We start from the raw sequence: 461,373 nt of genomic DNA on the forward strand, positions 1-461,373 counted from the left end.
TGACTGTCGAACCTGCCATGCTACTCTCCGATATTCGTTCCGGTGTCTGCCGGGAGGGACGTTCCTCACCGGACCGCCTGGGCGTTCGGTCCGGTTTACCAAGATTTGCCGGAGGACGCGAGCCGCGCGTTCCGGCTTTCGCCGTTATTCACTGATATGATATGACAGTAATACCATCGATCCTGTCACCGCGCCATCCGCGATTGCGGTCCATCCGGTCAATCGACCCTGCGTCGGCGGCGATCATTGCGGGGAAACCACGGCAGCGCCCTGACTAGAGTAATGTCCAGCGGAATGTCCTCCGAGCCCTCTGTACATTATTACCGTAATACGGTACGACAGGAGACTTGCTCGTTTCCGTTAGCGGTATCCATCGCCGGAAAGGGTGCGCGATAATCACGGGAGGAAAAAGAATGGTCGCCAAGCGTCTCAAATCGCAGAATGCCGGATGGCACAGGTTCAACATTGGCGCGCTGGAATGCACCGCCATCTGGGATGGCTATATCCATCACGGCTATGAGGGCATTTTCCCCAATGCCGATCCGGCGGAAATGGCGCGGCTGCAACGCGAATATCTTCTGCCGGCGGATCATATTCCGATGGATCTGAACCCGGTCGTGGTCAATGCCGGCGACCGTCTTATCCTGATCGATGCCGGCATGGGCCAGACCTCGACGATGTTCGGCGACCAGATGGGCCGTCTCATGGAAAACATGAAGGCCGCCGGCATCGATCCGGCCGATGTCGATACCGTGTTGCTGACCCATCTTCACCCCGATCATTCCTTCGGCCTGATCCTGCCCGATGGCGCACCGGCCTTTCCCAATGCCACGCTTTACGCGCCGAAAACCGACTGGGAGGAATGGACCGACGAGGCCAACCTTCAACGCAACGACTTCCGCAACGCCTGGACGGCCGGCACGCTCGAAGCCGTCGCGCCCTATCGCGACCGGCTCAAGCTCTTCGACATCGGCGACGCCATCCTGCCTGGCGTGACGACGCTGTCGGCGGCCGGCCACAGTTCCGGCCAGTGCGCCTATCTGTTCGAAAGTGAGGGCGAGAAGGTGATCTTTACCGGCGATCTCGCCCATCACCAGATCTATGATCCCTACCATCCCGCATGGTTCTTCCACATGGATTACGACAGCGATCCCCAGATGGGCGCCGATGCCAAGGCGGCGATCTTCAAAAAGGTCGTCGACGAGAATATCCGCTACCACGGCTATCATTTTCCCTATCCGGGGCTGGGGCGGATGGTGCGGGCGGACGACGGCACCTACCGGTTCCACGCCGAGCCGGTCAATCCGCGCCTGCTGCCGCCATTGAAGTGAGACCACACCATGAATGATGAGATTTGCGCGATCGTCACCGGCGGCGGTCGCAATATCGGCCAGGCGATTGCGCTCAGGCTGCAACAGGACGGTTTTCGCGTCTTCGTGCTTGATGTCGTCGAGCCGGAGGTCGAATCGCTGCGCGCCGATGCCGCGCTGGTGAACCTTCTGGATGTTGAGGCCGCCAGGGCGGCGGTTGGCGCGATTGTCGCGCGGCACAAGGTCACCTGCCTCGTCAATAATGTCGGGCTGGTCGCGCCCGCTCCACTGGAAGAGGTGAAGCTCGAGGATTTCGAGCGGCTGATGAACCTCAACCTCAGGACCGCGATCATCTGCGCCCAGATCGTGGTGCCGGAGATGAAGCGCCATGGCGGCGGGCGGATCGTGTTCAACACCAGCCGCGTCACCAAGGGCAAGCTCGACCGCACGCTTTACAGCGCCACCAAGGGTGCGGCGCAATCGATGGCGCGCACCTGGGCGCTGGAACTCGGCGGTGCCGGCATCACCGTCAACTGCGTCGCCCCAGGCCCGATCGCGACCACCGCCTTCTGGCAGAACAACCCGCCCGATGCGCCGAAGACCAAGGCGATCACCGATGCCATTCCGGTCGGCCGCATGGGCACGCCGGAGGACGTCGCCAACGCCGTCAGCTTCTTCTGCGATCAGCGCGCAAGCTTCGTCACCGGCCAGACCCTGTTCGTCTGCGGCGGCGTGACGGTCGGGTAAGCCTTTCAACGCGGCGTTTCGCCAGAGTTCCCTGTTTGACCGGAATCAAGGCATGGTCCATCCGTCTCGCTAGTAGTGAACCATGCCAGCAGCCACGAACAAATCCGAATTGCTCGCGGTCTTTGACAAGGACCTTGCGAAACTGAAAAAGACGCTCAAGGCGGTCGATGAAGAAATGTCGACCTTGTCCGCGCCTGATGACGCCGTCACGATCAAGGGCGTCATCGCGCACCGCACCCATTGGATGGGCATGTTCCATCGCTGGTATGAAGATGGCATTGCGGGCCGGGAGGTGTTCGTGCCGGCCAAGGGCTACAAGTGGAACCAGCTCAAGGCCTATAACACGCCGGTTTATGCGAAGGGCGACGAAACGCCCTGGCCCGACCTGCTGTCGGCATTCGACGCTGCCTGTGACAGGTTGCGGTCGTTTATCGTCGCTCGCGATGATCACGAACTGTATACCGATGGCGTTCACGCCTGGACCGGAAAGTGGACGCTGGGCCGGTATGCCGAAGCCACCGGACCATCCCATTTCCGGTCTGCGAACAGTTATATCCGCAAGGCGTTGAAGGCTGCGCGATAGGCGTCTCGCGTCGCTCGTTGTGCGGGTTTTAAGCCGGCTCGAAAAGCGCCGCGATTTCCATCTCCGGCACCAGCACCAGTCCCTTGTCGGTGATCCGGATTTCGGGGATCACGGAAAGCGGGATCAGGTTGAAGCCCATATAGGGGATCGAGCAACCGGCGTCTTCCCAGGCGAGCTTCAGCACGCGCAGGTCGTCGGCCACGTCGTGAACGCGCTTGTCGGACAGAAGTCCCGCGATCGGCAGTTCCACCATGGCGCGGACCTTGCCGTCGGCAACCACGCAGACGCCGCCCTGTTTTTCCTCGATCGCGCGTACCGCCGCCTGCATGTCGGCCTCGTTGGTGCCCGCGACGATGATGTTGTGGCTGTCATGGCCGACCGAGGAGGCGACCGCGCCGCGCTTCAGCGAGAAATTCGACAACAGGCCATGGGCGACATTGCCATCGGACTTGCCGTGACGCTCGACCACGGCGACGAAGCAGAGATCGTGGCGGTCGAAATGGCTCTGCCAGTCATTGGCCGGTTCCAGCTCGATGACCTCGTGAACCGCCATGATCCCCGGCAGTTCGGTGCGGATGCAGTGCGCCTTGACGCGCTCGACCGGCAGCTCGGGGATGAGCTTCACGTCTTTCGGCAGCTTGACGGTGTGATAGGCGGCATCGGGATAGCGCCAGCGTTCCGACAGCGCTTCATCGAGCGTCGCAGTCACCTTGCGGTCCTCGACCATCAGTTCGCCGCCATACCAGGTGTTGATCGGCTGCAGTGTATCGTCGAGCAGCACCAGATCGGCCCGCCTGCCGCCGCCGAGCCCGCCGATCTCGTCGCCGAGGCCGAAGCGGGTGGCGCCGTGGAGCGAGCCCATGGCCCAGGCCTGTTCCGGTTTCATCCCGGCCTTCACCGCCTGGCGCGTCACCCAATCCAGTCCGAACATCAAAAGATCGTCGGCATCGCGGTCGTCAGTGCACACCGCCACGCGCTTGTGGGAAGCGCCGAGTTCGGTAATCGCCTTGATCGCTTCCGGCAGCGAATGCCATGGCGTGGTCGGCGGGCCGCCGCGCAGGAAGATCCAGACGCCGGCCTCCAGCAGGTCGTTGGCGATCTCGCGGTCGATCGCCTCATGGGTGTCGGTCACGCCGGCTGCGGCATAGGCGGCCACGAAATCGCGGCCATAGACATGGCCGGAGACCGGCCGGCCGCGTTTCAGCGCCTCGGCGATGATCGCATGCGAGCGCTCGTCGCTCATGGCAACAGGCACGAAATCCATCTTTTCGCCAAGCGCCAGCGCCTCCGGCCATTTGTCGAAGATCGCGGCGATCTTGTCCGGCGTCAGGTCGCCGCCGGCGGTTTCCATCGCGGCGGATGTCGCCGGCACGGTGGAGGGCACGGTCAGGTAGATCGAAAGCGGGGCCTGGCGGGCATCCTCCAGCATCGCCTCGACGCCGGCGACATCCATGACATTGCCGATCTCGTGGCTGTCGCAGAAGATCGTGGTGGTGCCGTTCAAAAGCGCCGCCTCGGCATAGGCGCAGGCCGTCACCATGCTGCTCTCGATATGCAGATGCGGGTCGACGAGGCCGGGGGCGATGATGCCGCCGTTGACGTCATAGCTTGCGGCCAGGCGGCCCTGATAGCTGCCGGCGGGCTTCACGGCGGCGATCCGTCCGCCGGAAAGCCAGATTTCCCGGTCGTCGAGGATCCGCTCGCTATAGGTCGACAGCACCCGCGCGCCGGCGATCACCAGATCGGGATCGGCGCGGCCGGAGGCGACATCGGCGAGCTTTCGGGTCATGTCGGAAAGGGGGGCAACGGAAAAGCGGGTCAGTGTGCTCATGCTCGGCTCTCATGCTGTTTGAACCCGCGAGGCTATAGGCCTGTTGGCTGACGGTCCAGCCCCTTATCGCGCCGGTTTACGCGGCGCGGGCCTTGGCGATGGCTTCTTCCAGAAGCGCGCGGTCTAGAACGCCCGGATAGACCGTCCGTCCGATCACGAAGGACGGCGTGCCGTTGAACTGGAAGGCTTCGGCCTGGTGGTAGTTGCGGTCGAGAAGGGCCCCGATCGCATCCTGGTTTTTCGAGACGCTTTCGGCAATCGCATCGAAATCGAGCCCGGCATCGGTCAGGATTTCCTCGACCTTTTCATGGCTCAGCCTGGTATTGGCCCGCATCAGCGCGTCGAGCGCGGTCTCGTAGTCGCCAAGCGCCGCCGCGCCCTGTACCGCCTGGGCGGCATAGACCGAGACCGGCCCGAAGATCGGCCAGTCCTTCATCACCAGCTTGACATTGCCGTCCTTGGCCACGACGTCGCGGATCATCGGATAGTCGCGCTTGCAATAGGTGCACTGGAAATCGAAATACTCGACCACCGTCACATCGCCCTCGGGATTGCCGAGCACGGGGGCCGCCGGATCGGCGAAGACCTCTTCCGGGGATGGCTCATGGGCAAGGGCAGTCCGCAGAGGCAAGGCCGAAAGCCCGCCGGCAGCCAGCATTCCGGTCAAAATCGTGCGTCTGTCGATCATGTTCATCTCCGCGTTGTCTTCCGGCAGTAGACCGCCCGAAATATGCCAAGGCAAGCGGCGATGCCGAAAATCGGCAAGCTGTCCGCTCACATTCGCGCGAGCGCGTCGGGGCGCGCGAGTTGATCCGGGCTGTCGGCGAAAAACAAGACGCGGCGATTGCCGGCTACGCTTTCATCGGGTTGCCGCCTCCGTGTCGGAATGTTCGACAGATCGATAAAAAGAATTAATCGCCGCATGTGAAATTGAAATTGGACAGGCTTTGCGAAATTCCGGTTTCCTGTTCCGTAAAATCAGTGGGAGCCTATTTGTGAGCGACAGGAAACTTTATCTCAAATTCATCGATGCCAATGTTCAGGGCATAATTTCCCTTTATTGGGACAATGCCCCCGAGACCTGCGCCGCCCTGTGGGGCGCGCTCGAAAAGCCGATCCAGTGGCCGGCGACCCACGCGATCTTCTCCGGGCCCGAAATCATGATGGGCCTGCCCGAGGAGGCACGCAATTTCGACCCGACCAAATTGCCGCCGGAAAACCAGACCATCCTGCCCGAGCCGGGCGAATTGCTGTGGTTCTACCAGCCGAAGAACTTCTTCAAGATCGATCCCGACGAGTTCTGGGAGATCGGCATGTTCTACGGCGTCGGCGGGCGCACATTCGGCCCGACCGGGTGGATACCCTGCACCTATTTCGGCAAGATGACGGAAAATCTCGAGGCGGTCGCGGCCCAGTGCCGGCTGATCCGCACCGAGGGCGCTAAGAAAGTGGAGATCGGGCGCCTGGCCTGATCAACCGATAACCAAGAGGAAGGGAATAGCATGAAACTTGTTACAGCAATGCTGGCCGGTGCTTCGGTCCTCACCGCCGTACCCGCCTTCGCCGCGGAAATCACCATCAATTCCTTCGGCGGCGCCTATGAGGAGGCGCACCGCAAATGCGTGATCGATCCGTTCACGGCCGAGACCGGCGCCGACGTCAAGATCGTCACCGCCTATTCGGCGGACGCCTTCGCCCAGCTTCGCGCCCAGAAGGACGCGCCGCAATATGACGTGATCCATTTCTCCGGCGGTCAGGAAATCGTCGGCGCCAAGGAAGGCCTGCTCGCGCCGATCGATGCGGCGAAGCTTTCCAACGCCGCCGATCTCTATCCCTTCGCCGGCGCGAAGATGGCGGAAGGCGAGGGCCCGGCCTACCAGATCGCCGCCATCGGCCTGCTCTACAACAGCGACGAGCTTTCCGAAGCGCCGTCAAATTGGGCCGATCTGATGGAGCCGGCGCTTGCCGAGGGCCTGGTGCTCACCGATATCTCCAATACCTACGGCCTGTTCGGCTTCCTGATGCTGAACCAGGTTGCCGGCGGCGATCTCGACAACATCCAACCGGGGCTCGACGCGGTGAAGGCGATGCTTGAAAACGGCGCCTTCGTGGTTTCGAAATCGCCGGAAATCCAGCAGGCCTTTGCCCAGGGCGGCACTGTCGTGGCGCCCTATGCCTCCGACTACGCCTATACGCTGAGAAAAGCCGGCCTTCCGATCAAGTTCCAGCAGGGCGCCGAAGGCACGCCGGCAAGTTACATCACCGCCAATCTGGTGGCCGGTCGCGACAATCAGGATCTGGCGCTGAAGTTCATCGATATCGAGCTTTCGCCGGAGGCCCAGGCATGCTTCGCCGAGGCGCTGCGCTATACGCCGACCAATTCCAAGACCGAATTGCCGGACGAAGTGGCCGCCGACGTCGCCTATGGCGAGGAAGGCGTGGCAAGCCTGCTGCGTTTCGATCCGGAAGTGATCGAGGCCAATCGCGCCGACTGGGTCATCGAATGGAACAAGGCAATCGCGCAATAAGGCGGTGCGCCCGTCCCGCATCCCGGCTTGGCCGGGGTGCGGGGTGAATCATGAGCCGGGGTGGCGGATCTGGGTTGGATCGCACACCTCTCAACAACTACTCTCCCGCCTTAAGGGGGATATTGCATTTGGCCCGGCGGCTTGCTCCCAATACTCTCTCCCGCCAGCGGGAGAGATGCCCCGAAAGGGGCAGTGAGGGTGAAGCAGCATTTCAAACCGTGAGGGCCTCGGTGGGGAGAAACTCCCCCCTCACTGTCGCTGTCGCGACATCTCTCCCCTCCGGGGCGAGAAGATTGGCGGGCTATGCGGTTGGGTGCGTTATGATAGACGCTTGCTTGGCACACGGCATCAACAAGAGGAAACCCAGCGGATGAAGTCCGACCGTGCAGAAAACGCGCTTCTGGTGTCGCCCGGCCTGCTGCTGCTGGCGCTGGCGTTTTTCCTGCCGATCGCGCGCATGCTGATGCTGTCGGTCATGGGGCCGGAAGGGTTCACCTTTTCCCATTTTGCCGAATTCATCCGCGAGCCCTATTACCTCAATGTGCTGTGGCGCACGATCCGGCTGTCCTTCATCATCACGCTGATCTCGGCGCTGGTCGGCTTTCCGCTCGCCTATATCATGGCGCGCGCCGGGCCCCGGCTCAGGCTGTGGTTGATCATCGTCATCCTGCTGCCGCTGATGACCAGCGTGGTGATCCGCACCTTTGGCTGGATGGTGATCTTCGAACGCGGCGGTATCATTTCGTCGACGCTCTACGATCTCGGACTGGTGAAGCGCAATTTCACGCTGATGCGCACCGAAACCGCGATCGTGATCGGCATGGTGCAGGTGCTGTTGCCGTTCATGACGCTGTCGATACTCGGCGTCGTCAGCCGCATCGATGAAAAGCTGGAAGAGGCGGCTCGGACCATGGGTTGTTCGTTCCTGCAGGCGTTTCGGCATGTGGTGCTGCCGCTTGCCATGCCGGGCATCGCCGCCGGCTCGCTTCTGGCCTTCACGCTTTCGGCAAGTTCGTTCGTGACGCCGAGCCTGCTCGGCGGACCGCGTCTCCAGGTGCTGGCGGCCTCGATCTATTCCTCGGTCACGCAGACGCTCGACTGGCATTTCGCCGCCGCCCAGGCCGTGATCCTGTTCCTCGGCATCGCGCTCACCCTCATCCCCTATTTCAGGTTGACGGGAGGCCGTCATGGTTAAGGCCGTTCCGCTGTGGCTGAAGATCGTGACGGTCGTGTTCATCGCGCTGATCGTGGTGGTCATGCTGGCGCCGCTGGTGGTGGTGATCGGCACCTCGTTTTCGGCCAACCAGTTCATCGCCTTTCCGCCCAAAGGGTTCTCGCTCGAATGGTATCACAAGGTGCTGTCGTCGAGCGCCTATCTCTCATCCGGCGCCCTGAGCCTCGGCATCGCGCTGCTGGTGACGCTCTCCTCCGTCACCATCGGCGGCGCGGCCGCGATCGCGATCCACCGCCGGCAATTGCCGCAATCGGAACTGCTCGGCGCGCTGTTCCTGTCGCCGCTGATCCTGCCGACGATCATCTACGCCATCGGCCTGTTGATGTTCTGGAGCGCCGCCTTCGGACCGGTCTCCTTCATCACGCTGTGGATCGGCCATACCGCGATCACGCTGCCCTATGTGGTGCGCACCACGCTTGCCGTCTTGAGCGAGTCCGACCCCTTCATCGAGGAGGCGGCCCGCACCATGGGGGCGGGGCGCATTCAGCGGCTCGTGTTCGTGGTGCTGCCGCAATGCCGGCCGGGGCTTGCCGCCGGCGCGTTCTTCGCCTTCAACATTTCGTTCGACGAGGCGGTGCTGTCGCTGTTCCTGCGCACCCCGGACATGACCACGCTGCCGGTGCAGATTTACGGCCAGCTCGAATTCAGTCCCGATCCTTCCGTCGCTGCGGTCTCCACGATCATGATCGCGCTCACCGTCATCCTCATTCTGGTTATCGACCGCGTGCTCGGTATCCGGAAATTCGCCTCGGCCTAGGAATATAATCATGTCGGATATTCATCTCGATCGGATCAGGAAGTCCTACGGCAAGGTGGAGGTTCTCCACGGCATCGACCTCGCGCTGTCTTCCGGCGAGTTCGTGAGCCTGCTCGGCGCATCCGGCTGCGGCAAGACCACGCTGTTGCGCACGGTTGCCGGCCTTGAGGCCGTCACCGGCGGGCATGTTGTCATTGATGGCCAGGATGTGACGGGGCTGCCGCCGGAAAAGCGCGATATCGCGATGATGTTCCAGTCCTACGCGTTGTTGCCGCATCTGAGCGTCTACGAGAATGTCCGCTTTCCGCTGCGCATGCGTCGCATCGGCGTGCGCGACGAGCAGGATGAGCGGGTCAAGGCCGCGCTGGAGACGGTGCAGCTCGGTCATCTTTCCGACCGCTTCCCGCGCCAGCTCTCCGGCGGCCAGCAGCAGCGAGTGGCGCTTGCCCGCGCGATCGTTTCCAACCCGAAAGTGCTGTTGCTCGACGAGCCGCTCTCCAACCTCGATGCCCGGCTGCGCGAGGACATGCAGGTGGAGCTGATCGAGATCCACCGCCGCCTCGGGCTGACCACGCTGTTCGTGACCCACGACCAGGAGGAGGCGCTGAGCCTCTCCGACCGGGTGGTGCTGTTGAATGCCGGCAAGGTCGAGCAGGAGGGCGCGCCTTCCGAGATCTACGCCCGCCCGGCGACCGCGTTCGTCTCCGGCTTCATCGGCTCGGCCAATGTGTTGAAGGGAGAGCTTGAGGCGGGCGGCATCGCGGTGCTGGAGGACGGGCAACGCCTCGCGGTTTCCGCAGACGCGCCGGCCGGGCCGGTCTCGGTCGTATTGCGGCAGGAGGATTTGGCCGTCGCAGCTTCAGGCGAGGGGCTGAAGGCCACGGTGAAGACCCGCGTCTATCTCGGCGCGCGAAACCGCTATGTGCTGAGCCTTGCCGGCGAGACCATCCGGCTTCTCACCGACAACGAAACCGTGCTGCAGCCGGGCGACGAGGTCGTGCTTTCCATCGATCCCGAACGCATTCGCGTTCTCGCCCGCTGACCCACTTTTGATTGTGAGACCGCGTGGAGGCTGGTAGCGTATGGCGATGCGCATCATCGACATGGCCACCTTCGTGGCGCTCGCCCGCAACCGGCATTTCGGCCGCACCGCCCGGGAACTGAACACCACCCAGCCGGCGATTTCCTCGCGCCTTGCCATTCTCGAGCGCGATTACGCTTGCCGGCTTGTGGAGCGCGGCGACCGCGAATTCCGGCTGACGCCGGCGGGCGAGGAAGCGCTGCGCGTGTTCCAGGAGGTGCTGGAAAAGCTCAACACGCTGAAATCCGATCTCAAGGAGGGCGGCAGCGATGCCGCCTATATCGTGCGCATCGGCGCGATCGATTCCGTGGTCGCCACCTGGATGCCGGATTTCATCGAGGCGCTGAGCCAGGCGATGCCGAACCTCAGGGTCGAACTGACGATCGAGGGGACGCGCGACCTCATCGCCGGCCTTGCCCATGGCGAGTTCGATCTGATCTTCGGGATCGAGCCCGCGATCGGCGACAGTTTCCGCTCCTTCATCATCTGCTATTACGAGATGGTCTGGGCCGCGGCTCCCGCGGTGGTCGACCGCAATACCACCTACAGCGTCGACGAGTTGTCGCGGATGCCGATCATCACCTTCCCCAAGGGCACGCCGCCCTATGCCTATGTCGCGCCCTATTTTCAGGACGAACGGGTACTGGCCTCCAAGCTGACGAGTTCCAACTCGCTGTTTGCGATGATCAATCTGTTGATTGGCGGCTTCGGCCTCGCGGCGATCCCCTCGGTCGCGATCGCGCGCGAGCTGGAGAACGGCCTGCTGTGCCGGGTGAGCGTGACCAAGCCGTTTCCGCCGATGCCGATCGTCGCCACCTACCAGACGACCGTCGGCCAGAACATCCTGCGCAGCGTCGCCGATCATGCCCGCAGCAGCGCCGCCGAATTCTGCCGCAAGGTGTCCTCGGAAAGCGCCTGGGTGCCGGGGGATGGCGGGTCCGCTACTGCCGAGCAGGATCGCGGCCGCATCAATCGATGATCGCCACCGATTTGATCTGGGCATAGACGGCCATGCCGGGCTGCAGGCTGAGGAGATTGGCCGAGCGGGCGGTGACCCGCGCCATGATCAGCCTGCTGCCGATCTCCAGATGCACGATCATGACGGAGGGATGGTCGCCGCGGGCGATCTCGCGGACGATCGCGGGCACGCGGTTGATGATCGAGACATTCAGATTTTCGGTGAGCGCGATCGAGACGTCGCGGGCATGGATCATCAGGCGCACCGGCTCGCCGACCGCCCTGCCGGTATGGGCGATCCACAGCGCCCCGCCCTCGAACTTGGCAAGCGCGAGTTGCCAGCGCAGGTCGATATCGGCGATCCGCGCGTCGATCGCTATTCCGGCCCGGCGCTCATGCGCCATCGGCAGGTCGAGGCGTGCGAGCGTCTCGGCGGTGGGGCCGGCGGCGATAACGCGCCCGTCGCGCATCACCGCCAGATGATCGGCAAGCCGGGCCACCTCGTCGGGCGCGTGGGTGACGTAGAGCACCGGGATGGACAGGCTCTGCCTCAGGTTCTGCAGATAGGGGAATATCTCCTGGCGCGCGTGGATGTCGAGCGCCGACATCGGTTCGTCCATCAACAGCAGTTTCGGCTGCGAAAGCAGCGCGCGGGCGATCGCGACCCGCTGCCGCTCGCCGCCGGAAAGCCGCGCCGGCATGCGCTCCAGAAGAGCGGAAAGACCGAGCAACGCGACCAGCTCATCGAACCGCGCCTTGCCATCGCGCTTCGCCCGCTTCTCGCCATAGCGAAGGTTGGCGCTGACGGTGAGATGGGGAAACAGGTTGGCCTGCTGGAACACATAGCCGACCTCGCGGCGATGCGGCGGGCGGAAGTGACTGCCGTCCTGCCAGACCTCGCCATCGATCGAAAATTCGCCGTCGGGCAGGTGTTCCAGTCCCGCGAAACAGCGCAGCAGGCTGGTCTTGCCGCAGCCGGAGGGGCCGAACAGCGCGGTGACGCCGCTTTTCGGAAACCGGAAGGACGCATCGAGCAGAAACGCGCCGAAACGGCCGGCGAAACGGGCGGAAAGTCTGTCACCGGTCATGGAAAGCGCCTCCGCATGCGTCGCTCGATCAGCATTGTCGACAGGATGACGAGGAAGGAAAACGCCAGCATGCCGGCGGCGAGGATATGCGCCTTGCCCCATTGCAGGGTCTCGACATAGTCGTAGATCGCCACCGACAGAACCTTGGTCTTGCCGGGAATATTGCCGCCGATCATCAGCACCACGCCGAATTCGCCGACGGTATGTGCAAAGCCGAGGATCGCGCCGGTGATGAGGCCGGGGCGGGCAAGCGGCAGGGCGATCGAGAAGAAGCGGTCGACCGGGCCGGCCCGGAGCGTCGCGGCCGCCTCCAGCGGATCATTGCCGATCGCCTCGAAGGCGTTGCGCACCGGCTGCACGGCAAAGGGCAGGGAATAGATCACCGAGCCGACCACGAGACCCGCGAATGTAAAGGGCAGGGTGAAGCCGATTGTCTTGCCGATGGCAGCGCCGAGCGGGCTTTGGGGGCTCAACGCAATCAACAGATAGAAGCCGAGCACCGTCGGCGGCAGGACCAGGGGGAGGGCGACGATCGCACCGATCACTTCCTTCCACCATGTGTGCGACCGCGCCAGCCACCAGGCGAGCGGCACGCCCAATATCATCAAGAACACGGTCGTGACGCCGGCAAGTTTCAGCGTCAGGAATACGGCTTCCCACATTATGTCCGCTCCAGGGCCCATTCCCGAATGCCAGGAATCACGACGGCAGCCGGTAGCCGTGATTTCCGACAATTTTGCGGGCGGTATCGCCCTTCAGGAAGCTCATAAACGCCCGCGCCGCGATATTGTTCTCGCCCTTCTTCAAAAGAACCGCGCCCTGTGCGATCGGGCTGTACAAATCGGTCGGCACTTCATAGCGCGAACCGCCGGGCTCGCCGACAAGCTGAGACAGCGCGACGAAGCCGAGCGCGGCATTGCCGGTGGCGACAAACTGGTAGGCCTGGGTGATGCTTTCCCCCTCGACCAGCCGTTCCGCGAGCGTCTCGTAGACGCCGAGCGCCGTCATCGCCTCCACTGCCGCTGCGCCATAGGGGGCGGTGCGCGGATTGGCGATCGCCAGCTTGCCGAAGCGTTCGGGATGGAAGAGCACCGCGCCTTCCGGATCTACGAGATCTGGATCGGCGCTGTAAAGCACCAGCGCGCCGAGCGCATAGACGAAGGCGCTGCCTTCAGCCGCGTATCCTTCTTCGATCGCAAGCGCGGGGCGCTCCTCATCGGCGGCGAGAAACACGTCAAAGGGCGCGCCGTGAATGATCTGGGCATAGAGCCTGCCGGTCGAGCCGAAACTCAGCACCGCGTCATGGCCGGTCTCTTCGCGAAAGGCCTCGGCGATCTCCTCGGCGGTTCCGGTGAAATTGGCGGCAACGGCGACGGTGACCTCGCCGGCGGCGGCCGGTATCGGCGAAAATGGCAAAAACAGGAGGGCGAGAAACAGAATACGGCGCATCTTGGTCTCCGGGGCGGGTGCGGGAACTGTGCCTGCTGATCGCGCGCCGGTCAAACGGGCCCTGCGCGACAAGACGCCGCAAAATTCTGCCGACCCCCCTTTAAAATCGGTTTAGAGAGAACCAAAAAGCCTTTAGTAAGGTGTCGTTTCAATCGAACGGACGGACGCAGCATGACGGATATTATCGATCTCAACGACGACTGGGTGTTTTCCTCCGACGCTCACAACAGTTCCGTCACGCTGTCGGCGCCCGGCGATGTCCATTCCGCGCTCTTGGCCGCGGGCGCGATCGAAGATCCCTATTACCGCGACAACGAACCAAGAACCGACTGGGTTCACGAGGCCGAGTGGGTCGCCGTCAAGCGCTTCCAGCTTGCCGATGTTGATGGCGGCCGCTTCACGCTGCGCTTCGAGAGCGTCGATTGCCTGGCCGAGGTCAGCGTCAATGGAAAGCCCGCCGGGCGCTGCGAAAGTCAGTTCCTGCGCCATGATTTCGACGTCACGGAGCTTTTGCGCGCGGGCGAAAACGAGATCGCGGTGCGGTTTCTCTCCAATTCGCGCGAGGCGGAAAAGCGCGCGAAAGCGTCCGACTTCCCGATTCCCTATACCAAGAACAGCCGCATCGGCCATTTCAACTTCCTGCGCCGGGCGCAGTGCCATGGCGGCTGGGACTGGGGCATCGCGCTGTCGCCGCTCGGCTTCTACGGCGATATCACGCTGGTGCGTACCGGCGACCTGAGGCTCGACGATGTCGCGATCCGTCAGCGTCACGCGAGCGGCGCGGTGGAACTGGACGTCACCTTCCACGCCTTCGCCTTTGCGCCGGATGAGGCCGAGGCGGCGGTCGAAATCGATGGCAAGCGGGCGACCGGCATGCTGACCGCCTGGCCCGGCGAAAACCGGGTCACGGTGACCGTCCGGGTGGAAAATCCCCGGCTGTGGTGGCCGGTGGGCCACGGCGAGCAGGCGTCTTACGATCTTGCGGTGTCGCTGGCCGGCCAGCGCCGCGATTTCCGCATCGGCCTGCGCAGCGTTGCTCTGCTGACCAATGCCGACGAGATCGGCCATCGCTTCGCCTTTCAGATCAATGGCCGCGAGATCTTCATGAAGGGCGCCAACTGGATTCCGGGCGATGCGCTGCCGGCCCGCGCCACGCCCGACCAGGTGCGCGACCTGCTGCTCTCGGCGGTCGAGGCCAATATGAACATGATCCGCGTCTGGGGCGGTGGGCAGTATGAGGCCGACTGGTTCTATGAACTCTGCGATGAACTCGGCATCATGGTCTGGCAGGACTTCATGTTCGCCTGCAGCCACTATCCCGCCCATGAACGCGGCTTTCTCGATCTGGTTCGCACGGAAGCTCGCCAGCAATTGCGCCGGTTGTCGCGCTTCGCCTCGATCGCGCTGTGGTGCGGCGACAATGAACTGGTGGGCGCGCTCAGCTGGTACGAGGAGAGCATCAACGACCGCGATCGCTATCTCGCGATCTATGACCGTCTCAACCACGCGCTCGAGGAAGCGGTGGAGGACGAGGATATCGGCCTGCCGTTCCGGCCGTCATCGCCTTCGGTCGGGCGGCTCGATTTCGGCGATGGCTGGCACGTCGACACCTCGGGCGACATGCATTTCTGGGATGTCTGGCACTCGGCCAAGGATTTCGAGCACTACCGCACGGTGCGCCCACGCTTCTGCTCGGAATTCGGCTTCCAGTCCTTCCCCTCCATGCGGGTGATCGAAAGCTTCACCGCGCCGGAAGACCGCAATGTCTCCTCCGCCGTCATGGACGTCCATCAGCGCAATATCGGCGGCAACAGCCGGATCGTGGAGACCATCGCGCGCTATTTCCGCTTCCCCGACAGTTTCGAGGACATGGTCTATCTGAGCCAGCTCTCGCAGGGCCTGGCGATGAAGACGGCGATCGAGTTCTGGCGTTCTAACAAGCCGCGCACCATGGGCACGCTGTTCTGGCAGTTGAACGACACCTGGCCGGTGGCGAGCTGGTCGAGCCTCGAATATGGCGGCGGCTGGAAGACCACGCAATATCTCGCCCGCCGCTTCTTCGCGCCGCTGATGGTGACGGCGGAACCGGACCCGGATACCGGCGCGATCGTGCTGTTCGCGGTCTCCGATATCGAGGACGAAAAGCCGATCACCGTCAGGCTGCGCACCGTGAATGCCGCCGACGGCACGGTCTTTGAACTGGGTACCTATGACGTGGTCACCAGCGTGGAGACGGTGGTGGAGATCGCCCGCATCCGTCCCGAAAGCCTTGGCGACAGCACCTTCCTGCTGTTCGACTGGCGCGATGGCGAAGGCAATCATCTCGGCGAAAACGAGTATCTGCCGCAGCGGCCGAAAGCCTATCGCTTCGGGGAGCCGAAGATCACCGTCCATGCGGAAGAGGACCGGATCATGCTTTCTACCGACCGGCCGGCACTTTACGTCACCTATGATCACGGCGGCGACGACATCTACTCCGACAATTGCTTCACGCTGTTGCCGGGTGAAGACAAGATGCTGACAGTGACCCGCAGGCGGACCTCGCATCTTGGTCGGGAAAGGGCGCCTGAGCTGCGGTATTTGAAGGGCTGAGAAGACACACACCCGTCCTCTTCTTCGGTACCCCTGATGCGTGGGTCTTGCTCTTGCGAGACGATTGGCCTATTTGTCGGCGCCCAATGCCGAATGGGACGATGAGCGCACGACAGTGTTGCCGCGCGACAGCGAAGGGCCCGAATCGATATGGAACAACGCATCCCAATGCCCAGAACCTCTGTTTTCAAGCGTCTTCTCGACAGAGTACTCGCGCGCTTTATTCCTATGGCAAACCGCAGCTTGCTTTATCGGTTGCTGTCGGAAAATCTGCGGGCCCAGGCTCCGTGGTATGCTCTGGCGACGGTCGCCATGCTGATTGTCGCGGCGATGACGTCCATGAGCGCATGGATCATGAAGGATATCGTCAACGAAACCGTGGTTTCGAAGGACATGCAGCGCATGTTTTTCCTGGCCGGCGGGGTTGCGACGATCTTCATCGTCAAGGGCATAGCAACCTATTTTCAGATCGTCATTCTCAGCAAGGCCGGCAACAACATCATTGCCGTGACGCAGAAGCGCATCTTCGATCGCATTCTTCGGCAGGATCTGAATTTCTTTATCAAACATCCGTCCTCCGACCTGGTGATGCGCCTGACGAACAACGCGCAGGCTGCCCGGTCGGTTATGGATCTCGTGCTGACCTCTGCCGTCCGCGATCTCTTCTCGCTGATTGGTCTTCTGGTGGTGATGTTCATTCAGCAGCCAATTCTGTCGCTCGTAACTCTGATTCTCGGCCCTGCGGCCTTTCTGGGCGTGCGCTATCTGACCAAAAAGGTCCGCGACATCATGCGTCAGGAATTGACGGCGGTCACCAAGATCATCGAAGGCGTGCAGGAAGCTTCGACCGGGGTGCGGATCATCAAGGCATTTGGCCTGGAAGAGCATATGCGCGAACGTATGAACCAGAGCGTCACGCAGGTCGAACATCGCGCCAATTCCATCGCCCGCCTTTCGGCGGCCACCAGTCCAATCATGGAAACCCTTTCCGGGCTTGCCATTGCCGGCGTGATTGCACTGAGCGGATTGTGGGTCGTTGGCGGCGACAAGACTCCCGGCGAACTGATGTCGTTCATCACGGCACTGCTGCTCGCCTATGAGCCGGCCAAGCGGCTGGCGCGCATGCGGATCAATCTTGAAGCAGCCATGGTTGGCGTGCGCATGATGTACGAGATCAAGGATCATCCGATACAGCTGACGGAAGCCGAAAACGCCAGACCGATACCCGAAGAGGGCGGCGGAGAGATTGTCTTCGAAGATGTCGGCTTCTCCTATGCTCCTGACAAGCCCTTGTTTGAAAATCTGAATCTTGTTTTTTCGGCGGGCAAGACGACAGCGCTTGTCGGGGCATCGGGTGGCGGCAAGTCCACGATCATCAATCTCGTCATGCGTATGTTCGATCCTGATGAGGGGTCGATCAAGGTCAACGGCCTCGATCTGAGGCAGGTTTCCTTTGCCTCGCTGCGCGCCCATATGTCGTATGTCGGCCAGGACACGTTCCTGTTCAACGGCACGGTTCGCGACAATCTGGCGCTTGGCCGCGAGGGGGCGACCGAGGAAGAGATCGTCCAGGCCGCCAAGGATGCCCATGCGCATGATTTCATCATGAACATGCCCCAAGGATATGATTCTCCCGTCGGCGAAAACGGCGGCAATCTTTCCGGCGGCCAGAAACAGCGCCTGGCAATCGCCCGCGCGATGTTGCGCGATGCCGATATCCTGATCCTCGACGAGGCGACCAGTGCGCTTGATTCCTATGCCGAATCGCTGGTGCAGGATGCGCTGAAGCGGTTGACCAAGGATCGCACCACGATCGTGATCGCCCACCGCCTGGCGACGATCACGTCGGCCGATAACATCGTCGTTCTCGAAAACGGGAAGATCCTGGAGCAGGGGCCGCAGCGCGAGCTTCTCGCCCATGACGGGCCTTACCGGCGCCTTTACGAGTTGCAGATTCTGCCCCAGCTCGAAGAGGCCTGATCGCCGTCCTCCGATTTTTTTGATAAGCCATGGCTGCCCTTGCACGCCATGGCTTTTTTGCGTCCGCTTCAGCCCGGTGTAGCGACAATATGCCTCGCTCGATTTGCGGGGCATGCGGCGAAATGCTAAACAGAATGTGGCTTTTTCGTGATCGGCATATGTCGTGCTGGCGAAAGCCCCACAGGGATTGTGGAAGAGGGAAGGAAACCGGCGGGTCGGCAAACCCGCAAATCCAGGAATCGCGATGTTTACGAAAATCATGGTACCCGTCGATCTGGCCCATGCGGAGAAGCTTGAGCGCGGCCTGAAGGCTGCAGGCGACATCGGCAAGCTCTTTGGCGCATCCGTCGTCTATGTCGGCGTCACGTCATCGGCGCCGGGGGCGCTTGGCCACAATCCGGAAGAATACCGGCAGAAGCTTGAGGCCTTTGCGAAAGCGCAGCAATCCGAACACGGTTTGACGACCGACATTCATGTCGTCGTCGCCCACGATCCGGCGGTCGACATCAACCAGGCGCTTGCGCGCGCCGTCGATGAACTCGGCTGCGATCTGGTGGTGATGGCAACCCACGTGCCCAACCTTGCCGACCATTTCATGCATTCCCATGGCGGCCAGCTTGCAACGCATACCAAGGCATCGGTGCTGCTGGTTCGCGGCTGAGCCGTTTGAAGATTCGACATCGCGGATCGTCGGACGCCAGGTCCGGGCCGATGCGTCGAAGTGAAACAAGGAGATATTATATGTCCGACACGGGGATACCCGAGCCTGAAGGCGAGACAGACATCATCGACACCGATTACGAGATCGGTCAGGACAATATCACCACCAGTATCGGGCCGTTCGGTCTCGACATCCATAACCCGGTCTTTCTGATTTCGGGTCTTGCCGTCGTCGCCTTCGTGCTGGTCACGCTTGCCTTTCAGAACCAGGCTGAGGCCGTGTTCAACGGCATGCGCGACTGGCTGACCTCGACCTTCGACTGGTTCTTCCTTCTGGCCGGCAATGTCTTCGTGCTGCTCGGCATATATCTGATTTTCTCGCCCTACGGCAAGATTCGCCTCGGCGGCGCGGACGCAAAGCCGGATTATACCTATACCGGCTGGTTCGCGATGCTGTTTGCCGCGGGCATGGGTATCGGGCTGATGTTCTACGGCGTTTCCGAGCCGATTTCGCATTACACCGCGTCTGTCGCGGAGAATGCAGGCACGCCGGATAGCTGGGCCCCGCTCGGCGGCGCGGCGGGCGACACGGTGAAGGCGCAGTCGCTTGCCATGTCGGCGACGATTTTCCACTGGGCGCTTCATCCCTGGGCGATCTACGCCATCGTCGCGCTGGCGCTCGCGCTGTTTTCCTACAATAAGGGCCTGCCGCTCGCCATGCGCTCGGTGTTCTATCCGATTTTCGGCGAACGCGTCTGGGGCTGGACGGGCCACATCATCGACGTGCTGGCGGTGCTTGCAACCTTGTTCGGGCTTGCGACATCGCTCGGCATCGGCGCGGAACAGGCCAATGCGGGCCTCAACCACATTTTCGGCCTGCCGGTGAGCGAGGTCTCCAAGGTGGTGCTGATCGTCTTCATCACCGGCATCGCGCTTACCTCGGTGGTCGCGGGCATGGATGCCGGCGTCCAGCGGCTTTCGAAGATCAACATGGCGCTTGCGGCCCTGCTGCTGCTGTTTGTGATCGTCGTCGGACCCACGCTTGCCATTCTCGGCGGCATATTCACCAATTTCGTCGATTATGCCCGTTACCTGCCGGAGCTTGCCAACCCGTTCGGTCGCTCCGACAAGAACTTCCTGGATGGCTGGACCTCGTTCTACTGGGCCTGGTGGATCTCCTGGTCGCCCTTCGTCGGCATGTTCATCGCCCGCGTTTCGCGCGGCCGCACGGTGCGTGAGTTCATCACCTGCGTGCTGGTCATTCCGTCGGTGGTCTCGATCGTATGGATGACGGTGTTCGGCGATACCGCGATCCGCGAAATCATCGTCAACAATTATGAGGCGCTGGCCGACGCGCCGCTCGATCTGAAGCTGTTCATCATGCTGGAGGCGCTGCCGCTGGCGACGATCACATCGGTCATCGGCATCGTCCTCGTCATCGTGTTCTTCGTGACCTCGTCGGACTCCGGCTCGATCGTGATCGACACGATCACCGCCGGCGGCAAGGTCGATGCGCCGGTGCCGCAGCGTGTGTTCTGGGCAAGCTTCGAGGGTCTTGTGGCGATCGCGCTGTTGCTCGGCGGCGGCCTCACGGCGCTGCAGGCGATGGCGGTATCAACGGGCTTCCCGTTCACCTTCGTCCTGTTGCTGGCCTGCTTTGCGATCATCAAGGGGCTCAGAAGCGAGCCGCGGTAAACGCGCCGCTTCTTTCAAAGCGAAAAGTGGCGTTCCACGCGGACGCCGCTTTTCTGTGTCAGCGGGAGCTTCGCAATCAAGCCGTGCTTCGAGCGAAGACCGCGGATCGTCGCGCGCCGCTGCGGGAACCGGATACCGCTTTTCCCGAAGCGGATTTAATCGAAAACAATGGACGGCGCCGTGCGGGTGCGGGCGTTGAGCCCGTCCAGCACGGCCTTGGCGATCGACCGGTAGGCCGCCGCATGCGATCCGCCGGGATCGTCGACGACGACCGGCGTGCCGGCATCCGATTTTTCGCGGATGTCGATTGCAAGCGGCACCTCGCCCAGAAACGGCACGCCGATCTTGTCTGCCTCGTCTTTCGCGCCGCCATGGCCGAAAATATTGTGGGTCGCGCCGCAATCGGGGCAGATGAAGGTGCTCATGTTCTCCACGATCCCGAGCACGGGCACCGAGACCTTGTTGAACATGGCGATCGCCTTGCGGGCATCGATCAGCGCCAGGTCCTGCGGGGTCGAGACCACCACGCTGCCGGCGAGCGGCACCTGCTGGGCCATTGTGAGCTGGGCGTCACCCGTGCCCGGCGGCATGTCGACCACCAGCACGTCGAGTTCGCCCCAGGCAACCTCGCGCAGCATCTGCATCAGCGCCGACTGCACCATCGGCCCGCGCCAGATCACGGCGGTGCCCTCATCGACCAGGAAGCCGATCGACATCACCTTCAGGCCGAATTTTTCCATCGGCATGATGGTGCGCCCCGGGCCCTGCATCGGCCGGCCGGACAGGCCGAACAGCCTTGGTATCGACGGCCCGTAAATATCGGCGTCGAGCAGGCCGACCTTCAACCCTTCGGCGGCAAGGCCAAGCGCCAGATTGACGGAGGTCGTGGATTTGCCGACGCCGCCCTTGCCGGAAGCGACCGCGATGATCGAGCCGATGCCGGGAATATCCGGCTTGGCGGCCTGTTCCGGTTTTTTCGGCGGCTCGGTCGAGCGAGGTTTCTGATCGCTGGCCGGTTTGTCTGCGGTCAGCGTCACGAAGGCCTGTCTTGCGCCGGGGATGGCTTCGGCCGCCTTGGCCGCGGCCTGCCGCACCGGCTCGAAGGCTTTTGCGTCTCCGCCCGGCACGGTCAGCGAGAAATAGATCTTTCCGTCGGTCACGAAAATGTCGGAGACAAGCCCGCTGAAGGCAAGCGGTTTGCCATCGGGAAGGTTGACGGCTTCGAGGCTTCTGAGAACCTGCTGGCTGGTGATTTCGGTCATGAGACGGATTCCCGGGTTTTCCGGCAGCGCCGGAATTGCGTACGCCCTAGATAGTGGGAAATGCCGCACGCGCCAATGGCAAAGCCGGAATCCGATCCTGCGATAGGATGGTTTTTCGGCAAGGGGCCGACAACCGGAGTGGCCAGACAAAGCGCGGCGGCAAGTCTCGCGACAGAACAAAGCGGGGGATGGTCCAAGCAAAACGATAGAAACGCCGGCGCGTGTGAAGGAACCCGAAGGTTCACGGCGCCGGCGTTTCTATTATCTTAAGTCCGCGCTCTTGGGCGCGTATTTGTTTTCATCCCCTCTGGAACTGTCGAGAAGATGGACTATTCGGTTTGCCTTTGCAAGCAGCTTTTTTACGGCTGGAACAATGATTTAGACTCAATGTAGTGGGAGAAGGGCCTCCGTTCGATTTGCTGCACTGCACAAATTATTGACTCCGCTTATTTTTTAAGCCTCTGCCGCGATTTCGCCGGCTTCAGCCGCAGTCTTGAAAAAAATGCGAATCGAAGTGCCGGCGGGGGACTTCCATCCTGGCATATGGTCAAACTGAGCGCTTGATTGATTGCCGGGCCTTGTCTTTCCGCTGAAAAAGTCTTTCCTCTGGAAAGGTCGGGAATTTCCGTGGTAGGCGCGGCGGCAACACAAAAAGAAATGAGGGGCATCGGGAGAGACAATGATCACAGAGACCGTATTTGAGGGCAGGATCCTGGTGACGGACCGGATGTCGCTTGGCGAGGGGCCGGGCTATGACCGCGACACCGACATGATCTGGTGGTTCGACATCAATGCTAGCAAGCTGCATCTGCTGAACGCGTCCACCCGCGAGCGCCGGATCATTCAGCTTCCGGAAATGGCGAGCGCTCTGGCGGTGGTGGACGAGCACCGCCAGGTGATCTCCACCGAGACCGGGCTCTATTTCCGCGATACCTCCACCGGCGCGCTGTCGCTGCATGTGGCGATCGAGGCCGATAACGCCGTCACACGCTCCAACGATGCCCGGGTTCATGCCTCCGGTGCATTCTGGGTGTCGACCATGGGCAAGAACGCCGAAACGGGCGCCGGCGCGATTTACCATGTGCTGGAAGGCGTGGTGACCAAGCTGTTCGACAAGATCACCATCCCGAACGCGATTTGTTTTTCGCCGGACGGGGCGACCGGCTATTATGTCGATACCGATGTCAATCAGTTGATGTCGGTTCCGATCGCGCCGGAGACCGGCCTGCCGACGGGCCCGGCCAGCGTGTTCATCGATACCGCGCATATGGCCGGCGGCATGGACGGCGCGGTCTGCGATGGCGACGGCAATATCTGGAACGCCCGCTTTGGCGCGGGCGTCCTCGACCAGTTTGATCCGGCCGGCAAGCTCAAGGCGCGCTATCAGCTTCCCGCCCGCCAGCCGACCTGCCCGGCCTTTATCGGCCGTGACGGCGGCTGGATGATGGTGACGAGCGCCGCGCAGGACACGCGCGTCGAGGAGGAGCCCAATGCCGGCAATACATTCGCGCTTGTCACCGGCGCCAAGCCGCGCTTCGATCCGGCCTATCGCGCCGGCCGCTGAGAGAGGCCAAATCCCCGTGGTGCGGGGACGCGAATCTGTTATGAATGCGCCATGAGCATCAGACAGCTTTCCGAAACCGTCATCAACCAGATCGCCGCCGGCGAGGTCATCGAACGGCCGGCGAGCGCCGCCAAGGAACTGGTCGAAAACGCGCTCGATGCCGGGGCGACCCGGATCGAGATCGCGACCGCCGGTGGCGGCAAGGCGCTGCTTCGGGTCACCGACAACGGCTCGGGCATGAGCCGCGAGGATCTGGCGCTCGCGGTCAGGCGGCACTGCACCTCCAAGATCACCGCGGACCTCACCGATATCCGCACGCTCGGCTTTCGCGGTGAGGCGCTGCCCTCGATCGGCTCTGTCGCAAGGCTTTCGATTTCAAGCCGCACGCGCGAGGCGGGCGAGGGCTATCGCATCGCGCTGGAAGGCGGGCGTTCCGGCGAACCGGAGCCGGCCCCGGTCAATGCCGGCACGATCGTCGAGGTGCGCGACCTGTTTTTCGCGACGCCGGCCCGGCTGAAATTCCTGAAGACCGAGCGCGCCGAGACCGGTGCGATCACCGAGGTGGTCAAGCGCATGGCGCTCGCCTTCCCGGCAACGCGCTTCGTGTTGTCGGGCTCGGATCGTTCCACGCTGGAACTGCCGGCGACCGGCGACGACCGGCTGGCGCGCATCGCCCAGGTGCTCGGCCGCGATTTCAGGGCGAACGCGATCGAGATCGATGCCGCGCGCGAGGATGTGACGCTTTCCGGCTTTGCCGGCGTGCCGACCTTCAACCGCGGCAATTCCGGCCATCTCTACGCCTTCGTCAACGGCCGGCCGGTGCAGGACCGTCTGCTTCTCGGCGCGATCCGCGCGGCCTATGCCGAGACGGTGCCGAAGGGGCGTTATCCGGTGGCCGTGCTGTGGTTCTCGCTCGATCCGGCGCTGGTCGATGTCAACGTCCATCCGGCCAAGGCCGATGTCCGGTTTCGCGATCCAGCACTTGTGCGCGGGCTGATTGTCGGCGCGATCCGCGAGGCGCTGACGCGGGCGGGCGACCGGTCGTCCTCGACCGGCGCTGATGCGATGCTGAGGGCGTTCCGCCCGGGTTTCTCGCCCGAGCCCGCCGCCGCATCGCGGGTCTACAGGGGCGATTATGAGCGGGCGACCAATGCGCAATGGTCTCCGCAGCAATCGCCCTATCGGCCGGAGGGTTTCCGCGAAGAGGCCGCGCCGCGCTTCGGCGAAATGGCGACCGGTTTCGCTGAAGCCCCAGCCGGCTTTGCAGGCTTTGCGACGCCCTCGGCGCGCGGCGAGGAGCCGGGCCCGGCCGTCCAGCCCTCGCCAGACCATCCGCTAGGCGCGGCGCGCGCGCAGGTGCATGAGAATTATATCGTCGCCCAGACCGATACCGGCCTTGTCATCGTCGATCAGCACGCCGCTCATGAACGCCTCGTCTACGAGGCGCTGCGGACGGCCCTGTCCAAGGACAGGCTGCCCTCGCAAATGCTGCTGATCCCGGAAATCGTGGACATGCCGGAGGAGGATTGCGACCGGCTGATGCCGTTTGCCGACGAGCTTGCGCGGCTCGGTCTCGTGTTCGAGCGCTTTGGCCCCGGCGCGCTCGCCGTGCGCGAGACCCCGGCGCTGCTGGGCGAGGTCGATGCCGCGGCGCTGATCCGCCAGCTTGCCGACGAGGCTGGCGAGTGGGAGACCGCCGATGGCCTGCGTGCGAAGCTCGAAAGCGTGGCGGCAACCATGGCCTGCCACGGTTCGGTGCGCTCCGGCAGGCGCTTGCGCGTCGACGAAATGAATGCTCTCCTCAGGCAGATGGAGACGACGCCGGGTTCCGGCCAGTGCAATCACGGCCGGCCGACCTATATCGAACTGAAGCTCGCCGATATCGAGCGCCTGTTCGGGCGCTGATGGCACAACGCATTCGGAACTGGAGATCAAGCGGTGAATATCTTTGATGGTAGCGGCAAGGGCGCGGCGCGGATCCGCTATCTCGACGCCAATTTCGAGGTTGTGACGCCCGGCTCCTATGTGGTCTGCGCCATCACCGGCAGGCACATTCCGCTGGAGGAGCTGCGCTACTGGAGCGTCGCCCGCCAGGAGGCCTATGTTGATGCCGAGGCCTCTTTCGAGGCGGAGAAGCGCGCAGGCGCGCTTCCGACGGATAAGGCGTAAACTCCAAGCCTAGCGTCCGCTCGCGTCGTCAGTTGCTGCCCGGCAGGCCCAGCCTGTTGCGGGTGAGCGCGAGGCCCTCCATGCCCTTTGGGTTGCCCATTTCGGCAAGCGCGCTGAACACTTTGTGGGCGTCGGTGTAGCGGCCGAGATTGTAATAGGCATAACCCTTGATCACCATCAGGCCGGTTTCCTCGGGCGCGAGCTGGTTGCGCTGGTTCAGGAGCAGCAGCGCGTCCTGATAATGCCCGCCCTGATAGGCGGCGATCGCGCGCGCCGAGAGGATGTCGACCTGCAGGTTGAGCTGGCGTTCGCGGCTGAGCGGCTCCTGGGAGGCGGCGACGGCGGCCTTGTTGGTCAGGCCGAGGCGCATATAGGCAAGGCTCTGGCCATAGGCTGCTTCCTCGCGGTTTTTCGCCGATGACGAGCCGAGCGCGGTCTCGAAAGCGCGGGCGGCCTCGGTCGGGCGCTGCAGATCCATCAGGCACCAGCCCTGGCGCAGCGCCGCATCTGGCGACAGGTTTTCGGCGGAACGTCCGCTCCAGCAGCTTGAGCCGGAGGAGGAAGACGTGCCGCCGCTGGACGCCACACGCCGGGTCGACGTCGAGCTCGATGTGCGCACCACGGCCGGTTCGGCGTCGGCAACCGGTATCGCCGTGCCTTCAGGCAACTGGGTGCCGGCCGGAAGCCTGGAAACCATGATCTGGTCGCCGCTGGCATCGGCGGCGCCGACGACGTTCAGATAATAGGCGACCTGGAACTGGCGCAGATAGTCGCGATTGGCGTAGGCCTGTTCGTCGAACCGGTAGATTTCGGTTTTCTCCGAGGGCTGGCCGGTGGTGTAGAACGCCGCCTGGATCTGGGCCGCGGACGGCTGATAGCGGTTCTGCTCCGGCTGAAGCGCGGTATTCAGCACGGTCACGGTCTGCACGCCGGTCACCGGATCGGTGCGGATCATTGAGCGCGGAATGCTGAGGCGCTCCAGCGCCTGGACGCGGCTTGCCGGGCTGCCCGGCGCTGCCGATTGCGCCGCCGCGCCGCCGCCATAGTAATACTGGTAATATTCCGGCACGTAATTGGCGGGCGCGGTATCAGCCTCCGCGCCGAGCCCGAGCGCGCCGGGCGCTGCGACCGGCGCGGTCAGGGCCACGCCATTCTGCGGCTGTCCGGGCGATGACGGCATGGCGGTCGCGCCGATCGGGGTCTGCTGGCCGGTGGCGAGATCGATCTCGGCGATCGGCACGGCCACGGTGCGGCTGGTGCCGTTTGCTTCCTTCAGCACCGTCAGCTCGAACACGGTCGCCATCATGTTTTCAAGCGTGGTCACCGGCGCGTTGGGGTCGTTCAGCCAGGCGATGCGCTCGGAATAGGGCGCCCAGATCTTCTGCATCAGGTAGACGCCGGGCTTGTAGTTCATGTCGTTGAGCGTCAGGGTCACGCCATAGGCTGCCGGCTCATACCACGGCTGCCAGGAGAGTGCTGCCTCGAACCATTGCAGCGCTGCGAGCGGCTGGTTGAAATCCTTGGAGTACCAGCCGAACTGCTGGGCGGCGGTCATGCTCTTGGCTTCGGTGATGACGTCGGCCATGCGGCTCAGGACATCGGTGGGATAGTCCTTGCGCGGAATCCGGCCGAGCATCCGGACCACGGCATTGAGATAGGTGTCGAGCGCCTCATCGCTGTCATTGCGCCAGGGATACATCACCGACTCGGCCTCTTCGGCCTTGTCCTGTTCGATCAGGATCAGCGCCAGCCCTTGCGAAATCGTGGCCGAATCACCTTCATCGCGGGCCTTGCGGAACCATGGTTCGGCGGCGTTTTCGCTGCCGCGGATCAGGAAATACCAGCCTAGCAGCTCCGCATCATTGGCCGAATTGGAGGTGTTGGCGAGTTTCTCCATTGCCGCCAGATCGTCGGGGGAGATGACGATGGTTTCGTCGTCGCCGGCTTCGGCGAAGCGGTCGCGCAGCAGGTTTTCGCTGATCTCCTGAAATTCGGGCATGTCCTGTTCATCAGGACGCTCGAAGCCGATCAGCGTCTTCATGTCCTCATAGGGCATGACGGCCAGCGCCTTCTGCAGCGTGGCCAGACGCTCCTGCGTATTGTCGCAATTCTTCATGATATAGGTGTAGCTGTCCATCGCGCGGTTGAGCTTGTCGGTCTTGGCAAAGGCTTCGCTCACCAGCCACAGGACATTGATTTCCGCGCAGGTCAGGATGCTTGGCGATTGTGATGCGAGATCAATGACCTTCTCATAGTCGCCGTCTTCCGATGCCTTCAGCAGGTCGGTCCGGTTTTCGGCGATCTGCAGGCGGTCGATCAGGTCGGCCGGCGGCAGCCAGTTGGGCTCTTCGGTCTGGCGGGTCTGGATCAACTGGCGGACCTCGGCGTAATTGCCGCGCGCATAGGCCTGCCACATGGCGTTAAGCTGCTCGTCCTCGCCGTCCTCGATGGCCAGCGGATTGGCCGGCGGCGTCCAGTTGGGATAGAGCGAGCGCAGCCGCGAGATCTCCGCCTGGAGACGTTCCAGGTCGCCCTGCTGGGCGAAATAGCGCAGCGCGCTTTCATCGACCGCCGGACGTTCCGGCTCCTGGGTCGGTTGGGCGGCAGGCTGCTGGGCTGGCTGGGAGGTGCTGGCATTGGTCTGCGGCGTCGGGCTGTCGGGCAGATTGCGCAGATTGGTGGAGGGCTCCTGGGCCTGGGCTTCGTTCACCGCCGAAAAGCGCGGTTCGGCCGCCGGCGCGGGCGCTGGCGCGTCATCGTTGACGATTTGCTCATAGGCCTGGCTGAATGCCTCGGTCGGCTCGGCCAGCGCGGTGGAGACCGGAAGCTTGCGGCCGGGCGCGCCCATGCTGCCCATGCTGATTGCACCGATCATGGCGATCGCGCCTGCCGTCAGTGCAACATAAGTCAGCTTCATGGTATCCATACTCCGGCCGAGCGGCCGTTCCCTGTGCTGGAACCGGCTGTGCCCGCATTATTGCCCGTGTGTTCGCCGCCCGCACCGGCGCTGTCGCGATAGCGGAGGCCTTCAACCTTGGGTGCAGCGGAATTTGCGCGGCTTGGCATGTCGGGTCCCTGTATCCGGCTTGCGGCGAACGTCATTTGATTCACCACAAACACGTATTGTCGTTAAGAAATATTAAAAACCGGGGCGAATAGCAGCGAAGTTTTAGAGAAATTGTTAATTTTCCGGTGCGTTCCCCTGATGTCGCGTTAGCTCTTTGTTTACCAAACTCTGAAAAATATGAATGTGAAATACAAAAGACCGGTTCGGGCTTTCTGCCGCCCCAGGCGGCGATAAACCAAGGTGTGCTTAAAGATGTCGATTGCCGTTGCCCGTCAGATCAGGTCCCGCTGCCGAGCGGCTTTGGGCCTCGTCGCTGCGGGCCTTCTGGCAAGCTGCGCCGGCAATTTGCTGCCGTACACGTCTTCGGTGCGCAGTCTTCTGCCGGAAGAGGCCGTGATCATGCCGCCGCCCGGCGGACCGGCGATCGTCTCCGTGCTCGAGGAACAGTTTTCAAACGCCATCGACCAGCAGATCATGCTGCGAACCGATGCGCGCACGCCCGGCCAGAACGCGATCCACGCCGTCTTCTTCGGCACCCGCAACTATGCGCGCATGAACGGTAACAGCCTGTCCTATCAGTCGATCACCGACCGCCGCATTGATGAGGAGATGCGCGAGCAACTGCCCGGCGTGCGCATGGTTCGATCGCCCTATTATGTGCAGAACAATTACGGCCCGTTCGGCTATGCCTTCGGCCATGGCCGGGGCGACGATCTTTGCATGTATGGCTGGCAGCAGATCAGGCCGGGACAGGACAGCCTCGCGGCTTTCGGCCAAGCCGGCACGATCCAGGTGCGGGTGCGCTTCTGCGAGGCCGGGGCCTCGGAGGACGACCTGCTCGGCATCATGTACGGCTACACCATTGCCGCGGCGGTCGATGCCTATGGCTGGAACCCCTATGGCGAGCAGGCCGGCCCGCCGCCGCTTCTGGGCGAGACCGGTGCCCCGACCTATCCGCGCAAGGCCTATGACCCGAGGCCCGAACGCGTCGCCGACACCGAGAAGGTGCTGAAGTCCTCCTCCGCCAGCACCGCGCCGGTGACCCGTGTCACGACCCGTCCGGTCGCAACCGGCGACGAGATCAATGTCGATGTCGTGCGCCTGCCGCCGGGAAGCCTGCCGTCGGGCGGTTATGTCAGCACGCCCGCCATGCCCGGGGCCTATGCGCCCGGCCTGCCCGCAGCGGGCGCGCCGGCCTCGACCATCCCGGCACCTGGAAGGCAAACGCCCGCGGCGTCGACAAGTGCTGTGCCGTCGACTGTCTCGCCGACTATCGGCGCTCCGACCTCCGCGCCGGCCTCGACCAGCATCCCGGTTCCCGCGCGTCCAGCCGCCGCCTCGTCGACGACAGCGCCGGCCAGCTCGGCTGCGACGGGCTTCGCCGCGCCGGCGTCGTCCAGCCGGTCAATCCCGGCGCCGCCGTGCCGCCTGCTGCCGGGTTCGACGACGGTAAGCTGCGAGTAGTTTTCGGCGGCGGTTTGAGGGGAAGGGACCGGAGCTTCCGCTCTGGCGGATATCGCCATCGGACCGCAAAATTGCTAAAAATCAGACGGATAGGGCGGGCAAGCAATGACGGCACGGGCCGCGCTGCCGCGTGACACCGGAAAAAAACTATATCCGCGCAAGACAATTTTTAGTTTTCTTGCGTATAAGTCCGGAATACTCCGTTCGTAAGGACCTGTTTAATGCGCAAGATCGCAATTACCATTGCCTGGATTATTACCGCGATCTTTATTCTCGGCCTCGTCACGCTCCCGATCGATCTTCGAACCCAGATCGTGGTGAGCTTTGTCGCCGTGGCCGTGATGCTGGTTCTCAAGCAGATGCATGCCGAGGGCAACTGGCGGCTGATCGCGCTGGCTTTCGGCACGTCGATCGTGCTGCGCTACGTGTTCTGGCGCACCACCAGCACGTTGCCGCCGATCACCGAGCTGCAGAACTTCATACCGGGCGTGCTGCTTTACTGCGCCGAGATGTTTTCCGTGGGCATGCTGGCGCTCAGCCTGTTCGTGGTCGCGCTGCCGCTGCCGGTGCGCCCGCGCTGGGGCAAGCTTGAGGGCGACCTGCCCTATGTCGACGTCTACGTCCCGTCCTATAACGAGGACTCGACGATGCTGGCCCACACGCTCGCCGCTGCCAAGGCCATGGAATATCCGGCGGAAAAGCTCAAGGTCTACCTGCTCGACGATGGCGGGACCGAGCAGAAGCGAAACTCCAAGAACCTGGTGGAGGCGAGCCTTGCCCAGACGCGTCATCGCGAGCTGAGGCAGATCTGCGCCGAGCTCGGCGTCGGTTACATTACCCGTCCGCGCAACGAGCACGCCAAGGCGGGCAATATGAACCACGCGCTTCAATACACCACCGGCGACCTGATCGTGGTGTTCGACGCCGACCACGCGCCCGCCAATGACTTCCTTCAGGAAACGGTCGGCTACTTCATGGAAGACCCCAGGCTCTTCCTGGTCCAGACCCCGCATTTCTTCATCAATCCCGATCCGCTCGAGCGCAATCTCAGAACCTATGAGATGATGCCGAGCGAGAACGAGATGTTCTACGGCATCATCCAGCGCGGCCTCGACAAGTGGAACGCCTCGTTCTTCTGCGGCTCCGCCGCGGTGCTGCGCCGCGAGGCGCTGAATTCGGTGAACGGCTTTTCCGGCGTTTCGATCACGGAGGACTGCGAAACCGCCGTCGAACTGCACTCCAACGGCTGGAACAGCGTCTATGTCGACCGCCCGCTGATCGCCGGGCTCCAGCCCGCAACCTTCTCCTCGTTCATCGGCCAGCGCAGCCGCTGGGGGCAGGGGATGATGCAGATCCTCCGGTTCAAGTTTCCGCTGCTCCTGCGCGGCCTCACCTTGCCGCAGCGGCTTTGCTACATGTCGTCGAACCTGTTCTGGCTGTTTCCGTTCGCGCGCGCCTCGTTCATGATCGCGCCGCTCTGCTACCTGTTCTTCGGGCTGCAGATCTTCGATGCCTCCGGCGGCGAGTTCCTGGCCTATACGCTGTCCTATCTGATCGTGAACATGCTCATACAGAACTACCTGTTCGGCCAGTTCCGCTGGCCCTGGATTTCCGAGCTTTACGAATACATCCAGACGGTTCACCTGATGCCGGCGGTGGTCTCGGCGATCATCAATCCCAAGAAGCCGTCCTTCAAGGTGACGGCGAAGGACGAGTCGATCGAGCACAGCCGGCTTTCCGAAATCAGCCGGCCGTTCTTCATCATCTTCTTCATATTCGTCGCCGCCAGCGTGATGATGGTCTACCGGCTCTATGCCGAGCCCTATCTCGCCGGCGTCACCTGGGTGGTGGGCGGCTGGAATTTCCTCAACCTGTTCCTGACGGCGGCCGCGCTCGGCGTCGTCTCGGAAGCCGGCGAACGCCAGAAGGCGCGGCGCATCAAGATGTCGCGTCGCTGCGAACTGGTGATCGGCGACAGCGTCTATCGCGGCACGATCGAGGATGTCTCGACCGATGGCGCGGGGCTTCAGGTCCAGGTGCGCGATCTCGACCGCCTGCGCCCCGGCACCCATGCGCTGCTCCGGGTTGAGCCGCATCGCGGCGGCGATGCCGGCGAGGTGCCGGTGATGATCCGCCACGCCCGCTCGCTCGGCGAACTGGCCATGGTCGGCTGCCGCTACGCGCCGGTGTCCAGCCTGCATTATTCGGTGGTTTCCGATCTCATGTTCGCCAATTCGGAGCGCTGGCAACAGCTTCTGCAATCGCGCAAGAACGACCCCGGCACGCTTGCCGGCACATTCTGGTTCATCAAGATGTCGGTGCGACAGATGGGCCGCGGCATGAGCTATTTCATAGGAAAGTATCAGCCGAACACGGGCGGCGGCGCCGCACGGGCGAAGGGCAAGAGCTGATGAAACGGATCCTGCTTTTTCTGGCATTTCTCCTGGCCGGCGTTCCCCTCGTCTCGGCACAGACGACAACGCCGCCGGCTTCGTCGGGCACCGTTGCGCCGTTTGATATGGGCAGCGACGGCTCCGGCCCGCTTCCGCGCGCCCCCTCTGCCCCGCCTACGCCGACTTCGCCCGCCGCCACGCCCGAGCCGGTTGCCGAAACGGTGCCGTTTTTCCGCTACATCGTGCCGGCCGACCAGATGCGGCTCGAGGGCGAAAACGGCGAGCGGGCCTGGTCGGTCTATCTGACAGAGGCACAGGCGAAATCGGCCTCGCAGTTCAATATCGGCTATCAGAACTCGATCTTCGTCGCGCCGGAATATTCGAATCTGTCGATTGCCTTCAACAATGTCGAGATCGCAGCGCCCCCGCTCGATTCGTCCGAGCGCCAATCCGACCTGCGCTTCGAGGTGCCTGCCGGCGTGTTGAAGCCGGGCTACAACCAGTTCTCGATCAAATACAAGCTGCGTCACCGCACCGATTGCGACCTCGATTCGACCTATGACCTGTGGGCCGACATCGACCCGGAACGAACCTTCCTGATCTTCGGCGACGCGGCGACCGCCGAACTTTCCTCGATCGGCGATATCCGCGCGGTCGGCGTCGATGCGATCGGGCGGACGCAGTTTCATATCGTGGCACCTGGCCTTGCCGATACGATCGCCGGCGATCCGCTGCTGGAACTGGCGCAGGGCCTCGCTCTGCTGTCGGACATGCCGAACACCTATTTCACCTATTCCACCTCCGAACCGGTGAAATTCGCCTCCGGCGTGCTGCCGGTCTATGTCGGAACGCCGGATGAGCTGAGGCCCCTGCTCGGCGATGCGCTGCCGGATATCGGCACGGCGCAATCGGCGCGCTTCATCGGCACCAACGCGCTCGGCCAGAGCGTGCTGGTTCTGGTCGCGCCATCCTGGCAGCGGATCGGCCCGCTGATCGACGGCATCACGGAGCCCGCCGCCCGCAGCGCCGCGATGAAGGACGAGGCCTATTCCACGCATTCCTGGCGCAAGCAGGACACCCAGCTTCTGACCGGTCACAAGACGCTGACCTTCGAGCAGCTCGGCATTCCGACCCAGGAGTTTTCGGGCCGCGTGTTCCGCGCCGAATTCACCATCGGCCTGCCCGCCGATTTCTACGCCGACGCCTATGGCGAGGCGCGGCTGATGCTCGACGCCGCCTACGGGCCGATCGTGCTGCCGGGAAGCCGGCTGCACGTGTTCGTCAACGATCAGCTTGCCGCCACATGGCCGATCAGCACGGTCAACGGTGCGGTGCTCCGGCGCACGCCGGTGCGCTTCACCATGCGCCACATGAAGCCGGGCGTGAACAAGATCGTGCTGGAAGCGGCACTTCTGACCAAGGAAGACGCCGCCTGCCTGCCGGGCGCGACGGCCGACGACACGCCGCGCTTCGCCGTGTTCGACACGACCGAATTCGTCATGCCGAATTTCGGCCGCGTCGCGCAGGTGCCGGACCTGTGGGCCACCAGCGGCACGGGCTTTCCCTATTCGCGCGACAAGGCGCGCATCCCGCTCTATATCGACAATCTCAGCCCGGATACGCTTGCCTCCGCATCCGATTTCGTCGCCAAGCTTGCCAATGCCGCCCGCGCCCAGATTCCGGTGGATGTGGTGCATTCGGTCGAGGATGTGGGCGAGGGTGACGCGATCTTCCTCGGCTCCATCGGACAATTGCCGACGCAGGCGCTCCGCCAGACCCAGATCTCGCAGACCAGCCGCAGCGTGTGGACGCAGCAGGTCGGCGGCGAGGCCAATTACAACGAAGCGCCGGAAACCACGATCGAAGAGTGGGACGAGCAGGTCACAGCCGGCTGGTACAACTGGATCTTCGAGGTCGAGAAATATCTCAAGCGCAATTACGACCTGTCCTTCGAAACGCTGCGCTTCCTGCCGCGCCCGGATTCCGACTATCTGCCGCCGAACTCGATCTCGATGATCATCGCGCAGGAGCCGAGCCCGAACAGCGACGGGGCCTGGACGATGATTTCCGCGCCGTCTCAGGAAAACCTTTCCAACGGCATGGCGGCGCTGATGAAGCGCCAGCACTGGGATGCCGTGCAGGGAAGGGTCACGACCTATAACCGCAATACCGGCGTGATCGACAATGTCGGCATCGGCGCGACCGACTTCATATTCGATACGCCGTTCTCCATCAGCAACATCCGCCTGGTGCTGACCAACTGGTTCTCCACCAACACGATGTCGTTCTCGCTGGCGCTGGTGATCTTCTCGGTGCTGCTCGGGATCGCCACCAAGGCGATGCTGACCCGCTACGGCCGCTACGAGGATTGAGCCTGCTTTTGAAAGGCGATGGCGGCCGCGCCGGCCAGGCCGGGCTCGGCCCCGCTTGCGGCGGGCACCACCAGCGGCCGGTCGAACTTCCATAGCGTGAGCGGACGCACCGCCTCGTCGATTGCCGCGAGCAGATCGTGGGCGCCGGCAAGCCCGCCGCCGGCCGGCACGATGGTGGCCCCGGTCAGGTTGACGCAGACCGCGAGCGGCCCCGCGATGAGATCGAGATAGACGCTGACGGTGCGGGTCGCCGCGACCTCCGCCGCCCGCCACGCATCCAGGATGGCTCTCGAATCGAGCGGAGCGCCGTGAAGATGGGTATGCAGCCGTTCGATGCCGCGAGCGCCGGCAACGGTGTCGAGGCAGCCTGAAAGGCCGCAGCCGCAGGCGAAATGCGGTATCGCAATGCCGCCCGCCATGGTCGGCGCGATCGGTCCGTGGCCCCATTCGCCGGCAAAGCCGCCGCCGGCATTGATCAGCCGTCCGCCGGAAACCAGCCCGCCGCCGACGCCGGTGCCGAGAATGATGCCGAACACGATCTCGTGGCCCCGCCCGGCCCCGAACACGGCCTCGGCCACGGCAAAGCAATCGGCGTCATTGGCAATGACGACCGGAATGCCGGTCAGCGCTTCGAGATCGGCGGCAAGATCGGTATCGTGGATCGCCGGTATGTTGGCGACGATCATCCGTTCGGTCTCGGGATCGACGACGCCGGCAAGCGAAATCGCGATCGCGTCTGGTTTCTGCGAAAGGTCCGCGGCAATGCCGGCAAGGCGCGCGAGAAACGCCTCGCGGTCATGCGCGGGCGTATCGAAGCGCGAAACCTCACCCGGCGCGCCGCCATCAACGGCGATCGCCGCCCGGATCGACGTGCCGCCGATATCGAAACTCAAAACGCAAAATGCCATGTCCATTCCCTCAGCCCGCCGCGCTCCGGGATGAATGGGGCGGCGGCTGGAAAAGACCTATCGCATTTCGCCGCCAGGGGGAATCGCCTGACTTGCGCGAAAAGCGGCAAACGAAAGGTGGGCTGGCTCCCATTCGCCCGGACCGGGCGGCGAAAACGCGAAAAGGCTTCCGCATATGCGAAAGCCCTTCGAATTCCGTCAATGGGATGGTGGGCGTGACAAGGATCGAACTTGTGACCCCTACGATGTCAACGTAGTGCTCTCCCGCTGAGCTACACGCCCATCCGTGGCGCGGTGTATTCCAAAATTTGGCGGCGGCGTCAACTTATTTCTGAAGCTTTTTTGACGGGGGCTGCGGGCCTTTCAGGCGGCCAGCACCTTTTCGACTTCATCGACCAGATCGCGCAGGTGGAACGGCTTGGAAAGCACCTTGGCATCCTTCGGGGCCTGCGAATCGGCATTCAGCGCCACGGCGGCGAATCCGGTGATGAAGATCACCTTGAGATCGGGGTCGAGCTCGGTGGCGCGGCGCGCCAGTTCGATCCCGTCCATTTCCGGCATGACGATGTCGGTCAGAAGCAGCGAGAACGGCTCCTCGCGCAGCCGGTCATAGGCGCTTGCGCCATTGTCGAAAGCGGCGACCTGGTAGCCCGCCTTTTCCAGCGCCTTCACCAAAAAACGGCGCATGTCATCGTCATCTTCAGCAAGGAGGATCTTCATCAGCATCAGCTCAACCACATCGGCGCATCTTAACGGTCTGATAGACCCTCTGTCGTAAACAAGCAATAAAGACGGTCCCAAACTTTTCAAGCGCTGCCAAGGCGGCTTGGCAGGAGGGGCCGGGCGTCCTAGATTTCATCCATTGAAGCGCCGAAGGAGCAAGGGTGACAGAGCTGGGCAGACAGGAGCGTCAGGCGGACGGCGATGGCCGGAACGTGTTCTTCGAGGTGATCCGCCCCGAGACGCAGACCCTGCCGCTTGTCTTCAACTCGCCGCATTCGGGCCGGGTCTATACTCGCGAATTCCTGGCCGCCTCGCGGCTTGATGCGCAGCAGATTCGCCGCTCGGAGGATCTTTATGTCGATGAGCTGTTTTCGGCCGCGCCCGCCTTTGGCGCGCCGTTGCAGCGGGCGTTCTTTCCCCGCGCCTTCCTCGATGTCAATCGCGAGCCGTTCGAACTGGACCCACGGATGTTTTCCGGCCCGCTGCCCGCCCATATCAATGCGGTCTCGCCGCGGGTTATCGGCGGGCTCGGCACCATTCCGAAGATCGTGGCGGAGAACATGCCGATCTATGATGCGCCGCTCGATGTGGCGGAGGGGCTGTCGCGCATCGAGTGGATCTACCGTCCCTATCACCAGAGCCTCAAGGCGCTGCTGCAGGAAACCCGACGCAATTTCGGCCGGGCGGTGCTGATCGACTGCCACTCCATGCCCGGAACGGTGTCGGTCGGCGGGCATCGCCGGCGACCGGATTTCATCATCGGCGACCGCTACGGCACCAGCGCCTCGGCGGCGATCGCCTATGCCGCGATCTCGATCCTGGAGGGCATGGGTTTTTCCACCGCCTACAACAAGCCCTATGCCGGCGGCTTCATCACCGAGCACTACGGGCGCCCCGCAGCCGATTGCCACGCGCTGCAGATCGAGATCTCGCGCCGGCTCTATGCCGATGAGGCAAGCCTGCAGAAGAAGCCGGAATTCGTCGCGGTCAAGCAGGCGGTCAACCTGTTCATCGGCGAGTTCGCGGCATTCTTGATGGCGGAGGGGGAGGCGCCCGGCCTTGCGGCGGAATGAGGTTGCCAAAAAAAACCGCGCTTGTGGCGCGGTTAAGTCTAGGGAGGAAACACCCAAGGAGGGTATTCACAGTCGAAAGACTGTAATTGAACCTTAGATGACGGGTCGATGACTGTCAAGCAAATTTGCCTGATATTTGCGCATCATCGACCAATGTCTAATTTTTACGCGTATAGCCCATTTTTTACGCGGGTTTGCTTCCCGGCGGAGCCGTTTTGCCGGTCCACCTCCATTTTCTTTCCAGCAGACTGTGGCGGGGCGCGTGAATTCGGGCGATACGCGCGAATACAGACCAATACCGAACCGAAGGACATGACATGCTGCCCGACCGCAATTTCTTCGAGACGCTCGCCGCCGCCGCCGCCGCCGAGACCCTGCCGCGGTTTCGCTCCGGGCTCGATGTCGACAACAAGCTGGCCGGCGGTTTCGATCCGGTGACGGAAGGCGACCGGGCGGCTGAACGGGCGATCCGGACGCTGATCGGCGAACATTATCCCGATCACGGCATTCTCGGCGAGGAGCACGGCGCGGAGGGGCTGGAGCGTGAACATGTCTGGGTCATCGACCCGATCGACGGCACGCGGGCCTTTATCTCCGGCGTGCCCGTCTGGGGGACGCTGATCGGCTTTTATCGCAATGGCCGGGCGGTGATGGGCCTGATGGACCAGCCTTTTACCGGCGAGCGCTATTTCGCCGATGGCGGGCAGAGCCATTATGCCGGCCCGGGTGGGCCGCGCGTTCTGAAGACGCGGCGATGCGAGGCGCTTGAAGACGCGGTGATGTTCACCACATCGCCGCGCATCATCGCCGGCCACCTTCAGGCAGGCTACGACCGGCTCGAGGCGCATGTGCGTCTCGCCCGCTACGGCACGGATTGTTATGCCTATTGCCTGTTGGCGGCGGGTTTCGTCGATCTGGTGGTGGAAACCGGGCTCAAGCCCTATGACATCGGCGCGCTGATCCCGATCATCGAACAAGCGGGCGGCGTGGTCACGACGGCCAACGGCGGACGGGCGGAAGATGGCGGGGACATCGTTGCGGCAGCAACGCCGGCGCTGCACGCGGCGGCGCTTGCGGTGCTCAACGGCTGAATTGCCGGCCCTGATTGTGGAATTACTGAAAAAAAGGACCGGAACCATCCGCTTGAACAGGGGTAAAAGCGGTTCGGTTCCGGCCAAGGTTCCCGCCGCCGCTGGGTCAAGAGCGACAACGGTGCCGGGACGGGTGCGCCGTAGTTCCCGGCGAGGAAACGAATGCCCCATTCCCCCTGAACGGAGCTGCAATACGGCATTCATTTCCCGTTCATCCATAAGGCGAGTTGGCGCTATCTGCAATCGCGGATAGCGTGTTCGAAGTTGCGTGGCGTTTGCGGGCGGCGAAACTCTTGAAAAAATATCGGCAAAATCCCAGATAAATCGCGTCGGACGCCGAAGCTCGGGTCCGTAACCGTTCCAGGTAATCGCCGGTCTCGGGATTGCCGGGAATAAATCGCAAACTCGTCGCTCAAAGGAGGACAACATGCGTAACGTCGATTTTTCGCCCCTTTATCGTTCCACTGTCGGTTTCGACAGGCTTTTCAACCTGCTTGATACCGTAGGCCAGCCTGAACAGGCCCCCACCTATCCGCCCTACAATATCGAGCGCACCGGTGAAAACGACTACCAGATCACCATGGCCGTAGCCGGTTTCGGCGAAAATGAACTCTCGATCGAAGCCCATGCCAACGTGTTGACGGTGCGTGGCGAAAAGGCCGAGGAAGAAGCTGATGACGGTCGCGAATATCTCTATCGCGGCATTGCCAAGCGCGCTTTCGAACGCCGGTTCCAGCTCGCCGATCACATGGAAGTGCGCGGCGCCAGCCTGAAGAACGGCATCCTGCATGTGGCGCTTCTGCGCAACATCCCCGAAGCCATGAAGCCCCGCCGGATCGCGATCGAAACCCGCGATGGCGACCAGACCAGAATGATCGCCGCCGATGTCGGCAAGAACAGTGAGAAAACCGCGGCCTGATCAGCGCGGTTGAGATGAACGGGCGGCGCTCCTCTCGCGAGGGGCGCCGTTTTTGCGTCTATCGTCTGCAAAGAATGCGGCCCGCCAAGCCGTCCACCGAGATCAGGCCGGGTCCGTGGATGACGAGATAGGCGAGCGGGAACAGCCATAGCAGGCGCTGGTCGAGGATGACGGCATCCGGGAAGCGGTCGAACAGCGCGCCGATGGTCTCCGGCCCGACCTGATGGACGGTGATGTCGACCACGGTCTGGACGGCGATGAAGATCGCCATGCCGAGCGCCGCGAGCCTCGTCAGCACGCCGAGCACCACCATCAGCGGCAGCAGGAATTCGGCATAGGTGCCGAGATAGACCACCAAATGCCAGAAGAACGGCACCTGGGAGATGTCGCCGCTGGCGGCCTCCACGGCCGGCAGCGCGATCTGGTAATAGGCGCTGTCGCGCACCATGAAGAAGCCGGCAAGCCCGGGCCCGACCTTCGTCAGCGCCGAATTCAGGAAATAAAGCCAGAGCGTGGCGGCGAAGACGAAGCGGGCGAGCAATCCGGGCAGCCAGAAGGCCAGGCCCCGCTCGAGGGCTTTGGCGGTGCCGCTGTAAAGCCCGCAAAGGCGATGGGTAAGGTTCATCAAGGGGCATCCTCCGGGCTTATCGCGGCGAATGCGCCGGTGGTGAGCGCCAGCGCAAAGGCCGACGAGAGATCGAAGCCGTCATCGTCGACACCTGCGCGCTCGGCTGCCTCGCCGATCGGTTCGTCCTCGAACAGCGCCTTCACGAAGGCGGCATCGCCGGGTGTGACGCGCTGGACGGCGACATCGTAATGCGGACGGGCGATCAATGCGGTTTCGGCGGGCGAAGGGTCGAGGCCCTTCAGGCTTTCCCCGGCCTTTGTTCTGAGAAAGATGCTGGCCGCGGCGGAGCCGAGTTCCAGAAGCCGGGCGGCCGGATGGGGGGAAAGCCGCGTTGCCATCAACGCCTCCGGATCGCGCGACAGAAGCGTTTCGGGCGCAAGCGGCGGGCAGTCGGCGGCGTGATAGGCGTCGAGCCAGGCCCGCTCCAGCCTTGCCAGATCGGCGAGAAAGAACAGTTTTCGCGCCGGTTCGAAACCGGCCAAGAAATCCGGAAAGTCGCGGCCGTATTCAGCAAGGATCGTGGAGCGCGGCGGGTTTTCCGCCAGAAATTCAAGCGCCATGGCATCGAAGAAGCGCTGCCCCGCGACCTGCCGCGTCACCGGGAAGATATCGCCAAGTGCGCCCTTCAGGCTCATCGCGACATTGTTGCGGTAGACCGCGTAGCGCTTGTCGGCTTGCCCGCCGAGCGGGTTGATCACGCCCGCGGGGATGCCGGCGTCGGGCTGCATCAGGCTTGCGGCGAACGCCGGAAATCCTGTGCGCGGCGGCTGTGTTCTCGCTGGCTCAGCCATGACGCGCCCCCAGCAGGGAGCGGCCGGCATGGTCGGCAATCATCGCGTCGGCGATCTTAGCCTCGCGCTTCAGCACCGGCCAGTCGGGCACGTCATTGTCCCATTCGATCAGCGTCGGCAGCGGGCCGGCCTGTTTCAGGACAAATTCGTAAAGCGCCCAGACGGCATCGGCCACCGGCCGGTCATGGGCGTCGATCAGGAGGGGCGCACCGTTATCGTCGCTGTCCTCGGCATGGCCGGCGAGATGGATCTCGCCGACCCGCTCCAGCGGATAGGCCTTCAGATAATCTATGGCGTCAAAGCCGTTGTTGATGGCGGAGACGTGCACATTGTTGACGTCGAGCAGCAGGCGGCAGCCGCTGCGCCGCGCGATCTCGTCCAGGAATTCGGTCTCGGGGATCGCGCTTTCGGCAAAGGCGACATAGGTGGACGGGTTTTCAAGCAGGATGGTCCGCCCGATGGCGCTCTGGACCTCATCGACATGGGCAGCGACCAGCGCCAGCGTCTCCTCGGTATAGGGCAGCGGCAGCAGGTCGTTGTAATAGGCGCTTTCATGGGTCGACCAGGCGAGATGCTCGGACACGAGGCCGGGCTCATAGCGCTCCACCACACGTTTCAGCCGGGCGAGATGGGCGGGGTCAAGCCCGCCGGGCGCGCCGACCGACATGCCGACGCCGTGGATCGACAGCGGAAAGTCGGCGCGCATGCGGGTGAGGATGCGATGCGGATGGCCACCTTCGCCCATGTAGTTTTCCGCATGCACTTCCAGAAAGCCGACGCGATAGGCGTCCTCGAGAATTGCATCGGCATGGGCGGTCTTGAAACCGGCGCCGGCGCGGGCGGGAATGACGCCGTGGCTTTCGAATTTTCTGGATATCGCGTTCATTGTCGCCTCCGGGAAAAAGACCGCCGGCGTGGGGGGACGCCGGCGGCGGGGCTCACATTGCCGGCAAGTCGCGGTCGAGCGCGTCCAGCGAGCCCATCCGGTCGCCCGGCAGCATCATTTCGGTGCAGGTGCCCTCCTCGACATATTTCCAGGCATTGCCCTGGTAATCGACCTTGGAGGTGCCGGCGCAGGTGGTGCCGGGGCCGGCGGCGCAATCGTTCTGGCCGGCCATGGCAACGCCGTAGCATTTGACATTGGCGGCCTGAGCGGGCGTGGTGGCGGCAATCGTGCCGGCGGCGACGGCGAGTGCGCCGGCCAGTGTTGCGGCGCTGAATTTTGAAGTCTTGGACATGAAGCTCTCCTCTTCATCGGTTGTAAGCAAGGTCGGCCTTGCGTGATGAAGTGTGGCAAAGAGGCGCTTCAACTGGAAATCAATGGCGCGTCATCGTCCCTTCACGGCGGATGACCGGTCCGTGATGGGGGCGTGAGCGCTTTGAACGGGAGATCTAGACGGGCCGGTGCGAACCGGGGCCCTCTCTACAGAAACGACACGAAGCGATCGATTTCCTGTTCTTCGGTCGAAAAGCTGGTGACGCAGCGGATCAGGGCCTCGCCTTCGCCGATCAGGTCCGGCTGGTCGGCGGGCGTCGGCCAGTTGTGGAACTGGGCGCCGGCCTTGCGGGCGGCGTCAGCCGCTTCCTCGGGCAGGATGATGAACACCTCGTTGGTGGCGGTCTCCCAGGCAAGCCGGGCGGTCTTTGCCGCGCGGAAGGCCTGGCGCATCCGCTCGGCCATGGCGTTGGAATGGCGGGCGAGATCAAGCCAGAGCCCGCCTTCGAGATAGGCGTCGAACTGGGCGGAGATGAAGCGGGTCTTGGAAAACAGATGGGCGGCGCGCTTGCGGATGAACGGCATGTCGCGGGCCTGGTCGGGGTTCATGAACACGATTGCCTCGGCGCACCAGCAGCCGTTCTTGGTGCCGCCGAAGGAGAGGATGTCGACGCCGCGCTTCCACGTCATCTCGGCGGGCGTGACGTCAAGGGCAGCCAGCGCATTGGCAAAGCGCGCGCCGTCCATATGGACGGGCAGACCATGCGCCTTCGCCTCGGCGGTGATCGCGTCGATCTCGTCGAGCGAATAGACCGTGCCGACCTCGGTGGACTGTGTCAGCGATACCGCCATCGGCTGGCCGTGATGGATGAAATCGGCCGGATAGCGGCCGATCATCCGCCGGAGCGCGGCCGGGTTCATCCTGCCGTTGTCGCCCGAAACGGTCGCCAGCCTGCCGCCGCCGGTGAAATATTCCGGCGCGCCGCCCTCGTCATTGGCGATATGGGCGTCCTTGTGGCAGAACACCACGCCACCCGGCCGGCCGACGGAGGAGAGCGCCAGCGAGTTGGCCGCCGTGCCGGTGCCGACGAAGAACACCGCGACCTCGCGCTCGAACACATCGTTGAACCTCGCCTCGATCTTGCGGTCGAGCGCGCTCGCGCCATAGGCGTTGGCGTAGCCCGACTGTTCGCGCATCAGCGCCGCGCCGATTGCGGGGTGGGCGCCGGACCAGTTGTCGGAAGCAAAGAACATGGCGGAAAACCTCATATCTTGGGATGCTTCGGATATCGGGGAAGAGAGCCGGCTTTGTAAAGGGCGGCCATGGAAAAAGCCGGGCGGGCGAGGGGTGATGGAAAGATTGCGTGATTTGGGCTGGCACACGTGGATTCTGCCCGAAAATGGCCTCTTTCTTTCACGAATTACGAATGCCGACCGGTTAGCGTAACTTTATTGCGCTGGCGGCGGCCTTTCGGTAATTTTCACTCGCCTTGGCCGGGCCGGCGTTGTGATTTTGCTTGCCAGTTTGTGTTGTTTCTGGCATGAAGTGCAGATAGGACAGTTATGCTGTCCTATTTTTGTGTCTGGCAGGATTGCCGCCGAGGGGCTGACGTCATACCGCTTTGGGTCTATAATGGCCTTTTCGGACGACGGAAAGCTTCCGCGTCTGATCAGTCAGGACACGGCCGGTCGGTTTTCCATGACGGTTGTTCATGGTTTCCGCTTCGGACTTAAGTGAAATTGATGGCAGGCTGAAGAAGGATGATCGTCCTGGCTCGCCTGTGTGCCCCGGCTTCGCCTGCATCCGGCAGGATTTTAGGAGATCTTGAATGACGAAGATGACGCCCATAGCGCTTGATGGTGCACCGGTCACTGAGCTTGCCTCCGTGGCGACCGAAGCCAAAGCAGCTACCGGTCGTCGCCCCAAACGTCAGGGTCTTTACGATCCCCGCAACGAACACGATGCCTGCGGCGTCGGCTTCATCGCCCATATGAAGGGCGAGAAGTCGCACCAGATCGTGCGCGACGGGTTGTTCATCCTGGAAAACCTCACCCATCGCGGCGCTGTCGGCGCCGATCCGCTGATGGGCGATGGTGCCGGCATGCTGATGCAGATTCCCGACCGCTTCTTCCGCGAGGAAATGGCGAAGGAGGGCGTCACCCTGCCGAAGGTCGGCGAATATGCCGTTGGCTACTTCTTCATGCCGCGCGACGAGGCGCGGATCGCCCACTACAAGTCGATCATCGAGAAGGTGATCGTCGATGAGGGGCAGAGCTTCCTCGGCTTCCGCGAAGTGCCGGTCGACAATGCATCGCTGTCGAAGGCGCCGGATATCGCCGCCACCGAACCCTATCACCTGCAGGTCTTCATCGGCGCCGGCCAGCGCGCCCATTCGCAGCAGGAATTCGAGCGCCGTCTGTTCGTGCTGCGCAAGGTGATCTCGAACACGATCTTCTCCGAAAGCCCGGAGGCGACCGAGGATTTCTATGCCGTGTCGATGTCGTCCTCGACCATCGTCTACAAGGGCATGTTCCTCGCCTATCAGGTCGGGGCATATTACAAGGATCTGTCCGATCCACGGTTCGAATCGGCCGTCGCCCTCGTCCATCAGCGGTTTTCGACCAACACCTTCCCGTCCTGGAAGCTGTCGCACCCCTATCGCATGGTCGCCCATAACGGCGAGATCAACACGCTGCGCGGCAACGTCAACTGGATGGCGGCCCGTCAGGCCTCGGTGTCCTCGCCGCTGTTCGGCGAGGATATCTCCAAGCTGTGGCCGATTTCCTATGAGGGCCAGTCGGATACGGCCTGTTTCGACAATGCGCTCGAATTCCTGGTTCAGGGCGGCTATTCCATGGCGCATGCCGTGATGATGCTGATCCCGGAAGCCTGGGCCGGCAACCTGTCGATGAGCCCGGAACGCAAGGCGTTCTACGAATATCATGCCTCGCTGATGGAGCCGTGGGACGGCCCCGCAGCCGTCGCCTTCACCGATGGCCGTCAGATCGGCGCGACGCTGGACCGTAACGGCCTTCGCCCGGCGCGCTATCTGATCACCAAGGATGACCGGATCATCATGGCCTCGGAAGCGGGCGTGCTGCCGGTGGAAGAGGAAAACATCGTTGCCAAGTGGCGGCTCCAGCCCGGCAAGATGCTGTTGATCGACATGGACAAGGGCCGGATTATCTCCGATGAGGAGATCAAGTCGGAACTTGCCGGCATGCACCCCTATCAGGACTGGCTCGGCCGCACCCAGCTCATTCTGGAAGACCTGAACCCGGTGGAGCCCCGTGCTCTGCGCCGCGACGTGTCGCTGCTCGATCGCCAGCAGGCCTTCGGCTACACCCAGGAAGATACCAAGATCCTGATGTCGCCGATGGCGACCACCGGTCAGGAAGCGATTGGCTCGATGGGCACCGACACGCCGATCTCGGCGATGTCGGACAAGTCGAAGCTGCTCTACACCTATTTCAAGCAGAACTTCGCCCAGGTCACCAACCCGCCGATCGACCCGATCCGCGAGGAACTGGTGATGAGCTTGGTCTCGTTCATCGGCCCGCGTCCGAACATTCTTGATCACGAGGGCGCCTCGCGCGAGAAGCGTCTGGAAGTGCGCCAGCCGATCCTGACCAATGGCGATCTCGAAAAGATCCGCTCGATCGGCCATACCGAGGACCGGTTCGACACCAAGACGCTCGACATCACCTATGGCGTCGAACAGGGCGCGGAAGGCATGCCGGCGATGATCGACCGGCTGTGCGAGCGGGCGGAAGCCGCCGTGCGCGGCGGTTACAACATCATCGTTCTGTCGGACCGCCAGATCGGCCCGGACCGGATCGCGATCCCAGCGCTGCTGGCGACCGCCGCCGTGCACCACCACCTGATCCGCAAGGGTCTTCGCACCTCGGTCGGCCTCGTGGTGGAATCGGGCGAGCCGCGCGAAATCCATCACTTCTGCTGTCTTGCGGGCTATGGCGCGGAGGCGATCAACCCCTATCTCGCCTTCGACACGCTTGCCGACATGCACGCCAAGGGCCTGTTCCCGCAGGAGGTCGATGCCGGCGAGGTGGTCTATCGCTTCATCAAGGCGGTCGGCAAGGGCATGCTCAAGGTCATGTCCAAGATGGGCATTTCGACCTATCAGTCCTATTGCGGTGCGCAGATTTTCGACGCGATCGGCCTGTCTTCGGAATTCGTCGAGAAGTTCTTCTTCGGAACCGCCTCGATGATCGAGGGCGTCGGCCTGACCGAGGTGGCGGAAGAAACCGTGGCGCGGCATGCGTCCGCCTTCGGCAAGGACCCGGTATTGTCCTCAACGCTCGATATCGGCGGCGAATATGCCTACCGCATGCGCGGCGAGGCCCATGCCTGGACGCCGGATGCAGTGGCCGAGCTGCAACATGCCGTGCGCGGCAATGCCCGCGATCGCTATGATGCGTTCGCGAAGATGGAAAACGCCACCGCGCTGCGCATGAACACGATCCGCGGCCTGTTCCGCATCAAGAATGCCAGCGAGATCGGCCGCAAGCCGGTGCCGCTCGAAAATGTCGAGCCGGCGTCGGAAATCGTCAAGCGGTTCTCGACCGGGGCGATGTCGTTCGGCTCGATCTCGCGCGAGGCCCACACCACGCTCGCGATTGCTATGAACCAAATCGGCGGCAAGTCGAACACCGGCGAGGGCGGCGAGGAATCGGATCGCTATCTGAAGCTGCCCGATGGCTCCTATCCGCGCGAGCGTTCGGCCATCAAGCAGATCGCGTCCGGCCGTTTCGGCGTCACCGCCGAATATCTGGTCAATGCGGATATGCTGCAGATCAAGGTGGCGCAGGGCGCAAAGCCCGGCGAGGGCGGCCAGCTGCCCGGTCACAAGGTCGACGCGACGATCGCCAAGACCCGGCATTCGACGCCGGGCGTCGGCCTGATTTCGCCGCCGCCGCACCACGATATCTACTCGATCGAGGATCTGGCGCAGCTGATCTACGACCTCAAGAACGTCAACCCGACGGCCGATGTCTCGGTCAAGCTGGTGTCGGAAGTGGGCGTCGGCACGGTGGCCGCCGGCGTTGCCAAGGCGCGCGCCGACCACATCACGATCTCGGGCTTCGACGGCGGCACCGGCGCATCCCCGCTGACCTCGCTGAAGCATGCCGGCAGCCCCTGGGAGATCGGCCTTGCCGAAACCCAGCAGACGCTGGTGCTGAACGGTCTCCGCTCGCGCATCGCGCTGCAGGTCGATGGCGGTCTGAAGACCGGCCGCGACGTGCTGATCGGCGCCATGCTCGGCGCCGACGAGTTCGGCTTCTCGACCGCGCCGCTGATCGCGGCCGGCTGCATCATGATGCGCAAGTGCCATCTCAACACCTGCCCCGTTGGCGTTGCGACCCAGGATCCGGTTCTGCGGAAGCGCTTCAAGGGTGCGCCGGAACACGTCGTCAACTACTTCTTCTTTGTGGCCGAAGAACTGCGCGAGCTTTTGGCCGAACTCGGCTTCACCAGCCTCAACGATGTCATCGGCGCTGTCGAGTATCTCGACAAGGACGAGGCGATCGCGCACTGGAAGTCGAAGGGGCTCGATTTCTCGAAGATCTTCCACAAGGTCGAGGCACCCAAGGAAGCGACCTTCTGGACCGAACGCCAGAAGCACCCGATCGACGACATTCTCGACCGTAAGCTGATTGCGGAAGCGATGCCGGCGCTGGAGAACAAGGAAAAGGTCACGATCGAAACCACGATCAAGAACGTCGACCGCTCCGCCGGCGCGATGCTCTCCGGCGAGGTCGCCAAGCGCTGGAACGAGAAGGGCCTGAAGGAAGACACGATCACGGTCAAGCTCACGGGCACGGCCGGCCAGTCCTTCGGCGCGTTCCTCGCCAATGGCGTCACCTTCGATCTCGTCGGCGACGGCAACGACTATGTCGGCAAGGGACTTTCCGGCGGCAAGATCATCATCCGTCCGCCGGAAAATACGCCGGTCGTGCCTGAGGAATCGATCATCGTCGGCAATACGGTGCTTTACGGCGCGACCGCCGGCGAGTGCTATTTCCACGGCGTTGCCGGCGAGCGCTTTGCCGTGCGTAACTCGGGCGCTGCTGCCGTTGTCGAAGGCGTCGGCGACCATGGCTGCGAATACATGACCGGCGGCATCGTCGTCGTGCTTGGCCAGACGGGCCGCAACTTCGCGGCCGGCATGTCGGGCGGCGTTGCCTATGTGCTCGACGAGGATGGCGGCTTTGCCGACCGCTGCAACATGGCCATGGTCATGCTGGAGCCGGTGCCGGAAGAAGACGACATGCTCGAAAAGCTCCACCATCATGGCGGCGACATCATGCACAAGGGCCGCGTCGACGTTTCCGGCGACATGACCCGCCATGACGAGGAACGCCTCGTGCGACTGATCACCAACCACCTGCTTTACACCGGTTCCGGCCGCGCCAAGGCGATCCTGGACGACTGGGCGCATTACCGCCCGATGTTCCGCAAGGTGATGCCGGTCGAATATCGCCGCGCTCTGGAAGAGATGGAACGCATGCGCATGGGCGTGGCGGCGGAGTGATTGTTGCTCCGAAATGCCTGTGATATGACATTGTCATATCACAGGTGTGGAGGCTGAGATGTCCAATCGTATCACCAAGGAAAGAAAGTCCCGCATTTTCATGAATGGCCGCAGCCGCGCCGTGCGAATTCCAAGCGAATTCGAACTGGAAGGCGACGAGGTCATCATCAGACAGGAAGAGAGCGGCCTGATCACGATCGAGCCGGTAAAGAAGAAGATGACGCCGCGGGAGGTTATCGAGTGGCTTCGCGCTGAGCCGCCACTGCCGGAAGATGAATGGTTGCCGGAGATCGAAGACCTGCCGCCGCGGGATGTCGATCTTTAGAAATGAAGTATCTGCTGGATACAAATGCGATATCGCATGCGCTGAAATTTCCGGCCGGACCGGTCGGCCGGAGATTGTTCGAGGAAGATGCCGACGCGCTGTGCACCAGTATCGTCGTGGTGGCCGAGCTTCGGTTCGGTTATATGAGACGGGGCTCCGAGCGGCTCAAAAGGGATGTCGAGACGCTGGTTGGCAGTCTGGATATCCTGCCGTGGGAAAGCCCGGCAGAGTGGAAATATGCCGAACTGCGACTGGCGCTGGAAAGGGCCGGCACGCCGATCGGCCAGATGGACATGCTGATCGCCGCCCACGCGCTTGCGCTCGATGCGGTGGTGGTGACGGCGAACGAGAGAGAATTTGCGCAGGTTCCCGGCCTCAAGGTCGAGAACTGGGAACGTGATTAGAATTTGGACGAGCCGCAAGGCTCCGGTTGAAACCGAGGTGTCGCAATGCTGATTTCCACCACGAATACGCTCGAGGGCCATAAAATCGTTGCCTATAAAGGCATCGTCACGGGCGAGACCATCCTCGGCACCAATATCTTTCGGGATTTCATGGCCGGTATCCGCGATATCGTCGGCGGGCGCTCGGCGGCCTATGAAGCCTCGTTGCGCGAGGCGCGCGAAACCGCCTATGCGGAAATGGAACATCAGGCGGAACGGCTCGGCGCCAATGCCGTCATCGGGGTCGATCTCGACTACGAAAACATTACCTCCGATCGTGGAACCATGCTGATGGTATCGGTTTCCGGCACTGCGGTCGTCATCGAGTAATTCAGGGAAAGTCATGGGTAAAGTTACAGGTTTCATGGAAATCGACCGGCAGGTCGCCAAGTATCAGCCGGCCTCCGATCGCATCCGTCATTTCCGCGAATTCACGATCCCGATGTCGGACCCCGAGGTGCAGAAGCAGGCCGCCCGCTGCATGGATTGCGGCATCCCCTATTGCCATGGCCCGACCGGCTGTCCGATCCACAACCAGATCCCGGACTGGAACGATCTGGTCTATAACGGCAACTGGAAAGAGGCGATCGCCAACCTCCACTCGACCAACAATTTCCCCGAGTTCACCGGCCGTGTCTGCCCCGCTCCCTGCGAGGAGGCCTGCACGCTGAACCTCGAGGACATTCCGGTCTCGATCAAGACCGTCGAGCAGGCGATCGCCGACAAGGCCTATGAGCTCGGCTTCATCGTGCCGCAGCCGGCGACGGTGAAGACCGGCAAGCGCGTGGCCGTCATCGGCTCCGGCCCTGCCGGCATGGCAGCAGCCCAGCAGCTTGGCCGCGCTGGCCACGAGGTTGACCTCTACGAGCGTGAATCGAAGCCCGGCGGCCTGCTGCGCTACGGCATTCCCGACTTCAAGATGGAGAAGAACTTCATTGACCGTCGCGTCGAGCAGATGCGCGGCGAGGGCGTCACCTTCCATTGCGGCGTCAATGTCGGCGTCGATGTGAAGATGGATCAGCTGCTGTCCGATTACGACGCGGTGCTCTATTGCGGTGGTTCGGAAACCCCTCGTGCCTCCGGCATCGGCGGCGGCGAGCTGCACGGCGTGCATGATGCGATGCCGTTTCTGGTGCAGCAGAACCGTCGCGTCGGCCGCGAGAACATCGATAGCACAGGCTGGCCGTCCGAGCCGATCCTTGCCGGCGGCAAGCATGTCGTCGTCGTCGGCGGCGGCGATACCGCGTCCGACTGCGTCGGCACGGCCTTCCGCCAGGGCGCCGTCAAGGTCACCCAGCTCGACATCCGCCCGCAGCCGCCGGAAAAGGAAGACAAGCTCGCCGTCTGGCCGTTCTGGGCCACCAAGATGCGCACGTCTTCCTCGCAGGCCGAAGGTGCGGTACGCGAGTTCCAGGTCGCAACGCTCGAATTCGTGGGCGAAGACGGCGTGCTGACCGGCGTGAAGTGCTGCCATGTTGACGAGAAGCGCAAGCCGATCGCCGGCACGGAATTCGTCATCAAGGCCGATCTCGCCTTTATCGCCATCGGCTTCCGCGGCCCGTTCAAGGACGGCGTGCTTGCCGATCTGGAAGGCCGGTTGACGCTCAACACCGACAGCCGCGGCTCGGTCAACGTCGTGGCCAGCGACAGCGATTACAAGACCTCGGTCGACAAGTTCTGGACGGCCGGTGACGTGCGCCGCGGCCAGTCGCTGGTGGTCTGGGCGATCCGCGAGGGCCGGCAGGCAGCGCGCGCCATCGACGAGGCGCTGATGGGCGAGACCCTGCTGCCGCGGTGATGCCGCAGGTCCGCTCCCGTTAGCGGGCTGACCTTTTTTGATAAATTTATGCGAGGGGCGGCGGCTTGATTGCGCTGCCCCTTGTCTCTTGCTAGACCTGAACAATATTGCCAGAGTTCATTTGTTTTCTATGATTGCCTATAAAGGAGAGGGGCTTGGCTCAGCATAAGAAGGTTCGCAAGGCAGTGCTTCCGGTCGCGGGGCTCGGAACGCGGTTTCTTCCCGCCACCAAGGTTGTGCCGAAGGAAATGTTGCCGGTGGTCGACAAGCCGATCATCCAGTATGTGGTCGACGAGGCGATCGAGGCGGGGATCGAGCATTTCGTGTTCGTCACCGGCCGCAACAAGAACGTTATCGAGGATTATTTCGATATCCAGTACGAGCTGGAATCGACGCTGAAGGCCCGCAACAAGAATGCCGAGCTGAGCCTGCTTTCGAGCCTGCTGCCCAAGGCCGGCACCTCCACCTTCACCCGCCAGCAGGAGCCCCATGGCCTCGGCCACGCGGTCTGGTGCGCGCGCGAGATCGTCGGCCACGACCCGTTCGCCCTGATCCTGCCGGATATGGTGATGGATGCCGAGACGCCCTGCCTGAAGGGCATGATGGATGTCTATGAGGTCGCCGGCGGCAATGTCGTCTCCGTCGAGGAATGCGATCCCGAACAGGCGCATAAATACGGCATTGTCGGCGTTGGCGAGGCGATCGGCAGCGGCTTCAGGATCACCGAAATGGTGGAGAAGCCGGAAAAGGGCACCGCGCCGTCGAATTATTTCATCAATGGCCGCTACATTCTCCAGCCGGAAATCTTCCCGATCCTGGGCAAGACCGCGCGCGGCGCGGGCAACGAGATCCAGCTTACCGACGGCATGCTGACGCTCGCCAAAGAACAGGATTTCTACGGCTACAAGTTCGACGGCCAGACCTTCGACTGCGGCTCCAAGGAAGGCTTCATCATCGCCAATGTGGCGCTCGCCCTGAAGCGCGACGATATCCGTCCGAAGGTGGAGAACGAGTTGAAGGCGCTGATTGCCGCGTTGAAGTAGCCTCGATTGCGCCATCCCCAACCATTCTATTGATTGAATCCGGCAAAGGCGCTAACAGCGTGGCATGGCGGATGTGAATGAAAATGCTTTGGGAGAGGCGGCCCTTTCGGGGCTGAGGACGCTCGAATTTGAGCGTAAGGGGCTGGAGGCCTTGTCGGCGGCGCTCGGCAACGGGCTGGCCGAGCCGTTCGAGAAGGCCGTGGCGCTGCTCAGGCAGACGGCCGGACATGTGATCGTCTCGGGCGTCGGCAAGAGCGGCCATGTCGGCACCAAGATCGCCGCCACCTTCGCCTCCACCGGCACGCCGGCCTTCTTCGTGCATCCCGCCGAAGCCAATCACGGCGATATGGGCATGATCTCCCAGAAGGACGCCGTGCTCGCCTTGTCGTGGAGCGGGGAAAGCAGCGAGCTGACCGCGCTTGTCGCCTATACGCGGCGGTTTGCCATTCCGTTGATCGCAATCACCTCGGGCCGCCAATCCTCGTTGGCGCTGGCGGCCGATATCGTGCTCGACCTACCGAAGGCGGAGGAAGCCTGTCCGCACGGGCTTGCGCCCACGACCTCCACCACGATGCAGCTTGCGCTGGGCGATGCGCTGGCGATCGCACTCCTGGAGGCGCGCGGCTTTTCCGCGGTCGATTTCAAGATCTATCATCCGGGCGGCAAGCTCGGCGCGCTGCTCTCCCATGTCGCCGATATCATGCATGTCGGGGATGAGGTGCCGCTCGTGCCCGCCGGCACGCCGCTGCCGGAGGCGATCATGGTGCTGTCGCAGCGCCGTTTCGGCTGCGTCGGCGTGCTGACGGAGGATGGACGGCTCGCCGGCATCATCACCGATGGCGATCTCGCCCGCAATCTTGCCCGCGACATGAGCAAGCTTGCCGTGGAAGACGTGATGACCGCGGCGCCGAAGACGGTCGGCAAGACCATGCTGGTCTCCGCCGCCATGGCGCTTCTGCAAAAGCACAATATTTCCGCGCTGATGGTGGTCGACGAGAACAACCGCCCGCTCGGCATCGTCCACTTCCACGATTTCCTGCGGATCGGCGCGGCCTGAGGCTCTCTGCCCGGCTTATTTCCCGCGCGCACCCCAGAGCGCGATCGCCGCGATCGCCAGGCTTGCGACCACGTTCCAGCCGGCGAAGGACAGGCCGAGCACGCGCAGCGCCGCCTCGTCGCATTTCGGGCCGGTGACGCTGTTGAGATCGCCGAGCAGGTCCATGGCGTTGGTGGTGACGCCGGCCATCGAGCCCGAGCAATCGGAAGGCCCTGCCCACCAGTGCCATTCGACGCCGGCGTGATAGACGCCCATGACCATGCCCCAGACCATCAGCCCGGCAATGACGAGAAGCGCCAGCCGCGCGACAAGGCGCGGCAGGCCGAAGCGCCAGGCAAGAAGGCCGAGAATGCCGACCGGCACGCCAATATAATAGGGGTTGCGCTCCAGAAGGCAGAGATGGCAGGGGATATAGCCGCCGAGATGCTCGAAGCCGAGCGCCGTCCCGACCGTGACGGCCATGGCGAGCGTCGACAGCGTCAGGCTGATCGGAATGCGGGAGTAAGAACGCGCGGTCATGAAACCCTCTTGAAGCGCGGCCGGAACAGCGCCGATACGCGCGAAATTGATCTAGAAAACATATTTGACCAGATAGAACCCGCCCGCCAGAAGAACGACGAATACGGTGAAAAGAAGACCGAGATATTTCTCGATGAAATCGCGGATCGGCGGGCCGTAGCGGTTGAGCAGCCAGGCGATCAGGAAAAACCGGAACGACCGCCCGATCACGCTGACCAGCAGGAAAATGCCGAAGTTGAGGCCCGTGGCGCCGGAAAAAAGCGTCAGCACCTTGTAGGGGAAGGGCGTGATGGCGGCAAACAGCACGCCCCAGCCGCCCCAGGTGTTGTACCATTCGGCCACCCGATCGAACGAATCCTGCTTGCCGTAGAAATCGAGGATCGGGCGGGCCACCTGCTCGAACAGGAACATGCCGATCAGGTAGCCGGCGATCGCGCCGAGTATCGAAGCCAGCGTGCAGATCAGCGCGATCCGGAACCATTTCGCCGGCCGCGCGATCACCATCGGGATCAACAACACATCCGGCGGGATCGGAAAGAACGAGCTTTCGGCGAATGATATCCCGAAAAGAACGCGCTCGGCATTGCGGTTGGCGGCAAGCGAAAGCGTCCAGTTGTAAAGTCTGCGCAGCATGGATCGTCCGGGGTTGATTTGCGTCGCCGGAGAATGCTGTCTTCGGCCCGCCATGTCCATCACTCAAGAGCCGCATGGCTCAAATTTGTGCATGCCCGGCGTCAGAAGCGTGTTGACGCCCGTGCCGATCTCCTTATATTCCGCCATGCCTGCCTTCAGACGAGGCAAAGGGCCCCTTTGGCGGAACTGGTAGACGCGCCTGACTCAAAATCAGGTTCCGAAAGGAGTGCTGGTTCGATTCCGGCAAGGGGCACCATCTTTCCCGCACATCGCTGATCCGAGACGCAGCGCCTCCATTGATCCGGCGCAGCGGCTCACTCGCCCTTCTTTTCCGCCAGCCGCGCGCGGCGGGTGCGGCGCCAGCGGGAGCGGCGCGGTGCTGTCCGCTTGGTGGGGTTCGGGAAGGTGATCTCGATCTTCAGGCCGTCCTCGCCGTACTGGCGTTCGATCGTGCCGCTCAGCTCGCCTATGATGTTGGCGTCGATCAGGCGGGTGCCGAAGCCCTTGCGTTCCGGCGGCGCGACGGGGCCGGCGCCGGTTTCCTCCCATATCAGCTTCAGCTTGCGCTCGGCGCCCGTGCCCTGAAAGCTCCACGAGACCTTCAGGCCCGCGCCGTCGCCCGACATGCCGCCATATTTGAGCGCGTTGGTGGCCAGTTCATGGAAGGTGAGGCTGAAGGCCTGGGTCGCCTTCTCGTCGATCTCCGCGCTCGGGCCGTAGACCTCGTAATGCGATTCACCATTGCCGAACACCTGCTCCAGTTCCTTGTTCAGCAGCTCCTTCAGGTCGGCGCGCTGCCAGCGCGAACGGGTCAGCACATCCTGCGCCGTCGACATGGCCTGCAGCCGGGCGGAATAGGATTCGACGAACTGCTCGAGGCTTTCGGAGTGGTGGGCGGTCTGGCGGGCGATCGCGAGCATGCGGGCGATCGAATTTTTGATCCGGTGCTTCATCTCCTGCAGCATCAGCTCGCGTTCCTGCAGGGATTTCTCGGTTACGCGCTGAACCTCGCGGGCCGCGGCCAGCGCCTTGATCTGCCATTGCGCGGCAAGAGCGAGGGCGACCGCCAGCAGCAGCGCCACGCAGCCGACGACAAAGGGCGTGATATCGAAGGCGGCCTTCTCGAATGCCGCGCTCGGCGTCATCTCCAGCACCCACGTCCTGCCGGCGATATCGACCTCACGGGACGAGGTGAGCGCGCTGCGCTCCAATGCGGCATCATAGGTCGCGGATTCGAACAACGGAATTTCGGGCGCATCCTTGTCGTAGGCGTGGATGGCCACGGGCAGCGCAGGCGAGGCGTTCATCACCGCGCGATAGAGATCGCCGGCGCGAAACGGCGCATAGATAAACCCGGAAAGCGGCAGATTGCCGTCCGCATTGTTCTCGCCGCGATCCATCTTGAACGGCAAATAGAGCAGAAAGCCGGCCTGCTTGTTCTCGGTGATTTCCTGCACCAGTTCCACGGGGCCGCTGGCGCGCGGCGTATCGCTGGCAAAGGCCTTGGCCATGGCGTCGCGACGTACCGGATCGCTGTACATGTCGTAGCCGATGGCGGCGCGGTTGCGCTCATTGTCCGGCTCCAGCAGCACCACGGCGGCACGGTAATCCTGGTCGGTTTCGGGCCATATCGGGTGGTTCTCACCATAGGCCCGACCGATCATGTCCTCGGCGCGGCCCTCGTTTCCGGCATAGACCATCCGGGCGAAGCCGATGCCCTGGATGCCGTCATAGCGTCCTTCGGTATCAAGGCCACCGACATAGGTGCGGAAGGCGGAGCGGTCGATATTGCCGTCGGTTGCCTCGAAGAACGCCTTGGTCGCCTCCAGGAGCGACATGTGCTGGTAGAAACGGTTGACGATCCGGTCGGTGGCGTCGCCGGCGACGACCTCGAACTTGGCGCGGCGCTCGACCTCGGACGCCCGGTAGATCGAAAACGACATGCCGATGCCGATAATGGCCACCACCAGAAACACCAGCGCGGGGAGGATGCGGCTGATGGTCGAAACAGTGCCGTTGTCTGCCTTGTCGAATCGCATGTTTTCTTCACAGCCCGACCGGCTTCCAGCCGGCCAATTTCACTCACACGCGCCAAGAAAGTGAAATGACTTCGGTTATTCGCGAATATGTGCCGAAAGAAGCACGTGACCGATGAAGCATTTGATTCATTTTGCTTGTGCGCACCGGCACTCAGTGCCTGCGTTCGTACATTCCTGTTTTTCGGAGGCTTGTCAATCTTCGACGATGGTATGGAACTGCCGGATCGGGTGGCGCGTTGATTGGGCATAGTGAAAGCTAAGCTGAAAGGAGCAGGCTTATGAATTGGGACCGTATTGAAGGCAACTGGAAGCAGTTTACCGGCGAAGTGCAGGCCCGTTGGGGCAAGCTGACCAATGACGACCTCGATGTCGTTGCCGGCAACCGCGAAAAGCTCGTGGGCAAGATCCAGGAGCGCTACGGCAAGGAGCGTGACGAGGCCGAACGCGATGTGGATAGCTGGATGAACAGTTCGCACTGATATCGCGATATGAAAGTTTAAAGGGCGGGAGCGCCAAGGCGCTCCCGCCCTTTTTTGTTTGCCAGAACACGACAACAAAAAACGGGCCGCCAACAGGCGGCCCGTTTTCGGGAGGGGAAACTCGGTTCTATCGGCTGCGCGCGAAGTTCACGATGACCGCGACGGCGAAGAACAGCAGAAACAGAAAGAACAGAATCTGCGCGATACCTGCTGAGGCGCCGGCAATGCCGCCGAAACCAAGTGCGGCAGCGACCAGGGCTATCACCAGGAAAACAACGGCATAGTAAAGCATGGACATTCTCCTTGTGTTTGTAGAGGGAAAACGCCCGAGGGCCACCGGAGTTCCGGTCCCAATGAAAAAGGGCGGCCGGAGCCGCCCTCATGCTTACGGAAGTTTTAAGGCTCAAGCAGCCTGTTCGTGATGTTCCTGGAAGAACAGCGCCTGGCTGATCAGCGCCTTGACCATGTCGGGGTTAAAGGGCTTGGTGACCAGGAAGGTCGGCTCTGGACGCTCGCCCGTCAGAAGCCTTTCCGGGAAGGCGGTGATGAAGATCACCGGCAACGATTCGGTGGCAAGGATATCGTTGACCGCGTCGATGCCCGAGCTGCCATCGGCAAGCTGGATATCGGCGAGCACCATGCGCGGACGCGAGGATTTGAACAGGTCGACGGCTTCGGCGTGGGTGCGTGCGATGCCGGTGACGCGGTGGCCCAGACTTTCCACCATCTGTTCGATATCCATGGCGATCAGCGGTTCGTCCTCGATGATCATGATATCGGTCGCCACCTGACGCGCGATTTCCGAAGAGGCCTCATCGATGAGGTTGGAAACGCTATCGCTCTCGACGTCCAGAATCTGGGCGGTTTCCTCATGGGAGAAGTTTTCGAGCGAGATCAGCAGAAAGGCCTGGCGGGGCTTGGCCGGCAGCGCCATGAGATTGGCCGCAGCCCGCTTTTCCCAGGAAAAGGGCGATTCGATTTCCTCGATTTCGATCGTTGTGGAACTGAAAAGCTGAGAGAAGAGTTTATAGAGCGAGACTTTATCGTCGCCGTCCTCCGGAAAGAGCGAAACGTCTTCGATCAGCGTTTCGAGTACGGCGGCAACATAGGCGTCGCCCGATGTCTGGGAGCCGGTAACGGCACGTGCGTAACGCCTGAGGTAGGGTAGATGGGCGGCGATACGTGTTGAAAGCGACATGTCTGGTAGTCTCCTGCCTCGATAGGTCGTTGCGGGTATCTCTTTTAGAGCATTCCTCAAGAAGCAAGAATGCGGGAGACGAAAAAAAGTTCCCGAAGAGCGGAACATTTTATTTTGGGCCGCGTTTTCGGCTTGAATGGAATCGTTGGAATGTAGCGAGGCGAAAACTGGTGAAGAACAATAGCGACCTTGAACAAGGTTCGAACATGCCCGGTACGGCCAAGAGTCCCGAAGAGGCGATCAGCAGACGCCTCAAGGCTCTCTACAATGCTGTCGAACAGGAGGAAATCCCGGATCGGTTTCTCGATCTTCTCGAGCGTCTGGACGCGGCCGAGGCCGCATCCGCGCCCAGAAAAAAGGGGTGATCGCCGTGGCAACAGTCGAAGATACGAGTTTCAAGCGGGATATGCTGAAGACGGTGCCAAGCCTGCGCGCCTTCGCCGTCTCGCTCTGCGGCCATCAGGATCTCGCCGACGATCTGGTTCAGGACACGATCATGAAGGCCTGGGCCAAGCAGGACAGCTTTGCCGCGGGCACCAATATCAAGGCCTGGCTGTTCACCATCCTGCGCAACGAGTTCTACAGCCAGATGCGCAAGAGCGGTCGTGAAATCCAGGATTCCGACAATGTCTTCACCGAGCGGCTTTCCACCCATCCCGCGCAATATGGCGCGATGGACCTTCGGGACTTCCGCGAAGCGCTGAACAAACTGCCGAGCGATCAGCGGGAGGCGATCATTCTGGTCGGCGCATCGGGCTTTTCCTATGAAGAGGCAGCCGAAATCTGCCATTGCGCGATCGGCACGATCAAGAGCCGCATTGCCCGCGCCCGCGGCAAGCTGCAGGAATTGCTGGACATTACCGGCGAAACCGAATTCGGCCCCGACGCCAATTCGGCAAGCGTGGTCAGCCGCGCCTTCGTGTCGCGTCCGGGCTGAGACGCGATGCGCGCAAAACCGATACTGCAAAGGGCCGGTCATTGACCGGCCCTTTCGATTTTCGTCAGCTTTGATGTAACGTCCTGAAGGGGTGCAGGCTTGAGAAGCAAGCCGCCCCGCCTTGCTCAGAGCGGCTCGCCGGCCAGAAGTTTCGGCAGGTCTCGAGCCGTCCGGCCGGAGGCTTCCTCGATGAAATAGCGCTTCAGCCGGGGCATGCGATCGACCACGCCGAGGCCGAAATCGCGGGCCATGCGCAACGGGCCGATATCGTTGGAAAACAGCCGGTTCAGCACATCAGTGGTCATGCCCATGCGCACCGTGTCGAACCGCCGCCAGCGCTGATAACGCTCCAGCGTGTCGAGCGCGCCGATGTCGAGGCCATTGCGATCCGCTTCCACGATGGTCTGGGCAAGAGCCGCGACATCCTTGAAGCCGAGATTGAGGCCCTGGCCCGAAATCGGGTGGATGCCGTGGGCCGCGTCGCCTGCCAGCGCCAGCCGCGGCGCGATGAACGAGCGCGACAGCGTGAGGCCCAGCGGAAAGGCGCGCCTGCCGCCGGCCAGCGTGAGTTTGCCGAGATGATGCCCGAAGCGGCGCTCCAGCTCGGCCTCGAACACCATGTCGTCGCTGTCGACAAGGCGTTGGGCATCTTCGGTGCGCTCTGTCCAGACCAGCGAGGAACGGTTACCGGTCAGCGGCAGGATGGCGAAGGGGCCCGCCGGCAGGAAATGCTCTTCCGCCCGGCCGTTATGCAGGCGCTCATGGGCGACGGTGGTGACGATGCCGGACTGGCCATAGTCGAATTTGACCGTCTTGATGCCGGCCATGTCGCGCAGCCGCGAGCGCACGCCGTCGCAGGCAACCACCAGCCGCGTCGCGATCTTCTCGCCGTCGGCAAGGGTGAGTTTCGCATGGCCGCCCTCGGCCGAAAAATCGGTCACGGCGGCGTCGTGGCGGATCGTGATGCCGAGCGTGTCGGCCGCCCGGCGCAGCGCCCTGACCATCGCGACATTCGGGATCATGTAGGCGAAGGGGTCGCTCGCCTCACCGCGTTCGCCGAAGGTGAGGAACACCGGCTTGACCGGCTCGCCGGTCTCCGAATCGGTGACGATCATCTCGTTGATCGGCTGGGCGTGGTCCTTGATCTCGTCCCACAGTTCCAGCGTTTTCAGCATGTTGATCGCGGCTGCGATAATGGCGGAGGCGCGCTCGTCCTTTTCCCACACATGGGCCGGCGCCGCCTCCATCAGCTCGATGTCGAGGTGGGGCGCTGCTTTCTTGACCGCGACCGCGACCGAGAGCCCGACATAGCCGCCGCCTACGATGACGATATCCTTCATATCCCGATCCTTCCTGCGTCTCGCCATATCTCGCTCCTTCTCAGCAAAGCTGTTATAGGCCATTGCGATACTCATGGGATATATAGGGACCGCGTTCAAATGTCACAGCCCGGCAATGACCACGGCGGCAAGGCGCTCGCCGCTCTTCTCGATCTCGAGCGGCTCGAGGAGAACCTTTATCGCGGCCAGAGCCCTGCCACCACCTGGCAGCGCGTCTTTGGCGGTCAGGTCGTTGCCCAGTCGCTGGTGGCGACCCAGAGAACGGCTCCCGAAGGGCATCTCGTTCACTCGCTCCACGGCTATTTCATGCGTCCCGGCGATACCGAGGTGCCGATCATCTTCCAGGTCGAGCGGTTGCGCGATGGGCGCAGCTTTTCCACCCGCAGCGTCCGCGCCATCCAGCACGGCCAGCCGATTTTCATCATGACCGCCTCGTTTCAGATCGAGGAGGATGGCTTTGAGCATCAGCATGCCATGCCCGATGTTCCGCCGCCTGAAGAGCTGGCGGGGAGCGACATCATGAATGATGCCGAGAACGCGCCGGCTCCGGTGCGCAATTACTGGATGCGAGAGCGGCCAATCGAGATCAGGCCCGTTGACCTCGACAATTTTCTCTGGCGCAAGAAACCCGGCGGCCAGCAGAATATCTGGATTCGGGCCAATGGTCCGTCGCCGCACGGGCGCGACTATCAGACCGCGTTTCTCGCCTACATGTCGGACATGACCCTGCTCGACGCGACGCTCTATGCGCACCAGAGTTCAGTCTTTTCCGACCGGGTGCAGGCGGCGAGCCTCGACCATGCGGTCTGGTTCCATCGGCCGTTCGAGACTGATGACTGGCTGCTTTATTCGCAGGAAAGTCCTTCGGCAAATGGCGGCCGGGGCTTTGCCCATGGCCGCATCTTCAGCCGCGACGGCACGCTGGTGGCCTCCGTCGCACAGGAAGGCCTGATCCGCATTCGCGATCACGCCTGGCCGTTCTACAAAAAGGCGTAGCCCGGCGCTATGACGCCGAAGAGGATGAAAATGCCCATATTGCGCGCATGCTGGGCCTTCTGATTGACGGCCTGAGAGGGCGTGTCTGATTCTCATTCCGGCATTTGCATAAAAAAAAGGCAATTGCCAAAAATAACGCACGGAATCGCCGCAACTTTGTGGCGGGCATTTCGTCGCACATATCTTCCCGAAAATATCCCATTAATATCAATTATTTGTGACGTCAGTTCCAAACTGGCACGGTCTTTGTATGTCTGCGATAGGCCGCTGACGAATTTCTATTCGAGGGCGGTAAGGAGAACCGGCTTTTCGAAGCTGCGGGTAACAAAGGATGGGAAACCAGATGAAAATTGTGATGGCCATCATAAAGCCGTTCAAGCTGGATGAGGTGCGTGAGGCCCTCACCGCCGTCGGCATTCAGGGCCTGACCGTGACCGAAGTGAAAGGTTACGGCCGGCAGAAGGGGCACACCGAGATCTATCGCGGTACCGAATATGCCGTCAGCTTTCTTCCCAAGCTGAAGATCGAAGTCGCGGTCGCCGCCGATGTGGTCGAAAAGGCTGTCGAGGCGATCGCCTCCTCCGCCAAGACCGGACAGATCGGCGACGGCAAGATCTTTGTCTATTCCATCGAACAGGCCGTGCGTATCCGCACCGGCGAAACCGATTCCGAAGCGCTGTAAATCAGCAGGGGGTAATCAGTCTATGTCTTCCAAACTCAAATATATTGCGGGTTTTGCTGCCCTTGCCGCAGCGACCGCCGCCTTTCCTGCCTTCGCTCAGGAAGAGGCCGCAGAGGCCGTGGTTGAAGTGGCCTCGGGCGCGCCCGCCGCTGATACGGTCGTGATCTTCAACACCTTGCTGTTCCTCATCGGCGGCTTCCTGGTCATGTGGATGGCCGCAGGCTTCGCCATGCTGGAAATGGGCCTGGTGCGCAAGAAGAACGCTTCGATGCAGGGCCTGAAGAACATCGCCCTCTATGCGGTCGGCGGCATCATGTTCTGGTTCACCGGCTACAACCTGATGTATACCGGCGTTGACGGCGGCTTCATGGGCTCGTTTGGCCCCTACGTCTTCCCGGGCCCCGGCATGGATGACGGCGCTGCCGGTTATTCGGTTGCCTCCGACTGGTTCTTCCAGATGGTGTTCTGCGCCACCACCGCCTCGATCGTGTCCGGTACGGTTGCCGAGCGCATCAAGTTCTGGCCGTTCATCATCTTCACCGTCATCCTGACCGGTATTCTCTACCCGATCACGGGTTCCTGGCAGTGGGGCGGCGGCTGGCTTTCCGAAATGGGCTTCTCCGACTTCGCCGGTTCGACGCTGGTTCACTCGGTTGGCGGCTGGGCCGCTCTGGCCGGTGCGCTTGTTCTCGGGGCGCGTACGGGCAAATATGCCGCTGACGGCTCCGTTCATCCGATGCCGGGCTCCAACATCCCGCTCGCCGTTCTCGGCACCTTCATCCTGTGGCTCGGCTGGTTCGGCTTCAACGGCGCCTCGCAGCTTGCCATCGGCTCGATCGCGGATGCCGGCGATGTCTCCAAGATCTTCGTCAACACCAACCTGGCCGCTGCGGCCGGCGCGGTTGTCACGATGATCCTGCTGCAGATCGTCTACAAGAAGGTCGACGTCACCATGGTCCTGAACGGCGCGCTCGCCGGTCTGGTCTCGATCACGGCCGAACCGCTGACGCCGTCCGTTCCGGCGGCCCTGTTCATCGGCGGTATCGGTGGCGTGATCGTCATCGTCGTCGTGCCGCTGCTCGACAAGCTGAAGATCGACGACGTCGTCGGCGCGATCCCGGTCCACCTTGTTGCCGGTATCTGGGGTACCTTCATCGTACCGCTGACCAATGACGGCACGTCCTTCGGCACCCAGATTGTCGGTATCGTCGCCATCGGCGCCTTCACCTTCATCGTGTCGTTCGTCATCTGGTTCATCCTCAAGGCCATCATGGGCATCCGTGTCTCGCCGGAGGAAGAAGAGATGGGTCTCGACAAGTCCGAGGTCGGCGTCGAAGCCTACCCGGAATTCATGTAAGCCCGACCGGGGCCGCCATGCGGCGACCCCGGACGATTTCAGCATGCATCGCAGAACCCGCCGGTCAGACCGGCGGGTTCATTATTTCGTGGCGAGGCGAAAGCCGCAGATATCCACGAAGCGTCCCGAAACATGAAGTTCGAAAAAGGCCTGCTTCAAGGGCGCGCCTCGGGCGCCCCGAGCCAAGACCGAATCCGCTGTTTCCTGCCGCGTTGCGGGTAGCCTCTATGCGAGGCTTGAAAGCTTGCCGTGAAAAGAACGAACACTTCGGAAACGAGCCTGCCCTACTCTGTATTGACCGCACGCATACGTGCAATTTAATGTATTGTTATCGCTGAAGGTGTTGTTGTTCCACGCGGGCTCAACCCCGGTCGGATGATGTTTCGACCGGATAATCGGCCCGAGCGGGAACTTTCCCGGCTGCGGTTTCGTTCAGCACGAATGTGCATGCCGCGATCGATGATCAAATCTTGTTGTTGTCATGAATGGGTGATTGTTTTTGTGGCTTGTGCCGGATAGGTGAAATACCAAAAAAAGTCCAGGGGAAGGCAGGCGTTAGCTCTGCCGAGTTGGAAACACCGCAAGATTTGGGCTGAATGTGAAAAATCTCAGACTCTTCAAATGTTCCTGTCATCACCCTCTGCGGTTTGGAACGAAAAACTGTTCGTATTGCTTCAGGCCCACGCCGTTTTACAACCGCATACCGTTTTGGGTGGCGCTGATGCTCGTCATCGCGGTGGTGTCACTGCAGTTTTTCGGGCTCGGCTTTGACGAAACGCTGAGCGCAGCCGAATCTGATGCTCCGGCTACCCAGAACATGGCTGGAGGCCTCTGACTCCGCATTTGCCGGCGCGCAAGGCGCCTGCTTACGGCTCCAGCTCGCTGTCCCAGTAGAGATAGTCCAGCCAGCTTTCATGCAGGTAGTTCGGAGGGAACTGCCGGCCGTTATTGTGCAGGTCCTGCACCGTCGGCTGGAAGGGTTTCTGGAAGGGGATCATGCCGGCCTGTTTGGGCAGCCGAGAGCCCTTTTTCAGATTGCATGGCGAGCAGGCGGCGACCACGTTTTCCCAAGTGGTCTCGCCCCCGCGACAGCGCGGGATCACATGGTCGAAGGTCAGTTCCTCGCGGCTGCCGCAATATTGGCACTGGAAGCGGTCGCGCAGGAAAACGTTGAAGCGGGTGAAGGCCGGGTGGCGCGAGGGCTTGATATAGGTCTTCAGGCAGACGACGCTCGGCAGCCGCATCGAGAAGCTGGGCGAGGACACGGCCTGATCATACTCGGCGATGATGTTGACACGGTCGAGGAACACGGCCTTGATCGCGTCCTGCCAGGACCAGAGCGACAAGGGGTAATAACTCAGCGGCCTGTAGTCGGCGTTCAGAACGAGCGCCGGCAAGGCCTGAGGCGAGACTGCAATCGTCAAGTTGCTCTCCTGATCGATTCGGCATCTGTCTCCTGTATATTAGGCTCGTTGTTACAGTATTGTGAAGCCTGATTAATCGCCTCGTCTGTTTCGACTGCCAAATACCACAAAAGCCTTATCCCACCGGGAGGACGTCCCTTTTGGTGATCTGCGCGTAGTGCGCCCAGAGAATCCGGGCCGCCACCGAACGATAGGGCCGCCAGTCCCGCGCAAGCGTCCTGAGCGTTACGGCGTCGGGCCGTTCATTGAGCCCGAACGCGTCCGCGGCGGCAATGCGCAAGGCAAGATCGCCCGCCGGAAAGATGTCGACATGACCGGCACAGAACATCAGATAGACTTCCGCCGTCCAGACGCCGATGCCGCGATAGGCCGTCAGAAGCGCCAGCGCCTCGTCCGCGGGCAGGGCGTCAAGTGCTGCCAGATCGAGCGTGCCGTCGGCAATCGCCCGTGCGACGCCGTCGAGCGTTGCCTGCTTGGCGCGGGTCAGGCCGATGCCGGCATGGGCCTCGGGCGAAAGCGCCAGATAGGTCTCGGCCGTCAGCGGATCGCAGGCGGCGCGAAGCCGCGCGAAAATCGCGGCGGCCGCCTGTTTGGAGATCATCTGGCCGGCCACCACCTCCGAAAGCCCGGCAAAGCCCGAAGGCAGCAGGCGAAGCGGAATTTCGGGGCAGGTTGCGGCAAGGTCGGCAAGCAGGGGCGCATCCGCGCAAAGGCCCGCGAGCGCCGTTTGCAGGTCGTCGCGATTGCGCAGCCGTTCCATCCGCCTTGCCCCTTTGTCTCAAAACCGGATAGTTCATCGCATGAAACCAGTTACGGATCGACCCGTTTTCCGCTTCGCGCCGAGCTTGAACGGCTACCTGCATCTCGGCCACGCCTTGTCCGCCTTCGAAAACCAGCGGCGTGCAAAGGCTGTGGGCGGCAGGCTGCTGCTCAGGATCGAGGATATCGACCAGACCCGGGCGACGCCGGAGCTTGAGGCGGCGCTGATCGAGGACCTCGACTGGCTCGGCATCGCCTTCGAGCCCCCGCTCTTCCGCCAGTCCGAGCATTTCCCTGATTATCAGGCGGTGCTCGACCGGCTGATTGTCGCGGGACTGGCCTATCCGGCCTTCATGACCCGCGGCGAGGTGCGCCGGCTGGTCGAGGCCTTTGAGGCGGAGGGGAGCGCTTGGCCGCGCGACCCGGACGGTGCGCCGCTCTATCCGGCCGCTGACCGATTGCGCAGTGAGGAAGAGCGTCAGATGCTGCTTGCCTCAGGCAAACGTCATGCCTGGCGGCTCGACATGGAAGCGGCCATCGCCCGTATCGGCAAGCCGCTCTGCTGGCGCGAGGAACGGGACGGCGGGATCGTCGATATATCGGCCGACCCCGCGGCCTGGGGCGATGTGGTGCTGTCGCGTTCGGATGCGCCGTCGAGCTATCATCTTTCGGTGGTCACCGACGATGCGGCGCAGGGCATCACCCATGTGGTGCGCGGCCTCGATCTTTATCACGCTACCGCGATTCACCGCCTGCTGCAGGAGCTTCTGGGGCTTCCCGCGCCGGTCTACCATCACCACCGGCTGATTCTGGGACCCGACGGGCGCAAGCTATCCAAATCGAACGGCGATACCGCGCTCAGGCAGTTGCGCGCGGAAGGGCGGTCAGTGGTTGATATCCGTGTCCTTTGCGGGATCTGAATGCTTGGCCCTGCGCGAGCGGTGGCGGCTCCAGGGCGCATGCTTGATCACCTTGTATTTCAGGAGCGCCGCATTCACCTCCGCGCCCAGAAGCAGGATCACGCCGATCGAATAGAGAAACACCAGCAGGATCATCGGCGTCGCGAGCCCGGCATAGGTGGCGCTGTATTGCGCGAAGGTGCCGAGATAATAGGCGAAGCCGGAGGCGAAGATCGCCCAGAAGACCAGCGTCAGAATGATGCCGGGAAGCACGTCGACCAGCCGGCGGCGGCCGGCCGCCAGAAACAGGTGCGCGATCACCAGCCCGAACATCAGCAACAGGAACGTGCCCACGAGGCGGGCATTGGCAAGTGTCGTCAACCCGTTTTCCAGCCATGGAAACCAGCGCTCGGCAAAGTGCAGCGCGATCGGCACGACAACGAACATGATGCTCAGGAAGGCGAAGATGATCGAGGCGAGCAGCACGAAGCCCAGGCTCTTGATCCTGAGCCACCACCACGTCCGGGTCTCTTCCACGCGGTAGGCGCGGTTGAGCGAAAGCCTGACGGCCTCCACGCCATTGGAGGCGAAATAGGCGGCGGCCAGCACCGAGACGGTCAGCAGTCCGCCGCGCGGCACGGTCAGCACCTGGCGGATCTGGTTGGAAACCGGTTCGGCGATCTCCTTCGGCCATGCGCCGACGATCGTGTTGATCGCGATGTCGGCAAACTGGTCGGCGCCGAGAAAACCCGCAAGCGTCGTGCCGAAAATCAGGAAGGGAAAAAGCGCAAGCAATGTGGAAAGCGCCACATGGCTCGCCATCGCCCAGCCGTCGTCCTCGCTGAAGTGGTAGAGCGCGTCATAGGCCACCTTGAAGGTCGTGCGGATCGGCTTTCTCATTCTTGCTCCAAAAGGCGTTTCGCGGTCGGCTCGCGATCCTTATATAGGAAAGACAAAGCATTCGTGTACCGGAGTATCTCATTGGCCGAGCAATCCACGATTATCATCACCGGCTGTTCCAGCGGCATTGGGGCCTATTGCGCCCGGGCGCTGGCGAGCGATGGCTGGCGGGTGTTCGCCACGGCGCGCAAGCCGGAGGATATCGCCGCCCTTGAAGCCGAGGGCCTCGAGGCGCTCTATCTCGATTACACGGATCAGGCCTCGATCACCGCCCTTGTGGAGGCGGTGGCGGAGCGCACCGGCGGGCGCATCGATGCGCTGTTCAACAATGGCGCCTATGGCCAGCCGGGGGCGGTGGAGGATGTCTCCACCGACGTGCTGCGCGCCCAGTTCGAGGCCAATTTCTTCGGCTGGCACGAGCTGACGCGGCAGGTCCTGCCGTTCATGCGCGCTCAAGGCCATGGCCGCATCGTGCAATGCTCCTCGATCCTCGGCCTGTTGCCCTACCGCTATCGCGGGCCGTATTCGGCCTCGAAATATGCGCTGGAGGCGATGTCGCTGACGCTGCGCATGGAACTGGAGGGCACCGGCATTTTCGTGAGCCTGATCGAGCCGGGACCGATCGCATCGCGGTTCACCGCCAATGCGCTGAAACATATCCATGACAATATCGATCTCGAAGGTTCCCATCACGCCGCTGAGTACAAGAAACAGCTTGCTCGCCTTGATGGTTCGGGACCGCCCAACAAAAGCCGGCTGGAACCGGATGCCGTCCATGCCGTTCTGCTTAAAGCGCTGACGGCCAAAAGGCCGCGCCCGCATTATCCGGTCACCACGCCGGCAAAGCAGGGCATGATCCTGAAGCGCATCATGCCCTCCGACTGGTTCTACCGGCTGATGGGACGGCTAAGCTGAGGCAGGACGATATGGGAAGGATTACCGTAGAACAGGGCGATATCACGGCTTACGACGTCGATGCGATCGTCAACGCGGCCAATGCCTCGCTGCTCGGCGGCGGCGGGGTCGATGGCGCGATCCACCGCGCGGCGGGACCGGGGCTTCTGAACGAATGCCGCACGCTCGGCGGCTGCGCAACGGGCGAAGCCAGGATCACCGGCGGCTACGATCTGAGGGCCCGCTACGTGATTCACACCGTCGGCCCGGTCTGGCGCGGCGGCGGTGACGGCGAGGCTGAAAAGCTGCGGCTCTGCTACCGGAATTCGCTGGAACTCGCGGCGGCGCATGCATGCCGGACGGTCGCCTTTCCGGCGATTTCCACCGGCGTCTACGGTTTTCCGGCCGAGAGCGCCGCGCGCATCGCGGTTGCGAGCGTCGTCAGCGGGCTTCAACGCCTGCCGTCCATCGAGACGGTCTTTCTGGTTGCCTTCAGCGCGGATGCCGCGCGCCTGCTCAGCGATGCGTTGCAGGCGCACTGAGCCGGCCCTTGCAAGCGCGGCTGTTTTGTCGTCTGATGGCGCCGGTTTCCGAAGCATTCCGCTGTCAAAGACAAAGAGATGGAGTGGGTCAGCGCTTTTGATGTGACCACGCTCCGGGAGAGAAAATGTCCACGGTATTCGTTTTCGCCACTGTCATCGTGATGCTGCTGGTGGTGTTCTTCCTGGCCCGCGGGCTCATCAACATGATGCTCGGCGGCAGTCCCCAGCATTCCAACAAGATGATGCAGGCCCGCGTCGCGTTCCAGGCGCTTGCCATCATCCTGATCATGATCACGCTGTGGTTGATGCAATCCGGTCATTGATTTCGCCCGACAGGTCAAAATTACGTTGCATGGCCTTGCCTTTTGCAACCGGTTTCGCTCAATAGCGACGGATTGAAAGAACTGCGACACAATCATGGTCAAACTGAACAAGATTTACACCCGCACCGGCGATGACGGCACCACCGGGCTCGCGGCCGGGCCGCGCCGCAAAAAAGCCGATATCCGGATGGCGGCGATCGGCGATGTCGACGAGACCAATGCCGCGATCGGTCTCGCGCGGCTGCAGGAGGCCGGCGATTATGACGCGGCGCTCGCCCGCATCCAGAACGATCTGTTCGATCTCGGCGCCGATCTGGCAACGCCGGAGACTGGCGAGGCGCTCGGCTATGAGCCGCTCAGGATCGTCGATGCCCAGGTGGCCTGGCTTGAGGCCGAGATCGACCGTCTGAACGATGCGCTGTCGCCGCTGAACTCGTTCATTCTGCCGGGCGGCAGCGCGCTTGCGGCGCATCTGCACATGGCGCGCACGGTCTGCCGGCGCGCGGAGCGGGCGATGACGCGGCTCGCGGAAACGGAAGCCGTCTCGAAGCCGGCACTGCAATATATCAATCGCCTCTCCGACCTGCTGTTCGTCGCTGCCCGCCATGCCAATGGCCAGGGTGAGCGCGATGTGCTGTGGGTGCCCGGAAAAAACCGCTGATTGCGCGGCTGAGGTCAAATTGCAGCGAAGTTTTTTGCGAAAGACGGGAAAACAAACTATCCATGTCGCCGATTGGCAAGCGACTATACCACAAAGTCAGCATGGTCCCTTGCATGAAGCCGGCGGCGGTGCCGGAGAGAAGATTTAGCGCGTTCGGCCGGTAACGGCCGTGAGTTTGGAGGTTGAACATGAAAATTCTGGTCCCGGTCAAACGGGTGGTCGATTACAACGTCAAGATCCGCGTCAAGCCGGATGGCACCGGCGTCGAGCTCGCCAACGTCAAGATGTCGATGAACCCGTTCGATGAAATCGCGGTGGAAGAGGCGCTCAGGCTGAAGGAAGCCGGCAAGGCCAGCGAAGTGATCGCCGTCTCTATCGGCCCGGCCAAGGCCGAAGAGACGCTGCGCACCGCGCTTGCCATGGGCGCCGACCGTGCCATCCTGATCGCCACCGACGAGACCGTCGAGCCGCTCGCGGTCGCCAAGCTGCTGACGAAGGTCGCCGAGGAAGAAGCGCCGCAATTGGTCATTCTCGGCAAGCAGGCGATCGATGACGACAGCAACCAGACCGGCCAGATGCTGGCCGCACTGCTCGGCTGGAGCCAGGCCACCTTTGCCTCCAAGCTGGAACTTGGCGACGGCGAGGCGAAGGTCACCCGCGAAATCGATGGCGGGTTGCAGACGATCTCGGTCAAGCTGCCGGCGATCGTGACCACCGATCTGCGCCTCAACGAGCCGCGCTATGCCTCGCTGCCGAACATCATGAAGGCCAAGAAGAAGCCGCTCGACAAGAAGACGCCCGCCGATTACGGCGTCGATTGCGCCCGCCGGCTGGAAGTGCTGAAGACCGAGGAGCCGCCGATGCGCAAGGCCGGGATCAAGGTCGCGAGCGCCGCCGAGCTGGTGGACAAGCTGAAAAACGAAGCCGGCGTATTGTAAGGGGAGCCCGGAACATGACCATACTTCTTCTCGCCGAACATGACGGCAGCTCCGTTTCCGACCAGACTGCGAAGGCCGCGACCGCCGCTGCCGCGATCGGCGGCGATATCCATGTGCTGGTGGCGGGCAAGGGCTGCGCCGCCGCTGCCGAAGATGCGGCGAAGATCGCCGGCGTCTCCAAGGTCCTCATCGTTGAAAGCGATGCGCTGGCCGAGGCTCTCGCCGAGCCGCTGGCGGCCACGATCCTCGATCTTGCTTCCGGCTATGACGTGATCATGGCGGCGGCGACCGCGATCGGCAAGAATGTGATGCCGCGCGTGGCGGCGCTTCTCGACGTGATGCAGGTTTCCGAGATCATCGAGGTCATCGCCCCCGACACGTTCAAGCGCCCGACCTATGCCGGCAACGCCATCGAGACGGTGAAGTCGCATGATGCCAAGAAGGTGATCACGGTGCGCACGGCAAGCTTCTCTGCCGCCGAGATGACGGGTTCAGCGCCGGTGGAGACGGTCTCCGCCGCCGCCGATCCGGGGCTTTCGAGCTTCGTTGAAAACGCGATCGCGGCATCGGAGCGGCCGGAACTGACCTCGGCGAAAGTCATCATTTCCGGCGGGCGCGCGCTTGGCTCCTCGGAAAAATTCCAGGAGGTCATCCTGCCGGTGGCGGACAAGCTGGGCGCGGCCGTCGGCGCATCGCGCGCCGCCGTCGACGCCGGCTATGCGCCGAACGACTGGCAGGTCGGCCAGACCGGCAAGGTGGTCGCCCCCGATCTCTACATCGCCTGCGGCATTTCCGGCGCGATCCAGCATCTGGCCGGCATGAAGGATTCGAAGGTGATCGTCGCGATCAACAAGGACGAGGAAGCCCCGATCTTCCAGGTTGCCGATTACGGCATCGTCGGCGATCTGTTCACGGTGCTGCCGGAGCTTGAAAAGGCGCTCTGAGGCGCGATCTTGCGATTGATCCCCGGCCTCGCGGCCGGGGATTTCGACGGGGCCGCCCGTTGTCAAAACGCGGAGGAAATCATGCCCCAGACCAGCCTGACCATCGAGACAAACGGCCAGGGCCTCTACGAGTTCACCGAGGAGGCCGCGCGGTTCGTGCGCAACGAGGCGATGAACGAGGCACTGCTGACGGTGTTCGTGCGCCACACCTCGTGCTCGCTGCTGATCCAGGAAAACGCCGACCCCGACGTCAAACGCGACTTGAAAGCCTATTTCTCGCGGATCGCGCCGCCGGCCAATGACCCCTCAATGGATTATCTCGTTCACAGGCTGGAAGGCCCGGACGATATGCCGGCACACATCAAATCGGCGCTGACCCAGGTTTCGGTCTCGATCCCGGTTTTCGACGGGCGGCTGGCGCTTGGCACGTGGCAGGGCATCTACCTGTTCGAACACCGCGACCGCCCGCACCGCCGCGAACTGGTGCTGCACCTTTCGCCCTGACGGTAAAGAGCCGTTCCCGCGCTTTTTGCGTCATCCTCGGGCGGCTACATTGCGGTTCCGGTTACCATTGCAGACCAATAACGGGGGTCCCTTTCTGCCCCGGCGAGTGACAAAGTGACGACGGTGCCCGACCGGACACGGTGACGCAAAATATCGTCGCGTTGGGCGCTCGTTTTAAGCAATCCGCGATCGGCGAGGGCTTTCACGCGGGTGCGCGACAGTCCGAGTTCGTTCGCCAGCAACCGGTCGAGGCGCAGGCTCGCGGGGAGAGACGCCACCATTTCGATTGCGACGGTCGAGAAATCGCCGGCATTGATGATCACGGCCTTTTCGACATGAACCTCCGGAAATTCATCAATGCGCTGGGCCTTTCGTCCTAGCGCGCTGATATTGAAGGCCTCAGATCTGACCCAGTCGGGATCGTTGCTTTTCAACGCCTCCAGAATGGCGGCGTTGATGTCGCGAACGCTCTGGCGTTCGAAGATTGGCCGGTTCCATGTTCTGTCGCATGTCAGGCATTTGTAGATAAGCCAGGCGTCAAGCTTTCGGCCATTGGCATTGAGGCGGATTTTTCCGCTGGGCTGAAAGGGTTTGACGTCCCGGCATCCGCTGCAGGTAATCCAGGGCTGGGGCGCTTTCAGCGGCGTGATGGTCCATCGGACCCGTAATTCCTTGCACATAAGTTCTTGGTCTTCCGTTCGGAAGTCCACCAAGAGGTGCATGAGAAAACCCGTGCGGGCGCGGCATGGCAAACTGTATGGGTGACTGAAGAGCTGGCGCAGCTATGCTGCGCATGGCGCATTTCAACAATGCCAAACCGGTCTCTTGCAGCCACCTGACGGACATGAAGATACAGCCGGCAGCGTCATGCTGCTCAGCCGCACAGGTGAAACTGGATCGAGACCAGTATTACTTAGGCAAAGTCTACCCCAACGCGTCATTGCTCTTCGGTAATCTGCATAGCAGACGGACTATTTCAGCACGAGCACGGGTTTTGCGTCCGCACTGAAACAATGGGCGATGATGTTTTTGCGCAACACGGTGCTCAGCCGCCGACAAGCTCCCCACCATTGGGGTGCAGGACCTGGCCGCTGATATAGGAAGAATCCTCGCAGGCGAGGAACAGCAGGCTGGGCGCCACCTCATTGGGTTGGCCCGGGCGCCCGAGCGGCGTGTCCTTGCCGAAGGTCTCGACCTTTTCCTCCGGGAAGGAGGCCGGGATCAGCGGGGTCCAGATCGGGCCGGGGGCCACGCCGTTGACGCGGATGTTTTCCGAAGCGAGATTGCCCGAAAGCGCCCTGATCAGCGACAGCAGCGCGCCCTTGGTCGAGGAATAGTCGATGAGCAGCGGCTGGCCGCGATAGGCGGTGACCGATGTCACCAGAATGATCGAGGCGCCGGATTTCAGATGTGGTCGCGCGGCTTTCAAAAGATGGAAGGCGCCGAAGATATTGGTCTTGAAGGTGCGGGTGAGCTGCTCTTCGGAAATATCGGCGATGTCATCCTGGGCGTGCTGCTCGGCGGCATTGTTGACGACGACGTCGAGCTTGCCGAACCGTTCAATCGTCTTTCCGACAAGCGCCTCCGAGGTTTTGGGGTCGCCGATATCGCCGGCGAAGATGAAGGCCTCGCCGCCTTCCTCCTCCACGTGTTTCAGGGTGATTTCGGCGTCCTCGGATTCATCCTTGTAATGGATGGCGAGCTTCGCGCCCTCGCGGGCAAACAGGATGGCGGTCGCCCGCCCGATGCCGGAATCCCCGCCGGTGATGATAACGACCTTGTCCTTCAGCCGGTCGGAGCCCGCAAAGCGCGGCATATAGTCGGGCTGCGGGTGCATTTCCTCTTCCGAACCGGGTTGGCGGTCCTGAACCTGTCCTACGGGTGCTTTCGTGCCGGCCATGAGCCTGTCCTTCCGTTTGCAAATCTCGCGCGGCCTCCGCGCCTGTCTTTCTACTAAAGCGATAAGGCCGGCCTGTTGTTCCAGCCGGGCCGCACATGCGGGGTGGTTACATGTCGCCGAGCGCGCGGCGGCAAATCGGGCAGCACCCGGCCTCTATCCCAGGCGTGCCGTTTTTCAGCATTTTCTGCCGGAATGTGTTAGCCTTAACGCATGAGCCTCATGGGGGAGGGCGCTCCGGACCGAATCCTCTGCGACAGCGTAAATTTCTGAAAACAGAAGATTGGAACTCGAATGAGATACGCCTTTGCCGCAATTGCAATTCTGGCCGCGACGCCCGCCGCCGCCAGCGACCCCGTGCTCGACGAAGCCGTCGAGTTTACAGCGCAGATTTTCCATCTCGATACCGGCGTTCCAGGGCTTGTCATAGCCGCCGTCCGTAATGGCGAGAGTGCTGTGTTCGGTTTCGGGGAGATCGAAAAGGGCAGCGGTCAGGCGCCGGATGGCGACACGCTGATCGGCGTCGGATCGCTGACGAAAAGCTTCACGGGACTTTCTCTTGCGGCGCTCGTCGCGGACGGGACCGTTTCGCTGACTGATCCCGTCGGCCCGCATGCCGGCGTCGTCGATGCGCTTCCCGAAAAGGACGGACGGCAAATTCGGCTGATCGATCTTGCCACGCATGCAAGCGGTCTGCCGCGCGAGCTTGTCGATGTCGAGGGCGTCGAAAAGTACAGCGATGCGTCCTTCGCGGCCAATCTTTCCGAAAATCCCCTGCTGTTTGCGCCGGGTAACGGCATTGCCTATTCAAATGTGGGCTTTGACGTGCTCGCAATGACCCTTTCCGGCATTGCCGGCGAAGCCTATCCGGATCTGCTCAAAGCCAAGGTCCTCGACCGGATCGGCCTGACCGCGACAAGCTATGATCGTCCCCAGGGCGAGAACTTCATGACTGGCTATGACTGGAACGGCAACGAGATGGATCCCGGCGATCCGATCGAAAACCGGGACGGCGCATCGGGCCTCTACACCACGGCCAACGATATAGTGCAGTATCTGCGATGGAACCTTGATCGCTTCGATGCGGACGACGCCGAAGTCCGCGCCATCAGCCACGCCGCGTGGCTGATGCGGGATGGCCTCGATCCGGTTATCGGCATGGATGAATCGGGCCATATGGACGCCATGGGGCTTGGATGGGTGATCATGATGCCGGAAGGTGATCGCCCGCTCATCATCCAGAAGGCCGGTGGCACCAATGGCGTGTTCAGCTACGTTGCCTTTGCGCCTTCGCGCGACGTCGGCGTGTTCATCGCCATCAATCAGTTCAATTTCTCGGCGGCCACGCAGATGGCCCAGCTCGTCAACAATCTCGTCGCAAGACTCGCGCCGCGCTGATCGCGGCAAGCCGGCAAGACCCGTCAGGCTGAAGCCTGGCGGGCCTCGCTTTCCACCGGAAACAGATGCGCCTTGTCCGGATCGAAGACCAGCGTGATTTCGCTGCCGGTCGCAAGCGGGCGATCTTCCGCAAGAGCCGCGACAATGCGCCCGCCGCGGGTCAGTTCGACATTGATCACGGTTTCGGTGCCGAGCCGTTCCACCAGCGTGACCTTGCCGTGCAACCCGCCCGCCGTGCCGCTTTCCACGACATCGAGATATTGCGGACGGAGACCCAGCCGGGCGGTCTTGCGGCCGGCGAAATCGAAGCGGCTCGTCTTCAGCGTGACCGGATCGAGCGCCTCTGATTTGACGGTGATGCCCCGTCCGGTGTTTTCGACGATATCGACATCCATGAAATTCATCGAGGGCGAACCGATGAAGCCGGCGACGAACAGGTTGGCGGGCTCGTGGTAAAGCTCCATCGGCGTGCCGACCTGCTGGACCACGCCATCCTTCAGCACCACGATCCGGTCGGCGAGCGTCATCGCCTCGACCTGGTCGTGGGTCACGTAGATCATGGTGGCGTCGAGCTGGTTGTGAAGCTTGCCGATCTCCATGCGCATATCCATCCGGAGCGCCGCGTCGAGATTGGAGAGCGGCTCGTCGAACAGGAAGACCGCCGGATTGCGCACGATGGCTCGGCCGATCGCCACCCGTTGACGCTGGCCGCCGGAAAGCTGTGAGGGGCGGCGGTCGAGCAGGTGCTCCATCTGCAGGATGCGCGCGGCACGGCTCACCGCCTCTTCCTTCTCCTTCTTCGGCACGCCGGCGATCGTCAGCCCGAAGGCGACGTTTTCGCGCACCGACATATGCGGGAAGATCGCATAGGTCTGGAACACCATGGCGATGCCGCGTTCCTTCGGCTGCAGGTCGTTCACCTTCCTGCCGCCGATCTCCAGCGTGCCGTCGGTGATATCTTCAAGCCCGGCGATCATCCTCAGAAGGGTCGACTTGCCGCAGCCGGAAGGCCCGACGAAAACCACGAACTCGCCGTCCTTGATATCGAGATCGACGCCCTTGATGACCTCGACCTTGCCATAGGATTTGCGGACCGATTTGAGTGCCAGATCTGCCATTGTTTTCCTCCCTCAGCCCTTCACGCCCGTTGACGCGATCGATGCGATGAATGCGCGTTGCAGCACCAGATAGAACACCAGCACCGGCACGGTGATCATCGAAAGATAGGCCATGACCTCGCCCCAGGGCACGTTGAGCTGGAAGAAATAGCCGAGCCCGACCATGATCGGCCGGTGGGCCTCGTCCTGCACCACGATCAGCGGCCAGAGATATTGTTCATTGTACATTTTCAACGCCTTCAGGATGGCGGCGGTGGCGATCACCGGGCCGGAAAGCGGCATCACCACCCGGCGGTAGATCTGCCACCATGATGCGCCCTCGGCGCGCGCGGCCTCGATCAGCTCGCGCGGCAGGTCCTTGAAATACTGCACGAACAGGAAGATCGTCAGCGCATCGGCGATCCATGGGATGATCTGGACGCGGTAGGTGTTGAGCCAGCCCCAGGAAAACCCGTCGAGGCCGATCCAGGGCAGGCGCGAGACGAACAGAAGCAGCGGGATCGCAATGGTCTCGAACGGTATGATCAGCGTGGCGAGCACGATCGACAGCACCACCGCATTGCCGCGCCACCGCACGAAGGTGAACGAGAACGCGCCGAGCGAGCACAGGAAAAGCGAGGCGAGCACGGTGATCGTCGTCACCATGACGGAGTTGAACACGAACAGGCCGATCGGCGCGCGCCGGAAGGCGCCGGCATAATTCTCGAGGCTGATATCGCCGACCGGCAGAAAGGCGCGCAGCGAGGATGTGTCGTTCAGAAGCTGGTTGTCGGGCTTCAGCGACGACATCACCATGAACAGGAGCGGCAGCAGGAACACCAGCGCCACCAGCAACAGGACCAGATAGCGGACGGCGAGCCTGAGGCCATGATTGTCGTTGGAGATAGCGGCCATGGCTCAGTTCCTTTCCCGCGTGAAATAGCGCTGCGCCAGCGAGATCGCGAGCACCAGCACGAACAGCACCACGGAGATGGTGGAGCCGCCGGAAATATCCTGTCGCCCATAGCCGCGCTCGACGGCCTGGAACACCAGCGTCTGGGTGGAATCCAGCGGCCCGCCCTTGGTCATCACGTCGATCTGGGCGAACACGGCGAAGGCCTGCATGGTGATCACCACCAGCACCAGCACGGCGGTGTTGCGCAGCCCCGGCCAGGTGACGTAGCGGAAGGTCTGCCATTTCGACGAGCCCTCGATGGCGGCGGCCTCGTAGAGCGTGGGCGGTATGGTCTGCAGCCCGGCGAGCCAGATCACCATGTGGAAGCCGACCGCCTGCCAGATCGACATGGCGATGATCGAGCCGAGCGCGGTATGGGTGTTGCCGAGCCAGTCCACCGGCTGGAACAGGCCGAAGGTCAGGCCGGATAATAGCGCGTTCAAAAGCCCGTCATTGCCGTCATAGATGAACCGCCAGAGCAGCGACACGACCACGATCGATACCACGACCGGCATGAAGAACACCGCCCGAAACACATTGACGCCGCGTAATCGCTGGTTGATCAGAAGCGCGAGCCCCAGCGCCAGCCCCGCCTGCACGGGCGCGGTGACCGCCACGAAGATCAGCGTGTTGACCAGCGCCCGCATGAACACCACGTCGCGCGCCACCACCACATAGGCGGTGTCGCCGGCATGGACGCGGAACCATTCGCGCATGCCGCGATATTGCGGATAGTCGTCGGAGCGGGTGAGGGAGCGCACCCGGGGATATTCGAGATTGCCGTCCTTGTCGCGTGCAAGCGTTCCGTCGTCGGCGGTTTCCGGTTCTAGCTTGATGACATTGAGGCCGAGGAGATCGCGATAGTTCTCCGCGCCGACATAGCGGGTGGCATTGGGCGATATCAGCCGCTGGTCGGTGAGCGAAAACGCGATTGCCAGAAAGAACGGAAGGATGATGAACAGGCCGATGAGCAGGATCGAAGGCGCGGCAAACGCCCACCCCGCCCCGTTGTTTTCCGTCAGTTTCCGGCTCATGTGTCTGTCCTGTCCTATGTCGAGGAGGCGGCGGGCCGGCGGGACTGCCTCTCCTCAAAAGCCGCGCGTTTTGATCGAACGATGCCTTGCCACGATTCAATCTCCCCCCTTGAGGGGGAGATGCCCGGCAGGGCAGAGAGGGGTGAACCCTTTCCGAGAGCACGACGTCAGCGGCTTATGCCCATTACCCCTCTCTGTCGCTTTCGCGACATCTCCCCCTCAAGGGGGGAGATTAGGGGCGCATCACGCCTCCGCTAATCCTTCCCCTCGAGGAAAAGGGGCAGGCCGAAGCCGGCCCGTTGCCCCTTAGCCGTTGTGGCCGTAGCCCTGGTTGCGGTCGATGTCGGTGTCGATCTCGTCGACCGCGCCGTCGAGCGTGTCGGCGACATCCGCGCCGTTGGCGATATCGGCGATCGCCTTCTGGAACACGCTGGTCTCCACCACATAGCCGGGCGTGACCGGGCGCAGCGAGCCCTGCGCATCCGACAGGCCGTAGAACACGGCGAGCGGCGCGCCCTCCTTGTAGAAGTCCGACATGTCGGCGGCGGCCTGGGTAGCCGGCACGAGGCCGATGCCGTTGGAGAAATCGGCAAGATACTGGTCCTGCAACGCGAACTCGATGAACGCCGCCGCGCCCTCGGGATGTTCGGAAGACGCCGAAATGCCGAGCTGCCAGCTCGCCGCGCCGATCTTCGGGCCCTCGCCGAAATCGGGCGCGGGCAGGAACACCACGTCATCGAAGGCGTCGAGCTTGGCGCGCGCCGTCCAGTTTCCGTTCCAGTCGATGGCGTATTCGCCGTTGATGAAGCCGTTCTGGTGGTCGGCCGGGTCCTGGCTCGGGCCGGGCGCGAGGCCGCGCTCGAACAGCGACTGCCACCATTCGCCGAATGCGATCGCCGCCTCGCCGTTCAGCACGCCCTCGGCGCTCTGGTAGTCGGAGCGGTCGACGAGGTCGCCGCCGAAGGATTGCAGGAAGGGCAGGAAGGCATAGGTGTACCACTCGCCCGCATCCGCCATGCCGAGGTTCAGCGGATATTCGAAATCGCCGCTCTCCTTCAGCTTGACGAGGATGTCATCGAACTCCTCCGCCGTCCACGGCTCTTCCAGCGTCGGCTTGCGGATGTCGTATTTGTCGAGATAGGACTGGCGGGTCATCATCGCGAGCGCCGCGTCCCAAAGGCCGACGGAATAGATCTGGCCGTCCCATTCGCCGATCGCGCCGGGCAGGAAGCCGTCGAGCTTGGCCTTGTCGATGGGAAGCGGCTGCATGTAGCCGGACCATGCCCAGTTCGGCATGATCGGGCCGTCAACGTCGATGATATCCGGCAGGTTGCCAGCGAGAGCGGCCGCCGTCACGGAATCATTGTAGGAATCCTCGGGGAAGCTTTCGAGCACCACCTCCCAGTCATCCTGGCTGTCGTTGAAGTCGGAAACGATGCTTTTCAGAATACTCGATTCCGTCTCGTTGCCGGCGCCGTGATACCACATCGTCAGTTCCGTGGCGGCATAACCGGTCGCGGGCAGCGCCGTGGTCGCCATCAGCGAGGCCAGGATGAAAGCTGTCTTCTGCATGTTATCTCCTCCGATAAACTGCGCTCAGGCGGAATTGCCTGGAAGGCGCGGCGGTGTGGCCACCGCAGTGAACGGTCTTCGGGAGGGCATGCCGCGCAAGCGGCGGGCGGGACTGTTCCCCGGCCAAGGCCGGGGACCCACGAGGGAAGAGGTGGCGGGGGCCTTCCGGCGCACAGACGAACGATAAACCGTTCCGCGCGCGCAGGTTGTCATGACACCCTCCCCGTGCCAGGACAAAGCCACACCGCCAGTGTCCTGCCAGAGGCAGGACACATCTGATGGTTAACGGTTTACTAACACGAAAGTTCCCCCGGGCTCAACCGGCGGACGCAAACACTTTCGAACCTGGTCTTTCGTCTACCGCCGCGAATGCCGGCCGCTACTTGAAGCCCATGACGCGGTGGGGAATGTAGGGCGCCTCAAGCCGGGCGATCTCGTCGTCAGTCAGGGAGATTTCCAGCGCGCCCGCAGCATCGTCCAGGTGGTGCGGCTTCGAGGCGCCGATGATCGGCGCGGAAACGACCTTCTTCGACAGCACCCAGGCAAGCGCCACCTGGGCCATCGGCACGCCGCGCGCCGCGGCGATGGCCTCCACGGCTTCGACCACCTTGCGGTCGGCATCTGCGGTTTCGGCAAACAGGGTCTTGCCGAATTCATCGGTTTCGGTGCGGTTGGTTGCGGTGTCGAAGGGCCGGGTCAGGCGGCCGCGCGCCATCGGGCTCCACGGAATGACGCCGATGCCTTCGGCTTCGCACAGCGGCAGCATCTCGCGCTCTTCCTCGCGGTAGAGCAGGTTGACGTAGTTCTGCATGGTCACGAATTTCGTCCAGCCATTGGCCTTCTGGGTGGCGAGCATGGTGGCGAACTGCCAGGCATGCATGGAGGAGGCGCCGATATAGCGCGCCTTGCCGGCCTTCACCACATCGTGGAGCGCTTCCAGCGTCTCCTCGATCGGCACGTCGTAGTCGAAGCGGTGGATCTGGTAGAGGTCGACATAATCGGTGCCGAGCCGGCGCAGCGAATTGTCGATTTCCTGCATGATGGCCTTGCGTGAAAGGCCCGCGCCGTTGGGGCCCTCATGCATGCGGTTCATCACCTTGGTGGCGAGCACGATCTCCTCGCGCCGGGCGAAGTCCTTCAACGCGCGGCCGACGATCTCCTCAGACGTGCCGGCGGAATAGACATTGGCCGTGTCGAAGAAGTTGATCCCGTCTTCCACCGCCTTGCGGATGAAGGGCCGGCTTTCCTCCTCGCCGAGCGACCACGGATGGCTGCCCTTGTCGGGCGCGCCATAGGTCATGCAGCCAAGGCAAAGGCGGGAAACATCGAGGCCGGTGCGGCCGAGCTTGACGTATTTCATAGGTGGTTCCCCCGGTTTTCGTCAGATTTGACGATATCTTCGCCGCCGGCAAGACGAAACTGCAGCCGGCGGCGCTTTGGCATTTTCAATGCCGCGGATCAGGCCGCCTTGGCGAAGGCCTTCTTGCCTTCGGCATCGAGGGCTGCGAACTCCTCATCGGACAGCGTGATATTGGCCGCGGCGACATTCTCTTCCAGATGCTTGACCTTGGAAGTGCCGGGGATCGGCAGCATGACCGGGCTGCGCTTCAGCACCCAGGCAAGCGCGATCTGGCTCGGCGCCGCGTCGTGCTTTCTGGCGATCTCATCCAGCAGCGAGCCCGGGTTGGCGAGGTCGCCGGCGGCCAGCGGGAACCAAGGAATGAAGCCGATATTGTTTGCCGCACAGTAATCCAGGACGTCTTCGCTGGTGCGGTCAACAAGGTTGTAGCGGTTCTGAACGGTGGCGACGGGGAACACCTTGTTTGCAGCCTCGATTTCGGCGACCGACACCTCGGATAGCCCGGCATGGGCGATCAGGCCCTCATCGAGAAACTCCTTGATCGCGCCGAACTGCTCGTCGGCCGGCACCTTGTCGTCGATACGGTGAAGCTGCCACAGGTCGATCTGCTCGACCCCCAGATTGCGCAGGCTCTTGTGAACCTGCTGGCGCAGATATTCCGGCCGTCCGACCGGGATCCAGACATTGGGTCCGGTGCGGGTCAGCCCGCCCTTGGTGGCGATCCTCACCTCGTTGTAGGGATGGAGCGCGTCCTTGATCAGCCACTCGGAAATGTCGGGGCCGTAGCTGTCGGCGGTGTCGATGAAGTCGACGCCCAGCTCCGGCAGGCGCTTCAGCGTGGCCAGCGCGCCCTCGCGATCGTCAGGCTCGCCCCAGATGCCCTTGCCGGTGATCCGCATGGCGCCATAGCCGAGGCGGTTGACCTTCAGCTTGCCGCCGATCGAAAATGTGCCGGCCTTGTCGGCGATTTTGTCAACCATTGTTGTCTCCGTGATGGAATGCGCGGGCCGAACGGCCTCGGCGCGGAAAAATATCGATTGCTGAACTGACGTGGGTCGGCGGCGACGGGATTTCAAGACGAAGGGTCGCCGCAGCCAGGCCGCGTCGTCGCCTCGCGGTCCATGCCGTTACCGCTCATTGCCGAAATACTGCTGCGCCAGGTTGCGCACCACGCCGTCTTCCTGCAGCGCCAGAAGGCGCACCGTGATCGGCTGGATCAGCGTGTCCTGGCCATAGGGCAGGGCGAAGCCGAATTTGTCGGGCGCGAAGATGCGGCCGACGACATCGAGACCGAGCCCAGGGTTCTGGGCCTTGTAATATTCCAGCACCGGCGCGTCGCCGACGATCGCGTCGATCTCGGCGCCGCGCAGCGCCGCGACGGCGTCGTCCATGCCGGTATAGGTGATGAAATCGACGCCGTTGCGGCGCATCCGGTTTTCGGCGGTCGAGCCCCGGAACACCCCGACGGTGCGGCCCGGCAGGTCATCCGGCCCGGTAATGCTGCCGGTGATCGCGATGCTGGTCATCACGCTGGTGACCGATGAGGTGATGTAGGCAACGACGGCAATGCCGATAATCAGCCAGAAGGCCGAGAAGATCTTGCCGTACCACCCGAAAAGCTTGGCCCGGCCCGGAAGCGTGCCCCTGGTGACAACCAGCATGACAGAATAGAAGCTTTCGGCTATGCCGTCGCGCCAGCGCCTCGTAAAGTTCTTGTCGAAGTGCCGGTCGAACAGCGTCAGCCCGATCGTGCCGATCGCGATGAACACGAGCAGCCAGGCATAGTAGCGCAGGTAGCCGGCTTCGGCGAGACCGTTCCAGACATTCACAAGGGAAGATGTGGTCCGGTTATCAATCATGATGCGCAGACCGGAATCGAACCAGGGCTGGGTGAAATCGACCAGTTCCGCGCGCTCCTCGGTAATCGAGATCGCGCCGACCGCCACATCGACCTCTCTCGCCGCCGTCGCCGCGAGCAGGTCGGCCACGGTTTCATATTCGACATAGGTCGGATCGATGTTGAAGCCTTTCTCGATCTCCCGCCAGAGTTCGCTCGCCATGCCCGTGATGGTGCCGTCGTCCTGCCTGGTAATGAACGGCGGCAGCACGCGGTAGCCGACCCTGATCTGCAGCGGTTCGCCGGTCTGCTGGCTGAAGGAGGGAATGGCCGATCCGCACACTGCGACAAACAACACTGAAAAAAGAAGGCCCCAACGGTAGAGTTTCAGGCATTGGCTTGCTTTTGACATCTGTCGGGCGGTCCTTTCGGTTATCCCCTGTAGATCAGGAGAAGGAAGGCGACGAAGAGCAGGAAATGCACCGCGCCCTGCAACAGGTTGGTGCGCCCGCTGGAAAAGGTGACGATGCTGACGACGAGGATCAGCACGAGAAGCAGCGCGTCCGTCGGCGCGAGGCCGAGCTGCAGGTTGAGGCCGAGCGCGCTGGAAACCGCGAGCATGATCGGAACGGTCAGTCCGATCGTGGCGAGCACCGATCCGAGGAATATATTCACGGAGGATTGCAGCCGCTTGTTCAGCGCGGCCCTGACCCCGCCGATGCCTTCCGGCGTGGTGACCAGGATGGCCATCAGCACCCCGCCGATGACGCCGGGCGCGCCGCGGGTCTCGATGATATAGTCGATCGGCTTGGCGAGCTGCTCGACCAGATAGACCACCGGCACGATGTAGCAGAATAACAGGATGACGCTCAGCCAGAGCGGCCCCGAAGGCTTTTTGTGCTCTTCGGTGGGGGCCCCGTCTTCTTCCGGCTGGGCGAAATAGCCGCGATGCCGCCCGGTCTGCATCATCAGGAAAATCAGATAGAGCCCCGCCGCCATCAGGCCGAGCATCACCTTTTGCAGATCGCTCAGGGTTGGCCCTTCGGTGGAGCGGGTGAAGTTGGGCAGGATCAGGCTGAACACGGCGAGCGGAATGATCACGCCCAGATAGGCATTGGCGCCCTGCAGGTTGAAGGTCAGCTCACGATGGCGCAGCGCGCCGAGCAGCAGCGAAATGCCGAGCATGCCGCCCATGATGATCATCACCACCGAAAACAGCGTGTCGCGCACCAAGGCGGGGTTGTTCTCGCCATTCAGCATCACCGCGGTGATGCTCAGCACCTCGATGCCGGTGATCGACAGCGTCAGCACCAGCGTGCCGAAGGGCTCACCCAGCCGCTCGGAGATCACCTCGGCGTGACGCACGACGCCGACGGCGGAGGCGAGGATCACGGAAAAAAGCCATGCGAGCAGAAAGGTCAGCTTCACCGGGTGACCCATGTCGTGAAACAGCCTGTCTTCAAACAGGAAAGCGATAATGCTGGTGACAACGGCAATGCCGAGAACGCGTTCGCGTTTGACGAAAGCGAGAAACGAGGGCGACCCTGCGGCTCCGGGCGCGCTATGCTCGCTGGTCAAGGGCATGCCTCCTGATATCGGACGTTTCCGTCGCCTTGGACTGGTTATTCGATTGCCATGTTATCGCCATCTTTTCAACTGCCGGATGGTGTTGCGCATCCCGACCGCGCCATGGAAAAGGGCGCGAGGGGTTCGCCTGACCGGATATGCGTCGACAATGGAGGCCCGGATCAGGTCCGGGCACGACACGCGCGGCAAGGTGGAGCGGGCATGAAGCGCCGTCGCTCCGGCTCTCGCCTGAAGGCTTCTAGTATTCCCTCTCGTAGAAGACCCCGCCGGAGGCCTCGCCCCTGGAGCCCGCCGCGCCCTTGAGAATGAAATTGCGGCCGATGTCGATATTGATGCTCGCCCTTGTGCCGGTGTCGCGGCTCTGTTCGATCTCGAGATAGGTGTTGCTGTTCAAGTATTTTCCGACGCTGACGGCGGTGTTGCCGGTGGAGTCCGTCGTCAGGTCGAGATTGTCGACGCCGAGCACGTCGCGGATCGAGCCGAACAGCGACTGATCGGTCCCGCCGGTCAACTGAATGACCGCATCGGCGAGCTGGGCGATCTGAAGCGCCGAGAGCTGGGAGGAGGACTGGTTGAACAGCAGTTGCGCCAGGATCTCGTCATCGGGCAGCGCCGGCGTCGAGCTCAGCTTCACCTGCGGGTCGTTGGCCACGCCTTCAAGCGCGATAGTGATCGCGGTGGAGCCGGCATTGGTGTTGGCCCTCAGATCGATCATCGGGATCAGCGCGCCGCCGAAGGTGATCCGCCCCTGGGTGAAATCAAGCCTGCGGTTGAGGATCGAAAGCCGGCCGCGGATCAGGTCGAAACCGCCGCTGACGACCGGGTTCTGGGTCGTGCCGGTGATCCGCACATTGCCGCCGAGCTCGGCATCGACGCCGCGGCCGCGCACGAAAATCGCGTTGGGGGCCGAAATGGTGAGGTCCAGCGCCATCGTGGTGCGCGCTTCGCTGGCCTGAGGCGGAGAAAGCTCCTCCGCCTGCCTGAGCACGGCCTTCGATGCGTCCTGATGCACGATGTCGATCTGCGATATCGACGCTGGCATCCGGTCGGGAATGACGATTGCCGTGCGGGCAAGCGTCAGCCGGCCGGCAAGGGTCGGCTGGGTCAGGATCGGCCCTTCCAGCGTCAATGTGCCGTTTGCCGTGGTCGTCAGCAATCGTCCGTCATTGATGACCGCATTGTCGGCAACGAGCTTCAGCGATGCGGGAAAGCCGCCGGTAAGGCCGACGCTGCCGCTGATCGTCAGCGTGCCGCCGGCGGCAAGCCTGCCGGTGATGCCGTCGATCTGCACCCGGTCCCCGGAAAGGGAGACGCGCCCGCCGATATCGTTGAGCGAAATGCCGCGCCTGATGTCGGTCAGCGCGCTGATGGCGAGGTCGACGCCGCCGGAATAGCTCGGGCTCGTCAGCGTGCCGCCCACCGTCATGTTGACATCGGCATTGCCGGAAATGGCGAAACCGGAATTGGCGGCAAGTGCTGCGGCGATCTGCATCGGCAAGCGACCATTGATCGACAGGTTCAGCGGCCTGTTGCCGGTAAGCCCGACCGAGCCGGTGGCGCGCGCATTGATGCCCTGCGCATTGGTGATCGTGGTGTCGGTCGTCACCTGGCTGCCGTCATAGCGGCCGGTGGTGGTGACGTTGAACGGCTGTCCGCCGAGCGCGCTCGTCTGGGCCAGATTGCCGTTGTCGAGGCGGAGATTGTAATCGGCCGTGGGGCTGGCCGTCGTGCCGCCCGCCGTCACCGTGCCCGAAATCGTGCCGCTGGCGCCGAGCGAGGGGACGAACTGGTTGGCGATCGCGGCGGAAACGCCGTTGATATTGGCCGTCAGGTTCAATCGGTCGCCGACGCTGCCGTTCACGGCAACCGTGCCGCCGCCGATCCCGAGTCTCAGGCTTTGGATATTGGTCGTGCCATTCGCGATGGTGATCCGCCCGGGCTCGACCAGCCGGAGGCCGAGGCCCATCGGCGAGCCTTCGAGCCGCCTGAGGTCGATCGTCAGCGTATCTCCGCGGTTCACGGCCGCTTCCAGCGATACCGGTTGCCCGTCATAGCGAGCCGCGAGGTCGAAATTCGTCGTGGTGTCCTGGTTGCTGGCGGTAAGCGTGATGTCGGTGACGGTCTGTCCGGCCACGGCAACGGAACCGAGTGTGATCTTGCCGCTCGCCTTCAGCGCCGCGACATCGGCAACCGTCATGTCGGCGTCGAGATTTCTTGCGGTTATGCCGTTGGTGGTGATGCTATCGCTTCTGGCGTCGATCGACAGACCCAGCCTGTCATTGGCGTTGTCGAGCTCGACGCGGCCGGAGATCGCGCCCTCGGCCTTCTGGCCGGCAAGGCCTGCGAGCAGCTTCAGGTCCGGGAAATCGAAGCTGATGCCGCCGGCGGGTTGAAACTTGCTGTTGAGGATGATGTCGCCGGAAAGCGTGTTGTTGCCCACCGCGCCATCAATGCCCGCGATCTCGATCTGGCCGTCATTGGAGGTGACGTTTGCCGACAGTGAAAGCGGCGCGCCGGCATAGCTGCCCTTGGCGGTAAGCGCGCCGGAGGGTGCCGACATGTCCGCCTTGCCCTTGATCGTCGCCACAAAGTTCTTGAGCGTCTCGCCGGTGATGTCGAGACTGTCGGCTCTCACCGTGGCGTCGATTTCGGGCGCGGTCAGGTCGCCGCCGATCGTGGCGTCAAGCACGGCCGAGCCCTTGACCTGCGGCGCGAGCCGTCCGAGTTCGGCGACCGTCGCCTTCAGCGTCGCGTCGATCGTCCCCCCGGTGATGCGGACATCGCCGCCGGCGGTCAGCAGCCCGTTCTCGACCTCGAGATTGGAGAGCGCCGCGGCGCCGGACGCGGTCGAGAGGAAGAAATCGCTCTCGATCCGGGTCATGTCGTCGATCAGACCGGCGGCCGCATCGGGAAGCGCGTCGGCCAGCACGAAGAGCTTAGCGTGGCCGGTCGCGTCCTGCGACCCAAGATCATAATCGACATTGGCCGTGGCGCCGATGCTGCCGCTTTCAAGCGCGATATCGTCGAGCTTCACGCTTCCCTGCGCGAGCGTCACCCGCGTCTTGAGCGAAAGCGGGGCCTCGATCATCCGGTCGAGGCTTTCGTCGCTGAATGCAAGGCTTTCAACCGTAAGCCCGGCATTGAAAGCGCCGGTGCGGGTTTCAAGGTTGAAGCCCTTGCCGTTTGCCGCCAGCGAAACGCCGCTTGTCGAGACTTGAGGCAGGGAGAGCTGCGAGAGCGTGACCGAAGCCGAGAGGTCCGCGCTTTCGGCCGCGCCGTGCAGGCTGACGCTGGCGTTCTCCAGGGAGAGCGACAGCGTGCCGTCGTCGCCCATCGCCATGGAAAACGGCACGGAACCGTCATTGACGCCGTCAAGCGTGACGTCGAGATCGTTTTCACCCTTCGGATCATAGGCGCCCGAAGCGTTCAGAACGAAGCTGCCGGTCTCGACCCGGCCCTTGCCGATCGCGATCCGCCCGCCGGGATAAAGCGTTGCCTGAACGTCGATGCCGGTCTGGCCTTCGACCAAAGACTGGAATTCCGGCGGCGTCAGCGCGGCGAATTCGCCCTGGCCGGTGACGGTGACCGTGCGCTCGTCCTTGTCGTTCAACTGGTGGCGGATGTCGATCTCGCCGAGTTTCTCGCCGGAGAGTGCGGCCGTCAGCCGTCCCTTCCAGTCCGAAAGCGGGCCATCGCCATCAATCGCGATGTTGAGCGCCGGCGTGCCGGGCAGCTTCAGCAAGGTCGCGACCATGCCGCCTTCCGGCTCGTTCACCTCGGCAGTGATATCGAGGAGGTTCTCTTTCGGCGCATAGTCGATATCGGCCTTTACATAAGTGCCGGCGCGGGCGCGATGTTCGATGTCGAGCGCGGTCGAAATCCGGTCGGTCACGGCGCTCACATGGCCGGAGGCGGAAAGCGGATAGGCCTCGCCGGCCACGGCTTCGGCGATGTCGATCTCAGGGAAATCGAATTTTTCGATATCGATGCCGATCGGCAGCGAAAACCCGCCGCTCGACTGCGCCTTCTCCGGCGCAGGCTTGCCCGGAACGGGGAGACGGGAAAGCGAAACCGTGCGCGCCGACAGGTTTTCTGCGGCAAAGCGTCCCCTGAACAGCGCCATTGGCGACCAGTCGAGCGCGATGCCCTCGACCGTGGCATAGGGACCCTTGATATCGGAGACGGTGACGCTGTCGACGGTGAAATTGCCGGTCAGCGGCGCGCTGACGCGACCCACATGAACGGCGAAATCCGGGGAGGCGATCCGTTTGGTGATCTGGCGGACGGCGAAATTCGCGCCGGCATCGGTATAGCCGATCAGGATGACGGCGGCGGCGACAATCACGATCACCACAGCCAAAAGGCCCGCAATCACCTGAATCAGTCGTTTGAAGAATACCGCCATGAAACTCCTCGGGCGCAATTTTCCTTAAGCATTTAGAGCGATTTGCGCGTTTTTCCAATCATGCCATGAAAGGCATGAATGCATCGTCAATTGCAAGGAGGTGACTAAAAACTCTGTCCGATACCGGCATAGATGCCGTAATGGTCGCCATCGGGGTAGCGGTTGAGCGGAACGGCAACGTCGAGGCGGATCGGGCCGAAACCGGTCAGATAGCGAACGCCGATGCCGGCGCCGGCGCGGATATCGGAGAAGTCGGGGAATTGGTCGGCGGAGACGTCGGCTGCGTCGATGAACGGCACGACCTGGATATTCTCGGTCACGCCGATGCGGGCCTCCAGCGTCGCCTCGACATAGGAGCGGCCGCCGGTTTCCTCGCCATTGGCAAGCCGTGGCGAGATCGACTTGTAGGCATAGCCGCGCACGCTGCCGCCGCCGCCGGCATAGAACCGGTCGTTTGCGGGAATGTCCTTGAGGTCGCCGCCGCCGACGATGGTGCCGGCCCCGACGCGGGCTGCAAGCGTAAACCGATCATCCTCGCCCGCCGAGAAATAGGTGGAGCCGACGGCATCGAAGGACGAGAAGAAATTGCCGCCCAGGAAATCATAGGAAGGCTCTGCCGTGGTAATCAGGTAGATGCCCTCGGTCGGGTTCAGCGGGTCGTTTCTCGTGTCGCGGTCGAAGCCGATCGGCGCGGAGAAGGTCAGGTAATCCTCGGTGCCGAAGGCGTCCTTGATGTGGGAATAGTCGAGCGTCAGGCCGGCGCTGATCGTGTTGTACTCGTTCTGCTCATAGGTGTAGTTGACGCTGCCGGCGACGGATTTCGCATTATAGGCGTCCGGGTTCTCCGTGGCGGTGATGATGCTGGCGGTGAACATGCCGGACGGATGGAACAGGCCGGGCTTGGTGAAGGTGATGCCGCCGGCGAGATCGAGCGAGTTGACGCCGTAATCGTCCGACGCGCCGATCCGCGACACGCCGGCTTCAAGCCGCAGCCCCTCGGCCTGGCCGAACAGGTTGCGGTGGCCCCAATAGCCTTCCAGCCCCAGGCCGTCGATCGAGGATACGGTCGCGCCGAAGCCGTAATAGCGGAACTTGCCGTCGCGCACGGTGATGGTCGTCGGCAACTGGCCGTCATCGTCCAGCGCGCTCGCGGTGGTGATCGTCACCGAATCGAACGTGTTCAGCGAGCGCAGCCGGTTGGCGGCGGCGGTGAGTTGCTCGGGCGAATACTGCTCGCCGGGTTTCAGCCGCGAATAGCGCCGGATGAAATCGGGCTCGACGGCTTCGGAGCCTTTCACCGCGATCTGCCCCAGATCCGCGACCGGACCGTCATCGGCGCGGATGTCGACATCGACCGTGGAATTGGCGTGATCGGCGATCACCTCGCGCCGGGTGATGGTCGCGAACGGGTGGCCCTGGTCCTTGAGCTCGGTGGTGATCTCGCGCGCGGCCGCGAGGATGGTGGTCGAATAGGCCGGTTTTCCGGCCACTAGATCGAGCTTTGCAGGGTTGAAGCTTGCCGGCGCGCCCTCGAGATTGACCCGAGCGAAGGTGAACATCGGACCCGCCTCGATGGACACGTTGACGGGGACCGGATCCTCGCGTCCGAAATTGGGCAGACCGACGATATCCTCGATCGACTGTCCGTTTACGGTGATATTCACCAGACCGCCATAATAGGCCTTCTCGAACAGCGAGCCGACGAGAATCTGCAGGTCGTCGCGCGCCTTCACCAGCACGCCGAGATCACCGTCAACGGGCTGGCGCTCGTCGCTGACCAGCGCCGAGCGGTTGCGCAGGAAGCTTTCCAGCTCGCTGTCGCCGCCGGTCACGCTGAAGGTGACGGTGTAGTGAACGGGGTCCTGGATGGAGGAGGTATCAACCTCCTCCTCGCCCCAGAGATGGATTCCGAACAGGCTGAACGCCTGCGCCTCGCCGCCGGCGGCGAAGATCGCAACGGATATCGCCGGCAGCAGCCTGAGCGCGCGGGATATTCCTGAACTTTGCCGTTTTGAACGGGGTACCATCTTCAACTCGAACCGGATCGTGAAAAATTACATATGCGATAAAATATTAGCAGGTTTCCAAATGCATAGCCCAAGAAAACCGAAAACCCGGCAACAGCATTAACCGTTGGTTACGGTCGCTGTATGTCGGGTCTGGTTTTGCCGTGGACAATCGCCGCAATTGACGCGCCCTGGCGGGGCCGCCCCCTTTTTGAGGCGGCGGCCCTATCTCTTAGCGGTAGCCGGGCGGGCAATCGTCGGTGTATTCGCGGCCGTAGCGGTCACGATAGTAGCACTTGCCGGGCTGGTTCTCGACGGCCCGGCCGACGAGAGCGCCAGCGCCTGCGCCGATGGCGCCGCCCAGAAGCGCGCCGCCGAGGCCGCCGCCGTCAATCGCCGTGCCGACCAGGGCGCCGGTGCCGGCGCCGATGGCCGCACCTTCCTGGGTGGGCGTGCAGGCCGTTGCCGCAAGCGAAGCAACGCCGATCACAATTCCTGCAAAAAACTTTTTCATGATTCCCTCATCACCTTTTGCGCTTTGGTCCCGCCGCGATCCGACCGCTCCATTGTCCCGGAGCAGATCGCTGCCGTCCCTCACATGCAGCCTGCGGCCGCTCTTCCAACACATACCCGAATAGCGATCCGGCGAAAAGCAAAAAGGTCTTCCGCCGGCCTATTACGCCTTAGGTGAATGCTTAATGTCCGGGGGAAAGATATGTTCCAAATTTCCGAAAAATCCGAATCTGTGCGGCAAATTGACCCTGATCAAGTTTTGCCGAGGCGGTTGCGCGTAGGTAAAGTTTGGAATAATTCAAACTAAGGGCTGATTGTCGCAGGACAGGAAACAGGCCGCGATGCGGGTTGACGGGGAGCGATCTTCGTCGAAACTTGTCAAGAACAACAAGGCCGGTGGTGGAGCATCTGGGTAATGGATTTCGAAGCATTCTTCAAAAACGAGCTGGCGGAACTGCATGATGAGGGCCGCTACCGCGTTTTCGCCGAACTGAAGCGTCATCGCGGCGAATTCCCGCGCGCCTCCCGGTTCAAGGATGGCGCGGCCTCCAACGTCACCGTCTGGTGTTCCAATGATTATCTCGGCATGGGCCAGTGTCCCACCGTGATCGCCGCCATGCAGGAGGCGATCGAGACTTGCGGGGCAGGGGCCGGCGGCACACGCAATATTTCCGGCACCAATTACTACCACGTCCAGCTTGAGCAGGAACTGGCCGACCTCCACCACAAGGAAGCAGCCCTGATCTTCACCTCCGGCTATGTTTCCAACTGGGCGACGCTCGGCACGCTGGGCGAAAAAATTCCAGGCCTGATCATCTTCTCCGACGCGCTCAACCACGCCTCGATGATCGAGGGCATTCGCCACGGCAAGTCGGCGCGGGCGATCTTCCGCCACAACGACCTCAACGATCTCGAGGCCAAGCTGAAGGCCGCCGATCCGGCGGCGCCAAAGATGATCGCGTTCGAATCGGTCTATTCGATGGACGGCGATATCGCGCCGATCAAGGAAATCTGCGATCTCGCCGACAAATACGGCGCGATGACCTATCTGGACGAAGTCCATGCCGTCGGCATGTATGGCCCGCGCGGCGGCGGCGTTGCCGAGCGCGAGGGGCTGATGGACCGGATCACGATCATCGAGGGTACGCTCGGCAAGGCCTTCGGCGTTATGGGCGGCTATATCACCGGCTCGAAGGCGCTGGTCGATTTCATCCGCTCGTTTGCTTCCGGTTTCATCTTCACCACCGCGTTGCCGCCGGCGCTTGCCGCCGGCGCTGTCGCCTCGATCCGCCACCTCAAGGTCAGCCAGATCGAGCGAACCCGCCATCGCGAACGGGTGGAGACGCTGCGCGCGAAGCTTGACCGCCAGGGCATTCCGCACATGCCCAATCCAAGCCATATCGTGCCGGTGATGGTGGGCGACGCCTCCAAGTGCAAGTGGATTTCGGACATCCTGCTCGATGATTTCGGCGTCTATGTCCAGCCGATCAACTATCCGACCGTGCCGCGCAAGACCGAGCGCCTGCGCTTCACGCCGACCCCGCTGCACACCGATGCCGACATGGATCACCTGGTTTCAGCGCTGCATTCGCTGTGGTCGCAATGCGCGCTCGCGCGCGCCGTCGCCTGATGGCGACAGCCCCCGCGCCGGGACGATTTTTTCAGAAGCGGGCGGAACACGGCCCGCTTTTTTCTTGAAGTTTGCGGCCTCCGGCGTACTGCTTTGGCAAAACCATTGCGGAGACCTTCGTCATGTCAGTTGAAAAACGTGTAAACGCGGCCATCGACAAGGCCATCGGTGAAAAGCGCATCGTCGGCACAGTCGTCATGATTGCGCGCGGGGACGAACTTGTCTTTTCCCGCGCCGCCGGTCTCGCCGATCGCGAAAGCGGCCATCCTGTCGCCGCTGATACGATTTTCCGCCTTGCCTCCGTCACCAAGCCGATTGTCGCGACGACGGCTCTGGTCATGATGGAGAAGGGGTTGCTCTCTCTTGAGGACAGGGTGAGCGATTATCTGCCATGGTTTCACCCAACCGGGCCGGATGGCGCGCTGGCGGATATCCGGCTTCATCATCTCCTCACCCATACGGCCGGACTGGATTATACCGGCGGCGCCGGGCAACTGCCGCCCGGCGAAACGGTGAATACGGGCCTGACCGATACCGATCTCACCTTCGAGCAGAATTTTTCCAGGCTGAACCATTTTCCGCTCGCCTTTGCACCCGGAACGGCATGGGCCTATTCCGTGGCGATCGACATTCTCGGCGCGGTGCTGTCTTCTGTCGCCGGCGCCGAACTGGAAGCCGTGGTCCGGCAACATGTCGCCGACCCGCTCGGCATGGACGACACGCGGTTTTCCGTCACCGACCAGCAGCGGCTGGCAACGCCCTATGGCGATGGCGCGCCCGAGCCGGAGCGCATGGGCACGCGCCATACGGTGCGCGACGCGGACGGCATCGCCTATACATTCGAGCCGTCGCGCATCTTCAATCCCCGCGCCTATCAGTCGGGCGGCGCCGGCATGGCGGGCACGGCCGGCGATTTCCTGAAGCTGCTGCAGGACCTTGTCAGCCCGAACGGTCTTTTGACGCCTCAGACCGTCAGGGCGGCGCTTTCCACACAGACCGGGGCTCTGGCGGTGCGGCCGGGCAAGACATTCGGCTATGTCGGCTCGGTGGTCGTCAATCCGGCTGAAACCGGAACGGCCTTGCCGGAAGGGGTCGTGACCTGGGGCGGGGTTTACGGCAATTGCTGGGCTCTGGACCCGGCAAGCGGCACGGCGGCCGTCATCATGACGAACACCGCTGTCGAAGGATGCAACGGCGCCTTCCCCGAAGAAATATGGCGGGCGCTTTTTAACGCCTGAGCAGGCTGGCGGCGCGCCGTCGCGCTTCGCTGTCGGCCTGATAGACGTCATCGATCGTCGTCGCGGCGGGGAGATTGTCCATCTCCGCCATCACGCCTTCCGTGATTTCGGCCATCTCCAGAAAGCCGCAGCGGCCTTCGATGAAGGCTTCGAGCGAGACTTCCTTGGCGCCGTTCAGCACCGCGCCCTGCAGCCCGCCGCGCGCCATGGCAAGCCGGGCAAGCCTGAGCGCCGGAAAACGGGTCTCGTCGGGGGCTTCGAAATCGAGCCGTGCAAGCTTGGCGAAATCCAGCCTTTCCACCGAAAGCGGGCGGCGGTCGGGATAGGCGAGCGCATAGCCGATGGCGGTGCGCATGTCGGGCGCGCCGAGCTGAGCAAGGATCGAGCCATCGGCATAACCAACCATGGAATGGATGATCGATTGTGGGTGGACCACCACCTCCACCTGTTCCGGCGCAAGGTCGAACAGATGCTGCGCCTCGATCATTTCCAGCGCCTTGTTGAACATCGAGGCGCTGTCGATCGAGATTTTCAGGCCCATCGACCAGTTGGGATGGGCGCGCGCGGTGGCCGCGTCGACATGGCGCATTTCTTCCAGCGACATCTGGCGGAACGGGCCGCCGGACGCGGTGATGATCACCCGGTCGAGCGCGCGGCGCTGGTTTTCTTCGAATACCTGGAAGATCGCGGAATGCTCGCTGTCGACCGGGATCAGCATGCCGCCGCCGCGTTTCACCGCGTCTATGAACAGCGGACCGGCGGAAACCAGGCATTCCTTGTTGGCAAGCGCGATATCAGCGCCGGCGGCAGCCGCCTTCAGCGTCGGGGCGAGCCCGGCCGTGCCGACGATCGCCGCCATCACGATGTCATTGTTGCGGTTGGCCGCCTCGTCGAGGCCGCTGGCGCCTGAAGCGGCTTCGATGCCGGTGCCGGAAAGCGCTCGCTTCAGGTCGTCATAGCGGCTTTCATCGGCGGTGACGGCCATGGCGGCGCCATGCTCGATTGCGAGACGCGCAAGGGCTGCGACATTGGAATTGCCGGTCACCGCAGTGATCTCGAAGGCGTCTTTGCCGCCGAGCTGGGCGATGACATCGAGCGTGTTGATACCGATGGAGCCGGTCGCGCCGAAGATTGCGATGCGTCGCGTCTGCATGTTTCCGCCTGTGGTTCCTGTCCGTCAGGCTCTAGCGGGTTTTTCGGGCGGACAACAGGGGGCGGGTCGATATTCCCTTGCTTTGTGGCGCGGGTGGCCGGCCCGCCGCAAGGCACTGGAAAAAACGGACCCGAGGCTTTATCAAAGTTCGGGGCCGCTTGCGGTGACCGAGAGACGAGGAACGAGGGAGTGCGAGATGGCCGAGAGTATCAAGCGCGTTGGCGTGATCGGGGCCGGGGCCATGGGCTGCGGCGTCGCTCATGTTTCGGCGATCGCCGGCTACGACGTTCACCTGATCGACATTGGAAAGCAGCAGATCGAGCGTGGGCTCGCCACCATCAACGGCAATCTGGCGCGTCAGGTCACATCCGGCAAGCTTTCCGATGACGACCGCAAGAAGGCGCTGAAGCTGATCACCGCCTCCACCGATCTCCAGGACCTTGCCTCCGCCGATATCGTGATCGAGGCGATCACCGAGGATGAGGCGGAAAAGCGCGCGCTTTACGCCAGGCTCTGCCCGATCCTGAAGCCGGAAACCCTGCTTGCCAGCAATACCTCGTCATTCTCGATCACCCGGCTTGCCGCCGCCACCGACCGGCCCGAGCGGTTCATGGGCGTGCATTTCATGAACCCCGTGCCGGTGATGGAGCTTGTGGAACTGGTGCGCGGCATCGCCACCGACGAGGCAACCTTCGAAACCGCACGGGAGTTCGTGCGCGCGCTCGGCAAGACGCCGACCGTTTCGGAGGATTTCCCGGCCTTCATCGTCAACCGCATCCTGCTGCCGATGATCAACGAGGCGATCTATGTTCTTTATGAGGGCGTCGGAACCGTCGACCACATCGATACCGCGATGAAGCTCGGCGCCCGCCACCCGATGGGGCCGCTGGAGCTTGCCGATTTCATCGGTCTCGATACCTGCCTTTCGGGCATGCAGATGCTGCATGAAGGCCTGGCGGACAACAAATATCGTCCGTGCCCGCTGCTGGTGAAATATGTCGATGCCGGCTGGCTCGGCCGCAAATCCGGCCGCGGGTTCTACGATTATCGCGGCGAGGATCCGGTGCCGACGCGGTAAGCCGTCAGTTGCAGCAACTGCCCGAGGAAAGTTCCTCCAGGATCGGGCAGTCCGGCCGGTGGTCGCCATGGCAATGATCAGCGAGGTGCTGGAGGGCCGCCTTCAGGCCGGCGAGGCGTGCGAGCTTCTCATCGATCTCGGCGATCTTGGCCGTCGCCAGCGCCTTCACCTCGGCGCTTTCGCGGGCGTCGTCGTCATAGAGCGATAGCAGCAGCCGGCATTCCTCGACGGAAAAGCCGAGATCGCGGGAGCGGTGAATGAAATTCAGCCGGTGGACATGGTTGGCGGAATAATCGCGATAGCCATTCTCGGCCCGGTCTGCGACAACGAGGCCGATTTCCTCGTAATAGCGGATGGTCTTGGGCGGCAGTCCCGACTGTTTCGCAGCCTGTCCGATGTTCATGGCCAATTTCTCCGATCATCTGTTCAGCAGATGTGATGCCTGCTTCAAAAATCTTCAAGTCCGTGGCCGTTGTCTCGCCGCCTGTCTTCGTGCGACGGTGATGAACCTTCAAGAAACGGAGTTCGCATGAAGATCACCGGTGGATGCTATTGCGGCAAGGTCCGCTTCGAAGCCGAAATCGATCCGGATGCCGTGGTGATCTGCCATTGCACCGATTGTCAGCGCCTGAGCGGCTCGCCCTATCGCACCACCGTTCTCGTCCCCCGTGCCGATGTCGAGATCACGTCCGGCGTAACCCGCAGCTATTGGAAAATGGCCGAGAGCGGACGCAAACGCGAGCAGTTTTTCTGCGAAGACTGCGGCTCGCCACTGTTTACCGGCGGCGAAGGCGCAGATGAAGACGATTGGGGGATCCGCTGGGGCATGATCGACCAGCGCGCTGCGCTGCCGCCGAAGCGGCAGATCTGGTGTCGCTCGGCGGTTCCCTGGCTTGACGAGGTCACCGCGCTGCCGGGCGAAGCTACCGAATAGGCTTCAATCCTGCGACAGCGCCATACGCAGCATCGCCGCGAGGTCTTCGTCGCCGCTGCCGTTCTCCAGGCAGGCCTTGAAGCTGGCAAGGGCGGCGTCGATCGCCGGCGTATCGACATCGTAGCTGTCGGCGACGCTGGCAAACAACGTGGCGTCCTTCATCGCGCCGCGCACGGGAAAACCCACGCTCCTGTCATGGCCGCGAATACGCGGGGCGCGGGCCTTCAGCGCGGGCGTTCCGCCGGGGCTGGTCATCAGCATATCGAGCATCTTGTCGAGGCTGAGGCCGGCGCGTTTGCCGGTCATCAGCGCCTCGCGCAGCACTTCCCAATAACCGCACAGCACCATGTTGTTGACGATCTTAGCCGCCGCGCCGGTGCCGAGCGGGCCGGTGTGGTGAATGCGATCGGAGAGCGTATCGGCAACCGGCAGGAAGCGTTCGAAATCGGCATCCGCGCCGCCGATATAGAGCCCTGCCTTGCCGGAAATCACAAGTTCGGGGCCGCCGGAGACCGGCGCGTCGATGGCGCTGCCGCCCTTGGCCTTGATGCCCGCCGAATAGCGCTTCAGCAAAGCGGGGCTGACGGTCGAGGTCTCGACCACCAGCTTGCCGGGAAGCGAGGTGGTCAGCAGCGCTTCGAGCACCGCCTCCACCGCCGCATCGTCGATCAGCGAGGTGAGGATGATATCGGCCTTGCGGGCAAGCGTTGCCGGGTTCAGCGCGACCTCGGCATGGGTCTCGGAGGCAAGCTCCATCGACACGCCGCCGCGCGACCACACCACCAGCGGAAAACCGTAGGCCGAGAGCCGACGCGCCATGGCGGTGCCCATGCGGCCCATGCCGCAAATGCCGATCGTCTCCTTGTCCGCCATGTCAGGCCGCCTTTGCCTGATGGTATTCCTTGATCGCGATCATCCGGATTTCCGGCGCACGCTCGCTTTCGTAGTTCAGCGAGAAGCCGTCCTGCGCCATGAACACCGGATCGCCGTCGAGGTCGCGGGCGATATCGCCGCGCCGGCCGGAGATGAATTTTTCCAGATCGGCGGGCTTCTCGGCCGAAATCCAGCGGCAGACGGAAAACCGCGCCATCTCGAACGATACCGGCAGGCCGTATTCCGCCTTCAGCCGCTCCTTCAGAACGTCGAGCTGCAGCGCGCCGACGACGCCGACGATTGCCGGCGAGCCGTCTTCAGGCGTGAACAGCTGGACCACGCCTTCCTCAGCCATCTGCTGCAGGGCTTCCTTCAGCTTCTTGGCCTTCATCGCGTCTTCCAGCCGCACGCGGCGGAGGATTTCCGGCGCGAAGTTCGGCACGCCCTGGAACACCAGCGCCTCGCCATCGGTCAGCGTGTCGCCGATGCGGAGCGCGCCGTGGTTCGGGATGCCGACGACATCGCCGGCATAGGCCGTATCGGCAAGCTGGCGCTGCGAGGCGAAGAAGAATTGCGGCGCGGTCAGCCCCATCTGCTTGCCGGTGCGGGCAAGCCTCGCCTTCATGCCGCGCGTCAGCGTGCCGGAGCACACGCGTACGAAGGCGATGCGGTCGCGGTGGTTCGGGTCCATATTGGCCTGGATCTTGAACACGAAGGCGCTCATCTTCGGGTCGGTCGCCTCCACGGTGCGAACATCGGCCACCTGCGCGCGCGGCGCGGGCGCGAAATCGGAAAGCGCGTGGATCAGATCGCGCACGCCGTTATTGCGGAGCGCCGAGCCGAAATAGACCGGCGTCATATGGCCTTCCAGAAACGCCTGCCGGTCGAAGGCGGGATAACCGTCGATCGCAAGCTCGGCCATTTCCGCCCAGTCCTGACGCTCATGCTCCGGCAGTTTTTCCGACACGACTTCCGGGCCGTTCACCTTGGTCAGCTCTTTCTGGCTGTCGCCATAGCGCACCGCGCTGTCCTTCAGGTGATAGGTGCCGCAGAAGCTCTTGCCCTGGCCGATCGGCCATGTCATCGGCACGGTGTCGAGCGCGAGCTTCTCCTGCACTTCCTCGAGGATTTCGAACGTGTCGCGGGCCTCACGGTCCATCTTGTTGACGAAGGTGATGATCGGGATGTCGCGCAGCCGGCAGACCTCGAAAAGCTTCAGCGTCCGGGGCTCGATGCCCTTGGCCGCGTCGATCACCATGATCGCCGCATCCACCGCCGTCAGCGTACGATAGGTGTCGTCGGCGAAGTCCTCGTGGCCGGGCGTGTCGAGCAGGTTGAAGACGGTGTTGTCATATTCGAAGGTCATCACCGAGGTGACCACCGAAATGCCGCGTTCGCGTTCGATCTTCATCCAGTCCGAGCGGGTCTGGATGCGATCCTTCTTCGCCTTCACCTCGCCGGCAAGCTGGATCGCGCCGCCGAAAAGCAGCAGCTTTTCGGTCAGCGTGGTCTTCCCGGCGTCGGGATGCGAGATGATCGCGAAGGTGCGGCGGCGGGCAACCGCCTCGGCAAGCGTTTCGGGCATCGGTCGAATATCCTGTTGATGGCGGCCTATGTAGCGATTTGGGCCACAAGATGCAATTGACCTGTCGGCGTCTGGTGGCGAAGGATGCGGGCGAAATTGACGAGGACCTCACAATCACCAATCTCCCCCCTTTGAGGGGGAGATGTCGCGAAAGCGACAGAGAGGGGTGAACCCTTTCAACGAGCTCAGAGCTGGCGGCTTTCGCTGCACCCCTCTCTGCCCTGCCGGGCATCTCCCCCTCAAGGGGGGAGATCGGCCAGAGGTGAGGTGGACGTGCAAGGTGGCAGCTCCCAGGGTGACCGCAATGAACACGGAAAAAAGAATGACGCTGAAGCTGAAACGCCTGGAACATGCCGAGGGCATCGAACCGCCCGCCTATGAAACCGCGGGCTCCGCCGGCATGGATATCCGCGCCGCCGTCGACGCGCCGATGACGCTTGCGCCGGCCAAGCGGGCGCTGGTGCCGACCGGTTTCATCTTCGAAATTCCGCAAGGCTTCGAGGCCCAAATCCGCCCGCGCTCCGGCCTTGCCTTCAAGCACGGCATCACCTGCCTCAACACGCCCGGCACCATCGACAGCGATTATCGCGGCGAGGTCAAGGTACTGCTCGTCAATCTCGGCGAGGAAGCCTTCACCATCGAACGCGGCATGCGCATCGCCCAGGTCATCATCGCCCCGGTCACGCAGATGCCGGTCACCGTGGTCGACGATCTGACCGAGACCAAACGCGGCGCCGGCGGATTTGGATCGACGGGCGTGTGAGGCGCGGTTTCCGGGCGTCTGTAAATCGGCGTATTTCCGCATTCTTGCCTGTGGTGTAGGCTTCCCGGAAAGCTGGCGCAACGCGGCACGGAGGCTTTGCCGATGGACATGATGGAGGCGTTTCAGCGGGTTGGTCTGGCGCTGGCGATCGGGCTCTTGGCCGGGATCGAGCGCGGCTGGCAGGAGCGGGATCTGGCCGACGGGCAGCGGGTGGCGGGCATCCGCACCTTTGCGCTGGTCGGGCTTCTGGGCGGGCTGGCGGGCTATCTCGGCGTCGAGACCGGCGCGGCGGTGCCGGCGATGCTGGCGGCCGGGCTGACGATCGCCTTCGTTGTCTTCGAGTATCTGGCTGCCGGTCCGAGGCATGATTTCAGCGTCACCGGCGTGGTTGCGGCGCTGGTCGTGTTCGCGCTCGGCATTGTTTCCGTCACGGGCGATATGCGGCTGGCGGCCGCCGGCGGGGTGGTCACCACCGTGCTGCTGGCCGCCCGCCACGCGCTTCACGGTTTTCTGAAGTCGATGACATGGGTGGAACTGCGTTCGGCGCTCGTGCTTCTGACGATGAGCTTCGTGGCGCTGCCGCTTCTGCCCAACCGCGCGATCGATCCATGGGGCGGGTTCAATCCGTTCTCCGTCTGGCTGATGACGGTGATGATCGCAGCACTCTCCTATGCCGGCTATGTGGCGATGCGCATCGGCGGTCCGGAGCGCGGCATCCTGTTTGCCGGCGCCACCGGCGGAATCGTGTCGTCAACGGCGACGACGCTCTCCTTCGCGCGCATTTCGGTCAGCCAGCCTGTGCTGGCGCGAAGGCTCGCGGGCGCGGCATCGATCGCCGGCGGGCTGTCGCTGGTGCGCTGCTTCGTGATCGCCTCGGTCGTGGCGCCGGTTCTGATGGCGCCGCTGGCGGCTGCCCTTGCGCCGGGGCTTTGCGCCTTCATCCTTGCAAGCCTCGTCCTGAACCGCAGCGGCGGGAACGCCGGGCCGGAGACCGAGCTTCAGCTTTCCAATCCGTTCGAGCTGCAGTCGGTGCTGCGGTTCGGCGCATTGCTCGGCGTCATCGGTTTTGCCGCCAAGGTGCTGGTCAAGTTCCTGGGGCCGGCGAGTATCGTGTTCATCGCGCTCGTCTCAGGCATTCCCGATCTCGATGCCATCACGCTTTCGACCGCGCATCTGGCCGGAGGGGCAGTTCCGATCCATACCGCGGCGATCGCGGTGCTGACGGCGGCGGTCTCCAACCTGATCACCAAGGTGGTTCTGGCCTATAGCAGCGGCACGCGGGAATATGGCCGGCTGCTCGCCCTGGTGACGCTGGTGGTGATCGTGGTCGGCGGGGCCTGTTTCTGGCTCTACAGCGCGGTTTTGCAGTGACGCACGGGCTTGCAGGTCGCACCTGAAATGAAATTCCTTCGGAGGGGCTATAATTGGAACTGCATTCCTCAAGTTCAGAGTGCATTGCCGGTTCGTGCCTCGAATTCGGTCGCCTTCGACCCTACCTAGATTGTAACGAATTCAAGGGAGCACAGTCATGGAACAGAACGGCAAGCCCGGACGCGGGAAGGTATACGGATCCATCCTCGAAACGATCGGCGACACGCCGCTCGTGCGTCTCGACAAGCTGGCGAAGGAGCATGGCGTCAAGGCCAACCTTCTCGCCAAGCTCGAATTCTTCAATCCGATCGCCTCGGTGAAGGACCGTATCGGCTTCGCCATGATCGAGGCGCTGGAAAAGGCCGGCAAGATCACCCCCGGCAAATCCGTTCTGGTCGAGCCGACCTCCGGCAATACCGGCATCGCGCTCGCCTTCGCGGCCGCCGCCAAGGGCTACAAGCTGATCCTCACCATGCCGGAATCGATGTCGATCGAGCGCCGCAAGATGCTGGCGCTGCTCGGCGCGGAACTGGTGCTGACCGAGCCGCCGAAGGGCATGAAGGGCGCGGTCGCCAAGGCCGAGGAAATCGCCGCCGAGACCGAGAACGCGGTGATCCCGCAGCAGTTCGAAAACCCGGCCAATCCGGAAATTCACCGCAAGACCACGGCCGAGGAAATCTGGAACGACACCAATGGCGATGTCGATATCTTCGTCTCCGGCATCGGCACGGGCGGCACCATCACCGGCGTCGGCCAGGTGCTGAAGCAGAAGAAGAAGGACGTGCATGTGGTGGCCGTGGAGCCCACCGCCTCGCCGGTGCTGTCCGGCGGTTCGCCTGCGCCGCACAAGATCCAGGGCATCGGCGCCGGCTTCGTGCCGGGCGTACTCGATACCTCGGTCTATGACGAGATCGTACAGGTCGAAAACGACGATGCCTTCGCGCTCGCCCGCGAAGTGGCCCGCCTTGAAGGCGTGCCGGTCGGCATTTCCTCGGGCGCCGCCCTGAAGGCGGCGATCGAGGTCGGCTCGCGCCCCGAGAACGAAGGCAAGACCATCGTCCTCATCATCCCGTCCTTCGCCGAACGCTATCTGTCGACGGCGCTGTTCGAGGGGCTCGGGCAGTAACACTTCCCCGCGCGGGAACAACCGACGCATCGATTATCAGGCTCATTTTAAGGCCGGAGACATGGCGAGTGCCATGTCTCCGGCCTTTTCGTTGCGGCAGGTAGCCGCTTCCTCACAACCGCTGTTGACAAGCTTCAAATTTATATGTGAAATAAATGATCATATATAAGAGTCCTTTTCGGAGGAGGGCCCAATGATCCTCAGGAGGAAAGTCAATCATGAAATTTGCTAATGCCGCTCTCGTCGCGGCTGGTTTCCTGTTCGCCGGTTCGGCCATGGCGGCCGACTACACCATTCGCCTCGCCAGTTCCCTGTCGCCGGGCGAGCCGACCATCGAGGCGGCTGAGTTCTTCGCCGATGAAGTTGCCAAGCGCACCGACGGGCGCGTTGAAATTCAGGTGTTTCCGGCCCAGCAGCTTGGCAGCGAGAAGGACGTCAACCAGATGATGCGCCAGGGCGCGCCGATCATCTCGGTCACCTCGTCCGGTTACCTCTCCGATTTCGTGCCGGATATCGGCGTGGTCGAAGGCCCCTACCTGCTCGACAATCCGGAGCAGTTCGAAAAGATCGCAAGCTCGGACTGGTTCGCCTCCGTCAAGGACCAGTTCAACGACAAGGGCATCACCTTTCTCGTTGACGATGCGCTTTTCGGCGCCCGCAACATCCTGGCCGACAAGCCCGTGCGCAGTCCGGCCGATGTCGACGGCATGACCATACGCGTCCCGCCGAACACGGTGTTCGTCAAGACGTTCGAGGCCATGGGCACGCGCCCGGCAACTGTCGAGTGGTCGGAAGTCTATAGTGCTCTTCAGCAGAACGTCGTCGAAGGCGCGGAAGCCCCGCTCGGCTCGCTCTGGGGGGCGAAGCTGCACGAGACCCGCGATACCATCTCGCTGACCCAGCACTTCACCGCCTTTACCTTCTGGGTGATCAATTCCGACTATTTCAACAGCCTGCCGGAAGACATCCGCGGTGTGATGATGGAGGTCGGTCAGGAAACCGGCGCGCTCGCCACCGAACTGACGTTGAAGCGTGACGAGGAGTACAAGGACATGTTCCGCGATGCCGGCGTCACCATCGTCGACGATGTCGATATCCAGGCCTTCCGCGACAAGACCGCCGGCGTCTACGGCGAGTTCCCGAACTGGACGCCCGGCCTCTACGACCAGATCCAGAAGATCCTCGCTGAGTAAGCGGGTTCGAAAGCGACCGGAGGCCGGGGCATGACGCCTCGGCCTTTCGGTGACCTCATACGATTTTCAAGGCGGGAAACGATGTCGAAGCATTCGCAAGGGTCCGGTCTGCGCCCATTCTATTATTTCGAGGAAGTGATTGCCGGCACCGCGCTCCTCGTGCTGGTCGCAGCGGTCTGCTGGGGCGTCGTGACGCGCTATATCACCGAAACGCCGGCGGCCTGGACCGGCGATATCGCCTCGGTTTCCTTCGCCTGGTTGATTTTCATGGGCAGCGCGGCGGCCTTCAAATATGGCATGCATATGAGCATCGATCTGGCGTGGATGCTGATCCCGGCGGGGCCGCGCCGCTTTCTCGGCGCTCTCGTCGATCTGCTGATCCTTGCCTTTCTCGCCTATGCGACCTGGCTTGGCGTCAAATTCTGTCTGAGCACGATGGATGATCCGATGCCGATCCTCAGATGGCCGCGCGCCATTCTCTACGCGGCGCTGATGTGCGGCTTCGCCTGCATGTTCCTGCGTTATGCCGGCATTGCGCTGCGCAAGTTCAAGGGCGATACGGAGCCCACCCACCGTCTCGCCGAAACTCCGGACGAAGGAGGCGCGGGATGGGCCTGATACCGGTTGCCATCATGCTGGCGTTGTTTCTGCTGAACACGCCGATCGCGCTTGGCATCGCCATGGCCGCGCTCAGCTTCTTCCTGATGTCGAGCGGGCTGCCGATCAGCTCGTTCATCCAGAAGATGGCGTCCTCCACCGAATCCTTTCCGCTGCTTGCCGTGCCGTTCTTCATCTTCGCCGGCACGATCATGAACCATGCCGGCATCACGAGGCGGCTGCTCGGCTTTGCCGATGCGCTGGTGGGCCACACCATCGGCGGCTTGGCGCAGGCCAATGTCATGCTGTCGGCGCTGATGGGCGGGCTGTCGGCCTCGGCCAACGCCGATGCCGCCATGCAGGCCAAGATGCTGGGCACGGAAATGGTGCGACGCGGCTATTCGCCAGGCTTCACTGCGGCGGTGTGCACCTGCTCGGCCGTCATCACGCCGATCATTCCGCCGGGCATCGGGCTCATTCTTTACGGCTTTCTCGCCAATGTCTCCGTCGGCAGGCTGTTCATCGCCGGCATCGTTCCCGGCCTCTTGATCATGCTTGCGCTTATGCTGGCCGTCAGGCTCCGGGCCAAGAGCCGCAAGTACAAGCCGACGCGCGTCAAGATGGCGACCAGCGGCGAGCTGTGGAAAGCCTTCGTCGAATCCCTCGGCGCGCTTTCGATCATCGCCTTCATCCTGATCGGCATCCGCCAGGGCATCTTCACGCCAACAGAGGCGGGCGCGATGACGGTAGTCTATGCCTCGATCATCGGCTTTTTCTGGCACCGGGAGCTGAAGCTCTCCTCCTTCCCGCTGATCATCACCGAAACCGTGCTGGCAACCGCCGTCGTGATGCTGATCATCTGTGCGGCCGGGGCGTTCGGCTTCTATATGACCTGGGAGCAGATCCCGTCCAAGGGCGCGGCGCTGCTTCTCGGCATCACCGAAAACCCGCTGATGCTGCTGCTGCTGATCAACGTCTTGTTGCTAGGCATCGGCATGCTGATCGAAGGCACGGCGGCGCTGATCCTGCTGACGCCGATCCTGGTGCCGGCGATCACCAAGCTCGGCATCGATCCCTTGCAGTTCGGCATCGTGATGGTGGTGAACCTGACGATCGGCGGCGTCACGCCCCCCGTCGGCACGCTGATGTTCACCTCGTGCTCGGTCCTCGGCGTCTCGATCGGCGAATATATGCGCGAGGCATGGCTGTTCTTCGTGGCGCTTATCGCGGTGCTGCTGGCGCTCGTTTTCTTCCCCTCTATCGTGACCTTCCTGCCGGACATGATGATGGGGAAATAGCCCCTTTTCCCCGGCCTCGCATTGCGTGAGGCCAGGGCGATGCTCACATCCCGTGCAGCACATAGGCCGCTTTCACCGCCGCCGACGCCCGGTTTTCGACGCCGAGCTTCACATAGATGGTTTCGAGATGCTTGTTCACCGTGCGGGTGGAAAGGCCGAGGATGTCGCCGATATCGCGGTTGGTCTTGCCCTTGGCGATCCAGGCCAGAACCTCGGCCTCGCGCGCGGTCAGCGGGAATTCCTTGCGCAGCGCCTCGTCGTCGCTGACGGGGTTCGCGGGGGTGACGCGGAACAGGAATTCGCTGGCCCCGGTCTTTTCCAGAAAAGCGAGCTGAAACAGCTTTTTGCCGTTTTCGGTGATCGGAAGAATGGCATCCGGGCTGGCCACCGGTTCGGTGCCTGCAAGCCAGTCCGCGAGCTGGCGTGAGACGAAGCCGAGATCGGCGCCGGCGCCGACCGCGTCGTGGATCAGCCGGCTTGCCTGCGGGGTCATCCAGCGCAGTGCGCCATCGACATCGCAGGCCAGCAGGTGGCGGCCGGTGGCGTCCAGCGCCACCCGCGCGCTCTGGGTCGAGCGGGCATTGGCGAGATGGACCCGGATGCGCGCGCGCAGCTCGTCGATATTGATCGGCTTGGTGAGGTAATCGACCCCGCCCGATTCCAGCGCGTGGACGATATGCTCGGTCTCCGAAAGCCCGGTCATGAAGATCACCGGCGTTTCGGCGGAGGGCCCGGCCTTCAGCCTGCGGCAGGCCTCGAAGCCGTCCATCTTGGGCATCACCGCATCCATCAGCACGATATCGGGCGTGATCCGCTCGACGATTGAAAGCGCGCTCGCGCCCGAGGTCGCGATCAGCACGGAATAGCCGGACGCCTCCAGCGCCTCGGTCAGGAAACTCAGCGCATCCGGACTGTCATCGACGAGCAGAACGATTTCCTGTGGCTCAGCCATTCCCGTCCCCTTCGGTCGGCAGCGATCTCATGAAACGCAGGAAGCCGTCGAGATCGAAACGATCGACGAAACCCGTCGCCTCCTCGACAAACGGCTTGTGCGTGGCGGCAAGTGCGGCGAGCTTGTCCTTGATGCCCCGGTGATAGCCGATCTCCGCCAGACGGATCAATTCCTCACGCTCGGGTTTCGGGGGCGGAACGAGCCGTTCCGGCATTTTTGCCGCTTTGACCGGTGCAGCCTCCGCTTCTTGCCGCCATGTCAGACCCAGATGAAGGCCGAGCACGTCCTTCAGCCGCTTCAGGTTGACGGGCTTGGACAGCGTGTCGTTATGGCTGTCATCGCCGTGGCCGATCTCGGCGTCATCGCCGATATTGGCCGAGAGCATGATGATCGGCCGCGTCACGCCGCGTTCGCGCAGCGCTGTCGCCAGTTGCCAGCCGTTCATGCCGGGCATGCGGATGTCGAGCAGGAACAGGTCCACCGGTTCGATTGCGGTCTGTTCGAGACAGGCCGCGCCGTTTTCGGCCAGCATCACGTTGAAGCCGAGCGGTTGCAGGATATCGGCCATCATCGCGCGGTGATCCTCATTGTCGTCGACGACCATGATCGTTCGGCGCGGACCATCATAGACGCCGGTGTCCGCGCCGGCTTGCGGGGGCGTCGGGCGGTCGACGGAGGCGAGCATCAGCCGCACCGAGAAGGTCGCGCCCTCGCCGGGGCGGCTCTCGACCGCGATATCGCCGCCGAGCGTGTTGACCAGAAGCCTGGTGATTGTCAGGCCGAGACCGAGGCCCGGCTTGTCGCGGGTTCCGCCGCGCTCGAACGGTTCGTAGATCCGGCCGAGATGCTTCTCGTCGATGCCGCTGCCGGTATCCGTCACGGTGAAGGTGGCCACCTGGCTGCGATAGCGGGCATCGAAGGTCACCGTGCCCGTATCGGTGAACTTCACCGCGTTCGACAAGAGGTTGACCAGGATCTGGCGCAGGCGCTTTTCGTCGGTGCGGACATAGGCTGGCAGGTTCCGGTCACGACCGTGGCGAAAGGCGAGGCCCTTGGCGCGGGCTTGGGTCTCGAAGATATCGACGATCTGGTCGAGGAATTCGCCGAGATTGATCTCGTTGGAATAGACCTGCAGCCGGCCCGATTCGATCCGGGAAATATCAAGCAACCCGTCGATCAGGCCCGAAAGATAATCGGCGGAGCGCCGGATCGACTGGATCGCCGGCTGGCGGGCCTCGGGGATCGTCGGATCGCGCTCCAGCAACTGGGCATAGCCGGAGACGGCGTTGAGCGGCGTCCTGAGCTCGTGGGAAAGACCCACGACATAGCGGCTCTTGGCGCGGTTGGCGGATTCGGCGGCTTCCTTGGCGGCCTGCAACGCCGCATCGGTTTTCTCGTGCGCCGCGATTTCCTTGAGCAGCAGCGTGGTCTGGCGCGAGGATTCTTCCTCGGCGACCTTGCGACTGTCCTGGGCCAGCACGAAGAACCAGGCGACCACGCCGGCAATCAGCGCAAAGACGAAGAACACGATCAGCGCGGTGTTGTAGACCACCACCTGCGTTTCCGGCGCCGCCCGCGCGGTCTGATAGGCGATCATCGCCAGGATCGCGCCGATCGCGGTGATCGACAGCGCGAGCGTTATGCCGTAGCGCCCGAGCCTTGTGGCAAGCTGGGCGACGATCCGCGCCGGCAGCAGCTTGTGGGCGACGGTGCCAAGCTGCGCCTCGAACTTCGCGTTCGGCTTGCAGAGGTCGTGACAGCGGCTGTCGAGCGAGCAGCATAGCGAGCAGATCGGCCCGGCATAGGCCGGACACCATGCCATATCCTCCGGCTCGAAGGCGTGTTCGCAGATCGAGCAGGTGATCGCCGTCTTTTGCTGCCAGCCCTTGCGCTGGCGGCGGGCGAGGTAATAGCGCCCGCCGGTGGCATAGGCGAGCGCCGGCGAGGCGATAAGCGCGACGAAAAGGGCGATGAACGGCGCGAAGGAGACCGCGAGCGCGCCGAACAGGCCGAAATGGGCGGCAAGCGCCACCGCGCCGGAGAGGAACATCGCGCCGAGGCCGACGGGATTGATGTCGTAGAGATGGGCGCGCTTGAACTCGATGCCGGGCGGCGACAGGCCGAGCGGCTTGTTGATGAACAGGTCGGCGGAGATCGTCGACAGCCACGCCATGGCGACGATCGAGAACACGCTGAGCGCGGCCTCCAAGAGCCGGTAGATGCCGAGCTGCATGAGTAGAAGCGCGATCGCGACGTTGAACACCAGCCACACCACCCGGCCCGGATGGCTGTGGGTCAGGCGCGAGAAGAAGTTCGACCAGGCGAGCGATCCCGCATAGGCATTCATCACGTTGATCTTGAGCTGGGAGACGACCACGAAGGCGGCCATCAGCATCAGCGCCGCCGTCTGGTTCGGGATCATGTAGCCGAAGGCCGTCAGATACATATGGGCGGGATCGGCGGCCTCGCTCGCCGGCATGCCGGTGGAAAGCACAAGTACGGCAAGAAACGACCCCGCCATCAGCTTCGGCACGCCGACCACGACCCAACCCGGCCCGGCGAGGAAGATCGCAATGCGGTGATGGAGCCTGGGCTTGCCGGTCGCGGGCAGAAAGCGCAGGAAGTCGACCTGTTCGCCGATCTGCGGCATCAGCGCGAAGATAACGCCGGCGGCTGCCGCAAAGCCGGCCAGCGTGAACGGCGCGGCCATGCCCGGTTCCGCCGCTTCTGCATGCAGCCCGCCAAAGGCCCGCCACAGCTCGAATTTCTCAAAATCCATGAATGCGATGAAGATGAAGGGGGCGATGTTGAGCACGATCCAGAACGGCTGGGTGATCAACTGGAACCGCGAGATCATCTGCACGCCATACGTCACCAGCGGGATCACCACCACGGCGGAGATGATGTAGCTGATCCACAGTGGTATGCCGAAGGCAAGCTTCAGCGCGCCGGACATGATCGAGGCCTCGATCGCGAACAGGATGAAGGTGAAGCTCGCATAGATCAGCGAGGTGACCGTGGAGCCGATATAGCCGAAGGATGCGCCGCGCGTCAGAAGGTCGATATCGACGCCGTGGCGGATCGCGTAGCGCGCGATCGGCAGGCCGGCCAGCAGCATCACGACAGAGGCGACGATCGCGGCGTAAAACGCGTTGGTCGTGCCGTAGGAGAGCGTGATCGTGCCGCCGATCGCTTCCAGCGCCAGAAACGAGATCGCGCCAATCGCGGTTTGCGAAATCCGGCTCGAGGAAAACCGCCGCGCGCTCTTGGCGGTAAACCGCAGCGCGTAGTCTTCCAGCGTCTGGTTGGCGACCCAGCGATTATATTCGCGCCGGACCGGAATGATGCGTTGGCGTGGTGTCATCAATCGCTCGCAAAGGGAGGTCATGCCAAGGATCAGGCAAATGTTTCGGCATAGCGGGCGCTTGGCAAGCAAAAACGCGTGGATATCGGCTCTCCCTGCCGCACTTTTTCCATTTTCGTTACAATGTTATGCTGCTGGCGTGCAGGAAGGACCGATGCACAGCATAAAAGGGGGCGTCATGGCAAAAGCAGAGACTGAAACCGCCGATCACGGCCAGACCTTCGGCACCGAGGGCATCACCCCCATGGAACGGCCGAGCGCTGTCACCCGCTTCTTCATGGGCATCGTCAACTGGGCCGAAAAGCTCAATCTGAAATATGCCATTCATGGCAATCCGCCGGTCTATGACAATGCCACCTTCCCGTGGTCGAAGGAGATCGAGGCGGCAGCGCCCGCAATCCGTGCCGAACTCGACAAGGTGCTGCTGCGGCAGGCGGAGCTGCCGAGCTTCCAGGACATCTCGACCGATGTGAAGACGATCTCCGACGACAACCACTGGAAGACCTTCTTCCTGCTCGGCTATGGGCTGAAATCGGAACAGAACATCAAGACCTGCCCGAAGACCTGGGAGGCGATGCAGAAAATTCCCGGCCTCACCACGGTGATGTTCTCGATCTTCGAGCCCGGCAAGCACCTGCCGGCCCATCGCGGCCCCTATAACGGGGTGCTGCGCCTGCATCTCGGCATGATCGTGCCGGAGGCCGAGCCCGACCAGCTCGCGATCCGCGTCAAGGACCAGATCTGCCACTGGGAAGAGGGCAAGGTGCTGATCTTCGACGATGCCTATGAGCACGAGGCCTGGAACCATACCGACAAGACCCGCGTGGTGCTGTTCGTCGATTTCGTCAAACCGACCCGCTTCCCGGCCAAAATGGTCAACTGGATGCTGATGAACCTCGCCGTGTTCACGCCCTTCATCCGCGAGGGGCTGGACAACCACAAGGACTGGGAAAAGAAGTTCTACGCCGAGGCCGAGGCACTCCGGAACCGGTCGTGAGGAAGGGGTCTTGCTTTTGCAGCGGCAGGATACACCTTTCCGGCGCTGCGATGTTGTTCAGAACGTGCGGTTTTCGCCAAAGCCTCGCCGCCCGGTAAACGATCTCTCCCCTTGAGGGAGAGATGCCCCGACAGGGGCAGAGAGGGGTGAACCCTTTCCGAGAGCACGGAGCTTGCGGCTTTTAGGGCTTACGCCCTTTACCCCTCTCTGTCGCTTTCGCGACATCTCCCCCTCAAGGGGGGAGATTGTTGGCTGAGAGGTTTTAAGAATAACGACTCCCGAAAGTTCACTGAAATCGGACAAACCGTAACGGTTCACAGCCGAGCGAGACGAACGGCAACCCGGACTGCGTGCCGACACGCTTGACTTGCGACCATCACGCAGGCTAATTGCGCGCGGTTGCTGACGCCTGCCGCCCGCGCGCCTCAAACGGCGATGGTGAAGTCAGTTCCGACTTCGGTTTTTCGTGTTCTCAACGACACTCGAAGCTTCCGGCAATGCGGGTACCGAGCATGGTCGCTCCGGCGGCGTGAGTGTCCTTGAAGGGCAACGAAAATGTCTGACGTCGTTTCGCCGCGGGCGAACCCCTATCTTTCCGGCCCGGTCTGGCCGCTGTTTCTCAAGACCGCCGCTCCCATCGTTCTGCTGATGCTTGTCAGTGGACTCTACACCATTGTCGACGCGATCTTTCTCGGCCTGCTGGTGGGGCCCCGCGCGCTGGCCGCCGTCACGCTGGTCTTCCCGATCTTCATGGCGGTGGCGGCGCTGTCGACGCTGGTTTCCTCCGGCATGGCCTCCATTCTGGCCCGCCGGCTCGGCGCCGGCGATGATGACGGCGCGCAGGCGGTGCTGCAATCGGCGATGATGCTGTCGCTGCTCGTTGCCGTGCTGCTGATGGCGTTCTACCTCACGCTCGGGATCAGGCTTGTCGACTGGTTTTCCGAGGGCGACGCCGCGCTGGCGGCCATGGCGAAGACCTATCTGGCATTTGTGATTTTCGGCAGTCCGCTGCAATTCGTGATCTCGATCCAGGGCGATGCGCTGCGTTCGGAGGGCAAGCCGGGGGTGATGGCCGGGATCGGCGTTCTGGTCACGCTCGCCAATATCGGTTTCAACTATGTCTTGATCGCCGGCCTTGGCTGGGGCGTTGCCGGATCGGCAATCGGCACGCTGGCGGCGCAGGCGGTGGCCATGGGCGTCGTCATCTGGCTCAGGCTTTCCGGGCGGACGCCGCTTGCGCTCGCGCGCCGCACCGGCCACCGGCTGACGGAGGCGTGGCCGCGCATTCTGGCGCTTGGCCTGCCGCCGTCTCTCGGGCTTGCCGGCACCAGCCTTTCGGCGGGCTGCTACATTATCGGCATCGGCATCTGGAGCGGCGACAACCACGACATCGCGATCGCCGCCTATGGCATCGCCTCGCGGCTCCTGACCTTCGCCTTTCTGCCGCTCCTGGGGCTGAACTTCGCCTGCCAGTCGATCGTCGGCAATAATTTCGGCGCACACCTGTTCGGCCGGTCGGACCGGACGCTGCTTGTCGGCCTCGCCACGGGACTTTGCTACGGGGTGGCCGTTGAGCTCGCGTTTATCGTCGGAGCAAGGCCGATCGCCACGCTGTTCGTGACCGATCCCGCGGTGATTGCCGAGGCGGTCCACATCGTGCGGATCGTGACTGCCGCCTATGTCCTCGTCGCGCCGCTGATGGTGCTTGCCGGCTATTTCCAGGCGCTGGGCATGGCCAGCCGCGCGGCCGCGATCACGCTCGGGCGGACCTATATCTTCACCCTGCCGCTGATCTTCATCCTGCCGTTCATCTTCGGCGAAACGGGATTGTGGATGGCCGCGCCGATCAGCGATCTCGGCATGCTGGCGATCGCCATCATGGTGTTGTGGCTGAACCGGCGCGGGGCGCGGCTCGGCCTGTTTTACGGACACCGGGAAACCGCGATCGCGGCGGAGGCGGCCTGAGCCGTCCCAAAGCCGCGGGCGCGTGTCAGGCCTTCAATACCTTGTCCGGGTTCATGATGCCGGCCGGATCGAAGGCCTTCTTGATCCGCTGCATCAGCTCGATCTCGATCGGCTCGCGAATGCGCGCAAGCTCGTCGCGCTTCAGCCGGCCGATGCCGTGCTCGGCGGAGATCGAGCCGCCATGGGCGAGCACGATGGCGTGGACGATTGCGTTGACCTCGCCCCAGCGCGCCAGGAAGGCCGCCTTGTCGGTGCCTTCCGGCTGCGAGATGTTGTAGTGTATATTGCCGTCGCCGAGATGGCCGAAGGCGCAGATGCGCGCACCCGGCACGGCCGCCATCACCGCGGTATCCGCCTCGCGCAGGAAGGCGGGCACCGAGGAGACCGGAACCGAGACATCGTGCTTGATCGAGCCGCCCTCCGGCTTCTGCGCCTCCGACATGGTTTCGCGCATATGCCACAGTTCGGCGATTTCGGCCTCGGACTTGGCGATCACGGCGTCTTCCACCAGGCCCTGTTCAAAGGCCTCTTCCAGCAAAGCCGTGATCATGTCATCGGCCGATTGCTGGCTGTCTGAGGTGGAAATATCGATCAGCGTGTACCAGGGATAGGTCGCCGAAAGCGGATCGCGCGCGCCCTCGGTATGCTTCACCGTGAAGGCGAAGGCCATATGGGCCATGAGCTCGAAACCGGTCAGCGCGGAGGCGCAGCGGTTTGCGGCAAGGTTGAAGAGGTCCAGCGCCTTTTCGGGCGAAGCGACCCCGGCAAACGCCACCTGATGGCCCTTAGGGCGCGGAAACAGCTTCAGCACCGCGCCGGTGATGACGCCGAGCGTGCCTTCCGCGCCGATGAACAGGTCGCGCAGGTCGTATCCGGTATTGTCTTTCTTCAGCGAGCGCAGCCCGTTCCAGACCTCGCCGGTCGGCAGCACCACTTCAAGGCCGAGGCAGAGATTGCGCATATTGCCATAGGCGAGCACCGCCGTGCCGCCGGCATTGGTCGCAAGATTGCCGCCGATCCGGGCCGATCCTTCCGAGCCGAGCGACAGCGGGAACAGCCGGTCATTGTCGGCCGCCGCTCTCTGCGCCTCGGCAAGGATGACTCCGCCATCGACCACCATGAAATTGCCGGCGGTATCGATCTTGCGGATACGCGTCATCCGTTCCAGCGAGAGCACGATATCGGTGCCTTCCTCGCGCGGAACCGCGCCGCCGACATGGCCGGTGCGCCCGGAGGCGGGCACGACCGGGGTTTTCGTCTCGCTCGCCAGCGTCATGATCGCGGCGACCTCGGCGGTGGTGCCGGGTTTCAGCACCAGCGCGGTCGCGCCGTGATAAAGTCCGCGGGTCTCGGTGAGGTAGGGGGCGATGTCTTGGGGCTCGGTCAGGGCGTGGCCCGGGCCGACGATTTCGGCAAAGCGGGCGATCAGGTCTTTCTCGGGGCCGGGCATTCAGTCGTAGTCCTTGGGGCGGGGGGCCGCGGCGCGGGCAAGCCGGTCGTTGATCGCCTCGCCGATGCCATCATGCGGAATGGGCGTCACGGCGATCGCGCTGGCGCCGCTCTGGTCGGCCTGTTTCATCACGTCGTAGAGCCTGCTTGCCGCCTCCGCCGTGTCGGCGGTCTTGGAGAGCTGAAGCGTGACATGGGCGGCCTCGGCATTGTCGATCACGGGCGCGCCGAACATGATCAGCGCCTCGCCGGGCTCGACATGGCTGACATTGAGCCGGACGGCGGCGTTCGGCGCGTAATGCGAGGCCATCATGCCGGGCGCCTCGATCGCGCCGGGGGTGGCGGGCCGCGTCACCGAAAGCCCCGTCAGCCGCTCGACCGCCTCGGCGGGAATGCCGCCCGGCCTGAGCAGGGTGATGGTCTCGCCCTCGACCTTGAGGATCGTCGATTCCACGCCGACGATCGCGGGACCGGCGTCGATGATCAGTTGCAGCCGGTCGCCGAGGTCGGCGTCCACATGGCCGGCCGTGGTGGGGCTCAGCCGGCCGGAGCGGTTGGCGCTGGGGGCGGCGAGCGGGCGACCGGTTTCGGCGATCAGCCGGCCGGCGAAGCCGCGCGGCACCCGGACGGCCACGGTGGCAAGCCCGGCGGTGGCCGCCGTCGCGATCCCCGCATCCGGTTTCAGCGGCAGCACCAGCGTCAGCGGGCCGGGCCAGAAGGCATCGGCAAGCTCGCGCGCCAGCGGCGAGAAGTCGGCATAGCGTTCCGCCATCGCAAGGTCGGCCATGTGGCAGATCAGCGGATTGAAGGATGGCCGGTTCTTGGCGGCGTAGATCCTGGCGATCGCCTCCGCATCTGTGGCGTCGCCGGCAAGGCCGTAAACGGTTTCGGTCGGGATCGCGACCAGTTCGCCGACGATCAGCAACCGCCGACCCTCCGCCATCGCAAGCTCTTCCTCCCGGCTGATATCGATGATCCGCGCCATGGTATTCCCGCCCTTCCTGTTCCATCATCGTTTAAAACAACCCAAACGCTGAACAAAGGATTTTCTGATGCGACGGATTTTCTCGGGCGGAATTTATGAAAAGAAGATCGGCTATTGCCGCGCCGTGGTTGCCGGTGGCTTCGTGCATGTGGCCGGCACTACCGCGCAGGGAACCGATATTCCCGAGGATGTCGAAGGCCAGTGCCGCTCGGCGCTGGCGGCGATCGAAAAGGCGCTCGGCGAGGCCGGCTCCGGCTTTTCCGATGTCGTGCGGGTCACCTACTACCTGCCGCATGCGCCGGATTTCGAGGCCTGCTGGCCGCTGCTCGCGGCAACCTTCGGCGACAATCCGCCGGCGGCGACCATGATCGAATGCGGCCTGATCGACCCGAAATACCGGATCGAGATCGAGGTGACGGCGCTGGCGCGGGCGTGAGCGCCCAACCTGCGTGTCGTCTTTTCCGAAAGTCATGTCGTGAATGGAATGCATGCCGAAGGGCGCGGGTGATTAAATGAAAATTATTGCCCGTCTTCGCCCCGGAGGCCGCCATGACGATACGCCAGAAAATGCTGGATGAGCTGAAGAACCGCCGCGATGGCTTCACGCTCGCCCGGCCGTTTTACACCGACCCGGACTATTTCCGCGTCGACATGGAGAATTTCTATTACCGCGACTGGCTGTTCGTCGCCCATGATTGCGAACTGCCGCGTCCGGGCAATTACCTGACGATCCAGATCGGTGATTATTCGGTGATCCTCACGCGCGGGCGCGACAAGGTCATCCGGGCGCTGCACAATTCCTGCCGCCATCGCGGCTCGCGCGTCTGCGCCAATGAGAAGGGCACGACCGCCAAGCTCGTCTGTCCCTATCACCAGTGGACCTACGATCTCGACGGTTCGCTGCAATATGTCCGCCACATGGGCGAGGATTTCGACAAGGCGCAATACGGTCTCAAGCCGGTGCATTGCGAGAGCATCGAGGGCTATATCTTCATCTGCCTCGCCGAGCATGCTCCCGATATCGCGCCGCTGAGGGACAGGATCGCGCCCTATATCGCGCCGCATAACATTCGCGAGACCAAGGTCGCCTTCAAGAGCTCGATCGTCGAGAAGGGCAACTGGAAGCTGGTCTGGGAAAACAATCGTGAGTGCTATCACTGCGCCGCCAATCACCCGGAACTGTGCCGCACCTATCCCGAGGCCGCCTCCGTCACCGGCGTGCAGGGAATGGCGGATGATCCGGAAATCCAGGCGCACTGGGCTCATTGCGAGGCGGGGGGGCTGGAGGCGAAGTTCTTCATCAACCCCGACGGCCAGTTCCGCATCACCCGCATGCCGCTGATCCCCGGCGCGGAGAGCTACACCATGTCAGGCCAGCGCGCGGTCAAGAAGCCGATGGGTCCGAAGACCAATGTGGCCGGCATCGGCGCACTGCTGCTGTTTCATTATCCCACCACCTGGAACCATTTCCTGGGCGACCACGCGATCTCCTTCCGGGTGCTGCCGCTCGGGCCGGAGGAAACCGAGGTCACAACCACGTGGATGGTGCCGAAGGATGCGGTCGAGGGCATCGACTACGATCTGGAGGAACTGACCCATGTCTGGACCTTCACCAATGACCAGGATCGCCAGATCGTGGAGGAGAATGCGCGCGGCATCCGCTCGCCCGCCTATGAGCCCGGCCCTTATTGCGAAGAGGATGAGGGCGGCGTGATGCAGTTTGTCGAATGGTACGCGAACACCTCGATTTCGCGGCTTTCCGACACCGCCGCGCCGCTGTCGATCGTTGCCTGATATGATGAAGTCGAAGACCTTCAAGCATATCGATGAGATGGTGCCGTGGAATGGCCGCGAGCACATGCTCGAATGCGTGGCCTGGACGCCGGAAGCGCCCGACGTGATGACCTTCACCTTCAGGGCGGAGAAGGAAAACATCTGGTTCCGCTACATGCCGGGCCAGTATATCACGCTGGAACTGCCGGTCGGTCCGGAGCCGATCCTCCGGACCTACACGATCTCGTCCAGCCCGACCCGGCCCTTTACCATCGCGGTGACGGTCAAGGCGCAGAAGGACAGCATCGGCACGCGCTGGATGTTCGAGAACCTGCACCCCGGCATGAAGCTCAAGGCGATCGGCCCGCTCGGCGATTTCTCCTATGTCACCAAGCCGGCGGAGAAATACCTGTTCATCTCGGCCGGTTCCGGCATCACGCCGATGATGTCGATGACGCGCGATCTCGGCGACCGCGATCCTGACACCGATATCGCCTTCATCCACTGCGCCCGTTCGCCCAACGACATCATCTTCCGCTGGGAGCTGGAGTATAAGGCGCGCTACATGCCGTTCTTCAATCTCGGCTTCATCGTCACCGAGCTGGAGCGCACCCAGCTCTGGTCCGGGCTGAAGGGCTTCATCGATCGCGCCAAGATCGCGCTGCTGGTGCCGGATTTCCTGGAGCGGCGGGTTTTCTGCTGCGGGCCGGATCCGTTCATGGCGACGGTCCGGGATTCGCTCGAAAGCTCCAGCTTCGACATGGAAAACAATTATTTCCAGGAAACCTTCAAGCCGGAAGCGCCATCGCCTGCCGTCTTTGTCGGCGAAAGCGCGGACGAGGACAAGCGGCTGGTCATCGAATTCGCCGATTCGGGCGTTCGCGCCGAGGTGCCGCCCGGCTTCACCATTCTGCAGACAGCCCGCAATGCCGGGGTCCGCATTCCCGCCGCCTGCGAAAGCGGCATCTGCGGCACCTGCCGCACCATGTGCAAATCCGGCAAGGTCGACATGCAGCATAATGGCGGCATTCTCGATGACGAGATCGAGGAGGGCTATATCCTCGCCTGCTGCTCGCGGCCGCTGACCGATGTCGAGGTGGAAGCCTGACGCTGAAGGCTCACGGTTCCGACAGGCAATCGCGGATCAGCGCGACAAGCTGATCGCCGGCGGTTTCAAGCGTTCCGGAATTATCGATCGTCACCACATCGAAATCGCCGTGAACCGCCATGGTCGAGCGGGCCAGCCGGGCGGTGATCTGGTCGGGGCCCTCGCGGCCGCGCGCGGCAAGCCTTTCGGCGAGGATTTCAGGCCTGGCGGTAACATTGACCACCGTGAGCCGGGCAAAGGCCGCGCGGAAATCGGCGAGCGCCTTGCGCGAACCGTTGCAGAGCGCCACCCCGCCATTGGCGACAAAGGCGCGGTGTTCTGCGGGAATGCCATATTCAAGGCCATGCGCTGACCACACTACCGCAAAACCGCCCGCCGCCCTCCTTGCTGCAAAGGCGTCCGGCGACATGGTGTCGTGGATTTCGCTGTCGTGGTCGCTCGGCCGGGTGATCACGCGGCGCACCACTGCAAAACGCGGTTGATTGCAAAGGGCGGCGGCGTAATTGATCAGGCTGTCCTTGCCGGCCCCGCTCGGGCCGACCACGACGATCATTCTGCCCGCTTCCGCCATCAAATCAGGCCACCCGCTTGCCCGCCCGCCAGACCGCCCGCGTCACCGGCGCGCCGGAGGGGCGGTGGACGCGCACAAGATCGGCCCTCAGACCCGGCGCGATCCGCCCGCGATCGTTGAGCTTCACGGCCCTCGCCGGCGTCGCCGTCACCATCTTGAGCGCGCGCGGCAGGCTGATCGTCTCGACCGTATCGGCGAGGATGAACGGGGCATAGAGCAGGCTGAAGGGCACGTAATCTGACGACAGCACGTCCAGCACGCCGCGTTCGGCCAAATCGCGCGCGGCGATATTGCCGGAATGCGACTTGCCGCGCACCACATTGGGCGCGCCCATCAGCACCGAAAGCCCGGCCTTGTGCGAGGCGTTGGCGGCCTCGAGACTCGTCGGAAACTCGGCAACCGCGACGCCATGGCCGATCGCCTCTTCCACATGGGCAAGCGTGGCGTCGTCATGGCTGGCGATGGCGATGCCGCGGGCGGCGCAGTGGTCGGAGATCATCTGCCGGTGCGGACCGGCATATTTTTCCGACCGACCCTGACGTTCCGCGACGAAGGCCGCGAAGGCCTCGTCGGAAAGGCCGCGCTTCGGCTTGTAGTAGAGTTCGTACTGTGAAAGATCGGTAAACTGCCGCTGGCCGGGCGCATGGTCCATCAGCGAGGTCAGCCGGACATGCGGATCATTCTCGAAGCCGGCGAAATGCTCCATCACATTGGCTGCGGAAACCTCGCAGCGCAGATGCAGGAAGTGCTGGGCCTTCAGCCGGTTCTCGCGCTCGGCTTGCTGGATCGCGTCGGCCATGTCGCGCATCTCGCCGAGATCGAAACCGTCGCCATCGTCGGAGCCCATGCGCAGGCAGTCGAAGACGGTGGTGATGCCGGAGGCGATGATCTGTCCGTCATGGGCCTGGACGGCCGCGATCTTGTCCCAGCGCACGCCGGGGCGTGGCGCATAATGGCCTTCGAGATGATCGGTATGAAGCTCGATCAGGCCGGGGATCAGGTAATCCCCCTCCATGTCGTCGCCATGGCGGGTCGGGTGTTCCGAGATGTCGGCGATTTCGCCGTCGCGCACCATGAGCGCGCCATGCACGATCTCGTCCTCAAGCACGATCCGCGCATTGGTGAAAACGGTTTCGGCGCTCATTCCTCGGTTTCTCCGGCCCCAGTCTCGCTCGTACCTGTCTCTTCGGTCCCGAAAAGCGTGGTTTGGCCGCCCGTCAGCGGCTGCCAGCGGCGGATCACGAAGGGTGCGCCGCGCCGCTCCTCCATGAACAGCGCGATGCCGGAAATTTCAAGCGGCTTGCCGACGAAGGGCGCGAAATAATCCTCGATGGCGGTCTCGATCACGTGCATGTCGGTTCCCGTCACCGGTCCCGTCAGCGTCATGTGGAAGCGGAAATCATCGAAGACGTAAGGATAGCCCCAGCGCTCCAGATTGTCGCGTTCCGCTTCGCTCAGTTCCTCCGGCTTGCGCCGCGCGATCTCCTCGTTGGCGAGCGGCGCGCGCATCGGCTCGAAATAGCGCACGACATCGGCTGCGAAATCCTGCAGCATCTGACTTTCTCCAGCCGGAACGAGGGCGTGGAACTTGCCGAGCTTGCCGAGCTTCAATTCGGGTGTGTCGAATGGACTGTGCTTGCGGCAGAACACGTCAAAGGCGGCCTCCAGCGCTGCCGGCGTGGCATTGTCGGCAAGCCGGAACGGTGCCTTCAGCGTGGCGTGGAAGCCATAGCGGGCGGCGGCCGCGGTTACGGCGCTCATCCGGCCGGCGGCGAGCGCGATACTGTCTGGAAACGGCCGTTCCTCGCCGGCAAAGGCGTCGTAGCCGAGCCAGCGGCTGGCGGCAATCGTCAGGGGATGGTCGATGGCGGGAGTGAAATAGATGGCGTAGCGCAAATCGTTTTCCTTGCCCGAAATGAAGGGAGGATGAGGAAAGTGCAGGGATTCGTCCGTCTTTGCAAGGCGTCCCGTCTTCTTCAATGCGCGGCCCGAGCCGTTGGTTCCGTCGGCGGTGCTGCGGCAGGCGGTCAAAGCGACAGCGGCAGCGGGTCGCTCCGGTTTCCCTCGCCGAGCGGGCGCTGCATGAATACGGTGTCGAGCCATTTTCCGTGCTTGAAGCCGGTTCCCGTCAGCCGGCCGGACTCGGTGAAGCCAAGCGCCGTATGGAGCGCGATCGAAGCCGGGCTGGCCCCGCCGATGACGGCGACCATCTGGCGGAATCCGCGCGTCTCGCATTCCGTTACCAATTGCGAAAGCAGGCTTTTGCCCACGCCCTTGCCGCGCGCTTCCGGAGAAAGATAGACCGAATTTTCGACCAGCCAGCGATAGGCCGGACGGGTGCGGAAGGCGTTGGCGTAGGCATAGCCGATGATGCGGTCACCCTCGACGGCGGCGAGATAGGGGTAGCCGGCGGCGGTGATCGCGGCCATCCGCGCTTCCATTTCCTCCCGGCTCGGCGGCTCCAGCTCATAGCTCGCCACCCCGTTCAGCACGCATTCGGCATAGATTTCGGTGATCGCGGAAAGATCGGCGGGCGAGGCGGGGCGGAGGGTGACGGTCATGGTCCGGGTCGGGGCAGGTGGAAAGGTAACGGGAACGATAATCCGCTTTCGGCCCGCAGGGAAGCGGGCACGAAAAAGGCGGCCCGAAAGCCGCCTCGATCAGTGTTCCATCATCGTCCGGATCAGTTGCGGTTGCCGAGCAGGCGCAGCATGAACAGGAACATGTTGATGAAGTCGAGGTAGAGCGTCAGCGCGCCCATCACCGCCTTGCGGCCAGCCACTTCATGGCCGTCGCCTTCATAGTACATTTCCTTGATCTTCTGCGTGTCCCAAGCGGTCAGGCCGGCGAAGATCAGCACGCCGAGAACCGAGATCGCGAAGCCGAGCGCGCTCGACTGCAGGAAGATGTTGACGATCATGGCGATGATCACGCCGAACAGGCCGATGACCATGAACGAGCCCATCGCCGACAGATCACGCTTGGTGGTGTAGCCGTAAAGCGACAGCGCGCCGAACGAAGCGGCGGTGATGAAGAAGGTCTGGACGACGCTCTGGCCGGTATAAACCAGGAAGATCGTCGACAGCGAAATGCCGGTCAGCGCGGCATAGACCCAGAACGCCGTCTGGGCCGCGGCAACGCTCATCTTGTTGATGCGGAACGCCAGGAAAAAGAAGGCGATCAGCGGTGCGAACATGACCAGCCACTTCAGCGGCGAGGCGTACATGACCTGACCGAACTGGGTAAGCTGAACCTGGCCGCTGGCATCGCCCGATACCGAGGCCGTGAAGATTCCGTAAGCCGCGATGCCGGTGATCACGAGGCCGAGAGCCATGAGATTGTAGACGCGCAGCATGTAGGCGCGCAGTCCCTGATCGATTGCAGCACTCGCCTGGGCTCCCGCCTGCGCGTGATTCTGATAGTTGCGAAGATCAGCCATTGAGTTCCTCTAAAAAAGCCCCTCGTTGTTCACGGTGTCGGGCGTCGCAGCAGGGCGACAGCCCAGGCGCCGCTGGGGGGCTCCAGCAAGCCTGACGATAATATGAGGGGAATGGCAACGCGATACAAGGCATATCCGTTTGGAATCCGTCGGCAAATCCTCAATTTTTCGTAAGAAACGCGCCGGCGGCCTGCAAAACAGCAATCGGAAGCACCATTTCTCCTGCAAAGCCCCTACATCCGGCAATAATGCCGACCGCAAGAAAAGAGGATATTCATGCGCTATTTCATCGCCGTCATTCTGCCGTGGCTTTCGTTTTTCACCATCGGCAAACCGTTTTCCGGCGTTATCTGCCTGATATTGCAGATCACCCTGATCGGCTGGCCGGTCGCCGCGCTCTGGGCCCTGTTCGCCGTCCAGAACTACTGGGCCGACCGCCGCAACGCCGAACTGATGGACGCGCTGCGCCGCGACAAATAGTCCCGCCTGAAGGACCTTCAAAGCTCGCGCAGATAGAGCGCGGGCTTCTGGCCGAGGAGATGCCAGGTGCCGGCGAGGCCGATGGCGACGGTGACGATCACCGCGCCGAGCACGGTCGCCAGCGCCACCGCCGGCAGCAGGGCGAAGGGCAGCATCATGATCTTCGTCAGCGCATACCACGCCGCGGCCGAACCGGCGGCGAGCGCGAAGACGCCCGTCGCAAGCCCCAGCAGCAGATATTCATAGACGAAGGCCCGGATCAGCGCCGGGCGGGTCGCGCCCAGCGTTTTCATCACCACCGCATCATGGCCGCGCCGTCGATTGCCGGCGGCCAGCGCGCCGGAAAGCACCAGCACCGAGGCAATCAGCGCGATCGCGGCGGCCGCCCGGATCGCGGTCGCAAGCTGGCTGACGAGATCGCCGGCAATCTCCAGCGCCGCTTTCACTTCGATTGTGGTGACGGTCGGAAAGGCGCGGGTGACGGCGCCCAGGATTTCGGCGTTCGTGGCAGTGTCGGAGTCCGGATCGGTGAGGGTGGCGAGCCAGGCATGCGGCGCGCCGGCGAAGGTGTTGGGCGAGAACACCATCACGAAATTGATCGACAGCGAGTCCCATTCGACAGTGCGGAAATTGGCGATCGTCGCGGTGATATCGCGGCCGAGCACGCTGATGGTCACGGTATCGCCGAGCTTGAGGCCGAGTTCGCGGCCTTCGTCGGCGGAGAACGAGACCAGCGGTTTGCCGCTGTAATCCTCCGGCCACCATTCGCCTTCGGAAAGCGTTGAATTTTCCGGCAGATCGGCGTCATAGGTGATGCCGCGATCGCCCCGCAGCACCCATTTGGCATCTTCGGAAGGGGCTTCCCATTCGCTCGCCCGCGTGTCGTTGAGGCTCAGAATGCGGCCGCGCAGCATCGGCACCAGCGCCAGCTCGCCATCGGGCGCCTCCTCGTTGATCAGCGCCTTGAAGCCATCGACCTCGCTGCCCTGGATATCGACGAAGAAGAAATCCGGCGCGCGTTCCGGCAGCGAGCGCGAAAGCTCGCGGTTGAGATTGCCATCGATCAGCGCCAGGCCGACCAGCAGCGTCAGCCCGAGACCGAGCGAGAGCACGACCGAGCCCGTCAGCGCGCCGGGGCGGTGGATATTGCCGACGGCGAGCCTGAGCGACGGCGCGTGCGGGCGCGGGGCCCGCGCGGCCAGCCATTTGATGGCAAGCGCCACCAGCCGCAACACCACGAAGGCGCCGGCGACGGAGGCGAGGAACACGGCCGCGACGAAGCGCTCCTTGGCGGTGAAGATCGCAAGTGCTGCGAGCAGCGCCAGCGTTACGCCGGTGGCGGCCAGGAACGGCCATGCCGGGCGGCCGCCCTCGTCGAAACTGTGTTCGCGCAGCAGCGCGGTTGCCGGCACGTTGCGGGCGGCGGCAAGCGGCAGGATCGCGAAGGCGAGCGCGGTCAGAATGCCGAACAGCGCCGCAAGCGCCAGCGCGAGAGGGAAAATGCCGGCGGGGATCGCGATTTCGAGCAGGGAGGAGAGCAGCGGCAACGCGATCAGCGGAATGATCGCCCCGAAAACCAGACCGATCGCGATCCCGATCAGCGCCACCAGCATGATCTGCAGGAAGTAGATCGCGACCACCATATCGGCCGGCGCGCCCATGCATTTGAAGGCCGCGATCGCCCGTCGGCGGCTTTCCAGATAGGCGCTGACCGCGTTGGCGATCCCGACGCCGCCGGTGATCAGCGTGGCGAGGCCCACCAGCGTCAGGAATTCCGACAACCGGTCGACATTCTCGCTGAGCGAGGGGGCCGCGCGGTCGCTGGTGCGGATCTGCCAGCCGGTATCGGGGAATTTCTCCTCCGCCGCGGTCTTGACCGCTTCCGGCGTCATCGCGGGATCGGCAAGCCGCACGCGATAACCGTATTCGGCAAGGCTGCCGATCTGGACGAGGCCCGAGGCGTCGAGCGCGTCCCGGCTGATCAGGATGCGCGGGGCGAAGGCGAATCCTTCCGAAAGCGCGTCAGGCTCCTGCACCAAAGTGCCGGATACCGTGAGTTCCGCATTGCCGAGCAGCAGGCTGTCGCCGGGGGCAAGCCCCAGCCGCTCCGCCAGCAGCGGCGCGACCAATACGCCGTATCTGCCGTCGGTCTCGGCCAGCGCCTCGCCGACGGGCATGGCGGGATCGGCTATGACCTCGCCATAGAGCGGATAGGCCCCGTCGACGGCCTTGATTTCCGCCAGCGACTGGTCGGAGCCATCGGGAAGCCGCGTCATGGAGCGCATCGTCACCGATTGCGAGGTCGGCCCGAGCGCCTCGATATAGGCGAGTGCCTCGCCCGAAAGCGGCTCGTTGTCGCGCTCGAAGCGGATATCGGCGGCGAGAATCTCGCGGCCGCGTTCGGCGATACCGGCGTTGACGGCATCGGACACCGAGTTGACGGCGGCGATCGCGGCGACGCCAAGCGCGATGCAGGCGAGGAAGATGTAGAAGCCGGAAAGCCCGCCGCGCATTTCGCGCAGCGCAAATTTCAGCGCGAGGAGAAGGTTGAGCCGGTTCTGCCTCATTGCGCTGCGGTTCCGGGCGCCACGGTCTCGGCGGGCGCGACGATTTCGCCGGAGCGGACATGGACCTGTCGGTCGCAGCGCGCGGCAAGCGTGGCGTCATGGGTGACAAGCACCAGCGTGGTTCCCATCTCGCGCTGGCGGGCAAACAGAAGGTCGGCGATCTGCGCGCCGGTGTCGCCGTCGAGATTGCCGGTTGGCTCGTCGGCGATCAGCACCGCCGGTTCGGGGGCCAGCGCGCGGGCGATCGCCACGCGCTGCTGCTCGCCGCCGGAAAGCTGGCCGGGGTAATGGGTGAGGCGATGGCCGAGGCCGACGCTTTCAAGCGCGGCGCGGGCGCGCTCGAAGGCATCCCGCCTGCCGGCAAGCTCCAGCGGGATCGCGGCGTTTTCCAGCGCGGTCATGTTGGCGATCAGGTGGAAGGACTGGAACACGATGCCGATATTCTCGCCCCGGAAGGCGGCGAGCGCATCTTCCGAGAGGCCGGTAAGCGGCGTGCCGAGAATGGTGATCTCGCCGCTGTCGAGCCGTTCGAGGCCGGCGATCACCATCAGCAGCGTCGATTTGCCGGAGCCGGAGGGCCCGAGAATGCCGACGGACTCGCCGCGGCCGATGTCAAGCGACATGCCCTTCAGCACATGAACGGCGGCGGTGCCCCTGCCTAGGGTCAGGTGGGCGTCTTCAAGTGCAATCAGATTTTCGGACAAATTCGCTTCCCGCTTTGAAATTCGATGATCGGCTCAACACATAGAGGAATACGCAGCGACGATCCCGGTGGACCGGGTGGAAAACTGGATTTAGGAGTTCGACCATGCGATTAAAAGCGACAGCGCCGATTGTTTTTGCCGGTCTGGCATTTATGGCCACGACGGCAAGGGCCGAAATGCCGCTGGAAATCGTCGTGCTCGGCGACAGTCTGGTGGCCGGTTACGAGCTTGCGCCCGGCGAGGATTATCCAAGCAAGCTCGAAGCTGCGCTCAAGGAGGCGGGCTACGATGTCGCGATCTCCAATGCCGGCGTTTCGGGCGATACCACCAGCGGCGGGCTTGCCCGGCTGGACTGGTCGGTGCCCGACAGCGCCAATGCCGTGATCCTGGAACTTGGCGCCAATGACGCGCTGCGCGGCCTTTCGCCCGATCAGGCGGCGGAAAACCTGTCGGCGATCATCGAACGGCTTCAGGATCGCGAAATTCCGGTGATGCTCATGGGCATGATGGCGCCGCCCAATATGGGCGCCGATTATGCCGCCGACTTCAATGCGATCTATCCCGAACTCGCCAGTGAATACGGGCTCGACCTCTATCCGTTCTTCCTCGATGGCGTCGCCACCCATGCCGAATATCAGCTTGCCGACGGCATGCATCCCAATGCCGAGGGCGTGGATGTGATGGTCGAAAACACCCTGCCCAGCGTCGAAGCCTTCATCCGGTCGATCAGGCCACAGAGCGGGGGACAATCAAATTAACGCTTGCCTCATGGCGGGTTAAATGATTCGCTGAGGTTACGACAAGCAGATTCGGGGAGCTCGCCATGCCGAGAATTTTCACCGCCCTCGAAATCCCGCGCGAACAGGCGTTAAGTCTTTCGCTGTTGCGCGGCGGCCTGCCCGGGGCCCGCTGGATCGATGTGGAAAACTACCACATCACCTTGCGGTTCATCGGCGATGTCGACTTCCGCACCGCAGATGAGGTCGTCCACTGGCTTGACCGGATCGAGCGTCCGTCCTTTCGGCTCAGCCTCGCCGGAACCGGCCATTTCGGCTCCAAGAAACCGCATTCGATCTGGGCCGGGGTGTCGCCCTCGCCAGAGCTTGTCGCGCTGCAGGCCGATATCGACCGCATCTGTCAGAGGCTCGGGTTGAAGGCCGATCCGCGCAAGTTCATGCCCCATGTCACGCTGGCGCGTTTGCGCGGCGCCAAAGTTTCCGATGTCGTCGATTACCTCGCCGCGCGCGGCAATTTCCAGACGCTGCCGTTCACGGTCGGGCGCTTCGTGCTGATGTCGTCGCGCGATTCCGTTGGCGGCGGACCCTACAAGGTCGAAGAGGCGTTCGATCTTTACGATCCGCAGGATGCCTACAGCTTCGACAACAGCGACTGGCAGCCCGCCAACAGCATGTGGTAAACGGTCTCGAACCCGTCTTCCGCGTCATAATAGGGGTCGGGGATTTCTTCGCGGCGACCGAGCGTGTATTCGCTGAAGAGCGCCACGGTGGCTTCCGGGTCGGGGCCGGCGAGGCGGTTCAGCGCCGTGACATTGTTGAAATCCATGCCGAGGATCAGCGAGAACCGGTTGAAATCCTGTCGCGTGATCTGGCGGGCGCGCTGATTTGCGATATCGAAGCCATGGCGGATCGCGGTTGCCCGTGAGCGCGGATCGGGCAGTTCGCCCTGGTGCCAGTTGCCGATACCGGCGGAATCCAGCCGGAACTCGTCGTCCCGTCCGGCATTCTCGGCGAGGTGGGCAAACAGGCCCTCGGCCAGCGGAGAGCGGCAGATATTGCCGCTGCAGACGAACAGGACGGCGTGTTTATGCGGTTGTGCCATGATGTTTGCGCAATTTCATGTAGGTATTGTGGTGATGGAGGTTGCCATGGATGACACCCGACTGAAACCGGAAGAACTGAATGATGCCCTCACCGCCCGCGAGGGCTGGGCGCTTGCCGAAGACGAGACTGCTATCACCCGCGATTTCAAGTTCGCCGATTTTCGCGAGGCCTTCGCCTTCATGAGCGAATGCGCCCTGGCCGCCGAGCGGCTCGATCATCATCCCTCCTGGAACAATGTCTATAACAGGGTCGGCGTGTCGCTGACCACCCATTCCTCCGGCGGCGTTTCCGCCCGCGACATCGAAATGTCGAAGATCATGGATGCGGCGGCCCGGCGCTATGGTATTTGACCGTACACGCCCTATATCGCCGGTAACACGGAGTTTGTCATGAGCGATATCAAATATGGCGACATTCTTGAGCCGGGCGACGAGGAAACGCAGGCCGAAAACGAGCGGATCGTGCGCGACGGCTTCTGGCGCAAGCTGACCCGCACGGCGGCGCGCATTCCCTTCGCCCGCGATGCCGTTGCCGCCTATTATTGCGCCACCGATCGCAACACCCCGCTCGGCGTGCGGGTGGTGCTTTATGCGGCGCTTGCCTATTTCATCATGCCCGCCGATCTCATTCCGGATATCTTCCTGTTCGTCGGCTTTACCGACGATCTGGCGGTGCTGACGACGGCGCTGACCATGATCCGCAGGAACATCGAGGACGCGCATTACGAACGCGCGGATTCAGCGTTGACGGTGCTGCGCAAGCACTGATTGGAATGCATATCCCCCTCTGCCGCAATCTTGCCGTGATTGGCGGCATTTGTCGTGGCATAATCGTCAGGACGCACATAAGCGGGGCAAGGCCGGAAACGCTCCGATGTTGAGATTTTGGTAACCTCGCTTGCGTATGTATTTGGACAAGTCTCAAAGTCGCGGGGCGCGCATCTTTTTGATGCCGCGACCGGCCCAAAGCAGAGAAAATCGGCAGGATCACATGTTTGCAAAAAGAATCGTCCTCGTACTGGTACTTCTATTCACCGGCGCCTCGATCGCTTCCGCGCAGACGCCGACCCCCATTCAGAAATTCGATGCATGGGTCGCCTATTCCTATCAGTCGGATGCCGGCAAGGTGTGTTACGCCCTTTCGGTGCCGGCCAAGAAGGATCCGGCGAATGTCGATCACGGCGACAATTTCTTCGTGGTGACCAAATATCCCGGCCAGAACGTTTCGCTCGAACCCCAGGCGATGATGGGCTTCACGCTCAAGGAAGGCTCGACCATTGACGTCGTGGTCGATGGCAAGAGCTTCCCGATGTATCACAAGGGCAAGGGCGGCTGGCTCGAAAACGCCGCGCAGGAGCCGACGCTGGTGGCCGCCATGAAGGCCGGCCGCACCATGGAGGTGGACGCCACCTCCGCCCGCGGCACCAAGACCGCCCACACCTATTCGCTGATCGGCATCACCGCGGCGCTGAACAAGATCAGCACCTGCAATTGATCACGCGCTGACTGACTCCAACGACCCGGCTCCGGCCGGGTTTTTGTATTTCAGCGGCAGCTTTCACAGAAATCATCAGTGGCATCGGCGGCGGCTTCCGGTCTATAAAACCCGCGTTCTCGATTGAAAGGGCGATCTCATGATACCTGTCGACGATCTCGTTGGAATGAAGGTTCTGGTGACCGGCGCAAGTTCCGGCATTGGTGCCGCTGCCGCATCCGCCTTCTCTCGTTCCGGGGCCGAGGTGTGCCTGCATTATTACAGCGGCAAGGAAGCGGCCGAAACGCTGGCGGCGGAGCTGAGGGCGGCTGGCGGCAAGGCCCATGTGGTCGGCGGCGACGTTTCGCGCGCGCCGGATACCGAGCGGATCGTCAAGGAAGCGGCCGAGCTGATGGGCGGCCTCGATTGCCTAGTCAACAATGCCGGCGCGATCGGCCGGGTCGCGGTGTCCGATTTCGACGAGGCGATCTATGAGCAGGTCTTCGATCTCAACACCCGCTCGATCCTCAGAATGGTGCGTCACGCAGCACCCCTGCTCAGGGAAAGCGACCGGGCCTCGATCATCAATCTCGGCTCCATTGCCGCGCGCCACGGCGGCAACAAGGGATCGGGCGTCTATGCCGCCGCCAAGGCGGCCGTCCATTCGCTGACGCGCAGCCTCGCCAAGGAGCTTGCCGGCGACGGCATCCGCGTCAATGCGCTTGCGCCCGGCGTCATCGAGACGCCGTTCCATGATGAGACGCCGCACGCGGCCATGAACGCGGCGCTGAACGCGATCCCGCTCGGACGCCTCGGCACGGCGGAGGATTGCGCCTGGAGCTTCGTATTCCTGGCGTCGCCGACCATGGCCGGCTTTATCACCGGACAGATCATCGACATCAATGGCGGGCAATATATGCCCTGACCGGCGGATTCCGCGCGCCCGATTTTCCGGGCACGCTCCATTTTCACTCGGGGCCGATCAGGCGCTTTTGACGAAGCGCTGATTGCGTTCCATCAGCAGGCCCCAGTTCTGGGCGGAGGCGAGGTGGAGCGCGATTGCGTCCGTCCAGCCCTTTTCCGTCCACTGCTTCAGGGTTCTTGCCGGCAGCGCGCGGTAGCGCTCGATATCGATCACGCTGAAGCCATCGAGGCGGTAGCGCGACTTGTCCGGGAAATCCATGTCGACATGGCGGGCGACGAGGATATCCGCCTCGGAAATCGCCTTCAGGAAGGCGGTGTCCTGCGCGCGGTGCTGGTGATAGGCCTCGCACAGATGCAGCATCGGCTCGACCGCCTTGCTGGCGGTGCCGTCCTCGTTGAAGATCGGCGCTGCGTCCGGCGCATCGGAAAGCGGCTTTATCCGGCCGCTCTCGCTGTCATAGGCGAGATAGCGGGTGTCCTGGTCCGGCGACTGCACCAGAATGAAGGGATAGCGGCGGATATAGGCCGGAATGTAGGTGCGGGCCGCCCAGGCGCCGTCTTCCTCGAGCATCAGGTTGCGGCCCTGTTTCAGCCCGACGATCGCGACCGGCGAGGGCTCCTTTCCGCCGACGAACACGATCGGATAATGACGGATCGAAGGCATGAATTCGCTGACGGACAGCGGGATTGCCGTGGCCTCGGCCGTGAACGAAAAATCCTGGCTGCCGACAAGCCCCATCGCCTTGTGGTCCTCGAAGCGCAGCACCTGCGGCTTCCTGTAGAAAAGCGGCAACTGGGTTTGGGTGGTCATGAATTACGGTCTCCTCTCGGCCCTGTCCGGTATGACGTACCGCTCTCTTACATGGGTTGCCGGAGCGGAACAATCGCTGATATTCCCGTGAACGGACCTCCTTTGAGTTGTGGTCTGTTTTTATTCTTCTTGAGGTTGACAGGTGAGGGCAGGATTGAGAATGTTAACTACTTGTTAATTTTAGCAAGTGACTGGAGAGGGACAATGAAATATCTGACATGTGTCGTGCTGGGCGCGGCCGCGCTTGCGGCTGGCTGTGGCAACAATGGCAATGATGGCATCGCGACCAACGCGCTTGGCTATTATGGCGACGTGAACTGGGACACGGGCCGGATCGACGGGTCGGGGACGGCAGAGGCCGGTATTCAGATCAACGACGATGACAGCGTGACCGTTCAGATCAACGAGGGTCCGTATGCCGGGGAAACCACAACCTTCTATTACGACGGCGCGGGCGGCTATACGACCGACGACGCCGAGGCCTATCTGCAGCTCGGTTATTTCGACAATCCGAACGTCAAGGATGGCCCGGTGGTGGCCCTGATCGACGTCAATGACAACGACGAAGAGCTCACCCTGATGGCGCTTCGCTCGAGCAACGACATGACCGCTGAATCCGACATGCCGGTCACGGGCTTTGCGACCTATACCGGCAGCCATCTGGGCGGAGCGACGATCCCGGGCCAGTATCTCGATTATATCGAGGGCGGTTTCCAGGCCAATGTCGATTTCGGCGCCGGTCAGCTTGCGGGCGCCATGCAAAGCGATCTGGGCGACATTACCTTCGATGCCACCATTTCCGGGGCCGAGTTCAACTCGAACGCCAATTCGATCGCGATCGGCAATGATTACGGCGTCATCAACCAGGGGGCTTCCGGCGTCGAGGGCGGGTTCTACGGTGCCGGCGCTGCAGGCATGGCGGGGACCTATCTGCTGAACGGTCAGGGGTCGCTGGATGGCGCAGGCGCCGTCGGCGCCTTCGTCGCCGATCGGAACTGACCCTCGCCGGAACGATCGCGGGCCCCTTTCGGCCCGCGGTCATTCATCGGGAGATATTCCGGTCAATGGAGCGGTTTTGCCCTTTCGCCAAAGAGCGACCGTTCTCTCCATATGTTTGAAGCCTTTTCGCAGACCTCGGGCGAAGCTATTCGGTCGCGAAACGCATTGGTACAGAGTTCGCGGTCATCGGATGCAGTTCGCACGCCTCATTCTCGGTCTGAAACGCATGGCGGCTTCGGCCGCAGCAGCGCTCGTCTTCGCCGGCCTTTCCGGCGGCGCGGCGTTGGCCGACAACCCGTTTCCCGAGATCAAGATGCTGATCGAATCGGGCCAGTATGATCAGGCGATGGCGCTGTCGGCGCATCTGACCCGGGATCCGGAAATGTCCGCCCTGTCGCAGAAATTCACCTATGCGCTGATCCTGAAGCGCCAGGGGAAGCTGAAAGAGGCGGCGGGGATCATGCGCGCGATCCTCGCGGAAAAGCCGAACCTGTCGCGCGTGCGCCAGGAACTTGCCCACACGCTTTCGCTGATGGGGGAGAAGAAGGCCGCGATCTACCATTTCTCGATTCTCGCCGACAACGCGCCGAGCGAATCGCTGCGCTCCTTCTACGAGGATTTCATCGACCGCGTGAATCTCGACCGGCCGTGGACGCTCGGCGGCTATGTGGCGATCGCCCCCAGCACCAATATCTCGAATTCGACCGATGAGGACCTCGTCCATATCGGCGGCATTCCGCTTGTGCCCGGCGAGAAGGCCGAAAGCGGCGTCGGGCTGAACTACGGCGTGAACGGCACCTATACGTTCGAACTTGTTGACGATCTCTCGTTGACCTTCGGCGGTTCTGTCACCGGCCTTGCCTACAAGGAAACCGCCTATAACCAGACCCAGTTCGGCGGCTTCTCGCAGCTTTCCTGGCGCATGGACCCCTGGATCTTCAGCGGCGGCATAGCGGCCGAGCGGGTGCTCTTGGGCAATGAGCCTTATCGCACCGGTTACGGTCCGGTGTTTTCCGTGCGCCGGTCCTTCGGGGCTTTCGGCGTCACTTCCGCCAATGTCTCGTATCAGTGGCTGGATTACGACGAGGTCGATGCCTTTGACGGCTATCAGGCGGGTTTCAGCCTCAATCATCGTTACGCGCTGACGGCGGCAAGCAGCATACGCGTCGGCGGCGGCTACAATTATGTCCATGCCGAAAACGACATCAATTCCTATGATGGCTACAATCTGAACGCCAAATATGCGCGCGAATGGTCGGGCGGTATCCTCACCGATATCGCGGTCTCGGGCACGCTCAGGGATTATGTCGGCGATTTTCCGCTGATGACCGAGTCGCGTCTCGACCGGCGCATCGATATCGAAGTCGGCGCGACCTTCCGCACGCTGGCGATGAAGGGCTTCGCGCCGCGGCTGGAATATGCCTATTCGCAGAATTTCTCGAATGTCGAGCTCTACGACTATAACAAGAGTACCGTGTCGCTGTTCGTGACCAAGCAGTTTTAGGGGTCAGCCCGACCGCTGAGCGGCGGCCTGCAGGAACTCGACCTCGCGCCCCGGCCGGATGATCGCGGCGGTCAGCCTGCCCCTGGCGTAGGCGCCGGTATCGATCGAGATCACGCCGTTCGCCATGATTGGACGGTCGACCACGGTATGGCCGTGGACGATCCATGTGCCGTCCTCGCGTGGCAGTTGCCCGAACGCCGGATGCCCCCAGGTCAGGTTGGCGGGGCGCTGGCTCTCCAGCGGCTTGCGCGGGTCGGCGCCAGCGTGCACCACGGCGACATTGCCGCTTTTCCAGAGCCGGGGCATTGCCTCCAGAAAGCCGGCCATGTCGCCGAGCTGCTGGGCCAGGGCATCGCGAACCAAGGAAAAATTGTGTTCCGTCAGCGCGTTGCCGAGGGAAATATCCTTGAAGCTCTGCAGCGTCTGCAGTCCGCCATTGCGCAGCCAGCGCTCGCCCTTTTCCTCCGGCGCCCGCAGAAAATCGAGGAGCATCTCCTCGTGATTGCCCTTGAGACAGAGGATATCGCCGTCATGCGTCTGGCGTTCGTGGAGCATCCTCAACACGCCGGCGGAATCCTCGCCGCGGTCGATATAATCGCCGACATGGATGATCTTCATCCCCGGCGCGGCGTCAGCGACCTTGTCCCACAGCGCCGCGAGCGCGTCGGCGCAGCCGTGAACATCGCCGATCGCGGCAAAGCCCTCGTCCGGCGTCGGCAGGCCGCCGCGAAAGGATGGCGGCAGCGGCTCCGGGCTTGCCGGGCCGGGCCGGGAAAACAGGCGGCGTAGCGATTTCATCGGCGCAGACACCTCCAGCGCAAGACGGCATGGGTCGCGGAAGCGACCGGAGAACACCCAGCGACGCTAACAGAGATGAGGGCCGGCGGGCAAGACGCCTTCCGGCCGGCAGGCGCGAGCGCTATTCCGGCTGTCCGTAATAGGCGGTCGCGCCGTGCTTGCGCAGGAAGTGCTTGTCGAGCAGTTCCTGTTCGATCGGCTTCAGGCCCGGCTCAAGCTGCAGCGATGACAGCGCCATATCGGCGATGCATTCCACCGCGACGGCCACCTCGACCGCCTTGGCGACGGTCTTGCCCCAGGTGAACGGCGCATGGCGGTTGACGAGGACGGCCGGAAAATCGAGCGGATTGAGGTCCTTGAACCGCTCGACGATGACATTGCCGGTCTCCCACTCATAGGCGGACGCGATCTCCTCTGGCGTCATCTTCCGGGTGACCGGTATCTCGCCGTAGAAGTAGTCGGCATGAGTGGTGCCGAAATTGGGGATGGCGCGGCCGGCCTGGGCAAAGGCGGTGGCGCGGGTGGAATGGGTGTGGACCACGCCGCCGATCTCCTCGAAGGCCAGGAACAGACGGCGGTGGGTGGGCGTATCGGAGGAGGGCCGCAGATTGCCCTCCACGATATTCCCCTCGAAATCCACGATCACCATGTTGCCGGGCGTGAGGTCGGCATAGTCGACCCCGCTCGGCTTGATCGCGAAGACGGCCCTGTCGCGGTCGACCGCGCTGGCATTGCCGAAGGTCAGGTTGATCAGCCCCTGTTTCGGTAGCGCGATATTGGCCTCATAGGCCTCGCGCCGGATTTCCGTATACATGGCCGCCTCCTTACGCCTTGATGCCGAGGCCGAGATGCCAGTAGATCTCGTTGTTGCGGAGATCCTGCTTGAACCGGTCGAGGCGGGTGTCGTCATTGATGACGGCAAGCTCGATCCCGGCCATGGTGGCGAAATCCTCCAGCATTTCGGTGGTTACATCGTTGGAATAGGCGGTGTGGTGCGCGCCGCCTGCCAGAATCCAGGCGGAAAGCGCGGTCTTGAAGTCCGGCTTGCATTCCCACACGGCGCGCGCCACTGGCAGCTTCGGCAGGTCGGGATGTTCGACCGAGGTCACCTCGTTGACCAGCAGGCGGAAGCGGTTGCCCATGTCCATCAGGCTGGCGTTGAGCGCCGGGCCGAGCTTGGCGTTAAACACCATGCGCACCGGATCGGCCTTGCCGCCGATACCGAGCGGATGGATCTCGATATTGGGCTTGCCGTCGGCGATCGACGGGCAGATTTCCAGCATGTGAGAGCCCAGCACCTGCTCGTGACCGGGGGCCATGTGGTAGGTATAATCCTCCATGAACGAGGTCGCCCCGCTCATGCCGTGACCCATCACCTTCAGCGCGCGCACCAGCGCCACGGTCTTCCAGTCGCCCTCGCCGGCAAAGCCGTAGCCGGCCGCCATCACCCGCTGGGTGGCCATGCCCGGCAGCGTCTCCATGCCGTGCAGGTCCTCGAACGTGTCGGTAAAGCCCTTGAAGCCGCCGGCTTCGAGGAAGGTCTTGAGGCCAAGTTCCTGACGCGCCGCGTTCAGCAGGCTGTCATGGCGATCGCCACCCTTTTTCAGAACGTCAGCAACATTGTACTCGTTCTCGTAGCTCGCTGCGAGATCGGCGACATCGCCGTCGGAGAGCGTATTCATCACGTCGACCAGGTCCATGATGCCGTAGCCGTTGACCGAGAAGCCGAGCTTCATTTCGGCGGCGACCTTGTCGCCCTCGGTCACGGCAACCTCGCGCATATTGTCACCGAAGCGGCAGAACCGGCCGTCCTGCCAGTCGTCCCAGGCGCGCGCGGCGCGCATCCAGGCGTCGATGCGGGCATGAACCTCCTTGTCCGTCCAGTGGCCGGCGACGACCTTGCGGCCGAGCCGCATGCGGGTGTGGATGAAGCCCGCCTCGCGGTCGCCATGGGCGGCCTGATTGAGGTTCATGTAATCCATGTCGATCGTATCCCACGGCAGGTCGCGGGCATATTGGGTGTGGAAGTGCAGGAACGGCTTGTTGAGCAGGTTGAGCCCGCGGATCCACATTTTCGACGGCGAGAAGGTGTGCATCCACAGGATCAGCCCGCCGCATTCGGGATCGGAATTGGCGCGGACCGCCAGTTCGGTCGCCTCCGCCGGGCTTTTCACCACGGGCTGCGGCACGATTTCGAGCGGCAGGTTGCCGTCCGTCGACAGCGCGTTGGCGATCTCGGTGAATTGCGCGTCGACCTGGGCGAGCGTTTCGGGGCCGTAGAGATGCTGCGAACCGCAGACGAACCAGATCTTCAGTGGTTTGAGGCCGATCATGTTTATCCTCCGGAATGTGAGCGCGTCGGTAAATTGCCGTTTCCGGCCTGACGCGCGTGAAACAAATGTTATGGCGCTTTCTGGCGCCGTGTTATGCGGCGCGAACCCTGTCGCGGATCTCGATCAGATCCTTCATGATCTTCGACAGGTCGGAATCGCGGGTAATCCCGCCGAAACCGTCATGCAGCGTCAAATAGAGACCGTAGAGCTCCTCGTAGATCGCGACGTTTTCGGGGATCGGGTCGTAGCGGATATCCTTCAGCCCGGTCATCGCCCGCGTGGTCGCCTTGATGTCCCCATGGGCGCCGGCGACGGAGGCGGCGGCCACGGCAGCGCCCAGCGCGCAGGTCTGGGCCGAGCGGGTCACAAGCATCGTTCGGTTCATGACGTCGGCATAGGTCTGCATCAGCATCGGGTTCTTCTCGGCGATGCCGCCGGCGCAGACGACCTTGTCGATCGGCACGCCGTAATCGGTCATGCGCTCGACAATGGCGCGCGCGCCAAAGGCGGTGGCCTCCACCAGCGCGCGGTAGATCTCGGCGCGGGTCGAATAGAGCGTCTGTCCCAGAATGAGACCCGTCAGGCGCTGGTCGACCAGAATGGTGCGGTTGCCATTGTTCCAGTCGAGCGCCAGAAGCCCGCTTTGCCCGGCTTTCATCCCCGCGGCCTCGCGGGAAAGCTCGTCATGCAATGCCGGGCCGCCCTGGCAGACGCGCTCGACCCACCATTTGAAGATATCGCCGACGGCCGATTGCCCCGCCTCGATGCCGTAGAAGCCCGGCAGTATCGAGCCTTCGACAATGCCGCAAAGGCCGGGGATGGTGTCCGATTTCGACATGTCGACGATCGCGCAGTCGCAGGTCGACGTGCCGATGACCTTGACCAGCATGCCTTCCTCGATGCCGCAGCCGATCGAGCCGAGATGGTTGTCGAAGGCGCCGGTGGCGATCGCGATGCCTTCCGGCAGGCCGAGCTTCCCGGCCCATTCGGCGCATAGCGTGCCGGCGGGCACCGAGATGTCCTGCGCGGTATCGTAAAGCCGGTCGCGCAGGACGGCGATCGCGGGATCGAGCATGCCCAGGAACTCCTTGTCCGGCAGGCCGCCCCATTTGGGATTGTAGAGCCCCTTGTGGCCGGCCGCGCAGACGCCGCGCTTGATATCGGCGGGCGCCTTGACGCCGGCGAGTACCGAGGGGATCCAGTCGGCAAGCTCGACCCAGGAGGCCGCCGCATCAAAGACGGCGCGGTCGACATTCAGGCAGTGCCAGATCTTCGACCACCACCATTCCGATGAATAGGTATCGCCGACCATGGCGAGATAATGCGGCCGCTCGGCCTTGCCGAGCGCGGTGATCTTCTCGGCCTCGCGCCAGCTCGTGTGGTCCTTCCACAGCCAGCAATGGGCGTTGAGATTGTCGGCAAATTCCGGGTCCATCGCCAGCGCGCCGTTCTCGGCGTTCACCGGCAGCGGGCTCGAGCCGGTGGTATCCACGCCGATGCCGATCACCTTCGCGGCATCGAACTTCTCGTGCCGGGACGCCTGTTCCAGCGCGCCGCGAACGCATGCTTCCAGCCCCTGCAGATAATCGGCGGGGCTCTGGCGCGCGAGCAGCGGATCATCGGCGTCGAGCATCACGCCCTGATCGCCGCTTGGATAATCGAAGACATGGGTTCCGTATTCAAACCCGTCATCGCAGCCGACGACCAGCGCGCGCACCGAGTTTGTGCCGTAATCGATACCTATGGAGAACATGGGTGCCTCGCCTAAACCATTCACTTATTAGCGGGTCCCCGGCAGGCCGGAGACTGTGCTGTTGTTTTCATTGTGCTGTTGCCCGCTCCGTGGTCAAGCGCAGCAAGCCCTTCTGCAGCAGGATGAACAGGAGCAGAAGAATACCGATGGCGATCTTGGTCCACCAGCTCGAAAGCGTTCCGTCGAAGACGATGTAGGTCTGGATCAGGCCCATGGTCAGCACGCCGAACAGCGTGCCGAACACATAGCCCGCGCCGCCCGTCAGAAGCGTGCCGCCGATAACGACGGTGGCAATCGCCGTCAGCTCCGTGCCCACGGTCGCGAGCGGATAGCCGGAGCCGGTGTAGATCGCGAACACGATGCCGGAAAGCCCGGCCATGAACCCGGAAAAGGCATAGATCGAAACCGTGGTGTGGCCGATCCGCGAGCCCATCAGCCGCGCCGTCTGCTCGCCGCCGCCAAGCGCGAACACATTGGCGCCGAACCGGGTCTTGTGCGCGACCAGATGGCCGGCGACGAAGGACAGGAGCATGACGATGCCGATCAGCGTCAGCCTTCCCTTGCCGGGCATCACCCAGTAGGTCTTCTGCAGCATGTTGAAGAATTCATTGTCGATCGGCACGGAATCGATGGTCAGCATATAGGCGACGCCGCGCGCCAGGAACATGCCGGCAAGCGTGACGATGAAGGCCGGCATGCCGAGCGTGTAGATCAGCCAGCCCATGGCAGCGCCAAAGGCCGTGGTGATGGCGAGCAGCAGCGCGAACACGACGAGCGGATGAAGCCCGGTATCGCGCAGCAGAACCGAGATGAACACGCCGGAAAACGCGATCACAGAGCCGACCGAAAGATCGATGCCGCCCGAGAGGATCACCACCGTCATGCCGACGGCGACGATGCCGAGATAGGCATTGTCGGTGAGCAAATTGCCCACCACCCGCGTTGACAACATGAACGGGAACTGGATGTAGCAGATCGCATAGGCGACGATGAAGATCGCGATCGTGGCGTAGAGCGGATAGAGGCGCGGATTTCTCATTCTCCCGCCTCCTGTGCGGTCTTGCGGCCCAGCAGTTTCTGCCTCAGATATTTCAGGTCGCCGGTGATGTTGGGCGATTGCAGAACCAGGATGAAGATCACCAGCACCGCCTTGATCACCAGATTGTATTCCGAGGGGAAGCCGGCGAGCAGAATGCCGGTGTCGATGGTCTGGATGATCATCGCGCCGATCACCGCCGCCGAGATCGAGAACCGGCCACCCATCAGCGAGTTGCCGCCGACAACGGTGGCGAGCACCGCGTCAAGCTCGAGCCAGAGCCCGGCATTGTTGGCGTCCGCGCCGCGGATATCGGCGGTGATGATGATGCCGGCAAGCGCCGCGCAGAAGCCGGAGGCCATGTAGACCGCGATCAGCAGGACGCGGGCATTGATGCCGGCGAGCGCGCTTGCCCGCCGGTTGACACCGATCGCCTCGATCAGGAGCCCGAGCGCCGTGCGCCGCACCAGCAGGATCGCAAGCGCCGCCGTCAGCACCCAGATCCAGACGGGCACCGGCATGCCCAGCACGGAGCCGGAGCCGAGAAAGGCGAAGCTCGGCAGGTTGAAGGTGAGAATCCGCCCCTCGGTGATCAACTGCGCGATGCCGCGCCCGGAGATCATCAGGATCAGCGTGGCGACGATCGGCTGGATGCCGATGAAGGCCACCAGCACGCCGTTGAAAAGGCCGGCCGCGAGCCCGGCGATAACCGCCATGGCGATCGCCGCGGCAAGGCCGTAGCCGGCGCCGATGGTGGCGGCCGCCATCGCGCCGGTAATCGCGATCACGGTGCCGACGGAAAGGTCGATGCCGCGGGTGGCGACCACCAGCGTCATGCCGATCGCCAGAAGCGCCACCGGCGCGCCGCGTTTCAGAACATCGATCACCGGCCCGACGAAGCGGCCGGACGAATATTCGATCTGCAGGAAGCTCGGGAAGAACAGGCTGACGAGGGCCACCAGCACCGCGAGCGTGATCAGTTGCGGGATAACGCGTTTCAGTCCGGCGGGCATCACACGGCCTCCGTCTTCTTGGAGGAGGCGATCGTCTTGACGATGTTGTCGGTGGCGATCTCCGCGCCGGTCAGCTCGGCGACATGGCGGCGGTCGCGCACGACGATCACGCGGTCGGAAACCGCGATCAGTTCGTCAAGCTCGGATGAGATGATCAGGATCGCCATGCCCTCCTCGGTAATGGTCTGGATCAGGTGCAATATTTCGGCATGCGCCCCGACATCGATGCCGCGCGTCGGCTCATCGAGAATCAGGAAGCGCGGGTTCATGGCGAGCCAGCGGGCGAGCACGACCTTCTGCTGGTTGCCGCCGGACAGTTCGCCGATCGGCTTTTCCGCGCTGGAGGTGCGGATATCGAGCTTCTCGATATATTCGGCGGCCAGCCGGTCCTGCTCGGCACGGCTGATCGGGCGGGCCCAGCCGCGCCGCGCTTGCAGCGCCAGCGCGATATTCTCGCGGACAGACAGATCGGCGATGATGCCGTCGGTCTTGCGGTCCTCGGGCGCAAAGCCGAAGCCGGCCGCGATCGCGTCGCGCGGATTGGCGATCGAAATCTTGCCGTTTTCATCGGAGATCGAGCCGGACTGGGCGCTGCGCACGCCGAAGATCAGTTCCGCGGTTTCGGTGCGGCCGGAACCGAGCAGTCCGGCAAGCCCGACCACCTCGCCGCGATGGATATCGAGATCGAAGGGTTCGATGAAATTGCGCTTGCCGAAATCGCGGACCTTGATCAGCGGTTCGCTGCCGACCCGGCCCTCGGTGCCGCGGCGCTGGGCATCGGCTTCGCTCTCGTCCAGCTCGCGGCCAAGCATGTGGGAAATCAGCCGTACCCGGTCGAGCTCGGCGGTCTTTTCGGTGGTGATCTTGCAGCCATTGCGCAGCACGGTCACGCGGTCGGTGAGCGCAAACACCTGATCGAGGAAGTGGGAAACGAAGATGATGCCGAGCCCCTCGTCGCGCAGCTTGCGCACGACGTCGAACAGCATCTCGACCTCGCGGGCGTCGAGGCTGGCGGTCGGCTCGTCGAGGATCAGCACCTTGCCCGAAAGCGCCACCGCGCGGGCGATGGCGACGATCTGCTGGACGGCGACCGAATAGCTGCCGAGATCGCGATTGACGTCGATGTCGAGCCCGTAGCCGGCGATCATCGCTTCGGCCTCGCGGCGCATGGCGCCGCCGTCGATGACGCCGAAGCGGCGTGGTTCGCGGCCGAAGGTGAGGTTCTGCGCGACCGTGAGGTTCGCAAGCAGGTTCACCTCCTGATAGACCGTGCCGATGCCGAGATCCTGGGCCTCCAGCGTGGAACGCGGGGAAATGGTCTGGCCGTCGAGCCTAATCGTGCCCTCGTCGCGGCTGTAGGCGCCGGTCAGGCATTTGATCAGCGTGGATTTGCCGGCGCCGTTTTCGCCAAGCAGGGCATGGACTTCACCGGCGGCAAGCTCGAAATCGACATCGTCGAGCGCCTTCATGCCGACGAAGCTCTTGGTGAGGTTTTGAATTGTCAGAAGCATTTTCGAGCACCCTGGATCGATCGCGCGGCGCCTTTTGTCTTGCAAGCATTTTCGGCGGGCGAGGCGCCCGACCGAAATATGCTTCAGGCGTGCCGAGGCGGCCGGGACCCCGATGACCCCGACCGCACCCGGGAGGATGGCTTAGTAGCCGAGGCTCTTGCGGCGCTCTGCCTCACCCGCAGGATCGTCTGCCTGGGTGTAGAGCTTCGATTCCGTCTGGATGAATTTCGGCGGCATGGTGCCGTCGGCCCAGTAGGCTTCCAGAGCATCGAAGGCGGGACCGGCCATGTTCGGCGTCAGTTCCACCGTGGCATTCGCCTCGCCGGCGGCCATGGCCTGGAAATAGTCCGGAACTGCGTCGATCGCGACGATCAGGATATCGGAACCGGGCTTCAGGCCGGCTTCCTTGATCGCCTGGATAGCGCCGACAGCCATGTCGTCATTATGGGCATAGAGCGCGCAGATGTCGGCCCCGCCGTTTTCGGCCTGCAGGAAGCTTTCCATGACTTCCTTGCCCTGCGAGCGGGTGAAGTCGCCGGTCTGGCTGCGGACGATCTCGATATTGTCGTGGCCTTCGATGGCGTTGCGGAAGCCGGTGGCGCGGTCGATCGCCGGCGAGGAGCCGGTCGTGCCCTGGAGTTCCACAACGCGGCAATCCTTGTCGCCGACCTCTTCGACCAGCCAGCCGCCGGCCACTTCGCCCTCATGCACGAGGTTGGAGCCGACCGCCGTCAGATAGAGATCGTCGGAGCTGTCGACCTGGCGGTCGAGCAGGACGACCGGAATGTCGGCATCCTTGGCTTCTTCCAGCGCGCTGTCCCAACCGGTGGCGACGACCGGGGCGAGCAGGATGGCGTCAACGCCCTGGGCCACGAAGGCGCGGATGGCGGCGATCTGGTTTTCCTGCTTCTGCTGGGCATCGGAGAATTTCAGGTCGATGCCGCGCTCTTCGGCCTGCTGCTTGGTGAGCGTGGTTTCCGCTGCGCGCCAGCCCGATTCGGAGCCGATCTGCGAAAAGCCGACGGTCTGGGCCGAGGCGGCGGCTGCCGTCATGGTGATGGCGGCGACGGTTGTAAGCAATAGAGACTTCATCTGTTATGTCCTCCCGTTAACAGAACGCGGCAAGGCTTTGCCGCAGACGCCGGCGGCGCTTTCGAGCCACCCGGCAATACGCCGAGACATTCCGCACGGCCGGGGGCATGTCCTCCCGCCACGACCGTTGCGTCTTGCGGCAACCGGCAGGTTTCCCGGCCAAGCTTCCCGCAAAAAATGTCCTTGCGATGAGGGGAGTGTTGCAATTTACCGCTATAGGGACAAATGAATAATCGTGTTTCTGATATAGCAGAAATGGTATGGATATGACGTCAGACGGCGATCGATACAGCGGACAGGACGAATTCATCCGGCGCGGACTGCGGTTTTCGCAGATGCGTCTGATCGCGCTGCTCGACCGCAAGGGCCAGATTTCATCGGCCGCCGCTCAGCTCGGCATGACCCAGTCGGCGGCCTCCCGGCTCCTGTCGGAACTGGAGCACACGGTCGGCGCCAAGCTCTATGAACGCCACGGCCGCGGCGTCGAACTGACAGAGGCGGGTCAGGCGATGGCCGAGCAGGCGCTGGTGATCCTCAACCAGCTCGATTACGCCCATCGCGAGATCGCGCAGATCGTCGAGGGCGCGCGCGGGCTGGTGCGCATGGGCGCGGTGACCGGCCCCTCGCTGCAACTGATCATGCCGGTGATCCGGCAGCTCAGGAGAGATTTTCCCGAGATCGAGGTTTCGGTGCAGGTCGATACCTCGGACAAGCTCGCCGAGGCGCTGTTTTCCCACGCCGTCGATTTCTACATCGGCCGCCTGCCGGAGGATATGGACGCGAAATCCGTGACCATGCGGCCGCTGGGCGTCGAACCGGTGACCATGATCGCGGGCGTGCACCATCCGCTCTCCGGCCGGGAGACGATCTCGATCGGCGAGTGCCTGGACTATGACTGGGTGATGCAGCCGGTCGGCACGCCGTTGCGTCGCTCGGTTGAGGCGCATCTGATGGCGAACGGCTTCCAGCTTCCCCGCCATGTTCTGGTCACCACATCGCCGCTGCTCTCGCTCGCCATGATCGCGGAGACCGACGCGGTGACGCCGGTCGCCCGGCCGGTGGCGGATTTCTTTCATGCCGGCGGCAAGCTCGGCGCGGCGATCTGCCAACTGCCCGTGCGCGAGGCCATCGATGTCAGCGCCTATTCGATCATCCAGCGCGTGTCGGCGCTGCAGCCGCCGCCGGTCAAGCGCGTGCTGGCGCTGATCGAACGTGAGATCGCGCTCCACCCCGACCAGTTTCCCGAAAGCGGCGGGCGGCGTCTGCAGAATTGATCTTAGTCAATGCCGCACTCCGGCAGGACGGGCAGATTGAAGCCATAAGTTCTGCACAGAGGAGCAAGACGTCATGTTTACGAAGATCATTGTTCCTGTCGATATTTCGACCCTCGACAAGGGCGCCGATATCTTCAGGAAAGCCGCCAGCCTTCTGGACGAGGGCGGGAAGATCATTCTCCTCCATGTGGTGGAGGAAGTGCCCTCTTACCTCGCGATCGACATGCCGGCCGATCTCATCGCCAATGCCACGGACGAGGCGCAGGACAAACTCGTGAAGCTGCGCGACGACACCGGCATCGATGCCGAGATCGAATTGCGCAGCGGCCCGCCGGCGCGCGAAATTCTTGCCTGCGCCAAAGAGCGGGGCGCCGACCTGATCATCATCGCCTCGCATCGGCCGGATTTCTCGAACTATCTGTTGGGATCGACCGCCGACAGGGTCGTGCGTCACGCCGTCTGTTCGGTGCTGGTGCGCAGATAAACACAAATGGTGAGGGCATTCCGCCGTCAGGCAGGAATAGCCGAGGAGAACATTATGGACGTCGCACATTACAAGGCCGTGCTAGAAACGCGCCAGGCCGAAATCCTGAAACGGCTGCACCGGATCGACGATGACCTCGGCCGCACCCGCGATCCCGACAGCGCGGAACGGGCGACCGAAGCCGAGAATGACGAGGTGCTGGAGGAGTTCGGCCATGTCGGTTCGGACGAACTCAAGGCGCTTGAAGCCGCCCTGCAGCGCATCGAGGCAGGTACTTACGGCAAATGCGTGAAGTGCGGCAAGCCGATCTCCGAGGAACGTCTGGACGTCGTGCCGCAGACGCCATTCTGCAAGAAATGCGCCGCTTCTCTTTGATCTGGCGGATGGGCGGAGGCTGATTGGCCTGAAGGGCACAGCCTTCGACCCGCTTCAAAAGGAAGGCCGGTCATGGCAACGAACCAGCTTCATCGCGGTCGTCTGATTGACCACGTTCAGCTCGTGGTGCCCGATTTCAAGGCCAGCGAAACCTTCTACAAGGCGGTCATGTCGGTGCTCGATATACCGGTTTTCGTCATGGGCGATGATTACCTCATGGCAGACGAACTGGTCGTATCGTCCGTTGGCAGCGCGACCGCTTCGGGTCAACTGACCGGGCGCTATCATCTCGCCTTTCAGGCGAAAGATCGCGAGACGGTCGATGCCTTCCACGAAGCAGCGCTGGCGCATGGAGGGCGTGACAATGGCGCGCCCGGCCTGCGGGCCTATCATCCGTCCTATTACGCCGCCTTCGTCCTCGACCCCGATGGCAACAATATCGAGGCCGTGTACCAGGGAGAGGCAAAACGCAGCGCGCCCTCCGTTACAATTGATTTCTAGAGCAGCGACGTTGTTATGGCGCTGCAGGCGTTCCGGTGGCCGTGATCCTGGTTCCCGCGATGACGGTTGAGAGAGCGGAAAGGTTTCCACTGGAAAGGCTTTCCAGGGAGAGGCCGGGTTCGCTGTCGATGCTCAGGGTCCAGCTGCCTTCCGGTTTGGGGAAGGCCCGGATCAGCGCGCTGAGTGCGGCCAATGATTCGGGGGGCATTGTTGTCTCAGGCCAGCTTGCAAGCATCGCAATCGCAGCCTCTTGAGCTGCCGCGATTGCGGGGCGGGGGTCCTGGTCGGCAGGCAGGGTGCTCAGGATGGGCGGCGCGAAGAGCCTGGCGAACAGGCCGTTGTCTTCAAGAGAAGCCTCGAAATGATCGAGCGTGCCTTTGGTTTCAGTCAGGCTGGATAGCGGCACATCGCTATTGTCGAAGTCCGAGAGACTGGCTGATAGCGAGAGGCGGCCGAGCTTTCCGGCGCTGAGCTCGAAATCGACCGCGCCGGTGCGTTCAGCCGGATCGGTCGTGTAGGCAAGGTGAAGGTCGATGCCGGTACTGGAGAGGCTGATGATGTAATCCTGGAGCGGCGAGCCCGTTTGCGGCACGATACGCAGGCCCTTTAGCGTCAGATCTGCCGCGGCGGAAAGTTTCCCGGCCTCAAAAGTTTGCAGGAGGTCGGGGCTGAGCAGAACGATTTCATCAATTCTATAATGGATGTATGAACTCTCGGCCCATGACAGGTCGGTGGCGCGGCAGCCGCCCTCGACATCTTCGATAAGGGTATCTTGTGTGGTCTTGACGTCCGGAATGGATGCGAGAAGGGCAGCACAATCGGCGAGAGGCGTGGTCTTGTCCGCAAGCTCGGCCAGACTCGGCTGGGAAAACAGCGGGACAGCTAAAGCGAAGAGGCCGAGCGCTCGCATCGTTGCGACTCCATAAGAAAGGTAAGGTTGATGTCGGCTTTCATTGCCGAGTGCGGCAGGAATGTGGCGCTCTGCACGCGCCGTCAACAGGACTTCAGGACCGGGCAACCGAATTGGTGCACATAACTGCGGAAAGCGTGGTCGCCGGCTGAATGATCGTTTTGACACGGACCCGCCTCTCGCTCAATATGAGGCGCATTGCGAACATGAGGAGCGGCGATCATGAAGGCGTTTGGTTTGAGTTTGGCGGCGGCATTGATGCTGGCCGGATCGACTTTCGCTCAGGATGAACAGGTCAAGTATTCCGACGCGCCGACGGCGGATTGCCTTGCGGCGGCCGATACGGCGGATGCGATGCGCGTCTGTATCGGGCTTGCGACGGCACAATGCGTCGATGCCTCGGATTATGGCTCGACCACCGTCGGCATGATGGAATGTACGGCCAAGGAAGCCGACTTCTGGGACGCGAAGCTGAACGCGACCTACAAGGAGCTGATGGCGCGTGCCGAAAAATTCGACAAGATGAACGCGGACGATCCGCGCATCGTGGAAAAGATCGCCGACAGCCTGCGCGACATGCAGCGCGCCTGGATCCCCTATCGCGACGCGACCTGCACCTTTCAGTATGCGCTCGGCATGGGCGGCACGATCGCCTCGACGCTGTCTTCGAACTGCCAGCTGGAGATGACGGCGGAGCAGTATATCTATCTCGCGACCGCGTGGCAGGAGAACTGAACCGCATGGACGGCGACGGCGCGGCGTTGTAAAGCCGGGGCAAACCCAATTCAGGTGAGCCCATGCTGATACGCGATGCCGTGGAGGCCGATCTTCCGGCCATTCTCGAGATTTACAACGACGCCGTCATAAATTCGACCGCGATCTGGAACGAGATCGTGGTCGATCTCGACAACCGCCAGACCTGGCTGGTCGCGCGCCGCGCCAAGGGCTTTCCGGTCCTTGTTGCCGAACGCGACGGCGTGGTCCTCGGCTATGCGAGCTATGGCGACTGGCGCGCCTTTGACGGCTATCGCCACACCGTGGAGCATTCCGTCTATGTGCGCAGCGATATGCGCGGCGGCGGTATCGGCCGGGCGCTGATGGAGGCTTTGCTCGCCTATGCCAAAAAGGCGGGCGTTCATGCGATGATCGCCGCCATCGAGGCCGGTAATGCGGGCTCCATCGCGCTGCATGAAAAGCTCGGCTTCTTCCACACCGGCCGCTACCCTGAGGTCGGCACCAAGTTCGGCCGCTGGCTCGACCTCGTCACGATGCAGTATCTGTTTGCGGAGTAGATCCATTGAGTTTGGAAAGGTATCTACACTGCTGGCAATGCTCCGATTCAGTGTACGTCCTTGCTCTCTGTGGTCGGGCTTGAAGAAAGGCCTATCCCCCTATTCGGCGTCATCCTCGGGCTTGACCCGAGGATCCAAGCACCTCGCCCTGCGACAGGCGTCTGCGGTTGACGTGACGTGTTCCCGACGCATGGCGAGAACGCCGCCAGCTCCTCTCGCGGCAGACGTGGTTAGATGCTCGGGACAGGCCCGAGGATTGTTTGTCGGATCTGCGCTATTGTTGTGATGCAGCTGCGGGCCGTTGGCTTGCCCGCAGCTGCTGCAACAGCCGACCGTCCGAGCATTGGGTGGAACACCCGCTGTCATCAAGGTCACTGTTGCACCGAGCAACCGCTTGAAGAGTTGATTGGGCCGCTGATTGCCACGCCCGCAAACAATCCCAAGCATGCCTTGAAAGGATAGCATCGCCATGGTCGTTTTGCATCACCCTCCGCACATCTGTCTTGGTTGCGACGTTGCAAAGGACACGATCGCCGTTTCCTGCGGCGGTCCGGCCACCGTCATCGCCAATCGCAGCAGGGATATTCGTCGCTTCCTGCGAAACTGCGAGGCAGATCTGGTCATCTGCGAACCCACCGGCGGGTATGAAACCGTCCTGATCGAAGAGTGCCTGCGGCGCGGCCTTGCCGTCCACCGGGCCGATACGCGCAGGCTCAAGGCCTTCATTCGTTCGCGTGGACGGGTCGGCAAGAGCGATGCGATCGATGCCCGGGAAATGGTCGCCTATGGCATGGAACGCTGGGCAAGCCTGTCCCTGTGGCAGGCTGAAAACCCTGAAGAGGCAAGGCTCAAGGCCCTTGTGCGCCGCCGCGCCGATCTGGTCGCCATCAGGGTCGCCGAGCAAAACCGCGCCATGGCGCCGGGCGGACGTGAACTTGCCGTCACCTTCAAGGCCATGCTCGCTGCCATCAATCGCCAGATCGCGCTGCTCGACAAGGAAATCCGCATGCTCATGCGCAGCGAAGCCTTTGCAGCCAGGGCCAGCATCGCAATGGCGATGACCGGCATCGCGGAGACAACCGCCGCCGCCCTGATCGCCACAATGCCCGAACTCGGGACGCTGGATCGAAAAAAGGCGGCGGCGCTGGCCGGCCTGGCGCCGCACCCAAACGAGAGCGGCAACAAGATCGGTTACCGGAGAATGCGCGGCGGCAGACCCGTCATGCGCACCATCCTGTTCATGCCGGCCATGCAGGCCGCCCGCGGAAGGGGCGAGTTCGCCGCCTTCTACAAGCGCCTTGTCGAAGCCGGCAAAAAGCCAATCGTCGCGATCGCAGCAGTCATGCGAAAAATCGTCGTGACCCTCAATGCAAGGTTCACAGAGAAAGTCATCCAACAGAGTTGATGACGGCGGAGAGGATGAGCGGGCATGGTGCCGTCAAATCCGGCTTTCTGTCGGCCAGCGCCGTCGGCTCGCGCAATCAAATCGCCCCCAGCGTCCTGCTGACGGCGTTTTTCCAGCCCTTGTAGAGCCGCTCGCGGGTGGCCTCGTCCATTGACGGGGTGAACTGGCGGTCGAGGGCCCAGATCTTCGCGAACTCGTCGCGGTCGGGATAGAGCCCGGCCCGGCTGCCGGCGAGCCAGGCCGCCCCCAGCGTGGTGGTCTCGACCACCTTGGGCCGGTCGACGGGGACGCCCAGAATGTCGGAGAGGAACTGCATGGTCCAGTCATTGGCGCTCATGCCGCCATCGACGCGCAGGATATTGGCGCTGTCGGCGCTGCCCCAGTCATCCTGCATCGCTTCCAGGAGGTCGCGGGTCTGGTAGCCGACGCTCTGAAGCGCGGCGCGGGCGAATTCGGCGGGCCCGGAATTACGCGTCAGCCCGAAGATAGCGCCACGGCTTTCGGCATCCCAATAGGGCGCGCCGAGGCCGGTGAAGGCCGGCACCATGTAGAGCGTCTGCGCGGTATCGGCGGATTTCGCCAGCGCATCGGTTTCGCGGGCGTGGCGGATCACCTTCAGCCCGTCGCGCAGCCACTGCACCACCGCGCCGGCGATGAAGATCGAACCTTCGAGCGCATAGGTGGGCCTGCCGTCGAACTGATAGGCGATGGTGGTCAGCATGCGGTTCTTGCTGGCAACCATCCTGTCGCCGGTGTTGAGCAGCGCGAAGCAGCCGGTGCCATAGGTGGATTTCAGCATGCCGGGTGTAAAACAGGCCTGGCCGATGGTTGCCGCCTGCTGGTCGCCGGCAACGCCGTAGATCGGGATTTCGCGGCCGAAGAGATCGGCCCGGGTCATGCCGAAATCGGCGGCGCAGTCCTTTACCTCCGGCAGGATCGCCTGCGGAATGTCGAGGAGCTTGCATATATCGGCGTCCCATTCGCCCTTGTCGATATTGTAGAGCATGGTGCGCGCCGCATTGGTGGCGTCCGTCACATGGGAGCGCCCGCCGGTCAGCCGCCAGATCAGATAGGTGTCGACCGTGCCGAAGGCGAGCTTGCCATTCTCGGCTTGTCGGCGCGCACCCTCGACATTGTCGAGCAACCAGGCGAGCTTGGTGGCGGAGAAATACGGGTCGAGCAAAAGACCGGTGGCCGCTGTGATGAACTTCTCATGGCCGTCCTCGCGGAGCTTGGCGCAGCGGTCGGCGGTGCGCCGGTCCTGCCAGACGATGGCATTGTGGATCGGCCGCCCGGTCTCGCGGTCCCAGACGATCACGGTCTCGCGCTGGTTGGCGATGCCGATCGCGGCAATGTCGGAGGTCGCGACTTCGGCGCGCTCGACCGCCTCGCGGCAGGTGGCGGCGACCGTCGACCAGATGTCGGCGGGGTCGTGCTCGACATGGCCGGAAGCGGGATAATGCTGGGGGAATTCCTCCTGGGCGGAGGCCACGATCTTCATCGCGTCGTCGAAGATGATGGCGCGGCTCGATGTCGTGCCCTGGTCGATCGCCAGAATATGGCCCATGGGTTTCTCCTCCCCCTCGTTGTTTTCGTCAGCCGGCGGCGTTCATCCGGTCGTCCAGCGCCGCGATCTCGTCCGCGCTCATCCTAAGGCCGCGCTTGGTGCGGCGAAAGACGATATCCTCCGCAGTTTTCGCAAATTCCTTCTCCATCAGCCAGCGCACCTCCGCCTCGTAAAGCCCGGCGCCGAAATGCCGGCCGAGATCGGCGGGCGTTTTTGCGTTGCCGAGCAAATCCCAGCACTCGCTGCCATAGCTGCGGATCAGGCGAAGTGCTGCGGCATGGTCGAGAAAGGGGTAATCGCGCGCGAGCCTGTCGGGCATGGCCGCCGTTTCGGCCACCGGAAAGTCGCCGCCGGGCAGTGTCGATGTCGCCGTCCAGTCGCCGCCAGCCTGTGGAAAATAATGGGACAGCTTGTGGATAACGGCTTCGGCGAGCTTGCGATGGGTGGTGATCTTGCCGCCGAAGACGCTCAAGAGCGGCGCGCCTTCCTTGCGCAGCGACAGCACGTAATCCCGCGTCGCGGCGGTCGCCGACGACGCGCCATCGTCATAAAGCGGGCGGACGCCGGAATAGGTCCAGACGATATCGTCGGTCGTCACCGGCCTTTCGAAATATTCCGAGGCGAAGCGGCAAAGATAGTCCGCCTCCTCGGGCGTGCATTTCGCGTCGCGCGCCGGGCCGTGATGGTCCTGGTCGGTGGTGCCGATGAGCGTGAAATCCTGCTCATAGGGAATGGCGAAGATGATCCGGCCGTCCGAGCCCTGGAAAAAGTAGCATCGATCATGGTCGTAAAGCTTGCGGGTGACGATATGGCTGCCGCGCACCAGCCGGACCTTCTCCCTCGTGTCGATGCCGATCGCGCCCTTCAGGAGATCGGCGACCCAGGGCCCGCCGGCATTCACCAGCGCGCGGGCATGGATGGGCGGCAGCGGGCCTTCCGCGTTTTCCAGCGAGACCTTCCACAGCGTCTTGCCGTCCTCACCTGTCACCTGCTCGGCGCCGGTCACCCGCGTCCGGGTCATGATGTTCGCGCCGCGCTTCGCGGCATCGCGCGCCATCAGCGATACCAACCGGGCATCCTGCACCCAGCAGTCGGAATATTCGAATGCGCGCCGATATTCGCTTTTGAGCGGTTTGCCGGCCTTATCTCGGGAAAGATCGAGCGCCTTGGTGGCGGGCAGGATCTTGCGACCGCCCAGATGGTCGTAGAGAAACAGGCCGAGCCGCACCAGCCACCACGGGCGCAGGCCCTTGTGGTGCGGCAGCACGAAGCGCATCGGCCAGGAAATATGAGGCATTGCCTTCAGCAGTACCTCGCGCTCGATCAGCGCCTCGCGGACCAGCCGGAACTCATAATATTCGAGATAGCGGAGCCCGCCGTGGAAGAGCTTGGTCGAGGCCGAGGAGGTGGCCGAGGCAAGGTCGTGCATCTCGGCGAGCGCGACGGTCAGGCCGCGGCCCGCGGCATCACGCGCCACGCCGACGCCGTTGACGCCGCCGCCGATAACGAAAATGTCGACAGGTTCCGACATGCGCGCTCCCGCTGTTGAACGCGGCAAGCATGCGCGGATACATTCGTTTTGTCAAAGAAAATGTTCGTAAATATTCGTTTTGCTGTTCTGCGAACTTATTCCGCTGCCTCGCTGCTCGTCTCCGGCTTCAGCCGCCTGTGGCCGGAAACCGCCGAGCCGCTGTCGGCATCAAGCCGCAACAGCGGAATGATCGCGGCCAGCGAAATGAAGGAGACGACCAGGAAGGCGATATGGAAGTGCTGGACCGTCAGTCCTTCGCCGGTGATCCAGGCCGTGACTTCGAGGATGGTGGCGGCAAAGGCGACGCCGAGCGCGAGGCTGACCTGCTGGAACATCGAGGTCGAGGCGGTGGCCTGGCTTGCTTGCGCCTGCTCGATATCGGCATAGCCGAGCGCGTTGACGCCGGTGAAGAAGAACGAGCGGCAGAGCCCGGTGGCAAACAGCAGCGTGACGATGATGATGTAGGGCGTCGTCGCCTCGAAGAAGGCGAAGCTCATCGTCAACAGCGAGGCGCCGAGTGCTGCAACCATCAGCACGGTGCGGAAACCGTAGGCGGCAAAGACGCGCGGCGCTACGAATTTCATCACCAGCGCGCCGACCGCGCCGACAAAAGTGATCATGCCGGACTGGAACGGGTTGAGCCCGAAACCGAGCTGCAGCATCAGCGGCATCAGAAACGGAAACGCGCCGGTCGCCATCCGGAAGAAGGCCGAGGCGCCAACCGCCGCGCGATAGGTCGGCGTCTGGAACAGTTTCAGGTTCAAGAGCGGATTGGCCCTGCGCCTTGCGTGCCTGAGGTAGAGCAGCGCCGCGGCAATGCCGATGCCGGTGGTGACGATGCCGGTTGCCGGCGGCAGGGCCGGAAGCGAGATTACCGACATGCCGAAGACGATGCCGGAAGCCGCGGTCGCCACCAGGAAGAACCCCATCCAGTCAAGGTTCGACGTCGGCTCGTCCTTGATCGCCGGCAGGAAGATGGCAGACATGATGAGGCCGACAATGCCGATCGGCACATTGATCAGGAAGATCCAGTGCCAGGAGAAATAGGTGGTGATGAAACCGCCGACCGGCGGCCCCGCCATCGGCCCGACCAGCGCCGGGATCGTCAACAGCGCCATGGCGCGCACCAGTTCGGAGCGGTCGGTGGTGCGCAGGATCACGAGACGACCCACCGGCGTCATCATCGCCCCGCCCATGCCCTGCAGAAAGCGCGCGCCGACGAATTCCAGCAGATTGCCGGAGACGGCGCAGGCCACCGAGCCCAGCAGGAACACGAGGATCGCGGAGCGGAACACACGGGCGGCGCCGAACCGGTCGGCCATCCAGCCGGAGACCGGAATGAAGATCGCCAGCGCCACCATATAGGTCGTCAGCGCCAGTTTCAGCGTGATCGGCCCGACATTGAGATCGGCGGCGATCGCCGGCAGCGCCGTGGATATCACCGTTGAATCCATGTTTTCCATGAACAGGGCAACAGCCATGATGAGCGGAACGACGGGATTCATAGACGGGACTTCTCTGTCAAAAACATGCGAAAGGCATACTTATTAGACCCCACCGTCCGAAACGCCAAACGATAATCACGCGGCGTTTCACGCAAAAGTGAGACCCGAGCGCGGCCGAAATGGGCTCATTGTCTTGAAACCGTGGTTTTCTCCCCAAAGTCAGTGTTTTCATTTCAAGGAGGACGATGATGGCAGAAGATAATGGCATTCACCGCCGCCGCCTGATGGCGACAGCCGGCATTACCGCACTTGCCGCGCCCTTTATCGCCAGAGGCGGCAGCGCGATTGCCGCCGACGGAGAGACGATGGAAACGTCGCGGGGTCCCCGGACCGACAGCTTCAACCTCGGCGATTTCAAGCTGGTCGTGGTCGAGGACGGCACCCGCGTGATGGAAAATCCGGGCGATACCTTCGGCACGGGGCAGGATCCTGCAACCGTCGCGGCACTCCTGGAAGAAAACTTCCTGCCTGAGGACAAGATGGTGAACGGCTTCGCGCCGGTGCTGGTCGATACCGGCGAGCAGGTGATCCTGTTCGACACCGGCATGGGCCCGGCCGGTCGCTCCTGGGGCGCGGGACAGCTTATGGCGGGCCTGAAGGCCAATGGCTATCAGCCCGGCGATATCGATGTTGTGGTGATCACCCACATGCATGGCGACCACATCAACGGGCTTATGGAAGAGGGCGGCCCGGCCTTTCCCAATGCCAGCTATGTGTTCGGCGACAAGGAATATGCCTTCTGGAGCGATGAGGGCCGCGTCGGCACGCCGGCGGAAGGCGGGCATGAAAGCGTCAAGAAACTGATCGTCCCGTTTGCCGAGCAGGCGCGGTTCATCACGGGCGGCGATGAGGTGGCGCCCGGCATCACCGCCATGGAGGCCTTCGGCCATACGCCGGGCCACATGATCTTCATGCTCGAATCGGGCGGTCGGCAATTACTGCTCACCGCCGACACCGCCAATCACTACGTGCTTTCGCTGCAGCGCCCGGACTGGCAGGTGCGCTTCGACATGGACAAGGAGATGGCGGCGGCGACTCGTCGCCAAGTCTTCGACATGGTCGCGGCGGAGAAAATCCCGTTCCTCGGCTATCACATGCCGTTCCCCTCGGTCGGCTATGTCGAGAAGACCGGTGAGGGCTATGTCTTCATGCCCAAAACCTACCAGTTCGCGCTTTGAGACCTCAATAGCGCCACGGCTTTTCTGGAAAACCCTGCAATCCGCAGTCATGGCTGCGGATTGCTATTTCCAAGCCGTCATCTTCGTGTTACGAGCACTCGCCAACTTCCAGGATTATCTTGCAAGGGACCGGACGGGGAAATCCTTCCGGGCCATTTCGTATTTTGAAAAGGAAATTGGCCATGGCGCAAATCATTCAGGCCGCGACCGGCATGCAGGCGCTCACCTTCGACGATGTGCTGCTACAGCCGGGTCATTCCGAGGTCATGCCGGGCGAGGTCGATGTTTCGACCACGATCGCCCAGGACATTCACCTCAACCTGCCGATCCTCTCTTCCGCCATGGATACCGTGACCGAGGCCCGGCTTGCCATCGCCATGGCGCAGGCCGGCGGCATCGGCGTCATCCACCGCAACCTTTCGCCCCATGAACAGGCCGAGCAGGTTCGCCAGGTCAAGAAGTTCGAAAGCGGCATGGTCGTCAATCCGGTGACGATCGGTCCCGACGCCACGCTCGCCGAAGCGCTGGCGCTGATGAAGGCCCACAAGATTTCCGGTATTCCGGTGGTCGAGCAGGGCACCAGCGACGGCCACACATCGGGCCGGCTTGTCGGCATACTCACCAATCGCGACGTCCGCTTCGCCTCCAATCCCGAACAGCGCATCTATGAGCTGATGACGCGCGAAAACCTGATCACCGTGCGCGAGACGGTCGAGCAGCAGGAGGCCAAGCGCCTGCTGCATCACCACCGCATCGAGAAACTGCTGGTGGTCGACGATCGCGGCCATTGCGTCGGCCTGATCACCGTGAAGGACATCGAGAAATCGCAGCTCAACCCCAATGCCTCCAAGGATGCGCAGGGCCGGCTGCGCGCCGCCGCCGCGATCTCGGTCGGCGATGACGGCTATCAGCGCGCCGAAATGCTGGTCGATGCCGGCGTCGACCTGATCGTCATCGACACCGCCCACGGCCATTCGCAGAAGGTTCTGGATGCGGTCGGCCGGGTGAAGACGCTGTCGAACTCGGTGCGCATCATGGCCGGCAATGTCGCGACGTCGGACGGTACCAAGGCGCTGATCGATGTCGGCGCGGATGCCGTCAAGGTCGGCATCGGGCCGGGCTCGATCTGCACCACCCGTATCGTCGCCGGCGTCGGCGTGCCGCAGCTGGCGGCCGTCATGGCCGCCGCCGAGGCCGCGCGCGATGCCGGCATTCCGGTGATCGCCGATGGCGGCATCAAGTTTTCGGGCGATATGGCAAAGGCGATCGCCGCCGGCGCGGATGCCGTCATGGTCGGCTCGCTGCTCGCCGGTACCGATGAAAGCCCGGGCGAGGTGTTCCTTTACCAGGGCCGCTCGTTCAAGGCCTATCGCGGCATGGGTTCCGTCGGCGCCATGGCGCGCGGCTCCGCCGACCGCTATTTCCAGGCCGAGGTGCGCGACACGCTGAAGCTGGTGCCCGAAGGCATCGAGGGCCAGGTGCCCTACAAGGGCCCCGCCGGCGCGGTGCTGCACCAGCTCGGCGGGGGCTTACGCGCCGCCATGGGCTATGTCGGCGGCAAGACCATCCCCGACTTCCAGGAAAAGGCGACCTTCGTCCAGATTTCCAACGCGGGGCTGCGCGAGAGCCACGCCCACGACGTGACGATCACCCGCGAAAGCCCGAACTATCCGGGTGCAACGTAATGGGGTGCTCGATGAAATAGGGGCTAACGACTTCGTCGTAGCATCGCGCATTCGGCTGTATTGTCCGATTCTAAGACCGCTTTTTACCGCATTTCCTCAAATACGGTAATCAGCTTTTGCGCAGGGTCCTGCTTGCACGCTGCAATGAGCTTCTGTGACCATTCCAGCGTATTAGCGGGGGCTATGGTGTCCGGAAACACGCCAGCCTGCACATAAACAGTCATCACATGGACCAAGGGGTCATCGGCAAGTCGAAAGCCCGAGCTTTTGGCTTTTATGCTTTCGATCAGCCGTTGAGTGAAGTCCTGACAGTCGAAAGTTTCAATATCGATCTCGGGAAGCGGGGTCATACCCCAATTTTTCTGATCGAGATCAAGGCCGAGAGAAACAGCGGCCGTTCCAACTGCCTGCTCCAGCGGGGTATCTTCACGCCTTTCTGCGCAAATACGAGCAATCTCGGTCAGGAGCTGAGGTCGCACGCGCTTTCTATAGACGGGGTCCAGATCCTCGAAAACCGGGTCGGTGAGCTGTTCGAGACGCTCCTGCCAGGAAAGCTGCTCATTGTTTTCAGAAGGGCTTTCATTCAGCGCGTTTGAAAATTTCTCACTATAGAGGCTTCTTAGCTGGCCACATGTTGCCGTTGTCTGTGTGCTTGCAAATCCCAATTCAGGTGCGGTCATGAAGCATAATAGAAGAGAAATACGTAGGAATATTTTCATAAAATTAGCCTCTTAGTCTTCTTCCCAACGGCATGCGTCGCCGATCTCGGTGATCGCATCCTCAAGCCCGCTCAGGTCGAACTGAGCGGTGATTGCTTCGCCCATCACGCCGGTAAACCGGACGGACAGATAGTCATGTCCGACCAGCGGTTCGAGGAAAGCCCTGGTCCTGTCTTCCCCGTAAAGCATAAGGGAGAGCCTGTTGAGCTGGTACATTTCAGTTGACTGGACCGCTTCGTCATCAACGCGGTAGTCCAGTTCCTGAAAATTGTCCGTTTTCGCCGGAAGGCCGCAATTGGTATAAAGCACCGTCGTGGTTTCGTCGCCGGCGCAGCCGAACGAAAGAGAGGCAAACCGCCCGGCGCTGCCTTCGCATCTCAGTTCTTCCACAGAGATTGTGGTCGTCACGACGCTTTCCTTACCGGTTAAATCGGATAAGGCGCGCGAAGTCTCCCAGCTGCGCCGTTCGTGGCCAACGGGCAATGGCAAAGCCTCAAGCCCATCTTCCGGCTCTTTGCACCACGTGTTTTTCAATTCCAGTATTTTCGAGGGCGCGCCGGCGAGTTGTTCGGCTATTTTGTTGACCTCGATCTCTGCGTCGGAGGGCGGCGTCAAACCATCTTCTTTTGCTGCAGCAAGCGCCCGATACAGATAGCCGGGCGTCATGGTGAGCCGCATATAGGCTTCGTCCATCGCCTTTTCGCAATCGGCTGAATTTTCCTGGCTGGCAAAGGCGACGAAAGGCAGTAAGGGCAAAACGATATAGAGCAGGCGCACAGGTTTCTAATGTCCCCCGACAGAGAAAGCTTTCAACGAAAGCTTGATTCTTGAGGACGATATTTCCTACCTAAGGTTGCTTTGTCAACCGTTGTTGCCGATCAACTCTGGCTCTGCGACTGGCTCTGGCCGGCCACGCTGAGCTTTACCTCGAGGGTTTCGCGGCCGCCGCCGATGGTCATGCCGGAGACGGGGGCGGCGTCGCGATAGTCGAGGCCGGTGGCGACGCGGACATAGCGTTCGTCCGGGCAGACCTTGTTGGCGGCGTCGAAGCCGACCCAGCCGAGGCCCTCCAGATAGCATTCCGCCCAGGCGTGGCTCGCCGTCTGGTTGGGGCCTTCCTCCATATAGAGATAGCCGGAGACATAGCGCGCCGGCACCTTCATGGCGCGCGCCGCGGCGATCACGATATGGGCGTAGTCCTGGCAGACGCCCTCCTTGTTTTCCAGAGACTCGGCGGCGGTGGTCGCAGTCGAGGTGGAGCCGGGCTTGAAGGTCATCGACTTGTGCAGGATCGCCATTAGATCGTGGAGCCGGGCGAGATCGGAATCGCCTTCCAGACGCGCGACGAGCGCCTTGATCGGCTCTTCCGCCATCGTCAGCGGCGTCGGCCGCAGGAACAGCCAGAGCGGAATATCGGGTGAGGCGGGGCCGAAAATGCCGTCGGTATCGCGGGTTTCGACCACGCCTGCCGCCGTCAGCCGCACGGTCTTGTGATCGCCTTCCACCGAGACGAGGCGGACATGGTTTTCATACTGGTCGATATAGGCGACCTCGCTCTTGGCGCCCTCGATCGACACCGTCCAGTCCTTGACGGTCTGGCTCGCGGCGCTCACCGGCGTCAGCCGCAGCCGCTGCAGCGAGAACTGAACCGGCTCGTCGTAACTGTACTCAGTCACATGGCTGATGTTCAAAAGCATAGTTTCCTGTCCCTTTTCACGCTTCTGCGTCAGACGTAGAAGCGATACCCCTCGCTGATTTGCTGGCTGACGATATTGTTGCGGCTGACGAAATCCTCCAGGAATTCATGCAGGCCGTTATCCATGATCGTCTTGATCTTCTGCGTTCTCAGCGTGTTGCGGATCGCATGCGCGGTTTCGTGCGCCTGCACCCTGGCGCCGTAATCCGCCGCCAGATAATCGAGGTTGAGCACGATCTTCTCGTAGCAATAGGCAAGCGAGCGCGGAAGCTGGACGTCAAGGATCAGGAACTCGGCGATCTGGCTCGGCTTGTACTCGCCGTTATGCACCCAGCCATAGGCGCGGTGGGCGGAGACCGATCGCAGGATCGATTCCCACTGCAGATTGTCGAGCGAGGTGCCGACATGGTGCACCGAGGGCAAAAGCACGTAATATTTCACGTCCAGAATGCGGCTGGTGTTGTCGGCGCGCTCGATGAAGGTGCCGATATGGGCGAAATTGTAGATCTCGTTCCTCAACATGGAGCCATGGAAGGCCCCGCGGATCAGCGCGGTCCGGTGCTTGATCACATCGATCGCCTTGGGCAGATCGGCGGGCTTGACCTTGGCGCCCAGCAGGGCGCGGGTGTCGATCCAGCACTCGTTGGTCGCTTCCCAGGTTTCCCGGGTCAGCGCGGTGCGCACCATGCGGGCGTTCTGGCGACCGGAATCGATGCAGGAGACGACGCTGGAGGGATTGCGGCGGTCGCGCAGCAGAAAGTCGATGGCGTTATCGGCCGTCAGCTTGTCGTAGACCTCGAAATAGGCCTCCTGAACGCCGGCGCTCTGCAGGATGCCGTCCCAGTCGTCGGCGCCCTTGGAGCGGGTCAGCGACACCCGCTGGCCGGCATCGATCAGGCGGGCCATGTTTTCCGCGCGCTCGATATAGCGAAACATCCAGTAGAGGCCGTTTGCGGTTTTTCCGAGCATCATCAGTCCTCCAGCACCCAGGTGTCCTTGGTTCCGCCGCCCTGGCTGGAATTGACCACCAGCGAGCCTTCCTTCAGCGCCACGCGCGTCAGCCCGCCGGGCATGATGCGGACGCGATCGGAAACCAGGACATAGGGGCGAAGGTCGACATGGCGCGGTGCGATGCCCTTCTTGACGAGGATCGGCACGGTCGACAGCGACAGCGTCGGCTGGGCGATGTAGTTCCCCGGCCGGGCGCGCAGCTTGGCGGTGAAATCCTCAAGCTCCTTCCTGCTCGCCGTCGGGCCGACCAGCATGCCGTAGCCGCCCGAACCATGGACCTCCTTGACCACGAGGTCGGCGATGTTGTCGAGCACATAGGCGAGGCTTTCCGGCTCCGAACAGCGCCATGTCGGCACGTTTTCCAGAAGCGGTTTCTGGCCGGTGTAGAATTCGACGATCTCCGGCATGTAGGAATAGATCGCCTTGTCATCGGCAATGCCGGTGCCCGGCGCGTTGGCGATGGTGATGTTGCCGGCGCGATAGACGTCCATGATGCCGGGAATGCCGAGCGCGGAATCCGGGCGGAAGGTCAGCGGATCGAGGAAGTCGTCATCGACGCGGCGGTAGATCACGTCGATCGCCTGGTAGCCGCGCGTGGTGCGCATCTGCACCTTGCCGTCGATGACCCGCAGGTCGGATCCCTCGACCAGTTCCACGCCCATCATGTCGGCGAGGAAGGAGTGTTCGTAATAGGCGGAATTGTAGATGCCGGGCGTCAGAACCGCCACGCGCGGGCGGGTGCCGGTAAAGCCGGGCGGCGCCAGCGTTGCAAGGCTCTGGCGCAGAAGCTGTGGGTAGTCCTCCACCCGGCGCACCCGGTTCTTGTAGAACAGTTCGGGAAACATCTGCATCATGGTTTCCCGGTTCTCCAGCATGTAGGAGACGCCGGATGGCGTGCGGGCGTTGTCCTCCAGCACGTAGAACTGGTCCTCGCCGGTGCGCACAATATCGGTGCCGACAATGTGGGTATAGACCCCGCCGGGGGGCTCGAAGCCGATCATCTGCGGCAGGAAGGCGTCATTCTCCTCGATCAGCCGGCGCGGCAGGCGACCGGCCTTGATGATCTCCTGCTTGTGGTAGATGTCCTTCAGGAAGGCGTTGAGCGCGATCACCCGCTGCTCGATTCCGGCGGCGAGCTTGCGCCATTCGCGCCCGGCGATGATGCGCGGCACGATATCGAAGGGGATCAGCTTTTCCGAACTGTCGGCATGGCCGTAAACGGCAAAGGTGATGCCCGTCTTGCGGAAGATATTCTCGGCATCTCGGGATTTTGCGATCAATGATGCAGGATTTTGCTGGCTGTACCAGTCGTAATAATCCTGGTAGGGCGCGCGCGGCTGGTTGTCCGCGATCATCATTTCATCGAATGCCAAAGCGTTCATCCCCCGATTGTTATTCTTACATATCAATACAACATCGTCAGCAATGCAAGGACCATGCCTTGCCGCGCGACAACCATTTTTAAAGTGCTCCCTGACAGAAACGCGCCGAAAAACAGGCAGTTCCGCAATACTTCGCCGATTTAGTGTGCAACGCCCGCCCGCCATCGGCGCTTTCCGCGCAAAACAAAACCCGCCGGCGATGCGGCGGGTCGGTAGAAGGAGGGTGCTTGCCTCTGTTTTCCATCTCCGAACACCTGTCAGGGATGTCTCCGGGCTTTACACCTGACCCGGGGGTCCAGGCAACGTTCTCCGTGTGGCCTGGATGCTCGGATCAAGTCCGAGCATGACCCATGAGAGGGAAGGTTGCGATTATCGCCGACAGCGCGGCGAGTTTTGCAACGTCTTTCTCACGCGCTCTGGCGACGGTCGCCCTGGCGGTTGCGCGGGCGGCGGTTCTTGGCCGGGCGGTTGCGGTTGGCGCCCTCGCGGGGCGCGCCGTCACGAGGGCCACCATTGCGGGCTTCGCCCTGGCGCTGGCCGCCATTGGCGGAAGGACGGGCCCGGCGGGCGGGTTTTCCGTTTCCGGCGCCGCCGCGACCACGGCCATTGCCGCGCGCCGGGCGCTCGGCCATCGCATGGGGTTCGCCGCTCGCCACGGTGATCTCGATGCCGGTCAGCTTCTGGATATCGCGCAGCAGCGCCGATTCCTCGGGCGTGCAGAACGCGATCGCCTTGCCTTCCTTGCCGGCGCGCGCGGTGCGGCCGATACGGTGGACATAGGCGTCGGCCACTTCCGGCAGATCGTAGTTGTAGACATGGGTGACGCCGGGCACATCGATGCCGCGGGCGGCGACGTCGGTTGCGACCAGAACGTTGATTTCACCGGTCTTGAACGCCTTGAGCGCGCGCTCACGCTGTCCCTGGCTCTTGTTGCCGTGGATCGAGGCGGTGGCGAAGCCGCGGCTGTCGAGATGCTTCATCAGCTTCTCGGCGCCGTGCTTGGTGCGCAGGAACACGATCGCGCGGCCATCCGGATTGTTGGTGAGTTCCTGGCGGAGAAGCTCGACCTTGTCGTTCTTGCCGGCGACGAAGTGCACGGCCTGCTCGACACGGTCGGCGGTCTTGCCGGGAGGCGTCACTTCAACGCGTTCCGGATTGGTCAGGAAGCGCTTAGAAAGCTCGGCAATCGATTTCGGCATGGTGGCCGAAAACAGCATGGTCTGGCGCTCGTCCGGCACCAGCGACGAAATCTTCTTCAGGTCGTGGATGAAGCCGAGGTCGAGCATCTGGTCGGCCTCGTCCAGCACCAGGTAGCGCACGGCGGAAAGGTTGAGCGCCCTGCGGTCGAGTAGGTCGAGCAGCCGGCCGGGGGTGGCCACAAGAATGTCGGTGCCGCCTGCAAGCTGCTGCTGCTGGCGGTTGATCGATGCGCCGCCGACCACGATGTTGACCTTGAGCGGCGTCTTGCGGGCGAAGATGCGCAGGTTTTCCGCGATCTGGTTCACCAGTTCGCGCGTCGGGGCGAGGATCAGCGTCTTGACGGTCTTCGACGCGGGCTTGCCGCCGTTGGCGAGCAGCATGTCGATGATCGGCAGGCCGAAAGCGGCCGTCTTGCCGGTGCCTGTCTGGGCAAGGCCCATCACGTCGCGGCCTTCGAGCACCAGCGGTATCGCCTTCGCCTGGATCGGCGTCGGGGTTTCATAACCCTCCGCGGCAACACGGGCGACGAGCTGGGCGGAAAGTCCAAGTGTATTAAATTCAGTCAATTCAAAAGCGCCTTTCAAGGCATGCCGAAAGCCCTCCGCGCATTGCGACCAAACGCAAATGCCGGTGGTTTCGGTTTCAAGCGCCCCGCGTGAAGTGGGAACTTATCGGTGGAAAATGCCTTCCGCGCGCCGGCTGGAAGTGCCGGACTTTTCTCATGCGCTTGACCCGGACTTGACGCGACCGTCTCGGTCATCTGCGCCAGGCATGCTCACGCGGCATGCGAACAGGTGGAAAGCTGAGCACTACATGATGCCCGGGCCGGCAAAAGTCAAGCATGATCCTTGGCATTACCGCCCGGCCGGGCGAGAACCCGCCAGCATTTCGCGCTTTCCGGCAAAGCCGGGGCGGCGTTCGACGGTGAAGCCGGCCGCCTGAAGGTTGCGGCGCACGAAGCCGGCGGCGGCATAGGTGCCGAACGTGCCGCCGGGCGCGGTATGGTCGAAGACGGCGCGCATCAGGTCTTGCGACCACATATCGGGGTTGCGGGAAGGGGCGAAGCCGTCGAGATACCAGGCGTCGTACCGGTCGGGCAGGGCGGTCAACGCCTTCAGGGCGTCGGCGCAGATGACGGTGAGGCGGGTCTGCGGGTCGGCGTCGATGGTGATGACGCCTTCGGCGCGCTCCGGCCAATGGGCGGTCAGGGCTGCGCGCTCCGCCGCGATCTCCGGCCAGTGTGACAGGATGCGGTCGATATCGGCCTTTCCCAGCGGAAACAGCTCGAACGCGGTGAAGGAAAGATGCCCGTCCGGCGGCCGGAGCGTCTTCCAGCGCCGGAAGGTCTCGCAGAAATTCAGCCCCGTGCCGAAGCCGAGCTCGCCGATCCTGAAAGGCCCGCCCGCCTGCCAGCGTTCGCCGAGCCGGTTGGCGTCGATGAACACATGGCCGCATTCGGCCCGCCCGTCCGCCTTGGAGAAATAGTGGTCCTGAAACGCCTCCGAAAAGGGCCGGTCGCCGTCATCCCATGTTATCGCCATCTATGAGCCTGTTGCATCCGTTCGCCGTTTGTGGTCCATCGCCGGAATGAATGACGCGCCAGCCCCCTCAGGTCAAATGCCATCCGCCGACCTCGCCATCATCGGCGGCGGCATCATGGGGCTGTGGGCGGCCTATCACGCCGAAAAGGCCGGCATCGATACGCTGCTGATCGACAGCGGCGGACCGGCTGCGAGCAATGGCCTGCTTGGCGCGCTGATGGCCTATATGCCGGATCAGTGGGACGAGAAGAAGCAGTTCCAGTTCGAGGCGCTTGCGGCACTCGAGGGCCATATCCGCGCGCTGGAGGCCGAGACCGGGGTTTCGACCGGCTATCGCCGGGCCGGCCGGGTGATGCCGCTTTATGCCGAACGCCAGGTCGAGACCGCGCTCTCACGCGCCGAGGCAGCCGCCGTGAACTGGCGCGACGGCACGCGACGCTTCGCGTGGTCCGTGGTGGATCGTCCGCCGCTCGATCGCTGGCCGGCCGTCGATGCCGCGGCGCTTGCCTATGTCCACGAAAATTTTGCCGCCCATGCTTTTCCGCGCGGCGTGGTCGCGGCGCTTCGGGCCTTTCTTGAAAACGCCCGGCATGTGCGCCGCCTGACGGCGACGGTGACGGAAATCGACGCGGCGGCGAACAATCTCCATCTGGCCGATGGCGGACGGGTCGGCTTCGGGCGCATCATCGTTTCGGCAGGCATCGGCGCCTTTCCGCTGCTTCAGCCGTTCTTCGCGCCGGCCGGCAAACCGCTCGGCCGCCCGGTCAAGGGACAGGCGGCACTCTTTGCCGCAGACTGCGACCCCGCGTGGCCGATCGTCTTCGATGACGGGCTTTACGTGATCGCCCATGAAGGCGGTCGTGTCGCCGTCGGCTCGACCACGGAGGATGCGTTCGAGGATGCGGCGACGACCGACCATCGCCTCGACGCCCTGATCGCGGCCGCGCGCAAGGCCGTGCCGCTGCTGCGGGACGCGCCGGTGGTCGAACGCTGGGCGGGCCTGCGTCCACGCGGCATCCACCGCGAACCGATGATCGGCGCGATCGATGCCGCGCCGCGCGTGATTGCGCTCGGCGGCGGCTTCAAGACCAGCTTCGGCATCGCCCATCGCCTGGCGGATCACGCGGTGCGGCTTGCCACAGGCCAGCCGGTTGCGCCGCTGCCCGATATCTACGATCTTTCAATTTACCGCCGACGTGCCCACGGCGAAAAGCGATAGAGCCATTCCGCTTTTCTCTGAAATGCAAAATGGCTCTATCTGTTTGTCTTCGGCCGTGCCCGGATGGAAAGCGATTATCGCCTTCGCCGGGCTCAGCGATCACTGGTAGTCGATGACGATGCGGCCTTCGATTTCGCCGTGATGCATCTTGGCGAAGATCTCGTTGATGTTCTCGAGCTTGTCGGTCTTGATCGTCGCCTTGACCTTTCCCGCGCCGGCGAAGTCCAGCGCCTCCTGCAGGTCAAGCCGGGTTCCGACGATCGATCCGCGAACCGTGATACCGTTCAGCACGGTGTCGAAGATGGGAAGCGGGAAATCGCCGGGCGGCAGGCCATTGAGCGATACGGTTCCGCCGCGCTGGACCATGCCCTGCGCCTGTTCGAAGGCCTTGGGCGAAACGGCGGTGACCAGAACTCCTTCCGCGCCGCCGATTTCCTTTTTCACGAAGGCCACCGGATCGGCATTGCGGGCATTGACCGCCAGACTTGCGCCAAGTCGTTTCGCCAGGTCGAGTTTCGCGTCGTCGATATCCACGGCAAGCACATTCAGGCCCATTGCCTTTGCATATTGCACGGCCAGATGTCCAAGCCCGCCAATGCCCGAAATCACGACCCAGTCGCCGGGTTTGGTGTCCGTCACTTTCAGGCCCTTGTAGACCGTAACGCCTGCGCAAAGGATCGGCGCAATCTCGGTGAAGCTGACATTGTCAGGCAGGTGCCCGACATAGTTCGGATCAGCCAGAACATATTCCGCAAAACTGCCATTGACCGAATAGCCGGTGTTTTGCTGCGCTTCGCACAGCGTCTCCCACCCGCCGAGGCAATGCTTGCAGCAGCCGCAGGCGGTGTAGAGCCACGGAACCCCGACGCGGTCGCCTTCCTTGACATGGCTGACGCCGGCGCCCACGGCGACGACGTGTCCCACGCCCTCATGGCCCGGAATGAAAGGCGGCTCGGGTTTGATCGGCCAGTCACCTTCCGCCGCATGCAGGTCGGTGTGGCAGACGCCGCTTGCAGCCATCTTGACGAGAATCTGGCCCGGCCCGACCGAGGGGACTGCGACCTCTTCCATTACCAGAGGCTTGCCGAATTGCCGGACAACGGCGGCTTTCATGGTCTTTTCCATCGGAAAATCCTGTCTTGAGAAAATGCGGAAAGGCACTTCCGCAAAGGGGGGTGGCCGGGTGAGGCGGCCTTCGGGTCGACCGATCAATCAGCACGGGGCTGACGGACCGATCGTTTTCGAGGCGCTGACCAACGCCTGTTCGAACTTGCTTCAAGGCGCACCGGAGGTGGCGGTGTTCGTTCTCGGATTGGGAATATTTGCAACCGAAGTGCACGACGCTTCCTTTCCCGGTTGGCATGCGCCTGTCATTTCAACCGATGCCGGCAAAGTTGCGCCACAGATCGTCTGCGCGGTCCGGGATGGCCGACATCTTGATGTGATGCAGATGCATTGCGCATAAACAGAATAGACCGCGCTGCCGGATTGACCATGGTGTAGATTGCCGCACCTGGCAGCGCCGCAAACGGTAAGCCCGTCGTATCACTGTCATTGGAATCGGCTATCTCAGAGGCGAGAAACCGCTTCCTCATGTGACCCGCGATGCCCGCCGAACGCTATGCCATATGCTTTACGCCGTCGCCGCATGACGGGCTCGCCATCGTGGGCGCGAACTGGATCGGGCGGAGCGCGTTTTCCGGCGAGGTAGTCGAGCCGCCGATGATCGCCGGCCTGCCGCTTGCCGAGATCGCCTATCACACGGCTCTGCCGCGCCGCTACGGCTTTCAGGGCATGCTGAAATCGCCGTTTCATCTGACCGAAGGCATGAACGAATCCATGCTGCTGAAGGCGATGATGCGCTTTGCCATGCGCTTTCAGCCCTTCACCTTGCCGCCGCTCACGGTCGTTCATCGCCGCGATATCCTGGCGCTCGCGCCGATGACGGCGGTTCCCGCACTCGATACGCTTGCCGCCAGCATCGTCACCGAGTTCGACGCCTTCCGCGCGCCGCTTTCCGAGGTCGAGATCGAGCGGCGGGCCTCGGCCGGGCTGACGCCGGCGCAGTTTGCCAATCTGCATCGCTGGGGCGAGCCGGATGTGCTTGCCGCCTTCTCCTTCCACATGCCGCTGACCGGCCCTCTTTCCCCAAGCGAAATGGCGCGGATGGAGCGCTCGGTCGCGGCGTTTTTCGGGCCGATCCTGCTGGAGCCGGTCGAGGTCGATCATATCGCGCTGTTCATCGAAGAGGAGCCCGGCGCGCCGTTCTGCGTCCATTCTCTGCATCCGATGGGTGCGCTGCGGGCACGGCAATCGGCCTAGAGAGGCTCGCCGCCGGCTCCGTGCCAGAACAATTCTTGTGCACACGCCGTTTCGAGGTTTCCCGCTATCGCGGCCATATGCTTCACTGTCGGAAACGGCCTGTTTTCACGGGCTGCGGGAGGGGTTGCGTTGCCTCAGACTTATGCGCCGGAACGGGAGTTCGATCGCGGCAAGATCGCGCGGCTTGGCGACATCGATATCTACCATGAGGAACACGGCGCCGGTGCGCCGCTTGTGCTTCTGCATGGGTTCGGCGGGTCGGTGCGGAACTGGTATCCCTTCATAGAGGCGCTTTCGAAGCGCCATCGGCTCATTCTCGTCGATCTGCGCGGCCATGGGCATTCCACCAATCCGGTCGCCGCCTTCACGCATCGCGACGCGGCAGGCGATGTTTTCCGGCTGCTCGACACGCTGAATGTCGACCGCTTTTCAGCCATGGGGATGAGCACCGGCGGGATGACCTTGCTGCACATGGCGACCAGCCAGCCCGGACGGATCGCATCGATGGTCCTGGTGAGCGCGACCACGCATTTCCCCGAACAGGCGAGAACCATCATGCGTCGCGCCTCGTTTGCCACCATGCCCGCGCCGGTGCAGGCGATGTATCGGGAATGTGCAACGCGTGGAGATCGACAGATCGAAACACTCATCGGCCAGTTCAACGCCCTCGGCGACGATCGTGACGACATGAATTTCACCGCCGGAGAGCTTGCCGCGATCTCGGCGCGAACGCTTGTCGTCCACGGCGATCGCGATCGCTTCTTTCCCGTCGAGATCGCGGTGGATCTCTATCGCGGCATTCCTGATGCTGCCCTGTGGGTGATCCCCGGCGGCGAGCATGTTCCCGTGCATGATGCGAACGTTCACTTTGCCGATACGGCGCTGCGATTCTTCGAGACCGGGAATCACGCACGGGCCTGACTGGCGGCACCGGCTCTGCTCCGGCGCTTTTCCCCTTGATTCCTGCCGGCCTTTTCGCCTTATCTCTTCCGGCGATGCCAATGGTCGTCTACCGTCGGCAAGGAATGGAATTGAGGGCATGATGGACGCTGAAACGAACGCATATCCGCGCGAACTTGTGGGTTACGGCCGCAATCCGCCGGACCCGAAATGGCCGGGCGAGGCCAATATCGCCGTGCAGTTCGTGATCAATTACGAGGAGGGCGGCGAGAGCTGCATTCTCGATGGCGACCCGGCGTCGGAATGCCTGCTGTCGGAAATCGTCGGCGCCGAGGCTTGGCCCGGCCAGCGCAACATGAACATGGAATCGCTCTATGAATATGGTTCGCGCGCCGGTTTCTGGCGGCTGTGGCGGCTGTTCACGCGCCTGGAAATCCCGGTCACTGTTTATGGCGTGACCCAGGCGATGGCGCGCAACCCGGAAGCGGTCGCCGCGATGAAGGAGGCGAACTGGGAAATCGCAAGCCACGGCCTCAGATGGCTGGAATACAAGGATTTCGACATCGACACCGAGCGCGCCCATATCCGCGAGGCGGTGCGGCTTCATACCGAAATCACCGGCGAGCGGCCCTATGGCCTCTATCAGGGCAAGCCCTCGGTCAACACGCTGGACCTCGTGATGGAAGAGGGCGGTTTCCTCTATTCCTCCGACACCTATGCCGACGATCTGCCCTACTGGGTGCGCACCCAGGACGGCAAGCCGTTCCTGCGCATCCCCTATACGCTCGACAATAACGACATGCGCTTCGCCACGCCGCAGGGGTTCAATTCCGGCGAGCAGTTCTTCACCTATCTGAAGGACGCCTTCGATACGCTCTACGACGAAGGCCGCGAGGGCGCGCCGAAGATGATGTCGATCGGGCTGCACTGCCGCCTTGTCGGCAAGCCGGGTCGGCTGGCGGGGCTGAAGCGCTTCCTCGATTATGTCCAGAACCACGACAAGGTCTGGCTGGCGAAGCGGATCGAGATCGCGCGCCACTGGTATGAAAACCACCTGCCGCAGGAGGATGCGCAATGATTGCCCGCGATGCATTCGTCAGCCGTTTCGGCGGCGTCTACGAGCACTCCCCGTTCATCGCCGAGCGGGCCTATGACCAGGGACTGGTCCATGAGCCGTTGACCGCAACGGGCGTTGCCGACGCGCTTGCGACGGTGTTCCGGGAGGCGCCCGAGGATGAACGACTCGGCGTGCTGCGCGCCCATCCCGACCTTGCCGGCAAGCTTGCGATTGCGGGTGGGCTGACCGAGGAAAGCCGCCGTGAGCAGGCGGGCGCGGGCCTCGACCGGCTGTCGCCTGAAGAGCATGCGGAGTTTACTGAGCTCAATTCAGCCTATATAGACAAGTTCAACTTTCCTTTCATTATTGCGGTCAGCGGCCTCAATAAGGACGATATTCTCTCCGCCTTCCGGCGACGGATCGACAGTTCCGAAGCCGTCGAGCTTGAAACAGCCTGTGCTGAGGTCGAGAAGATCGCCGGTCTCAGGCTGCGCAACATGCTCTCGGAGTAAACCATGTCAGAACAAGAAACGTCCGTTGCCCTGCCCGATTTCGCGGTCGGCGCGATCAACCTTGCCTCCGCCCGGCTGGGCGCGCGGGCGATCTACGCCACGGACCAGTTCTTCGCGCCGCTTGCCCGCATGCTGAAGGATGACGCCGCCGTTTTCCTGCCCGGCGAATATGACGAGCACGGCAAGTGGATGGACGGCTGGGAAAGTCGCCGCAAGCGCGTGCCCGGCCATGACTGGGCGATCATCAGGCTCGCCATGCCCGGTCGCATCCGCGGTTTCGATGTCGATACCAGCTATTTCACCGGCAATTATCCGCCGCAGTGTTCGATCGAGGGCTGCTTCATGGAAAGCGGCGAACCGGACGAGAACGCCGACTGGCAGGAGGTGCTTGCGCGCGTCGATCTCGGCCCCGACAAGCATCATTATTTCGAGATGGATCAGGACACCCGCCAGAAGGTGTTCACGCATCTGCGCCTGCACATCTTCCCGGATGGCGGCATTGCGCGGCTCAGGGTCTACGGTTCGGCCTATTTCAACTGGGAGAAGGTCGGCGAGAACGAGGAGATCGATCTCGCCTATATCTTCGGCGGCACCCATGCGCTGCATTGGTCGGATGCCCATTATGGCCATCCCGACCGCATGCTCGCCCCCGGTCGCGGCGTCAATATGGGTGATGGCTGGGAAACCGCGCGCCGCCGCGGGCCGGGGCATGACTGGGTGATCTTCAAGCTCGGCCATCCCGGCATCATCCGGCGCGCCGTTGTCGATACCGCCCATTTCAAGGGCAATTATCCCGATACCTGCATGCTGCTCGGCGCCAACCTGCCGGAGCAGAAGGACGTGTTCAGCATGGAGGAGATCGAAGCCTCGGAGCACTGGCAGCCGATCCTTGAACAGACCAAGCTGCAGGCCGATCATATCCATGAGTTCGGCGGCAGCGCTGTCGCCGATATCGGCGCGGTCACCCATGTGCGGCTCGCGATCTTCCCCGATGGCGGCATCAGCCGGCTGAGGCTCTACGGGGTGAAGGCATGAGAAAGCTGGCGCTTGAACGGCTGACGCCGGCGGCGTTCGCGCCGTTCGGCACCGTGATTGCGCCGGACCCGGCGAAAGCCAGGATGATCAATGGCGGCACGACCACGCGGTTTCACGCGTTGGCCCGCGCCGAGGCTTTAGGCGAGGGGGCAGCGGTGATCCTCAACATCTTCCGGGGCGAGCCGCGCCGCTTTCCCTATACGGTCGATATGATGGAGCGCCATCCGCTCGGGAGCCAGAGCTTCTCGCCGCTGTCGTCGCGTCCCTTTCTGGTGGTGGTCGCCGAAGATGAAGGCGGCGTGCCGTCCATCCCGCGCGTGTTTTTCGCCGAAAGCGGGCAGGGCGTGAACTATAATGCCAATGTCTGGCATCATCCGCTGATGGCGCTCGGCGAGACCAGCGATTTTCTGGTTGTCGATCGCGCCGGGCCGGGCGACAATCTGGAGGAGTATTTTTACTCCGATCCGTTCATCATCGAGGAGGCAACCCCATGACCGGCCTGACCACCCATGTTCTCGACACCGCGCTCGGCCAGCCGGCCTCCGAGATGAAGATCGATCTCTACCGCATCAACGGCGCGGAGCGCATCTTTCTGAAGACCGTTTACACCAATGATGATGGCCGGATCGATGGCGGCGCGATGCTGACATCGGAAGAAGTCGAGCCGGGCCAGTACGAACTCGTTTTCCATGCCGGGGATTATCTCAGGCGCACCGGCGCGACGTTAACTGAGCCTGCCTTCCTGGAAGATATCCCGCTGCGTTTCGCGATCGCCGATGTCACCGCGCATTACCATGTGCCGCTGCTGGTCTCGGCCCACGCCTATTCCACCTATCGGGGTAGCTGATGAAGATCGCCGCGATCGCCGATATTCACGGCAATATCGACGCGCTCGAGGCCGTGCTTGCCGATATGGAGCAGCATCAACCTGATCTGATCGTCAATCTCGGCGACAGCCTGTCCGGCCCGCTCACCGCTGGCGAAACCGCCGACCGCCTGCTGCCGCTTCGGCTCACCACGGTGCGCGGCAATCACGATCGCGCGCTGGTCGACCGGCCTTTCGAGGACATGGGCGACTGGGAAAAGCCGATCTTCGGCGAGCTTTCGGACGAGCATCTGCAATGGATCCGCGACATGCCGAGCGCCGCCGTGGTGGCGCAGGAGGTCTATCTCTGCCACGCCACGCCGAAGAATGACGAGGTCATGTGGCTGGAGGAACTGCTCGACAATGGCCGCTTCACGCTGCGCGGACAGACGGAGATCGAGGCCCTTGCCGCCGGCGTCACCTATCCGTTGATCCTGTGCGGCCACAGCCATGTCGCCCGCTCGGTGATGCTCGCCGATGGCCGCCTGATCGTCAATCCGGGCTCCGTCGGCTGCCCGGGCTTTGCCTACCACATCCCCGTCGACCACAAGCTCGAAACCGCCACCCCGTTTGCCTGCTACGCGCTCATCGAGAAAACGGAAATGGGTTGGACCCCGACCTTCCGCCAGGTGCGTTACGATACCGCGCGGATGGTTTCGATGGCGCGGGAACGGGGATATGAGGACTGGGCAAACGTGCTGGCGACGGGCTGGGTCGGGTAATTACGCGCACGGACTGGCGGCATGTAGCCTCGCCGCACAGCCCCCCAATCTTCTCGCCCCGGAGGGGAGAGATGTCGCGACAGCGACAGTGAGGGGGGAGAGTATCCCCTCGAACGCCCTCACGAATGGATATGCCGCCCCACCCTCACTGCCCCTTTCGGGGCATCTCTCCCGCCAGCGGGAGAGAGTATTGGGAGCAAGCGGCCTGTCTCCCCGAGGGACCAAGCGCCCTTCTGTCGCCCCTCAAAAATCCACCTTCGCGATGATGCTGCGGTCGATTTCCTCGATGTCGCGCTTGCCGCAGAGCGCCATGGTCACGTCGAGTTCCTTGCGCAGGATTTCGAGGGCGCGGGTGACGCCTTTTTTGCCCATGGCGCCGAGGCCGTAGAGATAGGGGCGGCCGATATAGGTGCCCCTGGCGCCGAGCGCGCGGGCCTTCAGGATATCCTGGCCGGAGCGGATGCCGCCATCCATGTGGATTTCGATCTCGCCGCCGACTTCATCCACGATCTTCGGCAGCATCGAGATCGAGGACAGCGCGCCGTCGAGCTGGCGGCCGCCATGGTTGGAGACGATGATGGCATCGGCGCCGGTCTTGGCCGCCATTGCGGCGTCCTCGGTGTCGAGCACGCCCTTGAGGATCAGCTTGCCGCCCCAGCGCTCGCGGATCCATTCCACATCCGTCCATGAGAGCCGCGTATCGAACTGTTCGGCTGTCCAGACGGCGAGCGAGGACAGGTCGGAGGAGGCTGGCGCGTGGCCGACGATATTGCGGAATGAGCGGCGCTTGGTCTGCAGCATGTCCAGCGCCCAGAACGGGCGGGTGCCGACCTGCCAGACATGTTTCGGCGTGAATTTCGGCGGGGTCGAGAGGCCGTTGACAAGGTCCTTGTGGCGCTGGCCGAGGATCTGCAGGTCGAGGGTCAGCACCAGAGCGCTGCAGCCGGCGGCCTTGGCGCGGCCGATCAGGCTTTCGACAAAGCCCCGGTCCTTCATCACATAGAGCTGAAACCAGAACGGCTTGGTCGTGTGTTCGGCGACGTCCTCGATCGAGCAGACGCTCATGGTTGAAAGGGTAAACGGAACGCCCGCTTCCTCCGCTGCCTGGGCGGCGAGGATTTCACCGTCTGCATGCTGCATGCCGCAAAGCCCGGTGGGGGCGAGCGCGACCGGCATCGAGACGTTCTCGCCGATCATGGTGGAGGCAAGCGAACGGTTCGACATGTCGACCAGAACCCGCTGGCGCAGGTGGATCTTGGCAAAATCCGCCTCATTGGCGCGATAGGTGCTTTCCGTCCATGCGCCGCTGTCGGCGTAGTCGTAAAACATCTTCGGCACGCGCCATTTGGCCCGCTTCTTCAGGTCGGCAATGGTCAAAGGCTCCGAGAACATGATTTCCTCCAGCATCAAATATAAATAGTCTTATCACATATGAGCGATGGTCTGCCAAGCCGCGTCATATCGCCGATTTGGCCGGCCTGCCGGCAATATAGGTCTCGGCGATCGCCCGGTCGTCGCCGAGCGTCTGCAGCAGGAAAAGCTCCTCGGCAAGCGTGCTGGCGGCCTCCATCTTCAGCGCCATGGCAGGGGTCGCGCGCGCATCCAGCACGACGATATCGGCATCGGTGCCCGGTTCCAGCGTGCCGATCCTGTCGGCAAGGCCAAGCGCCTCGGCATTGCCGCGTGTCATGTGGAAAAAGCTCTCCAGCGGCGTCAGCCTTTCGCCGCGCAACTGCTGGATCTTGTAGGCCTCGTCCATGGTCTTCAGCATCGAATAGCTGGTGCCGCCGCCGATATCGGTGGCGACCGCGATGCGCACCGGCCTGTCGCGGCGCTCGAATTCCTTCAATGGAAACAGGCCGGAGCCGAGGAACAGGTTGGATGTCGGGCAGTGGACGGCGACCGCGCCGGTTTCCGACAGCGCATCGCGTTCGCGCTCCGAAAGGTGGATCGCGTGGCCGAGCAGCATGTTCTCCCGCAACAGACCGTAATGCGCGTAGATATCGGTATAGTCCTTCGCCTTCGGATAGAGCGAGCAGGCGAACTCGATCTCCGCCAGGTTTTCCGACAGATGCGTCTGGATATGCAGGTCGGGGAATTCGCGGGCGAGTGTCGCCGCCATCTCCATTTGCTCCGGCGTGGAGGTGATCGCAAAGCGCGGCGAGATCACCACATGGTTGCGGCCCTTGCCGTGCCATTCGGCGATCACGGCCCTGGTGTCGTCATAGCTTGTCTGCGGCGTATCGGTGAGCGCATCCGGGGCGTTGCGGTCCATCATCACCTTGCCGCCGAGCATCAGCATGTTGCGGCGCTGGGCTTCCGCGAAATAGGCGTCGGCGGAGGCCTTATGGACCGAGCAATAGGCGACGGCGGTGGTCGTGCCCTGGCGGATCATCTCGTCAAAGAAGGAAACGGCAATCCGCGCGCCGTGCGCGGGATCGGAAAAGCGCTGTTCCTCGACGAAGGTGTAGGTGTTGAGCCATTCCAGCAGGTTCGCGGCATAGGAGCCGATCACCTGCATTTGCGGAAAGTGCAGATGGGTGTCGATCAGGCCCGGCAGGATAAGATGCGGGCGATGGTCGACGATCGCGACGTCTTCCGGGGCCTCGGCCCTGATATCGGCAAACGCGCCGCAAGCGGTGATGCGGCCGCCTTCGATCAGCAGCCCGCCATCTTCCTCGTAAAGATAGCTCGCCGTATCCGAGAGGTCCTCGGGGCGGCGGTGAAACGACAGCAACCGCCCCCTGAGGATCATTCGCTCTTTGCCTGCGTGCTCGACCTGTACCATGCCACCAGCTTCGCCCGTTCGTCCGGCGTCATGCCGGTTACGTTCCCCGGAGGCATGGCATGGCTGCGGCCGGCCTGCAAGTAAATCTGGTTGGCGCGCGCGGCGATTTCCGCGTCGGTCTCGAAGCGGACATTGAGCGGCGGGCGGTGAATGCCCTCATAGACGGGCTCGGCCATGTGGCACATCGAACAGCGCGTCGAGACCACCTGCTTGGCGTCGGCGAAATGCGGGTCCTGCGCGAATTTCTCGAAGGCCGGCGCGACCGCCATGTCGGGGTTTTCCGCCTTGAAGAATTGCGGCGAGGTGGACAGCCACATGATCACGATGAAGATGAGCGCGGTCAGCAGCCAGGTCCAGTTTGGCTGACCCTTGCGGGCATGCACGGTGTTGAAATAGTGCCTTATGGTGACGCCCATCAGGAACACCAGCGATGCGATGATCCAGCTATATGTGGTCGCGAATGCCAGCGGATAGTGGTTCGACAGCATGAAGAAGATGACCGGCAGCGTCAGGTAGTTGTTGTGCAGCGAGCGCTGCTTGGCCTCCTTGCCGAGCTTCGGATCGGGCGTCTTGCCAGCCTTCAGATCGGCGACCACGATCTTCTGGTTGGGGATGATCACGAAGAACACATTGGCGGTCATGATCGTCGCGGTGAACGCGCCCATATGCAGGAAGGCCGCGCGGCCGGTGAAGAGATGCGAGTAGCCCCAGGCCATGAACACCAGCAGCACATAGAGCAGCAGCATCAAGCCTATGGTGTGCTTGCCGAGCGGCGATTTGCAGAGATAGTGATAGAACAGCCAGCCGATCGACAGCGACGCCAGCGAGATCAGGATGGCGACCGGGGCGGAGACGTCGAGCACGCTGCGATTGACCAGGAACAGGTCCGCGCCGCCATAATAGACAAGCGCCAGCATCAGGAAGCCGGACATCCACGTGAAATAGGATTCCCATTTGAACCAGATCAGGTGCTCCGGCATGTGCTCGGGCGCGACCATGTATTTCTGGATATTGTAGAACCCGCCGCCATGGACCTGCCATTCCTCGCCGGAAACGCCTTCCGGCAGGCCGGGGCGGGCGACCAGACCGAGATCGAGCGCGATGAAATAGAAGGAAGAGCCGATCCAGGCGATGGCCGTGATGACATGCAGCCAGCGCACGGCGAATTGCGCCCACTCCCAGATGATGGCGAGTTCAAACATAAAGTGTCCCCAAATCTAATATCCGCGAGATGATGCGCAATTTCCGCGCGAAAAAAAAGAGATGTTTTGCAAATGATCGCAAATAGATAGGAAGGCGTTACCGGGCTGCATCCGCTGTGTGCAGCCTGCCCGCTTTTGCGGCATGAATGACCGAAATCAGTTCAGCTGCAACCAGAGCGGCAATCACCGCCGGCCGCTTGTCGGAAACCGCGGTGCCGCCGATCGGCATCACAAGGCGGGAAAGCGCGGCCTCGGAGAGCTCCTGTTTTCGGGCGTAGCTCAGAAAGGTTGCGCGTTTGGTCTTCGAGCCGATCATGCCGCAATAGCGAAGGTCCGCCCGCTTCAGCGCCTCGGTGGCGATCAGGAAATCGAGTGCGTGGTCGTGGGTGAGGATCACCGCCGCGCCACCGGCGGGAATGTTGGCAACTTCCGCCTCTGGCAGCGGGGAGATCCGAAGCTCCACGTCCTCGGGCAGCGCCTCGACCATGTCCGGCCGGGTCTCGACAACCACGGTGTTGAAGGGCAGCGGCGCGAGCGCCGCCGCCAGCGCCGAGCCGACGTGACCGCCGCCGAAGATGAACACCGAGGGCTGGCGGGCGGTCTCTGCCTCAAGCCGCGCCAGGAACGTCGCGACCGTCGCCGCGTCGGCGACCTCGAATGCCAGTTCCGCACGCCCGCCGCAGCACTGGCCGATCTCCGGGCCGAGCGCGATATCCAGCCGGGTCTCTGCCGTTCGTCCGGCAAGCAGCGCGCGGGCGTGGTCGATCGCGATATATTCAAGCTGTCCGCCGCCGATCGTGCCTGAGGTCGCGTTGGCCGAGACGGCGATCGCGGCCCCGACCTCGCGCGGCGTCGAGCCCTTGATCACGGCGACCGTGACGATGACGGACGGACCGTGCGTCGCGAAGAACCGCCGATATCTCTCCGCCTCGCCCATGGCTCACACCTTTTTCATCCGCTCCACCGCCATCAGCACGCGTTCCGGCGTTGCAGGCGCGTCGAGGCGCGGGCAGACGCGGTAATCGGCGACGCTCGCCACCGCCATCGAGATCGCCTCGAGCGCCGAGATCGCCAGCATGAAGGGCGGTTCGCCGACGGCCTTGGAACGGCCGATGGTCGGCTCGCGGTTTTCGGAAAAATCCGTCAGCCTGACATTGAAGATCTTCGGCCGGTCGGAGGCGAGCGGGATCTTGTAGGTGGAGGGCGCGTGGGTTCTCAGATGCCCCTTGTCGTTCCACCACAGCTCCTCGGTCGTCAGCCAGCCCATGCCCTGAATGAAGCCGCCCTCGATCTGGCCGATATCGATGGTGGGGTTCAGCGAGCGGCCGACATCGTGGAGGATATCCGTGCGCTCGAAGATATATTCGCCGGTCAGCGTGTCGATCGAGACCTCGGTGCAGGCCGCGCCATAGGCGAAATAGTAGAATGGCCTGCCCTTGCCGGCCGCGCGGTCCCAGTGGATTTTCGGGGTCTTGTAGAAGCCCGCCGCCGAAAGCTGGACACGGCCGAAATAGGCGGCCTTCACCAATTCGGGGAAGGGGATTTCCCGCCCGCCGATCCTGACCCGGTTGGGCAGGAATTCGATATCGTCAGGCGAGACCTGATAATGGCTGGCCGCGAAGGCAATCAGACGGTCTTTGATCTCCTTGGCCGCATTATAGGCCGCCATGCCGTTGAGGTCGGAGCCGGAGGACGCGGCGGTGGCGGAGGTATTGGGCACCTTGCCGGTGGTGGTGGCGGTGATCTTGACCCGTTCCAGATCGATCTGGAACACGTCGGCCACCACCTGCGCAACCTTGATATAGAGCCCCTGGCCCATCTCCGTGCCGCCATGGTTCAACTGCACCGAACCATCCTGATAGACATGGACCAGCGCGCCGGCCTGATTGAAGGCGGTCATGGTGAAGGAGATGCCGAATTTCACCGGCGTCAGCGCGATGCCCTTTTTTATGATCGGGCTCGTCCTGTTGAAATCGATGATCGCCTGCCTGCGGGCGCGGTAATCGGCGCTCTCCTCCAACTCCTCGACCACGCGCAGGATGATGTTGTCCTCCACCGTCTGGTGATAGGGCGTGACATCGCGGCCGGAGCCGTTCGGTCCGTAGAAATTGGCCTTGCGGATATCGAGCGGGTCCCGGCCCAGCGCATAGGCGATTTCCTCGATGAAGCGCTCGCCCGCCAGCATGCCCTGAGGCCCGCCGAAACCGCGATAGGCGGTGTTGGAGCAGGTGTGGGTCTTGAGCGGCCGCGTCACCAGATGGACGTTCGGATAGTAATAGGAACTATCGGCGTGAAACAGCGTCCGGTCGGTGACCGGGCCGGAGAGATCGGCGGAAAAGCCGCAGCGGGCGGCGAAGGTGGCGTCCAGCGCCTCGATCACGCCGTCATCGTCATAGCCGATATCGTAGAAGGCGACGAAATCATGCCGCTTGCCGGTCATGATCATGTCCTCGTCGCGGTCGGGCCGGAACTTGACCGCCCGTTTCAGCTTCTTCGCCGCAAGCGCCGCCACCGCCGCAAAGCCGTTGCCCTGCGTCTCCTTGCCGCCGAAGCCGCCGCCCATGCGCCGCTGGTAGACGGTGGCCGCATTGGAGGGAATGTCGAGCACGTGGCCGACGATATGCTGGATTTCGCTCGGATGCTGGGTGGACGACCAGACCGCCACCTCGTCATCTTCGCCGGGGATCGCGAGCGCGATCTGGCCTTCCAGATAGAAATGCTCCTGTCCGCCGATTTCCATTTCGGCGGTGATCCGGTTTTTCGCCGACGCGAGCGCCGCCTTCGCATCGCCGCGCTGCAGTTTCAGCGGCGTTATCACGTCCGGCGCGTTATGGGCTAGCGCATCGCGCACGCTGGTCCAGAACGGCAGGTCCTCATAGGTGATCTCGGCCAGTTTCGCCGCCGCACGGGCCTGCTGGCGGGTCTCGGCAATCACGGCGAAGATGAGCTGGCCGTGATATTCGACGACAGTATCGGCGAACAGCGGCTCGTCATGATGGCCGCCGGAGGATATATCGTTGATGCCCGGCACATCCTTGCCGGTGAGCACGCAGACCACGCCGGGGGCGGCCTCGACCTTGGAAAGGTCCATGGCGACGATCTTCGCATGCGGCCGGTCGGAAAGGCCGACGCCGGCATGCAGCAGGCCGGCAGGCTCGGGCATGTCGTCGATATATTCGGCGGTGCCCGCCACATGCTTGTGGGCGGAATCATGGACCCGCGACTTGTGGATGCCGCCGGAGATTTCGGCCTTGAGAGTTGCTGCGTCGTGGATTGCCTTGTCCATCGCTTACGCCTCCTCTTCCGCGAAACGACGCAGTTCCTGCGCGTCGCCGCCGGTTTCCAGAAGGAACCGTGTCAAAAGGTTCTTCGCCGTCAGCATGCGGTAGGCGGCGGTGGCGCGCATGTCGGTCAGCGGCTGGTAGTCGTCCTCGAAGGCCGCGCGGGCCGCTTCCACCGTTTCGCTGTTCCACGGCTTGCCGGAAAGCGCCGCCTCCACATGGGAGGCGCGCTTGGGTATCCCCGCCATGCCGCCATAGGCGATGCGGATGGTCGCGACCGTGCCGTCTTCCGCAAGCTTCAGATAGAACGCGCCGCAGACGGCGGAGATATCCTCCTCGCGGCGCTTGGCGACCTTGTAGACGGCGAAATGGCTGTCCATCGCGGGTTTCGGCACGGTGAGCGACAGCACGAATTCGCCGGGCTTGCGGTCCTGCTTGCCATAGTCGCGGAAATAATCCTGCAGCGCGATCGTGCGGGTGCCGTCCGTCGATTGCAGCGTCAGTGTGGCGCCGAGCGCGATCAGGGCGGGCGGGGTGTCGCCGATCGGCGAGCCATTGGCGACATTACCGCCGATCGTGCCCATATTGCGCACCTGCTCGCCGCCGATCCGGAAGATCAGCCGGGAAAAGGCGGGGATTTTTTCCGCCAGCGCCGGCAGCGCCTCGGAATAGGTCACGCCCGCGCCGATGATGAAGCCGGCATCGGTCTCGGTGATGGTCTGCAACTCTTCGAGCTGGTTGATGAACACCATCGGGTTCAGCCTGCGCATCTGCTTGGTGACCCAGAGCCCGACATCGGTGGAGCCTGCCACGATGGTGGCGTCGCGATATTCCTTCAGCGTATCGGCAAGCGCCGCGATCGAGCCCGGAATGATGGCGCGGTTGCTGTCGTCGCCGACCGTGATCGTGGCGTCGGTCTTCATGCCGGCTAGCTTCGCCATCACCTCACCGCGCTCGCGGGCAATCGCGTCGAAGGCCGCATCGGGGCGGGTGGCCGATGCCTTCTCGGCGGCCTTCACGATCGGCTCGTAGCCGGTGCAGCGACAGAGATTGCCCTGCAGCGCCTTTTCGATGGCAAAGCGTGAGGGCTTCTCGTTTTCCATCCACAGCGCGTAAAGCGACATCACGATGCCGGGCGTGCAGAAGCCGCATTGCGAACCGTTGAGGTCGACCATCGCCTGCTGCACCGGGTGCAGCGTGCCGTCCTTCGCCGCCAGATGTTCGATCGTCACCACATGGGTGGCGTTGAGCGAGGCGGTGAAGCGGATGCAGGCATTGACGGTTTCATAGACCAGCCTGCCGCGCGCAAGCCGGCCGACAAGCACGGTGCAGGCCCCGCAATCGCCCTCCGCGCAGCCTTCCTTGGAGCCGGTCAGCCGCTTTTTGATGCGCAGATAGTCAAGCAGCGTCTCCGAGGGCGACAGCGCGTCAAGCGCAATTTCCTCATCGTTCAGTATGAACCGTATCGTCATCAATTGTCCTTCAATCCGCTCGTTCGAGCGTCACTTGGCCGTCCAGCCGCCATCGATCGAAATATGGGTGCCGGTCACCTGGGCCGCCGCATCGCTTGCCAGATAAAGTGCGGTCGCGGCGATCTGCTCGACGGTCACGAATTCCTTCGTCGGCTGGGCGGCAAGCAGCACTTCCGATTTCACCTCATCCTCGGTCATGCCACGCGCCTTGGCGGTGTCAGGTATCTGTGCTTCCACCAGCGGCGTCAGCACATAGCCGGGACAGATCGCGTTGACCGTGATCCTGTGTTCGGCAAGCTCCAGCGCCACGGTCTTGGTCAGGCCCATCATGCCGTGCTTGGCCGAAACATAGGCCGCCTTGAAGGGCGAGGCGACCAGGCCGTGGGCGGAAACCAGATTGATGATGCGGCCCGAGCCCGCCTTCTTCATCAGCGGCACGGTGTGGCGGATGGTGTGGAACGAACTCGTCAGGTTGATGGCGATGATCCGGTCCCATTTTTCCGGCGGAAAATCCTCGATCGGGCTGACATGCTGAATGCCGGCATTGTTGACCAGCACATCGATGCCGCCGAACGTATCCGCCGCCGACGCGATCATCGCCTCGATCTCGTCCGGCTTCGTCATGTCGGCGGGGTGGTAGATCACCGAACCGCTGCCCAGCGCGCCGATGCGCTCGACCGCGGCGTCGATCTCTTCCTGCTTTCCGAACCCGTTCAGAACGATATTGTCGCCGGCTGCCGCAAAACCCTCGGCGATGCCGAGACCTATGCCGCTTGTGGAGCCTGTTATGACGACCGTGCGTGCCATGTGTCGAACCATTCCCGTTTTTGTTGTTTGCACGAAAGGTTATGCGCAAATATGGGGCCATGCAATCGTCGCGAGGCCCCAGAATGGCATGGGTGGGGCAGAAATTTTGACCGGTTGGTCGTTTTTTGCCGCGCCCGGCCAGCGGCGGATGGTGAACACTGCGTTTCGCCGTTGAAGCCTGCTCCCGGCGTGACAATGCCGCCTGCCTGCCCCATATCGGGGTCAAACAAATTCAACCGTAAGGACAGTCTCATGGAACTGGGCGTTTTCACCTTTGCCGATGTCGATCCGGCCGATGGCATCGATCGCGGCCGCGAGGCCGAAAAGCGGATGAAGAACCTGATGGAGGAGATCACCCTCGCCGACAGCGTCGGGCTCGATGTCTTCGGCGTTGGCGAGCATCACCGGGTCGATTATCTCGTGTCCTCGCCGGCCACGGTTCTGGCGGGTGCGGCGACGATCACCGAGAATATCCGCCTTACCAGCGCGGTCTCGATCCTGTCGTCGGATGATCCGGTGCGGGTGTTCCAGCAGTTCTCCTCCGTCGACCTTTTGTCGGGCGGTCGCGCCGAGATCATGGCCGGGCGGGGTTCCTTCATCGAGAGCTTTCCGCTGTTCGGCTATCCGCTGGAAGCCTATGACCAATTGTTCGAGGAAAAGCTCGATCTGCTGCTGAAGCTCCGCGACAACGAGACCGTGACGTGGTCGGGCAAGACCCGCGCGCCGATCAACAACCTGCCGGTCTATCCCCGCCCGGTTCAGGACCCGCTGCCGGTCTGGATCGCGGCCGGCGGCACGCCGCAGTCGATGGCGCGCGCGGGCTTTCTCGGCCTGCCGCTGATCATCGCCATTCTCGGCGGCCAGCCGCGCCGGTTCGCGCCGCTGTTCGATCTTCACAAGAAGGCCGGCGAGCAGGCGGGGCATGATCCGGCGAAGCTGAAGCGCGCGATCTCCGTCCACGGATTTCTATCTGATACCACCGAAAAGGCCGCCGACATCTTCTACGAGCCGCAAAAGGCGGTGATGGACCGGATTGGGCGCGAGCGCGGCTGGGGCCCGCAAAGCCGGGCGCAGTATGATGCCACGCGGGGGCCGGAAGGCGCGCTTTTCATCGGCGGGCCGGAGGAACTGGCGCGGAAGATCGTCGCCCATCAGCGGATCATGGGTCTCGACCGGTTCATGATCCAGTTCGCCGTCGGTCTTGTGCCGCATGACGAAGTGTTGCATGCCATCGAATTATTCGGCACGAAGGTTGCGCCGATGGTGAAGGAAATGTTGGCTCAGGGAGAGCCGGTCTGAAAGAAAGCATCCCATGATTGTCGAGACTGAGGAAGAACTGGCCGCGCTGAAGGATATCGGCCGGATCTGCGCCACCGCGATCGAAAAGATGGCCGCAGCGCTGGAACCGGGCATCACGACGCTCGAACTCGACAATATCGGTCGCGCTTTCCTGGAGCAGAACGGTGCGCAATCGGCGCCGGAAGTGACCTATCGGTTTCCCGGCGCCACCTGCATCTCGGTCAATGAGGAAGTGGCCCACGGCATTCCCGGCGACCGGGTGATCGCCGCAAGCGACCTCGTCAATATCGATGTCTCCGCCGAAAAGAACGGCTTTTTCTCCGATACCGGCGCCTCCTTCGCCGTGCCGCCGGTCACATCCAAGGTCAAGAGGCTCTGCCGCGACGGCAAGCGGGCGATGTGGACCGGGATCAACCAGGTCAAGCCCGGTGGCGGCTTTTCCGCGATCGGCAACGCCATCGGCGATTTCGCGCGCAAGAACCGCTATTCGCTGATCCAGAACCTCGCCAGCCACGGCATCGGCCGGTCGCTGCACGAGGAGCCCGCCGAGCTTTCCACCTGGCCGGACAAGAGCGAGCGGCGGATCATCGCGGAAGGCCAGGTCTTCACCGTGGAGCCCTTCCTTTCGCTCGGCGGCGAATGGGCCGAAGAGGAAGACCGCGAATGGGTGCTCTATTCGGTGCCACAGGCGCTGACGGTTCAGTTCGAACACACCATCGTCGCGACCCGCAACGGGCCGCTGGTGCTGACGATGGGCGATGGAGCCGGAGGGTGACCCTTCGGCCGCTGCCCACGAGAATGTGACGCAACTTAATTATGTTTAATTTCTCTTTGTTAAGCGAAATGCCGTAAGAGTTGCGAAAGCGCAAACATCTCCGGAAGGCCCGCTCTTGTTTCAGTCATTCTTTCCGAAGCCGAAATGGTTTTTCCTTTCCGCTCTGATATGGACGCTGGTCGCGATCGCCGGTTGGTACGGCGTGGTGCGCGAACTCGGCGTCAGCATGGGTTTCGCGCCTTTTCCGGAAGGTGACCAGCCGGTCGGGCTTGCCCATTTCATCACGCCGGACTTCCTCTGGTTCTATCTCTATTACGCCGTGTTCTCGGCGATTTTCGGCGTGTTCTGGTGGGTTGTCGGCGATAATCGCAAGTGGCAGCTCTGGTCGGTCTGGGGCTCGCAACTGATCATCTTCATCACCTATTTCTCGGTGCAGATATCGGTCGCGATCAACAACTGGCGCCGGCCCTTCGGCGATACGCTGCAGGCAGCACTCCAGGGGGAAGGCGGCATCACCGCCGGCGATTTCTACACGCTGATGCTGATCTTCCTGCAGATTGCCTTCCTGTCCGTCACGCTGTTCATCGTCACGCGCTTCTTCATCAGCCACTATATCTTCCGCTGGCGCAAGGCGATGAATGATTACTACACCGGCATGTGGGAGCGCGTCCGCCATATCGAGGGCGCTTCCCAGCGCGTGCAGGAAGACACGATGCGCTTCGCCTCGATCATGGAAGGCCTCGGCGTTTCGATGATCGATTCGGTGATGACGCTGATCGCCTTCCTGCCGGTGCTGTTCTCGCTGTCGCAATATGTCACCGAACTGCCGATCATCGGCGCGATCCCGGCGCCGCTCTTCACCGCCGCGATCTTCTGGTCGCTGTTCGGCACGATCCTGATGGTGGTGGTCGGCGTCAAACTGCCGGGGCTTGAATTCCGCAACCAGCGCGTGGAAGCGGCCTATCGTAAGGAGCTCGTCTATGGCGAGGACCACGCCGACCGCGCCCAGCCGGAGACCCTGGTCGAACTGTTCGACAATGTGCGCCGCAACTATTTCCGGCTCTATCTGCACTACACCTATTTCAATCTCGCCCGCTCTCTCTACCTGCAGGCCGACAATATCTTCGCCTATTTCATCCTTGTCCCGGCGATCGTCGCGGGTGCTGTGACCTATGGTCTCGTCCAGCAGATCGTCTCCGCCTTCGGGCAGGTCGCAAGCTCGTTCCAGTATCTCGTGATGTCATGGTCGACGATCATCGAACTGATCTCGATCTACAAGCGTCTTGCCGCCTTCGAGGCCGCGATCTTTGGCCAGCCGTTGCCCGAGATCGACCGCGAGGACTATCAGGAACCCGGCGGCGATGTGGTCGAGCCGCATCCCGAAGGCTGATCCCGAGAATGGACGGGATTGTCACCCAATCCCGTCCGCCGCTTTCTCCCGCCGCGAAAACGGCTGGAACACTTCTAAACTTTGCGTTTCCGGCTTATGGTGGCCTCCATTGGATTGTTCGCCGGGGTTTCCTTCATGGTCATGCTTATCATCGCGGTTCTGCTGTTCACCGGAACCCATCTCGTTCACGCCTTCGCGCCCGGCTTTCGCCAGTCGATGATCGACCGCATCGGCGAAAAACCATGGCGGGGCCTGTTCTCGCTGGTGGCGCTTGCCGAATTCGTCTTTCTGGTGTTCGCCTTCGGTCAGGCCCGCCAAAGCGGCATCGTCCTCTACACGCCGCCATTCTGGATGGCCCATATCACGATCCTTCTGATGCTGATCGCGATGATCTGTCTTGCGGCAAGCTTCTTCCCGCCGGGAAAGATCGCGCGGATCGCCAAGCACCCGATGGTGCTGTCGGTCAAGATCTGGGCGCTCGCCCATCTTCTGGCCAATGGCGAGGCCGCTTCGGTCATCCTGTTTGCCGGCATCCTGATCTGGGCGGTGATCCTGCGCATCTCGCTGGCGCGACGGGAGCGGGCGGGGCTTTTGACGCGCAAGCCGTTCGTCTCGGCGCGCTATGACGCCTATGCCTTTATCCTCGGCATCGTGCTGTGGGGGCTGTTCATCTGGAAGCTGCATGTCTGGCTAATCGGCGTGCCGATCCAGTTCGCCGCATAATCGGCGCGGTGACGCGCCTTTTGCCCTTACAACAGAGCGAAAAAACGGTTAGAAGGCCCGGCACGTAACAAAATGCATGCCGGAGTGACGGAATGGCAAATCAGGACGACAGCTTTATCCGCGAGGTCAATGAGGAATTGCGATCCGACAGGATGCGCGACGCCTGGCGGCGTTACGGCAAGATCCTGATTGCGGCTGCCGTCATTCTCGTTGTCGGCACCGCCGGCTGGCGCGGTTATGAATACTGGCAGTCCCGCGAGGCGGCGAAGTCCGGCGACGTGTTCCTCACCGCGCTGAACCAGATCGAGGCCGGCAATCTCGATGCCGCCGAACAGACGCTGGCGCAACTGGAACAGGAAGGCCACGGCTCCTATCCGGTGCTGGCGCAGTTGCGCGCCGCCACCCTGCTTTCCGAAGCCGGCGACACGGCCGCCGCGATCTCGGCCTTCTCGTCGATCGGCAAGGACCGCGACGTGCCGGAAGCGATCCGCGATGCGGCCAAGCTGCGCGCCGGCTGGCTGCTGGTCGATACCGGCACCTATGAGCAGGTTTCCGCAGAGGTCGAGGAACTGTCGAATGACGGCAATCCGTTCCGCTTCTCCGCACGCGAAATACTCGGTCTGTCGGCCTATCGGCTGAAGGATTACACCCGCGCCCAACAATGGTTCGAGGCGATTGCCAACGACCCGGAAGCCCCGCGCAACGTGCTCAACCGCGCCCAGATCATGCTCGAGGTGATGACCGCCGACGGCAATGTCGCCGAAAGCGCGGCCGGCTGACAGGCATTTCGCGGCGAGGCGAAGCACCGCGGGAAAGCGGCGGGAAATGACCGCCAGGAGAAACATTCATGAGTTTCAAGGTCGCCATCGTCGGAAGACCCAATGTCGGCAAGTCGACGCTGTTCAACCGTCTGGTAGGGCAGAAGCTGGCGCTTGTCGATGATACGCCCGGGGTGACCCGCGACCGCCGTCCGGGCGAAGCGCGGCTTGCGGATCTGCGCTTCACCATCATCGATACCGCCGGCCTTGAAGAGGCTGCCGCCGATACGCTGCCGGGGCGCATGCGCGCCCAGACCGAGGCGGCGATCGACGAGGCCGATCTTTCGCTGTTCGTTGTTGACGCCAAGGCCGGGCTTACGCCCGCCGACAATACGCTGGCCGAAATGGTGCGCCGCCGCGGCAAGCCCGTGGTGCTGGTCGCCAACAAGGCCGAGGCGCGCGGCTCGGACGCCGGTTTCTACGACGCCTTCACGCTCGGCCTCGGCGAGCCCTGCCCGATTTCCGCCGAGCATGGCCAGGGCATGCACGATCTGCGCGACGCCATCGTCGAGGCGATCGGCGAGGACCGCGCCTTCCCCAAGGAAGAGCCCGCCGAGGAAGCGCTGACCGATGTGATGCTGACCAAGGAAGAGGCCGAAAATCCGGAAGAGGCGGCGCCCTATGACGACAGCAAGCCGCTTCGGGTCGCGATCGTCGGCCGCCCGAATGCCGGCAAGTCGACGCTGATCAATCGCTATCTCGGCGAGGACCGGCTGCTGACCGGCCCGGAAGCCGGCATCACCCGCGATTCGATCTCGGTCGAATGGGAATGGCGCGGCCGACCGATCAAGCTGTTCGACACCGCCGGCATGCGCCGCAAGGCGCGGGTGGTCGAAAAGCTGGAAAAGCTTTCGGTTTCCGACGCTCTGCGCGCGATCCGTTTTGCCGAATGCGTTGTGATCGTGTTCGATGCGACGATCCCGTTCGAGAAGCAGGATCTCCAGATCGTCGATCTGGTTCTGCGCGAGGGCCGCGCCGCCGTACTTGCCTTCAACAAATGGGACATGATCGAGGATCGCCAGGCCGTGCTCGCCGATTTGCGCGAGAAGACCGATCGGCTCTTGCCGCAGGCGCGCGGCATCCGCGCCGTGCCGATCTCCGGCGAACGCGGCACCGGCCTCGACAAGCTGATGCAGGCGATCGCCGATACCGACAAGGTCTGGAACCGGCGCATCTCCACGGCAAGGCTCAACCGCTGGCTCGACCATCAGACCGTCAGCCATCCCCCGCCCGCCGTTTCCGGCAGGCGGCTCAGGATGAAATACATGACCCAGGTGAAGACCCGGCCGCCTGGCTTCATGATTTCCTGCACGCGTCCGGACGCGGTGCCGGAAAGCTATATCCGCTATCTGACCAACGGCCTGCGCAATGATTTCGAAATGCCGGGCGTCCCGATCCGCATCCACTTCCGCGCCGGCGAGAACCCGTTCGAGCACAAGCGCAAGAAGAAGCGGTGAGGCGGTCAGCCGGGGTCAGACCCCGGCCGGCTTGAACTCGATCTCGATTGCCACTTCCACGTCGTCGCTGAGCGCCGGGGTTGCGAATGTCAGCCCCCAGAGCGAGCGCTTGACCGTCATATGGCCGGAAAAGCCGAGCTTGGCGATCTTCTCGATCGGGTGTTCGGCAAGCGAGCCGTTGAAGACGACGTCCATCACCGCCGGATGGGTTTCCCCGCGCATGGTCAGGTTGCCCTCGATCCGGCCGGTATTTTCGCCGGTGATGTCGATCCTTTCCGAGACGAAGGTGATCGGGTTCGCCGCGAGAAACGCCGGATCGCCGCCAATCTTGCCGTCGAAATCCTCGACTTCCGGGAAGGGAAAATCGGTCCTGACATTGGCGGGATCGATTTCCACCGTCAGCTTTGAAAGCTCCGGCTCATCGGCGTTCCAGTCGAGCCGGGCGTTGGCGTCGATGAAGCGGGCGGTGAAATGCGACAGACCGAAATGGTCGATCTTCCAGGTGACGCTGGTGTGCGGGCTATCCTGTTCATAAAGTCCGCTCGGTGCCGGCGGCGGGCCGTCCGCCATGGCGGGGGCGGCGATCATCAGGGCGATGAGAAGGGCGTTGATACGCATTGTCGTTCTCCAGAAGGCAAAGCTTTGTGATTGTCGTGCAGAAGCGTGTGACGCAGACAGCGCAGTCTTCCGGACTGCAGCCGCCGCTGTTTTTGGCCGTTGTCATGCCGCCAGTCCGATGCCGGTCTGAACGGCGGCAAATTCCGCCTCCGTCAGGCTGGGCCGGATCGCGAATTCGACGACCGCGTTGAAGACCTCCGCGGGCATGGCGCGATACATGCCGCCGACCAGCGCATTGCGTTCGGCCGGGTTCATCGCCGGCAGCATCATGCGGGTGAACGCCATGTTCTCCTCCGGCGGGATCGAGGCGATGATGCGCATCTCGATCGCCTGCAGTTCCGCATCGGAGAAATTCTGCCACAGGATCGGGCAGAGCACGGTTTCCTCTTCATGCATATGGGCGAAGTCATCGGCGATATAGGCCGCGAAGGTGAGGTAGAGCCCGCGTCCGGCCTCGACGCGTGCAGCACCCTTGGTATTCTCCACTGCGGCGATCTTGTTCGCGATGATGGTGAAGGCCTCGCGATGATCATCGTGCTGCTCGTCGACGTGGCCGGTGCCGATCCCCCTTTCGTGGAGGGCCGCATGGATTTCCCGGTCTTCGTGTTCGACATGGGCGGCAGCCATCGAGAGCAGGCGCTTCATATCGGCGAGAAGTTTCTCGGTCGCGGCGGCATCGGTGAAGTCATTCGCGCCGAGGCGCGTAAGAAGCAGACATTGCGTGCGGCGCAGCCCCTTGTGGACGCTGCCGTAGAGGTCATAGCGTTGCGCCAGAATAGGCGTGTTGGTCATGAAGCCGCTGTGGCTCATTTCTGTCTCCATGGTTTGTTGCAAGTGCCGGCAATCCGGCGGCGGCCCTTGCATTAGCCGCAGGCCTGGCGCCGCGCTTCCTAAAAGCTTGCTAAACGATTTCCCGCTTTCCTAAATCTTTCCTATTTGCAGGTCGTGGCTATGCCGATCCGATGGTCGCGGGTAGAATGGGCGAACGGCAATCGCGCCTGCTGTGGGGAATAAGGTGCTTGAAGGCGACGTCGCGGCATTTCTGTCCGGCAACGTGATGATTGTTGCAGCGACCACCGACGCGGCGCTGCGGCCTCATGTCGGTCGTGGGTGCGGGGCCTATTTCGATGTGGATCAGGGCGACATCGTCCTGTTGGCGTCCGCAAGCCAGTGGCCGGGCTTCCACGCCAATGCGAGAAAGGGCGGTTTGATCGCGGCAACCTTCGCGAATCCGAGCACCTATCGAGCAGTGCAGATAAAGGGGACGATTGGCGCTATTGCGCCTGCGGATCGCGCGCAGGTAGAGCGGGCGAGCCGCTATCTGGCGGTGATGCTCGATCTGCTGGCCGGGCTCGGCGTCAGCCGTCTTCAGCTTTCCTCGGTGTTCTGCGATGCCGATCTGGTCGCGGTCCGATTCTGGCCGGCCGATCTTTTCGTACAGACCCCCGGGCCTGGCGCCGGTGCGCGGATATGGAGCGAGAAATGCTGAGCGTTCCGCTGGAGGCGATCCGCGACAGTTTCGAAGGCATTATGCCATCGGTTATCGCGACCAGCGATGCCGACGGCATGCCCAATATCTCCTATCTCTCGCAGGTCCACTACGTCGATAGTGAGCATGTAGGCCTTTCCAACCAGTTCTTTTCGAAGACGGCTGCCAATGTCGCGGTCACGGGCAAGGCGACCTTGGTAGTGCTGGATGGGCGCATCGGCGTTCAGCACATGCTCGAGCTGGTCTTCGTGCGCTCCGATCGCTCCGGCGAAATATTCGATCGCCTCGCCGCCCAATTCGACGTCATGGCGGGCCTCCAGGAGACGTCGCACATGTTGCGGTTAAGGGCCGTGGACATCTACCGGGTGGATGCGTGCATCGCCATCGATCCTGTCGCTCCGCTGGCGCTGCCGCCGCCGCTGTTGCAAAGCCGCGAGAACCATTTCTGGCAAACCGCCGTAACAACAGGTGAACTCGCCGCGCTCGGCGATGCCGAGACGCTTCTCGACGTTAGCCTTGCGGTTCTGGAAGAACGCTTCGGGTTCGCTCATTCCATGATACTGATCGCCGATCTTGAGACAAACAGGCTCGTGACGGTCGCAAGCCGTGGCTATCCGCATTTCGGCTTTGGGGCCGAGATTCCCATTGGAGACGGCATCATCGGCATTGCCGCCGAACGCCGGCAAACCGTACGCATCCCCGATCTAAGACGCAGCCGGCGTTACGTCTCGGCAATCGCCTCTGCTACTGCGGCGACGTATGACGAAATCCCCATGCCGATGATCGATGAGCCGCAAAGCCAGGTTGCGGTGCCAATGATCGCCGGCGGACGCCTTATCGGCGTGTTGTTTGCCGAATCAGAAAGAAGCTTCGACTTTTCGCATAACGAGGAAGCCGCCCTCAGGGTGGTTGCGGCGCAGGTGGCCGCGGGTCTGGTTAATTTCGAGGTCGCTGATGGCCTGGGCGAGGCGGGTCCTCACGCCGCCGCGTCGGCGGCTGAAAGCGGCAATGAAAGCAGTTTCGCGTTTCAGTTTTTCCCGCGTGACGGCGGCGTGTTCATCGATAATGAATACGTCATCCGGGGCGTGCCGGGACGGCTGCTGCATTATTTTGTGCGCTTTTATGCGCAGGCGGGCAGGACGGTTTTCTCCAACCGCGAAATCCGGAGGGATAAAAGCCTCAACCTCCCGGACTTCAAGGACAATCTGGAGACCCGGCTGATCCTGTTGCGCCGACGGCTGGAAGAGCGCGGCGGGCCGGTGCGGCTGGAGCGTCCCGGACGCGGTCAGATACGTCTCGCGATAGACGGGAAGCCGGAAATTTCGATCGTGAATGAATAACGTTGTGCAGCGATAGCGGTGAAACTCAGCCGTCATGCGCGCGAGTTACGTTGTCATGGAACTGCGCGGCGGCTGCCTCCCAGGTGTAGGTTGCGGCCAATTCGCGGGCCTTTTCCGATGCGCAATCGAGTGCTTTGAGGCAGGCGGCACCGAGGTCCTCGTCGAGTGCGCCCGCCTGTTCGTGGCCGCCGAGGATATCGGCCGGGCCGGTGACGGGGAAGGCCGCCACGGGAATGCCGGATGACAGCGCCTCGATGATGGTGTTGCCGAAGGTGTCGGTCTTGGAGGTGAAGACGAAGACATCGGCCTCGGCATAGGCTTTGGCCAGTTCGTCGCCTTTCAGCATGCCGAGAAAATGGGCCTTCTGATATTTCTGCTCGAGATCGCGTCGCGCGGGGCCGTCGCCGACGATCACGATACTGCCCGGCAGGTCGAGGGAGAGCAGCGCCTGGATGTTCTTTTCCACCGCCACGCGCGCGACGGTCAGAAAGATCGGCCGGGGCAGGCCGCCGAACGGGGCATCCGTCTTCGGGCGCGGATAGAACAGCGTGTTGTCGATCCCCCGGCTCCAGCGCATCAGATTGTTGAAGCCATGACCCTCGAGTTCGCGGGCGAGGCTTTCGGTGGCGACCATGCAGCCATTGCCGGCATTGTGGAAGTTGCGCATCATCGAATAGAGCCAGCTTGCCGGGATCGGCAGGCGCGCGGAGACATATTCCGGAAACCGCGTGTGGTAGCTCGTCGAAAAGCGGAACTTCCTTCTGCGGCACCAGCGCCGCGCCTTGTAGCCGAGCGGCCCTTCGGTGGCGATGTGAACGTAATCCGGACGGCTTTCCTCGATCAGGCGGGCCACGTGGCGGTAGCTCGCCAGCGCCAGGCGGATTTCCGGATAGGTCGGCATGCCCATGTTGCGGAACATGTCGGGGGTGATCATCGTCACCTCCATGCCCATCTTCGCCAGCTCGCGATTGGTGTTCTCGATGGTCCGGACCACGCCGTTGACCTGCGGATGCCAGGCATCGGAAACGAGGGTCAGTCTTTTCACCGGTTCGTTCATCAAGAGACTTTCTGGAGCCGAAGGGTCCTTGAGAGGGTTCAGCCGCTTTAGCCCGCGCATATGTCAGTCATATTACAGTGGCACTTTCGCCGTGATTGTGCGTTGCAAAAGAAACGTGGCCGCCGCATTTACCTCGGGCGGTCGCGGAGATAGGCTCACGGCGAGAGCGCGTCCAGGAAAAGTGGATACCGGCTTTCCGTCCGGGCGCGCGTAAAAAAGATAGAGCATTTCGACCAGGGAATTTTCAATGACGGACGGCAATACCGGCAATTGGTGGCGTGGCGGCGTCATCTACCAGATCTATCCCCGCTCCTTTCAGGATACCACAGGCGACGGCATTGGCGATCTGCCCGGCATCACCCGGCGGCTCACCTATGTGGCCGAACTCGGCGTCGATGCGATCTGGCTGTCGCCCTTCTTCAAGTCGCCAATGGCCGACATGGGCTATGATGTCTCGGACTACCTCGATGTCGATCCCATGTTCGGCACGCTCGATGATTTCAGGGCGCTGGTCGACGAAGCCCACAGGCTCGGCCTGAAGGTCATCATCGATCAGGTGCTGTCACATACCTCCGACCAGCATCCCTGGTTCAAGGAAAGCCGTTCAAGCAAGGATAATCCCAAGGCCGACTGGTATGTCTGGGCTGATGCCAAACCCGATGGCACGGCGCCCAACAACTGGATGTCGATCTTCGGCGGTCCGGGCTGGGAATGGGACGGCACCCGCAAGCAGTATTACATGCATAATTTCCTGACGAGCCAGCCCGATCTCAACTTTCATTGCGAGGCGGTGCAGGATGCGTTGCTCGACGCGGTTCGGTTCTGGCTCGATCTCGGTGTCGATGGCTTCCGCCTCGATACGGTCAACTATTATTTCTGCGACGACAAGCTGCGCGACAACCCGCCGATGCTGGAGGATGACGATGCCGCCGGCCTCGATGCCCCCGATGTGAATCCCTACGGTTTTCAGAAGCACATTTACGACAAGACAAGGCCGGAGAATATCGGCTTTCTGAAGCGTTTCCGCGCGCTGCTCGATCAATATGACGACCGCTCCTCGGTCGGCGAGGTCGGCGATGGCGCGCGCTCATTGAAGACGGTTGCCGATTATACCGCCGGCAATGACAAGCTTCATATGTGCTACACCTTCGATTTCCTCGGACCGGATTTCTCGCCGGCCCATATCCGCAAATGCGTGGAGAATTTCTTCGCCGTGGTCTCGGATGGCTGGGTGTGCTGGGCGTTTTCCAACCACGATGTCGATCGCCATGTCTCGCGCTTTGCGAAAACGGAGGCCGAACGCGAGCCGGTCGCGCGGCTCGCCATTTCGGTTCTGGCAACGCTCAGGGGTTCGATCTGCCTCTACCAGGGCGAGGAGCTTGGCCTGCCGCAGGCGGAGCTTGCCTTCGAGGATCTGCGCGACCCCTACGGCATCCGCTTCTGGCCGTCCTACAAGGGCCGCGACGGTTGCCGCACGCCGATGCCGTGGAGCAATGTGCCGCCTGATGCCGGCTTTTCCACGGCCGAAAAGCCCTGGTTGCCGGTGCCGGAAGCCCATCTGCCGCTTTCGGTGTTCGAGCAGACACCGCGGCCGGATTCGGTCTACAGCCATTACCGCGCCACGCTCGCCTTTCGCGCCGAGCACGCGGCGCTGTTTGACGGCGATATCGAATTTCACGACTGCGAAAACGACGATGTGCTGATGTTTACCCGCAGCAAGGGCAATGAAACATTGCTGTTCGTCTTCAACTTCGCCGACACGCCGCAGGCGGTGGCGTTGCAGATGGCCGTTGATCACGTCCATTCGCTTGATCTGCCGGGCATGACGGGCGTGCTGAACGGCGCCGAGGTGGAACTCGGCGCGTTCGACGGGTTTTGCGCGCGGATCTAGAACAGGTTTGCCGCGCTCAATGTGATGGCGGAAACCCGGCATGCCGGGTTTCCGCGTCGGGCTCAGTCTTCGAGCGCCTTGAAGCGATAGAATAATGCGCCGAGCAAGCCACCGGCCAGCGGCGCGACGATGAACAGCCAGAGCTGGGCCAGCGCATGGCCGCCGGCAAGCAGCGCGGGGCCGAAGCTGCGGGCCGGATTGACCGAAACGCCTGTCACCTGAATACCGACAAGGTGGATGGCGACGAGCGTCAGCCCGATCGCGAGCCCAGCAAAGCCGGCGGGCGCCGCGGCGGCGGTCGAACCGAGGATGACGATCACGAAAATCGCGGTGAACACGACCTCGAAGACGAGCGCCGCCGGCAGCGCATATTCGCCGAGATAGCCCGGACCCCAGCCGTTCTGTCCAAGGCTGGCCGTGGAGCCGGCGATGATCGCCAGAACGAATGCGCCCACCAGCGCGCCGGCGAACTGAGCGACCCAGTAGCGCAGCATTTCGCCGGCAGGCATGCGGCCCGCGACAAATACGCCGAGGCTGACGGCGGGATTGATGTGGCAACCGGAGATCGGCCCGATGCCATAGGCCATGGCGACAATGGCGAGACCGAATGCAAAGGCGATGCCGGTCTGCCCGATGGCATCGCCGCCCAGAACGGCCGCGCCGCAGCCAAACAGCACAAGCACCGCCGTGCCGATAAATTCTGCCACGAGTTTCTTCATGTTGAGGACCCCGAAAAAACGGCGGCCCCCATTCCCCGAGCGGCTCGCCGACAATTGAACGATCAATGTGGAGCGACCCAGGTGTTTTTTTCGAGATATGCGCGATTGATTCGCGTTTAGCAAGCAAAATAAGAGAGCGGCAACCTATCCGTCTATCGTCACGGACCAGCCGAAGCGCGCCGACTTGCCGGCGGGCAGCGTGACGGTGAACGGCCGGTCTTCGATCGCCGGGCCCTTGCCGTGGGCCGCGGCCATGCCGTGCCAGGGCTCGACGCAGATATAGGGCGCGCCGGGCTTGGTCCAGAGCGCGAGGTTTGGCAGGTTCTCGAAGCGGAAATGCAGCGACGGGCCGTCCTCGGCGCTGAGGCTCAGCCGATCGCCTGCGCCTTCGGGGAAGATCATCGCATCCTCCTCGAAATAATCATGGTCGAGGGCGAGCAAACCCTCCGCGAAGGGCGAGGCGAGCGGCGTCAGGTCCAAGAGGCCGTCGCGCAGGCGGATCATCGCTGGCGCGGCGCGGTTTGCGAGCGCGATGTGATGGACATGGCCCCTGGTCAGGCCCGGCATCGGCCAGCGGAAGGCGGGATGAAAGCCGAAGCCGAACGGCATTGGCCGGTCGTCCCGGTTATCCACCTCGGCGGTCACCGTCAGCGTCGCGTCCGACAGCGCATGGGTGATCGAGAGCGAGAATTCGAACGGATAGGCCAGCCGCGTCTCGTCCGTAGGGTCGAGCCGGAAGCGGCAGGAGGCGGGCGAGCTGTCCTCGAGCGCGAACACGCTCTTGCGGGCAAAGCCGTGCTGTTGCATCGGGAATGCCATGCCCTCGATCGTCACCCTGTTGTCCGGCGCCTTGCCGACGATCGGAAACAGGATGGGGGCGCGGCCGGTCCAGTAGGCCGGGTCGCCGTCCCAGAGCCATTCGCGCCCGTCCTTGCTGGTGAGAGAGCGGGTCTCGGCGCCAAGCGGCGAGACCGCGACGGCAAGGCGTTCGTTTTTGATCAGAATATCGTCGGACATGACGGCATCTCCCGTTTGCGGCAGCGCAACAGTAGAGCAATTCCAGGTGAAGTGGATACCGGTTCACCGTCCGGAATTGCGTAAAACAAAGAGATAGAGCCTTTTCGCGTTTCCGTGAAACGCGGAATGGCTCTAGTGGAGAACGGCGAAAAGCGGAACCGGTTCTCGCCAAATCCGAGGCAGCGGCGGAAAGCGGCGCGGCGGGCGAACCCGATGCGCCGGCTTTCACGCCCGCAGCGATACGCGGGGCCTCAGATATTGTTCATCAGCACCTTGCGCAGCTTCTCGAACAGTTCGTCGATCTCGGACTTGGAAATGATCAGCGGCGGCGACAGCGCGATGATATCGCCGGTGGTGCGGATCAGCAGGCCATCCTCATAGGCCTTCAGGAAGGCGGTGAAGGCGCGTTTCGTGGCTTCGCCCGCGATCGGCTCCAGCTCGATCGCGCCGATCAGCCCGGTGTTGCGGATGTCGATGACATAGGGGCAGTCGCGCAGGCTGTGGAGCTGTTCTTCCCAATAGGGCGCCAGTTCGGCGGCCCGCGTCAGCAGGCCCTCCTCCTTGTAGGTGTCGAGCGTGGCAAGCGCCGCGGCCGACGCCATCGGATTGCCGGAATAGGTATAGCCGTGGAAGAACTCGATCATGTGTTCCGGGCCGCTCATGAAGGCATCGTGGATCGCGGAGGTCACGAACACCGCGCCCATCGGGATGACGCCGTTGGTCAGCCCCTTGGCGGTGATGATGATGTCCGGTTTGACGTCATAATACTGCGCGGCAAAGGGCGTGCCGAGACGGCCGTAACCGGTGATCACTTCATCGAAGATCAGCAGGATGCCGTATTTGGTGCAGATCTCGCGCAGCTTCTTGAGATAGCCCTTCGGCGGAATGAGGACGCCGGTGGAGCCGGCGACGGGCTCAACGATGACGGCTGCAATGGTCGAGGGGTCGTGGAGCGTGACGATCCGCTCGAGTTCGCTCGCAAGATCACCACCATGCTCCGGCTGGCCCTTGGTGAAGGCGTTCTTCTCCGGCAGGTGGGTGTGGGGCAGATGGTCGACGCCGGTCAGAAGCGTGCCGAACATCTTGCGGTTGGCCACGATGCCGCCGACCGAGATGCCGCCGAAATTGACGCCGTGATAGCCGCGCTCGCGTCCGATCAGCCGGAAGCGCGAGCCCTCGCCCTTCGCCCGGTGGTAGGCAAGCGCGACCTTGAGCGCGGTCTCGACCGATTCGGAGCCCGAATTGGTGTAGAGCACATGGTTCATGCCCTCCGGCGCGATATCGACCAGCCGGTTCGCAAGCTCGAAAGCCTTGGGGTGGGCGAGCTGGAAGGCGGGGGCGTAATCGAGTTCGCCGGCCTGTTTGCGGATCGCCTCAACGATCTTCGGCCGGCAGTGACCGGCGTTCACGCACCAGAGCCCCGCGGTCGCGTCCAGAACCTTGCGACCGTCGGCGGTCGTGTAATACATGTCCTTGGCGGCCACGAACATGCGCGGGGCCTTCTTGAACTGCCGGTTGGCGGTAAACGGCATCCAGAATGCGTCGAGATTGTTGGGCGTCACATTGGCGCTGTCGGACATGAGCTGCTCCACAAAAGAAAGCGACCCGTCGCCGGGCCCTGTTGCTTCAATACTATTGGAGAGCACGTTATCAGCGGTACCGCCGCCGTCAAGCGAAAGCCTCTGCCAGAAGGCACAATCCGTCAGGCATCGCCCTGACTATCCCTGTCGGCCCGCGATGCGCCGACCGACAGAGGCTCAGCCCGCCTTGCGGCTGGCAATCATTTCCTCGTCGTAGATCTCTCCGAGCGTGTCGAGAAGCTTGCGGACCGGTTCGGCATGCGTGCTGTAATAGATGGTCTGCGCTTCGCGCCGCGTTTCAACGAGGTTCTGGGCGCGCAGCTTCGACAGGTGCTGCGACAGGGCGGATTGACTGAGGCCGACGCGGACCGCGAGCGCGCCAACCGGCATCTCCCGTTCGATCAGCACGCAGAGAATCTGAAGACGCTTCGGGTTCGCCATCGCCGAAAGCAGGCTGGCGGCCGGAGAGGTCTTGTCTGACAGTTTGTTTGCGCTCACATCAGTACTCCTTGGATCGACAGTAAGTGTCAATAATTTTCCAATGCCTAAAATGGAATGTAACTGAGTCTCCCGGAAAAAAATAATACGAAATTTAGGGTATTTTTTAACAGGGTGACCGAAAATAAAGGAGAAATCCATTTCCGTCCGCCCTCTGCATCGAATTAACTCGACTGATTACTGACAAATGACAAGCAGGTGCCGATCTCAACGTGACGCGACATGCGGTCAGGCTTTCATCCGGGTTCGATCAGATCCTTGCCCTCGATGGCATAGGCCTTGCCAAAACCGCCATTGAGGTTCGCCGATACAGGCGACAGTCGGAAAAGGTTGAAATCGGGGAAATCGATATAGGTCTTCGCCTTCGGGTGACGCTCGAGGAACCGCTCCCGCATCCGCGCGTGGTCGTCGCTGCCGCGTTCAATGACCCCGGCCAGGCACCGCGTCGTCATGCGCGGATGGGCCATCGGGTCTCCCTTTCCAGGTTCCCCCGTCAAAAGCGATACCCTGCCGTCGCGCTGAATCGCCCTGGTATGGCTCGACAGCGCCGAAATCAGGATCACGGGCGCGCCGTCGGTGTCGGTCGCGATCAGCACCCGGCTTGCAAGCGGAAATCCGGTCTCCGGTTCGTTGACGGCAAGGGCGGCAAAGCCGGCATCGCGCAGAAGCGATTTTGCCAGCCGGATCGCCGCTTCGTCGGTTTCGCGCAGGGGAGAGGATTTCTCGTTCATGCCAAAGGCTCCGCGGATCGGGGCCGCCGCGGCGAAAGGCTGGCTGTAATCTCGCGGTGCGAGATCGTTCCGGCAATGCGCCCGCCTTCGACGACGCCGATCGTTCCGGGCCGTTCCGCAAGCACGCGTATCAGCGTCATGGCCGGCGTTGCGGCTTTGACGGTCGCGGCGATCTGCGTGTCCAACTGGCTGCGCGAGGATACCGGGTTCATGATGTCTCCTGCCGTCAGAACCGTGAGCGGGTTGGTGTTGGCGACGAAATCGGCAACATAGTCGTTTGCCGGGTTCTTGATGATTACGCGCGGCGTATCCGTCTGGATTATCTTGCCGCCTTCCATGATCGCGATGCGATCGCCGAGCTTGATGGCTTCATCGAGATCGTGGCTGACGAACAGGATCGATTTTCTGAGACGCTGCTGCAACTCCAGCAACTCATCCTGCAGATGCGCGCGGATCAGCGGATCGAGCGCCGAAAACGGCTCGTCCATCAGCAGGATGGGGGCGCCGGTGGCAAAGGCGCGCGCCAGGCCGACACGCTGCTGCATGCCGCCTGAAAGCGCGTCGATCGGGCTGTCGGCCCAGTCGGAGAGGTTGACCAGCGCAAGCTGTTCTTCGATGCGCTCGCGCCGCTCGCGTTTGGGCACGCCCGAAAGCTCGAGCCCGAGGCCGACATTTTCGGCAACGCTCAGCCAGGGCAGCAGCGCGAACTGCTGGAACACCATGGAAACGGACCGTGCCCTCAGCGCCCTGAGCGCTTTGGCGCCGGCGGCATAGGGATTGATGACGCCGTCTTCGGTATGCACCTCGACGTCGCCGCGCACGACCGGTGCCAGGCCATTGACGGCGCGCAGCAAGGTCGATTTTCCAGAACCCGAAAGGCCCATCAGCACGACGATCTCGCCGCGTCCAAGCTTCAGCGAGGCGTTGGAGACGCCGACGAGGCTGCCGGTGCGGGCGTGAATGTCATCACGCGAAAAACCGGCATCGATGAGCGGCAGGGCGCGGCGCGCATGCCTGCCATAGACGATATCGATTGCGTTGATCTCGACGACTGTTTCCATGGGTTCTGCGTCAGTATGGGCAGGAGGGGATGGCAGGCGGCTGTTTCTCATATTCAGGGCGAAGCGGCAAGATGCGCAGCGCGAAAGCGGCGGCCCGCGCTTTTCTGTGGCTTTCTGCGATTCAGACTTCTTGCGGGCTGCCGTTCGCGGCAAGAAAGAACAAAAAGGACCGCAAAATGGCGAAACTTCACTTTTACTATGCCACGATGAACGCCGGCAAATCGACCTTGCTGCTTCAGGCCGCCTATAATTACCGCGAGCGCGGCATGCACGCCGTTATCCTGCTGGCAGAACTCGATGATCGCGGCGGCAAGGGCGTGGTTTCCTCGCGGATCGGGCTCAAGGCCGAGGCGGTCACGTTCGGCCAGGACACCGACCTGTTCGAATGCGCGGGCGCGCTCGACCAGGAGCGCAAGATCGATTGCCTGTTCGTCGACGAGGCCCATTTCGCCACCGCCGAGCATGCCTGGCAATTGGCGCGGGTCGTCGATGAACTCAAGATTCCCGTGATGGCCTATGGCCTCAGATCCGATTTCATGGGCCGGCTGTTTCCGGCATCGGCCGAACTGTTCGTGCTCGCGGATGAAATCAGGGAGGTGCGGACCATCTGCCATTGCGGTCGCAAGGCCACCATGGTGGTGCGTCTGGATCAGGCCGGCAACGCGCTGCTCGAAGGCCCCCAGATCGAGGTCGGCGGCAATGACCGCTATGTCTCCTATTGCCGCCTCCACTGGAAGGAAAAGACCGGCCGCCGATAGCGCGTTTCCTGCTGCGCCGCTCGGCGCGCTTATTCGATCAGCTTGAGACGGATCGCCTTTGCCACCAGTTGGGCCCTGTTGACGCATTCCATCTTGCGGATCGCGTTCGCCAGATAGGCGTTTATGGTGTGGTCGGAGAGGTTGAGGATCCGGCCGATCTCGTGCGAGGTCTTGCCCTCGGCGGTCCATTTGATGACTTCCAGTTCCCGCGAGGACAGGCTCTTCAGGTGGTGGGCGGAAACCGGCCGCAACTGCTCGAACCGGCGGCAGGCGGTGACCGCAAGCCGGTCGAGCTCCGCCTTTTCCGCGTCGTCGAGCGGTTCGCGATCCCCGAACAGCAAAAACGCCAGGGGCTCCGGCTGACAGTCCGGCGCCGTGAAGACAACCCCCATGCGAACATGGATGGTCTTGAGGCGCTGGCCGAAAGCCGCCTCCGTGTCATCCAGTTCGAACTGGTCGATATCCCACTCGATCGGCGAGGTCGCAGCTCTCCACGACCGGACAAAGGCGGAATTTTGCAGGATCTCCGCCTGGTCATAGGCCGCGATGAGGGGATAGGGAAGCGAGGTAAAGTGAATCAACGACTGCAACAGCGCGTCCCCGCTCTGGGGAATATCAGTCAACGTAAAGTGGTTAAAACCAAAGGTTGACGTGATCTCTCCAAGCGCTACGATAAGCTCTGTCGTTGTGTCCGAACGCGCGACCCGCGCCCGCAGTTCCAGAATTCTGGATTCGTCCATCATCATCGCTATTTCTGCCATAACTTGTTGTCTCTTAATCATTTTTCGCATTTCAGCCCAAGGCGGACGAGAAGGGTCGGTGACCTCCCGAGGAATGTTATGAGAATAATGTTCGCGGACTATTCCCTCTTGAGTTGACATGGAAACTCTTTGCAGGCGACCATTGTCTTTAGTTTGATAAACCTTTCGACATGTAAAAATCAAGCTATGGTTGTAAATGTAATGTGAATATTCTTGTTCGGGCTACGATCTGCTCATGGTTTCATGGTGCGGAGGGGATTCCGGCCGGACTTTCTCGCCCTGGCGCAAAGCGCGGCAAATGCGCAGGTCCGCGCGCCGCCGGGCAACGACAAGGGCCGCCGGGAAACTGTCAGGGGTGAGCGTCTGGCCCGACGCCGGATAATCGCGGATTGCGACCTGCTATATTGCCTACTCGGCCGCCCGGCGCTTCTCCGAGGCCGCGACATCCGCCTCGACCACCGCAAGGCTCGCCATGTTGACGATGCCGCGCGAGGTTACCGAGGGCGACATGATGTGCGCCGGCAGGGCGCTGCCGAGCAGGATCGGCCCGACATGAAGCGCCTCGAGCATGCTCTGGACCACCGTCATGGTGATATGGGCGGCATCGAGCGAGGGGAAGATCAACAGATTGGCTTCGCCCGTCAGCGTGCTGTTGGGCATGGCGCGTTCGCGTAGCAATTCGGAAATCGCGGTATCGCCGTGCATTTCGCCGTCGACCTCGAGTTCGGGCATGCGGGCGCGCACCAGCGCCAGCGCTTCACGCATCTTTGTCGCGCTCTCGGAATCGCGCGAGCCGAAATTGGAGTGCGAGACGAGTGCTGCCTTCGCCGTGATGCCGAAGCGGGCAACGGCGCGGGCGGACTGGATCGTGGTCTCCGCGATCTCTTCCGCGCTCGGGCAATAGGTCACATGGGTATCGGCGAAGAAGGTCGCGCCGCGGTTGGAGATCAACAGGCCAAGGCTCGAGAAGTCGCGCACATCCTCATGCTTGCCGATGATGCTGCCGATATCGCGAAGGTGCTTCTCGAACCGGCCCTCGACGCCGCACAGAAGCGCATCCGCATCGCCGCGCTTGACCGCGAGCGCGCCGATCACCGTGGTGTTGGTGCGCACGATGGTGCGCGCGCGCTCCGGGGTGACGCCCTTGCGCGCGACGAAGGAGAGGTATTCGTCGACATATTCGCGGAATCGCGAATCGCTCTCCGGGTTGATGATCTCGAAATCCTCATGCAGCTTCATGCGCAGACCGTAGCGCTTCATGCGGGTTTCGAGCACGTTCGGTCGCCCGATCAGGATCGGCTGGGAGATACCTTCCTCGATCAGCACCTGGGCGGCGCGCATCACGCGCTCGTCCTCGCCGTCGGAGAAGATCACGCGCTTGCGCGCCGCGGCCTTGGCGGCGGCGAAGACCGGCTTCATCACCAGGCCGGAGCGGAAGGCGAAGCGCGTCAGGTTTTCGTAATAGGCCTGGTAGTCCGGGATGGGACGTTCGGCGACGCCGGTTTCTTCCGCCGCGCGGGCGACGGCCGGCGCAATGCGCAGGATCAGGCGCGGGTCGAAGGGCGAGGGGATCAGATAGTCCGGGCCGAAGATCAGCGGTTCGCCGTTGGCCGATGTCCGCGAGGCTTCCCATACCTCTTCCTTGGCCAGCCCCGCGATGGCGCGCACGGCGGCCATCTTCATTTCCTCGTTGATCGTGCGCGCGCCGCAATCCAGCGCGCCGCGGAAGATATAGGGGAAACACAGGACGTTGTTGACCTGGTTGGGGAAGTCCGAACGCCCGGTGCAGATCATCGCATCCTCGCGCTCGGCGCGGGCGAGATCGGGCATGATTTCCGGCACGGGATTGGCGAGCGCCATGATCATCGGGCGCGGCGCCATCTGCTTGAGCAGCGAGGGCTTCAGCGCACCTGCGACCGAGAGACCGAGAAACACGTCGGCGCCGGCGATATGGTCGGCCAGCGCATGGGCGTCGCTTTCCTGGGCGTAGATCGCCTTCCACTGGTCCATATTGGTCTCGCGGCCGGGATAGACCAGGCCATCAATGTCGAAGACCCAGATATTCTCGCGCCTGGCGCCGAGCGAGACCAGCAGGTTGAGGCAGGCAAGCGCCGCGGCGCCGGCGCCCGAGGCCACGATCTTGACGTTCTCCAGCGCTTTTCCGGCAAGCTCCAGCCCGTTCAGGATCGCGGCGGCGACGATGATGGCGGTGCCGTGCTGGTCGTCGTGGAAAACCGGGATCTGCATCTTCTCGCGCAGGATCCGCTCGACCTCGAAACATTCCGGCGCCTTGATGTCCTCGAGGTTGATCCCGCCGAAGGTGGGCTCCAGCGCGGAAATGGTGGAGACCATGCCATCGATCGACGGCGCGTCGATTTCGATATCGAAGACGTCGATGCCGGCGAATTTCTTGAACAGAACGGCCTTGCCTTCCATCACCGGCTTGGAGGCGAGCGGGCCGATATTGCCGAGACCGAGAACGGCCGTGCCGTTCGAAATCACGGCGACCAGATTGGCGCGGGAGGTGTATTGCGCGGCGTCATTGGGATTTTCGTGAATGGCGATGCAGGGCGCGCCGACGCCGGGCGAATAGGCAAGGGCGAGGTCGCGCTGGTTGCCGAGCGGCTTGGTCGCCTGGATTTCCAGCTTACCGGCACGCGGATAGCGGTGATAAAAAAGAGCCTGCTGCTGGAGGTCTTCCCCGGCGGGCTTCTTTCCTGTCGGTTCGCTCATCGTCTGGTCTCCTTGCACGGCGAAAAATCCGGTCCCCATAAAGTCGGGCGACTATATGGTCGGAAAAAAGGAACTGCAATCCATCCGGATCGCTTCCGGCGTTTTTGGATTTCGTTAGGCGTTGCGGTTGGCGACGCAGTGTTTACACATCCTCGTCTTCCGCGAACTGCTTTTTCGCGTATGTTAGCGGCTTCTGAAACCGCGCCCGCGCGGCAAACCATTATCACGGAGCTGATTTATGAGCACAAACCGCATGTTGCAGCCGATGGCGCCGATTTTCCTGGCCGTTCTGCGTGTCGTCACGGGGCTTCTCTTTCTGGAGCATGGTACCCAGAAGATCCTTCATTTTCCGGTCTCGGATTTTCATCCCCCGATGTTTTCGCTGCTGTGGGTCGGTGGCATTCTCGAAATCGTAGGCGGCGTACTGATCATTCTCGGCCTCTTCACCCGTCCGGTCGCCTTCGTCCTGTCGGGCATGATGGCTGTTGCCTATTTCATGATGCATGCGCCGAATAGCTTCTTCCCGGCGCTGAACGGTGGCGATGCGGCGATCCTGTTCTGCTTCATCTTCCTCTATCTCGTCTTCGCCGGTCCCGGCTCCTTCAGCCTGGACGGCAAGCGCAAGTAAGCTTCAGCGCATTCAAGACACACTAAAGCGGGCCCTGGCGCCCGCTTTTTTGTTGTGCCCGCGAAGCATGGTTGCCCTTTTGCCCGATCCGTTTTAGGCCACGGCAGAGATAGAAGGAGATCGGCCGCCATGATGCCGAAGCAATATATCATTCCCGGCATGATGATCCGGGACATGCTGGTGCCGGTGCCGCTCGACTGGAGCCGTCCGGAGGGGCCGGTGCTGCAGGTTTTCGCCCGCGAGATCGTCGATCCGGTCAAGCGGCGGGAGAACCTGCCGGTGCTTGCCTTCCTGCAAGGCGGACCGGGCGGCAAGTCGCCGCGTCCGGTCGCCGGCGGCCCGCCATGGCTGCAGGCTGCGCTGAAAACCCACCGGGTGGTGCTGATCGACCAGCGCGGAACCGGCCGCAGCAGCCCGATCGATGGCCATGTCATCTCCCGCTTTGAAAACGGCGAGGCGGCGGCGGACTACCTGATGCATTTCCGCGCCGACAGCATCGTCGCCGATTGCGAGCACATCCGCAAACAATTGCTGGGCGATGTCAAATGGGAGACGCTCGGCCAGAGCTTCGGCGGGTTCATCACGCTCACCTATCTGTCGCGCGCGCCGGAGGGGCTCGCCGCCTGCTATGTCACGGGCGGGCTTGCCGGACTTGCCGCCGAGGCGGAGGAGGTCTATCGCCGCACCTATCCGCGCGTTCTTTCCAAGAACCGGCGCTATTACCAGCGCTATCCCGAGGATGAGCGGCTTGCCGCCCGCATTGCCGATTTCATCGAAGACAACCCGGTTTACCTGCCGGACGGCGACCGGTTGAGCGTGCGCCGGCTGCAGACCCTGGGGCTGGGGCTCGGCATGGGCCCCGGACATGAGGTGCTTCATTTCCTGCTCGACGAGGCCTTCGCGGACCCTGACGAAACGCGGCTGTCGGAGAGTTTCCTGTTTTCAGTGATGGCCGAGACCGGTTTTGCCGGCAATCCGCTGTTCGCGGTGCTGCAGGAAAGCATCTATGCCCAGGGGCCCCGGCCCACCGCCTCCGCCGCTGAACGGATAAGGGGCGAATTCCCGCGCTTCGATCCGGCACGCCGGCCGCTGCTGTTCACCGGCGAGATGATCTATCCATGGATGTTCGAGGAAATCCGTTCGCTGCGCCCGTTTTCCGCCGCCGTCGAGGTGCTTGCGGCAAGAACGGACAATCCGCCGCTTTATGACGCCACGCGGCTGTTCGCCAATGACGTTCCGGTGGCCGCCGCCGTCTATCACGACGACATGTATGTCGATGCGGGCCTGTCGCTGGAGACCGCGAACCGTCTCGGCAATTGCCGGACTTGGGTCACCAATGAATATGAACACGACGGCGTGCGCCAGAGCCCGGCGGTTTTCGAACGGCTGCGGGAAATGGTGATGGCCGAGGGCGGTCCGCACGGGTGAGCGCCGCAGGGCGCAGGGGCGACGACGCGCGCTTTGCCCCCACAGGCAGTCTCAGCCGGATTGCGGCAGTCCCTGCTTGCGCCGTTCGCCAACGCCCGCGGGCGGTGCGCCCGGCTTGTCAACCAGCCGGAACCGCGCCGGGAACGGGGCGTCATCATCCCTGACGTTCCGCTTGTCGAAGACAGTATAGCGGTCGCGCCCGGCATTCTTGGAGCCGTAGAGCGCCACGTCCGCATGGGCCAGAATATCGTTGTAACCGGCCTGGCTTCCGGGCATGTACACCGCCACGCCGACGCTGACCGTCAGGTGCAAGACCTTTCCATTGACGCACACCGCGCGGGCGCGAACCTGCTCGACCAGCGTTTTGGCAATCTCGGCCGCCTGTTCGGCGCCTTCGCCCGGCAGGAGGAGTGAAAACTCGTCGCCGCCGGTGCGGGCAAGGAGCCGGGTATCGCTGTGCAACTGGTCAAGGGCCGTGCGGGTGAAATGGCGCAAGGCCTCGTCGCCAACGGCGTGACCGTAACTGTCGTTCCAGTTCTTGAACTTGTCGATATCGATCAGGAGCACGCTGTAAGGCATATTCGCGGCCGCGCACAACGCGTGAACGCGCTCGATCTGAAACATGAAATCGCGGCGGTTTGAAATGCCCGTCAGTTCATCGCGCTTGGCCATATTTTCCGCCTCGTGCAGCAGGTGCTCGATGATCATCAGCGCGATGCCGAAAACCAGAAGCGACGCGCTGACCATGCCGAGAAGCAGCCCATAGGTCTGAACGTGTTCGAGCGACGGTATGGCGTAAAGCTCGAGACCCTTTGCCGCGCAGGCGAGGCCGATCGTCAGATAGGAGAATATGCCGATGACGGCGCCCGCCGCCGCAAGCTGGATGCCGAAACTGTTGCGGCTGCCATGTTTCACGAACAGCGGGAGCAACAGGAACAGCGGCAGGATCTGCGCGAACACGAAGATCGCCTCGCGCAGCAGCCAGCGTTGGTGAAACACGATCAGCAAAGCCAGGGTGACCAGCAATGCGGTTGCCGCCTGCCGGGCGCGGATAGGCCGGCCGAAAAAGCTCCGCACGCCGCAATAAAGCAGCCATAGCCCGCACACGATGCTTTCCAGGGCGAGAATGCTGATCCATGCGGCACTATCCGGCGACAGGCCCGTCTTCAGCGCAGCGCCAAAGGAAACCGCCAGGCTCGAGCCGAACAGATAGCGCGCGGCCGGAAGACCGCGATAGGCAAGGCCCGTCGTCGCCCAAACCACCGCAGCGATGATCGCGACCACGAGGTTCACGACTTCGAGGGTCTTGAAATCCAGTAGAGGCAAAGCCTGCATCAAACGCACCGCAATCGGTTAGTGGGCCGACTGCCAGTGAGTCTGTCCATAAGCTGCAAATCCTCAACTAAGAGGATGGTTCCCTTGTTTACCAAAAAAGTCCTGCGTATTCAGGTCTTCCGACCCTTGAAAGATTTGGCCAGCACGAACATCTCAACGGATTCCGAACGCGAGGCCGCAGGCTTGACGTGGATCACCTGACGAAAGTTCTGCTTGAGCATGGTCAGGAGATCGTGCTCTGCCCCGCCCTGGAAGGTCTTGGCGAGAAAATGTCCACCCTCAGCCAGCGTTTCCACCGCAAAATGGGCCGCGACTTCGCACAGATACATGGTGCGCAGGTGGTCGGTGCGGCGGTGGCCGGTGGTGGGCGCGGCCATGTCGGAGATGACCACATCGGGCGGTCCGTCCAGCGCCTCGCGCAGAAGGGCAGGGGCGGTCTCATCGAGGAAATCCATCTGGAAGAACTTCACCCCCGGAACGCCGTCCATTTCCAGGAAGTCGATGGCCGCGACGCGAATGTCGGTATCGGTGGAACCCGTGACCTTGGCCGCGATCTGCGACCAGCTTCCGGGTGCTGCCCCCAGATCGATGATCCGGCGCGCGCCTTTCAGAATCTGGTGCTTCTCGTCGATCTCCAGCAGCTTGTAGGCCGCGCGGGCGCGAAAGCCCTCGGTCTTCGCGCGCTGTACATAGGGGTCGTTGATATGACGTTCGAGCCAGCGGCGCGATGAGGCCTTCAGCTTGGTCTTCTTGACCTTCTGGCCGATTTTGCGACCTGTTCTGGCCGGCTTGGCGGGTGGTTTGGTCACGTTCAGTCCCATTCAGTCATTGTTTGCGGCCGCGCCCTGGCGGCGGCTGAAGCCGCCGCGGCGGCGCTGTTTGCGCCAGACCCCGTCATGCATCATCATATCGGTCAAAAGTCCCTCGCGCAGGCCGCGGTCGGCGACCCGCATGCGCGAGGACGGCCAGCGCCGGCGGATCGCCTCCAGGATGGCGCAACCGGCGAGCACGAGGTCGGCGCGATCCGGGCCGATGCAGGGGTTTGCGGCGCGGCCGGCGAAATCCCATGACAAGAGCTTGGACTGCATGGCCGTGACCTCATCATCGGAGAGCCAGATGCCGTCGACCTTGCGGCGGTCATAGCGCGGCAGATCCAGATGGACGCCGGCCAGCGTGGTGACGGTGCCCGAGGTGCCGATCAGGTGAAAGCCCTCGTCGTCCTTTCCGCCGCCGATGCCCGGACAGTTGAAATCGCCGAGCATCCGGGTGACTTCCGCCACCATGTTCTCGAAGATTTCCGGCGTCACGTCATGGCCGCCATAGCGCTCCGACAGCGTCACCACGCCGACGGGAAGCGATGTCCAGTGCGAGATGTGGTTGGCGAGCCGGTAGGACCGGTTCTCGTCGAGCTTGATCACAGCGATTTCGGAGGAGCCGCCGCCGATATCGAACAGCACGGCCGACCGCGTCTCCCGCCCGATCAGCGACGCGCAGCTCGATACCGCCAGTCTCGCTTCGGTTTCGCGGTTGACGATTTCGAGCTCCAACCCGGTTTCCTCGCGCACCCGTTTGAGGAAGATCTCTCCGTTATCGGCCGAGCGGCAGGCCTCGGTGGCGATCAGCCGCATGCGCCGGACGGACCGGCCCCTGAGCTTTGCCGCGCACATGGCAAGCGCCTCGATGGCGCGGTCCATGGCGGCGGGCGAAAGGCTGCCGGTGGCGGCAAGGCCTTCGCCCAGCCGCACGATGCGCGAGAAACCGTCGACCACCCGAAACTGATGGTGACGCGTGGGCTGGGCGATCAGCAGCCGGCAATTATTTGTGCCGAGATCGAGCGCGGCATAAAGGCCATGGCCGGGTGCGCGTTGCGGCGCGGCGGGGTCGCCCTGCCGCGCCTCGCGCCGGGGCGGCGGCGGAGAGGGCTGTGCGACCGGTTCGGCGCTGGCAGCGGGTTTGTTGCCGGCTATATGCTTGCAGCCATCGGCGCCGAGCGGGCCCTTGGTATGCGCCCGGCGGCCGCGCCGACGCTTGCGTTTGCGCCGCGCCGGCTTGTCGTCGTCATGATCGGGGCTGTTGGCGAGGGTCTCGCCGGTTTTCTGGTCCGAAGAGGGATGACGCGCGGCCTTGCCGTTGCGGCCATGCTTCGCTTCGCCGCTCTCCGGCGAACGCACCTGTTCGCTGCCGTCTGCAACGACGGCATCCTGCGATGCGGGCACTCCGGCGGCGGCCTTGCGGCGACCTTTCCGGGATCGGCGGCGAGCGCGTTTGCCCTTGCCGCCATTGTTCAAGCGCGCCCCGCCATCGGACAGCTCAACGCTGTTTTGGGGGTCTTCCACTTTGCCAATTCCATCACGCCGCGCAAACCGCAGTGGCAGTTCGCAGCAAGGCGCTCATATGATTTTCAGTTGACGTGATCATAGCAGCGTAAGGCCGGAAGGCCAATGACTTTTCTGCGAGGCCGCCGGCCGCGCCCATTGCTGCTCCGTCCGGTCACGTTTGGGCGACGCCGCCGCCTTCCTGCTGCAAGCCCTTTGCTGGCACGGCGGATCAAGCGGCAACGCCCGGTTTCGGGCAATCCTGATCCGTCAGAACCGTAACGGGCGGCGGGATTGGCATCATTCGCCCGATGCTGTCGACAGCGACCGCGCCGAAGCACGGAAAATTTTGCCCCGCCCTCTTGGCAAAGCCCGGCCTTTCTGTTTATAAGCCCACCACATCCACGGTACCCTTCGGGCGCCGCGTTGGGGAATAGGTTAACGGTAGACCCACGGACTCTGACTCCGTTAGTCCTGGTTCGAATCCAGGTTCCCCAGCCAAACAAAATCAATGACTTAGCTACAATCTGCCACAAAGTTCTTGTTACGTTCTGTTGCGTCTGATTATCGTTTATTTTCAACGGTTTTCGGCAATGCCGGGCAATTAGACGCAACACGGATGCAGCAAGAAACACGGCCTTTGTTCCATGTTCGTTCATGCGGCAAGCAGCCCGTCCACCAGTTCCGGCGTTAGCGGCCGAGGATCCGGGAGCGGCAAGCGGATGATATTCGGATTGGCAAGGGCTTTCTTTTTGGCGCGCGTCCGGCGCTTGCATGCGCGAGAATGACAGTTGCCACTGCAATAGGCAGTTGATTTTTCACTGCGGGCTTGGAATTCGCTTCCGCATTCCACGCAAACGCCGATCGAACCCGCGACTTTCTTAGCCCTCTGTTTGGCGACTACTATACCGGCGCATCGCTGTGAACAGCACCTCTGTCCCGGCTTGGGCTGCAGGAATTCTTTTCCGCACCCCTCGCAAATCGCTTCGGTAACCTTCCTCAGTACAGAACTGCCACATTTTCTAGAACAGAACCTTTGCGGTTTACAACCGTTAGGATAGAAACCCCGCCCACACTCTTCGCAAATTCGCTTTTCTTTCGAGTGTCTATAGATGAAGTGCGCGGCACCTCTCACGATGCGTGCTGTCTGGACTTCATGAGCCTGACCTATTTCAAGCAGAACCGCCCTAGCACACTCTGGCGAACAAAAGCGACCAATGGCACCCTCCATAGGGGCAAAGCATCGCGCGCAATAGTCCCTTCCCACCGTATAGTAAATTTGCCCCTCATCGAATGAGGGCCTGACGGCACCAATTGACTTCAATGCCTCATTGACCAGAAGCGCCGCTTCATGGTCCGCTTGGCTCCAGCTGTGCCCCTGAAGACACAAAGCAGCGCGTAACCCATGCCGACATGCCGCCTCGTGCTCGAACTTCGTCAGTCGAAAATCGTTGAGCGTTTCGGCCAGCCGCGAGACAACATACTTCTGTCGATCGGCATTCAAGAGCCGTTTGACCGTTTTCTTTCGTGGCCGCTTCCTGCCATATCGATATTCAGAAAAGCCGCCAAAAAGCCCATGTAGATAAAAATTGCTGTCTCTTCCTTTCCCCATCACATCACCCGAACATCGCGTCAAACAGCGCCGGCGTCATCTGCCGGCCGGAAGGGGCGGGAAGCGGCTTGTCGCTGTTCTCCGGCCTGTTCTGGCGCTTGTAGAAGTCGGCGACCCAAGCTTCATCCATCGCCCGCAAAATCTGGATATGGCGCTCTTCCATCGGCCAGCCGGCCAAGTCCCGATAGATGGCGATCTCGCCATAGCTGATCGGGTTCGGGCCATTGGCGTTCCATGTCCGCGCGCCGTGAAGGTCGCAGAACCACTGCCACAACAATTGCCCGCCCTCCGGCACCTGAAGCCGTTCGCCGGCCGACTGGCGTTTCACGATCGCGACAAGAAGCTTTTCCATATCGGCCATGAGGTCACCCAATCCTGTTCGGGTTGCGGTTGATCTGCTGAACGCGGCCGGGCAGAACGCGGCGGCTGAACTGGTCCAGAGCTTCATTCATCTGCCGTTCGGCTCCGATGCGGGCCTGTTCAAGAATGGCTTTGTCGCCCGTGCCGTTCACCGTCAGCGTCATGTTGAAATTCGCCGTGGTGGTCGATGAGCCGCCCGCGCTGGCGCGTATCTGGTGGTTCGGGATCACCTGCGCACCGCGGGGAAGGTTCACCAGCTCGGGGCCACGCTCGCCAACGATCGCGGGGCCGCCAGGCGCGAAGTCGGTTCCATCGGCATAAAGGCCGGTGACAAGGCCCGCAGCGACATTTGCCTTTGCAATTGCCAACTGCCCACCGCCGCGTGTCCCTGCCGAGAATATCCCGCCAAGCAGGCCGGACCCGCCGCCAAACAGGCTCGCCAGCGGGCCTTCACCCAACAACGCGGCTTGCGCGGTCGCCTCGATAAGCTTGTTGATGAGGCTGTCGAGCGCATCATTGCCGGTATCGATGACCGGTATCAGCGCCGCGAAACTGTCGACGGCAATACCCTTGAAGAATTCCGCCGTCTCTGCGGCCTGCTGCTGCGCTTCCGTCTGGTCGTGGATAGATTCCGTCAGTTGCTGAACATAGGCGATCTCTTCCGGGAGAGCTTCCGTTCCGGCATTGCGCGCGGCGATGTAGGCCCTCTTCTGCTCTTCCGTCATGGAAAGCATGCGCGCCTCGTCCTCGAGGGACTGGATATAGCGCTCCAGGGCTCGCCGTTCCGCCTCGATGCGTGACGCCTCCGGGTCGCGCTTTGATCGTTTGCTGCCCTTTGAAGGCTCGCGATCAGTCTCGACCGTGATCGGCGGCAGCGTGGTGGTCCCGCCCGAATTGCGATCATTCAAGAGCTGCGTGATCTCGGCATCTTCACGGTTCGCCTCGGCAAGCTGCTTCTTGAGGTTGTTCAGCACCCGTCGCCGCGACTGGTCCGTCATCTTCGGATTGTTCTCGACAGCGAGGATCCTGTTCTCCAGGTTCATGCGGGTATAGGCGAGCTCCGATTGCCGGGCCTCCAGGCCGGCCGTGGAACGCTCGTCAAGGCTGCGCATTGCGTCGACCGTCGCCGCGATCGCGCTCGCCACGTCGGCCGCAAGCTCGGCCGTGCTGATCAGGATAGGCGCCAGATCGACCAGCGCCTTGGAGAACTGTGTGTTCATGATCCGCGTGGCGGTGTTGAGCTGGTCGTTCATCTCCTCCGCGCTGGCGAGAACTTCATTGTCCACCACAATGCCCAGCTCGCGCGCCTTCTGCGCTGTCTGGTCGATCGCCTCCGATCCGCCCTTAAACACCTCGACCATGCGAACGCCGGCGTCGCCGAAGGCGGCCGCAGCGAGGGCGGCGCGCCGGCTGGCATCCGCTTCCTGCTGGATCGCGTCGGCGACCAGGCGAATGCGCTCCTCCTGCGTCGTGGCATTCTGGATATTTTTCAGAAGAACCGGGTCGAGCTGCTTCAGCTTTGAGACAAGCTCACCCTGATTGACGATCGCCATACCGGCATTGCGATTGAAGGTCTGTAGTGCCACGGAAAGCTGATCGATGCCGACGCCGCCAAGATCGGCCTGATAGGTCAGCTCCTGAAAGAACTCGCCGTCCAGGCCTGTCGCCTTTGCGCTCTTGGCGATCTTGTCGAAATCCTCCAGCGCCGACCGCGCCTTCGTCAGCGCCGCGCCAACGGAGAGGATAGGCGCAAGCACCGCCGCCGCCCCGGCCGCCGCCGTCGCCATGCCGCCCACGGCAAAGGCCTTGCCGAATGCGCCGACCTTCGTTGTCGTGGTGGCAAGCGCCCGGTTCATGGCGCTGGTCGAGCGCTGCATATCGCGCTCCATCCCGCGCGTGGCGGAACGGGAAGAACGCCGCATGCGATCATAGTTCTTGTCGGCCGTCCTGCTGGCCTTTGCCATGTTCTTTTCGAGGTCGTTGATACGAGCCTCGACTAGAACCAGCAGCCGCTCTTCATCGGTCTTCGGCATCAGAACCACCCCATATCTTCGGTGAAATCGTCGCTGTCATAGATCGATCGGCCGGTATCGCCCGCCGCCGCGCGGCCCACGGCCATCGCACAGGCCACCGCGCCGTCAATGCGATCCTTGCTCTTGCCCTTGTGGAAGGCCGTGTTTCCAGCCGCGTCGACGTGAACCACGATGTTTTCGAAGTTCCAGCGCAACACCGGATGCCCGCCATGGATCAGCCGCCGGCCGAGAATGGCGCGCTCCAGCTCTTTCACGGCCGGGGCCATGGTCACCCAGCCCTGCCGCATCTCGACGGCCGGGAAGCCGTCCTCCTGAAGGTTGTTCAGCATGTTGCGCGCCATGTGCGGGTCGAAGGCGATTTCCTGCACATTGAAGCGGGCGCAAAGCTCCCTGATCTGATCTTCGACAATCCGGTAGTCGACGACATTGCCAGGCGTCGGCGTGATGTAGCCCTGTTCGGCCCACTCAGGATAAGGAACGCCGTCACGTTCGGCCCGGCCGCGAAGATTGTCTTCCGGGCAGAAGAACCACGGATGAACGATATAGCCGTCGCCATGCTCCCATGCGGCGACCACGGCGGTCAGGTCGTTGTTTGAGGAAAGGTCGACGGCAAGCCAGCACGGATATTCTTCCATCTCATCGATATCGACGGGGAAGGCACCCTGATCATAGACCAGCATATCCACGAAGGGATCGGCGGAATGGTCGAGCCATACATTCAGGTGAAGCTGGCGGAACGCCTCACGGTCGCCCGGGCGTTCCTTGGCCTCGCGCGCCATCTGGCGAAGCCCCTCAATGTCGGGGAAGCCTTCAGCAAGGCCGGGATTGGCGCGATACCATAGCTCTTCATCCAGCCAGTCGGCATCGCGCGGCGTTTCAAAGAGGATCGGAAGCGTCGCCGGATCGTCTATCTCGCCACGCGCGACCTTGCGTGCATAGTCGAAGAAATCATAGGCAACGTTTTCCTGCCCGCGCCCGGCGGTCGAGATCACCATGAGAAGCGATCCGGGGACTTTCACAAGCCCCGTGCGAACCACGTCCCATAGCTCACGCTTCTTCCAGGCATGCAGTTCATCGACCAGAGCAAACAAGGGGGTGCGGCCGTGCTGGGTTCCGGCGTCCGCTGAGATCGCTTCGAGAAAAGCGCCGGTCTTCGGGGCCGTCAGGCGGTTCTTGGAGTCCGTCAGTTTAAGCTTGCTTTCGGCGGTCGGGATCGCCCGGACGATACCGATTGCCTCATCATAGGCGATGCGGGCTTGTTTGCGGTCAGACGCCGCGAAAATCGCCTCGCCACCATGGACGCGCTCCGGGCCGATGGTATGGAGAAGACCGAGCGCCGCGCCAAGCGAGGTTTTGCGGTTGCCGCGCGGAAGGAGCATTGCGACATTGCGAACAATTCTTCGGCCATCCTGATCGCAAGGGCCATAGATGCGCCGCACGATCCGCTCCTGCCAGGGTTTGAGATCGAAAGCCCCTCCGGGAAGTCTGGATTTCGGATGTCGCAAAGCTCGCAGGAATTTGACGGCGCGCTCACCATAGCCGAAAGGGTCCGGAATATCCGACCCGTCATAAATCCATTCGGGATAGCCGTCACATGTCGAAGAGTGAGAGGAGGTCATCGTCCTGTTCCTTTGGTGCCATCCCGCCACGCGCTCGGCTGGCCGGTGTCAATCCCAACTCGGCGGAAAGCCGGATGATGATCGCCTGCGATTTCCCCAGAAGGCTGCAGGCGGGGTTTTGCTTCAGGCTCTCATCGGCCGACTTGATCAGAACGCCATGTTCATCGATGGCCCGTTGCGCCAGGCGCTCATTCCAGCGCGCCCGCACATAGGACTCGACGCTGCCAAGCATGGCTTCGGTCAGAAGCTTGCGGTCCACCAGGTCGCCGGCCACCGTCTTCCACTCCTCCAGCATGGTCGCATTCAGGCTTTCCGGCATCTCCGGAACCTCTGTCAGCGCGTCCTGTATTTCGCGCGGATCGGCCTTGCGGCCACGTGTGCTCACGGCGCTGCCTCCTGCCCGGTCGAAACGCACCGCAGCTCCAGCCCCTTGCGCCGCCCGATTTCCTTCACCTGCTTCAGGTCGAAGATCAGGCCGTCATGAATGATGCGATCGGCAGGCGTGATCCCGTCGCGCCAGCGAACCCGGAACACCACGGCCGTTTCATCGGTTGCGCCGTAGTCGCGCAGGAATTCATCCGTGCTGGCCTCGACTTTCTGAGCGCGAAGCGTATCAATATCTGTCCAGGTGAAGACGGGTGCGCCGTATTCATTCAGCGTTTGGGCGCTGCGCTGGATCGTGACGATCTGGTCGAGGTTGCCGGCTCTCATGCCGTCACCTCGACAAGCGCTTCAATGTTCACAATGCCATGGCTGAAATTGCCGCCCGGATCACGAAGGAAGCGGTCGCCGGAATAGAAGCAGTCGACGCAATGAAACCCGGTCGCGAGCGCCGGACGCCAGTTCGCCAGCATCACCCGGATAGACCAGGCAATCAGCTTTGCGCCTTCCAGCCCTTCTTCGCGCTTCCAGATATGAAGGTCCATGTAGATGCGCATGCGGTCGCGACCGATCGCCCCGTCATCGACGCTCTGCCCCTCGCCGATGACAATGGAGGGGTCTGGCGCGGGTCGCGCATTGCGGTCGAGAATGTTCGCCGCCGGAACGAGCGCGGTCATTGCCGGACTGGACGCGAGGCGATCGCGAATGGCTTTCTGAAGGGCAAGGTCCGCGCTCATCACTTGCCCCAATGCTTCTTGACAGCTTTCGAGGCGGCGCGCTTGGCGCGGCCGGTGATGCGCTTTTTCAGGAGCCGGTAGGCTGGCCAGAAGAACGGCTGGGCGTGAGCGGCTTTCGTTCCATATTCGACCAGGTGCGGATAGCGCACATCTTCATTGCCCACCGTGATGGCGACGGCGTTTTCAGGGACGGTAATTTCCCCGCCCGGCTGCGAGTAGCGTGGCGTTTGCTGTCCAGGTCCTGTAACGGCGATACTATCCTTCAGATCGCCCGTATCTTCCGGCGCAAGCCGCTTCATCGTCTCGGCAAGCTCGTTGCCGGATTTCAGCATGTCAGGGCCCAGCGCCTCGCGAACGTCCTTCGGGATCGCGTTCAGCCTGCGTTTCAGTCGAGAGATGCCGCCGTCATTCGCCATGTCAGAAGCTCCAGTCCCGATATTCCCGGATGATTTCCCGGACCCCCAGCGGCATGGGGATGGCCGTGACGCCCACAATCACGGCCTCACGGTTCTCATACCAATGGGCGGCGAGCTGCATGACGGCCTCGGCAAGAGACTCCGGAACATCCTCCTGTTCCGCGCCGCCATAGGTTTCCTCGATCTTGAAGCCCAGCAGGCGCTCGATATGGTTTTGCGCGGCCGCGATCTTCTTGCCGATCAGCGCGTCATCCTGATCGCCGGTAATGTTGAGGTGCGCCTTCATTTCATCGAGGGTGACGATCATGCCCGCATTCCTGTCTCGGGGTTGAACTCGCGGCCCTCGGGATCGAGGTGCACCATACTGGATTGGAACATCAGGCCGACTTCCGTCGCCAGGGCGATATTTGCCGCGTCGAGCACGTCATTCCACGAAACAGCGATCGCGACGAACAGGCGCTCGCTGCCGTTAGGGAACACAACCCGGAACCCGTATGCCGGCTCGCCGTGATAGGCGGCCAAGAGCCGGTCATAGGCTTCATCGCCGTCCGATGCGCCCATTGAAAGCTGGAGCCGCGCCGGCCCGATCGCAGTCTTCATATGGCCGGTTATCGGCCCGGCATCGGGTGCGGCCGGGTCCGGCAGGAGGATTTCTTCCAGCGCCCATTCGCCGCCGGCGCGGCCGATCGACTGAACGTCCGGAACTTCCAGCCAGGTCTCGCCGGAAAAGTCGCTCGCCGACACCCTGCGCGCCATCCATCCGGCGCGGGCAGCGCCGATATGGATCGTGGTTCCGGCGACGGCGAACAGCGACATGATCAATCTCCCGTGGCGGCCGCGATCTTGACGACGTTGGAATTCACGCCCAGCGAGATATTCAGCTTCATCACGCTGTTGGCCTCATCGAATGCTTCCGAAGCGCTCATCACCTTGGCGATGAACATCCGTTCCGAAGGCGTCGGATCGCTTCCGGTCGCCGGCGCATCGTTCAGCACCAGGCGGAAGGCGTAATCGTGTGGCGTCTTTTCGGCGGCGATCGCGGCGATCTGGCCGGGGTCGTCATTGTTGATGCCGCACACGACTTCCATGGTTCCCGCCGAACGGGTGCCCTTCAGCGTCTTCCGCCGCGCCGCGTTGATGCCGTCGAAGTTGATCGTCTCCGAAGTGTCGCCCAGCGAGCCAAGGTTCTCCAGGTCGTCGATTTCAACCCAGGTTTCGCCCGTGAAGTCTGCGGCGGCAAAGTCGGCCTTCTGCTGCTCTTTCGGACCGCCGATATAGAGCTTGGCCCCGGCCGTTGGATAAAGGCTCATAATTTCACCTTTCTGGATGCGCGCCGCTCTTCCGATTGCTTGGCGCTGTTGTGACAGTGATGGCAAAGGGGTTGCCAGTTGGTGCGATCCCAAAACAGCCGCTGGTCGCCCCTGTGTGGGGTCTTGTGGTCAACCAGTTGGGCCGGCTTCCCGCAGCGGATGCAGAAGGGGTAGTCTTCAAGGAAGGCTTTGCTTTCCTTCTCCCACTGGCGGGTGTAACCCCGCTCGCGGGCATTCGGGCGCTTCCGGTCGAAGCTGGCCTTTCGGGCCTTGTCCCGCGCGGCCACGAACCTGCATTGCTCGCCCGTCATATGGGTGAGACCGCAATATCCACAAACGCGCGGGCCTTTCGTCGGCATGGTCACCACAATCCGTAGAAGGTGCCGGTCGTGCCGGTCGCCAGAACCCGAACCCCTCGAAAGGCCAGGGTCATTCCGGCCGTCATGGGATAGGGCAGATCAATGCCGCCCTCATCGCGGATGATCGCCGTTCCATCTTCGGCGCAGAAGATAGCCCGGGGGCGGATCGCCATATCTTCCGTGTCGCTCGGGACGATCTCGAAATGACGCTGACCGACTGCCATGGATGAAACGGCATAGCTGGCAAAGGGATCAAACTGAGCCATGTCAGGCTACCGGACGTTCGGCGGCATGGCCCTTGACCAGCACCGCGCCGGCGGCGATCGAGGTTCCGCCGTTCTTCGTGACCACGAGCCGGATATAGCGCTTGAAGCCCTTGTACCCGACCTTCACCACCGCGTTTGCCTCGAGGCTGGCAGGCAGCGCGCCCTCGAGGTGATCGGCTTCGACATCGGTGAAATCGCCGCTCGTCGTCGTGTCCGACTCTTGCAGCTTGGCGGTGAAGTCGCCAGCCGAAGCGATCGCCCCGGTGTTGATCACAACGGCCGCGCTGCCGAAGCCGATCAGGTCCAGCGCTGCGCCCGTCACTGTCGCGGTCAGAACGGCCGGCGCAAGCGCCGCGACCGCTCCGATATTGTTCACAAGATCACGCATATCGTGTTCCTTATCTGAGAGGCGGCAACCGCCGCCGTTGAAGTCGGGAAACGGCGACCCTTACGAGGTCGCCATCTTGAGTTTCTTGAACCGCGCGGCCTGAAGAACACGCCCGCCAACGCGCCGGGTGGCGTGAATGCGGGTGAGACCCTTCGTCGCGAGAAGGTAGGGGTTGACCAAAACGGAGAGGCCCACCCGATCAAGGATCCTGTAAGCCGAGAAATCGCCGTAGATGATCGGGAAGGCGTTGGCCACGACGTCGGGCATGTCGACCATTTCGACCACGGGACGGCCGAGAATGGTTTCCGGCTGACCGGCCTGATAGGAAGGCTGCCAGAGATAGTTGCCGTTGCCATCCTTCAGCGTCCGGATGACGCCGAGCGTGGTGCCGTTCATGGCCCAGGAGCCGCGACCGCGATACGATGCTGGCAGCGAATACATGAGCTTGGTCATTGCATCGGCAGAAAGGTTCGTCGCATGGCCGTTGGCGAAAGAGGCGATATCCGGGTTGGTCATGAACCCTTCCGGCTGCTTCGCGCCCGTGCCGTTGACGAAGGCCGAACCTTCCTTCTGGCCGAAGTCTTCGGACAGTGCCAGGCGAACTTCGGTCTCGGCCTGCCCGGCGCTGTCTTCGAGAAGCTGCTTGGAGATATCGACATAGGTATTCAGCTCATGAACCGGAATTTCTGCCTGGCCGAAACTGACCGTCGACTCCTCCTGATCCTCGGTTTCACCGCCCCACTTGGCATTTGTGATGCCGGTGCGCTTCGGATAGATGACGGAAGGCGAGCCGGTCGATCGCACCGACGCCACCGAACGGATCGGCGAGAACTCGACCAGATCGCGAATGAACTCGGACGACATTTCCGCCGGGGCGAAATAGCCGCCGCCAGGGTCGCTGGAAACCGTCAGCGCCTTGCGCTCTTCGGCCGGAAGCGCATCACCCCGACCGAGATAGATCGTGAACGCCTTGCGCTCTTCGGTCGGCTCTTCGGTTTTCTTGTCGCCGCCCGGCCGGTTGGCCTTCGTCTCCAGCGCCTTCAAGCGCTCTTCGACCTTCGGGTCGACGCCCTTTTCCTCGACCTTCTTGAGGCATTCGTCGACTTCCTTCTTAACGCTGTCGATCGCCTTCATCACGATATCGTCAACGTTGCCTTCCTCGCCCTTCAGGATCAGCGCCGAGTTCCCCAGCGCCGGTTTGACTAAATGCTGCATAGGTTACTCACCCTCTCAGTTGCGCCGCAGCGCGGTTAAGGGCTTCTGCCAGTTGCAGAGCCCTGATTACGGATTTCGCGCTGGTAACCCGTGCGCCGGGATGCATGCCGAAGGTGACAAGCGACACCTCCCAAAGATCGAGCTTGGTGATTGTCCGCCCGCCGCCCTTGCGTGGGCTCGCCTTCCGGGTCTGGAAACCCACCGAAAGACCCTTGACCGCGCCGGCCTTGACCAGGGCGTGAACCTCGCGAGCGCGGGCGACATCATCGATCAGAAGCGAGCCCTTCACCTTCAGGCCTTCCTCGTCCTCCTCGGCCTCCGTCCAGGTTCCGACTGGATCATTCGGATCGTGACCGAACAGCATGGGCAGGGGCAGGGATGCGCCGGCGAAGGCACCTTTCTCGATCACGTCCCCGACGCGATCAGGAGAACCGAACGGCCAAGCCGTTCCTTCGATCAGTCCACCATCAAGCGCGGCCAGTTTCGTTTCGAAGAAGATCTTCTCCATGGTCACGCCTCCGGCCGGAAGTTGGCGCGGTCGCCGGCGAAGTCGTCGGCCTGCGCCTGAATCCACGCGACGGCGGAAAGGACGCGGACAATGGCCTTGTGCGTCATCGCGATCGACTTGCCGTCTTCCTCGATCTCCCAGCGGAGAACGCAGCGGGCGAGCATGTTCAGCCGGGCCTTTTCGCGGGCTTCCGCCGAAACCCTGCCGCGATCGTCGGCGGCTTCCGCGAGCTCATCCATCATGGCGATGCGGGCGCGCCGCTGGGTGTCGCTGTCGGGGCCTGCCATCCAGAACCGCATGCCGGTCTTTTCCCCGGCCCACGGGTCGAGGATCTCAAGCATGCGGCCCTTGTCCTGATCGGCCGCGTTGGAAAAAACGTCACTCAGGTCCATTGGACGGCTCCTGTGTCGGGGAATTGCCGGGCTGGTTGCTGCCCGTGTTCGGGTTCGCATATTCCTCGCCGCCATCGCGCGGCGGCAGGTCGATCCATGCCCGGCCCTCATTGGGGTTGAGAACTCGGCTTGCGATAAGGCTGTTGATTGCGGTGGCGCGGTCGTTCAGATCGGCGCGGGTCAAGTCGTCGCGGTCGAAGCGGATGCGGAAATCGCCGCGCTCTTCGGCCAGGAACAGCGCCCGGCGCAACGCGCCTTCCAGCGCCCGCAGCCAGGGTTCCAGCGAATAGGACAGGAATTCCTTGCCCATCTGTTCGGAGTTTGACCAGGTGGCGCGGTCGAGGTCGTAGATCATCGACGGGGGAACGCGGAAGGCGCGGGCGATTTCGATGATCTGGAACTTGCGATTTTCGAGGAATTGGGCGTCGGTCGAGTTCAGCGTGATCGGGCGGAAGGTCGCGCCATCCCACAGGATTGCCGTGCGGCCGGCATTGTCGGGGCCTTCATGGGCCTTTCGCCAAGCCTCTCCCATTTTCTTCAGGCCGTCGTCGCCGATGCCTTTGAGCATTTCGATCACACCGGAAGGCCGCGCACCGTTCTTGAACAGCTTTCCGGCGTGGGTTTCCATGTCCTTTGCCGCGCCGATCGCGTCGGCGGCGAGCGCCAGACAGGAGCGCCCGAACGGGCCGCGAAGGTGGATGATATCCTGCGCATCCTCGGCGCGGTTGTTGATCTTGAAGCCGGGTTCCTGTCGCCCGTCGGCGCTGAAGTCGACGGTCACATGAGCGGGCTCGTACCGGACGATCTCCCGAACCTCATTGCCGACGCGGTTCACCCAGGCGACCCCGCCGCGATCGTGCGTCAACGCCGTGGCGACAAGGTCGCGGATCAGCTCGAAGGTTGACGTCCAGTCATTGGGCTGGTCGGCCAGAAGGCGGGCAACCGCGTGTTCGGTCTCGGCCACCCAGGCCGTTCCATCGCGCTTTTCAACGATGATATCGAGCGTGGCGCAAGCTTCGGAGATCAGGCGGATCGAAGATTGAACGGCCGGAACCGTGAGCGCGGTCGCCAGCGATACGCTGGAGCCCGCAACGCTGCCGCCTGTGAACAGCGCATATTCGGCGTCGGTCGGATTGCCGAGGGACTTCTGGTCGACGCGTCCGCGCCCGAAATTTCGTAAAAACTGAAGCATGTAGGCAGCATGCCGGAGTTTTTTTGATTTGAGAATTTGACAACTTCGGCCACTTGATATGGCTTTAAGGTCATGTTTTTAAACAAGAAAATGCAATTATCAGCCAATTAGAAAAAATCTCGCGCGAACCTCCCCGCGCCGGTCCCCGATAGGGCTGCAAAGTCTAGGACCACCCCCGGGTCTACTCCTTCTGGAGACCTAGGAGAGCTACGAATTTGATTGGGAGATGTAATTAGCGGAGACGATCACTGTTAACTTTATGAAACACTTATAGTTTTATCAGTCTGGAGCGCTAGGAGACGTAAAATTGAGGTTTACGTGATGAGTTCGTCGAACATTTCTATACTCTTCTTACGCGCGCATAATATAAACCCCGGAACTAGCGCTCCTAGCGCTCCAAGGAATGTAAGAATTTGATTGTACTTTGCTTTTCCGGTGTCGGCTGCGTTTTCTACCGCTCCGATATGCTGCGGTACATCTCCTAGCGCTCCAAATCCTCACTTCCGAGGGCTATACGCTAGGACTGTTACCGGGCTCTGAGCAACGCCACCAATCGAAGGGTCCGGGTTCGCCACCAATCTGCTATCGGATGGTCGGTTGTCAAGTGCAAGCACAACCTGAATAAACAGCAATACAACCCTATCATGATAGTTTGGAAGGTTTCAGGAATGTTTATGGAGGGTATTTAATAATGATTTCAATAACTAAGAAAGTTCAGGAAGGTTTTCGGGGCCTATACGTATGAGAAAAAAGATTTCACCCTGAAACCCCCATACATAGGCGCGAGCCCAAAACCTTCCTGAACTTTCCAGAGGCGTTGATTTCGTTGACTTTTCCCGCTGAGAAACATTCCTGAAACGTTCCTGCAAACTAGCATGAACCTTCCTGAAATGAAGGTCCAGGAAGGTTCATGCTGGCCGCGAAGGGGTTGCGGGGCTTCATGCGGCGAAGGCTACACCGATGCGCCGGATACGTCCACATGATTTGCGCTTGGCGATGCCGGCCCCTGAAAGCATCTTCCCGAAAGCCGTTAGAGTGACAATCTGAATGCATGCCTGCCGGCACCATTGGCAGTAGTCCGAATAAACCACGGCTGCAGGTAGCTCACTCGACATGTTCGCCACGAGGCGCTCCCGGATATAGCGCCTCACCTCATTGGATGGTGGGGTCACGCAAGCCCGACTCATCGGCCGTTCTGCCTCTGGCAAGCCAATCTGCAACCAAACGCGTTTGGCGCCAGCATCGCCGAACAGGCTGCGGGCCTCCCTGACAAGATCGAGTTTGAGCTTCAGGCTATCCAGGCTGGCCTCATCATTGCTTCCGCCCATCACACCGCCCCGCGCTTCTTCTTCAGTTGCGCCAGCGCCTTCCTGTCCATGCGGATCGGAGAAGTGCGTCCGCCGGCCTTGTAGGCCGGCAGCGTTCCGTTTTTGTAAAGCCGCCGAACGGTGCGTTCTGAACACCCCAGCTCGGCCGCTATCTCGTTGACGCCCAGCGGGCGTTCAGCCTTCCGCATCGCCACCCTCGATTTCGTCCCGAATATTGGCGAGATGCCGCTCCACCATGGTGAGGCCGCGCTGGAGCTGCTTGAGTTTCTTTCCCCGGTCGAGGATGGTGCCGTCCGGGCTCAACATGCCCTCGACAGCCTTGAGGCATTCAGCAACGAGCGAAGAGGCCGAACCGGCCTCTTCCTTCATCCATTCCGCATCCATCAGTTCATCTCCTTCCGGATCACGTTCGGCGTCGGCTCGTATGGCTCGAACCGGTCCAGCGCCACTTCGATAAAGTCCATCGCCATGCCGCAGGCTCGCGAGATCGCCGCCCCGTCATGCCCGCCGATCGAGGGCGTCCCCATGTCGATGAGCTTGATCATGTCGCGCACGGCGCAAAGATCGTCCTGAATGTCGATCCAGTCTTCCTTGCTCATGGGTTTCATGGCCGGAACCTCCCTTCGAACACTTCCATCTTTCCGAGCGCGTCATAGGTGAGCTGCTCCGCATGGCGGGCGACCCTCGCTATGGTGCATGTGAGCTTCTCGGCTTCCGTATCGTGCAGGCCGTCGCTCATCTCGTCGCCCCGACCGATGAGATTGAGCATCGCGGAAACATCGTAGAATGTTTCAACCGCCTCGCAGAACGCCTTGCGCTCTGCTGGGGTGACCGTGAAAACGCAGCCTACGCCATGTTCTGTATTGACGGTCATGCCGCAGCCCTCCCGTTGCGCCGGTCTACTTCGGCCTCCAGCAGGTCTTCGACCTTGTTCATGCACTTGATGATCCGGTCAGCCATCCGCCACACTGCGTTGGTATCCAGATCATTGTCCGCGCAACATGCCAGGCTCAGGATCACCGCGTAATCGCGCGCCTCGCCCGCTAGATCGACGCTGTCGATCACTTCATTGCCGGGCGTCATTGCGCGCCGGCCTTCTTTCGTGCTAATGATTGTGCCGTTCATTTCGACTTCCTTTGATTGAACCACGCCCTCGGAAGCGCCAACTTCGCGGGGGCTTTTCTTTGTCCGGCTCATGCCGCCGTTCCGGAGAAGTGCTTCTCCAGCTCGCTACGGCGCGCCACCCATTTGCGCGGGCCCATCTTCTTCGCCGGAAGCTCGCCCTTGTTGAGCAAGTTGTAGGTCTGCGGCCGCGAGAGGCCGATCACCTTCGCGATCTCCGCAGCACCCCAAACAAGATCAAGCGTTTCGTTTTCTGCCATTCCCTTACTTCCCTTCTGATTAACAATAAGGTAACCACGGTGATCACCTAACCACCGTGGTCCATTGCTGTCAATACCGATTTTCTATAAAGGTACCACGGTGGTCAAAAGGAAACGGTGGAATGGCTCGAAACGATCCTCAATTGAAACTGCGCCTCACGGAGGAACTAAAGGACAAGATCGTGGAAGCTGCTAAGGCCAATGGAAGGTCGGTCAATTCTGAGATTGCCTATCGGCTGGAGGAAAGCCTGCTCTTTGAGGAAATGCAGCAGGAGGCCTTCGCCCCTCTGTCGGATGATTACATCAAAAGGGAACTGGACTGGCAGCCAGTGGATGGTGACCAGCCGATCACCCGCAGCGAACATCTTGCCATTACGGGCGTAATGCTTGACCAGCATTTTCAGCAGTTCGGGGCAGAAATGATCACTCAGATCAAAAAGCTTCTGGAGAAGAAATGAGCGTCCGCAAGCGGAAATGGACCAACGAGAACGGCGATGAGAAAACAGCCTGGGTCGTCGATTACGTCGATGCCCAGGGCAAGCGCCGCCACAAGTCTTTCCGCCTGAAGAAGCTCGCCGACCAGTTCGCCGCAACGGCATCGGTCGAGGTGCGTCAGGGCATCCATGTCGCCGACAGCGCGACTGTCACGATCGAGCAGGCCGGCAATCTATGGCTGGCATCGGGCGATGCCGCCGGCCTTGAGCGCACGACGATGGATCAGAGGCGCCAGCACTTGCGCCTCCATCTCGTTCCCTTTGCTGGCAATGTGAAGCTTTCCAAGATCAACGCGCCGTGGATACGCGCCTTGCAGGACGAGTTGCGCAGCAACGGCCGCTCTCCGGCCATGGTGCGCCGCGTGACGGTCTCCCTCGGCTCGATCCTCGCGGATGCCCAGGCGCGCGGCCTCGTCATCCGCAATGCCGTCCATGAGCTTGCCCGCGCCCGGTCATCCTCGTCCGCATCGGACAAGCGCGCCAAGGCCCTGCTTCGGGTCGGCGTGGATATTCCGACCAACGATGAAATCCGCGCCATTCTGGAAGCCGCGACGGGCCGCTACCGGCCGCTTCTGGTCACGATGATCTTCACCGGGATCCGCGCCAGCGAGGCGCGCGGGCTGATATGGGAAGCTGTCGACCTGAAACGGTCGGTTCTGGAAGTGCGGCAGCGCGCCGATCGATACGGCGAGATCGGCATGCCCAAGAGCGGGGCAGGGCAACGCGCCATCCCCTTGCCGCCGCTGGTCGTCAACACCTTGCGGGAATGGAAGCTCGCATGCCCGCCAGGCGCGGCCGGTCTGGTATTCCCAAACGGAACCGGCAACGTCGAGGATCATCAGAACATGCTGAAGCGCGGGCTATGGGCCACCCAACTTGCCGCCGGCTTGACGGTCGAAACCGGCCAAGCCGACGCGGAAGGCAATCCGATCCTCGCCGCCAAGTATTCCGGCTTTCATGCGCTGCGACACTGGTATGCGTCATGGTGCATCAACCGCAAGGCCGATGGCGGTCTGGAGCTTACCCCGAAGGCCGTTCAAACCCGCATGGGCCATAGCTCCATTCAGGTGACGTTCGACACCTACGGGCACCTCTTCCCCGCGCCGGATGAGGGCGCGGAATTGGCCGCAGCTGAAAAGGCGCTGTTCGCGGTCAAGCCTGAATAGGGTGAGCCGAAACGCCACTTCAGCGGTGAATTCAACGCAACAAAAACGCAACAAATTTGAACTCTGTTGCATTCAGATCGTTTAAAATCAATAACTTAGCTGATGAATGTTGCAATAAAAACGAACTCTGACTCCGTTAGTCCTGGTTCGAATCCAGGTTCCCCAGCCAAATCTATCTTCAAGCCATTGAAATAAAACACAGTTTCATCTGTTTCTCTGCGCGTCCACGCCGCAGTGTCACACATGACTGTAGCACAACGGCCTCAGGCTGCTTCAGACGAGGTTGAAGCCCATGCCGATGATCGCCCATGTTTTCCGCCGAGGCGCCGTTTGCGCTTGGCGCCGCCGTGTTCCCGTTCGCTCTGGAAATGCAACCAAAGCTGGTTATATTCAGGTAAGCCTGCACGCACACGATCCCGCCACGGCTCGCGTGATCGGTGCAGCTCTGCATGCGACAAGCGAGAGAGCGTTCGACTTGATGGCAGCTTCACGATTAACGGCCGAGCAGGCCAGGACATGGCTCGATCATGCCGTCAAAACAGAGCTTGATGCGATCAACAATCGCCGCCTTGCGGAACATGACGATATCTCGGGAGGCGGTTACGCTCCTGGCGCATCGGCAGATCGATTTGCTCAAGGAAGCCGGTAATGACCTGATGTCTGTATCAGCAGCCATGGGCGTCCGTGTCGTAGCGGTTGCCTGCGGCGTCGACCTCGTCGATGAACAAAATGGCCAGTTTCTTATCAATCGCCTCTGCGAGCGACCTGCGCATGGCCGTCAGTATGTCACCGAGATGCCTGCGCATTGCCACTCGGCAAAGCTTGCTTGCACGAAGTGGACACCAGCGCTTGCCCCCATGGCGCGGGCAAGCCAAGTCTTGCCGGATCCCGGAGGATCGTGGACGATCAGGGATCGCGTCAGTTCCGACCATTCGCACTTGCGCTCTTTCCATGCGGCGAGGTCGGCAACTATTTGCCGCGCCGCCTGCAGGGCCAGACTGTTGCCGTCCATAACCTAAACCAAACGGTCTCCGGTAAATTCGGCGCGGTTCAACTTCCTCCCGCGTTCGGTGGGCAACAGCCTCTTGATGAGCCGCATTCCATATCTGTTAGGTCGTCGTGAGCCAAAACTGCCTCCTAGAGTCTTCCCGCATTTCACTGAAACGCGGGAAGACTCTATCTCTTTGTTTTTACGCCATTTCGGACAGTGAACCGGTGTCCACTTCACCTGGAATTGCTATAAAAAGCAGTTTTGAAACATGGTTCTGCTGATATTGGAATCCACTTTGTCAACAGGATCTAGTTGACCGGCGGAGCGGCCGACAACGCCGCCTTGAAGCCCTTCATCGACAGCGGCACGGAAAGCGTCTGGCCGCTGGTCATGTCGAAGGTCACCGATGCCGATACCGTCTGCTTCAGTGCCTCGACCTGCGCGCCGGAAAGCTCCTTCTCTGCCACGCAGACCTGCGCGCAGGTGAGATAGGTGAGCAGGATGTCGGTGCCCTCCGCAGCGGCTTCGTCCGCCGATACGGCGCCGCCCTTGGAAGGCGCTGCCGGCGGCTCGTCGCTCAGCGTCATCTTGACGCCGGCCCGCAACGCGACATTCGACGGGGTCTGCACCACGATCCGCTGGTTATCGCTGTCCGGCAATTTGCCGACGGCGATGGTAAGCAGGCGCTGCACCTGGCCGCCTTCCTGCTGGACGTTCAGCGTCTGGGTCACTTCGCAGATCCGCTGTGGCGCGCCGGGTGTTTGCTCGCCCTGTTTCTGCACCTGGACCAGCATGCAGTGCTGGGACCAGTCGCCATAGGAGACGGTGGTGTCGGAGGCCGGAACTGCCTCATCCTCCTGGGCCATTGCCGTGCCTGCTGCCAGTAGGCCAACGGCAAGCGCCACAAACCGGACCGTATTCAATCGGATCATATCGTCTATCCCTCTTCGATGTTTCGCCCTCGGCCCGTGTCCCTGGTTCGCACGGGCCGTCGGTTTGCTTGAGCGCGCCGCTCAGGCGGCCTTCGGCCTGGATGCCGCGTCGTTGAGCTGCAGCAGGTTTTCCCAGTTCTGGCTGGATGCCATGTGCAGCACCACCGCGTCGGTGAAGCCCTTCTCGTGCCACTCGCCGATGACCTTAGCCGGCAGCGCGCGGAAGCGCTCGGGGTCAACCACCAGCAGACCGTCAAGCCGGTAGCGGCTCTTGTCGGGGAAAGACATGTTCACCTGCTTGTCCACCAGCAGATCATGTTCCTGCAACGCCTTGACGAATTCGGTCCCCATCAGCGACTGCTGGTGATAGGCGTTGCAGAACTCGATCATCGGCCGGGTCGTCTCGCTGGCCGTACCGTCCTCGGCGAACAGCATGTCGCCATCCTTGGTCTTTGCCGCAGTGGTGATTCGCGCGCATGCCCCGTCGAAGCCGAGCACGGTCTGGGTCTTGTCCTCCGACTGGATGAGGATGAAGGGATAGCGCCGCACATAGGCGGGAATATAGCTTCCCTGCTGCCATTCTCCCGCTTGGGTCACGAACAGGTTCTGCCCCTGTTTCAGCCCGGTGACGGCGACCGGGGCGGGCGCATCGCCGCCCCGCACGAACACGATCGGATAGTGGCGGACGGCCGGCAGGAATTCCCCCGGCGTCAGCGGAATGGCATTCGCCGTCGCCGCGAATGCGAAATCGGATTTCCTCTCGAGCGTCAGATCCTTGTGGTCTTCAAAACGAAGAACCTGCGGGGATCCGTAGAAAAGCGGAAGCGCGTGGTCGGCCATGGATGTTCATTCCTCTCCTCGGTTTGGGGGACGCGGTTCTTTATCGCGCGAAGGAATTTCTGCAGCAATACCGAGAATGAATATAACGGACGTTTTCAACAAGCAAAGATATATTAGTGAATTACTAAATTATAAAAATATAATAATTCTAATTTAGTTATTAGTTGTGACTAAAGAATAGACAGTGTGATTTAATTGCATCAGTCCCGATATTTACATATATATATTTTGTACTATAGGTGATGACACGTGAATTTGATTCGTCGAATCATGTGTATTGGCGAATCTGGTGCATTTAACTGGTTTTGAGCGAGTGATTTGGCGTCAGGGAGGGGGAGGTGGAGCGGATCGCTCCCTCCCTCATTACGAGGCAACGGCAGGAGTGGGGAATTCCATGGCATTCGAAATCAGCATTGGCGGTGTCATCGCAAACCAGAAAGAACAGGCGGCAGGCATGGAGGGCAGGCGGCGCCGGCCCGGTATGCGCGCCCTGCTTGGCGGCTCCGCCCTTGCCGGCTCGCTGATGATGGGCATGATGCTGGCAACCCCGGAGGTCGCCGAGGCCGCGTGCGGATTTAGCAGCGTGACATCGACCTATTCGTCTAACGTGAATATAGTAAACGGCGATGCTTGCACGGCCGGCCAGCTGTACTACGGTAGTTCGGCTTCTCCTGCCATTATTACAATGACAGGCGGGACGTTGACAATTGTCGACTGGATAGACCTTGGCGATTCGCAATATAGCAATACATATGGGACTCTGAATGCCAGTGGAGGAACTACGTTGATAAGTGGTGGCACTCTTTACGTCGGCTACCGCGGAACGGGTGTCTTTACTATATCTGATGGCGCATCGATCGCTTCTAATATAACTATCGGATACTCTGCAGACTCGGTGACTACGGTTGGCACCATGAATATTGGGGCTGCTGCCGGTGAGGCGGCGGGAAGCGCGCCTGGCGCGATTAGCAGCGGCACAATTGCTCTGTCGAATTCCTCGTTGTCGACGGCCACACTGGTATTTAACCATGATGGAACGGAGGCGGATCCTTTTACTCTTTCTTCTTTGATCAAGACCGGTTCGGCGTCGGGAAACTCGAACATTCTGCATATTGCTGGTTACACGAAATATACAGGCGACGGTTCCGGTTATGCCGGCAACCTTACGGTTTATGGCGGCACGCTTGAGGTGACCGACAGCCTTGGCGCCAAGGCGCTCGTTGTCGGCGACAATACCTATGGATCCGGCAGCGGGGCGCTGACACTTGATGGCGGCACGATGACGGTTGCGACAACGCTGGTCACCGGCAATACGGCATCGAGCGCCGGAGACATCACCGTCAAGAATGGCGGCAAGCTCGTCGTGAGCGGCATCGACGCCGGAACAAGCACAGCGGCAATTGCGCTCGCCGGCGCTACGGGAACGACCTCCAGCGTGACAGTGGACGGCGCCGGATCGACTTTCGACATGACCGTCGATACTGGGCGGACCAACCTGGCGATCGGGGGAGCGGGTGCCGCCACCGTGGTGATTTCGGCCGGCGGCAGCGTCAAGGGGGATGGCCAGATCCTGATCGGCAATGGGCCCGGGGGGACCGGCAACGTCACCGTCACCGGCGCCGATTCGCTTCTGACCACGTCTCACGATGATTTCCGGATCGGCAATGTCGGCTCGGCGACGTTGACAGTCGCGAACGGCGGCAAGGTCGAAAACAGCGCCAGCGGCGGGTCGATCATCATCGCCAATACCGGGACTTCCAATTCAACCTTGCTGGTTGGCGACGCCGTCAGCGCCGGCGCGACGGCGACGTCCGGCGTGATCGCGACCGACAACCTGAAATTCGGCTCGGGAACGGGTACGCTCGTTTTCAACTACATGGGCAGCGGCAGCTACGGCTTCGACATTAGCGGGGGCGCGTCGTCGCGTTCCTATTTCCGGCATATCGCCGGAACCACCACCTATTCGGGCGATGGCAGCGCCTTTGGAGGTAATGTGACCGTATACGGCGGCAGCCTGACCGTTACCAACAGCCTTAAAACGGACGCGCTCATCGTCGGTGACACGTCGGTCGGCGTCGGCACCGGCACCGGCGCGCTGACGGTCTCCGGCACGATGACCGTGACCGGGGCCGCGACGATCGGGTATCAGACTGGTACGGTTGGTACTGTCAATGTCAGTGGCACTTCAGCAGAGCTGACCGCGGGCGGCATCATCTATGCCGGCTATAACGGGGAGGGGACACTCGCGCTCTCCGGCGGCGCCACCGTAACCGGTTCGATTATTTCTATTGGTGGCGATAACAGCCTCGGCGCCGGCACCGGAACCATCACGATCGATGGCTCCAGCCTGGAGGCCACCGGTGGTCAGCTCAATGTCGGCTATGGAGCGACGGGCTCGTCCGGCCTGCTGGTTGTTTCAGGCACGAGCACGATCACGGTGAACAGCGCTATCGCCATTGGTGGTGCCGCTAACACCTCCGGGACGCTCATCTTCGGTGAGAAGGTCGACAATAGCCAGGCGGCGACTGCTACGGTCGATGCCTCCATTTCTACCACGGAAATTCGCTTTGGCGTCGGAACCGGACTGCTTATCTTCAACTACAGCGGCTCCTATACGCTGGACGATCTGATAAAAGGCGGCGGCGGTGTTTCGGCAGCCATACAGCATGTTGCAGGCGATACCACCTATACCGGCGATGGCAGCCTGTACACCGGCAAGCTTACGATCTATGGCGGCAGCCTAACGGTTACAAATAGTCTTAAGGCGGGTGCGCTCACCGTCGGCGATTCGTCGATCGGCTTCGGCACCGGCACCGGCGCGCTGACGGTCACCGGCACGATGACGGTGACTGGACAAACGACGGTCAGCGCAGCGGCGGGAACGGACAATGGCTCGCTGACGGTCAGCGGTTCCGCGGCGACGTTCAACGGAAACATTTTCAATGTCAATGGCGGAAGCGTCAAGGTTGACAATGGTGGGGAGCTCACGACCTCAAGCCGTATTGCTGTCGGCCAGGGGGTTGGCTCGCTGGAGGCGACGCTCAGCGTCCTTGGCGGTTCGACTGTCTCCGCCGGTGAGAATATCTATATCGGAAACAATTCAAAGGCTGTCGCGACGCTCGACAACGGCACCTTGACGGCCACTTCGGTCATATATGTCGGTACCAATGCCGGTTCAACGGGATCGACGCTGACGGCAAACAATGGCTCGACCATCACCTCCGGCAATATCTTTGTCGGCTATGCTGCCTCGACCGAGGGCACCGTTACCCTTTCGGGTGGTTCCACATGGACCTCCAGCGGGGTGATCGAGATTGGCACGAGTGGCACCGGGACTTTCAACGTGACGGGCGCCGGGTCCGAGCTTGAGTTTACGGGGAGCGGTCAACATGCCATCGGTGACGGCACTGGCGGAAAAGGTGCGCTGAATATCAGTGCCGGCGGCGTCGTAACAACGGCCTCCTCGACGTTTAATGTGGGTAACGACGCCGGCGCAACGGGAAGCATGACGGTAACGGGCGAAAATTCCCTGTTTTCGACAAGCAACCGCCTTTTAATCGCGACACGCGGGCCGGGGACGGTGACCGTCGCTGATGGCGGTGAAATCCGTGCGGGTGCTGGGCCGAATACCGGGATTGTCTTCGGGTTGAACGGCGGAACAGGTAAGCTGATCATCGGTGCTGACGTAAACACCGCCGCTGTCGCTGCTGGCGTGATTGACACACCGGAAATCAATTTTACGCCTGGTCTCTCAGGTACGTTAATTTTCAACCACACCAACGTCGAAGCTTCGCCTGCGACGCTTTCGGCCCGGCTGGTCAACAGTTCTGGCACCGACAGTGTTATTCAGCAGGTCGCGGGTTACACCCGATATACCGGCTTTGGCTCTTCCTTTGGTGGCACGGTTTCGGTCTATGGCGGCACGCTTGAAGTCTCCAACTCGCTGAAGACTGCAAGCCTTCTCGTCGGCGATACGACGGTTGGCGTCAGTTCGGGCAACGGTACGCTTTTCGTCAATGGCGGCACGATGGCCGTGACCGGAGATGCCACGCTCGGCAACCAGACTGGAACGACCGGCCTCGTCACCGTTTCGCAGAGCGCAGGCCGGTTGACGGTCGGTGGTGAACTGAATGTCGGCGCCTCCGGCGCGGGCACGCTGACGCTGACGGAAAGCGGCACCGCCACGATAACCGGCGCGGTTGTTCTCGCCGATACGGCGGGGGCGAGCGGCACGGTCAATATCGGCGCCGCTGCGGGAAGCGGCGCGGCTGGTGCGGGTACGCTTTCGACCGCCGAGATCGATTTCGGCTCGGGTGCGGGCACGGGGTCGCTCGTTTTCAACCACACTGCGACCGCCATCACGCCGCTTGACTTCGGTATCGAGATTACCGGCGGTTCGACGGCGAATTCGACGATCAAGCAGGTCGGCGGCTTTACCAATTTCACCGGCGTCGGGTCGGCCTATGCCGGCACGGTTTCGGTTACCGGCGGCGGGCTCAATGTCGAGAGCGGAAAGACGCTCGCCGGCACCTATTCGGTCACGGACGGCGTTCTTTCGGGCGGCGGCAGCGTCGGAACTTCCGGGCAGACGGTGACCATCGGTGCGGGCGGCACGCTTGCCGCCGGCGAAGGTGGCAGCGGCACGGTCGGGACGCTCACCATCCTCGGTGATCTTGCACTGTCAACCGCCACATCGGCGAGCCATTTTGATCTCGGTGCCGTCAATGTTGTGGGCGGTTCGAACAACGACCTTGTCATCGTCAACGGCGGCCTCACGCTCGGCGGCGCACTGACTGCCAATCTCGCCAACAGCACTCTAGGCGTCTACACGCTCTATTCGGTTACCGGATCGATCACGGGCACGAATTTTGACAGCGTGAACCTCACCGGCGCATCGGTCGCCGGCTACCGCGTGGCGACGACCGGCGACAGCGTGTTGCTCTACATAACCAACGCCAATGGCCAGGTCGATCAGTACTGGGACGGTGCGGCAAGCAACACCGGCAGTCTTGAGGGCGGAACGGGCACCTGGAATTCGAGCAACGCGAACTGGGCAACGCTGGCCGGCGGATCCGATACGGTCTGGGGTGGGTCGGTTGGCCGTTTCCAGGGGGCGACAGGCGGCACTGTCACGGTTGAGGGTGCTCAGTCGTTCGACATGCTGGTATTCTCTGCCACCGACGACAGTTCCACCTACACGCTTTCCACGGGAACCGGCGGAAAGCTCTTGCTTTCGCCCTACAGCCTGACGACGGGCACAATCCAGGTCGACGCAGCCACCGCGACGGTCGACGTCGAAATCACTGACGGCGTGCGCGGCGATGACGGCGTCACTGCGGTGAACACGTTGACGAAGACCGGATCGGGCATCCTCGTCCTCTCTCATGCCAACACGCTGACGGGCGGCATCACCGTTTCCGCCGGCACGCTACAGGTCGCCGACGACAGCGCGCTTGGCGCGACTTCGGCGACGCTGACGCTCGACGGCGGCACCTTCTCCGCGGATGGCAGCTTCGCGACCGACGCGGCGCGCGGCTTTGTGATGGGCAGCAGCGATGGCACGATCAATGTCGGTTCTGGCGACACGCTGACAGTCAATGGCAGCATTGGCGGTGCCGGAAATCTGACCAAGACCGGGTCTGGCATGCTGACACTCGCCGGCACGTCGACGAGCTATGGCAATACCACAACGGTGTCGGCCGGCGCGCTCAATGTCACGGGCACGCTTGGCGGCACAGTCACGGTTTCGGCGGGCGGCACGCTTTCGGGCACCGGTACGGTCGGCACAGCCTCGACCGGCACGGTGACGATCAGCGGCGGAACGCTTGCGGCAGGTGATGGCGGAACCAGCAATCAAGGAACGCTTTCGGTGGCGGGCAACCTGGTGTTGACCTCGGCTTCGAGCTCCTATTTCGAGTACACCAAGCTTACGAACGCGATTGGCGGGGATCTGGTGGCCGTCGCAGGCGATCTGACCACGGATGGCGCACTGACCGTTGACATTACGCTCGGCGTCGGCGTTACGTCCGGGACGGGCTTGTACAAGCTGTTTACCTATGGCAGCGCGACGAGCACAACCTTCGGCAGCTATAATCTCAAGGTCGACGGCTCGGATGCCACCGGATATCTGCGCACGCGCGACATCAGCAATGAACTCTATGCGGTCGTGCTGGATACCGAGAATCTCTATGGTCAGTACTGGAACGGCATTACTACCTCGGGTAGCACGGTGGTCGGCGGCGACGGCACCTGGAAGATGGACACCACCGATCATAACTGGCTCGACGTTGACACGAGCACGAATGTCGGCTGGGGTGGCTCGAAGGCGATCTTTGCCGGTTCCGCCGGCGTTGTGACGGTCGACGACAGTGACTCGACCCTTCACGGCGTCGATTTCCATGTACTGGAATTCCAGACCGACGGCTACACGATCAAGGGACCGGGCGTCCTGTCGATCAGTCCATATGCCCTGACGACGGGCGTCATCCAGGTCAACAATGCAGGAATCATTGCAACGATATCGGCAGTGATTGTCGATGGTACAACCAAGGATGCCACGCACACCGTCGCCAACAACATCACGAAGCGCGGCAACGGCACCTTGATCCTGACGGGTCCGAACACCTATACTGGCCTGACCACGGTCGAAGCCGGCATTCTCCAGATCGGTGACGGGTCGAGCGCTGACGGCACGCTCGGCGCGACGAGTTCGGTCAAGGTCGATGCGGGCGCGACGCTCGCCTTCGCGCCTTACACGACTGGCGCTTCGTCCGCGATTGCTATCACCGGCAACGGGGGTGTGCTGGTCGACGGCTCTGCTGCGGGCGTGATTGCGCTTTCCGGCTCCAATACCTATCAGGGCGGCACGAGGCTGAAGAGCGGAACGCTCGCGATCGCGGGGGATGGCGCTCTCGGTGATAAAATTGGTGCGCTGACGTTTGAAGGCGGCACGCTTTCGACAAGCGGCACCTTTGCGACCGATACAGCGCGTAACGTTTTCATCAGTACAGGCGGCGGCACTGTCGGCGTTTCCGCTTCGGGCGACGTCCTGACCATAGCCGGCGCGATTTCCGGGTCCGACACACTGACCAAGGCTGGCTCCGGCAAGCTGATTGTGACCGGCGCCAACACCTATACCGGTGCGGTGACGGTTTCCGACGGCGTGCTGCAACTTGGCAATGGGACAGCCGACGGCATGCTGACGGCATCCGGCTTCACGCTTTCAGCCACCACGTCCGAACTGATCTTTGATCTGACCGGTGATGTCAGCTATTCCGGCGCTATATCAGGCTCCGGTGCGCTGGAGCAGACGGGCTCCGGAACCACTACGCTTTCCGGCAACAGCAGCTATGCCGGCGGCACGACAGTGTCGGGCGGCACGCTCGCCATCACCGCGGACAACAATATTGGCGCAGCGAGCGGTGGCGTAACGCTTTCGGGCGGCGGCATCCTGTCGGTCGGCGGGACCTTCGACACGGCCCGTGCCTTCACGCTCGGCACAGGTGGCGGGGAGATCGATGTTGCCGACACGTTTAATTACGGTATTACCGGCGTTGTTTCCGGGACCGGTGCTCTGATCAAGGACGGCAACGGGATACTGACGCTCAGCAATACCAATCTCTACACCGGCGGCACGACAGTGTCGGGCGGCACGCTCGCCATCTCCGCCGACAACAATCTTGGTGCTAGCACGGGCAGCGTGACGCTTGACGGCGGCACGCTTTCGGTGTCTGGCAGCAGCGTTTCCACGGCGCGCAGCTTCATGATCACAGCGTCCAACGGAACGATCGACACATCGACTGCAGCCGACAATTACACCATATCCAGCGGGATTGGCGGTGCGGGGGGGCTGACCAAAACCGGCCTGGGCACGGTGATCTCGACCGCAAACAACACGTTTGATGGCGACACGACGATTTCGGGCGGGACCCTACAGCTTGGCGACGGAACGACGAATGGCGCTCTCGCCAGCGGCAAGACAGTGAATGTGGCTGGTGCCGGGACGCTCAAGCTCAATGCCAATGGCGCATTTACATTCGACAACATTCTGGCGGGTTCAGGCACGTTCGATATCGCCGCGGGCACGATCAACTTTGCCAGCGGCTCCAGCGGCTTTGCAGGCACGACCACGGTGCAAAACGGCGCCACTCTGACCGGCGCTGGTTCGCTCGGCGGGGCCGTCTCGATCAGCAACGGCGCGAAGCTTGCGGGTAGTTACACGGACCAGTTTACGCTTGGTTCGCTGACGCTTGCCAGCGGCTCGCTGCTTGATGTGACGCTCGACACAGCGCCCAATGCGACGCCGCTGTTTGCCGCCGGCGGGGTGACCATCGTTGACAGCAGCCTGACCGTCAACAGTGCGGGCGCTTTGACCGATGGCAGTTATGCGTTGATAAGCTACACCGGTCTTACGGGTACCGTAAGCGACATCACCACGGCTTCGATCAATACCGGTGGTCTCACCTATCGGCTCAAGGAAACGGCTGCGGCCGGCGCCGGAGCGGGCGATGTCGTCCTGCTTGTTGGTACGGCTTCCTATCTCTACTGGAACGGCACTACGACCTCAGGCGGCCCATCCGTGATCGGCGGCGCCGGGACCTGGACGTCCGATAGCCAGATGAACTGGACGGATTCCTCTGGCGCCACACCCGGTGCCTGGCAGAACCAGGGCTACGCCTATTTCGGCGGTCTCAGCGGCGGCGAGGTCAAGGTCGACAATACCAGCGGCCAGATTGTGGTCACCGGCATGGAATTCGACCAGTCGGGCTACACGCTCGTGGGTCGTGCCGCGGTTGACACGGTCCAGCTCTACAGTTTTGACGCGTCCCAGACCAGCGTGTTCAACGTTACAGCGGCGGCGGGGTCTGCAGAGTTCGGAATTGTCCTCGAAGACACGCCTGGCAATGCGCTGACACTTGACAAGCAGGGTGACGGAACGCTGATTCTCTCGGCGAACAATATCTATTCCGGTGGGACGAAGATCACCGGCGGTACGCTTGCCATTGGCAATGGCGGAACAACGGGGTCGATCGCAACTGATGCTGCGATTGGAGGCTTTGGGACGCTTGCCTTCAACCGTTCGGATGCGGTCAGCTATTCCGGCGTGATCTCGGGGACGGGGGCCTTTGTTCAAAAGGGTACCGGCACACTTTCTCTGACGCAGGATTCATCGGCATTCGCCGGCAACACCACTATTTCAAGCGGCGTGCTTGACGTTACTGGCATGCTTGGCGGGGCGGTTTCCGTGGCCGCGGGCGGCTCGCTTTCCGGCAAGGGTGGTACGGTCGGTGGCAATGTCACCTTTGCCGATGGCGCCACACTGATCGCCGACCAGTCCTCCAAGCTGACGATTGGCGGAGACCTTACGCTCAATACCTTTACGGTTGGAACGGATGGTACGGTGCTTTCCATCACCGCGGGCACTCCGTCTTCCGAGGCGATAGATGTGGGGGGCGCTCTCACGCTCGGCGGTACACTCAATGTCACGGGTTCGTTGACGGACGGCACATACACGCTGATGACCTATGCCGGTCCGGCGCTGAATGCGTCTGACGCCGGTCGTCTCAGGCTCGGCAGCATTGAATCCTCCGGTCTCGTCGTCGTTGTTTCGACTGCAACGTCTGGACAGGTCAATCTGCTGGTCGGTGACGGCGCCTACAGCTATTGGAACGGATCGACCGATGGTTCGAGCGGCCCGGGCTATGTTGTCGGCGGCAGCGGCGTCTGGACGGGTAGCGCCAATACCAACTGGACCAACCAGGCGGGTTCGACAGGTGCGTCCTGGGGGCAGGGAACAGTCGCCTATTTCGAAGGCACGGCAGGTGTGGTCAGGGTCAATTCGTCCACTGCCATATATACGTCCGGTCTGATTTTCCATACCGATGGTTATACGCTTGATGGCCAGAGTGCCGGCGACAAGCTCACGCTGCAAGGGTCGGTCTCGGGCAACTTCGCGACGGTCGCCGTCGACGACGGTGCAAGTGGCGGAACGGCGACTATTAATGTCGCGCTCTCTGGTGATGCCGGCCTCGTGAAGACCGGTGCCGGCACCCTGGTTCTGACTGCGAGCGGCAATGACTATACCGGCGACACCAAGATCAGCGCTGGCGTGCTTTCGGTCAGCGCCGATGTGCTCGGCAACGCCTCTTCCACGATGATCCTGGATGGCGGGACGTTCTATGCCAGCGGCACCATGACACTTGCCCGTAATGTCGGGATTACCAGCAGCAACGGCACAATCACGACCGATAGCGGTGAGATCCTGACGATGACCGGCGCGATCGCCGATCAGGTTGCGGCCACTTCAGGTGGTTTCACCTTCATCGGAGACGGCACGCTTGTGCTGAGCGGGCCCAACACCTATACGGGCGGCACCATGATCGCAGGCGGTACGGTCCAGATCAGCGCTCAGAACAATCTCGGCGCAACCACGGGCGGTGTTGCGATCAGCAGCAATGCCACGCTTGAAGCCACTGCAAGCCTCGATCTTGGCCGCACGCTCGCTGTCGGTACCGGCGGCGCGACGCTTCTGGCCGACAACGGCGCAACCTTCACCCTGTCGCAGGCGATATCGGGCGGCGATGCTCTGGGGCTGACCGGTGCAGGCAGCTTTGCCTACAACGCCACCACATCCAGCTTCACCGGAACGACATCGGTCGCGTCGGGAACGACCTTGACGCTTGGGAATACAAGCCTTCTCGGCGGCGATATGTCGGTCTCCGGCACACTCACCGGAACTTCGAGCGGGACGGGAACCTCGTCGCTTGGCGGGACCCTCACGATCGGCGATGGCGGCACCCTCAATGTCAATCAGGGTGATGTGCTGACGGCGGGGAACTTGACGCTCACCTCCAGCGGAACAGGCTCAACCATCAACGCGGTCATAACCTCTGCCGGCATGGCCGGGCTCGTCAGCACCGGCGATGTCACACTTGGCGGCTCGGTTGCCGTTACCGGCGGCACGCTCTCCGACGGTTCCTATACGCTGATCGACTACAGCGGTAGCCTTGGCGCAAGCAAGGCGACAGACCTGACGATCTCGTCGATCGCTACAGGTGGCAAGGTTGCCGTGGTTGATCTTTCGACATTTGGCAAGGTCAACATTCTCGTCGGTTCGGCCACCTACAGCTACTGGAACGGCACCACGTTCAGCCCCTTGGGCAGCGTGGTTGGCGGCAGCGGTATCTGGACGGCGGATCAGGCATCTTCCAACTGGGCAAATGAGACGGGTACGTCTTCCTCGGCCTGGCCGGATGCGCGCGTTGCGGTATTCTCTGCCACCGATACGGCCACCGCGACAGTGCAGATCGATAGTTCTGCTGGCGATATCATCACATCCGGCATGACGTTCGATGTTGACGGCTATACCTTGACGGGTCTGAGCGGCAGCGATGTCATTAAACTCTACGACGCGACGGCTGCGGCAACGACCACGATCACGGTGGCTTCCACCGCGACAGCCATCATCGATGTGGAGCTTGCCGGCGATGTGACGCTGAACAAGGCCGGCGACGGCACGTTGATCCTCAGCCAGACCAATACCTATACCGGCGGTTCCTCGATCAATGGCGGGACGCTTCAGGTTGGCGCTGGCGGCACGGAGGGGGCTATTTCCGGCGATGTCGCAATTGCCAGCGGATCGCTCGTGTTCAAGCGGTCCGACGACATCAGCTTTGCCGGTGCGATCACCGGTTCGGGCATTCTGGCACAGTCGGGTAGCGGCAAACTGACGCTGAGCGTTGACAATACGGCCTTTGCCGGATCGACCTCGGTCAATGCCGGCTCACTTGATGTCGCCATCGGTCTTGGCGGCAATGTCTCCGTCGCTGGCGGAGCGAGCCTTTCCGGCGCCAATGCGACGGTTGGCGGGAATGTCACGCTGCAGGACGGCGCGACGCTTTATGGTGACCAGAGGAACCAGATCACGATCGGCGGCGACCTTTCGCTGGCGGCCTATACGTCCTCGACATCCGGCGCTGTTCTTTCGATCGTCGCCGATGCGGCGCCGTCGACGACAGCGGGGATTGCGGTTGGCAACGACCTCAGCCTTGGCGGTACGCTCAATGTCACGGGAACGCTGACTGACGGCACCTACACGATGATTTCCTATGGCGGCGCGGCTCTCGCGGCAACCGATGCCAGCAAGCTCGCGCTTGGGTCGATCACGCTCGATGCCGTCAAGCCGGTCTTCGTCGATACGAGCACGGTCGGTCAGGTTAACCTGCTTGTTGGCGCAGCCACCTATTCCGGAACCTATTGGAACGGCAGCATCACGTCCGGCGCCGGCCCGCTTGCGGGTGGATCCGGTACCTGGACTGCCAGCGGCTCCGATCAGAACTGGTCCAACCAGGCGGGCGCTGATCATAATCCTTGGACACAGGGCCGTATCGCCTCTTTTGCCGGTACCGGTGGAGATGTCGTTGTCGATAACACCACATATGGAGCAATCAATACATCCGGTTTGATCTTCTCGGTGGACAACTATGTCCTGAGCGGCGGGGCGTTGACGCTCCAGGCCGGCGCAGCCGAAAATACCGCCTATATGGAAGTCGGCAGCGGCTTTACGGCGAAGATCGCCACGGCTCTTACGGGAGCTGCAGGTCTCGACAAGCAAGGTGATGGCACGCTGGTCCTGACCGGCATGAATAGTTATACGGGCAAGACCATCGTTTCCGCCGGCAAGCTTCAGCTTGGCGACGGCGTCGACGACGGGGCGATCTCGGACAGTCTGACAATCAGGTCCACTGGCGAATTCATCGAAAACCTCGCTTCCAACGGAACCTACTCCGGGACCATCGACGGCGCTGGCCTCTTTACCAAGCAAAGCGGCATAACGCTGGAATTGGCGGGCAATGGCGCAGGCTTCACCGGTACATCATCAATTGTCGCCGGCACCCTCAACCTCACCGGTTCGCTCGGCGGCTCGATCGAGATCAAAAATGGCGCGACGCTGACCGGTTCGGGAACCGGCGGTGCCACGATCATCGACAATGGCGGCACGATCACGGCGGCACAGGGCAGCGCACTGAAGCTGGCAAGTCTCGTGCTCAACGACACCTCAATCGTTAATGTGTCGCTTTCTGGTTCGGGCACGGCGACGGGTCTGATCCAGATGACAGGGGACCTGACGCTTGACGGGGCTCTCGATATCACCGGGGTTCCGAACTTCGGCGACGGCACTTACCGTATCATGACCTATGGCGGCTCGTTGACTGACAATGGTCTTGAACTCGAAACGGTCAGCAACGCAAGCGTCGACACCTACACGGTCCAGACCTCCATCAATCATGAGGTAAATCTTCTCGTTGGCTCCGCTGCCTACACCTACTGGAATGGCAACGCCTCCGGTGGCGGCGCCATTGTCGGCGGTACCGGCACTTGGACTGCCGATGGTTCGGCAACCAACTGGACCGATGCGACCGGAACGGCGGCCGATGCCTGGCTGACCCAGGGCTTTGCCATCTTTAGCGGCAATGCCGGCACTGTCACGGTGGACGGCACCACCGGGCCGGTCATCATCGCCGGCGGCATGCAGTTCGCCAAGGACAGCTATACGATCCAGGGCGATTCGATTTCGCTTACAGGTTCGACCGGCGGCAATATGAGCCAGATCCGTGTTGGTGACGGCGCGGGCACCGGTTTCAGGGCCACGATCGCCTCTGAGCTTTCAGGCTATGCCGGTGTGAAAAAGACGGACCTTGGTGAACTCATCCTCACGGGATCGAACAGCTATACCGGTGGCACAGTTGTCGCCAACGGACAGTTGACGATCGGCAATGGCGGTGCGTCTGGCTCGGTGGTGGGCGATATCGACGTCAACGCCGGTGCAAAGCTGGCATTTAACCGTTCTGACGATCTGACTTTCGCCAACGTCTTGAGTGGCTCCGGTGCGGTGCGCTTCATTGGCGGGAACGTCACGACGATCGACAATGACAATTCCGGCTTCAACGGCAAGACAAGCGTGGAAGCGGGCCGCGTCGTAGTCGGCGCAAGCGGGATACTCGGTTCTTCAACAAGCACGGTCGAGGTACTCTCGGGCGCAGGCCTTTCGGGGAGCGGCCAGATTGGCGGTATTGTCACCATCCACGACGGTGCGACGCTTGCCGGTAGCCAGGCGGGGGCCCTGTCAATGGGAGGTCTGGTACTTGCATCGGCCAGCAGCGGCACCCCCGGGGCGCTCATAGCGGCCAGCCTCGATACGGCCGGCATGGCTGCGATCTTCAATGTTGCTTCCGGCGTGACACTGGGCGGCACGGTTAACGTCACGAGCGTCGGCCAACTGGGCGATGGTGTCTACAACCTGATTGCCTATAATCCCGCCGACACGGCGACCTATGACGGGATGATGATCGGAGCAATCAATGTTGCCGCCGGCAACCATGTCGTCCTCGATACCAGCGAGGCCGGAAGCGTGGCGATTGCCATCGGCAGCGCGGCCAACGCCTACTGGAATGGGACATCTGCGGGCAATGGCAGTCCCGCTCCCATTGCCGGGGGCAATGGGCCCTGGACGGCGAGCATGGCAGCCGACAACTGGACGACCGCCGATGGTTCGGGGGCAAACGGCTGGAAGCAGCGCTTCTACGCCGTTTTCGAAGGCGCTCAGGGCACTGTCGACGTCTCCGGTGCGGACGGCACGATCTATGTCGGCGGCATGACCTTCTCCACAGATGGCTACCTTATCCAGGGTGACGGGCTGGTCCTCGCCGACTCCACCATGGATGCCACAGGCGAGATCAATGTTGGCGGCAGCAACGCAATGCCGGCTTCGGTGACCGCCACGATTGCCTCGGTTCTCTCCGGCGATGTGCGCCTGCTGAAGACCGGCGCGGGTGAGCTCGTCCTGACGGGCGACAACAGTTATACAGGCGGCACAGATATAGCGGAGGGCGCACTCACCATAGGCGATGGCGGCACGTCTGGTTCGGTCGACGGGGATATCGCGATCGCTACTGACGCTTCGCTTGGTTTCAATCGTTCCGACGACGTGAGCTTCGGCGGTACGCTTTCGGGTCTCGGCAATTTCCAGCAGAAAGGTGCTGGAAAATTGACGCTTACCGCCGACAACTCCGGCTTCACCGGCAAGACGACGGTTGCCAGCGGCGTACTCAATCTGCAGGGAAATATCGGTGGCTCGGTGTCGGTTTCTGCCAGCGCAAGCCTCACGGCCGATGATGCGATCTCTATCGGGGGAACGTTGTCGCTCGCCGACAACGCCACGGTCAATGTCAGCTATTCCGATACATCGGTCTACACGTCAGGCCTGTCGCTATCGTCCCTGTCGCGCATCAACGCTGCCTACGGCAACGGGTTCTCCGATGCGCCGATCTTTACCATCACCGGCGATCTCGTGCTCGATGGCACTATTGCGCTCTCTGGCGCCCCGGTCTACGGGCCGGGCGTTTATGAGTTGATGAGCTATACCGGTAACCTCACGGACAACACGCTTGAGGCCACGGGTGTCAATACCGGCAATTACACCTACAATTATGCGATCGATACCAGCGTCGACAATGAGGTCGATCTCTTGGTCGAGGAGGTGACCTTCTGGAACGGTTCCTCAGCGGGCAATGCTTCCTCAAGTGGCGTTGTCGGTGGTAGTGGCATCTGGACAGCGTCAAGCGGCGCTTCCAACTGGACCAGCGCCAGTGGCAATACGGCATCCGCCTGGTCTTCTGACGGTTACGGTTTCGCCATCTTCGAAGGAACAGCCGGTATAGCCACCGTCGATGACAGCAGCGGACCCGTCTCAACCACTGGTATGCAGTTCGTCACGTCCGGCTATACAGTCAAGGGCGATGGCATCACGCTACGCGGGGCAATCGGTGGCACCGAGGCCTATATCCGTGTGCAGGAGGATGCAAGCGCAACGATCGCTTCGGCACTGTCTGGCGACGGGGTGGGATTGATAAAGTCGGATCTCGGCACACTTTATTTGGCCGGAGACAACACCTACAGTGGGGGTACCGAAGTGGCCTTCGGCACACTCGCCATTGGTGATGGTGGCACAACCGGTTCGGTGAGCGGCGATATCACGGTGGATGAAGGGGCTGTCTTCGGCGTCTTCCGCTCCGACGATTACACCTTCGAGAATGGCCTTTCCGGCGAGGGCACTTTCGCCCAGATGGGCAACGGCACTACCAAAATTAACGGCGACTACTCGTCCTTCGGCGGGTCGAGCGAGATCCGCGCCGGCAACCTTGAGGTCGGCGGCACGCTTGCCGGTGACATTCTTGTCAAGGGGGGGCGCCTCGGCGGCACCGGCACCGTCGGCAATGTCACTATCGCTTCTGGCGGTTCAATTGGCGCCGGCGATAACGAAACTGTCGCCGCGCTCTCGACCGGCAGCATCAGCTTTGCGAACGGATCCACCATCATTACCAACATCGACACAAGTGGTTCGGCCGACCTCATAAATGCGAACGGTGCGGTCACGATATCCGGTGGCACGATTAGCGTCGTCGCCAACGCGAGCGAAACCTATACGGTAGGCGATGTCTACACCATCATCAGCGCTAGCGGCGGCATGACGCTTCAGGACGGAAACGGTGATGGAACCGAAGGCTTCGATACCGTCGCGACCAATATCGCTGATATGACGCTCACGGTGGGATATACCGACACAACCGTCTACCTGTCGATCACTCAGGTTCCGGTCACGTCATTCAACGATCCGGGCTTCTCGGGCAACGAAAACAATGTAGGTAACGGCCTAAAGAGCCTTGGCCCAGATAATCCTTTGTACAAGGCAGTCCAGGCTTTGCCTGCCGACGAGCGCGGTTCGGCCCTTAACCAGCTAACGGGAGAGTTCTACTCCTCCGTCAACGGTACGATGGTGATGAACAGCTATTATGTCCGGAGCGCCATAAACCGACGCGTCCTTAATGCATTCCGCGACAGTGACGACCAGTCCATGTCTGTGGTCCAGAATTATGCGGCTTCAACCGATACGACCGACAGCCCGTTCAGACTTTTCGGCGAAGATAATGCCGGTCTGGCGGTATGGGCCAACGGCTACGGTTCGTGGAGCGATACTTCAGCCGTAGGTGAAACGTCGGATATTAGCAGTTCGGTTGGTGGTACATTCCTCGGTGCGGATGTCGGCGCATTCGGCAATATGCGCTTTGGGGCATTGTTCGGCATTGGCCGATCCAGCTACGAGATTGATGCGCTGAATTCCGAAGGGACTAGTAACGACTATACGGCAGGTGTTTACGGTGGCGGCGTCTTCGGCAATATCGGGGTCGACTTCGGTACCGCCTACACGTGGCACGACATGTCGGCATCGCGTTCAATCGCCTTCACCGGCTATTCGGACCGCACCAGTGCCGATTACATGGCCGGGACCTTCCAGATTTTCGGCGCTGTTGAGTACGACTATGCAGTGACTGATAGTCTCTCCATCTCACCTTATGCTGATGCCGCATGGATATATCAGCAGTCAGACGACTTTACCGAAGCCGGCGGCAGTGCCGCACTTCACCACGGAACCTCGGATATGAGCACGGGCTTTACCACGATCGGTATGCGAGGTGATTACGAAGGCGAGATCAACGGCATCGCCAGCATGGTGTCGGGTTCAATCGGCTGGCGCCATGCCTATGGCGATATAGATCCGAACGAAGCGCTCAACTTCATTGGTGGTGATGTGTTCAGTGTCTATGGCGCTCCTGTGGCAAAGGATCAGGCCATCTTTAGTCTGGGATGGGAGGTGAAACCCAAGGACAACTTCTCGGTTGGCCTTTATTATTCAGGCCTCTTCGGCGAGGGGTATACATCCCAGGATGTATCCGCTCGTCTCGACCTGAAATTCTAGAGTATCCGTTTTGATCAAGCGGGTTCTCTATCCCCTGCAAACTGGACCGTTTGATGTTGGAGTTTTCCGCGGTATTCTCCCGGCTGGGAGAAGGAGTGGAAGAGATGAAGGCATCGAAGTTTTCGGACGCCCAGAAGGCGTTTATACTGAAGCAGGGTGATGACGATGTGCCTGTAGCGGAGATTTCCCGCAAGGCCGGGATTAGGTCGTAACCCCATAAATGGGGTTCACATGGGCACGGTGGATTGATTCAATGGTCTCAGGAAAGGAGACCATTGATGCACTGACGTTTTGACCTGACGGATTTCGAGTGGGCGGTGATCGAGCCGCTTCTGCCCAACAACAGCCGCGGCGTGCCACGGGTTGATGATCGCCGTGTGATCAACGGCATACTCTGGCGCTTTCACACCGGCAGCCCGTGGGCTGATGTTTCGGAACGCTATGGTCCTCACACCACCTGTTATAATCGCTTTGTCCGCTGGCGGCGGGCTGGTGTCTGGGATCGCCTTCTCAAAGCGATTTCTTCCGCCTTCGTCGGCGATATTCAGATGATCGATTCGTTGTGTGTTCGCGTGCATCAGCATGGCGCCACCGGTAAAAAGGGGGCGCCAATCGAAGCATGGGACGTTCCAGAGGTGGCCTGACAACGAAGATCCACGCTCTCTTTGATGCCGACGGGCTGCCGATTGATCTTCGCCTCTCGGAAGGGCAGCATGCTGACTGTCGCTACGCCGAAGACCTGCTCGCCAGACTTCATGCCGGGGCGACGCTTTTGGCCGTGGCTATGACACCGACGCCATCCGCGTCACGGCAAACCAGGCGAAGGCACTCGCCAACATCCCGGCGAAACGAAACCGGAAAAGGACCTGCGCTTTCAGTCCGTTCCTCTATCGCTATCGAAACCTCGTCGAGCGGTTCTTCAACCGCATCAAAGAAGCGCGTGGAATTGCAACGCGTTAAGACAAGCGAGCCGACAACTATCTTGCAGCAATCAAGCTCTTCTCTGTGCGAATATGGCTAAAGCGTTACGAGTCTACGGCCTAGACCCGAAGACGATACGGGTGGATAATGGCAGCGAATTTATCTCCCGCGACCTCGATCTATGGGACTATGTGAACAAGGTTACGCTGGACTTCTCGCGGCCTGGTAAGCGACCGACAATGGCTTCATCGAAGCCTTTAACAGCAAGCTGCGTTCGGAATGCCTGAACGCGAAGTGGTTCATGTCCCTTGCGCATGCGCGCGAAAAGTTGGAGGATTGGTGTAGACACTACAATGAGGATCGTCCTCATTCGGCGATCGGAAACAATGTCCCGATTGCACTGCATAATCCCGGTGGCGCTGCCGGCCCGCTATCGTCATCAGAGTCGGAAAATCTAAAATCCGGCGGTCTAACAAATGGGCGCACTGCACAAGGTGAAACCGCGCGCCTGTCGATGATCACTGCGAAATCCACATGGAGAGTGCTTTCGAATGTACTTTGATAGACCCACTCCGGGCTTTGTCGTCCGTCCGGACCGTTTTGTTGCCATTGCATTGAGCTCACATCACATTTATGTTGCACGGAGCTGTAGCGTAGCAGGCTGATACTCGTTTTAGTGTTTTTATTTCAATGATTTGGCTCTCTCTCTAGGATTTCGCGGAGAATCCAGGTTCCCCAGCCAACCATTTCAAGCTCTTGAAATCCGAGACGGTTTTATTGCTTCGTTGCGCGCTGCAGTCGCGGCTTCGCCGATAATTGCCTATCTTCTCCTGCGTCATCCGTCCGATGCGTTCCTGGAGGCGCCATCGGTGTTGCCGGTATGCGAATTTTCGCTCCATTGCTGCGCTTCTGTCTCGGCGGCGCCGAGCGTGTCGCAGGCCATGAAGAGGTGGCTGGCCGTCCTGGCCAGGCCAAGCCGCATGGCAAGCTGGAGAGCGATTTCGATCAGGTCCAGAAGTTCATCCGGCGTCACCGTCGCCTCAAGGTCATTGTTTTCCGCACTGCGGAATGTGTCGTGGTCCTGCATGTTCTGGCTCCTCTCGCGCGCTGCCGTGCAGTCATTGCCGACGGGGCGCAGGTTTCTACTCCGACTGCTGTGCGCGTCCGGCGTCGTTGACTCTGGTGCGGCGTGACGGGGTTGAGTCGCCTGACGTTTACGGCGGCTTCCGACCGATGCCGGCGGATGTAGAGAACCATCGCGCCGGCGAATCTATCGGTCTTGCGCCGCCTCCCCTTCCATTCGCCCCGCACGGATGCCGCTTCGTTTTCTTGTAATGTCAACGAAGATGTGGTTTTGGCGGGTTACACGTAAGTATAAAACGCGAACTATACGATATTATTGTTCTTGATTTTAATTTTATACAATATCACTGGTAAATTTAAACGGATAATTCGCAAGGTGTTTTATATCTAAACTTCATCGTTCATTCGCCGAGCTTTAATGCGGTGTGGGCAATCACAGCGGTGCGCCATCGCGCGGCGCCTGCGCCCGGTTTCGTGGAAAGTCCGGGTCTCCGGCCATGCGACCATTGTTCTCGCTTCAACCCTGCTCGGCGGATTGTTTGGGTTGACGAGACGTATGAATGAATGTTTATATATTCATATGGGTAAAGCGGAGACCTGAAATGTCTGAGAGCGGCGGCGGGCCCGGCAAGGGCCAGGGACACGAACACCGGCATGATGGCGGTCACGACCATGGCGGTCATGACCACGCGTATAGCCATGGCGACGGACATCACAGCCACGCGCCGACCGTCTCGCGCAACAATGAGCGTGTGGTCCTGATCGGTCTGTGCCTGACGGCCGGTTTCATGGTGGCGGAATTCGTCGGCGGCTGGCTGTCGGGGTCGTTGGCGCTGATCGCCGATGCCGGGCATATGCTCACGGATACGGCGGCGCTGGGGCTTGCCTGGGCCTCGTTCCGCTTCGGTCGCCGGGGCGGCGATGAAAAACGCACCTTCGGTTATATGCGCTCCGAGGTGTTGGCCGGCTTCGTCAATGCGCTGGCGTTGTTCCTGCTCACCATCTGGATTGCCTATGAGGCGGTCGAACGCCTGATCACGCCGGAACCGGTGCTGGCGGGGCCGATGCTGGTCGTCGCCATACTGGGGCTGTTCGTCAATATCGGCGTGTTCCTGCTGTTGATGCGGGGCGACCGCGACCACGTCACGATAAAGGGCGCGCTGCTGCATGTCGTCGGCGACCTGCTGGGGTCCGTCGGCGCGATTACCGCCGCCGTGATCATCTATTACACCAACTGGACACCGGCCGATCCGATCCTGTCGGTTCTGATGTCCTTACTCATCCTGCGAGCCGCCTGGGCGCTGCTGCGTAGCGCGGCGCAGATCCTGATGGAGGGAACGCCGAGCAATATCGAGATCGAGGAATTGCGCCGCTACGTGCTGAACGAAGTAACCGACGTCAGCGATGTCGCCCATGTCCACGTCTGGTCGATCACTTCGGGCCGGCCGGCGGCGACCCTAGAAGTCAGCCTTGCGCAGGATGGCGATGCCGAAACCGTGGCCGATCGCGTCAAGGCGGTGCTGGCAAGGCGTTACGATATCCGCCACGCGACGATCGAGATCAGGTGGGGCGAGCAGCCCGGCGACTGCCCGCTCCAGGCGCCGGCATGAGGGGCTGTCAGTTGAATGATCCAGCGCTTTTCGAGCAGGCGCTGGAGGGCGGGCAGGAAGACATTGCCGTGGCCGCCGAGACCTTCAAGCTGCTCGGCGACCCGACCCGTCTCAAGATCCTGCTCGCCTGCCTGAGCGAGCCGGTGGCGGTCGGCGATATCGCGCGCAAGGTGGAGGCCTCGCCCTCGCTGGTCAGCCATCATTTGCGCCTGTTGCGGGGCGCCCGGCTGGTGCGGCGCACCCGAAAGGCGCGGCAGATGTATTACGAGGCTGCCGATCACCACATCGAACATATCGTCGCCGACATGATCGTCCATGCCGGCGAGCACGACGCGATGGATGATGCCGACCCGTAGCGGCGTTTCTTCCGGTCAGGCCAGCGCCGGTCGGCTTTCGCTCATCAGAGCCTCGGCATCCGCGCCGGCCGGACTACGCATCGGCGTCGAGGGGTCGGTCGCCGCGCGATAGACGGCGTCGGCGACATCCTGCGGCCGGGTCACCAGATCCGCCGGGGCCGCGGCCCATTCAGCGAAAACCGCGTCGGCGATCTCCTTGTAGGTTTCCGGAATGCGCATGCCATCGGGTGAAAGCGAAGCGGCGTTCTTGCCGAAATCGGTTGCGGGCGCGCGGCCCGGCAGCACGAGGCGGACGCCGATGTCGAAGGGCGCGAGCTCCAGCGCCAGGCATTCGCTGAATGCGTTGATCGCCGCCTTGCTGGCCGTATAGACCGACAGGAGATGAAGCGGGCTGAGCGTGACCGTCGAGGTGACGTTGACGATCATGCCGTCGCGGCGCGCGCGAAACTGCGGCAGGAAGGCCTGGGTCAGCGCCATCACGCCGATCGTATTGGTCTCGAAAACCTTGCGGATGACGTCGACCGGCGAGCCCTCGAGCGCATTGAGCCAGCCGACGCCGGCATTATTGACGAGAATGTCGACCGGGCCGGCGGCCTCCACGACGCGGGCGATGCTGTCGGGATCGGTGACGTCGAGCGGCAGCAGTTCGAGGTTGTCGGATGCGGGAAACAGGCTGGTGTCCGGTTTGCGCATAGTGGCGATGACCCTGAAGCCGCGATCGAGAAAGGTTTTCGCGGTTTCAAGGCCGAAGCCGGACGAGCAGCCGGTGATGAGAACGGTTTTCATGGGAACTCCTTCGCACGGCACGACAGGCGCCGATGCGCCCGCTGCCGGCTGAACTGAATGGGTGAAAAACGACAGGCACGAAACGCCGTGCCGACAACGCCAATATAGACAGGGGCATCCGGACGCACCATAATGGGGCATCGCGTTCACATCATTGAAAGTCCGGTTTTGACAGATCCGCTTGCCGATATCGTCTCATTCCTGCAGCCGCGCGCGCCCTATTCCAAATGGGTCACCGGCGCCGGTCCGTGGCGCATTCGGCGGGAACAGACCGGCCAGGTGTTTTATGCCCTGGTGCTGGAGGGCGCGATCCGGTTCCAGGCGGACGGAAGGGACGAGGTCGAGCTCGCCCAGGGCGATTTCGTGCTGGTGCCGTCCTCTTTCGGCTTCACCACCACCAGCGCCACCGACAGGCCGGAAGCCGGGATCGTGACCACGCCGGTTCATCTCGGCAATGGCGCGCTCAGGGTCGGACGGGCAGAGGGGCCTGTCGACTGCCAGTATCTCGTCGGCCATTGCGTCTTCGGGTCGCCCGACGCGGCGCTGCTGGTTGCGCTGCTGCCGGAAACCGTGGTCGTGCACGGCGACGAGCGGCTTGCATCGCTCGCCAGGCTGGTGCGCGACGAAACGCTGTCGAAGCGTCCGGCGCGCGATGTCGTGCTCGAACGCTTGCTGGAAGTACTGTTCATCGAGGCGTTGAGGTCAGCGGCGGCTTCCGATTCCGCGCCGGGTCTGCTGCGCGGTCTCGCCGACCAGAGGCTCGCCGATCCGATCCGGGCAATGCATCGCGAACCCGCCCGCGCCTGGACGGTGGACGAACTCGCCGATCTCACCGCCCTGTCGCGCTCGTCCTTCTTCGCCCGTTTCAGCCGCACCATGGGCGTGCCTCCGATGGAATATCTCTACCGGTGGCGGATGATCCTCGCAAAGGACCTGCTCAAACAAGGCCAGATGCCGGTGGCCGCGATCGCCGATCGCGTGGGTTACGGCTCCTCCAGCGCCTTCAGCCTCGCCTTCACCCGCCACACCGGCCTCGCGCCCGCCCATTTCGCACGGGCGGAGATCAAGGCGGCGGCGGAATAGCGAAAGGCCGGCGCGCGAGACGCCGGCCTTCGACATGATCGCAGATGAAACAGCCTTATTCAGCCGCGTCCGGCGTGCCCGGCGTCGAGATCGCGTTGGCCTCGTAACCGTGGGCTTCCTTCAGCGCGGCGCGAACGCCGGCTTCATAGTCCGGGTGGACCTGCTTGAACAGCGCGAGCTGGCGCTCGATGATCTCGCCCGGCACGCCGCCCATGGCGGCCGCCACATTGTCGAACAGGCGCGATTTCTGGCCGTCGTCGAAGAGTTCGAACAGGGCCCGCGGCTGCGAGAAGTCGTCATTGCCCTCGCGGTGATTGTAGCGCGCCATCGCCCCTTCGATCGCGAGCGGCGGCTCCATCGCCGACTTGTCCTCGACCGCGCCGCCCATGCTGTTCGGCTCGTAATAGGCATCCGTCGCACCGGTCTTCTGGCCGAAGAAATTCATCTGGCCATCCTTGTGATAGTGATGGACCGGACATTTCGGCGCGTTGACCGGCAACGCCTCGTAATGGGTGCCGAGGCGATAGCGGTGGGCGTCGGCATAGGAGAAGATGCGCGCCTGCAGCATCTTGTCCGGCGAATGCGAGATGCCGGGCACGATGTTGGAGGGCGAGAACGCCGCCTGTTCGATTTCGGCGAAGTAATTGTCGGCATTACGATTGAGTTCCATCACGCCGATATCGATCGGCGGATAGTCGCCATGCGGCCAGACCTTGGTGAGGTCGAACGGGTTGTAAGGGGTCTTGCCGGTATCGCTTTCCGGCATGATCTGCACCTGCACCTTCCAGCGCGGATAATTGCCGGTCTCGACCTTGTCGAACAGCGCTTCCTGATAGGTCTCGCGGCTCTTGCCGATCAGCGTCTCCGCCTCGTCATTGGTGTAGTGCTTGTGGCCCTGTTCGGTCTTGAAGTGGAACTTGACCCAGAAGCGCTCGCCGGCGTCGTTCCAGAGCGAATAGGTGTGCGAGCCGTAACCATTCATGAAGGTCGGATCGACCGGGATGCCGCGATCGGACATCAGGATCGTGACCTGGTGCAGGCTTTCCGGCGACAGCGACCAGAAATCCCACATCGCCTTCGGCGAGCGCAGATTGGTGCGCGGATGGCGCTTCTGGGTGTGGATGAAATCCGGGAATTTGTAGGGGTCGCGCACGAAGAACACCGGCGTGTTGTTGCCGACGAGATCCCAGTTGCCGTCCTCGGTATAGAATTTCAGCGCGAAGCCACGCACGTCGCGCTCGGCGTCGGCCGCGCCCAGTTCGCCGGCAACGGTGGAGAACCGGGCGAGCATCGGCGTTTCCGCGCCCGGCTGGAGACACTTGGCCTTGGTGTATTTCGAGATATCGCCGGTGATCTTCAGCGTGCCGAACGCGCCCCAGCCCTTGGCATGGACCACGCGTTCGGGAATGCGCTCGCGGTTCTGGTGGGCGAGCTTTTCGATCAGCTGGTAGTCCTGGATCATCACCCCGCCGCGCGGGCCGGCGGTGATCGAATTCTGGTTGTCGGGCACGGCGGCGCCGGCGGTTGTCGTCAGGGTCGGTTTATCTGCCATGGTTTCCTCCATTGTATCTGGCAGGCATGGTCTCACGAACAAGTGATAGTTTCCAATTGCGATTTCCTGCAAATACGATAGGTTTTTCCTATCATGATTACACTCAGGCAATTGCGCTATTTCGAGGCGCTGGCGCGCGAGCGCCATTTCGGCCGGGCGGCGGAGGCGGTGCATATCAGCCAGCCGGCGCTTTCGGCCCAGATCATGGACATGGAGGCGACGCTCGGCGTGGCGCTGTTCGAACGCACCCGCAAACAGGTGCTGCTGACCCGCGAGGGCGAGCGGGTGCTGGCCCATGCGGCAAGCGTGCTTTCCGCCATGGCGGCGCTGGAACACGCCGCGCGACCGGCCACGGGGCCGCTATCGGGGCCGGTGGCGATCGGCCTCATTCCCACCGTCGCGCCCTACCTGATCCCGAAACTGGTGCCCTATCTGAAACGCCATTATCCCGAAGCCGAGGTCGCCCTGAAGGAGGCCGTCACCGACCAGCTTCTCGACCATCTGGAGGAGGGAACGCTCGATGCGGTGGTGGCGGCGCTGCCGATCGAACGCGACGGCATCCAGACGATGGACCTTTTCGCCGACCGGTTCTTCATGGCGGTCGCGCGCAATCATGAGACCGTGCTGGCCTCGCCGCTGACCCAGGCCGATCTCGAGGTCGATCGCCTGCTGCTGCTCGAGGAGGGCCATTGCCTGCGCGATCAGGCGCTTGCGCTCTGCGAGCAAAAGCCGAAGCGCGCCGTCGTCAATGTCGGGGCGACGTCGATGACCACGCTGCTGCAGATGGTGGCCAACGACATGGGCATGACGCTGATCCCGGAAATGGCGGTGGCGGCGGAGACCGCGCGCACGCCGCTGACCATCCTGCCCTTTGCGGAGCCTCAGCCCGCGCGCCGGATCGGGCTTTGCTGGCGGCGTTCGGACAGGCGGCGCGAAAGCATGGAGGCGCTGGCGGCGGCGGTGCTGAAATGCCGCGCGGGCTGAGGCGTATTGGCCCTTTACGAATGGCGTCACACGCGGGATAGTGTCCCGAGTGAAGAATACCGGCTGACGGGCGAGAGGGGCTTTGGTCATGAACGGATTGACACGCATTCTGGCGACGGCACTTGCGGTTCTGACGCTTGGCAGCGCGGCGGCCATGGCGGACGACGACAAGATCATGGTCTTCGGCGGCGATACCTATGCCAGCGGCACGACGACAGTGCTGAACCAGGACAGCCCGCGCAATGCCTTCGTGGCCGGCGCGACAGCGCGGATTGACGGGTCGGTCGGGCGCGATGCGCTTCTGGCGGGCGCCAGGGTTCGTTCCAACGCGAGCGTGAACGGCGATCTCTATGCGGCCGGCTTTTCTGTTCGGATCGACGGCACGGTTGCCGGCGATCTTTCAGCCGCCGGCGCGGATATCGAGGTCGGCCCCGATGCTGCCGTCAGCGGCAATGCGCGGCTGGCGGGCGGTTCGGTGGCGATCAATGCGCCGATCGCGGGCAGCCTGCTCGTCGGCAGCGGCGACCTGATGCTGAACGCCGCGGTTTCCGGCGATGTCAGGATCATGGGCGATGATATCGCCTTCGGCCCGGACGCCACGATCGGCGGCATGCTGACCTATTATGCGCCGGATGAAGTTGCCATACCGGAATCGGTAATTGCCGCCGACAAGGTGACATTCCACAAGCTGACGCACGAGGCAGCCCCGGTGGAGGAGGATGAAACCGAGATCGTCTCCGACACGACCGTGGTCGCGAGCTTCATTTCCATGCTGGTCTTCATGCTGGCGCTGGCGACGGTGTTCCTGGTGCTGGCCCCGCAGCGCACGGAGGCGGCCCGGACGCGGCTGATCACCCGGCCTTTCGCCTCGCTCGGCTGCGGCTTCGTTGCGCTTTCGACGCTGTTCGGCGCGGTGCCGCTGGCGCTGATGACGATCATCGCCATTCCGCTGATCCCGTTCATCATTCTGGCGACGGTGGTTGGCTGGACCTTTGCCTATCTGCTGGCGGTTTACGCCCTGTCGTGGTGGGTGGTTACCAGCATCAAGCCGCTCAAGCCAAGCCTCGTCAACCGTCTGCTGGCGATTGCCGGCGGGCTGGTGCTGATGTCGCTGCTGCACTACCTGCCGTTCTTCGGCTGGATCGCGAACATCATCGTCGTATTGCTGGGCTTTGGCGCCATGGCGGCCTTGTGCGGCCACGGCATGATGGCGCGGCGCGAACGCCGGAAGGCCGACGTGATCGAAACCCCGCCGCCGCATCCGCCCGCCGCCGCGACGCCAGACCCGACCGATCCGCCGGACGAGCCGCCGCGGGCATAGGCGGTCTCAGAACCGGAAGCTGACGCCGAGATTGACGGCGTTGGTGAGGATGCCGGTCTTCATCCGGTCGCCGCTGTCGATCTCGACGTCGACCCAGGAATAGTTGGCCTTGTATTCGACGAAGGCGTCCCAGTTCTTGGCGAAACTGTAGGAAACGCCCGCCTGGGCCTGCACGGTCGGGCCGCCGAACTGGTAGCCATAGGTGCGGCCGGATGGCCGGGTGACCTCGACATGGGGCACGTTGATGCCGGCCCCGAGGCCGACATAGGGCGTCCACTTGCTGTCTTCTATCGGAAAGCGGTAGAGCGCATTCAGCGTCAGCAGATTGAGCCCGTCGGTGAATTCGAAATGGCTCCAGCCCGATTTGGCGAGCGTCGCGTCATCGGCATAGACCTTGGCATGACTGAAATCGAGCGCGATGCCGAGATTGGGCTGTTTGTAACGGTCGAGCCAGTAGGTTGCGCGCGCGCCCCAATAGGCCGGCCAGTTGAACGACCGGCCCTCCCAGCCCGCGGTGAAAGCGTCAGCGCCATTGATCTCGATCGATGAATGCGGCGCGGTCTGATAACCGCCATAAACGGAGAACGCGGTTTCGGCGGACGCGCGATCGGTAGAAGCGGCAAATGACGCGGCAAGCAGGAGCAGGCCCGCTGAGGAGGTGAGGCGAAGCATGGAGACTCTCGGGTGCGGCGTAATATTAACAATAAATAAAGTATAAATTGGTTAAGGCTTCGTGAATGATCACACCCGCGACAGCGGCGTTTCATGTTGGCCCGAGCGCTCGCCCCTTGCCGTCCCGCCGAAAACATGTTTCCTTTTTGTTCCATTGAGAATCAGGAGGCGACTGTGAGCGAAACGGCGGGGTTGATAGCGGGTGACGATGGCAGGGACCGCTGTTTCTGGCATGGTAATTTGCCGGATTATCTCAGATATCACGATGAGGAATGGGGCCGGCCGGTCACCGATGATTTCCGGCTGTTCGAGAAGCTCTGCCTGGAAGGTTTCCAGTCCGGGCTTTCATGGCTGACCATCCTGCGCAAGCGCGAGAATTTCCGCGCGGGCTTCGACGGCTTCGATTTTCACAAGGTTGCGCATTACGATCAATCGGATGTCGAGCGGCTGCTGGCCGATGCCGGCATCATCCGCCATCGCGGCAAGATCGAGGCGGCGATCAACAACGCCGCCCGCGCCATCGAGATGGAGGCCGAGTTCGGTTCGCTGGCCGCCTATTTCTGGGCGCACGAGCCAGGACCGGAGGACCGGCCGGCAGTGGTCGACCTCGAAACGCTGAGGGCAAACCCGACAACGCCCGTCTCCGTAAAGATTTCGAAGGATCTGAAGAAGCGCGGCTGGAAATTCGTCGGCCCCACCACCGTCTATGCCTTCATGCAGGCGATGGGGCTGGTCAACGACCATCTTGAGGGCTGCTGCTGCCGCGACGAGGTCGAGCGGCTGCGGGCCGCGCTGAAGCGGCCCGTCGCGTCCTGATCAGCCGATCTGCAGCGCGAAGATCAGGGCCAGCGCGATTGCCGTCAGCGCCGCGATCGAAAGCACGGCGGTGGCGACCACCCGGCCGCCGGCGCGGCCGAGCGAGCGGATGTCGACCGACAGCCCGAGCGCGGCCATGGCCAGAACGGTGAGCGCGTTGGAGGTGTGGGCGAGCGGCTCGATGAATTCTTCGGGAAACGCGCCGGCCGAGCGCAACGCCATCATCAGCGCGAAGCCGATGATGAACCAGGGCGCGATATGCCTGAGCTTCACCTTGGCGCCGCTTGAGCCGGAGCGCATGGTCATGCCGAGCGCGAACAGCACCGGGCCGAGCATCATCACGCGGATCAGCTTGACCAGCGTGCCGGTCTGCACCGCGATCACGCCGCCGGGCTGGGCTGCGGCCAGCACCTGCGGCACGGCATAGACGGTGAGGCCGGAGAGCACGCCGTACTGCGCGCCGGTCATGCCGAGGCCGACCAGCGCCAGCGGCAGCGCCAGCACCATGATCACGCCGAGCACGGCGGTGAAGGCGATCGCCGATGCGATGTCGTGCGGTTCCGCGTCGATCACCGGGGCGGCAGCCGCAATCGCGGAATTGCCGCAGATCGAATTGCCGCAGGCCACCAGCGTGGCGAGCTTCCTGTTGAGCCCGAGCGCGCGGCCGATGCCGTAGGAAACCGCGATCGCGACGACGACCGTGCCGATAATGCCGAGCACCAGCGCCGGCCCCGCCGCCTTCAGCGCCTGCACGCTGATCGACGCGCCGAGCAGCACGATCGCGACTTCGAGGATGAATTTCTCGCAGAAGCGGATGCCCGGCTTGAACACTTCGGACAGCGACACGAGCGAGCGGATCAGCGTGCCAATGAGGATCGCCAGCACCAGGTTTTCGATGAAGCGATGGCCGGAAAGCCGCACTTCCACCGCCTCCAGCCCGAAGGCGGCGAGCGCCACCAGACAGGACAGGATGATGCCCGGCGCAAGCGACATGATCGGCGCGGTCCAGGAGCGGTCGGGATTGTGGGCAACGGCAATGCGCATTTCGGTCTTCCTTCGTTGCGCATTAAATGATCTTCTTAAATGTCGTATTCCATCGAATAATAATTGACGTTTCATTCGATTTTAGAGAATGTTTTTCCATGATGACCGTGGAACAACTCGTCGTGTTCGTGGCCGTGGCCGAGCGCGAACACCTGACCCGGGCGGCCGAGGCGCTGCGCCTGACGCCGTCGGCGGTGTCGAGCGCGCTGCGCAAGCTCGAGGACTTCTATCAGGTGGCGCTGTTCGACCGCGTCGGCCGGGGGCTGGTGCTGACGGCGGAGGGCCGGGTGTTTCTAGAGGAGGCGCGGGCAGCGCTCGCCCGCATCCGCTCCGCCGAGCAGGTGCTGGGCGAACTCGGCGGGTTGGAGCGCGGGCAGCTTTCGGTCTATGCCAGCCAGACGATCGCCAGCTACTGGCTGCCGGAAGTACTGATGCGGTTTCACGCGCGCTATCCCGGCATCGAACTCAAACTCGCCATCGGCAACACCACCACGGTGGCCGACGCGGTGGCGAAGGGCGAGGCGGAGCTCGGCTATATCGAGGGCACGCTCGACAATCCGCGGCTCAAGAAGCGGCATCTGACCGATGACGCGCTGATGGTGGTGGTCGGCCCCGGCCATCCGCTGGCCGATGGTCGGACGGTGACGGCGGCGGAACTGGTCGCATCGACCGGCTTCGTGCTGCGCGAGGAGGGCTCCGGCACGCGCTTCGAGTTCGAGCATGCGATGGCCGGCTTCGGCATAGCGGCTTCCGATCTCGACGTGGTGATGGTGCTGCCCTCCAACGAGGCGGTGCTTTCGGCGGTGCGCTCGGGCCGGGCTGCGACGGCGGTTTCCGGCGCGGTGGCCGCGCCCTGGCTTGCGTCGGGCGGGCTGAAGCGCCTCGATTTCGACCTGCCCTCGCGCGCGTTCCAGCTTCTAAGCCACAAGGAGCGGCATCTGAGCAAGGCGGCCGCCGCGCTGGTGGCCTTCAGCATCGAGCCTCAGCCTGACGCGCTGCCGCCAAGGGCCAGCGGTTCCGGCGCGATCCCCAGATAAAGCTCGTGTGGCGTATCGGGCAGGCCGCGCCGGTAGCCGAAATCGAGTTTCAGGGCACCGGCCGTCATGCCGGCCGCTTCGGCATGGGCGTGCAGGCGCGCGAAGCCCCCGGCGATGTCCGCAAGCGGCCCGTCATGGCGAAGGCGAAGATAGCGTCCGGGCGCGACCACATGGCGTTCAAGACTGTCCGGTATCTCGGTTTTGCCGGCGGCCAGAAAACCGAGAAACTCGGCATAGGTCCCATCCCCCTGCCTGCGGGAGACCTCCAGAAAGTTCTCGGCCTCCGGGGCGGCGGCGAACAGCCGCTCCCAGCCGGCGGGTACCGCTTTCGGCAATTCCTGCCATGTGCCTGAGACCGTCAGGCCGACGCAGACGAGTTCGGGCAGGGATGTGGTTGCGATCACGATCGGTCCTCCTTTTCGCCGCCGCGTTCCGCCGCGCCGCGCCGGTTGCAGCCTTGGCGCTTGCCGGATTTCCGGCGATCCGTTAATCAGGGCCGGAAAAATGAAGCTGTGTCCCGGATAGGTCAACCATGAGCGACAAGAAGAAGAAACCGCAGAAGCTGAAGGCCCGCCTGCCGCGCGGCTTTGGCGACCGCTCCGCCGCCGATATCCGCGCGACCGAGGAAATGGTGGCGAAGATCAAGGCGGTCTACGAGAATTACGGCTTCGATCCCGTCGAGACGCCGATGTTCGAATATACCGATGCGCTCGGAAAATTCCTGCCGGACAGCGACCGCCCGAACGAGGGCGTGTTCTCGCTGCAGGACGATGACGACCAGTGGATGAGCCTGCGCTACGACCTGACCGCGCCACTTGCCCGTCACGTCGCCGAAAACTTCAACGACATCCAGCTTCCCTACCGCACCTATCGCAACGGCTATGTGTTCCGCAACGAAAAGCCGGGACCGGGCCGCTTCCGCCAGTTCATGCAGTTCGACGCCGACGTCGTCGGCGCCCCCGGCGTCCAGACCGACGCCGAAATGTGCATGATGATGGCCGACACGATGGAGGCGCTCGGGATCGCGCGCGGAGATTATGTGATCCGGGTGAACAACCGCAAGGTGCTGGATGGGGTGCTTGAGGCGATCGGCCTTGGCGGCGACGAGAATGCGGCGCAGCGGCTGACGGTGCTGCGGGCTATCGACAAGCTGGATAAGTTTGGGGTCGAGGGCGTCATGCTGCTTTTGCAAGATGGTAGAAAAGACGAAAGTGGCGACTTCACGAAGGGTGCAGGCCTATCCGAGCGGCAGGCGAGTTTCGTGGTCAAAGTGCTCACTAATGAGCACGCTGTCGATGGAACTGAAGAATTAGAATTCAATAGCGTCGCAAAACAAACCGAAGGGTTTGTATCCGGGTTCGACGAACTCGATACGATCCGAAAAATTGTTCGCTCCTCAGGCTACGAAGAAAATCGAATCAAAATCGACCCCTCCGTCGTCCGCGGTCTCGAATACTACACCGGCCCCGTCTACGAAGCCGAGCTCACCTTCGACGTCACCAATGAAAAGGGCGAAAAGGTTGTGTTCGGCTCGGTCGGCGGCGGCGGGCGGTATGATGGGCTGGTGTCGCGCTTCATGGGCCAGCCGGTGCCGGCGACGGGCTTTTCCATCGGCGTGTCGCGGCTGATGACGGCGCTGAAGAATCTCGGCAAGCTCGGCGCGTCCGAGGTGATCGAGCCGGTGCTGGTCACCGTCATGGATGGCGATGCCGAGGCGATGGGCCGCTACCAGAAGATGACGCAGGAACTGCGCCGCGAAGGTATTCGCGCCGAAATGTATCAGGGCAACTGGAAGAAATTCGGCAACCAGCTCAAATATGCCGACCGCCGCGGTTGCCCGATCGCGATCATCCAGGGCGGCGACGAGCGCGCGGCGGGCACCGTCCAGATCAAGGACCTGATCGAGGGCAAGCGCTTGTCCGGCGAGATCGAGGACAACGCCGAATGGCGCGAGGCCCGCGTGGCCCAGAAGACCGTGGCGGAGGGCGATCTCGTCGCGGAGGTCCGGGCGATGCTGGCTGCGCAGGCCGAGGATCGGCAGCGCGGGGCGTAAGGCCAGGTCTTTGTTTCACGGGCTTTGCTTTTTCCAAGGCCTTGCAGCCCCGAAAGCAGATGTGTGGAATCAGGCCGCGCCGCTTGCTCCCAATACTCTCTCCCGCTGGCGGGAGAGATGCCCCGACAGGGGCAGTGAGGGTGGAACGGCATCTCGTCTCGTGAAGGCGCTCGCGGTGACAGTCTCGCCCCTCACTGTCGCTTTCGCGACATCTCTCCCCTCCGGGGCGAGAAGATTGGGGGCTTTGCGGTGACGCCGATTGCGTTATGCAGTCTCCATTCTTCAGCGCTCAACGGCATTCTCCCCAAAAACAAAACGGCCCGCATCGCTGCGAGCCGTCCGTCACACACAGGCGCGGCAGGTCAGATGCCACTGCCCTTGTTCTCGCGCTCCCTGGCGCGATCGTCCATCAGTTCGTACCACATGGCGTTCAGCACCGCGAAGAGCGCTGCGAGCGGCAGACCGAGGATCCAGGCGAAGTACCACATAGAATTCTCCTTTCGTGAAAGGGGGCGGGCCGTTGGGCCCGCCGGCTTTGCTCAGTAGGCGTGCTTGTCTTTGTTGGTGACGTCCGCGTTGGTCACCTTGCCCCACATGATGTGGTAGACCCAAGAGGTGTAGGCGAGGATCAGCGGCACGAAGATCAGCGCGCAGACCAGCATGATGAACAGCGTCAGATGGCTCGACGATGAGTCCCATGCCGTCAGGCTGGCGCCGGGCTGTTCCGACGACGGCAGGATGAACGGGAACATCGCAACGCCAGGGGTCGCCACCACGCCGAAGACCGAAGCCGACGACGACAGCATGGCAAGCGCGGGCCGGTTGCCGCGGAGCCCGATGAACGCGCCGATCGCGCCGAGGAAGCCGAGCGCGGGCGCCAGCATCATCCACGGATAGCGGCCGTAATTGACGAACCATGCGCCCTGCGAGCGGGCAACATCGTTCATCAGCGGGTTCGACGGGCCGGCCGCATCGACGGCGCCGGTGAAGGCGTAGCCGTCAATGCCATAGTAGAGCCAGACGCCGGCAAGCGCGAACAGCACGATGAGCGCAACCGCCGAGATCGAACCGAAGCCGCGGGCGCGGTCGTTGACCGGACCTTCCGTCTTGGTCGTCAGGTAAGCCGCGCCGTGCATGACCAGCATGGCGACGCAGACCAGACCGGTCAGCAGCGCGTAGGGGTTCAGCAGGCCGAAGAACGAACCGTCGTAGAAGATGCGAAGGTCGTTATCGAGCCGGAAGGGAACGCCCTGCAGCACGTTGCCGAGCGCCACGCCGAAGATCAGCGTCGGCACGAAGCCGCCGATGAACAGCAGCCAGTCCCAGGTATTGCGCCAGGTGGCGCTTTCGCGCTTGGAGCGATACTTGAAGCCGACCGGGCGCAGGATGAGCGCGAACAGGATCGCGAACATCGCCAGATAAAAGCCCGAGAACGATACGGCGTAGATCGCCGGCCACGCCGCGAAGATCGCGCCGCCGCCGAGAATGAGCCACACCTGGTTGCCTTCCCAGACCGGGCCGACCGTGTTGACCACGACGCGGCGTTCGGTGTCGTTCTTGGCGACGAAGGGAAGCAGGGTGGCGGTTCCGAGATCGAAACCGTCCATCACGGCGAAGCCGATCAGCAGAACGCCGAGCAGCAACCACCAGATGACGCGGAGGACTTCGTAAGAGATAAGATCGTGTAATACCATGATGTTTTACTCCGCAGGTGCCATGGTGCCCTGAACCCGGCGAGCGCCGAGAACCGGCATGTCGGGTCCGTTGTCCGGCTGCGGTCCCTTGCGGATCGCGGCGAGCATCAGGCCCATTTCGACGATGAACAGCACCGTATAGATTCCGACAAAGCCGATGATGGTGAGCAGCACCGTACTCGCGCCGAGGCTCGAGACGGCCAGCGCCGTCGGCAATATGCCCTCGATGATCCACGGCTGGCGGCCGAGTTCCGCGACGATCCAGCCGCATTCCGCGGCAATCCACGGCAGCGGAATGATCCAGACGGCGAGGTGCAGCAGCCAGCGATGGCTGTCCAGCCTGCGACGGGTCGACAGGTAGAAGAACACACCCATGACGGCGATGAACAGGAAGCCGGCGCCGACCATGATGCGGAACGACCAGAACAGCGGGCCGACCGGGGGAACGAGGCTGTTTGCGGCCTGTTCGATCTGGGCGGGTGTTGCGTCTGCCGGATCATCCACGAACGGTTTCAGAAGATAGGCGTAACCGAGGTCGTTGCCGTATTCCTCCATGATCGCCTGGTCGGCCGGGTCCGGCGTGCCGGTGCCCATATTCGCGCGCATGTTCTGCAACGCGGTATAGGCCTGGATGCCGTTTTCGATCTTGGTCTTGCCGTTTTCGACCAGCTCGTTGATGCCCTCGATCGGGGTATCGAGCGAGCGGGTGCCGATCAGGCCCATGACCCACGGGATCTTCACCGCGTAATGGGTCTCGCGGTTTTCCGTGTCGGGAATGCCGAACAGCGTGAACGAGGCAGGCGCCGGCTCCGTTTCCCACATGGATTCGATCGCCGCGAGCTTCATTTTCTGGTGTTCGGTCGTCAGATACCCGCTTTCATCGCCCAGCACGACCACCGAAAGAGCAGCAGCCAGGCCGAAGGAACAGGCAACCGTCATCGAGCGCTTGGCAAGCTCAACATGGCGGCCCTTCAGCACATACCATGCGCCAACGCCGAGCACGAAGACCGAGGCCGTGACGTAGCCGGCCGAAACCGTGTGCACGAACTTCGCCTGCGCGACCGGGTTGGTCAGAACCTCGAAGAAGTTGGTGACCTCCATGCGCATCGTGACCGGATTGAAAGCCGAACCGACCGGGTTCTGCATCCAGCCATTGGCGATCAGGATCCACAGCGCCGACAGGTTCGAGCCGATGGCGACGCACCAGGTGATGATCAGGTGCGCGACCCGCGACATGCGGTCCCAGCCGAAGAAGAACAGGCCGACGAAGGTGGCTTCCAGGAAGAAGGCCATCAGCCCCTCGATCGCCAGAGGCGCGCCGAAGATGTCGCCGACATAGTGGCTGTAATAGCTCCAGTTCATGCCGAACTGGAATTCCATCACGATGCCGGTGGAAACGCCGATGGCAAAGTTGATGCCGAACAGCACGCCCCAGAATTTTGTCATTTGCCGCCATATCTTGCGGCCGGTCATGACGTAGGTCGTTTCCATGATCGCAACGATCATGGAAAGGCCCAGCGTCAACGGCACAAACAGAAAGTGATATAGCGCCGTCATAGCGAATTGCAGGCGCGATAGCGCCACGATGTCCAGTTCCATTGCGTCTCTCCCGCGTTCAAACCGGGTCTCAGTTTCATCGACTGCCGTTTGACCGGCAGCCGCATTATTGTTGGAGGCCGGGTTTCAGTCCGGTCTCAGTGCGGCAAGCGCTCCGGCAAAGCCGGGCTCGCCTCTTCTGTAGGCGGAAACGATCCGCCCCGAATTGATCATGATCAGTCGATCGGCAATTTCTGCCTCCCGACGGATATGGGTCGCGATCAGCAAACTACGGTGTTTTCCGGCGCGCGCTTTGATCTTTGTCATGACGTCGCGCGCTGTCTTGCCATCGAGACCCTCGCTCGGCTCGTCGAGCAGCCATACCGGCGTATCGCGCAGCACCAGCCGGGCGAGCGCCAGCCGCCGGGCCTGTCCGCCCGAAAGCCCGAGGCCTTGTTCGCCGAGCTCGGTGTCGAGACCGTGGGGCAGGCCGCGCACGGTGTCGCCGAGGCCTGCGGCGTCAAGCGCCTCCATCAGCCGTTCATCGCCGGCGGCGGGGAAGGCGAGCTTCAGATTGGCGCGCAGCGTATCCTGGAACAGCTCGGTGCGCTGGGTCAACAGCGTGGCCGGCAGGGCGGCGATGGTGCCGGCGTCGGGCGCGACTTCGCCTGCGATCAGCGCCATGATCGAGGATTTTCCGGCTCCGCTCGCGCCGATCAGCGCCACCCTTTCGCCCTCGGCGATCGTCAGCGTCAGGCCGGAAATGGCTGCGCCGCCGCGTCCGGGATAGCGCAGGCGGACATTGTCGAACGCCATCGCGATGCCGGCATCTGGCGCGGCGTGGACGGCACTTGCGGCGGGTTCCGCTTCCAGTCGGGGCGAGAGCCTGCGCGCGGCCAGCAGCGTGCGGCCAAGCTCCATCGCCCCGCGCCTGAGCGCCGCGAACGGCTCCAGTGCCGCAAATGCGATGAGGAGTGCCAGGGCTGCAAGCGGCGCGGTGATCTGCCCGGCCTCGGCGAGGGCAGCGCCGGCCAGCAGCACGCCGGCGAGGATCAGGGCGGTGACCATATCGAAGCCGAAGCCGGTATTGCTGTCGATCCGGTTCAGCGCCAGATCGGCGGCATATTCCCTTCGGTCGGCGTTTTCCACGCGTTCGCGCTGAGCATCCAGCCGTCCGGCCAAGGCCAGTTCGCTCTGGCCGGCAACCATGTCCACGGCGCGGGCGCGCAGCGCCTCTTGCGTGTGGGCCCGGCGGCGGGCGGGTTTTTCGGCCGCGCGCGCGGCCAGCGCCGGCAGCGCAAGGCCCGGCAGCACGATCGCCGCGCCGACGGCCAGCGCCAGCGGCCACGACAGAATGCCAAGCGCGATGATGGCGGCAAGCCCGGCGACGACCGCCACCGCGCCCGGCACCAACACCCGCAGATAAAGCGAATCGAGCGCGTCGACATCGGCCGTCAGCCGGAACAGCAGGCGGGCGGGGCGGAGCGCCAGCGCGCGGGCAGCACCCGGCGCCGCAAAGCCCCGGAACAGGTTGACGCGCAGGCCCGCCAGCACGCGCAGCGTCGCGTCATGGGTCTGCAACCGCTCGAAATAGCGGCCGGCCGTGCGCGACAGCGCCAGGAAGCGGATGGCGGCCGACGGGGCAAAAACGTCGAAGGCCAGCGCCGTCGCCATCGACAGCCCCGCGATCGCGGTGGCGGTCACGAACCAGCCGGAGACGCCGAGCAGCGCAATGCCGGCAAGCACGGTGAAGGCGGAAAGGGCGGCGCCGGCGACAAGCCCGCCGCGCCGCTCGCGCCAGAACAGGCGGATGATCGGGCCAAGGGCGGCAAAGCCTCGTGTTCTCATAGCCCGTTCTCCCTGAAGGTCTCGGCCCTGAAATCCTCTGCAAGGTGGATGACGCGGTCCATGCGCGCGGCCAGTACAGGGTCGTGGGTCGCCACGATCAGCGTGCGGCCGGCGGCCAGCGTCAGCAGCGCCTCGGTGATTTCGGCGGCGGTGTGGTGATCGAGATGGGCGGTCGGCTCGTCGGCGAGGATGAGGCCTGCGCCCCTGGTCGCGGCAGCGCGCGCCAGCGTCAGACGGAGGCCCTCGCCACCGGAAAGCCCGGCGCCGTTTTCGCCGATCATGGCGTTGCCATGGGCCTCGGCGACGGTGTCGAGCGCGGATAGCTTCAGCGCGTCGGCGATTTCGTCGCGGCTGATATCCTCGCGGGTAAGGCGGATATTGGAGGCGATCGAACCGGCGAAGAGATGCGGATCCTGGCCGATCCAGGCGATCCTCTGGCGCAGCCTGTCGGCGGTGTCGTCGGCAAGCGTCAGGTCATCGATGACGATTCGGCCGTGGCGAGCCTCGGCCAGCCCTGCGATGAGCGCAAGCAGCGTCGACTTGCCGCTGCCCGATGGGCCGAGCAGCGCGACATGCTCTCCTGGTCTGACGGTCAGGTCGAAGCCATCGAAGACCGGGTCTTTCGAGCCCTGATGGACGAAGCCGAGATCGCGCAGTTCCACGCTCGCCGGGCGCGCCGAGGCCGGGGCGGTATCGGCTGTCGCGCCGCCGACCATGGAAAGCCCGTCCTCGGCAAGGCTGTCGAGCGCGGAAAGCGCCGCCTCGCCGGCCGCGCGGTCGTGCCAGACGGACGACAGCATCCGCAGCGGATCGAAGAAGGCCGGGGCCAGCAGCAATATGAACAGGCCTTCCGACAGCGTCAGCTTGCCGCCCCAGGCGCCAAAGCCGATCTGGCCCAGAAGATGAAAGCCGATATAGGCTGCGGCCATGGCAACGCCGAGGGCCGAAAACAACTCCAGCACGGCGGACGTCAGGAACGCGATCTTCAACACAGCCATGGTGCGGCGGCGCAGGTTTTCGGCGCGCAGCCTGAGCCGACGCGAGACCTGCTCGACGGCATCGAAGGAGCGGATGGTCTGCAACCCGCGCAGCCGATCAAGCAGGAAGGCGTTGAGCGTTCCCATGTCAGCGAGGTGCTTTTCGCTCGCCGATTGCGCGCTCCAGCCGATCAGCGCCATGAAGATCGGGATCAGCGGCGCGGCGATCAGCAACACCAGCGCGGCAACCCAGGAATAGGGAACCACTACCGCCAGAATGGCGAGCGGCACGACGCTCGCCTTGAAACGGGCAGTCTGGAAGCGGGCGAGATAGGGCACGATATGCTCGGCCTGCTCGGCGAGAATGCTGGCGGCCTCGCCCGAGGCGGCCCGGCCGGTATCGAGCGGCGACCGGCGCGCGAGCGCCGCGACCGCGACCGCGCGCTTTTGCGAGAGGATCTTGCGGGCCTCGCGATAGGCCATGCGGTTGCCCGCCCGCTCCAGCACTGCCTTGGCAAGGCCGAGCGCCAGCACGGCGGCGGCCAGCGGCCAGATCGCGGTGACACCATTGCCCGCCGCCACCTGCCCGATGCCATAGGCAAGACAGGCCGCTTGCGGCAGCCACATCAGTTCGGCAAGGGTGGAGAGCCAGGCGGCAAGCTTCAACGCCCGGGTTTTCGGCGCGCGCGATTTCTGGCGGGCAACACCCGGCGCCGCGCCTCGCGGTGACGCGGCCCGGCCTTCGCTCTGAGTGGCGCTCCGCGCGGGGGCGTCGTCGTCTGCCCTGTTTTTTTCGACAAGCGCGTCCATCATGAAACCTTGCTGTCTTTTGTGCCCTTCCGGCCGAAGCCGGGGAGCCTGTCTGCCGTTTCCAGCAGTTTGGTGACGGCCGAGCCCATGCCCAAAAGCATCAGAAGCCGATCGGTCTCCATCACCTTCACATCATCGTACCAGTCGGAAAGTTTTTCAATCAGCGCGTGCATTTCGCCCAGTCTTTCCTGCGCATAGCGCTCTTCGTCGTTCTCCGGTTCGCGCATCAGTACCTCGCGCAGCATGGTCAGCGTCGGGTCGATCTCGCGCTTCTTGCGCTCTTCGGCGAGCGTCCTCAGGATCGTCCAGACATCCTCCGGCGTGGTGAAATAATCCCGCCGGTCGCCCGGCTTGTGGCGCAGGAGGACCAGCCCCCAGCCCTGCAATTCCTTCAGCCCCATGGCCACGTTCGAGCGCGACATCTTCAGCGCCTCCACCATGTCGTCGGCGCAGAGCGGTTCGCGCGTGGCATAAAGCAGGGCGTAAATCTGCCCGACCGAACGGTTGATGCCCCAGCGGCTTCCCATTTCCCCGAAATGGGCCACGAAATCCTGCACGACCGGCGACAATGGCATCGATATTCCTGCTCTATCTGAATTTTCAGAAATTTCTGAAAATTATGTATACCGATACTTGACGGAAAGCAAGCCGCCGAACTCTTGCTACCGGTGTAGCCGAGCGGGACGTCCAGGAAATTGATTTATGTCATGTGGGTGAAGCGGGTGTGTCAGCTGCGAGGCGTTTTGTGTCGTGAGGCCCATACCCTCATCCGGCCTTCGGCCACCTTCTCCCCGTGGGGAGAAGGGGACGCCGGTGATGTTCTGCCGTGCCGCGTACGCCTGCGGCGACGGCCTGGTTACCCCTCGCCCCGGAGGGGAGAGGGTGGCGCGGATGCGCCGGGTGAGGGGCGACAGCGTTTGCCGCGTGCAGTGAGATGCAGCGTTGTTCTGCGCGCGAGCCTGGTAGATGGCCGCGCGTGCGCTTGCTGGGGGGCACATCGCCGCGGTCCCGATGGCCTTCGGCCTACCCTCATCCGGCCTTCGGCCACCTTCTCCCCATGGGGAGAAGGGGACGCCGGTGAGGTTCTGCCGTGCCGCGTACGCCTGCGGCGACGGCTTGGCTCCCCCTCGCCCCGGAGGGGAGAGGGTGGCGCGAATGCGCCGGGTGAGGGGAGACAGCGCCTGCCGCCTGCATTGCATCTGCGGCTTTACTCCTCCACCCACCCGCGTCAAAATCACCGAATGGTGGCCGAAAGGGTTTCGGCGAGCGCCTGCTTCGGCTTCAGATTGCAATAGGCCGGGCGGTCGCGTTCGAAGCGCCAGCCCTCGGAAAGCGGTCCCGCGTCGACACTGTCAAAGCCGAACTGATGATAGAGGCCGGCGACCACCGCCTTAGCCTCCGCATCATCGCCGGCCAAGGGCAGTGCGAGACGATCGGCAGCACCGTCGGGCCGTCCCGCCACGTCGAGGTCGATCATCCGGATGGCGTTGAAGGCCTTGACGACGCGGGCGCCCGGCAGATGCGCGGCGACCATCTCGCTGGTGGTGGTCTCGCCCCGGTCGAGCGCTTCGATATGGCCATCGCGCTCGTGATAATAGTTGATGGCATCGATCACGATCTTGCCCCTGAAGCCTTCCGGTGGCAGAGCGCCATAGGCCGCCAAGGGGATCGCGAGCACGATTACCTCGCCAAAGGCGATCGCCTCGTCCACCGTCCCGACGGCGCAGCCGAGGGCGCTTCTCATGCTGAAAAGGCTCTGCGGCCCGCGCGAATTGCTGAGCATCACCTCATGGCCGGCCTGAACCGCCTTCTGCGCCACCGAGCGGCCGACAAAGCCCGCGCCGATAATTCCGATCTTCATCACGTTTTCTCCTTGTCACACTGTGATGACCCGGCATAAACCTCCACTATATGAACTTAAATATCGAAATTTCACAGACTCTCCCAACCAAAAGGGGATAATCATGGATCGGCTCACCAGCATGGCCGTCTATGTCAAGGCGGTCGATCTCGGCTCGTTTGCCGCCGCCGCGGATGCGCTCGGCATATCGCCGCAGATGGTTTCCAAGCATATCGTGTTTCTGGAGGACAGGGTGGGCGCGACGCTTCTTCACCGCACCACCCGCCGCCAGAACATTACGGATATCGGGCGCGCCTTTTACGAGCGCTGCCGGTTGATCCTTTCAGAGGCCGAGGCGGCGGAGGGGCTGGCGTCCGAGATGCACCGCCACCCCAAGGGCCTGCTGAAGGTCAACGCGCCGAAAACCTTCGGCACACTCGCGCTGGCGCCCTTCGTGACCCGGTTTCTCGAGAAATATCCGGACGTACAGGTCGAGGTCACGCTTGAGGACCGGTTTGTCGATCCGCTGGAGGAGGGCTTCGATGTCACCATCCGGGTCGGCGGCACAGAAGGCGCGGGACTGGCCTCCGTCCCGCTCGCCTGCTATGAGCTGGTGGTCTGCGCCGCGCCCGCCTATCTCGACCGCCACGGCGCGCCGCAAACCCCGCAGGATCTCACCCGGCACGAATGCCTGATTTTCGGCCAGCGCGCAGGGCACACGCCATGCCGCTGGCTTTTCACCGAGGACGGGCGGGAGCGCGAAGTTCAGGTCAGCGGCCGCCTCTACAGCAATGACTGGATGGTGTTGATGCGCGCTGCTGTCGAGGGCCATGGCGTGGCGCTTGGCTCGGATATCATCCTTCGGGAGGAATTGAGGGCCGGTCGGCTGGTGCGCCTTCTGGCCGACTATCGTACCCCGCCGCGCCCCATGCATGCGCTCTATCCGATGCGCGGCAAGCCGAGCGCCAAGATCATGCGGTTCGTGGAAGGGCTGGCCGAGGCGTTTCCGCCCCGGCCCGACGGTTATCCTTCAGCGCGCCAGGCCTCGGGTATGACGTAAACCTCGTCGGCGCGGCCGTAGCCGCCATCGCGGACCTCCTCGATCAGCACCATGGTGTGGGGCCGGGCGGCCTCGCTGAAATACTCGGTCAGCATATCGGTGACGCGGTGGATGATGTCTTCCTTCTGCGCACGGGTGAGTGCTGCTTCGGGGGTCTTGATGTTGACGAATGGCATCTCGGTTCTCCTTTTCAGATCATGCCGCCATTGACGCGCAGCACCTGACCGCTGATGAAGCGGGCCTCGTCGCAGACGAGAAAGGCGACGGCTCCGGCGATATCGTCGGGCTCGCCCAGACGGCCGGCCGGAATTGTGCGGGTGATGTTGGCGACCAGTTCCTCGCTCTTGCCGTCGAGAAACAGCTCGGTCGCCACCGGTCCGGGGGCGATCGCATTGACGGTGATGCCGCGCGCGGCCAGTTCCTTGGCGGCGATATGGGTCAGTGTCTCGACGGCGGCCTTGGTTGCGGCGTAGACGCCGTAGGCGGGGAGTTTGGTGCCGACGACGCTGGTCGAGAAGTTGACGATCCGCCCGCCATCGGCGAGCCGGTTCGCCGCTTCGCGCAGGCCGCGGAACGTGCCGCCGAAATTGACGGCGACCTGGCGTTCGAAATCCTCGTCGGTGACCGTCGCGAGCGGCGCGAGCGAGAGCATGCCGCCATTGTTGACGAGAATGTCGGCCTTGCCGAACTCGGCTTCGGTGGCATCGAACAGGGTCTTGATGCCGTCCGCCGCGCCGATATCGGCCTTCACCGCGATCGCCTTGCCGCCCTTTTTCCTGATTGACGCAACCACGTCTTCCGCGGCGGCAGCGTTCGACGCGTAGTTGACCACGATATTGATGCCGTCGGCGGCAAGACGCCTGGCGATTTCAGCGCCGATCCCGCGCGAGGCGCCGGTGATGATGGCTGTTCTGGTCATGATAAACTCCATGTTCGTTGAACCGCGCCAAAGATATGCTCTAGCCTGTGCGAAACAATCACCGGAAAATTGACAACATAATTCGCCTGTGGTGAACAATGCGAATGGACAGATTTGACCGCATGCGCCTTTATGCCCGCGTCGTCGAGCGCGGCAGCTTTTCCGCCGCAGCACTTGATCTCGGCCTTGCGCGCTCGACCGCCACGGAAGCGATCAAGGGGCTGGAGGCCGATCTCGGCGTAAGGCTTCTCGACCGCACCACCCGCCATGTCGCGGCGACGCTCGACGGCGAGGATCACTATCGGCGCTGCGTTGCGATCCTCGCCGATGTCGAGGAGGCCGAGGGCGCGTTCCGGGCCGGCAATCCGGACGGGCTGCTGCGCATCGACGCCCATCCGCATCTGACCCGCAATTTCCTGCTGCCCGGCCTGCCCGCCTTTCTGGCGCGCTATCCCGATCTCAGAATCCATTTCGGGCAGGGTGACCGTTATGTCGATCTGGTGCGCGAGGGCTATGATTGCGTCATCCGGGCCGGCGAACTGGAGGATAGCGGCCTGATCGCCCGCCGGCTCGGTGCGCTCCGCGAGGTCACGGTGGCGAGCCCGACCTATCTTGCGCGCCACGGCGTACCGCAAACGCCGGACGATCTTGCCGGCCATCTGGCGGTCGGCTTCATCTCGTCGCGCACCGGAGAGGTGATGCCGCTCGAACTGATCGAGAACGGCCACACCCGCTATGTCACGCTGAAGACCCGGGTGACGGCCAATGATTCCGGCACGGCCAATGCGCTGGCGCGGGCAGGATTCGGGCTGGTGCAGGCGCCGCGCTATCATTTCGCCGAGGCGCTGGCGGAAGGCGAGATGGTCGAGGTGCTGCCGGATTTTCCGCCGCCGCCAACACCGCTGACCGCGCTCTATCCCCAGAACCGACACACCGCGCCGCGATTGCGGGTGTTTCTCGAATGGGTGCAGGGGATTTTCGCCGGTGGCGAGGTCTGAGCGGGGTCTACCCGTGCTCGCGCAGAAAGGCCTCCAGAAACTCGGCGAGTTTCAGGGCGGCGAAGGTGGGTGTCGGGCCCTCGGCGCGCACCAGCCGCATGTCGCTGGCGATTTCCGCGCCCTTTGCGAACGGGCGCAGCACAAGCGTTCCGTCGCGAAGCTCGCGGGCAACTGTCATCGCCGGCAGGATCAGCACCGCGGTGCCGCGCCGGGTAAGCTCCTTCTGGAGTTCCAGCGAGGAGGTGGTGAAGGCAACCTCCACCGGCGAGAAGCCAGCGGCGCGCTGGCGATCATCGAAATCACGGCGGATGCTGAAGGCGCGGTCGGGCATGGCGATGGCGTGGCGGCGGATGGCCTCAAGCGTGATTTCCTTCTCGGCTGCAAGCGGGTGTTCCGGGGCCATCACCGGATCATGCCGCACCGATAGCGAAAACAGCGTCTCGATCCGCGCATCCGAGGGTGAGAACATCGTCACCGCGATATCGGTCTCGCCGGTGGTCACCGCGTTGAGCGCGACTTCCGCCGAGGTGACCGTCACCGCAATCGAGATTTTCGGATAGAGCGCGTAGAACTCGGCCAGCGCCGGGGCGAGGATGGCGTTGATCACCGCGCCGTTGACGTGAAGCGAGACGTGGCCGGCATTGAGCCCCCTGAGATCGTCGATCACCTGCCTTGCGCCTTCGAGATCGCGGATCATCGCATCGGCGCGTTCGGCCAGCAGCGCCCCGGCGGGGGTGAGCGCAATGCCGCGCGCGCCGCGTTCGATCAGCACGGCGTTGAAATAGGCCTCGAGATTTTCAAGCTGGCGGCTGACCGCCATCGGCGACACGCCCAGCGTTTCGGCCGCCCGACGGATCGAGCGCGAGCGCGTGAGTTCGTTGAAATAGATGAGGGCCTCGATCTGCATGGCGGTCTCGCATTTGCCGGAGGTCCATTTGAGCCATCCGGCGGGCGGCAAGGCAAGGCCGTTCGCGGACGATCCATCGATGAATTTTATGAGACAGCCTTGTCATTTGGTATTAAATTGGTATCTATATTCTGCGACAGGAGATGGCCGTGCGGGTTTTCCAGGATTTCGACATTTCGGGTGACGGGCCGATCTATCGGCGGTTGAAGGCCGAGCTGGCAAGGGCTGTCGAAAGCGGCAAGCTTGCCCATGGCGAGGCGCTGCCGCCCGAGCGCGATCTGGCCCGGATCGTGGGCGTCAGCCGGGTGACCGTGCGCCGCGCGATCGCGGAACTGACCAGCGAAGGGTTTCTGCAACGCCGCCATGGCGCCGGCACCTTCGTGCTGCGTCCGCCGGCGCGGATCGAGCAGCCGCTGAAGCGGCTGACCTCGTTTACCGAGGACATGCAGGCGCGCGGGCTGACGCCGCGCTCGCACTGGCTGGAGCGTGGCCTGTTTTCGGCAAACGCGGAGGAGGCGGAGGGGCTGAAACTGACCGAAAACGCCGCCGTCGCCCGCCTCAGCCGTATCCGGCTCGGCGATGAGCTGCCGATGGCGATCGAGCATTCCACGCTGCCCGCCGATATTCTCGAACGGCCTGACCTCGTCGAAACCTCGCTCTATGCCGCGCTTGCCGAGCGTGGCGTCACCATGGCGAAAGCCACCGAACGGATCACCGCCTGCAACCTGACTGCCGAACAGGCAGCACTTCTGACGGTATCGCCCGGCGCCCCGGCGCTTGCGATCCGCCGCACTGTCTACGATGCCGGCGGCCGGCCGGTGGAGCTGACCAGAACCTATTATCGAAGCGATATCTATGACCTCGTCGCCGAGCTGACCTATGCCGGCGACCCATGAAACGGAAGATGAGAGCATGACCGACATCACCAATATGCGCCGCGAAATCGACGAGATACCCGAAGCCGCCGCCCGGCTGCTCGATGGCCAGAGCGCGGCGCTTGCGGCGGCCGGCCGGGCGCTTGCCGAAAAGGACCCCGCCGTGGTGGTCACCATCGCGCGCGGCTCGTCCGATCACGCATCGCTGTTTCTGAAATACGCGATCGAGCTGACGGTTGGCATTCCGGTCGCCTCCCTCGGTCCCTCGCTCGCCTCGATCTACGGGGCGAAGCTGCGGATGAACAAGGCCGCCGCGATTTCGGTTTCGCAGTCCGGCAAGAGCCCGGATATCGTGGCGCTCGCAAAGGCCGCGCGCGATGGCGGCGCGCTGTCGCTTGCGCTCGTCAACACCATTGCCTCGCCGCTGGCGGAGATGGCCGATCAACCGATCGATATCGCGGCCGGCCCTGAAAAGGCGGTGGCGGCGACCAAGTCCTACGTCAATTCGATCGTGGCCGGCCTTGCCGTGCTTGCCGAATGGTCCGGCGATGCGGCGCTCAAGGCGGCGCTTGCCAAACTGCCCGACGATCTTGCAAAGGCGCTTGCCTGCGACTGGTCGGCGCTGATCGCGCCGCTGAAGGATGCCCAGTCGCTTTATGTGCTGGGACGCGGTCCGAGCTTTGCGATCGCCAGCGAAGCCTCGCTGAAATGCAAGGAAACCTCGGAACTGCATGCCGAGGCCTATTCCTCGGCGGAGGTGATGCACGGCCCGGTGTCGCTGGTCGAGCCGCGCTTCCCGGTGATCGCGTTTGCCGCCCGCGACAAGGCGGAGGACAGTGTCGTCAAGATTGCCTCCGGCATGGCGAAGAAGGGCGCGTCGGTATTCCTGTCGTCGGAACGCGGCGAGGGCACGGTGTTGCTGCCGCATGTCGCGACCGGCCATCCGCTGACGGATGCGCTGGCGCTGATCGTGCCCTATTACAGCGTGATCGAGAAACTGTCGCGCGCCCGCGGCTTCAACCCGGATGCGCCGGCGGCGCTCAACAAGGTGACGGAGACCGAATAATCATGAAGAAGGCGATAAGCGGCGCGCGGATATTCGACGGCGAAAGCCTGCTGGAAGGCCGGGCGCTGGTGTTTTCCTCAGCCGGCATCGAGGCGATCTTCTCGGCGCGCCATATTCCCGACGAATGCGAGATCATCCCGGCGGACGGGCGGATTCTGGCCCCGGGCCTCATCGATCTCCAGGTCAATGGCGGCGGCGGACTGCTGTTCAACAATGCGCCGGATCTTGATGGGCTGCGCACCATCTGCGCCGCCCAGATCCGCTCCGGCGTCACCGCGCTCTTGCCGACGCTGATTACCGACCGGCCCGATGTAGTGCGTGCGGCGGTCGAGGCCGGCAAGGCCGCCTGGGAGGCGGGCATTCCGGGCTATCTCGGCCTGCATCTGGAAGGCCCGCATCTGTCGCTGGCCAGAAAAGGCACGCATGATCCGGCGCTGATCCGGCCGATGGAAGCGGAGGATTGCGACTTTCTCGTCGAAAATGCCGGCAGTTTCGGCGTCGGACTGCTGACAATCGCGCCTGAAAATGTCACCCGCCAGCAGGTCGCGCGTCTCAGCAAGGCCGGCTATATCGTCAGCCTCGGCCACACCGATGCCGCCTGCGTGGTGGCGCGGGAATACCGGTTTGCAGGTGCCACGATGGCGACGCATCTGTTCAACGCGATGAGCCCGCTCAGCCATCGCGAACCGGGCATGGTCGGCGCGGTGCTCGGCGATGGCGGGTTTTCCTGCGGCTTGATCGCCGATGGCTATCATGTCGACTCGGTGGCGATGGGGATCGCGCTGAGGGCAAAGGCCGGGCCTGGGAAAATATTCCTGGTATCCGACGCGATGTCGGTCACTGGAACGGACCTTCAGAGTTTCGAGCTCAACGGCCGCACGATCTATCGCAAGGATGGCCGCCTGACGCTTGCCGACGGCACGCTTGCCGGGGCCGATACAGACCTGCTGACTTGCGTGAAGAATGTCCGCGACATGCTGGGCCTGCCGCTGGAGGAGGCGCTCAGAATGGCATCGCTCTATCCGGCCGAGGCCGTGGGTGCGCGGTCCAAGGGGCGGCTGAAACCGGGCGCGGACGCCGACTTCGTGCTGCTTTCCCAGGACCTCGCGCTTGCCGCGAGCTATATCGCCGGGGAGCGCGTCTTCAGCGCCGATTGAAGGCCTGGCGACCTTACGCCATGTCCTTGCCGGTTACCTTCACCGTGGGGTCGATCTGTCGGCGCTTCGGCCGCATCAGCGGTTCGGGGCTGACGGGGTGGGTGTGGAGCATGTCGGCGCCGGCCATGATGCCCTCGACCGCCTGGATCTCCAGCCGCTTGGCATCGCGCTTGCGGATATCGTCGGTGATCGCGATCGCCTCTTCCTCGCTGGTGCCGAGCGCCACCAGCGTCTCGCGGCCGAAGACGAGGCCGGATTCCAGCGTTTCGCGCAATTCGTATTCGACGCCCCGTTGTCTGAGCGCCAGCGTGTGGCTGCGGTCATAGGAGCGGGCATAGATGTGGGCGCGCGGGAAATTCTCCTGCACCACGTCGATCACCCGATCGGTGATCTCACGCTTCTGGGTGCAGACCGCGACGATCTTGGCCTTTTCGATGCCTGCCGCGATCAGCACGTCCTTGCGGGTGCCGTCGCCGAAATAGATGTGAAAGCCGAAGGCCGAGGCCTGCCGGATTCGATCGGCGGAGAAATCGATGATCGTCACGTCGCGGCCGCTGGCGAGCAGGATCTGCGCGGCAATCTGGCCGAAGCGCGAGAAACCGATCATCAGCACGTCCGCGCCGGCGCCGTCGAAATCCTCCTCCATCTCCTCATGGGTCTCGCGCCGGGCGTAGAACCGCTCGGCGAGGCGAACGGTCAGCGGGGTCGCCACCATCGAGACCGTCACGATCGCGATCAGCAGCGAGGCGGTGGCGTTGGAGAAGATGCCGGCGGCAGCCGCCGTCGAGAACATCACGAAGCCGAATTCGCCGCCCTGCGGCAGAAGCGCAGCGATCCGGACGGCGTCCTCGTGGGGCGAACCGGTCAGGCGACACAGCCCGTAGATGACGGCGGCCTTGACGACGAGCAGCACCGGCACGGCGACGAGGATCAGGCCGATATTCTCGTAGACCACGGAAAGTTCGAGCGACAGGCCGACCGCGATGAAGAAGATCGCGAGAAAAACGCCGCGAAACGGCTCGATATCGGCCTCGAGTTCATGGCGGTAGGAGGATTCGGCGAGCATCACGCCGGCGAGAAACGCGCCCATGGCCATCGACAGCCCGACCATCTGCATCACCATCGCAGCGCCGATGACGATGAACAGCGCGGCCACGATCATCACCTCGCGCGCGCCTGTGGCGGCGATGATCTGGAACACCGGCGTCAGCACATAGCGCCCGGCGGCGATCATCAGCACCACGACAAGGGCGGCCAGTCCGGCATTCATCAGCATGTCCGAGGTGCTCGCTTCCTCCACGCCGCCGCCGAGAATGCTGGCGAGCGCCAGAAGCGGCACGATCGCGATATCCTGGAACAGCAGCATCGAGAACGAGCGCTGGCCGTAGCGGGTGTTGACGTCGCCATTGTCATCGAGGATCTGCATGGCGAAGGCGGTGGATGACAGCGCCAGGCCGAAGCCGGCGATCACCGCGGCCTGCCAGTTTCCGAGCCCGCCGAATTTGGCAAGCGGCACCAGCACCGCGCCGGTGACCAGAACCTGGGCAAGGCCAAGACCGAAAATGTCCTTGCGCATTGTCCAGAGCCGGGCCGGCTTCAGTTCAAGCCCGATCATGAACAGCAGGAACACGATCCCGAGTTCGGCGACGTGCAGCACCTCCTCGCCATTGCTGATTCTTTGAAGCACCGGACCGATCACGATCCCGCCCGCCAGGTAGCCGAGAACCGTGCCGAGGCCGAGCCGCTTGAAAAGCGGCGCTGCGATGGCCGCGGCCCCCAGCATCCACACGGTTTCGGTAAAAAGGCTCTGGGTCGTTGCCATAAAAAGGGTCCTGGATGCAAGAAAAGGGGAGGGCCGGGGGAACGGCACTTGATGCGCAATGAAGTGAACAATAAATGAGGGCGCAAGGAAAGGCCAAATGCCATGTCATCATCAAGGGTTCCCGATCAATTGATCGACACCGCGTCGAAGATTCTCGCCGTCGCGAAGAAGAAGGGCGCGGATGCCGCCGATGTCGTCGTCTCGCAGGGCGCCTCGCACGGCATCTCGGTGCGCGACGGAAAGCGCGAAAACGCCAAGGCCTCCGAAAACAGGGGTTTCTCGCTGCGCGTGTTCCGCGGCGCGAAGGTCGCAAGCGTCTCCACCAATGACGACAGCGATATCGACACGCTGGTCGAGCGCGCCCTCGCCATGGCCGCCGTCTCGCCCGAAGATCCTTATGCCAGCCTTGCCGACAGCGCCCGGCTTGCCCGCGAAGCCCCTGACCTCGATCTTTACGACGAGACAGAGGTTTCGCCCGAGGCGCTCGCCGAGCGCGCGCTTGCGGCCGAGGCGGCAGCGCTTGACGTAAAGGGCGTCACCAGGAGCTCGGGCGCCGGGGCCTCGCGCGGCGAGGTCGGTTTCGTGCTGGTGACCTCCGACGGCTTTTCGGGCGGCTACCGCCGTTCCTATTCCTCCGTCTCGGTCTCCGTCGTGGCGGGCGAGGGGGCCGGCATGCAGCGCGATCACGATTACGACGCGCGCGCCCATGACGGCGATCTCGATCCGCCGGCAGAGATCGGCCGTAAGGCCGGCGAACGGGCCGCAGCCCGGCTCTCGCCGCGCCAGGTGCCGACGCGTCGCAACGCCGCGGTGATCTTCGAGCCGCGTCTTGCCGCAAGCATGATCGGCAGTCTCGCCGGCGCGATTACGGGGTCTTCCGTCGCGCGCAAGACCAGCTTTCTCAGAGATAAGCTCGGCAAGCCGGTTTTGAAGGCCGGGCTCAACCTGATTGACGATCCGGCGATCCGCCGCGGCGCCGGCTCCCAGCCCTTCGATGGCGAAGGCGTTTTGAGCGAACGGCTGGTCATGGTCGAGGACGGCGTGCTGCGGCAATGGTTCCTGTCGACCGCGCTCGGCCGGGAACTCGGCTTCGAGACCAATGGCCGCGGCACCCGCTCCGGCAATTCGCTGTCCGCCGCGCCGACCAACCTGGTACTCGAGCCCGGCCCGAAGACGCCCGCCGAACTGATGGCCGACATCGGAACCGGGCTCTATGTCACGGAACTGATCGGCCATGGCGTCAACATGGTGACCGGCGAATATTCGCGCGGGGCGAGCGGGTTCTGGATCGAGAATGGCGAGATCGCCTATCCGGTGTCTCAGATGACCATTGCCGGCAATCTGAAGGACATGTTCATGGCGATGACGCCGGCCAGCGATATCGACCGCCGGTTCTCGATTGCCACCCCCAGCATTCTCGTCGAGGGCGTCACCCTCGCCGGCTCGTGAGGTCCGCCGTGGCCGAGCCGTTGGTTGCCGATATCCAGGCCGATCTGGCGCTGATTACCGATGCGGCGCGCGAGGCGGGTGCGGTCGCGCTCTCCCATTTCGGCCAGAACCCCGAGGTCTGGTGGAAGAACTCCGGTCAGTCGCCGGTCAGCGCCGCCGATTTCGCCGCCAATGAGTGCCTGGAGGATCTGCTGCTGAGGGCGCGGCCGGATTATAGCTGGCTTTCGGAGGAAAGCGGCGACGACTTCGCCCGGCTGGAAGCCGATGCCACCTTCGTGGTCGACCCGATCGATGGCACGCGCGGTTTTCTCAAGGGGAAGAAGAACTGGATGGTCAGCGTGGCGGTGGTGCGCGGTGGCCGCCCGGTGGCCGGCGTCCTCGTCGCGCCGGCGCTTGACGAGGTGTTTACCGCCGCCCTCGGCGGTCCGGCGCTGAAAAACGGTCTTCCGATTGCGGCCTCAACGCTGCGCGGCGAAACCGGAAACCTGGAGCTTTGCCTGCCGGCGGCGATGCTCGATGGCTTCAGCCCGCCCTTTCGCGCGCGCATAAGCAAGGCCGCGCATATTCCTTCGCTCGCCTACAGGCTGGCTTCGGTGGCCGATGGCCGTCTTGATGCCACACTTGTGAGGCCTAACTCACACGATTGGGATCTGGCCGCCGCCGATATCATCCTTGCCGCAGCCGGCGCGTCGCTGGTGGATGACGCGGGGCGGCCGTTGACCTATAATCGCCGCGCGCTGCGCCACGGGACGCTTTTTGCGGGCAATCCGGCGCTGGTCGGGACGCTGATGCGCGAATTCGCGCCGCCGCCGGTCATGTGACCCGTCACTTGACAAAAACGGCCAAACCCGAGACACGCTATGGCGGGAGGCAATGAGCAAAGAGAGATATGAAATGGCTGATACGGTTGAAAACAAGCAACTCCTGCATCTGGTCTTCGGCGGCGAGCTCGAGAGCCTGAAGGGCGTGAAGTTCACCGATCTGGACGCGCTTGATATCGTCGGTATCTACCCCAATTACGCCAGCGCCCATGCAGCCTGGAAGTCCAAGGCGCAGCAGACCGTCGACAACGCCCATATGCGCTACTTCATCGTCCATCTGCACCGGCTTCTCGACCCGGAATCGTGAGTATTGCGTTTTCATGGCTCCGGACGCAGTATAGGCGACTGCTTTAGCCTCCAGAGCGCTTTCGCCAGACGGCGCTCCTGCAACTGCTTTGTGGCGTGAAATTAAGCAGTTGCTTTAAAATAAAGCAGATGAAGTCTTTATAAGAAGAAAAAAAGAACTTCGTTCCGGGTCAGCCTGAAGACGTTTGATAGAATATTTAGGACGTGGTTCTTCCTGTTCCTAAATGTTATTTTCTGAAGTAGGATGATTCGCGCAATGGTGGTGGGTGCGGCCGCTGATCCGATGCACGAGAACGGGGTAAACGGACAAGGGAATGGTATCACGCATTTCTATTTGGTTGGCCCGCAACACGTACCGACTCGGCGGGATTCTCGGCTATCCGCTGTTACGGCCGATCCTCTATCATCGCGTCCGGCGCGGCAAGGAGGACAGGGCGCGTCTGGGGGAGCGTCTCGGCCGCTCCAACCGGGAGAGACCGGAAGGTCCGCTCGTCTGGATACACGCAGCAAGCGTGGGCGAAACGCTCGCCGTCACCTCGGTCGTCCAGAATATTCATGAATTCGGCATCTCCGTTCTGCTGACAACCGGCACGGTGACATCCGCGCGCCTGGCGGCGGAGCGCTTCGGGGATACGGTCATTCATCAATACGTACCGCTGGATGCGCTGCCAGCGGTAACACGCTTTCTTGATCATTGGCGTCCTGACCTCGCCATCAATGTTGAAACCGAGGTCTGGCCGGTCACGATCGCGGAGCTCGCCAAACGCAAGATCGCGCAGGTTGTGGTCAATGGCCGAATTTCGGATCGTTCATTCGACCGCTGGATGCAGCGCCGCGAACTTGCCCGCACCATGTTCTCGCGGTTTTCGCTGGTCATGGCGCAGACCGATCTTGACGCCGAGCGCTTCGCCGATCTCGGGGCGCTGCATGTCTCGGTCACCGGCAATCTCAAGGTCGACCGCAGCGCGCCACCCGCCGATGATGAGGCCCTGCAGGCGCTGAAGAACGCAATCGGCGCGCGCCCGGTGTGGGCGGCGATCTCGACCTTCGACGGCGAGGAAAAGAATGCCGCCGACGTGCATGCCGCGCTCAAGGAGAGCCATCCCGACCTTCTGACCGTCATCGTTCCCCGCCATCCCGATCGCGGCGATGCGCTTGCCGCCCAGTTTTCGGCCGACGGACTTTCGGTCAAGCGTCGCTCGCTCGGCGAAAGCCCCGACGCGGAGACCGATATCTATCTCGGCGACACGATCGGGGATATGGGGCTTTATCTCCGCCTCACCGATATCGCCTTTGTCGGTCGCTCGATGACGGCGCGCGGCGGGCAGAATCCACTGGAGCCTGCCATGCTCGGCACCGCGATCCTGACGGGCCAGCATGTTGACAATTTCCGCGATACCTATCGTCAGTTGCGCCAGCGCGGCGCGGTGCGCACCGTCGACAGTACGGAGGCTCTGCTGCAATCCGTCGATCTGCTGCTGCGGGACGAAGCCGCGCGCGAACACATGATCGCCGCCGGCTATGCCGGGGTGCGCGACATGCGCGGCGCGCTGATCCGCACCATGAAGGGGCTGGAGCGTTATCTCGCGCCGCTCATTCTCGAGGCCCGCTTCTCCGCGCGCCCCAAGTCCGTGCCCGAAAAGAAGCGGTTGCCGATCGTTCCGGAGCGGATGCCCGAGCAGAATCTACGCAAGGCGCTGCAGTAAAGGTTTCCCGGGGCCGAAACGGTCAGCAAGCGGTCTCGTCGCGCGCGGCGAAATCTTCGGGAAGGGGAGCGGCCCTTCACGGCGTTGTTTGTCTGGTCTATCTGTTGGTTGAACCGTAATGCGATTACCTGACGGAGCGCATTGCTCCGGGGTCTGACAGAGAGTTGTGCCCGATATGAAGAAAACGACACGGGCCTTCTGGTGGAAGCGCGGCCATCCCCTGAGCCTCCTTCTTCTTCCCGTCTCTTGGATTTACGCCGCTGTCGCCGGCCGCCGGATGAGGCAGGCGGCGGGCGCTCGCGTGGGCGTGCCGGTTCTGTGCGTCGGCAATTTCACCGTTGGCGGGACGGGCAAGACCCCGGTGGCCGAAGCGCTGGCGCGCGCGGCACGCAAAAGCGGTAAACGGCCAGGCTTTCTGCTGCGCGGCTATGGCGGGAAGGTCGAGGGCGCGGTGCTGGTCGATCCGCAGCGCCACGGCTTTCGCGATGTCGGCGACGAGGCGCTGATGCTGTCGCGGCTGGCGCCGGTCGCGGTCTCGCCAGCGCGGGTGGATGCGGCAGCGCTTCTGGAACAGGCGGGCGTCGATTTCATCATCATGGATGACGGGCTGCAGAGCGGGCGGCTGAAGCCCGATTTCGCCGTGGCCGTGGTCGATGCCAAGCGCGGCTTCGGCAATGGGCGCTGCCTGCCGGCCGGTCCGCTGCGCGCGCCACTTGCGGCGCAGTTTCCGAAGGTGGATGCCGTCCTGCTGAACGGCGCGGGCGGCGCGGAGGAACAGGTGCGCAACGCTGCCCGCAAAGCCCATCGCCAAGTCGAGGTTCTGCATCAGCGGCCGGTGCCGGGCGGCGAAGACCTTGGCGGCCGGGACGTGCTGGCCTATGCCGGCATCGGCGATCCGGAGAAGTTTTTCGCAACGCTGGAAGGCCTCGGCGCGCGGGTGCGCCGGGCCGTCGCCCTTGCCGATCACCAGCCGATATCGGAGGCATTGGCCCGCTCTCTGCTGGCCAATGCCGGGACCTTGCTGCCGGTCACGACCGCAAAGGACATGGCCCGGCTTCAGGGCGGCGGCGGGCCGGCGATATCCGCGTTGCGTGAGAACAGCCGTGTGGTGGAGATTACCGCCGTTTTCGACAACCCGGCCATGCCTGCCGGCATGATCATCGCCACGCTCGATGCCTTCCGCCGCCGCGTTGAAGCGGACCGACAAAAGCGGTGAGCCGCTCTGTCAGCAACCGGTAAATTAATTTTGATGGGCAATCGGCTCAGTTTGTCTTATCCTTGGGTCTTAACCGCAATGACATGCTGGTTGGAGACGATGAGGATACTATCCAGCGACGTGCGGCCCGCAGAGGCGGCCGACGCCGAGAAAATCGCAAGGGTGCATTGGCTGGCATGGCAGCAGGTCTATGCCGGCATCCTTCCTCACCGCGCGCTTCAGGACATGATTTCGGCCCGCAACATCGCGTGGTGGAAGAATGCCATCGCCAGCGAGGAGACGCTGCTGGTGCTGGAGGTGCAGGGCCAGCCGGTGGGCTATGCCAGCGTCGGCCTCAACCGCGTGAAGGCGCTGCCGCAGGAAGGCGAAATCTACGAGATCTATCTTCTGCCGGAATATCAGGGCCTTGGCTTCGGCCGGGTGCTGTTTGCCGAGGCGCGCCGGCTGCTCGCTTCGCTCGGCTGCAAGGGCACGATCTGCTGGTGTTTCGATGCGCTCGATCACGCCGGCACCTTCTTCACAGCTCTTGGCGGCAAGCCCTTCGCCTTTGCCGAGGAGGAGCATGGCGGCAAGGTGCTCGGCAAGGTTTCCTATATCTGGGAATAGTCATTCTTTCGCGGCCGCATCCCGATTGCCGCAACTCTTTCCGCGCGGTTGCTTTGTCGGGGCATTTTGGCTATCCAAGGCGGCGAATTCTTCCCCTTTTCTGGAGACCTAGATGCGTATTGAAGCGATTGCGATCGGCAAGAACCCGCCCGATGATATCAATGTTATTGTCGAAGTCCCGCTCGGCGGCCAGCCGATCAAATACGAGATGGACAAGGACGCCGGCGTTCTGGTCGTCGACCGCTTCCTCTACACGCCGATGATGTATCCCGGCAATTACGGCTTCGTGCCGCATACGCTCTCCGACGATGGCGATCCGATCGACGTGCTGATCTGCAATCACCGTCCGCTGATGCCGGGCTGCGTCATCAATGTCCGCCCGATCGGCGTGATGATGATGGAAGACAATTCCGGCAAGGATGAAAAGATCATCGCCGTTCCCTCGCGCGAACTCAGCGCCCGTTTCGACAAGGTCGAGAATTTCACCGACATTCCGGAAATCCAGCTCAAGCAGATCGAGCACTTCTTCGAGCACTACAAGGATCTGGAACCCGGCAAATGGGTCAAGATCTTCGGCTGGCACGATGCTACCGAAGCCAAAAAGCTGATCGTCGAGGCGATCGAGCGCGCGAAGTCGAAGAAGGGCTGAGGCATAGTCTGGCTGGTATGCTGGTGGCTCCTGCTGAGCCGGTAGCCATCAATCTCCCCCCTTGAGGGGGAGATGTCGCGAAAGCGACAGAGAGGGGTATCGGGCAGACGCCGCGAACTCCGAAACTGTCGAGAGGGTTCACCCCTCTCTGCCCCTGTCGGGGCATCTCCCCCTCAAGGGGGGAGATTGTGAGCTGCGGCGTTTCCGCCGGAGACAAAGCACGAATCTAAACCGGATATCGGCGCGGCGAGTGTGGCGCATGGGGCCGGGGCGGGCGGCAAGGCCGCTCCCAACCCCGGTTTTTCCTCAGAACTGAACCAGAATATTCTTGAACTGCCACGGGTCCTTCTCGTCCTTTTTCTCCGGGAAGAAGGTCTGGCGGCCGGTGAGCGGGGTCCAGTCGGTGTAGTGGCCTTCGACCGGGCCGAGATAGGGCATCTGGATCTCGAGGCAGCGGCGGTAGTCCATCTCGTCGGCCTCGACGATGCCGGCCTCTGGGTTTTCCAGCGCCCAGACCATGCCGGCGAGCACCGCGGAGGTCACCTGCAGCGCCGTGGCATTCTGGTAGGGCACCAGGTTGCGGGTCTCCTCCATCGAAAGCCTGGAGCCATACCAGTAGGCATTCTTGTCGTGGCCGTAGAGCAGCACGCCGAGCTCGTCGATGCCGGTCAGGATGTCGGCTTCCTCGAGAACGAGCATTTCCTTCTGCGGCGTGCCGCCATTGCCGAACATTTCGTCGAGGGAAAGCACGGCGACATCGGCCGGATGGTAGGCGTAGTGGCAGGTCGGACGATAGGTGACCTTGTCCTTGTCATTGCGGACGGTGAAGAAATCGGCAATCGAGATCGACTCGTTATGGGTGACGAGGAAGCCGTATTGCGGGCCGGGCGTCGGGCACCAGCTCCTGACCCTGGTATTGGCGCCGGGCTGTTCGAGATAGATCGCGGCCTTGCAGCCCTTTCTGTGCGTCCTGGCGTTTTTCGGCATCCATTTCTCATGGGTGCCCCAGCCGAGTTCGGCCGGCTGCATGCCCTCGGCGACGAAGCCTTCCACCGACCATGTGTTCCAGAACGCATTCTGCGGGCGCAGGAATTTCGAGCGCTGGGTATCGCGTTCGGCGATGTGGATGCCCTTGACGCCGGCTTCCTTCATCAGCGCCGCCCAGCCCTCGCGGTCGTCGGCGGCGGGTTCGGCGAAGCTCACGCCGGTCTCGCGGGCGACATCGACCAGCGCCTGCTTGACGAACCAGGACACCATGCCCGGATTGGCGCCGCAGCAGGAAACGGCGGTGGTGCCGCCGGGGTTCCTGCGCTTTTCCTTGCGCACGGTCTCGCGCAGCGCGTAATTGGTGCGCTCGGCATTGCCCTGGCTTTCGTCGAAGTAGAAGCCGAGCCAGGGCTCGATCACGGTGTCGATATAGAGCACGCCGAGCGAGCGGCAGAGCTTCATCAGGTCGAGCGAGGACGTGTCGACCGACAGGTTGACGCAGAAGCCCTGGCCTTCGCCCTCGGTCAGGAGCGGCTCCAGCAGTTCCTCGTAATTGTCCCTGGTCACCGCCGCGTGGATGAAGCGCACGCCGTGATTGGCGGCGAGATTGGCGTGGGCATCGCTCGGATCGATGATGACCATGCGCGACTTGTCGAACCGGAAATGCCTTTCGATCAGCGGCAATGCGCCGCGGCCGATGGACCCGAAGCCGATCATGACGATGGGGCCGGTGATTTCGGCGTGGATCGGGAATTCCTGCTGCATTTCCATGTCCTTCTTGTTTGTCTGGCGGGCGACCGGCGGTCATTTCCAGGCTTCGCGCCGACCGGTCTTCCGGTCGCGCTATAAAGCGGAATTGTGACGCGGCGATAATTGTTCCCGCGCGCAAAGCGAGATCACACCAACGCGTTCAAGTAAAGCGGATTTATGGCCGCAGTTCCAGTCGTCAATGCCGATCGTCAGCGCAAAAGCGTTTCGAGCCAGGCGATCAGCGCCGCGATATCGGCGTCAACCATGCCCTTGTAGGCGCGCTCGTCGGCGCTCAATCGCTGAAGCTGCGCGATCATCGCGGTCGCGATCGCCTTGCGCTCGGGATGGCGCAGAATGGCCTCGACGGGGTCCATGTAGATGCGGATGGTGAACAGGATCGCGCCCGTTTGCGGCAGGCGCGTCAGCGTCTGGCGCTCGACCCGCATGAAATTAGCGGCGATCGGCCGGATGGGGCGGAACGGGTCTTCCGGAAGATGCTTGGAAACCGGCATGGCCAGCGCATCGGCGCCCTTGAACGACCAGTTGAAGCGCTCGGCCGGCAGGCCGGGCTTGAGATTGTCGAAGATGCGGGCTACCAGCGCGGCGTTGCGGGTGCCCACTGAGAAGCCGGGCACGTCGGCATGCACCTCGTCCATCGGCCGGCCGGCCTTTTCGGCCAGCGACCAGGAGGAAGGAAAGGCGATGAAGCCCGCCGCCAGATGCCAGCGATCCTCGCGCTTGATCAGGATCGCGAGATCGTCCTCGATCAGCATGCCGGCGGTCACAAGCGGCGGAACGGCGGGATCGTCGAGCGCAACGGTGCGGTCGAGAAAGTGCAGCCTGTCGCCATCGCGCTGGTAGATATCGCCATGGCGCGTCTCCAGGTGCCCGGCGATCAGCGCAAGCGCCTCGCAGCCGGCATCGAGGCTGTCGTCATCGGCGCGGAAAACCTCGTTGCGGCGGGTCGCCAGAAGGCGATCCTTTTCGGCGAGATAGCGCGCGAGATCGTCGCCGGGCTCCAGCCATTTGTCGGGATCGAGCGCGGAAAGGCCGATCGAGAACGGCTTGTAGGCGCGGCCATAGGGCATCAGTCGCAGGTGCTCAGTCGCCATCCTTCAGGCCTTCAAGGGAGGGCAGCGTCCGGGTGAAATTCACTTCCGTCAGCTCGAAACTGGCGACGCCCTCGGAGACGAACGGGTCCTGCCGGCAGATTTCCTCGACCGCGGCCATCGTGCCGCGCGCCATGATCACACCGCCGGTGCGCGGCACCTTGCGGCCGGACGCGACGAAGGCGCCGGATTCATAATAGCTGTTCAGCCAGGCGATATGGCCGTCGAAGTACTTTTCGACTTCTTCCAGAGGCTGGATATAGGTGAGGGAAATCAGGATCATGGCAAACTCACTCGGCGGCAGCGCTAAAGGGCGCGGGGGCGGCGAAACGGGCTTTCAGCAGGGCTTCCTCATATTCGCCGGCCCCCGTTGAATCGAGCACGACGCCGCCGCCGACATTGAAAATCGCCCGCCCGTCATCGTAGAGGCTCACGGTGCGGATTGCCACATTGAACTGCATGGCCCCGTCCGGCGCGATATGGCCGATCGCCCCGCAATAGGCGCCGCGCTGGCTGCCCTCCAGCCGGTGCAGGATTTTCATCGCGGAAATCTTCGGCGCGCCGGTGATCGAGCCGCAGGGAAACAGCGCGCGGAAGATCGCCTCGATCGTGGTGTCCGGGTGAAGCCTGGCGCGCACCTTGCTCACCATCTGATGCAGTGTCGGATAGGTCTCGATCTCGAACAGCTTTGGCACGTGGACAGAGCCCGGCTCGGCGATCCGCGACATGTCGTTTCTGAGCAGGTCGACGATCATGCAGTTTTCGGCCAGCATCTTGTCGTCCTCGCCCATCGCCGCAATGATCGCCGCATCCTCCGCTGGAGTTCCGCCGCGCGGGGCGGTGCCCTTCATCGGATGGGTTTCGATCATGCCGTTGGCATCGGCGCGGAAGAACAGTTCCGGCGAGCGCGACAGGATGCGCGGGCCGGCGAGATCGACGAAGGTGGCATAGCGCACCGGTTGCTGTCGGGCGAGGCCGTGAAAGGCCGAGAGCGGATCGCCGCGCCAGCGCGCATGAACCGGAAAGGTCAGATTGCCCTGATAGCAATCGCCGGCCATCAGATGCGCATGCAGGCGCTCGAAACGAGGGCGATAATCCTCAAAGCTCCAGGCGGGCCGGATGTCCGTCAGGAAGCCGGTCTCTGGCTGGAGCGCCGGCGGGGCGGCCTGCTCCGGCGCGTCGAAGACGCCGAAGCAGAGAAACGGCAGGTCCGGGCTTTCCGGCGCAAGACTTGCAAGCGCCGGTTCGAGCAGAAAGCCCGCCTCGTAGGACATATAGCCCGCCAGAAAGCGGCCGGAGGCCCTGGCCGCCTCCATCCGTTGAAGTGCAGGAATAAAGTCCTCGGCGGTTTCGGCGACGATGATATCCTCGGGCGCGCGAAAGCTGAGCATCCGGCCCGAAAGATCGTCACAGAAAACGACCTGCTGCCCGCGCGTCATCTCACTCCAGCGCTTCGAGTTCGTCGATAAGCCCCTCGATCATCGACAGCCCCTTGCCCCAGAAGGCGGGGTCGGAGGCATCGAGACCGAACGGCTTCAGCAGTTCGGAATGATGCTTGGTGCCGCCGGCCGTCAGCATGTCGAAATACTTGTCCTGGAAGCCGGTTTCGGCGTTTTGGTAGACGGCGTAGAGCGAGTTCACCAGGCAATCGCCGAAGGCATAGGCATAGACGTAGAACGGCGAATGGATGAAGTGGGGCACATAGCTCCAATAGGTCTCGTAGCCATCGGCGAGCTTGATCGCGGGGCCGAGGCTTTCGCCCTGCACCGACATCCACATTTCGGAAATCTGATCCTCGGTCAGCTCGCCCTCGCGGCGCGCGGTGTGGACCTTGCGCTCGAACTGGTAGAAGGCGATCTGGCGCACGACCGTGTTGATCATGTCCTCCACCTTCTGCGCCAGCATCGCCTTGCGGGTCGCCTTGTCCGCAGTCTTTGCAAGCAGCGCCCGGAAGGTCAGCATTTCGCCGAAGACGGAGGCGGTTTCGGCGAGCGTCAGCGGCGTCGAGCACATCAGCGCGCCCTGCTTGGCGGCTAGCACCTGATGAACGCCGTGGCCCAGCTCATGGGCAAGCGTCATGACATCGCGCGGCTTGCCGAGATAGTTGACGAGCACATAGGGGTGCGCGGAGGGCACGGTCGGGTGGGCGAAAGCGCCGGTGCGCTTGCCGGGGCGGATCGGGGCGTCGATCCAGCGCTCGTCGAAGAAGCGCTGCGCGATGCCGCCCATTTCCGGCGAGAACGCGCCATAGGCGGAAAGCACGGTCTCGCGCGCCTCCTCCCACGGGATCACCCGTTCGGCGGTATCGGGCAGCGGCGCGTTGCGGTCCCAGTAGTTCATCTGGTCCATGCCGAGCCATTTCGCCTTCATCGCGTAATAGCGGTGGGACAGGCGCGGATAGGCCTCGCGTACCGCTTCCGTCAGCGCATCCACCACCTCGCGCTCGACGCGATTGGAAAGGTGGCGACTGTCGGCGATATCCTCGAAGGCGTGCCAGCGGCTGTTGATCTCGGTATCCTTGGCGACCGTGTTCATGATCAGCGAGAAGGTCGGCAGATTGTCCTTGAAGGTCGCGGCAAGCGCCTCGGCGGCCTTGCGGCGCACTGGTTCCTTGTTATCGGACAACAGGTTGAGCGCCTTTTCGATCGGCATTTCCTCACCGTCGACGGTGAAACGCATCCGGTCCATGGTCTGGTCGAACAGGCGGTTGAAGGCCTGGCTCCCGGTGGTCGACTTCTCCATGAAAAGCTGTTCGAGCCGGTCGTCGAGCTGATGCGGCTTTTCCTTGCGGAGATCAAGCACCCAGGGGCGGTAGCGGGCAAAGCGCGGATCGTTTGCAAGCGCCTGTTCGATCGCCTCCTCGGAAAGCCGGTTCAGTTCGAGCTCGAAGAAAAGGAGATCGGCATAGATTTCGGTGATCCGGGTCGAGGTGTCGCCATAAAGCTTGCGCAGCGCTGGGTCGGCCGCATTGGCATAATAGGAAAGGCCCGCGAACGAGCCGAGCCGGCCGAGCGTGTCGCCGATCGCCTCATAGGTTTCGGTCGCGGCCCCCAGACCGTCATCGCCGGATTTTTCGGCGGCCTCGGCCAGATGGCCCTTCCAGCGTTCGGAAAAAGCGCGGGCCTTTCTGGCGGCGTCATCGAAATCGCCGGCGAATTCGGGCGATGTCGCGCCCGGGTAGAGATGGGTCAGATCCCATTCGGGCAGGGCGCCAAGTTCCGGGCTTTCCGCCCTGCCGGCGGCGGCATCGGCGGGAAGGGAGGGGAAACGGGGATTGAACATGGGGCTGCCTTTCGTGATCTGTATGCCGCCTCAACATATGGTCCGCGCCCGCCACCCGCAACGCCGGAATTTGCGCCCTCTCGCCGCGGCGCGCGATGGGCGTGGCCGAGGAAGCCGAAAAACGGCCGCAGCGCCAAACAAATTTGATCTGCAACAATGGGTTAACCCTTATGTAAGCTTAATCTGATAGCAAGATGGTTGGAAATTAACGGAATGTTGCCTATAAAAGGCGACCTGAAATTGTGTCGGAAAATCGCCTCGTTTGCGCCGCATTGCGCCTTCAAAAAAGAGGTTCTAATCTCTTGTGTCGGCATGTGCCTTGCGCTCGGGGAAGCCTTCGGGACGTTCAGAGAATCCAGGGAGAGTCCGGTTTGACAATCCGTCCATATCGCGCGTTCTTGCGTCGGACATTTGCTGTACTGGCCGTACTGGCGGCGACGCTTTGCTTTTTCGGCGGCGTCGAGGCGCGTGCGGAAACCCGGACACTCAAGATCTATTACATTCATACCGGCGAGAAGGCCGAGATCACCTTCAAGCGCAATGGCCGCTACGACAAGAAGGGGCTTGAGCAGCTCAACTGGTTCCTGCGCGACTGGCGTCGCAAGGAGCCGACCACGATGAACCCTAAGCTGTTCGATCTGGTCTGGGAGGTCTATCAGCAGGTCGGCGCGACCGACTATATCAATGTCGTTTCGGCCTATCGTTCGCCTGAAACCAACGCGATGCTGCGCAGCACGAGTTCCGGGGTAGCCAAAAAATCGCAGCATATGCTTGGCAACGCGATGGACTTCTTCATTCCGGGCGTGCCGCTGGCCAAGCTGCGCGCAACCGCGATGAAAATGCAGCGCGGCGGGGTCGGCTACTATCCGAAATCCGGTTCTCCCTTCGTGCATCTCGACGTGGCGAGCGTGCGCGCCTGGCCGCGCATGAGCCGCAACCAGCTCGTGGCGCTGTTCCCTGAGGGGCATACCCTGCACCTGCCCGCAGACGGCAAGCCGCTGCCGGGTTACAATGAGGCGCTGGCCGAGTACAAGGCCAAGGGCGCGGTCGCGTCGTCGCAGCCCGTCCAGGTCGCAAGCGCGGATGACGGCGACGAGGATGAACGTCCCAACCTGCTCTCCATGCTGTTCGGCAAGAGGGACAAGGGCAGTGCCGAGCCGCCGACGCCGAGCCGCCCTTCCCGCCAGCAGGCTCAGCCGCAGCAGCGCCAGACCGAACCCGCGCAGCGTCCCGTCGATATCCTGACGGCGGCCGTTACCTTCGACAATCTCGATATTCCGCTCCCGCTCAGCAGGCCGAGCGCCGGCGAGGCCGATCTCGGCACGCCGCTTGCGACAGCGCTGGTCGATCCGACGCCGACAGCGGTCGAAACGGCCACCGATCCAGCCCTGGCTCTGGCCGCCGCCAGTGTGCCGCTGCCGCAGACGCGTCCGTCCGCCTTGGGTCCGGAAGAGGGCGTGTCCGTCGCCGATATTCTGGTCTCGGAGGCCGCCGATCCGGTCACGGCCGCGCCGGCAACGGAGGTTGCCGCCCTGCAGCAGGATGATCCTGCGTTCAACGACGATCGCTTCGGCCTGTTCGATGGCGAGGTGCCGGTGCCCAGCCCCCGGCTTGCCTATGCAGAAACCGGCGGAGCGGCGATGGGCGTCAACGCGGCGCCAACGCCAAGGCCGGCGCTTGCTGTGGTCGAGCCGGCCGCGCCGGTGAGCGACGCCCCGATCGACGCGGCCCGAACCGAGCTGGCCCGCAAGCTTTCGGCGATGGGCGAGACGACCGAACTCGCCTATAATGAAGATGCCGACTTCCGCGCGCTGTTCAGGCCGACGGCCGCGCGCATCAATGCCGCTGCTCCCGTATCCCCGCAAAAGGGCGGGCGTCCGGGCGATGCAATGCCGCAGACATCATCGAATGATAATATAACGCCGAAACTGGGTAATAATAATCAGGTTTCGACTGAGCCGACCCAGGTTTTAGTTGGCTCTAAAAATAAGGCGCAAGATAGCCAGACCGTCGTTCAGTATTTTGACTCCGCAAGGTTCTGATTCCATTGTTTTAAGAAATCGACTACTTGCCGGCCTACTGACTTTGACGTAATGTGCCGCGATGAGCAGATTTGACCCATTTGTCGCAATTGCGGACCCCAACCGGCGCCATCTTTTGATGGCGCTTCGTCGTGAACCCAAGACGGTGACCGAACTGTCTGAGGGGCTCCCCATCAGCAGGCCCGCTGTGTCGCAGCATCTGAAGGCGCTGCTGGACAGCGATCTGGTGCGGGTCACGCCCGTGGGCACAAAACGGTTCTATGCCATCAACCCCGAAGGGTTTGCCAGCCTCAACGCCTGGATACGCCAGTTCTGAGCGATACGGGCGGTGAGGGCTGCAGACATCAGTCCGGCGCGCGTCCGGTCGAGGACCGGACCACGAGTTCCGGCCGCCACAATTCGCCGAAATCATCCGTCTCCGTGCCGTTGATGCGTTTGATCAGCCGCTCGGCGATCCGTTTGCCGGCGGTACGCAGCGATGAGCGCGTGGTCGTCAGCGGCACGCTGAAGAGTTCCGGGCGCAGCAGTGGCAGGACATCGTCATAGGATATCAGCGAGATGTCCTCGCCGAGCGTCATGCCGGCGGCCTCGATCGCCCGCACGATGCCGAGCGCCTGTATCATGCTCGAGCAGACGATCGCGCTCGGCGTTTCGGCAAGCGCCAGAAACCGCTCGGCGGCGCGCTGCCCATCGGCCTCCGTCATCTGCGTCGACACGTGAAAGCGGGGTTCGAGCGCGAACCCGGCCTCGCGGCAGGCCTTGGCGACGCCATCGCGCCGCCTTATGGCAAAGCCGAAATTCTCGTCGCCATTGATGAGCGCGATGCGGCGGTGACCAAGCTGCAGCAGCAGCCGGGTCGCATCGTAAAATGCGGCCTCATTGTCGACATCGAGCGAGGGATAGGCATGCGGCGCATCGAAGAACCGGCCATGGACGATGAACGGCAGGCCGAAGGATTCCATCAAATCGATGCGCTGATCGTTCTCGCGGATATAGGCGAGGCACAACCCGTCGACATAGCCGCTGGTCGCAAGGCTTCGAAGCGCGGTGACCTCGTCGGCGGGGTCGGAGGGCATGACGACGAGGTGGAAATCCTCCGTCTGCGCCTGCTCGCCCAACCCGTTAAGAAATTCGCCGAAATGCAGATCCGAGATCACCTGGTCGCCGATCGGCATCAAGAGGCCGATCGAGCCGGCCTTGCCGGTCGCCAGCCGCTGGGCGGTCCGGTTCGGGCGGTAGCCGGTTTCGCGCGCGGCCTTCATCACGCGCTCGCGCGTGGCGGCGTTGACCTCCGGATAGCCATTCAGGGCGCGGCTGACCGTGGTCGGAGACAGGCCGAGCCGGGCCGATAATTGCTTCAGGTTCACATTCATCCTCCCACATGCCCGGCCCCTTTCGCCATGCGCCCTGCCGGCTTTGCGTTCACGCAGGCGGGCGCAGGGTTTGAGGACTTTTTCAATCCTGTCTTCGCGGCGGGCTGAGCCGGCGTGCCGGGCTTCATTGCAAATGCTTGATGCGGCTGCAACTTCCGGCTTCGTGTTTCCTTTCCGCTCTCCTCAAAGCGTTTTGGGGAAACTTGAAATTTATCAAAGCGATTGATGGGATTGTTTTCAAGCCGTCGTCAAGAAAATTATTCAAACCGAGACAAATCATCCAAAATTTCGCCTGTTTTTGACGCGGGGGGTTGACTCCTGACCCTTGCGCGAGAAATGGTTGAAGGTGTCAAAGCGCTTTGAATAAAGTGCCGAATGACAACCAAGGCCCGCGACAGGGCCCTATGTGATGGGAGGTAAATCACATGAACAGAGCTCTTCTGACCGGCGTTGCCACGCTGGCGCTTTTCGCCGGCGCGGCCAGCGCCGCCGATCTTAAATTCCCCGTTGGCGAGGATTCCCGCTTCAACTGGGACAGCTACAACCAGTTTGCCGAAGCCCATGGCGACATTTCGGACCAGACGCTGACGATCTTCGGTCCCTGGCTCGGCCCGGACAAGGATCTGGTCGAAAGCGTGATCGCCTATTTCGAGGAAGCCACCGGCGCCGATGTACAGTATTCCGGTTCGGACTCCTTCGAGCAGCAGATCGTGATCGACACCCAGGCCGGCAGCCCGCCGAACATCGCGGTGTTCCCGCAGCCGGGTCTTGCCGCCGATCTGGCCGCCAAGGGCCTGCTGACCAAGCTTCCGGCCGAAGTCGGCGAATTCCTCACCGAGAATTACGCCGCCGGCCAATCCTGGGTCGATCTGTCGAGCTATGCCGGCAAGGACGGCGAGAAGGCGCTTTATGCGTTTCCCTATAAGGCCGACGTGAAGTCGCTGGTCTGGTACGTGCCGGACAATTTCGACGATGCCGGCTATGAAGTGCCGGAAACCATGGAAGAGCTGAAGGCGCTGACCGAGCAGATCGTCGCCGATGGCGGCACGCCCTGGTGCATCGGTCTCGGTTCCGGCGGCGCCACCGGCTGGCCGGCCACCGACTGGGTCGAGGACATGGTTCTGCGCACGCAGCCGCCGGAAATCTACGACCAGTGGGTCACCAACGAAATTCCGTTCAACGATCCGCGCATCGTCAATGCGATCGATGAATTCGGCTGGTTCGCCAAGAACGACAAGTTCGTCGATGGCGGCGCTGCCGCCGTGGCGTCCACCGACTTCCGCGACAGCCCCAAGGGCCTCTTCTCGTCGCCGCCGAAGTGCTACATGCACAAGATGGCCTCGTTCATCCCGTCCTTCTTCCCGGAAGGCACCGAGCTTGGCCTGGATGCGGACTTCTTCTACTTCCCGGCCTATGAAGGCGAAGATCTCGGCAAGCCGGTTCTCGGCGCCGGCACACTGTTCGGCATCACCAAGGACAGCCCCGCGGCCCAGGCCTTCATCGAATTCCTGGAAACCCCGATCGCGCATGAAGTCTGGATGGCACAGTCCGGCTTCCTGACGCCGTTCACCGGCGTCAACCCGGAAGCCTATGCCAATGACGCGCTGCGCGGCCAGGGCGAGATCCTGACGGAAGCGACCACTTTCCGCTTCGACGGTTCCGACCTGATGCCGGGCAAGATCGGTGCGGGCGCGTTCTGGACCGGCATGATTGACTTCGTCGGTGGCCAGTCAGCCGAGCAGGCTGCCACGAAAATCCAGAACACCTGGGACTCGATCAAGTAACGGTCGAAATATCCATCAGGATTTGCAAAGATTGACCGGGCCGTTCGCGGCCCGGTCGCCCTGTCTGAGGCGTGCCTGGTTGCCAGATGGCGGCCGGTACGGCAGACTTCTGAAAGCGCGCTTCGCCAAGGGGGATTCCGGTCTTTGGAACGCGCGGCACAACAAAGGGGCCCGGCCATGAGCCGTGGCGGCCCGAAATAAGCTGAACGGCGCGGCGACCTGCCGATGCACAGCCGTTACGGGGAGTGAAAGGCGTGGAACAAATCATCAAAGCCTTGCTGGCCGTCGTCATAGGCGTGGCCGCCGCCATGATCTATTTTTATGGCACCAACAAGCTGCTCGACATCATCTTTCCGTCCGAGACGAAGGATCCGGCGCAGGGCGTGCGCAATCTGCGCATCTCCGGCATGATCCGCCCCTGGCTGTTCCTGCTGCCGGCGCTGTTGTCGCTCGGGATCTATCTGGTCTATCCGGTTTTCGCCTCGCTCTGGTATTCGGTGCATGGCCCTTCGGGCGACACCTATGTCGGGGCGGCGAACTATGTGTGGATGTTCAACGATTCCGAATTTCGGGAATCGATGTTCAACAACATGCTCTGGCTAATCTTCGTGCCGGCGCTTTCGACCTTTTTCGGCCTCATCATCGCCTGGCTGACCGACCGCATCTGGTGGGGTTCCTTCGCCAAGATGATGATCTTCATGCCGATGGCGATCTCGTTCGTCGGCGCCTCCGTCATCTGGAAGTTCGTCTATGACTATCGCGGCGACGGCGCCGACCAGATCGGCATCCTGAACGCGATCATCGTGGCCATGGGCGGCGAGCCGCATGTCTGGATCGCCATGCCGTTCTGGAACAATTTCTTCCTGATGATCATCCTGCTCTGGATCCAGACCGGGTTCGCCATGGTGCTGCTGTCGGCGGCGCTGCGCGGCATTCCGGAGGAAACCATCGAGGCGGCGGTGATCGATGGCGCCAACGGGTTGCAGATCTTCTTCAAGATCATGGTGCCGCAGATCTACAACACCATTGCCGTTGTCTGGACCACGATCACCATCATCGTGCTCAAGATCTTCGATATCGTTCTCGCGATGACCAACGGGCAGTGGAATACCCAGGTGCTCGCCAATCTCATGTTCGACTGGATGTTCAGGGGCGGGGGCGATTTCGGCCGCGGGGCCACGATCGCGATCGTCATCATGGTTCTGGTTATCCCGATCATGGTCTGGAATATCCGCAATTCGCGCAAAGAGATGGAGGGCCGGTAAATGCACTCGCACAAGAAATCGCCGCTGGTCTGGTTCTCCCACATCACCGTGCTTCTGCTGGTGATCCTGTGGACCATCCCGACCTTCGGCCTGCTGGTGACGTCGCTGCGCGACAAGGACCAGATCGTGGCCTCCGGCTGGTGGACGTCGCTTGCGACCTCCACGCAGAACCTGATCTACCGCGCGCCGGGCGCGGAGGGGCAGACTGAAGAGGGGGGACTCTACGTCATTACCGGCAATGCGCTCGACGGGGCCGGCGGCAAGGTTTCCCGCTTCGGCACGACGTCGCTCAGGCCCACGGAATTTGAGGCCGGCGAGACTGCGGACATGGGCGACGGTCAGGAACTCACCGTCGAATCCGATGGCGAATTCCGGATGACCTCGCCGGAGCCCTTCGGCAAGCGCGGCCAGCGCATTTTCGTGACGGCGAAGATACCGCCGCGCTTCACGCTTGAGAACTATCGCAATGTCCTGACCTCGGAAGGTATCGGTCAATCCTTCCTGAACTCGCTGACGGTCGCGATCCCGTCGACCATCATCCCGGTTCTGGTGGCGGCCTATGCGGCCTATGCGCTGTCGTGGATGAAGTTCCCGTTCCGCAACCTGCTGCTCGCCGTCATCGTCGGCCTGCTGGTGGTGCCGCTGCAGATGTCGCTGATCCCGCTTCTGAAGATGTATAACTGGATCGGCGATATATTCGGCGTGCCATCCAAGACCTATGTCGGGATATGGCTGGCGCATATGGGCTTCGGCCTGCCGCTCGCGATCTATCTGTTGCGCAATTATATCGCCGGCCTGCCGCGCGAAATCATGGAATCCGCCCGCGTCGACGGCGCCAACGACTTCATGATCTTCCGCAAGATCATCCTGCCGCTGTCCTACCCGGCGCTCGCCTCCTTCGCGATCTTCCAGTTCCTGTGGACATGGAACGACCTGCTGGTGGCGACCGTGTTCCTCGGCAATAGCGAGCAGACCATCGTGCTGACGGCGAGGCTGCGCGAACTGCTCGGATCGCGCGGCGGCAATTGGGAAATCCTGACGGCCTCCGCCTTCATCTCCATCATCGTGCCGCTCATCGTGTTCTTCGCGCTGCAACGCTATCTGGTGCGCGGCCTGCTGGCGGGCTCGGTCAAGGGCGGCTGATGCCGCCTTGATCCCCGACTGCGACACTGACAAGAAAAGACAAGAAAATGAACGATACCAATAACAAGGCCATCGACAAGGATTGGTGGCGCGGCGCCGTCATCTACCAGGTCTATCCGCGCTCGTTTCAGGATTCCAACGGCGATGGCGTCGGCGATATCCGCGGCATTGCCGAACGGCTGGATTATATCGCCGGCCTCGGGGCCGATGCGGTCTGGATCTCGCCGTTCTTCACCTCGCCGATGAAGGATTTCGGCTACGACGTGTCGAACTACAAGGACATCGACCCGATGTTCGGCACGCTCGCTGATTTCGACGCGATGATTGAGAAGGCCCATGAACTGGGCCTCAAGATCATGATCGACCTGGTGCTGTCGCACACCTCCGACCAGCATCCCTGGTTCGTCGAGAGCCGGTCGAGCCGCGATAATCCCCGCGCCGACTGGTATGTCTGGGCAGACGCCAAGCCGGATGGCGCGCCGCCCAACAATTGGCTGTCGATCTTCGGCGGCTCGGCCTGGCAGTGGGACAGCCGCCGCCTGCAATATTACATGCACAATTTCCTGGTCTCGCAGCCGGACCTCAATTTTCACAATTCCGAGGTTCAGGACGCACTGCTCGATGTCGCGCGCTTCTGGCTCGATCGCGGCGTTGACGGCTTCCGTCTCGACACGATCAATTTCTACTTCCACGACCAGCAACTGCGCGACAATCCAGCACTTGCGCCCGAGCGTCGCAACGACCAGACGGCGCCGGCGGTCAATCCCTATAACTATCAGGAACATCTCTACGACAAGAGCCGCCCGGAGAATCTCGCATTCCTGAAGCGGTTGCGCGCCGTGATGGAGGAATATCCGGCCGTTGCGGCCGTCGGCGAGGTTGGCGACAGCCAGCGCGGACTCGAGATCGTCGGCGAATACACCTCCGGCGGCGACAAGATGCAGATGTGCTATGCCTTCGAATTCCTGGCCCCGCAGCCGGTGACGCCGAAGCATGTGGTCAACTCGATCAACGCCTTCGATGCGGCCGCGCCCGAGGGCTGGGCCTGCTGGGCGTTCTCAAACCACGACGTGGTCCGCCATCTCAGCCGCTGGGGCGCGGGCATCGCGGACAAGGCGGCCTATGCCAAGATGCTGGCCTCGCTGCTGATGACGCTCAAGGGCTCGATCTGCCTCTATGAGGGCGAGGAACTGGGGCTGACCGAGGCCGACATCGCCTTCGAGGACCTGCAGGACCCCTATGGCATCGAGTTCTGGCCGGAATTCAAGGGCCGCGACGGCTGCCGCACGCCAATGGTCTGGCAGGCGGGCGCCGTCAATGCCGGCTTCTCCACGGCGGAGAAGACCTGGCTGCCGGTCTCGCCCGATCATGTGATGAAGGCGGTCGACGTTCAGCAGGGCGAGGACGGATCGGTGCTTGAGCACTATCGCCGCTTCCTGGCGCTGCGCAAAAGCCTGCCAGCGCTCGGTAGAGGCGGGATCGCGTTTCACAGGGCCGATGACGATGCGCTGTTGATCTTCACGCGCGACATCGAGGGCGAAAGCGTTCTTTGCGTGTTCAACATCTCGGCGGCTCCCGTGACGGCGCGTCTGCCGGATGGCGCATGGGACGGGCTTGAAGGAGCCGGCTTCTCGTGCGAGGCCGACGGCAATACGATAAAACTTCCTGCCTGGGGCGCATATTTCGCCCGCAAGGGCGCATAGGGAAAGGGGCGGTAATGACTGGTGTTACACTCAAGGATGTGAAGAAATCCTACGGCAATGTCGAAGTTCTTCACAAGATCGACCTGGACATCCAGCCGGGTGAGTTCGTCGTCTTTGTCGGTCCTTCCGGATGCGGCAAGTCGACGCTTCTCAGGATGATCGCCGGGCTGGAGGAAATCTCCGGCGGCACGATCGCGATCGAGGACCAGGTGGTCAATGACATTCCGCCCTCCAAGCGCGGCATCGCCATGGTGTTCCAGACCTATGCGCTCTATCCGCATATGTCGGTCTACGACAACATGGCCTTTGGCATGCGGATTGCCAAGGAGAGCAAGGAAGAGATCGACCGGCGCGTGCGGGCTGCCGCCGACATGCTGCAGATCACGCCCTATCTCGACCGTCTGCCGAAGGCGCTTTCGGGCGGACAGCGTCAGCGCGTGGCGATCGGCCGCGCCATCTGCCGCGATCCGAAGGTGTTCCTGTTCGATGAGCCGTTGTCGAACCTCGATGCCGCGTTGCGTGTGGCGACCCGCATCGAGATCGCCAAGCTCAACGAGAAGATGCCCGATACCACGATGATCTACGTGACCCACGACCAGGTCGAGGCGATGACGCTCGCCGACCGCATCGTGGTGCTCTCGGGCGGCTATATCGAACAGGTCGGCGCGCCGCTGGAGCTTTACGAACGGCCCGCAAACCTGTTCGTTGCCCAGTTCATCGGCTCGCCGGCCATGAACATCATGCCGGTCAAGATCACCCGTGCGGGTGAGACCACCGAGGTCGAGCTCAAGGACGGCAAGCGTTTCGAGGTGCCGGTCAAGACGCCGGAAAAGGATGTCGGCAAGAAGGCAAGTTTCGGCGTGCGGCCCGAGGATGTGCGCGAGGCCGCCGAGGGCGAGGACTTCCTGTTCGAGGGCAAGATCGCGATCATCGAGGCGCTGGGCGAGGTGACGCTGATCTATATCGAGGGCGACCTCATCGACGAGGACCCCATCATCGTCAAGCTTCCCGGCATCCACAAGGGCAAGCCCGGCGATGTGATGCGCTTCGTTGCCGACTCGGAAAGACTGCACCTCTTCGACGAAAGCGGCCACAGCTACCTTTACCGCTGATCGCATCCGCCGCCCCCACACAAAAAAAGCCCGCCAGGCATTCGCCGGCGGGCTTTTCTATATTCTTCGCCGCGGGAGGGGGGCACAGCGAAGAATGAATGGCGGACAGGGGGACGTCCGCCATTCGGGAGATCAGAACTTGTAACCGACGCGGGCCATGACGCGGTTGGACGTGTAGTCCTTCGCTTCGAAGCCGGTCAGAGCGCCGTCGAAGTCCTTCTTGCCGAAGTCGGTGTAGCGGTATTCCAGACCGGCAAAGACGTTGTTGCTCAGCGCGTAGTCGATACCGGCGCCGACGGTCCAGCCGTTGAAGGCCTGGTCCTGTTCGAGGCCATCAGCCTTGAGATAGCCGTTGGCAATCGCCCAGCCACCGGTTGCGTAGATCAGGGCGTTGTCGAACGCATAACCCAGACGGGCGCGAACGGAGCCTTCCCAGTCGGAACCAGCCTTGACGCTGTAGGGCAGGCCTACGTTGTAGTCCTGTTCGTTCCAGTTGTAGTCGAGCTCGCCTTCAACACCGAGAACGAGGTTGTTGTCGAACTGGTAGTTGTAGCCGGCGAAACCGCCGAGCTTGCCGCCGTTGAAGTCATCGCCGGAGCCGGCAACGCCGAGATAGTTGAGGTTGGCGCTCGCCCAGTCGTAACCACCGGTGCCACCGAGGTAGAAGCCGGTCCAGCTGAAGGTCTGGGGGATGACCTGCGGAGCGACATAGGGTTCGGCTGCCGGCGTCATGACCACGTCAGCGGCTTGGGCAGTGGCGCCCATGGCGACGAAAGCGGCGGAAGCGAGAAGAATCTTTTTCATTACTTTGTACTCCTTCGATGTGTTTCACCTGGCGTCTAGATAGGTGATTTAATCAATCGATCAAATTAACTTTGCACATCCCGCGCACTTGGTTGGGAGCTGTTGCTGGAATGTTACAGTGTCCCCTGCTCGATTGACCCTTGCCTTGGAAACGAAATAGGCCCGGGATTTGTTTCCCGAGCCGACGATTATTGGTGGCATATGTTTATTTCGTGGCAGCAAGGCGCACGAATTGAGGCAGCCAATCACGTAATGCGAATGGTCTTAACGATCACTCGAAAAACACGCTGGCGCCGTGATCGGCCGTGCCGACATGATGGCGGAACGGGGCGAACAGTTCCCGCCCCATGCCGTACTCATTGCCGGTGAGATCGGCTTCCGCAAGCGGGCGCGCATCGAACTCTTCCGCCGGCACCAGAACCTCCAGCGTCCCCGCCTCGGCATCGAGCCGCATCCGGTCGCCGGTGCGGATCTTCGCGATCGGCCCGCCGTCCTTTGCTTCCGGCGTCACGTGGATGGCGGCCGGCACCTTGCCGGAAGCCCCGGACATGCGCCCGTCGGTAACCAGCGCCACCTTGTAGCCGCGGTCCTGCAGCACGCCGAGCGGCGGGGTCAGGCGGTGAAGTTCCGGCATGCCGTTCGATTTCGGGCCCTGGAAGCGGACCACCGCGATGAAGTCGCGGTTGAGGTCGCCGGACTTGAAGGCCGTCTGCAGTTCCTGCTGGTCGTGGAACACGATCGCCGGCGCCTCGATCACCCGGCGCTCCGGCTTGACGGCGGAGATCTTGATCACCGCCTTGCCGATATTGCCGGCAAGCATCTTCAGCCCGCCATTGGGCTGGAACGGCTTGTCATGGGTGGTCAGCACCTTCGGGTCGGCGCTCGGCCCGTCGCCGATCGGCTCGCGGCGCACCGTGCCGTCATCGTTGAGCTTCACGTCGATCGCATAGGCCTCCATGCCCTCGCCGAACACGGTGCGGACATCGTCGTGCAGGAAGCCGGCGTTGAGAAGTTGGCGGATGAGATAGCCCATGCCGCCAGCGGCGTGAAAATGGTTCACGTCGGCAAGCCCGTTCGGATAGACGCGGGCGAGCAGCGGCACGATATCGGAGAGTTCGGAGATATCCTGCCAGGTGAGCTGGATGCCGGCGGCGCGCGCCATCGCCACAAGATGCATTGTGTGGTTGGTGGATCCGCCGGTGGCGTGCAGGCCGACCACGCCATTGACGATCGAGCGCTCGTCGATCATCTGGCCGACGGGCGTGAACTCGTTGCCGTCGACGGTGATCGCGAAGGCGCGCTTCACCGCCTCCTTTGTCAGCGCATCGCGCAGCGGCGTATTGGGGTTGATGAACGAGGCGCCCGGCATGTGCAGGCCCATCATCTCCATCAGCATCTGGTTGGAATTGGCGGTGCCGTAGAAGGTGCAGGTGCCGGGACCGTGATAGGATTTCGATTCCGATTCCAGCAGTTCCTTGCGCCCGACCTTGCCCTCCGCATAGAGCTGGCGGATGTGCGACTTCTCGTCATTGCCCTGGCCGGTGGTCATGGGACCCGCGGGAATGAAGATCGTCGGCAGATGGCCGAAGGTCAGCGCCGCGATCGTCAGGCCGGGGACGATCTTGTCGCAGACGCCGAGATAGACGGCGGCATCGAACATATTGTGCGACAGGCCGACCGCAGCCGACATTGCGATCAGATCGCGCGAAAACAGCGACAGCTCCATGCCGGGCTGGCCCTGGGTAACGCCGTCGCACATCGCCGGCACCCCGCCTGCGACCTGCGCCACGCCGCCGGCCTCGCGCGCGGCTTCGCGGATCAGCGCCGGATAGGTCTCGAACGGCTGATGGGCCGAGAGCATGTCGTTATAGGAAGTGATGATGCCGAGATTGGGGACGGTATCGCCCGAAAGCGCATCCTTCTCGGCGGGGGAACAGACCGCAAAGCCGTGCGCGAGGTTGCCGCAGGACAGAACGGAGCGGTGGACGCCCTTCGCGATCGCCTGGGAGACGCGATCGAGATAGGCTTCACGGGTTGGCTTGGACCGCTCGACGATGCGAGCGGTTATTTCTGCAATACGGGGATCGGCGGTCATGGGCTTTTCCTGTGCTTTGCGGAAGGCGCCCGGCAGAATGTGTCAGGGCGCCCAGTATATTTCCACGGGTGAGGAGGCGCGGGTGAGAACGGCGCGGATCGGCATTTCCGCCTCGTCATCGCCGGAGAGCGCCTTGTTCAGAACATCCTTCTTGGCCTCGCCTTCGATATGCAGCACCAGCAGGCCCGCATTTTCGAGGCTGGAGAAGGTGAAGGTCAGCCGGGCCTCGCCCGCCCCTTCGGCATGAATGGCCATCACGCCGGCGGGCGTCGCCTTGTCGAGCGCCTTTTCAAGCGTGTCGCCTCCCGGGAAGAACGAGGCCGTGTGGCCATCGGTTCCCATGCCCAGCACCACGACATCGAAGGGCAGGCTCGCGGCCGACACCTTGTTGGTCACGATATCGGCCGCTTCCTCTGCGGTTTCCACCTTCTGGTAGAGCGGGATGAAGCGGGCGCTGGCGGCCGGACCCTTCAGCAGGTTTTCCTTCACCAGAAGGTGGTTCGAGCGCGGATTGTCCTCCGGCACGAACCGCTCGTCGACCAGGGTGATGGTCACTTTTTCCCAGTCGATCGGCGCCGACGACAGCGCGCGGAAGAAGGCCTTTGGCGTCGACCCGCCGGAAACGGCGAGCGAGGCCATGCCCTTGTCGGCGATCGCGGCGGCAAGCTTGCTGGCGACGGCCGCGGAAAGGGCCGCGGCCAGATCAACGCCGTTTTCGAATGTGTGCATCGTCTCGGTCATCTCGCCCACCCTCACAGCGGTTCGTGCCAGGTGCGGCCGTCGCGCTCGATCAGCGCGATCGCCTTGGATGGGCCCCAGGTGCCGGCGGTATAGCCGTGAACCGGCTGGTTTGTTTCCTCCCAGGCCTTGAGGATCGGATCGCACCAGCGCCATGCCTCTTCCACCTCGTCGCGGCGCATGAACAGCGTCTGGTTGGCGCGCACCACGTCGAGCAGCAGGCGCTCATAGGCATCCGGGTTGCGGACGTCGAAGGCCTGGGCGAAGCTCATGTCGAGCGCGACCTGGCGCAGGCGCATGCCGCCGGGCCCGGGATCCTTGATCATTAGCCACTGCTTCACGCCCTCGTCCGGCTGCAGGCGCAGCACGAGCTGGTTGGCCGCGATCCGCCCGGCGCCGGGGCCGAAGATCGAATGCGGAATTTCCTTGAAGGTGATCACGACTTCCGAAAGCCGGCTGGCAAGCCGCTTGCCGGTGCGGATGTAGAAGGGCACGCCCGCCCAGCGCCAGTTTTCGATCTCGGCCTTGATCGCGACAAAGGTTTCGGTGTCGGATTCGCCGCCGAGCTCCTCGAGATAGCCCTTGACGGCGCCGCCCTTGGATGCGCCGGCGCGGTACTGGCCGCGAACGGTCATCGCGCTGGCGTTTTCCTCGGTAATCGGCTTCAGCGAGCGCAGCACTTTGAGCTTTTCGTCGCGAACGGCCTCGGACTCCATCGAAGAGGGCGTTTCCATCGCCACCATGCAGAGCACGTTGAGGATGTGGTTCTGCACCATGTCGCGCAGCGCGCCCGACTTGTCGTAATAGCCGGCGCGGCCCTCGAGCCCGACCTCCTCGCCGACCGTGATCTGGATATGGTCGATATGGTTGGCGTTCCACAGCGGCGCGTAGAGCATGTTGGCGAAACGCAGCGCCATCAGGTTCTGCACCGTTTCCTTGCCGAGATAGTGGTCGATGCGGAAGACCTGTTCCTCGTGGAAGGTCTTGGCGATCATGTTGTTGAGTTCCAGCGCGGAGGCGAGGTCGCGGCCGAGCGGCTTTTCAACGACGATGCGGGTCTGCTTGGTGATCAGCTTGTGGTCGCGAATGCCGTCGCAGATCGGGCCGAAGATCGAAGGGGCGACGGCCATGTAGAAGGCGCGCACCCGGTCCTTGCCGGGCTCCAGCATTTTCTTGAGCGCGTCCCAACCCTTGTTGGTGGTCGCGTCGACCGGCACATATTCGATCCGGGCGAGGAATTTCGCGACCTCGTCCTTGTCGTATTCGCCGTCCTTCAGGTGCTCCTTCAGCGCCTTGTCGGCATGCTCGCGGAACTGCTCCGAGGTCAGCTCGGAACGCGAGGCGCCGATGATGCGCGTCGGGTCGGTGAACTGTCCCGCAATCTGGCGGTGGTAGAGCGCGGGGAGAAGTTTGCGCTCGGTCAGGTCTCCGGTTGCGCCGAAGACAACATAGTCGAAGGGGTCGACGGGGATCATTTGACTGCTCATGGTCAGTCCTCTCAATCGTCAGCTGGTTGGCGGTGTTTTATCAAATCGATTTAAAAATGCCAGTCCGATTTCGAAAAAATCGGATATGGGCGAGAAAATGCAATCGGTCTTTCATCAGTCGGTCTCGGTCGTGAAGCGCTTGCGGGCCGGGCGCCGGTGCGCAAGCGCGAAAAAGAAATCAACTAGATCAGGTCGCGAAGCGCGAACCATGTGAGGGCGAGGAACAGCAAGGGCTTGCGCAGCCGCTCGCCGCCGGGGAAGGCGGGGATTTCGAGGTCGCGGTAAAGCCCGAGATCCTGCGAGCGCCCCGCGATCTCGTCGGCATAGAGCTTGCCGCAATAATTCGACAGCATGACGCCATGGCCGGAAAACCCGCCGATTGAGGTGACGCCCGGCATGATTTCGTCCACCAGCGGCCGGCGCGGGAGCGTAATGCCCACCGATCCGCCCCAGGCATGGGTGATGTCGATGTCGGCCAGTTGCGGATAGACCTGCACGATCTGGCGGTGGAGATGCTTGGAAACGTTCTTCGGATCATCGGCGGAATAGACCTCGCGCCCGCCGAACAGCAATTCTCCGGTCGGTGCCTTGCGAAAGTAGCGCACCACGAACCGGCTGTCATCGACCGATTCGCAGCCCGGCAATATCTTCAGCGCCTTGGGTAGACGGGTCGTTGCGGCGATGAAGGAGCGGATCGGCATGATCTTCGCCGCCGTTTTCGGCTCCAGATGCTCCTGAATATAGCCGTTGCAGGCGATCAGGGCCCGGTCGGCGGTAATCGTGCCACGTTCCGTCTCCACCGCGATCCTGCCGTCGGCGCGGTCGATGTTGAGCGCCTTGGTCATTTCGTACAGGCGCGCGCCGGCCTTTGCCGCCGCCTTCGCCGTGCCCGCCAGCAGTTTCAGCGGATGAATATGGCCAGTGCCGATATCGCGCAGTCCGCAGTAATAATGGCTGGAACCGAGCCGTTCCGCAGTCTCCTGTTTGCTCATGAAGGATAGATGCGGGTAGTCATAACGCTCCGCCAGCGCCTCGGCGTGATGGCGATAGGTGTATTCCATATTGCGCTTGTGGGCGACGGAAAGCTGGCCGGGCGTGAAGTCGATATCGATCTTCTGGGCGCGGGCGAAATCGAGCAGGTGGGACTTGGCATCCTCGGCCATGCGGAAAAACGCGAGCGAGCGCGCCTTGCCGAGCTTGTGCTCCATTTCTTCCGGCCACCAGTGCTGGCCGGTGCCGAGTTGGCCGCCATTGCGCCCCGATGCGCCATCGCCGAACCGGGCGGCGTCGACCAGCACCACGTCAACGCCGTCGGCCGCCAGTTGATAAGCCGCCTGAAGGCCGGTGAAGCCGCCGCCGACGATAATGACGTCCGCGCTGGTCGAGCCGTCAAGCTGCGGATAGGTCGGCCGCTCGGCAAGCGTTGCCTGATACCAGGAAAGGCCCGGCGCAATCGGGCTTTGCCATTTCATTCGCGAAGGCCTCCGTCATCCAGGGTCGGTTACTGTTACACGTGAAGGAGCAGAAATTCCCGTTCCCACGGGCTGATCACCTCCATGAAGGTCTCGAATTCGCCGCGCTTGATACCGGCGTAAAGGTCGATGAACTCGTGCGACAGCACGGGAACGAGCGCCGTTTCGGCCTCCATCAGCGCCAGCGCTTCCAGCAGGCCGCGCGGCAGGTCGACAATGCCCTCATTGGCGGTGTCGGCCGTGGGCGCGGAGGGGTCCGCAAGGTTCTCGATGCCGAGATAGCCGCAGGCGAGCGAGGCGGCAAGCGCCAGATAGGGGTTGGCGTCGGAGCTCGGCAAGCGGTTTTCCACGCGCCGCGAATCCGGATCGGAAACCGGGATGCGGAACGCGGTGGTGCGGTTGTCATAGCCCCAGGCGGTGTTGACCGGGCAGGCCATGTCGGGCGTCAGCCGGCGATAGGAATTCACGTAGGGCGCCATCATCACCAGCGTCGACGGCACATATTTCTGCATGCCGCCGATGAAGTGGAAGAATTCCGGCGAGGGCTCGCCGTTTTCCAGCGAGAACACGTTGCGGCCGGTCTCGATATCGATCAGCGACTGGTGGATATGCATCGCCGAGCCCGGCTGGCCCTGCATCGGCTTGGCCATGAAGGTGGCGAAGGTGCCGTGTTTGGTGGCGGCCTCGCGAATAGTGCGCTTGAAATAGAACACCTGGTCGGCAAGCTCCAGCGGATCGCCATGGCGGAGATTGATCTCGAGCTGGGCAGGGCCTTCCTCGTGGATGAGCGTATCGATCTCCAGCCCCTGCGCCTCGCAGAAGTGGTAGATGTCGTCGATCAGCTCGTCGAACTCGTTGATGCCGGCAATCGAATAGGCCTGACCGGCGACGATTGGGCGTCCGGAGCGGCCGACGGGCGGCACCAGCGGCAGGTCGGGATCGTCGTTCTTGGCCACCAGATAGAATTCGATCTCGGGCGCGACCACCGGACGCCAGCCCTTCTTCTCGTAAAGCTCGACCACGCGCTTCAGCACGTTGCGCGGCGTATAGGGCACCTCTTCGCCATCGGAGCCGACGACGTCGCAGATCACCTGCGCGGTCGGGTCGCTCTCCCAGGGCACCGTCGTCAGCGTCGACAGGTCCGGCACGAGCTTGAGATCGCTGTCGCGCGGCTCGTAGCGGAAGCTGCCGCTTTCATCCGGGTAGTCGCCCGAAATCGTGTGGCGGTAGAGCGCGGAGGGGAGCGCCAGCGAGGTGTTGGAGGTGAACTTCGAGGTCGGCATCATCTTGCCGCGCGGCACGCCGGCAAGGTCCGGCGTGATGCATTCGATATCCTCGATGCCGCGCGCCTTCAGCCAGCGTGCTGCATCCTTCCAGTCCGCGACGCCGCGCGCGGAGGCGGGCGAGGACAGCACGGTCGGCTTCTTCGCCCGTTTGATTCTGCTGCTTTGGGTTTTGCTTGCGGCTTTCATGGAGATTTTTTTGGCTGGCATTTTTCTCGCCGGTTGTCATTGCGGTTTGCTGTATCATAAACACCCCTGACGCGTTGGCGAGGGGGCAAGTTGAGTTTCTGCTTCCAGGCCCGATGTCGCGTTGGGGATAACACGCGCATGAAAGATTATGATGTCATTGTCGTGGGGGCCGGGGCTGCCGGGCTGATGTGCGCGGCGCGCGCCGGCAAGCGCGGCCGCCGCGTGCTGCTGATCGACCATGCGAAAAAGCCCGGCGAGAAGATTCGGGTCTCCGGCGGCGGACGCTGCAACTTCACCAATATTCATGCCGGTCCGCGTAATTTCATCTCCGAAAACCCGCATTTCGCCAAATCCGCGCTGGCGCGCTACACCCCGCGCGATTTTCTCGATCTGGTCGAGAGCCACGGTATCGCCTGGCACGAGAAGACGCTGGGCCAGCTCTTCTGCGACGGATCGGCGCGCGAGATCATCGCCATGCTGATGGAAGAATGCGCCAAAGGCGGCATCACGGTCGCGCTCGAAACCGCCGCCAGCGACATTGCCCGCGTCGGCGAGCGGTTCACGATGCGGCTGAACGGCGAAACGGCATCATGCGCCGCGCTGGTGATCGCGACCGGCGGCAAGTCGATCCCTAAAATGGGAGCGACCGGCTTCGCCTATGATGTCGCCGCGGGTTTCGGGATTCCGGTGGTGGAGCCGCGGCCCGGCCTGGTGCCGTTCACGCTCGATCCGGCTTTGCAGGCGGAGTTGCAGCCGCTTTCGGGCATCGGCGTCGACAGCGCGGTCGGCTGCGGCAAGACCGCCTTTCGCGAGGCGATGCTGATCACCCATCGCGGACTTTCCGGCCCAGCCATCCTCCAGATTTCCTCCTATTGGAGGCCCGGGCAGGAAATCGCGGTACGCATGCTGCCCGACATCGATCTCGCGGACGCACTTATCAAGGCCAAGCGCGAGAACGGCCGGCAAAGCGCCGTCACCGCGCTTTCCAATCACTTGCCGAAGCGGCTGGCACAGTATTTCGCGGAGAAAGCCGGCCCCGCCGGGCCTCTGGCGGATACGGCGGACAAGGCGCTCGGCACGCTTGCCCGCGCCGTTCAGGACTGGCGGGTGAAGCCGGCGGGCACGGAAGGCTACCGCACCGCCGAGGTGACGCTCGGCGGGATCGACACCAATGCGCTGTCATCCGCCACGATGGAGGCGCGGTCCGTGCCGGGGCTCTATTTCATCGGCGAATGCGTCGACGTTACCGGCTGGCTTGGCGGTTACAATTTCCAGTGGGCATGGGCCTCGGGCGTCGCCGCCGGCGACGTTGTGTGACGCGAAGGCCCTCTCCAACACGCTTCGCCAGCGAAGCCAGAAAATACCATGATTTCGGCAGTGGATTGGCGAAGGCGCGGTAATAATCGTCTTCCGGCACGTCGCGCCAGTTGACGTCGTCCGTGAGTTTTGGCGGGCGTCGGGTCATTGCGATGTCTCCTTTGTCGTGAGCCATCGCCTCTATTAAGCGCAAAAATTATCGTTTGATACCGGCCGAAATGAGGGCTATTTTTCATCCATGAAAAATGCCCCATGGTCTCATTATCAAATGTTTCTGCTGGTTGTCCGCCATGGCGGGCTCACCGGCGCTTCCGAGGAAAGCGCGCTGAGCCCGGCGACCGTTGGTCGCCATATGCTCGACCTCGAGCAGCGGCTCGGCAGGACGCTTTTTGCCCGAAGCCCGCGCGGTTACAGCCTGACGCCGGACGGGGAAACGCTGCATGCGATGCTGAAGGATGCCGAAGGCAGGTTGCGCCGGGTCGAGGATTGGGGCGGCGAGACGGCGGCCCCGACGCTGGTGCGCCTCGGCATCGGCACCTGGAACGCCTTTCTTGTGAGCCAGCACATTAATGAAATCCGCGCGCCCGGCGATCCCGTCCGCCTCGAATTCCTCGTCGGCGAGCAGCGCGCGAGCCTTGCCCACCGGGAAAATCATATCGGCATCCGCGCCTTCCGGCCGGAGGAGATAAATCTTGCCGCCCGGCGCGTCTGTCCCGCCGCCTATGCCCCTTTCAGGGCGCGGAACGCGACGGTCGCGGAGCAATGGATCGCGGTCACGCGCGAAGCCGCGATTTCGCGTTACCTCACCTGGCCCCACACGCACAACGCCAACGCCATCATCATGACGGCAAGCCGGCCACGCTCCATGCTCGATCTGGTGGAAGCCGGCGCCGGCATCGCCGTCCTGCCGTGCTTCATCGGCGACGCCAACCAGCGTCTCACCCGCGCGGGTCCGGTGATCGATGAACTCACCCACGACCAGTGGCTTGTCCTTCATGACGACGATCGCCGTCAGCGCGATATCCGTCAGGTCGCCGACCGGCTGTTCCGGTTCATGAAGGCGCGGGCGGAGCTCTACGCCGGCAGACGCGCGGGAACGGACGCCTGAAGGGGCTAGTCGGATGCTGTCCCGGCGGGGATCTCTGTGACGCGCGCGAAGGCGGCCAGCGCATTGCCGCTGATATCGAGCGCGATTCCCGGCGCATTACCGCTCTTCGGCGTCGCCGTCAGCTTTGCCTCAAGCTGGCCGGTGGCGGTATCGACCTGTCCCTCGATCGTGACCTGCCGGTTCTCGCCTTCGATGGTGACGCCGTCGAGCGTCAGGATGGTGCCGTCGAGACTGCCCCGGCCCTTGATCGACTGGAAGGCATAGGGCGCCTGTTTCAGCGGAGAAAATGCAAAGGCGTTGCTGTTTTCCGCGGTTGCCAGGATCGCGTTGAGGTCAAGCCAGGTCAACTGGCCGGAACCGGCCGCAAAACGGAAATTGCCCGACAGGCCGTCCTTGGCGTTCCGCTCCAGCGGCAAATTCGCCTGGTAGACCAGTTCAAGGGTGAGTGCGTCGCTTTCCAGCGGAACGCTGATCCCGAGCTGGCGGAAAAGAGGGCTCGATCTGACGTTTTCGGCATTCAGTCGCACTTTGGCGGTGCCGGCATTTTGCACGGCGACATGGGCGAACAATGAACCATTGTCGAGCCTGCTGTCGGCAATATCGAAACTGGTCTGCTCGCTGGTGCGGATGATGCTGGCGGCGACATCGGAAAGAGTGATGTCGGCAAGCCGCACGGTGCCGGCCGAGACCCGCAGATCGAGATCGGAGAGCGGCTCGCTGGACCCGTCATCCGAACCATCCGCCATCGTATCGATCCATGATGGCAGCGAGGACTGTGCATCGAACAGCGCGATATCGGTGAACGCCATGGTCGCGGAAATCCTGGCGGGCTCATCGGGCGTCTTCATGACAATATCGAGAGCGCCGCTCGCCTTGGAATCACCGATCGCCAGTTCCACCGGCGAGAACCGCAGGGATGCTCCACTGCGCGCGACCTGGCCTTTCAGCGATGCCTTTCCGACGGTGCTGAGAAGCCGGGTCTCGACGCCGAGCCGGGTCATCAGATTCTGCAGGTCGGCGGTCGAAAGGGAGAAGCTGCCATTCAGGAAATAGGGCCGCCTGCCGGATGCCGTGCCCTGATAGCTCACCGAGGCAAGGGCGTTGGAAAGCGTGAGATCAACCGTGGAGGAGCCGCCGGCAAACATCGTGACCGGTTTGGCGGTCCTGAGCGCGATCTCGGTCGGCTCGCCGCCGATCTCGGCCGATCCCGTGAACCGGGCGGCGCCATCCAGTTCTTCCCAGTCCAGTTCTCCGGTGACCGCTTTCACGATCCGCGGATCGCCATCGCCGTCACCATCGCCCTTGCCGGCAATGGCGATGGTGCTGTCGATCAGCCGCAATTCCCCCGGCCCCTTGCCGTCAATGCCGTCGGCCTCGCCATCCTGAATGGCCGCGACCGCCATCGCCAGCCTGTTCGCCGGCGCGGCGCCCGGAACGCCGGCATCTTCCAGCACGATGACGGCCTTGTCGAATGTCAGGTCGGAGAAGGCGGGGCTGCCGGAAAGCGCGCCGAAAATACCGAAATCGGCCGTCAACTCGGCCGCGTTGCCATAGACCAGAAGTCCGCCGCCGCTCGGGCGGGCGATCGCGGCGCCATGCGCGGTGATCTTGGGACGGGGCCAGTAGGAAATCTCCGGCGTGCCTGCAACTGTGGCCTGCGCTCCAAGCCAATCCGAAAGCTCTCTCTCCAGCGCATCGCCCATGGACGCGGGCGAGACGATGGTGGGCACGAGGTGATAGGCAGCCACAGCAAGAAGAATACCGCCCGCCAGCGCGTAGCGCACCCACCGTCTGCGGACCAGTCGGCGGGGCCGTTCCGAAAAAAGCGCGGTTGGCGATGGAATTCTCATGAGATAAGGCCTGTATCTGCACACTCCCGTCCCGGCGATAACCGAAAATTACTAATGGCACAATAATGGGTTGTTTTTTGCGCACCGGCAGAGGCTGGTCGAATGACCGTTGTTTGCCGGTATTCAAAGCAAGGTCCATTGGCACAGAAACCTTGCCTCGCCGGCTTCCAGCGCTACAAGGAGGCGCGAGCAGATCTATTGGCGCTGGATCTTCGTGCCGAATTCCACGCCCTGAGGGCCTGGCTCGACGCCGCTATTCCTGTTGTTTTTCAGGGTGTCGGGGCCCCGTTCCGACCGCGCCGGCTGGTTTAATTTGCCCCCAACCGTTGCAATCGGCGGTGCAGGGGCCTATATCAACCCCATCGACCATTGCTTGTGACGTTGTCCGGGGCTGATTGCCCTACCGATTTCCTCTCAAAATCGATCTCTTTCGCGAATACCCGCGAAGGAAACACCAATGAAGGGAAATCACTATGTCAACCGGAACAGTAAAATGGTTCAATGCTGCCAAGGGTTTTGGCTTTATCCAGCCCGATGACGGCAGCACGGACGTTTTCGTTCATATTTCTGCCGTTGAGCGTGCAGGCATGCAGTCGCTCAATGACGGTCAGAAATTGAGCTATGAAGTCGTTCGCGACAACCGCTCTGGAAAGAGCGCGGCCGACAATCTTCAGGCTGCTTGATCTTATTGCCCCTGGTTGACCACGGATGAACTGGCAACCGTTTCGGGAATTGGCGGATATCGCCCTATTTCAAGCCGCAGATAATTGTCATTCGCTGTCGCTGACCACGGATGTACTGGCAGTGACTGGGAAGAGGTCGGGTTAATCCCGGCCTTTTTGTTTTCATGTTGCCGCCCGTGCGCGCTGATGCGCCGCATGGCCGGGAACGTGGAAGAAACATAAACCAATCAAGGAGGTTTTCTTGCAGGTACTGGTAAGAGATAACAATGTCGATCAGGCGCTTCGCGTCCTGAAGAAGAAAATGCAGCGTGAAGGCATCTTTCGCGAGATGCGGGCGCGGCGATCTTACGAGAAGCCTTCGGAAAAGCGCAACCGCGAAGCGGGCGAGGCGGTTCGCCGTCTGCGTAAGCTGAAAAGAAAGCAGATGCAGCGCGAAGGTCTCCTTCCGTCGCGCAAGAAGGGCTAAAGCGCGTTCGCCAAGAGTGGAATCTGTCTTCCGTCCGGACGCGCGTGAGAACAAACAGACAGAGCGGGACCGTATTTTTCGTGAAAGGCGGACCTCTCCAGCGCCTACGCCGTCCGATCAGGGAGACTGCCATGACTACGACAAAAGATCAGTTGTTCAAGCCCGGCCGGGTTTCTGCCACGGACAAGCTGGCAACCACCGACAAGGTGGCGCGCGAGATTATTGCCGAAGAGGCAACCCGGCTTGTCACCAAGACGGAGCGTTTGCGCCGCCTGCGTATCGAGCGGGAAGCGGCTGCTCCGGAAGAAAAGCCCAAGAAAGCCCGGGCCAAAAAGGCCGCGAAGTAGGGCCTGCTCCGGTATCGACGCGTCGGCATGACCGGCCCATCTTTCGTCCCCGCCAGTTGATGCCGGGTGACGGAGTGATTTTTGAAAATGCGACGACCCGTCACATGGCGGGTCGTTTTGCGTTTGGGCCTTGTTTGCCGAAAACGCTGTGTTCATCGAATGACGCATTGTTCTTGCCGGGCGCGGACGACATCTATCGTAAAACGCCCGCAAGCGAGGCGTGACCATGTCGGAGATATGCAGACTATGAAGAAAATAGGATTTTTGTCCTTCGGGCACTGGACGCCGTCGCCGCAATCGGCGACCCGCTCCGCCGCCGACGTGCTGTCGCAGTCGATCGACCTTGCGGTGGCGGCCGAGGAACTGGGGGCGGACGGCGCCTATTTCCGGGTGCATCACTTCGCCCGGCAATTGTCCTCGCCGTTTCCGCTGCTGGCGGCGATCGGCGCAAGGACCAGCCGGATCGAGATCGGAACCGGCGTGATCGACATGCGCTATGAAAACCCGCTCTACATGGTCGAGGATGCCGGCTCCGCCGATCTGATCTCCGGCGGGCGGCTGCAGCTTGGCATTTCGCGCGGTTCGCCCGAGCAGGTCATCGAAGGCTGGCGCTATTTCGGCTACCAGCCCGGCGAGGGCGAGGACGATGCCGCCATGGCGCGGCGTCATACGGAGGTGTTCCTTGACCAGCTTGAAGGCAAGGGTTTTGCCGAGCCCAATCCGCGCCCGATGTTTCCCAACCCGCCCGGCCTGTTGCGGCTGGAACCGCATTCGGAAGGGCTGAGAAAGCGCATCTGGTGGGGCTCGGCCACCAACGCAACGGCTGAATGGGCAGCGAAGCTTGGCATGAACCTGCAGAGCTCGACGCTGAAATTCGACGAGACCGGCGAGCCGCTTCACCGGCAGCAGGCCGACCAGATCCGCGCGTACCGCGCCGCCTGGAAGGAGGCCGGTCACGACTGGACGCCGCGGGTTTCGGTCAGCCGTTCGATCTTCGCGCTCACCACGGATATGGACCGGGCCTATTTCGGCCGCGGCGGCAACGAGCAGGATTCGATCGGCTATATCGATGAAAAGACCCGCGCGGTGTTCGGCCGTTCCTATGCCGCCGAGCCGGACCGGTTGATCGAGCAGCTGAAGGGCGACGAGGCGATTGCCGAGGCCGACACGCTTCTGCTCACCGTGCCCAACCAGCTTGGCGTTGCCTATAACGCCCATGTCATCGAGGCGATCCTGAAACATGTCGCGCCGGGCCTCGGCTGGCGCTGACGCCTTTTCGGAGGCAGCGGGCGTTTCGTCCCGCCGCCTCCGAATTGACAGATGACAAGTGAGAACCTGCTTGCCCCGTGGCGCGTTCGCGCATACGCTTTCCCCAAGCAAAGCAAAAACAACGGACCATGCCGGTCCGTTCGGGTGGGGACCCTGAGCATCGATGCGCGTAGGCGCGGCATGCATTTGCGACAAAAGGGGACTGGCAGTGCAGTTTTTCGATACGATTTTCAATTACATCAATGATCTGACCTGGGGCTGGGCGCTGGTGCCGTTCCTGGTCGTGATCGGCGTGTTCTTCACGGCGGCGAGCGGATTCGTCCAGTTCCGCTTCTTCAAGCGCATGTTCGGCGTTTTGTGGGGCGACGAGGATGGCGATCCCTCCAAGATCAGTGCCCGCGAGGCGCTGTTCGTTTCGGTGGGCGGGCGCGTCGGCGGCGGCAATATCGCCGGCGTGGCGGTCGCGATCACGGCCGGCGGGCCGGGCGCGGTGTTCTGGATGTGGGCGATCGCCCTTGTCGGCATGTGCTCGGGCCTGGTCGAGGCGACGCTCGCCCAGGCCTATAAACGCACCGAACCGAACGGCGATTACCGCGGCGGCCCGGCGCAGGCCATTATCCACGGACTTGGCGAAAACTATCGCTGGCTGGCGCTGATCTACGCGGTCTGCCTGATCGCGGCCTTCGCGATCGGCTTCAATGCCTTTCAGGGCAACACCGTTGCGGGGGCCGAGGCAGATAGCCTCGGCATTCCGCGCTATGTCACCGGCATCGTGCTGGCGGCCGCCACCGGCTTCATCGTTTTCGGCGGCATTCATCGCATTGCCAAGGTTTCCGATGTCATCATCCCGATCATGGCCTTCGGCTATATCGGCATGGCGCTGGTGGTCATGCTCATCAACATCACCGCCCTTCCGGCGGTGCTGTGGGATATCGTCGCCAATGCGCTCGGCATTCGCGAGGCGGTGGCCGGCGGCATCGGCGCGGCGGTCTCCAACGGTCTCAGGCGTGGATTGTTTTCCAATGAGGCGGGGCTGGGCTCGGCGCCCAATGTCGCCGCCACTGCCTATGTCCGCCATCCGGTGAGCCAGGGCATCACCCAGAGCTTCTCGGTGTTCATCGACACGATGATCATCTGTTCCTGCACCGCCTTCGTGATCCTGCTTGGCGATGTCTATCAGCCGGGCCAGGAAGGGGTCGATGGCGTGATCCTGACCCAGCAGAGCATTGTCGACCATCTCGGCGCCTGGGCGCAGTATTATCTCACCGCTGCGATCTTCCTGTTCTCGTTCTCGTCGATCATCTACAACTACTATCTCGGCGAGAACGCGTTGGATTTCATGACCGACAAGCCGAGCGCGCTGCAGATTCTCAGGGTCGTTATCATCGCGATCGTGTTTATCGGCGCGGTCGCGCCGGGGGCGACGGCGGTGTTCAACTTCTCCGACCCGATGATGGGCATCCTTGCGGTCGTCAACCTCCTGGCGCTGATGATGCTGTTCCCGATCGCGCTCCGGCTGATCAACGATTTCCGCGGCCAGCTCGCCGCGGGCATCAAACGGCCGGTGTTCGATCCGAAGAAGTTCCCGGATCTCGACACCGACCCGACGGCCTGGCCCGACGCGAAGTGATGTGGGAGCGGTGCTGACGGTCTTTCCGGCTTCGGCCGAGGTCGTAAGGACCGGTGCAATGCGGGGAGACTCTATGCGATAGCCCTGCCCTCGCCCCGCAGGGGAGAGGGCGGTGCGGATGCGCCGGGTGAGGGGCGGAACCCCGGCGCTTCTTGTTCTCTCGGACCGATCAGTTGCCGAGAATGCCCGGTAGCCTGAGCCCCATCTTCTTGGCGTGATCGATGGCGATGTCGTAGCCCGCATCCGCATGGCGCATGACGCCCGTGGCCGGGTCGTTCCAGAGCACGCGGCCGATGCGGCGGGCGGCATCATCGGTCCCGTCGCAGCAGATCACCATGCCGGCATGCTGGGAGAAGCCCATGCCGACGCCGCCGCCATGATGCAGCGACACCCAGGTGGCGCCCGAGGCGGTGTTGAGCAGCGCGTTGAGCAGCGGCCAGTCGGAAACCGCGTCGGAACCGTCCTGCATCGCTTCGGTCTCGCGGTTCGGCGAGGCGACCGAGCCGCTGTCGAGATGGTCGCGGCCGATCACGATCGGGGCCTTGAGCTCGCCGTTCTTGACCATTTCGTTGAAGGCGAGGCCGAGGCGGTGGCGATCGCCGAGCCCGACCCAGCAGATGCGCGCCGGCAGGCCCTGGAAATGAATGCGCTCGCGCGCCATGTCGAGCCAGTTGTGCAGGTGCGCATTGTCCGGCAGCAGCTCTTTCACCTTGGCATCAGTCTTGTAGATGTCCTCCGGATCGCCGGAAAGGGCAGCCCAGCGGAACGGGCCGATGCCCCTGCAGAACAGCGGGCGGATATAGGCGGGCACGAAGCCCGGAAAATCGAAGGCGCGTTCGCAGCCCTCTTCCTTGGCCATCTGGCGGATATTGTTGCCGTAATCGACCGTCGGAATACCCATGTCGTGGAAGGCAAGCATGGCCTCCACATGGGTGCGCATCGAGGCCCGCGCCGCCTTTTCGACAGCCTTCGGATCACGCTCTGCCTTGTCGCGCCATTCGCCGAGGCTCCAGCCGGCGGGGAGATAACCATTGACCGGGTCGTGGGCCGATGTCTGGTCGGTGACGATGTCGGGACGGACACCGCGCTTCACGAGTTCGGGCAGGATTTCCGCCGTGTTGCCGAGAAGACCGACGGATTTCGCCTCGCCCGCCTTGGTCCAGGCGTCGATCATCGCGAGCGCCTCGTCCAGCGTCTCGGCCTTTTCATCGACATAGCCGGTGCGGATGCGGAAATCGATGCGGGTCGGATCGCATTCGACGGCAAGGCAACAGGCGCCGGCCATGACGGCGGCCAGCGGTTGCGCGCCGCCCATTCCGCCGAGACCGCCGGTGAGTATCCACTTGCCCTTGAGGTCACCATTATAGTGCTGGCGGCCGGCCTCCACGAAGGTCTCGTAGGTGCCCTGTACGATGCCCTGCGCGCCGATATAGATCCACGACCCGGCCGTCATCTGTCCGTACATCATCAGGCCCTTCTTATCGAGCTCGTGGAAGTGATCCCAGTTGGCCCAATGCGGCACGAGGTTGGAATTAGCGATCAGCACGCGCGGCGCATCCGCATGGGTGCGGAACACGCCGACCGGCTTGCCCGACTGCACCAGCAGCGTCTCGTCCTCTTCCAGCGTCTTCAGCGTCTCGACGATCCTGTCGAAATCGGCCCAGGTGCGGGCCGCGCGGCCGATGCCGCCATAGACGACCAGTTCATGCGGCTTTTCGGCGACATCGGGATCGAGATTGTTCATCAGCATCCGGAGCGGCGCTTCGGTGAGCCAGCTCTTGGCGTTGAGTTCCGTACCGGTCGGGGCGTGGATTTCGCGGGCATTGTGTCGCGGGTTGTCGGTCATCGTGTCCCTCATTGCTTGTCGTTGCTGGGCCCCTTGCAGCAGCGCTTCCTCCCCACTGGGTCATCCTCGTGCCTAACCGAGGATCCATAACGAAGACCGTATGGACGCCAGGGTCTGGTCCGGGCATGACGCAGAACAGAAGGACAGGCTGCACCCGAAGCCCCTTCATTCGAGATCGTGTCTACATGCGTGCGGAAAACGACAGGCGTTCGATCCGCTCGAGAATATCCTGCAAATGGCTTCGCAGCTTTTCCGCCTTGGCCTCGTCAAAGGCAAAGGGCGGAGCTTCAGTTTTCAGATGGGTCGATTGCGCCAGTTCCATCTGGATGGCGTGAACGCCGGTTTCGGGTTTTCCGTAATGCCGCGTCGTCCAGCCACCCTTGAAGCGACCATTGACGGCATGGTCATAGCCGGGCGCCAGCGAAACGACGCTTTCCACGGCTGCTTCAAACTCCGGCGCGCAGGTGACGCCGAGATTGGTGCCGATATTGAAATCCGGCAGCTTGCCTGCAAACAGGAAGGGAATGTGCGAGCGGATCGAGTGGCAATCGTAAAGAATGGCGATTCCATGCTCGGCCTTCACACGCGCGATTTCCGCGGCAAGCGCCGCGTGATAGGGCGCGTGATAGGCTTCGATGCGTGCCGCGATATCGGCTTCCGTCGGCTCTTCGCCATCTTTCCAAATAGGCTTGCCGTCGAAATCCGTCTCGGGGATCAGGCCGGTGGTGTTCTGGCCGGGATAGAGACTCGCGCCCGACGGATCGCGATTGGCGTCGATGACATAGCGATGGAAGGTCGCCTTCACCGTTGTCGCATCGGCAAGCAAGCCGTCATAGAGCCGGTCGACATGCCAGTCGGTATCGGCGAGCAGGCTGCCATTGTCGTTGAGCCGCGCCTGGATCTCCGGCGGCACGAAGGTGCCGGTGTGCGGAAAACCGAGAATGACGGGGGACGAGCCCTGTTTGACAATAACGGGATCGGTCATGGGAAAATATTCCTCTGTCTGGAGTTTCGGCCAACGCCGCTTGCCCTCATCCGGCCTTCGGCCACCTTCTCCCCAAGGGGAGAAGGGGACGCCGGCGACGCCCTGCCTGTCCGCCTAGGCCGGCGATGGCTGCTTCGCTCCCCCTCGCCCCGCAGGGGAGAGGGTGGCGCGGATGCGCCGGGTGAGGGGCGGAACCCCGGCGTGAGCGAGATTGCCCCTTTCCTTTCCACAAGCGCCATCAAATCTTCAACCCCGGCAATACCCCCGCTCCGACCGCATCGACCAGCACCCCATCACGCACCGCCACCGCAGCCTTTTCGAGATCGCCGGCCATATAGCGGTCGTCTTCGAGCGTCGGCACCAATTCTCGGAAGGCTGAAATGACCCGCTGCAGAGCCGGGCTTGTGACAAGCGGCGCACGCAGTTCCACGCCCTGTATGCTGCAGAGCGCTTCGATGCCGACAATGCTCGCAAGGTTCTCGGTCATCGCCAGCAGCCGCCGCGCGCCGTGGCAGGCCATCGACACATGGTCTTCCTGATTGGCCGAGGTCGGGGTGGAATCAACGGAGGCCGGATGCGCCATCTGTTTGTTTTCGCTCATCAGCGCGGCGGACGTAACCTCCGCGATCATCAGACCGGAATTGAGCCCCGGCTTTTTCGACAGGAAGGCCGGCAGGCCGAAGGAGAGCGCCGGGTCGACCAGAAGCGCGATCCGCCGCTGGGCAATCGCGCCGATCTCGCAGATGGCAATGGCAATCTGGTCGGCAGCGAAGGCGACCGGCTCCGCATGGAAATTGCCGCCGGAGACGACGCTGTCGTCGGAGAGCACCAGCGGATTGTCGGTGGCGGCATTGGCCTCGATTTCCAGCGTGCGGCCGGCTTGGCGCAGCAGATCGAGGCAGGCGCCATCGACCTGCGGCTGGCAGCGAATGCAGTACGGATCCTGCACCCGCTCATCACCCTCGATATGCGAGACGCGGATTTCCGAGCCTTCGAGCAGCGCCCTGAGACTCGCCGCCGCGTCGATCTGGCCCTGATGGCCACGCAGCGTGTGGATATCGGGATGGAACGGCGCCGGCGAGCCCATGGCCGCATCGGTTGAGAGCGCGCCGGTGACCAAGGCGGTTTGCGCGCAGCGGAAGGCACGGAACAGGCCGGCAAGCGCCAGCGCCGTCGACACCTGCGTGCCGTTGATCAGCGCAAGCCCCTCCTTGGCGGCAAGCCGAACGGGCGTGAGGCCGGCTTTTTCCAGCGCGTCTCGACCGGAAACCCGCTCGCCGGCGAAGAAGGCTTCGCCCTCGCCCATCATCACGGCGGCCATATGGGCCAGCGGGGCGAGATCGCCGGAGGCACCCACGGACCCTTTTTCGGGAATCACGGGGATGACGCCCTTTGCCAGCATGCCCTCGATCAGCCGCACCAGTTCGAGCCGCACGCCGGAAGCGCCGCGCCCGAGCGAAATCAGTTTCAGCGCCATGATCAGCCGCACGACGCTGCCATCGAGCGGCGCGCCGACGCCGCAGCAATGCGACAGGATGAGATTGCGCTGCAGGGTCGCGGTATCGGCGGCATCGATCTTGATCGAGGCGAGTTTGCCGAAGCCGGTATTGATGCCGTAGACGGGTGCATTGCCGGCCGCGATCGCGGCAATGCGGGCGGCGGCCTTCTCGATCGCTGCATCGCAGGCGGGATCCAGCCGCACGGCATCACCGCCGCGGTAGATTGTTTCCAGCGTGGCCAGCGTCACGCTGCCGGGGGTGAGAACAAGCGTCATCGCGTCACCTCGTGGCCGGCGACATAAAGCCGGGAAAGCGGATTGAAGCCGATGCGATAGACGAGTTCGGCGGGCGCCTCGACGTCCCAGATCGCGATATCTGCGGCCTTGCCGGCTTCCAGTGTGCCGGTCTCATCCGCAAGGCCGAGCGCGCGCGCCGCGTTCGCCGTGATGCCGGTAAGGCATTCGGCGACCGTCATGCCGAACAGCGTCGCGCCCATGTTCATCGTTAGAAGCAGCGAGGTCAGCGGCGAGGTGCCGGGATTGCAATCGGTCGCAAGCGCGAGCGGCACGCCCGCCGCGCGCAGCGCCGCCATCGGCGGATGCTGCTTTTCCTTCAGCGTGTAGAAGGCGCCGGGCAGCAGCACGGCAACGGAGCCAGCGGACGCCATCGCCTTTGCGCCGGCCTCATCGAGATATTCGAGATGGTCGGCGGACAGCGCGCCATAGGAGGCGGCCATCGCCGCGCCGCCGAGATTGGAAAGCTGCTCGGCATGGAGTTTTACCGGCAGGTCAAGCGCCTGCGCCTTGTCGAAGACCGGCCGCAGTTCATCCGGCGAGAAGGCAATGCCCTCGCAGAAGGCGTCAACCGCATCGACCAGACTTTGCGCGTGGGCAATCTCGAGGCCGGCGACTGCCACCTCTTCGATATAGGCGGCGTTGCGGCCCTTATATTCCGGCGGGGTGGCATGGGCGGCGAGCCAGGTGGTCTTCACCCGGACGGGGCGCAGCGTGGCAAGGCGTCGCGCCGCGCGCAACATCTTCAGCTCGGTCTCGATGTTGAGGCCATAGCCGGACTTGATCTCGATGGTGGCGACGCCTTCCGCGAGCAGTGCATCCAGGCGCGGCAGCGCGGCAGCGACCAGTTCATCCTCGGAAAGCGCATTGGTCACCGTCACCGTGGAGACGATGCCGCCGCCGGCGCGGGCGATCTCCTCATAGGACGCGCCTTCGAGCCGCATCTCGAATTCCTTCGCGCGGCTGCCGCCATAAACGATGTGGGTATGGCAATCGATCAGCGCCGGGGTTACCAGCCGGCCGCCGCAATCGACCTTTTCGAAACCGGCGCAGCGTTCCGGCAGACCTGCCTCGGGACCGGCATGGACGATGCGGCCATCCTCTATGGCAAGCACGCCTTCGACAATGTCCGTGCCGCCAATCATGGACGCGATACGGGCGTTGATGAAAAGTTTGGGCGAAGCTGAAGCCATCCCTTTCCCCTTGTTGTCTTTGGTTGGATATTATGTATATACATAACACAATCACGCGCAAGAATAAAATGGGGCTCACCGCATGGCATCTCACCTCTTCGCCGAAAACATCCTGACGCCCGAGGGCTGGCGCGCCAATGCGCGGCTCGCCATCGAAGGCGGCCGCATCGCCGGCCTTGCCTTCGAACAGACGCCTGAACCGGGCGACGAGCGCCACGGCATCATCGTGCCCGCCGTCGCGAACGTTCATTCCCACGCCTTCCAGCGCGCCATGGCCGGCCTTGCCGAGCGCCGAGGCCCCGCCAGCGACAATTTCTGGAGCTGGCGCGAGGTGATGTACCGCTTCACCTTCGCGATCGAGCCGGACGAGGCGGAGGCGATCGCAGCCCAGCTCTATATGGAAATGATGGAGGCCGGGTTTGCCCGCGTCGGCGAGTTCCATTACCTCCACAATGACAAGGACGGCAGTCTCTACGGCAATATCGGCGAGATGGCGGAACGCATCGCGGCGGCCGCCGGCGAAACAGGCATCGGCCTCACCCTCCTGCCGGTTTTTTACGCCCATTCCGATTTCGGCGGCGCGGAACCGAACAATGGCCAGCGCCGCTTCATCCACGATCGCGACAGTTTTTCCCGCCTGATGGAGGCGTCCGCAAAGGTCGTCTCCGGCCTCGATCACGCCGTCCTCGGCGTTGCTCCGCACTCGCTGCGCGCCGTCACCCCGGAAGAGCTCGCATTTGCCGCAAGCCTGGCCGACGGCCCGGTGCACATGCATATCTCCGAGCAGACGAAGGAAGTCGATGACTGCCTTGCCTGGAGCGGCAAGCGCCCGGTGGAGTGGCTTCTGGAAAACACCCGCGTCGACGGCCGCTGGTGCCTGATCCACGCCACGCATATGACCGACGCGGAAGCCGAAGGCCTCGCGCGATCCGGTGCGATCGCCGGCCTCTGCCCGGTCACGGAAGCCAATCTCGGCGATGGCATCTTCCCGGCAAGTCGGTTTCTGGCCTCAGGCGGCGCCTTCGGCGTCGGCTCGGATTCAAACGTGCTGATCGGCCTTGCCGATGAGTTGCGCCAGCTCGAATATGCCCAGCGCCTCGGCGAACGCGCCCGCAACGTCATCGCCGAGCCCGGCGGCACCACCGGCCGCCGCCTGTTCGACGGCGCGCTTGCCGGCGGGGCCCAGGCGATGGGCATCGAAGCCGGCATTGCCGACGGCAGGCCTGCAAGCTTCTTCTCCCTCGACAACAGCGCCGCCCCCTGGCTCACCGAAGATCAGGCTCTCGACGGCTTCATCTTCGCCGGCCAGGTAAAGCCCGATTGCGTCTGGGCCAATGGCGTCAAACAGGTCGAAGCCGGTCGGCATGTCAGGCGCGCGGCGATCGAGGCGCGGTTCCGCAAGGCAATGACGGCGCTGATGGCGCGGAGCGGCTGAGCCTGACAGGGAAAGCGCGGATCCGGCGCCGCACCAAAATATCGGTCGAGGCAGGGCAGCGCTTCTCCTGTTGTTATGTCTAGACAACAAAATCGATTCCCGTCTAGACTGGTCCCCTCGCAACAAGGGCCAAGACGCCCGTACAAAAGGGGATCATCAGATGAAATGGCTTGCAGCAACCGCCATCGCTGCCATGGCGCTTTCCACCTCCGTATATGCGCAGGAAACCAAGGTCGCCGTCGGCCTTTCCGGCTGGACCGGCTTTGCGCCGCTTACGCTCGCCAAGGAAGCGGGCATTTTTGAAAAGAACGGGCTCGATGTCGAACTGGTGAAGATTCCGCAGGCGAGCCGCCATCTGGCGCTGGCCTCCGGCGACATCCAGTGCGCGGCGACCACGGTCGAGACCTGGATCGTCTGGGCTGCCGCCGGGGTTCCGACGACGCAGATCTTCCAGCTCGACAAGTCCCACGGCGCCGATGGCATGGTTGTGCGCAACGAGATCGAATCGATCGCCGATCTGAAGGGCAAGACCGTCGCGGCCTCCGCACCCGGCACCTCGCCCTATTTCTATCTCGCCTGGATCCTCAAGGAAAACGGCATGACAATGGACGACGTCAAGGTCGTCAACCTCGAACCGGGCCCGGCCGCCCAGGCCTTCATCGCCGGCCAGAACGATGCGGCGATGACCTATGAACCCTATCTCTCGTCGGTGCGCGAGGCGCCCGACGCTGGCAAGATCATTGCCACCACGCTCGATTATCCGGCGGTCATGGACACGTTCGGCTGCACGCCTGCCTTTCTTGAGGAGAACCCGGACGCTGCCAAGGCGCTTGCCACCTCCTATTACGAGGCGCTGGACATGATCGCGGCCGAGCCCGAAAAATCCTATGAGATCATGGGCGCTGACGTGAACCAGTCGGGCGAACAGTTCGCCGGCTCGGCGCAGTATCTCGAATGGCAGGACCGCGATGCGGCGATCGCCTTCTTCGGCGGCGAGTTCAACGATTTCTCCGCCGATGCCGCGCAATTGCTGCTCGATGCCGGCGTGATCCGCGAAATCCCGGATCTTTCGAACCTCGCCGATCCGTCGTTTATCCAGGAATAGACTGGCCGCATAGCCCCCGATCAATCTCCCCCCTTGAGGGGGAGATGTCGCGAAAGCGACAGAGAGGGGTAATGGGCATAAGCCGCATACTCCGAATTCGCAGAGAGGGTTCACCCCTCTCTGCCCCTGTCGGGGCATCTCCCCCTCAAGGGGGGAGATTGTCGGGAGTGCGTGGCGATGTCATTTTAACAAAACCACCACCGCATTCCTTCGCCACCCAAACACGGAGACCCGATGAAACCGCTTGAGCCTATCAGCCCGAAGCTCAGATTGTCGCTTGGCATCCTGTTCTTCGTGATCTTTTTTGCCGGCTGGTCGTTCGCGACCTTTGGCGGTTTCGTGTCGAAGACGTTTCTGGCCGATCCGATCACCATGATGAAAGACGGCTGGTGGCTCTTGTCGAAGCGCGGCTTCCTCGGCGATATCGGCATCACCGTCTGGCGCGTGGTCGGCGGTTTTGTGCTGGCTTCCGTCATTGCCGTGCCGGTCGGCATCGCCATGGGGGCCTACAAGCCGATCGAGGCGCTGCTCGAGCCATTCGTCTCGTTTGCCCGCTACCTGCCGGCCTCGGCCTTCGTGCCGCTCCTGATCCTGTGGGCCGGCATCGGCGAAATGCAGAAACTGCTGGTGATCTTCATCGGCGCGGTGTTTCAGATCATCCTGATGGTCGCGGTCTATGTCGCCAATACCAGGCGCGATCTGGTCGAGGCGGCGTATACGCTGGGCGCGTCCGACCGTGGCATCGTCCGGCGCGTGCTGCTGCCTGCTTCGGCCCCCGATATCGCCGAGACGCTGCGGCTCGTGCTCGGCTGGGCCTGGACCTATGTGATCGTCGCCGAGCTGATCGGCGCCTCGTCCGGCATCGGCTACATGATCATCAATTCGCAGGCGCTGATGGCGACCGGGCAGATCATCTTCGGCATCATCGTCATCGGCGTGATCGGCCTTATCTCGGACTTTGCCTTCAAGCTGGCGAACCGCCATCTCTTCGCCTGGAGGTTCGCATGAGCGCGCCGGAACTCGAAGTCAAAGGCGTGTCGCGGGTCTTTCCCGGGCGGCGGGGCGCTAAGCCGGTGCAGGCGCTGTCGCCGACGGACCTGACGCTTGAAAAGAACGATTTCGTCACCATCCTCGGCCCGTCCGGCTGCGGCAAGTCGACACTTCTGCGCATCGTCGCCGGTCTCGACAGGCCGACCACCGGGGCCGTCTATCTGGAAGGCAGGGAGATCAAGGGGCCGGGCGCCGATCGCGGCATGGTGTTCCAGTCCTATACGCTGTTTCCATGGCTGACGATCCGCGAGAATGTCGGCTTCGGCCTGCGCGAAAAGGGCATGAAGGCATCGGCCATCAAGGAGACGGTCGATCTCTATCTCGATCGCGTCGGCCTTTCCGCCTTTGCCGAACATTGGCCGAAGCAGCTTTCGGGCGGCATGCAGCAGCGGACCGCGATCGCCCGCGCGCTCGCCAACGACCCGAAGATCCTGCTTCTCGACGAGCCGTTCGGCGCGCTCGATAACCAGACCCGCGGGCTGATGCAGGAACTTCTGCTCGGCATCTGGGAGCGGGAGAAGAAGACGGTGATCTTTGTCACCCACGATATCGAGGAGGCGGTGTTCATGGCCTCGCGCGTCGTCACCATGTCGGCGCGGCCGGGGCGGATTTCGTCGATCACCCCCGTCGATTTTCCACATCCGCGCGATTATCGCCTGAAGGCCGATCCGGAATTCGCGAAGCTCCGGATGCAGCTCACCGAGGAAATCCGCGCCGAGGTGATTGCCGCGGCGAGCCGGGGCTGAGAATGGCCGAGGAAAGCCGTCCGCTGGCGCTGCATGCCCGCATCGAACGTGAGGTCGAGGATCGTATCCTCTCCGGGGAATGGCCGCCCGGCACACGCATCCCGTTCGAGCACGAGTTGACGGCGCATTACGGCTGCTCGCGCATGACGGTCAACAAGGCGCTGTCGCAGCTCGTGAAGAAGGGGCTGATCGAGCGACGGCGCAAATCGGGCTCCTATGTCCGCCAGCCGGAAGTGCTGTCCGCCGTCATGGAAATCCACCAGCTCGAGCGCGAGGTGCGCGCGCTTGGCCTTGCCTATGCCTTCCGGCTGATCGAGGCCACGGAGCGCAGCGCGGGCGAGGCCGATCGCAAGCGGCTCCTGCTGTCGGCGCCGGCGGCGGTGATGCATATCCGCGGCATCCACAGCGCCGGCAGCCGCCCCTTCTGTCTCGAAGATCGCCTGATCAGCCTTGAGGAAGTGCCGCAGGCGCGGGCGGCGGATTTTTCGAAGTATCCGCCTGGCTCCTGGCTCTTGGAGCAGGTGCCGTGGAGCGCCGCCGAACATCGCATCAATGCCGTCGGCGCGGGCCGAGCCGAGGCCGAGCTGCTCGATCTGCGCGAAGGCGCGCCCTGCCTGGTGATTGCCCGGCGGACATGGAATGCCAGCGGGTCGATCACCCAGGTCAACCTTACCTATCCCGGCGACATGCACACGCTCGTCGCCGAGTTTTCGCCATCGGGCAGGGCGGGGTAGGCCCGAACGGGGGAAGCGGCGACCGCTTCTCAGTGCGCGGACGACATGTCGCCCAGCACGGCCTTGTCGGCGACCGTGGAATCCGGGTTGAGCGTGTAGACGATGGGAACGCCGGTCGCGAGGTTGAGCTTCAGGATTTCCTCCTTGCTCATCCTGTCGAGGATCATGATCAGCGCGCGCAGCGAATTCCCGTGGGCTGCGACCAGCACCTTTTCGCCCCTGAGCACGCGCGGCAGGATGTCGGTCAGGTAATAGGGCCAGACCCGCGCGCCAGTGTCCTTCAGGCTCTCGCCGCCGGGCGGCGGCACGTCATAGGACCGGCGCCAGATATGGACCTGTTCCTCGCCCCATTTCTTGCGGGCGTCGTCCTTGTTGAGGCCGGCGAGATCGCCATAGTCGCGCTCGTTGATCGCCTCGTCCTTGACGGTCTCGAGGTCGGATTGTCCGATCTCGTCAAGAATGATCTGGCAGGTGTTTTGGGCGCGGATGAGGTTCGAGGTGAAGGCGATGTCGAACTTGATTCCGGTTTCGGCCAGCGCCTTGGCGCCGGCAAGGGCCTCGGCCCTTCCCTGATCGGTGAGATCAGGATCCTTCCAGCCGGTGAAAAGGTTCTTCAGGTTCCATTCGCTTTGGCCGTGACGGACCAGAACCAGCGTTCCGCTCATAAGATCAAATCCTTCGTTGCTATTTGGAAAGCCCGAGCACGTCGAGCATGGAATAAAGTCCGGGTTTCTGGTCGCGCGCCCATAGCGCCGCCGCGACCGCGCCGCGGGCGAAGATGCTGCGGTCGGTGGCCTTGTGCGTCAGGCTCACGGTCTCGCCCTCGCCGGCCAGCAGCACGGAATGCTCGCCGACCACCGAGCCGCCGCGCAGCGTGGCAAAGCCGATCGTGCCTTCTTCGCGCGCGCCGGTATGGCCGTCGCGCACCTTCACGGCCTTGTCCTTCAGCGAGACGCCGCGCCCTTCGGCGGCGGCCTCGCCCAGAAGCAGCGCGGTGCCGGAGGGGGCATCGACCTTGTGGCGGTGGTGCATTTCCAGCACCTCGATATCCCAGCCCCTGGCCGACAAGGCTGCTGCAGCCTCTTTCACCAGAACACCGAGAAGATTGACGCCGAGGCTCATATTGCCGGATTTGACGATCCGGGCGTGGCGGCTTGCCGCCTTCACTTTGGCCTCGTCCTCCTCCGACATGCCGGTGGTGCCGATGACATGGACGATGCGCGCCTGGGCGGCCAGCTCTGCATATTCGACGGAGGCGGCAGGCACGGTAAAGTCGAGCACGCCATCGGCATCGACAAAGGCCTTCAGCGGATCGTCGGTGATCGCGACGCCAAGCTCGCCGACGCCGGCAAGAACGCCGGCATCCTTGCCAAGCGCCGGACTGTCGGGCCGGTCGATCGCGGCGTGCAGCACGGCGCCTTCGGTCTCGCAGATGACGCGGATGAGGGTCTGGCCCATCCGTCCGCTGGCGCCCACGACGACGAGCTTCATTGCCGGAGAATTCATACGTCTTCCTGGTATTTTCGATTTACGGCGACCCCGCCGCAGGTGAATGCTGCGGGGCAGGCAGACCTTATTGCAAGCTTCCCGTGAAGGAAAGATCGGCAGAGGGGAAATCGCTCTGATTGCTTTGCTTGCGCCTCAAACCCGCCAGCGGCGGCCGTCGAGGGCGAGGCCGAAGCGGGTGGGGGTGCGGGCGAAGCTGGAAAGGCCAGCAAGGGCTGCCAGCGGATGGGTCACGACATAGGTCGGAATCGCTTCCAGAAGCTTGGTGTGCGGGGCCTTGTCCTCGAAGGCGGCGCGGAATTCCGGCTTTTTCAGCGCCGGCAGGATTTTCTGCGAGATGCCGCCGGCGAGATAGACGCCGCCGCGCGCCATGAACACCATGGCCATGTCGCCGGCGAGGCGGCCGAGATAGGTGGCAAACAGCGTGAGGGTTTCGACCGCTTGGCGGTCGGTGCCGTCAAGCCCGTGCTGGCTGACATCCTTTGGCTCATACGGTTTCGGCGCGATGCCGTCGGCGGCGCAGATGGCGTTATAGAGGTTCACCATGCCGCGGCCGCACAGGATCTGCTCGGCCGCCACCCGGCCCTCGATCGTCTTGATATGGGGGAAAACCTCGTAGTCGCGCGCGGTGCGCGGGCCGACATCGATATGTCCGCCCTCGCCGGGAACCGGTATCCAGCGCTCCTCGGCATGAACGAGGCCGGCGACCCCGAGACCGGTGCCGGGGCCGAGCACGACCCGCGAGGCGAGCATCTTGTCCGGCCGGTCGCCGATCGGCTCGCGAAACTCGTCCGGCATGTTGGCGATCGCCAGCGCCTGGGCCTCGAAATCATTGATGACGATGACGTCGACAAGGCCAAGATGGGCGATCATGTCGCGCGGCTTCACCACCCAGTCGCAATTGGTCAGCGGAATCTCATCGCCCCGGATCGGGCCGGCGACCGCGAGGATCGCGCTTCGCGGCTGCAGCGAGGACTTGTCCATCACCGCCGCCTGGATCGCGTCGCCGATCGTGGCGAAATCGGCGGTGTGGACGATAGGGAAGTCGCGCGGCTCGGCATAGGGATCGACCACCAACGAAAACCGGGCGTTGGTGCCGCCGATATCGCCGATCAGGATGGGGAAGGCTAGCGGTTGGTCGAGCGGAATTCTGGCCATGGTGTTTCCCGTTATGTGAGGCGTTGCGCCTGTGCTTCCGTGCAATCCCGGACGGCGAGCCGTTATCCACCTCGACTGAGAGGCCCGGCTTTTCGGATTTCCTACATCAGTTCAAATCGGTTTGGAAGGGTCGGTTCACCCTCTTGGTCTCTGTGTCGGCACGGGGCCGATCTCGGGCCATGGCGCGAGCGGCGGCAGCGGGATTGCCGGCGTCAGCGCGGCCTGCGGCAGTTCGGCTGGTGCCGGCGCATCGAGCACGGCCGTGCAGGCCGCCGGTAGGTCGGACATGATGGTGTAGCTCGGCCGGGTCGGTTTCGGCGGCGGCTTTGCGGGTTCTTCGGGCGGTTTTTCAGGCTTTGCGGGCGCCCAGGGTTCGTCGGAAAGCCACCAGGCGAGGTTCGCGCCGCAGCCGTCATCCGCCATGTCCACCCGGTTCTGCGGGTCGCAGTCGGGTGAGCCGGGGCGGCAGAACAGGCGGATGTGGAAATGGTAGTGATGGCCGTAATAGGGCCGCACCTTGGCAAGGTTTGCGCGTTCCCCCTTCCAGTCGTCGCAGAGCGCCTTCTTGATGCCGGGATGGACGAAGATGCGCTGCACCTCCGGATAGCTCGCCGCCCGCATGATCAGGCGCTCGTGGGCCGGGGTGAATTTCTCCGGATCGACGAACAGCGTGCCGTCGTTCTTCAGCACGGATTGAGCGGAGATGTCTTCCCGTTCGCGTAGCGTCAGTCGCCGGTCGGGCATCGGGTTCAGCCAGATATCGGCGTCGAGCCCCACCTGATGCGAGGCGTGGCCGGAGAGCATCGGTCCGCCGCGCGGCTGGGAGATATCGCCGACCAGCAGCCCCGGCCAGCCATCATATTGCGCGGCCTCGCGCGACAGTTTCTTGATCAGCGCGATGGTATCGGGGTGGCCGAAGCGGCGGTTGCGCGAAAGCCGCATCGCCTGCCATGTCGGCCCGTCGATCGGCAGCGCCTCGGCGCCGGCGAGGCAGCCCTTGGAATAAAAGCCGATCGATTGCGGCTCACCGGCGGTCGGCGCGGCTTCCGACGCGAACAGCACCTTGGCGGGCGGCGGGAAATCCTCGGCAATAGCGGAAGATGCCGCCATCGCAAGGGCGAGGACCGCGGACAGGGCTTTGATCCACCGCATGCTGTTGCTCCCTCCATGCCGCGCGTTCCGGCCGAAACGACAGGCGCAAAACCCGCTGCCACCATGTTTTCACGAAATGGCCACTTGTGCACCCATGCCGATATTTGCTTATTCTTGTTGCTGAAACGAGAAAAGCAAGCACGCAGAAGGCAAAAACCATGTGGATAAAGGCTGCTCGGGCGATCGTGATCGCAGTCGCGGGGCTTTCGGCCCCCGCTGTTCTGGCTGAGGACAATGGCGGCGGCGACTGGCATTATGCCACGGCGCTGACCGGGAGCCCGCAATACGCGCAGGATTTCGCGCATTTCGACTACGCCAATCCGGATGCGCCGAAGGGCGGCGAGCTGAAGCTTTCGGCGACCGGCACCTTCGATTCGCTCAATCCCGTGCCCTATGGCGGCAACAAGGCGATCGGTCTCGGACTGGTGTTCGAAACGCTGATGACGTCTTCGGAAGACGAGATCAACGCGATGTACGGCCTTCTGGCCGAAGGTTTCCGCTACCCCGAGGACCTGTCCTCGGTCACCTACAGGCTGAATCCGGAAGCGAAATTTTCCGACGGCGAGCCGGTGACGCCGGAAGACGTCGTGTTCTCCTTCGACAGCTTCAAGGCGCTGAACGCCCAATATGCGAATTACTACCGCCATGTGACCAGCGCCGAGGCGACCGGCGAGCGCGAGGTAACGTTCCATTTCGACGAAACCGGAAACCGCGAACTGCCGCAGATCGTCGGCCAGCTTCTCGTCCTGCCCAAACACTGGTTCGAGGATGAGGATGGCACTGTCGTCCACGATATCTCGGCAAGCACGCTGGAAAAGATTGTGGGCTCGGGCCCCTATGTGGTCGACACCGTCAATCCGGGCTCGTCGATCACCTATCGCCTGAACGACGATTATTGGGGCAGGGACCTCAACGTCAACGTCGGGCGCAACAATTTCGGCACGGTGAAATATCTCTACTTCGCCGATCTCGACGTCGCCTTCGAGGCCTTCCGCGCCGGCACCTTCGATTTCTGGGTCGAGACCCGGGCCAAGCGCTGGGCGACCGGCTATAATTTCCCGGCGGTGAAGGACGGTGACGTCACCCGCGAGGCGGTGCCCAATCCGCTGCGCACCGCCGGCATCATGCAGGCTCTGGTGCCCAACAACCGCCGCGCGCCGTTCGATGACAAGCGGGTGCGCGAGGCGCTGATCTACGCCTTCGATTTCGAGACGATCAACAAGAACCAGTTGAGCGACGCCTATGCGCGCGACAATTCCTTCTGGTTCGGAACCGATCTGGCCTCATCCGGCCTGCCCAAGGGCGAGGAATTGCAGATCCTCGATTCCGTGCGCGATCTCGTGCCGCCGGACGTGTTCAACAAGGCCAACAAGCTGCCGGTGGGCGGCACGCAGGAGGAGGCGCGCGCCAACTTGCAAAAGGCTTTCGAGCTTCTGAGAGAGGCCGGATTTGAAAGACAGGGCGGCAAGCTGGTCAACAGCGAGACCGGCGAACCCTTCGCCTTCGAAATCCTGCTTGATAATCCCACCCTTCAGGTCGTCGTGTTGCCCTATGTCGAAAACCTGCGCAAGCTCGGCATCGACGCGACGGTCCGCGTTGTCGACACCTCGCAATACCAGAACCGGGTGAATGACTTCGACTATGACATGATCTGGGAACTCTGGGCGCAGTCGCTGAGCCCGGGCAACGAGCAGTTCAATTACTGGGGTTCGCAATCGGCCGACCAGCCGGGCTCGGAAAACTATGCCGGCATTTCCGACCCCGGCGTCGACGCGCTGATCCAGAAAATCGTGTTCGCCGATGACCGCGACACGCTGGTCGCCGCCACCAAGGCGCTCGACCGGGTGCTGCTCGCCAATGACTATATCATCCCGCTCTACTATTCGCGCGACTACCGCATCGCCTACTGGAACAGGATCACCCACGGCGAATTCCCCGAATACGGCCTCGACTTCCCCGCCGGCTGGTGGTCGACGGAGGCGGAATGAGGGTGCGGTTTGGCGGCGGCGTAGTGGATTTTTTGCGCAAGAACATCCAAGACCTCCAAACAATCTCCCCCCTTGAGGGGGAGATGTCGCGAACGCGACAGAGAGGGGTAATGGGCATAAGCCGCTCGCTCCGAATTTGCCGAAACGGTTCACCCCTCTCTGCCCCTGTCGGGGCATCTCCCCCTCAAGGGGGGAGATTGAGGGGGGCTATGCGGTCAGGCTCTGTCAGAGGACACGCCTGATGGGCTCCTATATCCTTCGCCGCATCCTCCTGATGATCCCGACGCTGATCGGGATCATGACGATTTCCTTCGTCATCGTGCAGTTCGCGCCGGGTGGGCCGGTGGAGCAGGTGATTGCCGAGATCAACGGCCAGGGCGGCGGCGCGGAAAGCCGGATTTCCGGCGGCTCGGATGCCGGCATGTCGATGGACAGTTTCGACAGCGCGTCCTCCTCCAGCTATCGCGGCGCACAAGGGCTCGATCCGCAACTGATCGCCGATCTCGAGCGCCAGTTCGGCTTCGACAAGCCGCCGCTGACCCGCTATCTGCTGATGATGCGGGATTTCGCGACCTTCAATTTCGGCGACAGTTTCTTCCGCAATTCCTCGGTGATCGACCTCATCATCGACAAGCTGCCGGTGTCGATCTCGCTCGGCGTGTGGGTGCTGATCCTGTCCTACGGCATCTCGATCCCGCTCGGCATCCGAAAGGCGGTGAAGGACGGCTCGCGCTTCGATGTCTGGACCTCTGGCGTGATCGTGATCGGCTACGCCATTCCGGGCTTCCTGCTCGGCATCCTGCTGATCATCCTGTTCGCCGGCGGCTCTTTCTTCGACTGGTTTCCGCTGCGCGGCCTTGTCTCGGACAATTTTTCGCAACTGCCCTTGTGGCAGAAGCCCCTCGACTATTTCTGGCACCTGGCCCTGCCGCTGATCGCGCTGTCGGTGTCGTCCTTCGCGACGACCACGCTTTTGACCAAGAACTCGTTCATCGACGAGATCGGCAAGCAATATGTCGTCACCGCGCGCGCCAAGGGGCTGACCGAGAACAAGGTGCTCTACGGCCACGTGTTCCGCAACGCGATGCTGATCGTGATTGCCGGCTTCCCGGGCTCGTTCATCCTGGCTTTCTTCACCGGCTCGCTTCTGATCGAGAACGTGTTCTCGCTCGATGGTCTCGGCCGGCTCGGCTATCTCTCGCTGGTCAATCGCGATTATCCGGTGGTGTTTGCCACGCTCTACATCTTCTCGCTTCTCGGCCTCGTGATCGGGCTCGTCTCCGACCTGATCTACACCTGGATCGATCCGCGCATCGATTTCGAAAAGAGGGATGTGTGAGATGAGCGAACTCGCATCCCCCGATGTGGCGGCGAACGTGCCGAAATCCGGCATCCTGTCGCCGATGAATGCAAGACGCTGGCAGAACTTCAAGGCGAACCGGCGCGGCTTCTGGTCGCTGTGGATTTTCCTGTTCCTGTTCATCATCAGTCTCGGCGCGGAATTCGTCGCCAACGACAAGCCGCTGATCGCCTCCTACCGCGGCGAGATCCTGTTTCCGGTGCTGGTCGATTATCCTGAGGAGAAGTTCGGCGGCTTTCTCGCCGTCACCGATTACCGCTCCGGTTTTATTCAGGATGAGATCGAGTCCAATGGCTGGATGATCTGGCCGCCAGTGCGATATTCCTACCGCACCATCAACGCCAATGTACCCTATTCCGCGCCGACGCCGCCCTTCTGGCTGATGAGCAAGGAGGAGCGCTGCGCCGGCTATCCGCAGGGCGTGGACGATCCGGGCTGCGTGCTCGGCAACATGAACTGGCTCGGTACCGACGACCTAGCGCGTGACGTGCTGGCCCGGGTGATCTACGGTTTCCGGATCTCGGTGCTGTTCGGCCTGCTGCTCACCGGCTTTTCCGCCGTCATCGGCGTCAGCGCGGGCGCAGTTCAGGGCTATTTCGGCGGCTGGGTCGATCTTTTGATGCAGCGCTTCATCGAAATCTGGTCGTCGCTGCCGACGCTCTACATTCTGCTGATCATCGCCGCGATCCTGCCGCCCGGATTCTGGGTGCTGCTCGGCGTGATGCTGGTGTTCTCCTGGGTCAGTTTCGTGGCGGTGGTGCGCGCGGAATTTCTCAGGGCGCGCAATTTCGAATATGTCCGCGCCGCCCGCGCGCTCGGCGTCGGCAATGGCACGATCATGTTCCGCCATCTGCTGCCGAACGCCATGGTGGCGACGCTGACCTTCGTGCCGTTCATCCTGTCGGGCGCGATCGTGACGCTGACCTCGCTCGATTTCCTGGGCTTCGGCATGCCGCCGGGCTCGCCCTCGCTCGGCGAACTGGTCAACCAGGGCAAGAGCAATCTGCAGGCCCCCTGGCTCGGCATCACCGCATTCATGACGCTGTCCATCATGCTGTCGCTGCTGGTGTTCGTCGGCGAGGCGGTGCGCGATGCCTTTGATCCGAGGAAGACGTTCCAATGACAAAGACGCCTCTCCTTTCCGTCAAGGACCTTTCCGTCGCCTTCCGCCAGGGCGGGGCAGACAACCTTGCCGTCGACCGGGTGTCCTTCGATATCATGCCGGGCGAGGTGGTGGCGCTGGTGGGCGAATCGGGCTCCGGCAAGTCCGTGACCGCCGCCTCCGTGCTGCGATTGCTGCCCTATCCGGCGGCAAGCCACCCGAACGGAGAAATCCTGTTCGAGGGTCGTGACCTCCTGAAGGCCGATGACCGAACGCTGCGCGAAGTGCGCGGCGGCGATATAACACAGATCTTCCAGGAGCCGATGACCTCGCTCAACCCGCTCCACACGGTCGAGCGGCAGGTTGGCGAAACGCTGGCGCTGCATGCCGGGCTGACCGGGGCCGCCGCGCGCAAGCGGATATTGGAGCTGTTGAACGAAGTCGGCATTCGCGAGGCGGAAAAACGTCTCGGGGCCTTCCCGCACGAGCTATCCGGGGGCCAACGTCAGCGCGTGATGATCGCGATGGCGCTCGCCAACCGTCCGAAACTCCTGATCGCCGACGAGCCTACGACCGCGCTCGATGTCACCGTGCAGGCGCAGATATTGAAACTGCTGAAATCGCTGCAGCGCGACCACGGCATGTCGATGCTGTTCATCACCCATGATCTCGGCATCGTCCGCAAATTCGCCGACCGGGTCTGCGTCATGACCAAGGGCAAGATCGTCGAGCATGGCCCCGTCGCCGAGATATTTGACGATCCGCAGCATGATTACACCAAGCACCTGCTGGCCGCCGAGCCGAAGGGCACGCCGCCGGCGCATGATCCCGCGCGCGAGGTGGTGATGGAGGCGGACAATCTGAAGGTCTGGTTTCCGGTCAAGGTCGGCCTGCTGCGCAAGACCGTCGATCACGTCAAGGCCGTCAACGGCATCTCGCTGAAGCTGAGGGCCGGCGAGACGCTTGGCGTCGTCGGCGAGAGCGGGTCGGGCAAGACCACGCTTGGACTGGCGCTGACGCGGATGATTTCGTCGGAAGGCCGCATCGCCTTTATCGGCAAGGACATCGATGCCTACAGTTTCAAGGCGATGAAGCCGCTGCGCGAGCAGATGCAGATCGTATTTCAGGACCCCTACGGCTCGCTCTCCCCGCGCATGTCGATCGGCGAGATCATCGCCGAGGGGCTGAAGATCCACGAGCGCGGCCTTTCCGCCGCCGAACGGGAGGCCCGCGTCGGCGCGGCGCTGGAGGAGGTCGGCCTCGATGCCGCCACCCGCTGGCGCTACCCGCATGAGTTTTCCGGCGGCCAGCGCCAGCGCGTGGCGATCGCCCGCGCCATGGTGCTGAAACCCCGCTTCGTGATGCTGGACGAACCGACCTCGGCGCTCGACATGAGCGTGCAGGCGCAGGTGGTCGACCTGCTTTCCGCGCTGCAGAAGAAGCATAATCTCGCCTATCTGTTCATCAGCCACGACCTGAAGGTGGTGCGGGCGCTGGCGAACGAGATCATCGTCATGCGGCTTGGCGAGGTGGTGGAGCGTGGCCCCGCCAAGGACGTGTTCGAGAACCCGCAGGCAGACTACACCAGGGCGCTGCTCGCCGCCGCCTTCGATATCGAGCCGGTCGAGGCGGATTGACAGTTTCTGCCCACCGTCGCCTTTCCCCCTGGACTACGTCAAATGACGTATGTGGGGTTTTCCCGCCCTCAACGATAGTTGGTCGAGGCGCCGTTCTCGCGGCGTCGCGAAATCCAAAGCCATTCAGGCGATAGTCGTTGAGGGGAACTACGAACGATGAATTTCACAAAGGGATTGACCAGCGCCGCCCTTCTGGCCGCGCTCACCACCGCCGGCATTGGCGGCATGGCTTATGCCCAGGAAGACACGATCAAGGTCGGCATTCTGCATTCGCTGTCCGGCACGATGGCGATTTCGGAAACCACGCTGAAAGACGCCATGCTGATGCTGATCGAACAGCAGAACGAGAAGGGCGGTCTTCTCGGCAAGCAGCTCGAGGCGGTTGTCGTCGACCCGGCCTCGGACTGGCCGCTCTTCGCCGAAAAGGCGCGCGAGCTGATCGAGGGCGACAATGTCGCCGCCGTGTTCGGCTGCTGGACCTCGGTGTCGCGCAAATCCGTTCTGCCGGTGTTCGAGGAACTCGACAACATCCTGTTCTACCCCGTCCAGTATGAGGGCGAGGAAAGCCAGCGTAACGTGTTCTACACGGGTGCGGCGCCCAACCAGCAGGCGATCCCCGCCGTCGATTATCTGATGGAGAATGACGGCGTCGAGCGCTGGGTTCTGGCTGGCACCGACTATGTCTATCCGCGCACCACCAACAAGATCCTCGAAGCCTATCTCAAGGATCACGGCGTTGCCGAAGAAGACATCATGATCAACTACACGCCGTTCGGCTTCTCCGACTGGCAGACGATCGTGTCCGACATCAAGAATTTCGGTTCCGAAGGCAAGAAGACCGCCGTCGTCTCCACCATCAATGGTGACGCCAACGTGCCGTTCTACAAGGAACTCGCCAATCAGGGCATTTCGGCTTCCGATATTCCGGTTGTCGCCTTTTCGGTCGGCGAGGAAGAGCTTGCCGGTCTCGACACCGCGCCGCTGGTCGGTCATCTCGCCGCCTGGAACTACTTCCAGTCCGTCGACACCGATGCGAATTACGACTTCATCGACGCCTGGCACGCCTTCACCGGCGATGACGCCCGCGTGACCAACGACCCGATGGAAGCCCATTACATCGGCTTCAACATGTGGGTGAAGGCGGTCGAAAAGGCCGGCACCACCGATCCGGATGCCGTGATCGACGCGCTGATCGGCGTTTCGGTTCCGAACCTTTCAGGCGGCTATTCCGCGATGATGCCGAACCACCACATCACCAAGCCGGTTCTGATCGGCGAAATCCAGGACGATGGCCAGTTCGACATCGTCTACGAAACGCCCGGCCTCGTCGCCGGCGATGCATGGTCCGACTTCCTGCCGGACTCGAAGAACCTGATTGCCGACTGGCGCGCTCCGATGTCGTGCGGCAACTTCAATGTCGAGACCGGCAAATGCGGCGGTATGGCTGAATAATCCAGGCTCGACGCCGGGCGCGGTCAACGCGATCGCGCCCGGTTAACAGGGGGGCGGCCGGATATTTCGAGGGCCGTCAATTGGGGGCGCATATGTCCAAAATATTCCAGATGCACTGTTTCAGAGCATTCGTTTTAGTAGCCATTTTGTTTCTGACATATGCGCCCTCGTCTTCTTTTGCCCAGACCGACCTTGCCAGCACGATCGACCGGTTCGGTTCCTCCCGCGGCTTCGGCCAGACCGAAACCCTGGTCAACGAACTGGCCGCCACCGGCGATGATGCCGCCGTGCCCGCCCTGAAGGCGCTTGCCGCCGGCGATCTCTACACCCGCAAGAGCGATGGCAAGGTGTTCATCACCCGCAAGGGCTCTTCCAGCCGCGACCTTCTGTTGATCGATCCGGTGACCGGCGAGGAGGCTGGCGAACTTTCCAAACGCGACCTCGACAAGGTCAAGGTCAACAATAATCTGCGCTCCACAATCGACGCGGCGCTGGCCGGCATGACGCTGATGAGCCCCAATCGCGGCACAAGGCTTTCCGCCGCGCAGTCGCTGCTGAAGGCGCCGAGCGAGGACAATCTGATCCTGATCGAGCAGGCGCTCGAAAAGGAAGAGGATGGCGAGATCGCCGCGGTTCTGGCGCAGGCGCGCGCCGTCTCGGTGCTGAATTCCGACCGTAGCCCGGATGAGAAAGCAGAAGCCATTTCCGACATCGCCGATATCGGCGGACGCGAAGCAATCTCGATCCTGCTCTCGGCCCGTTCCAGCGTCGGCCCTGACCTCCAGGACGAGATCGACGCGGCGCAGGCGAAGATCGAAAAACGGCTCGCCTTCTGGGATCTCGGCCAGAATGTCTGGTACGGGCTGTCGCTCGGTTCCGTGCTGCTTCTGGCGGCGATCGGGCTTGCGATCACCTTCGGCGTCATGGGCGTCATCAACATGGCCCATGGGGAGATGGTGATGATCGGGGCTTATTGCACCTTCATGGTGCAGCAGATTATCCGCACCGCCTATCCGCATCTGTTCGACTGGTCGCTGGCGATCGCGCTGCCGGTCGCCTTCATCGTCACCGCCGCCGTCGGCCTTGTGATCGAGCGTGGCGTGATCCGCTTTCTCTATGGCCGGCCGCTGGAAACGCTGCTGGCCACCTGGGGCGTGTCGCTGATCCTGCAGCAGGCGGTGCGCACCATTTTCGGCCCCACCAATCGCGAGGTCGGCAATCCGTCCTGGATGTCCGGTTCCTTCGATCTCGGCGGGCTTATGATCACCTGGTCGAGGCTTTGGATCGTGCTGTTCTCGCTCGCGGTGTTCGCCGCCCTTCTGCTGCTGATGAAGCGCTCGGCCTTCGGCCTGCAGATGCGCGCCGTCACCCAGAATCGCCGCATGGCGGCTTCCATGGGCATCCGCACGCCCTGGGTCGATGCCTTCACATTTGCGCTTGGTTCGGGCGTTGCCGGCCTTGCCGGCGTGGCGCTGTCGCAGATCGACAATGTCTCGCCCAATCTCGGCCAGTCCTACATCATCGACAGTTTCATGGTCGTGGTGTTCGGGGGCGTCGGCAATCTCTGGGGCACGTTTGTCGGCGCGTTCTCGCTCGGCATTCTCAACAAGTTCCTGGAGCCCTATGCCGGCGCGGTGCTCGGCAAGATCCTGGTGCTGGTCTTCATCATCCTGTTCATCCAGAAACGGCCGCGCGGGCTGTTCGCACTCAAGGGAAGGGCGGTGGAAGCATGATCACGGCCTATCTTTTCCGCTCGCTCGACCGCAAGGTCTCGATCGCGATCATCGTCCTCTTCGCCATCGCGTTGCTGGTGCCGTTCGCGAACCTCATCATCCCGGCCGACAGCGCCTTTCACCTGCCGACCTATCTGGTCTCACTGTTCGGCAAATATCTCTGCTATGCGCTGCTCGCGCTGTCGCTCGATCTGGTCTGGGGGTTCTGCGGCATTCTCTCGCTTGGCCATGGCGCCTTCTTCGCGCTCGGCGGTTATGCCATGGGTATGTATCTGATGCGCCAGATCGGACCGCGCGGGGTCTATGGCGATCCGATCCTGCCGGATTTCATGGTGTTTTTGAACTACAAGGCTCTGCCCTGGTTCTGGCATGGCTTCGACATGTTCTGGTTCGCCATGGCGATGGTGCTGCTGGTTCCCGGCGCGCTCGCCTTCGTGTTCGGCTGGTTCGCCTTTCGCTCGCGCGTTAACGGCGTCTATCTCTCGATCATCACCCAGGCGATGACCTATGCGCTGCTGCTCGCCTTCTTCCGCAACGATATGGGCTTTGGCGGCAATAACGGGCTGACGGATTTCAAGGACATTCTCGGCTTCTCCGTGCAGGCCGACGGCACCCGCGCCGCGCTGTTTGCCGCCTCCGCGCTGTTTCTGGCGCTCGGCCTGTTCCTCGCCTCGGCGATCGTGCGCTCCAAGGCCGGCAAGGTGCTGGTGGGCGTCCGCGATGCCGAAAGCCGGGTGCGCTTCCTCGGCTACCGGGTGGAAAACTACAAGTTGTTCACCTTTGTCGCCTCCGCCATGATGGCGGGCGTTGCCGGCGCGCTCTACGTGCCGCAGGTCGGCATCATCAATCCGGGTGAATTCGCACCCGCGAACTCCATCGAAGTGGTGATCTGGACGGCGGTCGGCGGCCGGGCGACGCTGATCGGGCCGATCATCGGCGCGATCCTCGTCAATGGCGGCAAGACCATCTTCACCGGCCTGTTCCCCGCCTTCTGGCTGTTCGCGCTCGGCGGCCTGTTCGTCGCCGTGACCCTGTTCCTGCCCAAGGGCATCGTCGGAACGCTTGCGCCGCGGTTTTCGAAAAAGCCAGGCCCTGACGCCAGGGAGCGGATCGAGCACGCGGAAGAGGCCGAAGCCGGGATCGACGGCATTGCAGAGGAGCCTGCCCGATGAGCTCCCATGAAAAGCGCGCCAAGAGCCTGCTCTACCTCGACAATGTCTCGGTTTCGTTCGACGGCTTCAAGGCGCTGAACAGCCTGTCCTTCGTCATCGATCCCGGTGAGTTGCGCGCGGTGATCGGTCCGAACGGCGCGGGCAAGACCACGATGATGGACATCATCACCGGCAAGACGCGGCCGGACGAGGGCGAGGTGTTCTTCTCCGACACGATCGATCTGACGCGCCGCGACGAGGCCGATATCGCCCAGCTCGGCATCGGCCGCAAGTTCCAGAAGCCGACCGTGTTCGAAAGCCATACCGTTTGGGACAATCTGGAGCTGGCGCTGAACCGCAAGCGCGGCGTGTTCTCGACCCTGTTCTACAGCCTGACCGGCGAAGACCGCGACCGCATCGAGGAAATCCTCGAGACGATCCGCATGACGGCGCGTCGCGACGAGCTTGCCGCAAACCTCTCCCACGGCCAGAAGCAATGGCTGGAGATCGGCATGCTTCTGGCGCAGGAGCCGAAACTTCTGCTTGTCGATGAACCCGTCGCCGGCATGACCGATGCCGAAACCGTGGAAACCGCCCGCCTGTTGCGCGAGATCGCAAAGACCCGCGCCGTCGTCGTCGTCGAACACGACATGGGCTTCGTCCGCGACCTCGGCGTCAAGGTCACCTGCCTCGCCGAAGGCTCCGTCCTCGCCGAAGGCTCGATCGACTTCGTGTCGAACGACCCGAAGGTGATCGAGAATTATCTGGGGAGGTGAGGGGATGGTTGTAGCACTGACGCAGCGTCGACCCCCAAAAATCTCCCCCCTTGAGGGGGAGATGCCCCGACAGGGGCGGAGAGGGGTGAACCCTCTCGACAGTTTCGGAGCTCGCGGCGTCTGCCCGATACCCCTCTCTGTCGCTTTCGCGACATCTCCCCCTCAAGGGGGGAGATTGAGGCTGGCAGGCCTCGCCTCTCCACGCGCTCAGGCAAGGGCGGCTGGCCCTGACCTCCGTCGAAAGGGCACCCCACCATGCTGACCATTGAAAACGTCAACCTCCACTATGGCGCCGCGCAGGCGCTCAGGAATGTCTCGCTGACGGCCGAGATGGGCAGGATCACCTGCGTCTTGGGGCGTAATGGCGTTGGCAAGTCGTCATTGCTCAGGGCCGTCACCGGGCAGCATCCGATTTCGGGCGGTACGATCAGTTTCGGCGGTGACAAGCTTGACGGGCTTGCGCCCTATGGCCGGGCCAAGCGCGGCGTCGGCTATGTGCCGCAGGGTCGGGAAATTTTTCCGTTGCTGACCGTGCGGGAAAATCTCGAGACCGGATTTGCGCCGCTGCCACGCAACGACCGCAACATTCCCGACGAGATCTTCTCGCTGTTTCCGGTGCTGCAGACCATGCTTTCGCGGCGCGGCGGCGATTTGTCCGGCGGCCAGCAGCAGCAACTCGCCATCGGCCGCGCCATGGTCACCCGGCCGAAAATCCTGGTGCTGGACGAGCCGACCGAGGGCATCCAGCCCTCGATCATCAAGGATATCGGCCGCGCCATCCGCTATCTGCGTGACAGCACCGGCATGGCGATCCTGCTGGTGGAACAATATCTCGATTTCTGCCGGGAACTCGCCGACAAGGTCTATATCATGGATCGCGGCGTGATCGTGCATGAGGGTGAAGCCGAAACGCTCGACACGCCCGAAGCGCGCCGTCATCTGACGGTGTGATGCTTCGACGCGCATAATGAGGAGAATTTGTGCGCTTTTGAGGGAGCGACAGACGAGGTTCTTGCGTTTAACTTTTTATCGGGGCGCGGCGAGACGGAGTGAATTCTGAAATCTCTCGCCCGGCCCGTCGATGCGGCATGAAACTTGCGTTTAGCCGTTCGACAGCATCACGATAAAAAGGAAAAGCGATGGGCTGGAAGCATCAATTGCGCGGGCGGGCCGCAGGATCGGCGAGTGCGCGCGCCGGTCAGGTCGCAGTCGGGTCAGCGTGTCCCTGGGAGGGGCCATGGGCGGCGGGATGGAACTGTTGACGCCGGGCCTCACCGTGGGGCCGCAGCGGACATCCGGCACGGGCCGGGTGAGCGCCAAATCGGCCGGTGGCAAGACGCGTCTTGATGTCTTCTATCAGGAGGGTGCGGCCAAGATCCGCATTCCCGAAAGCTTCGACGGCGCGATGGAGGCGGTGCTGATCAACACCTCCGGCGGGTTGACCGGCGGCGACCGGCTGCAATGGGAACTGGAGGCCGGTGATGGCACGGCGCTGACGGCGACCACCCAGGCCTGCGAGAAAATCTACCGCTCCGACAGCGGACCGGCGGCGATCGATACCGAGATCAGGGTCGGCGACAATGCCCGGTTCGACTGGCTGCCGCAGGAAACGATCCTGTTCGACGACGCCTCGCTCAACCGCAGGCTCGACGTCGATCTGGCCGAGACCGCCGAGTTCCTGGCGATCGAGGCCGTGCTGCTCGGCCGCAAGGCCATGGGCGAGGCGGTGCGCTGCGGCAATTTCCGCGATCGCTGGCGGGTGCGCCGTTCGGGCACGCTGATCCATGCCGAGGATGTGCGCATGACCGGCGATATCGAGAACCTGGTGGCGCAGACGGCGGTGCTCGGCGGCGATGTCGCCTTCGCCACGCTGCTCTATTGCGGCCCCCGCGCGGAGGCGCTGATGCCGAAAGTGCGCGAGGCACTGGGCGAGGCTTCCGCCGGCGCCAGCGAGTGGAACGGCAAGCTCGTCGCCCGCATTGTCGCTGCTGATGGCTATAGTTTGCGAAAAAGCCTGATTCCCGCACTCAAGGTCTTGCGGGACGGGCAGAATCTGCCGAAAGTCTGGCATCTGTAAGTTGTGAAAGGGTGAGAAAACCGCATGAACCTGACGCCGCGTGAAAAGGACAAATTGCTGGTTTCCATGGCCGCCATGGTCGCGCGCCGACGGCTGGAACGGGGCGTCAAGCTCAACCACCCGGAGGCGATCGCGCTGATCACCGATTTCGTGGTCGAGGGCGCCCGCGACGGCCGACCTGTCGCCGAACTGATGGAGGCCGGCGCCCATGTGATCACCCGCGACCAGGTGATGGAGGGCATCCCCGAAATGATCCACGATATCCAGGTGGAAGCCACCTTCCCCGACGGCACCAAGCTGGTGACCGTGCATGAGCCGATCAGGTGAGGAGAACAAGATGATCCCGGGTGAACTGATCGCCGCAGAAGGCGAGATTGAAATCAATGCCGGCCTGCCGACCGTGACGCTGACTGTCGCCAATACCGGCGACCGGCCGGTGCAGGTCGGCAGCCATTATCATTTCTTCGAGGCCAATCCAGCCCTTGCCTTCGAGCGGGAGAAGGCGCGCGGCATGCGGCTTGATATCGCGGCCGGCACGGCGGTGCGTTTCGAGCCCGGCCAGACCCGCGACGTGACGCTGGTGCCTTATGGCGGCGAGCGCACGGTTTACGGATTCCGGCAGGAAATCATGGGGAAGCTCTGACAATGGCCGTTCAACATTATCACGGAAGCTGCCAGTGCGGCGCGGTGGACTTCGATGTTGATATCGAACTCGGCCACACCGTCACCTGCAATTGCTCGCGCTGCAAGCGTCTCGGTTCGGTACTGGCGTTTGCGCCGCGTGAAAACTTCACTCTGAACAGCGGCGAGGACAGCCTCACCGAATACCTGTTCAACAAGCACCAGATCCATCATCTGTTCTGCAAGACCTGCGGCATCGAGAGCTTTGCCTATGCCGCCGGCCCCGACGGGGCCGACATGGTCGCGGTCAACGCCAATTGCCTCGACGGCGTCGATCCCCGCAGCCTCAGCTCGCAGCATTACGACGGCGCCGCCGTATAACGCTTTCCGTCCCAGGAGAAATTCCATGCCTTTCAAGATGTCCCGCGCCGCCTACGCCTCGATGTTCGGCCCGACCACCGGCGACAAGGTGCGGCTTGCCGATACCGAGCTTTTCGTCGAGGTGGAAAAGGATTTCACCCATTACGGCGACGAGGTGAAGTTCGGCGGCGGCAAGGTGATCCGCGACGGCATGGGGCAGTCGCAGGTCACGCGTGCGGATGGCGCGGTCGACACGGTGATCATCAACGCGCTGATCATCGATCACTGGGGCATCGTCAAGGCGGATATCGGCATCAAGGACGGGCGGATTTCGGCGATCGGCAAGGCCGGCAATCCGGATACGCAGAAGGGCGTCGATATCATCGTCGGACCGGGCACGGAAGTGATCGCGTCCGAAGGCAAGATCATCACCGCCGGCGGCATGGATGCCCATATCCACTTCATCTGCCCGCAGCAGATCGAGGAGGCGCTGATGAGCGGGCTGACCTGCATGCTCGGCGGCGGCACCGGGCCGGCGCATGGCACGCTCGCCACCACCTGCACCCCCGGTGCGTGGCATCTGGAGCGGATGATCCAGGCGGCGGACGCCTTCCCGATGAACCTCGCCTTCGCCGGCAAGGGCAATGCCTCGCTTCCCGGCGCGCTGGAGGAGATGGTGCTCGGGGGTGCTGCCGCGCTGAAACTGCACGAGGATTGGGGCACGACCCCGGCCGCGATCGATAACTGCCTTTCGGTCGCCGACAAATATGATGTCCAGGTGATGATCCACACCGATACGCTGAACGAGAGCGGCTTCGTCGAGGACACGATCAAGGCCTTTGATGGCCGCACCATCCACGCCTTCCACACCGAAGGGGCCGGCGGCGGCCACGCGCCGGACATCATCAAGGTCTGCGGGTTTTCCAACGTCATCCCGTCTTCGACCAATCCGACCCGGCCCTATACCAAAAACACCATCGCCGAGCATCTCGACATGCTGATGGTCTGCCATCACCTGTCGCCGTCGATCCCGGAAGACATTGCATTCGCCGAAAGCCGGATCCGCAAGGAGACGATCGCGGCGGAAGATATTCTCCACGATCTCGGCGCCTTCTCGATCATCTCGTCGGACAGCCAGGCCATGGGCCGGGTCGGCGAGGTCGCGATCCGCACCTGGCAGACCGCCGACAAGATGAAGCGCCAGCGAGGACGGCTTGCGCAAGAGCAGGGCGAGAACGACAATTTCCGAGTGAAGCGCTATATCGCCAAATACACGATCAATCCGGCGATCGCCCACGGGCTTTCCCACGAGATCGGCTCGGTCGAGGTGGGAAAACGCGCGGACCTGGTGATGTGGTCGCCGGCGATGTTCGGCGTCAAGCCGGACCTCGTTCTCCTCGGCGGCATGATCGCGGCCGCCCCGATGGGCGATCCGAACGCCTCGATCCCGACGCCGCAGCCGATGCATTACCGCTACATGTTCGGCGCCTATGGCAAGGCGCGGACCAATTCGTCCGTCAACTTCGTCTCGGAAGCCTCGCTCGATGGCGGCCTTGCCCACAAGCTCGGCGTTTCCAAGCAGCTCCTGCCGGTGAAAAACACCCGGGGCGGCATCTCCAAGGCCTCGATGGTCCACAATTCCGCCACGCCAGAGATCTCCGTCGATCCGGAAACCTACGAGGTCCGCGCCGACGGCGAAGTGTTGACCTGCGAACCGGCCGAGGTCCTGCCGATGGCGCAGCGGTATTTTCTGTTCTGAGCGCCGGATGGCGTTGAGGCGACGCCCCCCAATGCCTTGGCAACAAGCCAGATTTCAGGCTGGTGTAGTTTCGGGATTCCGCATTCTTGATAAACCGCAGGTGGATGCCGCTTACTCATGCGTCCAGCGCATACCCGCTATGCGTTTACCCTTAATCGGGCTTGCCGGCCTTTGATTCCCTGTCCGGAATCGTTAAATTCGGCCCACGCTTGAAGCCACCAATTCCCAAGACTGAGCAAGGAGATCGCCATGATCGGCCGTAAAGTTCCGAACGTCACCTTCCGCACCCGCGTCCGCGATGAAAGCATCGAGGGGCCGAACCCGTTCCGCTGGCAGGACATGACCTCGGACGATTATTTCAAGGGCAAGCGCGTCGTGCTGTTCTCGCTGCCGGGCGCCTTCACCCCGACCTGCTCGACCTATCAGCTTCCCGATTTCGAAAAGCTGTTCCCCGAGTTTCAGGCCCAGGGCATCGACGACATCTACTGCATGTCGGTCAATGACGCCTTCGTCATGAACGCCTGGGCCAAGGGCCAGAATCTCGAGCACGTCAAGGTCATCCCGGACGGTTCCGGCGAGTTCACCCGCAAGATGGGCATGCTCGTCAACAAGGACAATCTCGGCTTCGGCATGCGCTCCTGGCGCTATGCCGCCATCATCAATGATGGCGTTGTCGAGCAGTGGTTCGAGGAAGAGGGCTTCTCCGACATGTGCGAGACCGACCCCTACAGCGTGTCCTCGCCGCAGAACATTCTCGAAAACCTGAAGCGCGAAGCCAAGGCCGCCTGAGGCCTTTCGGTCCGCTTCGACGGAAAGCAAGGGCGGTCGGTAAACGGCCGCCCTTTTTCTTGCACCGCGTGCCCCGGATGCCGCAGTGCACGCGCTTGCCAAGCGTCGCAATCTTGTTATGAAGGTAGGAACGCCCGGCATCGTTGCAAACCGGGACGATCAAGGGGAAAGCATGCAGCGCGTTACCAGTTTCATTCCCGCAAGCGAGGGCGGCGGCGCGGTGGCCGGACGCGTCGAGCTGACTCATGACGGCCGGCATCTTCGCCGCAAGGCGCTTAAGCTTGAAGACGGTTCGAGCGTGATGCTCGACCTGAAGGAAGCGGTGCTGTTTGCCACCGGCGATCGGCTGGTGCTGGAGGACGGAAGGACGATCGAGATCGTTGCCGCGCCAGAGGAACTTTACGAGATCCATGCTCATGGCCGGTTGCACCTTATCGAGCTTGCCTGGCATCTCGGCAATCGTCATCTGCCGGCCCAGATCGAGGAAGGGCGGATCCTGATCCTGCGCGACCACGTGATCCGCCAGATGCTGGAAGGCCTCGGCGCGCATGTGCATGAGGTGGTCGAGCCGTTCCAGCCGGTGCGCGGCGCCTATCACAGCGGACACGGAGACCATCACCATCACGGCCATCACCACGATTGACGGCGGCGCCGTTTCGGGCGCCGCGCTTCTAAGGCTGTTGGCCTGGCTGTCGCCGGCCTTTCCGCTGGGCGGGTTTTCCTATTCCGGCGGGCTTGAGCGTGCGGCCCATGACCGGCTGCTGGAAGATGCGGATGACGTGGCCGAATGGCTCGCCGTCTCGCTTCGCCACGGGTTTCTGTGGAATGACGCCGTGCTGTTGTGCGAGGCCCATCGCGCGGCCGGCGACGCGGAGCGCCTTGCCACCACCGCCGCCCTTGCCGCAGCACTTGCCGGTTCGCGCGAGCGCCATGCCGAAACGCTGGCGCTGGGCGCAGCCTTTGTGGCCGCCGCCGGCGCGTGGTCGGCGTCCGGCGACGAGGGTTTGCCGCCGGAAACGCCGCTGCCGGTCGCCTTCGGCGCGGTTGCCGCATCGCACGGCATTGGCCTGGAAGTGGCCTGTCAGGGCTATCTCCATGCCCAGGTGTCACAGTATATTTCGGCCGCGATCCGGCTGTCGCTTGCCGGTCAGGTGGCCGGCCTTGCCGTGCTTTCGGGGCTGGAGCAGCCGATCCTCGACCAGGCGGCGCGGGCTGCAGCGTCGACGCCGGATGATCTCGGCGGCTGCGCCTTCAGCGCCGATATCGCCGCTCTGCGTCACGAGGTCCAGCATTCACGGCTGTTCCGGTCGTAATGAACGAGGTAAGACAATGAAATCCGAAAACGGTCCCCTGCGCGTCGGCATTGGCGGCCCGGTCGGCTCCGGCAAGACCGCGCTCACCGAAAAGCTGTGCAAGGCGTTGAGCCGCGACTATTCCGTCGCCGTGGTCACCAATGACATCTATACCCGCGAGGATGCCGAGGCGCTGGTGCGCATGCAGGCGCTCACCTCCGACCGGATTGTCGGCGTGGAGACCGGCGGCTGCCCGCATACCGCCATCCGCGAGGATGCGACGATCAACCTTCAGGCGATCGCCGGGTTGAACAGCCGCATCCCCGATCTCGATATCATCTTCATCGAATCGGGCGGCGACAATCTTGCGGCCACCTTCTCCCCGGATCTTGCTGATATCACCATCTATGTGATTTCGGTCTGCCAGGGCGAGGAAATCCCGCGAAAGGGCGGCCCCGGCATCACCCGGTCGGACATGCTGGTGATCAACAAGAAGGATCTGGCACCCTATGTCGAGGTCGACCTGGATGTCATGGCGCGCGATTCCGAGCGCATGCGCAATGGCGGCCCGACCGTGTTCACCGACCTGAAGCGCGGCGATGGCGTTGAGGCGGTTGTCGCTTTTCTGAAGGAGGCAGGCGGGCTGTAGTTGTCTATAGACGCTTCAAGGCCTCGATATCGGTGATCTCGATTGTCCGGCCGTGGACGTTGACGCCAAGGGTCTTGAGCGCGCCGAAGGCCCGCGACAGGGCTTCCGGGGCGAGGCCGAGCTTGCCGGCAAGCAGGCTTTTGCGGCAGGCAAGCCGGAAGCTGGCGGGCGCCGTATCACCCGGACACTGGCTGAGCAGGTAATGCGCCACCCTTTGCAGCGCGGTATTGAGCCGGTCATCGGCCACGCAGTCGATCGCCTGCTGCAACTGCGTTGCGAGCGACATGGCCAGGACCCGTGCCATGCTGCCATCGTCATTGGCCGCGATCTGGCGCACCTTGGCGAGATCGTAGCAGACCAGCGTGGCGTTCTCGGCGGCCTGGGCGCTGTAGCGGCAGGTGTCGCCGGAAAACACCAGATCGTCGCCGAAGGTATCGCCCGGTCCGCAGATGCGGATATCGCCCTCCCGGCCCTCATTGTTCTGCCTGAACAGCCGGACATAGCCGGTCACGACGCTGTAGAAATACCGCGCGGGATCGCCTTCGAGAAACAGCAGGTCAGGCGGCGCGGCGTTGATGAAACTGGCGCATTCCATCAACCGGTTGACCGTCGTCATATCCATCGCCGCCGTCAGGCCGGTCTCGATGAACTGCGCTTTCCTGCGTTCGCTCACATTGAGGGTCGTGTTCATTGTCCCGCCTCCCATGGCGCGGCTATGGTGGTGCGTATCCACGAACCGGCTCCTTTGCTTCTCGCTCACCGCATTCGGTCCGGAAGAAAGCGGCCGTCATCAGTGAAAATATGACGGAATGGGCGGAAAAGGATTGATTTCAATCAAGCGAAGAATGGTTCGGCGCGTGGTCTCCGTGCGGGGCTCCCATAAACGCAAAAGGCCGGCGTCATCCGCCGGCCTCCTTAAGTGATGGTCTCTATGGCGCGTCAGGCCATGCCGCGTTTGGAAAGGTTGTCGCGATCGCCTTCCAGAGTCTCCACCCGCTCCTCGAGCCTTGCGAGCTTGGCCCGGTTGGCCTCGCTCATCCGTCCGGCGGTCTCGGCGGTGTAGACCACGTCATTGGGGTCCGCCTTGCCGATGAACCGGCCGAAGACCCAGCGCAGCAGACGCGCCAGATCGTCCATGATCATGAAGAAGGCGGGGACCACCAGCAGCGACAGCGCGGTCGAGACGATGATACCGCCGATCACCGCGATCGCCATCGGCGCGCGGAAGGACGAGCCTTCGCCGACGCCAAGCGCCGCCGGCAGCATGCCAGCCGACATCGCGATCGAGGTCATGATGATAGGCCGCGCGCGCTTGCGTCCGGCCTCCACCAGCGCCTGCCGCCGGTCGAGCCCGTGCCAGATTGCTTCCTTGGCGAAGTCCACCAGCAGGATCGCGTTCTTTGTCACGATCCCCATCAGCATCAGGAGGCCGATCAGAACCGGCATCGAGATCGGATTGTCGGTGACGATCAGCGCGATCGCGACCCCGCCCAGCGCCAATGGCAGCGAGAACAGGATGGTGAACGGCTGGATCACGTCCTTGAACAACAGGATCAGCACCGCCAGCACCAGGAACAGGCCGAGCATCATCGCGTTCATGAAGCTCTGCTGCATTTCGGCGAGGATCTTGGCGTCGCCGCTTTCGGCCAGCGTGACGCTTGCGGGAAGGTCGGTGCTGTCGACGATCTCGCGGAACTTCGCCGTCGCAGGATCGAGCGCCACGCCCGGCGGCAGGTTGGCCCCGATTGAGACCACGCGATGGCGGTCATAGCGCTGCACCGTGCTGACGCCCTCGGAATAGTCGACGTCGGCGACGACCGACAGCGGCACCATTTCGCCCGACGCGGCCTTGATCTTCAGCGCCCGGATCGCGGCAAGGTCGCGCCTGAGTTTCAGGTCGGTGCGCACCCGCACCGGGATCAGGCGGTTGTCGAGCGAGATCTTCGCCAGGTTGGCATCGATATCGCCGACGGTCGCCACCCGCACGGTTTCGGAAATCTGCGCCGGGGTGATGCCGAGCCGGGCCGCGATTTCCTTCTTTGGCCGGATTTTCAGTTCCGGACGCGGCAGCGCGCCTTCGGAGGAAACCTTGTCCAGCATCGGCTCGGTGCGCAATTTCGCCTCCAGGATCGCGACGGCCTCCTGCAGGTCCTCCTCGTTGTCGGAGAGGAAGTTGAACTCGATATCACGCTGTCCGCGGTCGTTGAGCTTGGTGATCCGAAGGTCGGGAATGTCGGACAGGCCTGCAAGGATTTCCTGCTCGATCTGCCATTGCGGAATTTCACGGCCCGATGGAGGGATTTTCGGCAGATATTGGCCGATCAGCGGCAGGCTGCCGAGCATGTCGTTGACCAGCGCTTCCGGCAGTGAATGCGCGAGCTTGCCGAGCGTGACCGTGATGGTGGCCCGGCGATATTCGAGGTCGCCCAGCGGCGAGGAACCGCCCAGCACGGTGACATCCTCGACGCCATCATAGCCTTCGATCCGTTCCGCGATCAGGTCGGTCATCTCCTCGGTATCGGAAAGCCGTGCATTCGGCGGCAGCTCGACCGAGAGCACGATGCGCGAGGCATCTTCCGGCGGTATGAAACTGCCGGGAATGCGCGCCATGAAGAACAGCGAGACGGCGAGAACGCCGATCGCGGCTACCAGCGTCGCATAGCGCCATTTGGTGGTCCAGCGCACGGCAGCGGTGTAGCTGCGCATGATCCGGCCATCATTGTGCTCGGCGTCTTCCTTGTGCTTGTGCTTGCTGGGCTTCAGCATATAGGCCGCCATCACCGGGGTGATCAGGCGGGCGACGACCAGCGAGAAGAACACGGCGAAGGCCACCGTCAGGCCGAACTGGATGAAGTACTGGCCCGGAATGCCCGGCATGAACGACACCGGCACGAACACGGCGATGATGGTGAAGCTCGTCGCGATCACCGCAAGCCCGATCTCGTCGGCCGCCTCAAGCGCCGCGCGATAGGGCGTCTTGCCCATATTGATGTGGCGCTCGATATTCTCGACCTCCACGATCGCGTCATCGACGAGAATGCCGGTCGCCAGCGTCAGCGAAATCAGGCTCACCAGGTTGAGCGAGAAGCCGAGCATGTCCATGATCCAGAAGGTCGGGATCACCGACAGCGGCAGGGCGACCGCGGCAATCAGCGTCGCCCGCCAGTTGTGCAGGAACAGGAACACGACGATGATGGCGAGCAGCGCGCCCTCGTACAGCGTGTCCATCGCGGCGGTGTAATTGCCCTTGGTGAAGTAGACGGCGTCATCGATCAGCGAGATCGAGACATCGGGGTTTTCCGCGCGGACCTCGTCCAGCGCCTCGGCCACCGCGTCGGCAACCGTCACTTCGCTGGCGCCCTTGGAGCGGAACACGCCGAAGGAGACGACAGGCTCGCCGCCGTGGCGCGCGAAGGTGCGCGGCTCCTCATAGGTATCCGTGACCGTGCCAAGGTCGGAAAGCCGGGCATACCGGCCGCCGCCGAGCGCGATCGTGGTGCTGGCGAGATCGGAGACGCTGCGGCTGTCGCCAAGCGTGCGGATCGCCTGCTCCGAGCCGCCGACCTGGCCGCGGCCCGAGCCGACATCGGCATTGGTCTGGCGTAGCTGCGCGTTCACTTCCGAGGCGGTGATGCCATAGCTTGCCAGCTTGTCGGCATCGAGCGAGACCTGGATTTCGCGGTCCGCGCCGCCATAACGGTCGACCCGGCCGACGCCCTTGATGCCCTGCAGCGCGCGCTCCACCTTGTCGTCGACGAACCAGGAGAGTTCCTCCAGCGACATGTTGGGAGAGGAGACGGCAAAGGTCTGGATCGCCTGGCCCTCGACATCGATCTTGCGCACCACGGGGTCTTCGGCGGTGGCCGGCAGATCGGAGCGGATATTGTCGATCGCGTCCTTGACGTCGCGCAGCGCCTCGTCGGGGCTCACTTCCATGCGGAACAGAACCGAGGTCGTCGAGATGCCGTCCGTCACGGTCGAGTTCAACTCGTCGACGCCGGTGACGCTCGCGATCGCGTCCTCGATCTTCTTCGTCACCTGCATTTCAAGCTCGGCGGGGGCGGCCCCCGACTGCGCCACGGTGACGGCGACGACCGGCACGTCGATATTCGGAAAACGCGTGACCGGCATGTCCTTGAAGGCCTGCAGGCCCAAAAACAGCAACAGGCCCATCGCCAGAAGCGGCGCGACGGGATTTCGGATCGCCCAGGCTGAAAAGTTCATCGCTCAGATCCTCAGTTGGACGCCGTGGCGGAGGCGGGAACCGGGTTGATCCGGTCACCGGCGCGCACATAGGCGCCGGCCTTGGCCACCACCTGGTCGCCTTCGGAAAGCCCGCTTGTGATCTGGACGGTTTCGCCGTCCTGAATACCGGTCTCCACGTCAACGACTTCAACAATACCGTCCTTGACGCGGCGCACCGTGGCGCTGCCCTGGCTGATATTGACCGCCGTCAGCGGCAGGGCGAGGTCGTCCGCCTGCTTGGTGATGATTTCGGCGCTGGCATACATGCCCGAGCGCGCGCTTTCAGGGTTGTCGATGCTGATGAACACATCGGCAAGCCGGGTGGCGTCGTTGACGATCGGCGAGACCAGCCGCACCGTGCCCATGATCGGCGCACCGGCGCCGACGAGCTCGATTTTCGCCTTCTGGCCGGCAGCGACCTTCATGACCGAATCTTCCGGCACCTGCGCCACGAGTTCGATCGCGCCGTCCTCGATGATGGTGAACATCGGACTGGAAGAACCGCTTGCGATGGCGCCGATACGGGCGTTCTTGTCGGAAATCACGCCAGAGACCGGCGCCTTGATATTGGTGCGCTCAAGACGCAACGCGATATCGTCGATCTGCGCCTCGGTGACCGCGATCTCGGCGTGGGCGACCGAGATGGCCTCGCGGGCGGCCGCCGCGCTGGCATCGGCGCGCAGCGCCTCGGTCTCTGCCTGCTCCAGAGCGGAGGTCGAGACCGATCCGTTATCGGCGAGCCTTTGGGTGCGCTCGAACTGGCGGCGCGCATCGGTCTGGGCGGCTTCACTGGCGGTCAACTGCGCCTTGAGCTGCGCCAGGCTCGCCTCGGCTCTGGCCTTGTTCGCCTGCAGGCTGCTCCGCTCCAGCTCCAGCATGTCGGTGCGCAGGGTTGCAAGCACCGCGCCCGCCTCGACCCGGTCGCCGATCTCGGCCGCGATGGTCTCGATTGAAAGCCCCTCAAGCAGCGGCTGCACGAACACCTCCTCGACCGGGCGGATCGTGCCGGTTGCCAGCACAATTTCGGTCAGCGGTTTTACCGTTGCATCGGTAACCACGATGGCGGGAAGGGAAACGGCCGGTTCGGCAGAGGTTTCCCCATCCGCGGCAACGGAGGGTGCTGCGGCAAGTGCGATGAGCACGGCGGTCGCTGCGGCAAGGCGGGTCGGTTTCGGCATGTAAAGTACCCCAGTCGGCCGGGAGGAGGCCGGTTCCTCGTGAGCAATCGTCCTGCCCGAATGGCGGACTTCCAAGCTCGTTTACGTGTCGCGCCGGGCGGTCGGATTGTCGCCGTGGCAAAAACTCAATCTGGCAATCGCGAGAGCGGCCCGCAGGGCATGCGTCGTCGCGTCGTGCGGCAGTTCGTCATAAACCCGGTGTTTTTCAAGATGGCCGCGCGCATAAAGCCGCATTAATTGAACCGAGTGGTTCGATTTAAAGCCGATCTGGTGCAAAAATGCAATACGCGCGACATCACAACGATGCCGCGCGTATAAATTTTACTGCCCGTATGGGCTCAGTTGGAAAGCGCCGCGTCGGTGATTTCCAGCGTATAGGCGCCTTCCGGCTCTTTGGTGATGACCGGGTCGGAACCGCCGCCGAGCAGAACCTCGACGGTGCGCTGATAGTCGGCCGGGTCGAGCGCGCCGTTGGAGCCGGCCGTCAGCTTGGCGACCTCGCGCATCATCCGCTTCTGGTGCTTTTCGGTCTGGGCGCCGGTGTCGTCATAGTCGAGCACGATCTCTGCGGCTTCGTCCGGGTTTTCCTCGGCCCATTTCCAGCCCTTCATCGAAGCGCGGACGAATTTGACCATGTCTTCCTTGAACTTGGGATCCTTCAGATCGTCTTCCAGAACATAAAGCCCGTCTTCCAGCGTCGCCACGCCCTCGTCTTCATATTTGAAGGTGTTGAGCTGATCTTCCGAGATGCCTGCATCCACGACCTGCCAGTATTCATTATAGGTCATGGTGGAAATACAGGCTGCCTGCTTCTGCAGCAGCGGATCGACATTGAAGCCCTGCTTCAGCACCGTCACGCCGTCCTCGCCGCCATCGGTCGGAATGCCGAGATGGGCCATCCACGACAGGAACGGATATTCATTGCCGTAGAACCAGACGCCGAGCGTCTTGCCGGGGAAATCCTCCGGGCTCATCACGTTGTTTTCCTTCAGGCAGGTCAGCATCATGCCGGAGGACTTGTAGGGCTGGGCGATGTTGACGAGCGGGACGCCCTTTTCGCGCGTGGCGAGCGCCGACGGCATCCAGTCGACGATCACGTCGGCGCCGCCGCCGGCCAGCACCTGTGCGGGCGCGATATCCGGGCCGCCGGGCTTGATCGTCACGTCGAGGCCTTCTTCCTCGTAAAAGCCCTTTTCAAGTGCCACGTAATAGCCGGCGAACTGGGCCTGCGTGACCCATTTGAGCTGCAGTGTGATTTCATCGGCTGAGAAGGCCTGCGACGCCCCAAGCATCATGCCGCCTGCGGCAAGCGCCGCGATAAAAGTCGATTTCATGGTTACGTTCCCCTATTTTGGCTCATTGCATCACGACCGCCCCGAACGGACGGAGGGATGCCAGAAGGTGACGACGCGCTGGATGAGCGCCACCACCCCGTAGAACGCGGAGCCGGCAACCGCCGCCACCGCTATTTCGGCCCAGACCATGTCGATATTGGCCCGGCCCACTTCCGTGGAAATCCGGAAACCCATGCCGACAGTGGGTGTGCCGAAAAATTCTGCCACAATAGCGCCGATCAGCGCCAGCGTGGAATTGATCTTCAAGGCGTTGAATATGAACGGCCATGCGGCCGGCAGGCGCAGCTTGATCAGCGTCTGCGACCACGAGGCGGCATAGGTGCGCATCAGGTCGCGCTCCATGTCGCTGGCCGAGGACAAGCCCTGAATGGTGTTGACCAGCATCGGAAAGAAGGTCGCGACCACCACCACGGCGGCCTTGGACGGCCAGTCGAAGCCGAACCACATCACCATGATCGGCGCGATGCCGACAATCGGCAGCGCCGAGACGAAATTGCCGAAGGGCAGCAGGCCCCGTTTCAGGAAGGGCGAGCGGTCGATCAGGATCGCCACGATGAAACCCGAGCCGCAGCCGAGCGCATAGCCGATCAGCACCGCCTTCAGGAAGGTCTGGCGAAAATCGGCCCAGAGAATCGGCAGCGAATTGGTGAGACGCACCCAGACATCGCTCGGCGCCGGCAGCAGGATCGGCGGAATGTCGAAGGCGATGACGACGCCTTCCCACAATATCAGCAGCGAAACGCCGAAGATCACAGGCACGGCGAACCATGCGATCCGGGACAGCGTGCGGTTGGAAAACTTCTGCCGTACCAGCCATTCGTTGAAGGCCCAGCCGCAGATCCAGAAGGCGAGCGCAAACCAGACGAAACCGCTCATGGCTTGACCCCCATACGCTTCAGAACCATGGCCTGCGCGACCCCGACAATGGCGACCAGGATGGAGGCGAGGATCGCCGCCATGAACAGCGCCGACCATATCTGCACCGTCTGGCCGTAATAGGAGCCGGAGAGCAGCCGCGCGCCGAGCCCGGCCACGGCGCCCGTCGGCAGTTCGGCGATGATCGCGCCGACCAGCGAGATCGCGATCGCGATCTTCAGCGAGGTGAACAGATAGGGCATGGCGGACGGCAGCCGCAGCTTCCACAGCACCTGCCGGTCATTGGCGTTATAGGTGCGCATCAGGTCGAGTTGCAGCGCATCGGGCGACCTCAGCCCCGAAACCATGCCGACGGCAACCGGAAAGAACGATAGATAGGTTGAAATCAGCGCCTTCGGCAGAAGCCCGGTGATGCCGATCGCGTTCAGCACCACGATCAGCATCGGCGCGATCGCGATGATCGGAATGGTCTGGCTGGCGATGATCCACGGCATCATCGAGCGTTCCATCGTGCGGTTATGGACGATGGCGATCGCCAGAATGATGCCGAAACCCGAGCCGATGGCAAAGCCGAGCAGCGTCGAGGACAGCGTGATCCAGGCATGGTAGACGAGGCTGCGCTTCGAGGTGATCTTCTTGTTCGCTGTCGTATCCCAAAGCTCGGCCGCCACCTGATGCGGCGACGGCAGCACCGGCCGCTCCAGCGTGTAGGACTGTTTCACGACTTCCGCGAAGGAAATCTCCTGCCCCGCGCGCCGCGCCTGATCCTCGACAAACTGCCGGTTCATGACCACCACGAACACACACCAGATCGCCAGAATGGCAAAGACCACGGTGGCAACGGGCAGGACGCGCTCACGCAGCATGGCGATGTCCTTTCCGCCCTTGCTGCCGACAACAGAGATGCATGTTGTCTGAAGCTACTGCCAAATCCACCCACCAATCTCCCCCCTTGAGGGGGAGATGTCGCGAAAGCGACAGAGAGGGGTAAAGCGTATCCGATTTACTCCGCGTTCGCGGCTTGCGGTTCACCCCTCTCTGCCCCTGTCGGGGCATCTCCCCCTCAAGGGGGGAGATTGAGGGAGAACAACCGCATCTCCTCGCCACGGTGTCTCGCGCCGGCTTGACCCGAGAGTTCAAGCGGTACCTCCCACGAAGGGTTTGGCTTGCCGAAACGTGAATGCGTTTCACTAGGTCAGCTCCCAAAATGTAGCGTGTTTTTTCAACTTTCCAGACTTTTGGAGATCTTGCCCTGCCCAGCGCATATCGTACTGCCAAGTGTAGAAGTATTTTCCAGAATCTCTGAGTTCGGACTCGTGATGGTCCCATATATGCTTGCATATGTCGGCGATGTTCGCCCGACCTTCGTGAGCTCGCAGCCCTTCCACGATCCATCTTTCCAGATCAGTTTTTATAGTCATTGAGCTATCCTCTCACTCATAACTATGCCCCGCCCGCAGCCCCTCGCGTACACGGTGGGCGATCTTCAAAAACTCCGGGCTTTCGCGGATGTCGAGCGGGCGCTCCTTCGGCAGCGGGCTCTCGATCACGTCGGTGACGCGGCCGGGACGGGGGCTCATCACCACGATCCTGGTGGAGAGGTAGACTGCTTCCGGAATCGAGTGGGTGACGAAACAGATGGTCTTGTCGGTGCGCGCCCACAGCTTCAGAAGCTGCTCGTTGAGGTGGTCGCGGACGATCTCGTCCAGCGCGCCGAAGGGCTCGTCCATCAACAGCAGATCGGCATCGAAGGCGAGCGCGCGGGCGATCGAGGCGCGCTGCTGCATGCCGCCGGAAAGCTGCCATGGGAATTTTTTCCCAAAATTGGCAAGGTCCACCAGTTCCAGCACGCGTTCGATCCGGCGCTGCTGGTCGGCTTTGGTATAGCCCATGATTTCCAGCGGCAGGGCGATGTTCTTCTCGATCGTGCGCCACGGATAAAGCCCCGCGGCCTGAAACACATAACCATAGGACCGGTCGAGGCGGGCGTTTTCCGGCGTGGTGCCGTTGACGGTGATTTCGCCCGCCGTGCTTTTCTCCAGATCGGCGATGACCCGGAGGAACGTGGTCTTGCCGCAGCCGGAGGGGCCGATGAAGGAGACGAAATCGCCCTTCTTCACTTCGAGATTGACGTCCTTCAGCGCATGCACCGGGCCGTCATTGGTCTCAAAGGTGAGACAGAGGTCTTTGGCTGAGACCACGGAACGCGGATTGTCTTCGGTCATGCGGGTCTCCGGGTTTCGGCAAATCGGCGGGCTGCGATGGGAAACAGGTGTCTGCGGGTCAGCGCCGCGCGCTCCACGGTGATCGGGCCTTCGACCGGCAGCCATTTCAGCTCCTCGATCTCGGCCTGCGGCGCGACTTCCGGCTCGGCAAGCCACGAGAATGCTTCCGCCTCGACAATCATATCCGCCTCATTGGCGGCCTGTTCGCGGTAGCAGCCCTCATAGCGGAAATTGTCAGGTTCGGCGTCGAGCGCCAGTTCCTCGCGCAATTCCCGCACAAGTGCTGCAATCGGCGTTTCGCCGGCATCGATCTTGCCGCCCGGCTGCATGAAGGCGGTGGTGCCGCGCTTGCGCACGGTCAGCATCTCGCCCCGGCTGTTGATGATCATGGCGACGGCGATGCGGATATCGGCCCTCATGCGCGGCGCTCCCATGCAAGAACGCCCGCCAACGCGATCAGCACGCCGCCGGCAATCGCCTCGAGCCACTGCACCACCCGTTCGGTGATGACCTTTGCAAGGGCGGAAAAGGCCAGCGCATAGATCAGCAGCACGGGAAGCTCCAGCAGCACCGAAACGCCGCCGAGCACCGCCATCTGCAAGGCCACCGGCCCGGCGGGATCGATGAACTGCGGCAGGATGGCGACGAAGAAGGCGAGGTTTTTCGGGTTCGCCGCCTGGACGCTGATGCCCTTCCAGTAGAGCTTCAGCGGCGGGGCCGTGATGCGGGGCGAGGCCTCGGCCGCGAGCGCAAGCGGGACATCGCCCTTCTCGCCGCTGCGCCATGCCCGCCACAGCGGCAGGATCATCCCGAGACCGAGCCACGCCAGATAGACCGCGCCGACGATCTTCAGCACATAAAACAGCGTGGCGCTGGCGAGAATCAGCGAGGCGACGCCCGCCGCCGACAGCGCGAAATAGACGGCGTTGGTGGTGAGAATTCCCGCCGCCGCTGCCTGCGAGCGCCAGAAGCCCTGCCGCATCGACAGCCCGACCACCAGCAGCACCGCCGGGCCGGGCGAAAGACAGAGCAGGAATTCGGTCGCGGCGAAGGCCGCGATATTGGACCAATCCATGGCTCAGACCCCGGAGCGCGGAATGCCGGAACGCTCGACCTTGCGCGGCGCCACCAGTTCCTTCCAGGTGGAAAGTGCCTTGTTGACGGCGGTGAAGGGCTCGCGGGCGACGAACTTGCCGTGCCCTTCCTCGGTCTTCACCGTCGCCTCCTCGACGACCACCTTGCCGCGTGACAGCGTGAAGCGCGGCAGGCCCTTCACATGCTTGCCCTCGAACACGTTGTAATCGATGGCCGATTGCTGGTTCGAAGCGGAAATCGTCTTCTCGCGGGCAGGGTCCCAGACCACGATATCGGCGTCCGAACCCACCAGAATCGCGCCCTTTTTCGGGTAGATGTTGAGGATTTTCGCGATATTTGTGGAGGTGACGGCGACGAACTCGTTCATCGTCAGCCGGCCCGTTGCCACACCATATGTCCACAGCATCGGTAGCCGGTCTTCAAGGCCGCCGGTGCCGTTCGGGATCTTGGTGAAATCGCCGATGCCGGTGCGCTTCTGGTCGGTGGTAAACGCGCAATGGTCGGTGGCGACGCAGGAGAGCGACCCCGCCTGAAGCCCGGCCCAGAGACTGTCCTGATGCATCTTGTTGCGGAATGGCGGCGACATCACCCGGCGGGCGGAATGGTCCCAGTCCTTGTCGAAATACTCGCTTTCATCGAGCGTGAGATGCTGGATCAGCGGCTCGCCATAGACCCGCATCCCCTTCTGGCGCGCGCGGCGGATCGCCTCGTGGCTCTGCTCGCAGGATGTGTGGACGACATAGAGCGGCACGCCGGCCATATCGGCGATCATGATCGCGCGGTTGGTGGCCTCGCCCTCCACTTCCGGGGGACGCGAATAGGCATGGCCTTCCGGGCCGTCATTGCCCTCGGCGAGCAGCTTCGCTTGCATGCTGGCCACCACGTCGCCGTTTTCGGCATGCACCAGCGGCAGCGCGCCAAGCTCGGCGCAGCGCTGGAACGAGGCATACATCTCGTCGTCATTCACCATCAGCGCGCCCTTGTAGGCCATGAAATGCTTGAAGGTGTTGATGCCCTTGTCCTTGACGATGGTTTCCATCTCCTCGAACACCTGTTTGTCCCACCAGGTGATCGCCATGTGGAAGGAATAGTCGCAGTTCGCCAGCGTCGACTTGTTGTCCCAGCGTTTCAGCGCGTCGAGCAGCGATTGGCCGGGATCGGGCAGGCAGAAATCAACCACCATGGTGGTGCCGCCGGCGACGGCGGCGCGGGTGCCGCTTTCGAAATTGTCCGACGAATAAGTGCCCATGAACGGCATTTCTAGATGGACATGCGGATCGATGCCGCCGGGCATGACATAGCAGCCGGTGGCATCCAGCGTTTCGTCGCCGGAAAGATCGGGCCCGATCGCGATGATCGTGCCGCCCTCGATCTTCACATCGGCCTTGTAGGTGAGGTCCGCGGTCACGACCGTGCCGCCCTTGATGACTGTGCTCATAACTGTTCCCTTCATGCTTTCAACGGGCGGTTTTCCGCTTCTCATTATTTCTGTTCACTTGATCCGCCATTTTGGCCGCGGCGGAATGTTGTCTTCAAGACCCTTCGGTGTGCTCGTGGGATTCGGCCTGTTCACGCCGCGGCTTTTCGCCGGCCCGGTGAGTTTTTGCGGTGCGGTATCGGCGGTGACCGACGAGGCGGGTTTGGCGCCGATGAAGCCGCGGGAGCGGAGCGGGGGCTTTTGCGTGGACTTCATAGGATTTGCTCCGTGGCAGGGTGGAACCGTGTGACGTCGCAGGCTTCGGTCAAGCGGTTTTCGAGAATGGCGATAATGGTTTCGAGCACATCGTCTCTTTCTCTAAGTACTTCTTCGTTCCAGAATCGTATAACTGAAAAGCCCGCTCTGTTGATGTAACGCGTCCTCTCCACATCTCTCGTGTTTTCGGCATGTTGCGCGCCATCCAGTTCAACAACAAGCGCTTTTTCCCGGCAGGCGAAATCGGTGACGTAGGGACCGATCGGATACTGCCTGACAAACTTGAAACCGTTCAGATTGCGATTCCGAAGTTCGCGCCACAGCAGCTTTTCGGCGTCCGTTTCGTTGCGGCGCAGCGTTCGGGCAAACTGGGTGCGCGTGCTTGGCATGAGCCCCCCTCATCCGGCCTTCGGCCACCTTCTCCCCTCAGGGGAGAAGGGGCGGCGCTTCGCGTCCAATGACAGTGCTCGTTGGTTATTCAGAGTACGCCCCACGCTCCCCCTCTCCCCGTGGGGAGAGGGTGGCGCGCATGCGCCGGGTGAGGGAACGGCGCCTGCGATCATTCCACAATCTCCGCCGTCTTCAGCACCGCCCTGAGCAGCACATCCGCGCCGGCGACAGCCCATTCCTTGGAAATCTCCTCGGCCTCGTTATGCGACAACCCCCCGACGCAGGGGCACATCACCATGGTGGCGGGAGCGACCTTGGCGGCCCAGCAGGCATCGTGGCCGGCGCCGGAGACGATGTCCATATGGCTGTAGCCGAGCTCGACAGCCGCCTCGCGGACATTGCCGACGAGTTCCGGATCGAAGGTGACGGGGTCGAAATGGCCGACCGCCTCGACCGAACAGCCGACGCCGAGGTCCGCGCAGATTTCGGCGGCCTGCTTCTCGATCGCGGCGCGCATGCCGTCGAGCTTGTCCTGATCGACGGTGCGGATATCGACGGTGAAGGTCACCGTGCCGGGCAGCACATTGCGGGAGTTCGGCTTGAACACCATCTGGCCGACGCCGCCGACGGCGTTGGGCTGGGCGTCCATCGCCACCTTCTGCACCATCTCTAGAATGCGCGCCATCGCAAGGCCGGCATTGACGCGCATGGCCATCGGCGTCGAGCCGGTATGGGCCTCCTTGCCGGTGAGCGTGAATTCCAGCCACCACAGGCCCTGACAGTGGGTGACGACGCCGATCTGCTTTTGCTCGGCCTCCAGGATCGGGCCCTGCTCGATATGGTATTCGTAATAGGCGTGCATCTTGCGCGCGCCGACCTCCTCATCGCCGATCCAGTCGATCCGCTTCAGTTCGTCGCCGAAGCTTTTTCCCTCGTGGTCCTTGCGGCCATAGGCATAGTCGAGGGTCAGCTCACCGGCGAAGACGCCGGACGCCATCATCGCGGGGGCAAAGCGCGCGCCTTCCTCATTGGTCCAGTTGGTCACCACGATCGGGTGCTTGGTCTTGATGTCGAGATCGTTGAGCGTACGCACGAGTTCCAGCGCCGAGAGCACGCCGAGCACGCCGTCATATTTGCCGCCGGTCGGCTGGGTGTCGAGATGGCTGCCGACATAGACGGGGAGCGCATCCGGGTCGGTTCCGGGCCGCGTCATGAACATCGTGCCCATCTTGTCGACGCCCATGGAAAGCCCGGCTTCGTCGCACCATGTCTTGAACAGCGCGCGGCCCTCGGCATCCGCGTCGGTCAGCGTCTGGCGGTTGTTGCCGCCGGCGACCCCGGGGCCGATCTTCGCCATTTCCATGAGCGCGTCCCAAAGGCGGTCGCCATTGATCCGCATGTTTTCGCCTGCCGCCATTTTTTGCTCCCCTGTTCCCATTTGCGCCATTGCGGCGTCTGTGGTGTTTTTGACCGGTTGGTAAACTTTACAGCTTCCATCGCAAGGCTCAAGAGATCAATATGAAATTCGGCGGCTAATTTGGCAGAAATTGCCCAGCTTTTCGGCATGAATTGATTTTGGGCAGAAACAGTCTATGGAATGCTGGGCGGAACGAGAAGAAAGCGGGCGAAAATGACGGCACGGGCGGCGAAGACGCAGAGGCGCACACGCATCCAGGTTGCGAAGGAAGAGGTGATTCTCGAAGCCGCCCTCGACGTGTTTTCGGCAAACGGCTTCCGCGGCGCCACGGTGGATCAGATCGCCGAGGCCGCCGGCATGTCCAAGCCCAACGTGCTCTATTATTTCCGCTCCAAGGAGGCGATGTTTTCGGCCCTGATCGAGAGCGTGATGGACATCTGGCTCGATCCGCTCAGGGTTTTCGACGTCGACAAGGATCCGGAGGCGGAGTTGCGCTCCTACATCCGCCGCAAGCTGGAGATGGCCCGGGATTTTCCCCGCGAAAGCCGGCTGTTCGCCAATGAAGTGATCCAGGGGGCGCCCAATACCGAGGCCTTTCTGAAGGGCGATCTGAAGGATCTGGTCGATGAAAAGGCCAAGGTCATCCGCGCCTGGCAGAAGGCCGGCAAGCTGCGCAAGGTCGACCCCTACCACCTGATCTTCTCGATCTGGGCGACCACCCAGCATTACGCCGATTTCGATGTCCAGGTGCGCGCGGTCCTCGGCGAAGGACTGGCGGGCGAGGGCCGGTTCGAGGATGCGGCGCGCTACCTCGAAACGCTGTTCGTCAACGGGCTGATCGTGCGGTGAGTTCGACCGTCAATCCGCTTCCGGCGGATCGGCGCTGAGGTCGAACTGTTCCACCCATCGGCGCGCCCGCGCGAAGCGCTGGAACGCCTCGTTGTCGAGCGGCGGGGCGAAGAAGAAGCCCTGAAACGCGTCGACGCCGAGGTCGCGCAGGATCCTGGCGTGTTCCAGCGTCTCCACGCCCTCGGCGATCACCTCGATGCCGAGCGCCTGGCCGATCTCGACGATCGAGGCGACCAGCCGGCGCTGGCTCTGGCCGGTGGTGATCGGAAACACAAGCTGCCGGTCGATCTTCAGGCGTTTCGGCTCAAGCGCGAGCAGGCTCAGGATCGAAGCATAGCCGGTGCCGAAATCGTCGATTTCGACATCGACGCCGAGGGCCTTGATCTGGGCGACGCTGGTTTCCAGGCTGGTGCCCTGCTCGTCGAAGGAGATCGATTCAAGCAGTTCGAGGCATAGCGAACCGGGTATCGGCGCAATCTCCCTAATGCTTTCCAGAAGTCCGGGATCGACAAGGCGCTGAGCGGAGATGTTGACGGAAACATGCGGCACGGCGATGCCCATTTCACACCAGGCCCGGTGCTGGGCGGCGGCCTTCTTCAGCACCACGGCGTCGATGCGCGCAATCGAGCCGGTGGTCTCCGCGGTGGCGATGAAGTGACCCGGCGCCAGCATGCCGCGCTCGGGATGACGCCAGCGCACAAGCGCCTCGGCGCCTTCGATTTCCAGCGTATGGGCTGAAATCTGCGGCTGGTAGAAAACCTGGAACTGGTCCCTCTCCAGCGCCACCAGCAATTCGTCGGCGACCTTCTTGTTGGTGATCGCGATGTTGCGCAGGGCGGCGTCGAAAACTACGGCCTGGTTGCGGCCCATGCGCTTGGCTTCGTAAAGCGCGATCCCGCCATTGACGAGGACGTCGCGCATCGATTTTGCCTCGTCATCCATCCAGGCGATGCCGACGCTCGCCGAAACCCGAACCTGATGCTCGCCATATTGCAGCGGTTTGCCAAGCGCGCGGATAATGTCTTGCGCGAGACGGGAAAGCCTTTCGACGTCGCCTTTCCAGTGCGTCACCAGCGTGAATTCATCGCCGCCGACACGGGCCAGAAAATCCCTCGGCGCGGCGATCGAGCGCAGCATGTTCGCTGCATGACGCAGCATCGCATCGCCGGCGCTGTGGCCAAGCGTGTCGTTGATTTCCTTGAACCGGTCGAGATCGATATGAAGAACGGCGAAGGGTGGTTCCACCCCCGCCTTTTCGTCGCCCTTCACAAACGCGGCTTCGAGGTAGCTGCGATTGGGCAGCTCGGTCAGTCCGTCATGAAGCGCGTTATGCCGCAAAACGGCCTGCGCGCGTTCCAGCTCCCGGTTTTTCTCCAGCGTTTGCGCATTCGCGCGCTTGATGTCCTCGTGCAGCCGGATGTCATCGGTGATGTCCCAGTTGACGCCGACCACATGCGTGCGACCGTCGATATCCCGGTAGAACCCGCCAAAGACCTGGAGATGGCGGACGGAGCCATCGTCGAGAACGATGCGGAAATCGCTGCGGAAATTCTGCTCGGTGGCCAGGAAGCGCTCCAGCCGCTCGAATTCAAGCTGCCGGTCCTCCGGGTGCAGGTGGCGGGACCAGATTTCGACGCCGTTTCGACCGCAATCGGGGCGCTCGCCATAGAGCGCGTACATGCGCTCGTCCCAGATTGCCTCGCCGGTTTCGGCATCCATGTCCCAGACGCCGATGCGCGAGGCTTCCAGCGCGAACTGCATGCGTTGCGACAACTGCTGGAGTTCCGCCTCGCGGGCGCGGAGCATCGTGATGTTGCGGTTGCGCTCGCGCATCAGCTTGGCGATGCCGAGCATGAAGACGATGATCAGGATGCCGATCGAATCGATCAGGAGGTGACGGGAAATGCGCTGGCGCAAGGGCTCCTTCCAACCCTGCCGCGGAATGGCGGCGACCGTCCAGTTGGTGTTGGCGAGCGCGACCGTCTGCGTGACCGGCTCCCCGGCGAAGACGGCATCGCCGCCGGAAAGGACCTGGGCCGGTGCGTCGTCGTCTGCATCCTTGCGGATGGCCATTATGAGATCCGGGTGGAGGGCGGCGAGCGTTTTGCCCGAAAGCAGGCGGTCGACGTTGATAAGAGCCGTGAGGATGCCCCAGGTTTCGCTTTCGGGGCCGTCGTAGAGCGGATAATAGGCCACCAGCGCATTGCCGCCCTGCACCAGCGGTATAGGTCCGTCGATGACGGGTTCGCGGGTCAGCAGCGCCTTTTCGATGGCGGCCATCTGATCGGGGCGGTCCGCGTAGTTGAGGCCGATGGCCTCCCGGTTTTCGGCGAAGGGATAGACCATTTCGATGGTCATGTCGCGCGCGAGCGCCAGGCTCACCAGCGCCGAATCCTGAGCCAGTAGCTTGCCGGCGAGGTCTTCGAACCGGCGGGGCGAAATTTCCGGTTCGAGCGAAATCGCAAGTCCGAGCCCTTCCGCCAGCGTCAGGTTTTCGCGGATGCCGGCCGTTACCCTTGTACTGGAGAGAGCGACCTTTTCCGCAGTCTGCAGGCGAAGATTGCCGGTGAAGTCCGAATCCAGCGCGCGGTTGGTGAAATACATCGAGGCAAGCACCAGCGCCGTGGCCGAAACGGCCAGTATGTCGCTCGGGATGATGCCCCATCGTCTGGCTGCGGGGGTTTTCGCCGGTTCTACCATGCCGTCCCATCCATCTTATCCGGCAGTAAGCATCGCTCATGCAATGCGGATAAAATGGGACTATAGATTTAAAAATTTAAAAAATAATATACAATGTAAATACTGGTGAATATTAATAGTTTATATTCATGTATTTTTCTGTGCTTATTTAATTTTAGCTAATTTAAAAAGAGTCGCGGACAAACTGCCCGCGACTCTCTGTGTCTCGTAACGTTTTCTTACTTGGATGCCGCCATCGGATTGTTGGGGTGCGTGGTCCAGTTGGCGTAGTCGGCCGATACAAGCTCGCCGGTGCGCTGGTCCTTCTCGCCGGGCGCGAGCGTGACCATGTCGATGCAGTTTTCGACCGGACAGACATTGACGCAGAGATTGCAGCCGACGCAGTCCTCTTCCTTCACCATGAAATGCCGTTCGCCATCCACCATCGCCGTGATCGCCTGGTGCGAGGTGTCCTCGCAGGCGATGTGACAGCGGCCGCATTTGATGCAGGCATCCTGGTCGATGCGGGCCTTGGTGATGGAATTGAGGTTCAGATACTGCCAGTCCGTGACGTTGGGCACCGCGCGACCGGAAAGCTCGTCAAGCGTGCGGAAGCCCTTGGCGTCCATATAGGCCGAAAGGCCGGAGATCATCTCCTTGACGATCTTGAAGCCATAGGTCATCGCCGCGGTGCAGACCTGCACGTTGCCGGCACCGAGCACCATGAATTCAGCCGCATCGCACCAGGTGGTGATGCCGCCGATGCCGGAGATCGGCAGGCCGGCGGTTTCCGCATCGCGGGCGATCTCGGCGACCATGTTGAGCGCGATCGGCTTCACCGCCGGGCCGCAATAGCCGCCATGCGTGCCCTTGCCGCCGACCGTCGGGTTGGGCGCGAAATTGTCGAGGTCGACCGAGACGATCGAGTTGATGGTGTTGATCAGCGACACCGCATCCGTGCCGCCGCGGTGCGCGGCGCGGGCGGAATGGCGGATATCGGTGATGTTCGGCGTCAGCTTGGTGATCACCGGCATGCGGGTATATTGCTTGCACCAGCGCACCACCATCTCGACATATTCCGGCACCTGACCGACGGCAGCCCCCATGCCGCGCTCGGACATGCCGTGGGGACAGCCGAAATTGAGCTCGATGCCGTCCGCGCCGGTCTCTTCGACGAGCGGCAGGATCGCCTTCCAGCTTTCCTCCTCGCAGGGCACCATGATCGAGACCACGATGGCGCGATCCGGCCAGCGGCTTTTGACTTCCTTGATCTCGCGGAGATTTAGGTAGAGATCGCGGTCAGTGATCAGCTCGATATTGTTGAGACCGAGCAGGCGGCGGTCGGCACCCCAGATCGCGCCGTAGCGCGGGCCGTTGACGTTGACGACCGGCGGGCCTTCCTCGCCCAGCGTCTTCCACACCACGCCGCCCCAGCCCTCGCGGAAGGCGCGTTCGACATTATAGGCCTTGTCCGTCGGCGGCGCGGAGGCGAGCCAGAACGGATTGGGCGACTTGATACCGACGAAATTGTTTGTGAGATCAGCCATTGTCGTTCTCCTCAGGCCACGGCCGTCGCCAGCGGCGCTTCGCCTGCCAGAAGGTGATGGATGGAAATCGCGGCGTCTCGTCCTTGGGCGACCGAAGTGACCGTCAGGTCCTCGCCCTTCTTCACGCAGTCGCCGCCGGCCCAGACATCGGGTAGCGAGGTGCGGCCCTCGGCATCGATGGCAATCCGGCCGTGCTCCAGCTTCAGGCCTTCCAGATGTTCGGTGACGAAGGTCTGGCCGATCGCCTTCAGCACGTGGTCGGCGGCGATCACGCCGGTCTCGCCAGTCGAGACCAGCCTGCCGTCCCTGACTTCGGTATGCTCGAACAGCACGCCGGCGACCTTGCCGTCCTCGCCGAGGATTTCCTTCGGCGCCAGATAGTGGCGGATGAACACGCCGCGCGAGGCCGCAAGCTCCTGCTCGAATTTCGAGGCGCCCATGGCGTCCGGCCCGCGCCGGTAACAGAGCGTCACTTCTTCGGCGCCGAGCAGTTTCGACTGCACGGCGGCGTCGATCGCGGTCATGCCGCCGCCAAGCACAACGACATGGCTGCCGACTGTGATTTCGGCGAGGTCATCGGTCTGGCGGATCGCCGCGATGAAATCGACGGCGTTCTCGCAGCCGGCAAGGTCTTCGCCGGGGACGCCGAGTTCGTTGACGCCGCCAAGGCCGAGGCCGAGGAAGACGGCGTCATAATCGCGGCGCAGTTCCCCGAGAGTAAAGTCGCGACCGAGCATCTGCCCGCCGCGGATTTCGATGCCGCCAATCTCCAGCAGATACTCGATTTCCTTCTGGGCGAAGTCATCGACGGTCTTGTAGGCGGCCAGGCCGTATTCATTGAGCCCGCCGGCCTTGTCCTTCGCCTCCAGCACGATCACGTCGTGGCCGGCCATGGCGAGGCGATGTGCGCAGGCAAGGCCAGCCGGGCCCGCGCCGACCACCGCCACGCGCTTTCCGGTCTCGTGGGCGCGGGTGTAGAACTGGCGGTTTTCGACCATCGCCGTGTCGGTGGCATAGCGCTGCAGCAGGCCGATCTCGACGGGCTTTTCCTCCGCGGTGTTGCGCACGCAGGCTTCCTCGCACAGCGTTTCGGTGGGACAGACCCGGGCGCACATGCCGCCGAAAATGTTCTGGTCGAGGATGGTCTTGGCCGCGCCCAACGGGTTGTCGGTTGATATCTGGCGGATGAACAGCGGGATATCGATGGCGGTGGGACAGGCCGTCATGCACGGCGCGTCATAACAGAAATAACAGCGATCCGCCTCCACCGCCGCCTCGTGCCGGTCGAGCGGAGGGTGCAGGTCGGAAAAGTTCTTGTGATACGCATCGGGCGCAAGTCGCCCGCCCTTCAGGGCCGGGTTCAAGTCTCGCATAGCAATGTTCCCCAATTTTTGGTTGTTGGGGAAATGCTACCGCGAAAATAAAAATTTATCAAACGGTAAAATTTTGGGTTAACACGCCGTTTCCTCGGCCCGCTGTCCACCTTTGCTGTTGATCATCGCGTCAGAAACATGGTGTTTGTCTGGCCTGTGAATTCAACGGAAGCCGTCATGACCAAATCGCCGCTGCTGATCGACCTCAAATTCTCCGACCGCGCCGCCGTGGTCGCCGCGCTGAAGCGCCATTTTGCCGATCGCGATGTCATCGATCTCGGCGCGGCCGAGAATGCCGGGCGCGATCTTTCCGCTTGCCGCTACGCAATTCTATGGCAGCCCGACGCGGACCTGTTTTCCCGCGCGACGAACCTCGAAGTTCTGTTTTCCGGCGGGGCGGGCGTCGACAAGGTTCTGGCGCTTGAAGGCCTGCCGGATGCGCCGCTGGTGCGCTTTGTCGATCCGTCGCTCACCCGGCGGATGAGCGAATATGTCGTGCTGCAGTGCCTCTTTCACCTGCGCCAGGTCGCCGCCTATCGCGACAGCCAGGAGGCCCGGCGCTGGCAGCCGCTGCCGCAGCCCGAGGCCGGCGCGGTGACGGTCGGGATCATGGGGCTCGGCGAACTCGGGCGCGATGCGGCGGCGAAGCTGAAGATGATGGGGTTCAACGTCGTCGGCTGGTCGCGGACGGCCAAGACCATCGAAGGGATCGAAACCTTCGATGAGGCGGGCCGCGATGCCTTCCTCGCCAAGACCGATATCCTGGTCGGCCTGCTGCCGCTGACGGCCGAGACCACGGGCCTCTTCAATCTGGCGCTTTTCGAAAAGCTGAGGCGCGGCGGTCCGCTCGGCGCGCCGGTGTTCATCAATGCCGGCCGCGGCGGCTCGCAGGTGGAGGCCGATATCGTCACGGCGCTCGATCGCGGTCTTCTCGGCGGCGCGTCGCTCGATGTGTTCGAGACCGAGCCGCTTCCCGCCGAAAGCCCGCTCTGGGATCGCGAAAACGTCGTGATCACGCCCCATGTGGCGGCCGACAGCGATATCAGCGCGCTGTTTGCCCATGTCGAGCGTCAGATCGCGCGGTTTGAGGCGGGAGAACCGCTCGAGCATGTCGTCGGGCGACAGCGGGGCTACTGACAAACGGAACAATCGGCGCGGCCTTGGCGTTTTCCCTTCAACTGAACCCGTAAGCACCGGGCAAGGAGGAAGTCATGGCAACGCATTTCGATCCCAAGGAAGTCCGCCCCGTCAAATATCCGGGTGAGGAAGACTACCCGCAGAACCAGGAAGACAATGGCGTCGTCTCGCCGACCGAAAACCGGCATCTCAATCGCGGGCAGACTGTGATCATGATCCTGATCGCGATCATGGTCGGCGTCGTCCTGATATGGGGCGGCGCGGAATGGCTGTTCGATACGCCGGTAGCGGAGTGATTGATGATTGACCCCAACAAGCCCAACCAGACCAATGAACCCGATACCGGCAAGTCCGAATTGTCGCCGAACGAGGCGCGGCAGTCCGAGAGGGGCCGTGGCCTGATCTACGTTCTGGGCGGCGGTCTCGTGCTGGCTCTCGTGGTCTGGGCAGTGATGGAACTGTTCGCCCCGAAGGGCGCAAGCCCGGATGTCGAGACCGTGACCGAGGATGCCGAACAGGTGGCCCCCGCGACGGATCAGTAAGCGGGCCGCTTAAACTCGCTTTGAGCAAAAGCGCCGCCGTGCTCTGGATTTCCGATAGCAGAGCGGCTAAATCATGGGCCCTGAGGGGCGCATGACCGCCTTTCACGCGAATGACGCCTGAAGGGAGCGGGAGGCGATGGCCAAGACCGATATTGCCACACGGGTCTATGATCACAGCTGGAAGCTCGACCCGATCATCCGCAGCCTTCTGGATACCGATTTCTACAAATTGCTGATGCTGCAGATGATCTGGAAGCTCTATCCAGACGTCAACGCCACCTTCTCCCTGATCAACCGCACCGCCTCTGTCCGCCTTGCCGACGAAATCGACGAGGGGGAACTGCGCGCTCAGCTCGATCATGCGCGCGAGATCAGACTCACCAAGAAGGAAATGATCTGGCTCGCGGGCAACAGCTTTTACGGCCGCTCGCAGATATTCGAGCCCGAATTCCTGACATGGCTCGCCAATTTCCGCCTGCCCGAATATGAGCTGACGCGTCATGACGGCCAGTATCAGCTGAACTTCCACGGCCGCTGGATGGAAACCACGATGTGGGAGATACCGGCGCTCTGCATCATCAACGAATTGCGCTCGCGCGCGGCTTTGAAAGGCATCGGCCTGTTCACGCTGGACGTGACCTATGCCCGCGCCAAGGCCAAGATGTGGTCGAAGGTCGAGCGGCTGGCTGCCCTCGACGGGCTCAGAATATCCGATTTTGGCACCCGCCGGCGGCATTCCTTCCTGTGGCAGCGCTGGTGCGTCGAGGCGCTGAAGGAAGGCATCGGCCCGGCCTTTACGGGCACATCCAATGTGCTGCTCGCCATGGATACCGATCTGGAGGCCGTCGGCACCAATGCCCATGAACTGCCGATGGTCGCTGCCGCCCTTGCCGAGACGGACGAGGCCCTTGCAGCGGCCCCCTACAAGGTGATGCAGGACTGGAACAAGCTCTATGGCGGCAATCTGCTGATCGCGCTGCCGGATGCCTATGGCACCACGGCCTTCCTGCGCCACGCACCTGAATGGGTTGCCGACTGGACCGGCTTCCGCCCCGACAGCGCGCCGCCGATTGAGGGCGGCGAGAAGATCATCGCCTGGTGGAAGAAGATGGGCCGCGATCCGCGCGAGAAGATATTGATCTTCTCCGACGGGCTGGATGTCGATGCCATTATCGAAACCTACAAGCATTTCGAGGGCAGGGTGCGCATGAGCTTCGGCTGGGGCACCAATCTCACCAATGATTTCATCGGCTGCGCGCCGCATCGCGTCGGCGGGCTGAAGCCGATCTCGATCGTCTGCAAGGTCTCCGACGCCAATGGCCGCCCGGCGGTGAAGCTCTCCGACAATCCGCAGAAGGCGACTGGCGATCCGGCCGAGGTCGAGCGTTACCTGAAGTTCTTCGGCTCCGAGGACATGGTCGATCAGCCGGTGATGGTCTGATATGCAGATCCGCGAAGGCAAGGCAGAGGATCTGGAGGCGCTTTACGCGATCGCGCTTGTCACCGGCGACAATGGTCGCGATGCGAGTGCGCTCTACGACGATCCGAATATGATCGGCCATATCTACTCCGCGCCCTATCTGATGGTCGATGGCGGCTTCTGCTTCGTCGCCGAGGATGAGGCGGGCGTGTGCGGTTATGTTGTGGGCACCGCCGATACCGTTGCCTTTGCGCGGACGCTGGAGACGGACTGGTGGCCGGCGCTCAGGACGCGTTATCCGGAGCCGGATGTGACAAGCCGCGCGCAATGGTCGCCCGATGAATGGCGCGCCCATCTATTTTACCACCCGGAAATGCCGCCGCCGGCAGTGGTCGAGGCCTATCCGGCGCATCTGCATATGAACCTCCTTGAACGCGCCCGCGGCCACGGGCTCGGGCGTCAGCTTCTCGGCGCGGCGCTGCGACATCTTACCGAACTTGGGGCCAGTCACGTTCATGTCGGGGCGGGATGGACCGATGCCGGCGGCGCCGCATTCTGGCAGGCCTGCGGTTTCGCGGTGCTGGAGGAGGCTGGCCGCACGGTCTATCTCGGCCGGGCTGTGGCCTGATTGCCACCCGGCCCGTGAAGCTCTGTTCAAACACGCCCAATTACATTGACACCTGAAAACCGGCCCCGCTAAGAAGATTGCGGATCAGGTTCCGTTCGCGAGAACGGATGAAAAGGGAACGCGGTTCAAAACCGCGGCTGCCCCCGCAACTGTAACCGTTGAGCCATTTCCACCACGTCACTGGGCGCATGTCCGGGAAGACGGAAATTGAGGCGACGACGCGGAAGCCAGGAGACCTGCCCGATCCGGTCACCCTTGCTTGAACACGGGGTTCTTGTTCAGGCGCGGTCGTCCGTCGCGGTGACATTCGAAAACGATGTTGCCGTGGATGGATGGTCGGGCCAAACCGCTTTCCCATTCCCCACGGTGCTTTTTTGCCGGCCGCGGCCGGTCCGAATGGGGATTTGACATGAGAGAATTCATTGCGGCCGGCATGGCCGTCGCCGTGCTTGCTTCGGCCGGAGAGGGGCTGGCGCAGGATACCGGCGCCACGACGGTTCTGGAACCCATCTATGTGACGACGCCCTTGCGCCGCCCGTCCACGATCGTGCAGTCGACCTCGACGGTCACGGTGGTCACCGAGGAGGATATCGAGCGCTCCGCCGCCGTCGATCTTCCCTCGCTGCTGAGAAGCTATCCGGGCGTCAACGTCACCACCAATGGCGGCATGGGCTCCAATGCGGGAATCACCCTGCGCGGCACCAATACCGGCCAGACGCTGGTGCTGGTCGACGGCATGCGGGTCGCCTCGGCCACCGGCGGCTCCACCGCCATCGCCAATATTCCGCTTGCCAGCATCGCCCGCGTCGAGATCGTCGAGGGCGCGCATTCGGCCCAATGGGGCGCCGACGCGATCGGCGGCGTCGTCAACATCATCACCAAGGATGGCAGTTTCTGCGAAAACGGCGCTTCGATCTGCTCCAGCGTGGAAACCGGCGTGACCTGGCCATGGGGCGGCTTCGGCACGCTGTCGAGCCGCGGCGTCACCGGGTCCGGCGTCGATTTCAATGTCGGCCTCTCCGTCATCGGCACGGAAGGCTATGATTTCACCACGCCTTCAAATATGGTTCATGAGCCGGGTCGCGACGGCTTCCTGCAAGGCAGCTTCAACTATTCGATCGGCAAGGATTTCGCCTGGGGCCGGGTCTATTCGCAGGGCTTCTATGCCCGCTCCAATCCGCATTTCGACAGCGCGCCCTATGCCGACTGGATGACCGGCGACATGGTCTATGGGGCCAATCAGTCGATCCAGACGAATGCCGCCTTCAAGCTCGGCGCGGAATTCGACCACGCCGACGACTGGTCTTCGGTGTTCGAGATTTATTCGGCCTTCGACTACCAGAAGAATTTCCGCGACGATCATCCGGAAGCCGATACCCATTACGATACCAATCGCTTTGGGATTTCCGGTTCGACCACCAAGGAAGTCATGGCGGGCGATGCGCTCAACATCTTCACGCTCGGCTTCGACGCCTATCGCGAAACGGTCGATTCCTCCGTCGATTACACCGAGACCGGGCGCAATGTCGGCGCCTTCTACGGCCAGTACGGCCTCGAGCTTGACGCCCTGACGGTGAATGCCGGCCTGCGCTACGATGCCGACGAACAGTTCGGCGGGGCGCTGACCTATAATGTCGGGCTGGGCTACGAACTGGTCGAAGGGCTGACGGCGCGCGCCTCGTTCTCCACCGGCTTCAACGCGCCGACCTTCAACGATCTCTACTGGGCGTTCGACGGATCCTATGTCGGCAATCCCTATCTCGACCCGGAAACCTCGAAGAACTGGGAGGCGGGTCTGAACTGGGATTCCGGCGCGGGCAGTGTGGTCGATCTCGTCTATTACGAGAACTACATCGACGACATGATTGTCTTTGTCTCCGACCCGGTCACCTATATCGGCACCATGGAGAACATCGAGGAGGCCAAGGTCAGCGGCGTGCGCGCGACCTATTCGCAGATGCTGCTCGATGACCGCCTCGGCCTTGATTTCGGCCTCGAATACCGTCTGCCGAAGAACGAGACCGATGATGAGTATATCGCCAACCAGAACCGGCTGAAGCTGACGGCGGCGGCAAGCTGGCAGGCGACCGAGCGCCTTAATCTCAACGCGGACATCGAATATGTCGGCAGCCGCTGGACGAACGAGTCGAATTTCAATCCGCAGCTTGGCGACTATACCGTGGTCGATATTTCCGCCAATTATGCCGTGGATGACTTGTCAAACGTCAAATTCGCGGTCGAAAATCTCTTCGACGAGGATTACCAGACAATTCCCGGCTATAACGCGCCCGGCACCACCGTGACGCTTTCCTACCGAAGGACCTTCTAAATGCCGCACCCGGCGCACGCCAAACGGAATGCTTTCAGCGTCTTCGCAGCGTGCGCCGGGTTTTTTCTTTTTTCCTTCACCGCCTGGGGCGCGCCGCAACGGGTGGTCTCGATCAATCTGTGCACCGACCAGATGGCGATGCTCGTTGCCGGGGAAGGGCAGTTGCTGTCGGTGTCCAGGCTTGCGGCCGATCCCGCCATCTCGGCGATGGCAGAGCAGGCTGAAGGCTACCGGCTGAATGACGGGCTGGCGGAGCAGGTGTTCCTGATGAAGCCCGATCTCGTGCTTGCCGGCAGCTATACGACGCGGGAGACGGTCGATCTCCTGAAGCGGCTCGGGATCGCGGTGGCGGAGTTTCAGCCCGAGGCCTCGCTCGATGATGCGCGACACAATCTGGAGCGCATCGGCGTGCTGCTTGACAGGAAGCAGGCAGCGGCGGATGTGATCGCCGCGATGGATGAAGGCCTCGCCGGTCTCGCCGGCACGCTGCACGGCGAGCGCACGGCAGCATTTTATTACGCCAATGGTTATACCTCGGGCAAAAAAACTCTTGCCGGCGACATGATCGAGCGGCTGGGTCTCGTCAACATCGCCTCGGAGGCCGGGGTCGACAGCCTTGGCCGGCTGCCGCTGGAGCGGCTGGTCATGGCCGCGCCGGATGTGATCGTCGGCGGCGACGCGGATTATGAGGCCCCGGCGCTTGCCCAGGCCGGGTTCAGGCATCCAGCCTTCGTGGCCGCCACCGAGCGAAGCGATTACGTCAACCTGCCGAGCCGCTACACCATCTGCGGCGGGCCGTTCAATGTCGCGGGTATTGCCCTGCTCGCCGAACAACTTGGCGGAGGCGGAGCGGATGAATGAGCGCCGGCGCTATTGGCGGCTGATGGTCGGTCTCGGCATTCTCGTGCTGGCGCTGTTTACCGCCTCCCTCGTCATCGGCCCGGCGGGCATCGGGTTTCGCCAGAGCGTCGCCGGCCTGTTCGGTCGCGATGCCGCGTCCATCGTTCTGATCATGCAGGAAATCCGGCTGCCGCGCGCCATTCTGGGGCTGATGATCGGGGCCACGCTCGGGCTCTCGGGTGCGGTGCTGCAGGGCTATCTGCGCAATCCGCTGGCCGAGCCCGGCCTTCTCGGCGTCTCGGCCTCCGCCTCGCTCGGCGCGGTGATCGCGATCTATACCGGCCTTTCGGCGCTGTTTTCGCTGGCGCTGCCGCTGCTGGCGCTTGCCTTCGCCTTCGCCGCGGTCCTGCTGGTGCGGTTTCTGGCCGGCGGCGGGGCGCGCAGCCTGACGATCATTCTCGCCGGCGTTGCCGTAACCAGCTTTGCCGGCGCGATGACCTCGCTGGCGCTCAATCTTTCGCCCAATCCCTTCGCGGCGATGGAGATCATGTTCTGGATGCTGGGTTCGCTCGCCGACCGTTCCATGCTGCAGGTATGGCTGTCGGCGCCGTTCATGCTGGCCGGCTGGGTGCTTCTGTTCGGCTGCGGCCGCGCGCTCGACATGCTGACGCTCGGCCATGAGGCCGCGGCCAGTCTCGGCATGTCGCCGAAGCGCACCGAGCGCATGGTAATCTGGGGCGTGGCGGCAAGCGTCGGCGCGGCGACCGCCGTCTCAGGCGCGATCGGCTTCGTCGGCCTCGTGGTGCCGCATATCCTGCGGCCGCTCGTCGGTTCTGTGCCGTCCCGGCTGCTGCCGGCAAGCGCGCTGGGCGGAGCGGCGGTGCTCCTGGCCGCCGATGTCGCGGTAAGGCTGGTTGCGCCGGAGCGTGACCTGAAGATCGGCGTGGTGACGGGGCTGATCGGCGCGCCTTTCTTCCTGTGGCTGATCTACAAGACGCGGCGGGAACTGGTCTGATGCTGCTGCGCGCCGAGAACCTCACCGTTGAAAGAGGCGGCCGCGCCATCGTGAATGGCGTCGATCTGAAGGTCGGGCGCGGCGAACTGGTCGGCCTGATCGGCCCCAACGGCGCGGGCAAGACAACGCTTTTGAAGGCGCTGATCGGCGTGACGGCGGCTTCCGGCGCAGTGTTCCTGCAGGACAGCCCGCTGGAGGGCCTCAGCGCGAATGAGCGCGCCCGCCGGGTCGCCTTTCTGCCGCAGGACCACGAGATCGCTTGGCCGGTGAAGGTGCGCGAGGTGGTCGCGCTTGGCCGCCAGCCGTGGATCCAGAACAGTTGTTTCGGCGATTACGCCCGCGGCCAGATCATCGCCGAGGCGATGGCGCGTATGGGCGTCGAAACCCTGGCCGAGCGCACGGCCGACACGCTTTCCGGCGGCGAGCGCGCCCGCGTGCTGATCGCCCGCGCACTGGCGCAGATGACCCCGCTCTTGATCGCCGATGAACCGGTCGCCGGGCTCGACCCCGCCCACCAGATCGGCCTGATGGAAGTATTCGTCTCGCTGTTGCGCGAGGGCCGCTCGGTGCTCGTCTCGCTGCACGATCTCGGCCTTGCCGCGCGCTGGTGCACCCGGCTGATCATGATGGATGGCGGCGGCGTGGTGGCCGACGGTCCGCCCGCCGCGGTGCTGACGGCGGAAAACCTGCGCGGGGTCTATGGCATCGAGGCCTATTTCGGCAAAGCCGATGGCGGTCCGGTGATCATGCCGACCCGACTTTCGCCGAAATGACGCGGCGGCAAGGCCGGCGTCCCGTTCCTGCCGAAAGCGCCATTGCGCGAAGGCGGCGATTTCGCTAAGAAACCGCAGTTTTCCCGGCATGCGTCGAAATCTGGCTTTCGCGAGCCAACCCAGCGACCTGACGGCGAACGCGGCATGGATGAGGCGTCCGGTTCCGGACGCCCTGGAATATTGAGTTTGGAAAGTCTTCAATGGCCCGCATCGTCATGAAATTCGGCGGCACGTCTGTCGCCAATATCGAACGTATCCGCAATGTGGCGCGCCATGTGAAACGGGAAGTCGATGCCGGCCACGAGGTCGCCGTCGTGGTCTCCGCCATGGCCGGCAAGACCAACGAACTGGTGGAGTGGACGCGCGAGGCCTCGCCGATGCACGATGCCCGCGAATATGACGTCGTCGTCTCCTCCGGCGAGCAGGTGACCTCCGGGCTGCTTTCGATCGTGCTGCAGTCGATGGGCGTCAACGCCCGATCCTGGCAGGGCTGGCAGTTGCCGATCAAGACCGATGGCACCCATGGCGCGGCCCGTATCGTCGATATCGACGGTACCGACATCGTCAAGCGCATGGGCGAGGGCCAGGTTGCCGTTTGCGCCGGCTTCCAGGGTATTGGCCCGGATAACCGGGTTGCAACACTCGGCCGCGGCGGCTCGGATACCTCCGCCGTCGCCATCGCCGCCGCCGTGAAGGCCGACCGCTGCGATATCTACACCGATGTCGACGGCGTCTACACCACCGATCCGCGCATCGAGCCGAAGGCCAGACGCCTCAAGAAGGTGGCGTTCGAGGAAATGCTGGAAATGGCCTCGCTCGGCGCCAAGGTTTTGCAGGTTCGCTCGGTCGAGCTTGCCATGGTTCACAAGGTGCGCACATTCGTGCGTTCAAGCTTCGATGCGCCGGACGCCCCCGGCATGGGCGATTTCGACAATCCGCCCGGTACCCTGATTTGCGACGAGGATGAGATTTTGGAACAGGAAGTCGTAACCGGCATCGCGTATGCCAAGGACGAGGCTCAGATTTCGCTGCGCCGCGTCGAAGACCGCCCCGGCGTGGCCGCCGCCATCTTCGGCCCGCTCGCCGATGCCCATGTCAATGTCGACATGATCGTGCAGAACATCTCGGAAGAGGGCACCCATACCGACATGACCTTCACCGTGCCGGCTTCGGATGTGGAAAAGGCCAAGGCGGCGCTTGCCGCCAAGCAGTCGGAAATCGGCTATGACGTGATCCAGAGCGAGACCGAGCTTGCCAAGATTTCGGTGATCGGCATCGGCATGCGCTCTCATTCCGGCGTTGCCGCCTCGGCCTTCAAGGCCCTGTCGCAGAAGGGAATCAACATCAAGGCGATCACCACATCCGAGATCAAGATCTCGATCCTGATCGACGGCGCCTATGCCGAGCTTGCAGTCAGGACTTTGCATTCCTGCTACGGTCTCGATAAATAGACCCTAAAAGGACGTCCGGTGAGTCCCGGACGCCCATGGAAGCGACAACGCTTTCGCCACCGGGGACAGACTGTGATGAACCACCAGGCATCAAGCCCGCGCATCCTGCTGAAGCGGCTGAGGGAACTGATGGCGGAGCCATTGGAGCCGCAGGACCGCCTCGACCGCATCGTCGGCCAGATCGCCGACAATATGGTGGCCGCGGTCTGTTCGGTCTATGTGCTGCGCGCAGACAGCGTTCTCGAGCTTTACGCCACGCAAGGTCTGAAGCGCGACGCCGTCCACCTTGCCAGCCTGCGCATGGGGCAGGGCCTCGTGGGCACGATCGCGGCCTCGGCCCGTCCGCTGAACCTCTCCGACGCCCAGTCGCACCCCGCCTTCCGTTACCTGCCGGAGACCGGTGAGGAAATCTACCACTCCTTCATGGGCGTGCCGATCCTGCGCGCCGGCCGCACGCTCGGCGTTCTGGTCGTCCAGAACACCGACGAGCATGCCTATAGCGAGGAGGAGGTCGAGGCGCTGCAGACGGCGGCGATGCTGCTGGCCGAACTGATCGCCTCCGGCGACCTCAAGAAGATCACCCGCCCCGGCATGGAGCTGGATCTCACCCGTTCCGTATCGCTGTCGGGCGATGCCTATGGCGAGGGGATCGCGCTCGGTCATGCCGTGCTGCATGAGCCGCGCATCGTCATCAGCAATCTTGTCAACGAGGACAGCGACGCCGAGATCGCGCGGCTGCGCGCGGCCGTCGAGAAACTGCGCTTCTCTATCGACGAACTGTTGCAGCGCAACGATGTGCCGTCCGAGGGCGAGCACCGCGAGGTGCTGGAAACCTACCGGATGTTCGCCCATGACCGCGGCTGGGTCCGCCGGCTGGAAGAGGCGATCACGCTGGGGCTGACGGCCGAGGGCGCGGTCGAAAAGGTGCAGAGCGACACCAAGGCGCGGATGATCCGGCTGACCGACCCGTTCATGCGCGACCGGATGCACGATCTCGACGACCTCGCCAACAGGCTTCTGAGACAGCTGACCGGCGGAGAGATCGACCGCGACGGCGAGAATTTTCCCGATGACGCGGTCGTCGTGGCGCGGGTCATGGGCGCTGCCGAGCTTCTGGACTATCCGCGCGAAAAGCTGCGCGGCCTGGTGTTGGAGGACGGGGCCGCCACCAGCCATGTGATCATCGTCGCGCGCGCCATGGGTATTCCGGTGATCGGCCAGGCGACCGGCGTTGCCGCCCAGGTCGAAAACGGCGATGCCATCATCGTCGATGGCGATGACGGCGAGGTGCATGTGCGCCCGCTCGATGCCCTCGTGGTCGCCTATGAGGAAAAGGTCCGCCTGCGCGCCCGCCGGCAGGAACAGTTCCGCGCGCTGCGCGCCGTCGAGCCGGTTTCCGCAGATGGCGTGCGTTTCAAGCTGATGATGAATGCCGGTCTGCTGGTCGACCTGCCGCAGCTCGACGATTCGGGCGCGGAAGGCATCGGCCTGTTCCGCACCGAGTTGCAGTTCATGATCGCCTCGCGCATGCCGAAGGCCGCCGAGCAGGAGAGTTTCTACCGACAGGTGCTCGACCATGCCGGCGATCGTCCGGTGACCTTCCGCACGCTTGATATCGGTTCCGACAAGATGGTCTCCTTCTTCCGCGCCCAGGAAGAGGAAAACCCGGCCATGGGCTGGCGCGCCATCCGGCTCGCGCTCGACCGACCCTATCTTCTGCGCATGCAGATGCGCGCGCTGATGAAGGCGACGGCGGGCGAGACCCTGCGCGTCATGGTGCCGATGGTTTCCGAAGTCGGCGAGCTGCGCGAGACGCGGGCGCTGATGGCCAAGGAAATCCAGCATCTCGCCAAGTTCGGCCATCAGGTGCCGAAAAAGATCGAGCTCGGCGCCATGCTGGAAGTGCCGGCGCTGCTTTACGAGATCGACGAGCTGATGGCCGAGGTCGATTTCGTTTCGGTGGGCTCCAACGACCTCTATCAGTTCTTCATGGCGATCGACCGCGGCAATGCCCGCGTTTCCGACCGCTACGACACGATCAGCAAGCCGTTCCTCCGGATGCTGCGCGATATCGTGCGCGCGGGCGAGCGCAACAATGTGCCGGTGACGCTGTGCGGCGAATATGCCAGCAAGCCGATTTCGGCGCTGGCGCTGTTTGCGATCGGCTACCGCGCTGTGTCGATGTCGCCGACGGCGATCGGGCCGGTGAAGGCAATGCTGCTCGGGCTCGATATCGGCGCCGTCAGCGCCGAGATCAATGCCGCGCTCGACGATCCCGGCAATATGACCCCGGTGCGCGCATTGCTTGAACGCTTTGCGAATGACCACAATATTCCGCTATAGACGGCGATCCGTCATAAGCGATCGGCGCGCGAGCGCTCCATAACAAACCTCCATAACCAGCGGAGTGATCCCGGCGTGGCAAGGCTACCCAAAGACAAGATGCGCGAACTGGAACGGCGGTTCTCCGAGGTGGAGGCCCGGATGTCCTCCGGACCCGACGCGGAAACCTATGTGAAGCTCGCCTCCGAATATGCCGAGCTGGAACCGGTGGTGAAGAAGATCCGCGACTATCAGGCCGCCGAAAGCGAGCTTGCCGATCTCGAGACCCTGCTTGCCGACAAGGCGACCGACCGCGAAATGCGCGAACTCGCGGAAATGGAGATGCCCGACCTCGAGGAGAAGATCGAGGCGCTGTCGGGCGAAATCCAGATCCTGCTGCTGCCGCGCGACGCCGCCGATGAAAAGAGTGCCGTGCTTGAAATCCGCGCGGGCACTGGCGGCTCGGAGGCGGCGCTGTTTGCCGGCGACCTGTTCCGCATGTATGAGCGCTACGCCTCTTCCAAGGGCTGGAAGGTGGAGGTGCTTTCCGCAAGCGAGGGCGATGCGGGCGGTTACAAGGAAATCATCGCCTCGGTCTCCGGCAGGGGCGTGTTCTCGCGGCTGAAATTCGAATCCGGCGTTCATAGGGTGCAACGCGTGCCGGAAACCGAAGCCGGTGGGCGCATTCATACATCGGCCGCGACCGTAGCCGTGCTGCCGGAAGCCGAGGATATCGATGTCGAGGTGCGCCAGGAAGATATCCGCATCGATACGATGCGCTCCTCCGGCGCCGGCGGCCAGCACGTCAACACGACGGACTCCGCCGTGCGTATCACGCACCTGCCGACCGGCATCGTCGTCACCAGTTCGGAAAAATCCCAGCACCAGAACCGGGCGAAGGCGATGCAGGTGCTCAGGGCAAAGCTCTACGACATGGAACGCCAGCGCGCCGATGACGCGCGTTCCGCCGACCGCAAGAGCCAGGTCGGCTCCGGCGACCGTTCGGAGCGCATTCGCACCTATAATTTTCCGCAGGGCCGGGTCACCGATCACCGCATCAATCTCACGCTCTACAAGCTCGATGCCGTGATTGCCGGCGATCTCGACGAGGTCGTGGATGCGCTGGTGGCCGATTATCAGGCCGGCCAGCTTGCCATGCTCGGCGTCGAGGCGCATTGAGGTGACGCTTTCGGAACTCTACCGCCAGACCGTTGAAGCCTTCGCGGCGGCAGGCCTCGATGCGCCCCAGGAAGATGCCCGTCATCTCGTCAGCGGCGTGCTCGGCCTGACGCTGACCGAGATGGTGACCGAAGGGGCGCGCGTGATCGATGCCATCGAGATGCAGGCGGTCGCCGAAGCGGTCGAACGGCGCAAGAACCGCGAGCCGGTCTATCGTATTCTTGGTGCGCGCGAGTTCTACGGGCTCGATTTTCTGCTGTCGCTGGACACGTTGGAGCCTCGGCCGGACACGGAAATCCTGGTCGAGCAGTGCCTGCCCTTCCTGAAACGCCGCATCTCCGAGACCGGGCGGGCGCGTTTCGTGGATCTCGGCACCGGAACCGGGGCGATCGCGATCACGCTGCTCAGCCAGTGTCTGGAAGCGGTGGGCGTTGCAACGGATATTTCCGAGGGCGCCCTTGAAACGGCGCGCGGCAATGCCTTGATAAATGGCGTAGCCGACCGGCTCAGCCTTCAACAGGGTTCGTGGTTCGAGGCAATTGACGGCCGGTTTGACATGATCGTGTCAAATCCGCCTTATATCGTCTCGGACGAGATTGCGGCGCTTCAGCCCGAAGTTCGCGATTTTGATCCGCTGGCAGCCCTTGATGGCGGCGAAAGCGGCCTGGATGCCTATCGGGCGATCGCCGCCGGCGCTGGCGACCATCTCGCCGAAGGCGGGATCGTGGCGCTCGAAATCGGAGCCGAACAGAAGGTGGCGGTGGCCAGGGTGTTTACCGAAGCCGGTTTCAAACTCTCGGTTGCAGCCAAAGACCTCGGCGGAAACGATCGCGTGTTGATATTCATCGGGTCCGATTGAGGCCGGAGACGGAGGCGGCGGCTTTTTGGCCGCCGGCAATGGGTCTGTCTAAATATTTGAAACTGCGCGGCGTTCCTGTCGCGAAAGATTGCGATTTTCCGGCCCAGGCGCCCGGATTTTTTTGAAATCAGCTAAAGAAAGGGCTTGGAATTTCTCCACAGGCGGGCTAGGTTGCAGCCACGCAAAACGGCGACTGAAACAAACAGCGATTCGTCGCTTGGCCTCAGTCTACAGGTTTTCCGTCCAATGTTGGTTCATTGCGACTTACCGTCTTTTGCGTGATTCAGGTCCTTAAATTCCACGAATGGCAGCGCTGAGATGCCCTGCCGGATGGACTATGCCGCCGTGTGTTCATGACACCGCCCGGCAAAGGGCGTAGCTCGACCATAAACAGAAATTCAGGTGAAGTTTTCATGAGGTCAGGACAGCAGAATAAACGCGGACGCGGGCGCGGCGGCAATAATAACAATTTCAACCGCAAGGGCGCCAATCCGCTGACCCGGACCTATGACAGCGCCGGTCCCGATGTGAAAGTCCGCGGCACCGCCCAGCATGTGGCGGAGAAATACATGACGCTGGCGCGCGACGCCCAGAGCGCCGGCGACCGCGTCATGGCTGAAAACTATCTTCAGCATGCCGAGCACTACAACCGGATCATCGCCGCCGCCCAGGCACAGATGCAGGATCGCCACCAGCGCGACGACCGCTCCGACAATGATGACAATGACGACAACGCCGCCCAGGCCAACGGCAACCGCGCCGATGATCGCAATGATGGCAATGATCGTAACGACCGCAGCGAGCGCAATGAACGCAGCGAGCGCAACGATCGTCGCAACAATCGCCGCCCCGAGCAGGCCGTCGATGCCGATGGGCCGCAGCCGGTGATCGAGGGCACGCCCGCCGAAGTGATGGCAGAGGATGCCAACGGCCAGCCGGTCGACAAGCCGCGCCGCCGCGCCTCGACCGCCGCCCGCCCGCGCCGCACCAAGCGTGCCGCCGCCGAAACGGCAGCCGAGGGCGAAGCACCGGCCACCGAGGATAAGGCGCCCGCCGCCGAAGCCGCCCCGGAAGGCGAAGCCCCCAAGAAGCCCGCCCGCCGCCGTCGCACGCCGAAGGCCGAAGCCGCCGACAATGACGGCAACCGCGACGCCAAGGCGCTGGCTGACGCCGCTTCGGAGTAAGCGGCGGTCGTTGGGCGGAGGCGCAGGCGTTGGTTTCTGGCTTTCGATATCGGAAACCTCTCCGTTCCTGATCTCTCCCCTTGAGGGAGAGATTCCCCGAGAGGGGCAGAGAGTGGTGAACCCTCTCCGCGAGTTCGGTGTTGGCGGCTTTTGGGGCTTGCGCCCTTTACCCCTCTCTGTCGCTTTCGCGACATCTCCCCCTCAAGGGGGGAGATTATTGGCTGTGAGGCTTCCGGTTAACACAGACGGGAGTAGTCGCGGCAGATAAGCATATCGATTAAATCCGGCCCCGGCCGGTGGCGGGGACGAATGGCACTGGTGATTGCAATCGACGGGCCGGCGGCGGCCGGCAAGGGGACGCTGGCGCGCAAGCTCGCCGCCCATTATGGCCTGCCCCATCTCGATACCGGCCTGACATACCGCGCCACCGCCAAGGCGCTGCTTGACGCAGGCAAGCCGCTCGATGACGAGGCGATCGCCGCCGAAATGGCCGGCGCCATCGATCTCGGCGGCCTCGACCGCGCAGTGCTTTCTGCCCACGAAATCGGCGAGGCGGCCTCGAAGGTCGCGGCCATGCCCAGGGTGCGCGTTGCGCTCGTCGCAGCACAGCGCCGCTTTGCCGAAACCGACAGGGGCGCCGTGCTCGACGGGCGCGACATCGGCACGGTGGTCTGCCCCGATGCGACGGTGAAGCTCTATGTCACCGCCGATGCCGAACTGCGCGCCCGACGCCGTTATGACGAGATTGTCGGCGGCGGCGGCGTTGCCGATTTCGCCGAAATCTTCGAAGACGTGAAGCGCCGCGACGCACGCGATATGGGCCGCAAGGACAGTCCGCTGAGACCTGCGGACGATGCGCACTTGCTTGATACGTCCAAAATGGGTATAGAGGCCGCGTTTCAGGCCGCGCGCGCGATTATCGACGGGCAGCTTGACCGGAATAACTGAAATTGGCGGGTTTTCCCGCATATAGAGGTTTTCACAGCATCCACGCGCCGGAATGCTCTTTGCCATAAGGGAAAGAGGGGTGCTCTGACTACCTGATATCAACACCAGCCACCGGCGCATCCGTGTCAGGCTTTTTGAGCCGACACGTTCCAGGAGTTTTCATGACTGCACAAACCCCCACGCGCGACGATTTCGCCGCAATGCTGGAAGAATCCTTCGGCGCCAACAATGATCTGGCCGAAGGCTATGTCGCCAAGGGCCTCGTCACGGGCATCGAAAAGGATGTCGCCATCATCGATGTCGGCCTGAAGGTCGAAGGCCGCGTGCCGCTGAAGGAATTTGGCGCCAAGGGCAAGGAAGGCGAACTCAAGGTCGGCGACGAGGTCGAAGTCTATGTCGAGCGCATCGAGAACGCGCTGGGCGAGGCTGTCCTGTCGCGCGAAAAGGCGCGCCGCGAGGAATCGTGGATCAAGCTCGAAGCCAAGTTCGAGGCCGGCGAGCGCGTTGAAGGTCTGATCTTCAACCAGGTCAAGGGCGGCTTCACCGTCGATCTCGACGGCGCGATCGCCTTCCTGCCGCGTTCGCAGGTGGATATCCGTCCGATCCGCGACGTTTCCCCGCTGATGCACACGCCGCAGCCGTTCGAAATCCTGAAGATGGACAAGCGCCGCGGCAACATCGTCGTTTCGCGCCGGACCGTTCTCGAGGAAAGCCGTGCGGAACAGCGTTCGGAAATCGTCCAGAACCTCGAAGAGGGCCAGGTTGTCGAGGGTGTCGTCAAGAACATCACCGATTACGGCGCATTCGTGGATCTCGGCGGCATCGACGGCCTGCTGCACGTCACCGACATGGCATGGCGTCGCGTCAACCATCCGACCGAGCTGCTGACCATCGGTCAGCAGGTCAAGGTTCAGATCATCCGCATCAACCAGGAAACGCATCGCATTTCGCTGGGCATGAAGCAGCTTGAGGCTGACCCGTGGGATGGCATTTCGGCGAAGTATCCGGAAGGCAAGAAGATTTCCGGTACCGTCACGAACATCACCGATTACGGTGCGTTCGTTGAGCTGGAGCCGGGCATTGAAGGCCTGATCCACATCTCGGAAATGTCCTGGACCAAGAAGAACGTACACCCCGGCAAGATCCTGTCGACCACGCAGGACGTCGATGTCGTCGTTCTCGAAGTCGATCCGGCCAAGCGCCGCATCTCGCTCGGTCTCAAGCAGACGCTCGAGAATCCGTGGGAAGCCTTCTCCTTCTCCAACCCGCCCGGCACCGAAGTCGAGGGCGAGATCAAGAACAAGACCGAATTCGGCCTGTTCATCGGTCTCGAAGGCGATGTCGACGGCATGGTGCACCTCTCCGATCTCGACTGGAACCGTCCGGGCGAGCAGGTCATCGAGGAATACAACAAGGGCGATATCGTCAAGGCTGTCGTTCTCGATGTGGACATCGAAAAGGAACGCATCTCGCTCGGCATCAAGCAGCTTGGCAAGGATGCGCTGACGGAAGCGGCCGCTTCCGGCGATCTGCGCAAGGGTGCGGTTGTTTCCTGCGAAGTTATCGGCACCAATGACGGCGGCGTTGAAGTGAAGCTCGTCAACCACGACGACATCACCGCCTTCATCCGCCGTTCGGATCTGGCCCGCGACCGCGACGACCAGCGCCCCGAGCGTTTCTCGGTTGGCCAGGTCTTCGACGCCCGCGTCACCAACTTCTCCAAGCGCGACCGCAAGGTCATGCTGTCGATCAAGGCGCTGGAAATCGCCGAAGAGAAGGAAGCCGTGGCACAGTTCGGTTCGTCCGACAGTGGCGCTTCGCTCGGCGACATCCTGGGCGCGGCTCTCAAGAACCGCGACGACCAGTAAGCTTCGCTTGCATCACGAATAGAAAAACCGCCGGGTGGCAACGCCCGGCGGTTTTTTGTTTGCTCTGATGGCGGTCTTCAGGTCGCCGGGTTCTCGGCCCTGTCCTCCAGTCGGAAGGCATAAAACGCCAGCAGAATGATGATCGGCGGGACGAGAAAACAGAGCCGGCCGACGAGGCGGTAGGCAAGGGCGGCGAGCGCGCAGCCGAGCGCGAACAGGAACAGCGCCGGTATCAGCCGCTTCAGCCGGTGTTTCAGCGGTTCCTTGTCGATCGCGCCCCCGAAGACGAGGTCGGTGACGTCCAGCATGATCTGCGTCGTCGTGCCGGTCATCAGCGTGGACGGCGGAAGGTCGGGGAGGTGGACGCGGTGCACTGCGTTCTGGATCGCCATCGCGACCACAAGGGTCATGCCGGTGATGATTTCGCCGGCGCTGTTTGCGGCAGTCGGCAGCAGGAACACCAGCACGGCCGCCGCCGAAAACAGGGCGAACTGAAGCTTCAGGAGCACGGGAACCACCGGGCGCTCATGCCGAACGAGCCAGCGCGCGAAATAACGCGCCGCCATGACCGAAACGCAGAAGACCGGCAGCGCCAGCGCCTTTGCCAGCAGGCCGCCGGTTCCGGTCGCAATCGCTGCGCCCAGCGTCACGAAGTTGCCGGTGACATGGGCGGTGAAAAGCCCGTGGAGCGCCACGAAGCCCATCGTATCGACATAGCCGCCATTGAGGCTGAGGGCCGAGGCAAGCAGGGAACGCGACATACACCATCTCCACCCGGACCATGACCCGTTCGATATGCGCCGGTCCGCCACGGACGCAGAGGCAGCGGAAAGGATCGCGCATGCGATCAAGCCATACACGCCGCGTGAACGCAGTGAGAGTATCGGGGAAGCGTAAATACATGGTTATGCCGACGAACACCGGCACACCGCGATTGCCGGTTGAACAAAACCGCCGCTTATCCGTCTGGAAAACCAGCACGATAAGGAGATCGACAGGACCACGGTCGCCTCTGCCCGCTCAGAATCGACAGCCGCCCGGCAGATCACATCAGCTCATGGTTTCTTCGATGACATGCGTTCCGAGCAAACGTCTTGAACGCGGTGACCCGCTCAGCCCTGCTTCGCCACCGGACGAATGCGGTCGCCGGCTTCGATCACCAGCGGGTCAAAGCCGCTGCCGGGCTGTTGCAGCATCTCGAAAAGCTGGGCGCGCATGCGCGGTTCCCAGAACTTGCTGATGTGGTCGGCCACGCCGGCCACCGCCTCGTCATGCGGGCGGGTGCGGAAAAAGGCGGCAATCTGGTTTGCCATGTGGGTGAGCTTTTCGGGCGCCATTTATTTGTCCTTAGCCAGAGGGGGATGCCGGCGGGCGACAGATCTACTCGGCCGCCTCGACCCGCCGGGCCTTTCTTGAAAAGCTCTCATATTCCTCCTGCCAGTCCGTCGGGCCGTTGGAGGGCGAAACCTGAACGGCCGTCACCTTGTATTCCGGGCAGTTCGTCGCCCAGTCGGAGAAATCCGTGGTGATGACATTGGCCTGCGTGGCCGGATGGTGGAAGGTGGTATAGACGACGCCCGGCGACATCCGATCGGTGATTTTCGCCCTCAGGCTGGTTTCGCCCGACCGGCTTTGCAGCTTCACCCAGTCGCCATCCTTCACGCCGCGAAGCTCCGCGTCATGCGGATGGATTTCCAGAACGTCCTCCTCGTGCCAGACGACATTGTCCGTGCGCCGTGTCTGCGCGCCGACATTGTACTGGCTGAGAATGCGTCCTGTGGTCAGAAGCAGCGGGAAGCGCGGTCCGGTCTTCTCGTCGGTCGCAATGTAATCGGTGCGGATGAAGCGTCCCCTGCCGCGCACGAAGCCATCGATATGCATGATCGGCGTGCCGTCCGGTGTCTCGTCATTGCAGGGCCACTGGACCGAGCCTTTTTCGTCCAGCAGTTCATAGGTGACATTGGCAAAGCTCGGCGTGGTCGCGGCAATCTCCGCCATGATCTCGGCGGGATGCGCATAGGACCAGTTGCCGCCCATCGCATTGGCCAGAAGCTGCGTCACCTCCCAGTCGGCGTAGCCGGCCTTCGGCGACATCACCTTGCGCACCCGGTTGATGCGCCGTTCGGCATTGGTGAAGGTGCCGTCCTTTTCCAGGAAGGTCGAGCCGGGCAGGAAGACATGCGCGTAATTCGCCGTTTCGTTCAAAAAGATATCGTGGACGATGACGCATTCCATTGCGGCCAGACCGGCCGAGACATGCTTGGTGTCGGGGTCGGATTGCAGAATATCCTCGCCCTGACAGTAAAGCCCCTTGAAGGTGCCATCGACGGCGGCATCCAGCATGTTGGGAATGCGCAGGCCCGGCTCGTCCGAGATCGGAACACCCCAGGCCTTTTCGAAGATATCGCGGACATCGGCATTGTTGACATGGCGATAGCCGGGAAGCTCGTGCGGGAAGGAACCCATGTCGCAGGAGCCCTGAACATTGTTCTGGCCGCGCAACGGGTTCACGCCGACGCCGCGGCGGCCGATATTGCCGGTCATCATGGCGAGATTGGCGAGGCCGATGACGGTGGTCGAGCCCTGCGAATGTTCGGTGACGCCGAGGCCATAATAGATCGCCGCATTGCCGCCCTTCGCATAAAGCCGTGCCGCTTGGCGAACGGTCCCGGCCGGAACGCCGGTCAGTTCTTCTACGGTTTCCGGGCTGTTGGCGGGTTCGGCGGCGAAGACCGCATAATCCTGAAACTCATCCCAATCGCAGCGCTCGCGGATAAAGGCCTCGTCGTAAAGCCCCTCGGTGACGATCACATGCGCCAGCGCGGTGACGACGGCCACATTGGTGCCCGGGCGCAACGCCAGATGATGGCTTGCCGCCACATGCGGCGTCCTGACGAGATCGATACGGCGCGGATCGATGACGATGAGCTTCGCGCCCTGCCGCAGCCGCTTTTTGAGCCGCGAGGCAAACACCGGGTGCCCGTCGGTCGGGTTGGCGCCGATGACAAGCGCGACATCGACGTCTTCGACGCTGTCGAAATCCTGCGTTCCCGCCGATGTGCCGAATGTCTGGCCAAGCCCGTAGCCGGTCGGCGAATGGCAGACGCGGGCGCAGGTATCGGTATTGTTGTTGCTGAAGACCGCGCGGGCAAGCTTTTGCACCAGATAGGTCTCTTCATTGGTGCAGCGCGACGAGGTGATGACGCCGATCGAATCCCGTCCGTAATCCGCCTGAAGGCGGCGCAGCCTGGACGCGGCAAAGCCGAGCGCCTCCTCCCATGAGACCTCGCGCCAGGGGTCGGCGATGTTCTCGCGGATCATCGGGTTCAGAACGCGGTCCTTGTGGCTGGCATAGCCATAGGCGAAACGGCCTTTGACGCAGGAATGGCCGTGATTGGCCTTGCCATCCTTGTAGGGCACCATGCGCACCAGTTCCTCGCCGCGCATTTCCGCCTTGAACGAACAGCCAACGCCGCAATAGGCGCAGGTGGTGACGAGCGAGTGTTCCGGCTGGCCGATGTCGATGATCGATTTTTCCTGCAGCGTCGCCGTCGGGCAGGCCTGAACGCAGGCGCCGCAGGATACGCATTCGGAGCCGAGAAAATCGTCGCCGAAACTGCCGGGCGACACGCGGGATTCGAAACCGCGCCCTTCAATCGTCAGCGCGAAAGTGCCCTGCACTTCCTCGCAGGCGCGCACACAGCGCGAACAAACGATGCATTTCGACGGGTCGTAGGTGAAATAGGGGTTGCTTTCATCCTTCGGCAGGTAGCGGGCGTTGACCTCGCCAACGCCGTCGCGCGTCTTCATGTGATTGCCGCCATCATAGCCGTAGCGCACATCGCGCAGGCCCACAGCGCCGGCCATATCCTGCAGTTCGCAATCGCCATTGGCCGCGCAGGTCAGGCAATCCAGCGGATGGTCGGAGATATAAAGCTCCATCACCCCGCGGCGCAGCGTCTTCAACTGGTCGGTCTGGGTCGAGACCACCATGCCATCGGCAACCGGCGTGGTGCAGGAGGCCGGCGTGCCGCGCCGCCCCTCGATTTCCACTAGGCAGAGTCGGCAGGAGCCGAAGGCGTCGACCATATCGGTGGAGCACAGCTTGGGGATCGCAATCCCGGTTTCCATGGCCGCCCGCATCACCGATGTTCCCTCGGGAACGGTGATCTTGAAGCCGTCAATCGTGAGCGTAACCATGGCTTCCGATTTCGAAGCCGGCGTGCCGTAATCGATTTCCTTGATCAGGGACATGACACTACTCCGCTGCTTCTGCCGGTTGGGGCCGTGATTGGGGACGCGGACCGAAGTCTTCCGGAAAATGCGTCAGCGCGCTTGAAACGGGATATGGCGTGAACCCGCCTAGCGCGCAGAGCGAGCCAAGCCGCATCGTGTTGCAGAGATCGTCCAGAAGCGTCTTTTGCTCGGCCAGTCCTGCGCCGGCGGCGATCTTGTCGATCACCTCCGCGCCGCGCACCGCGCCGATGCGACAGGGCGTGCATTTGCCGCAGCTTTCCACCGCGCAGAACTCGAAGGCAAAACGCGCCTGCTTCATCATATCGGCGGTATCGTCGAAGACGACGATGCCGGCATGGCCGATCAGCCCGTTATTGGCGGTGAAGGCCTCGTAATCGAAGGGGATGTCGAAATGGCTCGTCGGGAAATAGGCGCCGAGCGGGCCGCCCACCTGCACGGCCTTCACCGGCCGGCCGCTCGCCGTGCCGCCGCCGATATCGTAGATCAGCTCATTCAGCGTGATCCCGAAGGCGGTCTCGAACAGCCCGCCATGTTTGATATTCCCGGCAAGCTGGATTGGCATCGTGCCGCGCGACTTGCCGATGCCGAAATCGCGATAATACTCAGCGCCGCGATCCAGGATCAGCGGGATGGAGGCCAGCGACAGCACATTGTTGACCACGGTCGGACGACCGAACAGGCCTTCAAGTGCCGGAAGCGGCGGCTTGGCGCGCACCACGCCGCGCTTGCCTTCGAGGCTGTTGAGCATGGAGGTTTCCTCGCCGCAGACATAGGCGCCTGCCCCGACGCGCATTTCCATATCGAAAGCATGCCCGGAGCCCAGCACCGAAGGCCCCAAAATGCCTTCCCGGCGCGCGATCTCGATCGCCTTCCGCATGGTTTGGATCGCATGCGGATATTCCGAGCGGGTATAGATATAGCCCCTGGTCGCGCCCGTCGCGATGCCCGCGATCGCCATCCCCTCGATCAGAACGAAGGGGTCGCCCTCCATGATCATCCGGTCGGCAAAGGTGCCGCTGTCGCCCTCATCGGCATTGCAGACGATATATTTCTGCGCGCCTTCCGCCTTGCGCACCGTGTCCCATTTGATGCCGGTGGGAAAGCCCGCGCCGCCGCGACCGCGCAGGCCGCTATCGGTGACGGTCTGAACGATATCCGCGCCTTGCATGGCAATCGCGTTTTCCAGACCGCGCAACCCCTTGTAATGGCGGTAATCGGTTACCGATAGCGGATCGGTGACTCCGCAGCGGGCAAAGGTCAGCCGCGTCTGCCGCTTCAGGAACGGCAGTTCCCGCGCCTCGCCAAGAAAAAGCGGATGCTCTGCGCCGTCTAGGAAGCCCGCGTCGAACAGACTTTCGACGTCGGCAGGCTTCACCGGGCCATAGGCAACGCGGCCATGGCCGGTGCGCACTTCCACCATCGGCTCCAGCCAGTGCAGGCCGCGCGAGCCATTGCGCACGATTTCGGCCTCCAGCCCGCGCGCGGCAAGCATTTCGGAAATCGCCGAGGCCACCTTTTCGGCGCCAACGGCAAGGGCAGCGGCATCACAGGGGATAAAGATCACAGGTTTCATCGCCCTGCCTCCGCGACAACGTCCCTGAGGGTTGCTTCATCGAGCCGGCCGTAAAGCGCGTTATCCAGCATCGCTGCCGGGGCGCAGGAACAGAGACCGAGACAATAGACCGGCTCAAGCGTCAGCCTGCCATCGGCCGTCGTCTCGTGCCAGTCTAGGCCAAGGGCCGCGCGCAGGCCATCGGCCAGCGCTTCGCCGCCCATGGACTGGCAGGCTTCCGCGCGACAGATCTTCAACACGTGACGCCCGGCCGGTTCGCGACGAAAATCATGATAAAAACTCATCACGCCATGCACTTCGGCGCGGCTGAGGTTCAGCATCTCAGAGATGAGCCGCAATGCGGCTTCCGGGATATGGCCGAATTCGCTCTGAATATCGTGCAGGATCGGCAGCAGCGGCGCTTCGCGCTGCAGATGGTCTTCGACAATCGCGGTTGTGCGCGCGGCAACCGCCTCCCGCTCGAAACCCAGATCCATCATGCTCCTCCACCCATACGACTGATCTCGAAAAGTGTCATATTTTTGGACGGACAATCAATGCGGCAGTTCCGTCAGTCGATGGCATTTCCTTATAGATGAGTTCGACGGTCATGTTTCATGCCTCGGCCAGATGGCGCACCTGCCGCAGAAAGGCCGAGATCAAGGGCGCATAGGGCTCGCGATGCGTGGCGACGAGGCCAACCTCTGACCCGGCCACGGGGTCGACGATCGGTATGGTCTTCAGGGTCTCGTTTGCAAGGCTCGTAGCCAGGCTTTCCGGCATGATGGTCGACCACAGCCCGGTCTGCACATGGGCAAAGAGGGTGACGATCGAATCCGATTCCAGCGTCGGCGCGACATCGGCGGAGACCTCGGCGAGGATGCCATCGAGAATGCGCCGGTTCTGCATGTCCTTCGTCAGAAGACAGAGCGGCAGGCGGCTGACGTCGTTCCATGTGATCCGCTTGGCCTCGCCGAGATCCGTTTCGGCATGAGTCACAAGGCAATAGGTCTCGCGGTAGAGCGGGATCTGCGTGGCCTTCCCCACCGGCTCGTTTTCGAGATAGGTGATGCCGACGTCGATCTCGAGATTTTCAAGAAGCGACAGGATTTCGGCGGATGACCGCGACAGCACCGAGACCGTAACGCCGGGATTGCTCGCGACAAACGGCGCCGTCAGCGTCGGGACATGGGAAAGCGCGGTGGGTATGGCCGCGACCCTCAGATGACCGCTCAGGCCCTCGCGAATGGTCTTCAGTTCCTGCTGCATGGTGCGCGCATCGGCGACCAGCCGTCGTGCCCATTCTAGCACCCGCTGGCCTTCCGGCGTCAGCCCCTGATAGCGGGAGCCGCGCAGGACCAGAAGAACGCCCAACTGCTCCTCAAGCTGCTTGATGGCGGCCGAAAGCGCGGGTTGCGAAACGCCGCAGGCTTCCGCCGCGCGCCCGAAATGCCGCTCACGCGCCAGGGTTATGAACATCTCCAGTTTTTCAATCATGCATCTTCCATCCGGACGGGCGCTTGTCGCGCTCATTCTAACGCAATTGCGGGAGAGGGGAGACCGGACCCGGCGCGGAATTTGAACGCGAAAGAGAGTGAACACCATACGGTCAGGAAGCAAGCCAGAAAACGCGCGCTGAAAGCGCTCTCAAGCGTATTTCAGGAGAGTACATCAAGGACAAAAGTGTCCTGCTTTCCGCAAGGGGCAACAGGGTGGACAAAGCCGGAACTTAACCGGCTGAAAAACAAACGTTTATATAAAGAAGTGGCGCCCAGACGCGGAGTGAATATTACCTATTAATTCAGTTACTTAGAGAGTAGTGGGGCACCCGGATCTGTTAGCAAGTTTCAGGACTTTTTGACATAGATGTCCCACCGATCTATCCGTTTGACCAGCCGACGTTGGATCGGCTATGCAAAATCGGCCACGGAGGCCAACCAACTTTCAGCACCAACCCGCAACCTCTCAAATTAGACGGGACGCAAGAGGTGAGGTCACGCGTGACACAAACGCCAAGGCTCGCTAATGGTGCGCCGACAAGAAGTTGGAAAGGGACGGTTGCGACGATGCCGCTGGTTGTTGAGCAACTATTAAAGTACGGACTTGTGGGTGTGATGAACACGCTCATCACGTTTATCGTCATCGTGCTTCTGAGCTATCTCGGTTTCTCGCCCGTGACATCCAACGTGATAGGGTATGCCTGCGGGCTGGCGAACAGTTTTTTCTTCAACGGCCGATTTACCTTTACGTCGACGAATGGAAGGAAGGCGGTGTACCGCTTTCTGGCAGGCTTTGCCTTGGCTTATAGCATCAACCTCGCTGCGCTGCTCGCGCTGACGCACCAAGGCGATCTGCCGGAAATGGTGTCGCAGGCCGTTGCGATGTTGGTCTATAATGTTTGTTTCTTCCTGATCATGAAATTCTGGATATTTGAAAAAGATGGCTGATCATTATTCCCTTGATGTAGTGATTCCATGCTACAATGAGGAAGAAAACCTTCCCCACACGATACCGGTCCTCAATGACTTTCTCAAAAAGCTGTTGTCTCGCGAAGATCTGGGGCTGGAGCAGTTCAGGATCATCCTCGTTGATGATGGTAGCGCAGATGGGACATGGTCGCAGATCGAAGCCTTTACGCATGATATAGGTGCCAGCGGTTTGAAGCTGAGCCGCAATTACGGCCATCAGAATGCCATGCTGGCGGGTCTTTCGATTGCTGACGCCGATGTCGTGCTGACGATAGACAGCGATCTTCAGGATGACATCAACGCGATTTCCGAGATGCTCAAGGCATATCAAACCGGTGCCGATCTCGCGCTCGGCGTGCGTCGCTCGCGTGGCGAGGACCGCTTTTTCAAGAAGAACACGGCGAGGGGATATTATGCATTGATGAAGCTGATGGGCGCGCAGATCGTGCCCGATCATGCAGACTTCAGGCTTATGTCACAAAAGGCGTTGAAGGCACTTCTCACGCACGAAGAGACAAACCTGTTTCTCCGGGGCATCATACCCAATCTGGGCTTCAAATCACAGATCATTGAATATGATCGCCAGTCGCGTGAGCACGGCGAAACCAAATATACCCTAAAGAAAATGCTATCGCTCGCCGTCAACGGCGTGACATCATTTTCCGCTGCACCGCTGCGCTTCGTGGCGGCTTTGGGGATCTCCGTGTTCTTGATTTCGATGCTACTTGCCTTCTGGTTTCTGATGGAGCGGGTGTTCGTCGCCGACAGCACGGTTCCCGGGTGGGCTTCAATCGTGCTGCCGCTGTTGTGGCTCGGCGGCCTTCAAATCTTCTGCATGGGGATTATCGGCGAATATGTGGGTAAGATATATCTCGAGGTAAAACGCCGGCCTCGTTTTATCATCGATGAGAAGATATAAGGCCGTTGCCGGGCCCACCAATGCGAGCGGATAGCAGACTTCCATGAAGAACAGTATTTTTGAGCCTCTGTTCCATCCAGCGAATCACAGGTTTCTGGCCGGTTGCATTTTCGCAATTTGCCTACTGTCTTACGGCGGACACGCTTATTACATGAATTTTAATGCGGACGACGTGATCCAGATTCAGTCTGTATCAAACGATTCGCTGACCTATCTTAGCCAAGGGCGATGGGGCCTTTACCTTATCTTCCATGTGGTGCAGGGCGACAACCCCGGCGGCTTGTTCTCGCTCGGACTGGCTGTGGTGCTCATGATGATGTCAGGCATGGTCGGTGCCCGGGTCTTGGGTATCAAGTCCGGCGCTGTGATGCTGTTTTTTACGCTGTTTTCCGCAGTTTCCCTTTATTATGGCCGGTTGTTTTCGTTTCAGCTTACCTGGGTCGCCTTCACATTCGGCGTTTTTCTGTCGGTTTGCGGCGTCTATCTTGCCGCCATAAAGGCGAAATGGTTACCTGCCACGGTGTTGCTGGGATTAGCGCCGGCCTTTTACCAGCCGACAATAGAGGTTGCAGTCGTACTGTTTCTGGGGGCGTTGATCTTCCAGATCGGGGATGTAGGTGCGAGAAAAATAATTCGTCGTGCATTCTATTATGTTGCTATCGTCGTTGCATCCTCTGCATTGTATGTTGTGACGACAAAAATATCTCCCTATATTTCAGGGGTTCCGCTGAATGGACGCAGTAGTATTGACGTTATCGAGGCGCTCAAGAGTTTCGGCAGGATATGTAATTTATTTGTTAATCAGTCTATTCCATTTAATGCTGGAAAAGAAGATCCATATTTCCCGGATATATACAGAATTATATTATCTATTTCGTTTTTTGTTTATGTTTTTTGCTTTTTTATCTGCAGTAAACGTAGAAATGCTTCTTCTTTGGCATTATTTATAGTTTTTAGTGCTATAATGGTGGTTGCTCCTTATTTTCTCGCATTTGCATCTCCAGCTGATACCTTCAGCACCAGGTCGCTTATTGCATTCTCTTTCGTCCACGCGATTTACCTGATTTATCCCATCCAGCAATGGATATTGGCATCGCCTGAGAGGGGAGGCGATGGCAAGGCGCTGCTGGCGCAATCCTCTTTGGTATTGGGCTTTGCGTTTGTGTTGATCAGCAGCTGGCAGGTTGCAAAGCTTTCCTTTGATAACGCGCTTGCGTCGCAACAGGATTTGCTTGCAGTGAACAGGATCATTTCAAGAATAGACGATGTGCTTCAGGATAGCGCCATGGCAAACGAATCCTCGATATGCATAGCGGTCAACTTCAATACGCCGACGTCAGCAGGGCCGCGCGGTTTTGCCGGCACAGCCCGGGCCACGCCCTGGTCCAAGGAGTGGATTTTCCGGCTCGTGGATAACAGGTTCATTCCGGCCGAACTCGGAAAAAAGGAAGAGTTGCTTGCGCAGTCTGCGTCGAAACCGAAATGGCCTGCGAGGGGTTCAGTCTACACAGATCTGGGATGTGTTGTGGTGAACGTGAACTGACCTGTTTCGCGCTGTTTCGCTTTCGTGTGACTTTTGATGCGGTCATCTCTTTCTTAAAGCGCAGAGGCTGTGGCTCTGCTTTCGTTAGAGTTGGTCGGTGGGTGGAATGCGAAGGCCACGTATTTCCGCCATTCAATCTGGATGTGTTGAAAAACTTCGGCTCAGCCCAGAGATTCGCAGTTGATCTTCAGCATGATGTTCGTTCAAAAGAACACTGGATATTTGCCAAGCATCTGCGATGGAATGCGGCCAGCATTATCCACGGGGCACAAGGGGTGTGCAAAGTCGTTGTCGATCAGCGGACGCCACACGGTTGAAATGTATCGGTAGGTGCCTCAATGCCGTGCGCGAGCCTTTGGTTGATCGACCGAAGAGTCGGTCAATAATCAGAACGGAAAGATGAACATGGGCGAACTATTTCAAAGGCCGGCGGCCAAGACCTCTCTCGACTGGACTGGCGAGCGTTTCACACCCAAGGTTTCAGGGCAGGTCGAACTCGAGCATTTGCATCGGTATTTTCTGGCGCGGGAACTATGTCGTGGGCTGGATGTTCTCGATATCGCATCTGGCGAAGGCTACGGTTCCGCGTTGCTTGCCCAGGTGGCGCGTTCGGTCGTTGGCGTTGAGGTTGATGAAGAGTCGGTCAAGCACGCCAAAAATAACTATCATGCGGATAACCTGGAGTATCGGGCGGGAAAAGCGGAAGACATCCCCCTCGAGGCGGAAAGCGTTGATTGCGTTGTCTCCTTTGAAACGATTGAGCATTTTTATGATCAGGAAAAATTCCTGGCTGAGATCAAGCGCGTTCTTCGTCCCGACGGCTTCGCACTCATCAGTTCGCCGAACCGCGATACTTATTCCGGTTTTGGCACTCCACCCAACCCGCATCATGTCCGCGAACTGACCCAGAATGAATTCCAGGACCTCCTGTCGCACCGATTTCAAAACGTCGCTTTCTTCGGGCAGAGGGCGGTTCTCGGGTCCGTGATCGTGTGCGACCGGGGGCATGACAACCAGCAATTGGTCAGCTTTGATCGCCGAAGCGAAGATCGATTCGAGGCTAGCACCGGGCTGGCCAGGTCTGTCTATTGTGTGGCCGCCGTCTCGGATGCAGAACTGCCTGCGTTGCCTAACAGCATCTATTTCGATCTGGCCCCAGTTGAGGACGCGATCGTAAACTATCCGGCCGCAAGCGCCGAGTTGACTGCTCAGAAGGAGAGAAATCAAGGTCTTGAAGGGACTATTCACAGTCTGGAGCAAAGCAAGGCGACAATCGCAGCGGAGCTAGCCGCGCTCAAGGGAGATTTGGCCGCGCAAGATGAGTCGTTTGCTCAAGAACACTCTGCTCGACTTGAGGTTGAAGGCGAGCGCAAAACTTTACTTGAGACGGTAGAGCGACACAGGCGCGAGTTGGAAGCAGCTCAAGCCAGCGCCAAATTAGCCGAAAAACAAAAAGAGGCCGCCGTTGCCGAGGTTGTCGATCGGGCTTTCGCAGTTGTCTGGGCAAGGAGGAAACGCTCCTTTCGTTGGCGTGCCTTGCTGTTGCACCCTCTGAGCAAGAAGAAACGTAAGCAGTACCGGGATAGAAGAAAATTGAAGCTACGCTCGCGCCTTGCGGGCGGGGCGTCTACCTCAGCCGTTTTTCAGCAGGCGGACAACGCCCGTATAGAAAGCGAGAAATCGAGGCTTCGTCGTGCCGCGCTTATCAAACATCCCTTCAATCGTCGCAAGCGAAGAAATTACCGGAAGCAGCACGCTGTTCCTAGCGCCTTAGCGGGTTTGCCGTCTGCAACAACGATAGTCAATCGAGCCGTCGACACGCCCTCTGTCGGCTTGCCTTTTGTTTATCGTGAAAAACTTCCCGTCACGGGGAAGCGAATCGCTGTTTTTATCCATGTTTACTATGTTGAGGATTTCGATCGCATAATTTCTTTTGTCTCGAATATTAAATGGTCTTTTGAAACATTCATATCAACTGATAGTGAGGAAAAGAAAAGAAAGATTCTAAACAGGGTTACATACTGGAACAGGGGTAATGCTAGAGTTGATATAACGCCGAATATAGGCCGTGATATAGCTCCATTCTTTGTGAATTTTCGAAAAGACATATTAAAATTTGACTATGTTTTCCACATTCACACGAAGCGGTCAGGTCATACCCCCGAATTGGCTGATTGGCTGGATAGGATGATGGCATCAACAATCGGATCCCCAGAAATTGTTGACAGCATTCTTTCCGCATTTGAGGCCGATGAGACACTTGGAGTGTTAGCTCCGACCTATCACCCGCATAATGAGCCTTATGTGAATTGGATTGACAATTTCGAGCGGAGCTCGGAGTTGGCGGCGAAAATGGGTGTTACGTTGATGCAGGATATGCCTTGCGCTTTTCCGGCTGGCTCAATCTATTGGGCGCGGTCAGCGGCTCTGGCTGCCATCCTCGACATCGGCCTGGAGTTCGCTGACTTTGAACCGGAAGCAGGTCAGACTGATGGAACCCTGGCGCATGCGATCGAGCGAATGCCGTTTCTTTCGGCAGAGGTGGCCGGCTTCGGGTGGAATTTTGTTTCACCGCAAGCTCGCAAAGATAAGTCGATCACCACGCGTGATGAGTTGGTGCAAGCTTTGTCTGAGAAGAGATCGTTCCTTCTGCCCCCCAGCGAGCGTCAAGGCTACGGCAGCCAAGTGCAGAGAGCCCAGTTTCAAAAGGCCCATTTCAAGTCAAAGAAGACTGTTGAGCTCAACACATTTCTTGAGACGGATAAACGCATCGAGCTACCCTCTACCGAGAAGCCCCTTGTTTCTATCGTGGTTGTTTTGTTCAACAGCGCTGAACTGACCTACCCGTTCCTTCTTTCGCTTCGGCAGGCCATGACAGTTCCGGCTGAAGTGATCATCGTTGACAATGCTTCGACGGACCGAACGCGTGAGCTGCTTTCCCGTGTCGATGGCGCCAAAATTGTGCTGAACGACGAGAACGAGCATTTCTTGCGCGGTTCCCGGCGCGGCGCCGCTTTGGCTCAGGGTGAATTTCTGTTGTTAGTGAACAACGACACCGTGTTGCCCAGCGACTGTCTTGAGATCGCCACAGCGAATTTTGAAGACCCCGGGACCGGAGTTGTTGGGGCGAAGATAATCCTGCCGGATGGATCCTTGCAGGAAGCAGGCAGCGTTATCTGGTCGGATGGTACATGCGTAGGATACGGACGCGGACAGAACCCGAATTCGCCCGCCTTTCAGTTCCGGCGTGAAGTGCATTACTGCTCTGGCGCTTTCATGATGCTGCGACGCTCTCTCTACTTGAAGTTGGGCGGGTTTGATGAGCGATACGCCCCTGCATACTACGAGGAAACAGATCTCTGCATGAAAATCCGCGCAGCCGGGTACAAGGTCATATATGATCCGCGAATTACGATCGAGCATTACGAGTTCGGCAGCGCGACGGTTCGCCAGCAGGCGATCGACCTGCAGGAGAGGAATCACAAGTTTTTTCTGGCTCAGCATGCCACTGCCCTGAAAAACCATCCGTCTCATGAGATCGGCCCGCGCGCGGCATTGGATTCGCTTCGCAAGAAGCGCGTTTTGATGATTGACGACCGCGTGCCCTACCGCAACCTGGGAGCTGGCTATCCGCGCGCGCGGGATTTGGTCAAAGCGGTCTCCGCTCTTGGGTGGGATGTCACATTCTACCCGTTGTATTTTCCGGGCCTGGATGTTGATGAATTCTGGTCTGACTTCGGACCAGACATAGAGGTCGCTGCCGAACTCGGCGAGCCGGGGCTTTCTGGCTTTCTGAGGGAGCGCGCGGAAGAATTCGATGCTGTTTTTGTGAGCCGGCCCGGCAACATGGCGCGCGTTCAGGAGGCGTGCGGTCGCGCGTTTCTTTCCCGCCTCAAGCTCATCTATGATGCAGAGGCGCTTTTCGTCGAAAGAGAGAAGATTCGTCGGGCGCTTTTCGAAAATCCTTTCGAAGAAAAGGATTACCGTGCCGCCTATGAACAGGAGATTGGCTTGATGAAGGGAGCCTCTGCTGTCGTTACGGTTTGCGAGCGCGAAAAGAAACTCATCAGCTCACGTGTTTCAGCGCCTATTCAAGTGATCGGTCACATGGTGGACGCCAAGCCCTCCACGGCGAGTTTCGAGGAGCGATCGGACCTGCTTTTCGTCGGCGCTCTCGATGGCACACGAGAGGCTTCGCCGAATGTCGATTCTCTTGTCTGGTTTGTGGAAGAGGTAATGCCGCTCTTAGATCAGAAGCTTGGCACAGATTGGAAGCTGAACGTGGCGGGGCGTGTGCAGTCTGAGGATCTCGAACGGATTGCATCCGAGCGTGTCCGGCTGCTTGGAATGATCCCTGACCTTTCGCACGTCTACAATGAGAACCGCGTATTCATAGCACCTACACGTTTTGCGGCTGGCATCCCCGCAAAGGTTCATGAGGCTGCCAGCTTCGGCTTGCCTGTTGTTGCCACAGATTTGATCGCCTCTCAGGTCGGCTTCATTCCCGATAGCGAAATTCTCGCAGCCTCAACGGCAAAAGACTTCGCTGATAAATGCGTAAGTCTCTATACGGGCAAGGAAGTTTGGTCCCACATCCGTGAAAAAGCACTATTGGCGGTCGCATGCGACTGCTCGAAAGAGCTTTTTGAAAGAAACGTTGCATCGCTTTTCGTTCCATTTGAAAAATAGAGGCTTGCCGAGAGAGCGCATGGATCTCAAACTCTGCACCTTTAGCCGGCGCATCTCGTCGGGCAGTGCTCTGCGCCCTGAAAACTGGATCGTTTGCTGTTGGAGTATTCCGCGGTATTTTCCTGGCTGGGAGAAGGAGTGGAAGAGATGAAGGCATCGAAGTTTTCGGACGCCCAGAAGGTGTTTATTCTGAAGCAGGGGGATGACGGTGTGCCTGTGGCGGAGATTTGCCGCAAGGCCGGGATCAGCCAGGCGACCTACTTCAACTGGAAGAAAAAATACGCAGGTCTTCTGCCTGACGAGATGCGCCGGCTGAAAGCTTTGGAAGATGAGAATGCGAAACTGAAGCGGATCGTGGCGGACCTGACGCTGGACCGCGAGATGCTTCAGGATGTCATCCGCCGAAAGCTCTGAGGCCTGCCCGAACGCGCAAGCTTGTGGATGGGATGCTGGTGGACTGGGGGGTGTCGATCAGGCGAGCCTGCAAGGTTCTGACGTTCGACACCTCGACCTACCATTACAAATCCCGCCGCATCGGTCAGGCCGCTCTTGAAAGACGGATCAAGGAGATATGCGAGACACGCGTCCGGTTTGGCTATCGGCGTGTTCACGTACTCCTTCGACGAGAAGGCTGGATGGTCAATATCAAGAAGACCCGCAGGATTTACAAGGCGTTAGGGCTGCAGCTCAGGAACAAGCACCCGAAACGCCGGGTGAAGGTAAAGCTGCGCGAGGATCGCCAGGAGGCCGTAGGGCCGAACGATATCTGGGCGATGGACTTTGTTCATGATCAGCTCGCGGCAGGCAAGAAGCTGCGAATCCTGACCATTGTGGATATCCATTCCCGCTTCAGCCCGGCCACCGACCCGCGCTTTACCTATCGCGGTGAGGATGTGGTGCAAACGCTGGAACGGATTTGCAGGAAAGGCGGTTATCCGAAGACGATACGGGTCGACAATGGCAGCGAATTTATCTCCCGTGACCTCGATCTGTGGGCCTATGTGAACAAGGTCACGCTGGACTTCTCGCGGCCTGGCAAACCGACCGACAACGGCTTCATCGAAGCTTTCAACAGCAAGCTGCGTGCAGAATGTCTGAACGCAAACTGGTTCATGACCCTTGCGGATGCGCGCGAAAAGTTGGAGGATTGGCGTAAGCACTATAATGAGGATCGTCCTCATTCGGCGATCGGATACAACGTCCCGATCGCGTTGCACAATCCCGGTGGCGCTGCCAGCCCGCCATCGTGATCAGAGCCGGAAAAATCTAACAGCCGGCGGTCCAATAAATGGGCGCAGAGCAAGAGCCGGAAAAATCTAACATCCGGCGGTCCAATAAATGGGCGCAGAGCAAAAAAACGCAAACTCTCAAGTTAAACGAGGGACGCAAGGGGTGCAGGTCAAGGTATCGAGCCTTCCGTCGAAAGCGTCGGTGACAGCTATGACAATGCGCTCGCCGAAACAATCAACGGTCTTTGCAAGGCCGAGGTCATCCATCAGCGTGGACCATGGCGAAACTTCAAAGCTGTTGAATTCGCCACACTCGAATGAGTCGACTGGTTCAACCGCCGTCGTCTTCTGGAGTCCATTGGAAATATTCCGCCAGCCGAAGCTGAGGAGCGACACTTCGTAAGCGACAAGCTGGCCCCATCTGGCCGAGTGGTTTGGCGTTGGGATAACAGTATCGGACATATTGAACTGCAGTGAGCTTCTATGTCTGCGCCTGGTCCTGAAACTAGAACTTTCCATATGATTGAAGCTGTCGCTGGCCGCTTCGAGGGTGTGCCTCGGCAGCTACGCCGACGCTGCTCTGATGATTTTAAGGCCCGAGCGGTGGCGGAGGCGCTCGAGCCAGGAGCAAATGTTTCGGCAATCTCGCGTCGACTGGACATCCATCCTAACTCTTTGACTGGCGTCGTGCAGTCCTGAATGCCCGGGCGGGTCTGAAGGAACCGACACGTCGTGAAGCTGTAGTGACAGAAGCCAGCGGCACATTGATCGAAGTTGTCATCGGCGAGGTAATCATACGTGCTCGGGCAGATGTCAGCGAAGCGCACTTGCGTCGGGTTATCCGTGCGGTGCGTTCGGCATGATCCCCGCGAGTGCGAAGGTCTTCCTTGCCAGCCATCCCGTCGACTTCCGCAAGGGACCGGACGGTTTGCTGTCTCTGGTGCGGGATGCCGGCAGCGATCCGTTCAACGGCGCGCTGTATGTCTTCCGGGCCAAACGCGCGGACAGGATCAAGATCGTCTGATGGGACGGGTCCGGCGTTTGCCTTTACGCCAAGCGGCTTGAGAAAGAGCAGTTCTGCTGGCCCCGCATGGGCCATAACCGGATTCATCTCAACCACGCCCAGCTTCCGGCGCTCATTGATGGCATGGACTGGAAGCGGGTTCGATCTCGGCCTGTCAAGCCGCCGGAGATCGTTGGCTAGAGCAATTCCAGGTGAAGTGGACACCGGTTCATCGTCCGGGATTGCGCCGAAACAAAAGGCCCTGCTGCGAAGTGAAACACCGGGCTGAAAAGGCAGGAAACCGGCGAAAACTGTGCTTTGGTAGCCCCATGACACCGCCCGCCTTCCAGCTTCCTGATAACATTGAATCGCTGAAAGCGTTGCGCTTTCCATGGCAGAAAAGGCGGCGCGCGCCGACGCTCTGGAAGCCGAGGTTGCCAATCTCAAGGCGCAAAACGCCGATGCCGATGAGCGCATTGGGCGGCTGATGCAGATCCTGAAAGCGTTCGATCGTGCCCGCTTCGGCCGGCGATCGGAAAAGCTGGGCCTGCACGCCGCCGACAACGAACAGCAGGCTTTCGTCTTCGAGGAAATCGAGACCGGCATTGCTGCAATCAAGGCCGGGCTCAAGAAGAGCCACGAGCGTGCTGATGGCAAGCGTCCGCCGCGGCCGCGCAAAGGCTTCGCCCCGCATCTGGAACGGGTCGAAGTGGTGATCGAGCCGGAAGAGCTGCCGGAGCATGCCGGCAGGCAAAAGGTGCTGATCGGGGAGGATGTCAGCGAGCGGCTGGATGTTGTGCCGGCGAAGTTCCGCGTCATCGTCACCCGCCGGCCGAAATATGCCTTCAGAAATGAAGATGGTGTTGTTCAGGCGCCGGCGCCGGCACACATCATCGAGAGCGGCATTCCGACAGAGGCGCTTCTGGCGCAGATTGCCGTCTCAAAATATGCCGATGGCCTGCCGCTCTATCGACAGGAGGCGATCTACGCCCGCGACAAGGTCGAACTCGACCGCAGGCTGATGGCGCAATGGATGGGCAAGCTCGGCTTCGAGCTGGAAATCCTCGCCGATTACATCCTTGTCGAGATAAAGAAGGCCGAACGGGTCTTCGCCGACGAAACGACGTTGCCGACGCTTGCTCCAGGTTCGGGAGCAACGAAAACAGCATGGCTGTGGGCCTATGCCAGGGATGATCGTCCGTTCGGCGGCAGCGGCCCGCCGATGGTCGCCTACCGCTTCGAGGACAGTCGATCCGGCGAATGCGTTGCCCGCCACCTGAATGGCTATCACGGCATTTTGCAGGTCGACGGTTATGCCGCCTACAACAAGCTCGCGAGATCTGACGGTGGCAATGATGGCGTCACATTGGCTGGTTGCTGGTCACACAGTCGGCGCAAGTTCTATGAACTACATGTCGGGAAAAGCTCCGAGGTAGCAACGGCGACGGTCGAACGGATGGCAAAGCTCTGGCAGGTCGAGGAGGCCGCTCGAGGTCAAAGTCCCGACGCCCGCGTCGCGGTGCGTCAGCAAACCTCCGCCGTAATTGTCTCTGAACTCTTCGATCTCTGGCACAAGACCCTGCCACGGATATCCGGAAAATCGAAGCTCGCCGAGGCGATCCGCTATGCGACCACGCGCCGCGCCATCTTTGAGCGCTTCCTGAGCGATGGCCGCATCGAGCTCGACTCCAACATCGTTGAACGGGCAATCCGGCCGCAGGCCATAACGCGGAAGAACGCACTTTTTGCAGGCAGCGACGGCGGCGGAAGAAGCTGGGCAACGATCGCTACGCTGCTGCAGACGGCAAAAATGAACAATGTCGATCCGAATGCCTGGCTTACCCAGACCCTCGAGCGCATCGCCAACGGTTGGCCGAGCAGTGAAATCGACGCGCTTATGCCGTGGAATTACCACGCCTGAACGGCCTCGGCTTGCCGCTTACGACACTTCGCCATGCTGGACGAACCAGCCATGGCCGCATAACTTAAACCAAACGGCCTGCGGCAGACCCGGTGCGGTTCAGCGACATTCGAGACAGACACTGAGGAAATGATAGAGCATGATCAGCAAGTTCAAAGACATCGGTAGATTCTTCCGCTACAAGCGCACCACTCGACGTACGGTGGTGACTGTTATCGGAGCGCGCAGCGGCACTTCGGCCCTTACCGGGACATTGGGCATTCTCGGATGCACGCTTCCCAAGAACCTGATGTCAGCAAACATGGCAAATGAGAAGGGGTATTTTGAGCCTCAGGATCTGGCTAATCTCCACGATGAAATCCTAGAAGCTGTTGACAGCGAATGGAGTGACTGTCGTCCCTTCCCTTTCGAGAGGCTAGACGCGAGTCAGGTCGAGGATTACACGCAGCGAATTGCGTGCGCCTTCCAGCAGAATTACGGCGACGCCGCGCTCTGCGTACTCAAGGAGCCGCGCATGTGCCGTATGCTCGACCTATGGGATATCATATTCCAAAAGCTGGATGCCGACCCGGTGTTCTGCTTCATTTCTAGAAATCCGGCTGAAATTGCCGGGTCACTAAGAGCCAGAGACGGCTCTTCGCTGGAGCAAGGTCTTATGTATTATATCAGAAATCAATTAGACGCCGAAAAAGCAACGCGACGTCGTCGCCGGGCTTTTGTTTCCTACGACAATTTGCTCTCCGACTGGCGCAGAACCGTCAGTGATATAAGCGGAAGTCTCGATATCGTTCTTTCTAAGACGCAGGAGCGATCGGAAAAGGTGGACGCATTTCTCGATCGCAAATTACGCCATCATGCAGGTGACGGCGCCGCTCCCTCCGGAGAGTTGTTTGATATTGCCATGGCGGTCCATGAATCGCTTTTTCTAGTCACAGACCAGAAAAGTGGGTTGGCGGCCCAAGAAAAACTTGATGACTTGAGAGCCATTTTCAATGAGCGGTTAATGGAATACGCAGGTAAATAAAAGGCTCCAACTTGGCTTGCAAACAGCTTTTGATACACGAGGCTGGCAAATGGCGGAAACCATGATCGTCGGGGACATTGGTGTGCATCCTCTTGTACTCTGCAAAATCAAGCCCACTATTGAGAGCTTTTCGAGTCCGACTCTCAGAGTCTGTTCAAGAAAGCGGATATCGAGCGAGCCGCCTTGTCATGAGCTTGATCATAGCGGTCTGAATGAAGGCGAGGCTTGTTGCTGAGAACCGCTCGGAATCCTTTGCCAAACGGCGGTTTATCCCGAGCCACGCCAATGTTCGTTCGACAATCCAGCGCTTCGGCAGAACCTGAAAGCCTGCTTGATTGCGCTTGACGATGATCTCCATCGGTCTCGGGCTTGCCTCTTCGACCCTTTGGCCTTGATAGCCGCCGTCACCGCAGATTTTTCAATGAAAGGAAAACGATTGGCGATTTTGTTGAACACGAGCGCTGCTCCGTCGCGATCCTGAATGCATGCTGAGCGTGTTGACCAGAATGTGCCGCTTGCGGCCCTTGACCTTCTTGCCTGCATCATAACCGACATCGCGGCGGGCATCCGGGCCAGTCTTCACCGATTGGCCGTCATTGATGGCAAACGACGGCTGTTCCTCGCGCCCCTCCAATCGCCGGGTCCGGCAATAGAGCGCGTCATGAATACGTCGCCATGTCCCGTCCCGGCAGAACCGTTTGAAATAGTGATGGACTATGCTCTTCGGCGGAAAGTCGTGCGGCAGCAAAGCCCATTGGCAACCCGATTGCAGCAGGTAGAAAATGGCGTTTATCGCGGAGGATCGTGTCCCGAGACGTGGTGTATCTTAGACGGCCACGGCTCATCCCAGAGGGGCGGATGAGTGTCAGCTTGCTGCTGGCAGGCTGATGAGCGGATCTCGCTCATCGTGGCGATTGTCTCAAGGGTCATGTAGCGGGACCTCTGGACGGCCCATTCGTCGTTTTGCTCCAGGAGTAATGCGGATTCCGAAGTTAACCGGCCGGGTATTCCGATTTGAAGCCGGCCGCCATTCCGGAATGAAGCCGGCCACGATTCCGATCAATAACCGGCCACCTTGAAGGCAGACACCCCCTGGGTCAGCAACTTTGGCATGACTGTCCTTTTGAACAAAGGAAGCGTGATGCCGGCAAAGAGAAGGCTGACCATGAGACAATTACGACAGATGCTCCGGCTTGCCGGAGACGAGACCAGCACCCGTGAGATTGCATTGACGCTCGGCGTGGCGCGCAGGACCGTTCAGGATAATCTGAAGCGAGCGGCCGCGGCGGGACTGCGCTGGCCGCTTTGCGGTGACCTTACCGACGATGCGATCGAGGACAGGCTGTTCGCACGCGCCGGTGTCAAGCCGGGTTTGCGGCGGCGACCGGAACCCGGCTGGACGGAACTGGCGGTGGAACTGCGCAAGCCTGGCGTGACGCTGCTCATCCTGTGAGAGGAGTACCGCGCCGTTCACCCCGATGGTTACGGCTACAGCCGTTTCTGTGATCTTTTCCGAAGTTTCGAGAAGCGGTTGTCACCGACAATGCGCCAGGATCACGTTGCCGGCGACAAGGTCTTCGTGGACTATTCGGGCAAGAAGATCGCCATCGCCGACCCGTTGACCGGCGCGATCCGCGAGGCGGAGATCTTCGTCGCCGTTCTGGGCGCTTCCGGTTTCACCTATGCGCAAGCGACCTGGACGCAGACGTTGCCGGACTGGATCGGCGCGCATGTGCGCATGTTCCGCTTCTTCGGCGACGTCCCGCCTGATCGTGCCCGATAATCTGAAGTCCGGCGTCAACCGCGCTTCCTTCTACGATCCGGAGGTCAACCGCAGCTACGCCATGATGGCGTCCCATTGTGGCGTCGGCGTGCTGCCGGCCCGGCCGAGACGTCCGAAGGACAAGGCGAAGGTCGAGAACGGAGTCCGTTTCGCCCAGACCTGTATCCTCGGCCGGCTGCGGCGGCAGACCTTTTTCTCGCTTGCCAAGGCGAACGCCGCAATCGCCGGCGCTCTCGATCGCATCAACGATCATGTCATGCGGCGCCTTGGCGTCAGCGGCCGCCATCTTTTCGAAACTGTCGAGAAGCCCGCACTCTCGAGCCTGCCCGGCGAGGACTACGAATTCGCCGAATGGCGGCTTGCCCGCGTGTCGACGGACTATCATGCCGAGTTCGACCGCTTCTTTTATTCCGTGCCGCACAGCCTCATCCGTCAGCAGGTCGACATCCGCGCGACGCAGAGAACGATCGAGATATTCCTCCGCGGCAAGCGCATAGCAATCCATCAACGACGCTATGGCGGGCGCCGCTACGGTACGATCCCCGACCATATGCCCAGCTCCCACCGACGGTATGCCGAATGGACGCCGGACCGCTTCCGGCGGTGGGCCGCGTCCATAGGACCACAGACGGAAGGGCTGATCGCCGCCATCCTGGCAAGCCGGCGCACCCTGAGCAGGGCTTCAGAACATGTTTGGGGGTGCTCCGGCTTTACCGAGAGCTCCGCCATGACCATGCCGAAGCGGTATCGGCCTGTGCGGTCGAGATCGGCGGGTTCACCTGCAAGAGTATTGCCGCGCTCATTGCCAACCATAAAGCAGCCCGGTCAACCGCAGGTCCCGGCGCCATCATGGATCACGTCAATCTGCGTGGCCCCGGTTACTTCCATTAAGGAGACAAAAGATCATGTTGACCCATCCCACACTGGACCAGTTGAGCGAGCTTGGCCTTCACGGCATGGCCAAAGCCTTCCGGGACCTCGATGCACAGCCGGAAACCCGCGCCCTCGAACATGGCGAATGGCTCGCCATCCTTCTCGAGCATGAAGCGACGCTGCGGCGGCAGAAGCGCTTCGAGGTCCGCGCCCGGGCAGCCCGGCTGCGCCATGCCGCGCAGGTCGAGGATACCGATTTCCGTGCCGAACGCGGTCTCGACCGCACGCTGTTCCTTAATCTCGCCACCTGCGACTGGATACGGAAGCGGCACGGGCTCCTCGTCACCGGTCCGGCCGGCGTCGGCAAGAGCTGGCTCGCCTGCGCCCTGGGCCACAGGGCCTGCCGGGAGGATTTCTCCGTCGTCTATCACCGTGCGCCAAGGCTCTTCGCCGCACTTGCCCTGGCGCGCGGCGATGGCCGGTACGCTAGGATGCTGAAGGCGCTGGCGAGAACCGATTTGCTCATCCTTGATGACTGGGGTCCCGAAAAGCTCAATGACGATCAGCGACGCGACCTCCTTGAGATCATCGAGGATCGCTATGAGCGCCGCTCGACCATCGTCACCAGTCAGGTCCCCGTCGACCAATGGTATGAAATCATCGGCAATCCCACCATCGCCGATGCCATCCTCGAACGCCTCGTCCACAATGCCTATCGCATCGAACTGACGGGCGAGAGCATGCGCAAAAATTGAACTATCACGCCCGCTGATACAGCGCGGACTTGACCGGAAGGAAAACCCGAACCAAACATCCACACTGACCCAGGTTCAGCCCCAACGGTGGCCGGCTTCAAATCGGAATCCCGGCCGGAATGAAATTGGAATGGGTGGCCGCCTTCGTTTCGGAATCCATGGCCGGCTTTATCGGAATTCGCAAGGAGCAAGGCACCGACCAGTCTGACGATGGCGTCGTCGTTGGGGAAGATGCCAACGACTTCAGTGCGTCGCTTGATCTCGCCGTTGAGGCGCTCGATCGGGTTGGTCGAGTGAAGCTTGGCCCAGTGCTGCCTGGGAAAGGTCATGTAGGCGAGCACGTCCTGTTCGGCGCCGTCCATGAGCGTTGCGAGCTTGGGCACCTTCGGCCTGATCTGGTCGGCGACACTGCGCCACTGGGCGCTTGCGGCCTGCGGCGTTTCCTGTGCAAACGCGGTGGCGATGAAGGCAGAGACGACGCGCCGCCCGCTCTTTCCGGCATGGGCCAATGCGTTTCTCATGAAGTGGACCCTGCAGCGCTGCCAGGTGGCGCAAAGCACCTTCGACACGGCGGCCTTGATGCCCTCATGGGCGTCGGAAACAACGAGCCTGACACCACGCAGCCCGCGTCTGGTCAGGTTGCGGAGGAATTCTGTCCAGATCGGCTCGGCTTCTGATGTTCCGATCTCCATGCCGAGCACTTCGCGCCTACAGTCGGTGTTCACACCCACCGCGATGATGACGGCGACAGAGACAATACGACCGCCGCGCCGGACCTTCAGATAGGTGGCATCAATCCAGAGGTAGGGCCATTCTCCCTCTATCGGCCTGTCCAGAAAGGCCTTCACCTTGTCGTCGATCTCTTCGCACAGCCGGGAGACCTAGCTCTTGGAGATACCAGACATGCCCATGGCCTTCACCAGATCATCGACGGATCGGGTCGAAACGCCCTGGATGTAGGCCTCCTGGATCACCGCCGTCAGAGCCTTCTCCGCCATGCGGCGCGGTTCGAGGAAGCTCGGGAAATAGCTGCCGGTGCGAAGCTTCGGAATACGAAGCTCCACCGTCCCCGCTCGCGTTTCCCAATCTCGGTCGCGATAGCCGTTGCGCTGGGCAAGGCGAAAGCCATTCTTCTCGCCGTAACCCGCGCCGGTCTTCGCCCCGACTTCCAGCGCCATCAGTTTCTCGGCCGCAAAGCCGATCATCTCGCGTAGCAAATCGGCGTCGGCGCTCTTCTCAACGAGTGAGCGCAGGTTCATCATGTCGTCGGTCATCGGTGGTGTCCTTCAGGTTGGTCTTGAACAACCCGACCCTAACGGAAATCACCGATGGCTATGAAATCCAGCTACACCACGCGCTGGGACACGATCAGGTTTTGCGTCTGCGACCGCGCAATGGATGCGGCGGCATAAAGGCCTCAACCATGCTCCATTCCCGATCCGTCAGGTCGCTTGCATAGCGCAGGCGGCTTCTCTCAGGGTGACGCCGGGTGAAGGGTGTCCAGGCCAATCGATATCTCCGTATTTGTCGCAAAATACAAAGAATCTGATTGCCGCCTTTCACTCAACCCCGCGATGTCATCGCCATTCTTGGACAGACACTCAGAAGGACAGCATGCTGACTGTCGCTACGCTGGAGCCCTGCTCACTAGGCTTCATGCCGGAACGAAGCTTTTAGCCGATCGTGGCTATGACACTGACGCCATCCGCGCGACGGCAATTCGAGCAAAGGTATTCGCCAACATCCCGCCAAATCGAAACCACAAAAAATCCTTTGCCTTCAGCCGGTTTCTCTATCGCTACCGAAACTTGGTCGAGCGGTTCTTCAACCGCGTCAAAGAGTTGCGTGGAATTGCTACGCGGCACGACCAACGGGCCGACAACTATCTCGCCGCTATGAAACTCTTCTCAGTTCGACTTTGGCTCGGGCGTTACGAGGCTACGGCCTAACTTATGGCCATCCACTACGCTATTTTGGGTTCCGCGGGTGGCCATAACCTATCGACAGCACTGCTTCCCGATGTGCTGCGGGACTGAATCTCGACGCTCCATAAAGGCGCTTCCGTCTGCCGCCGAGCTCGGAAAGCCGACATTTCACTGACCGGAGGGGATGCCTCCTTAGGCTGTAATTCAAATCCGGAACCGGTCAAAAGTCCGTACTCTTAGTCCTCCACCAATCATTCATTTTTCATTTTTTCCGTAATGATTTCAATGCGTAACAGCGAATATTCGGAATGGGTGAATTTTTTCAAATGTTCCCGATTTGTTTTTTCATGTTTTTCGCGGACTCTTAAGATCAAGGTTCCGCAAAACACCCGGGGGAAAACCGACTATTTCGCGGAGCCTGTGAAAGGGCATTTATGGCCAGACCGCGTAAACCGGACAACGAAAAAGCAAAGTCGAGGGAGATTCAGGTCGATGATGAGACCTGGAAAAAATGGAAGGCGGCTGCAGCTGCCGGTCGCATATCGATATCCGAGTATGTGCGCCGTCGCTGCAATCGGCCCTCTTCCGGTTCCGTAGAAACGCTTCAGCTACTGTCGTCTGTTCAGGCAATCGAGACGGCTCTGGGTGAGGTCGCGATACGACTTGGGGGCAGTCGCCATGTGTGTACGCCGGGTTTGCTGTTCGAACTCATTGCGATCGAAAGGCACTGTGCGCAGCTGACCAAACGGAGAACGAGAAGATGATCTTCGGCTTTTCTCCTCATACCGGCCACACGATCAGCAGCGAAATCTTGCGCGCCATCATCTACTTCCTGCAGGAAATGGCGCGGAAAAATCTCGCGGGAAAACGGGTTACCATCCGACGGGATCCTGCACCGGAGCTGCTGCTGGGAAACCCCGATCTGATGCTCACCGTTGTGCGTAGCCTGAGAACGCAGCACCGCTACACCGCGATGACACTGTCCTTCCTGCAGGAGGACATTTCCGCGCCGGCCTTCAATGGTGGCGACCGTGTTTTGCGCGATCAAATCGGCCGTTCGCTGCGGCTGCTCCAGGAATGCGCCTATCCCGGGATACCGCACCAGGCTCGTTTTGCACCTTTGGTCGGCACGCATACACACACAGGGCGTCTTGAGATCAACGTGCTGATGCCGCGGGCAGTACTGGCGGCAAACGGCAAGATTCTTTCTCACAACCCCCACCCGCCGCGCGAGGGCAGCCAACGCCTGTGGGAGGCGTTTCGGGATGTGCTGAACAGCAGGTTTGGCTGGGCAGACCCTATGGCCTTTGAGCGGAGACGGAAAATTATTCTTCCGGATTTCGTCTTGAAACAGGCTGCGGAAAACCGTCGCAACGGCATTTCCGCAAGGCAGTTGCAGAGCACTGAATTCGCCGCCATCGCCGAAGGCTTCGTCGAAGACGGCATTGCCGACAAGCGATCGTTGCTGCTGGCCCATATGGCGGCTGATGGCTATCCGAACGAGTTATTTCCCGTGACGTCGGCAAGCAGAAACGGCGTCACCATCCGTGATCCCGGGATCGGCGGATATGTAAAGGTCGGTGGCTACCTCATGTCTCAGGCTTTCGAAAACGGCGTGCCGTTTCTCGGTATGAGCAGACCCGAATATCAGACAAGGCGTGAGGCGGAAATCGCACGGGCCCCGCGCGACCTTCATGAGCGGATGCAGGGATGCGCCATTCGTAACGCAGAACGATACGGGTATCCCCTTGCACCTGTTCCCAATTCTGAAGCGGTGCTTGCCATGCCTGGTCTGCCGCTTCCCCCCTGTCATCCCGATTTCATCTATGGAGGAACCCATGGCCAAGACAGAAAGTCTCATGGAGCGCCATCTCATCGCGCACCTGCGGCAGCGCGAACAGGAACAGGCGTTCAGGATCGCGGCGCTGGAGGCGGAGATGGCGGAACTGAAGAAGTGGAAAACGGCAGTCACGCCGGCGCTCAATTACCTCAGCCGGATTTCGACGCCAGAGCGCTCCTCACCGGACTGAAAACCCATTTGCAACGGGTGTTGACCCGTCTGAGGGAGCGGCAGTTGGTGGCCCTCATGCTCGACGCCCTGGATCAGACCGGCCTTGAGCGCTTCACACGCATAGCCACAGATATGGAGAAATGGAATGAAACAAGACGACACGCCGCCGCCGGAGCAGTGGGGAGAATTGCGAGAGCTCCTGCAAACGCTGGCCGGACTGGTCGGCCCGCTTCTGGCAATGATGGAGCAGCAGGACAAGCCGAAGCTGGGCGATCGCCTGAAAGAGTTTTCGGACGCTCTGAACGGACTGGCCGATCAACTGCAGCAGGTGAACGCAACGCTCACGGCGGAACAGGCGAACAACGAGACCATCAGACAAATGGCGGAGAAGATCGACAGTCAGCAAGCCAATATGGAAAAAATCGGCCGCGACGTGCAGTCTCTCCTGAAGGCCTTGGGGCAGCCGATCGGCAGCTGACAGGCGCTCCGAGCCGAGCTGAGCTTATTAGCAAGGTGTTGGCGGTGGCAAAAGACGCTGGCACCACGCCGAAAATATCATTCGAACGTCATGATGGCAGGGAGTGGCTGCGCGCCGACACAAACGGTCGCCACTTCCTTTATGACGGCAGGGTGGTTCTGGACTTTGATCCGGATGGCAATTTCGTTGGCACACATGGAGGGCTTGCTCCGGAAGAGAGGGATCGTCACGACGGTCCGGACTTTTGATATTTTGCTTTCCTGATGGATTGGTTCCGCCTCTGGCGGAACATTCCAGCCCCTTGCCTCGCCGCGAAGCGGAGTACTGGCTGGAAGCAGCATGCGTGGACCGCATGCTGCTGCGGCATTGCCATAACGCCCTGGCGACGACAGCGTCGCCAGGGCGTGACAAAACGGATGCCGCCTTCATTCCCTGAAGAAGAGAAACCTGGTTTCAGCAGGATGTCTTTTCCTGGATGGGCATGTCAGCTCCCTTTTTCGTGTCATCTTCATCCGCCCTTGATGCGTCTTGGGGTGGCGCCGAAGCCTTCGACTTTACGATGACATCACTCAGGAGCTTTTGGAGCGGGCCACCTGTCAGCTCACGTTCATGGACCAGGTTACGCGCCATCTGGGTCAGGATCTCCTGATCAGCCGCAAGGATAGCGGAGGCGTGTTGCTCCGCCTGCTCCAGGCGGGCTCGAACGCGATGGCGCTGATCGGGCTCGCGCAAGGAGACGGTCGCGATATCGCCGAGCCAGGTTGGTCCGTGTTCGCCGATACCAAAATTGGTGTCGATCCGGAGGGCCAGAGCTGTCGCCTGCTCGAGATCGGAGCCGACCGGTCCTCCGGCGCCCGAAGAGATATTGCCGAGGATCAGCATTTCTGCCGCACGGCCGGCCATCAGACAGGTCAGAGCGCTTTTGATATCGCAGATCCGCCCCTGGGTCGGCATGCGGTCGATGACGCTCACGCCGCCACCGCCCACCAGTGCCACGCGCTGGACGGTTCCCATTTCCAGCGCCTGCGTGACAATAGCATGGCCGGCTTCATGCACGGCGATACGCCAGTCGTGTTCCGGGTCCTGCGATGCCGGGGACGGAAACACACGCTCCAGATCGGCAAGCGAGAGCGCGCGATTTGCGGCGCGCGCCAGAGTTCGTGCCTGACGCACCCCGGCATCGATGTCGGCTGCCGTCATTCCGGCGCTTCTGCGCGCCAGCGCATCCAGATCCGTAGCGCCCAGGCCGTCGTGCTCGAGCTTCTGGCGCAGCATGGAGAGGATTCCATCACGATCTGGCCGTGGCATCTCGATCTTCAGGTCGAAACGTCCGGCCCGCAACAGTGCCGGGTCCATCGCGCCCGGGTCGTTGCAGGCGCCAACAAGGATGACACCCTCGCACCGCAGGACAATGTCGATCTCTTCCAAAATTCCATTGACCACCTGTCGACGGTAGGAGCGCGCGTGGCTATCGTCGTCGAACCGGCTTCCCGCGCTGTCGATCTCGTCGAGAAACAGGATACAGGGCGCCCGGGCGCGGGCGTCGGCAAATGTAGCCCGCATGGCCGCAAGAAGGTCTCCGAGGTGACCGCACGCTTGCCACCGGGAGACGCTCGCCTGGATGAACGCAATGTCGGCCGAGTTTCCCATGGCGCGCGCCACATAACTTTTTCCCGTTCCCGGTGGACCATAAAAAAGCACGGACCGGGTCATGGTGTCCCAGGCAATCTGTCCTTCCTGCCAGCGTTTCAGGTCGTCAACCATCATCCGGGCCGCCGCAAGCGCCGGCGCATGGCCGGAGATGTCGTTGAGCGTCGGACCGGCCTTCCGGTCAGAACGAGCGACGCCTTTTAATCGCGCGAGGGCTTCGGCAGCGGTTGCCTCGCGCAATGCAGCGCTGATGACGGCAAAGGGCGCTTCACCGATATTGTCCGGCAGCTGCAGCGCCGGATCGGCTTGTCCGTTGATACAGTCCGGATAGCGATGCCGGAAATGAGCACTCATGATGTCCCTGTCCAGGCTCGCAAGACGAACAGGAGCAGGCAAGGCCGCCTGGAGGTCCGGGCTGAGACGGATCTGGTCGGGCATCAGGACCAGGGTCGGATATGCAAGATCGAGCGCATGGCGAATTTCCTCCTCGAGATCACGGACCGCATGGCGCGCCGAAATGCTGTCGCCATCGGTTGCCGGTGCCAGTAGCAGGAAGCCGTTCTCCGCCTGTTTCAGGAATGCGGGATCAGATGCCGCAAGGCGACCTGCCGGCATCATGACTGTTGTCATGATCCGCTTGATCATGCTGATCTCGCCGGGGCGCATGCCGCTCATGCAGGTGAGCGCCCGGGGCACCAGGACCCTGTCCCCGAACGCATTCTCGCTCTCCCAGGTTCTGGCAAGGCGCAGCGCCAGCGACACCGCCCGTTGCGGCAGGTCCGGTGCCTCGGTGGAGGGCGCTTCCGTATCGTCCGGAATGTCGAGAGCGCTCTCATCCCATCTGTCGTGGTATTGCCGTTTGCGGCGATGCTTTCCGGATGATGCGCCGTGAAGTCCGTCGAATTCAGGTGACACTCGCATTCTGGCAATGAGAGTTTCGGCATAGGTGATCCATGCGGTCATGATATACCTCTTGAGGCTTTGGGCGGGACGCTTCCAATCCGGAACGCTGCCAATCCGGAACGCGCGGGCAATCATCCGGAAAGTCCGCTTCAGGGAACCGAGGATTGCTCATATGCATTCCGGATTGCCTTGCCGGCGAATCCGGAATGCGGCTGGACTTGATCCGGAATGGCTTGCGGGCGGCGAATCCGGAAATCAGCCATTCCGAAGCGGCAATCCGGATTCAGGGAAACTTCCGGTTACCTGTTCCGGAATGGAGCATTTCCGGGTGATTGAATGAAAATCTATTCCGGATCAGTTCTGCTTTCCGGAATTCGGCTTCCGGTTTTCGGCAGTGGATCGGATCTTTGCTGCGATCGTCTCCAGCAACGTCAGGATGTCCGGCAAGATCGCCGGCCGGTAGATTTCCGAGACGACATTGATCCAGCCGGAAAGCTCTGCTGTCGGAACAACGGAATCCGGAAAACGATGGCGGACCGTGTTATGGAGCTTCTTCTCGAGCTTCTGCGCCTGATGCCCGGTCGGCATCGCCAGTTGGTGGAGGATCCGGGACGAGATCTTCTTCGAAAGCCCGAGCTGCCAATGAAGCCTGGATTCCGGGTTTTTCGAGTAGCCCAATTTGATGTAGGTGCCCTTGTCCGGAACAACGAATTCCATGACATAGATGCTGCTGGGCGCCGCTGACCATACCTCTCCGCATCGAGCGCAGCCGAAACGGCCTGTCTCCATGTTTGCGACCGCAATGCGTTGCTCGTGGCCACATCCCTCCTGGTGCCGAAACACGCGGTAATCTGCATTTCCCTCCGAATCCGGGCCGACGAGCGTCCAACCCCGTTTTGTTGCCAATCCGGCAATCTTTGCCGTGTGGCATTCCGGGCAGCGGTAACCGGGGCGGCCGGGGACGCGTCCGTCGCGAGCCAGACGCGAAACGCGTCCGAACTGCAATGAGACAACATGACCGCACGGCAATCTGTAGGATCCGTATTTATGGTTCGTATCATCCCGGCCGAGCAGCGTGTAGCCGCAGGCGGCAGCCTCCGTTTGGTGGCGATGGTCAAGGCAGGCGGCACATTGCGGGCGGGCCGTTCGAACGACGTACGCTTTCTGAAACGTCTCGGCACCGCAGGTCATGCACTCCAGCGCGACATGATAGCGGTCCCGCACGCGGCGGGTAATAATGAAGCCTTTTTCGATGGCGGCGATTTGCCAAGCCTGCGGGATTTCGTCGTTATAAGTGGTCCAGGCCGATGCCGGCACATGACGTGACCGATGCGGAACATAGGGTTGTTTATGTTTGCGTGGCAGACGGCCGCCGCTGTTTTTCTCGGACATAAGATGTCCTCCTTTTGAATAGGTATGACTCGACACTCCGCGTCAAACACATCGTTGACGGCGCGGTGTATCCGGAAAGTCCGGGTCATTTATTCGGAAAGGGGCGAAGGAGGATCTCGGAACGGCTGCCGCTAACGCATCAGCAGTCCGAGTGCGGTTTCGCCCGGCGGTGCGCTCAGTTCAGCGTCGGCTGTTCCGGAAGGTCGGTACTGCCCTGCAGACTGTCGGGCTGCAGGCGGTAGAGCTCAAGCTGAAGCAGCCTGGACAGTACGTCCCGGCCGTGCCTCGCCAGCGCCATCTCGGAGGCGGCGCGATGGGGGCCACAAAAGACGAGCTCCCCAGCATATCGCAGAGCATTGCCGCGGGCGATATAGCGCTCGGCCATCGTCTCTGCCCCCATGAGATCATCGAGAATGAAAGCGAGTGTCTGTGGCATCTCATCTGAAGGATGGGTGGCCGGAAGAGCGATCATCTCGCGGACGGTATCGGAGAGCGTATCGCCGGCAGCTTCGGCACCATGCAGCCATGCTGCAAATGCCGGATCGAAAACGGCTTTACCCTCGATCGCGCTTTCGGCCTTCACGACCGCGCTCATATGCTCAAGAAGCTTGGGGAAAAGCCGGGTGATTGGTGATGCGCCCCGAGCGCATGCATCTTCATTCGCCGAAGCCGGCGTGCTACGAGCTTTATTAGCCATTTGAACCTCTCATACAGGTTTAGTGGTTAGGACGTTGGCAGTGGGTTGCAGCCCTTGCCAGCGTCCGCGCTTTATGACATAACGACTTAATGATGTCAACATCAATAAGTGAGAGTTTTATGGCGCCACCCAGAAAAGACAATGCTGTTATGACGCTGCGACTATCGCAGGCGCTCTTGAAAAAGATTGATGACCGCCGCCGCAATGAAGCGGATATTCCCACTCGGCCTGAAATGGTTCGGCGAATACTCGAGCAGTATTTCAAAGGCTCATGAGGGGGCTGCCGGAATGTAGGACCGCGAAGAGCTTGCGCGGCCTATGATGCAATCGCATTCTACATCTCTATGGAATGAACCGGATGCTCAAGCATCCTGCGTCAGAAACCCGAACAACGACAGGGCGGTATTCTCGTCGAGCGACGTCGCCAGCCTGACGATCCGGTTTCCGTGACGCATGTTGATCCGGTAGTTGATCGACGCCCCCATGCGCGCGCCAAGCCCGATGATCCGGGAGGTCGTGTCGGCGGCCGTCACCATTGACAGTGCGGCGGTCATGCCGGCAGGCCCGCTGCCCGCCACGACGAAGCCCGGCACAATGCCGCCCGATGCGAATGTCTGCCCCTTCATGTGTGGATTGTCGATGAACACCTCGCCGATCTCCTGGTAGGGATAGAGTTTGCCCTCCCGCTGCAATCCGGATGGCAGCAGCCGGAATGCGAATCGCGCACTTTTCAGTCTGTTGATCCCCCACAGGACCGCAACGTTGATGAACACACCCAACGGATAGCCGGCGCTCTCCGGCAGGAAGCCGAGCGGGCCGTTCACCAGATAGAAGGCGGTGGGCATTGCCAGGAACAAAAGCGGGCAGAACAGCAGGATCATTCGCCCGATCGACAGCCCGGCGCCCGTGCCGGTGATGAGAAGGCCTTCGCCTTGCTCCTCGACCTGGAAACCGCGATCGAACGTTGCCGCGTTTGTCATGGGAGACTCCTTGCAGATGCCGGCAGCGGGCCGACCGAGTATGGAAACCGGAATGAAGTGAGAGGTCAAAGCCCGTGCCGGGCAAAGACCGGAGGGAGGCTGTCGGCATCGGCGCCATAGACATGCGGCGTGCCATCCACCGAATGAACGATCACCACCGATCCGTCGGATGCCTGCACCGCGACGGATGTGAATTCGCTGCTGCAGACATGCGCCCGGCATCCGCCATGGACATACCAGCCACCATTCTTTTCGAAACCGCCGGCGCTGACTGCCGATGCCCGCTGCAGCGCTTCGATATCGGCATTGCCGATGACAGCCTTGATTGCCGGGAGGAACCGGTTGTCCTCAAAGATCTCGTATGCCGTCAGGTCAGCCATATCGCCGGGCAGGATGCGGTGGCCGGCAAGGTCTGCAGAAGCACGAGTTGGGACTGTCAAGTCCCGCGGTGCAAGCGTGAAGATCAGCGGCGTACGGTCCTCGGCGCCATCGACGGCATAAAGCGTGATCTCATGGTTGATGGTGCCGCCCTGCCAGGGATCGGTCGGGCGGATATATTCCGGCGATCCACCCATGTCGTCGCCGAGGATGTAGCGCGCCGCGACTGCGTGTCCGGACGAGAAATGCTGCCCGCCCGTATCGCCCCGCAGCCATTCCGGATGATAGGCAATCTCGACATCCGAGCGCAGAAAGGCATCGACATTGTCGCCGAACATCGCCTCGATGGCGGCGACATGATCTGCCCCAGGCAGGTCGACAACGCCTTCAGCCCGCGTCAGTTTCCAGTCACCCTCGATCCTGTCGAAGATGAGAACTCCGCAGGCATCGGCGAGATGCGGTGTGCCGCAGTCAAGCCCCCTTCCTGTCGGATTGGTGTCGATCTCGCCGAGAGGCAGACGCGCCCGCGCCATGAAATCCTGATTGGCGAATATCCCGGCGACCATATCGCCATCATTGCCAAAGCCGACCCGGAATTCTGCAGCTTCGTCCAGATCCTCCTCTTCGATCCGGCCACCGACCATACGGAACCGGCCATCGTCATAGGCGCCGCTATCGCTCACCGCGAAACCGTAACCGGCCGTCAACGCATGCCGGACAGAACTCCAGTCCGATCCGATCGGCGGCAGGGATGCCGCGGCAAGAATGTCTGCCTGGGTTTTCTGAACCAGCGCCTCGGCCGCCTCACCATCGAGCGCCGGCGTTTGCGGGGCATGGGCCATGCTGGCAATAATGCCGCCATCGCCGTCGACATAGTCGAACTGGTAGAGCGTGGCGAGCAGCCCGTTGGCATGCCCCGGATCGCGACGGAAGTTGCCCGCGCGCAGGATCGCCGAGTTCAGGGAAGATGATGCCTCCCGTTCCCGGATGGCGCGGCCTTCCTCCGACGTTGCCGGCAGGATCGCATAGTCGCTGCCGTTGGAGAACCGCAGTCCGCCCCCGACCCGCAGATAGGTGCCCGGCGCAAACAGGCTTACCGGAAATCCGCCGCGCGCCGCGTCATAATCTCCAAGCCTGACGGACGCCTGGATCACCACCTCCGTCTCGGGGCCGACCCGCGAATGCCGCGCCTCTAGCCGCGCCACCTGCTCCGCCAGAACCGCATCCCGGGAGAATTCATCCGCAGCCCTGTATTCCGGCGTCCGCTTCGCCAGCGCCTCGAAATCCGGCCCGTCACCGGCAAGCGACTGCGTCAGAGCCCGCCAGAAATCGTCTTCGGGGAATTCGATGGTTTCTGCGGAGGCCGTTGCTGCTGACAGGAAAAGCGTGCCGATGAGGAGGAGCGCCCTGAGACGTCCCGATCCGACAAATCTGCAGGATGCATGATGGGTTCCGTTACGAATGTCTCGCGACCTGGCCGTGCATTCTTGAGAAGCGACGAGAGAGGAAGGAATGAAGTTGCGGGGAGTTTTCATCGAGCACCATACCTGAAGAATATCTGAATTTAAGATAACTGATTTTCAGATATAAGTGAAGAACCCATCTCGAAACAGGTGGGGCAGGCTGTGGTCAAGACATTAGGGACGCCACGTCACAAGGTACTCGTCGAATTGCTTGTTGCAGCCAGGGAAAGGGCCGGGATGACGCAAACAGACCTTGCGCGGCGGCTTGGTGAGTACCAATCCTTCGTCGCGCGCCTGGAGAGCGGCCAGCGCCGGATTGACGTCGTTGAGCTGATCGAACTGGCGGAGATCCTGGAGTTCGATCCGAGGTCGGTCATTGAGCAGCTTCAGTCAACCAGCAGCAGGTGAAGTGACGGCGCCTGCTTCCCGGTTTTGATCGCAAACCTCAGGATGCGAACAAGGCCAACATCCCGGGCGTTCGCGATATCAGACGATCGAATAGTCGCTGTCGATCGGCTTAGGCTTAGTTCTATGCATCAGCTATGGTCGCCACTTCATTCGAGTTTGTTGATTTCGATAATATCAAAATCCTCATCATCAAACCCGGCAACATCTTCGGGGGACCCCGCCTCAAGTAGCTTTTCACCTTTGGGCTGACGAACCGGGCTGGGCGCTTTCTCAAGCAAACGAGCCGCAGTATTCGCTACTACATCCAGACCCTTTTTCGAAAGAGACGGATGTGTAACCCGACGGTCTGCAGGACTTTTCCTGAGTTCGACCAAAGCCAACCCATGACGTCCTGATGACCCGTCAGACAGCTTCGCCAAATTTCGGGGAAGGTTTGAGATACCCAGCTCTTTTGCGATGTGTGACGACGGATCTCCAAAGTGCCCGAAGCGCTCGCTATTCTGGGCGATAAACAGCAAGACGCTATATGTCGTCAGGTTGATATCCGGCGCCACTTGCAGCGCAACGTTCAATGCCGGGATGACGGTTTCTTGCAGTCTTCTGTAGGTTTCTCCCGGTATTTTGACGCCTCCGGACGGTTGCTGTACCGCTGCCGTGGACTGTACGCCGCAAAACAGCTTCGCCACCGCGCGGCCTGTTCTGGAGACCACTAGGCATTTCTCCCGTCTGTTGCGGCCAGGCACGCGTTTCAAAAGTTTCAGACCAGGCTGGCTTCCTCGTCCATCTGACAGTATCGCAGCTTGAATTGAGGTCGTGCTGTAGCTTAGCCCGACCACCTCAGCGAGCTCGCCATAGGAGATCGGCGCGTCATTGGCTGCGACGGCCAGAACCGAGTGAAGCCCACTCAGGGTCAAAGTCGGCTTGAATGCGCGCACTCGGTAACAGGCTTCACAGTAGCGCCGGAACTCGTCACTTTCAAAATCGGGAGACAGGAATGCGGAAAAGAAAAAGAAGAAAGCACGTCCTCCCCATTGAGGGCTTGAGATTTCTTTCAGTTTAATGCCTTTAGGTAAATTCGTCAATCAGACATATATGACTTGACGACATCTTTATTTCCTGCATATAAATGTCATCAGGTCGTAAAGGCCTGACGACTTGTAAATGAAGAGGTCGTTGTTGAACTGGTGATTGCCAAGCAATTCGGTAACCGCGAAGAAGCGGAATCACCAAAGCGCTATACTCATGGTTCTTGTCAGGATCCGATTGTGCCAAATGTCGAACATTTTCGAAGCAGTACATCAACAGCGTTGTCCCCTACGCAGCGCGGTCTCTCACGTGTGCTAGCCGCTCGTTACGTCGGGGTTAGCGCCACGAAGTTCGATGAAATGGTTGCTGACGGCAGAATGCCCAAGCCAAAGAGAATCGACAGCCGAAAGGTATGGGATGTTCGCGCACTGGATTATGCGTTTGAGGAACTACCCAGTGATGGCGGATGCGACCAGAATCCTTGGGACACCTAACCTTCGGGGAGCCGGCATGAAAGTGAAGCTAAGATATGTGGTTGAAGACATCGACAGACATGGAAACGTTCGGATCTATTATCGACGCCACGGTCGGAAGACAAGGCTCAGAGGACCATTAGGTTCGCCGGAATTCCTTGAAGATTACAACAAGGCAGTCGTCGCTGCGCCTGCAACGACCCTCAACACAGTTCTGGGTGCAAACCAGATCAAACCCCAAAGCCTTCGGTGGCTTTGTGTTCAATACTACAAATCAGCTATGTTTCAGGAACTGGATCCGCGAACACAGCGAGTTCGCCGAGGCATTCTTGAACGCTTCTGCCAGAACAACGGCGATGGCGACAAGCCCTTCAAGATGATGATGCCACGTCATATCCGTAAACGCCGGGATGAAATGGTTGATCGTCCCGAAGCAGCGAACGGCATGGTGAAAGCGCTTCGGCAGCTATATAAATATGCTGTTCGATATGACCTGCATGATGCGAACCCAGCCGAAAAAATTGAGTATCTATCCGGCAGTGCCGAAGGTTTTCATAGCTGGACGCTCGCTGAAATCGAGAGATTCGAGAAACAGCACCCGGTCGGCACGAAAGCGAGGCTTGCGCTCGCGCTTGCTCTTTACACAGGGCAGAGGCGCGCTGACCTGGTCGCGCTCGGCCGACAGCATGTTAGAGATGGGTGGCTTGTCTTCACGCAGCACAAAAATCGAAAGCGGAAGCCGGTTCATATGGAGCTTCCGATTATTCCAGCGCTCCAGCACATCCTTGACGCATCCCCGACCGGCGACTTGACATTTCTCGTTACGAGCTTTGGCAAGCCATTTACCTCGAACGGTTTCGGAAACCGGTTCCACAAATGGGTCGAAGAAGCTGGGCTCGAAAACTGTTCGGTTCACGGCCTGCGCAAGGCAGCGGCTGCACGCTTGGCCGAACTCGGTTGCACGGAATTCGAAATCATGGCCATTACCGGCCATACGACCTCCAAAGAGGTGACGAGATACACCCGGGCAGCGAGTCAGAAAACGCGGGCTGAGAGCGCCCTCAAGCGCATTTCGGGAGAACACAGCAAGGACAAAAGTGTCCCACTTTTTCGCAAAGACAATTAAGGTGGGACAAAACCAAGGTTTAACCGCCTGAAAAACATACACTTTTTTATAAAAATGGTGCCCAGACGCGGATTCGAACCACGGACACGCGGATTTTCAATCCGCTGCTCTACCAACTGAGCTATCTGGGCCATCGCCCGAGGGGCGAGAGCAGGGCGGCAGGCGCCCTTGAGTGAGCGCGTTTATAGCATCTTGTTTTTTCAAGTCCAGCGGCAAAAAGCGGAATTTCCAAGAATTTTAACACGCGAAAGCGGCGCTGCGAAACTGGCCGGCGCCATCAGCTCGGATTTCGCCCGACGATGCGATCCGCCAGGCGGACAACCTCTCCAAGCCGCGGATTGCCGAGTTCATAGACCGTTTCATTGTTCCGCCGCCGCATGACGATCAGGCCGGACTGCAGAAGCTTCGCGATCGTTGAGATCAGCGGCTTGAAAGCCAGGCCGGTGGCGTGGCTGAGTTCAATCAGCGTTCTGGAACCGGATTGAAGCGCCCTTGCAATGGCAAGCCGGTGGTCGAAGGCGAGCGCGGACAGGAGTTCAGCCGCGCCGTGAAGCTTTGCGTCTGCTTCCGTCGATCGGTTGAGGCGAATGACGACGCCGTTATGACTCATGATGTTGACCCATTTTATTTAAGTAAAATCTAATTTAGAGAATGATTTTACTTTATTTGTTTTGCTTTCTGAGCTTCTAATTTAGCGGATAACTGGTAAAAATCCAGTTGGAAGCGGATTTTTTGCGCTTCTATTGGCGGTTGTTTTGTGTTCGATTGTTAGCGCTGTCAACTGTATTTTTTGTGGTGCGAGAATTCATCCGCGCCGCGTGGGATTCGCGCAGGCTGAATGTCTCATGACGGCATCGGAATGAAAACGCACCGGCGATTTCTCAAGCGCCAGCGCATGCAACCCGGATTTAGGGAAGATCGGGCTGCTCACTCCCAAACCGCCGGGTATTGCTTCTGCTGCGGCGCAACAAATGGCGACGTTCATATTGCGGTGCAATTCACAATTGCCAATCGGATGCGACGTGATAACCTTGGCATCAAGGGGAAAGCAGGTAAGAATGACGACAATTTCCGAGACGCCGCCAAAGCCTATGGTTATCACCCGCCGGTTGCGGGAAAGCATCAGGCTCCATCTTGAGAATATCTATCCGGATCATGATTCCCGCGCGCTGACGCGGCAGGTGCTTGAGGCCTTCTGGAGCGACGGCGTTGTGCCGCGCAAACGCGGCCGCACCGCCGGCAACAATATGTGGAGCGCGGACAACACCTATGTCATCACCTATGGCAATTCGATCATCGATGGCGAGCACAAGCCGCTTTCGCTGCTGCAGGATTTCCTGACCGAGAACCTGAAGGGTGTGATCAAGGGCGTGCACATCCTGCCCTATTTTCCCTACACCTCGGACGATGGCTTCGCGATCACCGATTACCGGGTGGTCGACAGCGGCCTTGGCGGCTGGGAGGATATCGAGCGCATCAGCCGCGAATTCCGCCTGATGTCGGATCTGGTGCTGAACCATTGCTCCAGCCAGAGCGCCTGGTTCAACGAATTCCGCATGGGTCACGCGCCCTACAAGGATTTCTTCTTCACTGCCTCGCCGGAGGACGATCTTTCCGATGTGGTGCGTCCGCGCGCCCATCCGCTGCTGCGCAAGGTCGAGACCGCCGATGGCGACAAATATGTCTGGTGCACCTTCAGCCACGACCAGGTGGATTTCGACTTCTCGAATCCGGAAGTGCTGCTGGAATTCCTGCGCATCATGCGCTTCCACATCAATCGCGGCGTGCGCACGGTCAGGCTCGATGCCTGCGCCTTCATGTGGAAGGAGGTCGGCACCTCCTGCATCCACCTGCCCGAGACACACGAGATCATCCGGCTGATGCGGGTGCTTGCCGATTTCAGCGAGGAAAGCGTTGTTCTCATCACCGAGACCAATGTGCCGAATGTCGAAAACCTCAGCTATTTCGGCAATCGCAACGAAGCGCACATGATCTACAATTTCTCGCTGCCGCCGCTGATCGTGCATGCGCTTTTGAACGGGACATCGCAGTTTCTGAATGCCTGGCAGATGGCGATGCCGCCGGCGCAGATGGGCTGCGCCTATTTCAACTTCACCGCGTCGCATGACGGCATCGGCTTGCGCCCGGCCGAAAGCCTGCTGTCGGAGGAGGCGATCACCGGCATGGTCGAAACCATCCAGCAGTTTGGCGGCCGCGTCTCGATGCGTCAGCTTTCCGATGGCTCGATGCGGCCCTACGAGATGAACGTGTCGCTGTTCGATGCGCTGAAGGGCACGGTGAAGGGCGAGGACGAGCACAACATCCCCCGTTTCCTCTGCAGCCAGACGATCGCCATGGCGCTGGAAGGCATACCGGCCTTCTACATCCATTCGCTGCTGGCGACGAGCAACGATGCCGAAGGTGTGGAGAAATCCGGTCACAACCGCGCCATCAATCGCCATCGCTGGAATTACGAAAAGCTGCAGCAAGCACTTGGCGACGAGACGCAGCATGCCAGGGTGTTCAACGAAATGTGCCGGCTGATCGGCATTCGCACGCGGCAATCCGCCTTTCATCCCAATGCGACGCAGTTCACGCTTCATCTCGGCGAAAAGCTCTTCGGCTTCTGGCGACAGAGCGTCGATCGGTCGCAAAGCGTGTTCGCGATCAACAATGTCACCGACGAGGCGCTGGAAATTCCGGCCATGTCGCTCAATCTGATCGGCGGCGAGAACTGGACGGATCTGATCACCGGCGAGCAGATCACCGCCGGCGGCAACAAGATCTCCTTTGCGCCCTATCAGTGCCGCTGGATATCGAACCGGGCATAGAGCGACAGGCGAGGCACGAAGGCCGGTTTTCGCGACACCGGCGCGTGACAGGTGGTGTGCGACAATTCTGCGTCTTGAATTCGGCTTCTACAAATGGCATCTCTTTTGGAAAATCATTCCATCAGGGTGACGTCATGAACACAACACTTCCCTTTACGCCCGACCCGGCGCTGAAGCCCGAGGTCCATGGTTTTTTCGATCCCGCGACCAATACGATCTCCTACATCGTCAAGGACCCCGCTTCCGATGCCTGCGCGGTTATCGACAGCGTCATGGATTTCGACCAGGCCGCCGGCCGCATCAGCTTTGAAAGCGCGGACCGGCTGATCGAGGTGATCCGCGGCAATGGCTGGCGGCTGGAATGGATCATCGAGACCCATGTTCATGCCGACCATCTTTCCGGCGCGCCCTATATTCAGGAACAACTCGGCGGCAAGCTCGGCATTGGCGAAAACATCACGATCGTGCAGGATACGTTCGGCAAGATTTTCAACGAGGGCACCGCGTTCCAGCGCGACGGCTCCCAGTTCGACCGGCTGTTCGGCGACGGCGACAGCTACCAGATCGGCACGATGACCGCCCATGTCATGCATACGCCCGGCCACACGCCGGCCTGCATGACCCATGTGATCGGCGATGCCGCCTTCGTCGGCGATACGCTGTTCATGCCCGATGGCGGCTCGGCGCGCGCCGATTTTCCCGGCGGCGATGCCCGCACGCTCTATCGCTCCATCAAGCGCGTTCTTGCGTTGCCGCCGGAAACCCGTTTGTTCATCTGCCATGACTACGGGCCGAATGGCCGCGATATAGCCTGGGAAACCACGGTCGATTCGGAGCGCGCGCACAACATCCATCTCAGGGACGGCATCAGCGAGGATGAATTCGTGAAGATGCGCGAGGCGCGCGACGCCACGCTTTCCATGCCCCGGCTGATCCTGCCCTCGCTGCAGGTCAACATGCGCGCCGGGGAGATACCGAAGGACCAGGATGGCCGGCCGATGTTGAAACTGCCGATCAACGCCCTTTGATATCGCCGTTCACTGCGGCTGCTTGCGCGCGTAGTAGATGGTCTCGAACCGCGCGCCGAGGCCGTCATAGAGCAGCAGCCGGCCGATCAGTGGTTCGCCCGCGCCGGTGATCAACTTGACCGCCTCCATCGCCATCAGCGTGCCGATGACGCCGGTAACGGGGCCGATCACGCCGGCCTCGGCGCAGGACGGTACGAGGCCCGCCGGGGGCATTTTCGGGTAGAGATCGCGGTAGCGCGGGTTTAGCGTCCTGTCCTTGCCTGTTTCATAGGGTTTCAGCACCGTCAACGAGCCATCGAACCGGCCGACGGCGCCGGTCACCAGCGGGATTTCCGCCCGCTCCGCCGCATCGGCCGCGCGGTAGCGTGTGTCGAAATTGTCGGAGCCGTCGATCAGAAGATCGAAGCCCTTCAGCACAGCGTCGATATTGCCGTCCTCCAGCCGCTCGTCATAGCGCCGGCAGATGACATGCGGGTTGAGGCGGGCGATCGCGCGGGCCGCGCTTTCGGTCTTGCTCTGGCCGATCGTGCCGGTGTCGTGGATAACCTGCCGCTGCAGGTTGGAAAGGCTGACGCCGTCATCATCGGCGATGCCGAGCGTGCCGACGCCGGCGGCGGCCAGATAGGCAAGCACAGGCGCGCCCAGCCCGCCCGCGCCGATCACCAGAACGCGGGCGCGCTTCAGCGCCTGCTGGCCCGGGCCGCCGATTTCCGGCAGCACGATATGGCGGGCGTAACGTTCTATTTCTTCGGCAGAAAAGGGTTCAATGTCACTCATCGTTTCACTATATCAGGCACGGCAGGAACGGATAGCCAAGAACCCGCAAACGTGATGGAAAACACCATGAGTGACGACCGTATTCTTAAACTGGAAGAGACCGTCGCCTATCAGGCGAAAACCATCGACGAATTGTCTGAACAGCTTGCCGCCCAATGGAAGGAAATCGACCGGCTGAAGAAGCAGTTCGAGGTCCTGACCGACCGCTTTCTGACGCTGGAGGAAACCGCCGGCGAACGCCCGGCGATCACCAAACCGCCGCATTATTGAGGCTTTTCCTCGGCAATGCTGCCTGCCGACACATTGAAGAACTGGCCGCGTTCGCCGAGCGCGGTAAACAGCGCCCGGTCGGTGCCGGTCATGAAGGCCTGGCCGCCGATATCGTCGATCCGCTCGAACAGCGCCGCGCGCCTGCCGGCATCGAGATGGGCGGCGACCTCGTCGAACAGCATGATTGGCGGATGGCCGCTGATGCGGCGGGTGAGCTTCGCATGGGCGAGCACCAGGCCGATCAACAGCGCCTTCTGCTCGCCAGTTGAGCACAGCGCCGCCTCCATCGCCTTTGCCGCGTGGCGCACCTCCAGATCGCTGCGGTGCGGGCCGTCGAGCGTGCGTCCCGCGCCGGCATCGCGGAAGCGTTCTTCCTCCAGAGCCAAGCGATAGCGATCCTCGAGGTCGATGGCCGGGGCTTCGGCATGATCGGCGAAGAAGCCGGAAAGCGCGATCTCGGGCGCGGGGAAGGGCGATCCGCCCGTGGTCTCTTCGATCAGCGCGGCAAGCAGCGTCACCAGTTCGCGCCGCGCCAGCGCCATCGCGACCCCGAGGCCCGCCATCTGCTCCTCCAGCCCGGAAAGCCAGGCCGGCTCCATGCGCCGTTCGGAAAGCAGGCGGTTGCGCGAGCGCATGGCGCGCTCGAAATCGGCAACCCGGCGGCCATGGGCGGGGTCGATCGACAGCACCATGCGGTCGACAAACCGCCGGCGATCGGCGGCCGCGCCGGTGAAAAGCCCGTCCATTGCCGGCGTCAGCCAGATCACCCGGGCATGGTCGAGGAGCTCGTCGCCGGTTGCCGCCGGCGTGCCGTTGATGCGCACCTTGCGGCCGGCGCCCTCGACGCCATCCGTGCCGGTGCCGATCGAGACCGACCCCTCCATGCCCTCAAGTTCGGCGAAAACGGTAAACCCGGCCGCCGCCTCCTTGCGCGTCACCTGCCCATAGGCCGCGCGCCTGAGGCCCCGACCGGGCGAGAGGAACGAAACCGCCTCCATCAGATTGGTCTTGCCCGATCCATTGTCGCCCGTCAGCACCACATGCCGCCCGTCAAAGGCAAGCGCGGCCTTTTCATAATTGCGGAAATCCGTGAGCTTCAGCGCGGTAAGGAAGATCGAGGGCAGCATGGCACCGGTGTCGGTTCAAATCAGTCCGCTCCTTATGCGGCAAAACCGGGCAAGGGGAAAGGCTTGTCGCCGGGAGCCGGCATTGGGCTCCCGGCAGACGTCATACGGCCCACGCGCTGGCTGTGTGCAGCGTCTTCAGACTGAACGGACGAGGATATGACAGTCGGCGGGCCGAGTTCGCCCCTTTCGGGGCGCACCCGTTCTATTCGGCGGGTGCAGGGTGCGCGACCGGTTCGTCGTCCTCGGGGACCGCGATGTGCTGCCTCAGAGGGCGCTCGCCGGCGAGCTTGCGCAGCAGCACGTAGAAGACCGGCGTCATGAAGATGCCGAAGAAGGTGACGCCGATCATGCCGCAGAACACGGCAAGACCCATGGCGGCGCGCATTTCAGCACCCGCGCCTGTCGATAGCACCAGCGGCACGACACCCATGATGAAGGCCATCGAGGTCATCAGGATCGGCCTGAGGCGCAGCCTGCTCGCCTCGATCGCCGCCTGCACCGGGCTTCGACCCTCGAATTCCAGCTCGCGCGCGAATTCCACGATCAGGATCGCATTCTTGGCCGATAGCCCGACCAGCACCACCAGCCCGATCTGGGTGAAGATGTTGTTGTCGCCGCCGGTGTACCAGACCCCGGCAAGGGCCGCGAGCACGCCCATCGGCACGATCATGATGATCGCGATCGGCAGCGTCAGGCTTTCATATTGCGCCGCCAGCACCAGATAGACCAGCAGCAGCGCGAGCGGGAAGACGAAGACGCTCGAATTGCCGGCGAGGATCTGCTGGTAGGTCAGGTCGGTCCATTCGAAGTCGATGCCGACCGGCAGCGTTTCCTGCGCGATCCGCTCGACGGCCGCCTGCGCCTGTCCCGACGAGAAGCCCGGCGCCGGGCCGCCATTGATATCGGCGGAGAGGAAGCCGTTATAGCGCGTGGTCCGTTCCGGGCCCGTGGTGCTGTCCACCCGCAGAAGCGCGGAAAGCGGGATCATCTCGCCGAAGCGCGAACGCACCTTCAGTTGCCCGATATCCTCCGGCGCGGCGCGGAAGGCGGAATCGGCCTGGACGCGCACACTGTAGGTGCGGCCGAAGGCATTGAAGTCGTTGACATAGAGCGAACCGAGATAGATCTGCAGCGTCTCGAACACGTCGCTGACCGAAACCCCGAGCTGCTCCGCCCTGGCGCGGTCGAGATCGGCATAGAGCTGCGGCACGTTGATCTGGAAACTGGAAAACAGCCCCGCAAGTTCCGGCGTCTGGTAGGCCTTGGCGAGGAACGCCTTGGTGGCCCCGTCGAGCGCCTGGTAACCGAGCCCGGCCCGATCCTCGATCTGCATCTTGAAACCGCCAGTCGAGCCGAGGCCGTTGACCGGTGGCGGCGGGAACATGGCGATGAAGGCATCCTGGATGCCGGCGAATTTCTGGTTCAGCTGCATCGCGATGGCGCCACCCGACAGTTCCGGCGACTTCCGTTCCGCGAAGTCATCAAGAACGGCGAACACGATGCCCGAGTTGGAGCCGATGGTGAAACCGTTGATCGACAGGCCCGGAAAGGCGATCGCGTGGGATACGCCCGGCTGTTCCAGCGCGATGTCGCTCATCCGCTTGATCACGTCCTCGGTCCGGTCGAGGCTGGCGCCATCCGGCAATTGCGCGAAGCCGATCAGATACTGTTTGTCCTGCGCCGGCACGAAGCCGCCCGGAACCGCGTTGAAGACGGCATAGGTCGCGCCGATCAGCCCGAGATAGACGATCATCACCAGCGACTTGCGCGACAGCAGCCCGCCGACGCTGCGACTGTAGCCGTGGGATGCCGCGCCGAAACCGCGGTTGAAGCCCCGGAAGAACCAGCCGAACAGGCGGTCCATGACCCGCGTCAGCCAGTCCTTGGGCGCGTCGTGTCCCTTCAGCAGAAGCGCGGCGAGTGCCGGCGACAACGTCAGAGAGTTGATCGCCGATATCACCGTCGAGATCGCGATGGTCAGCGCGAACTGGCGATAGAACTGGCCGGAGAGGCCGCTGATGAAGGCGAGCGGCACGAACACCGCCACCAGCACCAGCGCGATCGCGACGATCGGCCCGGACACTTCCCGCATGGCGCGGTAGGTCGCCTCGCGCGGGCTCAGGCCGTTCTCGATATTGCGTTCGACGTTTTCGACGACCACGATCGCATCATCGACGACGATGCCGATGGCGAGCACCAGCCCGAACAGCGTCAGCGCGTTCACCGAAAAGCCGAAGGCGTACATGACCCCGAACGTGCCGATAATCGAGACCGGGACGGCAAGCAGCGGAATGATCGAGGCCCGCCAGGTCTGCAGGAACAGGATGACCACCAGCACCACGAGGGCGATCGCCTCGAGCAGGGTGTCAACCACCTTTTCGATCGAGGCGCGCACGAACTCGGTGGTGTCGTAGACGATCTCGTACTGGACCCCGTCCGGCATGGCGAGCTGCAACTCATCCATTGTGGCGTGGACATTGTCGGCGATCTCGATGGCGTTCGAGCCCGGCGCCTGCAACACGGCGATGGCGACGGCGGGCTGGCCGTCGAGCAAAGAGCGCAGCGTGTAGTCGTCGGCGCCCATCTCGATGCGCGCCACGTCCCTCAGCCTTGTGATCTCGCCGCCCGCGCCCGACTTGACGATGATCTCGCCGAATTCCTCCGGCGTGCTCAGCCGGCCCTGCGCATTGACGTTGAACTGCATGTCCACGCCTTCGGGCGCCGGCGACGCCCCGATGATGCCGGCGGCGGCCTGGGTGTTCTGCTCGCGGATGGCATTGGTGATGTCGCTGGCGGCAAGCCCATGTTCCGCCGCCTTCTGCGGATCGATCCAGACCCGCATGGAATAGTCGCCCGCGCCGAAGACCTGAACCTGCCCGACGCCCTCGATCCGCGCGAGGCGGTCCTTGACGTTGAGCGTCGCATAATTGCGCAGATAGGTGATGTCGTAGCGATCCGTGGTCGAGATCAGGTTGACCACCATGATGAAGTCCGGCGAGCTCTTCACGGTCGTGACGCCGATCGCCCGCACTTCCTCCGGCAGCCGAGGCGCGGCCTGCGACACCCGGTTCTGGACCAGCTGCTGGGCCTTGTCCGGGTCGGTGCCGAGCTTGAATGTGACGGTGAGCGTGAGAACGCCATCCGAGGTCGCCTGGCTGTTCATGTAGAGCATGTCTTCGACGCCGTTGATCTGCTCTTCGAGCGGCGTCGCCACGGTCTCCGCGATGACCACCGGATTGGCGCCGGGATAGACGGCGCGCACCACGATCGATGGCGGCACGACATTTGGATATTCGGCGATCGGCAGCATCCGCATGCCGATCAGGCCGGCAAGCACGATCAGGATCGACAGCACGCCTGCAAACACCGGTCGGTCGATGAAAAATCTGGAAATGTTCATTTGAAGGTCCGGTTCAAGGGAAATTTCGGACAAAACAACCCGCTGCCGAAGAAGCGGGCTCTGCGGCGGTCCTGTGTTTTTCGGATAAGGCGGCGGAGCGTTGCCGCTCCGCCCGTCACGTCATGTCATGTCATTGCGCGGCGGCCAGCGGGCTTTCGCTCTGCGGGGCGACCAGCGCGCCGGAGCGGATATGCTGCAACCCGTTCACGACCACCCGGTCGCCATCGGCAAGGCCGCTTTCGATGATCCGCTCGCCGCCATTGCTGCGTCCCAGTTCCACCGGACGATAGGCAACCGTGTTGTCGGCGCCGACCACGAAGACGAATTTCTTGTCCTGGTCGGTTCCGATCGCGCGCTCGCTGACCAGTATCTTGTCTTCCGGCCGGGGCTCGCCCATGCGGATGCGCACGAACTGTCCGGGGATCAGCCGCCCGTCGGGATTGTCGATCACCGCGCGCACCGCGATCGTTCCGCTCGCGGCATCCACTTCGTTGCCGATGAGCTGGACCTTGCCCTTGATGGGCGTGCCCTCGTCAAGCAGCGTGCCGATCTCGACGGGAATCTGGTCGATCGCCGGAAGCGCACCGTCTGTCGGCAATTCGGAAAGGATCCGCGCGACGACCTCCTCGCTTGCGTTGAAGCTCACATAGATGGGATCGGCCGACACCAGCGTCGTCAATGCCGGCGAGGCGGTTCCGGCAGAGACGAGATTGCCCACCGTGATCTCGACCCTGCCGACCCGGCCGGAAACCGGGGCCTTGACCTTGGTATAATCGAGTTCGAGCTGGGCCGATTGCAACGCCGCCTGAGCCGTCTTCAGCGCGGCCCCGGCCTCGGCGACGGCATTGCTGCGTTGCTCCATCTCGCTTTCGGAGATCGTGCGGTTGTCGGCCAGCCTGCGGCCGCGATCAAGCTGCAGCTTGGCGAGATCGACCTTGGCCTGTGCCGAAGCGACCTGCCCCTCAGCCTGTGCGACGGCAGCCTCATAGGGTGCGGGATCGAGGGTGAACAGGAGATCGCCGGCCTTGACCAGCGCCCCCTCGCGAAATTCCACCGACTGGATCGCGCCGCCGACGCGCGGATGGACCTCGACCCGGTCGACGGCCTCCAGCCGCCCGGAAAATTCCTGCCAGATCGTCACCGCGCGGCTTTGCACCTCGGTGACCGTGACCGGCGTCGCCGGCGGCGGCGCGGCCGGTGCGCTTGCCTCCTCCGTCGCGTTCGCAACAAGGCCGACCGGCAGTTCGAAATAGAATACGGCCGCCGAAATGGACGCAGCCAGACCCAGGCCGGTGCCCGCGAGGGCCCAGCGTTTCAAAGTCGTCGTCATGGTTCTACTCCTTGCGGCTGGGAGGGCCGCGCAGTTCATTTTCCGTTTGAATCAGTGAATGGAGATATCGCGAACGAATTCAGCGAACTGGCCACCAACCTTTTCCTGCCAGTTCGGCGTCTCCTCGGTCTTTCCGCCATAGACGGACGGCCAGCCCGATCCGGCGGAAAGAATGTGCTTTTGAACTTTCACGCCCGCGGCTTCCAGCCGCCCGGCATAGGACATCGTTTCATCGAGCAGCGGATCGTCCTCGGACGACAGGACGAGAGCGGGCGCCATGCCGGCCAGCCGCGAGCAAAGCGAAGGCGCCGCATAGGGATGGCACATGCCGCCGCTCATATAGTGGCTCCAGCCTTCCGCCCAGCGTTCCCGCATGCCGATACAGGCGGCATTGCGCGAAGACGACGAGCCCATGAAGGGATCGAGAAGCGGGGAGGCGAGCACCTGACCGTCAAGCTCGTTTGCGAAATGGTCCCGCGCCTTCAACGCAACGGCGGTGGCGAGATTGCCGCCAGCCTCCTCGCCGCCGATGATGAGCAACGATTTCCGGTCGCCGAAACCGGCCCGTTTCTTCGCCATGTAGGAGAAAATGGAGAAACCGACCTCCAGCGGCTTCGGAAAAACCGAGCCCTGGACATTGTAGTCTGGAACCACCACGATCGCCCCCTGCCCAGCCAGGCACTCCGCCATCGGACAGGGCGTGAGACCGGTATGATGAAAGGCACCGCCCTGGAAATAGATCAGCACGGGCGGCCCCTTGGCGTATTCGGCGCCCTGATAGACACGGACCTCGACACGACCGACGGCAACGTTATCCAGAGACATGTCCTTGATCTCGACAGCCATTGATTTTTTCCATTCCAGACAGAGACAGTTGGGTGCGCCTGATGACGCCTTCCTCGGTCCGGCATTGTAAACGACAAATCACGCTTCGCCATGGCGATCGCCCAACAGATTTCCGGATATCGGGTCCTCACGTCCCCGAACGTCATTCAGCACACCTTGCCGACGGTCGCCTGCACTGCAATTCTCGAAAAACAATTTAGTTTATTCAAAATTCCGAACAAGCACGATATCATGAGAACACTGTTCGAATTTTCGAATAATAACGCACTGCACAAAGCGAGATCACATGGACCAGCTTTCCGCCATGCGCGCCTTCGTCAGAGTTGTCGAGACGGGCAATTTCACGCGCGCATCGGAAGCGCTCAACCTGCCGAAGGCGACGTTGACCAATCTCATCCAAGGGCTGGAGGCGCACCTGCACACCAAGCTTCTGAACCGCACCACACGCCGCGTCGTGGTGACGACCGACGGCGCTCTCTATTACGAGCGCGCAAACCGGATCATTGCCGAAATCGACGAACTCGACACCAGCCTTGCTGCGTCCTACACCCTGCCGAGCGGACGCCTGCGTGTCGAAATGGCGGGCGCCTTCGCCGACTGGATCGTCATTCCGGCGCTTGGCGATTTCCATCGCCGATTTCCGGAAATCCATATCGACATGGGCGTTGGCGACCGGACCGTCGACTACCTTGCCGAAAACGTGGATTGCGCGCTGCGCGGCGGCGTGCCAACCGACCAGTCCCTGATCGCGCGGCGCGTCGCGGAAGTCTCGCTGATCACCTGCGCCGCGCCGGGCTATATCGAAAAGCACGGCACGCCGAAGCATCCCTCCGAGCTGGAAACGGACCATCAATGCGTCAGCTATTTCACCGCGTTGAACAATCGCGCCGTGGCCTTCGATTTCCGCAAGGATGCCGAAGCCCTGGAGATCAATGCCCGCCATATCCTGGCCGTCAACGATGCCCGCAGCTTCCTGTCGGCCGCCCTGGCCGGGCTTGGCGTTGCGCCATTGCCGCTATTCATGGCGGCGGAGCCGCTTGCCAAAGGAGAACTGCTCCGGGTTCTCCCGGACTGGCAGATAGACCCCATTCCGCTCTACATCGTCTATCCGCCGAACCGCCACCTGAGCAACAAGGTGCGGGTATTCGTCGACTGGCTGGTGCAGCTGCTCACAGAAAGGAAGCTGGATGCGCTCCCCTGAAAATCCTTGCGAGGCGCTCCGGCCACGTTGCAATGTGGATCGGCTTAGGGTTCGCAATTCCGGGGCAGGCCGCATCGTCAACGAACCGGGCGCTTTTCAAAACCCGCGTCGTTTTCGGCAGCAAGCAGAAAGCAGCAATCCGGCTCCGATTGCGTGGCCAAGGTCTTCATGACCGAAAGCCCGGCAAGGTCGATTTCGACGCAGCGATCGTCGGCGAGCGAAACGAAGGCCGTATCGCCGGTGATATGGGCCGCGAGCGGAATGCTGCCGAGCGGCAGGCAGCCAAGCTCGCGCATGCCTTCCGCGTCGACCACCGAAATGCTTTTATCGCCGCAGTTCAGGAGCAGAAGCCGATTTCCGGCAAGACCGTAGACGCGCAGCGGATCGCTACGTGTCTTCATCTCCCGCGTAATGCGCATCGAGGCGGTGTCGATGGCGACGAGCGTGTCTGAGAGGCGGTTCGTGACATAGAGCGTGTCGCCACCGGCATCGAGCCATATGCCCTCGGGCTTTTCGCCCGGCGTCACCGCCACGGGTGCGACGGATGCATCGCGCGGCGCGACCTTCGTCACGGTATGGCTCAGAAGGTTGCAGCAATAGGCTGTTTCGCCATCGGCGCCGACCCGGAAAAGGTGGCCTTTCAGCCCGCCGCTCGGCACGGCCCGCGACGGCGCGTCCGCCGACAGAGGGTCATCGAAGGTCATCAGGACGTTGTCGCCTTCGCTGAGCGCCAGCAACCGGCCCTGGCCATCGAGCGCGATGCCGTGAATCCGGCGCCAGGGCCGGCAGTCCAGCGTCCGGACGATCCTGCGGGCGGCAAGATCGACCACGGTGACGGAACGTCCGCCATCGCCATGGTCGGCGGATGTGCGCAGCCCGTAGTGACCGACGAAGGCGAATGCCCGATCGGCGGATACCACGAGTTCGTGCGAGTAGCGGGGCAGGTCGATACTGTCGAGGCGCTCGGTCGTCCGCCGGTCGTAGAAGCTCAGGCAGTGACTGCTCTTTTCAACGATAACCAGCGTGCCGGCATCTGCTTCGCTCATCGGCCCGGCAGCCCGCTGGTCAGGACGTCGATGGCGTAGAGCGATGTCGAGGCGGTGATGAACAGCCTGTTTTTCTCCGGCCCGCCGAAGGTGCAGTTCGCGACGATCTCGGGCACCAGGATTCTCCCCAGCCGCTCGCCGTCGGGTGTGAAGACCTGAATACCGTCATGCGCCGAGGTGAAAATATGGCCGTGGACATCGAGCCGAAAGCCATCCGAAGCGCCGGGCGAAACCTCGGCGAAGATCCGGCCGTTCCTGAGCCGCCTCCCGTCTTCCACCTCGAAGACGCGGATATGCGGCGGCCCGTTGGGCGCTTCGGACCGTCCCGTGTCGGAGATGTAGAGCAGGCTCTCGTCCACCGAAAAGGCGAGGCCGTTCGGTCTGTCGAAATCGTCGGCGACGACGGTGAGTTCTCCCGTCTCCGGATCGAGACGATAGACATAGCAGGCGCCGATTTCACTATCCGCCTTGACGCCCTCATAGTCGGAGAGGATGCCGTAGGGCGGATCCGTGAACCAGATCGTGCCGTCGGACTTGACCACCACGTCGTTCGGCGAGTTCAGACGCTTGCCCTGGTAGCGGTCGACCAGCGTCACCACCGTGCCGTCGGCTTCCGTGCGGCTGACCGCGCGGCCGGAGTGCTCGCACGAGACGAGCCGTCCCTCGCGGTCGCGCGTATGGCCATTGGTGTGCCTGGACGGCTCGCGGAATACCGTGCCGCCTTCCTCGGGATGCCAGCGCAGCATCCGGTTGTTGGGAATGTCGCTCCAGGTGACGCCGCCGTCCTCCCACCAGACCGGCCCCTCGCTCCATGTCGCCCCGGTCCAGAGTTTTTCAAGCCTGGCATCCGGCGCGACCAGATCGGCCATGCGGGGATCCTCGATAATGACATCGCTCATTGCGGTTTCCTCTCCGTTGCTGCTGGCGCAGCCATGCGCGCGGCCAAGAGCATCGCCTCCTCCGCGGCGAGCGGACTGGCGATGCCCTGGCCCGCAATATCGTAGGCCGTACCGTGGGCCGGCGTACAGACCGGAAATGCAAGCCCGCCTAGCATGGTGACGCCGCGGTCGAAACCCATCAGCTTCATCGCGATCTGGCCCTGGTCGTGATACATTGTCAGCACCGCGTGATGGCCTTCCTTCAGCGCCTTGACGAAGACGGTATCGGCTGGAAACGGGCCGTCGACGTCATGGCCACGCGCCTTTGCAGTCGCGACGGCCGGGCCGATGATGTCGATTTCCTCCATGCCGAAGCTGCCGCCGTCACCGGCATGCGGGTTCAGGCCCGCAACCAGCATGCGGGGCTGTTCAATCCCGGCGAGCCTGAGGCAGTTCTCCGTTCGGGCTATTTCCCGAAGGATTACCTCTTCGCTCAGCGCCGCGGAGACATCCTTCAGCGGAATGTGCGAGGTGACGCGGGCATTCCAGATCTGCTCGAGCACGTTGAACTCGCGGATGCCGCCATCATCCAGATCAAGCAGTTCGGTGATGAAACGGCTTTCGTCGTCATAACCTGGATGGGCATGGCGCATCGCCTTCTTGTTGAACGGCGTGTAGCAGACCCCGTCGACCCTGCCTGCCTCGGCGAGCCGCAACGCCAGCGAGAAGTTTTCGACCGCGAACCGTCCGCCGGCAAGGCTGGCTTCGCCGGGCGTGATGTCGGCCGGATCGAGATTGCCGAGATCGATCAGCGCCGGGCCGGTCACGGCATTCCCGATCTCCTCGATCGCGATTTCGGGGATGGCGGCCGCAAGCCCCGCGACGGCCGCGCCCGCCTCAAGCACCCGCCGGTCGCCGATGACGACCAGCCGCGCGGCATCCCGCACGCGTTCCGACGCCGCGAGCCGGGCGGCAAGTTCGGGGCTGATTCCTGCCGGATCGCCCATCGCGAGCGCGACCAGCGGGCGTTTTCCACCCTGCCGTTCAGCATCCATGTCGCTGTCTCCTCCCCTTCACCGCAACCGTTCACCGTCCGGCGAGAACAGCCGCATGCAGCCCTTCTGGCATGTCAGCCATATCCGCTCTCCGGAGGCGTGATCCTCTCCCTCGCGCTGTTCGACGGTGAGGTCCTGTCCGTCCGGCAGACGGCAGTAAAGATAACGCGTGCCGCCGAGATATTCGGCGAAATCCACCGTGGCTTCAAATGAAGAGCCGCCGTTTTCGCCGATCACCAGATGTTCCGGGCGGATTCCGAACCTGACCGGCGTGTTCTCGATCATCGCTTCAGCGGGCGGATCGACGACAATCGTCTGGCCGCCGACGGAAAGACTTCCCGCCGGACCGGCGGTCGCGTCGATGATATTCATCCTCGGCGAGCCGATGAAGCCGGCGACGAACAGGTTGTTCGGATCCTCGTAGACTTCGCGCGGCGTGCCGACCTGCTCGATCCGGCCATCGCGCAGCACGACGATCCGGTCGGCAAGCGTCATGGCCTCGGTCTGGTCATGGGTGACATAGATCATGGTGTTGCCGAGTTCGCGATGCAGCCTTGCGATCTCGATGCGCATGCTGACCCGGAGCTCGGCATCGAGGTTGGACAGCGGCTCGTCGAACAGGAAGGCGAGAGGCTTGCGCACGATCGCCCGTCCGATGGCGACCCGTTGCCGCTGCCCGCCCGAAAGCTGGCCCGGCCGCCGGTCGAGTAGCGGGCCGATCTTCAGGATTTCGGCGGCCGCCTCGACCTGACGTTCGATTTCGGCCTGCGGCGTCCTGGCGATTTCGAGGCCGAAGGCGAGGTTCTGGCGCACGCTCATATGCGGATAGAGCGCATAGGACTGGAACACCATGGCGATGCCGCGCTTCGAGGGGTCGAGATCGGTGACATCCCGTCCGGCGATGAGAATGTCTCCATCGGTGACATCCTCCAGCCCCGCGATCATCCGGAGCAGCGTGGACTTGCCGCAGCCCGATGGGCCGACGAAAACCACGAACTCGCCGCCCTTGATGGCGAGATCGAGGCCGTGAATGACATCGACCGCGCCGAAGCTCTTGCGCACGCCGCGAAGCGTGATGTCGGCCTTTTCCTCAGATAATGTGCTCATCTCACGTTCTGACCCAGACGAGCATCTCGCCGGGCTCCCGGTTATCCCAGAGGTGATAGGGGACGAAGCGCGCGGTCACCGGACGCCGTCCGGGCGCCTGCCGGTCGTAAAGCCGGTTGCCGTGTCCCTGCCAGTCTTCGCGGTGAGCCGGAACGTCGATGGCGACGCCGCCGTTCAGGGCGCTCAGCACGCTTGTGCTCGCCGTTGCAATCGTATCGTCGACGACCAGTTCGTGAAGGCCGGCTGCATTGTCGGTTTCCTCGACGCAGTAGATCAGCGGGCCCCGCGCCAGCGCGGCCCGGCCGAGGTCCGCCCGCACGGCCGGGTTGGCATGCAGCGCATAAGGTTGCATCGGCAAATCGAGCGTTACCGCATCGCCCGGCTGCCATTCGCGCTCGATGCGCAGATAGCCGCGTTCTATCTCGCATTCGACGGCCGCGCCGTTGATCGCCAGCGATGCGCCGTCGCACCAGCCGGGAACCCTCAGCGCCAGGCGGAAGGCGAGCGGCTTTTCGAGGCCGAGCGTGATATCGATGTGCCCATCCCACGGATAGGAGGTCTTCTGTTCCACTGTGACGCTGCCGCCGGCGACCGCCAGCCGGGCAGTGCTTTCATTGTAGAGATGGACGGCGATCTCGTCGGCGGCGACGCCATACATGTAGGTGCCGATCGAGGCGACGGTGCGGGCGATGTTCGGCGGGCAGCACGGGCAGCGGTGCCAGGTCCAGCGGTGGTGGCCGCCCCGGCTTTCCAGCGGATTGTCGTAGAAGAAGGTCGAGCCGTCGAGGGAAAGGCCGGAGAGCGCGCCGTTATAGAGCGCCTGCTCCAGGACGTCGGCGAAGCGACCGTCCGGGCCGCGGCCGAGCATGCGGCTCGCCCACATGGCGAGGCCGACGGCAGCGCAGGTCTCGGCATAGGCGCTCTCGTTGGGCAGGTCGTAATAGTCGGTAAAGCCCTCATTGCTTGCCGCCGGGCCGATGCCTCCGGTCACATACATCTGCTTTTCCGTCAGATCCTCCCAGAGAATCTTCAACGCATCAGTCAGGCTGTCGTCGCCGAATTCGGTGGCGACATCGGCCATGCCGGAATAGAGATACATCGCCCGGACCGCATGCCCGGTCACCTTGGTCTGCTCGCGCACCGGCAGGTGCGACTGGTTGTATTCATAGGTGTCGTGGCGAAAACGCTTCGGGTCCTCGTTGCGGGCGGCCGCCTCGATGTCGAAGTAATGCGGCTTCTGGCCGCGGGCATCGATGAAGAAGCGCGCGAGGTCGAGATAGCGCTGCTCGCCGGTGACGCGGCCGAGGCGCACCAGCGCCAGCTCGATTTCCTCGTGGCCGCAATAGCCGGGCTTCTGGTCCGGGCCGGGGCCGAAGACGGAGCCGATATGGTCGGCATAGCGGCACATCGCGTCAAGCAGCCCACGCTTGCCGGTGGCCTGGAAATAGGCGACGGCGGCTTCCATCAGATGGCCGGCGCAATATAGCTCATGGCAATCGCGCAGATTGGTCCAGCGCTCGCCCGGGCGCATGCGGATGAACCAGGAATTGAGGTAGCCATCCGGCTGCTGCAGCTTGCAGAACATCGCGATGATCTCGTCGGTCTTCGCCTCGAGATCGGGGTTGGGCGTGCGGTAAAGCGCGTAGGCCGCTGTCTCGATGACCTTGGCGACGTCGGAATCCCAGAACATCTGGACATTGACGGTGTCCGGCGTGCCATCGGCCCGGGTGTGGAAGGGCAGCCGCAGAGGGGGAACCGGAATATCGGGATTGATCTGCTCGAGCATGCCGGCGGCCACGCAGCGATCATAGAGGATCATCGCCGTCCTGTGCGCGACGGCATCGATGCGATCCCCCCAGAAGCCCTGGACATCGACATCGGGAAGCGCGGGAGGGCGGAAGCCGCTGATGGCGGGAAGGTCGAAGGAAGTCATGGGTCAGTCCTTTTTGGTCTGGATATTCACTTGACGGCGCCCGCGGTCAGGCCGCGGATGTAGTAGCGCTGCAAAAGCAGGAAGACGACGAGGCACGGCACCATCATCAGCGTCACGCCGGCCTGGACCGCGCCCCAGTCGATCGTGCCGTACTGCCCTTCGCGAACCGCGACCATCAGCACCGGCAGGGTGTATTTCTGCTGGTCTGTCAGAAGGATGAGGGCGGCCAGAAACTCGTTCCACGAGGCGAGGAAGGCGAAGATCGCGACCGTTGCCACGCCGGGCAGCACCAGCGGCAGCATGATCCGGTAGAGCACCTTGATGACCGAGGCGCCGTCGACGCGGGCCGCATCCTCGATTTCCTTCGGCACGGCGTCGAAGGCGTTGCGCATCATGAAGATCGAAAACGGCATCTGCAGTGTGACGTAGACGCAGACGATACCGGTCAGCGTGTTCTGGAGGCCAAGCTTCGACAGGATGACGAATAGCGGCGTCAGAACCGACTGGAACGGGATCATGATCGTGGCGATGATCAGCACGAACAGCGCGTTCTTGCACGGGAAGTGGAAGCGCGAGAAGCCGTAGCCGGCCAGAAGGCTCACCACCACCGACAGCACCACGGTCGCCAGCGACACGGTGAGGCTGTTGCCGGTATAGGTCCAGATGCCGCTACCGAAATCGGAGAGGTTCTGGTAGCTCTGGGTGCTGAAGCCGGTCGTCGGCCATGGCGGCAGAGGCGGCTTGCGCGATTCCGCCGATGTCTTGAAGCTCACCAGCAGGCTCCAGGCGAGCGGCGCCAGGAACAGGAAGGCGAGAAACAGGCCAATCATGTTGCGCCGGGTCATCTGGAACCGCTGGCGGCGTAGTTTCATCTTGCGGCGGCTCATCACATGCCCTCCGGATTGCGCAGCAGCCTGAGCTGGATCACGCTGATGGTGACCAGGATCAGCAGAAGCACCATCGACAGCGCCGAACCGTAGCCCAGATGGAACGACATGAAGGACTGGCTGAAGATCCAGAACACGGTGGTGATCGTCTGGTTCTGCGGCCCGCCGTCCGAGATGATGTAGAACTGGTCGAAGGCGAGCATCGAGCCCGAGACCGACAGGATCAGGGCGAGCGCGATCGTGCGTCGCATCAGCGGAAGCGTGATGCGGCGGAAGCGCTGCCAGGAAGAGGCGCCGTCCACGCGGGCCGCCTCCTGCACCTCGGTGGAGATGCCCTGCAGGCCGGTGAGCAGGATGATCATGTTGAAGCCCACCGTCTTCCACACCACCATGACGATGATCGAGATGAAGGTGGTGTCGAAACTCGCCAGCAGGTTGACCGGCTTTTCGGTGAGCCCCAGCCGCCATGCGAGTTGCGAGAACAGGCCGGAATCGACATTCATCAGCCACACCCAGAGCAGGCTCGCCGAACCGAAGCCAACGACGTAAGGCAGAAAGTAAGCCGTACGGTAGAACCTGGTCATCGCATCCGGCTTTTCCACGAAGATCGCCAGCGGAAAGGCAACCGCGAAAAGCACGACCGTGACGATGAGCGTGTAGAACACCGTGAAGCGGAGCGAGCTCCAGAACTGGCTGTCATGCAGCATCTGCGCATAATTGCCGAGCCCGATGAAGCGCGGCGCGCCCATGAGCGGCCAGTTGTGAAGCGACATCCAGAAGGTCATGCAGAGCGGGATGACGAAGAAAACCGTTACCAGCGCAACCGCCGGCGCGACGAACAGAAGTCCGACAAGCTGCTTGCGCCGCACCCGTCCCCGGCGCGGCCTGCGCGGCGTCGCTGTTGTGAATTGCGTTTCTGGCATGGCGCCTGTTCCATGGGTCGTGGGAAAAGGGCCCGGAGCGCCGTCAATGGCGCCCGGGAAGTAGACCGGACGCCGCGTCAGGCGCCCGGCGAAAGCGCGATCAGTTGGACGCGTCCAGGATCGACTGCATCGTGTCCTGCGCCCGCTTCAGGGAACCGTCGACATCGTCGCCGAAGAAGGCTTCGCCAAGCATCTGCTTCCACGGTCCCGTCTTGGAATTGATGATGTCGTTGTAGACCGGCGATGACGGCGTGCGCGCGGTTTCCATCGCTTCGACCGCCGTCAGGTAACGGTCATCAAGGCCGGAAAGCGCCTCCTGGGCCACATCGGCGCGCGTCGGCAGGCTGCCCAGGCGGGCGAGTAGCGTCTGTCCCTCGACCGAATAGGCGAAGTCCAGGAACTCCTTTGCCGCGCCGAGCGTGTCGCGACCCGCCGTGACGACGAAATTGTCGCCGCCGCCGAAAGAGGACACGCCGCCATCCTTGCCCGGCAGGGGGGCCACGCCGAATTCGACATCCGGATAGTTCTTGACGAGGTTGCCGATGGCAAACGCGCCGATGGGCGAGATACCGACATTGTCCGCCGCGAAGCCGCCGAAGAAATTGGTGCCCGTATCCGTCTTCGCGCTTTCCGGCACGTATCCCTTGGCGACCAGGTCGCGATAGAAGTTGATCGCATCATGCATCTGCGGCGTGTCGATGGTGGCGCGCTTGCCGTCATCGACCAGAATGTCGCCGCCCGATGCCCAGATCAGCGGCATGAAGGTGAAGGCATTGCAGCCGCCGCATGCGCCGGCGAAATAGAAGCCGTAGGTATCGTCGCCGAGCGCGTTGACCTTGCCGGCATAGTCCTCGATTTCGGCCCAGTTGGTCGGCGCCTTGTCCGGATCGAGCCCGGCTTCGCGGAACAACCGCTTGTTCCACAACAGCACCGAGACATCGGCCGACATCGGCACGCCGTAGATCTTGCCGTCATAGGTGCCGGCCTCGACATGAGCCTTCGACAACTGATCGAAATAGGGAAGGCTCCTGGCCAGTTCGGTCAGGTCCGCGAGCTGTCCGGCCTTGGCGAAAGCCGGCGTGTAAACGAGGTCCAGCGACACGAAATCCGGAGCCGAGCCGCCCGCGGCCGCCACGGCGTATTTCTGGACCATTTCCGTGCTTGGCACGATCTGCAGCTCGATCTGGTCCTCATGCGAGGCGTTGAAGGCCTCGATCAGGTCCGGCATGAAGGCTTCGCTGCTGTTGCGCGCCCACATGCTGTAGGTTTCGGCGGAAGCGCCGAGGGGCGTCATGGCGAGGGCGAGCGCCGTCAGCGCCGCGATTTTAACGGGTTTCATTTCTATCCTCCTCCGATATGGGGCCGTGTTCCGTGCCGGCCCCTTCGCACGCTTTCGAAAGGCTCAGGAGCTGCGCACGACCAGTTTGCACGGCAGCTGCAGAAGCCCTTTCTCAATCTCCTCGCCATTGACCAGACGCACGAGCGTGAGCCCGGCCTGGCGTCCAAGCTCCTTCAAGTTCATGTCGATCGTGGTGAGCGGGGGCCGGGTCTCCTCGGCGACAATCTCCCAATTGTCGAACCCCACCACGGCCACGTCGTGCGGTATGGCCGCGCCGCGCTCGCGAAGGGCGTCCATTACCCCGCGCGCGATCTGGTCATTGCCGCAGAAAATGCCGTCCGGCCGTTCATCGAAGCTCCAGAGCCGCGCGACGGCCTCATGCCCCCAATGCTCCGACCATGTGCCGTAAAGGACGTCGGCCGCGGGAACTCTCAAATCGGCGGCCTCCAGGGTCTGGCGATAGGAAAGCGCGCGCTCGCGCACGACCAGAAAATGCTCTGGGCCGGTGATATGGGCGATACGCCGGCAGCCGCGTTGTATTAGATGACGCACCGCCTCGCGCGCGCCCTGCCGTTCATCCGGCACCAGGGTAATTGCCTCGGCGGGCCCCTCGGTCAACACGTAGACGACGGGCACCGGGACTGCCGAGAAATCGATGGGAAGTGGCCGGTCGACGCGCTTGCCGGTGGCGATGATCCCGTCGACCTGCTTGTCGAGCATCGCATCGAGATGGATGCGGGCAAGTGCGGGATCACCCCCGACCGAGCAGAGAAACACCGAAACGCCCTGGTCGATCAGCCCTTCCGATACCCCGGCCATGACCGGCAGGGTGAAGCGGCCATAGATATCGTCCGTCAGAAGTCCGACGGTGAAGCTGCGCTTGCTGGTGAGGCTGCGCGCCAGCGCATTGGGACGGAACCCCAGCTCCTCCGCAACGCGCCGGATGCGGGCGCGGGTCTCCGCCGCCATGCGGCCGGTGTCGTTGAGCGCCTTGGAAGCCGTGGCGGTGCTGACGCCGGCCTTCGAGGCCACGTCATAAATCGTAACACGCCCGCCAACATTCGCATCCGTCACGCCATCCCCTCGCTGGGAAACCGGTTTCTCATGTCCATATAACAGAGAAATATGCGTGAGAAAAGGGTTTCTCAAACATATTGTTCGGTTTTCGGAATCTGGTCACGGGAGTGGTTGCGATCGGTCGGCGCGAACGCAGGTGGCGCATGGTACGAAAAAGCCCGGCTCTCGGGCCGGGCTTAATGATCAGTCGAAAGGCGTTTGCCTTACTTGGTGGCGCCTTCGTAGAGTTCGGCGACGTAGTCCCAGTTGATGAGATTGTCGACGAAGGCTTCCAGATATTTCGGGCGGGCGTTGCGGTAGTCGATGTAGTAGGAGTGCTCCCACACGTCGACGCCGAGAATCGGCTTGGCGCCGTGGACGACCGGGTTTTCGCCGTTCGGGGTCTTCATGATTTCGAGCTTGCCGTCCTTGACCGCGACCCATGCCCAGCCGGAGCCGAACTGGCCGGTGCCGGCGGCGATGAAATCGGCCTTGAACTTGTCGTAGCCGCCGAGATCGGAGGAAATCGCGCTTTCGAGCGCGCCCGGCAGCTTGGTGCCGCCGCCATCCTTCTTCATCCACTTCCAGAAATGCATGTGGTTGAAGTGCTGGGCGGCATTGTTGAAGAGCGGCTGGTTGGAGCCATAGGCCTTGACCATGACATCCTCGACGGAAAGACCACCGAGACCCGCTTCTTCCGCCAGCTTGTTGCCGGTGGTCACATAGGTGTTGTGGTGCTTGTCGTGGTGGAATTCGAGCGTCTCGGCCGACATGTAGGGGGCGAGCGCGTCGTAGGCGTAAGGCAGATCGGGCAGTTCAAAAGCCATGTTCAATACTCCTCAGTTAATAAATTGACGCTTGCGGGTTACATAGGAAGCCGTTTCGGGAACGGCAACCGCCAAGCCCGGAAATATCCGGGCAAATTGCCGGAAGGAAAGGGCGTTCGGCGGCATTCCGGTACGCCCCCGCCTGCCGGCGAAGCCGCCGGCCGGGATACCCTAACCCTCCGGCAGCTTGTAGGCGAGGATATAATCGCCCGTCTCGGTGCCGACCGAGCCGTGGCCGCCGGCGACGATCAGCACGTATTGGGCGCCGTCCGCGGTCTCGTAGGTCATCGGCGTCGCCTGGCCGCCGGCCGGAAGCCGGGCTTCCCAGAGCTGTTCGCCGGTGGTCACGTCATAGCCGCGGATGTAATTGTCCATGGTCGCGCCGAGGAAGGCGACGCCGCCCCGCGTCATGATCGGACCGCCAATGCCGGGAACGCCCATCTTGATCTTCAGCGGCAGCGGCGTCATGTCCTGGATCGTGCCGTTCTTGTGCTTCCACACGATCTCGCCAGTGGTCAGGTCCGCGCCCGCCACATAGCCCCATGGCGGCGCCTGGCAGGGCACGCCGAGCGGGCCGAGCAGGGTGGAGAAGGAGACGGCATAGTCGGCGCCGTTGTTGGAATTGATGCCCTGCGTGGCCACGCCCGGCGTCGATTTCGGCACCAGCGTGGAGGTGTAGGCCATGTAGACCGGCATGGCGAACATCACCTGCCGCTCCGGATCGACGGCGACCGAACCCCAGTTGAGCGTGCCGAAATTGCCGGGATAGACGATCGTGCCATCGACGGAGGGCGGCGTGTAGCGGCCCTCGTAATTATACTGCTTCAGCTTGATGCGGCAGACGAGCTGGTCGAGCAGGCTCGCGCCCCACATGTCCCTGCCCTCAAGCTTCGGCGGGTTGAAGGAAAGCGCCGAGACGGGTTGGGTCAGCGACAGGTTTTCGCCGTCAAGCCCGCCTTCCTGGGGCGCGGGAACTTCCTTGACGGGAAGGATCGGTTCGCCCGTTTCGCGGTTCAGCACGAAGACCTCGCCCTGCTTCGTCGCCTGCACCAGCGCCGGCACGGTCTCGCCGTCGATCGTTAGGTCGAGAAGGGCGGGCTGGGCCGGTACGTCCATGTCCCAGAGGTCATGGTGGACGCCCTGAAAATTCCAGACCGGCTTGCCGGTCTCGGCATCGAGAGCCACAACCGAAGACGAATATTTCTCGACCGCGGGCGAGCGGTTGAGGCCGATCTGGTCCGGCGTGCGGTTGCCGATCGGCGCATAGATCAGGCCGAGATCGCTGTCGCCGGACATCACCGACCAGCTGTTCGGCGAGTTCTTGGTATAGGTTTCGTCCGGGCCGAGCGGTTCGGTTTGCTCCGGATTGCCGGTATCGAAATTCCAGATCAGTTCACCGGTATCGATGTCATATGCGCGGATCACGCCGGACGGGCTGTCGGTCGAGTAATTGTCGTTGACCGAGCCGCCGACCACGATCTTGCCGTTTATCGCCAGCGGCGGGGAGGTCGAGTAGTAATACCCCTGCGTCTTGTAGGGCATGTTTTTCTGAAGCTGCAGCGTGCCATTGTCGGCGAAATCCTCGCAGATCGTGCCGTCCTCGGCGTTGAGCGCGATCAGGCGGGCATCGGAGGTCGGCAGGTAGACGCGGGTCTTGCAGCGCTCGCCTTCAGCAATGTCGGGATCGTCGTAATAGGTCACGCCCCGGCAGGTCTGGTGCTGGCGGTTGCCGTCAACGGGAACCTTCGGGTCGAATTTCCATTTCTCCTCGCCGGTCCTGGCATTAAACGCCATCGCCCAGCTATGCGGGGTACAGACATAGAGCGTGTCGTCCACCATCAGCGGGGTATTCTCATAGGTGGTCTCGACCACGTCGTTGGGGCCCATCATGTCGCCGGTCTGGATCTGCCAGGCAAGTTCCAGGTCGCCGACATTCTCCGGGGTGACCTGGTCGAGCGGCGACCAGCGCTGGCCCCTTTCGGTGCGGCCATAGCCATGCCATTCGCCGTCGGGAACGGCGTCCGCCGTTTCGGCGCTGGCGCTGCGGGCGCCGGGCAGTGCCCCCTCGATCGCATGCGGGTCGGTGAACAGCGAAATGACCGCGACCACCATCGACACGAGAACCGCGGCAACCAGCGGCCACGGGCCGGCGCGGGCGGGTTTGTCTTTTTCCGGAAAGCCGTAGTCATCGCGCAAGATCGGCCGGCGCACCCACGGCAGCAGCAACCAAAGGCCGAGCAGCACGACGAGCCCGCCGCGCGCGCCGAGCTGCCACCAGTCGAAACCGACCTCCAGCAGCGCCCAGACCAGCGTTACCAGAATGGTCGCGGCATAGACCCAGTAGGCAAGCGCCGATCGGACAAGTACAAAAAAGGCGGTCGCCAGAAATGCGGCGCCCGCAATCAGATAAAACCAGCTACCGCCGAGCGTGATCAGCCAGATGCCGCCGCCGCCCAGAAACAGGCCGATCAGCGCGAAAATCAATGAAGTCAGCACCAACATGAATATCATTCCCCCGAAACTTGAGCTTTTCCGGGGCATGTGGTCGGTATTGCGGAGGAAACCCGCGAAGATGTTGCCCCTTGCCGACCTCCCGGCTTTTCAGGCGACGGTGATCTGCCATCGCTGTCTTCGGTTTAACGGGTCGGGCCTGTTATTGTTCCGGGTTGTTTTGCCGGAAGCTGACCGGCGAGGCGATGTTGCTGCGACTTGCCGCGCGCTCGACGCGCTCGATATCCGATTGAAACCGCAGTGTTTCGCGCGCCCGATCCACGGTCAGCGTCGAGAATTTCTTCGACATTTCAGAAAAGCCCGGGATATCCGTGTGGCCAAGCGCCCGGCAGGCATGGAGAAGGTGGATCACCACCTCGGCCATGCCCGCGCCATCGCGCGCCATGGCGGTGAAGGCGGCATCGAAGAATTCCTCTGCCGTTATCGTCGGCATGTGGATGCGCGGATAGCGCGGCTCCGAGTCCCCATCGGGCTTTTCGCCGGCT

At 62.3% G+C, this 461,373-nt stretch carries 406 protein-coding genes, 4 tRNA genes, 9 pseudogenes and 1 riboswitch (2 of these 420 only partly in view); of the genes and pseudogenes, 205 read left to right on the forward strand and 214 right to left on the reverse strand.

Features of this window, described 5'->3' with window-relative positions; all coding sequences use genetic code 11:
- A protein-coding gene (locus Mame_RS04775; protein ID WP_018064891.1) for a GntR family transcriptional regulator crosses the window boundary here: on the reverse strand, positions 1-19 show its start. It extends 677 nt beyond the left edge of the window; the window shows 19 of its 696 coding nt (coding positions 1-19); it begins with the start codon at positions 17-19; its stop codon lies off the left edge, out of view.
- A 394-nt stretch (positions 20-413) separates the two neighbouring features.
- On the opposite strand from Mame_RS04775, the gene Mame_RS04780 reads away from it, so the two are divergent.
- The 3 genes from Mame_RS04780 (at position 414) to Mame_RS04790 (ending at position 2,640) form a co-directional block, all read left to right on the forward strand.
- Positions 414-1,331: an MBL fold metallo-hydrolase gene (locus Mame_RS04780; RefSeq protein WP_018064890.1), complete on the forward strand. Its 918-nt coding sequence runs from the start codon at positions 414-416 to the stop codon at positions 1,329-1,331.
- 9 nt (positions 1,332-1,340) lie between these two features.
- Entirely contained in the window at positions 1,341-2,057 is a 717-nt protein-coding gene (locus Mame_RS04785) for an SDR family NAD(P)-dependent oxidoreductase (RefSeq protein ID WP_018064889.1), read from the forward strand.
- Positions 2,058-2,139: 82 nt separating this feature from the next.
- Positions 2,140-2,640: a ClbS/DfsB family four-helix bundle protein gene (locus Mame_RS04790; protein WP_018064888.1), complete on the forward strand. Its 501-nt coding sequence runs from the start codon at positions 2,140-2,142 to the stop codon at positions 2,638-2,640.
- Between the two features lie 28 nt (positions 2,641-2,668).
- Here Mame_RS04790 and Mame_RS04795 read toward each other — a convergent pair whose 3' ends face one another.
- Positions 2,669-4,471: an adenine deaminase gene (locus Mame_RS04795; RefSeq protein WP_018064887.1), complete on the reverse strand. Its 1,803-nt coding sequence runs from the start codon at positions 4,469-4,471 to the stop codon at positions 2,669-2,671.
- Positions 4,472-4,547: 76 nt separating this feature from the next.
- The gene (locus Mame_RS04800) at positions 4,548-5,159 is read right to left on the reverse strand and encodes a DsbA family protein (RefSeq protein WP_026173491.1); all 612 of its coding nucleotides are present in this window, start codon (positions 5,157-5,159) and stop codon (positions 4,548-4,550) included.
- Positions 5,160-5,466: 307 nt separating this feature from the next.
- Here Mame_RS04800 and Mame_RS04805 point away from each other — a divergent pair, with 307 nt between their 5' ends.
- The 6 genes from Mame_RS04805 to Mame_RS04830 all read left to right on the forward strand — a co-directional run bounded on the left by Mame_RS04805 (position 5,467) and on the right by Mame_RS04830 (position 11,050).
- Positions 5,467-5,943, forward strand: coding sequence for a DUF3830 family protein (locus Mame_RS04805; RefSeq protein ID WP_018064885.1), 477 nt, complete (start codon positions 5,467-5,469; stop codon positions 5,941-5,943).
- A gap of 30 nt (positions 5,944-5,973) precedes the next feature.
- Complete coding sequence (locus Mame_RS04810; protein ID WP_026173490.1) at positions 5,974-6,999, forward strand: ABC transporter substrate-binding protein; 1,026 nt, start codon at positions 5,974-5,976, stop codon at positions 6,997-6,999.
- Between the two features lie 370 nt (positions 7,000-7,369).
- Positions 7,370-8,194 carry an ABC transporter permease gene (locus Mame_RS04815; RefSeq protein WP_018064883.1) on the forward strand — a complete coding sequence of 275 codons (825 nt, stop codon included), beginning with the start codon at positions 7,370-7,372 and terminating at the stop codon, positions 8,192-8,194.
- Positions 8,187-8,990, forward strand: a complete 804-nt coding sequence (locus Mame_RS04820; protein WP_018064882.1) for an ABC transporter permease — start codon at positions 8,187-8,189, stop codon at positions 8,988-8,990. The genes Mame_RS04815 and Mame_RS04820 overlap by 8 nt, the downstream gene beginning before the upstream one ends.
- 10 nt (positions 8,991-9,000) lie before the next feature.
- Complete coding sequence (locus Mame_RS04825) at positions 9,001-10,032, forward strand: ABC transporter ATP-binding protein (RefSeq protein ID WP_018064881.1); 1,032 nt, start codon at positions 9,001-9,003, stop codon at positions 10,030-10,032.
- 40 nt (positions 10,033-10,072) lie between these two features.
- Positions 10,073-11,050: a LysR family transcriptional regulator gene (locus tag Mame_RS04830; protein ID WP_018064880.1), complete on the forward strand. Its 978-nt coding sequence runs from the start codon at positions 10,073-10,075 to the stop codon at positions 11,048-11,050.
- On the opposite strand, the gene modC is transcribed toward Mame_RS04830, so the two are convergent.
- From modC to modA, 3 genes are read right to left on the reverse strand one after another with little or no spacing between them, the layout of a single operon-like run.
- Entirely contained in the window at positions 11,040-12,116 is a 1,077-nt protein-coding gene (gene modC, locus Mame_RS04835; protein WP_018064879.1) for a molybdenum ABC transporter ATP-binding protein, read from the reverse strand. The genes Mame_RS04830 and modC overlap by 11 nt on opposite strands.
- Complete coding sequence (modB, locus tag Mame_RS04840) at positions 12,113-12,778, reverse strand: molybdate ABC transporter permease subunit (protein ID WP_018064878.1); 666 nt, start codon at positions 12,776-12,778, stop codon at positions 12,113-12,115. The genes modC and modB overlap by 4 nt, the downstream gene beginning before the upstream one ends.
- A gap of 37 nt (positions 12,779-12,815) precedes the next feature.
- Positions 12,816-13,565: a molybdate ABC transporter substrate-binding protein gene (modA, locus tag Mame_RS04845; protein WP_018064877.1), complete on the reverse strand. Its 750-nt coding sequence runs from the start codon at positions 13,563-13,565 to the stop codon at positions 12,816-12,818.
- A gap of 171 nt (positions 13,566-13,736) precedes the next feature.
- Here modA and Mame_RS04850 point away from each other — a divergent pair, with 171 nt between their 5' ends.
- The 4 genes from Mame_RS04850 (at position 13,737) to Mame_RS04865 (ending at position 20,492) form a co-directional block, all read left to right on the forward strand.
- A complete protein-coding gene (locus Mame_RS04850) occupies positions 13,737-16,157 on the forward strand; it encodes a beta-mannosidase (protein ID WP_018064876.1) in 2,421 nt (806 codons plus the stop codon).
- A 150-nt stretch (positions 16,158-16,307) separates the two neighbouring features.
- Positions 16,308-18,137 (forward strand): ABC transporter ATP-binding protein, encoded by a 1,830-nt coding sequence (locus Mame_RS04855; protein ID WP_418287793.1) that lies wholly within the window; start codon positions 16,308-16,310, stop codon positions 18,135-18,137.
- 244 nt (positions 18,138-18,381) lie between these two features.
- On the forward strand, positions 18,382-18,798 hold the full coding sequence (locus Mame_RS04860) for a universal stress protein (RefSeq protein ID WP_026173487.1): 417 nt from the start codon (positions 18,382-18,384) through the stop codon (positions 18,796-18,798).
- An 80-nt stretch (positions 18,799-18,878) separates the two neighbouring features.
- Entirely contained in the window at positions 18,879-20,492 is a 1,614-nt protein-coding gene (locus tag Mame_RS04865; RefSeq protein WP_018064872.1) for a BCCT family transporter, read from the forward strand.
- A gap of 155 nt (positions 20,493-20,647) precedes the next feature.
- Here the strand turns inward: Mame_RS04865 and apbC are convergent, their stop codons facing one another.
- Positions 20,648-21,754 (reverse strand): iron-sulfur cluster carrier protein ApbC, encoded by a 1,107-nt coding sequence (apbC, locus tag Mame_RS04870; RefSeq protein ID WP_018064871.1) that lies wholly within the window; start codon positions 21,752-21,754, stop codon positions 20,648-20,650.
- A gap of 679 nt (positions 21,755-22,433) precedes the next feature.
- Here apbC and Mame_RS04875 point away from each other — a divergent pair.
- The 3 genes from Mame_RS04875 to Mame_RS04885 are packed head-to-tail and all read left to right on the forward strand — an operon-like array spanning position 22,434 to position 25,487.
- Entirely contained in the window at positions 22,434-23,318 is an 885-nt protein-coding gene (locus tag Mame_RS04875; protein ID WP_018064870.1) for an SMP-30/gluconolactonase/LRE family protein, read from the forward strand.
- 51 nt (positions 23,319-23,369) lie between these two features.
- Positions 23,370-25,223, forward strand: coding sequence for a DNA mismatch repair endonuclease MutL (gene mutL / locus Mame_RS04880; protein WP_018064869.1), 1,854 nt, complete (start codon positions 23,370-23,372; stop codon positions 25,221-25,223).
- Positions 25,224-25,256: 33 nt separating this feature from the next.
- The gene (locus Mame_RS04885) at positions 25,257-25,487 is read left to right on the forward strand and encodes a DUF2093 domain-containing protein (RefSeq protein WP_018064868.1); all 231 of its coding nucleotides are present in this window, start codon (positions 25,257-25,259) and stop codon (positions 25,485-25,487) included.
- Between the two features lie 28 nt (positions 25,488-25,515).
- Here the strand turns inward: Mame_RS04885 and Mame_RS04890 are convergent, their stop codons facing one another.
- Complete coding sequence (locus Mame_RS04890; protein WP_155122023.1) at positions 25,516-28,404, reverse strand: hypothetical protein; 2,889 nt, start codon at positions 28,402-28,404, stop codon at positions 25,516-25,518.
- 402 nt (positions 28,405-28,806) lie between these two features.
- Here Mame_RS04890 and bcsN point away from each other — a divergent pair, with 402 nt between their 5' ends.
- From bcsN to Mame_RS04905, 3 genes are all read left to right on the forward strand, one after another.
- A complete protein-coding gene (gene bcsN, locus Mame_RS04895) occupies positions 28,807-30,018 on the forward strand; it encodes a cellulose biosynthesis protein BcsN (RefSeq protein WP_079920692.1) in 1,212 nt (403 codons plus the stop codon).
- A 221-nt stretch (positions 30,019-30,239) separates the two neighbouring features.
- On the forward strand, positions 30,240-32,429 hold the full coding sequence (gene bcsA / locus Mame_RS04900; protein ID WP_018064865.1) for a UDP-forming cellulose synthase catalytic subunit: 2,190 nt from the start codon (positions 30,240-30,242) through the stop codon (positions 32,427-32,429).
- On the forward strand, positions 32,429-34,783 hold the full coding sequence (locus Mame_RS04905) for a cellulose biosynthesis cyclic di-GMP-binding regulatory protein BcsB (RefSeq protein ID WP_018064864.1): 2,355 nt from the start codon (positions 32,429-32,431) through the stop codon (positions 34,781-34,783). Before bcsA ends, Mame_RS04905 begins: the two co-directional genes overlap by 1 nt.
- Here the strand turns inward: Mame_RS04905 and Mame_RS04910 are convergent.
- The 3 genes from Mame_RS04910 to cpdR form a co-directional block, all read right to left on the reverse strand.
- Entirely contained in the window at positions 34,771-35,697 is a 927-nt protein-coding gene (locus Mame_RS04910) for an ROK family protein (RefSeq protein ID WP_018064863.1), read from the reverse strand. The genes Mame_RS04905 and Mame_RS04910 overlap by 13 nt on opposite strands.
- A gap of 201 nt (positions 35,698-35,898) precedes the next feature.
- Positions 35,899-35,973 (reverse strand) — tRNA-Val (locus Mame_RS04915).
- Positions 35,974-36,054: 81 nt separating this feature from the next.
- Entirely contained in the window at positions 36,055-36,417 is a 363-nt protein-coding gene (gene cpdR, locus Mame_RS04920; RefSeq protein WP_018064862.1) for a cell cycle two-component system response regulator CpdR, read from the reverse strand.
- Positions 36,418-36,575: 158 nt separating this feature from the next.
- On the opposite strand from cpdR, the gene Mame_RS04925 reads away from it, so the two are divergent.
- From Mame_RS04925 to Mame_RS04935, 3 genes are all read left to right on the forward strand, one after another.
- The gene (locus Mame_RS04925) at positions 36,576-37,487 is read left to right on the forward strand and encodes an N-formylglutamate amidohydrolase (protein WP_018064861.1); all 912 of its coding nucleotides are present in this window, start codon (positions 36,576-36,578) and stop codon (positions 37,485-37,487) included.
- Between the two features lie 317 nt (positions 37,488-37,804).
- Positions 37,805-38,578 (forward strand): histidinol-phosphatase, encoded by a 774-nt coding sequence (gene hisN, locus Mame_RS04930; protein WP_018064860.1) that lies wholly within the window; start codon positions 37,805-37,807, stop codon positions 38,576-38,578.
- 427 nt (positions 38,579-39,005) lie between these two features.
- The gene (locus tag Mame_RS04935; RefSeq protein WP_018064859.1) at positions 39,006-39,497 is read left to right on the forward strand and encodes an Hsp20 family protein; all 492 of its coding nucleotides are present in this window, start codon (positions 39,006-39,008) and stop codon (positions 39,495-39,497) included.
- 58 nt (positions 39,498-39,555) lie between these two features.
- On the opposite strand, the gene Mame_RS04940 is transcribed toward Mame_RS04935, so the two are convergent.
- The 5 genes from Mame_RS04940 to Mame_RS04960 all read right to left on the reverse strand — a co-directional run bounded on the left by Mame_RS04940 (position 39,556) and on the right by Mame_RS04960 (position 43,386).
- Positions 39,556-40,122 (reverse strand): DoxX family protein, encoded by a 567-nt coding sequence (locus tag Mame_RS04940; RefSeq protein WP_018064858.1) that lies wholly within the window; start codon positions 40,120-40,122, stop codon positions 39,556-39,558.
- A complete protein-coding gene (locus Mame_RS04945; RefSeq protein WP_026173484.1) occupies positions 40,122-40,916 on the reverse strand; it encodes an HvfC/BufC N-terminal domain-containing protein in 795 nt (264 codons plus the stop codon). The genes Mame_RS04940 and Mame_RS04945 overlap by 1 nt, the downstream gene beginning before the upstream one ends.
- Positions 40,909-41,802, reverse strand: coding sequence for an MNIO family bufferin maturase (gene bufB, locus Mame_RS04950; RefSeq protein WP_018064856.1), 894 nt, complete (start codon positions 41,800-41,802; stop codon positions 40,909-40,911). The genes Mame_RS04945 and bufB overlap by 8 nt, the downstream gene beginning before the upstream one ends.
- A gap of 52 nt (positions 41,803-41,854) precedes the next feature.
- A complete protein-coding gene (locus tag Mame_RS04955; protein ID WP_018064855.1) occupies positions 41,855-42,154 on the reverse strand; it encodes a BufA1 family periplasmic bufferin-type metallophore in 300 nt (99 codons plus the stop codon).
- A 185-nt stretch (positions 42,155-42,339) separates the two neighbouring features.
- Positions 42,340-43,386: a threonine aldolase family protein gene (locus Mame_RS04960; RefSeq protein WP_018064854.1), complete on the reverse strand. Its 1,047-nt coding sequence runs from the start codon at positions 43,384-43,386 to the stop codon at positions 42,340-42,342.
- 575 nt (positions 43,387-43,961) lie between these two features.
- Between Mame_RS04960 and gltB the strand changes: the two genes are divergently transcribed.
- From gltB to Mame_RS04995, 7 genes are all read left to right on the forward strand, one after another.
- On the forward strand, positions 43,962-48,686 hold the full coding sequence (gltB, locus tag Mame_RS04965) for a glutamate synthase large subunit (protein ID WP_018064852.1): 4,725 nt from the start codon (positions 43,962-43,964) through the stop codon (positions 48,684-48,686).
- 58 nt (positions 48,687-48,744) lie between these two features.
- Entirely contained in the window at positions 48,745-49,011 is a 267-nt protein-coding gene (locus Mame_RS04970) for an antitoxin (protein ID WP_018064851.1), read from the forward strand.
- 2 nt (positions 49,012-49,013) lie between these two features.
- Positions 49,014-49,415 carry a type II toxin-antitoxin system VapC family toxin gene (locus Mame_RS04975; protein ID WP_018064850.1) on the forward strand — a complete coding sequence of 134 codons (402 nt, stop codon included), beginning with the start codon at positions 49,014-49,016 and terminating at the stop codon, positions 49,413-49,415.
- A gap of 45 nt (positions 49,416-49,460) precedes the next feature.
- Entirely contained in the window at positions 49,461-49,784 is a 324-nt protein-coding gene (locus Mame_RS04980) for a heavy metal-binding domain-containing protein (protein ID WP_018064849.1), read from the forward strand.
- Positions 49,785-49,797: 13 nt separating this feature from the next.
- Positions 49,798-51,252 (forward strand): glutamate synthase subunit beta, encoded by a 1,455-nt coding sequence (locus Mame_RS04985; RefSeq protein WP_026173483.1) that lies wholly within the window; start codon positions 49,798-49,800, stop codon positions 51,250-51,252.
- Between the two features lie 155 nt (positions 51,253-51,407).
- Positions 51,408-52,295 (forward strand): UTP--glucose-1-phosphate uridylyltransferase GalU, encoded by an 888-nt coding sequence (gene galU, locus Mame_RS04990; protein WP_018064847.1) that lies wholly within the window; start codon positions 51,408-51,410, stop codon positions 52,293-52,295.
- Positions 52,296-52,359: 64 nt separating this feature from the next.
- Positions 52,360-53,352, forward strand: a complete 993-nt coding sequence (locus Mame_RS04995) for a KpsF/GutQ family sugar-phosphate isomerase (RefSeq protein WP_018064846.1) — start codon at positions 52,360-52,362, stop codon at positions 53,350-53,352.
- A gap of 15 nt (positions 53,353-53,367) precedes the next feature.
- On the opposite strand, the gene Mame_RS05000 is transcribed toward Mame_RS04995, so the two are convergent.
- Positions 53,368-53,871, reverse strand: a complete 504-nt coding sequence (locus Mame_RS05000; RefSeq protein WP_018064845.1) for a disulfide bond formation protein B — start codon at positions 53,869-53,871, stop codon at positions 53,368-53,370.
- Between the two features lie 51 nt (positions 53,872-53,922).
- A complete protein-coding gene (locus Mame_RS05005) occupies positions 53,923-54,504 on the reverse strand; it encodes a YqaA family protein (RefSeq protein WP_018064844.1) in 582 nt (193 codons plus the stop codon).
- 171 nt (positions 54,505-54,675) lie between these two features.
- On the opposite strand from Mame_RS05005, the gene Mame_RS05010 reads away from it, so the two are divergent.
- Positions 54,676-54,760 (forward strand) — tRNA-Leu (locus tag Mame_RS05010).
- A 58-nt stretch (positions 54,761-54,818) separates the two neighbouring features.
- Here the strand turns inward: Mame_RS05010 and Mame_RS05015 are convergent.
- On the reverse strand, positions 54,819-56,543 hold the full coding sequence (locus Mame_RS05015) for a CHASE domain-containing protein (protein WP_018064843.1): 1,725 nt from the start codon (positions 56,541-56,543) through the stop codon (positions 54,819-54,821).
- A 278-nt stretch (positions 56,544-56,821) separates the two neighbouring features.
- Here Mame_RS05015 and Mame_RS05020 point away from each other — a divergent pair, with 278 nt between their 5' ends.
- Complete coding sequence (locus Mame_RS05020) at positions 56,822-57,022, forward strand: CsbD family protein (protein ID WP_018064842.1); 201 nt, start codon at positions 56,822-56,824, stop codon at positions 57,020-57,022.
- Between the two features lie 127 nt (positions 57,023-57,149).
- On the opposite strand, the gene Mame_RS05025 is transcribed toward Mame_RS05020, so the two are convergent.
- Both Mame_RS05025 and Mame_RS05030 read right to left on the reverse strand, forming a co-directional pair.
- Entirely contained in the window at positions 57,150-57,314 is a 165-nt protein-coding gene (locus Mame_RS05025) for a DUF1328 domain-containing protein (protein WP_018064841.1), read from the reverse strand.
- Between the two features lie 111 nt (positions 57,315-57,425).
- Positions 57,426-58,220: a response regulator gene (locus Mame_RS05030; protein WP_018064840.1), complete on the reverse strand. Its 795-nt coding sequence runs from the start codon at positions 58,218-58,220 to the stop codon at positions 57,426-57,428.
- Between the two features lie 170 nt (positions 58,221-58,390).
- Here Mame_RS05030 and Mame_RS05035 point away from each other — a divergent pair, with 170 nt between their 5' ends.
- Complete coding sequence (locus Mame_RS05035; RefSeq protein ID WP_079920695.1) at positions 58,391-58,585, forward strand: NepR family anti-sigma factor; 195 nt, start codon at positions 58,391-58,393, stop codon at positions 58,583-58,585.
- 41 nt (positions 58,586-58,626) lie between these two features.
- Entirely contained in the window at positions 58,627-59,157 is a 531-nt protein-coding gene (locus Mame_RS05040) for a sigma-70 family RNA polymerase sigma factor (RefSeq protein WP_033410173.1), read from the forward strand.
- A 125-nt stretch (positions 59,158-59,282) separates the two neighbouring features.
- Here the strand turns inward: Mame_RS05040 and Mame_RS05045 are convergent, their stop codons facing one another.
- Positions 59,283-60,497, reverse strand: a complete 1,215-nt coding sequence (locus Mame_RS05045; protein ID WP_018064837.1) for a ubiquinone biosynthesis hydroxylase — start codon at positions 60,495-60,497, stop codon at positions 59,283-59,285.
- A gap of 99 nt (positions 60,498-60,596) precedes the next feature.
- Here Mame_RS05045 and tesB point away from each other — a divergent pair, with 99 nt between their 5' ends.
- From tesB to amt, 3 genes are all read left to right on the forward strand, one after another.
- Positions 60,597-61,493, forward strand: coding sequence for an acyl-CoA thioesterase II (gene tesB / locus Mame_RS05050; RefSeq protein WP_018064836.1), 897 nt, complete (start codon positions 60,597-60,599; stop codon positions 61,491-61,493).
- Between the two features lie 331 nt (positions 61,494-61,824).
- Entirely contained in the window at positions 61,825-62,175 is a 351-nt protein-coding gene (locus tag Mame_RS27110) for a P-II family nitrogen regulator (protein ID WP_018064835.1), read from the forward strand.
- Between the two features lie 22 nt (positions 62,176-62,197).
- Positions 62,198-63,532: an ammonium transporter gene (gene amt / locus Mame_RS05060; protein ID WP_018064834.1), complete on the forward strand. Its 1,335-nt coding sequence runs from the start codon at positions 62,198-62,200 to the stop codon at positions 63,530-63,532.
- A gap of 866 nt (positions 63,533-64,398) precedes the next feature.
- Here amt and Mame_RS05065 read toward each other — a convergent pair.
- Positions 64,399-64,956, reverse strand: a complete 558-nt coding sequence (locus tag Mame_RS05065) for an HNH endonuclease (protein WP_018064833.1) — start codon at positions 64,954-64,956, stop codon at positions 64,399-64,401.
- 115 nt (positions 64,957-65,071) lie between these two features.
- Positions 65,072-65,716, reverse strand: a complete 645-nt coding sequence (locus Mame_RS05070; protein WP_018064832.1) for a DNA-3-methyladenine glycosylase family protein — start codon at positions 65,714-65,716, stop codon at positions 65,072-65,074.
- 40 nt (positions 65,717-65,756) lie between these two features.
- On the opposite strand from Mame_RS05070, the gene gluQRS reads away from it, so the two are divergent.
- Complete coding sequence (gene gluQRS / locus Mame_RS05075; protein ID WP_018064831.1) at positions 65,757-66,635, forward strand: tRNA glutamyl-Q(34) synthetase GluQRS; 879 nt, start codon at positions 65,757-65,759, stop codon at positions 66,633-66,635.
- Here the strand turns inward: gluQRS and Mame_RS05080 are convergent.
- Positions 66,600-67,514: a YihY/virulence factor BrkB family protein gene (locus Mame_RS05080; RefSeq protein WP_018064830.1), complete on the reverse strand. Its 915-nt coding sequence runs from the start codon at positions 67,512-67,514 to the stop codon at positions 66,600-66,602. The genes gluQRS and Mame_RS05080 overlap by 36 nt on opposite strands.
- Before the next feature lie 81 nt (positions 67,515-67,595).
- On the opposite strand from Mame_RS05080, the gene Mame_RS05085 reads away from it, so the two are divergent.
- The 7 genes from Mame_RS05085 (at position 67,596) to Mame_RS05115 (ending at position 72,320) form a co-directional block, all read left to right on the forward strand.
- Complete coding sequence (locus Mame_RS05085) at positions 67,596-68,429, forward strand: SDR family oxidoreductase (RefSeq protein ID WP_018064829.1); 834 nt, start codon at positions 67,596-67,598, stop codon at positions 68,427-68,429.
- 11 nt (positions 68,430-68,440) lie between these two features.
- Positions 68,441-68,950 (forward strand): O-acetyl-ADP-ribose deacetylase, encoded by a 510-nt coding sequence (locus tag Mame_RS05090; protein ID WP_018064828.1) that lies wholly within the window; start codon positions 68,441-68,443, stop codon positions 68,948-68,950.
- A gap of 125 nt (positions 68,951-69,075) precedes the next feature.
- A complete protein-coding gene (locus Mame_RS05095; RefSeq protein WP_018064827.1) occupies positions 69,076-69,273 on the forward strand; it encodes a twin transmembrane helix small protein in 198 nt (65 codons plus the stop codon).
- 94 nt (positions 69,274-69,367) lie between these two features.
- Positions 69,368-69,934, forward strand: coding sequence for a cob(I)yrinic acid a,c-diamide adenosyltransferase (locus tag Mame_RS05100; protein ID WP_018064826.1), 567 nt, complete (start codon positions 69,368-69,370; stop codon positions 69,932-69,934).
- Between the two features lie 188 nt (positions 69,935-70,122).
- Positions 70,123-70,872, forward strand: a complete 750-nt coding sequence (locus tag Mame_RS05105; protein WP_018064825.1) for an electron transfer flavoprotein subunit beta/FixA family protein — start codon at positions 70,123-70,125, stop codon at positions 70,870-70,872.
- Positions 70,873-70,886: 14 nt separating this feature from the next.
- On the forward strand, positions 70,887-71,816 hold the full coding sequence (locus Mame_RS05110) for an electron transfer flavoprotein subunit alpha/FixB family protein (protein ID WP_018064824.1): 930 nt from the start codon (positions 70,887-70,889) through the stop codon (positions 71,814-71,816).
- An 81-nt stretch (positions 71,817-71,897) separates the two neighbouring features.
- Positions 71,898-72,320: a secondary thiamine-phosphate synthase enzyme YjbQ gene (locus tag Mame_RS05115; protein WP_026173481.1), complete on the forward strand. Its 423-nt coding sequence runs from the start codon at positions 71,898-71,900 to the stop codon at positions 72,318-72,320.
- Between the two features lie 44 nt (positions 72,321-72,364).
- Here the strand turns inward: Mame_RS05115 and Mame_RS05120 are convergent, their stop codons facing one another.
- Positions 72,365-73,042 carry a DUF1062 domain-containing protein gene (locus tag Mame_RS05120; protein WP_235726814.1) on the reverse strand — a complete coding sequence of 226 codons (678 nt, stop codon included), beginning with the start codon at positions 73,040-73,042 and terminating at the stop codon, positions 72,365-72,367.
- A 323-nt stretch (positions 73,043-73,365) separates the two neighbouring features.
- Positions 73,366-74,220: an SDR family oxidoreductase gene (locus Mame_RS05125; RefSeq protein ID WP_026173480.1), complete on the reverse strand. Its 855-nt coding sequence runs from the start codon at positions 74,218-74,220 to the stop codon at positions 73,366-73,368.
- A 291-nt stretch (positions 74,221-74,511) separates the two neighbouring features.
- Between Mame_RS05125 and ampH the strand changes: the two genes are divergently transcribed.
- The gene (ampH, locus tag Mame_RS05130) at positions 74,512-75,615 is read left to right on the forward strand and encodes a D-alanyl-D-alanine-carboxypeptidase/endopeptidase AmpH (protein WP_018064820.1); all 1,104 of its coding nucleotides are present in this window, start codon (positions 74,512-74,514) and stop codon (positions 75,613-75,615) included.
- Between the two features lie 23 nt (positions 75,616-75,638).
- Here ampH and Mame_RS05135 read toward each other — a convergent pair whose 3' ends face one another.
- The 11 genes from Mame_RS05135 to Mame_RS05185 all read right to left on the reverse strand — a co-directional run bounded on the left by Mame_RS05135 (position 75,639) and on the right by Mame_RS05185 (position 91,982).
- Positions 75,639-76,733 (reverse strand): ABC transporter ATP-binding protein, encoded by a 1,095-nt coding sequence (locus Mame_RS05135; RefSeq protein ID WP_018064819.1) that lies wholly within the window; start codon positions 76,731-76,733, stop codon positions 75,639-75,641.
- 12 nt (positions 76,734-76,745) lie between these two features.
- On the reverse strand, positions 76,746-77,627 hold the full coding sequence (locus tag Mame_RS05140; RefSeq protein WP_018064818.1) for a carbohydrate ABC transporter permease: 882 nt from the start codon (positions 77,625-77,627) through the stop codon (positions 76,746-76,748).
- Between the two features lie 3 nt (positions 77,628-77,630).
- A complete protein-coding gene (locus Mame_RS05145) occupies positions 77,631-78,701 on the reverse strand; it encodes a carbohydrate ABC transporter permease (protein WP_018064817.1) in 1,071 nt (356 codons plus the stop codon).
- Between the two features lie 306 nt (positions 78,702-79,007).
- A complete protein-coding gene (locus Mame_RS05150) occupies positions 79,008-80,273 on the reverse strand; it encodes an ABC transporter substrate-binding protein (protein WP_018064816.1) in 1,266 nt (421 codons plus the stop codon).
- Between the two features lie 379 nt (positions 80,274-80,652).
- Positions 80,653-81,633: an aldo/keto reductase gene (locus Mame_RS05155; RefSeq protein WP_018064815.1), complete on the reverse strand. Its 981-nt coding sequence runs from the start codon at positions 81,631-81,633 to the stop codon at positions 80,653-80,655.
- Positions 81,634-81,731: 98 nt separating this feature from the next.
- A complete protein-coding gene (locus Mame_RS05160; RefSeq protein ID WP_018064814.1) occupies positions 81,732-82,613 on the reverse strand; it encodes an aldo/keto reductase in 882 nt (293 codons plus the stop codon).
- A gap of 147 nt (positions 82,614-82,760) precedes the next feature.
- Positions 82,761-83,882, reverse strand: a complete 1,122-nt coding sequence (locus Mame_RS05165; protein WP_026173478.1) for a transporter substrate-binding domain-containing protein — start codon at positions 83,880-83,882, stop codon at positions 82,761-82,763.
- Between the two features lie 20 nt (positions 83,883-83,902).
- On the reverse strand, positions 83,903-85,054 hold the full coding sequence (locus Mame_RS05170) for a calcium:cation antiporter (protein ID WP_018064812.1): 1,152 nt from the start codon (positions 85,052-85,054) through the stop codon (positions 83,903-83,905).
- A 241-nt stretch (positions 85,055-85,295) separates the two neighbouring features.
- The gene (locus tag Mame_RS05175) at positions 85,296-89,462 is read right to left on the reverse strand and encodes a translocation/assembly module TamB domain-containing protein (RefSeq protein WP_018064811.1); all 4,167 of its coding nucleotides are present in this window, start codon (positions 89,460-89,462) and stop codon (positions 85,296-85,298) included.
- A 104-nt stretch (positions 89,463-89,566) separates the two neighbouring features.
- Positions 89,567-91,495, reverse strand: a complete 1,929-nt coding sequence (locus tag Mame_RS05180) for an autotransporter assembly complex protein TamA (protein ID WP_018064810.1) — start codon at positions 91,493-91,495, stop codon at positions 89,567-89,569.
- Between the two features lie 205 nt (positions 91,496-91,700).
- Positions 91,701-91,982 (reverse strand): glycine zipper domain-containing protein, encoded by a 282-nt coding sequence (locus Mame_RS05185; RefSeq protein WP_026173475.1) that lies wholly within the window; start codon positions 91,980-91,982, stop codon positions 91,701-91,703.
- Between the two features lie 414 nt (positions 91,983-92,396).
- On the opposite strand from Mame_RS05185, the gene hemA reads away from it, so the two are divergent.
- Together hemA and Mame_RS05195 are read left to right on the forward strand one after the other, a co-directional pair.
- The gene (hemA, locus tag Mame_RS05190; RefSeq protein ID WP_018064808.1) at positions 92,397-93,611 is read left to right on the forward strand and encodes a 5-aminolevulinate synthase; all 1,215 of its coding nucleotides are present in this window, start codon (positions 92,397-92,399) and stop codon (positions 93,609-93,611) included.
- A 122-nt stretch (positions 93,612-93,733) separates the two neighbouring features.
- Positions 93,734-94,849, forward strand: a complete 1,116-nt coding sequence (locus tag Mame_RS05195) for a serine hydrolase domain-containing protein (RefSeq protein ID WP_018064807.1) — start codon at positions 93,734-93,736, stop codon at positions 94,847-94,849.
- On the opposite strand, the gene dxr is transcribed toward Mame_RS05195, so the two are convergent.
- Entirely contained in the window at positions 94,839-96,002 is a 1,164-nt protein-coding gene (gene dxr, locus Mame_RS05200; protein WP_018064806.1) for a 1-deoxy-D-xylulose-5-phosphate reductoisomerase, read from the reverse strand. The two genes, Mame_RS05195 and dxr, sit on opposite strands and share 11 nt — an antisense overlap.
- 196 nt (positions 96,003-96,198) lie before the next feature.
- Here dxr and Mame_RS05205 point away from each other — a divergent pair, with 196 nt between their 5' ends.
- On the forward strand, positions 96,199-97,080 hold the full coding sequence (locus Mame_RS05205) for a 3-hydroxybutyryl-CoA dehydrogenase (RefSeq protein ID WP_018064805.1): 882 nt from the start codon (positions 96,199-96,201) through the stop codon (positions 97,078-97,080).
- Between the two features lie 4 nt (positions 97,081-97,084).
- Here the strand turns inward: Mame_RS05205 and cueR are convergent, their stop codons facing one another.
- Positions 97,085-97,483 (reverse strand): Cu(I)-responsive transcriptional regulator, encoded by a 399-nt coding sequence (gene cueR, locus Mame_RS05210; protein ID WP_018064804.1) that lies wholly within the window; start codon positions 97,481-97,483, stop codon positions 97,085-97,087.
- Between the two features lie 126 nt (positions 97,484-97,609).
- On the opposite strand from cueR, the gene Mame_RS05215 reads away from it, so the two are divergent.
- Positions 97,610-98,014, forward strand: coding sequence for a GFA family protein (locus tag Mame_RS05215; protein WP_018064803.1), 405 nt, complete (start codon positions 97,610-97,612; stop codon positions 98,012-98,014).
- 3 nt (positions 98,015-98,017) lie between these two features.
- Here the strand turns inward: Mame_RS05215 and Mame_RS05220 are convergent, their stop codons facing one another.
- Together Mame_RS05220 and Mame_RS05225 are read right to left on the reverse strand one after the other, a co-directional pair.
- Complete coding sequence (locus Mame_RS05220) at positions 98,018-98,887, reverse strand: NAD(P)-dependent oxidoreductase (protein WP_018064802.1); 870 nt, start codon at positions 98,885-98,887, stop codon at positions 98,018-98,020.
- Position 98,888: 1 nt separating this feature from the next.
- The gene (locus Mame_RS05225) at positions 98,889-100,472 is read right to left on the reverse strand and encodes a peptide chain release factor 3 (protein ID WP_018064801.1); all 1,584 of its coding nucleotides are present in this window, start codon (positions 100,470-100,472) and stop codon (positions 98,889-98,891) included.
- 304 nt (positions 100,473-100,776) lie between these two features.
- On the opposite strand from Mame_RS05225, the gene dut reads away from it, so the two are divergent.
- The 6 genes from dut to Mame_RS05255 all read left to right on the forward strand — a co-directional run bounded on the left by dut (position 100,777) and on the right by Mame_RS05255 (position 106,820).
- Complete coding sequence (gene dut / locus Mame_RS05230; protein WP_026173473.1) at positions 100,777-101,235, forward strand: dUTP diphosphatase; 459 nt, start codon at positions 100,777-100,779, stop codon at positions 101,233-101,235.
- A gap of 102 nt (positions 101,236-101,337) precedes the next feature.
- Positions 101,338-102,606 (forward strand): MgtC/SapB family protein, encoded by a 1,269-nt coding sequence (locus tag Mame_RS05235; RefSeq protein WP_018064799.1) that lies wholly within the window; start codon positions 101,338-101,340, stop codon positions 102,604-102,606.
- A gap of 157 nt (positions 102,607-102,763) precedes the next feature.
- Positions 102,764-103,732: a cysteine synthase A gene (cysK, locus tag Mame_RS05240; protein WP_018064798.1), complete on the forward strand. Its 969-nt coding sequence runs from the start codon at positions 102,764-102,766 to the stop codon at positions 103,730-103,732.
- 218 nt (positions 103,733-103,950) lie between these two features.
- Positions 103,951-104,925, forward strand: a complete 975-nt coding sequence (locus Mame_RS05245) for a C4-dicarboxylate TRAP transporter substrate-binding protein (protein WP_018064797.1) — start codon at positions 103,951-103,953, stop codon at positions 104,923-104,925.
- Between the two features lie 81 nt (positions 104,926-105,006).
- Complete coding sequence (locus Mame_RS05250; protein ID WP_018064796.1) at positions 105,007-105,543, forward strand: TRAP transporter small permease; 537 nt, start codon at positions 105,007-105,009, stop codon at positions 105,541-105,543.
- Positions 105,534-106,820, forward strand: coding sequence for a TRAP transporter large permease (locus tag Mame_RS05255; RefSeq protein WP_018064795.1), 1,287 nt, complete (start codon positions 105,534-105,536; stop codon positions 106,818-106,820). The genes Mame_RS05250 and Mame_RS05255 overlap by 10 nt, the downstream gene beginning before the upstream one ends.
- A 43-nt stretch (positions 106,821-106,863) precedes the next feature.
- On the opposite strand, the gene Mame_RS05260 is transcribed toward Mame_RS05255, so the two are convergent.
- Entirely contained in the window at positions 106,864-107,772 is a 909-nt protein-coding gene (locus Mame_RS05260; protein ID WP_018064794.1) for a response regulator transcription factor, read from the reverse strand.
- Positions 107,765-111,136 (reverse strand): hybrid sensor histidine kinase/response regulator, encoded by a 3,372-nt coding sequence (locus Mame_RS05265; RefSeq protein WP_026173472.1) that lies wholly within the window; start codon positions 111,134-111,136, stop codon positions 107,765-107,767. Before Mame_RS05265 ends, Mame_RS05260 begins: the two co-directional genes overlap by 8 nt.
- 178 nt (positions 111,137-111,314) lie before the next feature.
- Here Mame_RS05265 and olsC point away from each other — a divergent pair, with 178 nt between their 5' ends.
- Entirely contained in the window at positions 111,315-112,133 is an 819-nt protein-coding gene (gene olsC, locus Mame_RS05270; RefSeq protein ID WP_018064792.1) for an ornithine lipid ester-linked acyl 2-hydroxylase OlsC, read from the forward strand.
- Between the two features lie 555 nt (positions 112,134-112,688).
- The gene (locus Mame_RS05275; RefSeq protein ID WP_018064791.1) at positions 112,689-114,098 is read left to right on the forward strand and encodes an MATE family efflux transporter; all 1,410 of its coding nucleotides are present in this window, start codon (positions 112,689-112,691) and stop codon (positions 114,096-114,098) included.
- Between the two features lie 25 nt (positions 114,099-114,123).
- On the opposite strand, the gene Mame_RS05280 is transcribed toward Mame_RS05275, so the two are convergent.
- On the reverse strand, positions 114,124-115,548 hold the full coding sequence (locus Mame_RS05280) for an FAD-binding oxidoreductase (protein ID WP_018064790.1): 1,425 nt from the start codon (positions 115,546-115,548) through the stop codon (positions 114,124-114,126).
- Positions 115,549-116,532 (reverse strand): L-threonylcarbamoyladenylate synthase, encoded by a 984-nt coding sequence (locus tag Mame_RS05285; RefSeq protein ID WP_018064789.1) that lies wholly within the window; start codon positions 116,530-116,532, stop codon positions 115,549-115,551.
- A gap of 67 nt (positions 116,533-116,599) precedes the next feature.
- Between Mame_RS05285 and Mame_RS05290 the strand changes: the two genes are divergently transcribed.
- The 3 genes from Mame_RS05290 to Mame_RS05300 all read left to right on the forward strand — a co-directional run bounded on the left by Mame_RS05290 (position 116,600) and on the right by Mame_RS05300 (position 119,413).
- Complete coding sequence (locus tag Mame_RS05290; protein WP_018064788.1) at positions 116,600-116,968, forward strand: RidA family protein; 369 nt, start codon at positions 116,600-116,602, stop codon at positions 116,966-116,968.
- Positions 116,969-117,081: 113 nt separating this feature from the next.
- Positions 117,082-118,326 (forward strand): aromatic ring-hydroxylating oxygenase subunit alpha, encoded by a 1,245-nt coding sequence (locus Mame_RS05295; RefSeq protein WP_026173470.1) that lies wholly within the window; start codon positions 117,082-117,084, stop codon positions 118,324-118,326.
- A gap of 4 nt (positions 118,327-118,330) precedes the next feature.
- The gene (locus tag Mame_RS05300; protein ID WP_018064786.1) at positions 118,331-119,413 is read left to right on the forward strand and encodes an FAD-binding oxidoreductase; all 1,083 of its coding nucleotides are present in this window, start codon (positions 118,331-118,333) and stop codon (positions 119,411-119,413) included.
- Between the two features lie 10 nt (positions 119,414-119,423).
- Here the strand turns inward: Mame_RS05300 and phnN are convergent, their stop codons facing one another.
- The 5 genes from phnN to Mame_RS05325 form a co-directional block, all read right to left on the reverse strand.
- Positions 119,424-119,966 carry a phosphonate metabolism protein/1,5-bisphosphokinase (PRPP-forming) PhnN gene (gene phnN / locus Mame_RS05305; protein ID WP_018064785.1) on the reverse strand — a complete coding sequence of 181 codons (543 nt, stop codon included), beginning with the start codon at positions 119,964-119,966 and terminating at the stop codon, positions 119,424-119,426.
- 22 nt (positions 119,967-119,988) lie between these two features.
- A complete protein-coding gene (locus Mame_RS05310) occupies positions 119,989-121,128 on the reverse strand; it encodes an alpha-D-ribose 1-methylphosphonate 5-triphosphate diphosphatase (protein WP_018064784.1) in 1,140 nt (379 codons plus the stop codon).
- Positions 121,125-121,880: a DUF1045 domain-containing protein gene (locus tag Mame_RS05315; protein WP_079920987.1), complete on the reverse strand. Its 756-nt coding sequence runs from the start codon at positions 121,878-121,880 to the stop codon at positions 121,125-121,127. The genes Mame_RS05310 and Mame_RS05315 overlap by 4 nt, the downstream gene beginning before the upstream one ends.
- Positions 121,881-122,011: 131 nt before the next feature.
- Complete coding sequence (locus Mame_RS05320) at positions 122,012-122,545, reverse strand: GNAT family N-acetyltransferase (RefSeq protein ID WP_018064782.1); 534 nt, start codon at positions 122,543-122,545, stop codon at positions 122,012-122,014.
- Between the two features lie 122 nt (positions 122,546-122,667).
- On the reverse strand, positions 122,668-123,423 hold the full coding sequence (locus tag Mame_RS05325) for a Bax inhibitor-1/YccA family protein (protein ID WP_018064781.1): 756 nt from the start codon (positions 123,421-123,423) through the stop codon (positions 122,668-122,670).
- A gap of 276 nt (positions 123,424-123,699) precedes the next feature.
- Between Mame_RS05325 and Mame_RS05330 the strand changes: the two genes are divergently transcribed.
- Positions 123,700-123,903: a hypothetical protein gene (locus Mame_RS05330; protein ID WP_018064780.1), complete on the forward strand. Its 204-nt coding sequence runs from the start codon at positions 123,700-123,702 to the stop codon at positions 123,901-123,903.
- A gap of 17 nt (positions 123,904-123,920) precedes the next feature.
- On the opposite strand, the gene Mame_RS05335 is transcribed toward Mame_RS05330, so the two are convergent.
- Both Mame_RS05335 and Mame_RS05340 read right to left on the reverse strand, forming a co-directional pair.
- Positions 123,921-126,470 (reverse strand): ABC transporter permease, encoded by a 2,550-nt coding sequence (locus Mame_RS05335; RefSeq protein WP_018064779.1) that lies wholly within the window; start codon positions 126,468-126,470, stop codon positions 123,921-123,923.
- Positions 126,467-127,174: an ABC transporter ATP-binding protein gene (locus Mame_RS05340; protein ID WP_018064778.1), complete on the reverse strand. Its 708-nt coding sequence runs from the start codon at positions 127,172-127,174 to the stop codon at positions 126,467-126,469. Before Mame_RS05340 ends, Mame_RS05335 begins: the two co-directional genes overlap by 4 nt.
- Positions 127,175-127,278: 104 nt before the next feature.
- On the opposite strand from Mame_RS05340, the gene Mame_RS05345 reads away from it, so the two are divergent.
- Together Mame_RS05345 and thpR are read left to right on the forward strand one after the other, a co-directional pair.
- The gene (locus Mame_RS05345; RefSeq protein WP_018064777.1) at positions 127,279-127,932 is read left to right on the forward strand and encodes an arylesterase; all 654 of its coding nucleotides are present in this window, start codon (positions 127,279-127,281) and stop codon (positions 127,930-127,932) included.
- Positions 127,933-127,997: 65 nt separating this feature from the next.
- Positions 127,998-128,591: an RNA 2',3'-cyclic phosphodiesterase gene (gene thpR / locus Mame_RS05350; RefSeq protein WP_018064776.1), complete on the forward strand. Its 594-nt coding sequence runs from the start codon at positions 127,998-128,000 to the stop codon at positions 128,589-128,591.
- Here thpR and Mame_RS05355 read toward each other — a convergent pair.
- Positions 128,543-129,013 (reverse strand): low molecular weight protein-tyrosine-phosphatase, encoded by a 471-nt coding sequence (locus tag Mame_RS05355; RefSeq protein ID WP_018064775.1) that lies wholly within the window; start codon positions 129,011-129,013, stop codon positions 128,543-128,545. The genes thpR and Mame_RS05355 overlap by 49 nt on opposite strands.
- 46 nt (positions 129,014-129,059) lie before the next feature.
- Between Mame_RS05355 and Mame_RS05360 the strand changes: the two genes are divergently transcribed.
- From Mame_RS05360 to Mame_RS05375, 4 genes are all read left to right on the forward strand, one after another.
- Positions 129,060-129,365, forward strand: coding sequence for a 4a-hydroxytetrahydrobiopterin dehydratase (locus tag Mame_RS05360; RefSeq protein WP_026173467.1), 306 nt, complete (start codon positions 129,060-129,062; stop codon positions 129,363-129,365).
- A gap of 39 nt (positions 129,366-129,404) precedes the next feature.
- Positions 129,405-129,782: a YkvA family protein gene (locus Mame_RS05365; RefSeq protein WP_018064773.1), complete on the forward strand. Its 378-nt coding sequence runs from the start codon at positions 129,405-129,407 to the stop codon at positions 129,780-129,782.
- Between the two features lie 223 nt (positions 129,783-130,005).
- Positions 130,006-130,509, forward strand: a complete 504-nt coding sequence (locus Mame_RS05370; protein ID WP_018064772.1) for an invasion associated locus B family protein — start codon at positions 130,006-130,008, stop codon at positions 130,507-130,509.
- Between the two features lie 139 nt (positions 130,510-130,648).
- The gene (locus Mame_RS05375; RefSeq protein ID WP_018064771.1) at positions 130,649-131,413 is read left to right on the forward strand and encodes an SDR family NAD(P)-dependent oxidoreductase; all 765 of its coding nucleotides are present in this window, start codon (positions 130,649-130,651) and stop codon (positions 131,411-131,413) included.
- 57 nt (positions 131,414-131,470) lie between these two features.
- Here Mame_RS05375 and Mame_RS05380 read toward each other — a convergent pair whose 3' ends face one another.
- On the reverse strand, positions 131,471-132,223 hold the full coding sequence (locus Mame_RS05380) for a SapC family protein (RefSeq protein WP_018064770.1): 753 nt from the start codon (positions 132,221-132,223) through the stop codon (positions 131,471-131,473).
- A gap of 204 nt (positions 132,224-132,427) precedes the next feature.
- Here Mame_RS05380 and Mame_RS05385 point away from each other — a divergent pair, with 204 nt between their 5' ends.
- Both Mame_RS05385 and Mame_RS05390 read left to right on the forward strand, forming a co-directional pair.
- On the forward strand, positions 132,428-133,222 hold the full coding sequence (locus tag Mame_RS05385; protein ID WP_018064769.1) for a transferrin-binding protein-like solute binding protein: 795 nt from the start codon (positions 132,428-132,430) through the stop codon (positions 133,220-133,222).
- Positions 133,223-133,412: 190 nt separating this feature from the next.
- Complete coding sequence (locus Mame_RS05390; RefSeq protein ID WP_018064768.1) at positions 133,413-134,726, forward strand: surface lipoprotein assembly modifier; 1,314 nt, start codon at positions 133,413-133,415, stop codon at positions 134,724-134,726.
- Between the two features lie 3 nt (positions 134,727-134,729).
- On the opposite strand, the gene Mame_RS05395 is transcribed toward Mame_RS05390, so the two are convergent.
- From Mame_RS05395 to ytfQ, 8 genes are all read right to left on the reverse strand, one after another.
- Positions 134,730-135,524, reverse strand: a complete 795-nt coding sequence (locus Mame_RS05395; RefSeq protein ID WP_018064767.1) for a metallophosphoesterase — start codon at positions 135,522-135,524, stop codon at positions 134,730-134,732.
- Positions 135,525-135,645: 121 nt separating this feature from the next.
- A complete protein-coding gene (gene araD, locus Mame_RS05400) occupies positions 135,646-136,338 on the reverse strand; it encodes an L-ribulose-5-phosphate 4-epimerase AraD (RefSeq protein ID WP_018064766.1) in 693 nt (230 codons plus the stop codon).
- A 10-nt stretch (positions 136,339-136,348) separates the two neighbouring features.
- Positions 136,349-137,857 (reverse strand): L-arabinose isomerase, encoded by a 1,509-nt coding sequence (gene araA / locus Mame_RS05405; RefSeq protein ID WP_018064765.1) that lies wholly within the window; start codon positions 137,855-137,857, stop codon positions 136,349-136,351.
- 91 nt (positions 137,858-137,948) lie between these two features.
- Positions 137,949-139,610 carry a ribulokinase gene (locus Mame_RS05410; protein WP_018064764.1) on the reverse strand — a complete coding sequence of 554 codons (1,662 nt, stop codon included), beginning with the start codon at positions 139,608-139,610 and terminating at the stop codon, positions 137,949-137,951.
- Positions 139,611-139,677: 67 nt separating this feature from the next.
- Complete coding sequence (gene yjfF / locus Mame_RS05415) at positions 139,678-140,649, reverse strand: galactofuranose ABC transporter, permease protein YjfF (protein WP_018064763.1); 972 nt, start codon at positions 140,647-140,649, stop codon at positions 139,678-139,680.
- Positions 140,646-141,659, reverse strand: a complete 1,014-nt coding sequence (locus tag Mame_RS05420; protein ID WP_018064762.1) for an ABC transporter permease — start codon at positions 141,657-141,659, stop codon at positions 140,646-140,648. Before Mame_RS05420 ends, yjfF begins: the two co-directional genes overlap by 4 nt.
- Entirely contained in the window at positions 141,659-143,170 is a 1,512-nt protein-coding gene (locus tag Mame_RS05425) for a sugar ABC transporter ATP-binding protein (protein WP_026173466.1), read from the reverse strand. The genes Mame_RS05420 and Mame_RS05425 overlap by 1 nt, the downstream gene beginning before the upstream one ends.
- 141 nt (positions 143,171-143,311) lie before the next feature.
- Positions 143,312-144,262 carry a galactofuranose ABC transporter, galactofuranose-binding protein YtfQ gene (gene ytfQ / locus Mame_RS05430; protein ID WP_026173465.1) on the reverse strand — a complete coding sequence of 317 codons (951 nt, stop codon included), beginning with the start codon at positions 144,260-144,262 and terminating at the stop codon, positions 143,312-143,314.
- 260 nt (positions 144,263-144,522) lie between these two features.
- Here ytfQ and Mame_RS05435 point away from each other — a divergent pair, with 260 nt between their 5' ends.
- The 4 genes from Mame_RS05435 (at position 144,523) to Mame_RS05450 (ending at position 146,896) form a co-directional block, all read left to right on the forward strand.
- Positions 144,523-145,536: a LysR substrate-binding domain-containing protein gene (locus tag Mame_RS05435; RefSeq protein ID WP_018064759.1), complete on the forward strand. Its 1,014-nt coding sequence runs from the start codon at positions 144,523-144,525 to the stop codon at positions 145,534-145,536.
- Positions 145,537-145,609: 73 nt separating this feature from the next.
- Positions 145,610-146,020 carry a universal stress protein gene (locus tag Mame_RS05440; protein ID WP_018064758.1) on the forward strand — a complete coding sequence of 137 codons (411 nt, stop codon included), beginning with the start codon at positions 145,610-145,612 and terminating at the stop codon, positions 146,018-146,020.
- Between the two features lie 54 nt (positions 146,021-146,074).
- Positions 146,075-146,395 (forward strand): TraR/DksA family transcriptional regulator, encoded by a 321-nt coding sequence (locus Mame_RS05445; protein WP_018064757.1) that lies wholly within the window; start codon positions 146,075-146,077, stop codon positions 146,393-146,395.
- Between the two features lie 72 nt (positions 146,396-146,467).
- A complete protein-coding gene (locus Mame_RS05450; RefSeq protein WP_018064756.1) occupies positions 146,468-146,896 on the forward strand; it encodes a VOC family protein in 429 nt (142 codons plus the stop codon).
- Positions 146,897-146,909: 13 nt separating this feature from the next.
- Here Mame_RS05450 and Mame_RS05455 read toward each other — a convergent pair whose 3' ends face one another.
- A complete protein-coding gene (locus tag Mame_RS05455; protein WP_155122027.1) occupies positions 146,910-147,893 on the reverse strand; it encodes a hypothetical protein in 984 nt (327 codons plus the stop codon).
- 135 nt (positions 147,894-148,028) lie between these two features.
- On the opposite strand from Mame_RS05455, the gene Mame_RS05460 reads away from it, so the two are divergent.
- The 3 genes from Mame_RS05460 (at position 148,029) to Mame_RS05470 (ending at position 150,503) form a co-directional block, all read left to right on the forward strand.
- Entirely contained in the window at positions 148,029-148,541 is a 513-nt protein-coding gene (locus tag Mame_RS05460; RefSeq protein ID WP_018064754.1) for a lysozyme inhibitor LprI family protein, read from the forward strand.
- A gap of 62 nt (positions 148,542-148,603) precedes the next feature.
- Positions 148,604-149,098: a GNAT family N-acetyltransferase gene (locus tag Mame_RS05465; RefSeq protein WP_018064753.1), complete on the forward strand. Its 495-nt coding sequence runs from the start codon at positions 148,604-148,606 to the stop codon at positions 149,096-149,098.
- A 469-nt stretch (positions 149,099-149,567) separates the two neighbouring features.
- On the forward strand, positions 149,568-150,503 hold the full coding sequence (locus Mame_RS05470) for an IS110 family RNA-guided transposase (protein WP_079920699.1): 936 nt from the start codon (positions 149,568-149,570) through the stop codon (positions 150,501-150,503).
- Positions 150,504-150,579: 76 nt separating this feature from the next.
- On the opposite strand, the gene glpK is transcribed toward Mame_RS05470, so the two are convergent.
- From glpK to Mame_RS05485, 3 genes are all read right to left on the reverse strand, one after another.
- On the reverse strand, positions 150,580-152,070 hold the full coding sequence (gene glpK / locus Mame_RS05475; protein WP_018066132.1) for a glycerol kinase GlpK: 1,491 nt from the start codon (positions 152,068-152,070) through the stop codon (positions 150,580-150,582).
- A 28-nt stretch (positions 152,071-152,098) separates the two neighbouring features.
- Positions 152,099-153,601, reverse strand: coding sequence for a glycerol-3-phosphate dehydrogenase (gene glpD, locus Mame_RS05480; RefSeq protein WP_018066131.1), 1,503 nt, complete (start codon positions 153,599-153,601; stop codon positions 152,099-152,101).
- A gap of 95 nt (positions 153,602-153,696) precedes the next feature.
- On the reverse strand, positions 153,697-155,106 hold the full coding sequence (locus tag Mame_RS05485; RefSeq protein WP_018066130.1) for an MFS transporter: 1,410 nt from the start codon (positions 155,104-155,106) through the stop codon (positions 153,697-153,699).
- A 188-nt stretch (positions 155,107-155,294) separates the two neighbouring features.
- Between Mame_RS05485 and Mame_RS05490 the strand changes: the two genes are divergently transcribed.
- Both Mame_RS05490 and guaB read left to right on the forward strand, forming a co-directional pair.
- On the forward strand, positions 155,295-156,284 hold the full coding sequence (locus Mame_RS05490) for an MBL fold metallo-hydrolase (RefSeq protein WP_018066129.1): 990 nt from the start codon (positions 155,295-155,297) through the stop codon (positions 156,282-156,284).
- A gap of 182 nt (positions 156,285-156,466) precedes the next feature.
- Positions 156,467-157,969, forward strand: coding sequence for an IMP dehydrogenase (gene guaB / locus Mame_RS05495; RefSeq protein ID WP_018066128.1), 1,503 nt, complete (start codon positions 156,467-156,469; stop codon positions 157,967-157,969).
- An 83-nt stretch (positions 157,970-158,052) separates the two neighbouring features.
- Here guaB and Mame_RS26525 read toward each other — a convergent pair whose 3' ends face one another.
- The 7 genes from Mame_RS26525 to mnmC2 form a co-directional block, all read right to left on the reverse strand.
- Positions 158,053-158,688 carry a hypothetical protein gene (locus Mame_RS26525; protein ID WP_155122028.1) on the reverse strand — a complete coding sequence of 212 codons (636 nt, stop codon included), beginning with the start codon at positions 158,686-158,688 and terminating at the stop codon, positions 158,053-158,055.
- Positions 158,689-158,700: 12 nt separating this feature from the next.
- A complete protein-coding gene (locus tag Mame_RS05505; RefSeq protein ID WP_018066126.1) occupies positions 158,701-159,465 on the reverse strand; it encodes a hypothetical protein in 765 nt (254 codons plus the stop codon).
- A 101-nt stretch (positions 159,466-159,566) separates the two neighbouring features.
- Entirely contained in the window at positions 159,567-160,385 is an 819-nt protein-coding gene (locus tag Mame_RS05510) for a transglutaminase family protein (RefSeq protein ID WP_018066125.1), read from the reverse strand.
- 29 nt (positions 160,386-160,414) lie between these two features.
- The gene (locus Mame_RS05515; RefSeq protein WP_026173698.1) at positions 160,415-161,353 is read right to left on the reverse strand and encodes an alpha-E domain-containing protein; all 939 of its coding nucleotides are present in this window, start codon (positions 161,351-161,353) and stop codon (positions 160,415-160,417) included.
- Positions 161,354-161,355: 2 nt separating this feature from the next.
- Complete coding sequence (locus tag Mame_RS05520; RefSeq protein ID WP_079920701.1) at positions 161,356-162,777, reverse strand: circularly permuted type 2 ATP-grasp protein; 1,422 nt, start codon at positions 162,775-162,777, stop codon at positions 161,356-161,358.
- 407 nt (positions 162,778-163,184) lie between these two features.
- Positions 163,185-164,543: a DEAD/DEAH box helicase gene (locus Mame_RS05525; protein ID WP_018066122.1), complete on the reverse strand. Its 1,359-nt coding sequence runs from the start codon at positions 164,541-164,543 to the stop codon at positions 163,185-163,187.
- 288 nt (positions 164,544-164,831) lie between these two features.
- The gene (gene mnmC2 / locus Mame_RS05530) at positions 164,832-165,518 is read right to left on the reverse strand and encodes a tRNA (5-methylaminomethyl-2-thiouridine)(34)-methyltransferase MnmC2 (RefSeq protein WP_018066121.1); all 687 of its coding nucleotides are present in this window, start codon (positions 165,516-165,518) and stop codon (positions 164,832-164,834) included.
- A gap of 76 nt (positions 165,519-165,594) precedes the next feature.
- On the opposite strand from mnmC2, the gene Mame_RS05535 reads away from it, so the two are divergent.
- On the forward strand, positions 165,595-166,737 hold the full coding sequence (locus tag Mame_RS05535) for an NAD(P)/FAD-dependent oxidoreductase (protein ID WP_018066120.1): 1,143 nt from the start codon (positions 165,595-165,597) through the stop codon (positions 166,735-166,737).
- A gap of 99 nt (positions 166,738-166,836) precedes the next feature.
- Here the strand turns inward: Mame_RS05535 and adhP are convergent, their stop codons facing one another.
- Entirely contained in the window at positions 166,837-167,862 is a 1,026-nt protein-coding gene (adhP, locus tag Mame_RS05540; RefSeq protein ID WP_018066119.1) for an alcohol dehydrogenase AdhP, read from the reverse strand.
- Between adhP and Mame_RS26530 the strand changes: the two genes are divergently transcribed.
- The 9 genes from Mame_RS26530 to Mame_RS05580 all read left to right on the forward strand — a co-directional run bounded on the left by Mame_RS26530 (position 167,849) and on the right by Mame_RS05580 (position 174,150).
- A complete protein-coding gene (locus Mame_RS26530) occupies positions 167,849-168,202 on the forward strand; it encodes a hypothetical protein (RefSeq protein WP_155122029.1) in 354 nt (117 codons plus the stop codon). The two genes, adhP and Mame_RS26530, sit on opposite strands and share 14 nt — an antisense overlap.
- A gap of 140 nt (positions 168,203-168,342) precedes the next feature.
- On the forward strand, positions 168,343-169,059 hold the full coding sequence (locus Mame_RS05545; RefSeq protein WP_018066118.1) for a DUF1045 domain-containing protein: 717 nt from the start codon (positions 168,343-168,345) through the stop codon (positions 169,057-169,059).
- Positions 169,060-169,188: 129 nt separating this feature from the next.
- Positions 169,189-169,980, forward strand: coding sequence for an alpha/beta fold hydrolase (locus tag Mame_RS05550; RefSeq protein ID WP_018066117.1), 792 nt, complete (start codon positions 169,189-169,191; stop codon positions 169,978-169,980).
- Between the two features lie 121 nt (positions 169,981-170,101).
- Positions 170,102-171,037 carry an allantoinase PuuE gene (gene puuE / locus Mame_RS05555; protein WP_018066116.1) on the forward strand — a complete coding sequence of 312 codons (936 nt, stop codon included), beginning with the start codon at positions 170,102-170,104 and terminating at the stop codon, positions 171,035-171,037.
- On the forward strand, positions 171,034-171,528 hold the full coding sequence (gene uraD / locus Mame_RS05560; protein ID WP_018066115.1) for a 2-oxo-4-hydroxy-4-carboxy-5-ureidoimidazoline decarboxylase: 495 nt from the start codon (positions 171,034-171,036) through the stop codon (positions 171,526-171,528). The genes puuE and uraD overlap by 4 nt, the downstream gene beginning before the upstream one ends.
- A gap of 3 nt (positions 171,529-171,531) precedes the next feature.
- Entirely contained in the window at positions 171,532-172,563 is a 1,032-nt protein-coding gene (gene alc, locus Mame_RS05565) for an allantoicase (RefSeq protein ID WP_018066114.1), read from the forward strand.
- Positions 172,560-173,057: an ureidoglycolate lyase gene (locus Mame_RS05570; RefSeq protein ID WP_018066113.1), complete on the forward strand. Its 498-nt coding sequence runs from the start codon at positions 172,560-172,562 to the stop codon at positions 173,055-173,057. The genes alc and Mame_RS05570 overlap by 4 nt, the downstream gene beginning before the upstream one ends.
- A complete protein-coding gene (uraH, locus tag Mame_RS05575) occupies positions 173,054-173,410 on the forward strand; it encodes a hydroxyisourate hydrolase (protein ID WP_018066112.1) in 357 nt (118 codons plus the stop codon). The genes Mame_RS05570 and uraH overlap by 4 nt, the downstream gene beginning before the upstream one ends.
- Positions 173,410-174,150, forward strand: coding sequence for a metallophosphoesterase family protein (locus Mame_RS05580; RefSeq protein ID WP_018066111.1), 741 nt, complete (start codon positions 173,410-173,412; stop codon positions 174,148-174,150). The genes uraH and Mame_RS05580 overlap by 1 nt, the downstream gene beginning before the upstream one ends.
- Positions 174,151-174,393: 243 nt before the next feature.
- Here the strand turns inward: Mame_RS05580 and Mame_RS05585 are convergent, their stop codons facing one another.
- The 7 genes from Mame_RS05585 to Mame_RS05615 all read right to left on the reverse strand — a co-directional run bounded on the left by Mame_RS05585 (position 174,394) and on the right by Mame_RS05615 (position 183,700).
- Entirely contained in the window at positions 174,394-175,542 is a 1,149-nt protein-coding gene (locus Mame_RS05585) for an alpha-hydroxy acid oxidase (RefSeq protein ID WP_026173696.1), read from the reverse strand.
- Positions 175,543-175,606: 64 nt separating this feature from the next.
- Complete coding sequence (guaD, locus tag Mame_RS05590) at positions 175,607-176,938, reverse strand: guanine deaminase (RefSeq protein ID WP_235726843.1); 1,332 nt, start codon at positions 176,936-176,938, stop codon at positions 175,607-175,609.
- Positions 176,902-178,140 (reverse strand): urate hydroxylase PuuD, encoded by a 1,239-nt coding sequence (locus Mame_RS05595; protein WP_018066108.1) that lies wholly within the window; start codon positions 178,138-178,140, stop codon positions 176,902-176,904. The genes guaD and Mame_RS05595 overlap by 37 nt, the downstream gene beginning before the upstream one ends.
- Before the next feature lie 97 nt (positions 178,141-178,237).
- Entirely contained in the window at positions 178,238-179,077 is an 840-nt protein-coding gene (gene xdhC / locus Mame_RS05600; RefSeq protein WP_018066107.1) for a xanthine dehydrogenase accessory protein XdhC, read from the reverse strand.
- A gap of 3 nt (positions 179,078-179,080) precedes the next feature.
- Complete coding sequence (gene xdhB / locus Mame_RS05605; protein WP_018066106.1) at positions 179,081-181,426, reverse strand: xanthine dehydrogenase molybdopterin binding subunit; 2,346 nt, start codon at positions 181,424-181,426, stop codon at positions 179,081-179,083.
- 3 nt (positions 181,427-181,429) lie between these two features.
- Positions 181,430-182,893 (reverse strand): xanthine dehydrogenase small subunit, encoded by a 1,464-nt coding sequence (gene xdhA, locus Mame_RS05610; RefSeq protein ID WP_018066105.1) that lies wholly within the window; start codon positions 182,891-182,893, stop codon positions 181,430-181,432.
- A 30-nt stretch (positions 182,894-182,923) separates the two neighbouring features.
- Complete coding sequence (locus Mame_RS05615) at positions 182,924-183,700, reverse strand: 3-hydroxybutyrate dehydrogenase (RefSeq protein WP_018066104.1); 777 nt, start codon at positions 183,698-183,700, stop codon at positions 182,924-182,926.
- 252 nt (positions 183,701-183,952) lie between these two features.
- On the opposite strand from Mame_RS05615, the gene Mame_RS05620 reads away from it, so the two are divergent.
- From Mame_RS05620 to der, 6 genes are all read left to right on the forward strand, one after another.
- The gene (locus Mame_RS05620) at positions 183,953-184,999 is read left to right on the forward strand and encodes an LLM class flavin-dependent oxidoreductase (protein ID WP_018066103.1); all 1,047 of its coding nucleotides are present in this window, start codon (positions 183,953-183,955) and stop codon (positions 184,997-184,999) included.
- Between the two features lie 13 nt (positions 185,000-185,012).
- Positions 185,013-185,774 carry a type I methionyl aminopeptidase gene (gene map, locus Mame_RS05625; RefSeq protein ID WP_018066102.1) on the forward strand — a complete coding sequence of 254 codons (762 nt, stop codon included), beginning with the start codon at positions 185,013-185,015 and terminating at the stop codon, positions 185,772-185,774.
- A gap of 115 nt (positions 185,775-185,889) precedes the next feature.
- Positions 185,890-187,164, forward strand: coding sequence for a peptide antibiotic transporter SbmA (sbmA, locus tag Mame_RS05630; protein WP_018066101.1), 1,275 nt, complete (start codon positions 185,890-185,892; stop codon positions 187,162-187,164).
- A gap of 135 nt (positions 187,165-187,299) precedes the next feature.
- Complete coding sequence (locus tag Mame_RS05635; RefSeq protein WP_026173695.1) at positions 187,300-187,887, forward strand: NnrU family protein; 588 nt, start codon at positions 187,300-187,302, stop codon at positions 187,885-187,887.
- A gap of 92 nt (positions 187,888-187,979) precedes the next feature.
- Positions 187,980-188,666 (forward strand): tetratricopeptide repeat protein, encoded by a 687-nt coding sequence (locus Mame_RS05640; protein WP_018066099.1) that lies wholly within the window; start codon positions 187,980-187,982, stop codon positions 188,664-188,666.
- A 68-nt stretch (positions 188,667-188,734) separates the two neighbouring features.
- Positions 188,735-190,162: a ribosome biogenesis GTPase Der gene (der, locus tag Mame_RS05645; protein WP_018066098.1), complete on the forward strand. Its 1,428-nt coding sequence runs from the start codon at positions 188,735-188,737 to the stop codon at positions 190,160-190,162.
- Between the two features lie 15 nt (positions 190,163-190,177).
- Here der and Mame_RS05650 read toward each other — a convergent pair whose 3' ends face one another.
- Together Mame_RS05650 and Mame_RS05655 are read right to left on the reverse strand one after the other, a co-directional pair.
- Entirely contained in the window at positions 190,178-190,780 is a 603-nt protein-coding gene (locus Mame_RS05650) for a YceI family protein (protein WP_018066097.1), read from the reverse strand.
- Between the two features lie 102 nt (positions 190,781-190,882).
- Positions 190,883-191,590, reverse strand: a complete 708-nt coding sequence (locus Mame_RS05655) for a hemerythrin domain-containing protein (RefSeq protein ID WP_018066096.1) — start codon at positions 191,588-191,590, stop codon at positions 190,883-190,885.
- 205 nt (positions 191,591-191,795) lie between these two features.
- Between Mame_RS05655 and Mame_RS05660 the strand changes: the two genes are divergently transcribed.
- Positions 191,796-192,269, forward strand: coding sequence for a pyridoxamine 5'-phosphate oxidase family protein (locus Mame_RS05660; RefSeq protein ID WP_018066095.1), 474 nt, complete (start codon positions 191,796-191,798; stop codon positions 192,267-192,269).
- Complete coding sequence (locus Mame_RS05665) at positions 192,263-193,609, forward strand: GAF domain-containing protein (RefSeq protein ID WP_018066094.1); 1,347 nt, start codon at positions 192,263-192,265, stop codon at positions 193,607-193,609. Before Mame_RS05660 ends, Mame_RS05665 begins: the two co-directional genes overlap by 7 nt.
- A gap of 25 nt (positions 193,610-193,634) precedes the next feature.
- On the opposite strand, the gene Mame_RS05670 is transcribed toward Mame_RS05665, so the two are convergent.
- On the reverse strand, positions 193,635-194,666 hold the full coding sequence (locus tag Mame_RS05670) for a glycosyltransferase family 4 protein (RefSeq protein ID WP_018066093.1): 1,032 nt from the start codon (positions 194,664-194,666) through the stop codon (positions 193,635-193,637).
- A 247-nt stretch (positions 194,667-194,913) separates the two neighbouring features.
- Here Mame_RS05670 and bglA (Mame_RS05675) point away from each other — a divergent pair, with 247 nt between their 5' ends.
- On the forward strand, positions 194,914-196,557 hold the full coding sequence (gene bglA / locus Mame_RS05675; protein ID WP_018066092.1) for a beta-galactosidase BglA: 1,644 nt from the start codon (positions 194,914-194,916) through the stop codon (positions 196,555-196,557).
- Positions 196,558-196,619: 62 nt separating this feature from the next.
- On the opposite strand, the gene Mame_RS05680 is transcribed toward bglA (Mame_RS05675), so the two are convergent.
- The 6 genes and pseudogenes from Mame_RS05680 to choV form a co-directional block, all read right to left on the reverse strand.
- Complete coding sequence (locus tag Mame_RS05680) at positions 196,620-197,276, reverse strand: aquaporin (RefSeq protein WP_026173694.1); 657 nt, start codon at positions 197,274-197,276, stop codon at positions 196,620-196,622.
- Positions 197,277-197,420: 144 nt separating this feature from the next.
- Complete coding sequence (locus Mame_RS05685; RefSeq protein ID WP_018066090.1) at positions 197,421-198,293, reverse strand: aldose 1-epimerase family protein; 873 nt, start codon at positions 198,291-198,293, stop codon at positions 197,421-197,423.
- A 251-nt stretch (positions 198,294-198,544) separates the two neighbouring features.
- Positions 198,545-199,873 carry an omega-aminotransferase AptA gene (gene aptA, locus Mame_RS05690; RefSeq protein ID WP_018066089.1) on the reverse strand — a complete coding sequence of 443 codons (1,329 nt, stop codon included), beginning with the start codon at positions 199,871-199,873 and terminating at the stop codon, positions 198,545-198,547.
- A 177-nt stretch (positions 199,874-200,050) separates the two neighbouring features.
- Positions 200,051-200,314, reverse strand: coding sequence for an ArsR/SmtB family transcription factor (locus tag Mame_RS26535; protein ID WP_051085141.1), 264 nt, complete (start codon positions 200,312-200,314; stop codon positions 200,051-200,053).
- A 305-nt stretch (positions 200,315-200,619) separates the two neighbouring features.
- Positions 200,620-201,102: pseudogene (locus Mame_RS05700) on the reverse strand (HugZ family pyridoxamine 5'-phosphate oxidase); the annotation flags it as partial.
- On the reverse strand, positions 201,099-202,163 hold the full coding sequence (gene choV, locus Mame_RS05705; RefSeq protein WP_018066086.1) for a choline ABC transporter ATP-binding protein: 1,065 nt from the start codon (positions 202,161-202,163) through the stop codon (positions 201,099-201,101). The gene choV and the pseudogene Mame_RS05700, both read right to left, overlap by 4 nt.
- A gap of 176 nt (positions 202,164-202,339) precedes the next feature.
- On the opposite strand from choV, the gene Mame_RS05710 reads away from it, so the two are divergent.
- Positions 202,340-202,921: a thymidine kinase gene (locus tag Mame_RS05710; protein ID WP_026173693.1), complete on the forward strand. Its 582-nt coding sequence runs from the start codon at positions 202,340-202,342 to the stop codon at positions 202,919-202,921.
- Between the two features lie 29 nt (positions 202,922-202,950).
- Here the strand turns inward: Mame_RS05710 and Mame_RS05715 are convergent, their stop codons facing one another.
- Together Mame_RS05715 and Mame_RS05720 are read right to left on the reverse strand one after the other, a co-directional pair.
- A complete protein-coding gene (locus tag Mame_RS05715; protein WP_079920703.1) occupies positions 202,951-203,802 on the reverse strand; it encodes a helix-turn-helix transcriptional regulator in 852 nt (283 codons plus the stop codon).
- Positions 203,803-204,090: 288 nt separating this feature from the next.
- On the reverse strand, positions 204,091-206,415 hold the full coding sequence (locus tag Mame_RS05720) for an NADP-dependent malic enzyme (RefSeq protein ID WP_018066083.1): 2,325 nt from the start codon (positions 206,413-206,415) through the stop codon (positions 204,091-204,093).
- Between the two features lie 238 nt (positions 206,416-206,653).
- Between Mame_RS05720 and Mame_RS05725 the strand changes: the two genes are divergently transcribed.
- Positions 206,654-207,043, forward strand: coding sequence for a DoxX family protein (locus Mame_RS05725; protein ID WP_018066082.1), 390 nt, complete (start codon positions 206,654-206,656; stop codon positions 207,041-207,043).
- Positions 207,044-207,175: 132 nt separating this feature from the next.
- Positions 207,176-208,471 (forward strand): alpha/beta fold hydrolase, encoded by a 1,296-nt coding sequence (locus tag Mame_RS05730; RefSeq protein ID WP_026173692.1) that lies wholly within the window; start codon positions 207,176-207,178, stop codon positions 208,469-208,471.
- A gap of 51 nt (positions 208,472-208,522) precedes the next feature.
- On the opposite strand, the gene Mame_RS05735 is transcribed toward Mame_RS05730, so the two are convergent.
- The 3 genes from Mame_RS05735 to Mame_RS05745 all read right to left on the reverse strand — a co-directional run bounded on the left by Mame_RS05735 (position 208,523) and on the right by Mame_RS05745 (position 212,142).
- Positions 208,523-209,806: a GGDEF domain-containing protein gene (locus Mame_RS05735; RefSeq protein ID WP_018066080.1), complete on the reverse strand. Its 1,284-nt coding sequence runs from the start codon at positions 209,804-209,806 to the stop codon at positions 208,523-208,525.
- 110 nt (positions 209,807-209,916) lie between these two features.
- Positions 209,917-210,627, reverse strand: a complete 711-nt coding sequence (locus tag Mame_RS05740) for an RlmE family RNA methyltransferase (RefSeq protein ID WP_018066079.1) — start codon at positions 210,625-210,627, stop codon at positions 209,917-209,919.
- Complete coding sequence (locus Mame_RS05745) at positions 210,628-212,142, reverse strand: Ppx/GppA phosphatase family protein (protein ID WP_018066078.1); 1,515 nt, start codon at positions 212,140-212,142, stop codon at positions 210,628-210,630.
- Between the two features lie 406 nt (positions 212,143-212,548).
- On the opposite strand from Mame_RS05745, the gene Mame_RS05750 reads away from it, so the two are divergent.
- A tRNA-Gln gene (locus Mame_RS05750) sits at positions 212,549-212,622 on the forward strand.
- Between the two features lie 1,115 nt (positions 212,623-213,737).
- On the opposite strand, the gene Mame_RS05755 is transcribed toward Mame_RS05750, so the two are convergent.
- The 24 genes from Mame_RS05755 to Mame_RS05870 form a co-directional block, all read right to left on the reverse strand.
- A complete protein-coding gene (locus tag Mame_RS05755) occupies positions 213,738-214,094 on the reverse strand; it encodes a phage tail assembly chaperone (protein ID WP_018066076.1) in 357 nt (118 codons plus the stop codon).
- Positions 214,095-214,098: 4 nt separating this feature from the next.
- Entirely contained in the window at positions 214,099-216,126 is a 2,028-nt protein-coding gene (locus tag Mame_RS05760; RefSeq protein ID WP_155122031.1) for a hypothetical protein, read from the reverse strand.
- Entirely contained in the window at positions 216,126-217,745 is a 1,620-nt protein-coding gene (locus Mame_RS05765) for a terminase large subunit (protein WP_026173691.1), read from the reverse strand. The genes Mame_RS05760 and Mame_RS05765 overlap by 1 nt, the downstream gene beginning before the upstream one ends.
- A complete protein-coding gene (locus tag Mame_RS05770) occupies positions 217,717-218,130 on the reverse strand; it encodes a phage terminase small subunit P27 family (protein WP_018066073.1) in 414 nt (137 codons plus the stop codon). Before Mame_RS05770 ends, Mame_RS05765 begins: the two co-directional genes overlap by 29 nt.
- A complete protein-coding gene (locus Mame_RS05775; RefSeq protein WP_018066072.1) occupies positions 218,127-218,456 on the reverse strand; it encodes a phage head closure protein in 330 nt (109 codons plus the stop codon). Before Mame_RS05775 ends, Mame_RS05770 begins: the two co-directional genes overlap by 4 nt.
- Positions 218,453-218,863: a DUF3168 domain-containing protein gene (locus Mame_RS05780; RefSeq protein WP_018066071.1), complete on the reverse strand. Its 411-nt coding sequence runs from the start codon at positions 218,861-218,863 to the stop codon at positions 218,453-218,455. The genes Mame_RS05775 and Mame_RS05780 overlap by 4 nt, the downstream gene beginning before the upstream one ends.
- A complete protein-coding gene (locus tag Mame_RS05785; protein ID WP_018066070.1) occupies positions 218,863-219,279 on the reverse strand; it encodes an HK97-gp10 family putative phage morphogenesis protein in 417 nt (138 codons plus the stop codon). The genes Mame_RS05780 and Mame_RS05785 overlap by 1 nt, the downstream gene beginning before the upstream one ends.
- A gap of 1 nt (position 219,280) precedes the next feature.
- Positions 219,281-219,586: a head-tail connector protein gene (locus Mame_RS05790; RefSeq protein WP_018066069.1), complete on the reverse strand. Its 306-nt coding sequence runs from the start codon at positions 219,584-219,586 to the stop codon at positions 219,281-219,283.
- On the reverse strand, positions 219,583-220,095 hold the full coding sequence (locus Mame_RS05795) for a hypothetical protein (protein ID WP_018066068.1): 513 nt from the start codon (positions 220,093-220,095) through the stop codon (positions 219,583-219,585). The genes Mame_RS05790 and Mame_RS05795 overlap by 4 nt, the downstream gene beginning before the upstream one ends.
- 2 nt (positions 220,096-220,097) lie before the next feature.
- Entirely contained in the window at positions 220,098-220,589 is a 492-nt protein-coding gene (locus tag Mame_RS05800; protein WP_018066067.1) for a hypothetical protein, read from the reverse strand.
- Complete coding sequence (locus Mame_RS05805) at positions 220,586-220,948, reverse strand: HNH endonuclease signature motif containing protein (RefSeq protein WP_026173700.1); 363 nt, start codon at positions 220,946-220,948, stop codon at positions 220,586-220,588. The genes Mame_RS05800 and Mame_RS05805 overlap by 4 nt, the downstream gene beginning before the upstream one ends.
- Positions 220,949-220,950: 2 nt before the next feature.
- Positions 220,951-221,214: a spike base protein, RCAP_Rcc01079 family gene (locus Mame_RS05810; protein ID WP_018066065.1), complete on the reverse strand. Its 264-nt coding sequence runs from the start codon at positions 221,212-221,214 to the stop codon at positions 220,951-220,953.
- A gap of 1 nt (position 221,215) precedes the next feature.
- Positions 221,216-221,602 carry a hypothetical protein gene (locus Mame_RS05815; RefSeq protein ID WP_018066064.1) on the reverse strand — a complete coding sequence of 129 codons (387 nt, stop codon included), beginning with the start codon at positions 221,600-221,602 and terminating at the stop codon, positions 221,216-221,218.
- Positions 221,603-221,662: 60 nt separating this feature from the next.
- Positions 221,663-222,817 (reverse strand): phage major capsid protein, encoded by a 1,155-nt coding sequence (locus tag Mame_RS05820; RefSeq protein WP_018066063.1) that lies wholly within the window; start codon positions 222,815-222,817, stop codon positions 221,663-221,665.
- A 7-nt stretch (positions 222,818-222,824) separates the two neighbouring features.
- On the reverse strand, positions 222,825-223,325 hold the full coding sequence (locus Mame_RS05825; RefSeq protein ID WP_018066062.1) for an HK97 family phage prohead protease: 501 nt from the start codon (positions 223,323-223,325) through the stop codon (positions 222,825-222,827).
- A 2-nt stretch (positions 223,326-223,327) separates the two neighbouring features.
- Positions 223,328-223,717, reverse strand: a complete 390-nt coding sequence (locus Mame_RS05830; RefSeq protein WP_026173689.1) for a hypothetical protein — start codon at positions 223,715-223,717, stop codon at positions 223,328-223,330.
- On the reverse strand, positions 223,704-224,909 hold the full coding sequence (locus Mame_RS05835; protein ID WP_018066060.1) for a phage portal protein: 1,206 nt from the start codon (positions 224,907-224,909) through the stop codon (positions 223,704-223,706). Before Mame_RS05835 ends, Mame_RS05830 begins: the two co-directional genes overlap by 14 nt.
- A gap of 938 nt (positions 224,910-225,847) precedes the next feature.
- A complete protein-coding gene (locus Mame_RS05840; protein ID WP_018066059.1) occupies positions 225,848-226,237 on the reverse strand; it encodes a hypothetical protein in 390 nt (129 codons plus the stop codon).
- Entirely contained in the window at positions 226,237-226,425 is a 189-nt protein-coding gene (locus tag Mame_RS05845; RefSeq protein WP_018066058.1) for a helix-turn-helix domain-containing protein, read from the reverse strand. The genes Mame_RS05840 and Mame_RS05845 overlap by 1 nt, the downstream gene beginning before the upstream one ends.
- Entirely contained in the window at positions 226,412-226,621 is a 210-nt protein-coding gene (locus Mame_RS05850; protein WP_018066057.1) for a hypothetical protein, read from the reverse strand. Before Mame_RS05850 ends, Mame_RS05845 begins: the two co-directional genes overlap by 14 nt.
- A complete protein-coding gene (locus Mame_RS05855; RefSeq protein ID WP_018066056.1) occupies positions 226,621-226,845 on the reverse strand; it encodes a hypothetical protein in 225 nt (74 codons plus the stop codon). The genes Mame_RS05850 and Mame_RS05855 overlap by 1 nt, the downstream gene beginning before the upstream one ends.
- The gene (locus Mame_RS05860) at positions 226,842-227,111 is read right to left on the reverse strand and encodes a hypothetical protein (protein ID WP_018066055.1); all 270 of its coding nucleotides are present in this window, start codon (positions 227,109-227,111) and stop codon (positions 226,842-226,844) included. The genes Mame_RS05855 and Mame_RS05860 overlap by 4 nt, the downstream gene beginning before the upstream one ends.
- A complete protein-coding gene (locus Mame_RS05865) occupies positions 227,108-227,362 on the reverse strand; it encodes a hypothetical protein (protein ID WP_155122032.1) in 255 nt (84 codons plus the stop codon). Before Mame_RS05865 ends, Mame_RS05860 begins: the two co-directional genes overlap by 4 nt.
- Before the next feature lie 68 nt (positions 227,363-227,430).
- Positions 227,431-227,619, reverse strand: a complete 189-nt coding sequence (locus Mame_RS05870; RefSeq protein ID WP_018066053.1) for a helix-turn-helix transcriptional regulator — start codon at positions 227,617-227,619, stop codon at positions 227,431-227,433.
- Between the two features lie 122 nt (positions 227,620-227,741).
- Between Mame_RS05870 and Mame_RS05875 the strand changes: the two genes are divergently transcribed.
- The 3 genes from Mame_RS05875 to Mame_RS26540 all read left to right on the forward strand — a co-directional run bounded on the left by Mame_RS05875 (position 227,742) and on the right by Mame_RS26540 (position 229,928).
- Positions 227,742-228,077: an Arc family DNA-binding protein gene (locus Mame_RS05875; protein WP_018066052.1), complete on the forward strand. Its 336-nt coding sequence runs from the start codon at positions 227,742-227,744 to the stop codon at positions 228,075-228,077.
- A complete protein-coding gene (locus tag Mame_RS05880; RefSeq protein ID WP_018066051.1) occupies positions 228,074-229,279 on the forward strand; it encodes a tyrosine-type recombinase/integrase in 1,206 nt (401 codons plus the stop codon). The genes Mame_RS05875 and Mame_RS05880 overlap by 4 nt, the downstream gene beginning before the upstream one ends.
- A gap of 292 nt (positions 229,280-229,571) precedes the next feature.
- On the forward strand, positions 229,572-229,928 hold the full coding sequence (locus tag Mame_RS26540) for a DUF6538 domain-containing protein (protein ID WP_155122033.1): 357 nt from the start codon (positions 229,572-229,574) through the stop codon (positions 229,926-229,928).
- A gap of 129 nt (positions 229,929-230,057) precedes the next feature.
- On the opposite strand, the gene Mame_RS05885 is transcribed toward Mame_RS26540, so the two are convergent.
- The 3 genes from Mame_RS05885 to Mame_RS05895 all read right to left on the reverse strand — a co-directional run bounded on the left by Mame_RS05885 (position 230,058) and on the right by Mame_RS05895 (position 232,042).
- Positions 230,058-230,291 (reverse strand): P-loop NTPase family protein, encoded by a 234-nt coding sequence (locus tag Mame_RS05885; RefSeq protein WP_026173688.1) that lies wholly within the window; start codon positions 230,289-230,291, stop codon positions 230,058-230,060.
- 287 nt (positions 230,292-230,578) lie between these two features.
- Entirely contained in the window at positions 230,579-231,202 is a 624-nt protein-coding gene (locus tag Mame_RS05890) for an invasion associated locus B family protein (protein ID WP_018066048.1), read from the reverse strand.
- Positions 231,203-231,283: 81 nt separating this feature from the next.
- Positions 231,284-232,042, reverse strand: a complete 759-nt coding sequence (locus Mame_RS05895; protein ID WP_018066047.1) for a SapC family protein — start codon at positions 232,040-232,042, stop codon at positions 231,284-231,286.
- 394 nt (positions 232,043-232,436) lie between these two features.
- On the opposite strand from Mame_RS05895, the gene Mame_RS26550 reads away from it, so the two are divergent.
- From Mame_RS26550 to Mame_RS26555, 3 genes and pseudogenes are all read left to right on the forward strand, one after another.
- Positions 232,437-249,857: an autotransporter-associated beta strand repeat-containing protein gene (locus tag Mame_RS26550; RefSeq protein WP_155122035.1), complete on the forward strand. Its 17,421-nt coding sequence runs from the start codon at positions 232,437-232,439 to the stop codon at positions 249,855-249,857.
- 296 nt (positions 249,858-250,153) lie between these two features.
- A pseudogene (locus Mame_RS05965) lies at positions 250,154-250,901 on the forward strand (IS5 family transposase).
- A gap of 2 nt (positions 250,902-250,903) precedes the next feature.
- A pseudogene (locus tag Mame_RS26555) lies at positions 250,904-251,187 on the forward strand (integrase core domain-containing protein); the annotation flags it as partial.
- 426 nt (positions 251,188-251,613) lie between these two features.
- Here Mame_RS26555 and Mame_RS05975 read toward each other — a convergent pair.
- Entirely contained in the window at positions 251,614-251,865 is a 252-nt protein-coding gene (locus Mame_RS05975) for a hypothetical protein (protein ID WP_018065117.1), read from the reverse strand.
- Between the two features lie 598 nt (positions 251,866-252,463).
- Between Mame_RS05975 and Mame_RS05980 the strand changes: the two genes are divergently transcribed.
- Together Mame_RS05980 and Mame_RS05985 are read left to right on the forward strand one after the other, a co-directional pair.
- A complete protein-coding gene (locus tag Mame_RS05980) occupies positions 252,464-253,471 on the forward strand; it encodes a cation diffusion facilitator family transporter (RefSeq protein WP_018065118.1) in 1,008 nt (335 codons plus the stop codon).
- A gap of 11 nt (positions 253,472-253,482) precedes the next feature.
- Positions 253,483-253,827, forward strand: a complete 345-nt coding sequence (locus tag Mame_RS05985) for an ArsR/SmtB family transcription factor (protein WP_018065119.1) — start codon at positions 253,483-253,485, stop codon at positions 253,825-253,827.
- A 15-nt stretch (positions 253,828-253,842) separates the two neighbouring features.
- Here the strand turns inward: Mame_RS05985 and Mame_RS05990 are convergent, their stop codons facing one another.
- Positions 253,843-254,613: an SDR family oxidoreductase gene (locus Mame_RS05990; RefSeq protein ID WP_018065120.1), complete on the reverse strand. Its 771-nt coding sequence runs from the start codon at positions 254,611-254,613 to the stop codon at positions 253,843-253,845.
- Positions 254,614-254,781: 168 nt separating this feature from the next.
- On the opposite strand from Mame_RS05990, the gene Mame_RS05995 reads away from it, so the two are divergent.
- Positions 254,782-255,696 carry an AraC family transcriptional regulator gene (locus Mame_RS05995; RefSeq protein WP_018065121.1) on the forward strand — a complete coding sequence of 305 codons (915 nt, stop codon included), beginning with the start codon at positions 254,782-254,784 and terminating at the stop codon, positions 255,694-255,696.
- A gap of 55 nt (positions 255,697-255,751) precedes the next feature.
- Here the strand turns inward: Mame_RS05995 and katA are convergent, their stop codons facing one another.
- Positions 255,752-257,248, reverse strand: coding sequence for a catalase KatA (gene katA, locus Mame_RS06000; RefSeq protein ID WP_026173528.1), 1,497 nt, complete (start codon positions 257,246-257,248; stop codon positions 255,752-255,754).
- Positions 257,249-257,341: 93 nt separating this feature from the next.
- Between katA and Mame_RS06005 the strand changes: the two genes are divergently transcribed.
- Positions 257,342-258,232 carry a LysR substrate-binding domain-containing protein gene (locus Mame_RS06005; protein WP_026173529.1) on the forward strand — a complete coding sequence of 297 codons (891 nt, stop codon included), beginning with the start codon at positions 257,342-257,344 and terminating at the stop codon, positions 258,230-258,232.
- A gap of 88 nt (positions 258,233-258,320) precedes the next feature.
- Positions 258,321-259,553, forward strand: a complete 1,233-nt coding sequence (locus tag Mame_RS06010; protein ID WP_018065124.1) for a DUF8173 domain-containing protein — start codon at positions 258,321-258,323, stop codon at positions 259,551-259,553.
- A gap of 6 nt (positions 259,554-259,559) precedes the next feature.
- Here the strand turns inward: Mame_RS06010 and Mame_RS06015 are convergent, their stop codons facing one another.
- Positions 259,560-260,225: an outer membrane protein gene (locus Mame_RS06015; RefSeq protein ID WP_018065125.1), complete on the reverse strand. Its 666-nt coding sequence runs from the start codon at positions 260,223-260,225 to the stop codon at positions 259,560-259,562.
- A gap of 174 nt (positions 260,226-260,399) precedes the next feature.
- Between Mame_RS06015 and Mame_RS06020 the strand changes: the two genes are divergently transcribed.
- Positions 260,400-261,041: a DNA-3-methyladenine glycosylase I gene (locus Mame_RS06020; RefSeq protein ID WP_026173530.1), complete on the forward strand. Its 642-nt coding sequence runs from the start codon at positions 260,400-260,402 to the stop codon at positions 261,039-261,041.
- Here Mame_RS06020 and Mame_RS06025 read toward each other — a convergent pair whose 3' ends face one another.
- Positions 261,042-262,085 (reverse strand): YeiH family protein, encoded by a 1,044-nt coding sequence (locus Mame_RS06025; RefSeq protein ID WP_018065127.1) that lies wholly within the window; start codon positions 262,083-262,085, stop codon positions 261,042-261,044.
- A gap of 101 nt (positions 262,086-262,186) precedes the next feature.
- Here Mame_RS06025 and Mame_RS06030 point away from each other — a divergent pair, with 101 nt between their 5' ends.
- Positions 262,187-263,122, forward strand: a complete 936-nt coding sequence (locus tag Mame_RS06030) for a LysR family transcriptional regulator (protein ID WP_051085112.1) — start codon at positions 262,187-262,189, stop codon at positions 263,120-263,122.
- On the opposite strand, the gene Mame_RS06035 is transcribed toward Mame_RS06030, so the two are convergent.
- Positions 263,068-263,526 (reverse strand): GyrI-like domain-containing protein, encoded by a 459-nt coding sequence (locus tag Mame_RS06035; RefSeq protein ID WP_018065129.1) that lies wholly within the window; start codon positions 263,524-263,526, stop codon positions 263,068-263,070. The genes Mame_RS06030 and Mame_RS06035 overlap by 55 nt on opposite strands.
- Before the next feature lie 128 nt (positions 263,527-263,654).
- On the opposite strand from Mame_RS06035, the gene hisS reads away from it, so the two are divergent.
- Positions 263,655-265,175 (forward strand): histidine--tRNA ligase, encoded by a 1,521-nt coding sequence (gene hisS, locus Mame_RS06040; protein WP_018065130.1) that lies wholly within the window; start codon positions 263,655-263,657, stop codon positions 265,173-265,175.
- 362 nt (positions 265,176-265,537) lie between these two features.
- Here the strand turns inward: hisS and cydX are convergent, their stop codons facing one another.
- The 7 genes from cydX to Mame_RS06075 all read right to left on the reverse strand — a co-directional run bounded on the left by cydX (position 265,538) and on the right by Mame_RS06075 (position 273,901).
- On the reverse strand, positions 265,538-265,663 hold the full coding sequence (gene cydX, locus Mame_RS06045) for a cytochrome bd-I oxidase subunit CydX (RefSeq protein ID WP_018065131.1): 126 nt from the start codon (positions 265,661-265,663) through the stop codon (positions 265,538-265,540).
- 51 nt (positions 265,664-265,714) lie between these two features.
- On the reverse strand, positions 265,715-266,869 hold the full coding sequence (gene cydB / locus Mame_RS06050; RefSeq protein ID WP_018065132.1) for a cytochrome d ubiquinol oxidase subunit II: 1,155 nt from the start codon (positions 266,867-266,869) through the stop codon (positions 265,715-265,717).
- Positions 266,870-266,875: 6 nt separating this feature from the next.
- On the reverse strand, positions 266,876-268,468 hold the full coding sequence (locus tag Mame_RS06055) for a cytochrome ubiquinol oxidase subunit I (protein ID WP_018065133.1): 1,593 nt from the start codon (positions 268,466-268,468) through the stop codon (positions 266,876-266,878).
- 84 nt (positions 268,469-268,552) lie between these two features.
- Positions 268,553-270,253, reverse strand: a complete 1,701-nt coding sequence (gene cydC, locus Mame_RS06060) for a thiol reductant ABC exporter subunit CydC (RefSeq protein ID WP_018065134.1) — start codon at positions 270,251-270,253, stop codon at positions 268,553-268,555.
- Positions 270,250-272,040, reverse strand: coding sequence for a thiol reductant ABC exporter subunit CydD (gene cydD, locus Mame_RS06065; protein WP_018065135.1), 1,791 nt, complete (start codon positions 272,038-272,040; stop codon positions 270,250-270,252). Before cydD ends, cydC begins: the two co-directional genes overlap by 4 nt.
- Positions 272,040-272,615, reverse strand: a complete 576-nt coding sequence (locus Mame_RS06070; RefSeq protein WP_026173531.1) for a GbsR/MarR family transcriptional regulator — start codon at positions 272,613-272,615, stop codon at positions 272,040-272,042. The genes cydD and Mame_RS06070 overlap by 1 nt, the downstream gene beginning before the upstream one ends.
- Before the next feature lie 659 nt (positions 272,616-273,274).
- Positions 273,275-273,901, reverse strand: coding sequence for an NADPH-dependent F420 reductase (locus Mame_RS06075; RefSeq protein WP_018065137.1), 627 nt, complete (start codon positions 273,899-273,901; stop codon positions 273,275-273,277).
- Positions 273,902-274,004: 103 nt separating this feature from the next.
- On the opposite strand from Mame_RS06075, the gene Mame_RS06080 reads away from it, so the two are divergent.
- Positions 274,005-274,940 carry a LysR family transcriptional regulator gene (locus tag Mame_RS06080; RefSeq protein ID WP_018065138.1) on the forward strand — a complete coding sequence of 312 codons (936 nt, stop codon included), beginning with the start codon at positions 274,005-274,007 and terminating at the stop codon, positions 274,938-274,940.
- Here the strand turns inward: Mame_RS06080 and Mame_RS06085 are convergent.
- On the reverse strand, positions 274,904-275,116 hold the full coding sequence (locus Mame_RS06085; protein WP_018065139.1) for a tautomerase family protein: 213 nt from the start codon (positions 275,114-275,116) through the stop codon (positions 274,904-274,906). The genes Mame_RS06080 and Mame_RS06085 overlap by 37 nt on opposite strands.
- Before the next feature lie 14 nt (positions 275,117-275,130).
- Entirely contained in the window at positions 275,131-275,859 is a 729-nt protein-coding gene (locus Mame_RS06090; protein WP_033410276.1) for an SDR family oxidoreductase, read from the reverse strand.
- A 104-nt stretch (positions 275,860-275,963) separates the two neighbouring features.
- Here Mame_RS06090 and Mame_RS06095 point away from each other — a divergent pair, with 104 nt between their 5' ends.
- On the forward strand, positions 275,964-276,857 hold the full coding sequence (locus Mame_RS06095) for a LysR family transcriptional regulator (protein ID WP_018065141.1): 894 nt from the start codon (positions 275,964-275,966) through the stop codon (positions 276,855-276,857).
- Positions 276,858-276,864: 7 nt separating this feature from the next.
- On the opposite strand, the gene Mame_RS06100 is transcribed toward Mame_RS06095, so the two are convergent.
- A complete protein-coding gene (locus tag Mame_RS06100; protein ID WP_026173532.1) occupies positions 276,865-277,764 on the reverse strand; it encodes a LysR family transcriptional regulator in 900 nt (299 codons plus the stop codon).
- Between the two features lie 143 nt (positions 277,765-277,907).
- Here Mame_RS06100 and Mame_RS06105 point away from each other — a divergent pair, with 143 nt between their 5' ends.
- From Mame_RS06105 to nagA, 3 genes are read left to right on the forward strand one after another with little or no spacing between them, the layout of a single operon-like run.
- Positions 277,908-278,660, forward strand: a complete 753-nt coding sequence (locus Mame_RS06105) for a GntR family transcriptional regulator (RefSeq protein WP_018065143.1) — start codon at positions 277,908-277,910, stop codon at positions 278,658-278,660.
- 16 nt (positions 278,661-278,676) lie between these two features.
- The gene (locus Mame_RS06110) at positions 278,677-279,705 is read left to right on the forward strand and encodes an SIS domain-containing protein (RefSeq protein ID WP_026173534.1); all 1,029 of its coding nucleotides are present in this window, start codon (positions 278,677-278,679) and stop codon (positions 279,703-279,705) included.
- Between the two features lie 2 nt (positions 279,706-279,707).
- Entirely contained in the window at positions 279,708-280,862 is a 1,155-nt protein-coding gene (nagA, locus tag Mame_RS06115) for an N-acetylglucosamine-6-phosphate deacetylase (protein ID WP_018065145.1), read from the forward strand.
- A gap of 13 nt (positions 280,863-280,875) precedes the next feature.
- Here the strand turns inward: nagA and Mame_RS06120 are convergent, their stop codons facing one another.
- On the reverse strand, positions 280,876-282,684 hold the full coding sequence (locus Mame_RS06120) for a monovalent cation:proton antiporter-2 (CPA2) family protein (RefSeq protein ID WP_018065146.1): 1,809 nt from the start codon (positions 282,682-282,684) through the stop codon (positions 280,876-280,878).
- A gap of 102 nt (positions 282,685-282,786) precedes the next feature.
- On the opposite strand from Mame_RS06120, the gene Mame_RS06125 reads away from it, so the two are divergent.
- From Mame_RS06125 to ppa, 7 genes are all read left to right on the forward strand, one after another.
- Positions 282,787-284,133 carry a TldD/PmbA family protein gene (locus Mame_RS06125; RefSeq protein WP_018065147.1) on the forward strand — a complete coding sequence of 449 codons (1,347 nt, stop codon included), beginning with the start codon at positions 282,787-282,789 and terminating at the stop codon, positions 284,131-284,133.
- An 8-nt stretch (positions 284,134-284,141) separates the two neighbouring features.
- Entirely contained in the window at positions 284,142-284,954 is an 813-nt protein-coding gene (locus Mame_RS06130) for a 3'(2'),5'-bisphosphate nucleotidase CysQ (RefSeq protein ID WP_018065148.1), read from the forward strand.
- A 73-nt stretch (positions 284,955-285,027) separates the two neighbouring features.
- Positions 285,028-285,261, forward strand: coding sequence for a DUF4170 domain-containing protein (locus Mame_RS06135; protein ID WP_018065149.1), 234 nt, complete (start codon positions 285,028-285,030; stop codon positions 285,259-285,261).
- Positions 285,262-285,574: 313 nt separating this feature from the next.
- The gene (waaA, locus tag Mame_RS06140) at positions 285,575-286,966 is read left to right on the forward strand and encodes a lipid IV(A) 3-deoxy-D-manno-octulosonic acid transferase (protein WP_079920707.1); all 1,392 of its coding nucleotides are present in this window, start codon (positions 285,575-285,577) and stop codon (positions 286,964-286,966) included.
- A gap of 175 nt (positions 286,967-287,141) precedes the next feature.
- The gene (gene lpxK / locus Mame_RS06145) at positions 287,142-288,182 is read left to right on the forward strand and encodes a tetraacyldisaccharide 4'-kinase (protein ID WP_018065151.1); all 1,041 of its coding nucleotides are present in this window, start codon (positions 287,142-287,144) and stop codon (positions 288,180-288,182) included.
- 99 nt (positions 288,183-288,281) lie between these two features.
- Positions 288,282-288,788, forward strand: a complete 507-nt coding sequence (locus Mame_RS06150; protein ID WP_026173535.1) for a GNAT family N-acetyltransferase — start codon at positions 288,282-288,284, stop codon at positions 288,786-288,788.
- Between the two features lie 112 nt (positions 288,789-288,900).
- Positions 288,901-289,437, forward strand: coding sequence for an inorganic diphosphatase (gene ppa / locus Mame_RS06155; RefSeq protein WP_018065153.1), 537 nt, complete (start codon positions 288,901-288,903; stop codon positions 289,435-289,437).
- A 306-nt stretch (positions 289,438-289,743) separates the two neighbouring features.
- Here ppa and Mame_RS06160 read toward each other — a convergent pair whose 3' ends face one another.
- The 5 genes from Mame_RS06160 to Mame_RS06180 form a co-directional block, all read right to left on the reverse strand.
- Entirely contained in the window at positions 289,744-291,189 is a 1,446-nt protein-coding gene (locus Mame_RS06160; RefSeq protein ID WP_018065154.1) for a homospermidine synthase, read from the reverse strand.
- A gap of 194 nt (positions 291,190-291,383) precedes the next feature.
- Complete coding sequence (locus Mame_RS06165) at positions 291,384-292,286, reverse strand: heme-dependent oxidative N-demethylase family protein (RefSeq protein WP_018065155.1); 903 nt, start codon at positions 292,284-292,286, stop codon at positions 291,384-291,386.
- Complete coding sequence (locus Mame_RS06170; protein WP_018065156.1) at positions 292,276-292,566, reverse strand: YciI family protein; 291 nt, start codon at positions 292,564-292,566, stop codon at positions 292,276-292,278. The genes Mame_RS06165 and Mame_RS06170 overlap by 11 nt, the downstream gene beginning before the upstream one ends.
- Before the next feature lie 7 nt (positions 292,567-292,573).
- Positions 292,574-293,722: an aminodeoxychorismate synthase component I gene (locus Mame_RS06175; RefSeq protein WP_018065157.1), complete on the reverse strand. Its 1,149-nt coding sequence runs from the start codon at positions 293,720-293,722 to the stop codon at positions 292,574-292,576.
- 1 nt (position 293,723) lies between these two features.
- On the reverse strand, positions 293,724-295,565 hold the full coding sequence (locus Mame_RS06180) for a M3 family oligoendopeptidase (RefSeq protein ID WP_018065158.1): 1,842 nt from the start codon (positions 295,563-295,565) through the stop codon (positions 293,724-293,726).
- Between the two features lie 428 nt (positions 295,566-295,993).
- On the opposite strand from Mame_RS06180, the gene Mame_RS06185 reads away from it, so the two are divergent.
- Both Mame_RS06185 and Mame_RS06190 read left to right on the forward strand, forming a co-directional pair.
- Positions 295,994-297,607 carry a peptidoglycan L,D-endopeptidase MepK gene (locus tag Mame_RS06185; protein WP_412768649.1) on the forward strand — a complete coding sequence of 538 codons (1,614 nt, stop codon included), beginning with the start codon at positions 295,994-295,996 and terminating at the stop codon, positions 297,605-297,607.
- Between the two features lie 61 nt (positions 297,608-297,668).
- The gene (locus tag Mame_RS06190) at positions 297,669-297,923 is read left to right on the forward strand and encodes an ArsR/SmtB family transcription factor (protein WP_018065161.1); all 255 of its coding nucleotides are present in this window, start codon (positions 297,669-297,671) and stop codon (positions 297,921-297,923) included.
- A 28-nt stretch (positions 297,924-297,951) separates the two neighbouring features.
- Here the strand turns inward: Mame_RS06190 and Mame_RS06195 are convergent, their stop codons facing one another.
- A complete protein-coding gene (locus Mame_RS06195; protein ID WP_026173536.1) occupies positions 297,952-298,974 on the reverse strand; it encodes a LacI family DNA-binding transcriptional regulator in 1,023 nt (340 codons plus the stop codon).
- 431 nt (positions 298,975-299,405) lie between these two features.
- Here Mame_RS06195 and Mame_RS06200 point away from each other — a divergent pair, with 431 nt between their 5' ends.
- The 5 genes from Mame_RS06200 (at position 299,406) to Mame_RS06220 (ending at position 305,987) form a co-directional block, all read left to right on the forward strand.
- Positions 299,406-300,764: an ABC transporter substrate-binding protein gene (locus Mame_RS06200; RefSeq protein ID WP_018065163.1), complete on the forward strand. Its 1,359-nt coding sequence runs from the start codon at positions 299,406-299,408 to the stop codon at positions 300,762-300,764.
- Positions 300,765-301,018: 254 nt separating this feature from the next.
- On the forward strand, positions 301,019-302,029 hold the full coding sequence (locus tag Mame_RS06205) for a carbohydrate ABC transporter permease (RefSeq protein WP_018065164.1): 1,011 nt from the start codon (positions 301,019-301,021) through the stop codon (positions 302,027-302,029).
- Positions 302,030-303,172, forward strand: coding sequence for a carbohydrate ABC transporter permease (locus Mame_RS06210; RefSeq protein WP_018065165.1), 1,143 nt, complete (start codon positions 302,030-302,032; stop codon positions 303,170-303,172).
- A gap of 47 nt (positions 303,173-303,219) precedes the next feature.
- Positions 303,220-304,875 (forward strand): beta-galactosidase BglA, encoded by a 1,656-nt coding sequence (gene bglA, locus Mame_RS06215; protein ID WP_018065166.1) that lies wholly within the window; start codon positions 303,220-303,222, stop codon positions 304,873-304,875.
- A 14-nt stretch (positions 304,876-304,889) separates the two neighbouring features.
- Entirely contained in the window at positions 304,890-305,987 is a 1,098-nt protein-coding gene (locus Mame_RS06220; protein WP_018065167.1) for an ABC transporter ATP-binding protein, read from the forward strand.
- A 132-nt stretch (positions 305,988-306,119) separates the two neighbouring features.
- On the opposite strand, the gene Mame_RS06225 is transcribed toward Mame_RS06220, so the two are convergent.
- From Mame_RS06225 to Mame_RS06250, 6 genes are all read right to left on the reverse strand, one after another.
- A complete protein-coding gene (locus Mame_RS06225) occupies positions 306,120-306,791 on the reverse strand; it encodes an outer membrane protein (protein ID WP_018065168.1) in 672 nt (223 codons plus the stop codon).
- Positions 306,792-307,062: 271 nt separating this feature from the next.
- Positions 307,063-308,886, reverse strand: coding sequence for a phosphogluconate dehydratase (gene edd / locus Mame_RS06230; RefSeq protein ID WP_018065169.1), 1,824 nt, complete (start codon positions 308,884-308,886; stop codon positions 307,063-307,065).
- Positions 308,887-308,928: 42 nt separating this feature from the next.
- Complete coding sequence (gene pgl / locus Mame_RS06235; RefSeq protein WP_018065170.1) at positions 308,929-309,627, reverse strand: 6-phosphogluconolactonase; 699 nt, start codon at positions 309,625-309,627, stop codon at positions 308,929-308,931.
- 11 nt (positions 309,628-309,638) lie between these two features.
- Positions 309,639-311,111, reverse strand: a complete 1,473-nt coding sequence (gene zwf, locus Mame_RS06240) for a glucose-6-phosphate dehydrogenase (protein WP_026173537.1) — start codon at positions 311,109-311,111, stop codon at positions 309,639-309,641.
- 182 nt (positions 311,112-311,293) lie between these two features.
- On the reverse strand, positions 311,294-312,583 hold the full coding sequence (locus tag Mame_RS06245; protein WP_018065172.1) for an NAD(P)/FAD-dependent oxidoreductase: 1,290 nt from the start codon (positions 312,581-312,583) through the stop codon (positions 311,294-311,296).
- Positions 312,584-312,618: 35 nt separating this feature from the next.
- On the reverse strand, positions 312,619-314,055 hold the full coding sequence (locus Mame_RS06250) for a glutamine synthetase family protein (protein ID WP_412768648.1): 1,437 nt from the start codon (positions 314,053-314,055) through the stop codon (positions 312,619-312,621).
- A 138-nt stretch (positions 314,056-314,193) separates the two neighbouring features.
- Here Mame_RS06250 and Mame_RS06255 point away from each other — a divergent pair, with 138 nt between their 5' ends.
- Entirely contained in the window at positions 314,194-315,372 is a 1,179-nt protein-coding gene (locus tag Mame_RS06255) for a BaiN/RdsA family NAD(P)/FAD-dependent oxidoreductase (protein ID WP_018065174.1), read from the forward strand.
- 238 nt (positions 315,373-315,610) lie between these two features.
- Positions 315,611-316,480, forward strand: coding sequence for a LysR family transcriptional regulator (locus tag Mame_RS06260; RefSeq protein WP_026173539.1), 870 nt, complete (start codon positions 315,611-315,613; stop codon positions 316,478-316,480).
- A gap of 5 nt (positions 316,481-316,485) precedes the next feature.
- On the opposite strand, the gene Mame_RS06265 is transcribed toward Mame_RS06260, so the two are convergent.
- On the reverse strand, positions 316,486-318,264 hold the full coding sequence (locus Mame_RS06265; protein ID WP_018065176.1) for an AsmA family protein: 1,779 nt from the start codon (positions 318,262-318,264) through the stop codon (positions 316,486-316,488).
- 539 nt (positions 318,265-318,803) lie between these two features.
- On the opposite strand from Mame_RS06265, the gene Mame_RS06270 reads away from it, so the two are divergent.
- The 5 genes from Mame_RS06270 to Mame_RS06290 all read left to right on the forward strand — a co-directional run bounded on the left by Mame_RS06270 (position 318,804) and on the right by Mame_RS06290 (position 322,725).
- Positions 318,804-319,013, forward strand: coding sequence for a cold-shock protein (locus tag Mame_RS06270; protein WP_018065178.1), 210 nt, complete (start codon positions 318,804-318,806; stop codon positions 319,011-319,013).
- A 241-nt stretch (positions 319,014-319,254) separates the two neighbouring features.
- Positions 319,255-319,479: a 30S ribosomal protein S21 gene (rpsU, locus tag Mame_RS06275; protein WP_018065179.1), complete on the forward strand. Its 225-nt coding sequence runs from the start codon at positions 319,255-319,257 to the stop codon at positions 319,477-319,479.
- 131 nt (positions 319,480-319,610) lie between these two features.
- Complete coding sequence (locus Mame_RS06280; protein ID WP_026173540.1) at positions 319,611-319,826, forward strand: hypothetical protein; 216 nt, start codon at positions 319,611-319,613, stop codon at positions 319,824-319,826.
- A 246-nt stretch (positions 319,827-320,072) separates the two neighbouring features.
- On the forward strand, positions 320,073-321,095 hold the full coding sequence (locus Mame_RS06285; protein WP_026173541.1) for an LLM class flavin-dependent oxidoreductase: 1,023 nt from the start codon (positions 320,073-320,075) through the stop codon (positions 321,093-321,095).
- A 208-nt stretch (positions 321,096-321,303) separates the two neighbouring features.
- On the forward strand, positions 321,304-322,725 hold the full coding sequence (locus Mame_RS06290; RefSeq protein ID WP_026173542.1) for an alanine/glycine:cation symporter family protein: 1,422 nt from the start codon (positions 321,304-321,306) through the stop codon (positions 322,723-322,725).
- Between the two features lie 169 nt (positions 322,726-322,894).
- On the opposite strand, the gene hutU is transcribed toward Mame_RS06290, so the two are convergent.
- From hutU to hutI, 4 genes are all read right to left on the reverse strand, one after another.
- Positions 322,895-324,571, reverse strand: coding sequence for a urocanate hydratase (gene hutU / locus Mame_RS06295; RefSeq protein ID WP_018065183.1), 1,677 nt, complete (start codon positions 324,569-324,571; stop codon positions 322,895-322,897).
- A gap of 181 nt (positions 324,572-324,752) precedes the next feature.
- Positions 324,753-325,556 (reverse strand): N-formylglutamate deformylase, encoded by an 804-nt coding sequence (hutG, locus tag Mame_RS06300; protein ID WP_018065184.1) that lies wholly within the window; start codon positions 325,554-325,556, stop codon positions 324,753-324,755.
- A 238-nt stretch (positions 325,557-325,794) separates the two neighbouring features.
- On the reverse strand, positions 325,795-327,330 hold the full coding sequence (gene hutH, locus Mame_RS06305) for a histidine ammonia-lyase (protein ID WP_018065185.1): 1,536 nt from the start codon (positions 327,328-327,330) through the stop codon (positions 325,795-325,797).
- A complete protein-coding gene (gene hutI, locus Mame_RS06310) occupies positions 327,327-328,541 on the reverse strand; it encodes an imidazolonepropionase (RefSeq protein ID WP_018065186.1) in 1,215 nt (404 codons plus the stop codon). The genes hutH and hutI overlap by 4 nt, the downstream gene beginning before the upstream one ends.
- A gap of 82 nt (positions 328,542-328,623) precedes the next feature.
- Here hutI and Mame_RS06315 point away from each other — a divergent pair, with 82 nt between their 5' ends.
- The 5 genes from Mame_RS06315 (at position 328,624) to hutC (ending at position 333,611) form a co-directional block, all read left to right on the forward strand.
- Positions 328,624-329,976 (forward strand): formimidoylglutamate deiminase, encoded by a 1,353-nt coding sequence (locus tag Mame_RS06315; RefSeq protein WP_018065187.1) that lies wholly within the window; start codon positions 328,624-328,626, stop codon positions 329,974-329,976.
- 160 nt (positions 329,977-330,136) lie between these two features.
- Positions 330,137-331,081, forward strand: a complete 945-nt coding sequence (locus Mame_RS06320) for an ABC transporter substrate-binding protein (protein WP_018065188.1) — start codon at positions 330,137-330,139, stop codon at positions 331,079-331,081.
- 234 nt (positions 331,082-331,315) lie between these two features.
- Positions 331,316-332,089 carry an ABC transporter permease gene (locus Mame_RS06325; RefSeq protein WP_018065189.1) on the forward strand — a complete coding sequence of 258 codons (774 nt, stop codon included), beginning with the start codon at positions 331,316-331,318 and terminating at the stop codon, positions 332,087-332,089.
- Positions 332,086-332,877: an ABC transporter ATP-binding protein gene (locus Mame_RS06330; RefSeq protein ID WP_018065190.1), complete on the forward strand. Its 792-nt coding sequence runs from the start codon at positions 332,086-332,088 to the stop codon at positions 332,875-332,877. The genes Mame_RS06325 and Mame_RS06330 overlap by 4 nt, the downstream gene beginning before the upstream one ends.
- Before the next feature lie 2 nt (positions 332,878-332,879).
- Entirely contained in the window at positions 332,880-333,611 is a 732-nt protein-coding gene (gene hutC / locus Mame_RS06335) for a histidine utilization repressor (protein ID WP_018065191.1), read from the forward strand.
- A gap of 29 nt (positions 333,612-333,640) precedes the next feature.
- Here the strand turns inward: hutC and Mame_RS06340 are convergent, their stop codons facing one another.
- From Mame_RS06340 to mepA, 4 genes are all read right to left on the reverse strand, one after another.
- Positions 333,641-334,276: a 2,3-bisphosphoglycerate-dependent phosphoglycerate mutase gene (locus tag Mame_RS06340; RefSeq protein WP_018065192.1), complete on the reverse strand. Its 636-nt coding sequence runs from the start codon at positions 334,274-334,276 to the stop codon at positions 333,641-333,643.
- A gap of 19 nt (positions 334,277-334,295) precedes the next feature.
- Positions 334,296-335,117 carry a 4-hydroxy-tetrahydrodipicolinate reductase gene (gene dapB / locus Mame_RS06345; RefSeq protein WP_026173543.1) on the reverse strand — a complete coding sequence of 274 codons (822 nt, stop codon included), beginning with the start codon at positions 335,115-335,117 and terminating at the stop codon, positions 334,296-334,298.
- Between the two features lie 135 nt (positions 335,118-335,252).
- The gene (locus Mame_RS06350; protein ID WP_018065194.1) at positions 335,253-336,275 is read right to left on the reverse strand and encodes a glucokinase; all 1,023 of its coding nucleotides are present in this window, start codon (positions 336,273-336,275) and stop codon (positions 335,253-335,255) included.
- Between the two features lie 135 nt (positions 336,276-336,410).
- On the reverse strand, positions 336,411-337,427 hold the full coding sequence (gene mepA, locus Mame_RS06355) for a penicillin-insensitive murein endopeptidase (protein WP_018065195.1): 1,017 nt from the start codon (positions 337,425-337,427) through the stop codon (positions 336,411-336,413).
- A gap of 158 nt (positions 337,428-337,585) precedes the next feature.
- Between mepA and Mame_RS06360 the strand changes: the two genes are divergently transcribed.
- The 18 genes and pseudogenes from Mame_RS06360 (at position 337,586) to ureG (ending at position 356,173) form a co-directional block, all read left to right on the forward strand.
- A complete protein-coding gene (locus tag Mame_RS06360; protein WP_018065196.1) occupies positions 337,586-339,415 on the forward strand; it encodes an extracellular solute-binding protein in 1,830 nt (609 codons plus the stop codon).
- A 241-nt stretch (positions 339,416-339,656) separates the two neighbouring features.
- Positions 339,657-340,754, forward strand: coding sequence for a microcin C ABC transporter permease YejB (locus tag Mame_RS06365; RefSeq protein ID WP_018065197.1), 1,098 nt, complete (start codon positions 339,657-339,659; stop codon positions 340,752-340,754).
- 1 nt (position 340,755) lies between these two features.
- Complete coding sequence (locus Mame_RS06370; RefSeq protein WP_018065198.1) at positions 340,756-341,898, forward strand: ABC transporter permease; 1,143 nt, start codon at positions 340,756-340,758, stop codon at positions 341,896-341,898.
- Positions 341,895-343,514, forward strand: coding sequence for an ABC transporter ATP-binding protein (locus tag Mame_RS06375; protein WP_018065199.1), 1,620 nt, complete (start codon positions 341,895-341,897; stop codon positions 343,512-343,514). The genes Mame_RS06370 and Mame_RS06375 overlap by 4 nt, the downstream gene beginning before the upstream one ends.
- 156 nt (positions 343,515-343,670) lie before the next feature.
- On the forward strand, positions 343,671-344,966 hold the full coding sequence (gene urtA, locus Mame_RS06380) for an urea ABC transporter substrate-binding protein (protein WP_018065200.1): 1,296 nt from the start codon (positions 343,671-343,673) through the stop codon (positions 344,964-344,966).
- A 92-nt stretch (positions 344,967-345,058) separates the two neighbouring features.
- The gene (gene urtB / locus Mame_RS06385) at positions 345,059-346,699 is read left to right on the forward strand and encodes an urea ABC transporter permease subunit UrtB (protein ID WP_079920710.1); all 1,641 of its coding nucleotides are present in this window, start codon (positions 345,059-345,061) and stop codon (positions 346,697-346,699) included.
- Positions 346,696-347,767, forward strand: a pseudogene (urtC, locus tag Mame_RS06390) (urea ABC transporter permease subunit UrtC); the annotation flags it as partial. The gene urtB and the pseudogene urtC, both read left to right, overlap by 4 nt.
- 100 nt (positions 347,768-347,867) lie before the next feature.
- Entirely contained in the window at positions 347,868-348,626 is a 759-nt protein-coding gene (gene urtD, locus Mame_RS06395; RefSeq protein ID WP_018065203.1) for an urea ABC transporter ATP-binding protein UrtD, read from the forward strand.
- A 255-nt stretch (positions 348,627-348,881) separates the two neighbouring features.
- Entirely contained in the window at positions 348,882-349,577 is a 696-nt protein-coding gene (urtE, locus tag Mame_RS06400) for an urea ABC transporter ATP-binding subunit UrtE (protein ID WP_018065204.1), read from the forward strand.
- Positions 349,578-349,863: 286 nt separating this feature from the next.
- A complete protein-coding gene (locus Mame_RS06405) occupies positions 349,864-350,703 on the forward strand; it encodes an urease accessory protein UreD (protein WP_018065205.1) in 840 nt (279 codons plus the stop codon).
- Between the two features lie 24 nt (positions 350,704-350,727).
- Positions 350,728-351,030, forward strand: coding sequence for an urease subunit gamma (locus tag Mame_RS06410; protein WP_018065206.1), 303 nt, complete (start codon positions 350,728-350,730; stop codon positions 351,028-351,030).
- 10 nt (positions 351,031-351,040) lie between these two features.
- A complete protein-coding gene (locus tag Mame_RS06415) occupies positions 351,041-351,346 on the forward strand; it encodes an urease subunit beta (protein ID WP_018065207.1) in 306 nt (101 codons plus the stop codon).
- A gap of 2 nt (positions 351,347-351,348) precedes the next feature.
- On the forward strand, positions 351,349-351,705 hold the full coding sequence (locus Mame_RS06420) for a GFA family protein (RefSeq protein WP_018065208.1): 357 nt from the start codon (positions 351,349-351,351) through the stop codon (positions 351,703-351,705).
- Positions 351,706-351,730: 25 nt separating this feature from the next.
- Positions 351,731-353,443, forward strand: a complete 1,713-nt coding sequence (gene ureC / locus Mame_RS06425) for an urease subunit alpha (protein WP_018065209.1) — start codon at positions 351,731-351,733, stop codon at positions 353,441-353,443.
- Between the two features lie 249 nt (positions 353,444-353,692).
- Positions 353,693-354,232, forward strand: a complete 540-nt coding sequence (locus Mame_RS06430) for a peroxiredoxin (protein WP_018065210.1) — start codon at positions 353,693-353,695, stop codon at positions 354,230-354,232.
- 172 nt (positions 354,233-354,404) lie between these two features.
- Positions 354,405-354,875, forward strand: a complete 471-nt coding sequence (ureE, locus tag Mame_RS06435; protein ID WP_018065211.1) for an urease accessory protein UreE — start codon at positions 354,405-354,407, stop codon at positions 354,873-354,875.
- Positions 354,787-355,545: an urease accessory protein UreF gene (locus Mame_RS06440; RefSeq protein ID WP_085986565.1), complete on the forward strand. Its 759-nt coding sequence runs from the start codon at positions 354,787-354,789 to the stop codon at positions 355,543-355,545. Before ureE ends, Mame_RS06440 begins: the two co-directional genes overlap by 89 nt.
- A gap of 16 nt (positions 355,546-355,561) precedes the next feature.
- Positions 355,562-356,173, forward strand: coding sequence for an urease accessory protein UreG (ureG, locus tag Mame_RS06445; RefSeq protein WP_018065213.1), 612 nt, complete (start codon positions 355,562-355,564; stop codon positions 356,171-356,173).
- A gap of 4 nt (positions 356,174-356,177) precedes the next feature.
- Here the strand turns inward: ureG and Mame_RS06450 are convergent, their stop codons facing one another.
- The 14 genes from Mame_RS06450 to Mame_RS06515 form a co-directional block, all read right to left on the reverse strand.
- Positions 356,178-356,864, reverse strand: a complete 687-nt coding sequence (locus Mame_RS06450; protein ID WP_018065214.1) for a Crp/Fnr family transcriptional regulator — start codon at positions 356,862-356,864, stop codon at positions 356,178-356,180.
- 248 nt (positions 356,865-357,112) lie between these two features.
- A complete protein-coding gene (locus Mame_RS06455; protein WP_018065215.1) occupies positions 357,113-360,397 on the reverse strand; it encodes an efflux RND transporter permease subunit in 3,285 nt (1,094 codons plus the stop codon).
- 11 nt (positions 360,398-360,408) lie between these two features.
- Positions 360,409-361,596, reverse strand: a complete 1,188-nt coding sequence (locus Mame_RS06460) for an efflux RND transporter periplasmic adaptor subunit (RefSeq protein ID WP_018065216.1) — start codon at positions 361,594-361,596, stop codon at positions 360,409-360,411.
- A gap of 81 nt (positions 361,597-361,677) precedes the next feature.
- Entirely contained in the window at positions 361,678-361,830 is a 153-nt protein-coding gene (locus tag Mame_RS26560) for a hypothetical protein (protein ID WP_018065217.1), read from the reverse strand.
- Between the two features lie 104 nt (positions 361,831-361,934).
- Entirely contained in the window at positions 361,935-362,930 is a 996-nt protein-coding gene (locus tag Mame_RS06465; protein WP_018065218.1) for an ABC transporter substrate-binding protein, read from the reverse strand.
- A gap of 30 nt (positions 362,931-362,960) precedes the next feature.
- Positions 362,961-363,827, reverse strand: coding sequence for an ABC transporter permease (locus Mame_RS06470; RefSeq protein ID WP_018065219.1), 867 nt, complete (start codon positions 363,825-363,827; stop codon positions 362,961-362,963).
- A complete protein-coding gene (locus tag Mame_RS06475; protein ID WP_018065220.1) occupies positions 363,824-364,693 on the reverse strand; it encodes an ABC transporter permease in 870 nt (289 codons plus the stop codon). The genes Mame_RS06470 and Mame_RS06475 overlap by 4 nt, the downstream gene beginning before the upstream one ends.
- A 567-nt stretch (positions 364,694-365,260) precedes the next feature.
- Positions 365,261-366,052 (reverse strand): ABC transporter ATP-binding protein, encoded by a 792-nt coding sequence (locus Mame_RS06485; RefSeq protein WP_018065222.1) that lies wholly within the window; start codon positions 366,050-366,052, stop codon positions 365,261-365,263.
- The gene (locus Mame_RS06490) at positions 366,049-366,471 is read right to left on the reverse strand and encodes an NUDIX hydrolase (protein WP_018065223.1); all 423 of its coding nucleotides are present in this window, start codon (positions 366,469-366,471) and stop codon (positions 366,049-366,051) included. Before Mame_RS06490 ends, Mame_RS06485 begins: the two co-directional genes overlap by 4 nt.
- A complete protein-coding gene (locus Mame_RS06495; protein WP_018065224.1) occupies positions 366,468-367,127 on the reverse strand; it encodes a LysE family translocator in 660 nt (219 codons plus the stop codon). Before Mame_RS06495 ends, Mame_RS06490 begins: the two co-directional genes overlap by 4 nt.
- Positions 367,128-367,130: 3 nt before the next feature.
- Positions 367,131-368,585 carry a dihydropyrimidinase gene (hydA, locus tag Mame_RS06500; RefSeq protein ID WP_018065225.1) on the reverse strand — a complete coding sequence of 485 codons (1,455 nt, stop codon included), beginning with the start codon at positions 368,583-368,585 and terminating at the stop codon, positions 367,131-367,133.
- Positions 368,586-368,639: 54 nt separating this feature from the next.
- On the reverse strand, positions 368,640-368,840 hold the full coding sequence (locus Mame_RS06505; RefSeq protein ID WP_018065226.1) for a hypothetical protein: 201 nt from the start codon (positions 368,838-368,840) through the stop codon (positions 368,640-368,642).
- Positions 368,837-369,229: an endonuclease domain-containing protein gene (locus Mame_RS06510; protein WP_018065227.1), complete on the reverse strand. Its 393-nt coding sequence runs from the start codon at positions 369,227-369,229 to the stop codon at positions 368,837-368,839. The genes Mame_RS06505 and Mame_RS06510 overlap by 4 nt, the downstream gene beginning before the upstream one ends.
- Positions 369,230-369,399: 170 nt before the next feature.
- Complete coding sequence (locus Mame_RS06515; RefSeq protein ID WP_018065228.1) at positions 369,400-370,647, reverse strand: Zn-dependent hydrolase; 1,248 nt, start codon at positions 370,645-370,647, stop codon at positions 369,400-369,402.
- Positions 370,648-370,860: 213 nt separating this feature from the next.
- On the opposite strand from Mame_RS06515, the gene rutR reads away from it, so the two are divergent.
- Positions 370,861-371,496 carry an HTH-type transcriptional regulator RutR gene (rutR, locus tag Mame_RS06520; protein ID WP_018065229.1) on the forward strand — a complete coding sequence of 212 codons (636 nt, stop codon included), beginning with the start codon at positions 370,861-370,863 and terminating at the stop codon, positions 371,494-371,496.
- Between the two features lie 9 nt (positions 371,497-371,505).
- On the opposite strand, the gene Mame_RS06525 is transcribed toward rutR, so the two are convergent.
- From Mame_RS06525 to Mame_RS06535, 3 genes are all read right to left on the reverse strand, one after another.
- Positions 371,506-374,196 carry a bifunctional diguanylate cyclase/phosphodiesterase gene (locus tag Mame_RS06525; RefSeq protein ID WP_018065230.1) on the reverse strand — a complete coding sequence of 897 codons (2,691 nt, stop codon included), beginning with the start codon at positions 374,194-374,196 and terminating at the stop codon, positions 371,506-371,508.
- Between the two features lie 218 nt (positions 374,197-374,414).
- Positions 374,415-375,722 (reverse strand): NAD-dependent dihydropyrimidine dehydrogenase subunit PreA, encoded by a 1,308-nt coding sequence (gene preA, locus Mame_RS06530; protein WP_018065231.1) that lies wholly within the window; start codon positions 375,720-375,722, stop codon positions 374,415-374,417.
- An 11-nt stretch (positions 375,723-375,733) separates the two neighbouring features.
- Positions 375,734-377,095, reverse strand: coding sequence for an NAD(P)-dependent oxidoreductase (locus Mame_RS06535; protein WP_026173547.1), 1,362 nt, complete (start codon positions 377,093-377,095; stop codon positions 375,734-375,736).
- A gap of 177 nt (positions 377,096-377,272) precedes the next feature.
- Between Mame_RS06535 and Mame_RS06540 the strand changes: the two genes are divergently transcribed.
- The 16 genes from Mame_RS06540 to rpsA all read left to right on the forward strand — a co-directional run bounded on the left by Mame_RS06540 (position 377,273) and on the right by rpsA (position 395,590).
- A complete protein-coding gene (locus Mame_RS06540; RefSeq protein WP_033410301.1) occupies positions 377,273-378,232 on the forward strand; it encodes a 2-hydroxyacid dehydrogenase in 960 nt (319 codons plus the stop codon).
- A gap of 74 nt (positions 378,233-378,306) precedes the next feature.
- On the forward strand, positions 378,307-378,528 hold the full coding sequence (locus tag Mame_RS06545; RefSeq protein WP_018065234.1) for a hypothetical protein: 222 nt from the start codon (positions 378,307-378,309) through the stop codon (positions 378,526-378,528).
- A 3-nt stretch (positions 378,529-378,531) separates the two neighbouring features.
- Positions 378,532-378,774 (forward strand): hypothetical protein, encoded by a 243-nt coding sequence (locus Mame_RS06550; RefSeq protein ID WP_155122036.1) that lies wholly within the window; start codon positions 378,532-378,534, stop codon positions 378,772-378,774.
- Positions 378,775-378,910: 136 nt separating this feature from the next.
- The gene (gene pncB, locus Mame_RS06555) at positions 378,911-380,215 is read left to right on the forward strand and encodes a nicotinate phosphoribosyltransferase (RefSeq protein WP_018065236.1); all 1,305 of its coding nucleotides are present in this window, start codon (positions 378,911-378,913) and stop codon (positions 380,213-380,215) included.
- 1 nt (position 380,216) lies between these two features.
- The gene (locus tag Mame_RS06560; RefSeq protein WP_018065237.1) at positions 380,217-380,822 is read left to right on the forward strand and encodes a GNAT family N-acetyltransferase; all 606 of its coding nucleotides are present in this window, start codon (positions 380,217-380,219) and stop codon (positions 380,820-380,822) included.
- Positions 380,823-380,891: 69 nt separating this feature from the next.
- A riboswitch (cobalamin riboswitch) is annotated at positions 380,892-381,080 on the forward strand.
- A 151-nt stretch (positions 381,081-381,231) separates the two neighbouring features.
- Entirely contained in the window at positions 381,232-383,151 is a 1,920-nt protein-coding gene (locus tag Mame_RS06565; protein WP_026173549.1) for a TonB-dependent receptor domain-containing protein, read from the forward strand.
- Positions 383,152-384,012 (forward strand): ABC transporter substrate-binding protein, encoded by an 861-nt coding sequence (locus tag Mame_RS06570; protein WP_018065239.1) that lies wholly within the window; start codon positions 383,152-383,154, stop codon positions 384,010-384,012.
- Positions 384,005-385,006, forward strand: coding sequence for a FecCD family ABC transporter permease (locus tag Mame_RS06575; protein ID WP_018065240.1), 1,002 nt, complete (start codon positions 384,005-384,007; stop codon positions 385,004-385,006). The genes Mame_RS06570 and Mame_RS06575 overlap by 8 nt, the downstream gene beginning before the upstream one ends.
- A complete protein-coding gene (locus Mame_RS06580; RefSeq protein WP_026173550.1) occupies positions 385,003-385,779 on the forward strand; it encodes an ABC transporter ATP-binding protein in 777 nt (258 codons plus the stop codon). The genes Mame_RS06575 and Mame_RS06580 overlap by 4 nt, the downstream gene beginning before the upstream one ends.
- Positions 385,780-385,979: 200 nt before the next feature.
- Positions 385,980-387,230: an aspartate kinase gene (locus Mame_RS06585; RefSeq protein WP_018065242.1), complete on the forward strand. Its 1,251-nt coding sequence runs from the start codon at positions 385,980-385,982 to the stop codon at positions 387,228-387,230.
- A gap of 75 nt (positions 387,231-387,305) precedes the next feature.
- Positions 387,306-389,573 (forward strand): phosphoenolpyruvate--protein phosphotransferase, encoded by a 2,268-nt coding sequence (ptsP, locus tag Mame_RS06590; protein ID WP_018065243.1) that lies wholly within the window; start codon positions 387,306-387,308, stop codon positions 389,571-389,573.
- A 75-nt stretch (positions 389,574-389,648) separates the two neighbouring features.
- Positions 389,649-390,731, forward strand: coding sequence for a peptide chain release factor 1 (prfA, locus tag Mame_RS06595; protein ID WP_026173551.1), 1,083 nt, complete (start codon positions 389,649-389,651; stop codon positions 390,729-390,731).
- Entirely contained in the window at positions 390,727-391,590 is an 864-nt protein-coding gene (gene prmC / locus Mame_RS06600) for a peptide chain release factor N(5)-glutamine methyltransferase (RefSeq protein ID WP_033410307.1), read from the forward strand. The genes prfA and prmC overlap by 5 nt, the downstream gene beginning before the upstream one ends.
- A gap of 413 nt (positions 391,591-392,003) precedes the next feature.
- Positions 392,004-392,774, forward strand: a complete 771-nt coding sequence (locus Mame_RS06605) for a DUF4167 domain-containing protein (RefSeq protein ID WP_018065246.1) — start codon at positions 392,004-392,006, stop codon at positions 392,772-392,774.
- Between the two features lie 309 nt (positions 392,775-393,083).
- Positions 393,084-393,722 (forward strand): (d)CMP kinase, encoded by a 639-nt coding sequence (gene cmk / locus Mame_RS06610; protein ID WP_018065247.1) that lies wholly within the window; start codon positions 393,084-393,086, stop codon positions 393,720-393,722.
- 161 nt (positions 393,723-393,883) lie between these two features.
- The gene (gene rpsA, locus Mame_RS06615; RefSeq protein ID WP_018065248.1) at positions 393,884-395,590 is read left to right on the forward strand and encodes a 30S ribosomal protein S1; all 1,707 of its coding nucleotides are present in this window, start codon (positions 393,884-393,886) and stop codon (positions 395,588-395,590) included.
- A gap of 77 nt (positions 395,591-395,667) precedes the next feature.
- Here the strand turns inward: rpsA and Mame_RS06620 are convergent, their stop codons facing one another.
- The 6 genes from Mame_RS06620 to Mame_RS06645 all read right to left on the reverse strand — a co-directional run bounded on the left by Mame_RS06620 (position 395,668) and on the right by Mame_RS06645 (position 402,896).
- Entirely contained in the window at positions 395,668-396,351 is a 684-nt protein-coding gene (locus Mame_RS06620) for a YoaK family protein (RefSeq protein ID WP_018065249.1), read from the reverse strand.
- 351 nt (positions 396,352-396,702) lie between these two features.
- Positions 396,703-396,927, reverse strand: a complete 225-nt coding sequence (locus Mame_RS06625) for a formate dehydrogenase subunit delta (RefSeq protein WP_018065250.1) — start codon at positions 396,925-396,927, stop codon at positions 396,703-396,705.
- Positions 396,928-396,970: 43 nt separating this feature from the next.
- Positions 396,971-399,844 carry a formate dehydrogenase subunit alpha gene (gene fdhF / locus Mame_RS06630; protein ID WP_018065251.1) on the reverse strand — a complete coding sequence of 958 codons (2,874 nt, stop codon included), beginning with the start codon at positions 399,842-399,844 and terminating at the stop codon, positions 396,971-396,973.
- A 4-nt stretch (positions 399,845-399,848) separates the two neighbouring features.
- On the reverse strand, positions 399,849-401,420 hold the full coding sequence (locus Mame_RS06635) for a formate dehydrogenase beta subunit (protein ID WP_018065252.1): 1,572 nt from the start codon (positions 401,418-401,420) through the stop codon (positions 399,849-399,851).
- Complete coding sequence (locus Mame_RS06640; RefSeq protein ID WP_018065253.1) at positions 401,417-401,896, reverse strand: formate dehydrogenase subunit gamma; 480 nt, start codon at positions 401,894-401,896, stop codon at positions 401,417-401,419. Before Mame_RS06640 ends, Mame_RS06635 begins: the two co-directional genes overlap by 4 nt.
- A gap of 118 nt (positions 401,897-402,014) precedes the next feature.
- Entirely contained in the window at positions 402,015-402,896 is an 882-nt protein-coding gene (locus tag Mame_RS06645; protein WP_018065254.1) for a LysR family transcriptional regulator, read from the reverse strand.
- Between the two features lie 503 nt (positions 402,897-403,399).
- On the opposite strand from Mame_RS06645, the gene Mame_RS06650 reads away from it, so the two are divergent.
- From Mame_RS06650 to Mame_RS06700, 10 genes and pseudogenes are all read left to right on the forward strand, one after another.
- Positions 403,400-403,846, forward strand: a complete 447-nt coding sequence (locus Mame_RS06650; protein WP_155122037.1) for a GtrA family protein — start codon at positions 403,400-403,402, stop codon at positions 403,844-403,846.
- Positions 403,839-404,786: a glycosyltransferase family 2 protein gene (locus tag Mame_RS06655; protein WP_018065256.1), complete on the forward strand. Its 948-nt coding sequence runs from the start codon at positions 403,839-403,841 to the stop codon at positions 404,784-404,786. Before Mame_RS06650 ends, Mame_RS06655 begins: the two co-directional genes overlap by 8 nt.
- Before the next feature lie 43 nt (positions 404,787-404,829).
- Positions 404,830-406,329, forward strand: a complete 1,500-nt coding sequence (locus Mame_RS06660; protein WP_018065257.1) for a glucosyltransferase domain-containing protein — start codon at positions 404,830-404,832, stop codon at positions 406,327-406,329.
- Positions 406,330-406,734: 405 nt separating this feature from the next.
- On the forward strand, positions 406,735-411,018 hold the full coding sequence (locus Mame_RS06665) for a rhamnan synthesis F family protein (protein WP_018065258.1): 4,284 nt from the start codon (positions 406,735-406,737) through the stop codon (positions 411,016-411,018).
- Between the two features lie 147 nt (positions 411,019-411,165).
- Positions 411,166-412,268 (forward strand): IS3 family transposase gene (locus tag Mame_RS06670; protein ID WP_155122068.1). Its coding sequence is split into 2 segments (ribosomal slippage): positions 411,166-411,427 and positions 411,427-412,268, totalling 1,104 coding nucleotides; the frame shifts between segments, so codons are not numbered across the junction.
- 138 nt (positions 412,269-412,406) lie between these two features.
- A pseudogene (locus tag Mame_RS06675) lies at positions 412,407-412,724 on the forward strand (integrase core domain-containing protein); the annotation flags it as partial.
- Between the two features lie 42 nt (positions 412,725-412,766).
- Entirely contained in the window at positions 412,767-412,946 is a 180-nt protein-coding gene (locus Mame_RS06680) for a transposase (protein WP_235726850.1), read from the forward strand.
- 160 nt (positions 412,947-413,106) lie between these two features.
- Positions 413,107-413,451, forward strand: a pseudogene (gene tnpB, locus Mame_RS27235) (IS66 family insertion sequence element accessory protein TnpB).
- Between the two features lie 128 nt (positions 413,452-413,579).
- Positions 413,580-415,171: pseudogene (gene tnpC / locus Mame_RS06695) on the forward strand (IS66 family transposase).
- A gap of 139 nt (positions 415,172-415,310) precedes the next feature.
- Entirely contained in the window at positions 415,311-416,195 is an 885-nt protein-coding gene (locus tag Mame_RS06700) for a sulfotransferase family protein (protein WP_018064946.1), read from the forward strand.
- Positions 416,196-416,349: 154 nt separating this feature from the next.
- Here the strand turns inward: Mame_RS06700 and Mame_RS06705 are convergent, their stop codons facing one another.
- Both Mame_RS06705 and Mame_RS06710 read right to left on the reverse strand, forming a co-directional pair.
- Positions 416,350-416,553 (reverse strand): IS5/IS1182 family transposase, encoded by a 204-nt coding sequence (locus tag Mame_RS06705; protein ID WP_018064947.1) that lies wholly within the window; start codon positions 416,551-416,553, stop codon positions 416,350-416,352.
- Positions 416,554-416,613: 60 nt separating this feature from the next.
- Complete coding sequence (locus Mame_RS06710; protein ID WP_235726817.1) at positions 416,614-416,943, reverse strand: transposase; 330 nt, start codon at positions 416,941-416,943, stop codon at positions 416,614-416,616.
- Positions 416,944-417,360: 417 nt separating this feature from the next.
- Between Mame_RS06710 and Mame_RS27605 the strand changes: the two genes are divergently transcribed.
- The 4 genes from Mame_RS27605 to istB all read left to right on the forward strand — a co-directional run bounded on the left by Mame_RS27605 (position 417,361) and on the right by istB (position 419,606).
- Positions 417,361-417,648 carry a hypothetical protein gene (locus tag Mame_RS27605; protein WP_335645176.1) on the forward strand — a complete coding sequence of 96 codons (288 nt, stop codon included), beginning with the start codon at positions 417,361-417,363 and terminating at the stop codon, positions 417,646-417,648.
- Positions 417,649-417,726: 78 nt separating this feature from the next.
- On the forward strand, positions 417,727-417,978 hold the full coding sequence (locus tag Mame_RS27610; protein WP_335645177.1) for a hypothetical protein: 252 nt from the start codon (positions 417,727-417,729) through the stop codon (positions 417,976-417,978).
- Between the two features lie 256 nt (positions 417,979-418,234).
- Positions 418,235-419,023 (forward strand): Mu transposase domain-containing protein, encoded by a 789-nt coding sequence (locus tag Mame_RS27670; RefSeq protein ID WP_418287798.1) that lies wholly within the window; start codon positions 418,235-418,237, stop codon positions 419,021-419,023.
- Positions 418,935-419,606, forward strand: a complete 672-nt coding sequence (gene istB, locus Mame_RS06720; protein WP_018064950.1) for an IS21-like element helper ATPase IstB — start codon at positions 418,935-418,937, stop codon at positions 419,604-419,606. The genes Mame_RS27670 and istB overlap by 89 nt, the downstream gene beginning before the upstream one ends.
- A 167-nt stretch (positions 419,607-419,773) precedes the next feature.
- Here istB and Mame_RS06725 read toward each other — a convergent pair.
- Positions 419,774-420,880 (reverse strand): annotated as a pseudogene (locus tag Mame_RS06725) (IS256 family transposase); the annotation flags it as partial.
- Between the two features lie 97 nt (positions 420,881-420,977).
- Positions 420,978-421,115 (reverse strand): annotated as a pseudogene (locus Mame_RS27240) (transposase); the annotation flags it as partial.
- 65 nt (positions 421,116-421,180) lie between these two features.
- Between Mame_RS27240 and Mame_RS06730 the strand changes: the two are divergent.
- Positions 421,181-421,555, forward strand: coding sequence for a transposase (locus tag Mame_RS06730; protein WP_079920717.1), 375 nt, complete (start codon positions 421,181-421,183; stop codon positions 421,553-421,555).
- Between the two features lie 736 nt (positions 421,556-422,291).
- Entirely contained in the window at positions 422,292-424,268 is a 1,977-nt protein-coding gene (locus Mame_RS26570) for a hypothetical protein (RefSeq protein ID WP_155122040.1), read from the forward strand.
- Between the two features lie 205 nt (positions 424,269-424,473).
- Here the strand turns inward: Mame_RS26570 and Mame_RS06755 are convergent, their stop codons facing one another.
- The 3 genes from Mame_RS06755 to Mame_RS06770 form a co-directional block, all read right to left on the reverse strand.
- On the reverse strand, positions 424,474-426,633 hold the full coding sequence (locus Mame_RS06755) for an AAA family ATPase (RefSeq protein ID WP_162141086.1): 2,160 nt from the start codon (positions 426,631-426,633) through the stop codon (positions 424,474-424,476).
- Between the two features lie 294 nt (positions 426,634-426,927).
- On the reverse strand, positions 426,928-427,965 hold the full coding sequence (locus Mame_RS26575) for a GIY-YIG nuclease family protein (protein WP_155122041.1): 1,038 nt from the start codon (positions 427,963-427,965) through the stop codon (positions 426,928-426,930).
- Positions 427,966-428,140: 175 nt separating this feature from the next.
- The gene (locus Mame_RS06770) at positions 428,141-428,548 is read right to left on the reverse strand and encodes a hypothetical protein (protein ID WP_155122042.1); all 408 of its coding nucleotides are present in this window, start codon (positions 428,546-428,548) and stop codon (positions 428,141-428,143) included.
- Positions 428,549-428,781: 233 nt separating this feature from the next.
- Here Mame_RS06770 and Mame_RS26580 point away from each other — a divergent pair, with 233 nt between their 5' ends.
- Positions 428,782-428,937, forward strand: a complete 156-nt coding sequence (locus Mame_RS26580; RefSeq protein WP_155122043.1) for a hypothetical protein — start codon at positions 428,782-428,784, stop codon at positions 428,935-428,937.
- An 87-nt stretch (positions 428,938-429,024) separates the two neighbouring features.
- Here the strand turns inward: Mame_RS26580 and Mame_RS06775 are convergent, their stop codons facing one another.
- Both Mame_RS06775 and Mame_RS06780 read right to left on the reverse strand, forming a co-directional pair.
- On the reverse strand, positions 429,025-429,642 hold the full coding sequence (locus Mame_RS06775; protein ID WP_018064963.1) for a hypothetical protein: 618 nt from the start codon (positions 429,640-429,642) through the stop codon (positions 429,025-429,027).
- 65 nt (positions 429,643-429,707) lie between these two features.
- Positions 429,708-431,555: a hypothetical protein gene (locus tag Mame_RS06780; RefSeq protein WP_018064964.1), complete on the reverse strand. Its 1,848-nt coding sequence runs from the start codon at positions 431,553-431,555 to the stop codon at positions 429,708-429,710.
- A 78-nt stretch (positions 431,556-431,633) separates the two neighbouring features.
- On the opposite strand from Mame_RS06780, the gene Mame_RS06785 reads away from it, so the two are divergent.
- Positions 431,634-431,891 carry a helix-turn-helix domain-containing protein gene (locus Mame_RS06785; protein ID WP_018064965.1) on the forward strand — a complete coding sequence of 86 codons (258 nt, stop codon included), beginning with the start codon at positions 431,634-431,636 and terminating at the stop codon, positions 431,889-431,891.
- A 146-nt stretch (positions 431,892-432,037) separates the two neighbouring features.
- Here the strand turns inward: Mame_RS06785 and Mame_RS06790 are convergent, their stop codons facing one another.
- Positions 432,038-432,973 carry a MarR family winged helix-turn-helix transcriptional regulator gene (locus Mame_RS06790; protein WP_018064966.1) on the reverse strand — a complete coding sequence of 312 codons (936 nt, stop codon included), beginning with the start codon at positions 432,971-432,973 and terminating at the stop codon, positions 432,038-432,040.
- 183 nt (positions 432,974-433,156) lie between these two features.
- Between Mame_RS06790 and Mame_RS27245 the strand changes: the two genes are divergently transcribed.
- Positions 433,157-433,411, forward strand: a complete 255-nt coding sequence (locus Mame_RS27245; RefSeq protein ID WP_079920989.1) for a helix-turn-helix transcriptional regulator — start codon at positions 433,157-433,159, stop codon at positions 433,409-433,411.
- 16 nt (positions 433,412-433,427) lie between these two features.
- Entirely contained in the window at positions 433,428-434,516 is a 1,089-nt protein-coding gene (locus Mame_RS06800) for a site-specific integrase (protein ID WP_033410219.1), read from the forward strand.
- Positions 434,517-434,571: 55 nt separating this feature from the next.
- Here Mame_RS06800 and Mame_RS06805 read toward each other — a convergent pair.
- The 3 genes from Mame_RS06805 to Mame_RS26585 form a co-directional block, all read right to left on the reverse strand.
- A tRNA-Phe gene (locus tag Mame_RS06805) sits at positions 434,572-434,647 on the reverse strand.
- Between the two features lie 146 nt (positions 434,648-434,793).
- On the reverse strand, positions 434,794-435,126 hold the full coding sequence (locus tag Mame_RS06810) for an ArsR/SmtB family transcription factor (protein ID WP_018064968.1): 333 nt from the start codon (positions 435,124-435,126) through the stop codon (positions 434,794-434,796).
- Positions 435,127-435,321: 195 nt separating this feature from the next.
- Positions 435,322-435,639, reverse strand: coding sequence for a hypothetical protein (locus Mame_RS26585; protein ID WP_155122044.1), 318 nt, complete (start codon positions 435,637-435,639; stop codon positions 435,322-435,324).
- Between Mame_RS26585 and Mame_RS06815 the strand changes: the two genes are divergently transcribed.
- Positions 435,608-437,347, forward strand: a complete 1,740-nt coding sequence (locus tag Mame_RS06815; protein WP_026173504.1) for a sugar phosphorylase — start codon at positions 435,608-435,610, stop codon at positions 437,345-437,347. The two genes, Mame_RS26585 and Mame_RS06815, sit on opposite strands and share 32 nt — an antisense overlap.
- Positions 437,348-437,481: 134 nt before the next feature.
- Positions 437,482-438,375, forward strand: a complete 894-nt coding sequence (locus Mame_RS06820) for an MBL fold metallo-hydrolase (protein ID WP_018064970.1) — start codon at positions 437,482-437,484, stop codon at positions 438,373-438,375.
- A gap of 9 nt (positions 438,376-438,384) precedes the next feature.
- Here Mame_RS06820 and Mame_RS06825 read toward each other — a convergent pair whose 3' ends face one another.
- Entirely contained in the window at positions 438,385-439,152 is a 768-nt protein-coding gene (locus Mame_RS06825; protein ID WP_018064971.1) for a molybdopterin-synthase adenylyltransferase MoeB, read from the reverse strand.
- Between the two features lie 66 nt (positions 439,153-439,218).
- Here Mame_RS06825 and Mame_RS06830 point away from each other — a divergent pair, with 66 nt between their 5' ends.
- Positions 439,219-439,422 (forward strand): SlyX family protein, encoded by a 204-nt coding sequence (locus Mame_RS06830; protein WP_018064972.1) that lies wholly within the window; start codon positions 439,219-439,221, stop codon positions 439,420-439,422.
- Here the strand turns inward: Mame_RS06830 and recF are convergent.
- The 4 genes from recF to Mame_RS06850 form a co-directional block, all read right to left on the reverse strand.
- Positions 439,416-440,549 carry a DNA replication/repair protein RecF gene (recF, locus tag Mame_RS06835; RefSeq protein ID WP_018064973.1) on the reverse strand — a complete coding sequence of 378 codons (1,134 nt, stop codon included), beginning with the start codon at positions 440,547-440,549 and terminating at the stop codon, positions 439,416-439,418. The genes Mame_RS06830 and recF overlap by 7 nt on opposite strands.
- A 202-nt stretch (positions 440,550-440,751) precedes the next feature.
- Positions 440,752-443,949: an efflux RND transporter permease subunit gene (locus Mame_RS06840; RefSeq protein WP_018064974.1), complete on the reverse strand. Its 3,198-nt coding sequence runs from the start codon at positions 443,947-443,949 to the stop codon at positions 440,752-440,754.
- A gap of 130 nt (positions 443,950-444,079) precedes the next feature.
- The gene (locus tag Mame_RS06845; RefSeq protein ID WP_018064975.1) at positions 444,080-445,279 is read right to left on the reverse strand and encodes an efflux RND transporter periplasmic adaptor subunit; all 1,200 of its coding nucleotides are present in this window, start codon (positions 445,277-445,279) and stop codon (positions 444,080-444,082) included.
- 51 nt (positions 445,280-445,330) lie between these two features.
- Positions 445,331-446,125, reverse strand: coding sequence for an alpha/beta hydrolase fold domain-containing protein (locus Mame_RS06850; RefSeq protein ID WP_018064976.1), 795 nt, complete (start codon positions 446,123-446,125; stop codon positions 445,331-445,333).
- Between the two features lie 286 nt (positions 446,126-446,411).
- Between Mame_RS06850 and Mame_RS06855 the strand changes: the two genes are divergently transcribed.
- The gene (locus Mame_RS06855; RefSeq protein WP_018064977.1) at positions 446,412-447,326 is read left to right on the forward strand and encodes a LysR family transcriptional regulator; all 915 of its coding nucleotides are present in this window, start codon (positions 446,412-446,414) and stop codon (positions 447,324-447,326) included.
- A 77-nt stretch (positions 447,327-447,403) separates the two neighbouring features.
- Here the strand turns inward: Mame_RS06855 and Mame_RS06860 are convergent, their stop codons facing one another.
- The 12 genes from Mame_RS06860 to Mame_RS06915 all read right to left on the reverse strand — a co-directional run.
- Entirely contained in the window at positions 447,404-448,372 is a 969-nt protein-coding gene (locus Mame_RS06860; protein WP_018064978.1) for a YncE family protein, read from the reverse strand.
- Positions 448,369-449,271, reverse strand: coding sequence for an SMP-30/gluconolactonase/LRE family protein (locus Mame_RS06865; protein WP_018064979.1), 903 nt, complete (start codon positions 449,269-449,271; stop codon positions 448,369-448,371). The genes Mame_RS06860 and Mame_RS06865 overlap by 4 nt, the downstream gene beginning before the upstream one ends.
- Positions 449,268-450,305 carry a 4-hydroxythreonine-4-phosphate dehydrogenase PdxA gene (locus tag Mame_RS06870; protein ID WP_018064980.1) on the reverse strand — a complete coding sequence of 346 codons (1,038 nt, stop codon included), beginning with the start codon at positions 450,303-450,305 and terminating at the stop codon, positions 449,268-449,270. Before Mame_RS06870 ends, Mame_RS06865 begins: the two co-directional genes overlap by 4 nt.
- An 18-nt stretch (positions 450,306-450,323) precedes the next feature.
- Positions 450,324-451,412 (reverse strand): ABC transporter ATP-binding protein, encoded by a 1,089-nt coding sequence (locus Mame_RS06875; RefSeq protein ID WP_018064981.1) that lies wholly within the window; start codon positions 451,410-451,412, stop codon positions 450,324-450,326.
- A 1-nt stretch (position 451,413) separates the two neighbouring features.
- Positions 451,414-453,345 carry a glycoside hydrolase family 127 protein gene (locus Mame_RS06880; RefSeq protein WP_018064982.1) on the reverse strand — a complete coding sequence of 644 codons (1,932 nt, stop codon included), beginning with the start codon at positions 453,343-453,345 and terminating at the stop codon, positions 451,414-451,416.
- 26 nt (positions 453,346-453,371) lie between these two features.
- A complete protein-coding gene (locus Mame_RS06885) occupies positions 453,372-454,235 on the reverse strand; it encodes a carbohydrate ABC transporter permease (protein ID WP_026173506.1) in 864 nt (287 codons plus the stop codon).
- Complete coding sequence (locus tag Mame_RS06890; RefSeq protein ID WP_018064984.1) at positions 454,232-455,155, reverse strand: carbohydrate ABC transporter permease; 924 nt, start codon at positions 455,153-455,155, stop codon at positions 454,232-454,234. Before Mame_RS06890 ends, Mame_RS06885 begins: the two co-directional genes overlap by 4 nt.
- Before the next feature lie 100 nt (positions 455,156-455,255).
- Positions 455,256-456,494, reverse strand: a complete 1,239-nt coding sequence (locus Mame_RS06895; RefSeq protein WP_018064985.1) for an ABC transporter substrate-binding protein — start codon at positions 456,492-456,494, stop codon at positions 455,256-455,258.
- 63 nt (positions 456,495-456,557) lie between these two features.
- Positions 456,558-457,568, reverse strand: a complete 1,011-nt coding sequence (locus Mame_RS06900; RefSeq protein WP_018064986.1) for a LacI family DNA-binding transcriptional regulator — start codon at positions 457,566-457,568, stop codon at positions 456,558-456,560.
- Positions 457,569-457,774: 206 nt separating this feature from the next.
- Positions 457,775-458,377, reverse strand: a complete 603-nt coding sequence (locus Mame_RS06905) for a superoxide dismutase (RefSeq protein WP_018064987.1) — start codon at positions 458,375-458,377, stop codon at positions 457,775-457,777.
- A 171-nt stretch (positions 458,378-458,548) separates the two neighbouring features.
- A complete protein-coding gene (locus tag Mame_RS06910; protein WP_018064988.1) occupies positions 458,549-460,888 on the reverse strand; it encodes a membrane-bound PQQ-dependent dehydrogenase, glucose/quinate/shikimate family in 2,340 nt (779 codons plus the stop codon).
- A 142-nt stretch (positions 460,889-461,030) separates the two neighbouring features.
- Positions 461,031-461,373, reverse strand: partial view of a DUF2254 domain-containing protein gene (locus tag Mame_RS06915; protein ID WP_018064989.1) — the final stretch only. It continues 965 nt past the right edge of the window; only the last 343 of its 1,308 coding nucleotides appear in the window; its start codon lies beyond the right edge, outside the window — the gene reads right to left on this strand; the stop codon is at positions 461,031-461,033.

Origin of the sequence: Martelella mediterranea DSM 17316 (assembly GCF_002043005.1) — a bacterium.
Lineage (GTDB): Bacteria > Pseudomonadota > Alphaproteobacteria > Rhizobiales > Rhizobiaceae > Martelella > Martelella mediterranea.

What these genes read in the sequence shown, in the direction of transcription:
- Mame_RS04780 (WP_018064890.1), top strand. Translation starts at nt 414, where the DNA reads ATGGTCGCCAAGCGTCTCAAATCGCAGAATGCCGGATGGCACAGGTTC.
- Mame_RS04785 (WP_018064889.1), top strand. Translation starts at nt 1,341, where the DNA reads ATGAATGATGAGATTTGCGCGATCGTCACCGGCGGCGGTCGCAATATC.
- Mame_RS04790 (WP_018064888.1), top strand. Translation starts at nt 2,140, where the DNA reads ATGCCAGCAGCCACGAACAAATCCGAATTGCTCGCGGTCTTTGACAAG.
- Mame_RS04795 (WP_018064887.1), bottom strand. Translation starts at nt 4,471, where the DNA reads ATGAGCACACTGACCCGCTTTTCCGTTGCCCCCCTTTCCGACATGACC.
- Mame_RS04800 (WP_026173491.1), bottom strand. Translation starts at nt 5,159, where the DNA reads ATGATCGACAGACGCACGATTTTGACCGGAATGCTGGCTGCCGGCGGG.
- Mame_RS04810 (WP_026173490.1), top strand. Translation starts at nt 5,974, where the DNA reads ATGAAACTTGTTACAGCAATGCTGGCCGGTGCTTCGGTCCTCACCGCC.
- Mame_RS04815 (WP_018064883.1), top strand. Translation starts at nt 7,370, where the DNA reads ATGAAGTCCGACCGTGCAGAAAACGCGCTTCTGGTGTCGCCCGGCCTG.
- Mame_RS04820 (WP_018064882.1), top strand. Translation starts at nt 8,187, where the DNA reads ATGGTTAAGGCCGTTCCGCTGTGGCTGAAGATCGTGACGGTCGTGTTC.
- Mame_RS04825 (WP_018064881.1), top strand. Translation starts at nt 9,001, where the DNA reads ATGTCGGATATTCATCTCGATCGGATCAGGAAGTCCTACGGCAAGGTG.
- Mame_RS04830 (WP_018064880.1), top strand. Translation starts at nt 10,073, where the DNA reads ATGGCGATGCGCATCATCGACATGGCCACCTTCGTGGCGCTCGCCCGC.
- modC (WP_018064879.1), bottom strand. Translation starts at nt 12,116, where the DNA reads ATGACCGGTGACAGACTTTCCGCCCGTTTCGCCGGCCGTTTCGGCGCG.
- modB (WP_018064878.1), bottom strand. Translation starts at nt 12,778, where the DNA reads ATGTGGGAAGCCGTATTCCTGACGCTGAAACTTGCCGGCGTCACGACC.
- modA (WP_018064877.1), bottom strand. Translation starts at nt 13,565, where the DNA reads ATGCGCCGTATTCTGTTTCTCGCCCTCCTGTTTTTGCCATTTTCGCCG.
- Mame_RS04850 (WP_018064876.1), top strand. Translation starts at nt 13,737, where the DNA reads ATGACGGATATTATCGATCTCAACGACGACTGGGTGTTTTCCTCCGAC.
- Mame_RS04855 (WP_418287793.1), top strand. Translation starts at nt 16,308, where the DNA reads ATGGAACAACGCATCCCAATGCCCAGAACCTCTGTTTTCAAGCGTCTT.
- Mame_RS04860 (WP_026173487.1), top strand. Translation starts at nt 18,382, where the DNA reads ATGTTTACGAAAATCATGGTACCCGTCGATCTGGCCCATGCGGAGAAG.
- Mame_RS04865 (WP_018064872.1), top strand. Translation starts at nt 18,879, where the DNA reads ATGTCCGACACGGGGATACCCGAGCCTGAAGGCGAGACAGACATCATC.
- apbC (WP_018064871.1), bottom strand. Translation starts at nt 21,754, where the DNA reads ATGACCGAAATCACCAGCCAGCAGGTTCTCAGAAGCCTCGAAGCCGTC.
- Mame_RS04875 (WP_018064870.1), top strand. Translation starts at nt 22,434, where the DNA reads ATGATCACAGAGACCGTATTTGAGGGCAGGATCCTGGTGACGGACCGG.
- mutL (WP_018064869.1), top strand. Translation starts at nt 23,370, where the DNA reads ATGAGCATCAGACAGCTTTCCGAAACCGTCATCAACCAGATCGCCGCC.
- Mame_RS04890 (WP_155122023.1), bottom strand. Translation starts at nt 28,404, where the DNA reads ATGAAGCTGACTTATGTTGCACTGACGGCAGGCGCGATCGCCATGATC.
- bcsN (WP_079920692.1), top strand. Translation starts at nt 28,807, where the DNA reads ATGTCGATTGCCGTTGCCCGTCAGATCAGGTCCCGCTGCCGAGCGGCT.
- bcsA (WP_018064865.1), top strand. Translation starts at nt 30,240, where the DNA reads ATGCGCAAGATCGCAATTACCATTGCCTGGATTATTACCGCGATCTTT.
- Mame_RS04905 (WP_018064864.1), top strand. Translation starts at nt 32,429, where the DNA reads ATGAAACGGATCCTGCTTTTTCTGGCATTTCTCCTGGCCGGCGTTCCC.
- Mame_RS04910 (WP_018064863.1), bottom strand. Translation starts at nt 35,697, where the DNA reads ATGGACATGGCATTTTGCGTTTTGAGTTTCGATATCGGCGGCACGTCG.
- cpdR (WP_018064862.1), bottom strand. Translation starts at nt 36,417, where the DNA reads ATGCTGATGAAGATCCTCCTTGCTGAAGATGACGATGACATGCGCCGT.
- hisN (WP_018064860.1), top strand. Translation starts at nt 37,805, where the DNA reads ATGCTGCCCGACCGCAATTTCTTCGAGACGCTCGCCGCCGCCGCCGCC.
- Mame_RS04935 (WP_018064859.1), top strand. Translation starts at nt 39,006, where the DNA reads ATGCGTAACGTCGATTTTTCGCCCCTTTATCGTTCCACTGTCGGTTTC.
- Mame_RS04940 (WP_018064858.1), bottom strand. Translation starts at nt 40,122, where the DNA reads ATGAACCTTACCCATCGCCTTTGCGGGCTTTACAGCGGCACCGCCAAA.
- Mame_RS04945 (WP_026173484.1), bottom strand. Translation starts at nt 40,916, where the DNA reads ATGGCTGAGCCAGCGAGAACACAGCCGCCGCGCACAGGATTTCCGGCG.
- bufB (WP_018064856.1), bottom strand. Translation starts at nt 41,802, where the DNA reads ATGAACGCGATATCCAGAAAATTCGAAAGCCACGGCGTCATTCCCGCC.
- Mame_RS04955 (WP_018064855.1), bottom strand. Translation starts at nt 42,154, where the DNA reads ATGTCCAAGACTTCAAAATTCAGCGCCGCAACACTGGCCGGCGCACTC.
- Mame_RS04960 (WP_018064854.1), bottom strand. Translation starts at nt 43,386, where the DNA reads ATGTTCTTTGCTTCCGACAACTGGTCCGGCGCCCACCCCGCAATCGGC.
- gltB (WP_018064852.1), top strand. Translation starts at nt 43,962, where the DNA reads ATGACGAAGATGACGCCCATAGCGCTTGATGGTGCACCGGTCACTGAG.
- Mame_RS04970 (WP_018064851.1), top strand. Translation starts at nt 48,745, where the DNA reads ATGTCCAATCGTATCACCAAGGAAAGAAAGTCCCGCATTTTCATGAAT.
- Mame_RS04975 (WP_018064850.1), top strand. Translation starts at nt 49,014, where the DNA reads ATGAAGTATCTGCTGGATACAAATGCGATATCGCATGCGCTGAAATTT.
- Mame_RS04980 (WP_018064849.1), top strand. Translation starts at nt 49,461, where the DNA reads ATGCTGATTTCCACCACGAATACGCTCGAGGGCCATAAAATCGTTGCC.
- Mame_RS04985 (WP_026173483.1), top strand. Translation starts at nt 49,798, where the DNA reads ATGGGTAAAGTTACAGGTTTCATGGAAATCGACCGGCAGGTCGCCAAG.
- Mame_RS04995 (WP_018064846.1), top strand. Translation starts at nt 52,360, where the DNA reads ATGGCGGATGTGAATGAAAATGCTTTGGGAGAGGCGGCCCTTTCGGGG.
- Mame_RS05000 (WP_018064845.1), bottom strand. Translation starts at nt 53,871, where the DNA reads ATGACCGCGCGTTCTTACTCCCGCATTCCGATCAGCCTGACGCTGTCG.
- Mame_RS05005 (WP_018064844.1), bottom strand. Translation starts at nt 54,504, where the DNA reads ATGCTGCGCAGACTTTACAACTGGACGCTTTCGCTTGCCGCCAACCGC.
- Mame_RS05015 (WP_018064843.1), bottom strand. Translation starts at nt 56,543, where the DNA reads ATGCGATTCGACAAGGCAGACAACGGCACTGTTTCGACCATCAGCCGC.
- Mame_RS05020 (WP_018064842.1), top strand. Translation starts at nt 56,822, where the DNA reads ATGAATTGGGACCGTATTGAAGGCAACTGGAAGCAGTTTACCGGCGAA.
- Mame_RS05025 (WP_018064841.1), bottom strand. Translation starts at nt 57,314, where the DNA reads ATGCTTTACTATGCCGTTGTTTTCCTGGTGATAGCCCTGGTCGCTGCC.
- Mame_RS05030 (WP_018064840.1), bottom strand. Translation starts at nt 58,220, where the DNA reads ATGTCGCTTTCAACACGTATCGCCGCCCATCTACCCTACCTCAGGCGT.
- Mame_RS05040 (WP_033410173.1), top strand. Translation starts at nt 58,627, where the DNA reads ATGCTGAAGACGGTGCCAAGCCTGCGCGCCTTCGCCGTCTCGCTCTGC.
- Mame_RS05045 (WP_018064837.1), bottom strand. Translation starts at nt 60,497, where the DNA reads ATGAAGGATATCGTCATCGTAGGCGGCGGCTATGTCGGGCTCTCGGTC.
- tesB (WP_018064836.1), top strand. Translation starts at nt 60,597, where the DNA reads ATGTCACAGCCCGGCAATGACCACGGCGGCAAGGCGCTCGCCGCTCTT.
- Mame_RS27110 (WP_018064835.1), top strand. Translation starts at nt 61,825, where the DNA reads ATGGGAAACCAGATGAAAATTGTGATGGCCATCATAAAGCCGTTCAAG.
- amt (WP_018064834.1), top strand. Translation starts at nt 62,198, where the DNA reads ATGTCTTCCAAACTCAAATATATTGCGGGTTTTGCTGCCCTTGCCGCA.
- Mame_RS05070 (WP_018064832.1), bottom strand. Translation starts at nt 65,716, where the DNA reads ATGGAACGGCTGCGCAATCGCGACGACCTGCAAACGGCGCTCGCGGGC.
- gluQRS (WP_018064831.1), top strand. Translation starts at nt 65,757, where the DNA reads ATGAAACCAGTTACGGATCGACCCGTTTTCCGCTTCGCGCCGAGCTTG.
- Mame_RS05080 (WP_018064830.1), bottom strand. Translation starts at nt 67,514, where the DNA reads ATGAGAAAGCCGATCCGCACGACCTTCAAGGTGGCCTATGACGCGCTC.
- Mame_RS05090 (WP_018064828.1), top strand. Translation starts at nt 68,441, where the DNA reads ATGGGAAGGATTACCGTAGAACAGGGCGATATCACGGCTTACGACGTC.
- Mame_RS05095 (WP_018064827.1), top strand. Translation starts at nt 69,076, where the DNA reads ATGTCCACGGTATTCGTTTTCGCCACTGTCATCGTGATGCTGCTGGTG.
- Mame_RS05100 (WP_018064826.1), top strand. Translation starts at nt 69,368, where the DNA reads ATGGTCAAACTGAACAAGATTTACACCCGCACCGGCGATGACGGCACC.
- Mame_RS05105 (WP_018064825.1), top strand. Translation starts at nt 70,123, where the DNA reads ATGAAAATTCTGGTCCCGGTCAAACGGGTGGTCGATTACAACGTCAAG.
- Mame_RS05110 (WP_018064824.1), top strand. Translation starts at nt 70,887, where the DNA reads ATGACCATACTTCTTCTCGCCGAACATGACGGCAGCTCCGTTTCCGAC.
- Mame_RS05115 (WP_026173481.1), top strand. Translation starts at nt 71,898, where the DNA reads ATGCCCCAGACCAGCCTGACCATCGAGACAAACGGCCAGGGCCTCTAC.
- Mame_RS05120 (WP_235726814.1), bottom strand. Translation starts at nt 73,042, where the DNA reads ATGCACCTCTTGGTGGACTTCCGAACGGAAGACCAAGAACTTATGTGC.
- Mame_RS05125 (WP_026173480.1), bottom strand. Translation starts at nt 74,220, where the DNA reads ATGGCCGGCACGAAAGCACCCGTAGGACAGGTTCAGGACCGCCAACCC.
- ampH (WP_018064820.1), top strand. Translation starts at nt 74,512, where the DNA reads ATGAGATACGCCTTTGCCGCAATTGCAATTCTGGCCGCGACGCCCGCC.
- Mame_RS05135 (WP_018064819.1), bottom strand. Translation starts at nt 76,733, where the DNA reads ATGGCAGATCTGGCACTCAAATCGGTCCGCAAATCCTATGGCAAGGTC.
- Mame_RS05140 (WP_018064818.1), bottom strand. Translation starts at nt 77,627, where the DNA reads ATGGCCGCTATCTCCAACGACAATCATGGCCTCAGGCTCGCCGTCCGC.
- Mame_RS05145 (WP_018064817.1), bottom strand. Translation starts at nt 78,701, where the DNA reads ATGAGCCGGAAACTGACGGAAAACAACGGGGCGGGGTGGGCGTTTGCC.
- Mame_RS05150 (WP_018064816.1), bottom strand. Translation starts at nt 80,273, where the DNA reads ATGCAGAAGACAGCTTTCATCCTGGCCTCGCTGATGGCGACCACGGCG.
- Mame_RS05155 (WP_018064815.1), bottom strand. Translation starts at nt 81,633, where the DNA reads ATGAAATACGTCAAGCTCGGCCGCACCGGCCTCGATGTTTCCCGCCTT.
- Mame_RS05160 (WP_018064814.1), bottom strand. Translation starts at nt 82,613, where the DNA reads ATGGTTGACAAAATCGCCGACAAGGCCGGCACATTTTCGATCGGCGGC.
- Mame_RS05165 (WP_026173478.1), bottom strand. Translation starts at nt 83,882, where the DNA reads ATGTCAAAAGCAAGCCAATGCCTGAAACTCTACCGTTGGGGCCTTCTT.
- Mame_RS05170 (WP_018064812.1), bottom strand. Translation starts at nt 85,054, where the DNA reads ATGCCCTTGACCAGCGAGCATAGCGCGCCCGGAGCCGCAGGGTCGCCC.
- Mame_RS05175 (WP_018064811.1), bottom strand. Translation starts at nt 89,462, where the DNA reads ATGGCGGTATTCTTCAAACGACTGATTCAGGTGATTGCGGGCCTTTTG.
- Mame_RS05185 (WP_026173475.1), bottom strand. Translation starts at nt 91,982, where the DNA reads ATGAAAAAGTTTTTTGCAGGAATTGTGATCGGCGTTGCTTCGCTTGCG.
- hemA (WP_018064808.1), top strand. Translation starts at nt 92,397, where the DNA reads ATGGATTTCGAAGCATTCTTCAAAAACGAGCTGGCGGAACTGCATGAT.
- Mame_RS05195 (WP_018064807.1), top strand. Translation starts at nt 93,734, where the DNA reads ATGTCAGTTGAAAAACGTGTAAACGCGGCCATCGACAAGGCCATCGGT.
- dxr (WP_018064806.1), bottom strand. Translation starts at nt 96,002, where the DNA reads ATGCAGACGCGACGCATCGCAATCTTCGGCGCGACCGGCTCCATCGGT.
- Mame_RS05205 (WP_018064805.1), top strand. Translation starts at nt 96,199, where the DNA reads ATGGCCGAGAGTATCAAGCGCGTTGGCGTGATCGGGGCCGGGGCCATG.
- cueR (WP_018064804.1), bottom strand. Translation starts at nt 97,483, where the DNA reads ATGAACATCGGACAGGCTGCGAAACAGTCGGGACTGCCGCCCAAGACC.
- Mame_RS05215 (WP_018064803.1), top strand. Translation starts at nt 97,610, where the DNA reads ATGAAGATCACCGGTGGATGCTATTGCGGCAAGGTCCGCTTCGAAGCC.
- Mame_RS05220 (WP_018064802.1), bottom strand. Translation starts at nt 98,887, where the DNA reads ATGGCGGACAAGGAGACGATCGGCATTTGCGGCATGGGCCGCATGGGC.
- Mame_RS05225 (WP_018064801.1), bottom strand. Translation starts at nt 100,472, where the DNA reads ATGCCCGAAACGCTTGCCGAGGCGGTTGCCCGCCGCCGCACCTTCGCG.
- dut (WP_026173473.1), top strand. Translation starts at nt 100,777, where the DNA reads ATGAACACGGAAAAAAGAATGACGCTGAAGCTGAAACGCCTGGAACAT.
- Mame_RS05235 (WP_018064799.1), top strand. Translation starts at nt 101,338, where the DNA reads ATGGACATGATGGAGGCGTTTCAGCGGGTTGGTCTGGCGCTGGCGATC.
- cysK (WP_018064798.1), top strand. Translation starts at nt 102,764, where the DNA reads ATGGAACAGAACGGCAAGCCCGGACGCGGGAAGGTATACGGATCCATC.
- Mame_RS05245 (WP_018064797.1), top strand. Translation starts at nt 103,951, where the DNA reads ATGAAATTTGCTAATGCCGCTCTCGTCGCGGCTGGTTTCCTGTTCGCC.
- Mame_RS05250 (WP_018064796.1), top strand. Translation starts at nt 105,007, where the DNA reads ATGTCGAAGCATTCGCAAGGGTCCGGTCTGCGCCCATTCTATTATTTC.
- Mame_RS05255 (WP_018064795.1), top strand. Translation starts at nt 105,534, where the DNA reads ATGGGCCTGATACCGGTTGCCATCATGCTGGCGTTGTTTCTGCTGAAC.
- Mame_RS05260 (WP_018064794.1), bottom strand. Translation starts at nt 107,772, where the DNA reads ATGGCTGAGCCACAGGAAATCGTTCTGCTCGTCGATGACAGTCCGGAT.
- Mame_RS05265 (WP_026173472.1), bottom strand. Translation starts at nt 111,136, where the DNA reads ATGACACCACGCCAACGCATCATTCCGGTCCGGCGCGAATATAATCGC.
- olsC (WP_018064792.1), top strand. Translation starts at nt 111,315, where the DNA reads ATGGCAAAAGCAGAGACTGAAACCGCCGATCACGGCCAGACCTTCGGC.
- Mame_RS05275 (WP_018064791.1), top strand. Translation starts at nt 112,689, where the DNA reads ATGTCTGACGTCGTTTCGCCGCGGGCGAACCCCTATCTTTCCGGCCCG.
- Mame_RS05280 (WP_018064790.1), bottom strand. Translation starts at nt 115,548, where the DNA reads ATGCCCGGCCCCGAGAAAGACCTGATCGCCCGCTTTGCCGAAATCGTC.
- Mame_RS05285 (WP_018064789.1), bottom strand. Translation starts at nt 116,532, where the DNA reads ATGGCGCGGATCATCGATATCAGCCGGGAGGAAGAGCTTGCGATGGCG.
- Mame_RS05290 (WP_018064788.1), top strand. Translation starts at nt 116,600, where the DNA reads ATGCGACGGATTTTCTCGGGCGGAATTTATGAAAAGAAGATCGGCTAT.
- Mame_RS05295 (WP_026173470.1), top strand. Translation starts at nt 117,082, where the DNA reads ATGACGATACGCCAGAAAATGCTGGATGAGCTGAAGAACCGCCGCGAT.
- Mame_RS05300 (WP_018064786.1), top strand. Translation starts at nt 118,331, where the DNA reads ATGAAGTCGAAGACCTTCAAGCATATCGATGAGATGGTGCCGTGGAAT.
- phnN (WP_018064785.1), bottom strand. Translation starts at nt 119,966, where the DNA reads ATGATCGTCGTGGTCGGCCCGAGCGGGGCCGGCAAGGACAGCCTGATC.
- Mame_RS05310 (WP_018064784.1), bottom strand. Translation starts at nt 121,128, where the DNA reads ATGAGCGCCGAAACCGTTTTCACCAATGCGCGGATCGTGCTTGAGGAC.
- Mame_RS05320 (WP_018064782.1), bottom strand. Translation starts at nt 122,545, where the DNA reads ATGACCGTCACCCTCCGCCCCGCCTCGCCCGCCGATCTTTCCGCGATC.
- Mame_RS05325 (WP_018064781.1), bottom strand. Translation starts at nt 123,423, where the DNA reads ATGGCTGATCTTCGCAACTATCAGAATCACGCGCAGGCGGGAGCCCAG.
- Mame_RS05330 (WP_018064780.1), top strand. Translation starts at nt 123,700, where the DNA reads ATGCGCTATTTCATCGCCGTCATTCTGCCGTGGCTTTCGTTTTTCACC.
- Mame_RS05335 (WP_018064779.1), bottom strand. Translation starts at nt 126,470, where the DNA reads ATGAGGCAGAACCGGCTCAACCTTCTCCTCGCGCTGAAATTTGCGCTG.
- Mame_RS05345 (WP_018064777.1), top strand. Translation starts at nt 127,279, where the DNA reads ATGCGATTAAAAGCGACAGCGCCGATTGTTTTTGCCGGTCTGGCATTT.
- thpR (WP_018064776.1), top strand. Translation starts at nt 127,998, where the DNA reads ATGCCGAGAATTTTCACCGCCCTCGAAATCCCGCGCGAACAGGCGTTA.
- Mame_RS05355 (WP_018064775.1), bottom strand. Translation starts at nt 129,013, where the DNA reads ATGGCACAACCGCATAAACACGCCGTCCTGTTCGTCTGCAGCGGCAAT.
- Mame_RS05360 (WP_026173467.1), top strand. Translation starts at nt 129,060, where the DNA reads ATGGATGACACCCGACTGAAACCGGAAGAACTGAATGATGCCCTCACC.
- Mame_RS05365 (WP_018064773.1), top strand. Translation starts at nt 129,405, where the DNA reads ATGAGCGATATCAAATATGGCGACATTCTTGAGCCGGGCGACGAGGAA.
- Mame_RS05370 (WP_018064772.1), top strand. Translation starts at nt 130,006, where the DNA reads ATGTTTGCAAAAAGAATCGTCCTCGTACTGGTACTTCTATTCACCGGC.
- Mame_RS05375 (WP_018064771.1), top strand. Translation starts at nt 130,649, where the DNA reads ATGATACCTGTCGACGATCTCGTTGGAATGAAGGTTCTGGTGACCGGC.
- Mame_RS05380 (WP_018064770.1), bottom strand. Translation starts at nt 132,223, where the DNA reads ATGACCACCCAAACCCAGTTGCCGCTTTTCTACAGGAAGCCGCAGGTG.
- Mame_RS05385 (WP_018064769.1), top strand. Translation starts at nt 132,428, where the DNA reads ATGAAATATCTGACATGTGTCGTGCTGGGCGCGGCCGCGCTTGCGGCT.
- Mame_RS05390 (WP_018064768.1), top strand. Translation starts at nt 133,413, where the DNA reads ATGCAGTTCGCACGCCTCATTCTCGGTCTGAAACGCATGGCGGCTTCG.
- Mame_RS05395 (WP_018064767.1), bottom strand. Translation starts at nt 135,524, where the DNA reads ATGAAATCGCTACGCCGCCTGTTTTCCCGGCCCGGCCCGGCAAGCCCG.
- araD (WP_018064766.1), bottom strand. Translation starts at nt 136,338, where the DNA reads ATGTATACGGAAATCCGGCGCGAGGCCTATGAGGCCAATATCGCGCTA.
- araA (WP_018064765.1), bottom strand. Translation starts at nt 137,857, where the DNA reads ATGATCGGCCTCAAACCACTGAAGATCTGGTTCGTCTGCGGTTCGCAG.
- Mame_RS05410 (WP_018064764.1), bottom strand. Translation starts at nt 139,610, where the DNA reads ATGTTCTCCATAGGTATCGATTACGGCACAAACTCGGTGCGCGCGCTG.
- yjfF (WP_018064763.1), bottom strand. Translation starts at nt 140,649, where the DNA reads ATGAGAAATCCGCGCCTCTATCCGCTCTACGCCACGATCGCGATCTTC.
- Mame_RS05420 (WP_018064762.1), bottom strand. Translation starts at nt 141,659, where the DNA reads ATGCCCGCCGGACTGAAACGCGTTATCCCGCAACTGATCACGCTCGCG.
- Mame_RS05425 (WP_026173466.1), bottom strand. Translation starts at nt 143,170, where the DNA reads ATGCTTCTGACAATTCAAAACCTCACCAAGAGCTTCGTCGGCATGAAG.
- ytfQ (WP_026173465.1), bottom strand. Translation starts at nt 144,262, where the DNA reads ATGAAGTCTCTATTGCTTACAACCGTCGCCGCCATCACCATGACGGCA.
- Mame_RS05435 (WP_018064759.1), top strand. Translation starts at nt 144,523, where the DNA reads ATGGATATGACGTCAGACGGCGATCGATACAGCGGACAGGACGAATTC.
- Mame_RS05440 (WP_018064758.1), top strand. Translation starts at nt 145,610, where the DNA reads ATGTTTACGAAGATCATTGTTCCTGTCGATATTTCGACCCTCGACAAG.
- Mame_RS05445 (WP_018064757.1), top strand. Translation starts at nt 146,075, where the DNA reads ATGGACGTCGCACATTACAAGGCCGTGCTAGAAACGCGCCAGGCCGAA.
- Mame_RS05450 (WP_018064756.1), top strand. Translation starts at nt 146,468, where the DNA reads ATGGCAACGAACCAGCTTCATCGCGGTCGTCTGATTGACCACGTTCAG.
- Mame_RS05460 (WP_018064754.1), top strand. Translation starts at nt 148,029, where the DNA reads ATGAAGGCGTTTGGTTTGAGTTTGGCGGCGGCATTGATGCTGGCCGGA.
- Mame_RS05465 (WP_018064753.1), top strand. Translation starts at nt 148,604, where the DNA reads ATGCTGATACGCGATGCCGTGGAGGCCGATCTTCCGGCCATTCTCGAG.
- Mame_RS05470 (WP_079920699.1), top strand. Translation starts at nt 149,568, where the DNA reads ATGGTCGTTTTGCATCACCCTCCGCACATCTGTCTTGGTTGCGACGTT.
- glpK (WP_018066132.1), bottom strand. Translation starts at nt 152,070, where the DNA reads ATGGGCCATATTCTGGCGATCGACCAGGGCACGACATCGAGCCGCGCC.
- glpD (WP_018066131.1), bottom strand. Translation starts at nt 153,601, where the DNA reads ATGTCGGAACCTGTCGACATTTTCGTTATCGGCGGCGGCGTCAACGGC.
- Mame_RS05485 (WP_018066130.1), bottom strand. Translation starts at nt 155,106, where the DNA reads ATGAATCCCGTCGTTCCGCTCATCATGGCTGTTGCCCTGTTCATGGAA.
- Mame_RS05490 (WP_018066129.1), top strand. Translation starts at nt 155,295, where the DNA reads ATGGCAGAAGATAATGGCATTCACCGCCGCCGCCTGATGGCGACAGCC.
- guaB (WP_018066128.1), top strand. Translation starts at nt 156,467, where the DNA reads ATGGCGCAAATCATTCAGGCCGCGACCGGCATGCAGGCGCTCACCTTC.
- Mame_RS26525 (WP_155122028.1), bottom strand. Translation starts at nt 158,688, where the DNA reads ATGAAAATATTCCTACGTATTTCTCTTCTATTATGCTTCATGACCGCA.
- Mame_RS05510 (WP_018066125.1), bottom strand. Translation starts at nt 160,385, where the DNA reads ATGCTTTTGAACATCAGCCATGTGACTGAGTACAGTTACGACGAGCCG.
- Mame_RS05515 (WP_026173698.1), bottom strand. Translation starts at nt 161,353, where the DNA reads ATGCTCGGAAAAACCGCAAACGGCCTCTACTGGATGTTTCGCTATATC.
- Mame_RS05520 (WP_079920701.1), bottom strand. Translation starts at nt 162,777, where the DNA reads ATGAACGCTTTGGCATTCGATGAAATGATGATCGCGGACAACCAGCCG.
- mnmC2 (WP_018066121.1), bottom strand. Translation starts at nt 165,518, where the DNA reads ATGGCGATAACATGGGATGACGGCGACCGGCCCTTTTCGGAGGCGTTT.
- Mame_RS05535 (WP_018066120.1), top strand. Translation starts at nt 165,595, where the DNA reads ATGCCATCCGCCGACCTCGCCATCATCGGCGGCGGCATCATGGGGCTG.
- Mame_RS26530 (WP_155122029.1), top strand. Translation starts at nt 167,849, where the DNA reads ATGGTCTTTTCCATCGGAAAATCCTGTCTTGAGAAAATGCGGAAAGGC.
- adhP (WP_018066119.1), bottom strand. Translation starts at nt 167,862, where the DNA reads ATGGAAAAGACCATGAAAGCCGCCGTTGTCCGGCAATTCGGCAAGCCT.
- Mame_RS05545 (WP_018066118.1), top strand. Translation starts at nt 168,343, where the DNA reads ATGCCCGCCGAACGCTATGCCATATGCTTTACGCCGTCGCCGCATGAC.
- puuE (WP_018066116.1), top strand. Translation starts at nt 170,102, where the DNA reads ATGGACGCTGAAACGAACGCATATCCGCGCGAACTTGTGGGTTACGGC.
- uraD (WP_018066115.1), top strand. Translation starts at nt 171,034, where the DNA reads ATGATTGCCCGCGATGCATTCGTCAGCCGTTTCGGCGGCGTCTACGAG.
- alc (WP_018066114.1), top strand. Translation starts at nt 171,532, where the DNA reads ATGTCAGAACAAGAAACGTCCGTTGCCCTGCCCGATTTCGCGGTCGGC.
- Mame_RS05570 (WP_018066113.1), top strand. Translation starts at nt 172,560, where the DNA reads ATGAGAAAGCTGGCGCTTGAACGGCTGACGCCGGCGGCGTTCGCGCCG.
- uraH (WP_018066112.1), top strand. Translation starts at nt 173,054, where the DNA reads ATGACCGGCCTGACCACCCATGTTCTCGACACCGCGCTCGGCCAGCCG.
- Mame_RS05580 (WP_018066111.1), top strand. Translation starts at nt 173,410, where the DNA reads ATGAAGATCGCCGCGATCGCCGATATTCACGGCAATATCGACGCGCTC.
- Mame_RS05585 (WP_026173696.1), bottom strand. Translation starts at nt 175,542, where the DNA reads ATGTTCTCGGAGCCTTTGACCATTGCCGACCTGAAGAAGCGGGCCAAA.
- guaD (WP_235726843.1), bottom strand. Translation starts at nt 176,938, where the DNA reads ATGGTACAGGTCGAGCACGCAGGCAAAGAGCGAATGATCCTCAGGGGG.
- Mame_RS05595 (WP_018066108.1), bottom strand. Translation starts at nt 178,140, where the DNA reads ATGTTTGAACTCGCCATCATCTGGGAGTGGGCGCAATTCGCCGTGCGC.
- xdhC (WP_018066107.1), bottom strand. Translation starts at nt 179,077, where the DNA reads ATGGGCGAGGCGGAGAGATATCGGCGGTTCTTCGCGACGCACGGTCCG.
- xdhB (WP_018066106.1), bottom strand. Translation starts at nt 181,426, where the DNA reads ATGGACAAGGCAATCCACGACGCAGCAACTCTCAAGGCCGAAATCTCC.
- xdhA (WP_018066105.1), bottom strand. Translation starts at nt 182,893, where the DNA reads ATGACGATACGGTTCATACTGAACGATGAGGAAATTGCGCTTGACGCG.
- Mame_RS05615 (WP_018066104.1), bottom strand. Translation starts at nt 183,700, where the DNA reads ATGGCACGCACGGTCGTCATAACAGGCTCCACAAGCGGCATAGGTCTC.
- Mame_RS05620 (WP_018066103.1), top strand. Translation starts at nt 183,953, where the DNA reads ATGGAACTGGGCGTTTTCACCTTTGCCGATGTCGATCCGGCCGATGGC.
- map (WP_018066102.1), top strand. Translation starts at nt 185,013, where the DNA reads ATGATTGTCGAGACTGAGGAAGAACTGGCCGCGCTGAAGGATATCGGC.
- Mame_RS05635 (WP_026173695.1), top strand. Translation starts at nt 187,300, where the DNA reads ATGGTCATGCTTATCATCGCGGTTCTGCTGTTCACCGGAACCCATCTC.
- Mame_RS05640 (WP_018066099.1), top strand. Translation starts at nt 187,980, where the DNA reads ATGGCAAATCAGGACGACAGCTTTATCCGCGAGGTCAATGAGGAATTG.
- der (WP_018066098.1), top strand. Translation starts at nt 188,735, where the DNA reads ATGAGTTTCAAGGTCGCCATCGTCGGAAGACCCAATGTCGGCAAGTCG.
- Mame_RS05650 (WP_018066097.1), bottom strand. Translation starts at nt 190,780, where the DNA reads ATGCGTATCAACGCCCTTCTCATCGCCCTGATGATCGCCGCCCCCGCC.
- Mame_RS05655 (WP_018066096.1), bottom strand. Translation starts at nt 191,590, where the DNA reads ATGAGCCACAGCGGCTTCATGACCAACACGCCTATTCTGGCGCAACGC.
- Mame_RS05665 (WP_018066094.1), top strand. Translation starts at nt 192,263, where the DNA reads ATGCTGAGCGTTCCGCTGGAGGCGATCCGCGACAGTTTCGAAGGCATT.
- Mame_RS05670 (WP_018066093.1), bottom strand. Translation starts at nt 194,666, where the DNA reads ATGAACGAACCGGTGAAAAGACTGACCCTCGTTTCCGATGCCTGGCAT.
- bglA (WP_018066092.1), top strand. Translation starts at nt 194,914, where the DNA reads ATGACGGACGGCAATACCGGCAATTGGTGGCGTGGCGGCGTCATCTAC.
- Mame_RS05680 (WP_026173694.1), bottom strand. Translation starts at nt 197,276, where the DNA reads ATGAAGAAACTCGTGGCAGAATTTATCGGCACGGCGGTGCTTGTGCTG.
- Mame_RS05685 (WP_018066090.1), bottom strand. Translation starts at nt 198,293, where the DNA reads ATGTCCGACGATATTCTGATCAAAAACGAACGCCTTGCCGTCGCGGTC.
- aptA (WP_018066089.1), bottom strand. Translation starts at nt 199,873, where the DNA reads ATGTCCGACAGCGCCAATGTGACGCCCAACAATCTCGACGCATTCTGG.
- Mame_RS26535 (WP_051085141.1), bottom strand. Translation starts at nt 200,314, where the DNA reads ATGGCGAACCCGAAGCGTCTTCAGATTCTCTGCGTGCTGATCGAACGG.
- choV (WP_018066086.1), bottom strand. Translation starts at nt 202,163, where the DNA reads ATGGAAACAGTCGTCGAGATCAACGCAATCGATATCGTCTATGGCAGG.
- Mame_RS05710 (WP_026173693.1), top strand. Translation starts at nt 202,340, where the DNA reads ATGGCGAAACTTCACTTTTACTATGCCACGATGAACGCCGGCAAATCG.
- Mame_RS05715 (WP_079920703.1), bottom strand. Translation starts at nt 203,802, where the DNA reads ATGTCAACTCAAGAGGGAATAGTCCGCGAACATTATTCTCATAACATT.
- Mame_RS05720 (WP_018066083.1), bottom strand. Translation starts at nt 206,415, where the DNA reads ATGAGCGAACCGACAGGAAAGAAGCCCGCCGGGGAAGACCTCCAGCAG.
- Mame_RS05725 (WP_018066082.1), top strand. Translation starts at nt 206,654, where the DNA reads ATGAGCACAAACCGCATGTTGCAGCCGATGGCGCCGATTTTCCTGGCC.
- Mame_RS05730 (WP_026173692.1), top strand. Translation starts at nt 207,176, where the DNA reads ATGCCGAAGCAATATATCATTCCCGGCATGATGATCCGGGACATGCTG.
- Mame_RS05735 (WP_018066080.1), bottom strand. Translation starts at nt 209,806, where the DNA reads ATGCAGGCTTTGCCTCTACTGGATTTCAAGACCCTCGAAGTCGTGAAC.
- Mame_RS05740 (WP_018066079.1), bottom strand. Translation starts at nt 210,627, where the DNA reads ATGGGACTGAACGTGACCAAACCACCCGCCAAGCCGGCCAGAACAGGT.
- Mame_RS05755 (WP_018066076.1), bottom strand. Translation starts at nt 214,094, where the DNA reads ATGGCCGATATGGAAAAGCTTCTTGTCGCGATCGTGAAACGCCAGTCG.
- Mame_RS05760 (WP_155122031.1), bottom strand. Translation starts at nt 216,126, where the DNA reads ATGCCGAAGACCGATGAAGAGCGGCTGCTGGTTCTAGTCGAGGCTCGT.
- Mame_RS05765 (WP_026173691.1), bottom strand. Translation starts at nt 217,745, where the DNA reads ATGACCTCCTCTCACTCTTCGACATGTGACGGCTATCCCGAATGGATT.
- Mame_RS05775 (WP_018066072.1), bottom strand. Translation starts at nt 218,456, where the DNA reads ATGAGAGCCGGCAACCTCGACCAGATCGTCACGATCCAGCGCAGCGCC.
- Mame_RS05780 (WP_018066071.1), bottom strand. Translation starts at nt 218,863, where the DNA reads ATGAGCGCGGACCTTGCCCTTCAGAAAGCCATTCGCGATCGCCTCGCG.
- Mame_RS05785 (WP_018066070.1), bottom strand. Translation starts at nt 219,279, where the DNA reads ATGGCGAATGACGGCGGCATCTCTCGACTGAAACGCAGGCTGAACGCG.
- Mame_RS05790 (WP_018066069.1), bottom strand. Translation starts at nt 219,586, where the DNA reads ATGATCGTCACCCTCGATGAAATGAAGGCGCACCTCAACATTACCGGC.
- Mame_RS05795 (WP_018066068.1), bottom strand. Translation starts at nt 220,095, where the DNA reads ATGTCGCTGTTCGCCGTCGCCGGAACCACGATCCATATCGGCGCTGCC.
- Mame_RS05800 (WP_018066067.1), bottom strand. Translation starts at nt 220,589, where the DNA reads ATGAGCCTTTATCCAACGGCCGGGGCCAAGCTCTATATCGGCGGTCCG.
- Mame_RS05805 (WP_026173700.1), bottom strand. Translation starts at nt 220,948, where the DNA reads ATGCCGACGAAAGGCCCGCGCGTTTGTGGATATTGCGGTCTCACCCAT.
- Mame_RS05810 (WP_018066065.1), bottom strand. Translation starts at nt 221,214, where the DNA reads ATGGCTCAGTTTGATCCCTTTGCCAGCTATGCCGTTTCATCCATGGCA.
- Mame_RS05815 (WP_018066064.1), bottom strand. Translation starts at nt 221,602, where the DNA reads ATGCGTGATCTTGTGAACAATATCGGAGCGGTCGCGGCGCTTGCGCCG.
- Mame_RS05820 (WP_018066063.1), bottom strand. Translation starts at nt 222,817, where the DNA reads ATGCAGCATTTAGTCAAACCGGCGCTGGGGAACTCGGCGCTGATCCTG.
- Mame_RS05825 (WP_018066062.1), bottom strand. Translation starts at nt 223,325, where the DNA reads ATGGAGAAGATCTTCTTCGAAACGAAACTGGCCGCGCTTGATGGTGGA.
- Mame_RS05830 (WP_026173689.1), bottom strand. Translation starts at nt 223,717, where the DNA reads ATGGACCTGAGTGACGTTTTTTCCAACGCGGCCGATCAGGACAAGGGC.
- Mame_RS05835 (WP_018066060.1), bottom strand. Translation starts at nt 224,909, where the DNA reads ATGCTTCAGTTTTTACGAAATTTCGGGCGCGGACGCGTCGACCAGAAG.
- Mame_RS05840 (WP_018066059.1), bottom strand. Translation starts at nt 226,237, where the DNA reads ATGGGCGGAAGCAATGATGAGGCCAGCCTGGATAGCCTGAAGCTCAAA.
- Mame_RS05845 (WP_018066058.1), bottom strand. Translation starts at nt 226,425, where the DNA reads ATGCGGAAGGCTGAACGCCCGCTGGGCGTCAACGAGATAGCGGCCGAG.
- Mame_RS05850 (WP_018066057.1), bottom strand. Translation starts at nt 226,621, where the DNA reads ATGGATGCGGAATGGATGAAGGAAGAGGCCGGTTCGGCCTCTTCGCTC.
- Mame_RS05855 (WP_018066056.1), bottom strand. Translation starts at nt 226,845, where the DNA reads ATGAAACCCATGAGCAAGGAAGACTGGATCGACATTCAGGACGATCTT.
- Mame_RS05860 (WP_018066055.1), bottom strand. Translation starts at nt 227,111, where the DNA reads ATGACCGTCAATACAGAACATGGCGTAGGCTGCGTTTTCACGGTCACC.
- Mame_RS05865 (WP_155122032.1), bottom strand. Translation starts at nt 227,362, where the DNA reads ATGAACGGCACAATCATTAGCACGAAAGAAGGCCGGCGCGCAATGACG.
- Mame_RS05870 (WP_018066053.1), bottom strand. Translation starts at nt 227,619, where the DNA reads ATGGCAGAAAACGAAACGCTTGATCTTGTTTGGGGTGCTGCGGAGATC.
- Mame_RS05875 (WP_018066052.1), top strand. Translation starts at nt 227,742, where the DNA reads ATGGCTCGAAACGATCCTCAATTGAAACTGCGCCTCACGGAGGAACTA.
- Mame_RS05880 (WP_018066051.1), top strand. Translation starts at nt 228,074, where the DNA reads ATGAGCGTCCGCAAGCGGAAATGGACCAACGAGAACGGCGATGAGAAA.
- Mame_RS26540 (WP_155122033.1), top strand. Translation starts at nt 229,572, where the DNA reads ATGCCGATGATCGCCCATGTTTTCCGCCGAGGCGCCGTTTGCGCTTGG.
- Mame_RS05885 (WP_026173688.1), bottom strand. Translation starts at nt 230,291, where the DNA reads ATGGACGGCAACAGTCTGGCCCTGCAGGCGGCGCGGCAAATAGTTGCC.
- Mame_RS05890 (WP_018066048.1), bottom strand. Translation starts at nt 231,202, where the DNA reads ATGATCCGATTGAATACGGTCCGGTTTGTGGCGCTTGCCGTTGGCCTA.
- Mame_RS05895 (WP_018066047.1), bottom strand. Translation starts at nt 232,042, where the DNA reads ATGGCCGACCACGCGCTTCCGCTTTTCTACGGATCCCCGCAGGTTCTT.
- Mame_RS26550 (WP_155122035.1), top strand. Translation starts at nt 232,437, where the DNA reads ATGGCATTCGAAATCAGCATTGGCGGTGTCATCGCAAACCAGAAAGAA.
- Mame_RS05975 (WP_018065117.1), bottom strand. Translation starts at nt 251,865, where the DNA reads ATGCAGGACCACGACACATTCCGCAGTGCGGAAAACAATGACCTTGAG.
- Mame_RS05980 (WP_018065118.1), top strand. Translation starts at nt 252,464, where the DNA reads ATGTCTGAGAGCGGCGGCGGGCCCGGCAAGGGCCAGGGACACGAACAC.
- Mame_RS05990 (WP_018065120.1), bottom strand. Translation starts at nt 254,613, where the DNA reads ATGAAAACCGTTCTCATCACCGGCTGCTCGTCCGGCTTCGGCCTTGAA.
- katA (WP_026173528.1), bottom strand. Translation starts at nt 257,248, where the DNA reads ATGGCAGATAAACCGACCCTGACGACAACCGCCGGCGCCGCCGTGCCC.
- Mame_RS06005 (WP_026173529.1), top strand. Translation starts at nt 257,342, where the DNA reads ATGATTACACTCAGGCAATTGCGCTATTTCGAGGCGCTGGCGCGCGAG.
- Mame_RS06010 (WP_018065124.1), top strand. Translation starts at nt 258,321, where the DNA reads ATGAACGGATTGACACGCATTCTGGCGACGGCACTTGCGGTTCTGACG.
- Mame_RS06015 (WP_018065125.1), bottom strand. Translation starts at nt 260,225, where the DNA reads ATGCTTCGCCTCACCTCCTCAGCGGGCCTGCTCCTGCTTGCCGCGTCA.
- Mame_RS06025 (WP_018065127.1), bottom strand. Translation starts at nt 262,085, where the DNA reads ATGCGCATTGCCGTTGCCCACAATCCCGACCGCTCCTGGACCGCGCCG.
- Mame_RS06030 (WP_051085112.1), top strand. Translation starts at nt 262,187, where the DNA reads ATGACCGTGGAACAACTCGTCGTGTTCGTGGCCGTGGCCGAGCGCGAA.
- hisS (WP_018065130.1), top strand. Translation starts at nt 263,655, where the DNA reads ATGAGCGACAAGAAGAAGAAACCGCAGAAGCTGAAGGCCCGCCTGCCG.
- cydX (WP_018065131.1), bottom strand. Translation starts at nt 265,663, where the DNA reads ATGTGGTACTTCGCCTGGATCCTCGGTCTGCCGCTCGCAGCGCTCTTC.
- cydB (WP_018065132.1), bottom strand. Translation starts at nt 266,869, where the DNA reads ATGGTATTACACGATCTTATCTCTTACGAAGTCCTCCGCGTCATCTGG.
- Mame_RS06055 (WP_018065133.1), bottom strand. Translation starts at nt 268,468, where the DNA reads ATGGAACTGGACATCGTGGCGCTATCGCGCCTGCAATTCGCTATGACG.
- cydC (WP_018065134.1), bottom strand. Translation starts at nt 270,253, where the DNA reads ATGAGAACACGAGGCTTTGCCGCCCTTGGCCCGATCATCCGCCTGTTC.
- cydD (WP_018065135.1), bottom strand. Translation starts at nt 272,040, where the DNA reads ATGGACGCGCTTGTCGAAAAAAACAGGGCAGACGACGACGCCCCCGCG.
- Mame_RS06070 (WP_026173531.1), bottom strand. Translation starts at nt 272,615, where the DNA reads ATGCCATTGTCGCCGGTCGTGCAGGATTTCGTGGCCCATTTCGGGGAA.
- Mame_RS06075 (WP_018065137.1), bottom strand. Translation starts at nt 273,901, where the DNA reads ATGAAGATCGGAATTATCGGCGCGGGCTTTGTCGGCCGCTCGGTGGCG.
- Mame_RS06080 (WP_018065138.1), top strand. Translation starts at nt 274,005, where the DNA reads ATGGATCGGCTCACCAGCATGGCCGTCTATGTCAAGGCGGTCGATCTC.
- Mame_RS06085 (WP_018065139.1), bottom strand. Translation starts at nt 275,116, where the DNA reads ATGCCATTCGTCAACATCAAGACCCCCGAAGCAGCACTCACCCGTGCG.
- Mame_RS06090 (WP_033410276.1), bottom strand. Translation starts at nt 275,859, where the DNA reads ATGACCAGAACAGCCATCATCACCGGCGCCTCGCGCGGGATCGGCGCT.
- Mame_RS06095 (WP_018065141.1), top strand. Translation starts at nt 275,964, where the DNA reads ATGGACAGATTTGACCGCATGCGCCTTTATGCCCGCGTCGTCGAGCGC.
- Mame_RS06100 (WP_026173532.1), bottom strand. Translation starts at nt 277,764, where the DNA reads ATGCAGATCGAGGCCCTCATCTATTTCAACGAACTCACGCGCTCGCGC.
- Mame_RS06105 (WP_018065143.1), top strand. Translation starts at nt 277,908, where the DNA reads ATGGCCGTGCGGGTTTTCCAGGATTTCGACATTTCGGGTGACGGGCCG.
- Mame_RS06110 (WP_026173534.1), top strand. Translation starts at nt 278,677, where the DNA reads ATGACCGACATCACCAATATGCGCCGCGAAATCGACGAGATACCCGAA.
- nagA (WP_018065145.1), top strand. Translation starts at nt 279,708, where the DNA reads ATGAAGAAGGCGATAAGCGGCGCGCGGATATTCGACGGCGAAAGCCTG.
- Mame_RS06120 (WP_018065146.1), bottom strand. Translation starts at nt 282,684, where the DNA reads ATGGCAACGACCCAGAGCCTTTTTACCGAAACCGTGTGGATGCTGGGG.
- Mame_RS06125 (WP_018065147.1), top strand. Translation starts at nt 282,787, where the DNA reads ATGTCATCATCAAGGGTTCCCGATCAATTGATCGACACCGCGTCGAAG.
- Mame_RS06135 (WP_018065149.1), top strand. Translation starts at nt 285,028, where the DNA reads ATGGCTGATACGGTTGAAAACAAGCAACTCCTGCATCTGGTCTTCGGC.
- waaA (WP_079920707.1), top strand. Translation starts at nt 285,575, where the DNA reads ATGGTATCACGCATTTCTATTTGGTTGGCCCGCAACACGTACCGACTC.
- lpxK (WP_018065151.1), top strand. Translation starts at nt 287,142, where the DNA reads ATGAAGAAAACGACACGGGCCTTCTGGTGGAAGCGCGGCCATCCCCTG.
- Mame_RS06150 (WP_026173535.1), top strand. Translation starts at nt 288,282, where the DNA reads ATGAGGATACTATCCAGCGACGTGCGGCCCGCAGAGGCGGCCGACGCC.
- ppa (WP_018065153.1), top strand. Translation starts at nt 288,901, where the DNA reads ATGCGTATTGAAGCGATTGCGATCGGCAAGAACCCGCCCGATGATATC.
- Mame_RS06160 (WP_018065154.1), bottom strand. Translation starts at nt 291,189, where the DNA reads ATGCAGCAGGAATTCCCGATCCACGCCGAAATCACCGGCCCCATCGTC.
- Mame_RS06165 (WP_018065155.1), bottom strand. Translation starts at nt 292,286, where the DNA reads ATGGCGACTGAGCACCTGCGACTGATGCCCTATGGCCGCGCCTACAAG.
- Mame_RS06170 (WP_018065156.1), bottom strand. Translation starts at nt 292,566, where the DNA reads ATGATCCTGATTTCCCTCACCTATATCCAGCCTCTGGAAGAAGTCGAA.
- Mame_RS06175 (WP_018065157.1), bottom strand. Translation starts at nt 293,722, where the DNA reads ATGACGCGCGGGCAGCAGGTCGTTTTCTGTGACGATCTTTCGGGCCGG.
- Mame_RS06180 (WP_018065158.1), bottom strand. Translation starts at nt 295,565, where the DNA reads ATGTTCAATCCCCGTTTCCCCTCCCTTCCCGCCGATGCCGCCGCCGGC.
- Mame_RS06190 (WP_018065161.1), top strand. Translation starts at nt 297,669, where the DNA reads ATGAGCAGATTTGACCCATTTGTCGCAATTGCGGACCCCAACCGGCGC.
- Mame_RS06200 (WP_018065163.1), top strand. Translation starts at nt 299,406, where the DNA reads ATGAACAGAGCTCTTCTGACCGGCGTTGCCACGCTGGCGCTTTTCGCC.
- Mame_RS06210 (WP_018065165.1), top strand. Translation starts at nt 302,030, where the DNA reads ATGCACTCGCACAAGAAATCGCCGCTGGTCTGGTTCTCCCACATCACC.
- bglA (WP_018065166.1), top strand. Translation starts at nt 303,220, where the DNA reads ATGAACGATACCAATAACAAGGCCATCGACAAGGATTGGTGGCGCGGC.
- Mame_RS06220 (WP_018065167.1), top strand. Translation starts at nt 304,890, where the DNA reads ATGACTGGTGTTACACTCAAGGATGTGAAGAAATCCTACGGCAATGTC.
- Mame_RS06225 (WP_018065168.1), bottom strand. Translation starts at nt 306,791, where the DNA reads ATGAAAAAGATTCTTCTCGCTTCCGCCGCTTTCGTCGCCATGGGCGCC.
- edd (WP_018065169.1), bottom strand. Translation starts at nt 308,886, where the DNA reads ATGACCGCCGATCCCCGTATTGCAGAAATAACCGCTCGCATCGTCGAG.
- pgl (WP_018065170.1), bottom strand. Translation starts at nt 309,627, where the DNA reads ATGACCGAGACGATGCACACATTCGAAAACGGCGTTGATCTGGCCGCG.
- zwf (WP_026173537.1), bottom strand. Translation starts at nt 311,111, where the DNA reads ATGAGCAGTCAAATGATCCCCGTCGACCCCTTCGACTATGTTGTCTTC.
- Mame_RS06245 (WP_018065172.1), bottom strand. Translation starts at nt 312,583, where the DNA reads ATGAAATGGCAAAGCCCGATTGCGCCGGGCCTTTCCTGGTATCAGGCA.
- Mame_RS06250 (WP_412768648.1), bottom strand. Translation starts at nt 314,055, where the DNA reads ATGAAAGCCGCAAGCAAAACCCAAAGCAGCAGAATCAAACGGGCGAAG.
- Mame_RS06255 (WP_018065174.1), top strand. Translation starts at nt 314,194, where the DNA reads ATGAAAGATTATGATGTCATTGTCGTGGGGGCCGGGGCTGCCGGGCTG.
- Mame_RS06260 (WP_026173539.1), top strand. Translation starts at nt 315,611, where the DNA reads ATGAAAAATGCCCCATGGTCTCATTATCAAATGTTTCTGCTGGTTGTC.
- Mame_RS06270 (WP_018065178.1), top strand. Translation starts at nt 318,804, where the DNA reads ATGTCAACCGGAACAGTAAAATGGTTCAATGCTGCCAAGGGTTTTGGC.
- Mame_RS06280 (WP_026173540.1), top strand. Translation starts at nt 319,611, where the DNA reads ATGACTACGACAAAAGATCAGTTGTTCAAGCCCGGCCGGGTTTCTGCC.
- Mame_RS06285 (WP_026173541.1), top strand. Translation starts at nt 320,073, where the DNA reads ATGAAGAAAATAGGATTTTTGTCCTTCGGGCACTGGACGCCGTCGCCG.
- hutU (WP_018065183.1), bottom strand. Translation starts at nt 324,571, where the DNA reads ATGACCGACAACCCGCGACACAATGCCCGCGAAATCCACGCCCCGACC.
- hutG (WP_018065184.1), bottom strand. Translation starts at nt 325,556, where the DNA reads ATGACCGATCCCGTTATTGTCAAACAGGGCTCGTCCCCCGTCATTCTC.
- hutH (WP_018065185.1), bottom strand. Translation starts at nt 327,330, where the DNA reads ATGACGCTTGTTCTCACCCCCGGCAGCGTGACGCTGGCCACGCTGGAA.
- hutI (WP_018065186.1), bottom strand. Translation starts at nt 328,541, where the DNA reads ATGGCTTCAGCTTCGCCCAAACTTTTCATCAACGCCCGTATCGCGTCC.
- Mame_RS06315 (WP_018065187.1), top strand. Translation starts at nt 328,624, where the DNA reads ATGGCATCTCACCTCTTCGCCGAAAACATCCTGACGCCCGAGGGCTGG.
- Mame_RS06320 (WP_018065188.1), top strand. Translation starts at nt 330,137, where the DNA reads ATGAAATGGCTTGCAGCAACCGCCATCGCTGCCATGGCGCTTTCCACC.
- Mame_RS06325 (WP_018065189.1), top strand. Translation starts at nt 331,316, where the DNA reads ATGAAACCGCTTGAGCCTATCAGCCCGAAGCTCAGATTGTCGCTTGGC.
- Mame_RS06330 (WP_018065190.1), top strand. Translation starts at nt 332,086, where the DNA reads ATGAGCGCGCCGGAACTCGAAGTCAAAGGCGTGTCGCGGGTCTTTCCC.
- hutC (WP_018065191.1), top strand. Translation starts at nt 332,880, where the DNA reads ATGGCCGAGGAAAGCCGTCCGCTGGCGCTGCATGCCCGCATCGAACGT.
- Mame_RS06340 (WP_018065192.1), bottom strand. Translation starts at nt 334,276, where the DNA reads ATGAGCGGAACGCTGGTTCTGGTCCGTCACGGCCAAAGCGAATGGAAC.
- dapB (WP_026173543.1), bottom strand. Translation starts at nt 335,117, where the DNA reads ATGAATTCTCCGGCAATGAAGCTCGTCGTCGTGGGCGCCAGCGGACGG.
- Mame_RS06350 (WP_018065194.1), bottom strand. Translation starts at nt 336,275, where the DNA reads ATGGCCAGAATTCCGCTCGACCAACCGCTAGCCTTCCCCATCCTGATC.
- mepA (WP_018065195.1), bottom strand. Translation starts at nt 337,427, where the DNA reads ATGCGGTGGATCAAAGCCCTGTCCGCGGTCCTCGCCCTTGCGATGGCG.
- Mame_RS06360 (WP_018065196.1), top strand. Translation starts at nt 337,586, where the DNA reads ATGTGGATAAAGGCTGCTCGGGCGATCGTGATCGCAGTCGCGGGGCTT.
- Mame_RS06365 (WP_018065197.1), top strand. Translation starts at nt 339,657, where the DNA reads ATGGGCTCCTATATCCTTCGCCGCATCCTCCTGATGATCCCGACGCTG.
- Mame_RS06370 (WP_018065198.1), top strand. Translation starts at nt 340,756, where the DNA reads ATGAGCGAACTCGCATCCCCCGATGTGGCGGCGAACGTGCCGAAATCC.
- Mame_RS06375 (WP_018065199.1), top strand. Translation starts at nt 341,895, where the DNA reads ATGACAAAGACGCCTCTCCTTTCCGTCAAGGACCTTTCCGTCGCCTTC.
- urtA (WP_018065200.1), top strand. Translation starts at nt 343,671, where the DNA reads ATGAATTTCACAAAGGGATTGACCAGCGCCGCCCTTCTGGCCGCGCTC.
- urtB (WP_079920710.1), top strand. Translation starts at nt 345,059, where the DNA reads ATGTCCAAAATATTCCAGATGCACTGTTTCAGAGCATTCGTTTTAGTA.
- urtD (WP_018065203.1), top strand. Translation starts at nt 347,868, where the DNA reads ATGAGCTCCCATGAAAAGCGCGCCAAGAGCCTGCTCTACCTCGACAAT.
- urtE (WP_018065204.1), top strand. Translation starts at nt 348,882, where the DNA reads ATGCTGACCATTGAAAACGTCAACCTCCACTATGGCGCCGCGCAGGCG.
- Mame_RS06405 (WP_018065205.1), top strand. Translation starts at nt 349,864, where the DNA reads ATGGGCGGCGGGATGGAACTGTTGACGCCGGGCCTCACCGTGGGGCCG.
- Mame_RS06410 (WP_018065206.1), top strand. Translation starts at nt 350,728, where the DNA reads ATGAACCTGACGCCGCGTGAAAAGGACAAATTGCTGGTTTCCATGGCC.
- Mame_RS06415 (WP_018065207.1), top strand. Translation starts at nt 351,041, where the DNA reads ATGATCCCGGGTGAACTGATCGCCGCAGAAGGCGAGATTGAAATCAAT.
- Mame_RS06420 (WP_018065208.1), top strand. Translation starts at nt 351,349, where the DNA reads ATGGCCGTTCAACATTATCACGGAAGCTGCCAGTGCGGCGCGGTGGAC.
- ureC (WP_018065209.1), top strand. Translation starts at nt 351,731, where the DNA reads ATGCCTTTCAAGATGTCCCGCGCCGCCTACGCCTCGATGTTCGGCCCG.
- Mame_RS06430 (WP_018065210.1), top strand. Translation starts at nt 353,693, where the DNA reads ATGATCGGCCGTAAAGTTCCGAACGTCACCTTCCGCACCCGCGTCCGC.
- ureE (WP_018065211.1), top strand. Translation starts at nt 354,405, where the DNA reads ATGCAGCGCGTTACCAGTTTCATTCCCGCAAGCGAGGGCGGCGGCGCG.
- Mame_RS06440 (WP_085986565.1), top strand. Translation starts at nt 354,787, where the DNA reads ATGAGGTGGTCGAGCCGTTCCAGCCGGTGCGCGGCGCCTATCACAGCG.
- ureG (WP_018065213.1), top strand. Translation starts at nt 355,562, where the DNA reads ATGAAATCCGAAAACGGTCCCCTGCGCGTCGGCATTGGCGGCCCGGTC.
- Mame_RS06450 (WP_018065214.1), bottom strand. Translation starts at nt 356,864, where the DNA reads ATGAACACGACCCTCAATGTGAGCGAACGCAGGAAAGCGCAGTTCATC.
- Mame_RS06455 (WP_018065215.1), bottom strand. Translation starts at nt 360,397, where the DNA reads ATGAACTTTTCAGCCTGGGCGATCCGAAATCCCGTCGCGCCGCTTCTG.
- Mame_RS06460 (WP_018065216.1), bottom strand. Translation starts at nt 361,596, where the DNA reads ATGCCGAAACCGACCCGCCTTGCCGCAGCGACCGCCGTGCTCATCGCA.
- Mame_RS26560 (WP_018065217.1), bottom strand. Translation starts at nt 361,830, where the DNA reads ATGCGGCTTTATGCGCGCGGCCATCTTGAAAAACACCGGGTTTATGAC.
- Mame_RS06465 (WP_018065218.1), bottom strand. Translation starts at nt 362,930, where the DNA reads ATGAAATCGACTTTTATCGCGGCGCTTGCCGCAGGCGGCATGATGCTT.
- Mame_RS06470 (WP_018065219.1), bottom strand. Translation starts at nt 363,827, where the DNA reads ATGAGCGGTTTCGTCTGGTTTGCGCTCGCCTTCTGGATCTGCGGCTGG.
- Mame_RS06475 (WP_018065220.1), bottom strand. Translation starts at nt 364,693, where the DNA reads ATGCTGCGTGAGCGCGTCCTGCCCGTTGCCACCGTGGTCTTTGCCATT.
- Mame_RS06485 (WP_018065222.1), bottom strand. Translation starts at nt 366,052, where the DNA reads ATGACCGAAGACAATCCGCGTTCCGTGGTCTCAGCCAAAGACCTCTGT.
- Mame_RS06490 (WP_018065223.1), bottom strand. Translation starts at nt 366,471, where the DNA reads ATGAGGGCCGATATCCGCATCGCCGTCGCCATGATCATCAACAGCCGG.
- Mame_RS06495 (WP_018065224.1), bottom strand. Translation starts at nt 367,127, where the DNA reads ATGGATTGGTCCAATATCGCGGCCTTCGCCGCGACCGAATTCCTGCTC.
- hydA (WP_018065225.1), bottom strand. Translation starts at nt 368,585, where the DNA reads ATGAGCACAGTCATCAAGGGCGGCACGGTCGTGACCGCGGACCTCACC.
- Mame_RS06505 (WP_018065226.1), bottom strand. Translation starts at nt 368,840, where the DNA reads ATGAAGTCCACGCAAAAGCCCCCGCTCCGCTCCCGCGGCTTCATCGGC.
- Mame_RS06510 (WP_018065227.1), bottom strand. Translation starts at nt 369,229, where the DNA reads ATGCCAAGCACGCGCACCCAGTTTGCCCGAACGCTGCGCCGCAACGAA.
- Mame_RS06515 (WP_018065228.1), bottom strand. Translation starts at nt 370,647, where the DNA reads ATGGCGGCAGGCGAAAACATGCGGATCAATGGCGACCGCCTTTGGGAC.
- rutR (WP_018065229.1), top strand. Translation starts at nt 370,861, where the DNA reads ATGACGGCACGGGCGGCGAAGACGCAGAGGCGCACACGCATCCAGGTT.
- Mame_RS06525 (WP_018065230.1), bottom strand. Translation starts at nt 374,196, where the DNA reads ATGGTAGAACCGGCGAAAACCCCCGCAGCCAGACGATGGGGCATCATC.
- preA (WP_018065231.1), bottom strand. Translation starts at nt 375,722, where the DNA reads ATGGCTGATCTCACAAACAATTTCGTCGGTATCAAGTCGCCCAATCCG.
- Mame_RS06535 (WP_026173547.1), bottom strand. Translation starts at nt 377,095, where the DNA reads ATGCGAGACTTGAACCCGGCCCTGAAGGGCGGGCGACTTGCGCCCGAT.
- Mame_RS06540 (WP_033410301.1), top strand. Translation starts at nt 377,273, where the DNA reads ATGACCAAATCGCCGCTGCTGATCGACCTCAAATTCTCCGACCGCGCC.
- Mame_RS06545 (WP_018065234.1), top strand. Translation starts at nt 378,307, where the DNA reads ATGGCAACGCATTTCGATCCCAAGGAAGTCCGCCCCGTCAAATATCCG.
- Mame_RS06550 (WP_155122036.1), top strand. Translation starts at nt 378,532, where the DNA reads ATGATTGACCCCAACAAGCCCAACCAGACCAATGAACCCGATACCGGC.
- pncB (WP_018065236.1), top strand. Translation starts at nt 378,911, where the DNA reads ATGGCCAAGACCGATATTGCCACACGGGTCTATGATCACAGCTGGAAG.
- Mame_RS06560 (WP_018065237.1), top strand. Translation starts at nt 380,217, where the DNA reads ATGCAGATCCGCGAAGGCAAGGCAGAGGATCTGGAGGCGCTTTACGCG.
- Mame_RS06565 (WP_026173549.1), top strand. Translation starts at nt 381,232, where the DNA reads ATGAGAGAATTCATTGCGGCCGGCATGGCCGTCGCCGTGCTTGCTTCG.
- Mame_RS06570 (WP_018065239.1), top strand. Translation starts at nt 383,152, where the DNA reads ATGCCGCACCCGGCGCACGCCAAACGGAATGCTTTCAGCGTCTTCGCA.
- Mame_RS06575 (WP_018065240.1), top strand. Translation starts at nt 384,005, where the DNA reads ATGAATGAGCGCCGGCGCTATTGGCGGCTGATGGTCGGTCTCGGCATT.
- Mame_RS06585 (WP_018065242.1), top strand. Translation starts at nt 385,980, where the DNA reads ATGGCCCGCATCGTCATGAAATTCGGCGGCACGTCTGTCGCCAATATC.
- ptsP (WP_018065243.1), top strand. Translation starts at nt 387,306, where the DNA reads ATGAACCACCAGGCATCAAGCCCGCGCATCCTGCTGAAGCGGCTGAGG.
- Mame_RS06605 (WP_018065246.1), top strand. Translation starts at nt 392,004, where the DNA reads ATGAGGTCAGGACAGCAGAATAAACGCGGACGCGGGCGCGGCGGCAAT.
- cmk (WP_018065247.1), top strand. Translation starts at nt 393,084, where the DNA reads ATGGCACTGGTGATTGCAATCGACGGGCCGGCGGCGGCCGGCAAGGGG.
- rpsA (WP_018065248.1), top strand. Translation starts at nt 393,884, where the DNA reads ATGACTGCACAAACCCCCACGCGCGACGATTTCGCCGCAATGCTGGAA.
- Mame_RS06620 (WP_018065249.1), bottom strand. Translation starts at nt 396,351, where the DNA reads ATGTCGCGTTCCCTGCTTGCCTCGGCCCTCAGCCTCAATGGCGGCTAT.
- Mame_RS06625 (WP_018065250.1), bottom strand. Translation starts at nt 396,927, where the DNA reads ATGGCGCCCGAAAAGCTCACCCACATGGCAAACCAGATTGCCGCCTTT.
- fdhF (WP_018065251.1), bottom strand. Translation starts at nt 399,844, where the DNA reads ATGTCCCTGATCAAGGAAATCGATTACGGCACGCCGGCTTCGAAATCG.
- Mame_RS06635 (WP_018065252.1), bottom strand. Translation starts at nt 401,420, where the DNA reads ATGAAACCTGTGATCTTTATCCCCTGTGATGCCGCTGCCCTTGCCGTT.
- Mame_RS06640 (WP_018065253.1), bottom strand. Translation starts at nt 401,896, where the DNA reads ATGGATCTGGGTTTCGAGCGGGAGGCGGTTGCCGCGCGCACAACCGCG.
- Mame_RS06645 (WP_018065254.1), bottom strand. Translation starts at nt 402,896, where the DNA reads ATGATTGAAAAACTGGAGATGTTCATAACCCTGGCGCGTGAGCGGCAT.
- Mame_RS06655 (WP_018065256.1), top strand. Translation starts at nt 403,839, where the DNA reads ATGGCTGATCATTATTCCCTTGATGTAGTGATTCCATGCTACAATGAG.
- Mame_RS06660 (WP_018065257.1), top strand. Translation starts at nt 404,830, where the DNA reads ATGAAGAACAGTATTTTTGAGCCTCTGTTCCATCCAGCGAATCACAGG.
- Mame_RS06665 (WP_018065258.1), top strand. Translation starts at nt 406,735, where the DNA reads ATGGGCGAACTATTTCAAAGGCCGGCGGCCAAGACCTCTCTCGACTGG.
- Mame_RS06680 (WP_235726850.1), top strand. Translation starts at nt 412,767, where the DNA reads ATGATTGAAGCTGTCGCTGGCCGCTTCGAGGGTGTGCCTCGGCAGCTA.
- Mame_RS06700 (WP_018064946.1), top strand. Translation starts at nt 415,311, where the DNA reads ATGATCAGCAAGTTCAAAGACATCGGTAGATTCTTCCGCTACAAGCGC.
- Mame_RS06705 (WP_018064947.1), bottom strand. Translation starts at nt 416,553, where the DNA reads ATGGAGATCATCGTCAAGCGCAATCAAGCAGGCTTTCAGGTTCTGCCG.
- Mame_RS27605 (WP_335645176.1), top strand. Translation starts at nt 417,361, where the DNA reads ATGAGACAATTACGACAGATGCTCCGGCTTGCCGGAGACGAGACCAGC.
- Mame_RS27670 (WP_418287798.1), top strand. Translation starts at nt 418,235, where the DNA reads ATGCGGCGCCTTGGCGTCAGCGGCCGCCATCTTTTCGAAACTGTCGAG.
- istB (WP_018064950.1), top strand. Translation starts at nt 418,935, where the DNA reads ATGGCCAAAGCCTTCCGGGACCTCGATGCACAGCCGGAAACCCGCGCC.
- Mame_RS06730 (WP_079920717.1), top strand. Translation starts at nt 421,181, where the DNA reads ATGTCATCGCCATTCTTGGACAGACACTCAGAAGGACAGCATGCTGAC.
- Mame_RS26570 (WP_155122040.1), top strand. Translation starts at nt 422,292, where the DNA reads ATGATCTTCGGCTTTTCTCCTCATACCGGCCACACGATCAGCAGCGAA.
- Mame_RS06755 (WP_162141086.1), bottom strand. Translation starts at nt 426,633, where the DNA reads ATGACCGCATGGATCACCTATGCCGAAACTCTCATTGCCAGAATGCGA.
- Mame_RS26575 (WP_155122041.1), bottom strand. Translation starts at nt 427,965, where the DNA reads ATGTCCGAGAAAAACAGCGGCGGCCGTCTGCCACGCAAACATAAACAA.
- Mame_RS26580 (WP_155122043.1), top strand. Translation starts at nt 428,782, where the DNA reads ATGGCGCCACCCAGAAAAGACAATGCTGTTATGACGCTGCGACTATCG.
- Mame_RS06775 (WP_018064963.1), bottom strand. Translation starts at nt 429,642, where the DNA reads ATGACAAACGCGGCAACGTTCGATCGCGGTTTCCAGGTCGAGGAGCAA.
- Mame_RS06780 (WP_018064964.1), bottom strand. Translation starts at nt 431,555, where the DNA reads ATGAAAACTCCCCGCAACTTCATTCCTTCCTCTCTCGTCGCTTCTCAA.
- Mame_RS06800 (WP_033410219.1), top strand. Translation starts at nt 433,428, where the DNA reads ATGAAAGTGAAGCTAAGATATGTGGTTGAAGACATCGACAGACATGGA.
- Mame_RS06810 (WP_018064968.1), bottom strand. Translation starts at nt 435,126, where the DNA reads ATGAGTCATAACGGCGTCGTCATTCGCCTCAACCGATCGACGGAAGCA.
- Mame_RS06815 (WP_026173504.1), top strand. Translation starts at nt 435,608, where the DNA reads ATGGTTATCACCCGCCGGTTGCGGGAAAGCATCAGGCTCCATCTTGAG.
- Mame_RS26585 (WP_155122044.1), bottom strand. Translation starts at nt 435,639, where the DNA reads ATGCTTTCCCGCAACCGGCGGGTGATAACCATAGGCTTTGGCGGCGTC.
- Mame_RS06820 (WP_018064970.1), top strand. Translation starts at nt 437,482, where the DNA reads ATGAACACAACACTTCCCTTTACGCCCGACCCGGCGCTGAAGCCCGAG.
- Mame_RS06825 (WP_018064971.1), bottom strand. Translation starts at nt 439,152, where the DNA reads ATGAGTGACATTGAACCCTTTTCTGCCGAAGAAATAGAACGTTACGCC.
- Mame_RS06830 (WP_018064972.1), top strand. Translation starts at nt 439,219, where the DNA reads ATGAGTGACGACCGTATTCTTAAACTGGAAGAGACCGTCGCCTATCAG.
- recF (WP_018064973.1), bottom strand. Translation starts at nt 440,549, where the DNA reads ATGCTGCCCTCGATCTTCCTTACCGCGCTGAAGCTCACGGATTTCCGC.
- Mame_RS06840 (WP_018064974.1), bottom strand. Translation starts at nt 443,949, where the DNA reads ATGAACATTTCCAGATTTTTCATCGACCGACCGGTGTTTGCAGGCGTG.
- Mame_RS06845 (WP_018064975.1), bottom strand. Translation starts at nt 445,279, where the DNA reads ATGACGACGACTTTGAAACGCTGGGCCCTCGCGGGCACCGGCCTGGGT.
- Mame_RS06850 (WP_018064976.1), bottom strand. Translation starts at nt 446,125, where the DNA reads ATGGCTGTCGAGATCAAGGACATGTCTCTGGATAACGTTGCCGTCGGT.
- Mame_RS06855 (WP_018064977.1), top strand. Translation starts at nt 446,412, where the DNA reads ATGGACCAGCTTTCCGCCATGCGCGCCTTCGTCAGAGTTGTCGAGACG.
- Mame_RS06860 (WP_018064978.1), bottom strand. Translation starts at nt 448,372, where the DNA reads ATGAGCGAAGCAGATGCCGGCACGCTGGTTATCGTTGAAAAGAGCAGT.
- Mame_RS06865 (WP_018064979.1), bottom strand. Translation starts at nt 449,271, where the DNA reads ATGAGCGATGTCATTATCGAGGATCCCCGCATGGCCGATCTGGTCGCG.
- Mame_RS06870 (WP_018064980.1), bottom strand. Translation starts at nt 450,305, where the DNA reads ATGGATGCTGAACGGCAGGGTGGAAAACGCCCGCTGGTCGCGCTCGCG.
- Mame_RS06875 (WP_018064981.1), bottom strand. Translation starts at nt 451,412, where the DNA reads ATGAGCACATTATCTGAGGAAAAGGCCGACATCACGCTTCGCGGCGTG.
- Mame_RS06880 (WP_018064982.1), bottom strand. Translation starts at nt 453,345, where the DNA reads ATGACTTCCTTCGACCTTCCCGCCATCAGCGGCTTCCGCCCTCCCGCG.
- Mame_RS06890 (WP_018064984.1), bottom strand. Translation starts at nt 455,155, where the DNA reads ATGCCAGAAACGCAATTCACAACAGCGACGCCGCGCAGGCCGCGCCGG.
- Mame_RS06895 (WP_018064985.1), bottom strand. Translation starts at nt 456,494, where the DNA reads ATGAAACCCGTTAAAATCGCGGCGCTGACGGCGCTCGCCCTCGCCATG.
- Mame_RS06905 (WP_018064987.1), bottom strand. Translation starts at nt 458,377, where the DNA reads ATGGCTTTTGAACTGCCCGATCTGCCTTACGCCTACGACGCGCTCGCC.
- Mame_RS06910 (WP_018064988.1), bottom strand. Translation starts at nt 460,888, where the DNA reads ATGATATTCATGTTGGTGCTGACTTCATTGATTTTCGCGCTGATCGGC.